This is a genomic window from Flavivirga aquatica, assembly GCF_001747085.1.
GTDB classification, from domain to species: domain Bacteria; phylum Bacteroidota; class Bacteroidia; order Flavobacteriales; family Flavobacteriaceae; genus Algibacter_C; species Algibacter_C aquatica.
The window spans coordinates 1-461,373 of sequence record NZ_MDJD01000054.1; the positions used below are offsets into that span (position 1 = coordinate 1).

Annotated in this window: 395 protein-coding genes, 4 tRNA genes, 3 rRNA genes, 1 other RNA gene and 6 pseudogenes (1 of these 409 only partly in view); 210 read left to right on the top strand and 199 right to left on the bottom strand. The window is 30.8% G+C overall.

Going from position 1 to position 461,373, the window contains the following annotated elements:
• Positions 1–181 precede the first annotated feature (181 nt).
• On the bottom strand, positions 182–1,429 hold the full coding sequence (locus tag A8C32_RS14360; protein WP_069831123.1) for a tetratricopeptide repeat protein: 1,248 nt from the start codon (positions 1,427–1,429) through the stop codon (positions 182–184).
• Between the two features lie 17 nt (positions 1,430–1,446).
• Positions 1,447–4,008 carry a DNA gyrase subunit A gene (gene gyrA / locus A8C32_RS14365; protein ID WP_069831124.1) on the bottom strand — a complete coding sequence of 854 codons (2,562 nt, stop codon included), beginning with the start codon at positions 4,006–4,008 and terminating at the stop codon, positions 1,447–1,449.
• Positions 4,009–4,270: 262 nt separating this feature from the next.
• On the opposite strand from gyrA, the gene A8C32_RS14370 reads away from it, so the two are divergent.
• The gene (locus A8C32_RS14370) at positions 4,271–6,820 is read left to right on the top strand and encodes an ATP-dependent Clp protease ATP-binding subunit (protein WP_069831125.1); all 2,550 of its coding nucleotides are present in this window, start codon (positions 4,271–4,273) and stop codon (positions 6,818–6,820) included.
• Positions 6,821–7,688: 868 nt separating this feature from the next.
• Complete coding sequence (locus tag A8C32_RS14375) at positions 7,689–8,723, top strand: M12 family metallopeptidase (RefSeq protein WP_069831126.1); 1,035 nt, start codon at positions 7,689–7,691, stop codon at positions 8,721–8,723.
• A gap of 263 nt (positions 8,724–8,986) precedes the next feature.
• On the opposite strand, the gene A8C32_RS14380 is transcribed toward A8C32_RS14375, so the two are convergent.
• Together A8C32_RS14380 and A8C32_RS14385 are read right to left on the bottom strand one after the other, a co-directional pair.
• Complete coding sequence (locus tag A8C32_RS14380; RefSeq protein WP_069831127.1) at positions 8,987–10,393, bottom strand: MFS transporter; 1,407 nt, start codon at positions 10,391–10,393, stop codon at positions 8,987–8,989.
• A 167-nt stretch (positions 10,394–10,560) separates the two neighbouring features.
• Entirely contained in the window at positions 10,561–11,376 is an 816-nt protein-coding gene (locus A8C32_RS14385; RefSeq protein WP_069831128.1) for a M48 family metallopeptidase, read from the bottom strand.
• A 158-nt stretch (positions 11,377–11,534) separates the two neighbouring features.
• Between A8C32_RS14385 and msrB the strand changes: the two genes are divergently transcribed.
• Both msrB and A8C32_RS14395 read left to right on the top strand, forming a co-directional pair.
• Positions 11,535–12,008: a peptide-methionine (R)-S-oxide reductase MsrB gene (msrB, locus tag A8C32_RS14390; protein WP_069831129.1), complete on the top strand. Its 474-nt coding sequence runs from the start codon at positions 11,535–11,537 to the stop codon at positions 12,006–12,008.
• Positions 12,009–12,023: 15 nt separating this feature from the next.
• A complete protein-coding gene (locus A8C32_RS14395) occupies positions 12,024–12,575 on the top strand; it encodes a DUF1572 family protein (protein ID WP_069831130.1) in 552 nt (183 codons plus the stop codon).
• Between the two features lie 13 nt (positions 12,576–12,588).
• Here the strand turns inward: A8C32_RS14395 and A8C32_RS14400 are convergent, their stop codons facing one another.
• The gene (locus A8C32_RS14400) at positions 12,589–13,098 is read right to left on the bottom strand and encodes a DUF2867 domain-containing protein (protein WP_069831131.1); all 510 of its coding nucleotides are present in this window, start codon (positions 13,096–13,098) and stop codon (positions 12,589–12,591) included.
• Positions 13,099–13,138: 40 nt separating this feature from the next.
• Positions 13,139–14,425: an NAD(P)/FAD-dependent oxidoreductase gene (locus A8C32_RS14405; RefSeq protein ID WP_069831132.1), complete on the bottom strand. Its 1,287-nt coding sequence runs from the start codon at positions 14,423–14,425 to the stop codon at positions 13,139–13,141.
• Between the two features lie 265 nt (positions 14,426–14,690).
• On the opposite strand from A8C32_RS14405, the gene lpdA reads away from it, so the two are divergent.
• Complete coding sequence (lpdA, locus tag A8C32_RS14410; protein ID WP_069831133.1) at positions 14,691–16,067, top strand: dihydrolipoyl dehydrogenase; 1,377 nt, start codon at positions 14,691–14,693, stop codon at positions 16,065–16,067.
• 68 nt (positions 16,068–16,135) lie between these two features.
• Here the strand turns inward: lpdA and A8C32_RS14415 are convergent, their stop codons facing one another.
• The 3 genes from A8C32_RS14415 to A8C32_RS14425 all read right to left on the bottom strand — a co-directional run bounded on the left by A8C32_RS14415 (position 16,136) and on the right by A8C32_RS14425 (position 17,822).
• A complete protein-coding gene (locus A8C32_RS14415; protein WP_069831134.1) occupies positions 16,136–16,342 on the bottom strand; it encodes a hypothetical protein in 207 nt (68 codons plus the stop codon).
• Positions 16,343–16,701: 359 nt separating this feature from the next.
• A complete protein-coding gene (aroQ, locus tag A8C32_RS14420; RefSeq protein WP_069831135.1) occupies positions 16,702–17,118 on the bottom strand; it encodes a type II 3-dehydroquinate dehydratase in 417 nt (138 codons plus the stop codon).
• An 80-nt stretch (positions 17,119–17,198) separates the two neighbouring features.
• On the bottom strand, positions 17,199–17,822 hold the full coding sequence (locus tag A8C32_RS14425) for a porin family protein (protein WP_069831136.1): 624 nt from the start codon (positions 17,820–17,822) through the stop codon (positions 17,199–17,201).
• Positions 17,823–18,044: 222 nt separating this feature from the next.
• Here A8C32_RS14425 and xerD point away from each other — a divergent pair, with 222 nt between their 5' ends.
• The gene (gene xerD, locus A8C32_RS14430) at positions 18,045–18,941 is read left to right on the top strand and encodes a site-specific tyrosine recombinase XerD (RefSeq protein ID WP_069831137.1); all 897 of its coding nucleotides are present in this window, start codon (positions 18,045–18,047) and stop codon (positions 18,939–18,941) included.
• Positions 18,942–19,049: 108 nt separating this feature from the next.
• Here the strand turns inward: xerD and rny are convergent, their stop codons facing one another.
• The 4 genes from rny to A8C32_RS14450 all read right to left on the bottom strand — a co-directional run bounded on the left by rny (position 19,050) and on the right by A8C32_RS14450 (position 21,463).
• A complete protein-coding gene (gene rny, locus A8C32_RS14435) occupies positions 19,050–20,624 on the bottom strand; it encodes a ribonuclease Y (RefSeq protein ID WP_069831138.1) in 1,575 nt (524 codons plus the stop codon).
• A gap of 56 nt (positions 20,625–20,680) precedes the next feature.
• A non-coding RNA gene (ssrS, locus tag A8C32_RS14440) (6S RNA) lies at positions 20,681–20,807 on the bottom strand.
• Positions 20,808–20,863: 56 nt separating this feature from the next.
• Positions 20,864–21,157, bottom strand: a complete 294-nt coding sequence (locus A8C32_RS14445; RefSeq protein ID WP_069831139.1) for a cell division protein ZapA — start codon at positions 21,155–21,157, stop codon at positions 20,864–20,866.
• A gap of 15 nt (positions 21,158–21,172) precedes the next feature.
• Positions 21,173–21,463 carry a hypothetical protein gene (locus A8C32_RS14450; protein ID WP_069831140.1) on the bottom strand — a complete coding sequence of 97 codons (291 nt, stop codon included), beginning with the start codon at positions 21,461–21,463 and terminating at the stop codon, positions 21,173–21,175.
• 231 nt (positions 21,464–21,694) lie between these two features.
• Here A8C32_RS14450 and A8C32_RS14455 point away from each other — a divergent pair, with 231 nt between their 5' ends.
• Both A8C32_RS14455 and A8C32_RS14460 read left to right on the top strand, forming a co-directional pair.
• The gene (locus A8C32_RS14455) at positions 21,695–23,380 is read left to right on the top strand and encodes a M23 family metallopeptidase (protein WP_069831141.1); all 1,686 of its coding nucleotides are present in this window, start codon (positions 21,695–21,697) and stop codon (positions 23,378–23,380) included.
• 12 nt (positions 23,381–23,392) lie between these two features.
• Positions 23,393–25,858 carry a TonB-dependent receptor gene (locus A8C32_RS14460; protein WP_069831142.1) on the top strand — a complete coding sequence of 822 codons (2,466 nt, stop codon included), beginning with the start codon at positions 23,393–23,395 and terminating at the stop codon, positions 25,856–25,858.
• A gap of 2 nt (positions 25,859–25,860) precedes the next feature.
• On the opposite strand, the gene A8C32_RS14465 is transcribed toward A8C32_RS14460, so the two are convergent.
• Positions 25,861–27,006, bottom strand: coding sequence for a cysteine desulfurase family protein (locus tag A8C32_RS14465; RefSeq protein WP_069831143.1), 1,146 nt, complete (start codon positions 27,004–27,006; stop codon positions 25,861–25,863).
• A gap of 193 nt (positions 27,007–27,199) precedes the next feature.
• Here A8C32_RS14465 and A8C32_RS14470 point away from each other — a divergent pair, with 193 nt between their 5' ends.
• Complete coding sequence (locus A8C32_RS14470; RefSeq protein ID WP_069831144.1) at positions 27,200–28,141, top strand: hypothetical protein; 942 nt, start codon at positions 27,200–27,202, stop codon at positions 28,139–28,141.
• Here the strand turns inward: A8C32_RS14470 and A8C32_RS14475 are convergent.
• Both A8C32_RS14475 and A8C32_RS14480 read right to left on the bottom strand, forming a co-directional pair.
• Positions 28,138–28,701, bottom strand: coding sequence for a DUF8465 domain-containing protein (locus tag A8C32_RS14475; RefSeq protein WP_069831145.1), 564 nt, complete (start codon positions 28,699–28,701; stop codon positions 28,138–28,140). The two genes, A8C32_RS14470 and A8C32_RS14475, sit on opposite strands and share 4 nt — an antisense overlap.
• 2 nt (positions 28,702–28,703) lie before the next feature.
• Positions 28,704–28,901 (bottom strand): hypothetical protein, encoded by a 198-nt coding sequence (locus tag A8C32_RS14480; RefSeq protein WP_240491757.1) that lies wholly within the window; start codon positions 28,899–28,901, stop codon positions 28,704–28,706.
• Positions 28,902–29,173: 272 nt separating this feature from the next.
• Here A8C32_RS14480 and A8C32_RS14485 point away from each other — a divergent pair, with 272 nt between their 5' ends.
• The 3 genes from A8C32_RS14485 to A8C32_RS14495 all read left to right on the top strand — a co-directional run bounded on the left by A8C32_RS14485 (position 29,174) and on the right by A8C32_RS14495 (position 31,195).
• Positions 29,174–29,455 carry a DUF2752 domain-containing protein gene (locus A8C32_RS14485; protein ID WP_069831147.1) on the top strand — a complete coding sequence of 94 codons (282 nt, stop codon included), beginning with the start codon at positions 29,174–29,176 and terminating at the stop codon, positions 29,453–29,455.
• Between the two features lie 12 nt (positions 29,456–29,467).
• Positions 29,468–29,800 (top strand): CCC motif membrane protein, encoded by a 333-nt coding sequence (locus A8C32_RS14490; RefSeq protein WP_069831148.1) that lies wholly within the window; start codon positions 29,468–29,470, stop codon positions 29,798–29,800.
• Positions 29,801–30,298: 498 nt separating this feature from the next.
• A complete protein-coding gene (locus A8C32_RS14495; RefSeq protein WP_240491758.1) occupies positions 30,299–31,195 on the top strand; it encodes a transposase in 897 nt (298 codons plus the stop codon).
• Between the two features lie 99 nt (positions 31,196–31,294).
• Here the strand turns inward: A8C32_RS14495 and rocD are convergent, their stop codons facing one another.
• Positions 31,295–32,539 carry an ornithine--oxo-acid transaminase gene (gene rocD / locus A8C32_RS14500; RefSeq protein ID WP_069831149.1) on the bottom strand — a complete coding sequence of 415 codons (1,245 nt, stop codon included), beginning with the start codon at positions 32,537–32,539 and terminating at the stop codon, positions 31,295–31,297.
• A 411-nt stretch (positions 32,540–32,950) separates the two neighbouring features.
• Here rocD and rlmD point away from each other — a divergent pair, with 411 nt between their 5' ends.
• The 4 genes from rlmD to A8C32_RS14520 all read left to right on the top strand — a co-directional run bounded on the left by rlmD (position 32,951) and on the right by A8C32_RS14520 (position 36,686).
• Entirely contained in the window at positions 32,951–34,366 is a 1,416-nt protein-coding gene (gene rlmD, locus A8C32_RS14505; protein ID WP_069831150.1) for a 23S rRNA (uracil(1939)-C(5))-methyltransferase RlmD, read from the top strand.
• A gap of 86 nt (positions 34,367–34,452) precedes the next feature.
• Entirely contained in the window at positions 34,453–35,019 is a 567-nt protein-coding gene (locus A8C32_RS14510) for a DUF6452 family protein (protein WP_069831151.1), read from the top strand.
• Positions 34,985–35,719, top strand: coding sequence for a DUF6048 family protein (locus A8C32_RS14515; RefSeq protein ID WP_069831152.1), 735 nt, complete (start codon positions 34,985–34,987; stop codon positions 35,717–35,719). The genes A8C32_RS14510 and A8C32_RS14515 overlap by 35 nt, the downstream gene beginning before the upstream one ends.
• 394 nt (positions 35,720–36,113) lie before the next feature.
• A complete protein-coding gene (locus tag A8C32_RS14520; RefSeq protein ID WP_069831153.1) occupies positions 36,114–36,686 on the top strand; it encodes a hypothetical protein in 573 nt (190 codons plus the stop codon).
• Between the two features lie 125 nt (positions 36,687–36,811).
• Here the strand turns inward: A8C32_RS14520 and A8C32_RS14525 are convergent, their stop codons facing one another.
• Together A8C32_RS14525 and A8C32_RS14530 are read right to left on the bottom strand one after the other, a co-directional pair.
• Positions 36,812–37,291, bottom strand: a complete 480-nt coding sequence (locus tag A8C32_RS14525; RefSeq protein WP_069831154.1) for an OsmC family protein — start codon at positions 37,289–37,291, stop codon at positions 36,812–36,814.
• A 330-nt stretch (positions 37,292–37,621) separates the two neighbouring features.
• Positions 37,622–38,779: a THUMP domain-containing class I SAM-dependent RNA methyltransferase gene (locus tag A8C32_RS14530; RefSeq protein WP_069831155.1), complete on the bottom strand. Its 1,158-nt coding sequence runs from the start codon at positions 38,777–38,779 to the stop codon at positions 37,622–37,624.
• Between the two features lie 222 nt (positions 38,780–39,001).
• On the opposite strand from A8C32_RS14530, the gene A8C32_RS14535 reads away from it, so the two are divergent.
• Genes A8C32_RS14535 through A8C32_RS14545 form a run of 3 tightly spaced genes read left to right on the top strand, consistent with a single transcriptional unit; the run spans position 39,002 to position 40,867 of the window.
• On the top strand, positions 39,002–39,736 hold the full coding sequence (locus A8C32_RS14535; RefSeq protein WP_069831156.1) for a class I SAM-dependent methyltransferase: 735 nt from the start codon (positions 39,002–39,004) through the stop codon (positions 39,734–39,736).
• A gap of 17 nt (positions 39,737–39,753) precedes the next feature.
• On the top strand, positions 39,754–40,428 hold the full coding sequence (locus tag A8C32_RS14540) for a ZIP family metal transporter (RefSeq protein WP_069831157.1): 675 nt from the start codon (positions 39,754–39,756) through the stop codon (positions 40,426–40,428).
• Positions 40,429–40,438: 10 nt separating this feature from the next.
• Complete coding sequence (locus A8C32_RS14545; RefSeq protein WP_069831158.1) at positions 40,439–40,867, top strand: DUF4268 domain-containing protein; 429 nt, start codon at positions 40,439–40,441, stop codon at positions 40,865–40,867.
• A gap of 47 nt (positions 40,868–40,914) precedes the next feature.
• Here A8C32_RS14545 and A8C32_RS14550 read toward each other — a convergent pair whose 3' ends face one another.
• From A8C32_RS14550 to A8C32_RS14560, 3 genes are all read right to left on the bottom strand, one after another.
• Entirely contained in the window at positions 40,915–41,406 is a 492-nt protein-coding gene (locus tag A8C32_RS14550) for a GNAT family N-acetyltransferase (RefSeq protein ID WP_069831159.1), read from the bottom strand.
• A 122-nt stretch (positions 41,407–41,528) separates the two neighbouring features.
• The gene (gene trhA, locus A8C32_RS14555) at positions 41,529–42,155 is read right to left on the bottom strand and encodes a PAQR family membrane homeostasis protein TrhA (protein ID WP_069831160.1); all 627 of its coding nucleotides are present in this window, start codon (positions 42,153–42,155) and stop codon (positions 41,529–41,531) included.
• Between the two features lie 4 nt (positions 42,156–42,159).
• Positions 42,160–42,834 carry a DUF4294 domain-containing protein gene (locus tag A8C32_RS14560; RefSeq protein WP_069831161.1) on the bottom strand — a complete coding sequence of 225 codons (675 nt, stop codon included), beginning with the start codon at positions 42,832–42,834 and terminating at the stop codon, positions 42,160–42,162.
• 288 nt (positions 42,835–43,122) lie between these two features.
• On the opposite strand from A8C32_RS14560, the gene A8C32_RS14565 reads away from it, so the two are divergent.
• Genes A8C32_RS14565 through A8C32_RS14575 form a run of 3 tightly spaced genes read left to right on the top strand, consistent with a single transcriptional unit; the run spans position 43,123 to position 45,503 of the window.
• Positions 43,123–44,211: a M42 family metallopeptidase gene (locus A8C32_RS14565; protein ID WP_069831162.1), complete on the top strand. Its 1,089-nt coding sequence runs from the start codon at positions 43,123–43,125 to the stop codon at positions 44,209–44,211.
• Positions 44,212–44,271: 60 nt separating this feature from the next.
• Positions 44,272–44,832, top strand: a complete 561-nt coding sequence (locus A8C32_RS14570) for an NUDIX hydrolase (RefSeq protein WP_069831163.1) — start codon at positions 44,272–44,274, stop codon at positions 44,830–44,832.
• The gene (locus tag A8C32_RS14575) at positions 44,829–45,503 is read left to right on the top strand and encodes a PrsW family intramembrane metalloprotease (protein ID WP_069831164.1); all 675 of its coding nucleotides are present in this window, start codon (positions 44,829–44,831) and stop codon (positions 45,501–45,503) included. The genes A8C32_RS14570 and A8C32_RS14575 overlap by 4 nt, the downstream gene beginning before the upstream one ends.
• A 184-nt stretch (positions 45,504–45,687) precedes the next feature.
• Here A8C32_RS14575 and A8C32_RS14580 read toward each other — a convergent pair whose 3' ends face one another.
• Positions 45,688–47,157, bottom strand: a complete 1,470-nt coding sequence (locus A8C32_RS14580) for a carbohydrate-binding protein (RefSeq protein ID WP_069831165.1) — start codon at positions 47,155–47,157, stop codon at positions 45,688–45,690.
• 229 nt (positions 47,158–47,386) lie between these two features.
• Between A8C32_RS14580 and A8C32_RS14585 the strand changes: the two genes are divergently transcribed.
• The 3 genes from A8C32_RS14585 (at position 47,387) to A8C32_RS14595 (ending at position 50,975) form a co-directional block, all read left to right on the top strand.
• Positions 47,387–47,875: an acyl-CoA carboxylase biotin carboxyl carrier protein subunit gene (locus tag A8C32_RS14585; RefSeq protein ID WP_069831166.1), complete on the top strand. Its 489-nt coding sequence runs from the start codon at positions 47,387–47,389 to the stop codon at positions 47,873–47,875.
• Between the two features lie 87 nt (positions 47,876–47,962).
• On the top strand, positions 47,963–49,405 hold the full coding sequence (accC, locus tag A8C32_RS14590; protein WP_069831167.1) for an acetyl-CoA carboxylase biotin carboxylase subunit: 1,443 nt from the start codon (positions 47,963–47,965) through the stop codon (positions 49,403–49,405).
• Positions 49,406–49,433: 28 nt separating this feature from the next.
• The gene (locus tag A8C32_RS14595; protein ID WP_069831168.1) at positions 49,434–50,975 is read left to right on the top strand and encodes an acyl-CoA carboxylase subunit beta; all 1,542 of its coding nucleotides are present in this window, start codon (positions 49,434–49,436) and stop codon (positions 50,973–50,975) included.
• Positions 50,976–50,977: 2 nt separating this feature from the next.
• On the opposite strand, the gene A8C32_RS14600 is transcribed toward A8C32_RS14595, so the two are convergent.
• From A8C32_RS14600 to A8C32_RS14620, 5 genes are all read right to left on the bottom strand, one after another.
• The gene (locus A8C32_RS14600; RefSeq protein WP_069831169.1) at positions 50,978–51,592 is read right to left on the bottom strand and encodes a DEAD/DEAH box helicase; all 615 of its coding nucleotides are present in this window, start codon (positions 51,590–51,592) and stop codon (positions 50,978–50,980) included.
• Positions 51,593–51,731: 139 nt separating this feature from the next.
• Positions 51,732–52,310: a YceI family protein gene (locus A8C32_RS14605; RefSeq protein WP_069831170.1), complete on the bottom strand. Its 579-nt coding sequence runs from the start codon at positions 52,308–52,310 to the stop codon at positions 51,732–51,734.
• A gap of 36 nt (positions 52,311–52,346) precedes the next feature.
• Positions 52,347–52,700, bottom strand: a complete 354-nt coding sequence (locus A8C32_RS14610; protein ID WP_069831171.1) for a SnoaL-like domain-containing protein — start codon at positions 52,698–52,700, stop codon at positions 52,347–52,349.
• 96 nt (positions 52,701–52,796) lie between these two features.
• Positions 52,797–53,387 carry a Crp/Fnr family transcriptional regulator gene (locus tag A8C32_RS14615; protein WP_069832060.1) on the bottom strand — a complete coding sequence of 197 codons (591 nt, stop codon included), beginning with the start codon at positions 53,385–53,387 and terminating at the stop codon, positions 52,797–52,799.
• A 4-nt stretch (positions 53,388–53,391) separates the two neighbouring features.
• Positions 53,392–53,838 carry a DinB family protein gene (locus tag A8C32_RS14620; protein WP_069831172.1) on the bottom strand — a complete coding sequence of 149 codons (447 nt, stop codon included), beginning with the start codon at positions 53,836–53,838 and terminating at the stop codon, positions 53,392–53,394.
• A 97-nt stretch (positions 53,839–53,935) separates the two neighbouring features.
• Between A8C32_RS14620 and A8C32_RS14625 the strand changes: the two genes are divergently transcribed.
• Positions 53,936–55,144 carry a multidrug effflux MFS transporter gene (locus tag A8C32_RS14625; RefSeq protein ID WP_069831173.1) on the top strand — a complete coding sequence of 403 codons (1,209 nt, stop codon included), beginning with the start codon at positions 53,936–53,938 and terminating at the stop codon, positions 55,142–55,144.
• Between the two features lie 4 nt (positions 55,145–55,148).
• Here the strand turns inward: A8C32_RS14625 and A8C32_RS14630 are convergent, their stop codons facing one another.
• On the bottom strand, positions 55,149–55,667 hold the full coding sequence (locus tag A8C32_RS14630) for a DinB family protein (protein ID WP_069832061.1): 519 nt from the start codon (positions 55,665–55,667) through the stop codon (positions 55,149–55,151).
• Positions 55,668–55,677: 10 nt separating this feature from the next.
• Complete coding sequence (locus A8C32_RS14635; protein ID WP_069831174.1) at positions 55,678–57,450, bottom strand: ABC transporter ATP-binding protein; 1,773 nt, start codon at positions 57,448–57,450, stop codon at positions 55,678–55,680.
• 522 nt (positions 57,451–57,972) lie between these two features.
• Here A8C32_RS14635 and A8C32_RS14640 point away from each other — a divergent pair.
• Positions 57,973–60,444 carry a T9SS type A sorting domain-containing protein gene (locus A8C32_RS14640; RefSeq protein WP_083253367.1) on the top strand — a complete coding sequence of 824 codons (2,472 nt, stop codon included), beginning with the start codon at positions 57,973–57,975 and terminating at the stop codon, positions 60,442–60,444.
• A 269-nt stretch (positions 60,445–60,713) separates the two neighbouring features.
• The gene (locus A8C32_RS14645) at positions 60,714–61,328 is read left to right on the top strand and encodes a fumarylacetoacetate hydrolase family protein (RefSeq protein WP_069831176.1); all 615 of its coding nucleotides are present in this window, start codon (positions 60,714–60,716) and stop codon (positions 61,326–61,328) included.
• Positions 61,329–61,619: 291 nt separating this feature from the next.
• On the opposite strand, the gene A8C32_RS14650 is transcribed toward A8C32_RS14645, so the two are convergent.
• From A8C32_RS14650 to A8C32_RS14665, 4 genes are all read right to left on the bottom strand, one after another.
• Positions 61,620–63,407, bottom strand: a complete 1,788-nt coding sequence (locus tag A8C32_RS14650) for a YfiR/HmsC family protein (RefSeq protein WP_069831177.1) — start codon at positions 63,405–63,407, stop codon at positions 61,620–61,622.
• Between the two features lie 186 nt (positions 63,408–63,593).
• Positions 63,594–64,016 (bottom strand): response regulator, encoded by a 423-nt coding sequence (locus A8C32_RS14655; RefSeq protein WP_069831178.1) that lies wholly within the window; start codon positions 64,014–64,016, stop codon positions 63,594–63,596.
• Positions 64,017–64,379: 363 nt separating this feature from the next.
• Positions 64,380–66,290 carry an acetate--CoA ligase gene (acs, locus tag A8C32_RS14660; RefSeq protein WP_069831179.1) on the bottom strand — a complete coding sequence of 637 codons (1,911 nt, stop codon included), beginning with the start codon at positions 66,288–66,290 and terminating at the stop codon, positions 64,380–64,382.
• Between the two features lie 166 nt (positions 66,291–66,456).
• Entirely contained in the window at positions 66,457–67,815 is a 1,359-nt protein-coding gene (locus tag A8C32_RS14665) for an alanine/glycine:cation symporter family protein (protein WP_069831180.1), read from the bottom strand.
• Between the two features lie 273 nt (positions 67,816–68,088).
• Here A8C32_RS14665 and A8C32_RS14670 point away from each other — a divergent pair, with 273 nt between their 5' ends.
• The 4 genes from A8C32_RS14670 (at position 68,089) to A8C32_RS14685 (ending at position 71,791) form a co-directional block, all read left to right on the top strand.
• Positions 68,089–69,180, top strand: a complete 1,092-nt coding sequence (locus A8C32_RS14670) for a heparan-alpha-glucosaminide N-acetyltransferase domain-containing protein (protein ID WP_069831181.1) — start codon at positions 68,089–68,091, stop codon at positions 69,178–69,180.
• A gap of 1 nt (position 69,181) precedes the next feature.
• Entirely contained in the window at positions 69,182–69,550 is a 369-nt protein-coding gene (locus A8C32_RS14675) for a TfoX/Sxy family protein (protein WP_069831182.1), read from the top strand.
• 106 nt (positions 69,551–69,656) lie between these two features.
• Positions 69,657–70,442: a carbonic anhydrase gene (locus A8C32_RS14680; protein ID WP_069831183.1), complete on the top strand. Its 786-nt coding sequence runs from the start codon at positions 69,657–69,659 to the stop codon at positions 70,440–70,442.
• A 455-nt stretch (positions 70,443–70,897) separates the two neighbouring features.
• On the top strand, positions 70,898–71,791 hold the full coding sequence (locus A8C32_RS14685) for an alpha/beta hydrolase (protein WP_069831184.1): 894 nt from the start codon (positions 70,898–70,900) through the stop codon (positions 71,789–71,791).
• A gap of 128 nt (positions 71,792–71,919) precedes the next feature.
• Here A8C32_RS14685 and A8C32_RS14690 read toward each other — a convergent pair whose 3' ends face one another.
• The 5 genes from A8C32_RS14690 to A8C32_RS14710 all read right to left on the bottom strand — a co-directional run bounded on the left by A8C32_RS14690 (position 71,920) and on the right by A8C32_RS14710 (position 79,154).
• Positions 71,920–72,669 (bottom strand): LytR/AlgR family response regulator transcription factor, encoded by a 750-nt coding sequence (locus tag A8C32_RS14690; RefSeq protein ID WP_069831185.1) that lies wholly within the window; start codon positions 72,667–72,669, stop codon positions 71,920–71,922.
• A gap of 7 nt (positions 72,670–72,676) precedes the next feature.
• On the bottom strand, positions 72,677–75,736 hold the full coding sequence (locus tag A8C32_RS14695) for a sensor histidine kinase (protein WP_205635402.1): 3,060 nt from the start codon (positions 75,734–75,736) through the stop codon (positions 72,677–72,679).
• Between the two features lie 352 nt (positions 75,737–76,088).
• Positions 76,089–76,661, bottom strand: a complete 573-nt coding sequence (locus A8C32_RS14700) for a hypothetical protein (protein ID WP_069831187.1) — start codon at positions 76,659–76,661, stop codon at positions 76,089–76,091.
• Positions 76,662–77,086: 425 nt separating this feature from the next.
• Entirely contained in the window at positions 77,087–78,034 is a 948-nt protein-coding gene (locus tag A8C32_RS14705) for a phosphoribosylaminoimidazolesuccinocarboxamide synthase (RefSeq protein ID WP_069831188.1), read from the bottom strand.
• 166 nt (positions 78,035–78,200) lie between these two features.
• The gene (locus A8C32_RS14710) at positions 78,201–79,154 is read right to left on the bottom strand and encodes a PhoH family protein (protein WP_069831189.1); all 954 of its coding nucleotides are present in this window, start codon (positions 79,152–79,154) and stop codon (positions 78,201–78,203) included.
• A 155-nt stretch (positions 79,155–79,309) separates the two neighbouring features.
• Between A8C32_RS14710 and A8C32_RS14715 the strand changes: the two genes are divergently transcribed.
• The 6 genes from A8C32_RS14715 to dnaN all read left to right on the top strand — a co-directional run bounded on the left by A8C32_RS14715 (position 79,310) and on the right by dnaN (position 84,732).
• Entirely contained in the window at positions 79,310–80,203 is an 894-nt protein-coding gene (locus tag A8C32_RS14715; protein WP_069831190.1) for an SAM hydrolase/SAM-dependent halogenase family protein, read from the top strand.
• Between the two features lie 18 nt (positions 80,204–80,221).
• On the top strand, positions 80,222–80,518 hold the full coding sequence (locus A8C32_RS14720) for a putative quinol monooxygenase (protein WP_069831191.1): 297 nt from the start codon (positions 80,222–80,224) through the stop codon (positions 80,516–80,518).
• 53 nt (positions 80,519–80,571) lie between these two features.
• Positions 80,572–81,288, top strand: a complete 717-nt coding sequence (gene gldF, locus A8C32_RS14725) for a gliding motility-associated ABC transporter permease subunit GldF (RefSeq protein ID WP_069831192.1) — start codon at positions 80,572–80,574, stop codon at positions 81,286–81,288.
• Positions 81,289–81,774, top strand: coding sequence for a hypothetical protein (locus tag A8C32_RS14730; protein WP_069831193.1), 486 nt, complete (start codon positions 81,289–81,291; stop codon positions 81,772–81,774).
• Positions 81,767–83,434 carry a gliding motility-associated ABC transporter substrate-binding protein GldG gene (gene gldG, locus A8C32_RS14735; protein ID WP_083253370.1) on the top strand — a complete coding sequence of 556 codons (1,668 nt, stop codon included), beginning with the start codon at positions 81,767–81,769 and terminating at the stop codon, positions 83,432–83,434. Before A8C32_RS14730 ends, gldG begins: the two co-directional genes overlap by 8 nt.
• 179 nt (positions 83,435–83,613) lie before the next feature.
• Positions 83,614–84,732, top strand: a complete 1,119-nt coding sequence (gene dnaN, locus A8C32_RS14740; RefSeq protein ID WP_069831194.1) for a DNA polymerase III subunit beta — start codon at positions 83,614–83,616, stop codon at positions 84,730–84,732.
• A 98-nt stretch (positions 84,733–84,830) separates the two neighbouring features.
• Here dnaN and A8C32_RS14745 read toward each other — a convergent pair whose 3' ends face one another.
• The 4 genes and pseudogenes from A8C32_RS14745 to tnpA form a co-directional block, all read right to left on the bottom strand.
• Entirely contained in the window at positions 84,831–86,279 is a 1,449-nt protein-coding gene (locus A8C32_RS14745; RefSeq protein ID WP_069831195.1) for a hypothetical protein, read from the bottom strand.
• A gap of 95 nt (positions 86,280–86,374) precedes the next feature.
• The gene (locus tag A8C32_RS14750; protein WP_069831196.1) at positions 86,375–87,544 is read right to left on the bottom strand and encodes an IS4 family transposase; all 1,170 of its coding nucleotides are present in this window, start codon (positions 87,542–87,544) and stop codon (positions 86,375–86,377) included.
• Positions 87,545–87,628: 84 nt separating this feature from the next.
• Positions 87,629–88,408, bottom strand: a complete 780-nt coding sequence (locus A8C32_RS14755; RefSeq protein WP_069831197.1) for a hypothetical protein — start codon at positions 88,406–88,408, stop codon at positions 87,629–87,631.
• Between the two features lie 228 nt (positions 88,409–88,636).
• Positions 88,637–89,082, bottom strand: a pseudogene (gene tnpA / locus A8C32_RS14760) (IS200/IS605 family transposase).
• 230 nt (positions 89,083–89,312) lie between these two features.
• Here tnpA and A8C32_RS14765 point away from each other — a divergent pair.
• Both A8C32_RS14765 and A8C32_RS20965 read left to right on the top strand, forming a co-directional pair.
• Positions 89,313–91,454 (top strand): T9SS type A sorting domain-containing protein, encoded by a 2,142-nt coding sequence (locus A8C32_RS14765; RefSeq protein WP_069831198.1) that lies wholly within the window; start codon positions 89,313–89,315, stop codon positions 91,452–91,454.
• Positions 91,455–92,074: 620 nt separating this feature from the next.
• The gene (locus A8C32_RS20965; protein ID WP_205635403.1) at positions 92,075–92,251 is read left to right on the top strand and encodes a hypothetical protein; all 177 of its coding nucleotides are present in this window, start codon (positions 92,075–92,077) and stop codon (positions 92,249–92,251) included.
• Positions 92,252–92,639: 388 nt separating this feature from the next.
• Here the strand turns inward: A8C32_RS20965 and A8C32_RS14770 are convergent, their stop codons facing one another.
• Entirely contained in the window at positions 92,640–92,978 is a 339-nt protein-coding gene (locus A8C32_RS14770) for a DUF4870 domain-containing protein (protein ID WP_069831199.1), read from the bottom strand.
• A gap of 175 nt (positions 92,979–93,153) precedes the next feature.
• Here A8C32_RS14770 and A8C32_RS14775 point away from each other — a divergent pair, with 175 nt between their 5' ends.
• The gene (locus A8C32_RS14775) at positions 93,154–93,975 is read left to right on the top strand and encodes an IS982 family transposase (RefSeq protein ID WP_069831200.1); all 822 of its coding nucleotides are present in this window, start codon (positions 93,154–93,156) and stop codon (positions 93,973–93,975) included.
• A gap of 19 nt (positions 93,976–93,994) precedes the next feature.
• Here the strand turns inward: A8C32_RS14775 and A8C32_RS14780 are convergent, their stop codons facing one another.
• Complete coding sequence (locus A8C32_RS14780; protein ID WP_069831201.1) at positions 93,995–95,008, bottom strand: M28 family metallopeptidase; 1,014 nt, start codon at positions 95,006–95,008, stop codon at positions 93,995–93,997.
• Between the two features lie 179 nt (positions 95,009–95,187).
• On the opposite strand from A8C32_RS14780, the gene A8C32_RS14785 reads away from it, so the two are divergent.
• Both A8C32_RS14785 and A8C32_RS20375 read left to right on the top strand, forming a co-directional pair.
• Positions 95,188–95,460: an IS5 family transposase gene (locus A8C32_RS14785; RefSeq protein WP_069831202.1), complete on the top strand. Its 273-nt coding sequence runs from the start codon at positions 95,188–95,190 to the stop codon at positions 95,458–95,460.
• A 300-nt stretch (positions 95,461–95,760) separates the two neighbouring features.
• Positions 95,761–95,994 (top strand): annotated as a pseudogene (locus tag A8C32_RS20375) (IS982 family transposase); the annotation flags it as partial.
• 204 nt (positions 95,995–96,198) lie between these two features.
• Here the strand turns inward: A8C32_RS20375 and A8C32_RS14790 are convergent.
• From A8C32_RS14790 to A8C32_RS14840, 11 genes are all read right to left on the bottom strand, one after another.
• On the bottom strand, positions 96,199–97,017 hold the full coding sequence (locus tag A8C32_RS14790; protein WP_069831203.1) for a transposase: 819 nt from the start codon (positions 97,015–97,017) through the stop codon (positions 96,199–96,201).
• On the bottom strand, positions 97,001–97,516 hold the full coding sequence (locus A8C32_RS14795; protein WP_069831204.1) for a transposase: 516 nt from the start codon (positions 97,514–97,516) through the stop codon (positions 97,001–97,003). Before A8C32_RS14795 ends, A8C32_RS14790 begins: the two co-directional genes overlap by 17 nt.
• Positions 97,517–97,798: 282 nt before the next feature.
• A 5S ribosomal RNA gene (rrf, locus tag A8C32_RS14800) occupies positions 97,799–97,906 on the bottom strand.
• Positions 97,907–98,057: 151 nt separating this feature from the next.
• Positions 98,058–100,882 (bottom strand): 23S ribosomal RNA (locus A8C32_RS14805).
• Positions 100,883–101,072: 190 nt separating this feature from the next.
• Positions 101,073–101,146 (bottom strand) — tRNA-Ala (locus tag A8C32_RS14810).
• 73 nt (positions 101,147–101,219) lie between these two features.
• Positions 101,220–101,293, bottom strand: a tRNA-Ile gene (locus A8C32_RS14815).
• An 87-nt stretch (positions 101,294–101,380) separates the two neighbouring features.
• A 16S ribosomal RNA gene (locus tag A8C32_RS14820) occupies positions 101,381–102,898 on the bottom strand.
• The 16S, 23S and 5S rRNA genes sit together here with 2 tRNA genes alongside, the layout of an rRNA operon.
• Positions 102,899–103,560: 662 nt before the next feature.
• Positions 103,561–103,636 (bottom strand) — tRNA-His (locus A8C32_RS14825).
• A 200-nt stretch (positions 103,637–103,836) separates the two neighbouring features.
• Positions 103,837–104,556 (bottom strand): bacillithiol biosynthesis deacetylase BshB1, encoded by a 720-nt coding sequence (gene bshB1 / locus A8C32_RS14830; RefSeq protein ID WP_069831205.1) that lies wholly within the window; start codon positions 104,554–104,556, stop codon positions 103,837–103,839.
• 101 nt (positions 104,557–104,657) lie between these two features.
• Positions 104,658–105,590 carry a 23S rRNA (adenine(1618)-N(6))-methyltransferase RlmF gene (gene rlmF / locus A8C32_RS14835; protein WP_240491760.1) on the bottom strand — a complete coding sequence of 311 codons (933 nt, stop codon included), beginning with the start codon at positions 105,588–105,590 and terminating at the stop codon, positions 104,658–104,660.
• Positions 105,591–105,606: 16 nt separating this feature from the next.
• A complete protein-coding gene (locus A8C32_RS14840) occupies positions 105,607–107,013 on the bottom strand; it encodes an MATE family efflux transporter (RefSeq protein WP_069831206.1) in 1,407 nt (468 codons plus the stop codon).
• Between the two features lie 295 nt (positions 107,014–107,308).
• Between A8C32_RS14840 and A8C32_RS14845 the strand changes: the two genes are divergently transcribed.
• On the top strand, positions 107,309–107,989 hold the full coding sequence (locus tag A8C32_RS14845) for an HAD family hydrolase (protein WP_069831207.1): 681 nt from the start codon (positions 107,309–107,311) through the stop codon (positions 107,987–107,989).
• Here the strand turns inward: A8C32_RS14845 and A8C32_RS20750 are convergent.
• Positions 107,986–108,141, bottom strand: a complete 156-nt coding sequence (locus A8C32_RS20750; RefSeq protein ID WP_165605849.1) for a hypothetical protein — start codon at positions 108,139–108,141, stop codon at positions 107,986–107,988. The two genes, A8C32_RS14845 and A8C32_RS20750, sit on opposite strands and share 4 nt — an antisense overlap.
• A 215-nt stretch (positions 108,142–108,356) precedes the next feature.
• Here A8C32_RS20750 and A8C32_RS14850 point away from each other — a divergent pair, with 215 nt between their 5' ends.
• Both A8C32_RS14850 and A8C32_RS14855 read left to right on the top strand, forming a co-directional pair.
• Entirely contained in the window at positions 108,357–108,959 is a 603-nt protein-coding gene (locus A8C32_RS14850; RefSeq protein ID WP_069831208.1) for a SatD family protein, read from the top strand.
• Entirely contained in the window at positions 108,953–109,672 is a 720-nt protein-coding gene (locus tag A8C32_RS14855) for a DUF3307 domain-containing protein (RefSeq protein ID WP_069831209.1), read from the top strand. The genes A8C32_RS14850 and A8C32_RS14855 overlap by 7 nt, the downstream gene beginning before the upstream one ends.
• 485 nt (positions 109,673–110,157) lie before the next feature.
• On the opposite strand, the gene A8C32_RS14860 is transcribed toward A8C32_RS14855, so the two are convergent.
• Together A8C32_RS14860 and A8C32_RS14865 are read right to left on the bottom strand one after the other, a co-directional pair.
• Positions 110,158–113,427: a cytochrome c biogenesis protein CcsA gene (locus A8C32_RS14860; protein WP_069831210.1), complete on the bottom strand. Its 3,270-nt coding sequence runs from the start codon at positions 113,425–113,427 to the stop codon at positions 110,158–110,160.
• Between the two features lie 704 nt (positions 113,428–114,131).
• A complete protein-coding gene (locus A8C32_RS14865; RefSeq protein WP_069831211.1) occupies positions 114,132–114,521 on the bottom strand; it encodes a group III truncated hemoglobin in 390 nt (129 codons plus the stop codon).
• Between the two features lie 124 nt (positions 114,522–114,645).
• On the opposite strand from A8C32_RS14865, the gene A8C32_RS14870 reads away from it, so the two are divergent.
• The 10 genes from A8C32_RS14870 (at position 114,646) to A8C32_RS14915 (ending at position 125,438) form a co-directional block, all read left to right on the top strand.
• A complete protein-coding gene (locus A8C32_RS14870) occupies positions 114,646–115,413 on the top strand; it encodes a Rossmann-like and DUF2520 domain-containing protein (protein WP_069831212.1) in 768 nt (255 codons plus the stop codon).
• The gene (locus tag A8C32_RS14875; protein WP_069831213.1) at positions 115,394–115,924 is read left to right on the top strand and encodes a KdsC family phosphatase; all 531 of its coding nucleotides are present in this window, start codon (positions 115,394–115,396) and stop codon (positions 115,922–115,924) included. The genes A8C32_RS14870 and A8C32_RS14875 overlap by 20 nt, the downstream gene beginning before the upstream one ends.
• A gap of 38 nt (positions 115,925–115,962) precedes the next feature.
• The gene (locus A8C32_RS14880; protein WP_069831214.1) at positions 115,963–116,379 is read left to right on the top strand and encodes a hypothetical protein; all 417 of its coding nucleotides are present in this window, start codon (positions 115,963–115,965) and stop codon (positions 116,377–116,379) included.
• Between the two features lie 78 nt (positions 116,380–116,457).
• Positions 116,458–117,372 (top strand): geranylgeranylglycerol-phosphate geranylgeranyltransferase, encoded by a 915-nt coding sequence (locus A8C32_RS14885; RefSeq protein WP_083253372.1) that lies wholly within the window; start codon positions 116,458–116,460, stop codon positions 117,370–117,372.
• The gene (locus A8C32_RS14890) at positions 117,372–117,977 is read left to right on the top strand and encodes a Maf-like protein (protein WP_069831216.1); all 606 of its coding nucleotides are present in this window, start codon (positions 117,372–117,374) and stop codon (positions 117,975–117,977) included. The genes A8C32_RS14885 and A8C32_RS14890 overlap by 1 nt, the downstream gene beginning before the upstream one ends.
• Before the next feature lie 6 nt (positions 117,978–117,983).
• The gene (locus A8C32_RS14895) at positions 117,984–119,039 is read left to right on the top strand and encodes an NHL repeat-containing protein (RefSeq protein WP_069831217.1); all 1,056 of its coding nucleotides are present in this window, start codon (positions 117,984–117,986) and stop codon (positions 119,037–119,039) included.
• Between the two features lie 217 nt (positions 119,040–119,256).
• The gene (locus tag A8C32_RS14900) at positions 119,257–120,204 is read left to right on the top strand and encodes a septum formation inhibitor Maf (protein WP_069831218.1); all 948 of its coding nucleotides are present in this window, start codon (positions 119,257–119,259) and stop codon (positions 120,202–120,204) included.
• A 53-nt stretch (positions 120,205–120,257) separates the two neighbouring features.
• A complete protein-coding gene (locus A8C32_RS14905; RefSeq protein ID WP_069831219.1) occupies positions 120,258–120,797 on the top strand; it encodes a mechanosensitive ion channel domain-containing protein in 540 nt (179 codons plus the stop codon).
• 288 nt (positions 120,798–121,085) lie between these two features.
• Positions 121,086–123,611, top strand: a complete 2,526-nt coding sequence (locus tag A8C32_RS14910) for a PIG-L family deacetylase (protein WP_069831220.1) — start codon at positions 121,086–121,088, stop codon at positions 123,609–123,611.
• Between the two features lie 114 nt (positions 123,612–123,725).
• On the top strand, positions 123,726–125,438 hold the full coding sequence (locus tag A8C32_RS14915) for a sodium:solute symporter family protein (RefSeq protein ID WP_069831221.1): 1,713 nt from the start codon (positions 123,726–123,728) through the stop codon (positions 125,436–125,438).
• A gap of 174 nt (positions 125,439–125,612) precedes the next feature.
• On the opposite strand, the gene A8C32_RS14920 is transcribed toward A8C32_RS14915, so the two are convergent.
• A complete protein-coding gene (locus tag A8C32_RS14920; RefSeq protein WP_240491784.1) occupies positions 125,613–125,999 on the bottom strand; it encodes a transposase in 387 nt (128 codons plus the stop codon).
• Positions 126,000–126,394: 395 nt separating this feature from the next.
• Between A8C32_RS14920 and A8C32_RS14925 the strand changes: the two genes are divergently transcribed.
• From A8C32_RS14925 to A8C32_RS21400, 4 genes and pseudogenes are all read left to right on the top strand, one after another.
• Positions 126,395–126,748, top strand: a complete 354-nt coding sequence (locus A8C32_RS14925; RefSeq protein WP_069831222.1) for a hypothetical protein — start codon at positions 126,395–126,397, stop codon at positions 126,746–126,748.
• Between the two features lie 108 nt (positions 126,749–126,856).
• Positions 126,857–127,051, top strand: coding sequence for a hypothetical protein (locus A8C32_RS14930; RefSeq protein WP_069831223.1), 195 nt, complete (start codon positions 126,857–126,859; stop codon positions 127,049–127,051).
• A gap of 443 nt (positions 127,052–127,494) precedes the next feature.
• Positions 127,495–127,836, top strand: a pseudogene (locus tag A8C32_RS21395) (Gfo/Idh/MocA family protein).
• A gap of 195 nt (positions 127,837–128,031) precedes the next feature.
• Entirely contained in the window at positions 128,032–128,433 is a 402-nt protein-coding gene (locus A8C32_RS21400) for a hypothetical protein (RefSeq protein WP_349267252.1), read from the top strand.
• Positions 128,434–128,537: 104 nt separating this feature from the next.
• Here the strand turns inward: A8C32_RS21400 and A8C32_RS14940 are convergent, their stop codons facing one another.
• Positions 128,538–129,386: a DUF2911 domain-containing protein gene (locus tag A8C32_RS14940; RefSeq protein ID WP_069831224.1), complete on the bottom strand. Its 849-nt coding sequence runs from the start codon at positions 129,384–129,386 to the stop codon at positions 128,538–128,540.
• Positions 129,387–129,624: 238 nt separating this feature from the next.
• On the opposite strand from A8C32_RS14940, the gene A8C32_RS14945 reads away from it, so the two are divergent.
• The 10 genes from A8C32_RS14945 to A8C32_RS21140 all read left to right on the top strand — a co-directional run bounded on the left by A8C32_RS14945 (position 129,625) and on the right by A8C32_RS21140 (position 136,519).
• A complete protein-coding gene (locus A8C32_RS14945; protein ID WP_069831225.1) occupies positions 129,625–130,281 on the top strand; it encodes an MIP/aquaporin family protein in 657 nt (218 codons plus the stop codon).
• A gap of 75 nt (positions 130,282–130,356) precedes the next feature.
• On the top strand, positions 130,357–131,778 hold the full coding sequence (locus A8C32_RS14950; RefSeq protein WP_069831226.1) for an SDR family oxidoreductase: 1,422 nt from the start codon (positions 130,357–130,359) through the stop codon (positions 131,776–131,778).
• Between the two features lie 361 nt (positions 131,779–132,139).
• Positions 132,140–132,355: a hypothetical protein gene (locus tag A8C32_RS14955; protein ID WP_069831227.1), complete on the top strand. Its 216-nt coding sequence runs from the start codon at positions 132,140–132,142 to the stop codon at positions 132,353–132,355.
• 14 nt (positions 132,356–132,369) lie between these two features.
• Complete coding sequence (locus tag A8C32_RS14960; RefSeq protein ID WP_069831228.1) at positions 132,370–133,053, top strand: SDR family NAD(P)-dependent oxidoreductase; 684 nt, start codon at positions 132,370–132,372, stop codon at positions 133,051–133,053.
• Between the two features lie 3 nt (positions 133,054–133,056).
• Complete coding sequence (locus A8C32_RS14965; RefSeq protein WP_069831229.1) at positions 133,057–133,593, top strand: glutathione peroxidase; 537 nt, start codon at positions 133,057–133,059, stop codon at positions 133,591–133,593.
• Between the two features lie 5 nt (positions 133,594–133,598).
• Positions 133,599–133,766 carry a Lacal_2735 family protein gene (locus A8C32_RS20380; RefSeq protein ID WP_123803443.1) on the top strand — a complete coding sequence of 56 codons (168 nt, stop codon included), beginning with the start codon at positions 133,599–133,601 and terminating at the stop codon, positions 133,764–133,766.
• Entirely contained in the window at positions 133,763–134,224 is a 462-nt protein-coding gene (locus A8C32_RS14970; protein ID WP_069831230.1) for a TspO/MBR family protein, read from the top strand. The genes A8C32_RS20380 and A8C32_RS14970 overlap by 4 nt, the downstream gene beginning before the upstream one ends.
• A 9-nt stretch (positions 134,225–134,233) precedes the next feature.
• Complete coding sequence (locus tag A8C32_RS14975) at positions 134,234–134,695, top strand: SRPBCC family protein (protein WP_069831231.1); 462 nt, start codon at positions 134,234–134,236, stop codon at positions 134,693–134,695.
• Between the two features lie 7 nt (positions 134,696–134,702).
• Positions 134,703–136,007, top strand: coding sequence for a cryptochrome/photolyase family protein (locus A8C32_RS14980; RefSeq protein WP_069831232.1), 1,305 nt, complete (start codon positions 134,703–134,705; stop codon positions 136,005–136,007).
• 344 nt (positions 136,008–136,351) lie between these two features.
• Positions 136,352–136,519, top strand: a complete 168-nt coding sequence (locus A8C32_RS21140) for a SnoaL-like domain-containing protein (protein ID WP_240491761.1) — start codon at positions 136,352–136,354, stop codon at positions 136,517–136,519.
• A gap of 162 nt (positions 136,520–136,681) precedes the next feature.
• Here A8C32_RS21140 and murA read toward each other — a convergent pair whose 3' ends face one another.
• The 3 genes from murA to A8C32_RS15000 all read right to left on the bottom strand — a co-directional run bounded on the left by murA (position 136,682) and on the right by A8C32_RS15000 (position 139,009).
• Complete coding sequence (gene murA, locus A8C32_RS14990) at positions 136,682–137,992, bottom strand: UDP-N-acetylglucosamine 1-carboxyvinyltransferase (protein WP_069831233.1); 1,311 nt, start codon at positions 137,990–137,992, stop codon at positions 136,682–136,684.
• A gap of 6 nt (positions 137,993–137,998) precedes the next feature.
• Positions 137,999–138,649, bottom strand: coding sequence for a DUF4290 domain-containing protein (locus A8C32_RS14995; protein ID WP_069831234.1), 651 nt, complete (start codon positions 138,647–138,649; stop codon positions 137,999–138,001).
• A gap of 66 nt (positions 138,650–138,715) precedes the next feature.
• The gene (locus A8C32_RS15000; RefSeq protein WP_069831235.1) at positions 138,716–139,009 is read right to left on the bottom strand and encodes a DUF493 family protein; all 294 of its coding nucleotides are present in this window, start codon (positions 139,007–139,009) and stop codon (positions 138,716–138,718) included.
• Positions 139,010–139,277: 268 nt separating this feature from the next.
• Here A8C32_RS15000 and A8C32_RS15005 point away from each other — a divergent pair, with 268 nt between their 5' ends.
• The 5 genes from A8C32_RS15005 (at position 139,278) to A8C32_RS15025 (ending at position 143,926) form a co-directional block, all read left to right on the top strand.
• Positions 139,278–139,838, top strand: a complete 561-nt coding sequence (locus A8C32_RS15005) for an AAA family ATPase (protein WP_069831236.1) — start codon at positions 139,278–139,280, stop codon at positions 139,836–139,838.
• A 4-nt stretch (positions 139,839–139,842) separates the two neighbouring features.
• On the top strand, positions 139,843–141,747 hold the full coding sequence (locus tag A8C32_RS15010; protein WP_069831237.1) for a RecQ family ATP-dependent DNA helicase: 1,905 nt from the start codon (positions 139,843–139,845) through the stop codon (positions 141,745–141,747).
• Positions 141,748–141,836: 89 nt separating this feature from the next.
• Positions 141,837–142,784, top strand: a complete 948-nt coding sequence (gene fmt, locus A8C32_RS15015; RefSeq protein WP_205635404.1) for a methionyl-tRNA formyltransferase — start codon at positions 141,837–141,839, stop codon at positions 142,782–142,784.
• A gap of 187 nt (positions 142,785–142,971) precedes the next feature.
• The gene (locus A8C32_RS15020) at positions 142,972–143,244 is read left to right on the top strand and encodes an HU family DNA-binding protein (RefSeq protein ID WP_069831238.1); all 273 of its coding nucleotides are present in this window, start codon (positions 142,972–142,974) and stop codon (positions 143,242–143,244) included.
• Positions 143,245–143,365: 121 nt separating this feature from the next.
• Entirely contained in the window at positions 143,366–143,926 is a 561-nt protein-coding gene (locus tag A8C32_RS15025) for a YqgE/AlgH family protein (RefSeq protein ID WP_069831239.1), read from the top strand.
• On the opposite strand, the gene A8C32_RS15030 is transcribed toward A8C32_RS15025, so the two are convergent.
• Entirely contained in the window at positions 143,923–144,765 is an 843-nt protein-coding gene (locus A8C32_RS15030; protein WP_069831240.1) for an aminotransferase class IV, read from the bottom strand. The two genes, A8C32_RS15025 and A8C32_RS15030, sit on opposite strands and share 4 nt — an antisense overlap.
• Before the next feature lie 66 nt (positions 144,766–144,831).
• On the bottom strand, positions 144,832–145,224 hold the full coding sequence (locus A8C32_RS15035; protein WP_069831241.1) for an START-like domain-containing protein: 393 nt from the start codon (positions 145,222–145,224) through the stop codon (positions 144,832–144,834).
• 132 nt (positions 145,225–145,356) lie between these two features.
• Between A8C32_RS15035 and A8C32_RS15040 the strand changes: the two genes are divergently transcribed.
• Positions 145,357–145,430: transfer RNA gene (locus A8C32_RS15040), tRNA-Met, on the top strand.
• Between the two features lie 114 nt (positions 145,431–145,544).
• On the opposite strand, the gene A8C32_RS21145 is transcribed toward A8C32_RS15040, so the two are convergent.
• From A8C32_RS21145 to A8C32_RS15070, 8 genes and pseudogenes are all read right to left on the bottom strand, one after another.
• Entirely contained in the window at positions 145,545–145,685 is a 141-nt protein-coding gene (locus A8C32_RS21145; RefSeq protein ID WP_240491762.1) for a hypothetical protein, read from the bottom strand.
• A gap of 134 nt (positions 145,686–145,819) precedes the next feature.
• Entirely contained in the window at positions 145,820–146,908 is a 1,089-nt protein-coding gene (locus A8C32_RS15045) for a hypothetical protein (RefSeq protein ID WP_069831242.1), read from the bottom strand.
• A gap of 528 nt (positions 146,909–147,436) precedes the next feature.
• Positions 147,437–147,973, bottom strand: a pseudogene (locus A8C32_RS15050) (IS3 family transposase); the annotation flags it as partial.
• Positions 147,974–148,047: 74 nt separating this feature from the next.
• Positions 148,048–148,350 carry a type II toxin-antitoxin system RelE/ParE family toxin gene (locus A8C32_RS15055; protein WP_069831244.1) on the bottom strand — a complete coding sequence of 101 codons (303 nt, stop codon included), beginning with the start codon at positions 148,348–148,350 and terminating at the stop codon, positions 148,048–148,050.
• Positions 148,347–148,589, bottom strand: a complete 243-nt coding sequence (locus A8C32_RS15060) for a type II toxin-antitoxin system ParD family antitoxin (RefSeq protein ID WP_069831245.1) — start codon at positions 148,587–148,589, stop codon at positions 148,347–148,349. Before A8C32_RS15060 ends, A8C32_RS15055 begins: the two co-directional genes overlap by 4 nt.
• A 544-nt stretch (positions 148,590–149,133) precedes the next feature.
• Positions 149,134–149,286 (bottom strand): hypothetical protein, encoded by a 153-nt coding sequence (locus A8C32_RS20755; protein ID WP_165605850.1) that lies wholly within the window; start codon positions 149,284–149,286, stop codon positions 149,134–149,136.
• A 101-nt stretch (positions 149,287–149,387) separates the two neighbouring features.
• Complete coding sequence (gene tamL, locus A8C32_RS15065; RefSeq protein WP_069831246.1) at positions 149,388–151,646, bottom strand: translocation and assembly module lipoprotein TamL; 2,259 nt, start codon at positions 151,644–151,646, stop codon at positions 149,388–149,390.
• The gene (locus tag A8C32_RS15070; RefSeq protein ID WP_165605851.1) at positions 151,643–156,613 is read right to left on the bottom strand and encodes a translocation/assembly module TamB domain-containing protein; all 4,971 of its coding nucleotides are present in this window, start codon (positions 156,611–156,613) and stop codon (positions 151,643–151,645) included. The genes tamL and A8C32_RS15070 overlap by 4 nt, the downstream gene beginning before the upstream one ends.
• 653 nt (positions 156,614–157,266) lie before the next feature.
• Here A8C32_RS15070 and A8C32_RS21520 point away from each other — a divergent pair.
• From A8C32_RS21520 to A8C32_RS15085, 4 genes and pseudogenes are all read left to right on the top strand, one after another.
• On the top strand, positions 157,267–157,461 hold the full coding sequence (locus A8C32_RS21520) for a helix-turn-helix domain-containing protein (protein WP_432416499.1): 195 nt from the start codon (positions 157,267–157,269) through the stop codon (positions 157,459–157,461).
• Between the two features lie 250 nt (positions 157,462–157,711).
• The gene (locus A8C32_RS15075; protein ID WP_069831247.1) at positions 157,712–160,549 is read left to right on the top strand and encodes a right-handed parallel beta-helix repeat-containing protein; all 2,838 of its coding nucleotides are present in this window, start codon (positions 157,712–157,714) and stop codon (positions 160,547–160,549) included.
• A 111-nt stretch (positions 160,550–160,660) separates the two neighbouring features.
• Positions 160,661–161,101 (top strand): annotated as a pseudogene (locus tag A8C32_RS15080) (transposase); the annotation flags it as partial.
• 782 nt (positions 161,102–161,883) lie between these two features.
• On the top strand, positions 161,884–162,132 hold the full coding sequence (locus A8C32_RS15085) for a transposase (protein WP_069831249.1): 249 nt from the start codon (positions 161,884–161,886) through the stop codon (positions 162,130–162,132).
• A gap of 1,363 nt (positions 162,133–163,495) precedes the next feature.
• Here the strand turns inward: A8C32_RS15085 and trxA are convergent.
• Genes trxA through A8C32_RS15100 form a run of 3 tightly spaced genes read right to left on the bottom strand, consistent with a single transcriptional unit; the run spans position 163,496 to position 165,539 of the window.
• The gene (gene trxA / locus A8C32_RS15090) at positions 163,496–163,795 is read right to left on the bottom strand and encodes a thioredoxin (RefSeq protein WP_069831250.1); all 300 of its coding nucleotides are present in this window, start codon (positions 163,793–163,795) and stop codon (positions 163,496–163,498) included.
• A 6-nt stretch (positions 163,796–163,801) separates the two neighbouring features.
• Complete coding sequence (locus tag A8C32_RS15095; protein ID WP_069831251.1) at positions 163,802–164,743, bottom strand: DnaJ C-terminal domain-containing protein; 942 nt, start codon at positions 164,741–164,743, stop codon at positions 163,802–163,804.
• Positions 164,744–164,798: 55 nt separating this feature from the next.
• The gene (locus A8C32_RS15100; protein WP_069831252.1) at positions 164,799–165,539 is read right to left on the bottom strand and encodes a sigma-70 RNA polymerase sigma factor region 4 domain-containing protein; all 741 of its coding nucleotides are present in this window, start codon (positions 165,537–165,539) and stop codon (positions 164,799–164,801) included.
• Positions 165,540–165,882: 343 nt separating this feature from the next.
• On the opposite strand from A8C32_RS15100, the gene A8C32_RS15105 reads away from it, so the two are divergent.
• From A8C32_RS15105 to A8C32_RS15140, 8 genes are all read left to right on the top strand, one after another.
• Positions 165,883–166,359 (top strand): Hsp20/alpha crystallin family protein, encoded by a 477-nt coding sequence (locus tag A8C32_RS15105; protein ID WP_069831253.1) that lies wholly within the window; start codon positions 165,883–165,885, stop codon positions 166,357–166,359.
• 92 nt (positions 166,360–166,451) lie between these two features.
• Positions 166,452–166,880, top strand: a complete 429-nt coding sequence (locus A8C32_RS15110; protein ID WP_069831254.1) for an Hsp20/alpha crystallin family protein — start codon at positions 166,452–166,454, stop codon at positions 166,878–166,880.
• A 43-nt stretch (positions 166,881–166,923) separates the two neighbouring features.
• On the top strand, positions 166,924–167,424 hold the full coding sequence (locus A8C32_RS21285) for a YfdX family protein (protein WP_083253375.1): 501 nt from the start codon (positions 166,924–166,926) through the stop codon (positions 167,422–167,424).
• On the top strand, positions 167,421–167,642 hold the full coding sequence (locus tag A8C32_RS21290) for a YfdX family protein (protein ID WP_069831256.1): 222 nt from the start codon (positions 167,421–167,423) through the stop codon (positions 167,640–167,642). Before A8C32_RS21285 ends, A8C32_RS21290 begins: the two co-directional genes overlap by 4 nt.
• 324 nt (positions 167,643–167,966) lie before the next feature.
• Positions 167,967–168,191: a YodC family protein gene (locus A8C32_RS15125; RefSeq protein ID WP_069831257.1), complete on the top strand. Its 225-nt coding sequence runs from the start codon at positions 167,967–167,969 to the stop codon at positions 168,189–168,191.
• Between the two features lie 81 nt (positions 168,192–168,272).
• Positions 168,273–168,767, top strand: a complete 495-nt coding sequence (locus A8C32_RS15130; RefSeq protein ID WP_069831258.1) for a hypothetical protein — start codon at positions 168,273–168,275, stop codon at positions 168,765–168,767.
• A 40-nt stretch (positions 168,768–168,807) separates the two neighbouring features.
• The gene (locus A8C32_RS15135; protein ID WP_069831259.1) at positions 168,808–169,176 is read left to right on the top strand and encodes a hypothetical protein; all 369 of its coding nucleotides are present in this window, start codon (positions 168,808–168,810) and stop codon (positions 169,174–169,176) included.
• Positions 169,177–169,249: 73 nt separating this feature from the next.
• Positions 169,250–170,797, top strand: coding sequence for a Do family serine endopeptidase (locus A8C32_RS15140; RefSeq protein ID WP_069831260.1), 1,548 nt, complete (start codon positions 169,250–169,252; stop codon positions 170,795–170,797).
• A gap of 223 nt (positions 170,798–171,020) precedes the next feature.
• Here A8C32_RS15140 and A8C32_RS20035 read toward each other — a convergent pair whose 3' ends face one another.
• The 4 genes from A8C32_RS20035 to A8C32_RS15155 all read right to left on the bottom strand — a co-directional run bounded on the left by A8C32_RS20035 (position 171,021) and on the right by A8C32_RS15155 (position 176,296).
• Positions 171,021–171,257 carry a transposase gene (locus tag A8C32_RS20035; protein WP_083253377.1) on the bottom strand — a complete coding sequence of 79 codons (237 nt, stop codon included), beginning with the start codon at positions 171,255–171,257 and terminating at the stop codon, positions 171,021–171,023.
• Between the two features lie 111 nt (positions 171,258–171,368).
• Positions 171,369–172,538 carry a PepSY-associated TM helix domain-containing protein gene (locus A8C32_RS15145; protein WP_069831261.1) on the bottom strand — a complete coding sequence of 390 codons (1,170 nt, stop codon included), beginning with the start codon at positions 172,536–172,538 and terminating at the stop codon, positions 171,369–171,371.
• A gap of 82 nt (positions 172,539–172,620) precedes the next feature.
• A complete protein-coding gene (locus A8C32_RS15150) occupies positions 172,621–173,892 on the bottom strand; it encodes a DUF4374 domain-containing protein (RefSeq protein ID WP_069831262.1) in 1,272 nt (423 codons plus the stop codon).
• 28 nt (positions 173,893–173,920) lie between these two features.
• Positions 173,921–176,296: a TonB-dependent receptor gene (locus A8C32_RS15155; RefSeq protein WP_069831263.1), complete on the bottom strand. Its 2,376-nt coding sequence runs from the start codon at positions 176,294–176,296 to the stop codon at positions 173,921–173,923.
• Positions 176,297–176,411: 115 nt separating this feature from the next.
• Here A8C32_RS15155 and A8C32_RS15160 point away from each other — a divergent pair, with 115 nt between their 5' ends.
• Positions 176,412–177,434, top strand: coding sequence for a helix-turn-helix domain-containing protein (locus A8C32_RS15160; protein ID WP_093455667.1), 1,023 nt, complete (start codon positions 176,412–176,414; stop codon positions 177,432–177,434).
• Between the two features lie 149 nt (positions 177,435–177,583).
• On the opposite strand, the gene A8C32_RS15165 is transcribed toward A8C32_RS15160, so the two are convergent.
• The 9 genes from A8C32_RS15165 to A8C32_RS15200 all read right to left on the bottom strand — a co-directional run bounded on the left by A8C32_RS15165 (position 177,584) and on the right by A8C32_RS15200 (position 190,087).
• A complete protein-coding gene (locus A8C32_RS15165; RefSeq protein ID WP_240491763.1) occupies positions 177,584–178,177 on the bottom strand; it encodes a crotonase/enoyl-CoA hydratase family protein in 594 nt (197 codons plus the stop codon).
• Entirely contained in the window at positions 178,126–178,416 is a 291-nt protein-coding gene (locus A8C32_RS21155; RefSeq protein ID WP_240491764.1) for a Clp protease/crotonase-like domain-containing protein, read from the bottom strand. The genes A8C32_RS15165 and A8C32_RS21155 overlap by 52 nt, the downstream gene beginning before the upstream one ends.
• Positions 178,413–179,531 carry a heparan-alpha-glucosaminide N-acetyltransferase domain-containing protein gene (locus A8C32_RS15170; protein ID WP_069831265.1) on the bottom strand — a complete coding sequence of 373 codons (1,119 nt, stop codon included), beginning with the start codon at positions 179,529–179,531 and terminating at the stop codon, positions 178,413–178,415. Before A8C32_RS15170 ends, A8C32_RS21155 begins: the two co-directional genes overlap by 4 nt.
• 25 nt (positions 179,532–179,556) lie before the next feature.
• A complete protein-coding gene (locus A8C32_RS15175) occupies positions 179,557–182,010 on the bottom strand; it encodes a GNAT family N-acetyltransferase (RefSeq protein ID WP_069831266.1) in 2,454 nt (817 codons plus the stop codon).
• 14 nt (positions 182,011–182,024) lie between these two features.
• Positions 182,025–184,472: a GNAT family N-acetyltransferase gene (locus A8C32_RS15180; protein ID WP_069831267.1), complete on the bottom strand. Its 2,448-nt coding sequence runs from the start codon at positions 184,470–184,472 to the stop codon at positions 182,025–182,027.
• Positions 184,473–184,482: 10 nt separating this feature from the next.
• Positions 184,483–185,664, bottom strand: coding sequence for an MFS transporter (locus A8C32_RS15185; protein ID WP_240491765.1), 1,182 nt, complete (start codon positions 185,662–185,664; stop codon positions 184,483–184,485).
• Positions 185,661–186,992 (bottom strand): lysine N(6)-hydroxylase/L-ornithine N(5)-oxygenase family protein, encoded by a 1,332-nt coding sequence (locus A8C32_RS15190; protein WP_069831268.1) that lies wholly within the window; start codon positions 186,990–186,992, stop codon positions 185,661–185,663. The genes A8C32_RS15185 and A8C32_RS15190 overlap by 4 nt, the downstream gene beginning before the upstream one ends.
• 2 nt (positions 186,993–186,994) lie before the next feature.
• The gene (locus A8C32_RS15195) at positions 186,995–188,500 is read right to left on the bottom strand and encodes a pyridoxal phosphate-dependent decarboxylase family protein (RefSeq protein WP_069831269.1); all 1,506 of its coding nucleotides are present in this window, start codon (positions 188,498–188,500) and stop codon (positions 186,995–186,997) included.
• Positions 188,501–188,851: 351 nt separating this feature from the next.
• Complete coding sequence (locus A8C32_RS15200; protein WP_069831270.1) at positions 188,852–190,087, bottom strand: T9SS type A sorting domain-containing protein; 1,236 nt, start codon at positions 190,085–190,087, stop codon at positions 188,852–188,854.
• 604 nt (positions 190,088–190,691) lie between these two features.
• Here A8C32_RS15200 and A8C32_RS20040 point away from each other — a divergent pair.
• Positions 190,692–192,194: an eCIS core domain-containing protein gene (locus A8C32_RS20040; RefSeq protein WP_083253378.1), complete on the top strand. Its 1,503-nt coding sequence runs from the start codon at positions 190,692–190,694 to the stop codon at positions 192,192–192,194.
• A 40-nt stretch (positions 192,195–192,234) separates the two neighbouring features.
• On the opposite strand, the gene A8C32_RS15210 is transcribed toward A8C32_RS20040, so the two are convergent.
• From A8C32_RS15210 to A8C32_RS15295, 19 genes are all read right to left on the bottom strand, one after another.
• Positions 192,235–192,750 (bottom strand): nucleotidyl transferase AbiEii/AbiGii toxin family protein, encoded by a 516-nt coding sequence (locus tag A8C32_RS15210; protein ID WP_069831271.1) that lies wholly within the window; start codon positions 192,748–192,750, stop codon positions 192,235–192,237.
• Between the two features lie 556 nt (positions 192,751–193,306).
• Positions 193,307–193,552, bottom strand: a complete 246-nt coding sequence (locus A8C32_RS15215) for a hypothetical protein (protein ID WP_069831272.1) — start codon at positions 193,550–193,552, stop codon at positions 193,307–193,309.
• 82 nt (positions 193,553–193,634) lie between these two features.
• A complete protein-coding gene (locus A8C32_RS15220) occupies positions 193,635–194,024 on the bottom strand; it encodes a DUF4280 domain-containing protein (RefSeq protein WP_069831273.1) in 390 nt (129 codons plus the stop codon).
• Positions 194,025–194,036: 12 nt separating this feature from the next.
• Positions 194,037–195,392, bottom strand: coding sequence for an ATP-binding protein (locus A8C32_RS15225; protein ID WP_165605852.1), 1,356 nt, complete (start codon positions 195,390–195,392; stop codon positions 194,037–194,039).
• The gene (locus A8C32_RS15230) at positions 195,380–199,150 is read right to left on the bottom strand and encodes a contractile injection system tape measure protein (RefSeq protein WP_069831274.1); all 3,771 of its coding nucleotides are present in this window, start codon (positions 199,148–199,150) and stop codon (positions 195,380–195,382) included. The genes A8C32_RS15225 and A8C32_RS15230 overlap by 13 nt, the downstream gene beginning before the upstream one ends.
• A gap of 2 nt (positions 199,151–199,152) precedes the next feature.
• The gene (locus tag A8C32_RS15235; RefSeq protein ID WP_069831275.1) at positions 199,153–202,020 is read right to left on the bottom strand and encodes a hypothetical protein; all 2,868 of its coding nucleotides are present in this window, start codon (positions 202,018–202,020) and stop codon (positions 199,153–199,155) included.
• A 14-nt stretch (positions 202,021–202,034) separates the two neighbouring features.
• Positions 202,035–202,790, bottom strand: coding sequence for a hypothetical protein (locus A8C32_RS15240; RefSeq protein ID WP_083253380.1), 756 nt, complete (start codon positions 202,788–202,790; stop codon positions 202,035–202,037).
• A 23-nt stretch (positions 202,791–202,813) separates the two neighbouring features.
• The gene (locus A8C32_RS15245) at positions 202,814–206,488 is read right to left on the bottom strand and encodes a hypothetical protein (RefSeq protein ID WP_069831276.1); all 3,675 of its coding nucleotides are present in this window, start codon (positions 206,486–206,488) and stop codon (positions 202,814–202,816) included.
• 25 nt (positions 206,489–206,513) lie between these two features.
• A complete protein-coding gene (locus A8C32_RS15250) occupies positions 206,514–207,029 on the bottom strand; it encodes a GPW/gp25 family protein (RefSeq protein WP_069831277.1) in 516 nt (171 codons plus the stop codon).
• 89 nt (positions 207,030–207,118) lie between these two features.
• On the bottom strand, positions 207,119–208,906 hold the full coding sequence (gene vgrG, locus A8C32_RS15255; protein WP_069831278.1) for a type VI secretion system tip protein VgrG: 1,788 nt from the start codon (positions 208,904–208,906) through the stop codon (positions 207,119–207,121).
• A gap of 8 nt (positions 208,907–208,914) precedes the next feature.
• Positions 208,915–209,595 carry a CIS tube protein gene (locus tag A8C32_RS15260; RefSeq protein ID WP_069831279.1) on the bottom strand — a complete coding sequence of 227 codons (681 nt, stop codon included), beginning with the start codon at positions 209,593–209,595 and terminating at the stop codon, positions 208,915–208,917.
• On the bottom strand, positions 209,596–209,754 hold the full coding sequence (locus tag A8C32_RS20760) for a DUF5908 family protein (RefSeq protein WP_165605853.1): 159 nt from the start codon (positions 209,752–209,754) through the stop codon (positions 209,596–209,598).
• A 3-nt stretch (positions 209,755–209,757) separates the two neighbouring features.
• Positions 209,758–210,204 (bottom strand): phage tail protein, encoded by a 447-nt coding sequence (locus A8C32_RS15265; RefSeq protein WP_069831280.1) that lies wholly within the window; start codon positions 210,202–210,204, stop codon positions 209,758–209,760.
• Between the two features lie 5 nt (positions 210,205–210,209).
• Positions 210,210–210,671 carry a phage tail protein gene (locus A8C32_RS15270; RefSeq protein WP_069831281.1) on the bottom strand — a complete coding sequence of 154 codons (462 nt, stop codon included), beginning with the start codon at positions 210,669–210,671 and terminating at the stop codon, positions 210,210–210,212.
• 37 nt (positions 210,672–210,708) lie between these two features.
• Positions 210,709–212,379: a phage tail sheath family protein gene (locus A8C32_RS15275; protein ID WP_083253381.1), complete on the bottom strand. Its 1,671-nt coding sequence runs from the start codon at positions 212,377–212,379 to the stop codon at positions 210,709–210,711.
• A gap of 21 nt (positions 212,380–212,400) precedes the next feature.
• Entirely contained in the window at positions 212,401–213,423 is a 1,023-nt protein-coding gene (locus A8C32_RS15280; RefSeq protein WP_123803447.1) for a T9SS type A sorting domain-containing protein, read from the bottom strand.
• A gap of 14 nt (positions 213,424–213,437) precedes the next feature.
• The gene (locus tag A8C32_RS15285; protein ID WP_069831283.1) at positions 213,438–214,016 is read right to left on the bottom strand and encodes a Pvc16 family protein; all 579 of its coding nucleotides are present in this window, start codon (positions 214,014–214,016) and stop codon (positions 213,438–213,440) included.
• 12 nt (positions 214,017–214,028) lie between these two features.
• On the bottom strand, positions 214,029–214,346 hold the full coding sequence (locus A8C32_RS15290) for a hypothetical protein (RefSeq protein WP_069831284.1): 318 nt from the start codon (positions 214,344–214,346) through the stop codon (positions 214,029–214,031).
• A 15-nt stretch (positions 214,347–214,361) separates the two neighbouring features.
• Positions 214,362–216,062: a glycosyl hydrolase family 18 protein gene (locus A8C32_RS15295; RefSeq protein ID WP_165605854.1), complete on the bottom strand. Its 1,701-nt coding sequence runs from the start codon at positions 216,060–216,062 to the stop codon at positions 214,362–214,364.
• 580 nt (positions 216,063–216,642) lie between these two features.
• Between A8C32_RS15295 and A8C32_RS15300 the strand changes: the two genes are divergently transcribed.
• Together A8C32_RS15300 and A8C32_RS15305 are read left to right on the top strand one after the other, a co-directional pair.
• Positions 216,643–217,551, top strand: coding sequence for an IS1595-like element ISAlg2 family transposase (locus A8C32_RS15300; protein ID WP_069831286.1), 909 nt, complete (start codon positions 216,643–216,645; stop codon positions 217,549–217,551).
• A gap of 159 nt (positions 217,552–217,710) precedes the next feature.
• Positions 217,711–218,259, top strand: coding sequence for an ankyrin repeat domain-containing protein (locus A8C32_RS15305; RefSeq protein WP_069831287.1), 549 nt, complete (start codon positions 217,711–217,713; stop codon positions 218,257–218,259).
• A 37-nt stretch (positions 218,260–218,296) separates the two neighbouring features.
• Here A8C32_RS15305 and A8C32_RS15310 read toward each other — a convergent pair whose 3' ends face one another.
• Together A8C32_RS15310 and A8C32_RS15315 are read right to left on the bottom strand one after the other, a co-directional pair.
• Positions 218,297–219,610, bottom strand: coding sequence for a DEAD/DEAH box helicase (locus A8C32_RS15310; protein ID WP_069831288.1), 1,314 nt, complete (start codon positions 219,608–219,610; stop codon positions 218,297–218,299).
• A gap of 2 nt (positions 219,611–219,612) precedes the next feature.
• A complete protein-coding gene (locus A8C32_RS15315) occupies positions 219,613–220,953 on the bottom strand; it encodes a DEAD/DEAH box helicase (RefSeq protein ID WP_069831289.1) in 1,341 nt (446 codons plus the stop codon).
• Between the two features lie 481 nt (positions 220,954–221,434).
• On the opposite strand from A8C32_RS15315, the gene A8C32_RS15320 reads away from it, so the two are divergent.
• The 6 genes from A8C32_RS15320 (at position 221,435) to A8C32_RS15345 (ending at position 226,242) form a co-directional block, all read left to right on the top strand.
• Complete coding sequence (locus tag A8C32_RS15320) at positions 221,435–221,737, top strand: hypothetical protein (RefSeq protein WP_069831290.1); 303 nt, start codon at positions 221,435–221,437, stop codon at positions 221,735–221,737.
• 51 nt (positions 221,738–221,788) lie between these two features.
• Entirely contained in the window at positions 221,789–222,058 is a 270-nt protein-coding gene (locus A8C32_RS15325; protein WP_069831291.1) for a hypothetical protein, read from the top strand.
• 72 nt (positions 222,059–222,130) lie between these two features.
• Positions 222,131–223,297, top strand: a complete 1,167-nt coding sequence (locus A8C32_RS21160; RefSeq protein WP_069831292.1) for a zinc metalloprotease — start codon at positions 222,131–222,133, stop codon at positions 223,295–223,297.
• 5 nt (positions 223,298–223,302) lie between these two features.
• Positions 223,303–223,965 carry a toxin-antitoxin system YwqK family antitoxin gene (locus A8C32_RS15335; protein ID WP_069831293.1) on the top strand — a complete coding sequence of 221 codons (663 nt, stop codon included), beginning with the start codon at positions 223,303–223,305 and terminating at the stop codon, positions 223,963–223,965.
• The gene (locus A8C32_RS15340) at positions 223,958–224,422 is read left to right on the top strand and encodes a hypothetical protein (protein ID WP_069831294.1); all 465 of its coding nucleotides are present in this window, start codon (positions 223,958–223,960) and stop codon (positions 224,420–224,422) included. The genes A8C32_RS15335 and A8C32_RS15340 overlap by 8 nt, the downstream gene beginning before the upstream one ends.
• A 935-nt stretch (positions 224,423–225,357) precedes the next feature.
• A complete protein-coding gene (locus A8C32_RS15345; RefSeq protein ID WP_069831295.1) occupies positions 225,358–226,242 on the top strand; it encodes an ImmA/IrrE family metallo-endopeptidase in 885 nt (294 codons plus the stop codon).
• Between the two features lie 63 nt (positions 226,243–226,305).
• Here A8C32_RS15345 and A8C32_RS15350 read toward each other — a convergent pair whose 3' ends face one another.
• Positions 226,306–228,081, bottom strand: coding sequence for an IS4 family transposase (locus tag A8C32_RS15350; protein WP_069831296.1), 1,776 nt, complete (start codon positions 228,079–228,081; stop codon positions 226,306–226,308).
• A 128-nt stretch (positions 228,082–228,209) separates the two neighbouring features.
• On the opposite strand from A8C32_RS15350, the gene A8C32_RS15355 reads away from it, so the two are divergent.
• Complete coding sequence (locus tag A8C32_RS15355; protein ID WP_069831297.1) at positions 228,210–228,521, top strand: ImmA/IrrE family metallo-endopeptidase; 312 nt, start codon at positions 228,210–228,212, stop codon at positions 228,519–228,521.
• Positions 228,522–228,525: 4 nt separating this feature from the next.
• Here A8C32_RS15355 and A8C32_RS15360 read toward each other — a convergent pair whose 3' ends face one another.
• Complete coding sequence (locus A8C32_RS15360; RefSeq protein ID WP_069831298.1) at positions 228,526–228,750, bottom strand: helix-turn-helix domain-containing protein; 225 nt, start codon at positions 228,748–228,750, stop codon at positions 228,526–228,528.
• A 59-nt stretch (positions 228,751–228,809) separates the two neighbouring features.
• Between A8C32_RS15360 and A8C32_RS15365 the strand changes: the two genes are divergently transcribed.
• The 3 genes from A8C32_RS15365 (at position 228,810) to A8C32_RS15375 (ending at position 230,574) form a co-directional block, all read left to right on the top strand.
• Positions 228,810–229,004: a SymE family type I addiction module toxin gene (locus tag A8C32_RS15365; RefSeq protein ID WP_069831299.1), complete on the top strand. Its 195-nt coding sequence runs from the start codon at positions 228,810–228,812 to the stop codon at positions 229,002–229,004.
• A 214-nt stretch (positions 229,005–229,218) separates the two neighbouring features.
• Positions 229,219–229,782 carry a nucleotidyltransferase family protein gene (locus A8C32_RS15370; RefSeq protein ID WP_069831300.1) on the top strand — a complete coding sequence of 188 codons (564 nt, stop codon included), beginning with the start codon at positions 229,219–229,221 and terminating at the stop codon, positions 229,780–229,782.
• A 195-nt stretch (positions 229,783–229,977) separates the two neighbouring features.
• Entirely contained in the window at positions 229,978–230,574 is a 597-nt protein-coding gene (locus A8C32_RS15375) for a hypothetical protein (RefSeq protein WP_069831301.1), read from the top strand.
• A gap of 94 nt (positions 230,575–230,668) precedes the next feature.
• Here A8C32_RS15375 and ltrA (A8C32_RS15380) read toward each other — a convergent pair whose 3' ends face one another.
• The gene (gene ltrA / locus A8C32_RS15380; RefSeq protein ID WP_165605804.1) at positions 230,669–231,877 is read right to left on the bottom strand and encodes a group II intron reverse transcriptase/maturase; all 1,209 of its coding nucleotides are present in this window, start codon (positions 231,875–231,877) and stop codon (positions 230,669–230,671) included.
• Positions 231,878–232,726: 849 nt separating this feature from the next.
• Here ltrA (A8C32_RS15380) and A8C32_RS15390 point away from each other — a divergent pair.
• The 8 genes from A8C32_RS15390 (at position 232,727) to A8C32_RS15425 (ending at position 239,265) form a co-directional block, all read left to right on the top strand.
• Positions 232,727–233,224 carry a hypothetical protein gene (locus A8C32_RS15390; RefSeq protein WP_069831303.1) on the top strand — a complete coding sequence of 166 codons (498 nt, stop codon included), beginning with the start codon at positions 232,727–232,729 and terminating at the stop codon, positions 233,222–233,224.
• 47 nt (positions 233,225–233,271) lie between these two features.
• Positions 233,272–233,556 carry a hypothetical protein gene (locus A8C32_RS15395; protein ID WP_069831304.1) on the top strand — a complete coding sequence of 95 codons (285 nt, stop codon included), beginning with the start codon at positions 233,272–233,274 and terminating at the stop codon, positions 233,554–233,556.
• 114 nt (positions 233,557–233,670) lie between these two features.
• Positions 233,671–233,883: a hypothetical protein gene (locus tag A8C32_RS15400; RefSeq protein ID WP_069831305.1), complete on the top strand. Its 213-nt coding sequence runs from the start codon at positions 233,671–233,673 to the stop codon at positions 233,881–233,883.
• Between the two features lie 182 nt (positions 233,884–234,065).
• Positions 234,066–234,785: an HNH endonuclease gene (locus tag A8C32_RS15405; protein WP_069831306.1), complete on the top strand. Its 720-nt coding sequence runs from the start codon at positions 234,066–234,068 to the stop codon at positions 234,783–234,785.
• A gap of 265 nt (positions 234,786–235,050) precedes the next feature.
• Positions 235,051–236,559, top strand: a complete 1,509-nt coding sequence (locus A8C32_RS15410; protein WP_069831307.1) for an IS1182 family transposase — start codon at positions 235,051–235,053, stop codon at positions 236,557–236,559.
• A gap of 290 nt (positions 236,560–236,849) precedes the next feature.
• A complete protein-coding gene (locus A8C32_RS15415) occupies positions 236,850–237,164 on the top strand; it encodes a helix-turn-helix domain-containing protein (protein WP_069831308.1) in 315 nt (104 codons plus the stop codon).
• Positions 237,165–238,259: a DNA cytosine methyltransferase gene (locus tag A8C32_RS15420; RefSeq protein WP_205635405.1), complete on the top strand. Its 1,095-nt coding sequence runs from the start codon at positions 237,165–237,167 to the stop codon at positions 238,257–238,259.
• The gene (locus A8C32_RS15425) at positions 238,249–239,265 is read left to right on the top strand and encodes a restriction endonuclease PLD domain-containing protein (RefSeq protein ID WP_069831309.1); all 1,017 of its coding nucleotides are present in this window, start codon (positions 238,249–238,251) and stop codon (positions 239,263–239,265) included. Before A8C32_RS15420 ends, A8C32_RS15425 begins: the two co-directional genes overlap by 11 nt.
• A gap of 198 nt (positions 239,266–239,463) precedes the next feature.
• Here the strand turns inward: A8C32_RS15425 and ltrA (A8C32_RS15430) are convergent, their stop codons facing one another.
• Complete coding sequence (ltrA, locus tag A8C32_RS15430; protein ID WP_165605804.1) at positions 239,464–240,672, bottom strand: group II intron reverse transcriptase/maturase; 1,209 nt, start codon at positions 240,670–240,672, stop codon at positions 239,464–239,466.
• Between the two features lie 1,052 nt (positions 240,673–241,724).
• Entirely contained in the window at positions 241,725–241,964 is a 240-nt protein-coding gene (locus A8C32_RS15435) for a helix-turn-helix domain-containing protein (protein WP_069832071.1), read from the bottom strand.
• Positions 241,965–242,034: 70 nt separating this feature from the next.
• On the opposite strand from A8C32_RS15435, the gene A8C32_RS15440 reads away from it, so the two are divergent.
• The 7 genes from A8C32_RS15440 to A8C32_RS15470 all read left to right on the top strand — a co-directional run bounded on the left by A8C32_RS15440 (position 242,035) and on the right by A8C32_RS15470 (position 247,543).
• A complete protein-coding gene (locus A8C32_RS15440) occupies positions 242,035–242,223 on the top strand; it encodes a hypothetical protein (protein WP_083253444.1) in 189 nt (62 codons plus the stop codon).
• 190 nt (positions 242,224–242,413) lie between these two features.
• On the top strand, positions 242,414–243,619 hold the full coding sequence (locus A8C32_RS15445; protein ID WP_069831311.1) for a protein NO VEIN domain-containing protein: 1,206 nt from the start codon (positions 242,414–242,416) through the stop codon (positions 243,617–243,619).
• A gap of 234 nt (positions 243,620–243,853) precedes the next feature.
• Positions 243,854–245,362 carry an IS1182 family transposase gene (locus A8C32_RS15450; RefSeq protein ID WP_069831312.1) on the top strand — a complete coding sequence of 503 codons (1,509 nt, stop codon included), beginning with the start codon at positions 243,854–243,856 and terminating at the stop codon, positions 245,360–245,362.
• Positions 245,363–245,449: 87 nt separating this feature from the next.
• Complete coding sequence (locus A8C32_RS15455; RefSeq protein WP_069831313.1) at positions 245,450–245,884, top strand: hypothetical protein; 435 nt, start codon at positions 245,450–245,452, stop codon at positions 245,882–245,884.
• Between the two features lie 477 nt (positions 245,885–246,361).
• A complete protein-coding gene (locus A8C32_RS15460) occupies positions 246,362–246,889 on the top strand; it encodes a hypothetical protein (protein WP_069831314.1) in 528 nt (175 codons plus the stop codon).
• 10 nt (positions 246,890–246,899) lie between these two features.
• Positions 246,900–247,124 carry a hypothetical protein gene (locus A8C32_RS15465; protein ID WP_123803453.1) on the top strand — a complete coding sequence of 75 codons (225 nt, stop codon included), beginning with the start codon at positions 246,900–246,902 and terminating at the stop codon, positions 247,122–247,124.
• The gene (locus A8C32_RS15470; RefSeq protein WP_069831316.1) at positions 247,124–247,543 is read left to right on the top strand and encodes a protein-export chaperone SecB; all 420 of its coding nucleotides are present in this window, start codon (positions 247,124–247,126) and stop codon (positions 247,541–247,543) included. Before A8C32_RS15465 ends, A8C32_RS15470 begins: the two co-directional genes overlap by 1 nt.
• A 93-nt stretch (positions 247,544–247,636) precedes the next feature.
• Here A8C32_RS15470 and A8C32_RS20765 read toward each other — a convergent pair whose 3' ends face one another.
• A complete protein-coding gene (locus tag A8C32_RS20765) occupies positions 247,637–247,813 on the bottom strand; it encodes a hypothetical protein (protein WP_165605806.1) in 177 nt (58 codons plus the stop codon).
• A gap of 10 nt (positions 247,814–247,823) precedes the next feature.
• On the opposite strand from A8C32_RS20765, the gene A8C32_RS15475 reads away from it, so the two are divergent.
• The 6 genes from A8C32_RS15475 to A8C32_RS15500 all read left to right on the top strand — a co-directional run bounded on the left by A8C32_RS15475 (position 247,824) and on the right by A8C32_RS15500 (position 253,832).
• The gene (locus A8C32_RS15475) at positions 247,824–248,015 is read left to right on the top strand and encodes a hypothetical protein (protein ID WP_069831317.1); all 192 of its coding nucleotides are present in this window, start codon (positions 247,824–247,826) and stop codon (positions 248,013–248,015) included.
• A gap of 108 nt (positions 248,016–248,123) precedes the next feature.
• Complete coding sequence (gene tssD / locus A8C32_RS15480) at positions 248,124–249,740, top strand: type VI secretion system tube protein TssD (RefSeq protein ID WP_069831318.1); 1,617 nt, start codon at positions 248,124–248,126, stop codon at positions 249,738–249,740.
• A gap of 1 nt (position 249,741) precedes the next feature.
• Complete coding sequence (locus A8C32_RS15485; RefSeq protein ID WP_069831319.1) at positions 249,742–250,209, top strand: hypothetical protein; 468 nt, start codon at positions 249,742–249,744, stop codon at positions 250,207–250,209.
• Positions 250,210–250,314: 105 nt separating this feature from the next.
• Positions 250,315–251,265 (top strand): DUF2806 domain-containing protein, encoded by a 951-nt coding sequence (locus A8C32_RS15490; protein ID WP_123803455.1) that lies wholly within the window; start codon positions 250,315–250,317, stop codon positions 251,263–251,265.
• A 197-nt stretch (positions 251,266–251,462) separates the two neighbouring features.
• Positions 251,463–252,971 carry an IS1182 family transposase gene (locus tag A8C32_RS15495; protein ID WP_069831321.1) on the top strand — a complete coding sequence of 503 codons (1,509 nt, stop codon included), beginning with the start codon at positions 251,463–251,465 and terminating at the stop codon, positions 252,969–252,971.
• Between the two features lie 99 nt (positions 252,972–253,070).
• Positions 253,071–253,832: an HAD domain-containing protein gene (locus tag A8C32_RS15500; RefSeq protein WP_123803456.1), complete on the top strand. Its 762-nt coding sequence runs from the start codon at positions 253,071–253,073 to the stop codon at positions 253,830–253,832.
• Positions 253,833–254,068: 236 nt separating this feature from the next.
• On the opposite strand, the gene A8C32_RS15505 is transcribed toward A8C32_RS15500, so the two are convergent.
• Positions 254,069–254,272 carry a hypothetical protein gene (locus A8C32_RS15505; RefSeq protein ID WP_069831323.1) on the bottom strand — a complete coding sequence of 68 codons (204 nt, stop codon included), beginning with the start codon at positions 254,270–254,272 and terminating at the stop codon, positions 254,069–254,071.
• Positions 254,273–254,418: 146 nt separating this feature from the next.
• Between A8C32_RS15505 and A8C32_RS15510 the strand changes: the two genes are divergently transcribed.
• From A8C32_RS15510 to A8C32_RS15555, 10 genes are all read left to right on the top strand, one after another.
• A complete protein-coding gene (locus tag A8C32_RS15510) occupies positions 254,419–254,637 on the top strand; it encodes a helix-turn-helix domain-containing protein (RefSeq protein WP_069831324.1) in 219 nt (72 codons plus the stop codon).
• The gene (locus tag A8C32_RS15515) at positions 254,637–257,072 is read left to right on the top strand and encodes a sensor histidine kinase (protein ID WP_069831325.1); all 2,436 of its coding nucleotides are present in this window, start codon (positions 254,637–254,639) and stop codon (positions 257,070–257,072) included. Before A8C32_RS15510 ends, A8C32_RS15515 begins: the two co-directional genes overlap by 1 nt.
• A gap of 6 nt (positions 257,073–257,078) precedes the next feature.
• Positions 257,079–257,762 carry a hypothetical protein gene (locus A8C32_RS15520; protein WP_069831326.1) on the top strand — a complete coding sequence of 228 codons (684 nt, stop codon included), beginning with the start codon at positions 257,079–257,081 and terminating at the stop codon, positions 257,760–257,762.
• A complete protein-coding gene (locus A8C32_RS15525; protein WP_069831327.1) occupies positions 257,746–258,384 on the top strand; it encodes an HNH endonuclease in 639 nt (212 codons plus the stop codon). Before A8C32_RS15520 ends, A8C32_RS15525 begins: the two co-directional genes overlap by 17 nt.
• Positions 258,377–259,951: an Eco57I restriction-modification methylase domain-containing protein gene (locus A8C32_RS15530; RefSeq protein ID WP_069831328.1), complete on the top strand. Its 1,575-nt coding sequence runs from the start codon at positions 258,377–258,379 to the stop codon at positions 259,949–259,951. The genes A8C32_RS15525 and A8C32_RS15530 overlap by 8 nt, the downstream gene beginning before the upstream one ends.
• Positions 259,952–260,499: 548 nt before the next feature.
• Positions 260,500–261,765 carry a reverse transcriptase domain-containing protein gene (locus A8C32_RS15535; protein WP_069831329.1) on the top strand — a complete coding sequence of 422 codons (1,266 nt, stop codon included), beginning with the start codon at positions 260,500–260,502 and terminating at the stop codon, positions 261,763–261,765.
• Positions 261,766–262,487: 722 nt separating this feature from the next.
• Positions 262,488–263,192 (top strand): hypothetical protein, encoded by a 705-nt coding sequence (locus tag A8C32_RS15540; RefSeq protein ID WP_069831330.1) that lies wholly within the window; start codon positions 262,488–262,490, stop codon positions 263,190–263,192.
• Between the two features lie 329 nt (positions 263,193–263,521).
• Positions 263,522–265,030 (top strand): IS1182 family transposase, encoded by a 1,509-nt coding sequence (locus A8C32_RS15545; RefSeq protein ID WP_069831331.1) that lies wholly within the window; start codon positions 263,522–263,524, stop codon positions 265,028–265,030.
• 640 nt (positions 265,031–265,670) lie between these two features.
• Positions 265,671–265,889, top strand: a complete 219-nt coding sequence (locus A8C32_RS15550; protein ID WP_069831332.1) for a hypothetical protein — start codon at positions 265,671–265,673, stop codon at positions 265,887–265,889.
• Complete coding sequence (locus A8C32_RS15555) at positions 265,889–266,191, top strand: type II toxin-antitoxin system RelE/ParE family toxin (RefSeq protein ID WP_069831333.1); 303 nt, start codon at positions 265,889–265,891, stop codon at positions 266,189–266,191. The genes A8C32_RS15550 and A8C32_RS15555 overlap by 1 nt, the downstream gene beginning before the upstream one ends.
• Positions 266,192–266,294: 103 nt before the next feature.
• Here A8C32_RS15555 and A8C32_RS20770 read toward each other — a convergent pair whose 3' ends face one another.
• A complete protein-coding gene (locus A8C32_RS20770) occupies positions 266,295–266,471 on the bottom strand; it encodes a hypothetical protein (protein WP_165605806.1) in 177 nt (58 codons plus the stop codon).
• Positions 266,472–266,651: 180 nt separating this feature from the next.
• Here A8C32_RS20770 and A8C32_RS15560 point away from each other — a divergent pair, with 180 nt between their 5' ends.
• Complete coding sequence (locus tag A8C32_RS15560) at positions 266,652–267,869, top strand: hypothetical protein (protein WP_069831334.1); 1,218 nt, start codon at positions 266,652–266,654, stop codon at positions 267,867–267,869.
• 569 nt (positions 267,870–268,438) lie between these two features.
• Here A8C32_RS15560 and A8C32_RS15570 read toward each other — a convergent pair.
• Positions 268,439–269,260, bottom strand: coding sequence for an IS982 family transposase (locus tag A8C32_RS15570; protein ID WP_069831336.1), 822 nt, complete (start codon positions 269,258–269,260; stop codon positions 268,439–268,441).
• Between the two features lie 173 nt (positions 269,261–269,433).
• Between A8C32_RS15570 and A8C32_RS15575 the strand changes: the two genes are divergently transcribed.
• From A8C32_RS15575 to A8C32_RS15595, 5 genes are all read left to right on the top strand, one after another.
• Complete coding sequence (locus tag A8C32_RS15575) at positions 269,434–270,285, top strand: helix-turn-helix domain-containing protein (RefSeq protein WP_069831337.1); 852 nt, start codon at positions 269,434–269,436, stop codon at positions 270,283–270,285.
• 91 nt (positions 270,286–270,376) lie between these two features.
• Positions 270,377–270,772, top strand: coding sequence for a DUF5367 family protein (locus tag A8C32_RS15580; protein WP_069831338.1), 396 nt, complete (start codon positions 270,377–270,379; stop codon positions 270,770–270,772).
• On the top strand, positions 270,769–271,254 hold the full coding sequence (locus tag A8C32_RS15585) for an anthrone oxygenase family protein (protein WP_069831339.1): 486 nt from the start codon (positions 270,769–270,771) through the stop codon (positions 271,252–271,254). The genes A8C32_RS15580 and A8C32_RS15585 overlap by 4 nt, the downstream gene beginning before the upstream one ends.
• 11 nt (positions 271,255–271,265) lie before the next feature.
• Entirely contained in the window at positions 271,266–272,102 is an 837-nt protein-coding gene (locus A8C32_RS15590; RefSeq protein WP_069831340.1) for an NmrA family NAD(P)-binding protein, read from the top strand.
• A gap of 263 nt (positions 272,103–272,365) precedes the next feature.
• Positions 272,366–273,874: an IS1182 family transposase gene (locus tag A8C32_RS15595; RefSeq protein WP_069831341.1), complete on the top strand. Its 1,509-nt coding sequence runs from the start codon at positions 272,366–272,368 to the stop codon at positions 273,872–273,874.
• A gap of 99 nt (positions 273,875–273,973) precedes the next feature.
• Here the strand turns inward: A8C32_RS15595 and A8C32_RS15600 are convergent, their stop codons facing one another.
• Genes A8C32_RS15600 through A8C32_RS15615 form a run of 4 tightly spaced genes read right to left on the bottom strand, consistent with a single transcriptional unit; the run spans position 273,974 to position 276,255 of the window.
• Entirely contained in the window at positions 273,974–274,180 is a 207-nt protein-coding gene (locus tag A8C32_RS15600; RefSeq protein WP_069831342.1) for a helix-turn-helix domain-containing protein, read from the bottom strand.
• 3 nt (positions 274,181–274,183) lie between these two features.
• Entirely contained in the window at positions 274,184–274,654 is a 471-nt protein-coding gene (locus A8C32_RS15605; protein WP_069831343.1) for a hypothetical protein, read from the bottom strand.
• Positions 274,655–274,704: 50 nt separating this feature from the next.
• A complete protein-coding gene (locus A8C32_RS15610; RefSeq protein ID WP_069831344.1) occupies positions 274,705–275,523 on the bottom strand; it encodes a CPBP family intramembrane glutamic endopeptidase in 819 nt (272 codons plus the stop codon).
• 18 nt (positions 275,524–275,541) lie between these two features.
• Positions 275,542–276,255: a CPBP family intramembrane glutamic endopeptidase gene (locus A8C32_RS15615; protein WP_069831345.1), complete on the bottom strand. Its 714-nt coding sequence runs from the start codon at positions 276,253–276,255 to the stop codon at positions 275,542–275,544.
• A 407-nt stretch (positions 276,256–276,662) separates the two neighbouring features.
• Here A8C32_RS15615 and A8C32_RS15620 point away from each other — a divergent pair, with 407 nt between their 5' ends.
• The 7 genes from A8C32_RS15620 (at position 276,663) to A8C32_RS15650 (ending at position 284,444) form a co-directional block, all read left to right on the top strand.
• A complete protein-coding gene (locus A8C32_RS15620; RefSeq protein WP_069831341.1) occupies positions 276,663–278,171 on the top strand; it encodes an IS1182 family transposase in 1,509 nt (502 codons plus the stop codon).
• Positions 278,172–278,311: 140 nt separating this feature from the next.
• Positions 278,312–280,120: a C15 family peptidase gene (locus A8C32_RS15625; protein ID WP_069831346.1), complete on the top strand. Its 1,809-nt coding sequence runs from the start codon at positions 278,312–278,314 to the stop codon at positions 280,118–280,120.
• Positions 280,121–280,365: 245 nt separating this feature from the next.
• Positions 280,366–280,551 carry a hypothetical protein gene (locus A8C32_RS20410; RefSeq protein WP_123803458.1) on the top strand — a complete coding sequence of 62 codons (186 nt, stop codon included), beginning with the start codon at positions 280,366–280,368 and terminating at the stop codon, positions 280,549–280,551.
• A gap of 433 nt (positions 280,552–280,984) precedes the next feature.
• A complete protein-coding gene (locus A8C32_RS15635) occupies positions 280,985–281,491 on the top strand; it encodes a helix-turn-helix domain-containing protein (RefSeq protein ID WP_069831348.1) in 507 nt (168 codons plus the stop codon).
• 7 nt (positions 281,492–281,498) lie between these two features.
• A complete protein-coding gene (locus tag A8C32_RS15640) occupies positions 281,499–282,053 on the top strand; it encodes an IS630 family transposase (protein WP_123803460.1) in 555 nt (184 codons plus the stop codon).
• Between the two features lie 203 nt (positions 282,054–282,256).
• Positions 282,257–283,126, top strand: coding sequence for a DUF6268 family outer membrane beta-barrel protein (locus A8C32_RS15645; protein ID WP_069831349.1), 870 nt, complete (start codon positions 282,257–282,259; stop codon positions 283,124–283,126).
• Between the two features lie 649 nt (positions 283,127–283,775).
• Complete coding sequence (locus A8C32_RS15650; RefSeq protein WP_069831350.1) at positions 283,776–284,444, top strand: DUF1254 domain-containing protein; 669 nt, start codon at positions 283,776–283,778, stop codon at positions 284,442–284,444.
• Here A8C32_RS15650 and A8C32_RS15655 read toward each other — a convergent pair.
• Positions 284,439–285,347: an IS1595-like element ISAlg2 family transposase gene (locus A8C32_RS15655; RefSeq protein ID WP_069831286.1), complete on the bottom strand. Its 909-nt coding sequence runs from the start codon at positions 285,345–285,347 to the stop codon at positions 284,439–284,441. The genes A8C32_RS15650 and A8C32_RS15655 overlap by 6 nt on opposite strands.
• On the opposite strand from A8C32_RS15655, the gene A8C32_RS15660 reads away from it, so the two are divergent.
• Positions 285,346–286,251: a DUF1214 domain-containing protein gene (locus A8C32_RS15660; protein ID WP_069831351.1), complete on the top strand. Its 906-nt coding sequence runs from the start codon at positions 285,346–285,348 to the stop codon at positions 286,249–286,251. The two genes, A8C32_RS15655 and A8C32_RS15660, sit on opposite strands and share 2 nt — an antisense overlap.
• A 451-nt stretch (positions 286,252–286,702) precedes the next feature.
• Here the strand turns inward: A8C32_RS15660 and A8C32_RS15665 are convergent, their stop codons facing one another.
• The 3 genes from A8C32_RS15665 to A8C32_RS15675 form a co-directional block, all read right to left on the bottom strand.
• A complete protein-coding gene (locus tag A8C32_RS15665; RefSeq protein ID WP_069831352.1) occupies positions 286,703–289,165 on the bottom strand; it encodes a glycoside hydrolase family 2 TIM barrel-domain containing protein in 2,463 nt (820 codons plus the stop codon).
• Between the two features lie 290 nt (positions 289,166–289,455).
• A complete protein-coding gene (locus A8C32_RS15670; RefSeq protein WP_069831353.1) occupies positions 289,456–292,056 on the bottom strand; it encodes a WD40/YVTN/BNR-like repeat-containing protein in 2,601 nt (866 codons plus the stop codon).
• 42 nt (positions 292,057–292,098) lie between these two features.
• The gene (locus A8C32_RS15675; protein WP_069831354.1) at positions 292,099–293,769 is read right to left on the bottom strand and encodes a sulfatase-like hydrolase/transferase; all 1,671 of its coding nucleotides are present in this window, start codon (positions 293,767–293,769) and stop codon (positions 292,099–292,101) included.
• Positions 293,770–294,125: 356 nt separating this feature from the next.
• Here A8C32_RS15675 and A8C32_RS15680 point away from each other — a divergent pair, with 356 nt between their 5' ends.
• The 9 genes from A8C32_RS15680 (at position 294,126) to A8C32_RS15720 (ending at position 306,416) form a co-directional block, all read left to right on the top strand.
• Complete coding sequence (locus tag A8C32_RS15680; RefSeq protein ID WP_069831355.1) at positions 294,126–297,023, top strand: glycoside hydrolase family 2 TIM barrel-domain containing protein; 2,898 nt, start codon at positions 294,126–294,128, stop codon at positions 297,021–297,023.
• 128 nt (positions 297,024–297,151) lie between these two features.
• The gene (locus A8C32_RS15685; RefSeq protein WP_069831356.1) at positions 297,152–298,684 is read left to right on the top strand and encodes an alpha-L-fucosidase; all 1,533 of its coding nucleotides are present in this window, start codon (positions 297,152–297,154) and stop codon (positions 298,682–298,684) included.
• A 148-nt stretch (positions 298,685–298,832) separates the two neighbouring features.
• A complete protein-coding gene (locus A8C32_RS15690) occupies positions 298,833–299,843 on the top strand; it encodes a zinc-binding alcohol dehydrogenase family protein (protein ID WP_069831357.1) in 1,011 nt (336 codons plus the stop codon).
• Positions 299,844–299,850: 7 nt separating this feature from the next.
• Positions 299,851–301,503, top strand: coding sequence for a UxaA family hydrolase (locus A8C32_RS15695; protein WP_069831358.1), 1,653 nt, complete (start codon positions 299,851–299,853; stop codon positions 301,501–301,503).
• A gap of 17 nt (positions 301,504–301,520) precedes the next feature.
• Positions 301,521–302,990 (top strand): tagaturonate reductase, encoded by a 1,470-nt coding sequence (locus A8C32_RS15700; RefSeq protein ID WP_240491767.1) that lies wholly within the window; start codon positions 301,521–301,523, stop codon positions 302,988–302,990.
• Positions 302,991–302,994: 4 nt separating this feature from the next.
• Positions 302,995–303,822 (top strand): amidohydrolase family protein, encoded by an 828-nt coding sequence (locus A8C32_RS15705; RefSeq protein ID WP_069831359.1) that lies wholly within the window; start codon positions 302,995–302,997, stop codon positions 303,820–303,822.
• A gap of 20 nt (positions 303,823–303,842) precedes the next feature.
• Complete coding sequence (locus A8C32_RS15710) at positions 303,843–304,634, top strand: SDR family oxidoreductase (RefSeq protein ID WP_069831360.1); 792 nt, start codon at positions 303,843–303,845, stop codon at positions 304,632–304,634.
• Positions 304,635–304,736: 102 nt separating this feature from the next.
• Positions 304,737–306,059 (top strand): L-fucose:H+ symporter permease, encoded by a 1,323-nt coding sequence (fucP, locus tag A8C32_RS15715; protein ID WP_069831361.1) that lies wholly within the window; start codon positions 304,737–304,739, stop codon positions 306,057–306,059.
• Between the two features lie 15 nt (positions 306,060–306,074).
• Positions 306,075–306,416: an L-rhamnose mutarotase gene (locus A8C32_RS15720; protein WP_069831362.1), complete on the top strand. Its 342-nt coding sequence runs from the start codon at positions 306,075–306,077 to the stop codon at positions 306,414–306,416.
• Between the two features lie 249 nt (positions 306,417–306,665).
• Here the strand turns inward: A8C32_RS15720 and A8C32_RS20775 are convergent, their stop codons facing one another.
• The 6 genes from A8C32_RS20775 to A8C32_RS15745 form a co-directional block, all read right to left on the bottom strand.
• Positions 306,666–306,833, bottom strand: coding sequence for a hypothetical protein (locus A8C32_RS20775; RefSeq protein ID WP_165605855.1), 168 nt, complete (start codon positions 306,831–306,833; stop codon positions 306,666–306,668).
• Positions 306,834–307,064: 231 nt separating this feature from the next.
• Entirely contained in the window at positions 307,065–309,278 is a 2,214-nt protein-coding gene (locus A8C32_RS15725) for a glycoside hydrolase family 3 C-terminal domain-containing protein (protein ID WP_083253383.1), read from the bottom strand.
• Between the two features lie 124 nt (positions 309,279–309,402).
• Positions 309,403–311,403 (bottom strand): hypothetical protein, encoded by a 2,001-nt coding sequence (locus tag A8C32_RS15730; RefSeq protein ID WP_069831363.1) that lies wholly within the window; start codon positions 311,401–311,403, stop codon positions 309,403–309,405.
• A gap of 25 nt (positions 311,404–311,428) precedes the next feature.
• Positions 311,429–313,345, bottom strand: coding sequence for a RagB/SusD family nutrient uptake outer membrane protein (locus A8C32_RS15735; RefSeq protein WP_069831364.1), 1,917 nt, complete (start codon positions 313,343–313,345; stop codon positions 311,429–311,431).
• A gap of 15 nt (positions 313,346–313,360) precedes the next feature.
• The gene (locus A8C32_RS15740; protein WP_069831365.1) at positions 313,361–316,531 is read right to left on the bottom strand and encodes a SusC/RagA family TonB-linked outer membrane protein; all 3,171 of its coding nucleotides are present in this window, start codon (positions 316,529–316,531) and stop codon (positions 313,361–313,363) included.
• A 201-nt stretch (positions 316,532–316,732) separates the two neighbouring features.
• Complete coding sequence (locus A8C32_RS15745; RefSeq protein ID WP_069831366.1) at positions 316,733–320,944, bottom strand: two-component regulator propeller domain-containing protein; 4,212 nt, start codon at positions 320,942–320,944, stop codon at positions 316,733–316,735.
• A gap of 415 nt (positions 320,945–321,359) precedes the next feature.
• On the opposite strand from A8C32_RS15745, the gene A8C32_RS15750 reads away from it, so the two are divergent.
• The 3 genes from A8C32_RS15750 (at position 321,360) to A8C32_RS15760 (ending at position 329,159) form a co-directional block, all read left to right on the top strand.
• Entirely contained in the window at positions 321,360–322,874 is a 1,515-nt protein-coding gene (locus A8C32_RS15750) for an alpha-L-fucosidase (RefSeq protein ID WP_240491768.1), read from the top strand.
• Positions 322,875–322,913: 39 nt separating this feature from the next.
• Entirely contained in the window at positions 322,914–324,794 is a 1,881-nt protein-coding gene (locus A8C32_RS15755) for a sulfatase family protein (protein ID WP_069831368.1), read from the top strand.
• Between the two features lie 1,179 nt (positions 324,795–325,973).
• The gene (locus A8C32_RS15760) at positions 325,974–329,159 is read left to right on the top strand and encodes a reprolysin-like metallopeptidase (protein WP_069831369.1); all 3,186 of its coding nucleotides are present in this window, start codon (positions 325,974–325,976) and stop codon (positions 329,157–329,159) included.
• A gap of 249 nt (positions 329,160–329,408) precedes the next feature.
• On the opposite strand, the gene A8C32_RS15765 is transcribed toward A8C32_RS15760, so the two are convergent.
• Positions 329,409–331,949: a sulfatase-like hydrolase/transferase gene (locus tag A8C32_RS15765; RefSeq protein ID WP_069831370.1), complete on the bottom strand. Its 2,541-nt coding sequence runs from the start codon at positions 331,947–331,949 to the stop codon at positions 329,409–329,411.
• A 235-nt stretch (positions 331,950–332,184) separates the two neighbouring features.
• Between A8C32_RS15765 and A8C32_RS15770 the strand changes: the two are divergent.
• Positions 332,185–333,549, top strand: a pseudogene (locus tag A8C32_RS15770) (transposase).
• 224 nt (positions 333,550–333,773) lie between these two features.
• Here A8C32_RS15770 and A8C32_RS15775 read toward each other — a convergent pair.
• On the bottom strand, positions 333,774–337,946 hold the full coding sequence (locus A8C32_RS15775; protein ID WP_069831371.1) for a sulfatase-like hydrolase/transferase: 4,173 nt from the start codon (positions 337,944–337,946) through the stop codon (positions 333,774–333,776).
• A 383-nt stretch (positions 337,947–338,329) separates the two neighbouring features.
• On the opposite strand from A8C32_RS15775, the gene A8C32_RS15780 reads away from it, so the two are divergent.
• Entirely contained in the window at positions 338,330–343,480 is a 5,151-nt protein-coding gene (locus tag A8C32_RS15780) for a DUF8693 domain-containing protein (protein WP_069831372.1), read from the top strand.
• Positions 343,481–343,539: 59 nt separating this feature from the next.
• On the opposite strand, the gene hisS is transcribed toward A8C32_RS15780, so the two are convergent.
• The 6 genes from hisS to rpsF all read right to left on the bottom strand — a co-directional run bounded on the left by hisS (position 343,540) and on the right by rpsF (position 347,798).
• Entirely contained in the window at positions 343,540–344,919 is a 1,380-nt protein-coding gene (gene hisS, locus A8C32_RS15785; RefSeq protein WP_069831373.1) for a histidine--tRNA ligase, read from the bottom strand.
• A 70-nt stretch (positions 344,920–344,989) separates the two neighbouring features.
• Entirely contained in the window at positions 344,990–345,457 is a 468-nt protein-coding gene (locus A8C32_RS15790) for a DUF6495 family protein (RefSeq protein ID WP_069831374.1), read from the bottom strand.
• Between the two features lie 567 nt (positions 345,458–346,024).
• A complete protein-coding gene (locus A8C32_RS20780) occupies positions 346,025–346,183 on the bottom strand; it encodes a hypothetical protein (RefSeq protein WP_165605857.1) in 159 nt (52 codons plus the stop codon).
• A 512-nt stretch (positions 346,184–346,695) separates the two neighbouring features.
• Positions 346,696–347,145, bottom strand: a complete 450-nt coding sequence (gene rplI / locus A8C32_RS15795) for a 50S ribosomal protein L9 (protein WP_069831375.1) — start codon at positions 347,143–347,145, stop codon at positions 346,696–346,698.
• Between the two features lie 15 nt (positions 347,146–347,160).
• Complete coding sequence (gene rpsR / locus A8C32_RS15800; RefSeq protein ID WP_205635414.1) at positions 347,161–347,460, bottom strand: 30S ribosomal protein S18; 300 nt, start codon at positions 347,458–347,460, stop codon at positions 347,161–347,163.
• Entirely contained in the window at positions 347,460–347,798 is a 339-nt protein-coding gene (gene rpsF, locus A8C32_RS15805) for a 30S ribosomal protein S6 (RefSeq protein WP_069831377.1), read from the bottom strand. The genes rpsR and rpsF overlap by 1 nt, the downstream gene beginning before the upstream one ends.
• A gap of 222 nt (positions 347,799–348,020) precedes the next feature.
• Between rpsF and A8C32_RS15810 the strand changes: the two genes are divergently transcribed.
• Positions 348,021–348,716, top strand: a complete 696-nt coding sequence (locus A8C32_RS15810) for a LytR/AlgR family response regulator transcription factor (RefSeq protein ID WP_069831378.1) — start codon at positions 348,021–348,023, stop codon at positions 348,714–348,716.
• Positions 348,717–348,798: 82 nt separating this feature from the next.
• Here A8C32_RS15810 and priA read toward each other — a convergent pair whose 3' ends face one another.
• The 4 genes from priA to nadC form a co-directional block, all read right to left on the bottom strand.
• A complete protein-coding gene (gene priA, locus A8C32_RS15815) occupies positions 348,799–351,252 on the bottom strand; it encodes a replication restart helicase PriA (protein ID WP_069831379.1) in 2,454 nt (817 codons plus the stop codon).
• A gap of 49 nt (positions 351,253–351,301) precedes the next feature.
• Positions 351,302–351,724: a DUF2147 domain-containing protein gene (locus A8C32_RS15820; RefSeq protein ID WP_069831380.1), complete on the bottom strand. Its 423-nt coding sequence runs from the start codon at positions 351,722–351,724 to the stop codon at positions 351,302–351,304.
• 2 nt (positions 351,725–351,726) lie between these two features.
• The gene (locus A8C32_RS15825; protein ID WP_069831381.1) at positions 351,727–352,668 is read right to left on the bottom strand and encodes a YihY/virulence factor BrkB family protein; all 942 of its coding nucleotides are present in this window, start codon (positions 352,666–352,668) and stop codon (positions 351,727–351,729) included.
• 105 nt (positions 352,669–352,773) lie between these two features.
• Positions 352,774–353,631 carry a carboxylating nicotinate-nucleotide diphosphorylase gene (gene nadC, locus A8C32_RS15830; RefSeq protein ID WP_069831382.1) on the bottom strand — a complete coding sequence of 286 codons (858 nt, stop codon included), beginning with the start codon at positions 353,629–353,631 and terminating at the stop codon, positions 352,774–352,776.
• 129 nt (positions 353,632–353,760) lie between these two features.
• On the opposite strand from nadC, the gene rlmH reads away from it, so the two are divergent.
• Positions 353,761–354,234, top strand: coding sequence for a 23S rRNA (pseudouridine(1915)-N(3))-methyltransferase RlmH (gene rlmH / locus A8C32_RS15835; protein ID WP_069831383.1), 474 nt, complete (start codon positions 353,761–353,763; stop codon positions 354,232–354,234).
• 50 nt (positions 354,235–354,284) lie between these two features.
• Here the strand turns inward: rlmH and A8C32_RS15840 are convergent, their stop codons facing one another.
• From A8C32_RS15840 to A8C32_RS15865, 6 genes are all read right to left on the bottom strand, one after another.
• A complete protein-coding gene (locus A8C32_RS15840; protein ID WP_069831384.1) occupies positions 354,285–354,527 on the bottom strand; it encodes an MmcQ/YjbR family DNA-binding protein in 243 nt (80 codons plus the stop codon).
• 62 nt (positions 354,528–354,589) lie between these two features.
• Positions 354,590–354,889 (bottom strand): ribosome hibernation-promoting factor, HPF/YfiA family, encoded by a 300-nt coding sequence (hpf, locus tag A8C32_RS15845; RefSeq protein ID WP_069831385.1) that lies wholly within the window; start codon positions 354,887–354,889, stop codon positions 354,590–354,592.
• An 89-nt stretch (positions 354,890–354,978) separates the two neighbouring features.
• Complete coding sequence (locus A8C32_RS15850) at positions 354,979–356,181, bottom strand: hypothetical protein (RefSeq protein ID WP_123803462.1); 1,203 nt, start codon at positions 356,179–356,181, stop codon at positions 354,979–354,981.
• A 119-nt stretch (positions 356,182–356,300) separates the two neighbouring features.
• Positions 356,301–357,071 (bottom strand): outer membrane lipoprotein-sorting protein, encoded by a 771-nt coding sequence (locus tag A8C32_RS15855; RefSeq protein ID WP_069831387.1) that lies wholly within the window; start codon positions 357,069–357,071, stop codon positions 356,301–356,303.
• A gap of 17 nt (positions 357,072–357,088) precedes the next feature.
• Positions 357,089–359,470 carry an efflux RND transporter permease subunit gene (locus A8C32_RS15860; protein WP_069831388.1) on the bottom strand — a complete coding sequence of 794 codons (2,382 nt, stop codon included), beginning with the start codon at positions 359,468–359,470 and terminating at the stop codon, positions 357,089–357,091.
• A 160-nt stretch (positions 359,471–359,630) separates the two neighbouring features.
• Positions 359,631–360,227 carry a TetR/AcrR family transcriptional regulator gene (locus A8C32_RS15865; RefSeq protein WP_069831389.1) on the bottom strand — a complete coding sequence of 199 codons (597 nt, stop codon included), beginning with the start codon at positions 360,225–360,227 and terminating at the stop codon, positions 359,631–359,633.
• A 148-nt stretch (positions 360,228–360,375) separates the two neighbouring features.
• Between A8C32_RS15865 and A8C32_RS15870 the strand changes: the two genes are divergently transcribed.
• The 11 genes from A8C32_RS15870 to A8C32_RS15920 all read left to right on the top strand — a co-directional run bounded on the left by A8C32_RS15870 (position 360,376) and on the right by A8C32_RS15920 (position 374,882).
• Entirely contained in the window at positions 360,376–360,948 is a 573-nt protein-coding gene (locus A8C32_RS15870; RefSeq protein WP_069831390.1) for a non-canonical purine NTP diphosphatase, read from the top strand.
• A gap of 71 nt (positions 360,949–361,019) precedes the next feature.
• Complete coding sequence (locus tag A8C32_RS15875) at positions 361,020–363,239, top strand: RelA/SpoT family protein (protein ID WP_069831391.1); 2,220 nt, start codon at positions 361,020–361,022, stop codon at positions 363,237–363,239.
• Positions 363,240–363,265: 26 nt separating this feature from the next.
• Complete coding sequence (locus A8C32_RS15880) at positions 363,266–363,718, top strand: Fur family transcriptional regulator (RefSeq protein WP_069831392.1); 453 nt, start codon at positions 363,266–363,268, stop codon at positions 363,716–363,718.
• A 12-nt stretch (positions 363,719–363,730) separates the two neighbouring features.
• The gene (locus A8C32_RS15885; RefSeq protein ID WP_069831393.1) at positions 363,731–365,008 is read left to right on the top strand and encodes an adenylosuccinate synthase; all 1,278 of its coding nucleotides are present in this window, start codon (positions 363,731–363,733) and stop codon (positions 365,006–365,008) included.
• Between the two features lie 446 nt (positions 365,009–365,454).
• Positions 365,455–367,221, top strand: coding sequence for an OstA-like protein (locus tag A8C32_RS15890; protein WP_069831394.1), 1,767 nt, complete (start codon positions 365,455–365,457; stop codon positions 367,219–367,221).
• An 8-nt stretch (positions 367,222–367,229) separates the two neighbouring features.
• Positions 367,230–368,432, top strand: coding sequence for an aspartate aminotransferase family protein (locus A8C32_RS15895; RefSeq protein ID WP_069831395.1), 1,203 nt, complete (start codon positions 367,230–367,232; stop codon positions 368,430–368,432).
• A 137-nt stretch (positions 368,433–368,569) separates the two neighbouring features.
• Positions 368,570–369,958 (top strand): tetratricopeptide repeat protein, encoded by a 1,389-nt coding sequence (locus A8C32_RS15900; RefSeq protein WP_069831396.1) that lies wholly within the window; start codon positions 368,570–368,572, stop codon positions 369,956–369,958.
• A 132-nt stretch (positions 369,959–370,090) separates the two neighbouring features.
• Positions 370,091–371,050: a DUF368 domain-containing protein gene (locus A8C32_RS15905; RefSeq protein ID WP_069831397.1), complete on the top strand. Its 960-nt coding sequence runs from the start codon at positions 370,091–370,093 to the stop codon at positions 371,048–371,050.
• Positions 371,051–371,052: 2 nt separating this feature from the next.
• On the top strand, positions 371,053–372,072 hold the full coding sequence (locus A8C32_RS15910) for a DUF368 domain-containing protein (RefSeq protein ID WP_069831398.1): 1,020 nt from the start codon (positions 371,053–371,055) through the stop codon (positions 372,070–372,072).
• Positions 372,065–372,805 carry a shikimate dehydrogenase family protein gene (locus tag A8C32_RS15915; RefSeq protein WP_069832075.1) on the top strand — a complete coding sequence of 247 codons (741 nt, stop codon included), beginning with the start codon at positions 372,065–372,067 and terminating at the stop codon, positions 372,803–372,805. Before A8C32_RS15910 ends, A8C32_RS15915 begins: the two co-directional genes overlap by 8 nt.
• 106 nt (positions 372,806–372,911) lie before the next feature.
• Complete coding sequence (locus A8C32_RS15920) at positions 372,912–374,882, top strand: DUF349 domain-containing protein (RefSeq protein WP_069831399.1); 1,971 nt, start codon at positions 372,912–372,914, stop codon at positions 374,880–374,882.
• Positions 374,883–375,023: 141 nt separating this feature from the next.
• Here the strand turns inward: A8C32_RS15920 and mazG are convergent, their stop codons facing one another.
• The 3 genes from mazG to A8C32_RS20415 form a co-directional block, all read right to left on the bottom strand.
• Entirely contained in the window at positions 375,024–375,797 is a 774-nt protein-coding gene (gene mazG / locus A8C32_RS15925; RefSeq protein ID WP_069831400.1) for a nucleoside triphosphate pyrophosphohydrolase, read from the bottom strand.
• Positions 375,798–375,869: 72 nt separating this feature from the next.
• Positions 375,870–377,015, bottom strand: a complete 1,146-nt coding sequence (locus tag A8C32_RS15930) for an acetyltransferase domain-containing protein (protein WP_069831401.1) — start codon at positions 377,013–377,015, stop codon at positions 375,870–375,872.
• A 181-nt stretch (positions 377,016–377,196) separates the two neighbouring features.
• A complete protein-coding gene (locus tag A8C32_RS20415) occupies positions 377,197–377,382 on the bottom strand; it encodes a hypothetical protein (protein WP_123803464.1) in 186 nt (61 codons plus the stop codon).
• A 606-nt stretch (positions 377,383–377,988) separates the two neighbouring features.
• Between A8C32_RS20415 and A8C32_RS20785 the strand changes: the two genes are divergently transcribed.
• From A8C32_RS20785 to A8C32_RS15945, 4 genes are all read left to right on the top strand, one after another.
• Entirely contained in the window at positions 377,989–378,129 is a 141-nt protein-coding gene (locus A8C32_RS20785) for a hypothetical protein (RefSeq protein ID WP_165605858.1), read from the top strand.
• Positions 378,130–378,158: 29 nt separating this feature from the next.
• Positions 378,159–378,353 (top strand): hypothetical protein, encoded by a 195-nt coding sequence (locus A8C32_RS15935; RefSeq protein ID WP_069831402.1) that lies wholly within the window; start codon positions 378,159–378,161, stop codon positions 378,351–378,353.
• A gap of 64 nt (positions 378,354–378,417) precedes the next feature.
• The gene (locus tag A8C32_RS15940) at positions 378,418–378,732 is read left to right on the top strand and encodes a DUF3892 domain-containing protein (RefSeq protein ID WP_069831403.1); all 315 of its coding nucleotides are present in this window, start codon (positions 378,418–378,420) and stop codon (positions 378,730–378,732) included.
• A gap of 258 nt (positions 378,733–378,990) precedes the next feature.
• A complete protein-coding gene (locus tag A8C32_RS15945) occupies positions 378,991–379,644 on the top strand; it encodes a hypothetical protein (RefSeq protein WP_205635406.1) in 654 nt (217 codons plus the stop codon).
• A gap of 276 nt (positions 379,645–379,920) precedes the next feature.
• Here the strand turns inward: A8C32_RS15945 and A8C32_RS15950 are convergent, their stop codons facing one another.
• The 6 genes from A8C32_RS15950 to A8C32_RS15975 all read right to left on the bottom strand — a co-directional run bounded on the left by A8C32_RS15950 (position 379,921) and on the right by A8C32_RS15975 (position 390,902).
• Positions 379,921–382,191 carry an aconitate hydratase gene (locus tag A8C32_RS15950; protein ID WP_069831405.1) on the bottom strand — a complete coding sequence of 757 codons (2,271 nt, stop codon included), beginning with the start codon at positions 382,189–382,191 and terminating at the stop codon, positions 379,921–379,923.
• 398 nt (positions 382,192–382,589) lie between these two features.
• Complete coding sequence (locus A8C32_RS15955) at positions 382,590–385,367, bottom strand: bifunctional aconitate hydratase 2/2-methylisocitrate dehydratase (RefSeq protein ID WP_069831406.1); 2,778 nt, start codon at positions 385,365–385,367, stop codon at positions 382,590–382,592.
• A gap of 349 nt (positions 385,368–385,716) precedes the next feature.
• Positions 385,717–386,670 (bottom strand): AAA family ATPase, encoded by a 954-nt coding sequence (locus tag A8C32_RS15960; protein ID WP_069831407.1) that lies wholly within the window; start codon positions 386,668–386,670, stop codon positions 385,717–385,719.
• A gap of 4 nt (positions 386,671–386,674) precedes the next feature.
• Complete coding sequence (locus tag A8C32_RS15965) at positions 386,675–388,132, bottom strand: peptidylprolyl isomerase (RefSeq protein ID WP_069831408.1); 1,458 nt, start codon at positions 388,130–388,132, stop codon at positions 386,675–386,677.
• Positions 388,095–388,946 carry a peptidylprolyl isomerase gene (locus A8C32_RS15970; RefSeq protein ID WP_069831409.1) on the bottom strand — a complete coding sequence of 284 codons (852 nt, stop codon included), beginning with the start codon at positions 388,944–388,946 and terminating at the stop codon, positions 388,095–388,097. Before A8C32_RS15970 ends, A8C32_RS15965 begins: the two co-directional genes overlap by 38 nt.
• Positions 388,947–388,949: 3 nt before the next feature.
• Complete coding sequence (locus tag A8C32_RS15975) at positions 388,950–390,902, bottom strand: peptidylprolyl isomerase (RefSeq protein WP_069831410.1); 1,953 nt, start codon at positions 390,900–390,902, stop codon at positions 388,950–388,952.
• A gap of 124 nt (positions 390,903–391,026) precedes the next feature.
• Here A8C32_RS15975 and A8C32_RS15980 point away from each other — a divergent pair, with 124 nt between their 5' ends.
• Positions 391,027–391,263 (top strand): hypothetical protein, encoded by a 237-nt coding sequence (locus tag A8C32_RS15980; protein ID WP_069831411.1) that lies wholly within the window; start codon positions 391,027–391,029, stop codon positions 391,261–391,263.
• Between the two features lie 148 nt (positions 391,264–391,411).
• Here the strand turns inward: A8C32_RS15980 and A8C32_RS15985 are convergent, their stop codons facing one another.
• Both A8C32_RS15985 and folE read right to left on the bottom strand, forming a co-directional pair.
• Positions 391,412–391,672 (bottom strand): hypothetical protein, encoded by a 261-nt coding sequence (locus tag A8C32_RS15985; protein ID WP_069831412.1) that lies wholly within the window; start codon positions 391,670–391,672, stop codon positions 391,412–391,414.
• A 57-nt stretch (positions 391,673–391,729) separates the two neighbouring features.
• Positions 391,730–392,317 carry a GTP cyclohydrolase I FolE gene (gene folE, locus A8C32_RS15990; RefSeq protein WP_069832076.1) on the bottom strand — a complete coding sequence of 196 codons (588 nt, stop codon included), beginning with the start codon at positions 392,315–392,317 and terminating at the stop codon, positions 391,730–391,732.
• A gap of 126 nt (positions 392,318–392,443) precedes the next feature.
• Between folE and A8C32_RS15995 the strand changes: the two genes are divergently transcribed.
• Together A8C32_RS15995 and A8C32_RS16000 are read left to right on the top strand one after the other, a co-directional pair.
• On the top strand, positions 392,444–392,830 hold the full coding sequence (locus tag A8C32_RS15995; RefSeq protein ID WP_069831413.1) for a hypothetical protein: 387 nt from the start codon (positions 392,444–392,446) through the stop codon (positions 392,828–392,830).
• Positions 392,831–392,987: 157 nt separating this feature from the next.
• Positions 392,988–393,650, top strand: a complete 663-nt coding sequence (locus A8C32_RS16000) for an ABC transporter ATP-binding protein (RefSeq protein WP_069831414.1) — start codon at positions 392,988–392,990, stop codon at positions 393,648–393,650.
• Between the two features lie 7 nt (positions 393,651–393,657).
• Here A8C32_RS16000 and A8C32_RS16005 read toward each other — a convergent pair whose 3' ends face one another.
• Together A8C32_RS16005 and A8C32_RS16010 are read right to left on the bottom strand one after the other, a co-directional pair.
• Positions 393,658–394,491 carry a carboxylesterase family protein gene (locus A8C32_RS16005; RefSeq protein ID WP_083253387.1) on the bottom strand — a complete coding sequence of 278 codons (834 nt, stop codon included), beginning with the start codon at positions 394,489–394,491 and terminating at the stop codon, positions 393,658–393,660.
• Positions 394,492–394,559: 68 nt separating this feature from the next.
• Positions 394,560–395,741: an MFS transporter gene (locus tag A8C32_RS16010; RefSeq protein ID WP_069831415.1), complete on the bottom strand. Its 1,182-nt coding sequence runs from the start codon at positions 395,739–395,741 to the stop codon at positions 394,560–394,562.
• A 92-nt stretch (positions 395,742–395,833) separates the two neighbouring features.
• Here A8C32_RS16010 and A8C32_RS16015 point away from each other — a divergent pair, with 92 nt between their 5' ends.
• From A8C32_RS16015 to A8C32_RS16025, 3 genes are all read left to right on the top strand, one after another.
• A complete protein-coding gene (locus tag A8C32_RS16015) occupies positions 395,834–396,619 on the top strand; it encodes a TIGR02757 family protein (protein WP_069831416.1) in 786 nt (261 codons plus the stop codon).
• 56 nt (positions 396,620–396,675) lie between these two features.
• Positions 396,676–398,163: a S10 family peptidase gene (locus tag A8C32_RS16020; RefSeq protein WP_069831417.1), complete on the top strand. Its 1,488-nt coding sequence runs from the start codon at positions 396,676–396,678 to the stop codon at positions 398,161–398,163.
• 237 nt (positions 398,164–398,400) lie between these two features.
• Positions 398,401–398,748, top strand: coding sequence for a hypothetical protein (locus A8C32_RS16025; protein WP_069831418.1), 348 nt, complete (start codon positions 398,401–398,403; stop codon positions 398,746–398,748).
• Between the two features lie 72 nt (positions 398,749–398,820).
• On the opposite strand, the gene A8C32_RS16030 is transcribed toward A8C32_RS16025, so the two are convergent.
• From A8C32_RS16030 to A8C32_RS16040, 3 genes are all read right to left on the bottom strand, one after another.
• Entirely contained in the window at positions 398,821–399,381 is a 561-nt protein-coding gene (locus tag A8C32_RS16030) for a carboxymuconolactone decarboxylase family protein (protein WP_069831419.1), read from the bottom strand.
• A 65-nt stretch (positions 399,382–399,446) separates the two neighbouring features.
• Positions 399,447–399,764 (bottom strand): helix-turn-helix domain-containing protein, encoded by a 318-nt coding sequence (locus tag A8C32_RS16035; RefSeq protein ID WP_069831420.1) that lies wholly within the window; start codon positions 399,762–399,764, stop codon positions 399,447–399,449.
• 154 nt (positions 399,765–399,918) lie between these two features.
• Complete coding sequence (locus tag A8C32_RS16040) at positions 399,919–401,814, bottom strand: M61 family metallopeptidase (protein ID WP_069831421.1); 1,896 nt, start codon at positions 401,812–401,814, stop codon at positions 399,919–399,921.
• A 297-nt stretch (positions 401,815–402,111) separates the two neighbouring features.
• Between A8C32_RS16040 and A8C32_RS16045 the strand changes: the two genes are divergently transcribed.
• From A8C32_RS16045 to A8C32_RS16075, 7 genes are all read left to right on the top strand, one after another.
• A complete protein-coding gene (locus A8C32_RS16045) occupies positions 402,112–402,579 on the top strand; it encodes a Panacea domain-containing protein (RefSeq protein WP_069831422.1) in 468 nt (155 codons plus the stop codon).
• Positions 402,554–403,009, top strand: a complete 456-nt coding sequence (locus tag A8C32_RS16050) for a hypothetical protein (RefSeq protein ID WP_069831423.1) — start codon at positions 402,554–402,556, stop codon at positions 403,007–403,009. The genes A8C32_RS16045 and A8C32_RS16050 overlap by 26 nt, the downstream gene beginning before the upstream one ends.
• Positions 403,010–403,064: 55 nt before the next feature.
• Positions 403,065–404,072, top strand: a complete 1,008-nt coding sequence (locus A8C32_RS16055; protein ID WP_069831424.1) for a glycosyltransferase — start codon at positions 403,065–403,067, stop codon at positions 404,070–404,072.
• A gap of 55 nt (positions 404,073–404,127) precedes the next feature.
• Positions 404,128–406,053: a vWA domain-containing protein gene (locus tag A8C32_RS16060; protein WP_069831425.1), complete on the top strand. Its 1,926-nt coding sequence runs from the start codon at positions 404,128–404,130 to the stop codon at positions 406,051–406,053.
• Positions 406,050–407,306, top strand: a complete 1,257-nt coding sequence (locus A8C32_RS16065) for a dihydroorotase (protein ID WP_069831426.1) — start codon at positions 406,050–406,052, stop codon at positions 407,304–407,306. Before A8C32_RS16060 ends, A8C32_RS16065 begins: the two co-directional genes overlap by 4 nt.
• The gene (locus A8C32_RS16070) at positions 407,306–407,647 is read left to right on the top strand and encodes a hypothetical protein (protein ID WP_069831427.1); all 342 of its coding nucleotides are present in this window, start codon (positions 407,306–407,308) and stop codon (positions 407,645–407,647) included. The genes A8C32_RS16065 and A8C32_RS16070 overlap by 1 nt, the downstream gene beginning before the upstream one ends.
• A gap of 93 nt (positions 407,648–407,740) precedes the next feature.
• Positions 407,741–408,400, top strand: coding sequence for an alpha/beta hydrolase (locus A8C32_RS16075; protein ID WP_069831428.1), 660 nt, complete (start codon positions 407,741–407,743; stop codon positions 408,398–408,400).
• Between the two features lie 185 nt (positions 408,401–408,585).
• On the opposite strand, the gene A8C32_RS16080 is transcribed toward A8C32_RS16075, so the two are convergent.
• The 15 genes from A8C32_RS16080 to A8C32_RS16150 form a co-directional block, all read right to left on the bottom strand.
• Positions 408,586–410,169, bottom strand: coding sequence for an HTTM domain-containing protein (locus A8C32_RS16080; RefSeq protein ID WP_083253388.1), 1,584 nt, complete (start codon positions 410,167–410,169; stop codon positions 408,586–408,588).
• Positions 410,170–410,391: 222 nt separating this feature from the next.
• Positions 410,392–411,096, bottom strand: coding sequence for a response regulator transcription factor (locus A8C32_RS16085; RefSeq protein WP_069831430.1), 705 nt, complete (start codon positions 411,094–411,096; stop codon positions 410,392–410,394).
• Positions 411,097–411,098: 2 nt separating this feature from the next.
• On the bottom strand, positions 411,099–412,631 hold the full coding sequence (locus tag A8C32_RS16090; RefSeq protein ID WP_083253389.1) for a sensor histidine kinase: 1,533 nt from the start codon (positions 412,629–412,631) through the stop codon (positions 411,099–411,101).
• 115 nt (positions 412,632–412,746) lie between these two features.
• The gene (coaE, locus tag A8C32_RS16095) at positions 412,747–413,331 is read right to left on the bottom strand and encodes a dephospho-CoA kinase (RefSeq protein ID WP_069831432.1); all 585 of its coding nucleotides are present in this window, start codon (positions 413,329–413,331) and stop codon (positions 412,747–412,749) included.
• The gene (locus A8C32_RS16100) at positions 413,328–414,287 is read right to left on the bottom strand and encodes a CdaR family protein (RefSeq protein WP_240491769.1); all 960 of its coding nucleotides are present in this window, start codon (positions 414,285–414,287) and stop codon (positions 413,328–413,330) included. The genes coaE and A8C32_RS16100 overlap by 4 nt, the downstream gene beginning before the upstream one ends.
• On the bottom strand, positions 414,265–415,290 hold the full coding sequence (locus A8C32_RS16105) for a glycosyltransferase family 2 protein (protein ID WP_069831433.1): 1,026 nt from the start codon (positions 415,288–415,290) through the stop codon (positions 414,265–414,267). The genes A8C32_RS16100 and A8C32_RS16105 overlap by 23 nt, the downstream gene beginning before the upstream one ends.
• 52 nt (positions 415,291–415,342) lie before the next feature.
• Positions 415,343–415,771, bottom strand: a complete 429-nt coding sequence (locus tag A8C32_RS16110; protein WP_069831434.1) for a hypothetical protein — start codon at positions 415,769–415,771, stop codon at positions 415,343–415,345.
• Between the two features lie 90 nt (positions 415,772–415,861).
• Positions 415,862–416,680: an enoyl-ACP reductase FabI gene (locus A8C32_RS16115; RefSeq protein WP_069831435.1), complete on the bottom strand. Its 819-nt coding sequence runs from the start codon at positions 416,678–416,680 to the stop codon at positions 415,862–415,864.
• A gap of 58 nt (positions 416,681–416,738) precedes the next feature.
• Positions 416,739–418,391, bottom strand: a complete 1,653-nt coding sequence (gene recN, locus A8C32_RS16120; RefSeq protein ID WP_069831436.1) for a DNA repair protein RecN — start codon at positions 418,389–418,391, stop codon at positions 416,739–416,741.
• A 58-nt stretch (positions 418,392–418,449) separates the two neighbouring features.
• Positions 418,450–419,337: a type IX secretion system protein PorD gene (porD, locus tag A8C32_RS16125; protein WP_069831437.1), complete on the bottom strand. Its 888-nt coding sequence runs from the start codon at positions 419,335–419,337 to the stop codon at positions 418,450–418,452.
• Entirely contained in the window at positions 419,330–420,541 is a 1,212-nt protein-coding gene (coaBC, locus tag A8C32_RS16130; protein WP_069831438.1) for a bifunctional phosphopantothenoylcysteine decarboxylase/phosphopantothenate--cysteine ligase CoaBC, read from the bottom strand. The genes porD and coaBC overlap by 8 nt, the downstream gene beginning before the upstream one ends.
• Positions 420,542–420,798: 257 nt before the next feature.
• Entirely contained in the window at positions 420,799–421,128 is a 330-nt protein-coding gene (locus A8C32_RS16135) for a DNA-directed RNA polymerase subunit omega (protein ID WP_069831439.1), read from the bottom strand.
• A gap of 12 nt (positions 421,129–421,140) precedes the next feature.
• The gene (locus tag A8C32_RS16140; protein ID WP_069831440.1) at positions 421,141–421,968 is read right to left on the bottom strand and encodes an outer membrane protein assembly factor BamD; all 828 of its coding nucleotides are present in this window, start codon (positions 421,966–421,968) and stop codon (positions 421,141–421,143) included.
• Between the two features lie 118 nt (positions 421,969–422,086).
• On the bottom strand, positions 422,087–422,965 hold the full coding sequence (gene dapA, locus A8C32_RS16145; RefSeq protein WP_069831441.1) for a 4-hydroxy-tetrahydrodipicolinate synthase: 879 nt from the start codon (positions 422,963–422,965) through the stop codon (positions 422,087–422,089).
• Between the two features lie 2 nt (positions 422,966–422,967).
• Positions 422,968–423,489, bottom strand: a complete 522-nt coding sequence (locus A8C32_RS16150) for a DUF6913 domain-containing protein (RefSeq protein WP_069831442.1) — start codon at positions 423,487–423,489, stop codon at positions 422,968–422,970.
• A 60-nt stretch (positions 423,490–423,549) separates the two neighbouring features.
• On the opposite strand from A8C32_RS16150, the gene A8C32_RS16155 reads away from it, so the two are divergent.
• Positions 423,550–424,305: a 5'-nucleotidase C-terminal domain-containing protein gene (locus A8C32_RS16155; protein ID WP_069831443.1), complete on the top strand. Its 756-nt coding sequence runs from the start codon at positions 423,550–423,552 to the stop codon at positions 424,303–424,305.
• A 10-nt stretch (positions 424,306–424,315) separates the two neighbouring features.
• The gene (locus A8C32_RS16160; protein WP_069831444.1) at positions 424,316–425,233 is read left to right on the top strand and encodes a bifunctional metallophosphatase/5'-nucleotidase; all 918 of its coding nucleotides are present in this window, start codon (positions 424,316–424,318) and stop codon (positions 425,231–425,233) included.
• On the opposite strand, the gene A8C32_RS16165 is transcribed toward A8C32_RS16160, so the two are convergent.
• Positions 425,230–426,063, bottom strand: a complete 834-nt coding sequence (locus tag A8C32_RS16165; RefSeq protein ID WP_069831445.1) for a hypothetical protein — start codon at positions 426,061–426,063, stop codon at positions 425,230–425,232. The two genes, A8C32_RS16160 and A8C32_RS16165, sit on opposite strands and share 4 nt — an antisense overlap.
• Positions 426,064–426,156: 93 nt before the next feature.
• Here A8C32_RS16165 and A8C32_RS16170 point away from each other — a divergent pair, with 93 nt between their 5' ends.
• Complete coding sequence (locus A8C32_RS16170; RefSeq protein WP_069831446.1) at positions 426,157–426,537, top strand: DoxX family membrane protein; 381 nt, start codon at positions 426,157–426,159, stop codon at positions 426,535–426,537.
• 7 nt (positions 426,538–426,544) lie between these two features.
• Here A8C32_RS16170 and A8C32_RS16175 read toward each other — a convergent pair whose 3' ends face one another.
• From A8C32_RS16175 to A8C32_RS16195, 4 genes are all read right to left on the bottom strand, one after another.
• Positions 426,545–427,078, bottom strand: a complete 534-nt coding sequence (locus A8C32_RS16175) for a hypothetical protein (RefSeq protein WP_083253390.1) — start codon at positions 427,076–427,078, stop codon at positions 426,545–426,547.
• A 1,090-nt stretch (positions 427,079–428,168) separates the two neighbouring features.
• Positions 428,169–430,166 carry an NAD-dependent DNA ligase LigA gene (gene ligA, locus A8C32_RS16185; protein ID WP_069831449.1) on the bottom strand — a complete coding sequence of 666 codons (1,998 nt, stop codon included), beginning with the start codon at positions 430,164–430,166 and terminating at the stop codon, positions 428,169–428,171.
• Positions 430,159–431,022, bottom strand: a complete 864-nt coding sequence (gene prmC, locus A8C32_RS16190) for a peptide chain release factor N(5)-glutamine methyltransferase (protein ID WP_069832079.1) — start codon at positions 431,020–431,022, stop codon at positions 430,159–430,161. The genes ligA and prmC overlap by 8 nt, the downstream gene beginning before the upstream one ends.
• A complete protein-coding gene (locus tag A8C32_RS16195) occupies positions 431,019–431,510 on the bottom strand; it encodes a GNAT family N-acetyltransferase (protein ID WP_069831450.1) in 492 nt (163 codons plus the stop codon). Before A8C32_RS16195 ends, prmC begins: the two co-directional genes overlap by 4 nt.
• A gap of 53 nt (positions 431,511–431,563) precedes the next feature.
• On the opposite strand from A8C32_RS16195, the gene A8C32_RS16200 reads away from it, so the two are divergent.
• The 4 genes from A8C32_RS16200 to A8C32_RS16215 are packed head-to-tail and all read left to right on the top strand — an operon-like array spanning position 431,564 to position 434,247.
• The gene (locus tag A8C32_RS16200) at positions 431,564–432,019 is read left to right on the top strand and encodes an LEA type 2 family protein (protein ID WP_069831451.1); all 456 of its coding nucleotides are present in this window, start codon (positions 431,564–431,566) and stop codon (positions 432,017–432,019) included.
• 1 nt (position 432,020) lies between these two features.
• Complete coding sequence (gene ribD / locus A8C32_RS16205) at positions 432,021–433,028, top strand: bifunctional diaminohydroxyphosphoribosylaminopyrimidine deaminase/5-amino-6-(5-phosphoribosylamino)uracil reductase RibD (RefSeq protein ID WP_069831452.1); 1,008 nt, start codon at positions 432,021–432,023, stop codon at positions 433,026–433,028.
• The gene (locus tag A8C32_RS16210) at positions 433,021–433,632 is read left to right on the top strand and encodes an HAD family hydrolase (RefSeq protein WP_069831453.1); all 612 of its coding nucleotides are present in this window, start codon (positions 433,021–433,023) and stop codon (positions 433,630–433,632) included. Before ribD ends, A8C32_RS16210 begins: the two co-directional genes overlap by 8 nt.
• 6 nt (positions 433,633–433,638) lie before the next feature.
• Complete coding sequence (locus A8C32_RS16215) at positions 433,639–434,247, top strand: IMPACT family protein (RefSeq protein WP_069831454.1); 609 nt, start codon at positions 433,639–433,641, stop codon at positions 434,245–434,247.
• Between the two features lie 22 nt (positions 434,248–434,269).
• Here A8C32_RS16215 and A8C32_RS16220 read toward each other — a convergent pair whose 3' ends face one another.
• Positions 434,270–434,668, bottom strand: coding sequence for an acyl-CoA thioesterase (locus A8C32_RS16220; protein ID WP_069831455.1), 399 nt, complete (start codon positions 434,666–434,668; stop codon positions 434,270–434,272).
• Between the two features lie 188 nt (positions 434,669–434,856).
• Between A8C32_RS16220 and dnaA the strand changes: the two genes are divergently transcribed.
• From dnaA to A8C32_RS16235, 3 genes are read left to right on the top strand one after another with little or no spacing between them, the layout of a single operon-like run.
• On the top strand, positions 434,857–436,284 hold the full coding sequence (dnaA, locus tag A8C32_RS16225; protein ID WP_069831456.1) for a chromosomal replication initiator protein DnaA: 1,428 nt from the start codon (positions 434,857–434,859) through the stop codon (positions 436,282–436,284).
• 13 nt (positions 436,285–436,297) lie between these two features.
• The gene (locus tag A8C32_RS16230) at positions 436,298–436,750 is read left to right on the top strand and encodes a low molecular weight protein-tyrosine-phosphatase (RefSeq protein WP_069831457.1); all 453 of its coding nucleotides are present in this window, start codon (positions 436,298–436,300) and stop codon (positions 436,748–436,750) included.
• 6 nt (positions 436,751–436,756) lie between these two features.
• A complete protein-coding gene (locus A8C32_RS16235; protein ID WP_069831458.1) occupies positions 436,757–437,473 on the top strand; it encodes an SAM-dependent methyltransferase in 717 nt (238 codons plus the stop codon).
• A 52-nt stretch (positions 437,474–437,525) separates the two neighbouring features.
• On the opposite strand, the gene A8C32_RS16240 is transcribed toward A8C32_RS16235, so the two are convergent.
• From A8C32_RS16240 to dapF, 5 genes are all read right to left on the bottom strand, one after another.
• On the bottom strand, positions 437,526–438,191 hold the full coding sequence (locus A8C32_RS16240; RefSeq protein WP_069831459.1) for a peptidoglycan-binding protein LysM: 666 nt from the start codon (positions 438,189–438,191) through the stop codon (positions 437,526–437,528).
• 110 nt (positions 438,192–438,301) lie between these two features.
• Positions 438,302–439,213, bottom strand: coding sequence for a DUF2279 domain-containing protein (locus A8C32_RS16245; protein ID WP_069831460.1), 912 nt, complete (start codon positions 439,211–439,213; stop codon positions 438,302–438,304).
• On the bottom strand, positions 439,213–440,256 hold the full coding sequence (gene mltG / locus A8C32_RS16250; protein WP_069831461.1) for an endolytic transglycosylase MltG: 1,044 nt from the start codon (positions 440,254–440,256) through the stop codon (positions 439,213–439,215). Before mltG ends, A8C32_RS16245 begins: the two co-directional genes overlap by 1 nt.
• Complete coding sequence (locus A8C32_RS16255; RefSeq protein ID WP_069831462.1) at positions 440,257–440,781, bottom strand: GNAT family N-acetyltransferase; 525 nt, start codon at positions 440,779–440,781, stop codon at positions 440,257–440,259. It lies immediately after the preceding gene.
• Positions 440,778–441,551: a diaminopimelate epimerase gene (dapF, locus tag A8C32_RS16260; RefSeq protein WP_069831463.1), complete on the bottom strand. Its 774-nt coding sequence runs from the start codon at positions 441,549–441,551 to the stop codon at positions 440,778–440,780. The genes A8C32_RS16255 and dapF overlap by 4 nt, the downstream gene beginning before the upstream one ends.
• Positions 441,552–441,926: 375 nt before the next feature.
• Between dapF and A8C32_RS16265 the strand changes: the two genes are divergently transcribed.
• From A8C32_RS16265 to A8C32_RS16305, 9 genes are all read left to right on the top strand, one after another.
• Entirely contained in the window at positions 441,927–443,333 is a 1,407-nt protein-coding gene (locus A8C32_RS16265; RefSeq protein ID WP_069832080.1) for a trypsin-like peptidase domain-containing protein, read from the top strand.
• Between the two features lie 137 nt (positions 443,334–443,470).
• Positions 443,471–444,919: a glyceraldehyde-3-phosphate dehydrogenase gene (locus tag A8C32_RS16270; RefSeq protein WP_069831464.1), complete on the top strand. Its 1,449-nt coding sequence runs from the start codon at positions 443,471–443,473 to the stop codon at positions 444,917–444,919.
• Between the two features lie 145 nt (positions 444,920–445,064).
• Positions 445,065–445,697 (top strand): coiled-coil domain-containing protein, encoded by a 633-nt coding sequence (locus tag A8C32_RS16275; protein ID WP_069831465.1) that lies wholly within the window; start codon positions 445,065–445,067, stop codon positions 445,695–445,697.
• A gap of 432 nt (positions 445,698–446,129) precedes the next feature.
• The gene (locus tag A8C32_RS16280; protein WP_240491771.1) at positions 446,130–447,179 is read left to right on the top strand and encodes a family 16 glycosylhydrolase; all 1,050 of its coding nucleotides are present in this window, start codon (positions 446,130–446,132) and stop codon (positions 447,177–447,179) included.
• 185 nt (positions 447,180–447,364) lie between these two features.
• Positions 447,365–448,042 carry a tRNA (guanosine(37)-N1)-methyltransferase TrmD gene (gene trmD / locus A8C32_RS16285; protein WP_069831466.1) on the top strand — a complete coding sequence of 226 codons (678 nt, stop codon included), beginning with the start codon at positions 447,365–447,367 and terminating at the stop codon, positions 448,040–448,042.
• A gap of 522 nt (positions 448,043–448,564) precedes the next feature.
• On the top strand, positions 448,565–448,915 hold the full coding sequence (gene rplS / locus A8C32_RS16290) for a 50S ribosomal protein L19 (RefSeq protein ID WP_069831467.1): 351 nt from the start codon (positions 448,565–448,567) through the stop codon (positions 448,913–448,915).
• A gap of 856 nt (positions 448,916–449,771) precedes the next feature.
• The gene (locus A8C32_RS16295; protein ID WP_069831468.1) at positions 449,772–451,982 is read left to right on the top strand and encodes an NADP-dependent isocitrate dehydrogenase; all 2,211 of its coding nucleotides are present in this window, start codon (positions 449,772–449,774) and stop codon (positions 451,980–451,982) included.
• 486 nt (positions 451,983–452,468) lie between these two features.
• A complete protein-coding gene (gene murQ / locus A8C32_RS16300; RefSeq protein WP_069831469.1) occupies positions 452,469–453,287 on the top strand; it encodes an N-acetylmuramic acid 6-phosphate etherase in 819 nt (272 codons plus the stop codon).
• Entirely contained in the window at positions 453,277–453,516 is a 240-nt protein-coding gene (locus A8C32_RS16305; protein ID WP_069831470.1) for a DUF6095 family protein, read from the top strand. Before murQ ends, A8C32_RS16305 begins: the two co-directional genes overlap by 11 nt.
• Before the next feature lie 3 nt (positions 453,517–453,519).
• On the opposite strand, the gene A8C32_RS16310 is transcribed toward A8C32_RS16305, so the two are convergent.
• The 5 genes from A8C32_RS16310 to A8C32_RS16330 all read right to left on the bottom strand — a co-directional run.
• The gene (locus tag A8C32_RS16310) at positions 453,520–454,023 is read right to left on the bottom strand and encodes a DinB family protein (protein WP_069831471.1); all 504 of its coding nucleotides are present in this window, start codon (positions 454,021–454,023) and stop codon (positions 453,520–453,522) included.
• A gap of 150 nt (positions 454,024–454,173) precedes the next feature.
• On the bottom strand, positions 454,174–456,654 hold the full coding sequence (locus tag A8C32_RS16315; protein WP_349267255.1) for a helix-turn-helix domain-containing protein: 2,481 nt from the start codon (positions 456,652–456,654) through the stop codon (positions 454,174–454,176).
• Between the two features lie 201 nt (positions 456,655–456,855).
• A complete protein-coding gene (locus A8C32_RS16320; protein WP_069831473.1) occupies positions 456,856–457,680 on the bottom strand; it encodes a hypothetical protein in 825 nt (274 codons plus the stop codon).
• Between the two features lie 52 nt (positions 457,681–457,732).
• Positions 457,733–458,338: a TetR/AcrR family transcriptional regulator gene (locus A8C32_RS16325; RefSeq protein ID WP_069831474.1), complete on the bottom strand. Its 606-nt coding sequence runs from the start codon at positions 458,336–458,338 to the stop codon at positions 457,733–457,735.
• A gap of 436 nt (positions 458,339–458,774) precedes the next feature.
• Positions 458,775–461,373 carry the 3' portion of a cytochrome c biogenesis protein CcsA gene (locus tag A8C32_RS16330; protein ID WP_069831475.1) on the bottom strand. 530 nt of this gene lie beyond the right edge of the window, so the window shows 2,599 of its 3,129 coding nt (coding positions 531–3,129); the start codon falls outside the window, past its right edge — the gene reads right to left on this strand; it ends in the stop codon at positions 458,775–458,777.

Genomic DNA, 461,373 nt, shown 5'->3' on the forward strand with positions numbered 1-461,373 from the left:
AGGTTATAAAACTGCTAAAAGAAGATTTAAAATGGAACTCAGAAATTTAGCTATTGCTATGATTGTTGTAGATTGTGATGGAAACTTAAACCATTTTGAGACTTAAAAAATGGTCGGAATTTCTTCCGACCATGACTGCGCTAATAGCGGCTTTTTTTATATCAAAATCGAAATCAAACCATTATTGTTCTCCTTCAATCTCTGCAACTTTAGCTTTCATTTCTTTATGCTTATCTGTCTCTCCTAGAATACTATAAATACTCATAAGTGTTTTTGCTGCATTAATACTTTTAGAATCAATTTCTAATGCTTTAGTTAAATATGGTATCGCATCTCTATAAAGGGCTTGTCTTTTTTCTCTTAACTCATCATAACGTTTGTTATCTGCTCTAGAACTTCCTAAATTATTCATTTCTTCAATAATTGGTTTTTCTTCTCCTAAAACTAATACAGATAAATTTATGTATGCATTAGTATAATTAGGATCTAACTCTATCGCTCTGTTATAATATTTTTTAGCCAATACAACATCAGATTCTGACGATATTACTCCTAAATTATATTGTAATTCAGCATTGTTAGGCTCTAATTTAGTTGCTTCTTCCATCAATTCCCCAAATCTCTTTTTATTATCCATTTTTAAATGAATATTCGCTTCAGATATTATCAGGTTCACATCATTAGGGTTTTCAGCTCTAGCATCTTTCATTGCAGCAATAGCTTTTTCATTATTTCCATTACCAATATGAATAAGTGCTATATTTTTTACAATCTCTGGTTTTTTCGATTCTGTTAAACGTTCTCCTGGGTTAATATGAGTACCTGCTTTAACATATAAATTGCGCGTTGCTTTATCTAAAATCACTTCTTTATTAGTTGCCTTTTCTGTAGCAAAATATTGTCTTTCAATACCTGTATATCCTATATTTTTAAGTTTATTATATAATTTTAAAGCACGATCATACTTTTTAACATTAACAGCTGTAGCTGCAGCGTAATACAAAAATATAGTATCAGTTTTTCTTAAATTATAAGCGCGTTCAAAGTGAAAAGAAGATGCATTATAATTCTTATTTTCATAAGTTTTATTTCCTTTAGAAACATAGTTATTAAACATAACTAATCTCAATTTATTTGCATCTGCTTTATAAGACCCTTCTATCTTATTTATAAGCTTAATAGATTCTCCAATTTCATTAAACTTCCCTTTTCCATTTGCATACAAAGCCTCTGCTTTTAAATAGTAATATTTAGATTTAGTTTTTTCATCTAAACTTTCCAACATCTGGTCTACTAACTTAATCCCCTCTTTAGCCGCGCCATAGTTAGAGTTTTTTAACGCTTTTTCAACTGCTTTTAATTCTTTTTTTTGTGCAAATGAAAACGCACTCATTGATAGTGCTAAAGCTATAATTATTTGTTTTTTCATTTTATTAATATTTTAGTTTAATTATCTGTATTATTTTCTTCTACATTATTATCAAGAGTTGTGCCATCGTCTATAGCATCAGTGTTTTCAATAGTTTCAGAATCATCCACTTCATCCTCATCATGCATAACTTTAGCAACAGCTGCAATAGAATCTTTCCCTTTTAAATTGATCAATTTAACACCTTGAGTTGCTCTACCCATTACTCTTAAATCTGCTATGACCATTCTTATGGCAATACCTGATTTATTAATAATCATTAAATCATCATTATCTGTTACGCTCTTTATAGCCACTAAATCACCAGTTTTTTCAGTAATAGATATGGTTTTCACACCTTTACCCCCTCTATTAGTAACTCTATAAACCGGCTCTCCATCTTCTGGGTCATCAATGTAAGTTCGTTTTCCATAACCATTTTCTGAAACCACAAGTACCGATTCTTCTTGAGGGTTATTAATCGTAACCATACCTATTACTTCATCTTTATCATGCTGCAAAGTAATACCTCTAACACCAGAAGCTCCACGTCCCATAGGTCTTGTTTTAGCTTCTTCGAAACGTATTGCTTTACCAGATTTTAACGCCAACATAACTTGACTATTACCAGTAGTTAATTTAGCTTCTAACAATTCATCATTATCCTTAATTGTTATCGCATTAATACCATTAGTACGAGGACGAGAATATTGCTCTAAAGCTGTTTTCTTTACTTGACCATTTTTAGTAGCCATAATAACATAATGACTATTAATATACTCTTCATCTTTTAAATCTTGAGTACAAATGAAAGCCATAACCTTATCATCTTGCTCAATATTTATTAAGTTTTGAATTGCTCTACCTTTTGATGTTTTACTTCCCTCTGGTATTTCATAAACACGCATCCAGAAACATTTCCCTTTCAAAGTAAAAAACAACATGTATTGATGGTTTGTTCCAACAAATAAATGTTCTAAGAAATCTTCATTACGTGTTGTTGATGCTTTTTGACCAACTCCTCCTCTATTTTGTGTTTTGTACTCTGTAAGTGATGTACGTTTAATATATCCTGCATGAGAAATGGTAATAACCACATTTTCATTAGGAATCATATCTTCAATACTTAAATCACCACCTGCATATTCAATAACAGAACGACGCTCATCACCATATTTATCTCTAACGACTTCCAACTCACCTTTAATAATATCCATACGACGCTCTTTGCTATCTAGGATACCTTTAAGATCTATAATCGTTTTCATAATCTCATCATATTCACCACGCAATTTATCTTGCTCTAAACCTGTAAGTTGACGCAAACGCATCTCTACAATAGCTTTGGCTTGAATTTCTGAAAGCTCAAAACGCTTTATTAAATTCTCACGTGCTTGATCTGCATTTGAAGATGCTCTAATAATAGCAATCACTTCATCAATATTATCTGAAGCAATAATTAAACCTTCTAAGATATGTGCACGTTCTTCCGCTTTACGCAACTCATAAGTTGTTCGTCTTACAACAACTTCATGTCTATGCTCTACAAAATAATGAATAAGCTCTTTTAAGTTTAATAACTGTGGACGACCATTTACTAATGCAATATTATTAACACTAAAAGACGATTGTAATGCAGTATATTTAAATAACTTATTTAGTACTATATTAGGAATAGCATCACGCTTTAAAACATAAACTATGCGCATTCCATTTCTATCTGATTCATCACGAATAGTAGAAATGCCTTCTAATTTTTTATCATTTACCAAGTCTGCAGTCTTTTTAATCATGTCTGCTTTATTAACTTGATAAGGTATTTCTTCAACTATAATACACTCACGTCCATTAACCTCTTCGATATTTGCCTTGGCGCGCATAACAATTCTACCGCGACCAGTATGAAAAGCTTCTTTAACACCATCATACCCATAAATAGTACCTCCAGTTGGAAAATCTGGAGCTTTTATATGTTTGATTAATTCATCAATTTCAATATCATTATTCTCAATGTAAGCTATAGTACCATCTACAACTTCCGTTAAGTTATGCGGTGGCATATTTGTAGCCATACCTACTGCAATACCAGAAGCTCCATTTACTAAAAGCCCAGGAATACGAGTTGGTAATACTGTTGGCTCTTTTAATGTATCATCAAAATTTAATTTGTGGTCTACAGTTTCTTTTTCAATATCTGCTAACATATCCTCAGATATTTTACGCATACGTGCTTCTGTATAACGCATTGCTGCAGGACTATCACCATCTATCGAACCAAAGTTCCCTTGCCCGTCAACAAGCATATAACGTAAACTCCACTCTTGAGCCATACGTACCATAGCATCATAAACAGACGTATCTCCATGTGGGTGATACTTACCTAAAACTTCTCCAACTATTCTTGCAGATTTTTTATGCGCCGAATTTGCTCTAACACCCAGTTCATGCATACCAAAAAGCACACGTCTATGAACTGGCTTTAAACCATCTCTTACATCTGGTAAAGCACGTGACACAATGACCGACATTGAATAATCAATGTATGCTGACTTCATTTCATCCTCAATATTAATAGGGATCAATTTTTCTCCTTCTGCCATATATAATTTAATTAATTTTTATGTTTTTTTCAAAACACGCTAATATAACTATTTCATTAGTCACAACAAGCCCTTTACATGTGTTTTTCATGTTTTTTATTAACAATTTCATTTCTGTTTTTAGTTGATAAGTATAATTCAAAAAGTTTTGATTTTATAAAGTTTTTTTCGTCAATTAGCAATTTACTTATAATTTAAGGTATAGTTTTTGCCTTAAGTAAAATGTTTTAATTATTTTTAATGCAGATAAGGATACTATATTATGGATGATAATTTTTCCCCAAGAGTAAAAGATGTTATTGCATATAGCAAAGAAGAGGCATTACGTTTAGGTCATGATTTCATTGGAACTGAACATTTAATGCTTGGACTTTTGCGTGATGGTAACGGAAAAGCGATTAATATACTAAACGCTTTAGATATTGATTTAAATCATTTAAGACGTAAAGTTGAGATATTAAGTCCCGCAAACCCCAATATTTCTGTAGCTTCAAATCAAAAAAAGAATCTACACCTTACTAGGCAAGCAGAACGCGCTTTAAAAACAACTTTTTTAGAAGCAAAACTATTTCAAAGTACATCAATTAATACAGCACATTTATTGCTTTGTATTTTAAGAAATGAAAACGACCCTACTACTAAGCTTTTAAACAAGCTTAAGGTTGACTATGATAACGTTAAAGAACAATTTAAATTTATGATAACTAACGATAATAATTATATAGAGCCTAAATCTCAATCTTTTCAAGACGATGATTCTACCCCCGAAGACGAGTCATCGAAAGACAATATTTTTAACGCTCCAACTGGAAAGACTAACAAAAAGTCTAAAACACCCGTTTTAGATAATTTTGGACGTGATTTAACAGCATTAGCAGACGAAGGGAAACTTGATCCTGTTGTTGGACGCGAAAAGGAAATAGAACGTGTCTCTCAAATTCTAAGCAGAAGAAAGAAAAATAATCCGCTTTTAATTGGAGAACCAGGTGTTGGTAAATCCGCTATTGCAGAAGGCTTAGCTCTTAGAATTATTAAACGAAAAGTGTCAAGAACTCTTTTTAACAAACGTGTTGTCACTTTAGATCTTGCTAGCTTAGTAGCTGGAACAAAATATCGTGGACAGTTTGAAGAACGTATGAAAGCAGTTATGAATGAACTAGAAAAGAATGATGACGTTATTCTTTTTATAGATGAAATACATACTATCGTTGGAGCTGGTGGAGCTACTGGAAGTTTAGATGCTTCTAATATGTTTAAGCCTGCTTTAGCACGTGGCGAAATTCAATGTATAGGCGCTACTACTTTAGATGAATACAGACAGTATATAGAAAAAGACGGTGCTTTAGAGCGTCGTTTTCAAAAAGTTATTGTCGAACCAACGACTGTCGAAGAAACTATTGAAATCCTTAATAATATAAAAAGTAAATACGAAGAACATCATAATGTTGATTATACTCAAGAAGCTATAGAGGCCTGTGTAAAATTAACAAACAGATACATGACCGAACGCTTTTTACCAGACAAAGCTATTGACGCTTTAGATGAAGCTGGTTCTCGTGTACATATCACAAATATTGAAGTTCCAAAACAAATCTTAGAGCTTGAAAAACAACTTGAAGCTATTAAAGAAACTAAGAATGTTGTTGTAAGAAAACAAAAATACGAAGAAGCCGCTAAACTTAGAGATGACGAAAAACGTATTGAAAAAGAATTAACAATAGCTCAAGAAAAATGGGAAGAAGACACTAAACAACATCGTGAAGTTGTAACTGAAGACAATGTTGCAGATGTGGTTTCTATGATGACTGGCGTTCCTGTAAATAGGATTGCTCAAACAGAAATTAATAAACTTGCCGAATTACCAAACCTAATAAAAGGCAAAGTTATTGGTCAAAATGAAGCAGTTAGCAAGGTCGTTAAAGCTATTCAGAGAAATCGTGCTGGTCTTAAAGATCCAAATAAACCCATTGGTTCATTTATCTTTTTAGGTCAAACAGGCGTTGGTAAAACACAGTTAGCCAAAGTGTTATCTAAAGAATTATTTGACAGCGAAGAATCACTTGTTAGAATAGATATGAGTGAATACATGGAGAAATTTGCTATTTCTAGATTAATTGGTGCTCCTCCAGGCTACGTAGGTTATGAAGAAGGTGGACAATTAACCGAAAAAGTAAGACGTAAACCCTACGCTGTTATCCTATTGGATGAAATTGAGAAAGCTCATCCAGATGTATTTAATATGCTATTACAAGTACTTGATGACGGTTATTTAACAGATAGTTTAGGTAGAAAAATTGACTTTAGAAACACCATAATTATTATGACGTCTAATATTGGTGCTAGAAAACTTAAAGATTTTGGTACAGGTATTGGTTTCGGTACATCATCTCAAAAGGCACAAGAAGATGCCAATGCAAGAAGTGTTATCGAAAATGCTCTTAAAAAATCTTTCGCTCCAGAATTCTTAAATAGAATTGATGATGTTGTTGTCTTTAATGCTTTAGAAAAAGTAGACATTAACAAAATTATTGATATTGAGTTAGAGAAACTTTTAGCAAGAATTCAAGGCTTAGGTTACAATTTAACATTAACAGATAGTGCAAAAGATTATATTGCGGATAAAGGTTTTGACAAACAATATGGAGCACGACCTTTAAAAAGAGCTATTCAAAAATATATAGAAGATGCTTTAGCTGAAAAAATTGTAGCATCACATCTTCAAGATGGAGATAACATAAAAATTGACTTAGACACTAAATCTGAAGAGCTAAGTATTACTATTGAAAAATCTGAAAAGCCTACAGAATCTTGATATTAACTTAATATATTAAAAACTTAAATCCTATAATCTTAAAAAATTATAGGATTTTTTTTCAATAAACTGTAACACTTAAAAAAGCGTCAATCTATATAATATAACAATTTGTATTATTTCATTGTCCATAATTAGCTACAGTACCTGCACTAGCAAAAAAAAGAGTGATTGGTAATTGTACTTTTATTAATAATTACACCATTATTTAGTATAAAATGGATCGACTTGCTAAAGTACCATAAGTTGGTCAATGTTCCATTAATAGTCACAACAAGAATAATTATTTCTGCTCCCACACTAATAATTACTTCATCTTGAGTAATAATAGTTGTCCTTAGATAATTATTAGGGCTCCAATTCTATTGATCTGTCCAATCTCCAGTTCCAGTATACGTGTATAAGTAGTTTTTACATTTTCAAAAAAATAACAAAAGTAAATAGCCTAAATATGATGACCCTCATAATATATATTTGAGGAAAATCACAATTATTTTCACACTCTAAATACTTTATTATTAGCTTATCATGTATAGCAATAAACAGCTTCCTTTATCTTACCAAAATTCCACACAATCTATAAACAATACTATTTTTAAATATGAGACAGAAAAAATTTCAATGCTTCTTTTATTTAAGATTTTATATTCTAAAATAAAACTAAGCAAATTACGCTCTTTCTTCATATAAATAATAGGTTTACACAGCTACCTAGCGACCACAACAAAGCCTCTCCTATTAATGCTCATTTTTTAGGATTTTAACGTTTTAACATTTCATTAACATAAATTTAAACAACACAAAAAGAAAAACTCGCGTATATAAATTTGTAAGAATAAAATTTAATTAGTCCAAAAAACCCAAATCAATGAAAACAACAATCATTTTAAAAAAATTAAAGATTAGCCTATTAACTTCTGTCGTACTTTTTGCTTCTTGTGAAGACAATGAAAGCGCAGAACTAGTTAATGAAACACCTACCCAAGATCAAGAATTTATTGAAAAATATTTTCTTGGAGAAGCTGTTCAAGTAAAAGAAGAAGAAGACGGAACTTACTCTCTTCAAGGCACAGATATTAGATTATTTGAAGATCAACTTACAGATAATAATGATGCTTTTAATGAAAATGAAGCACCAAACCCTGGACTTACTAATAAGAGTAAATTAGGATTAGCTGGAGGAATTCGTAAATGGACAAACAATACCATAGTATATACTATTCAAGGATTAAGTCAATCTGTTAGAAGCGAACTTCAAAAATCTATGTTAGAGTGGGAAAGCAAAACAAATATTCGTTTTAAAGAACGTACTAACGAATCTACTTATGTTACTATAAGCAGTAATGGAGATTCTTGTAACTGTGGTGTAGCTACTTTAGGTTCTTACGGATCTAGAGGGTATATTAGGTTAGGAACAGGAACTACTGCTGTAGTAATTATTCATGAAATAGGACACACATTAGGATATATTCATGAACAAAACCGTTCAGATAGAGATAACCATATCATCGTTCATTACGACAATATTGTAGAAAATGCAAAAGATCAATTCTTTAAAAGTAATTCTGCAACTCTTGTAACTAGAGATTTTGATGTCAATTCGACTATGATGTACGGTAGTTACACTTTTAGTAAAAACGGAAAACCAACAATTACAGACCTTAATGGTAATGTATTTCCAAGAAGAAAAGCACAAATATCTGCTTTAGATATTGAAGGTACAAATAGTATTTATCCATCTAATACTCCTAACCCTAACCCATCAAATGATCCATGTGATGGTGTTGATGAATGGAGTAGAAACAAAAGATATTTTGTTGGTGACAAAGTAACTTATAGAGGTTACCTATATGAGCGTGACTTTACTGTATGGAATGTAATAACAAAATGTGGTAATAATTAATATATTAGCATAGCAACCAACCTACAAATAACAAATAAAACAGATTAATTAAAACATATCTCTTATACATAAAAAAGGTAGTAATCTTAATAAGATTACTACCTTTTTATTTTTAACCGAAAATGAGTCAAAATTTGTACATATTAAGCACTTTTTGAAAGACATAGTATTGCTACGTTTAAAAAAAGCAACAAAATAAGAGCGAATTTCAGGTATTTTTCAGGAAATAGAAAAGATCAAGATGATTTCTATAATTGTACTATTTAATCTGTTATTTCTTCATCATTTAATTCTAACTTAATTTCTGATACTCTAAATAATAAAATAATGCCAGCTAGAAAGAACACAAATAAAAACAAAATAGCATTTCGCATACTACCCGTTATTTGATCTATGGTAGCAAAAATAACCATACCAAATACAATCCCTATTTTTTCGGCAACATCATAAAAACTAAAATAAGATGTTGTATCTTCTGTTTCTGGTAAAAATTTAGAATAGGTAGAACGCGCTAAAGATTGCACTCCTCCCATTACTAAACCAACAAAACCAGCTGCAATATAAAATTGCATAGGATTTTTCATAAAATAAGCATAAAAGCATAACCCCATCCACATTAAGTTAATTGCTATAAGTGTTTTGATATTTCCAAATTTAGCTGAAGCTCTAGATGTTAAAAATGCTCCAAGTACAGCTACTAATTGAATAACCAGAATACTAACTATTAAACCAGTTGTTTTTGCACCATCTCCTCCCCAATCTATTTCTTCTTCTCCAAAATAAACAGCGACTAACATAATAGTCTGTACCGCCATACTAAAAACGAAAAAGGCCTGTAAATAACGCTTTAATCTTAAATTTAACCTTAATTGACTCCAAACTAATTTTAATTCTTTTAATCCATTAAAAACAACTGCTTTCGTTACTTTATGACCAGACTTAGCTCCTTTTGGTAAATAATAAAATGAATATTGACTAAATACAGCCCACCATACGCCTACTGTTATAAACGATATTTTCATAGCTTCAAAAGAAGCTATATCGGTTGCTTTTTTAATAGCTAAATTAATTTCAGATTCAGTACCGGTTTCTCTTATTGATTCAGCTATACTAATATCAAAACCAAACCAATCTGGCTTCATCACCATTGCTAAATTTAAAATAAGTAAAATAACACTCCCAACATATCCCATTGAAAATCCTTTAGCGCTAATACTGTCTTGCTGCTCTTTAAAAGCTATATCTGGTAAATATGAATTATAAAATACAAGACTTCCCCAGTACCCTATTAATCCCATAAAATAGAAGAGTATGCTAATATGTATAGAATCTAAAGTAAAATAATACAATCCTATACACCCTACACTTCCTAGGTAACAGAAAAACTGCATAAATTTTTTCTTATTACCTATATAATCTGCAATACCAGATAATATAGGAGACATAAAAGCAACAACCAAAAATGTGAAAGCTGTTACATACGTAATTAAAGCTGTACTTTTAAACTCTAACCCAAAAGCCTGTACTGTTTTTATTTCAGAAAGAAATAATGCTGAATAAAATATAGGAAATACAGATGATGTTATTGTTAGCGTATAAACGGAGTTTGCCCAATCGTAAAAAGCCCAAGCATTTAAAAGTTTTTTACTTCCTTTTTTTAGTTGATTCATATAAAGTGTTAGTTATAATAAGCTTTTATTACAAAAATATAACTCTAAATTTTTGTTTGAATTATTAAATATATTTAGGTATTCTAATAACTGTTATTAATAAAAAAAGCTGCCTTTTGGCAGCTTCTAAAGTAATCAAATATTTTTATTCTAACTATAACAAATCATTATCTAAATTTTGTTACTCCAAACTTTTTAGCTTCTTCCGCAGCCTTAGGTGCTAGAGCTGTTAAGTTAGCTATACGTGAGTCGTTTGAAGGGTGCGTACTTAGCATTTCAGGTGGAGCTTGTCCCCCGCTATTTGCTTTCATACGTTTCCATAGTTCAGCTGCTTCGGCTGGATTATAACCTGCAATTGCCATTAAATACAAACCTATTTTATCTGCTTCGGTTTCATGACTTCTACTAAATGGCAACATTACTCCTACTTGAGAACCTACACCATAAGCTTGATTAAAAAGCCCTTTCTTCTGTTCATCTTTTATAGCAATATTACCTGCTATAGCTCCAAATTGTTGTAACATTCCTGCACTCATACGTTGCTGACCATGATTAGCTAAAGCGTGAGCTACTTCATGTCCCATAATAGCAGCTACTCCTGTTTCTCCTGCAGCAATTGGTAATATACCTGTATAAAAAACTATTTTTCCTCCAGGCATGCACCAAGCATTAACCGTTGGATCATTAACTAAATTATACTCCCACTTATAATCATTTAAATAACCTGCATGCCCATTGGCCGTTAACCAACGCTCTGCAGCAACTGCTATACGTTGACCTACTCTTGTTATCATTTCAGCATCTTTAGTTCCTTTTACAACCTTATTTTCTGTTAAAAACCGATCATACTGAGCAAAAGCTGTTGGAAACAATTGAGAATTAGGCACTAACGCCATGGTCTTTTTTTGTGTAAATGGGTTTGTAGCACATGCAAAGAGCATACTTACTATTCCAAATACTATAAGCGCGTTTTTAAGTTTCATTTTAATAGGTTTTATTTATTATATCAAAAGTACAAAATTGTATGTTTATTTTTGGACACAAGAATCTTTTATTCGTCACATAATTAATAAAAAAATACGTTAATTGTATCTGTTATGTTTTTTATAGATACCCGACTATTAATTAATAAAATAAAACCATGAAAAATTTACTAATCCTAATTATTACCATACTCGTCTTTAATTGTAAAGGAAACACACAAAAAGAGCCGCAAAAAATATATAAAGTATCGAAAACAGAAGCAGAATGGAAAACCCAACTATCTGAAAAAGAATTTTATGTACTTAGAAAAGCAGGTACCGAACGTCCATTTACAAGTCCTTTAAATAAAAATTATAACGCTGGTATTTATGCTTGTAAAGCCTGTAAAACACCTTTATTTAAAAGTGAAAACAAATTTGATTCTGGTACTGGATGGCCAAGTTTCGATAGAGAGATTGAAGGTAATGTCGAATTTTCAACCGACTATAATTTAGGCTACGCAAGAACAGAAGAGCATTGTGCTACTTGTGGAGGACATTTAGGCCATGTATTTAATGATGGACCTAGTAAAACTACAAGCAAACGTCATTGTATTAATGGTGTTTCTTTAACATTTATTCCAAAAAAATAAAATTAGATTTGTTTAATGGATAGTTATTTAACAAGTATTATTAAACAATTTGAATATTACAAAAGTCTGGGAGACAAAACTTTTGAACAGCTTACTTTCGATGAAATACAAAATGAAATAGCAAAAGACTCAAATTCAATCTCTATTATAGTAAAACATCTTGTTGGAAATATGCTAAGCAGATGGACAAACTTTTTAACACAAGATGGTGAAAAAGAATGGAGACATCGCGATTTAGAATTTGAAGATACTTACACTTCCAAAAATGAATTAATTCCAAATTGGAATAAAGGTTGGATGTGTTTATTTAATGCTATAAAACCTTTAAAAGAAGAAGATTTAGAGCATATTATTTATATTAGGAATCAAGGACACACAGTTACAGAATTCATAAACAGACAATTAACTCACTATTCTTATCATATTGGACAAATCGTATTTTTAGGCAAATTATTAAAAGACGAAAATTGGCAATCATTATCTATACCAAAAGGCAATTCTTCAAAATACAATGAAGAAAAGTTTAGTAAGGAAAAAGGGAAACGACATTTTACGGATGACGTATAACTATTAATATCGCTTATGATTCTGAATAGTTATCATTTTTAACATATGCATTTTTCACCATTCTTTTTACAACCTTTTCATGAAAAGGCTTTATTATTCTCATGTAAATTTCACCTTTAATATTATTATATTCAACCAAAGTAGTAACTTTAATATTATATGAGTCAGAATTACTTTTATTAGTTATCGCTCGAAAATTCAAATGAGAGTCATCTGCTCCTAAAACTACTTCATTCTCTGAAATGAAATATATTTTGAAAAATTTAATATAACCACCAACTTTAAAATCCTCATTATAATCATCAGGTTCCTTTGTTTTTAAACCAATAAAACAAGCAATCTTATTTCTTAATTTAAAAAGCAAAGCAATCCACTTTGGTGTTGTATTAAACACAAGGTTTACAATTTCTTCAATATTATTTGTATGATTAGTTGTTAAAAAAGTATCTGAGAAATCAATTTTAGAGAGCCATTTTTTTAGATCTTCTGTTAGTTCAGTCGATTCTTCTTTTACTTTTTTCATTTATTCTCAAGATTTTATTTTTGCTTACTAATAACAGCAACTAATTAAATCCTTTTTTATTTTTAAAAGGCCTAATAATCAAACGAGCTTCTCTATCAAACCGAACATAATTATACAGCCAGTTTACAAAAACCACCATCCTATTTCTAAATCCAATTAAGAAAAATAAATGAACAAACATCCATACAAACCAAGCAAATACACCTTGAAACTTAAATTTAGGTAAATCTACAACAGCTTTGTTTCTTCCAATAGTCGCCATAGCCCCTTTATCGTTATAAACAAAAGGCTTCAAAGACTGTTTCTCTATTAATCTAAGCATATTATCTCCCAGTTGGTCACCTTGTTGAATAGCTGGTTGCGCCATCATAGGTAAACCATAAGGAGTATCTTCTGTTGCCATACACGCTATATCTCCAATGGCAAAAATATGCTCAAATCCTTTAACTTGATTAAAGGTATTAACCTCTAACCTATTTCCTCTTGTTATAAAATCTTCTGCATCTAAACCTTTTATTGTCGCTCCTTTAACACCGGCTGCCCATACTACTGTAGCTGCCTTAAAAGTTAAATCTGTATTTGTAGTGACCGTTTTTCCATCGTAATTTGTAACACGTACATTCTTCCAAATATTAACACCTAATTTTTCTAAAAAATCTTCAGCTTTTCTAGATGCTTTTTTACTCATACCTTTTAAAAGACATCCACTAGACTGTACAATATGTATTTGAGCAGAACGTGTATCTAAATCTGGATAATCTTTAGGTAAAATACCTTTTTTAATTTCGGCTAAAGCACCCGCAAGCTCTACACCTGTTGGGCCTCCTCCTACTATTACAAAATTCATGAGTGCATTACGTTCATGTAAATCTGAAGTCAGCAAAGCATCTTCAAAGTTTTCTAGAATTAAACTCCTTAAATTAAGCGATTGAGGTATGGTTTTCATAGCCATACTGTACTTTTCGATCTCTGAATTGCCAAAATAATTAGTTTTTGAACCAGAAGCAACAACTAAATAATCAAATTTTAAATCTCCAATACCTGTCTTAACATAATTATTTTCAGAATTAATTTCATTAACTTCCGCCAATCTAAAATGAAAATTAGGAAAGTTTTTTAAAATTTTCCTAATTGGGTAAGCTATTGAATCGGGTTCTAAGCCACCTGTAGATACCTGATATAGTAATGGTTGAAATGTGTGATAATTATTTTTATCTAATAAAACAACTTGTACTTCTTGTTTTGATAATTTTTTTGCCAACGAAACGCCAGCAAAACCACCCCCAATAATAATCACTCTAGGGTAACTCGTTCTTGGTATATTCATAAATAAGCTCTTGCTTCACAAAGGTAGTCATACCAACTTAAATATAAAATATTGAATGTCTCTTCATTATTTTTAAGTTTAAAAGACCTTATTATACCTTCCTTAAAAATTCTATACTATTCAATTATAGTATTTCACTCTTAAAAATAGTATAAACTTTAATACAATCGCAAATATTTATATTGGTAAAAGATATAAATTTATAGGTTTCTAAAATTTATTATTCAAAATCGATTTTGTAAATTCGTAGCTTAAAAAATTACACATGAGTAAATACGATATTATAGTTCTAGGAAGTGGTCCAGGAGGTTATGTAACTGCTATTAGAGCAGCACAATTAGGTTTTAAAACAGCTATTGTTGAAAAAGAAAATCTTGGAGGTGTATGCTTAAACTGGGGATGTATTCCAACAAAAGCCTTATTAAAATCTGCTCAAGTTTTTGAATATTTAAAACATGCTGAAGATTATGGTTTAAAAGTTAAAGATGCTGAGCATGACTTTGATGCAGTAGTAAAACGTAGCCGTGGTGTAGCCGATGGTATGAGTAAAGGTATTCAGTTTTTAATGAAAAAAAACAAAATTGATGTTATTGAAGGTTACGGAAAACTTAAGCCTGGAAAAAAGATTGATGTTGACGGAACAGAATATAGTGCTAATAATATTATTATAGCTACTGGTGCACGTTCTCGTGAATTGCCTAGTTTACCGCAAGATGGTAAAAAAGTAATAGGTTATAGAGAAGCTATGACTTTACCTGAGCAACCAAAAAAGATGATTGTTGTTGGTTCTGGAGCGATTGGTGTTGAGTTTGCTTATTTTTATAACTCTATGGGAACAGAAGTTACTATTGTTGAGTATTTACCTAATGTAGTCCCTGTAGAAGATGAAGATGTTTCTAAACAATTAGAACGTTCTTTCAAAAAGAATGGCATTAAAATTATGACGTCTGCCGAAGTAACTAGTGTTGATACTTCTGGAGAAGGCGTAAAAGCTACTGTAAAAACTAATAAAGGCGAAGAAGTTCTTGAAGCTGATATTATTTTAAGTGCTGTTGGTATTAAAACTAATATTGAAAATATTGGTTTAGAAGATGTAGGTATTGTTGTTGATAGAGATAAAATTATTGTAAATGATTTCTACCAAACAAACATACCTGGTTATTATGCTATTGGAGATGTTACTCCTGGTCAAGCTCTAGCACATGTTGCTTCTGCTGAAGGAATTCTTTGTGTTGAGAAAATTGCTGGACAACATGTTGAGGCTTTAGATTACGGAAACATACCAGGTTGTACGTATTGTACACCTGAAATTGCATCTGTTGGCTTAACAGAAAAACAAGCTAAGGATAAAGGTCTAGATATTAAAGTTGGAAAATTCCCTTTCTCTGCTTCTGGTAAAGCAAGTGCTGGAGGTAATAAAGAAGGCTTTGTTAAAGTTATTTTTGATGCTAAATATGGTGAATGGTTAGGTTGCCATATGATTGGTACTGGTGTAACCGATATGATTGCTGAAGCTGTTTTAGGTAGAAAACTAGAAACTACAGGGCATGAAGTATTAAAAGCAATTCACCCTCACCCAACCATGAGTGAAGCGGTTATGGAAGCTGTAGCTGCTGCTTATGATGAAGTGATTCATATATAAAGTATTTTATTAAATACTTCCAGATCATTAAAATGAAAAAGCTCTAGAAACCCTAGAGTTTTTTCATTTTAAAACTTAAACCTTGTACCTAATTTATATTTCATATTATTTCTATAAATTATTGGTGATGATGATTTTTTCGACATCATATGATTCACTCGTCCTTCAATTGAAAATTCTTTAGTTATATTATATTGTAAACCAAGAGTTGAAAATAAAGCTGTCTCTTCTATAATACTATTTATTTTAAGTATATCTAATTTTGGTCCAGCCAAAACACTAAACTTATCTGTAATTAAATGTTTAGCAAGAACAAGTATTTCTAAAAAACTATGATTATCAACATTTCTCTCTCTTAAACCTGTTCTTAAAAAAAGAATTATTTAATCGGTGTTCTGAAAAATAATTATAGAAAGAATGCAGCGTATTTAAAATTTTAACATCATCATTAACTCCAAAAGAATCACCTGTTCTTTCTACTTGAGAAAACATCAGGTTAGAAAATATTAACACAAAAATGAATACTATATTTTTCATAGAAAACAATTTAAAATTGAACTATAAAAATATAGTTTTAAATTAAGGTTAAGTCATAAACATATCACAAACAAACTACGTATAATGTTAAAAAAGATTACAAAAAACTTTGTATCGCTAATTCATAACTTTGTAGTCCGAAACCAAGTATAACACCTCTTGCGTTTGGAGAAATAAAAGATTGGTGCCTAAATTCTTCTCTATTAAATGTATTTGATATATGCACTTCTATAACAGGAGTTTCAATAGCTTTTACAGCATCTCCAATACCTACAGAAGTATGTGTATAAGCAGCAGCATTTAAAATAACACCATCATAGCTAAAGCCTACTTCATGTAACTTATCAATAAGTTTCCCTTCAATATTTGATTGGTAATAGTCTATGTCTACATTTTTATATTTTCCCTTAATTTCTTCTAAAAACTCAGTAAAAGATAGACTTCCATAAATATTAGGTTCTCTTTTCCCTAATAAATTTAAATTTGGACCGTTGATGATTATTAATTTTTTCATAAAATCAAAGATATTAAAAATTAAACATAAAAAAACCGAAGCTTATGCTTCGGTTTTAAAATATATTATTTTCTAATACTTTAGAACATAAATCCTACAGATACTTGAAATACATTATTCTGTTGTTTAAAATCATCAGAATCATCAAAATCATTAATGTTCGATAACCCTAAGTTATAACGAGCAGCAAAATTTAAGCCACCTTCTAACTTATAACCTAATCCGAAACCTAATCCTAAATCTAATCCACTAACATTTTTTTTAATATCTGTAGTTTCTTTCTCATTAAATTCTGAATCTTCTTTATCTGTATATTCATACTCACTTTCAGCAGATAATAAAAAGCCTATTTGTGGGCCTCCTTCTATACTTAAACCTTCTGTAACATAATATTTTACTATGACTGGTAAGTTAAGATAATTTAATTTTGTTTTAGTTTCCTCTTTTTCAAATTCATCATCAAATTCAAATTTTGAACCTTGAGTAGAAAATAATAATTCTGGTTGTAAAGAAAGTTTATCTGAAAACATAATTTCAGCAACTCCTCCTACATGAAGTCCTGTTTTTCCATCTAATCCACTTGTTTGATCTCCGCCAATAGAAGCAAAGTTAACACCTGCTTTAACTCCAAATTTAACTTCTTGTGCATTTGCACTAGTTAAAGTTAATACAGCTACGGCTGCGCTAAGTAATAATTTTTTCATAATATTAAAATGTTTTTAGTTTGATGCCGCAAATAAAATGCATTTTTATTATAAATACCGTAAGACAAATACCACTATTGATAATATATTCACACACAATCGCTTAATAAATTTAAAAACAAACACTTACACATAATAAAAGTAAGTGTCATTCATCTAAATACGTAGAAGTACGTATAAAAATAATGCTTGTTTTTCTTATGTTTCTTTAACTTTGTAAAGATGAAATGGCAAATTACACTAAAAGACTATCAATTATATTTAAAAATAGAACGTGGATTATCTCAAAATTCTATAGATAACTATACCCATGATGTAGAAAAGCTAATTACTTTTTTAGAAGAAAACAATATCAGTCAATCTCCAGTTATTATAACTTCGGAAGTTATACAGCAATTTATTTATCAAATTGCAAAACAAGTAAATCCAAGATCGCAATCACGCTTAATCTCTGGGCTCAAAAGTTTCTTCAATTATTTAGTATTTGAAGACTACAGACCAGATAATCCTTTAGAGCTTATTGAGTCTCCAAAAATAGGCAGAAAACTACCAGACACCTTATCTGAAGAAGAAATAGATACTCTTATTAAAGCTATTGATTTAAGTAAACCTGAAGGAGAACGAAATAGAGCTATGCTAGAAACTTTATATGGTTGTGGTTTACGAGTTAGTGAACTTGTGAATTTAAAACTCTCCGATTTATTTTTTGACGAAGGGTTTATAAAAGTTAATGGTAAAGGGAATAAACAACGTTTTGTCCCTATTGTAGCTATTACACAAAAATATATTAACCTATACAGAAAAGAGATTAGAACACATTTAAATATCCAAGCTGGTTTTGAAGATACTCTATTTTTAAATAGACGTGGAAAACAATTAACTAGAGCCATGATTTTTACTATAATTAAACAATTGGCTATAAAAATTGGATTAAAGAAAAATATATCACCTCATACCTTTAGACATTCTTTTGCTACTCACCTACTACAAAATGAAGCCGATTTAAGATCCATACAGCTTATGTTAGGCCACGAAAGTATTACGACTACCGAAATTTATGTACACTTAGATAAAAGCCATTTAACCAAAGTAATTGAAAAGTATCATCCTAGGAAATAGTATATGGCAATTAGTTATTTCTGGAAAACAAAAAATCCAGTTATAAAACTGGATTTTCATTTCGTTTTTATTTCTAAAAACTATTCTTATTTATTAGTATTACTAGTATTACTTTGCAATATTTACTGCTCTAGTTTCTCTAATTACTGTGACCTTAACCTGTCCAGGGTAAGTCATATCTGTTTGTACTTTTTGAGATATGCTAAATGATAAATCTGCAGCTTTTTGATCGTCTACTTTTTCACTTTCAACAATAACGCGTAATTCACGTCCTGCTTGAATAGCATAAGCCTTTTTAACACCATTAAATCCTAATGCAATATCTTCTAGATCTTTTAAACGTTGAATATAACTATCTAACACTTGACGTCTAGCTCCTGGACGAGCCCCAGAAATAGCATCACACACCTGAATGATTGGAGCTAATAAAGATTTCATTTCTATTTCATCATGATGCGCTCCAATAGCATTACAAACATCGGCTTTTTCATTAAACTTTTCAGCCCATTGCATACCTAATATAGCGTGTGGTGTTTCCATATCTGCTTCGGCATCTGGCACTTTTCCTATATCATGTAATAATCCTGCACGTTTTGCTAATTTAGGGTTCAAACCTAGTTCTGCTGCCATTACACCACATAATTTAGCAACTTCACGTGAATGTTGTAATAGGTTTTGTCCATAAGAAGATCTATACTTCATACGACCTACCATCTTAATAAGCTCTGGATGTAAATTATGAATTCCTAAGTCTATAACAGTACGCTTACCAACTTCAATTATTTCCTGTTCAATTTGTTTCTGAGTTTTCTTAACAATTTCCTCAATACGTGCTGGATGTATTCTTCCGTCTGTTACCAACTTGTGTAATGATAAACGTGCTACTTCTCTTCTTACAGAATCGAAACATGATAGTATAATAGCTTCAGGTGTATCATCTACAATAATTTCGACACCTGTTGCTGCTTCAATAGCACGAATATTTCGTCCTTCTCTACCAATAATACGTCCTTTAACATCATCCGATTCTATATTAAAAACTGATACACAATTATCAACAGCTTCTTCTGTACCTATACGTTGTATTGTATTTATAATAATCTTCTTTGCATCTTGTTCTGCAGTAAGTTTCGCTTCTTCTAATGAGCTTTGCACATAAGCCATTGCATCATTCTTAGCTTCTCCTTTTAAAGACTCTACTAATTGTTCTTTAGCTTCTTCAGCAGAAAGACTAGAAATAACTTCTAATTGTTGTACTTGATTTTTATGAAGTTTATCTATTTCATCTTGTTTCTTTTCAAGTACATTTAGTTTATGATCGTAGTGCTTAATCTTACTATCAAGACTTTCATTAAGTTTTTTACTTTTTGAAAGCTCACTTGAAATTTGCGACTCTTTATCTCGTGTTCTTTTTTCGGCTTCAGCCATCTTCTTATCACGAGATAAAATTACTTTTTCATGCTCTGCTTTAAGTTCTAAAAATTTTTCTTTAGCTTGAAGTATTTTGTCTTTTTTAAGACTTTCCCCTTCACTTTTAGCCTCTTTTAGCATTAAAGCTGCATCTCTTTTTGCTCCTTTAACAAGCTTAGAAGCATTATTTTTTTCTAATGTTTTTGCTATAATAAAGCCAATTACTAGCCCTAATATAACACCACCTACTGCAAATATAATTGAGTTATCCATCGTTTTTAGTTAGTTTGTATATATATAAAAGCCTACACCAGTATAAAGTTTTGTATAAACTCCTTAAAAACAAGTTTAGGGCTAACAAGCTGATCAAGGGTCTGCTAGGTATTGAAATAAATTCAATACAGCAGCATGCTTTTACAACTTAAACTCACCCTTTTTAAAGAATTAACGTTGAGTTTATCAAAAAAAATAACCAATGTAGGCAGTAACTTTTTAGTTTATTTTAAAGAACGTTAAGAAACTAAATAAGAATGTAATAAATCATTAAGCGCATTTAGCTTTTCTTCTACATGCTCATTTACAGTTTCCTTATCTATAGTTTTCTGTTCTACTTGAGATGCAAACTGTAATGCGCACATGGCTAAAACATCTTGTTTATCTCTAACAGAGTAACTTTGCTCAAATTGTTTTATCATAGTTTCAATGTTTTTAGCCGCCTTGCGTAATCCTTCTTCTTGACTCCCCTCAATATTTAAAGGATATACCCTATTAGCTATAGATAGCTTTATTTTAAGCTTCTTTGACATTGAATTTATTTTGCTTTAATCTGAGAGTTGAGTGATACAATGATCAATATCTCTAATTAATGCGTTTATTTTAAGCTTAGTTTCTTTTTTATTATCGTCACTACCAAGTATTGAGTTTGCCATTTTTAAAACATCATATTTTTCTTCCCAATCAGCAATATGCTTTTTTTGGTTTAAAATTTCTTGTCTTGAAATTTCTAATTCTTCATTTAATTTCAAATTAGCGCGCTTTAAAACCTCTAGTTTGTGTAATACTTTATTAATCTTCCTTTCTAAAGAATCTACAATATCTTCAATATTACCCATTTACAAATTTCAATACTATCTATACAAAGTTAAGACACCTTAACATAAATTACAATTGTTTTTGCATAAAATTTCATAACTAACGGTAATCACTCATAATCAGCACTGTGGCTTGATTTTTGGTTATTACTTTGCATATTCATATCAAATTAATATTTTAGCCATACTACCAAGCCAAATTTAATTCTCTAAATACATAATTTTACAATTCAATTAGGACAACATATTTATATGAAAATAATCTTACCACTTTTTTTAGTTTTATCTATATTTTCTAATGCCCAAAATAACTATCCGCAAGATTACTTTTGTAATCCTTTAGAAATCCCTTTAATATTATCTGGAACTTTTGCAGAACTGCGTTCAAATCATTTTCATTCTGGTTTAGATATTAAAACGCAGCAAAGAAGGGGCTTAAAAGTAAAGGCAGCTGCTAATGGATTTGTAAGTAGAATAAAAGTATCTCATTACGGATATGGCAAAGCTCTTTATATAACACACCCTAATGGATATACAACGGTGTACGCGCATTTACAAAAGTTTGCTCCAGAGATAGAGACTTACGTAAAAAAACATCAATATGAAAAAGAATCTTATGAAATCGAGTTATTTCCAAACGCAGAGACCTTACCAGTAATAAAAAACACTACTGTAGGTTTTAGTGGTAATTCTGGCGGATCTGGTGGACCTCATTTACATTATGAAATTCGTGATAAGCAAGAACGCCCTATAAATCCTATGCTTTTTGGTATTGATATAAAAGATAACACCATACCCATTATTAAATCTATTTATGCCTATCCTTTAGATGAAAATGCCTTCATTAAAAAATCTAATACGAAACAAAAATTAAGATTAATTCCTTTAAAAAATGGCGACTATACTGTTGAAAATATTGAAGCTATTGGAAATATTGGTTTTGGTGTTGAGACTATAGATAGGCAAGATTTGGCTGCTAATTCTAACGGCGTTTATAATATAAAAACATTCATTAATGGAAAACAAAACTTTGAATTAGATTTTAAACGCTTTTCGTTTGATGAGACTAAACATATTAATCAACTTATAGATTACGAACATTACACAACAAAAAAACAACGTATTCAAAAATTATTTAAAAGAAATAATCCATTAAGTATAATCAAACCAACTTTAAATGATGGATTTATTTCTATCGAAGATAGCACATACTCCGTATATAAAATCAAGGTTATAGACTATAAAAATAATGAGTCTTGGGTTACCATTAATGTAAAGGGGACTAAAAAAGCTATATCTAAACCAAAAGAAATAAAAACTACGCCCTACTATATTAAAAAAGATCAAGCTATTAATTTAAAAGAAGGATCTGTTTCTGTTGATTTTTATAAAAACACTTTCTATAATGACTTTTATATTGATTTTAACGTGAAAAATGATACGCTAACGCTCCATAAAAATATCATGCCTGCTAAAAAGAATTTTAAAATTAGTTACGACGTAAGTAATTATAATAAAAAAGACAAAAGTAAATTATATATTTCCAGATTAATTGGTTATAAAAAGTACCCCGCTTATGTCCGTACTAAAAGAACTAATAATGCTTTAACCACTAATACAAAAATATTAGGTACATACGCTCTAGCTATAGATACTATACAACCAGTTATTAAACCTATTAATTTTAAAAACAAACAATGGATTAGTAAATACAGATATTTAAAAATAAAAATAGATGATAAAAAATCTGGGATTTCTAATTACAGGGCTACTGTTAACGGGAAATGGATATTAATGGAGTATGATTATAAAACAAAAATATTGACTCATGATTTTAATGATGAGATAATTACAGATACTAAAAATAATTTAAAAGTAATTGTTACCGATAATGTTGGAAATAATTCTACTTTTGAAGCGTTATTTTATAGGAAATAAACTTTTACACTTTTGAAGACAAAACTTTTACTAACCAGTACCATTCTGTTTTTTTCAATAATCGCCATAGGTTTTTCGCAAACCGCAACAATTAGAGGGGTTATTTTAGATGAAAACAACCAACCCATTGAAAAAGTAAATATTAAATCTGAAACTAACGGAACTGTTACCAATGAAAATGGTTTCTATATTTTAACAATTCCTGTAAATCAAAATATAACTCTTCAATTTACACATATTTCTTATAAAAAAATTATTAGTACTTTTAATTTAAAAAACGGAGAGGAATTTGAATTCAATCCTGTAATGAGTACATCAATTGAGCAAATAGCTGCTGTTATTGTAAATAGTAATAGAAAAAAGGAAGTTGAAGGTATTATAACTTTAAAACCTGAAGCTATAAGGAAAATCCCTGGAGCTAATGCTGGTGTAGAAAATTTATTATTAACGCTTCCGGGAGTAAGCAATAACAATGAATTAAGTACCCAATATTCTGTTCGTGGAGGAAATTACGACGAAAATTTAGTCTATGTAAATGGAATTGAAGTATATCGTCCTTTTTTAGTACGCTCTGGACAACAAGAAGGTTTAAGTTTTGTAAATACAAACTTAGTTCAAAATGTAGATTTTTCTGCTGGTGGGTTTCAAGCAAAATATGGCGATAAACTATCTTCGGTATTAGATATTACTTATAAAAACCCATACAAATTTGAAGTTAATGCCGATTTAAGCCTATTAGGAGGAAGTCTTTCTGTAGAAAATATAAGTAAAGATTCTAAATTTACAGGAATTATTGGAGTACGTTACCGTGACAACAGTCTATTAGTTAATGCTAAAGAAACAGAAACTAATTTTAAACCTGCATTTGCAGATGCTCAAGGTTATTTCACTTATAAATTCACCGATAAATTTCACCTAAGTTTTCTAGGTAATGCATCAATTAACAAGTATGATTACGAACCTCTTTCTCGTCAAACTAATTTTGGTACTATAAGTGATCCTTTGTCTTTATTAGTCGTTTATGAAGGGCAAGAAAAAGACAGATACCAAACTTTATTTGGAGCATTTAAAGGTACTTATTTTGCAAATGACGATTTAACACTACACCTTATAGCATCTACATATCATACTACTGAAGAAGAATATTTTGATATTTTGGCACAATATAGATTAGGTGATGTTAATACGGATATAGGTGATGAAAATCTAGGAGAGGTTGAATTTAGTGAAGGTGTTGGAAGTCAACTTAATCATGGAAGAAATGATTTAGATGCACTTATTACAAACATTGAACATAAAGGAGATATTAAAATTGATGATAATAGAATTGAGTGGTCTGTAAAATATACTAATGAAGATATACGAGACCGTTTAGTTGAATGGGAAGTTATAGATTCTGCTGGGTTCTCTATTAGACCTCCAAGAATATTCCCTGTTAACGAACAACCTTATGTACCTTATAGTGGTCCTTTAGAACCTTTTAACAACATAAGAGCGACAAATAACACACAAATAAGTAGATTACAAGCTTATGCTCAATGGAGTAAACGTAGTACATTAGGAACAAGTGAAGTATGGTATAATGCAGGAGCACGTGTTCACAATTGGTCTGTAAAGGGAGACGGTATTACGTCTTCAAATCAAACAGTATTTAGTCCAAGAGTTCAATTTGCTATAAAACCTTCATGGGAAAAAGACATGCTTTTTAGACTAGCCGCTGGTTTATACTACCAACCACCTTTTTATAGAGAACTTCGTGATAGCGAAGGCACTATTCAGCCTAATGTAAAAGCTCAAAAATCAATTCATTTTGTATTAGGGAATGACTATAGTTTTAAAATGTGGAATAGACCTTTTAAGTTAACAACCGAAGCTTATTTTAAAAACTTATCTGATGTTAACCCATATACATTAGAAAATGTACGTATACGCTATAGAGCTAATAACAGTGCAAAAGCTTATGCTTATGGATTAGACATGCGTTTAAATGGTGAATTTGTACCAGGTACAGAGTCATGGTTTAGTTTTGGCTATTTAAAAACCGAAGAAAACATTAATAATAGAGGATATATTTCTCGCCCTACGGATCAACGTTTAAAGTTTGCTGCCTTATTTCAAGATTATGTACCCAATGTACCTAACATGAAAATATATTTAAACTTAGTTTATAATACAGGGCTACCTGGAGGCTCTCCAAGTAATGCAGACCCTTATGATTACCAAAACAGATTACCTTCATATAAACGAGCAGATTTAGGGTTACAGTATGTTTTAGTTGATGCTAGAAAACAATTTAACCGTGGCTGGAAGAAACCTTTCAAAGAGCTTTCTTTTGGATTTGAAATTTTCAATATGTTTGATGTACAAAACTCCATTACCAATACTTGGGTAAGAGATGTTTACAGTAAGCGTCAATTTGCTATACCAAACTTTTTAACTCCTCGTGTTTTTAACTTGAGAACAACTATGAAATTTTAGTTTTACTGTTCTACAAACTCTTTTAAAACATCAATAACATAATCGACTTCTTCTTTAGTATTATATATGCTAAAGGAGAAGCGAATAGATGGCTTCTCTAGATCTTCTTCATTTAAAATTTCAGATAGAACATGCGATTTTTGTGAACTTCCACTTTGGCAAGCACTACCTTTCGAACAAGCTATTCCTTTTAAATCTAACTGAAATAATAGCATAGCTGCTTTTTTAGGAGGTATGGGTAAACATACATTTATAAGTGTATAAGTACTTTTATCTAAATCTGCAGAATTCCCATTAAATGTTACACTTGGCATATTAGTTTTAAGTGTCTTGATAAAATATGCTTTTAAATCTTTTATATAACTGTACTCACTTTCAAGGTTATTGTTAGCGTGTTTTAATGCGTCTTCGGCACCAACTATATTATGAACACTCTCGGTCCCAGCTCGAAGCCCTCGCTCCTGTTCTCCACCTATAATTATAGGTCTTAATCCAGAGTTTTTTCTAATAAAAGCAAAACCTACACCTTTCGGTCCATGAAATTTATGAGCTGCTGCTGCTAAAAAATCAACTTGTATGTCTTGTAAATCTAATTTATAATGTCCTACCGACTGTACTGCATCACTATGAAACAAAGCTTTATTAGATTTACATAATTCTGCTACACGTTTAATATCTAAAATATTTCCTATTTCATTATTAATATGCATTAGGCTAACTAATGTTTTATCTTCCGTTTGCAACAAACGCTCTAAATGTGAATAATCTATATCTCCGTTTTGATTTACGTTTACATAGCTTACTAAAACCTCGTGTTCAGTCTCAAGCTCTTGAACTGTATGCAAAACCGCATGATGTTCTATTTTAGAAGTTATAATATGAGTAACTTTTAAATCTTTAACTGCACTTTTTATAACTAAATTATCGGCCTCTGTACCTCCAGAAGTAAATACAATTTCACCAGCAGAAACATTTAAAGAATTAGCTATTGTTTTTCTAGATTGCTCTATTAACGATTTTGATGATCTACCAAAACTGTGCGAAGATGATGGGTTTCCATAATCATTCTGCATGATTTTTGTCATAGAAGTTATCACTTCGTTTCTCATTTGAGTTGTGGCAGCATTATCAAAATATATAGTCTTCATACAAGTATAAATGATTATTCTAAAAAATTATTATTTAATACCAATTTAAAAAGAATGAATCGACATGAAACATTTTATAGTTAAATTGATATAAGGCTCTTTTAGAATCCAAAAATACTTGAAATAAAATTATTATCAATAAGCTACGTTATAAATAACAATTCTATTATTTTTGCCTAAAACCCAATTATCAATGCGTAAGTTATTTTTTGTATTTATAGTTTTCATAACACCTTTTTACTCATGTGACGATGGTGATATTATAACAGCTGAACTTGATTTTGAAGACACTTTTCTTGCTTGCGAGGGTGTTTCAGATTTAATCCTTTATAAAACTAAAAATGATCCAGCGGAATCTTTATCTTTAAAAATCTCAAATTTTACTATAGCAGAACTTCTTGAAGTAAATGAAAATAATATCTTTGAAAAACCCGTTGAGATAAATGCAACCAATCCTTTTAACTATAGAACCTATAGTAACACAACATTACCTGCTAATTTATTTTGTAATGACATACCTCTTTCTGATATTAATATTACGCAAGATATTACAAGTACAAGTGGTACCGCTATAATTAAAACCGTATTAACAGAAGATGATGATGATGGTATTCCTGCTGAAATGGAAGATCTTAATGGTAATGGCGACTTAACTGATGACGATTTTGATAGTGATGGTATACCTAATTATCTAGATGTAGATGATGATGGTGATAATGTTTTAACTAAAAATGAAAATCCAGATCCAAATAACGATGGAGATTTTAGTGATGCTCAAGATACAGATGGTGACGGCATGCCTGATTATTTAGATAAAGATGATGATGGTGATGGCGTTGATACCAGAGATGAAGAAAAAGGCACTCCAAATGAAGACCCTACTGATGACATGAGTAATGAAATAAACGGCGTATCTGTTGCAGATTATTTAAATCCAGTTGTTAATGATAAACTTCCTGCTACAAAATTTAGAGAAAACATACATGTAATTTCAAAAACCTATACTGTTAGCCTTATTATTAACAATATTGATATAGATATACTATCTCAAGATATATTGGACTTTGGTATTTTAGAGCAAAGTGAAATACCTACTGATTTAAAATCAAGAACAGAAAATCCTGGGTTTATTTAATTAGGCACTACATTCTGATAAATATAAACCTCTGTAGCTCCTAATCCATATTTTTGGTAATTGGCATCATAAAACTTGACATTATTATAACGACCAAATAGATATTCTAACTCAATTTTTAATATGCCCTCACCTACACCATGAATAAATACTATTTTGGGTATGCGTTTAGCTATAGCGAAATCTAATTTTCTTCTAGCGGTATCTAGCTGTAATGAAAGCATATCGTGATTAGACATACCTCTTGGAGATTTAACTAATTGATTGATATGCAAATCGACTTCCATCGTGGGTTCATAACGGTCTTTAGCGCGCTTTTTCGTTTGATTTTTTCTTGGTGACTGTTCTTTTTCTGAAACCACAGCATTAATACTTGAATGTGAAAACAAATCTGTTTTTAAAGATTCTTTACCCGTTTTCTTTACCAATTCATTACTTTGAAACTCTAACAAAAAACCATCGTCTGTTTCAATAGAAATAAGATTACCCGTTATATTTTTTATAGTTCCAGATAAATCTTCATCTAAAACCAAAACATAATCGCCTAAATTAAATCCCATAACTATTCAATTTCAGAATCATGAATATCTTCTTCTTTATCTTGTTTACTAGGAATCGTTCTTGATATTCTATACACACCAAGCATAAGCATAATTATACCTCCTATTAAAATATACTGATTTTGTTCTATTCCAGTTTTAGCATACATAGCAATAACAGCTCCTGTAATTATCAAAATATAATTTAAATATTTCATCATTTAAACATCATTATTTATGAATAACAAATTTCAGTAAAAAAATCTATTTTCACCTTGATTTATTTACTAATTTCAATAACCCAAAAAAGACAATTCAATTAAACTACTTCATGTAATTATATGTTTTAAAATCAATAAATAGTGATTTTCAGATCCTAAAGAGAACATTCTTTTAGAATCTTTTAAATAAAAACATAATGCATATTATTAAAATAATTATTAATTATCTTTTAGTATTTTAGCTCAATAATCAAATATTTCACCTGCAATTAATGGAAGAATACATGCTCCCCTGTTTAAATAAAAAATTATTTGGTATTGAATGTATGGGTTGTGGTCTACAGCGCTCTATATCCTTAATTCTTCGCGGTGAATTTGTTGATGCTTTTTATATGTATCCTGCTATTTATACTTTAATACTACTTTTTGGAGTCATTGCACTTAATGTTTTTAAAAACTTTAAGTTTTCTAATAAAATCATTATTATTTTGGCTGTTCTCAATGGTATTATTATGATTGGGAATTTTACCCTTAAAACATTTATCATCAATTAAAAAACAAAAAACATGGAACAACAAAAATTACCTAATTCAACGCTTATTTTAGTTTTCGGAATCTTATCAATAGTAACTTGCTGTTGCTACGGTTTAATAGGTATAATACTTGGTATTATTGCCGTTGTATTAGCTAAAAAAGCGACTCAGTTATATATAGAAAACCCTGAGTTATATACTGGAATTCAAAATGTAAAAACTGGAAAAATATTAGCTATTATAGGTATTGCTTTAAGTGTTATATATTTACTTATTGTTGTTTGGGCTATAACAGCATTTGGATGGGATACCTTGCAGAATCAAGAATTATTACAAGAAAGAATTCAAGAAATGATGGGACAATAATCTTTTCTGTTTTTTATATAAAAAAAGCGCCCCAAAAGGTCAGTCATGGTCGGAAGATTTTTTCTTCCGACTTTTTATTTTATGTTGGGCAATATTTTAGTTTTAATTATTTGATTATCACTTGATTACTTTGTTTTTGTGATGTATTTTTCGTGTCTTATTATCTGATAATCAATATATTATATCAGTATTTAAAGATCACAAAATTTCTGTAAGTCAATTATTAGGTGTTATACCAGAGGCGCTTTTGTCCAAATTATCATTAACTACAAAAGTCGATTACTACACCAAGGTTCTTCATGGTAAAAAAATGTTCTATTTGCTTCTTTATGGTATTGTAGAGAATGAAAAACTAAGCCAGCGCACTTTAGAAGATACTTTTAATGATTTTCTGTTTAAAACGCTTTTTGATTTGGACAAATCCGAAACCATAAGACGAAGTTCTATCTCTGAAAGGTTATCCAAAATCGACTCTGATTACTTCTGTCAAATATACCAATGTGTTTTTACCAGCAATTTCACGATGCCTACCCTAACAAGGAAAGACACCTTTTAATCTATGTAGATAGTTCTATGGTTAGTGAGGCTTCTTCCAGATTATTAAAAGGTATTGACCATAAAAATGGGAAGAAATCTGTTAAATACAGTATGGCTTTTGATGGTTTGTTGCCTTGCCATTCAGAGGTGTTCACCAGGGCGGAGTATTCCAGTGAAGATATGGCTCTGCCCGAGGCTATAATGAATCATGTAAAGCAAGAAACACATCATCAGAATATCTATGTCATTGATAGAGGACTTCAATCTACAAGAACAATGAACTCATTTACTGATGATGCTGTTACTTTTATTGCCAGAGCAAAGGAAAACCGAAAACATGTAGAGTTACAATCTTTAGTCAGGCAAGCTCAAGATTCAGATTTAGGAGAATTAACTCTTATCAAAGATAGTAAAGTGCAACTTTACACAGGAAAAGCCATCCATAACAAAAAAGGAAATATTCATTACAGAGAAGAGTTGGTAGAAACCCCTTTTCGTTTAATTATAGCGAAAACAATAACAGACGATCCAAAAGAATTTTGGTTCATTACCAATGATTTTGATTTATCTGCTAAACAAGTAGCCCAAGCTTATAGAAGGCGTTGGGATATCGAGGTCTTTTTTCGTTTTATAAAGCAAGAAATCAATGTAAATCATTTAGTGTCATTAAATAAAAATGGAATAGAGGTTATGCTATACATGACCTTAATCGTAGCCATGTTAATCTTAATCTATAAAAAAGCCAACCAAATAGGTTATAAAACTGCTAAAAGAAGATTTAAAATGGAACTCAGAAATTTAGCTATTGCTATGATTGTTGTAGATTGTGATGGAAACTTAAACCATTTTGAGACTTAAAAAATGGTCGGAATTTCTTCCGACCATGACTGACTTAATAGCCGCTTTTTTTATATGCTTAAATATTTTTAAATAACGTTATTTTTTCTACTTATTTTATTATTTTTCAAATTGCTTAAGCGTTTTAATAATAATACTAACACAATCTAATAATTGCGCTTTGTCCATTATTAAAGGTGGCGCAAAACGAATAATATTTCCATGAGTAGGTTTTGCTAATAATCCGTTATCACGCAATGCTAAACAGATATTCCAAGCTGTATCACTGTCTTCTTCATCGTTTATAAGAATCGCATTAAGTAATCCTTTACCTCTAACTAAATTAACAATATTACTCGTTTCAATATATTTGCTTAACTCACTTCTGAATAACTCACCTAGTTCAGCTGCATTTTCAGCTAGCTTTTCTTCTTGTACAATTTCTAAAGCTGCCATAGCTACAGCAGCTGCAACTGGATTTCCTCCAAATGTACTACCATGATTTCCTGGCTTAATAACTTGCATAACATTATCGTTTGCTAAAACAGCAGACACTGGGTATACACCACCACTTATAGCTTTACCTAAAATTAAAACATCAGGTTTTACATTCTCATGATCTACTGCTAATAACTTCCCTGTTCTTGCAATCCCTGTTTGTACTTCATCTGCAATAAATAAAACATTATATTGCTCACATAATGCTTTTGCTTTTGCTAAATAATCTTCACTTGGCACATAAACTCCAGCTTCACCTTGAATTGGTTCTACTAGGAATCCTCCAACATTAGGGTTATTTTTTAATGCTGCTTCAAGAGCTTCTAAATTATTATATTCTATTTTAATAAACCCATTAGTATAAGGTCCAAAGTTTTTACGAGCTACAGGATCGTTAGAAAATGAAATAATAGTTGTGGTACGTCCGTGAAAATTATTTTTACAAACGATAATCTCTGCTTCATTTTCATTAATTCCTTTTACCTCATAAGCCCACTTTCTACATAATTTTAAAGCAGTTTCTACTGCTTCAGCTCCTGTATTCATTGGTAAAAGCTTATCAAAGCCAAAAAATTCGCAAGCAAATTTTTCATACTTACCTAAAATGTCATTATAAAAAGCTCTTGATGTTAACGCTAGTGTTTGTGCTTGTTGCACCATAGCATTAACAATTTTTGGATGGCAATGCCCTTGGTTTACTGCAGAATACGCCGATAAAAAATCGTAATACTGCTTACCTTCTACGTCCCAAACATACACACCTTTACCTTTAGCTAATACTACAGGTAATGGGTGATAATTATGAGCTCCGTACTTGTTTTCTAATTCAATTGCTTGCTGCGATGTTAATTGTTCTAAAACAGCCATTTTAATTTGTTTTTAATTAATAAAATAACCATTCCTTCTGTACCTTTATCCTTTCGAAGATTCGAAAATTCAGCGTGGGAGAGAAATCATCCCTAGAACCCGCAAATTACTAAATAATAATTGCTTCAAAAAATCTTATTCAGACATTCTTCCAGACAAGGAAGAAATCTGTAATTCACAAAAAGTTTTAGACCAATATTTCACTTACAGTAATAGTACATTTAAATTTCCTTTTAATAACCTAAAACTAATTTACTGTTTATATAAATACTGTTTTTCATTCACTAATACAGTTTAAACTTAAATATTAAAAACATCTAAATAATTAAAAAGATTCATTTTATTTTAAAATCTATTAAAGTTAATAGAAATAAAGTGACATTTATTTGTTGCTATTATTATTTTTGCAGCATGTCTAGAAGAAAATCAAGAAAACAAGTTTTTGAAAACGTAGAGGTTATTGATGCTGCTGCTAAAGGAAAAACCATAGCTAAGGCTCCAGATGGAAAAGTTATTTTCCTACCAAATGCCGTACCTGGTGATATTGTCGATGTACAAACTTTTAAAAAACGTAAAGCTTATTACGAAGGAAAAGCAACTGCTTTTCATAAGCTTTCAGATAAAAGAACAACGCCTGCTTGCGAGCATTTTGGAACATGTGGAGGTTGTAAATGGCAAGATATGGGCTATGAACACCAACTTTTTTATAAACAAAAGGAAGTTACCAATAATTTAACACGTATTGGCCATATTGAACTTCCTGAGGTTACTCCTATTTTAGGTTCTAAAGAACAGTATTTTTATAGAAATAAAATGGAATTTTCTTTTAGTGATAGCCGTTGGTTAACCTTGGAAGAAATTCAATCTGATAATGACTTAGGCGATAAAAATGCTCTAGGATTTCATATTCCAGGTATGTGGGATAAAATTCTAGACCTAAACAAATGTCATTTACAAGCAGATCCATCTAATGCGATTAGAAATGCAGTAAAAGCATTTGCTATTAAAAATAAATTAGAATTCTTTAATACACGTAATCAAACAGGGTTATTACGTACTATGATGATTCGTACATCAACTACGGGTGATATTATGGTTATGGTTCAGTTTTTTAAAGAAGATAAAACCAAACGTGAGTTACTGTTAGATTTTATTGCTGAAACTTTTCCGCAAATTACCTCTTTACAGTATGTAATTAATGGAAAAGCTAATGATACGATTTACGATCAAGATGTAATTTGTTATAAAGGTAACGATCATATTTTTGAAGAAATGGAAGGCTTGAAGTTTAAAATAAACGCAAAGTCTTTTTATCAAACGAATTCAAATCAAGCTTACGAATTATATAAAATAACTCGTGATTTTGCTGGTTTAACAGGAGAAGAACTTGTTTACGATTTATATACAGGTACAGGAACTATTGCGCAATTTGTTGCTAAACAAGCAAGTAAAGTTATTGGAGTAGAATCTGTTCCAGATGCCATAACAGCTGCTAAAGAAAATGCACAATTAAATGACATTAAAAACGTTGAATTCTTTGTGGGTGATATGAAACAGGTTTTTAATGATGATTTCATTGCAACTCACGGACAACCGGATATTATAATTACAGATCCTCCTCGCGATGGTATGCATAAAGATGTGGTGCAACAAATATTAAATATTGCACCTAAAAAAGTAGTCTATGTAAGTTGTAATAGTGCAACACAAGCGAGGGATTTAGCTTTAATGGATGCCATGTATAAAGTAACAAAAACCCAAGCTGTAGATATGTTTCCACAAACTTTTCATGTGGAAAACGTTGTAATACTTGAATTAAGGGACTAATAATTTAAATTGCATGGTTTTTGTTGAGTAACATATATTCTAATTAATTATATACAACCTCATAAAACTAACTAGAATTTATAAAAATGAAATATTTTAAATATCTTTCTTTACTTATTATTTTATCAATAATAGGTATTACTGTAAGTTGTGAGCGTGACGATATTTGTCCAGAAAGCACACCTACGACACCTAAATTAATTATTGATCTTTTTGATGATAGCAATAGAGAAAATAAAAAAAATGTTATAGATATTGTTGTTATTGATGCGGATGCTGATCTTGTTATTAATAGTGAATCTATATTAACAGGCTACAATTTTCAAGATACTAATAACCTTATTTTACCTTTAAAAACAACGAAAGACACCACACAATATAGGCTTATAAATCAAGCTAAAACAGATAATAATGGTACTCCTGATGATACGAGTGATGACAAAATCATTGGAGGAAACACAGATATCATTACAATTAGCTACACTCGTGAACAAGTATACGTATCACGTGCTTGTGGATTTAAAACTATTTTTAAAAATGTAATCCTTACTGTTGTAGAAGATGATGACGAATGGATAATTTCAAGCCGATATGCAACCGATAATCAATCTGTAGAAGATGAAACAACAACACACTTTAATATATTTCATTAGTAGTTTAGCATGTATGCTACTTTTTTGCATATCTGTTAGTGCACAAAATGATAGTATCCCTAAAACACCTAATGATTCTATAAAAATAAAACTGAAGTATGGACTTCGAGTTGGTGCAGATATTGGAAGACTAATTAGATCTTCATTAGATGATGACTATAGTGGTTTTGAGCTTATGGCAGATTATCGCATTAAAAAACGCTTATATATTGCTGGAGAGATTGGTTTTGAAGAAAAAAACACCATTACAGATTTCTTAGATGTTACAAGTAAAGGTAGTTACATAAAAGGTGGTATAGATTATAATTTGTATGAAAATTGGCTAGATATGGATAACATGATCTATACAGGATTTCGTATTGGTGCTAGTACATTTAGTCATGACATAAATAGCTTTACTACATATAGTACTAATCAATATTGGGCACCTCAATTCTCTTCTAACGAAAAACAGGAGTTTAGTGATTTAACTGCTTTTTGGGCAGAACTTCTTTTAGGACTTAAAGCTGAACTTTTTAATAATCTCTATATTGGGTTAAATGTGCAACTCAAAATATTAGCAAGTCAAGATCAACCCAAAAATTTTGAAAACATTTATATTCCTGGATTCAATAAAACCTTTGATGGTAGTAGTATTGGTGTAGGTTATAGCTATTTTATATCTTATAGAATTCCACTTTACAAGAGGGCTGCTAAATAATATAATTATAACATTTTAAAAGACTAAAAGAGGTTTGGTTATTAGTAGTAATCAAACTTTTTTTCTTTATCAAAAAAACAATTTTATAATGAAGGTCAAACATTTTTGAAGAAGCATTTATCTTACTGTTTCACTTTTTAAAATATAGATAAAAGTAATTCCTCTTTTTCAAAATTCATTTAAAAGACCTTTTTAACCTCTGTTTTTTTATTTAAAAGAGTAGCTTAAGTTAGCCTTTTCCCTTTAATTAATAATTATCTATAGGTACTTACCTATGCTTTAATAGAAAATTTTAATTTAGCGCACTGATGGATATAATATAAATTACTAAAACTAATATATCTTCTTATATCAATTTAATATAAACATTTCAAAAAATTAAAAACAAGAATTAATGACAAGAGTAAGATTAGAAATTGATGAAGTTCAAATTCATCGACCAAAAAAAAGATGGAAACTATACTTTGTTATTCTAGCAGAACATCCTACAGATAAGGACAAAATGATTATGACGACATTACCTCAAGAGCCGTTTAAATTAAGTAAACGTCATGATAACTCTTTTCAATTTGATACAGATGAGATTGGTTCTGAAGGCTTATTCATTCTTAGCAGAGAATTGCCTAAAAATAGAGAGCTAAATGTTCATATTTACCTTAGGCATACAAGAAGGTCAGCTAGAAATTTAGGTGAAATATTACAAGATGTAAAGAATGAAATTGGAGAAGGCGCCTTTGATATTATTACAGATATTGTAGGAACAACCACAGTTCCATGGTTAGTTATAGCAAAAAAAGCAATTCCTCTTGTTGGAAAAATTTTATTAAAAGTTCCAGATAGAGATTTCGGCTTTTTAAGTGCTTTCGAACGATTTGGTAATGAGTTTGAAGATACTTATGAAATTGATAGAAAGAAAGATTTTAGTGGAGATGCTTCACTTGTATACAGCTGGTCTATTGATGAATAAAAACGCATATACAAGTTAGCATATAATGTGTGTTAAGATTAATTATTAAAAGTCTTAACGCATATTATCTTAGATATATAAAAATTAAATTAGCATGCTAATATGTTTTTATTAGAAACCCTATTCTAAACCTGTTTAACAAAAACTTTAGCATGGTGAGAAATAGGAAAGTTGCAAGAATTAGCAATAAAACATAAGCTATTTGCTTTTTCGTGTAGGCTAATCGCTAAGTCTTTTTTTGCTTCGTCTGCTATAGTAACTACTGGATTTAGATTTACTTTTTTAAAACTTCCACTTCCTGTTTTTATAACTTCTAAGGTAGCTTCTGCATCATCTATATATGTTAATACTTCAATATTATTTTGTGCACAAACATATAAATAAGACATCATATGGCAAGAAGCCAAAGCAGAAAGCAAAAGGTCTTCTGGATTATAACATGTATCGTCTCCTCTAAACATTTTGGCAGCAGACACTTGTAAAGCTTCCTTTTTGTTAGCAATGCTTATAGTATGGTTTCGACTAAAACTTCTCGGGTTTTGGGTTGTTTCTCCCTCTCCTAATTGCCAGTTTACATGAGCTTTAAAAATATGATTAAAAGACATTTTTTCTTTTTTTAAGAAAGATACAAAATAGTGGTTTATTTGGATTGTTAGGCATAAAATAATCTCCTTTTCATTTACTAAAGACTCATAATTCTAATCATTTCGACGTTAGGAGAAATCGCATAACAATTGGACTATATCATCCTCTTATTAAATAATGCGATGTCTCAATCGTACCTCATTTAGATATAGCTAAGATGGTTGATTTTGTGCTTCTAAATGATTGAGAAGGACAAAATTTTCTGTAACATTTCAATTAAGATATTACTTCAATCATCCTTTTAATAATTATAATATTTCTTATTTTAGATGATAATCTTATATCTATACTTATTTCATATACTTTCCCTTCTTACTTCCTTCATACATCACATATTTAACTAAACGCGATTCTAATTTTGCGTTAAATAGATGTATTTTACGTGATGGTCTTAAGCCAACATGCTTAAGGGCATCAAGGTTTGAGGTAATAAACCAAGCATCTGTTCCTGGATAATTTTGTTTTAGTGTATCTCCTATATCTTTATAGAATACTTCCATATCAATATTTAAACGTTCCCCGTAAGGCGGGTTAAATAGCATATGTAATTTAGAATTACCTCCCTTTTGAGTTTTAAAGAAATCTTCGTGTTTAATCTCAATAAAATCATCTAATTGGGCATTTTTTACATTTTCTTTGGCTTTAGTTACAGCACTTGGTGCTTTATCGTAACCTATAATTTTATGATGAAAATCTCGTGTTTTCTTTAAAAGAGATTCTTCAATTTTTTCAAATAATTCAACATCCCAATCTTCCCAGCGTTCGAAAGCAAATTCTTTACGCATCAAGTTAGGTGGTATATTACAAGCTATCATAGCTGCTTCTATAAGCATAGTACCAGAACCACACATAGGATCCATAAAATCTGTTTGTCCATCCCACCCCGATAGCATAATTAACCCTGCTGCTAGCACTTCGTTTATAGGCGCAATATTGGTAGCTGTTTTATAACCGCGTTTGTGCAACGAATCTCCCGAAGAATCTAAGGAAATAGTACATTGTCGCCTATCAATATGCACGTTTATTTTAAGATCCGGAAATTTTAAATCTACATTAGGACGTTCTCCTGTAGTATCTCTAAACTTATCTACTATAGCATCTTTAGTTTTTTGCGAAATGTATAGTGAATGCGAAAACAAATCCGAATGAATTGTAGCATCTATCGCTAAGGTTCCCGAGGATTTCAAATAATTATCCCACGGCATATTATAAATTTTAGTATATAAATCTTGCTCGTTACTTACGGTAAATGTATGAATAGGTTTTAAAATTTTAACAGCTGTACGTAAGCCTAAATTAGCCTTGTACATAAAGCCTTTATCTCCTGAAAAGGCAACATTACGCACCCCTTTTTTTATATTTTGTGCTCCTAATTGTATAAGCTCGTTTTCTAATAAATCTTCAAAACCAAATAAGGTTTTGGCAACCATCTTGAAATTTTCTTCCATTTTTTTCGTCTGATAGGTTACAAAAATAACGTAATTTTGCGGCAAACATTATGTTTATTAACATTTAGGTTAAGGATTGTAGTGACATCCTTTTGCTTTTTCTGCAAAAGATATAACGGAAAGCCTGACTTAGTGTTGACTAAACAACACTAAGGAACCACCAAAAACAAAAGATTTTCTGCTAGAATTTATTTTACGCAGAGCCGAAAGGCAAAAATTAACATGACTGAAAATACAACTACCGAATGGTTTACATCATGGTTTGATACACCATTTTACCACATTTTATATAAAGATAGAGATGATACTGAGGCGCGTGCTTTTATGGATACGCTTACCTATTATTTAAATATACCCGAAAATGGTACTATTTTAGATTTGGCTTGCGGAAAGGGTCGCCATGCGGTATATTTAAACAAAATTGGATACGATGTTACTGGCGTAGACCTAAGTGTTAACAGTATTAACCATGCTAAACAATTTGAAAACGATAAATTGCACTTTGATGTACACGATATGTGTAAACCTTACAAAACGCAATTTGATACTGTTTTTAATTTGTTTACTAGTTTTGGCTATTTTGAAAATGACGAAGATAATTTAAGAACCATTAAATCTATTAAAGCCAATTTATATGCTTCTGGTTTTGGTGTGATTGATTTTATGAATAGTGAATTTATTATAGATAATCTAGTTCCAGAAGAGGTTAAAACAGTCGATGGAATTGATTTTTATTTAAAACGCTACGTAGAGGATGGTTATATTATAAAAGATATTATTTTTACAGCCGATAATGTTGACTATAAATTTCAGGAGCGCGTTAGAGCTTTTACGCTAAAAGATTTTGAATTATTTTTTGAACAAGCTAATGTTTACTTATTAGATGTTTTTGGAGATTACAAATTGCGTAAATATAATTCTAAAACATCCGAACGCTTAGTCATGATTTTTAAATAAAAGCTTTTTATATTTTAATGAATAAGTTTATTTTTCCTTTACTAGCAGTTGTTTTAGGCTTTATTTTAGCGACTATTACTAAAAAGCAAAAATCTTGGAACACCAAGCTCTTACTTTCGTTTAGTGGCTCATTTTTATTGGCTTTAACCCTTTTTGAGTTATTACCAGAGGTTTACGAACAATTAAATGCTAAGCGTTCTGGACTTTTTATAATGTGCGGTATTTTATTGCAAATTATTTTAGAATTATTTTCTAAGGGAGCTGAACATGGGCATGTACATATTCATAAAAACGAAACAATCTTTCCTTGGGTTTTATTTATTAGTTTATGTATTCATAGCTTTTTAGAAGGATTCTCTATACATGATCATAATGATATGGTTTATGGGGTACTTGTACATAAAGTACCTATTGCTACTTTAATTACCATGTTTTTATTACAGTCTAACTACAGTAAACTACAAATAGCTAGTTTTTTAATTGTATTTGCGACTATGACTCCTCTAGGAACTTTTATTTCTCACACAGTAGAGGTTGTTGCAGATTATACTCATATTATAAATGCTATAGTTATTGGTATCTTTTTCCATATCTCTACAACAATTTTATTTGAGAGTGGTGACGGGCATAAATTTAATTTATCTAAGTTTATCTCTATTATTTTAGGGGTTGCTATTGCTTATACTATTTAAAAAACAATAAATGTTTAGCAAAGAAGAATCTAGACGTTTACGTCAAGAATTTTGGACAAGTTTCGGAAAATCGTTTCCCCGAAAATGGGTTTTGTACGATACCAAACTAAAAGGGTTTAGTTTTAAGTTTCATTTTGATAATAGAACCGCTTTAGTGGCTTTAGATCTTGAAGACGATTTAGAAAACAGAATTAAATATTGGGAAAAACTACAGGCTTTAAAATCTATTCTTTTAGATGATTTTCTTCCTGATGTTATTTTTCATGAAGAATATATTTTAGATAATAAAAAGGAAATTTCCAGAATATATGTTCCTCTAGATAAAAAAGTCTCTATACATAACAAGAACACATGGAGAGATGTTATGGAATTCTTCAATGAAAAAATGAACTTATTTGAAGCTTTTTTTGAGGAATATAGAGATGTTATTGATCAATAATAAGGAAAGAATCTTGTTTTTTTAAACTCATCGAAATTACAAACAAATCAAATTCTTTTTTCTAGTTCATAATCATCCATAATAAAACCATTTCCAATATCTGTTATCATAACTTTTGTTTTTTCAAACCCTAGTTTTTCATAAGCCTTTATAGATGCCGTATTGTACTTATTAACTTTTAATTTAATGGCTCTTGAGTTATATTTCTTAGCCTTATTGTTTATAAAGTTTAAAGTATTTTTTCCTATTCCTTTTCCTCTATAATTTTTAAGTATGTAGAGTTTGCTTAAAAATAAAAAACTTTCTTCTAGTTTTATAGCTGTATAACCTACAGGTTTATTATTATATGTCATATAATAAAATATTGAGCCTTCTTCTATTTGAGTTTTTATGGCTTTAGAAGAATTAAATTTAGCCAACATATAATCTATTTGGGCAATACTTATAATTGAAGGATAATATTCTCTCCAAATAATATCTGCCAATCTTGTTATAGTTTCAAAATCTGATTCTGATGTTGCTTTATTAATTTGAATCATGTAATATTTAATTAAAAGAATTTAAATTCGCACTCATCTTGACTTTTTGTTTTTAATCGAAAATAAGTTAAAATTTGTCAAGATGAGTTCTTCATGAAATTTCTTCTAAAAAAAAAGACAGATTAAATAATATAAAAGAAAATCATAAAAAAATGAAATATAGCACCCGCTAAGACAAACAAATGCCAGATAACATGATTGTACGGTATCTTGTTAATAGCATAAAAAATAATACCAATGGTATATGCTAAACCTCCAGCAAACAATAATAAAATACCGTCTCGACCAATAGCACTAAATAAATTAGAATAATCGAATACAATTAACCACCCCATGATTAGATACAAAAGTGTAGAAAACACTTCAAATCTTCCTGTATAGAATACTTTTAATATAATTCCACAAATGGCAATTCCCCAAACAACAAAAAACAACGTCATCCCTAAATCAAGGTTTAATGCAATTAATGAAACTGGAGAATATGTTCCTGCAATAAGAAGATATATACTTATATGATCTAATATTCTAAAATAATGCTTGCGTTTCTCGTTTTTTACGGCATGATAAAGTGTAGAGGACATAAATAGAGTAATTACAGTTATACCGTAAAGAATAACGCTAAATAAACTCCAATAGGTTTTATTTGTATCGTAAATAATAAGTAATACTAAGGCAGGAGTTCCTAGCAAAACACCTATACCATGAGATATGGCATTAAGCTTTTCTTCTAAAGAAGTTTGCTTGCTCATTATTTTATAGCCGCTTTAAATCTAACCATTTTTCTGTTAAATCGTAAAAATCGAATTTTACAGCAGGTTGCTGTCGCTCTAGTAGTCCATTTTGAAAACTACGTTGCAGAATATCTTCAATTAAATAATCTTCCTTAACATCCATTGGGTTAAACTCACGCTTCAAAGAAATGTCAAACATACTGGCAGTAGTATTATACCAAAATGCACGCCAACCACTACGCAATTTCTTTATTAAATCGAATGCTGTTGTTCCTGTTTGTCTATGTATTAACTTAATTAAAATCTGTCCCTCTGTTCGGCTTAGTTTTTTTAATTCTTCGGAAAATTCGCCTTCTATATATTTTTGAATACTCTTGGTATATCTTTTCTTTTCGCGATCTCTTTTTAATGTCGCTAAATGCATGTTCATAGAATCTAAACGCTCTGAAGCCAGTTTAGCATACGGGAATACCTTGAGCGTTTTTCGTCTTAAAATTAAATAACGAATACGTTCTTCTCTTTTATTAAACTTAAGTTTATGCAAAAGCATCACTTGATCTAAGTTAATAGATGTTCGTGGCACAGAATCTCCTTCTATGATAAGATATTCAACAACAGTTGAATCTTGTTTAACTTCATTAACCTGAGCAATGAGAAAAAACGGTAGGAGTATGAATATATATTTTAAAAAACTCATTTATATACTACTCATGTATTTAATATTCCAAAAATACATTATTTCTAAAAACTTAATATTTCGCATTAAATGTATCGAAATTTTTATTAAACTTCATTTTTGCGAGGGTTTTAATTCTAAACATAGGTCGTTTTTAAATTTTATACACATAGTCTAAAGACAAATATTACTAAAAGCAACATACTATTTAAAGTATGAATATATGCTTTTTTTAATTATTAATTTAAACTAAGGAAAACATTTTTATTCTATTTATATTGTTATTTTAGTGCAAAATTTCAAAAAAATATGGCAGGCAAAAGTATTCTTAACAAAAAATCAATAGACTTTTTAGAAAAATATTTAAATAATGCAGCTCCAACTGGGTATGAATGGGATGGGCAGAAACTGTGGATGGACTACCTTAAACCTTATGTTGATGAATTCATTACGGACACTTATGGTACTGCTGTAGGGGTTATAAACCCTAAGGCTAAATACAAAGTAGTTATTGAGGGACATGCAGATGAAATTTCATGGTATGTAAATTATATTTCTGATAACGGATTAATTTATGTTATTAGAAATGGAGGAAGTGATCACCAAATAGCACCAAGTAAAATAGTTAACATTCATACTAAAAAAGGTATTGTTAAAGGTGTTTTTGGTTGGCCAGCAATACATACTCGTAGTAAAGCAAAAGAAGAAGCACCAAAACCAGATAATATTTTTATTGATTGTGGTTGCTCAACTAAAGAAGAAGTTGAAAAAATGGGTGTTCATGTAGGTTGTGTAATCACGTATCCAGACGAGTTTCATATTTTAAATGATAATAAATTTGTTTGTCGCGCTTTAGATAACCGTATGGGAGGCTTTATCATTGCTGAAGTAGCACGATTATTAAAAGAAAACAAAAAAGAACTTCCTTTTGGACTATACATTACTAATGCTGTTCAAGAAGAAATTGGTTTACGCGGTGCGGAAATGATTACACATACCATAAAACCTAATGTGGCTATTGTTACAGATGTAACGCATGATACCACTACACCAATGATAGAAAAAAAAGTACAAGGTGATTTAGAAATTGGTAAAGGACCAGTTGTAGCCTATGCTCCTGCTGTACAACAAAAATTACGTGATTTAATTACTGAAACTGCTGAAGCTAAAAAAATTCCTTTTCAACGTTCTGCACTATCAAGAGCAACTGGAACAGATACAGATGCTTTTGCTTATAGTAATGGCGGTGTTGCTTCTGCTTTAATTTCGTTACCACTTCGTTACATGCATACCACTGTTGAAATGGTACATAGAGATGATGTTGAAAACGTGATTAAACTTATTTATGAAACATTATTAAATATTGAAGACGGAGAGACATTCTCTTATTTTAAATAATTTAAAACAATACTTTATCATTCCCGCGAAAGCGGGAATCTTTTTTATATTAAGCTCCTAATGGAAGAATACATAGATATTGTAACTCATACTGGTAAACCAACAGGAAAGTCAGAATTAAAATCTGTTATTCATCAAAAAGGGTATTACCATCACACCTCACATATTTGGTTTTATACCAATGATGGCAATATATTGCTATCTCAGCGTTCTGCTAAAAAGGCTATATGTCCTTTAATGTGGGATGTTTCGGTCGCAGGACATATTGATGCTGGTGAAACTGCAAAACAAGCAGCTATTAGAGAGACTAAAGAAGAAATTGGCTTATCTATTTCTGAAAATGTTTTACAAGAAATCGGCATTTTTGAATGTTTTAAAACCTACGAAAACGGTATTATTGACAACGAATTTCACAATACATTTATAGCGGAATTAACAACTCCTTTTTCGGAGTTAATTCCTCAAGAAGAAGAAGTCGAAGCATTGAAACTAGTGTCTTTTGACGATTTTAAGGTACTTATAATAAATATAGGTAATAATAACAATCACTTTGTGCCTTCAAACAAATCATATTACGAATTTGTATTAAATACTATTTACAAAAAACTGTTAACTGAATGAATTTATTGCTTGTTGCGATTGCCCCCATATTTATTATCATCTTATATATTTATTTTAAAGACAAATACGAAAAAGAGCCTAAACGCTTACTTTTTTACAGCTTCCTGTTAGGTGCTGTTGTAAGTATTATTATCACAACAATTATATATTATGGTTTCGACATTGTCTTACCATTAACAGATCACACAAGTATTATTCAACAATTTATAAAAGCTTTCTTTGTAGTTGGATTAACAGAAGAGTTTAGTAAATATATTATAGTACGCTATTTTGCTCAACCTAAAGCTGCTTTTAATGAACCTTTCGATGGTATTGTTTATGCCGTTATGGTATCTATGGGCTTCGCTGCTACCGAAAATGTTTTTTATGTCCTACAAGGTGGTTATGAAACCGCTATAGCAAGAGCCTTTACAGCTGTGCCAGCACATGCTACCTTTGGTATTTTAATGGGCTATTATATGGGGAAAGCTAAATTTTCAAATAATAAAATCATTTTAAACCTATGTGGTTTACTATTGGCTATTTTATTTCATGGTGCCTACGACTTTTTCTTATTTATAGATTTTGTTCCAGGTATTTGGATAGGTGCATTTGTTTCTTTATTTATTGGAATTGTACTATCCCAAAAAGCAATTAAAAAGCATCAAATGAATTCTAAATTTAAAAAATAGACATTCTTAAAAATAAGACGAAAATGCAATAATTTAGATTGAATGATGTAAATACACTAAAACAAAAAAAACGAGTCAACAAATTATTAGTTTATAAGTTCAATTAAAAAGAATCCTTTCCAAAATAATTTGAAAAGGACTCTTTTATAAATCGTTGAGACAAGACTCTAAAAATAATTTAACATTACTGGATAATTATTTTTTTAGTATTTTTTTGAATGGTATCTATACTATTGAATGTTAAAAAATAAACACCTCGAGAAAGAAACCTAAAATCTATTCTATTATTTATAATTTTTGCTTTTTGCAATAAAACACCATTAATTGAAAATATATTAACATCCTTAATAGACAAGTTATTTTTTAATACCATAGGATACTCTCCTAATTTAATGGGATTTTGTAGCACTAATGTTTTACTTAACTCTAATTCTGTTTTTAATACAGAAAGCGTAGTATCCGAGGCATTATCTATACTATTAACTCTTAACCAGTTTACATTAAATCCTCCTTTAGTAGCATATATTCGTAAAGTATGCTTTCCTGAAGGGATGTTTATTTTATTTGAAGATATGGTAGTCCAATTTTGCCAACCTCCAGTATTTTGAACATTTAAACTTGTATCAGTAGCACCGTCAATTTTTATTTCAAACTTTCCATTATTAGATATTGAAGCCACTCTTAAATCAATTTTATAATCACCATTTTGTGGAATCTCAATACAATATTCCATCCAATCATTATTATCAATATACCCGACGTTCTTATTACCTTCAGAAGAATTCTCTATTTTCACTCCAGACATATTATCATAGTTTTCGGCTTCTATGATAGAAGCTATATTATTACAAGTAGTTGTTATACCATCAAGATCGTATACTCTAACATAATCAACTATAAAATAATCAGGATATTGGGCAGTAGCTGGGTTTTTAGACCAGTTATCACCTATAGCCCAATTCTCTGTAGAAATTTCACCGGTAACTTTAATGTATCCAGGAAATTGACATACGCCACCTCCAATATTTCTCCATGTTTCAACACCATCGATATAAAAAATGTATTTATCAGGGTACCAATCAAGTGTATAAGTATGAAATCCATCTCGAATTCCAGAAACTACAGATTCTTTTCCTTTTACCTTATGAGCACTTCCATAACCATCCCAATGAAAGGCATGATTTATTTTATCTGTCCATCCCCAAGCCTCCATAATATCTACTTCCATACCATCTACACCTCCATTTCCAATAGATCCAACATTACCCTGCATCATCCAAAAAGCAACCCACCAACCTTGTTCTGTTGGTAATTGGCATTTTATTTCAAATCTGCCAAACTTTTTTTCAAAAATTCCTTTTGTTCTTACAGCTCCAACACTATAATCATACGGGTCATTATCATTATTTCTATTATTAATTTTACGCACACGAATTACTAGGTTTCCATTTCCATCTAAATAAACATCATCTCTATCCCACCAACCATCTGGTCCATTAGAGTTTTGCCTTCTATTATATTCCATTTGTTCCCATTTATCGGGATCTGGACTCCCTGTTCCATTAAATTCATCACTCCAAACTAAATTGGTTTGAGAAAATGCTTGAAGAAATACTAAACAAAAAGTAGCAATAAAAAAATACTGTGTTTTCATGAACATAAACTTTAAATTATATGTAAGTATATACGTTCATTTCAAATATAATGGATAAAAAAATAAATTTTAACATTTGATTTCATACGTTCAATTTTATCTTAAAAATTAATCTGTACTTATCAAAAAAATTGAATTTACCTTAATTTATAAAGAAAAATGATTGTAAACAACTTAAATCTAGTTTATAAAAATTCTTATATTTACTACAGACTAATCTATTATGATTATGAGTAAGATACTGAAAGCCATAGTAAATAAAAATATAGAATTTAAAATTAATACAGATTTAATACCAAAGCTTGATGCGCTTCAAATTTCTGAGTCGGAATATCATATTCTTCAAGAAAACAAATCTTATAAAACTAAAATTATTGATTCAGATTTCAATAACAAATCGTATCAAGTAAAAGTTAACAATAATACTTATCACATTAATATTTTTAATGATTTAGACCTTCTTATAAAAGATATGGGCTTTAATATTGGATCTACAAAACACGTAAACTCAATTAAAGCTCCTATGCCTGGTTTAATTCTTGATATTAATATTAAAATTGGTCAAGAGGTTCAAGAAAATGATACTTTACTTATTCTTGAAGCTATGAAAATGGAAAACATTATTACATCTCCCAGAGATGGCATCATTAAATCTATAGTTGTGAAAAAAGGAGATGCTGTTGAAAAAAACCATTTACTAATTGAATTTGACTCATAATACATATTTATAATATTATCCTGAGAAGTTTTTCCAATCTCATAGGTCAAAAAATCTGTTTTTACAGAATTTAAAAATGATATTTTAATGAACAAAATACTAGTAGCTAATAGAGGCGAAATAGCCATTAGAATTATTAAAACAGCTCAAAAAATGGGACTTAAAACAGTGGCTGTTTTTTCTACTGCAGATAGAAATTCTCCTCACGTAAAACTTGCAGATGAAGCCGTATGTATTGGAGAACCACCATCTAATAAATCCTATTTAAAAGGCTATAAAATTATAGAAGTCGCAAAACAATTACAAGTAGATGCTATTCACCCTGGCTATGGTTTTTTAAGTGAAAATGCTTCTTTTGCTGAGTTATGTGAAGCTAATAATATTATTTTTATTGGTCCACGCTCCAAAGCCATAAAAATTATGGGAAGCAAATTAGCAGCTAAAGCAGCAGTAAAACAATACAATATCCCAATGGTACCTGGTATTGACGAAGCCATAACAGATATCGATAAAGCCAAAGCTATAGCTAAAGACATTGGGTTTCCTATTTTAATTAAAGCCTCTGCTGGTGGTGGCGGAAAAGGTATGCGTATTGTTGAAAAAGAAAGTGATTTAGAAACGCAAATGACTCGAGCCATTAGCGAAGCCACTTCTGCTTTTGGTGATGGTTCTGTATTTATTGAAAAATATATAACCTCGCCTCGACATATAGAAATTCAAATTATGGCAGATAGCCATGGGAATATATTACATTTATTTGAGCGAGAATGCAGTATTCAACGTCGTCATCAAAAAGTAATTGAAGAAGCCCCTTCTGTTGTTTTAAGACCAGAATTTAGAACTAAAATGGGTGAAGCTGCTATAAAAGTTGCCCAGTCTTGTGATTATTTAGGAGCTGGCACTGTAGAATTTTTATTAGATGATAACCATAATTTCTATTTCTTAGAAATGAATACACGCTTGCAGGTTGAACATCCTGTTACGGAATTAATTTCGGGAGTAGATTTAGTAGAACTCCAAATTCGTGTAGCTCGAGGTGAAGCCCTTCAACTAAAACAAAGTGATTTAAAAATTAATGGGCATGCTATAGAATTAAGGGTATATGCGGAAGATCCTTTAAACAATTTCCTGCCTAGTATTGGACATTTAGACACCTATAAAATCCCTACAGGTAAAGGTATTCGAGTTGATAATGGATTTGAGGAAGGTATGGATATCCCTATTTATTATGACCCTATGCTTTCAAAATTAATTACTTACGGAAAAACAAGAGAAGAAGCTATTCAAATCATGATAAAAGCAATTAACAATTATCATGTTGAGGGTATTCAAACCACATTACCCTTTGGAAAATATGTTTGCGAACATAATGCTTTTCGTTCTGGAAATTTTGACACACATTTTGTGAAAAATTATTATTCATCAGATACCTTAAAAGAAAATACAGAGCTTGAAGCTAAAATTGCAGCCCTCATTGCCGTTAAACAATATATAGAAGATCAGAAATTATTAAGATTACCTATTCAATAAACAAACCCATCCAACAGACCAAATAAAAATGGATTCAAAAATAGATAAACTAAACGAGCATATTGCTCAAGCATATTTAGGTGGCGGTCAAAAACGCATTGACAAGCAACATGCTAAAAAAAAGCTAACTGCAAGAGAACGCGTTAATTATTTAATGGATGAAGGGTCTTTTGAAGAAATTGGCATTCTAGTTACGCATAGAACTACCGATTTTGGAATGGAAAATGAAGTTTACTATGGAGATGGCGTTATTACAGGTTACGGAAATATTAATGGGCGATTAGTTTATGTTTATGCGCAAGATTTCACTGTTTTTGGTGGTGCCCTTTCTGAAACTCATGCCGAAAAGATCTGTAAAATAATGGATTTGGCTATTAAAGTTGGTGCGCCTATTATTGGACTAAATGATTCTGGAGGTGCTCGAATACAAGAAGGTGTTCGCTCTTTAGGCGGTTATGCTGATATTTTTTATAGAAATGTACAAGCATCGGGTGTTGTACCTCAAATTTCAGCAATTATGGGACCTTGTGCTGGTGGAGCAGTCTACTCCCCTGCTATGACTGATTTTACAATGATGGTAGAGAATACCAGTTATATGTTTGTTACAGGTCCTAATGTTGTTAAAACTGTAACTAATGAAGAAGTAAGTAGCGAAGCTCTAGGTGGCGCGTATACACATGCGTCGAAATCTGGAGTTGCCCATAAAACCTCTGCAAATGATGTAGAATGCTTAGAAGATTTAAAAAACCTCTTAAGTTATCTGCCTCAAAACAATACAGAAACGCCTCAAAAATTAAACTATACTTTAAACGATGAAGTTAGAGACTGCCTATCTCATATCATTCCGGATAGCTCTAATAAGCCTTACGATATGCACTCTGTTATTTCTGGAATAATTGATGAAAATTCATTTTATGAAATCCATAAAGAGTATGCAGAAAATATTATCGTGGGTTTTGCTCGTTTAGGAGGTAGAAATATTGGAATTATAGCTAACCAACCTATGTTTTTAGCTGGTGTTTTAGATGTTAATAGCTCTAAAAAAGCAGCCCGTTTTACACGTTTTTGTGACTGCTTTAATATTCCGTTACTTGTTTTAGTTGATGTTCCTGGATTTCTACCAGGAACAGATCAAGAATGGAACGGTATTATTGTACACGGCGCTAAACTCTTATATGCGCTTAGTGAAGCCACTGTACCAAAAGTTACTGTTATTATTAGAAAAGCCTATGGAGGGGCTTATGACGTAATGAATTCTAAACATATTGGAGCAGATTTAAATTACGCATGGCCAAGTGCTGAAATAGCAGTTATGGGAGCCAAAGGAGCTAGTGAAATAATATTTAAAAAAGAAATTGCTGCATCTAACAATCCTATCGAAAAACTAGCTGAAAAAGAAACTCAATATGCTAATAAATTTGCAAACCCATACCGAGCTGCAAATCGTGGTTTTATAGATGAAGTCATACTTCCCAAAAACACAAGACGTAAACTTATTAAAGGATTCTCTATGTTAGAGGATAAAAAAGTAGATACTCCTAAGCGAAAGCATGGAAATATTCCGCTGTAAAATTATTTAAACTTAATAACTTGAGATTTGTACATAAAAGAATCTTGCCATCTATCAAAACGATTATCGTAAGTTGATGAGAAAACTAAATACTGGCATTTGCCTATACTTTCTGGAGTACGTGTTACCTCAGCAAAATTATTGTTTCTAAATAAAAATTCTCCATCCTCAACAATGCACATTTGTAACCTGTTTAAATTAATACCATTAAGAAAGAAAATTTTGTTCAACCGTTTTGGAGTAGCAATAACAATATCTACACCTTCATAAATTTCATCACGTTGTGAATCAATATTGTATTCATCATAAGCACAATATACCCGCAAATCGGTTCCACGTTTATAGGCATTAAACTCTAGCTGTAAATCTAAAGCTGCCTGTTTGTCTTTTACAAAAATTAAAACTCTAGGAGCATCTTCAAAAGCTTCACCTTTTAATTTTTGAATAACACTAATTACTATACTTGTTGTTTTCCCCGTTCCTTTAGGTGCTATACAAAACAAACTTGCTCCTCCTTTTATTTTTGGTAAAATTGATTTCTGAAGAGGTAATGGCTCATAAAAATCTTTATGTTCAAGGGTATCTTTTAAAGATTGAATGAGTTTTTTAAATGGCATAATATCTGTTTTCTTAGTTATAGGGCAAATATAGTATTAAAAATGTCTAACATAAACTACTCAATACCACTACTTCTCATTTAAAATAAAAATAGGCACTTATTTCTAAGTACCTATTTTAAATTAAATTATTTAGTGACTAAAACTCTAAATCCACTACTAAATCAAATTCATCATAAATAGCTTTATCCTTTAATCCATCGAAAAAACTTGTAGACCCGTATCTTACATCATATTTAGTTCTATCTACTTTTAATGTTGCTGTTGCTTTACTTCCATAAACTGAAATTGAGAAAGTAGCTGAATTTGTTTTTCCTTTAATAGTCAAATCTCCTGTAACTTCATAAGCATTTTTTCCAGATGCTTTTACTTTAGTAAATACTAAAGATGCCTTTGGATGCGCTTTCACACCAAAAAAATCATCAGATTTTAAGTGACCATCTAATTTTCCTTTATATTCTCCTTCTAAATCTGTAGCATTTATAGTAGTCATATCTATAACAAACTCACCTCCTATTAATTTTTCCCCATCAAAAGTTAAAGATCCAGATTCAATTGTAATAGTTCCTTCATGAGAGCCTGTTACCTTATAACCTTTCCATACGACTTTACTTTTATCTGTTTTAATTGCTTTTTTTGTTCCCCCTATAGTAGAAAAAGAAAATGTTACAAAAGCTACAAGTGCTATAATTCCTAAATTTTTAATTGTGTTTTTCATCTTTATTGTTTTTTTATTATTCCTGTTATATTAAATCTATGATCCGTAATAAAATTTTTCTCTAATTACTTTTCCGTCTTTCCAGTCTTGTACAGCTACTTGCGTATAATTTTTAACTCCCCAATCCTTGTGAGTATAATCAAAATGCCACTCTACCATAGTTGTACTTTCTCCAACTGTTATTTTTAAAGGTTTTGCTCCTCTAAACTCTGTTATTGATGCAAAAAAATCTTCTTCTCTTTGTCTATTAGCTTTTTTACCTAAAACTTCAGGATTATCATTTTCTTGCATGATAACATCATTATGATAAAACTCATCAAAAGCTTCTAAAGCTTTTCCTTGAAGAATCATGTCATTTATTGTACTAATTTTTTCAATTAATGTATTCATAATTATCCCTACTAATATTTACGGTACAAATGTCTTAAACTATATTCATTAAGAAAATAAAGTAGTTTATTAAATGATGTTAATCTAGTTTAACTTTTACTGATCGATAATTAATTGTCCTTTTATTTTACTTAGAAATTCTTTAGTAATACCAAGATAAGAGGCAATCATGTATTGAGGTATACGCTGTTCTATCTTAGGATATTGATTTCTAAAGTAAAGATATCTATCCTTTGCCGAAAGGCTAAAACTTCTAACAATACGTTTTTGAGAGGCTACAAAAGCTTTTTCTATAATTTTTCTAAAAAAACGTTCTAATTGAGGGATTTCTGTATATAACTCTTCAATAACGTCATATGAAAAAAGTACCAACTCTGTATTTTCTATACACTGTACATTATAATCTGCTGGGGTTTGAGTTATAAAACTTCCCATATCTGCTGTCCACCAATCTTCTATAGAAAACATAACTATATGTTCCTGCCCTTCTTCGTCTGCAAAAAACATTTTTGTACATCCAGAGATAACAAAACATTCATATTTACATACATCTCCTTGTTGTGCTATATACTGCCCTTTTAAATATTTTCTATATATTAATTTAGACATAAGCACAGCCTCATCCTTCTTTGATAGAACAATATATTTACTTATATAATTTAAAAGTGGTTGTATTTTATGTTCCATCATATTATGAATCTAGTAAGCGTCTATGATAAGTTATCTGCCCTAAATGATAGACCAAGTGCGTTGTTAAATATGTCAAAAAATATTCGGTAGTCATAGGTTCTTTATAAACTGTTATAGGATATTGTTTCTCCAAATCATTAATAGAAAGTCTATTTAAAGTATCTTCAACAACCTTTATGGTATCATCAATTTGCTTGATCAAATCTAACTTTGATACATTTTTAAGTGAAAACTCAAGATCTCTTTTTCTTATATATCTGGTATTACCTAGAACACTTCCTATAAAATGATTTAAATTACCAATAATATGTAAACACAAATTACCTGCAGAATTACTAACCTCTTTTTCTATTATCCATAAATTAGCTTCATTTTTATAACATGTAATTTCATGCTTAAGCTTATTAAGATCGTTCTTAAATATTTTAATGAGAGTATCTTTAAGCATAGTACTTTTTTGCTAGTATCAAATTTAACAATAATAATATTGCTTTATTAAATTGAAATAAGATTTTTGCACGATAAAATTAATCTACTTTTGCACCATGCAAAACAAAAACACATTCAAACCAGAATTTGTAGCTCTAATGGCATCTTTAATGTCTTTAGTAGCTTTATCTATAGACGCATTATTGCCTGCTCTTTCTGATATCGGACATCATTTAAGTGTTACCAACCCTAATGATAACCAACTACTCATTACCATGATTTTTTTAGGTTTAGGCTGTGGTCAACTCATTTTTGGTCCTTTATCTGATAGTTTTGGTAGAAAACCGATAGTCTATATTGGTTTTTTTACATTCGTTATTGCTACTTTTATTTGTGTAACTACTAAAAGTTTCGAAATGATGATCTTAGGACGAGTTGTACAAGGTATAGGTCTATCTGCTTCAAGAAGTATTTGTATTTCTATAATTCGAGATTCTTATAGCGGAAATTATATGGCAAAAATATTATCTATAGTAGTCATGTTTTTTATTTTAGTTCCTGTTGTAGCTCCGGCTTTTGGTCAATTTTTAATAAATTATTATGATTGGAAATCTGTGTTTTATGCAAATTTAATTTTCGGTTTTCTTGTGATGATTTGGTTTTGGCTACGACAACCAGAAACATTGCCTAAAGAAAATCGAATTAAATTTACGCGACATATTTTTATTGATGGGACTAAAGAATTCTTTAAGTATAAAGAAGCTGTTATTTTTACTTTTATTTCAGGTTTTATTACTGGATCTTTTATGGTTTATTTAAGTACGGCTCAACAAATATTTCAGGAACAGTATCAAATGGCCGATATGTTCCCTTATATTTTTGCAAGCTTAGCAATTTCTATAGGGTTAGCTACCTTTTTTAACAGCCAATTTGTAGTTAAATATGGTATGATGCGTATTGCTTATATCTCTACTATAGCCTATGTTTTAATTTCTGTTATTTACATCCTACTTTTTTGGTCTGGAAATAACCCCCATGTTATTATACTTATTAGCTTTTTTGCTTTACAGTTTTTTGCTGTTGGGTTTCTTTTTGGAAATTTAAGAGCATTAGCAATGCAACCCCTAGGACATATAGCTGGTATTGGTGCTGCAATAAATGGGTTTATATCTACTGTAATGGCAGTTCCAATCGCTAACTATATTGGTAGTTTTGTAAACACCTCTGTATTACCTTTATTTATTGGATTTTCTTTTTTTGGTATACTATCCTTATTGACTTTTATTTATTTTAAAAGAACTGTAAAAAAAGTAGTAGAAGCCTAACCAATCATAGATAACGTTCTTTTATAACTTTAATATGCCAAATAGAATGTCCTAAAATAATGAAAGCAGCTGCTCTTGCAGATAAACCTGATCCATTAGCATTACCAATAAATTTTAAATCTTCATTTTTTAAACTATTTAACAATACAATAAAACTTTGGCGTACTGCTTTAAATTCTTCTACAAGAGCTTCTATACTTTTATTTTGTGCTTGCGAAGGATTAATATAATCATCTTGTTCGAACCCAGCTATTGAGGTTTTATCATGTCTTGATATACGAAAACAACGGTATTGAAAAATACGTTCTGTATCAATAAGATGTTGAAAGACTTCCTTAATAGTCCATTTTCCTGACGCATAGCTATAGTCTAATTTCTCATTAGTAATGGATTCAAAAAATTCCAAAACCATATTTGAGTCTTCCCTAAAACCATTTACTAATTCGATATCTTTTGAAACTAAATCGATATATCTACTATAATATTCGTTGTATTCTGTTTTTATTAAATCTTTTGTTGTCATTTTAATATATTTAAATTTTCGCTTGGTAGGTATATAAATCATAATATCTTCCTCCACGGTTTATCAATTCGTCATGCGTACCTCGTTCTACAATACAACCTGCTTCTATTACCAAAATCTGGTCTGCTTTTTTAATTGTACTTAAGCGATGGGCTATTACAATAGTGGTTCTATCTTTAATTAATTCGTCTAAGCTTTTCTGAATTAATGCTTCACTTTCGGTATCTAAATTAGAGGTTGCTTCATCTAAAATGATGATTTTCGGATTTGCTAAAATAGCGCGTGCAATAGCCAAACGTTGACGTTGTCCTCCTGAAAGCTTCACGCCTCTTTCCCCTATTAAGGTTTCTAGCCCTTCTTCAAATCGATCTGTAAATTCATTAACATAAGCTGCTTTAACAGCGTTCTGCAATTCTTCCTCTGATGCATTTGGTCTAGGGAACAGTATATTTTCTCTAATGGTACCTTCAAATAAAAATTCATCTTGTAATACCACACCTAAATATTGACGGAAACTACTCAATTTCACTTTTGATAAATCTTGATTATCAATAGTGACTTTACCTGAATTCGGACTTAAAAATGTAGCCGACAACCCTGCAATTGTCGATTTACCAGATCCTGAACTTCCTACCAATGCTGTTACAGATCCAGCTGGAGCTTTAAAATTAATATTGTATAATACTTGTTTGCCTTCTTCGTATGCAAAGGATACATTATCAAATTCAATATTACCTCTTAAACGATCTAACTGGATAATTCTTTCTGTATTATCCTCTTCAGCTGTCATATTCATAAGTTCTTCAGTTCTATCTAAACCTGCTAAAGCTTCGGTTAATTGACTACCAATATTACTCATTTGTATTATAGGAGCAATCATAAACCCTAACAATAAAGTAAAAAACAAAAAGTCCCCTGTGGTCATTTCTCCTTGTATCATATAATAACCTCCAATACCCATAATACCAGTAGTAGCAACTCCTATTAAAAAGGTTGACGAACTTGTCATTAAAGCCGTTGCTGTTAAACTCTTTTTAACATTTTGAAATAGCCTATCCACTCCTTTTTCAAATACTATACTTTCTTGCTTTTCGGCATTAAAAGCTTTTATAACACGTACACCTGCTAAAGTTTCAGTTAAACGCCCGTTGACTTCAGATCTTATTTGACCTCTTTTTCTAAATACTGGACGAATATATTTAAAAGCTTTTAACGCTATATATCCAAATATAGATAATGGTGCAAATACAAAAAGTGTCATCCAAGGGTTCAGGTTTATTAAAATTATCAAAGATACAATCGCTGTAAATGTACCACCTACCAGCTGTACTAACCCTGTACCTATAAGGTTTCTAACACCTTCAACATCACTCATAATGCGTGACACTAATGCTCCCGATTTCGTGTTATCAAAAAAATTAAGTGGTAAAGACAATACTTTTTTCTGTACCTGAGCCCTAAGCTCGCTTATTAAATATTGGGCTTGTACACTTAAAATACGGGTAAGCAAAAACGATGTCACAGCCTGTACTAAAATAGCTATCAATACTATAACTATTAAACTATATAATTGTCCCATATCCTTATTTGGAACAACTTCATCTAATAATACTTTACTTTGCCAAGGTAAAATTATACCTGCTAAACTTTTAATAACAATGAGTATTAAACCAATAAATACCAAATTTCGTCTAGGCCAAATAATAGTTTTAAAGGCTTGTCTCATACTCACTTTTGGTTTTGACTTTAAGCTTTTTTCTGAAAATTCTTTCAGGTGTTTCATTCAAATAAATTTAATGGAAGATATAGTGAGCTAAATTAACGAATCTTTACAACGATTCATATAAATAATTTTTTAACACTTAATATTATACCTACACATATGCTAACTCTAATGTAAAAAACATACGTTTTTTATTAATGAATTAACACTGAAATATTCAATTTTCATAAGAGCTTATTATATCTTTAAATCATAGTTGTTATTTGTTAAATATTTTCTTTTCTTAAACAACTTCTAGTAAGGTAACTGCTTACATTAATTATAAATAATGAAGAAAAGTTATAACCACCAAATCTAGACTCATTAATCTTTTACCTATTCTTTCTAAAAAGAGTTAAACAACTAAAAACCAAGTACAAACACCTGTTTACCTAACACGTAAATATACGTATTGTCTTACATGTAAAGAAAGTTATTTTTGATTAGATATAACATTGACTTTTAATCTATTAACAACTAGTAATTCATTCATAATTAATGCAATAGAATACAAGGAATAATATAAACTAAAACCAACTTAAAATGAACAAAGATCTACTAAAACTATTTACGTTATTTCTATTACTTAATAGCGCATTTAAAATGAATTCACAAGGCTTATCTCCAGGAGACATTGCATTTATAGGCTATAATACCGATGCCTCTATTACTAGCAATGATAATTTCTCTTTTATTACCCTAACAAACATACCAGCGAATGAAGTTATATATTTTACAGAAGAAGGTTGGAATAATACAACTAATTCTTGGGCTGGAACATCTGAGGGACATATAACATATACAGCTCCAGCTTCTGGTGTTGCATGCGGAACAATTATAAATATTAACGAATCATCTCCAAGTTCTTTTACAGTAACAGGAGGAGGAACAGCTACTCTTTCAAGTGGTACTAGCTGGTCACTAACCGGTGGTGATCAAGTTATAGCATATCAAGCCCTTGCTCCAGAACCAGCAACTACTCCTACTTTTATTGCTGGTGTCCATGGCGATGATGGTGATGGATCTCCAACCACCTTAGATCCTACTACAAAATGGAATACTGCAATAACAATTCCTTTAGGAACTGCACGATCAGAACTTCCTTCAGGCTTAACTAATGGAACAAATTGTGTTTCTCTTTTCCCAGCAGTAGGAACCGAAGTAGACAATGCAAAATATACAGGAACATTAACAGGAACTCCTGCGACTATTTTGGCAGAAATTAATGATTACACTAATTGGACAAATAGCAACACTACTGTTTTCGCTATTACTCCTAGCGATTATACGGCTAACATTACATGTCTTCCTGCTTGTTCAAATCCTGACGCACCTACTTTAACCTACTCACCATCAACAGTATGTACTGGAAGCACGGCAACAATTACGATTAGCGGCTCATTAAACGATGCAACAGCATGGCATATTTATACCGGATCTTGTGGAGGTACTAGTATTGGATCCACAGCCTCTGGAACATTTGCTGTAACCCCTACTGCTCCAAGTACAACCTATTTTATTCGCGGTGAAGGCGGATGTGTAACACCTGATTCATGTGGATCCGTATCTATAGCGGTTACCGCTTTAGATGATGCTTCATTCTCTTATGATGCGGCTAGCTATTGTGTAGATGCTGCTGATCCAACTCCTACTATTACAGGTTTAACGGGAGGGGCTTTTTCTAGTACGCCTGCTGGTTTATCTATTAATGCTAGCACAGGAGTTATTGATGTGTCGGCTTCTACGCCTAATACTTATACTGTTACTTATACTACTGCAGGGACTTGTACTAATACTGATAATGTGAGTGTTACTATTAATGCTTTAGATGATGCTTCTTTTTCTTATGGTGCGGCTAGTTATTGTATAGATACTACTGATCCAACACCGACTATTACGGGTTTAACGGGAGGGGCTTTTTCTAGTGAGCCTGCTGGTTTATCTATTAATGCTAGCACGGGAGTTATTGATGTGTCGGCTTCTACGCCTAATACTTATACTGTTACTTATACTACTGCAGGGACTTGTACTAATACTGCTAATGTGAGTGTTACTATTAATGCTTTAGATGATGCTTCTTTTTCTTATGGTGCGGCTAGTTATTGTATAGATACTACTGATCCAACACCGACTATTACGGGTTTAACGGGAGGGGCTTTTTCTAGTGCGCCTACTGGTTTATCTATTAATGCTAGCACGGGAGTTATTGATGTGTCGGCTTCTACGCCTAATACTTATACTGTTACTTATACTACTGCAGGGACTTGTCCTAATACTGATAATGTGAGTGTCACTATTAATGCTTTAGATAATGCTTCTTTTTCTTATGGTGCGGCTAGTTATTGTATAGATACTACTGATCCAACACCGACTATTACGGGTTTAACGGGAGGGGCTTTTTCTAGTGCGCCTGCTGGTTTATCTATTAATGCTAGCACAGGAGTTATTGATGTGTTGGCTTCTACGCCTAATACTTATACTGTTACTTATACTACAGCTGGAACTTGTACTAATACTGCTAATGTGAGTGTTACTATAACTTCTGTCGATACCTCAACAATATTAAATAATGCTACTATTACTTCGAATTCTACTGGAGCGACCTACCAATGGTTAGACTGTGATGATAGTATGAGTATTATTACAGGAGAGACAAGCCAATCTTATACAGCAACTGTTAATGGCAATTATGCAGTTCAGGTAACAAAAAATGGATGTACAGGTATTAGTTCTTGTGTAGAAATAACTTCATTAGGAATAATAAATAATTCTTTTTCAGATGAATTTGTTGTATCTCCAAATCCAACTAATGGAAATTTGTCAGTTCAATTTGGTAAAACTCAAAAAAACATAACGATTCGATTACTTTCTATTACAGGACAGTTAATAAAAAAAGCATATTTCTTAAATTCTAATATTATTCCATTAGAAATAAAGCAATCAAGTGGTATTTATTTTCTAGAAATATCTGATGATAAAGGTAATAGATCATTATTAAAATTGATAAAACAGTAAATACTTAAAACAATAATTACAACACTTAATTTTATTCAAAGCCTCTCAAAGAGGCTTTGTTTATATATAATCTTATTACCAGCTTATTCAACTTCAACTAAAATTTATTTTTCCAGTTCCAAAACTAAACATAAGAAAAAACAACATCTTTATTATTAGTTAGTAATGGAAATATCATTCAAAAAATTATTAATAAAACAGTATAGTAATTTGCTTTATTTACTACTTTTATTCTTTCTAAAAAAATTACTCATAATAAATACAAACACATGAAAATCATTGGCATAGGTAAAAACTACGTAAACGATAAAAGTGAAATCAGTGCACTTAAAAATGGTGACCAACTTATTTTTTTAAAAGCTGAAAGTACTTTGGTTACTAATAATGAAGATATTGTTTTTCCTAAAATCACAAATGAACTTCTTTTTGAAGTTGAATTAGTTGCTAAAATTGGAACAAAAGGAAAAGATATCGATGTAAACAATGCTGCTTCTCACATTAAAGAAATTGGTATTGGTATAGATTATACTGCAAAAGATGTTCTTAACGCTAGTAGAGCAAACAAAGGACCTTGGGCATTAGCTAAAGGGTTTGATGGCGCTTCTCCTGTAGGTGGATTTAAAGCAATTTCTAACTTTCCGCAACTTGATAATATAAATTTTAATTTACTTATTAATGGTGAAGAAAAACAAGTTGGAAATACAAGTGATATGATTTATAATATGACTGAAATTATTGCCTATGTATCTAAATATATGACTTTAGAGCCTGGTGATTTAATTTTTACTGGCACACCTGCAACTGGTGCTGGACAAATTTTTAAAGGTGATCATTTACAAGCTTCTATTGAAGGAGAATTATTGCTAGATTTTAAAATGATATAATATAAAAAAACTAAACGGAGGGTAACCTTTTAAAAACTCAATAACGGAACGAGTTAGCGATTTTTTAAAAGGTTACCCTCCGTTTAACATGCTTCACACTAAAGTCTTAATGCAAATTGCTATAGAAGTTATCATATCATACTTAGAAAAAGGTGACACTGTTTTCAAAAAAAGGAACCTTCACATGTCATTTTTATATGCTTAGAGATGGTGCTTTAAACTTATATCATAGTAACAGAAATATAAAAGAAAAAATTTAGAATGGAGCTATTAATTTAACTTTATAAATAATTAAGCTGGAATTGTAAAATAAAACGTCGTACCTTCTCCTTCGTTAGAGTCAAGCCAAATTTTCCCGCCATGAGATTCTACAATTTTTTTACAATGTGCTAATCCTATTCCAGTTCCCTCGTATTCTTCTCTTGAATGTAATCTTTGAAAGATTGAGAATATACGTACTCTGTGTTTCTCTTGAATACCTATACCATTATCTTTTATTGAAAATTCCCAAACCGTGTCATTATTGCTACCATTAGATATACTTTTTTTAATACAATTAATCTCTATTAATGGATTAGTATCTACTTTAGTAAATTTAATTCCATTACTTATTAAGTTTTGAAATAATAAGCGTAATTCTAATTTCGCACCTTTTACAATAGGTAAATCCCCTGATATAATCTTGGTATTTGTTCTTTCAATAACATGTCGTAAATCTTTCTTTAAAGTACTAATAGTATTATTACAATTTACATCTTCATATACTTTACTTTTCCCTAAGCGCGAATATTGTAAAATAGCATCAATAAGCTTTTGCATTCTTACACTTGATTCACTAATAAAATTAAGAGTCATTTTACCAGTTTCATCAAATTTATCTTTATAATCATCAACGAACAAACTTATTAAACTAGTAATAGTAATTAAAGGCTCTTTTAAATCATGACTAGCAATATAAGCGAATTGTTCAAGTTCTTCATTCTTAGATTTCAACTCCAAAGCTTGCTTTTCTATTTCTAAATTCTTGATTTTTAATTTTTTATTTAATTTTTTATTTACTAAATAGTTTTTAAAAATAATTAATGCTCCTAATAATAGTAGACATATAAATACTATAAGTAATATATTTAATGTTTTATAAATATTTATTTTTGACTCTTTCTCTTGTAAAATATTTTCCTTTTTCTCAATCTCTATAGTTTGATTTTCAATATATTTTAATTGCTTTTTTATTTCTAAATCACTTGAAATTATCTTTTCTTCTTGTGATTTAATAAAATCTATTTGTTGTTTTATATTTTCTTCTAATTCGCGTTCTATTTTTACTTTATCAGCAAATTTCTTTTGTTGTAACTCACTTTCATTTGACAATATTTTAATCCACTCGTCACGTATTTCGACTGCATTTAAAATCGTATCTACAATTATTTTTGGATTATTATTTTTGTGTTTTTGTTGATATGCTTCTTCTTTTTTAAATTTCTCTGAAGAAGCTTCGGTTGTTTTATATAAGTTTTCCCATTTTTGAGGAGAATTTATAGCATATTGCTTTAATGAATTTAAAACCACAAACCCCTCTCTTTCAATATTTTTATTATTTATTTCGTATACAAAAGAATCTCCAGTATTTTTTATATTTATCATTGAAGTATGATAATTATAATCTTCTGTTACTAAAAAAATATTCTTTCCTGAAATTTCACTTAAGATATAGTTAATATCAAAATTATACTTGTTATTTACATAAAGTAATTGAATATCTTCAATATCTTCAACTAAATTGAATCCAATAACCTCGATGGGTTTGTTATCTGCTTTATGCTTTTCTACAAGAGCCTTAAAATCTATAATAGCTCGATCTGGTCCCAAAACTCCTATTCTAAAACGCTCGTTATTCTCTTGATTTTCCCAAGTAATTTGTTGTGTAAAGTTATATATAAGAATAGTACGTTGTAAACGCTTTACCTGTTCATTATTTGTATGTTGAGCATATGTATACAAACAATAAAAACAACATAGTAATCCAATAGCTATTGATTTTTTAATATTTGTATATACATTTGTTTTCCTACACTCCATTTCTAACTATAAAAAAGCAAGTAAATAGTAATTTACCTTATTAACACTAAATTTGTAAACGTGAATATAATATAAACGAAGTTTCTATCATTTATATTGGTCAAGTATTTTAGTTTACAGAAAAGGAACATAAAATACTTATTTATAGTATAAATAAACTAAAATATTTTATAAATATAAAGGAATTTAATTTGCCATTTTCATATTATAATGATCTCCTAATAGATTAGCTAATAAACCCACTGATAAAGGTTTATTTATATAATTATTAACAGTACTAATCTTCTTAGAACGCTCAAAATCGTCTGGGTTGTTTGATGTTGTTAGCATTACTAATTTAATGTCTTCTGTAAAGGTTTTATCTAACTTATTGTATTCTAAAACAAACTCCCACCCATTCATAACTGGCATATTAATATCTAAAAAAATTAAATCTGGTTTAGCACAAAGATCTTTTGAAGCTTCTACTAAATAGTTTAATCCTGCTTGACCACTTGTTACAGCAATAACATCCTTAAATTCTTCATGCCTCTTTACAATTTTTGTATTGTAAAAATTAGTGAATCTATCATCATCAATTAATAACGCACATTTGATCGTTGTTCCCATAGAATATCAGAATTAATTTAAGAATATTTCAGTTTAAAAAAAGATAACATACTACCTTTTTCTAATTTAATAAGACAAATACATCGTTTTCTATATGTTTAATTGTTGCTTATTTCTGAAATGCTTCTTACGAAGCTAATCAAAATATTAGTTGCTTTAATACGTAGATTTACCCTTTTGTTAAAGTAAATTAACCCCAAGTAAGCAATAATAAGTAAAAGACTACGTTTAGATATACTAAAAGCGCTCTATTTTCTTAATAAAAAGTAAGAATAAACAAACTACGCTATACTATTTATAAAACAGCACAGCGTAGTGATTCACCATCATTTTGATGATATTGTAAATTATAGTATGTAATTTTCACATTAAAACATTATCAATAATATCTTGTACAACTTCTGGATTTAATAATGTACTCGTATCTCCTAAATTACTTGTATCATTATGAGCTATTTTACGTAAAATACGTCTCATAATTTTTCCCGAACGCGTTTTAGGTAAACCAATTGTAAACTGAATTTTATCAAGCTTAGCTATAGGACCTATATGCTCCGTAATAATTTGATTAATCTCTTTTCTTAAATTATCATGATTTCTACTTTCTCCTGTATCTTTTAAAATTACATAACCATATAATGCATTTCCTTTTACATCATGAGGAAAGCCTACAATAGCAGATTCTGCAACAGCAGGATGCTCATTAATAGCATCTTCTATTGGTGCTGTTCCTAAATTATGCCCAGATACTATAATTACGTCATCTACTCTACCTGTTATTCTATAATATCCAACCTCATCACGTAAAGCACCATCACCTGTAAAATACTTATTTTCGAATGCAGAGAAATAGGTGTCTTTATAACGCTGGTGATTTCCCCATATAGTTCTTGCCATGCTTGGCCATGGAAATTTTACACATAGGCGTCCTTCAACTTGATTTCCTTTTAATTCATCTCCAGCTTCATCCATTAAAGCAGGTTGAATACCTATGAAAGGTAATGTTGCATAAGTAGGTTTTGTTGGTGTAACAAAAGGAATAGGAGTAATCATAATACCTCCTGTTTCGGTTTGCCACCAAGTATCTACAATAGGACTTTTCTTTTTTCCAATATTATCATTGTACCAATGCCATGCTTCTTCATTAATAGGTTCTCCTACAGACCCCAAAACTTTTAAGGATGATAAATCATATTTTTCAACCAATTCTACGCCTTCTCTTGCTAATGCTCGAATGGCTGTTGGCGCCGTATAAAACTGATTCACTTTATGCTTTTCTACAATATCCCAAAAACGCCCAAAATCTGGATAACTAGGTACACCTTCAAACATCACTGTTGTTGCTCCATTAGCTAAAGGGCCATAAACAATATAGCTATGCCCTGTTATCCAACCTATATCTGCTGTACACCAATATATATCATTTTCTTTATACTGAAATACATTTTTAAAAGTATAAGCACTATATACCATATAGCCAGCTGTACTATGTACCATGCCTTTTGGCATTCCTGTAGAACCTGATGTATATAAAATAAATAAAGGATCTTCAGCATTCATAATTTCCGCTTCACAAACTATACAGGCATTATCTAAAAGTGGTTGTAACCATATATCACGTCCACTTTTCATATTAATATCCGAATTAATTCGCTTTACTACTAAAACCGACTCCACACAGGTACAATCTTCTAAAGCATCATCTACAATACCTTTTAAATCTATGGTTTTTGCTCCTCTATAAGATCCATCACTAGTTATTACCATTTTACAATCACTATCATTAATACGTGTAGATAACGCTGTAGCAGAAAAACCCGCAAATACAACTGAGTGTATAGCTCCTATTCGAGCGCATGCTAGAACTGAAATAGCTAATTCGGGAATCATGGGTAGATAAATACAAACGCGATCCCCTCTTTTTATGCCTTGATCTTTTAAAACATTAGCAAGTTGATTAACGCGTTTATATAGGTCGTTATAAGTAATATGTTTTGCTACTTCAGAAGGATCGTTAGGCTCAAACAAAATAGCTGTTTTATTTCCTCTAGTTGCTAAATGTCTATCTATACAATTTTCGGTAATATTTAATTGAGCGCCTTCAAACCATTTCACCTCTGGTTTTGAAAAATCCCAACTTAAAATAGTATCCCATTTTTTTCTCCACATAAAATGTTCTTCAGCTATTTCTTCCCAAAAACTCTCTGGTTCTCTTACAGACTTTCGATAAACTTGATAATACTCTTCTAAATGTTTTATGTGGTAATTGCTCATGTATTATTTTTTATAATTCTTAAATTTAATAGTCTATTGCAAGTAAAAATAATCAATTCATATAAGCTTTAAAAATCACTATAATTTATTATTTTAATATGCTCCTTTTAATTAATTATAAATTTTAATCTACTAAAATATTTACCATTCTCTCGAATATCTAATCTTAGCCTAACCTTTTTATATACTCTTTAATCTCTTTTACTACCCTTGGAGCCATAATAAGAGTTGCTAGCATAGTAGGAATAGCCATAAGTGCAAAAACACCATCTATTAAATTTAGCATCATATCAAATGGTGTTGTTACTGCTAGTATGATACTTAGTATATATATATAATTATAATAATGTTTGTTATTTGCCCCTACTAAAAAGGATAAACACTTTGTTCCATAATATGAATATGAAAATAATGAGGACACACTAAAAACAAGAACACAAACCATTAGCAAATATTTACCATAAACTGGCATGGTATAACTAAATGCTGAAGCTGTTAAACTAACTCCATTATTAGAGGTCGTTTCCCAAACTCCAGTAACTAAAATAGCTAAAGCTGTTAAAGTACAAACTACTAAGGTATCTATTGCTGGCCCTAACATAGCTACTAAACCTTCACGAACAGGTTCATCTGTTTTTGCTGCTCCGTGTGCCATAGGTGCTGTGCCAATACCAGCTTCATTTGAAAATGCACCACGACGAATACCTAACAAAATCAAAGCACCTAAAACCCCTCCTAAAAATGAATCTCCTTTATAATTTCCTGCTATAAAAGCATCAGTAAAAATAATATAAAAGTACTTTGGTACAACTTCATAATTAGATATTAAAATAAATACTATCAAAACAAAATATAACAAAACCATAGATGGTACCATTTTAGAAGCTGCATTACTAATACGCTTTAAACCTCCAAGAATAATTATAGAAGTTATAATTACTAATATAAATGCAATAATCAAATTAGATTTTAACCCAACTTCAACACCATTAGGAATTAATATAATATCGTTTATAGCTTGAGTTAATTGATTTGCATTAACCACAGGTAAAGCTCCTATCATTCCAAATAGACTAAACATAATTGCTAAAGGCTTCCAGGACTTACCTAAACCTTCCACTATAAAATACATAGGGCCTCCTTGTATTTCGCCAGTACTATCTTTTCCCCGATACATAATGGCTAATGTTGATGTAAAAAATTTAGTAGACATACCAACTATGGCACTTATCCACATCCAAAACATAGCTCCAGGTCCTCCTACCGAAATAGCTACAGCTACTCCCGCAATATTCCCCATACCAATAGTTGAAGCTAAAGCCGTAGTTAATGCTTTAAAATGACTTATCTGCCCAGAGTCATTTGAATCATCGTATTTACCACGTAATACTTGAATAGCATGGCCTAAATAACGAAACGGTATAAATTTCGATAAAATTAAAAGATATAATCCACCTCCTATAAGTAAAATGACTAAAGGTAGCCCCCAAGCGTAATCCGAAAAAATTTTAATGAGTTGTTTCATATATAGCTTAACTATTATAGTTTATACCAATTAAACTTCAAAATCAATTTAGTTATGATTTCATAAATATATCACTTTACAAACATTTATCTTCAATGTACATATCATACTTTTTCATTTAAACAATATATAAATAAAACGTTTAAAGTTCATGATCAGACTATAAGACTATGAGAAGACAAAATACTATTAAAAATAATTTTATGGGAATTATAAAAAGTTAAGATATGTTAAATTATTAAAAAGTATATTTATGGCTAAAAATAATTTATTTTGCAATCTAATCGCTTATATTTTATAGATGCTGTTAGAGCATTTGCTATTTTAATGATGTTACAAGGTCATTTTATAAATACGCTCTTAGCTCCTATTTATAGAGATGAAACTAATATTATCTATAATATTTGGTCTTATTTCAGAGGTATTACTGCTCCTATTTTTTTCACTATTTCTGGTTTAGTTTTTGCTTATTTACTTTTACTTGCTCATGCCAAAGGAGATGACAAATCTAGAATAAAAAAAGGATTGTTTAGAGGTTTCTTTTTAATAGCTATTGGGTATAGTCTTCGTATTAATGTTCTTAGTTGGATTTTTGGAAATTTTAATTCTTATTTTCTTGTTATAGACGTTTTACAATGTATAGGAATATCTCTAATTGTATTGGTTTGCCTTCATATAATATTAAAAAAACATAGCTATTTATTCTCTATAGTACTATTTTCTTTAGGCTTTGTTTCTTTTATAACAGAACCATTGTATAGAAATTTAACTTTAGATGGCGTTCCTCTTTTTATCGCAAATTATATAACCAATACCAATGGATCTGTTTTCACTATTCTTCCATGGTTTGGATATGCCGCATTTGGAGCTTTTCTATCTACCATTTTTTTTAGACATCTACATCGAGAACGTTTTAGACTATTTACAGTTATATTTTTCTTTATTATTGGTTATAGTCTTATACATTATTCGTCATATCTACTTATAGAGTTAAGTATGGTTACTAATATTGAATTATTAAAACTAAGCGCTGATTACAATTATCTTTTTACTAGATTTGGAGATGTCTTAATTTTATTTGGGGGCTTTTACAGTTTAGAACGATTTTTAAAAAAATCTATAATTACTAAGATTGGGCAAAAAACCTTATCCATTTATGTTATACATTTTATAGTTCTTTATGGTAGTTATACAGGTTACGGTTTAGCTTATTATTTCAAGAAATCATTACATCCAACCCAAGCTATTTTAGGTGCTCTCTTATTTATACTTATAGTTTGTTTTATATCATTTCATTATGCAAAAACTAACACTTTTGTTTATAATTTAATACGTAAAACAATAGACAAATTTAAAAACCAATAATATGGCATACGATGAATATTTAGCCGATAGAATACGTCAAAACCTCAAAGAAAATCAAACCATATTTACCGAGCTTAAAATGATGGGAGGTCTATGTTTTAAGGTTAATAACAAAATGCTTTGTGGTATTCATCTTGATAAAAAATACGGTAACAATTTATTAATGGCTCGTATAGGTGAATCGATTTATGAAGCTAAATTAGAAAAGCCTGAATGTTTACCCATGGATTTTACAGGACGTCCCATGCGAGGTTATATTTTTGTAACTCCAGATGGTTTTGATACTGATAATGATTTATCTTATTGGTTAGATTTGTGTTTAAATTTTAATCCTTTAGCGAAAGCTAGTAAGCCTAGAAAAAAGAAATAATAAAGAACTTTTTCTAAAAGTTTAAAAATTGATAAAAGTCAGTTTTTACATATAATATATATTTAATTTTGTAGTTAACTCATTTTAACCTGCAAATCTAAATATTATGAACACAAAAATTAGTCTACTTTTATGGACTCTATTATTAGTTGTTTACTCTTGTAATCAAACAAAAAAAACATCACATTCTAATCAAACAAAAAATAAACATCATTGGAGCTATGCTGGTGAAACATCTCCTGAACATTGGATAGAAATTGAAAAAAATTCTAACTGCGATGGTAAACGCCAATCCCCTATAAATATTATTAATAAAGATACAGATTCTATTGCTTCGAAAAATAATCTTAAAATATTTTATTCACCAAAAACACTTATTAGTAAAGTTGAAAACAATGGGCATTCCATTCAGTTTGATTTTGAGATGGGTGATTCCATTAATTATAAAAATGAGACATATTATTTAAAGCAAATTCATTTTCATGAACCATCAGAACATAAAATAAATGGGATTATTTATCCTATAGAAATGCATCTAGTACATATTAATGAAGCAGGAAAAATAAGTGTGTTAGGCATTTTAGGTGAAGAGGGAGACAAAAGCCAATTATTCGAGTTTTTCGAAAGCTTTCTTCCTATTAAAAACGGTACGGAAAAAGATATCCATCAAAAAATAGATTTATCCAGCTTGTTTTTAAACACTAATAATTATTATTCCTATTCTGGTTCTTTAACCACACCACCATGTACCGAAAATGTTAATTGGATTGTATTTAAAAAACCTATTATTTTATCGGTAGAAGAAGTGCTTAAACTAAAAAACAATATGCCTATTAATAATTATAGAAATGAGCAACCATTAAATAACAGAGTTGTTAATTTTAATTATTAAAAAAACATTACATATCATTCAAACAAGCATCTAATACATTTCATCTGACTATTTTATGGCTAAACAATGTCTTTTAGTCCAAATCAATTATCAGTTTCAATAGAGAGGTGATAATCATTCACTACATATACTTTATTTGGGTTTTAAGGTTTTTAAAGATTATTCTAATAACTTAAAGTTGATTTAGAAAGTACTTTTTTTGAGTATTCCTAAGAGCTTCACAGTATTTACTCCATAATCTATATATAAACTAAATGAGACCAGCTAGTAACCCTTTTTTAACACTTAACTTTTTGAAATTGAGTAATTAGTTTTTTTGAATTATCCAGCTTTTATATTATTTATAAAATAGTGTTATATTTATGGTAAGAAAAAAATATTGTAGGCTTGATTCCTTCATTTATTTTTTAACGTTTTAAACGTCATTAAACAGATAGCCATATATACCCACTCTTTTGAAAACAAAACATATTATCTACTTTCTTTTTGCATTTAGTTTATTTAATATAAATGCCCAAACTCCAGAGCATAAGTGGGTAAATAAAATTCCAGAGGAGAATAAAAGAGAAAACCTATGGCATAAGACTTATTATAGTAAAATTCATAAAACAAAAATAGGCTACAATATTTATTTACCTAAAGGATATTATAATAAAAAAAATAAAAATAGAAAGTACCCAGTAATATATTTTTTTCATGGGGGAAACCCTGGTAATGAAAGTAGAAACGGTTATCATAACTATATCACACCCAAAAACGAAATAGATGCATTAACCCCTATGATTTATGTTTGGAATAATGGTGGCAAAAATGAAAGCCATTATAACTTTCCAAAACTTAATTCTTACCCAGAAACTAGCTTTATAGAAGAACTTATTCCTCATATTGATAAAACATACAGAACCATTCCAGATCGTTCTGCCAGAGGTATTCAAGGGCACAGTATGGGAGGGCGTGCTGTTGCTCGATATATTTTTAAATATCCTGAATTATTTTCTGTAGGTGTATCTATCGCTGGAAATCATTTTGCTGAAAAGAAAAACTCTGAAAATCATGATCAATTTCAACCTGGAGATAATTCATGGGATTTAGCTAAAAATTATGTCAAAACACCAGAAAACCTTATTAAACTTCATGTTTATGTAGGCGCAAAAGACAGGAATTTTGAATCGAATGTTGCTTGGTCTGCTTATCTTAGAACATTAGGTATTCACCATTCGTTTACCAGTATAGAAGGTTTAAAACACCGAGAAGTTAAACAAATGATGGAACAAATTGGTATTAAAACGATTCATTACATGTTTTATCAGAATTTTAAAGAAACAATCGATAAATTCAACCTAAAATAGGTTTTTATTTAAAATTTAAATCATTCATTAGTATTGTTAAATAATAACTCAACCATATATTAAGATGTGAGTAAAAATGAAAATATTACAATATCCCAAAAGCACAATTATAACCTCATTCTCTCTATTTAACGATGAAGACGATCAAGTATCTCCATAACTTCAACTTTTTTACGGACAGATACAGGTATATTTTCTCCATTTTTTAACATTAAATATCCGCCGTCAGTTTTTATAAATGCGCTAATACATTGTAAATTGACTAAATGGCTCTGGTGTACCCGTAAAAATTGATAACTCTTAAGCATATCGGCAAAGTATTTTAATGTTTTAGTCACAAATATTTTTTGTCCATCAAAAAGATAAAAAATCGTATTATTACTGTCAGATTCACAACGAATAATATCATCTAAACTTACAATAATAATTTTATCCATTGTATGGAGTGATATTTTATCGGGTCTATGTTCGGGTGCAGATAAGGTATCCTTAAGGATATTAAGACGTTCTTTATTAGGTTGAATCTGTTTTTTAGCTTTAGTAATAGCTTGAGCTAACTCTTCATATGAATATGGTTTCAAAACATAATCTATAGCTGCAAATTTAAATGCTCTAATAGCGTATTCATCACTAGCAGTAACAAAAATTATTTTTGATTTTAGATCTGGAAATATTTCTAATATATCAAAACCAGTACCATCTCCTAGCATAATATCCAAAAAAAGAATATCTGGTTCGGTATTGCGTAATGATTTTGCTGCCTCAACAACACTTTGTGCTGTATCAACCACTTTTATTTCTGGGTGATTCGATTTTAAATCCCCTTTCAAAAGTTGGAGGGCATCTGGCATATCTTCTACAATAATAGCTGTAAGCATAATAGTTTTAATAATCTGTTTCTAGTGGTATTTTAAATGCGATTTCTGTTCCTGCTATAGTATTTCCATCATCAATAATTTCTTTTATAACTAAAGAATCTTTTCCTGAAATAGATTCAAGCCTCTCTCTAGTTACAGTTAATGCCATAGATTGATGATCTGTATTGGTTTTAGCTTTTTGAGATTGAAAAATCCCCAGCCCGTTATCTAATACGGTACAATGTAAAAACTCTTCAGTAGTATGAAATTGTATTTTTAATTCTCCATCACGATTACCTTTTAAAATACCATGTCTAACAGCATTCTCTACAAAAGGTTGAATTAACATAGGAGGAATAAGAACTTCTTCTGGATCTAAATCGGAATTTACTTCAATATTATAAGTAAAAGGCTTATTAGCCATGAGCTGTTCAATCTCGATATAATGCTTTAATGTATGTATTTCTTGGTAAAGCGTAATATTATCTTTTCTTGAATTATATAAAGTTTCTCTTAATAAAGTCGCAAATGTATTAATTGTATTATTCATACGGTCAGGGTTACTCGTACCCATGGCTTTTATTCCGTTAAGAACATTAAATATAAAATGAGGATTCATTTGTAAACGTAACGCTTTTTGCTCTAAAGAAAGTAAATGATTTTGCATCTGTAAGCGATTGCGTTCTTCTTTGTTTTTTTGTTTAATTCTTCTAACATAGGTCATCGTATACCCTACTATTAATAGAATTATCAGAACTAATATAGCTAACTGAAACCATCCTTTTTCGTAAATAGGACTATCTATAAAAAACTGAAAAGAAATGGGTTCACTTACTTCCCATCTATAGTTTCTTGATTGTGCAGAAAACACATGAGATCCGTAGGCCAATCCTGCTAGGTTCTGTCTATAATCTGAAGACCATGGACTCCATTCGGAGGTATTTAATCGCCACCTGTATTCTACATCATTGGGGTGATCTAGATCTATTGTTTTAAAACTAAAAGATAACTCTGTTTGGCTTGGGTTTAATTTTAAAATATTCTTGCTATTTGCCCAAGAGCTTAAACGTATAGAATCAATACTACGGTAAGCAACTTCTACTTCTTCAAAATGTACACTAGGTTTAATAGTCGCTTTAGTTGTTCCAGAGGGTTCATATTTCGTTAATCCATATATCGCACCAAACCATAAATTACCTTGTTCATCTTTGGTAACAGCATTAAGACAGGTTTCTATACCTAAAAAACCATCATTTCTCCCAAAATGAAAAACATCTACTATATCATTTGATTGATTTAACTCTATTCTATCTACTCCACGTTCACTACCAGCCCAAAGATTTTCTTTATCATCAAATATCATTTGGTAAATATTATCAGAATACGGCTCTTTTTTTCCTTTTAATTTTTTAAATGAAATGGCTCCGTCAATATGCGACCACCATATACCTCCTCCTGCTGTACCTATATAAAGAATATTTTTATGAAAAAGTAAAACACTTATAGCTGTTGCTTGTTTTAAAACATCTCCTAAATGGGTTACTTTGTTTTTTTCAATATAACCTAGATGCCCGTTTTGGGTAGCATACCAAATTCGACCAATAGAATCTTGTTTCATATCCTTGATTTGCAAATCTTTAATACCATTATTTCTTCCAAAAGTCTTTAAAGAAACTAAACGTTCCTTTTTAAAATTATATCTAAACTTTGAAATCCCAGAAGAATATGATGCTACCCAAATAGTATTACCTGAGATTTCTACAGATCGTATCCAGTTCGACGGCAAACCTTTATCTGTATCAATAATATGATTTTTAATAACCGTTTTCGTAATTGTATCTACTGCTACAATAAGTTCTTTATGTTTCTTTTTATATTGTATGGTATCTATAGCAATACTATCTACTTGACTTATTTCTTTAAAAAGTACACCTTTACCCTCTGTTCCTGCCCAAATATTTCCTGAAATATCACTTGTAATAGTCTTAATTTTCACATCATAAAGTTCTTCTTCTTGTGGAATATTATGAACTCCTAAAGAATCGATTTGTACCAAACCTGCCTCAGAATTAGATGCCCATATACCATTTTTTGAAGTATGCACAGCATATACACGATTTCCTTTTAATCCTGTATTTCGATTATAATGTGTAAAGTTATTTTGAAAATATTTATAAAATCCTCCTCCAGAAGTAGCTATCCAAATATTAGATTGTCGATCCAAAATACTTTTTCTCGTATGTGAAACCGACAAACCATTTTTTCTATTAATTTTCTTTTTTTCTATATGTTTTTCTGGATCTATTATTGTTACCCCATCATTATCTGTGGAAAACCATAATTCATTATGATTATGTACAGAAATACTGGTTACTCTAACAGGTTTTGGTATCCATCTATTCCCGTAAGTTTTTGCATTAGTATTTAAAACTAAAATTCCTTGATTAAATGCTGAAGCAAAAACCTTATCATTGTAAAAGATTGCAGCAGTAAAATTATATGCACTATGCCGCTCCATAATCTTAGCACCCTTTTTTATTTCATTTAATTTCCAAAGACCACTATCTGTAGCTATCCAAAACAACTTTCCATCAAACACAATATCGTTAATAATACTGGTATTGATTTTTAAGTTGAGGTTTATTTTTAATAATCCAAGATTTTTTCGATATTCATAAACACCTATATTAGTCGCTAAATAGGTCTTATTTTTTAATCTACAAATTTTGTTAATACGGTACCCTTTGAGATTAGTAAACTTATTTTTGCACTTAATACTAAGTCCATTTTTTGTACCAATAAAAAGACTATCATTTACAAATTTTAGCGAGTGAATATAATTGGATTGCAATCCATCATTTTCATTCCATATTTTAAATTCTTCTCCATCAAATCTACAAAGCCCACCACCTTGGGTACCTAACCACAAATACCCTATATCATCTTGTACAATATCGTAAACTTGGGATTGCGATAATCCATCTTCTAAAGTATATGCCCGGAGTTGGTTATTTTGTGCTGATAATATTCCGATAAAGCTAAATATCAAAAAAATAATATGGAAGGAAATCGTTTGGAGTAGGTTCACAAGAAATACATCTGGTTGATGACAAATATAATCAAACTGATTTTTGATAAAAAGACATAACTAACATAAATATAAAAAAACGACACCGCCTGTTAGAGCGGGTCGTTATAACAAACAAAAATTCTCTCTTTTTCATTTTGTTTATATTAAGGTTAAATTGGGGCTAATTTAAACGATACCGCTCGTTAGAGCGGATCGTTACAACAAACAAAAATTCTCTCTTTTTCATTTTGTTTATATTAAGGTTAAATTGGGGCTAATTAAAAACGGTTCCGCCCGTTAGAGCGGATCGTTACAATAAACAGAAATGCTCTCTTTTCATTTTGTTTATTTAAGGTGTAATTGGAATTAATTAATTACTTGCAATAGCTGTTATATTTGAATCTAGAACAATACCTCCATTCCAGACAAAGCTTTTCATTGAATTTACATATTTAACATCCTTCAACATTTCTTTATAAAATGTTTGCGTCTCCAGAATATTTCCTTTTACTCCAAATTCTTGATTTGGAAAAATGTATTGAAAATCTCTGTCTGAGTTTTCACAATACACATTCTTAATCCGAGGAAGTGGAACAATTGTATTATCGTCTTTAACCATATAGTAGTATGCCTCTACATGTGCACAACATCCTAAATATTCTATTTCCATTTTAATTACCTCGGAAACACCAACTAATCCTGGGTTCTTCAAAGTCGTTACAAAAATGTCTTCAAAAAGTTCTGTATCTTCAATCTTAAAAGTTGATATCTTTTTTGATTGATCTTCCGCATGAACTAAATTAACAACAAAAGGAGCGTGTAGTTTAGTCTTATCTTTAATTTCAGTAGTTATTAAAAAATTTTCTGTTTTAGTAAAACTTTGTTGAGCATTAATAAATTTAAAACTTAGAAATAAAACAATGATTAAGATACTTTTTTTCATGACGGTTTATTTTTGAGGTTTGTTATTTGATTACAAAACTAGCCTCTTAATCTCTATAAAAAGATACTGTTTTAGTATTCGTCATGATTCAATTAGAATTCGTTTTTATGTAAAATCATATTATGAATTATGAATTACCTTATAAAAAAGAGAAATTCAAAATTAATAACAACTACAACCTAAAATATGAGAGAATTTTGGACATTTTTTAGAAAATAGAAAAAGTCAAGATGAGTTCATTACCTAAAAACGATCATTTTTAAGTATTTATACTATTTGTATAAACAACATTCCTCTTCTTTATAATGTATATTTAGCCATAAGGTATAATACCAAATTATATTTGTTTTAGTAAAAACTAATCGCAGCCATTTTTATAAATGGCTGCGAAGTTTAATATTTAAATTACTCTAATTATTTCTGTATTACTTTAAGTACTTCAAAACGTTTTTCTCAATACGTTCTTGAATATTAGAAACATCTGCTTTTTTAAAAGTTTCGCCTGTAATGTTTTCGTAAAGTTCTATATAACGTTCTGAAACCGTTTCAATATACTCATCACTCATAAACGGTACTGTTTGCCCTTCTAAACCTTGAAAGTTATTAGATATTAACCATTGGCGTACAAACTCTTTCGATAATTGCTTTTGCAATTCGCCTTTGTCTTGGCGGTCTTGATAACCTTCAGCATAAAAATAGCGTGAGGAATCTGGTGTATGTATTTCATCTATCAATACAATTTTTCCATCTTTAGTTTTTCCAAATTCATATTTAGTATCTACCAAAATTAAATCTCTGGAAGCTGCTATTTCTGTTCCTCTTTGAAATAATTTACGTGTATAATCCTCTAAAATTAAATAATCTGCTTCACTAACAATACTTTTTGCTAATATATCTTCACGAGAAATATCCTCGTCATGATCTCCCATTTCTGCTTTTGTTGCTGGTGTAATAATAGGTTCTGGGAACTTATCATTTTCTTTCATCCCTTCTGGCATTGGCACTCCACAAAGCATACGCTTTCCTGCTTTATACTCACGTGCCGCATGACCAGACATGTACCCGCGAATTACCATTTCTACTTTAAAGGGTTCACATAAATGCCCAACTGCTACATTTGGATCTGGTGTTGCTGTTAACCAGTTTGGTACTATATCTTCTGTAGCAGCCATCATTTTAGTGGCTATCTGATTTAATATTTGTCCTTTATATGGTATACCCTTTGGCATAACAACGTCGAATGCCGATAATCTATCTGTAGCAATCATAACTAATTGCTCATCATTAATGTTATATACCTCTCTTACTTTTCCTTTGTACACATTTTTTTGTTCAGGAAAATCGAAATTTGTGTCTATTATGGTATTACTCATTTTTGTTTTACTGTTTATGAGTTGGTTTGTTTATATATTGTTTCTATGATTGTAAACTAATACTGTTCACTAATTTATGCTTAGCCCAGATTGAAGCGACATCCTTTTTTTGCCATTAAAAGCAAAAAAAGATATAGTGGAAAGCTGGAAATGGCTTCCAAAAAATTTAATCGGCGTTTTCTATATTTTTATATGCTTCAATTACTTTTTTAACGAGTTTATGACGAATTACATCTTTGTCGTCTAAAAATATCATACCCACACCTTCTACGCTTTTTAAAATTAACAAAGCTTCTTTTAATCCTGATATTGTTCTACGTGGTAAATCTATTTGTCCAGGATCACCTGTTAATAAAAATTTTGCGTTTTTCCCCATACGGGTTAAAAACATTTTCATTTGTGAATGTGTTGTATTTTGCCCTTCATCTAAAATAACAAAAGCATTATCTAACGTACGTCCACGCATAAAGGCTAGTGGTGCTATTTGTATCGTACCGTTTTCGATATAATGTGCTAATTTTTCAGGAGCTATCATATCTCGTAACGCATCGTATAACGGTTGCATGTATGGATCTAATTTTTCTTGTAAATCTCCAGGTAAAAAACCTAGGTTCTCCCCTGCTTCTACTGCTGGTCTTGTTAAGATAATACGCTTAACTTCTTTATTTTTTAATGCCTGTACCGCCAATGCAACACCAGTATAGGTTTTTCCTGTACCTGCTGGTCCTATAGCAAAAACCATATCATTTTTACGCATGAGCTCAACCATTTTGCGTTGGTTTGCTGTTTGTGCTTTTATTAACTTACCACCTACACCATGTACAATAACTTCCCCACTTTGTTTAGAGGTTGTATAATCATCGCTACTCTGACTCGTTAACACACGTTCTATAACATTTTCATCAAGTTTATTATACTTTACGAAATGTTTTAATAGCATATTTATTCTGCGATCAAATTCTTCTAATAATTCTTCATCTCCAAAAGCTTTTATCTTATTTCCCCTAGCGACTATTTTTAGTTTTGGAAAATACTTTTTTAAAAGTTCTATATTAGCGTTTTGAGCTCCAAAAAACTCTTTTGGAGTGATGGCTTCAAGTTCGATGATAATTTCGTTCAAAGGCGTATATTTAATTTTAGAATTTCGTCATGATATAAATGAAAATAATGTTTACTCAGACAAAATGATTTATTAATTTTGCAAAATAGCTTATAGAACTCAAAAATACATAAATTTGAGTGACCTAACGCTAAAAACATATCAACAATTTGCCAATGGCGATCATAACATTAACTACCGATTTTGGTGAAAAGGATTACTTTGCTGGCGCTACAAAAGGAGCGATTTACAGTGAGTTACCTAATGTTAAAATTGTTGATATCTCACATTCTGTATCGCCTTTTAATATTCCTGAAGCGGCTTATATAATCCAAAATGCTTACAATAGTTTTCCAAAAGGAACTATTCATATTATTGGTATTGATTCTGAAATAAATCCTGAAAACCAACATATTGCGATAAAACTTGACGATCATTATTTTATTTGTGCCAACAATGGTATTATGAGTATGATTTGCTCTGAAATTGCTCCTGAAAAGATTGTTGAAATTAATATACACGATAAGATACAAACAAGCTTTCCTGTTCTAGATGTGTTTGTAAAAGCCGCTTGCCATATTGCTCGTGGTGGTACTTTAGAGGTAATTGGAAAAAATATTCCTGAAATAAAACCTATTAAAAACATTGCACCATATGTAAATGATGATAAAACTTTAATTGTTGGTAGTGTTATTTATATTGATAATTATGGTAATGTGGTTACAAATATTAAGCGTAACTTTTTTGAGACCATACAGAAGGGGCGTAATTTTGAAATTTCGGCACGTAATTATACTTTTAAAAAAATACATCAAAAATATAGTGATATTGTTAATTTTGAAATTCCCGAAAATAAGCGGCATGACGAGGGCAGAAAATTAGTGGTTTTTAATTCTGGTGATTTTTTAGAAATTGCAGTTTATAAAAGTAATAGTGCTACAGTGGGTAGTGCATCTACACTTTTAGGACTTAGATTAATGGATACTATTAGTGTTAATTTTATACCAGCCACAATTACTCCACAAGGGAAAGATGTTTTACATAACATGACTAACATTAATGATTACTAATATAAAAAAGAACAATTTATGCTAGTTAGAATAGTTAAAATGGGGTTTTATAAACGGAATATTGAAACTTTTCTATCAACTTTTAATGATAACAAACAATATATTAGAAATTTTAACGGTTGTATTTTTTTAGAATTATATAGAGATAAAAATAATCCGACTGTATTTTTCACTTATAGTCATTGGAAGTCTGAAGAAGATTTAGAAAGTTATCGAAAATCAGATTTATTTATCGATATTTGGTCTAAAACCAAACCTCTTTTTAGCATGCCTGCAGAAGCTTGGAGTGTGGATAAAATGACAACTTTGGAATGATAATTAACAATTTTTTGAATTACAATAAAACATTAGTAGCTAAAAAGAATTAAATGCTAGCAATTTTAAAAAAAGAAATAAACTCGTTTTTTGCATCACCTATAGGTTATTTAGTTATTGCCATTTTTTTAGCATTAAATGGGCTATTCTTATGGTTATTTAAAGGTGAATTTAATATTTTAGACTATGGGTTTGCAGATTTATCTGCATTCTTTTTATTAACTCCTTGGATTTTAATTTTCTTAATTCCAGCGGTAACTATGCGTAGCTTTTCTGATGAGAAAAAACAAGGTACTCTAGAGCTACTACTTACTAAACCTATATCACATACAAAGATCGTTTTAGGTAAATATTTTGGAGCTTTTATACTCATTTTAATAGCACTATTGCCTACCTTACTTTATGTCTATACAGTTTACCAATTAGGAAACCCTGTTGGTAATTTAGATATTGGTAGTACTCTTGGCTCATACTTAGGTTTACTTTTTCTAATTGCAGCATATACTGCTATTGGAATTTTTGCTTCTACTTTATCTGACAATCAAATTGTAGCCTTTATTATTGCTATTTTTATTTGCTTTTTACTTTACATAGGTTTTGAAAGTCTTCCAAATTCCATATCAAATAACTTTATAGAACAACTAGGCATGAGTGCGCATTATAAAAGTATGAGTCATGGTGTTTTAGATACACGAGATATTATATATTTTTTAAGTATTACTATATGCTTTTTAATGATTGCAAAACTAAATATTAGCAAAGCGAAATAAATGATTCCAACTCCCCTATTCATTACTCTTTTAATTATTGTTTTCATACTTGTTTGGTTATTTATAAATACTATAGATAAACGTAAATGGCTTACTTTTTTAATAAGCCTGGTATTAACACCTATTGCATATTTTTATTTATTTTATCCTATACTTAATATATTTAGTAGTTACCATCATGAAAAACATTTTGATTCCAAAGCTTGGCAAGACAAACCTTCTTTACGCTTTGAGATGCAAAAAGAAATTGTTAATAAAAATTTATTAATAGGAAAAACAAAAAAAGAAATAGAACATATTTTAGGTAAAAGCGAATGGTATGGTTGGGATGATTCTATAAAAGCAAATTCACCTGATATGTGGAATTATAATTTAGGCTTTAAACCTGGTGCTTTTAATGACAAACAGGAATGTTTTGAATTAGTATTCAGTAATAATATCGTTAAAAACATTAAACAATATCAATTAAAAAAGACCTTTGAATAAGAACTTAAAACATATATTAATACTAGTAACTACCTTAATTGTTGTTAATTATACAAGTAGTCTAATTTATAATCGTTTTGATTTAACTGTAGACCAACGCTATACTTTAAGTGAGTCTGCTATTAGTATTATTGAAAATATTGAATCGCCCATTATTGTAGACATCTTTTTAGAAGGTGAAGATTTTCCTTCGGAATTTAGGCGACTTCAAAAAGAAACCAAACAATTACTTGAGGAGTTTGCTACAAAAAACAATAATATTATTTTCAATTTCATCAACCCTTTAGAAGATGAAACTACTCGAGAACGTAATATTCAACAACTTACTCAACGTGGCTTAACACCTATGCAATTAAGTATTAAAGAAAATGGAAAGGCTACGCAAGCTATTATTTTTCCTTGGGCTTTAGCTAGTCATAATGAACAAACCGTTATTATTCCTTTAGTAAAAAATAAAATAGGAGCTACACAACAAGAACTTGTTAGCAATTCTGTTCAACATTTAGAATACGCTTTTGCAGATGGTTTTAGCAAACTAACTAAACCTAAACGGCGTAAAATTGCTATTTTAAAGGGTAATGCCCAACTCGAAGACAAATATATTGCTGACTTTGCAAAAAAACTAGGTGAATATTATTTTATAGCTCCTTTTACATTAGATAGTGTTGCTAAAAATGCACAAAAAACCCTTGACGATATAAATGCTTTTGATTTAATAATATCTGCCAAACCTACTGAGGCTTTTACCGAAGAAGAAAAATTAGTATTAGACCAATTCACTATGAATGGAGGTAAGAGTCTCTGGTTAATCGATGCTGTAGCTATGGAAAAAGATAGTCTATATAATGATAACGGTAAGAATTTTGCAATTACCAGAAATTTAAATTTAACAGATTTCTTTTTTAAATATGGAGCACGTATAAATCCTGTTATAATAAGTTCACTTTATTCTGCGCCTATAACTCTAGCTATGGGCAGTGGTAGTGAATCTCAATTTCAGCACCTAAAATGGCCATATTCACCTTTAGCTGGATCAAATAGCAATCACCCTATTATAAATAATTTGAATTTAGTAAAGTTTGATTTTGCAAATCAAATTGATACTCTTAAAAGCGCTATAAAAAAAACAATTCTTTTAGAATCGGCTCTGCTAACAAGACTTGAAGGCACTCCAAGAGAAATAAGCTTAAATGTCGTTACTAAAGAAGCTAGCCCTGAAACCTTTAATAAAGGTAACCAAGCTCTTGCAGTCTTGTTAGAAGGCGAATTTACTTCGGTATACAGTAATAGAATAAAGCCTTTTAAACTTTTAAATGAAAAAAATAAAAGTACACCTACGAAAATGATTATTATTGCTGATGGTGATGTTATTAAAAATGATGTGGCTAGAAATGTTCCCCAAGAATTAGGGTTTGACAAGTGGACAGGAAAAACTTACGGAAATAAAGAATTTTTATTAAATGCCGTTAATTATTTATTAGATGATAACGGACTTATAAACATTCGATCTAAAGAAATAGTGGTTGCATTCCTTGATCATCAAAAAATAACAGTCCAAAAAAATAAGTGGCGACTTGTAAACATCCTATTCCCAATCGTTTTACTAACATTTTTCGGTTTTGGTTTTTACTATTTTAGAAAGAAAAAATACACCTCTTAAATGTTAATAAGTTTGTTTCATAATATAGACTCTTTAGAATATATTTGTAAGAAGTATAATTATAGCTTAAGTCATTTATATGTAATATACATAGCTTAAGTACATTTTACCCTAATTAGTTATTATAGCTTGTGCGCAGCACAAGTAAAGTTTGACCTTTACAAAATTAAAGTTAGCAGATGAAATTTATAGTATCCAGTACTTATTTATTAAAACAATTACAAGTTTTAGGTGGTGTTATTAATAACTCAAATACCTTACCTATTTTAGATAATTTTTTATTTGAGTTAGACCATACTCAACTAACAGTTTCAGCTAGCGATTTAGAGACCACTATGGCCTCAAAATTAGATGTGGAAAGTGATTCTAAAGGAAGTGTTGCTATACCCGCTCGTTTGTTATTAGATACTTTAAAAACATTTCCAGAGCAACCTTTAACATTTATTGTTGAAGAGAATAATACAGTAGAAATTAGCTCTAATCATGGTAAATATGCTTTGGCTTATGCAGACGGAAATGAATTTCCTAAAGCTGTAGCTCTTGAAGACCCTAGTAAAACTGTTGTTACGGGAGATGTACTTGCTACTGCAATAAGTAAAACCATTTTTGCTGCAGGTAATGATGATTTACGTCCTGTAATGAGTGGTGTATTTTTTCAGTTTTCAACTGAAGGCTTAACTTTTGTTGCTACAGATGCTCATAAACTTGTAAAATATACTCGAGAAGACATAAAAGCAAACCAAGTAGCAGAATTTATTATGCCTAAAAAACCTTTAAATCTTTTAAAAGGTATTTTAGCTGCTAGTGAAGATGAAGTTTCTATAGAATATAATGAATCTAATGCCAAATTTACTTTTGAAAATTCAGAATTGATTTGTCGCTTAATTGATGGAAAGTATCCAAACTATGAAGCAGTAATTCCAAAGGAGAATCCTAATAAATTAGTTATTGAAAGAAATCAGTTTTTAAACTCTGTACGTCGTGTTAGTATTTTCTCTAACAAAACAACGCACCAAATACGTTTAAAAGTTGCAGGAGCAGAACTTAATATCTCTGCAGAAGATATCGATTATAGCAATAAAGCAGAAGAGCGTTTAACTTGTGATTACCAAGGTGATGATATGCAAATTGGTTTTAACTCACGCTTTTTAACCGAAATGTTAAATAATTTAAATGCAGATCAAGTACAATTAGAAATGAGTATGCCTAACAGAGCTGGTATTTTAACGCCTATTGATGGTCTTGATGAAGGCGAACAAATAACCATGCTTGTTATGCCTGTAATGTTAAATTCGTAAATTCTTGTAAAAACAAGAATTAGAATGTATAAAAAGAGGTTATCTTGATTTTTTAAGATAACCTCTTTCACTTTTACAAACTAACTAAAAACACTAAACTATTCAGGTTCTAAAGCAAATGCCACTAATTTGGAAGAATCATAAGCATTTATTTCTTGATTTCCATTTGTAGCCAAGGCATTCACATATAAATGTTCTGCAAAAGCTGCCTGTCCTTCACTAGTACAAATACCCAATAAATCTGCAGGTGTAAAGGTTCTAGAATATTCACTAAAACCATTTCGAACATAACCAATTCCATCATTTGTTATAGCATCTCCAATCACCATACCTTTAGCATTGGTTTTATTAACTTGAACCGCATCATTACAGGTTCCTTTTTTTATTCTAAAACTTAAATCTGCAAAATTTTGAGGATGATAAGCTCTAAAAGTCACCTCTATTTTAGAGTTATTCTTGTAAGGAACAAAACCACAACATGTTGGATTAACTTCAGCATCATCAACATTTATTTTAGAAATTTCTGCTTTGGTAATACTATTATCTATTCGCATTACCATTTTAAAAGCATTACAAGTATTTATACCGCTACTTCTTAAATTCACAGATGGTGCATTTATTGAAGGCGTAAATGTATTAAAATGTGGCATTTGAAAAATCTCATTAGGAATATCTGTAACTTTATTACCGTTACTATCAAAAAGCTCTAAAATAAACTCATATAACCCATCTCCATCTAAAGAAGAATCAAAAGAAATAGTTCTAGTATTTCTATCCCAATCTGCATCTAACTCCAATGCATTAAAAGGAGCTTCTTTTGGTGATTCTGTTGGAATTAAATAAAGCCCTGTTTCTGCACCCTTATCAAAAGGACCTAACTTTACTTTATTATAATTAAAATGGAAATGCCCGTCTGAATCTACATATATATATGAATAACGTTTTTGTACTAAATTCCCTATTTCTTCAATATCTCCTGAAGCATTAGATAAATCTGCATTTTTAAGTTTTCTGTACGACCAACGATAATATGTATATTTATTACTAGGTAATTCACTACTAAATTGAACTACAAAAGATAACCCGCTACCAAAAGGTCTTCTATAATTACCTGAGTTCTCATGCTTATCCGTTAACCCTTGTCTATTTAGTAATCGACCTTGTATAGGTACACCAGTAATATTATTTTGTTGTATATGTGATACACTTGTTCCTGTATTTATAGTTTTTATCCATATAATTTTACCGTCTATGCCTTCTGTACACTCCCACCTTACTCTAGGGTCTGTTATATTTATATTAACCTCTGTTCCACAAGGATAGTTCCAATAAGTATGACATGGAATAGATGGCTTATAAACAGTCTTCCATTCGTCATCTATAAAAGCTTCAACCCAAAAATACAAATCTGGGTGATCTCCAAAAAGAGAGTAGTAAATTTCTGTATCAAAATCTCCATTGCTATCTGTATAAACTACAGCTGACTCATCGCATCTATAAAAATAAGACCATAACCAAGGAATATAACAGAAAATAGGATGAAACAAATTAAAATTATTGATTATCAATCCTGTCCTAAATAAATTTACTGCATAATAAATCTACCCATTTTACAGGTCTAAGACTAAATTTAATTAAAATTTCAAAAAAGAACTCCTTGTATATATTTATTTGGAGGAGGTTGCTTTTTTAGAAACGGATTGTCGAGCCATTTGTGCAGGTCAACTTTTACAAAAAGGTTAAGTCTTATAAATGCTACTAAATTAGACAGATACCAGGGGTATTTCGCTTGTGTTTTCAACGCTTTTAAGATAAGAATTGTGATCAGAGCAGTCCAAATTTGTATCATCACGGCATTTTGTGTAGTTCCAATGAAAGATTTAATGTGTAGTTGTTGCTTTATATCTCTAAAAAATATTTCCACCTCCCATCTAGCTTTGTAGAGTTCGGTTATAGTGTTTGCTGTCCAAAACATTTGATTGGTTATGACTTCAATGGTTTGCTGGTTTTTATCGTCCCACAAGGCTACTCTTCGAAGTTTTCTTGGATATTTTTCTTTGGTTTTGTTACCAGTAAGCTCAATTATCTCGTCTTTTAGGACGTGCCCATGTCTATTTTCTGGTAATTCTAGTTCTTTGATGGTCTTGAATTTTATGTTGCTTTTATGCCTAACCACAAAATAAACACCGCTGCTGTCCCAAACATTCAACAGCGTAAAATCATTATAAAACCTATCGGCTACAATAACACTTCCTTTTAAAAGTGGAATATCGTGTGCCCCCTTATTATCAGCTGTTTTTCCATCCGTTATATTTACATAAGCGGGTAAATGCCCATCATAATCAAGCAAAGTATGCATTTTTACCGCTCCTTTTTTGGTTTTATATTTTGCCCAATCAAATAAGCTTAAACATAGGCTTATCGTAGTAGCATCCAACAAGAAAATCTTTGATTTTATTTTAAATTTAGTCCGATTCATTTGAGCCTGCTGTCCTAGACTTTTCAAAAGCACATAGTAGTAATCTCTAAAAAGTTCCCAACTCCTGTTTTTATTCTGATAGCTCAAAGTAGATTTTGATGGGGCTTTGAGCATACCTAAATGATTCAGATTACCTGTTGCTGAGCGTAAACCATTACTTATATCACGTACAGATTGGCTATTAGCAAATTGACAAAACAACATTGAAACCAAGTGAGACCAGCTAGTAAAACCTTTTTGATGTTTATCACTTTGGTGAGAATTAACTAGTTTTTTGAATCTTGATTTATCTAGTTTACTGATTATTTGAGAAAACAAAGTTATATTTAGCATCGGAGAAAGGTTTTTTTGTGTTCCACCACAAAGGTAACTTTGAGGAACAAATTTCCCTTTCTCTTTTTTTAAACGTTTAGGACGCTATTTATTGATTATCATATTTTTAATTAAACCTGGATTTTTACTTTTAAGAGTTCTTACTATATTGTCATTTGTTAAAATCGGTTGAATAATATTGGACAGTCCAATTTCTCTATCTACTGAAGACATGTTAAGATCTGGTCGCAAAAAACTTGTCGCAGAAAATATATTGTCAATATCTCTAAAATTTCTAAACCGTTGCGGATCTGGTAAAGGTGGTATTGGTGGATCTGGTAAACTCGGTACTGGAATTGGGATTTCTGGATTAAAAACTAAATCTGGTATTTTAATAAAAATATCGTCAGGAATTCTAGGAATTAGCCAATGAATTTTATCTACTTCACAAATATGAATTCTCATATTACATAAGCCTCTCCTTTCTATAAAGTTATTAATATTAAAAGACTTAGAAACATTACCAACAACTCTACATTTTCTAATAAACCATAAAGGGAGGAATTTTTCGGGAATAGGCAATATTTCAAATTTCCTCTTATCATTTAATTTAATAATTGGTTTATATGCCTTATATTTCGATACTAGTACTCGATAATCCGTTACGCGTTCAACTCCCTTTTTATTAGGTACTACTAACAAAATAACATCACTTGTTTTTTTAACTTTTGTCTTAAAAACTGCTTCATCATTTTTAACAATCACACTTTCTATTAGCTTCTTCTTTCTGCTAAACAGAAAAGCCTTTAACTCCATGGATTCTGAAGTTTTTTTACTAAATTTAATAGAAACCCTAAAGTTTCCATCCTCTCTTTTAATTGACATAGTTTTGAAATTTTATTGATTAATAGACAACCTTTCATAAAAATCAAACACAAATATTTTGAACTTCATGATGTTTAAAAACAAAACTAAATCACTAATAAACAAAATCATACAACCTTTACATCCATTATAATAGCATGTTTTTCCTGTTTTCATTCAAGTGTTTTTCCTTTTTTAATGAATAACCCCGATGCAAGCATACGGGTATCTGAACTAAAACAATACTAACTACCTTAACTTATGTAAAATATAATATTCCTTATCCAATCCTTGATCTCGAACATACTTTGAGATGCTATTTTCACCTCCAAACTTACTAACTGTATTCACAAAATACCCACTTGACAAAAAAGAACCTCCCATAATATTTTCTTTACTTCTACTTCTGGATGAAGCTTGAATAGTTTCTCTTGCTGTTATACTTTTTATCATTTTAAGCAATGAACTTACACTTTACTTGGAACTGATTGAACTAAAAAGTGAATATGATTTTTGTCCGTCCCAATTTCTAAAAAATGAACCTCATAACACATAGGTATAGATTCACAAACGGAAACCAAACTTTCATCAACAAATTTATAAAAAACAATTCGCCTGTATTCTGTAGAGAAAACTAAATGATAAAACAAAATTGAAACATTGTGAGATTTATGGATATATTCACTCTTCCACATAAACAAAATAATTCTTTAATCGGCCGATGCAAGCATCGGAGAATTAAACCCTAAGAAATTAACATATTATAAAAATCCAAAATAAACCTTAAAATTTTACGTAATTCATTTTTTTTAAACTAAAAAACAAACAATTCATACATTTATCTTATAATTTATTATACATTTACATTCAAGAAAGAAAAAGATTACTCTAATATTTTCTTTAATAACTAAACTTACTTTAAAAAATGAAAAGAATTATTTTACATGCGCTTTTTGTATTAGTACTTACCATAGGTAGTAGCTATGGTCAAGGAATTAATGTCACCACACAAATTGAAGAATCATCGCGTCCATATGGCTCTGGTGATGATCCTGGGATAACTTGGAAGATTAGATGGGATCGGTCTGATCTTTTTAGAAATCGAAAAACTATTCCAGATCCAAACGATCCAAATAAAACAATAATTACAGAATACCCTAATTCTACATATAAATATGATATTAGAAGATGGCAAACCACTCCTCCAAATGTACAAAGTTGGGTTTGGAAAAATACTGAAAACATTGAAGAACTAGACGGTTCTTTATTTATAACAGCAAGATACAATAGCTCTGGTTACCCAGAAAAAAGAGTTTCTGAAGCTTGCATTAATAAATCGCCTTCTTCTGTTCAAAAACCTGTAAGGTTTTCAAGTGGCATATTAAAAAGTTCTGCACCTGGTTTTGTATATGGATATTATGAAGCTGCTATAAAAGGAAGTAGTGGATTTCCTGGTGTATCTCCTGCTTTTTGGTTATATAATGAGATCAAATCTAATCCATCTGTTGGAAAAGTTCGTTATCAAGAAATTGATATTGTAGAAATGACACAAGAAGGTACAAATCCTGCAGATCGAAAAGTAATGGATCATAACTTACATGCCATAACTGGTGCCGCTTCTCAACATTTTTTTGATAATGGTATAAACCCTCCTGTTGGAGGATTTGCGCCTAAAGTTATTTCTGGTGCTTTAAATGTTGGTCCTATAAACTCTACTGCTGGTCGTAGATGGTGGAGACCAAAACAAAATACTGCTGCTCTAAGAAATGTAACTAATAAATTCGATCCTGTAGAAACTCATATTTATGGTTGTAGAGTTACTAAACAAGAAATTATATGGTATGTTGATGGCGAAGAAATAGGAAGAAAAGTAAATACACTTTGGCAAAAAGAAGTCGATTTAACAAACCCTATGAGAATTACTCTTTCTTTAGGAATTAGAGCTCCATACACCGTATTTTGCGAAAACAAATTTGTTTTACCAGATGAAACTGTATTAAATAGTGCAGATCAATTTTTTCCACAAACTATGGAAGTATTATACGTAAAAGTATTTGAAGCAGAAAGTGGTACACCTACCAATATACCTGTAAGTGGCGTAGATTTAAAACTTTCGGAAGTTCCTTTAACTATAGGAGGGCATTCTATGGCAACTCCAGAATTTACACCTATAAAAGCAAGCAATAAAGGCTTTACTTTTTATAGTGTTTCTGGAATGGAAAATGCAGTAATAGATGCTAAAACGGGTGTAATTACGGGACTAAAAGCTGGAACAGCCGTATTTAGAGTAATTACTAAAGACGGAAATTTTTCTGATGATATTACTGTAACGGTTGGCTTAAATTCTGGGCAAACTAGAACTGCTACAATACCTACACCTCCAGGTTCTGCAACTTTAGTTTCTGGAGGAGGAAATCCACCAGATGGCGAAAATAATTGTGATACGCCTTTATGGGTAGCAGGAACTACATATTTCAAAAACGACAGAGTTTCTTATAACGGAAAAAAATGGAGAGTTAGGTGGAGTAAAGCACTTCCAAAATGTGGTAACCCAGAAACTTGTAAAGCATATGTAAACGAAGGAGAATGTTCTCCTGGAACTGGTAATCCTCCGCCTGATAATAATGGGATAAACTGTTCTACACTTCCTGTTTGGAAAAAATCTAACACCTTCAATAAAGGAGATAAAGTAAAACTTAATCAAAATGCTTACGAACTTTTAAAAAGTAATGGAAAATGTATTCCCGGAGGAGCTTCCATGTGCTCAAAAGCTCAATGGAAAAAAATTGGATCTTGTTTAACTGCTAAAAAGGCTACAACAAAAAGGGCTTCAAATTTAGATGATATAATTAAATTGTATCCTTCTCCTGCTTCTAACCAAGTTAATATTGTATCTCCTTTAAACTCAAAAATTACAATAATTAATTTAAATGGTAAACCTATAATTTCAAAGTCTTCTAAAGGAGAAATAACACTTTTTAATTTACAAAATTTAAGTAAAGGTTTTTATATAGTACAAATTGAAACTGGTGGAGAAATAAAATCTAAAAAACTAATTATTAAATAATAAAATATATTTATAAGTCTCTTTTTAATTTTTAAATCCAAAAAAGACTACCATTTGTGGTAATAATGGTCGGAAGATTTTTCTTCCGGCTTTTTTTGTTTTTTATATTTCTAAATTCATTAAGTTTAATTAACTGTTTTTTAGTGCTTTACTTAGATTTTCATATATTTATTTTTGCATCATATATACTAATAATCAATACTTTATATCTATACTTTATATCTATACTTTAAAGATCATAAAATTTCTATAAACGAATTGCTACACATCATTCCCATGTAGCTCCTTTCACAATTATCTACCAACACAAAAGTAGATTATTATGCTAAAGGGCTTCATCGTAAAAAATGTTTTACCTGCTACTTTATAGTATTTTAAAAAATCAAAAAACAAGCCAATGTAGTTTAGAAGATACCCTTAATTATCCTCTTTTTAAAACATTATTTAGCTTAGAACATTTAGAAACCGTTAGAAGGAGTTCTATCTCTGAAAGGCTCTCTAAAATTGATGTCGGTTATTTTAAAGAGATCTTTGATTGTTAGAGTAAGAAAAAATAGAATATACCAACAGGTAGAATCTTTTATGGAAGAACATTAATAAAAAAATTTGGGGAGCTTGTATTGATAAAGGATGCTATAGTAAAGTTCTATACTAGTGTCACTATAAAGAATAGTAAAGGAAATACGCATTATAGAGAAGAAAAAGTCGAAAACCCATTGAGGCTTGTTATAGCTAAAAATAAAAGCAGACCAGAAAAAGAATTTTGGATAATACCCAATGCTATTGGATCTGTCTAATAAAGAAATTACGGATTAGTATAGAAAACGTGTGATATATAAGTATTCTAATGTAAAACATTTTTTATTATTAAATAAAAACGACATAGAAATAATCATTTACATATCCTTAATTAATGCGATGCTGATTATACTATACAAAAAGACCAATAATCTAGGATATAAAACAGCTAAAAGAAGATTGAAAATGAAAATCAGAAACCTTGCAATTGCAATAGTCATAACTCATACCAAAAGTGATTCCAATATGATTTTAAAAAGGAAATATAAAAAAGTGGTCAGAATTTCTTCCGACCACTACTACCTCTCCAGATAGTCTTTTTACTTACCTCAAAAAACTAATAAGAGGATCTAGTCTCTCAAAAGATTCCTTCTTTTTAAAATTCAATTAACTAATAAAACTAAGAGATAATGGATATGTTGGAGCTTCTCCTCTACTAGCTTTTATAGCATTAACAATAGGAAATACTACTGAAATAATTCCTAAAATTAAAAAACCTAATAGCCCTAAGCCAAATACTAATATTAGAGGTATGCATATAATACAATACACAATTAAACTCAATTGGAAATTTATAATATTTTTACCATGCTTATCCATTTGATAAATTTTTTCTTTTTGCGTAAACCAAAGTATTAATGGTAACAATAGGCTTCCAAAACCTGTTATTAAAGTTATTAACTGACTTAAATGGGCAATAACTAAGAGTTGATTGTTTTTTTGCATGATGATGAATTTTTGATAGATCTAATATGACACTCAAATACAAAAAATGTTACAGTCAAATTAAAAATACAACAACAATCAAAAAATTAACATAACTAACCCGAGTTTCCTAAAAAAAATAGGAGCATAATAAGTTTTAGTATTTTAGAGTTGCAAAAAAAAACACGAACTCAAAATGCTCCAAGACAAAGTTATAGGAATCTATTGTATAGTAGACGATATTTTAAAAGAAATGAACCATAAAGAACATCGCAACAGGAAATTCAGTGACAGCCAAGTGCTATCGACAGCACTAGTCTCAGCAATGCTCTTTAATGGTAATCAAAACAAAGCACTGTCATACATGAAGAGCCATATGTGTAAAACTATGATTAACAAAAGTGGTTTCACAAAGCGATTGCACAGGCTTAAAGAATTATTATTGAGCATCTTTTTTAGTATTGGCAGGGTTTTTAAATATATCCATTGTGAAATGGAATATATTATAGATTCCTTTCCTGTAAGAGTTTGCCATAACATACGAATAAGTCGTTCTAAATTGATAAAAGGCGAATCATATCGCGGGTATAATGCATCTAAGAGAGAATACTTTTATGGTTTTAAAGTACAACTAATAACAACCAAATCAGGTATACCTGTGGAGATGTACTTGGTAGAAGGTAAAGAGCACGACTCACAGATCCTACAACGTATGTACCATGATTTACCAGCAGAAAGTGTGCTATATGGGGATAGTGGCTATACAGATTATGAATTGGAAGATTTATTTAAAGAAACAGAGCAAGTTCGCTTACAAATAGCAAGAAAAACCAATTCTAAAAGAAAGGACAGGCCTTATGTAGCTTACATAAAAGATACCATGAGGAAAATTATTGAAACTTCCATTAGTCAAATTTGCAGCTTAATGCCCAGACACATTAATGCTGTGACTACTAATGGATTTATTATAAAACTAATACTGTTTGTGATGGCTTTTCAAATCAAACAGATAATTTAAAATTGGAAACTCGGGTTAATTAATCAACCTTTATTCTCTCATCTCTATTAGCTAGTTCCCAAGCTGTATGAAAAATTAAACGTGAACGAGCTTCTAAGAATTCATAATTAATTTTATCTGGAGTATCTGATGCCTTATGATAATCATCATGTATACCATTAAAATAGAATATGACAGGGATATTGTTTTTAGCAAAATTATAATGATCAGAGCGGTAATAAAAACGGTTAGGGTCATTATCATCATTAAATGTATAATCTAATTCTAGGTTAGAATAGGTTTTGTTTACTTCCTCAGAAATGTTATGTAATTCTTTACTTAATTTATCAGAACCTATTAGGTATAGATAGTTTTTACCATTTTCATGTTTTTTGTCGACACGGCCAATCATATCTATGTTTAAATCAGCTACTGTATTTTTTAAAGGAAAAATAGGATCTTCATCTGCATAATATTTAGAACCATAAAGGCCAATTTCTTCACCAGTAACATGTAAAAAAAGAATTGAACGCTTAGGACCATGACCTTCCTTCTCTGCAGCTTTAAATGCTTCAGCAATTTCTAAAATAGCAACAGTACCAGAACCATCATCATCAGCTCCGTTATTTATATCTCCATTTTTTGAAACTCCAATATGATCTAGGTGAGCAGAAATAATAATTACTTCATTTGGTTTTTCTGAACCTTTAATATATGCTAATACATTTTCAGAACCTTTGATCTTTTTATTATTAAAATAAGAAGCAGGGATCTCTTGAAAATAATCACCTTTAGCTATAGGTGAAGGAATTTCAGCAGCAATATATTTATTTTTAATAAATTCAATAGCTTTTTTCTGTCCTGGTTCTCCAGTTTGCCTACCTTCAAATTTATCAGAAGCATAGACGTAAAGCATATCTTTAAGCTCATTTGCTGTTATGGTTTTAGCATATACTTTAGGATCTATTATTTGCTTGAATTTTTTTTTATTTTGAGACGAGCTACATGATGTTATTAATAGGGTAGCAGATAGAAGAATTGCTAATTTTTTCACGCGTTTAAATTTTAAGTTATTTGGGTACTATATTACAAAAATGTATTCATAGATAGTTTATTTTCTTATTGTTTTAAACTATAATATATTTATAAACACTTATTGAAGTCATCTTGACTTTTTTATAAAAATAAAAGGGTTGTAGATATTTGTGTTGCGAAACATAAAATTACAACTCAGTGTACCAAGTACTAGACAAAGATATGATAGAATTAGAAATAGTTACATATTTAACAGAAACAAAAAGAGGTTTTAAACCTAAAACACTTCTATGTAAAATTGTTAACGCTATTTTATATAAATTAAAGACAGGTGTTCAGTGGTGCTATTTACCAATTGAAACTCTTTTTAGTAATGAAAAGCTACATTATAAAACTATTTTTGGTCACTATCGAAAGTGGAATCAACAAGAAATTTGGAAAATCCTTTTGGATACAGCTCTAAAAAAGTAACAAATCAGATATTGACTTATCAAGCTGTGATTTGTATGGTAGCCATACTACAGCACTAAAAAGGAGGTGAACAAGTAGGTTATAAAGGTGGAAAAAAGCAAAAAACTTCCAATGCATTATATTTGACAAATAGGCAAGGATTACCGATAGCTATGCCTGAACCAGTATCTTAAAAAGTCTATATGACTTCATTATATAGAAAATATAGTGTTATAAATAGTTAACCCGAGTTTCCTAAAAAAAATAGGAGCATAATAAGTTTTAGTATTTTAGAGTTGCAAAAAAAAACACGAACTCAAAATGCTCCAAGACAAAGTTATAGGAATCTATTGTATAGTAGACGATATTTTAAAAGAAATGAACCATAAAGAACATCGCAACAGGAAATTCAGTGACAGCCAAGTGCTATCGACAGCACTAGTCTCAGCAATGCTCTTTAATGGTAATCAAAACAAAGCACTGTCATACATGAAGAGCCATATGTGTAAAACTATGATTAACAAAAGTGGTTTCACAAAGCGATTGCACAGGCTTAACCCACATTATTCATAGGGTGCTTATTAGGTTTAATAATCCAATCTTTACGTTTTCTCCTTAGTTATTTCTTTTTATTTTGAGATTTATACGCTTTTTTGAATGAATTAGGTATACTTATGTGTCCAATAAATCAAAAAACGGTTCATTTTTCACACCAAGACATAGGTATCCCACGGTTTTAAAATGTCAATTTTAAAACCTTTACTGTGTTATTATCTCTCGAAACAAATTTTGATTTACAAACGCTTTTGACAATTGATAGTAAATTCGTTTTTTAGTAACTTTTAGTGTTGCTCCAATTTTTAACAATTGGGTTCTTATCGTGCTTATTTGCCATTTCTTTGCTTTTGTAAATCTTGTCTTTTTTATACTTTTTTTGAGTAGTAAAAACATTTCGTAAGCTAAACTACTTAGAAATAGCCTGAAAAAATTAGCAAAAAAGCCATGATTTGATAATCTATCTGAAAAACACATGTTTTTCACTTCCTTAATTCTGTTCTCGCTTGCTTCCCCGCGTTTTACATAAAAATCAAAGTAGATCTCACGGGCTTCTTGCTCTTTTATATTGCTAATAAAATGACGAACATTTAATCCTTTACCAGTGCTTTCAATTTTTGTATAGGCTTGTTGTGGGCTGTGCCATGATTTGGCTTGATAAGTAAAGCTTATAAAATGTTGATGTTTTATATTTTGATTTACATAGAGATGTTTAACCGCTTTTTCACAGCGTTCAACTTTTCTTTTTAGCACGGCATTACTGGCTTGTCCTGTGGCAAATAGCAAATTGTAATAATCTACTAATTTGTAAAAGGGGGCACAGCTAAATCCTCTATCTGTGCGGATAATGATTTCTAAATCTGGATAAATTGCTCTTATTTTACGAACAATTCTTCTAAATATCCCTACGTACCATCGGTTGGAATGGCTATTACCAGGACGTAAAACAGGTAATATTATTTGTCCAGTTTCGCCATCATGAAAAAACAATTCATTAAGCATAAATTTACCATAATACCCCATTGAACATTGATAATTGTTGGGTTCCATAAGTGCTATCATCTCTAGCATCAATATCTATAATAACTTTATTACGACCTTTTAAACTCGAAACATAATGATCAATCCATGCATAAGATAGTTTGAAAATGGATGCTATATCAAGACTATTTTCGAAACGGGAGATTGTCGATTGAGATGCTAAATCTCCTTGAAGGACATCTTTAAACAAGGGATCATTTTGCAAATGAATCACGTCATTTGCATCTTCATAGCCCAGCATTAACATAAATACACGTTGCTTGAGTTGATGTTCTCGACTATAGGTAATATATTTCGGGTTACGATCATCTGGTAATAATTTACCAAAATGAGATAATAGTTTGTTATCTCGTTCCAATTTCTCAAGAAGAATCAAAGAGCCATCAGAACTTATTTCTGTGGCTGAAAAATCAACCGAAATTGATTGATTCCCTCGATAAAATAATGTGTTTTTAGCCTTCAAATCTGGGTGGTTTTTCAAAGTGAAATATTTGCTGTTAGATACTTAAATATAACACTTTACACTCAGATTTTTTTGCTTTTTATGAATTATTCGGGTTAAACTCTGGTTAAATAAAACTGTAAAAACTGAAATTAATAATGAAAACATAATCAGTATTGTTAAATCTGAATTTTATATAAATACCTTTAAGGATTGTTTTAAATTATAATTTGTATAATTATTTTAAAACAATGACAAAAAAAAATCCTCAACAAAGAAATGTTGAGGATTAATTAAACACTGAGTTAATATCAGTATCAAAAAAGGCAACGACCTACTCTCCCACAAATGCAGTACCATCGGCGCTAATGGGCTTAACTTCTCTGTTCGGAATGGTAAGAGGTGAGCCCCATCGCTATAACCACCTTAAGTTATAGCTATGGTAATAAGTGATTAACTTATCACTACAGCGTTCATCTTTACGATGAACAAATATCTTAACATATTGAAAAACACCCGTAGGTGACATACTTAAAAATTTTATAATATAACTTTTTGTAAACTTTTAAAAAAACAGGCGTACAATAAGCCTATGGGTTATTAGTACTACTCGGCTATGACATTACTGCCTTTACACCTATAGCCTATCAACGTGGTAATCTCCCACGACCCTTTAAAGAAATCTCATCTTGTGGTGGGTTTCGCGCTTATATGCTTTCAGCGCTTATCCCTTCCCAACGTAGCTACTCTGCAATGCTGCTGGCGCAACAACAGATACACCAGAGGTTAGTCCAACTCGGTCCTCTCGTACTAGAGTCAGATCCACTCAAATTTCTAACGCCCACTGTAGATAGAGACCGAACTGTCTCACGACGTTCTGAACCCAGCTCGCGTGCCACTTTAATGGGCGAACAGCCCAACCCTTGGGACCTTCTCCAGCCCCAGGATGTGACGAGCCGACATCGAGGTGCCAAACCCCCCCGTCGATATGAGCTCTTGGGGGAGATCAGCCTGTTATCCCCGGCGTACCTTTTATCCTTTGAGCGATGGCCCTTCCATGCGGAACCACCGGATCACTATGCTCTACTTTCGTACCTGATCGACTTGTAGGTCTCTCAGTCAAGCTCCCTTATGCCATTGCACTCTACGCACGATTACCAACCGTGCTGAGGGAACCTTTAGAAGCCTCCGTTACTCTTTTGGAGGCGACCACCCCAGTCAAACTACCCACCAAGCACTGTCCCTTCATTTGAAGGTTAGACTCTAGATAAGCAAAGGGTGGTATTTCAACAATGACTCCACAACGCCTAGCGACGCCACTTCAAAGTCTCCCACCTATCCTACACATTACTTATCCAAAACCAATACTAAGCTATAGTAAAGGTGCACGGGGTCTTTTCGTCCCACAGCGGGTAATCGGCATCTTCACCGATACTACAATTTCACCGAGCTCATGGCTGAGACAGTGTCCAGATCGTTGCACCATTCGTGCAGGTCGGAACTTACCCGACAAGGAATTTCGCTACCTTAGGACCGTTATAGTTACGGCCGCCGTTTACTGGGGCTTCATTTCAGATCTTCGCTAAAAGCTAAACCCTCCACTTAACCTTCCAGCACCGGGCAGGTGTCAGGCCATATACGTCATCTTTCAATTTAGCATAGCCCTGTGTTTTTGATAAACAGTCGCCTGGACCTTTTCACTGCGGCCACCCCAAAGGGTGGCGACTCTTCTCCCGAAGTTACGAGTCTATTTTGCCTAATTCCTTAGCCATGAATCTCTCGAGCACCTTAGAATTCTCATCCCAACTACCTGTGTCGGTTTAGGGTACGGGCTGCTTCACTCGCTTTTCTTGGAAGTCGCTTCTCTGGATTATCACCTTGACCGAAGTCGCAGTGTACTATCGGGGTATTACTACTCCCTTCAACGTACTATTCCGTCAGTACGCACCAAATTTACGCCTCCGTCACTTTTAGTGTGAGCAGGTACAGGAATATTAACCTGTTGGCCATCCACTACCCCTTTCGGGTTCGCGTTAGGTCCCGACTAACCCTCAGCTGATTAGCATAGCTGAGGAAACCTTAGTCTTTCGGTGTGCGGGTTTCTCGCCCGCATTATCGTTACTTATGCCTACATTTTCTTTTGTAGATTCTCCAGAATACCTCACAGTAATCCTTCGACGACACTACAATGCTCCCCTACCACAATTAATTGTCCATAGCTTCGGTAATATGTTTATGCCCGATTATTATCCATGCCGAACCGCTCGACTAGTGAGCTGTTACGCACTCTTTAAATGAATGGCTGCTTCCAAGCCAACATCCTAGCTGTCAAAGCAGTTCAACCGCGTTATTTCAACTTAACATATATTTGGGGACCTTAGCTGATGGTCTGGGTTCTTTCCCTCTCGGACATGGACCTTAGCACCCATGCCCTCACTGCTGATAAACATTTTATAGCATTCGGAGTTTGTCAGGAATTGGTAGGCGGTGAAGCCCCCGCATCCAATCAGTAGCTCTACCTCTATAAAACTATTAATCAACGCTGCACCTAAATGCATTTCGGGGAGTACGAGCTATTTCCGAGTTTGATTGGCCTTTCACCCCTACCCACAGGTCATCGGAACACTTTTCAACGTATATCCGTTCGGTCCTCCACTGTATGTTACTACAGCTTCAACCTGCCCATGGGTAGATCACACGGTTTCGCGTCTACCACTACTAACTAAGCGCCCTATTCAGACTCGCTTTCGCTACGGATCCGTGACTTAATCACTTAACCTTGCTAGCAACGGTAACTCGTAGGCTCATTATGCAAAAGGCACGCCGTCACAGATCTAGTCCGCTCCGACCGCTTGTAAGCGTATGGTTTCAGGTTCTATTTCACTCCCTTATTCAGGGTTCTTTTCACCTTTCCCTCACGGTACTAGTTCACTATCGGTCTCTCAGGAGTATTTAGCCTTATCGGATGGTCCCGACTGTTTCATACAGGATTACTCGTGTCCCGCACTACTCAGGATTACACTAGATTCACACGCTTTACTTATACGGGACTATCACCCTATATTGTTACTTTTTCCAAAGTATTCTAATTCATTGTGCTTCAAATATCGTGGTCCTACAACCCCACTATTGCCGTAACAATAATGGTTTGGGCTAATCCGCGTTCGCTCGCCACTACTAACGGAATCACTTTTGTTTTCTTCTCCTCCGGGTACTTAGATGTTTCAGTTCTCCGGGTTTGCTCCTATTACTAGGTGACATATCTTCAATATGCCGGGTTGCCCCATTCGGATATCTGCGGATCTAATCATGTGTGCTGATCCCCGCAGCTTTTCGCAGCTTATCACGTCCTTCTTCGCCTCTGAGAGCCTAGGCATTCCCCATACGCCCTTATTTAGCTTATTGTACTTTTTGCTTTTTTAATGAGTTACTATAATTTATATAAAAATCTTATATAAACTATCTGTGATTAATTAGAAATCGCTCGTGATTCTAATTAATCCTTTATATTATTTATTATTAGATCAATCTAATCTTAAATTTTTATGTATCTTTTTTCAATATGTCAATGAACTTCTTTCCTTATATGGAATCGTGGAGAATATCGGAGTCGAACCGATGACCTCCTGCGTGCAAGGCAGGCGCTCTAGCCAGCTGAGCTAATCCCCCATTGTAATTCTTCGTTTAGAATCCTTAATGTGAATTTAGAATTCTCAGTTCTAGAATTTCCTCTTTTTTTTAGTAGTCTCAGGCAGACTCGAACTGCCGACCTCTACATTATCAGTGTAGCGCTCTAACCAGCTGAGCTATGAGACTCTACTATTTTATATTCTTAAATTAACAGCTGCGAGAATAAACTATTTATCATTATAGTTATAATACTTCTTAATCGTCTTTCTCTAGAAAGGAGGTGTTCCAGCCGCACCTTCCGGTACGGCTACCTTGTTACGACTTAGCCCTAGTTACCGATTTTACCCTAGGCCGCTCCTCTCGGTGACGGACTTCAGGCACTCCCAGCTTCCATGGCTTGACGGGCGGTGTGTACAAGGCCCGGGAACGTATTCACCGCATCATGGCTGATATGCGATTACTAGCGATTCCAGCTTCACGGAGTCGAGTTGCAGACTCCGATCCGAACTGTGATAGGGTTTATAGATTCGCTCCTTGTCGCCAAGTGGCTGCTCTCTGTCCCTACCATTGTAGCACGTGTGTAGCCCAGGACGTAAGGGCCGTGATGATTTGACGTCATCCCCACCTTCCTCACAGTTTGCACTGGCAGTCTTGTTAGAGTTCCCATCTTGAAATGCTGGCAACTAACAACAGGGGTTGCGCTCGTTATAGGACTTAACCTGACACCTCACGGCACGAGCTGACGACAACCATGCAGCACCTTGTAAATTGTCCGAAGAAAGGTCTATCTCTAAACATGTCAATCTACATTTAAGCCCTGGTAAGGTTCCTCGCGTATCATCGAATTAAACCACATGCTCCACCGCTTGTGCGGGCCCCCGTCAATTCCTTTGAGTTTCATTCTTGCGAACGTACTCCCCAGGTGGGATACTTATCACTTTCGCTTAGCCACTCAGTCGAAACCGAACAGCTAGTATCCATCGTTTACGGCGTGGACTACCGGGGTATCTAATCCCGTTCGCTCCCCACGCTTTCGTCCATCAGTGTCAGTATATTATTAGTAATCTGCCTTCGCAATTGGTATTCTATGTAATATCTATGCATTTCACCGCTACACTACATATTCTAACTACTTCATAATAACTCAAGATAAACAGTATCAAGGGCAATTCTACAGTTGAGCTGCAGACTTTCACCCCTGACTTAATTATCCACCTACGGACCCTTTAAACCCAATGATTCCGGATAACGCTTGGATCCTCCGTATTACCGCGGCTGCTGGCACGGAGTTAGCCGATCCTTATTCTTACAGTACCGTCAAATCTCTACACGTAGAGCAGTTTCTTCCTGTATAAAAGCAGTTTACAACCCATAGGGCAGTCATCCTGCACGCGGCATGGCTGGATCAGAGTTCCCTCCATTGTCCAATATTCCTCACTGCTGCCTCCCGTAGGAGTCTGGTCCGTGTCTCAGTACCAGTGTGGGGGATCCCCCTCTCAGGGCCCCTATCTATCGTTGCCATGGTGTGCCGTTACCACTCCATCTAGCTAATAGAACGCATACTCATCTTATACCGTAACCTTTAATGTCTAATTGATGCCAATTAAACATACTATGAGGTATTAATCCAAATTTCTCTGGGCTATCCCTCAGTATAAGGTAGATTGTATACGCGTTACGCACCCGTGCGCCGGTCGTCATCTGTAGCAAGCTACAATGTTACCCCTCGACTTGCATGTGTTAAGCCTGCCGCTAGCGTTCATCCTGAGCCAGGATCAAACTCTTCATCGTTATTTTTTTAATATCTTAACAATTAATCAGAATCTCTAGTACTCAAAATGGTTTATTCTCTTTGTCTAATCTTAACCGTTTCCAGTTAAAATCTTACGCTGTCAATTCAATATGTTTATGAACTTGTTTTCTTTGTTCTCTTATCGCGTTTCCTTGATAAGCGGGTGCAAATATAAAACCCTTTTTTATTCTCACAAAACTTTTTTTAATCTTTTTTGAAAGTTTTTTTTCAACTTCTAAAACCGATTAGTAAAACTTCTTATGAACGTATGCCTTCAACAACTAATGCCGTTTTTAGCGGCTGCAAACCTACAACCCTTTTTTAATTCTGACAACCTTTTATTAACCTTTTTTAATGGTTTTATTACATTATTCTGTAAATCCATATACATCAACTATTTATACCTAAAAATAAATAATCTGGTATCACAATATATAGATGGATTTAGCGCTAGACCTTGGCTTTTGCCCCTATACTTCCTTTTATACACTCTTTATTTAATGAAAATTAAAATCTTAATTCAATTTACATACAAATTTTGTTCTTGATTAAGTTCAAGTCCCTAAAATATTACTTGATTCAACTTTTGTTCTTAAACCTAAAAACTCTATAATATATAAACAAAAAAAGCCTTTCAATTTCTTGAAAGGCTTTTACTTTTGGGTGGAAGACCGGATTCGAACCGGCGACCCTTGGTACCACAAACCAATGCTCTAACCAACTGAGCTACAACCACCATGTAACTTGCATTTTGTAATGCGTGTGCAAATGTAATTGATTTAAACCTTTTCTACAAAGACTTTTTTTGTTTTTTTAAAATTAATTTTCCTAAAAAACCTAACTATTTCATTTGCTTATATTTATTATTTTAAAAAATCCGAAAAAAAAATTAATTTCTTATAATCTCATATTTAGTTTCTATAAACTACTAGTTATTCTATTTTAAATCGAACAAACTATCAACAGCTACATAACGTTCAACAGTAAAACCTTCTGCATACTCAACACCAACTAGTCGTCCTAAATCTCTTGCTCTATAAATAATACTATCTGTAAAGTTTTTGCTAGATATAGGAGTTTCTGGCTCTTTACTCAATTCATCATAAAACTGTGTTTTATACGCTAATACAGATTCCATTTTTGTATCTATATATCCTGTAATATCTACAACTAAATCTGGTTCTAAATTTTTCCATTGTATATAATGGTACACTTGTTTTGGTCTCCATTGTTTTTGTAATATTCCGTCATCATTTATTGTTTCAATTTTAATTAATCCGCTTAAAAAACAGGCATCACTAGCTAATTTACTTCCTTTTCCATGATCTATATGCCTATCATCAAACGCATTACAAATCACAATCTCTGGTTGATATTTTCGAATCATTTTAATAAGCTCTAATTGATGTTTTCTATCATTTACAAAAAAACCATCTGAAAATGCTAGATTTTCCCTAACAACAACACCTAAAATTCTTGCAGAATTTGCAGCTTCTTCATCTCTAGTCTCAGCAGTACCTCGAGTTCCTAACTCTCCTCTAGTTAAATCTATAACACCTACCTTTTTTCCGTTAGCAACTTCTTTTGCTATAGTACCTCCACAACCTAACTCTACATCGTCTGGATGTGCCCCAATAACAAGGATATCTAATTTCATGTGTTTATTTTATTAGTCTTTATTGGTAACATTTATAATAATGAATGTTACATTTGTTTTAAGTTTATCTATTTTAAATTTTAAATCATTTATAAAGCGCTCTAATCTTTCCCTTTATTTCCTCGTTTATCTAAAAATGTCCAAGCAATAATACGAGATTGCTTATTTCCTTGCCCCATAGGTATTGTTCTTACATCTTTAGCTCCTAATTTTTTTAGTGACACATGTATTCCCTTTACTAAATCCTTTTTTGAGACTAAAGTTGTAAACCAATTGCATTGATTTTTAAATAAAGAACTTTCATAAAGATAATTATGTATAAATGCTTTTTCCCCTCCTTTATACCACAACTCATTATGGATTCCTGAAAAATTTCTAACTAGCTTCTTATCTCCTACTCTATTTAATCCTTTTAGTTTTCGTGTTGTGGCTTCTATAGCTTCTGTTTCAGATTTGAAAAATGGCGGGTTACATATGGACACAGAAAATTTATCGGTTTCTGTTAGAATTCCTTTCAAAATTTGAGAAGTTTCTTTTTGATGTCTTAAAACTATAGAATTCTTCAAACCATTTTTATTAATAATAGTTTGTCCGTATTCTAATGACTTCTTATCTATATCTGTAGCAACAAAATTCCAATTATATTCTGCTTGTCCTAAAATTGGATAAATACAACTTGCTCCTGTACCAATATCTAATACTTTTATTTTGGTTTTAACTCCAAAACTTTCTAATAAATCTGCCACATAATGTATATAATCTACACGTCCAGGTATTGGCGGGCATAAATTTGCATCTGGAAATTCCCAAAAAACAATATTGTAGTATTTCATCAACAAAGCTGTATTAAGTGCCTTTACAGCCTTTGGATTAGCAAAATCTATGGTTTTTGTTTGGTATGTGTTCTCAAATACAAAGGGTAATAAATCTGGATATGTATTACACAAGATATCTAAATCGTATCCTAATTTATGTTTGTTTTTATGGTGAAAGGTGATGTTTTTTTTGATAGCTATAAAATTTAAGTTATACAAATTTAACAATTACAAACTACACTTTCACTTGTTTCCAATATCCTTTTTTAAACCAAAAAACAGCAACTATTGCTATTAATATTTCAGCAAGAGTAATAGCCCAAAAGACACCAAGTGGTCCAAAAGCTAGAGTAATTGACATAATATAAGCAAATGGCAATTGCAACAACCAAAAACACACAAAATTAATATAGGTTGGTGTTTTTGTATCTCCTGCTCCATTAAATGCATTTATAACAACCATGCCATAACCATAAAAAATATACCCTGCTGCAATAACACGTAGACATAAACTGCCATATTTTACAACGTTTGGTGTAGCATTAAATAGCATTATAATTTGTGGCACAAATGCAAGATAGATTATAGAAACTATGCCCATAAAAATGGCACTGTATTTACCTGTTTTCCAAACCGATTGTTCTGCCCGTTCAGGTTTATTAGCCCCTAAGTTTTGTCCTACTAAAGTAGCTGCCGCATTACTCATTCCCCATACTGGCATTAGAGTAAACATCATTACACGAATAGCAATGGTATACCCTGCTAACACTTCACTACCAAATTCGCTCATAATTCGCATTAAAAACACCCAACTAGATGTGCCTATTAAAAACTGACCTATACCTCCTAATGAGACTTTAATTAAATTTAACATGATATTAACTTGAATCACTAAATCTTTCATGCCTATTTTTATTTTGCTATATCCAAAAAACAAAATACCCAATTGAAATACAACTGCTGTACCTCTACCTATAGTTGTAGCAATAGCTGCTCCTTCAACTCCAAAAGCTGGAATGGGTCCGAAACCAAAAATAAATATAGGGTCTAGAATTATATTGAGCCCATTTGATAGAATTAATGTCCACATCGCTACAGATGCATTACCCGCACCTCTAAAAATTGCATTGATTAGAAATAGCAACATAATAGTTATGTTTCCTCCTAAAAGTACTTTAGTATAACCATAACCTTCTGCTATTAAATCGGGTTCACCACCCATAAGCTCTAATATCTCTTTAGGATATAGAATACCTATAACACTTATAATAATAGCTAAGAATACCCCTAGAAAAATCACTTGAACTGCTGCATTGGATGCGCCTTTTATATCTTTTTCCCCTACACGTCTTGCTACTACAGCTGTAGCCGCCATACTTAACCCTATAGCGACAGCATATATTAAGGTAATCACAGATTCTGTTAAGCCAATTGTTGCCACTGCATTAACACTCACTTGTGAAACATACATAATGTCTACTATAGCAAAAATGGATTCCATGAACATTTCTAAAACCATAGGAATAGAAAGCATAAAAATTGCCTTTCGAATACTACCAGATGTAAATGCTTGCTCTTTGCCTGTTACAGCTATTTTAAAATATTGAATAAATTGTTTTAAAGAAATTTTATTTGATTGCATTCTGAATTTATTAAATGTAAAAACTCACCTAGCGCATAACAAGCATACTTAGGCTATAATTTTGTTCGAGAAGGTCTCGATACGAACGGAAGTTTAATTAAGCAATCATACAACAAAGATGTTAATTTAATTTTAAAATGCAAAATAGATGTATTAAGTAATAATGTTGGTAATGAAAAAAAAATCAGATAAACTAAGCCTTCATTTTTACTTTATTCGAAAAAGTCTAAACGAGTTCTATCTTTTTTAGGCTGTTAAACTCTATTCTAATATCTTCGCAAAAAAAAAAATGAAGATGTTAAAAGCTGTTATTTTTGATATGGATGGGGTTATTATTGATAGTGAACCTATGCATAATAAGGCCTATCATGATATGTTTGATGAAGTTGGCATTGATGTTTCAGATGCTCTTTATGAATCATTTACAGGACAATCTACCATTAATATATGTAAACGCTTATGTGATCATTTTAATTTAGATGAATCTCCTGAAACATTAGTAGCTCTTAAGCGTAAACACTATAAACATTTTTTTGAAAGTAATTCTGATCTCACGCTTATTGATGGTGTTTTAGATTTAATAAAAGATTATCATAGTAATGGATTAACTCTAGTTTTAGCATCATCTGCTGCCATGACTAGCATCAATCAAATTTTTGATCGTTTTAATTTAAACCAATACTTTGTTGCTAAATTAAGTGGTGGAGATTTAAAGCAATCTAAGCCTCATCCTGAGATTTTTATTAAAGCTGCTGAAGCTAGTGGCTTTAGTAAAGATGAATGCTTTGTTATTGAAGATTCAACTAATGGTATTAAAGCTGCTAATGGTGCTAATATTTTTTGCGTGGGTTATGACAGTTTCCATTCTAAAAATCAAGACTACTCTACTGCCAATAAAGTTATTACAGATTTTAACGAGATTGAGTACAAAAAAATTAGTTTGTTTTTTTCAAAAGTCAAACTCAACAGCAACTAATCGCTAGAATCTTCATTGTTTTTTCTAATAATATTTTTTAATCGCTCTTTTCTTAAAGCTGCTTCAGTTTTCTTTTTATTTTTCTTTTGAGTCATTAACCTAGTATGCTTTGCTTTATTCTTTGTATTTTTCTCTCTCCCTGTTTTAGCCATAAAATCTAATTATTCAAAATTTATTATTGCAAAGATATCAGGTTTTTGATTTTAATTACGTTCTCCTACCTATTATACCAACTATTAGTCTTTAAGCTAATATTAAATATTATTAGCTATTGAGCTAATAATTTAATTTATTAGCCTTTAAGCTAATATTTTTTTTTATTCTGACAAAAAAGTAATACATTTGAATATATAGAACATATTAAATTATGATTAGCATTATAACAGGCGATATTATTAACTCTAAAGAAAGTCCTCCAGAGCAGTGGTTAAATGCTCTTAAGTCTATTTTGAGTATTTATGGTAACACACCTGCTCAATGGGAAATTTTTAGAGGGGATAGCTTTCAGTTGGAAATAGATCCCAAAAAAGCATTAGAGGCTGCTTTTTTAATTAAAGCTATTATAAAACAATTTAAAAATACGGATGTAAGGCTTGCTATTGGGCTGGGAGAAAAAACATACCATTCCGAAAAAATAACAGAAGCTAACGGAAGTGCGTTTGTTAATTCAGGAGAATGTTTTGAGCAATTAAAAAAAACAACACTTGCTATAAAATCACCTTTTGAAACGTTTGATGAACAAATAAACCTTATGCTAAATCTGGCGTTATTGACTGTAGATAATTGGACTAGTACATCTGCAATTTTAATCAAAACAGCTTTAGAACACCCTAATTTGAATCAAAAAAAACTAGCTGAACACTTAAAAAAAACTCAAGGAAATATTAGTCAAGGCCTTAAACGCGCTGGATATGATGAAATTTTAAAATTATTATATTATTATAGCTCTAAAGTAGAAAACTTATGTTAGCATTATTCATTAAAATACTATTAGCACATATTATTGGTGATTTCATGTTACAGCCCGTTAGGTGGGTTAAAGATAAAGAAGCTAAAAAACATAAATCCAAATTTTTGTATTGGCATATTTTGATACATCTATGTGCTTTAATTTTAGTTTTACAATTCAATTTTAAATATTGGTTAGGGGTATTTATTATAATTATTACACATTATATTATTGACCTTACCAAACTACACCTTAAAAAACGAATAAACTCTAGGCTTTTATTTGGATTAGACCAATTAGCACATATTCTTGTTATTGCGTTAGTAATAAAACTATATATCCCTTACCAATTTAACCTGGATTTTCTTTTTGAAACCAAAACGTTATTATTTATAACTAGCTTGTTTTGTATAACTACAGTATCTTCTGTAATCATGAAAACGATTATATCTAAATGGGATTTAAAAGATGATAATAATGAAGATACTTCTTTAAAAAATGCAGGAGCTTACATTGGTATACTAGAACGTTTATTTGTTTTTGCCTTTATAGTAACACATCACTGGGAAGGTATTGGTTTTTTAATAGCAGCAAAGTCTGTATTTCGTTTTGGTGATTTATCTAAAGCTAAAGACCGTAAACTTACCGAATATATACTAATAGGCACGCTTTTAAGCTTTGGTTTAGCTATTTTATTTGGATTGGGTTATGAGTCTATTCTAAAATTGATTTAGTTTTTTGATAAGATTGCATGTCCAAAATCAATTTTTAAAACCTACACATCAAACAGTAACATACTTATAAACATCAAAATCTACATCTACGGGTAAATTATATTCATAACCTCAAAGTCCTTTTAAAACTCTCAAAATTAATAGGTTTCGGCTGTAATATCTGTTGTTAGATATAGTTCTAAAATAAGAGCATTATCCGTTTTAAAGTTTGTTAATTTCAAAACTATTTTTTCTTAGTAGCCAAACGATACAGAAACAAAATCACCTTGATATGCAGCATCAATATTCACAGGACTCTCTTCTACCTGTTCTTCATTACTAGGAATTATCAATCACTACCAGAAGAACATGAATTAAAAGTTATAAGTGCTAAAAAAAGCTACATACATACATACATACATACATACATACATACATACATAAAATGTTTCTTTTTTATTTACTTTATTAGTCAATCGCAAGACTAGCGATAAACCTTAACTTAATTACTTTTTATAATATTTAGCATATTTTATGTAAGAAAAGAATCCTAAAACAGCTAATATGGCACAAGCTATTATAATAAACTTAACACTTACAATTTGATCGCCACTAGCGTAACTATGTAATCCTGCTAAATAGAAATTAACTCCAAAATAAGTCATCATTATACTTGCAAATGCTATGATGGAACATAAATTAAAAAACCAACGCCCACGAAGTCCAGGAACTAAACGCATGTGTATTACAAATGCATAAATCATGATACTTATAAGCGCCCAAGTTTCTTTAGGATCCCAGCCCCAATAACGTCCCCAACTTTCATTTGCCCACATACCTCCTAAAAAGTTACCAATACTAAGCATTACTAAACCAACAGTTAATGCCATTTCATTTATTATGGTAAGCTCTTTTATATTAAGGAGCATTTTTTCTTTATTCTCCTTGTTTGTTAAAATCATTAATAATAAAGACACGACACCTAATATCATTCCTAATGTAAATGGGCCATAACTTGCTACAATTACAGCTACATGTATCATGAGCCAATAACTATTTAAAACAGGTTGTAAGTTTGCTATAGCTGGATCCATCCAATTCCAATGTGCAATCATTAAAATCATAAACGTAACAAAAGCAGCTGCTGCTATAGTAAGATTAGATGTTTTACGGTAAAAAATATAGTTTACAACACCAAAAAGTGAATTTAATAGGGGTTTAGATGCTAACCATGATATTTTCTTTGGTGTTCCCATTAGTAATCCAAATAGCATGGTTGACCAAGCTACATAAATCATAGATTCATAAGCATCACTCCATGGTGCATGACCAGATATATACCAACGTACAATTAAACCTGAAGTATGTAACAAAAACAGGCCGACTATAATCCATTTAAAAACAGCTATAGCTACAACAATTACCTTGCTTCTATCTTTAAATATTTGAATAATAAGTAAAATAAATAACAAAACTCCTGCATACATATACCAACTGTATAGCTTCTTGAAAATATCGTACTTATTATATAATACTTCTGTTTTTACTTTATCGTCGCTAAGCATAACTTCTGCACCATGTTTATGCTGGTTTTTCTTAAAGGCTTTCAACAGTTTTTCTGCTTCAGTAAAATCACCTGTTTGCTTCGCTTGGTTTAATCTAAATAAATACGCTATAAATCCGTTTTTTATAAAATTTCCATAAAGAGAATCTTTTATTTTAGATTTATCTAACCTATAATCGTAAGTAGAAACCCATTTATTATTATCATCATTAGGAATTGGAAATATTTTTAAAGAACGTCCTTCAACAGTATTGAATAGTAAATTTACTCGTTGATCTATTTCCTTAAATTCTTTTTGAAAAGCATTTGGTGGCTGCGCTTTATATGCTTCATCTAAATAAGGCGCTAATTTGTATGTTCCTTTTTCTGAAAAGAAATCGGCTAGAGTAGCATATTTATCTGTAACTTCTAAACCAATAATTCGCCTTATAGAGTCGGCTTTTTTTCGTTTTAAAAAAATTACAGGGACATTATACCAAAGCGTTGGACTTTCGTGTATCGACAAAAAGACCTGATTAGCATCTAACCCTTCATAAGTATCATGTTTACTTAGCTTACGTAACATTTCTGATGCGTATGTATTGACAGGCATCATACGTCCACTTAAATCTTGAATTACTAAATGTCCAAATTTATCGGCATGATCTTTAGGTGCTATATTAACTTTCAAGACTGAATCTACTTGTGTTTTAGTTGGTCTAGAATAATCATGTCCATCATTTTCGGAATGCTGAGTTTGCGAAAAGGCTTGTATACCAAAACAAAGCAAGAAAACACCAAGTAATTTTTCTTTTTTTGTTTTTACTTTTTTTAGTTGATCTTTTAAATCGCTAAAACGTGTATTCTTAGCAAATAAAATAGCCATTAATCCAAAATAAAGCATAAAATATCCTATATAAGTTAGTAAAGCTCCCCAATAATCATGGTTTACAGATAGAATCGTTCCTTTTTCATCAGGATCAAAACTAGACTGAAAAAAGCGATACCCACCATGATCTAAGATATTATTCATAAAAATTTTATAGTCATAGTTTTCTGCTTTATCGTCAAGAACAGTAACCTCACTTGAGAATGCGGAATATCCATTTTCTGTGCCAGGGTAACGTTCGGCTTCAAAATCGTTCAATTTTATAGAAAAAGGGAGTTCTAACACTTTTGCTCCATATTTTATGGCAAAATTTAATCCACCAACTTCTATTTGTTTAAAATTAGTATTCATTCCCTGTCCGCCAAGTAAACCTATACGTTTTGTTTTTCCATTAGTGGTTACTTTTAAAACCACGCCGTCTTCATCATTCTTTAATAATTGTGATTTTTGAACAACATCAAAAACACCTTTTACAACAGGTTTAGGAAATACCATTTGCATGTTTCCTATAACATATCTTGAGCGCAAATGTAATGGTTGTAAACTGTCTTTTATTAATTGACCTTGAGCTCTTGTTGCCATGGTCATGTACTCACCATCGAAAGGCGAATTAATTGTAAGCTCGTCGTTTTTATAAGTGATATTTATAGCACCTTCTGTTGGTTTGTTTAATGCTATAAGTATATTATGGATACTTTGTACCTGCCCTACCTTTAGAAAATGATTATGCGGCCCGCTATTTCCTGCTTCTACAAGTTTTAAATATTCCTCTCCGCTTTCATCTGGAATAATGTCTTCTTCAGCTCCAGCTATAAATTTTTCTAATTCAATAGTAACTGGTTGCTCACCATAGGTTGTTTTAATATTAAAATTATTATCTAATCGTGGTGAAAAATCGACTTTACTCTCTACATAACGTTGTTGGACTTTTCCATCGACCTGATAATCTCCATCTATAAATGTAGTGATGTAAGTGCTTCTTGATAAGAATGTGTTTTCTGTAGCTCCTTCTCGTATAGCCATCATCCCCTCAAAACTAACATATCTTGTTACAAAAGCTCCTAGTAATATAAAAATAAAAGCTAAGTGTAAAATAAAAGTTGCCCATTTTTCCTTTTTATACAGTTTAAACCTAAAAACATTACCTACAAAATTAATTACAAAAAATACCATAATAGCTTCAAACCACCAAGCATTATAAATAAGGTTTCTGGTATAAGGAGTTGGCGATGTTTCTTGTCCTGCATCTAGAAAAGTACCTGTTGCCATTGCTACAGCAAAAGCAATAAATAAAATAGCGGTAAGTCTTGTAGAAAAGAGAATATTAGCGAGTTTATTTTGCATAATTTGAACCCGTTTTTAAGGTCGTGCAAATTTAAGTATTAAAGTTGATTTTTTTGAAAAAATTGCCCCAATTAATTCACTAAAAACAGACATTTAACTTTTAACTAGATTCTAGATTAGAAAGTATTGTATTTATTAATACTAAAAATCGTTTATAGTAATTCTTGCTTTTGAGTTTAACCATACATTATCCTACTATCCACTCACATTTTTAATGTTTTGACAATAACATAATAGATTATTTTTCTTAACTATTTTATCTTCCTTAGGAGGATATCCTAAAAATGTTAAATGATTCTCTATTGTAGAAATATCGTTTGCTGTATTAAAATTAAATGATATAGATGCCTCTCTTAAGTACACATAAATACTAGAAATGTTTTTTAATTATAATAATTCATCTTTTATTCTGTTTGCGCAACTTACACAATATAGGTTGCGCACCATGATTGTTGCTCTTCTCATACGTAAACTGGTATTAATTAAGAATCTCACCCACCCTTAAGTCATTGATTTACTGATTAATTCTTTTCAATTTAAAATCAAAAATGGATTTATTATAAAACTAATACTGTTTGTGATTGCTTTTCAAATCAAACAGATAATTTAAAATTGGAAACTCGGGTTAAATACATGTTTTAACTTTAGATTAACAAACTATAAAAGACTACAAAAAACACAGAAATCGATGTTCTGTCTATTTTTTACTTACCAGATCTCGCTTCAAAAATCTTTAGATGTAAAAACGTTCCCATTTTTCGAGCACGTCTTTTAGCATTTTCTGCATAATCTCCTTCAAAAAGCTCATCAATGGTTTGAAACCATAAATTTAACCATAGCCCAAAATGTAATTCTGTAATACTATTGTTATTTTCAGCATCAACTTTCACATGAATTTCTAAAGGGTTTCCTAGGTATTTCGTTTTTAAAAATAAACTCGATTCCCAAAATGTTGTTAATCGATCTAGGTGTGCATCCCAATCTTTGATAACGTCATTAAAAAAAGATCCTAAAACAGTATCTGCTCTTACTTTTTTGTAGAATGATGACACTAATAAAAATACATCTTCTCTGGTTTTAAGGTCTTTTTTCATAGGTTGCAAAATTAAGGTTTTTATACAGAGATTCTCTGATACTTATAAATACTACTCACATAATACTAAACAAAAAATCACAAATCATAAATTATAAACCGTAATTCTTACTTATTTTTGCCTTATGATTTCAATAGTAATTCTTGGTGCAGGCAATGTAGCAACTCATTTATATAAAGCTTTTAGTAATACAGAAAGCACATCTGTTATTCAATGGTTTAATAGAAGTTTAGATGTTATAACCCCATATAAAAACAAAGTTGATATTACAGATAATCTTAATACACTAAAAAAAGCTGATGTATATATTTTAGCGGTTAGTGATGATGTAATTGCTGAACTTTCTTCTCAACTTCCTTTCGAAAATAGACTTGTAGTACATACTTCAGGTAGTGTTAGTGTTTATGATATTGACAAAAAACATAAACGTGGCGTACTGTATCCGTTACAAACATTTAGCAAAAATTCTAAAATAGATTTTGCCAACGTACCAATTTGTATTGAAACTATAGATAAAAAAAGTTATCCGCTTTTAAAGGAGTTAACAACAAGCATTGGTAGCCCAACCAAAAGAATAAATAGTGACCAAAGGCGTGTTTTACATGTAGCTGCTGTTTTCGTTAATAATTTCACAAATCAATTATATAGAATTGGGCATGAGATCACAGAGTCTGAAGGTGCTGAATTTGATTTACTAAAACCACTTATTTTAGAAACTTCAAAAAAGATTTTGGAATTATCTCCTTTTAAAGCCCAAACGGGTCCTGCAAAACGAAACGACAAAAAAACAATAAAGAAGCATTTAAAAACGCTAGAAAGCAAACATCATAAAGATATATATAACCTCTTAACAGCATCAATACAGCATACCCATGGAAGAAAAAAGTTATAAAGAATATTTAGAACATATCACCACATTTATTTTTGATGTAGATGGTGTTTTAACAGATGGAACAGTCCATATTACAGCTACTGGGGATATGTTAAGAACTATGAATATTAAAGATGGTTACGCTCTTAAAACTGCTGTAGACAGAGGCTTTAATGTGTGTATTATTTCTGGAGGATCAAATGAAGGTGTTCGCATACGTTTAAAAAACTTAGGTATTTTAGATGTTTATTTAGGCGCTCATAATAAAATAGAACAGCTTGACGATTATTTTAATAAAAAAGGGATTAAATCTGAAAATACACTATATATGGGAGATGATATTCCAGACTATCCAGTTATGAAAGGTATCGGTTTGCCTTGTTGTCCGCAAGATGCTGTACCAGAAATAAAAGGCATTTCAAAATACGTTTCGCATAAAAAAGGAGGAAAAGGTGCTGTACGTGATGTGATTGAGCAAGTCTTAAAAGTACAAGGGAAATGGAGTGGCAATTTTAATGCTAAGTATGATTGAGTTAGAAGTTAAAATAGAAACAATCTAAGATACGGTATATGTTTAATTTTCTTAAAAAGAAAAAAGAACTTCCTGAGTTTAAGTTCATAAAAACATACTCTGAAAAGGATAAATATTTTTCACGAACAAAAAAATGGGATTGGTTAAATTCTGAGCAAATTTCTTTATTTGAAAAAAGTGTTAATGGAAAAATCAAAATAATAACTCTAGATTATTGGTCTCAAGAAATGTTTCTTGATGCTGACGGACAAAAAACAATTTCTAATTATTTAAATATACTTGTTAAACAATTCCAAAATAGCAAAATGGAAATTCCTGATGATTTAGATAAATTTATGATAGAAACACTACTCAGTTTAAAGTCAGACTTAAATGCTATAGAATTTAATAATTCACCTAAAAAATTAAAACCTGAATTCAAAAATCCAATAAAAAAACAATCAAATAACGCCTAACATCCCTTTTAACTTTCTACAGTTATATTACTTTCTGTACATATAAATATAATTCTCTAAACTTTTAAATACTAAATTTTGAACTTCTTAAACCTCATACGTTGGAAAAACCTAATAATGATTGCTCTTGTTCAATTACTTATTAAATATGCTTTTTTAACTCCTTTTGGAGCGCAAACAAGTTTAGATGGATTAGGTATTACACTTTTAATTATAGCCACTGTATGTATTGCTGCCGCTGGAAATATTATTAATGATATTAACGATATAGAAACCGATTTTATAAACAAACCAGATAAAATTATAGTTGGTAAAACCATTTCAGAAAAAACAGCATACAACCTTTTTATAATTTTCAATTTACTAGGTGTTGGCATCGGGTTTTATTTATCTCATTCAGTTAATAAAGCATCTTTTTTTTCTTTGTTTGTTATTATCTCTGCATTGCTATATATATATGCAACTCATTTAAAACGTACATTACTTATAGGTAATATTGTAATATCAACACTCGTTGCTTTAAGCATTATTATTGTTGGGGTATTTGAATTACTCCCTGGTTTAACCTCTTACAATAGAGATATTCAAATTATCTTTTTTAAAACCATTCTTGATTATGCTTTATTTGCTTTCATAATTAATTTATTACGAGAAATAGCTAAAGATATTGAGGACATAGATGGAGACTACAAAGCAGGTATGAATACCTTACCAATAGCAATTGGAAGAGAACGCGCCACTAATGTATTATTTGTTTTATCGCTCAGCCCATTACTTGCTATCCTATTATATGTTATTAATGATTTATATAAAAATGCCATAGCTGTTATCTATTTTTTACTCTTGGTTGTAGGCCCTCTAATCTATACAACTATTAAAACCTTCAGTGCTAAAACAAAGCAAGATTATCATCACATAAGTAATATATATAAATTAGTAATGTTCTTTGGTATGCTTTCTTTACTTTTATACAAATATGTTATTCTAAAATAATGCTTAACAACAAACTAAAAAACTACCATATTATTTTGGCTTCAGGATCTCCTAGAAGACAAGCATTTTTTAAAGATCTAGGCTTAGACTTTGAAATTAGACTAAAATCCATAAAAGAAGAATACCCACCACGTTTAACACATTTTGAGATTAGTAATTACTTAGCTCAATTAAAAGCATTACCTTTTAAAGACGAATTAAAACCTAATGATATACTTATTACAAGTGATACCATAGTCTGGTATAACAATAAAGCATTAGGAAAACCAAAAGATGAAAACGATGCTTTTAGCATATTAAAATCTTTAAGTAATTCTACTCATGAAGTCATAACATCTGTGTGTTTTACTAAAACTGATTATGAAAAAACGCTTCATAATATTACTAAAGTTACTTTTGGCATGCTATCTGATGAAGAAATATGGTATTATATAAAAAAAGACAAACCGTTTGATAAAGCTGGCGCCTATGGCATTCAGGATTGGATAGGTCAAATTGGAGTTACCAAAATAGAGGGATCTTATTTTAACGTTATGGGATTACCCACTCACCTACTTTATAAAACATTAAATGATATTTCTCAAAAGGAAAAAATTATAAAATAAAAATATATGAAAAAACTTAGTTTCTCATCCTTATCAATGGCTATTATATTAGGCTTTAGCTTAATCCCAAATTTAAGCCTATCTCAAAATAAAAATACGCCTCAACCAGCAACTCTGTTTGTAGAATTACCAGATTACTGTCCTACTCCAGATGCATTCGATATTGCACCAGATGGCTCACTAACATTATCTTGCCCTAATTTTGCCGATAAAACAATATCTAGCGTTATTGTAAAAATATCTAAAGACAAAAAAGTTTCTAAACTTATCGAATTACCAGGCGTTTCAGCCGATAGAAAAGCACGCCCAATGGGCATTGCTTATGCACCAGACGGTAGTTTATATGTTTGTGACAATCAAGGTAAGCAACAAGGCAGACTATTACGTGTTACATTCAATGAAAACGGTGATTCAAATATCGAGATTATCGCTCATGGTATGGCGCAACCTAACGGGCTACGCTACCATAATGATAACCTTTATGTTACGCAACCTAAATTAACAAAAATAAAATCTAAAAATTTAACTAGTGGCCTTTATTGCTTTAAAGCTACAGATAGAAACATAAAAGTTAATAACAATAAAAGTGATTCTAATTTAATCTTTACAACCGAAACCAAAAATCCAAAAAGAAAAGTTGGTCTTGACGGATTAGTATTTAATAAAGCAGGAGAATTATTTGTTGGTGATTTTGGAGATGGCGAAATTATTAAACTTACACTTAATAATGCTGGTAACAAAGTTATTAAAGATGAATTATATGTTAACATACCAAAAACCTCTGGAATGGATGGTATTAATGTAGATAGCAATGATAATATTTATATTGCTGGTTTCTTAAAAAATCAGATTTTAAAGGTGGACACAAACAAAAAGATTACTATTATTGCCGATTACCCAGATAATGATGGTAGCAACGGACAGATAGATCAACCTGCTGACTTAATCGTATATAACGACACACTTATCATTTCTAATTTCGATTTAATGGTTGCTCCAGGTATGGAAAACACTAAACACAGTAAACCTTATACTATTTCTGCAATTGATTTAAAGAAATAACCTTAATTTTTATACCATTTAATATTGAGCACATTTAAAGTTTTTCGTTTTATTCGAAAAACTTTAAATGTGCTTTTTACTTTATGAAAAGTTAAATAACATGGTATAATGATTAAAACTTTGTAAATTTATGTATTATTTAAACCTAAATTAAACTCTTCTTCCCTTTTCTGTTATTCTAAAAAATTAAGATGAGATCATTATAAAGATTAATATCATGATACATAAATTCATAAAAAACATTAAAACCAAAGTGTTATTCTGGTTAGCTATTGGTTTAGTATTTGTAACTTTTAGCTGTGCAAAACAAAAAGTTAATCCCCTTTTAGCATTAAATACAACTTCCAACACCAGTTCTTCTACTTTAAAAAAAACTAATCCAGATTTTAACAAATATTGGTATGCAGGTGAAGCAGAAATATCATCGTATAAATTAGAGCAAGCCCGTTATGGAGAAATACGACAAGGGCATGCTATTTTAGTTTATGTTACCGAAGATTTTTTACCTAACGTACAAGTTAAAGCAGACTCAAGGAACTCTAATAACATTCCTATATTAAAGTTAAATGCTACTAAAAAATTTAATACAGGTATTTATCCTTATTCTATTATGCAAAGTACTTTTTACCCTATTTCTAATAACAAACATGCTATAAAGGTATCTAGTTCTATGCAGGAGTGGTGTGGACATGTTTATGCACAATTAAATAACAGGGAACAATTTGAAATTATGTCTCATTCTTATTTTGAAGGTGAAGCAGATATCAACTTCAAAATGAAAAAAAACATATTAGAAAACGAATTATGGACACAATTACGCATTAATCCTAAATCCCTTCCTACAGGAGATTTACAAATCATTCCTTCATTTGAGTACACACGATTGCGTCATGTTCCAATAAAAGCATACGCAGCGAATGCTTCAATAAGTAATAACACGTACACAATATTCTATCCAGATTTAAATAGAACCTTAATTATTAAATTTAATTCAAATTTCCCTTATGATATTTTAGGCTGGGAAGAAACATTTAAAAGTGGTTTTGGTAATAAAGCTAAGATAATGACCACAAAAGCTTCTAAATTAGAAACTATTAAATCTGCTTATTGGAACAAAAACAACAATAAAGATGAAACACTTAGAAAAACACTTCAGCTAAACTAAAGTTATTTATCTTTGATTTCATCTTTATATCAAGTTTAAAATAATAAATACCTATGTTTTTTGATACCTACAAGAATGAATTAATAATAAGTGCTATTGTTCTTTTCTCTTTTCTACTTATAAAACTCATTACAACTTTTGCTATTACAAGAATTGCAAAAAAAAATGGTATCATTACACCTAGAATAAGGCTTATGCGTAAATACATTAGTGTAACACTAATTTTAATAGTTATACTTATAGAAACTTTTGTTTTTGGTGCTGGTTTTAAAGAACTTGCTGTTGTATTCTCTTCTGTTTTTGCTATTCTTGGTATTGCATTATTTGCAGTATGGTCTATTTTAAGCAATGTAACATCTGGTGTTATTATGTTCTTTTCTTTTCCTTATAAAGTAGGTGATAAAGTAAAAATTCATGATAAAGACATTCCTACTGAGGCTATTATTGAAGATATTAGAGCCTTTCAGCTTAACTTACGTTTAGACAATGGAGATTTGGTAACATACCCAAATAATTTAATGCTACAAAGAGCCGTTACTTTAGTTGAAAAAGATGCTATGGAAGTAGAAGATGATGGTGCAGATATTGTTTAAATAATAAGTCAAATTTTTACAATACATACTCTAAAATTAAGAGTCCAATTTATTTTAACAAACACAACTTAACCACACATCAAACTCATTTTCAAACAGATAAAACACTTCTAAACAAATAAATCTTAAGTAAGGTCACAAAAGCTCATTTGCTAATACTTAAATTTAAAAAAAACATATCCCTAAATATTTATAAAATAAGCAGGAGTAGCTAACGTTAAATAAACATTAAAACCATAGATTGAGCTTCTTCTTTTTATATTTTTGATTTAAAAGCTAAAAATTATTATGCTAAAACGTTATTCATTCCTCATTTTTACTTACTTTTTTTGTTTTTATACCCAAGCTCAAAAACCAAAAACACCTTCATCTTCAAACATTTACGAATCCATACAAAAACTTAACTTTTTAGGTTCTGTATTATACGTAGCCGCGCATCCAGATGATGAAAACACACGTCTAATATCTTACATGTCTAATCATGTAAAAGCAAGAACCGCTTATTTATCATTAACACGTGGTGATGGTGGACAAAACCTTATTGGACCAGAAATTAGAGAACTTCTAGGTGTAATAAGAACACAAGAATTATTAGCTGCAAGACGTATTGATGGTGGCGAACAATTATTTACTAGAGCTAACGATTTTGGATATTCTAAACATCCAGATGAAACTCTAGAAATATGGAATAAAGATCAAGTACTTAGCGATGTAGTTTTAGCCATAAGAAAATTTAAACCTGATGTTATTATAAATAGATTCGACCATAGAACACCAGGCACCACTCATGGCCACCATACAAGTTCTGCCATGCTAAGTGTTGAAGCTTTCGATTTGGCTAACAAAAACACCGCATACCCTGCTCAAGTAAAAAATGTTGGACTATGGAAACCACAACGCCTATTTTTTAATACCAATTGGTGGTTTTATGGTAGTAAAGAAAAATTTGAAAAAGTAGACAAGAGTAACATGCTCCATTTCGATATTGGCACCTATTACCCACTTAAAGGACTATCCAATAACGAAGTAGCAGCCTTAGCTAGTAGCCAACACTTATGCCAAGGTTTTGGTCGTTTATCGCAACGCGGTACGCAACAAGAATATATCGAATTTTTAAAGGGTACACCTATATCTAATAAAAAAGATATCTTTTCAGGAATAGATACCTCTTGGAATCGTGTAAAAGGCGGAAAAGCTATAGGAGCCATTTTATATGAAATTGAAAAAAACTTTAATTTCACAACGCCATCAGAACATATACCTCAATTAATTGAAGCATACAAACTCCTTCAATCTATTGACAACGACCATTGGAAAACACAAAAAACAAAGGAATTAAAGGCTATCATTGAAATGTGCGCAGGTTTATATTTGGAAGCCTCTGCAGAAACCAATTGGACAACTCAAAACGAAACCGTTAATTTAAGTATAGAAGCACTTAACAGAAGTACACTTCCTATAACTTTAAAAAGTATTAATAGTACTAATGGTTTAAATATTTCAAAAAGCATAATACTACAAAATAATGTAAAGCATACTTTTAAAGAAACTATTGAAATTGCAAACAACGCCCAACCAACAACACCATATTGGTTGAGTAAAAAAGGAACCTTAGGGATGTATCATGTAGATAATAAAAATTTAATAGGACTTCCCGAAACACCAAGAACACTTAGCATAAATTTTAATTTAGAGATTAATAATATACCTCTTACCATTACAAAAAGTATTATACAACGTTACTCTAAACCAGATAAAGGAGAATTATACAGACCTTTTGAAATTATTCCAGAAGTTTCTGCTAAAATTACAGATAAGGTTATCATTTTTGAAAATGACAAACAGCGCGACATCACTGTTGTTGTAAAGGCGGGACGTGATAATTTAGAAGGTACAGTAAGCATAAATCATCCTAAAAATTGGAATATTTACCCTGAAAAACAAAAAGTAAATATTATTAATAAAGGCGAAGAACAAACATTAATATTTACAGTAATTCCTCCAAAAAACCAGAGCGAAGGCAATATAACGCCCATTGTAACCATTAATGGGAAAAATTACTCTAAAGAACTTATAGAAATTGGGTACGAACATATTCCCTTTCAAACTGTTTTACTACCTAGTGAAAGTAAAATTGTTCGCTTAGATATTAAAAAGAAAGGTGAAAACATTGGCTACATTCAAGGTGCTGGTGATGTTGTACCGCAAAGTTTACAACAAATAGGTTATAACGTGAGAATAATAAAACCAGAAGACATAAATACCGAAACTTTAAGCAGGTTTGATGCCGTTGTTGTTGGTATTAGAGCTTATAATATTCTTGAAGATTTAAAATTTAAGCAACAACAATTATTTGATTTTGTTGCTGAAGGCGGAAACATGATTGTACAATATAATACCAGTCACAGATTAAAAACTGAAGAACTAGCCCCTTATAATTTAAAACTATCGAGAGATAGAGTTACCGATGAAAATGCAGAAGTTCGCTTTTTAAATCCAGAACATCCTGTTTTAAATTACCCAAATAAAATAACGCAACAAGATTTTCAAGGTTGGACGCAAGAACGTGGTTTATATTTTCCAAGTAGTTGGTCTAATAAGTTCACTCCTATCCTATCTATGAATGATAAAAACGAAAAACCTAAAAAAGGAAGCTTACTAGTCGCTAAACACGGTAAAGGTCATTATATATATACTGGATTAAGCTTTTTTAGAGAGTTTCCAGCAGGTGTTTCTGGTGCTTATCGCTTATTTGCTAACATGCTCTCTATAGGAAAAGAAAACTTAAAACAAGCTCCCCAATTAAACGATTAATTATGACCGATAAAAAACGACATAAACAGCCTTGGCTTAAACTATATTCCATAGTTTTAATAGCTAATGCACTTTATTTTTTAGCCTTTTACCTAATTACACAAGCCTTTTAATATGCAAAAGTTAGAATGGATTGATTGGGTGGTACTTCTAGTAACCCTACTAGCTATTGTGGGCTACGGTACATGGCAAACACGAGGAAGCAAAAATGTAAAAGATTATTTAAGAGGCGGTAATACCTCCAAATGGTGGACTATAGGATTATCTGTAATGGCAACTCAAGCCAGTGCAATTACGTTCTTATCGACCCCAGGACAAGCATTTAATGACGGTATGGGCTTTGTTCAGTTTTATTTTGGACTTCCTATAGCCATGATTGTAATTTGTCTCATATTTATACCTCTATACCACCGCCTTAAAGTATATACAGCTTACGAGTTTTTAGAGAATAGATTCGATTTAAAAACACGAACCTTAGCAGCTATTTTATTTTTAATTCAGCGTGGCTTAGCCGCAGGAATTACCATTTTTGCACCAGCTATAATCTTATCGGTAGTTTTAGGTTGGGATTTACTCACCCTAAACATCATTATTGGTCTACTAGTAATCATTTATACCGTTTCTGGAGGTACACGTGCAGTAAACGTCACCCAAAAACACCAAATGGTTGTTATTTTTATAGGTATGTTAGTCGCTTTCTTTTTAATAGTTAGTAAACTTCCTCAAGACATCACATTTAGCAAAGCCATACAAATTGCAGGAGCTAGTGGTAAAATGGAAGTTTTAGACTTTTCATTTAACTTGAATAATAGATATACCTTTTGGAGTGGTATTATTGGAGGTACGTTTTTAATGTTATCTTATTTTGGGACAGACCAAAGTCAAGTACAACGTTACCTATCTGGTAAATCTGTTAAAGAAATGCAACTCGGTTTAATTTTTAATGGCTTATTAAAAATACCTATGCAATTCTTTATTCTACTAGTTGGTGTAATGGTTTTTGTATTCTATCAATTTAATAAAGCACCCGTTAATTTTAACCCAACAGCAACAGAGGTTGTTTTAAATTCTGAATACGCCGAAGATTTTAAAACCCTTCAAAAAGAACAGCAAGATATTTTTAATGATAAACAAAAAATCATTAGTTCATTTATTAAATCTGAAAACCCTGAAGCTGCCAAATACATTTCAATAGCTAATGAAGCAAACGATGAAATCAGGAAAGAAGCTAGAGTATTAATAGACAAAGCCTCTGAAGCTCAAAATATAAAAGTAGAGAGTAATGATAAAGATTATGTGTTTATTCACTTTATTTTAAACAATTTACCACGAGGTTTAATAGGCTTACTTTTAGCTGTTATTTTAAGTGCTGCCATGTCTAGTACAGCTAGTGAATTAAATGCATTAGGGTCTACAACCACCATAGATTTATATAAACGTAATACCAGTAAAAAAACTGAAGAAGAGATGGTTAAAGCTTCTAGGTGGTTCACTTTTGCTTGGGGTATTATTGCCATTGGTGTAGCATGTATTGCTAATCTTGCTGAAAATTTAATTCAATTAGTAAATATTATAGGTTCTATTTTTTATGGTAATGTTTTAGGTATTTTTCTATTGGCATTTTTCTTTAAATTCGTAAAAAGCAATGCCGTTTTTATAGGTGCCTTAATTACTCAAATTATAGTTATTGCTCTATATCTTTTAGATTTATACGACATAATTAACTTGCCTTTTTTATGGTTGAATTTTGTTGGCTGTGTTATCGTCATGGCTATTGCATATATACTTCAAACATTAACTCCAAAAGGAAAGATGGTTTCGGTGTGATAATATGTTAGTATAGGGTTTACTGTTTTGAGGAATTTATTTTCTCTTTAAGAAATATGCGAAAAAGCTACTTTATTTTATAGGTAGCTTTTTTGTTTTGGTATTTTTTACTCATATTGTCGATAGTTAGAATTATTAGGCTTAATTGTCTTAGCTCAATTGGTATAATACCAATTATAATTTAAAACAATCCTTAAAGGTATTTATATAAAATTCAGATTTAACAATACTGATTATGTTTTCATTATTAATTTCAGTTTTTACAGTTTTATTTAACCAGAGTTTAAGTTCTTTAATATTATCAAAAGTTTTATTTTTAAATTGTTCTTTGAGATATTGCCATACTTTCTCACAAGGGTTGAGCTCTGGAGAATATGGCGGTATTCTAATAAGTTTAATATTATCTGGGAGGTTTATGTTTTTAGTAGAATGAAACCCTGCATTATCAATAATCACAATTTTTAATTCCTCAGGATTGTGTTGCGAAAATGCTTTAAGATAAGCTTCAAATATAAGGGTATCTACACCTTCTACTTCCCAAGTAAAATGACTTCCATCGATAGGAGAATAACTTCCGTATAAATCGTGTTTTTAAAAGCTTGTTGATAATTTACTATGGGTTTTACCCCTTGAGCTGTCAGGACTGTCCCTACATGAGTCATCATGCCAAATCTACTTTCATCTTGAAAATAAAGATTGAAGGATTTATAATCTTTATTAAGACTTAATCTTAATTGTTTTAGAAAATTAGGAAGTTTTTTTAAAGACCGATAGGGCTTGTTTTTCTTGTTTATAATGTGATTTTCTTGGATGCTTTTTCTTGATTTTAAAATGACGTATTAAATAAGCTCTTAAAGTCTGATAGTTAATTGTTTGATTGTGGTATTCCTTAACCCAATCTACAGCGTGCCAATATCCTAATATTAGTATTATTTTTTGCTTCAATTACGAGTTGTGTGACGAAAAGAATTAGTAGACCTTATATTATTGGAAATATTTATGATGAAAATACTCATGAAAAAATTGGTAGAGTACAAATTATTACTTGGAATAATAAAACAGAAGATTATTATACAGAAACAGTCAGTAACAAAAATGGCTTCTTTAATCTTTTACAAATTAGTTACATAGACAAACTTGCAATTGGAGGAGAAGCTCCAATGGGATTTTATAGTTTCATTTTAAAAAAGAAAGGTTATCATGAAAAACAAATTGAATCAAAAAGCAAACATGGATTTACAAAAGATACAATTAGATATGATTCTATTTTTTTAACGCCAATAAACAAAACGCTACCTAATAGCCTCTAATATGAAAACCTTAGTCTAGTATTCAAAAATTAACTTAAGTCATTTTTTTACAATTGCTCATGAGAAAGATGTATTATTTCTAATATGGTTAACAAAAACAAATTTTAAATGAAAAATATAACCTTTTTATTATTCATAGTTCTATTTGTTAGTTGTAAAACAACTTATCATTCATACATATATGATATAGAATCAAAAACACCAATTGAAAATGTAAAAATATACAATCTTAATAGTTTAGTAGTAAAAACCGATAGAAATGGATATTTTGAGATAAATAAAATTAAAGGAGGTGAATTATAGAGTTGTTATAATACCATCTATGAGTACTCAAAACGGGGAATTCATTGAAAAAAGTTTTACTGGAGATACAATTTTTTAATTCACAATAAAAGAGAATACAATAAATATTATAACAATTAATAAAGTTATCTAATTATCTGTATAATTAATATGAAAAATATAATAGAAAAAATTATTCGTTAACTGATAAATAAGGATATTTTAAAATAAACACCGTTGAAAATAATATAAAACGCTATTTAATTATTGAAAATGAAAATAAAATTATAGATTCTATTCAAGTAATAGAAACACAAGGAGGAGAAAAAATTAAACATAGTTTTATTCAAGGTAGAAGTGATACCTTATTTCTAAAAAGGAAACTATAGCAGCGGTTAAATAATTTTATAAAAACTTTTCTCTATGCAAAAACAAGATAAAACTATAAACTGGGGATTATTGGTTTGGGGAATATTGCTAACAAATTTGCTCAAGATTTATTAACAGTTGAAAATACTCAACTTTATGCAGTAGCCTCAAGATCCCAAGAAAAAGCAGACGCCTTTGCTGCAAAATATAGAGCTTCTAAAGCCTATAACAATTATGAAGCCTTAGCAAAAGACTCTAATATTGATGTCGTTTATATAGCAACTCCTCACCTATTACATAAAGAAAATACTCTTTTATGTTAAGAAAATGGCATAGCCGTTTTATGCGAAAAACCGTTTGCTATGAATACCGAAGAAGTAGCACAAATGATAAATAAAGCTAAATTCAAAAACGTATTACTTATGGAAGCACTTTGAACTTACTTTTTACCGCATTACCAATTTGTATTAAACAAATTAAAAAATGAAACTTATGGAAAATTAACAAAAATAGAAGCCGATTTTGGCTTTTATAGAGCATTCAACAATAACTCAAGACTTTTTAATAAGTCTTGAGGCGGGGGCAGTTTATTAGATATTGGTATCTACCCTATTTTTGCAACCTTATCAACTTTGGGAATCCCAAAAACTATTGAAGCTCAAGCTTCTTTTTTTGATAATGGTGCAAATTCTTCTTGTAGTATGGCTTTTAAGTATGATAATAACATAATTGCATTATTAAAAAGTACACTTCTCGAAGATACTCCTAAAGAAGCCATTTTTTATTGCGAAAAAGGAACTATTAAAATTAATAAAAGCTTTTTTGCTCCTACTACAGTAACGATAGTCGCAGAAGAAAAAGCAGAGATCATAGATTTTAACTACACGACTATTGGTTATAATTACGAAATTATTCATTTTAACCAACTACTACGCCAAGAAAAAACAGAAAGTAATATTATGTCTTTTGAGTTTAGTCTAGAACTCATAAAAACTCTTGATCGTATTAGACATTTAATCGGTTTAAAATATTAAATAACACTCTACTCATTTTAAAATTTTCTGCAAAATAAAACATAACTCATAAAAAAGCGCAACTTATTTAAGTTGCGCTTTAAATATTTACTAAATGTAGAAAACTATTTAGCTCCCCATTCTTTAAGAGAATCTTTATTCATTTTTACATAATCAGCATTTCCGGCTTTTTCAGCACCAGCTAAAGATTTTTTAGCAGCAGCAATAGCTCCTTTTTTATCTCCTGCCTTAGCATGAATTAAAGATTGTTGTCTAAGCATCCAAAAAGGAGGATTATCTTTAGATATTTCAATGGCTTTATCAATCCAAGTTTTAGCTTTATTAATATCTTTACCTTCTTGTAAATAGTAAACAGCTGCCGAAAAATAATCTCTAGCTCCTGGACCATTCATAACACTCTCTATACTAGCACTAACTCCTTTATCTGTAGGTACTTCAAAAGTAACACCAACATAAACATCTTCCCATAATATTCCTAAAGCAGCAGATTTATTAGTTAGGTCATCAAATGTCATAGTAAAAGTTTCAATTTTCACAGGCATTTTAATAACATCAACAGTTGCTTTAGCAGCTACTTTAGTGTCATCCCATGTTTTTGGTGTTCCCCAATTATCAGCATCAGCATAAAATATTACTTCCCATGATTTTTCATTAGGCTTTGTAAAAATAGCATAAGTCCCTGCTTTTAAAGTTTGTCCAGAAATAACTACTGCATCACTAAATGTAATTTTAGTATTAGCATTAGCTCCAGTTCTCCATAACTTTCCATAAGGTACTAAGTTTCCAAAAATAGCTCTATCACGCATTGAAGGTCTCGAATATTCTAGAGTTACATCGGTTAAACCCACTTTCTGCTCTATTTTAGAAAACGGACTAGGTTGCGGTGTTTTAACTTGTGCATTCACAGTGCATACTGTTGCAAATGCTAATAACATAAATAGTAATTTTCTCATTTTGATTTTTTATTTAATAATACAGATTAATTATTTGTGGTATAAATTTACGCATACAAATTTCGTTAAATGTTAACAAAACCTTAAAATAAGTCATCGTATATTTGCTCAATAATAATTTTTGAATTACTAAAGAATTAGGTTTCTTATTTAGAATAATTTAGAACCGAAAGATTATATATTTTTTAATAAAAGCTATAGATATTCTTTCCTCATTTAACATAAAAAATAAAAATAAATGAAAGCATACTACGCAGAAATAATGGGCACATTTGCTATGGTATTTTGTGGTTGTGGAGCCATGACTATTAATGAAATAACCAACGGAAGTATTTCTCATGCAGGTGTTGCTATTACTTGGGGGCTTATTGTAATGACAATGATTTATGCCTTTGGAGATATTTCTGGAGCTCACTTTAATCCTGCCGTGACCATAGCTTTTGCATTTGCAAAAAAATTCTCATGGAAAAAAGTTCCTAAATATATTTTAGCACAAGCCATTGGAGCTATTTTTGCTTGTTTTTTATTATGGTTTTTATTTCCAGAAAGTCAGTTTTTAGGAGAAACAACTCCTGCTCAAGGTTTTTTGCCATATAAAGCAGCTATTCTAGAATTTATATTAACATTCTTCCTTATGGTAGTTATTATAAATGTATCTACTGGTAGTAAAGAAATTGGTACTATGGCTGCTATAGCTGTTGGAGGCGTTATTCTTTTAGAAGCCATGTTTGCTGGTCCAATGACAAAAGCATCTATGAACCCAATTCGTTCTATAGCGCCTGCTATATTTACTGGTAATTTTCAATATTTATGGCTGTATATTTCTGCACCTATATTAGGAGCTATAATAGCAGTTTCTAGTTGTAAGCTTGTAAAAGACGAAAATTGTTGTTAACAAACTAGTTAGTAAGTATTCTATTTTTATTTAGTTTAATTTAAACGTTTTATATCTTTAACATAAAGCATTTAAATGAAAATTCTCGTTACAGGAGCTACAGGTTATATAGGTAAACGTTTAATACCCATTCTTATAAACAAAGGTAATCGTGTTATTTGTGTAGTACGAGATAAATTACGTGCTGAAAAGAGTTATTTTGAAGAAGAACTCATTGAGATTATTGAAGTAGATTTTTTAAAACCTAAAACACTTAAAAATATTCCAAAAGACATAGATGTAGCTTACTATTTAATCCATTCAATGTCTAATGCTTCAAAAGATTTTGAAGCTCTTGAAAAAAGCTGTGCAACTCATTTTAAGTCGTATTTAGAAACGACAAATGTTAAGCAAGTTATTTACCTAAGCGGTATTACAAACGAAAAACAACTCTCAAAACATTTACGTTCAAGAAAAGAAGTTGAAAACACTTTAGCATCAAAAAAATACGCACTAACAACTTTTAAAGCAGGTATTATTGTTGGTTCAGGGAGTTCATCGTTTGAAATTATTAGAGATTTAGTAGAAAAACTCCCCTTTATGATTGCTCCAAAATGGCTGAATACAAAAACGCAACCATTAGCAGTTAGAGATATTTTATCTTTTTTGCATGCAGCTGCAGGAAATAAATCTATTTACAACACCTCACACGATGTGTTTGGATCAGAAATATTGACCTACAAAGACATGCTACTTCAATTTGCAAAAATTAGAGGTTTAAAAAGATACATCTTTACAGTACCTATAATGACACCCAAGCTTTCATCTTACTGGTTATATTTTGTAACCTCGACTTCATATAAACTAGCAACATCATTAGTAGATAGTATGGGAGTACAAATTATTGGTAAATCAAGTAAAATAAACCAAATATTAAATGTAACGCCTTTAACCTACAAACAAGCTGTAGAATTAGCTTTTGAAAAAATAGAACAAAATAGTATTGTTTCTAGTTGGAAAGATTCTATAATTAGTAGTGGCAGATTAAAAAATAATTTACACAAATACGTAAATGTGCCTAAATATGGATGCTTTAAAGATTATAAGGAACAAAAAGTAAATAATCCTAAAAAAACAATTGATAAAATTTGGAGTATTGGAGGCACTACAGGCTGGTATTACGGTACGTTTCTATGGCGGATTAGAGGATACATTGATAAACTTTTTGGAGGTATAGGTTTAAGAAGAGGACGTACTAGTTCTATAAATTTGAATGCTGGTGATGCATTAGACTTCTGGAGGGTTATTTTTGCCAACAAAGAACAACAAAAGCTCCTACTCTATGCAGAAATGAGGCTACCTGGTGAAGCTTGGTTAGAATTTAAAATTGAGGGTAACATCTTAAAGCAAACAGCAACATTTAGACCTCGTGGTCTTGCTGGTCGCCTATACTGGTATAGTGTACTTCCTTTCCATGGGTTTATTTTTAAAGGAATGATAAAAAAACTTTCTCAATAACTAAACTAATAAATATATAATATTTTTGTTTAACATTTTTATTAATTAATTAAACATTTTGTATATTTGATATCATTAATTGTTCTTAATTCTAGATTTAGTAATATAGAAATTATAAATAATTTCATTAAAAAAGAGATTAAGTCTAATGAGATTAAAACAAACTTAATTTAATATTGCTCTAAATGAAAATTAGCATAATTCACCTAAAAACAGTAAAAAACACGCTAAAAATATTAATTTCAATAAAAAATAATTAAAAAAGTGAATATTTGTGAGAATTTATTATATTGTCATATTGTGAATTAAATACAAAATTTATTTACATATAAACAACTATTTTAGACTAAACATTAAGGATATGGAACTTATTGAAAGAGCGGTAGAATTTGAACAACGTAAACATACATTTAAAACAACTAGTGAACGCATAAAAGCATCAAGAGAGGTTAAAGACCTTATTTTAAGCTTAAATGACATATACAAAAAAGGGAAAGACCAAGACATTATGGATTTAATGAAACGTCTTACTGCTGTTAAACAAAAAATTGAAAAGCGCCTTAAAGGGCGGCCATAAATCTTAAATAATAAATGAAAACAATTATAGTAGTTGGAGGAAGCAAAGGAATAGGACAAGCTACAGTTACAAAACTACTTAAACATTGTAATGTTGTTAATATTAGTAGAACTGTTCCAAAGCTAACACACGAAAATTTAACACACTATAGTTGTAACATTAGAACTGACAACTTACCTCATATTGATGATGTTGATGGTATAGTATACTGCCCTGGAAGTATTAATTTAAAACCTATAGATCGCTTGAGTCTTGATGATTTCAAAAATGATTTTGAAATCAATGTTTTAGGGGCTGTAAAAACAATTCAAAAATATTTATCCGTACTAAAAAAAGGTAATAAACCAGCTATCGTTCTTTTTAGTACAGTAGCTGCAAAATTAGGCATGCCCTTTCACGCCAGTATAGCAGCATCAAAATCAAGTATAGAAGGCTTAGTAAAATCATTAGGAGCAGAATTAGCTCCAACTATTCGCATTAATGCGATAGCACCAACTATTACAAATACACAACTAGCTTCAAAGCTTTTGCGTAATGAAAAGATAGTTAAAAATATAACCGAAAGACATCCTCTAAAAAGAATACTAAACCCTGAAGAGGTTGCTGACATGACAGACTTCTTACTATCAAATAAAGCAGCCTCAATATCTGGACAAATATTTGAAATGGATTGTGGTATCGTAAGCTTTAAAATATAAATTATGAACTCTTTTTTAGCATCTCTAGCAACTTTATTTTCAAGGAATGATAAGCCGCAAATAAGTGAGACTTCTATTTATGACATTAAGATAAGCACATTAAAAGGACAACCTATAAAATTATCGCAATTCAAGGGAAAGTATATACTTTTTGTAAATGTAGCCTCCAAGTGTGGTTTTACCCCTCAGTATAAAAATTTACAAGAACTACATACAAAATACAAAGACAAACTTCAAGTTATAGGATTACCCTGTAATCAATTTGGCAATCAAGAACCTGAAAAACTTAGTGTTATAGAATCATTTTGTGAAATTAATTATGGTGTGAACTTTTTAATAACCGAAAAAATTGATGTAAAAGGCAATAATAAACATCAATTATACAGTTGGTTAACTCAAAAAATCAATAACAGGCAATTTGATTCGTCTGTAAAATGGAACTTTCAAAAATACTTAGTAGACACAAACGGCAACCTAATAGATTACTATTTCTCGATAACAAATCCGCTAAGTTCAAAAATCACAAAACACTTAAAATAAAAAGGATGTTTGGATTATTCAAAAAGAAATCAGAAATAGAAAAACTTCAAGATAAGTACAAATCACTTATGGAAGAATGGCATAAACTATCTAGTATAAATAGAGTTGAAAGTGATAAAAAATACGCAGAAGCAGAAGCTATTTCTAAAAAGATTGAAAGTATATCCTCATGAAAATACTAAAATATGTTATCCTTTATTTAATTCTCAATTTTAGTGCTTTAATTATTGGTGTCTTTTTAATGAATGATGGACCACAAACCGCTTGGTACACCAACCTAAATAAAGCACCTTGGACGCCTCCAGATTGGTTTTTTGGAGTAACATGGACAAGCATAATGATTTGTTTTTCAATTTATATGGCATATTCACACAAAATACATCCAAGTAATAAAGTAAAAAGTCTTTTCTTAATTCAATTTATTTTTAATATTATTTGGAACTATGTTTTCTTCAATCAACATTTAATTGGTTTAGGTTTTATTGTCATCTTATTATTAACAATCATTATAGCAACGTTTTTATTTTTGCTTCAAAAGAAATTAAAAACAAAAACCATATTAATATTACCTTATTTAATTTGGTTATGCATCGCAACATCACTTAATGGCTCTATTTTATTTTATAACTAGAAAAAATCGATGAAAATTTACAGACTACATAAGAAACAAAACTTACCCATATCCATAGATCAAGCATGGGAGTTCCTGTCCAATCCCAAAAACCTAAAAACAATAACACCAGAATATATGGGATTTAATATACTATCTGGTGCAGACAAACCTATGTACGCAGGTCAAATTATACAGTACATTGTAACCCCAATTTTGGGTATTAAAATTAAATGGATTACCGAAATAACCCATAGTCTAGACAAACAGTATTTTGTAGATGAACAGCGCTTTGGTCCCTATGCGTTATGGCATCATAAACATTTTATAAAAGAAATTGATGGCGGTGTAGAAATAGAAGATATCATAGATTACAAAATCCCTTTTGGGGTTTTAGGTCAACTAGCACACCCCATTTTAGTAAAACCAAAACTAGAAGAGATCTTTAGTTATAGAACCCAAAAATTAGAAGAACTTTTTGGTAAATATTAATTTTTAAATGAAAACAAGACTAAACATATTCTGGTTTCGCCGTGATTTAAGATTAGAAGATAATCATGGTTTATTTGAAGCACTAAAAGGAGACTACAAAGTACTTCCCATATTTATTTTTGATTCTGAAATTTTAGAAAAACTACCAGAACATGATGCTCGAGTTACTTTTATATACCAAACAATACAAAATATAAACACATTACTCCAACACAAATACAATACTGAAATTACTTTATATAAAGGCAAACCCATAGACATTTATAAGCAATTAATTAAAGAACATGATATCCAATCTGTATATACAAATCATGATTATGAACCCTATGCCAGAAAACGAGATTCAGAAATAAATGATTTATTAACCCTAAATCATATTAAATTTAGAACTTATAAAGACCAAGTTATCTTCGAAAAAGATGAGGTTGTAAAAAAGGACAACTCCCCCTATTTGGTATACACGCCATACATGAAAAAGTGGAAAGAAACTTTTAAAAGTATAGACTTTAAATCTTATGGTTCAGAAAACTTGTTAAGCAATTTAATTACAAACCAATTACCATCAAATTTAAGTTTATCCGATATTGGTTTTAAAGTATCATTGCAACCTATAAAACCATATAAGATAACCTCTTATCTGATTCAAAACTACGAAACAACTAGAAATTTTCCAGCTCAAGACAGTACTTCTAAACTAGGGCCTCATTTGCGTTTTGGCACTGTAAGTATTCGTGAAATGGTAGAAAAAGCTACAAAAGAAACCAATGAAGTATTTTGGCAAGAACTTATTTGGCGTGAATTTTTCACACAAATCCTTTGGCATTTTCCACATACACAAACTAAAAGTTTTAAACCTAAGTACGATCGCATTATATGGCGTAATAATGAAGCTGAATTTAAAACTTGGTGTGAAGGCAAAACAGGATACCCGTTAGTTGATGCTGGTATGAGGCAATTAAATACAACAGGTTTTATGCACAATCGTGTACGCATGTTAGTAGGCAGTTTTTTATGCAAACACTTACTTATAGATTGGCGCTGGGGAGAAGCCTATTTTGCAGAAAAACTACATGATTATGATATGGCTAGTAATATTGGTAATTGGCAATGGGTAGCTGGTTCCGGTGTTGATGCCGCTCCCTACTTTAGGATATTTAATCCAACAACTCAAATTGAAAAATTCGATAAACAATTAAGTTACATTAATAAGTGGGTACCAGATTTTCAAGAACTCACCTACCCCACACCAATTGTCGACCACAAGTTTGCCAGAGAACGCTGTTTAACAACCTTTAAAGAAGCTCTTCAATAAGTTTCTTTATACAATTTTGAAATTATAAGTTCTTTATTTTTTCCTATAATCTATAGGTTTAATCTCTTTAACTTTTTTAAAAAACCTAATAAAGTGAGATAAATCATTAAAGCGATTAGAAAAGCAATATCTGCTATACCTTTATTGGTTTTCAAGTAAATCTCTACACACAGCATATACTCTTAATATCAATTATATTTTAAAAAATACTATCAAAAACTAAAATTATAAATACACAAGAAATAGTAAACCAATGAGCACAAATGTGTTAATTAAAAATATAGAATGCATTGAAAATTTATATACATACAATATAGTTAGTAAAGAAATGCTTCGTTATCTAGATGCTTAGTGGAAAGCAGAATGTATGGAATAAAAGGAAACAATGTTTAGATAACGTACCTGAATTTCATAGTGATGAAATTAGCAGCCCCATAGTTACTGATAATCATTTTACAAGTAAAATGACTTTCGATGTGACTTTTAAAGATTATGCAGACAACAAATGCTAGAAGTTACAGTTTTTTAAATTAACGATGACAAAATTGTTAATGAACAGTTTTTTTATAGCTTATAGTATGTAAATAATAAACTGGCATAAAAAAATACGCTTGTTAATTAGTTTATTTTTTTATGCCAGTTTATTTTATTTATTATTATTATTATATGTATTTTTATGCTATACGCTCAATTTTAGCACCTATAGCTCTTAATCGTTCATCAATATTCTCATAACCACGATCTATTTGCTCAATATTCTGAATAGTAGATGTTCCTTTAGCAGAAAGCGCAGCAATAAGTAATGAAACACCAGCACGAATATCTGGAGACGTCATCGTAGTTGCCTTTAAATTTGATTTAAAATCATGTCCTATAACCGTAGCACGATGTGGATCACATAAAATAATTTTAGCTCCCATATCGATAAGTTTATCAACAAAAAATAAACGACTTTCGAACATTTTTTGGTGTATTAGCACACTACCTCTTGCTTGAGTAGCCACAACTAAAATGATACTTAATAAATCTGGAGTAAATCCTGGCCAAGGTGCATCAGAAATAGTTAGAATTGAACCATCTATAAAATTTTGTATTTCATAACCATCTATATGCGCAGGAATATGAATATCATCTCCTTTCTTTTCAACAGTTATACCTAATTTTCTAAACATATTGGGTATAACTCCTAAATCATTCCAACTTACATTTTTTATAGTAAGTTCACTCTTGGTCATAGCTGCTAAACCAATCCAGCTCCCAATTTCAATCATGTCTGGCAGCATAGTATGATTTGTACCTCCTAAGTTTTCAACACCATCAATAATTAACATGTTAGAACCTACACCGCTAATTTTAGCGCCCATTCTATTTAGCATTTTACATAATTGCTGTAAATAAGGTTCACAAGCAGCGTTGTATATAGTCGTTTTTCCTTCGGCCAAAACAGCAGCCATAACAATATTTGCTGTACCAGTAACAGAAGCTTCTTCTAAAAGCATGTAAGCTCCTATTAATTTATCTGCTTCAACACCATAAAACTGTTCTTCCTTACTGTAGCCAAACTTAGCTCCAAGTTTTATTAGACCTTCAAAGTGGGTATCTAGTCGACGACGTCCAATTTTATCTCCTCCTGGCTTAGGAATATACCCTTTACCAAAACGAGCCAATAATGGCCCAACAATCATTATAGAACCTCGTAACCCTCGTCCATCAATTTTAAATTCGTCTGATTCTAAATATTTAAGATTAACTTCGTCTGCTTGAAATGTATAAGTTCCTTTTCCTTTCTTTTCAACTTTAACTCCTAGCTTTTTCAACAAACTAATTAGCTTATTAACATCTACGATGTCAGGGATATTGTTGATTTTAATTAATTCTGGGGTTAATAAAACAGCACATAAAATTTGTAATGCTTCGTTTTTTGCACCTTGAGGTTGTATGCTCCCCTTTAACTGGTGACCACCTTCAATTTTAAATATTCCCATGCTTAACTAGTAACGTTTTCTTTGTCTATTATTAGTATGTTTTTTGTGGTGAGTTGGTTTCTTATTATTAGAAAACTTCCCTTTATTAGAACGCATTAAACTTGAGGCATCTGTTAAATCTTCTTTAGATCCTTTTAAGTTAATTTTCCCTTCCGAAAGCTCATATAAATGATTGTAAATTACACCATCTTCTACGGTATCTTTATTCCAATTTAAAAAACACTTCTTCATGTGATTTGCAATAGTAAAAGTAAGCGCTTGTTTAAGATCTCCTTCTTCCCATGTATTAGCAACATCAATCATGGTTTTAATATTATTTCCGTAAAAACGATATTTAGGAAAATTTTGTGGATACCTTAAAGGTTCTGGACGCTCTTCTAAAAGCTCTTTTGTTGGTTTTTCATAAGGTGAATCAACATCTAATTCAAAATTAGACATAATAAAAAGCTGATCCCAAAGTTTGTGTTGAAAATCGGGAACATCTCTTAAATGCGGTTGCATATTTCCCATTACAGAAATAATGGCTTTTGCTATCTTATTACGTTCTTCCTTTGTTTCAATGGCTTTAGCATAGCTAATCATTTTCTGCATATGACGTCCATATTCTGGAATGATTAAGTGCTCACGCTCTGTGTTATATTCTAAATTGTCTATCAAAATTAAATGTGTAGGGTTATATTTATTGCATGTAGTTGTTATGCTAGCGCAAAATACAAAAAAAAACTAAAGACTTATAACTCCTTCAACTTTTTCTGCTACTTCTTTATATTTTTCAATAACAGCGTCTGGATTAGGCATTAATAAATTAATAGAGACGCTTGTATATTTTCCATTTTTAGATTCAGTAGTTCTTATAACAGCTCCCATATTATCAAATATAGCTTCAAGCTTTGTTATTTTTTCAACATCGGTTTTTATAATAAATTTATATAAATACTCTGTTGGCCAACTAGCTGTTTCGTGTAATTGCTCTTTTAATTTTTTATAAAATTCTTCCGAATTTGGAGGTGTACTCATAATCTTTTTAATAAGCTGCAAATATAAGATTTTATGTATTCTAATTTCTATTGTTTCTCAATGATCATATAAACATAACATTTATACAATTGATAGACACAACAATTACTAAAACAACTTTTTTTACTAGTAAGTATTGCTGTTTTAATAGTCATAAAATAAAATGATTATACGTAATATATAACTTGACTATTATGCTTAAATAGCAAATGTATTTTATTGTATTTTTTTTATAGCTGTTAAATTCCGATTTTTACAACTAAATTGAATGCATTTGAATACTAAAAATATTGTTATAACGGGAGGTCCTGGAACTGGAAAAACATCAATCATTAATCAATTGAAGAAACAAAATTATTATTGTTTTGATGAAATAATAAGAGCACTAACTTTAGAAGCAAAAAATGAAGTTGAAACTTCTTCACAAATTTCTAATCCAATTGCTTTTGTAAATGATCCTATGGACTTTAATAGCAAGTTGCTTAATGGGAGAATAGAACAATTTATTCAAGCTAATAAGACAAATAAAAAATTAAACTTTTTTGATCGAGGAATTCCAGATGTTTTAGCCTATATGGATTTCTTCAATCAAGAGTATAATGATATCTTTACTAATGCATGTAAAATACATAAATATAATAATGTATTTTTATTACCTCCTTGGAAGGCTATATACAAGACTGATAACGAACGGTTTGAAACTTTTGATGAAGCTATAAAAATTCATGAATGTTTAAAACAGATCTATAAAAATTTCGAATATAACATTATAGAGGTTCCTTTTGGAACCGTTGAAGAACGTACCAATTACATTATAAATAGTATTTAATTTAGTGGAACATCCCATAAACATACTAGAAAGGTATTGGAATTTTACTGCCTTTAGGCCACAGCAAGAAGCTATTATTAATGCTGCCATTAATAATGAAGACACTTTTGCTTTATTACCTACTGGTGGAGGAAAATCACTTTGCTTTCAAATCCCTGCTTTAGCAAAAAAAGGCATATGCATAGTTATTTCACCTTTAATAGCTTTAATGAAAGACCAAGTTCTTTCCTTAAAAAATAAAGGTATTAAAGCTATGGCTATTACAAGTGGAATAAGTCACAGCAAACTTGATACACTTTTAGATAATTGCATTTACGGAAATTATAAATTTCTATACCTCTCTCCTGAGCGTTTGCAACAAGAACTAGTACAGGATCGTATAAAACAAATGCATGTAAATTTAATAGCTGTAGATGAAGCGCATTGCATTTCACAATGGGGAAGTGATTTTAGACCCGCTTATAAAAATATTGATTTATTAAGGCGATTGCATCCTTCTGTAAATGTTATAGCATTGACAGCATCTGCTAAACCAGAAGTCGTTGAAGATATTGTTAAAGAGCTTGATTTTATTCAACCCAAAATATTTAAACAATCATTTTCAAGATCCAATCTAGCCTACATGGTATTTCATGAAAATGATAAATATTATAGACTTGAAACCATACTAAAAAAACACGTAGAACCTTCAATTGTATATGTTAGAAATAGAAAACTAACCTTAGAAATTAGCACGCTTTTAAAATCGAAAAATATTACTGCCACATATTACCATGGAGGACTCTCAAACCTAGAAAAGGACAGCAATATGACTGCTTGGTTACAAAACCAAAAGCAAGTCATGGTAGCAACCAACGCTTTTGGAATGGGTATTGATAAACCTGATGTGAAAACCGTTATCCATTTAAATTTACCCGAAAGCATAGAAAGTTATTTTCAAGAAGCAGGTCGTGCTGGACGAAATGGTAACAAAGCTTTTGCTGTAATACTAAAAAATAATAGCGATGAAATTTTAGTAAAAAATCAATTTTTAAATGTACTCCCTACAGTAGATTTTGTTAAACAAGTATACCGAAAATTGTGTAACTATTTTCAAGTATCTTATGGAGAAGGCGAATATTTAACTTTTAATTTTGACTTTAATTCCTTCTGTAAAACTTATAATTTCAGTACTATTTTAAGCTATAATGCTTTGTTATTATTAGATAGGAATAGTGTTATTACTTTATCTAAACAATTTAAAAATAAAGTTACCGTACAATTTACTATATCTAACGCTGCTCTTTTTAATTATTTAGAAACACATCAGGATTTTAGTATCATTGTAAAATCGATATTACGCATGTATGGTGGTATTTTTGATCATATAACAAAAATTGATTTGGTACGTATAGCTGAAAAATCTTCGATTCCAGAAACTATATTAATAGAAGCATTACTACAATTAGAACGTGATGCCATTATCACTTTAAACTTAGCAAAAACAGATGCACAAGTCACCTTCATAGAACCCCGTGAAGATGATAAAACTATTAACAGAATAGCTTTAATAATTGAACAACAAAATAAATTAAAGCAACGTCAGGTTAAGGCCATACTTGAGTATATTGAAAATAATTCCACATGTAAAAGTATACAACTACTCTCCTATTTTGGTGAGAAAGACATAAAACCTTGCGGTATTTGTTCCGTTTGTATAAATACAAAAAAGAAAGAAGCTCCTCAAAATATAAATGCAATAAAAAAACGTATTATAGAATTATTAGAAAGTGGAGACAAATCATCAAGAGACATGATACCTCTTTTAAAATGTCCTGAATACTTACTGATAAATGCTTTAAAATTATTATTAGAACATCATATTATAACCGTTACACAGAAAAACACATATAAATTAAGCCATTTATAAAATAAGTATTGTAAAGTTTCTACTTTATTGAAATAATCGATACAAATTGTCCTTATTTAATCTAACGTATAAAAAATAAACATCAACAGATGAAAGATTTAAGAATTGTATTTATGGGCACTCCAGATTTTGCAGTAGCCATTTTAAAAAGATTAGTCGAAAACAATTACAATATAGTAGGTGTTATTACAGCTCCAGATAAACCTGCAGGTCGTGGTCGTAAACTAAATGAAAGTGCTGTAAAAAAGTATGCAAAATCATCTGGTTTACATATTTTACAACCTACAAATTTAAAAAACGATGATTTTTTAAATGAATTAAAGACTCTTGAAGCCAACCTACAAATTGTAGTTGCTTTTAGAATGCTCCCAAAAGTCGTTTGGCAAATGCCTGAATATGGTACGTTTAATTTACACGCTTCTTTACTACCTAATTACCGAGGTGCAGCACCTATAAATTGGGCTATTATAAATGGAGAAACAAAAACTGGAGTTTCAACTTTTTTTATTGATGAAAAAATAGATACTGGTGATATGATTTTTCAAGCTGAACTAGATATAAATCCTAATGAAAATGCAGGAAGCCTACACGACAAATTAATGATAATAGGTAGTGAATTAGTTTTAAAAACTGTTGCTTCAATAGAAAAAGGTGATATTAAAACTATACCACAAATAGAAACTAAAAATATTAAAACAGCATACAAATTAAATAAGGATAATTGTAAAATTAATTGGAATGACACTATTGATAGCATCCATAATAAGATACGTGGATTGAGCCCCTACCCTGCTGCTTGGTGTACCTTAATTAATGGTGATGATGAATTAGACATAAAAATTAATAAGATTGAAAAAGAATATATTGATCATTCTTTTGAAACTGGTTTAATCATTTCTACAAAAAAAGAACTAAAAGTAGCGGTAACAAATGGTTACATTATAATTAAAGAAATGAAACTTCCTGGTAAACGTAACATGGATATAAAATCTCTTTTAAATGGGTATACTTTTAAAGAAAACTCTAATATGCTGTAAACCCTTATTCTCATTGATATTTCAAAAAACCCGACAAAATACACATCCTTTATTAACAAATGAATCAAGTTATCAACAATACCGTGTATTTCCCTTACTATTACTTGCATGATTACATAATCCGTATAAATTTGTATAGGATTTAACGAAATGTTTAACCAATTTATTAATAATTAAATTTTATATTATGAACAAAACAGATTTAATCGATGCAATGGCAGAACATGCTGGAATTACTAAAGCTGCTGCTAAAAAAGCTTTAGAGTGTGCTATCATCGAAATAGAAGGCGCTTTACAAAAAGGTAATAGAGTCTCTTTAGTAGGATTTGGATCTTGGTCAGTTTCTAAAAGAGCTGCAAGAGAAGGAAGAAACCCTCAAACTGGAGATACTATCAAAATCAAAGCTAAAAACGTTGTTAAGTTTAAAGCAGGATCAGATTTATCAAATGCAGTAAACTAATTATTTACTTCTTTTTATAATAAGAGAAACCTTCACAATATGAAGGTTTTTTTTATATATAAATAAAACAGTTGCATTTTTGATAAATAAATATTAGATTTAATTATTAATTTATTAAAATATGGTCACAACCCAACCCAAAAAAGGAGATTTGCTAATAGCTGAACCTGCTATTATTGGAGATGTTTCTTTTAATCGTTCTATAGTATTACTAGCAGATCATTCTCTTGATGGATCTATTGGTTTTATTCTCAATAAACCACTTGAATATACTATAAATGAATTAATACCCGAATTAGAGGCTACATTTAAAGTTTATAATGGAGGTCCTGTAGAACAAGACAACTTATACTTTATTCACAAAGTACCACAATTAATACCTAATAGTATTGAAATTTCTTTAGGTATATACTGGGGAGGTGATTTTACAAAAGTTGCAGAACTTATTAAGAATAATACTATAAAAGAAAATGATATACGATTTTTCCTTGGCTATTCTGGTTGGGAATCAGATCAATTAAATCATGAATTAAAATCCAACTCTTGGGTAGTTACAGATAATATTTATAAAAAAAACATAATCGAAAAAGATTACCAAACATTTTGGAAAGAAAAAATGCTTGAATTTGGAGGTGAATATAGCATTTGGTCTAATGCACCAGAAAACCCAAATTACAATTAGCCTAATCTTATTTTTACGTTTAATCTTTGAAGTAACATTTTAGAGACTTCCTTTATAAATACTTTTTTTCTGTATTTACTTATTGGCTGTATTCCTACCATAACATTAGTGATAAAAATTTCATCTGCCTTTTGAAGCTCAAATGGAGATATAGAATCTTCCAATAATTCGTATTCTGGTAAGGCTTCTATTATATTAATAATTTGAGTTCGCATAACACCTTTTAAACAACCATCAAGCGTAGGTGGTGTTTTAATTATATTGCCTTTAACTAAAAAAATATTTCCATTGAGAGCTTCAATAACTTGTTTATTAGTATTTAAAAGCAAACAATTATTTAAACTGTTTTCTTTAGCATAAATACTACCAACTATATTTAATACTTTGTTATTCGTTTTTAGTGTAGATAACAAACTAGGAGACACATAATAATCTTTAAATAAATCTACCTGATAAAAATCCTCATTATGAATGTAGAAGTCCTCTGAAATGGAGTTAACAGAAATTACATAACTTACATCATTAGTAATTGGTGTATACAAGCCACCTTCGTTTCTATGCACTGTAAATTTAATTCGCGCAGACACTTTTGATAAATCATTTGCTTCTAGCGTTTTATACATTTCAGCTTCTAAAAACTCCATAGTGAAATTCATAGGAATCTCCATACGCATGATACGCATAGATGCCATTAATCTAAAATAATGATCTTCCCAAAACAAAATTTCACCACAACTTGTTTTAATAGTCTCAAAAAGTGCATCTCCATAGGTGTAACCTCTATTTTGAGTTGACAAAATAATATTTTCTTCTAAAATAGTCCCGTTAAAATTTGTCATAAAAAATCCCGCTTACATTATTTTTTGAAAGCGGGACAAATATAATTTAAAATATATTATTTAAAATTAAACTGAGCCTAATACTTGCTTTAAACTGGAAATTTGATTTCCCCAAAGCATTTTAGCTTCATCTATTTCATCTTCTTCAGCAAAATCTGTAATCATTAAAGAAACATCTTTAGTAATTTCATCTACTTGAATTCTTATTTCAAAATAACAAGCCGAGTCATCTTCTTCATCTTCAAGCCATCTAAACTTAATACGCTCACCACTTTTCTTATTTAATAGTTTTGCTTGCTCTTCACTACCATCCCATATAAAAGTAAATAACTCTCCACGAGAATTTACATTGTCTGAAAACCATTCAGACAAACCCGATGGTGTCGATATATATTGATATAATAATTGAGGGGAAGCATGTATTGGAAATTCAATATCAAACTTAATTTTATCGTCCATAAGTATCTTTAAAATTTATACAGCCCAATATATACATTAATTAGTAAGTATTACAATAATATTTAATAATATTTTCTTGCTCTAATGTTTGCTAGAAACAATATTGTTTCTATATTTGCAGCCTCAAATTATGGCGAGGTAGCTCAGTTGGTTAGAGCGTCGGATTCATAACCCGGAGGTCGGGGGATCGTGCCCCCCTCTCGCTACAAAACAAACCCCTTGAAATTCAAGGGGTTTGTTGTTTTCTATACCTTCATTAAATGTCCGCTAATTAAATTTTAAGACCATATTGGCGGTTTTCATTGGCGGTTTTGTCTATTTTACCCATCAAAAATTTTCATATCCTTTATAGCTTTGCCAATAACTCTTTCATCTATATAATGTTTTTGAAGTACTTCATCTGTAGTATGAGAAGATAAAGTTTTTGCCTTATCTCCTAAAGAAGCATTCAGGTATGTCAAATATGTTTTCTTAAATGTTTTAACTGAATATCTCTTCCCGTATCTAATTGGTTATAAAAATGAGTAAAACCTTTCGACAAAGCTTCCATTATTGTCTTAGATTTTATACTCCCTCTTTCTGGAAACAAGATATATTAATCACTATCTTTGTATTTTTCATAGCCCATTCTATAAAGCAATTTTAAAAGACTTCTTGTAATAGGAATAATTTTAAGCGCTACATTTTCATTAAAACCCTCTCCCAATTGTCTTTCTACTTTTAAATTACTCATTTCAATATAAGAAAGTTCACCTTTAATACTTTTAATCATATTCCATTTTAAAACTACTATTTCCTCCCTACGTCCTCCTGTATGCAAAGCAAGTTCTATCCCATCTTTTAAGTATAATTTATATCTTTGTTTACGCTGTTTATCCTTAAGCCCAACAATTGCAATTCCTCTTTCTGGAGAAATAATAGCAAGCAATCTTTTATACTCTTCTCCCGTAATAGTATCCTTCCTTATTACTTCCGCTCTCTTATTAACTTCATCAAAGGGATTTACTATCTTTAATTTATAATACTTAATAGCCCAATTAAAAAACCTTTTAAGAGAAGCCACTTTATTATTATAAGTTCTATTTTTATTCTCCCTCCCTTTTAGTATACTAGTATGGTAAATACCAACATGGTGATCTGTAATACGGTCTATCAAAATCATTCTTTTATTAACTCCATTCTTAACTAGCGCTTCATTAAACTCTTTTAAACGGGACTTTTCTTCACTTATATAATCCTTAGACCTTACTTTTTTTTTATGGTCAGGCACATTAATATTGCTTAAAACCTCAATATATCTTGCTTGAGCATTAATTAAAAAACATCGTTTAGAAACAAACTCTGTTGGAGTGCTTGATACTTTAAACTCTTTTTTGAATTCATTCTCGAATTCTATAGCCTCAACAACAGCCTCAACATAATTGGAAGCATCTAATGTTTTACTCTTCCTCCCTTTGTAAGTACCAGGAATATGAATTCTTGTAATAAACTTATGCTTTTCATAAAACCTACAACTCGATAGTTTTTTATTAGTAATTCCACAATGAGGCTCTTTCTTAACAAAAGAACCATCCTCTTGCTTTTCATTTACATGTGTCCACGAAAAATGCCTATCACATTTACTTTTTGAACAATAAATAGATAGTCCATTATGTTTATTATTAGGAAGTTTTTTTCGCTTCATAATAAACTAATTTGCAAATTCATCATAGAATTGAGATTTTGCTTCCTTATTACTATATACAGAAATAGAGATATCATCTATGACAGTAGAAGTACCATCCAATAAACTTAAATATTCTAATCTATCATCGGATTTATAACATTGATATAGGGCTTCCCATTTATTAGGGTATCTACCTTTTAAATCAGTTATTAGACATTTATCCAGCTCTAAATCTACCAGAAAACGATAAACTTGCTTCTTGCCCCTATAATTTGTACTTTTATTTGTTTTTCATCACACCATTTTTGGATAGACCTAATGTCTTCTAAATTTATGACTTGCCCTAGTTCTTTTAATTCGATTAATTTTTTTTCTGTATTATTTTTAATCACAAATATGAAATAAATACACCTCCTCTTTTTTTAGGTCAGTATATTGATATGCACCTCTGAAGTATTTCTCCTTATTTATAACTTTACTATAGTTTTTGCTTTTACTCGCACCGTCCTGTTGATATGGACTACCTAATAAATTTGGTACTATTTTTTATGCTACATTATTCATTTTTTTAATTTTCAATTCTAATTCTTTTTCTGCTGGCGTTTTATAATTTATGGCGGAATGAATTCTTACGTTGTTATACCAGTTTATGTAATCATTAATAATGTTAAAAGCCTGTAAAAAAGACGAAAACTTATATCTATTTGTGCATTCATATTTTAAAGTTTTGAAGAAACTTTCAGCTACTGCATTATCCCAACAATTACCTTTTCTACTCATACCCTGATTTATTTTAGGGTTTGATTTTAAAATAGTTACCATTTTATTAGAAGCGTACTGAGCCCCTCTATCTGAATGAAAAATATGATTATCGGTAATTTCTCTTTTCTTCCTAGCCATTAACCAAGCTTTATAAACTGTTTTTTCTGTGGTCATCTCATCACTTAAAACCCAGGATACTATTTTTCTATCGGCTAAATCCAAAACGGTAGTTACGTAATGCCATTGGTTTGTTATTTTGATGTAGGTGATATCAGAGACCCATTTCTCAACTAAACAATCACTTACAAAGTTTCTTTCTAGTAGTGTCTAAATTTAATGAAGAAAATTACTTGTTTTTTAATTTAGTTATTGTGCAACGTTTTTATTTAGTTTTTTTATTTCAACCTCTTTTTTATATCCATTCTCTGATTTAGAATTCTTACGATTTCAACAATTTCATTGTCAACTTTTCTATAGAAAATAAGATGAGATTTTATTTTAGTAACTCGATAATTTTTTCGAGTTTGTTCTGCTGATTTTCCAATCAAATAATTGTCTGTTATAAATTCAATTTCTCCGATTATTAAGTCGTAATATCTATCAGCTTGTTCTTTAGACCACTTATGAAAAGTATAAAGCCAAATATCATTTAAATCAACAATCGCTTGTTTACTTATTCGATATTTGTTTTTACTCATAAGTGTTGTCGATGTAATTCAGTCAGATTTTGTTTTGGGTCAAAGTTTTCTACAAATCCACTTTTTTCTCCAATTTTTAGAGCTTTAATTAGTTCTCTTTCTTTTTTTTCTTCTCTTTCTAATAATCGTAGAGCCGAACGAATTACTTCACTAACAGAACCATATCTGCCAGACTTTACTTCGTCTTTGATAAAATCCTCAAAGTGATTTCCTAGTGATATTGATGTATTTTTTCCCATTTTGAAATATATTTATTCAAATATACCAAATCTTGGTAACATAGACAAATTCTCAAATTACACTGCAATCTCTACAACACTTTTAAAACAAAGTGCCTCTTTGATATACTGAATGTTATGTTTATAAATTAAGAACTCATAAAAAGATAAGAGAATCACTTTATCTTTATAATCCTATTCTTTTTGCAATCAGATTTACACTTATTAGCCGTAATACTCAGAAATTAATAATAACAGAACGCATATGAAAAACGTGTGGTAGTTATATATAAAATTGGCTTACAATTTCAATTTGAAATATCTCTTTTTTTATAGGAGTACACTCGTGGAGTACACAAATGCAATCAAATGTAATGCATAATTTTACAAAATAAAAAGCCACCGTAAAACAAAACAAACTACTGATTAACAGATCATTGAGTGAAATTCGGCTTTTTTTTCATAACCCGGAGGTCAGGGGATCGTGCCCCCCTCTCGCTACAAAAATAAACCCCTTGAATTTCAAGGAGTTTGTTGTTTTATGTACTTTTACACCGACCTACATTTACCCTTTTTTACTCATTTTTAACTGGAGTACACTTTTGGATTGTTTTTTAACTTTTTTTACTGCTGCATGAACTATTGTTTTATCTATATAATGCTTCTCGAGTATTTCTTCCGAACTATGAGAAGACAACTCTTTCGTATCTTTTCCCATAGCAGCATTCAAATATGTCAAACATGTCTTTCGCAAATGCTTTAACTGAATTTTGGATCATTCTCAAAAGTTGTGTGTTATTTAGTTTGAAATTATATTAATTAAAATGGATACCCTATAGCGAAGTTTAGAATGGCATTCTTTCTATCAAATTCAAACACTTTTGACTCTGGAATAGGTTTGTGAACGGGCGCAGCCCAATCTAGTCTAATAACAAAACTCTGTATGTCTAGACGTATGCCAAATCCTGTTCCCATAGCTAATTCATTAATAAAATTAGATGAAAATTGCCCACCAACTATGGTCTCATTTTCATTTAACAGCCACACATTTCCTGCATCAAAGAAAAAAGCACCTTTTAAATAAGAAAATAGCGGAAAACGATATTCTATATTTGCTTCTAATTTAACATCTCCAGAGCTATCAAAAAAGGCTGCTGTATCTGTATTGTTAGCAATGTAAGTACCAGGTCCTATGGAACGTGTACTAAAGGCACGAATACTGTATGCTCCTCCAGAAAAAAATTGTTTGGAGAAAGGCAGAATATCCGAATTCCCATAAGGTACCCCTATCCCTCCATACAATCTTGTTACCAAAAGGTTTTCATCGCCTAAGTCAAACTTATACCGCACATCGGTATCTACTTTTACATATTGGGCATATTCCAATCCTAGAATAGTGTTTTTACCATCCTCGTTTCTGTTTCCTTTAAATAAGCTTAATGTATTTCCTACTAGTTCTAAATTACTTCTAATAAAAATAGGGTGGCGCTTACTAGGACTGTTTAATTCATTATATGTAAAACTGTATGTAAGTCCTGAAATTAATTCTTGATTAAAACTGTTTTTTAAGAATGGATTTTCATCTAATATAACATTGAATGCATCAGTACTGTTAGATAGCTTTATAAAACTAGTACTAATTGGATCAAACTCGTGGTACACAAAACTGTTTGCCTGCCATCCATACCCAAAACTATTATTAAAAGAGCTTAAGCTATAAAGTTTACTTCGGTTTAAATACTCTAATCCTAAACTGATTTTTGTTTTTGGAATGGCATAATCAAATTGTTGGGATAGTTTTATTGGAAATAGAAGTCTCGGAAATATTAAATCGCCCATCAATCCAAGTTGTGTACTACTCAATCCATTATTAATATTACTTATGGCTTGTGTTTCAAACCCAAACTTACCTGTAATCTTAATGGTTTCGCCTCCTTTAAATAGGTTTCTATTCGTGTAGGCCAATGCCAATGCTGGTCCAGTAAAACTACTGGATTTTGTGTTTATCTGTAGTTCTGTACTTAAGGATTGTTTATTTAATGGAGATAGGTAAACATTAGCATTAAGTTTCCCTATACTATCCATTTCTTTTACAGATTGATTTTCTTCAAACTTTACGTTTACAAATTTATAAATACCAATAGATGATAATCGCCTGCTGGTGGATTTAAACTTTTTAGGATCGTATTTTTGTCCTTCAGCAAAAAGAAAATAGGGTTTTAACCTATTTGGTTTAAAAAATAAAGAGTCTTGTATAAAATTTATATTTTCAATAGCTACTGTATCTCTTTGATTTTTATTTTGCAAGCCATAGTTTGGAAATACATTTACCTTATTTATTTCGTATGGTATAATTGCCTTTTTAGGCACCTCTTTTTTTAACCTTAAGAATAGATCAAAACGCTTTGTTTTATATTGATTTGTATCTGCTTCAAAAATTAAAAAGTCTGGGTTAAAATTATAATACCCTTTAGATTTTAAATAAAAGTCTATACGTTCTCTTTCTAGTGTTAATTTAGCAAGATTAAAGGGGTCTCCTTTTTTAAGTATTGATGTTTCTATTATTTCTTTTATGGCCTTAAAAATTGGTAGTGAATCATTATAAACCTTATACGTTTCTAACCTGTACGGTGTATATAACTTTATGCTGTAAGTAACCTCACTTTTATACTTTTGGTTTGTAACTTGCGATATGACTTCACTATTAAAAAACCCTAAATTATCTAACCTGTTTTTTATGAGTTCTTTTGTTCGATTTATATTTACAGAAGACAAATAAACGGGGTCTTCTTTTGTCTTTTTATGAATAAATCTATAAATAAACCCAGGCTTACCTTTTTCTACTTTATAGTATGCGAGTAACCCTAATTTAGCACCAAGTACACTGATGTTGGGCTGCGGACGTAATAAGAGTTCTAACTCTTTTTCTATGTCTTTAAGGGCTTCTATTTTGTGCTCTGAATTTATCTTAAAAGTAGCACCCGTGTACAACTTTTCATTCTCTGGAATAAAACGTTTTACACCGCAGGCACTCACCAATATTGAAAGGACAATTAATATAATTAAAGGTTTCTTCATTGTTTGTCTTTTATCTCAATTTGGGTGTCATCTTTAGTGACTTCTTCTTTTAGTTTTCTTTCAAAAAGTTCTTTGAATTTATTGAATTCTTGATTAAAAATCAAAGCTATTCCAGTAATAATCACTTGCCCATCAATAACACTTTCAAATTCATTTTTTCTATATCCTTTTATACGCCATTTGTCATCTTCACTAAGCAGATATTGAATAGAAACTGTACCAATTAAAGGTGTTGTTTCTCCTAAATTTTGTGAGTTTTCTTGAATATCTAAACCACTGCCAACTTCTACAATAAGTTTATCGTTAAAAAGCTTTTTTCTGGCATTAATATCTATTTGCGTTTTATTTTCTGATGCATCTCCCTTGTAATCAGTATAACTATCTAATCCAAAATCAAGTTCTAATCCTGTATCTCCTAAAATTTTACTTGAAAAATTATTGAGTTGATTAGATAGTACATTGTTTACATTGTCTCTAGCAATAGACAATGAGCCTCCACTACTACCATCACTGGTAACAGATGGGAAAAATTGATTGAATACAAGAAGAGAAAACACTTGTTTATTAAGGTCTTCTTCTTGCGTGTTTAATTGTTGTACTTGACTATAGACTTCACCTCCAAATTCTCCTCGATTATCTTTTGGAATATCAAGATTAAAAGATATTTCGGGCTTCAAAATTTCTCCTTTTAAATTGAGATAGACTAAAAACGGAATTTTCTGTCTGTATTTCCCAACGGTAGTTTTAGATTCTCTAGTCGTTTTTGTGGCCATTAATCCAGACGCTGCAGTTTTTACCTCATAGATTGCTTTTATGTTCATATCTGCATCAAGAAAATCTCCTTGCCATACGATAGAGCTGCCTGGTGCGATCGTAAATTTTCTTTTAACCAGATTGTAAAGACTCACTTCGTAGTGTCCGTATTTAACTTCATACTTTCCAGCAAATAATGTTGAACCATTAGGTTCTATCCCTAACTGAAAATCACCTGTTCCTGATACTTTAAGATTATCACTTGCCTGCTCGTCTACCACAATATTAAACACGGCATCTTTATCTATAACCAAGCGCGTATCTATATCGAACCCTTTTAACTTAGATATTACACTTGCTTCTTCGGTTTGTTTGGTAAGTATATCGTCAGGATTCTTCTTATTTACAAACACCACGACACCTTCTTTTTCTACAATATCTAATTCGCTCTCAGGAATGACGTAAGTAAAATTAGACGTTTTATTAATTTTTAAACTACCATCAATTTTAGGTAATCTTAAATCTCCTGCTATAGTTATATCTGTATCTAGGTTTACGTCTCCGTAAAAAAGACTATTGTCTTGTTTAACAGACTTTAAAACTTGTATATTTTTCGCCTTAAGTGACAGTTCGAATACAGGATTCGTATATTTTTTTGTATTTATTTTTCCATCTAAAACCAACGAATTCTTATTCTCGTCCAATAATGTAAACTGTTTAAAGTAAATGCCGTTATTCTCTAATTTTATGGATTCCTTAGGAAGTAAAAAAACAGTATTAAGGGTATTGACCTTTAATGTGGCATCATTAAAACCAATATTACCATATAGCCTTGGCTCCTCAACAGTACCTGTTAGCTTTATATTGGCAAACATATTGCCTTTGGTATTAGAAATTTGGTCTTTGGTAAAACCTTCAATAAGTTTAAGTCCTAGTTTGCTAAGTTTAATATCGAAATCAAGCTGAGATTCTATATTTGAAGGCATATAATCTCCTGTCATTTCTAATGCTATACGCTCTCCATTAATATCAAAATCTAGAGTATAGGAAGACTCGTTTTTAGACTTTGCATTTAGGTTTAGTTTACCCAATGGGACTTGCATGACTAGAAAATCTGTAATGGATGCATTGGCTATAACCCCCATGTCTTCAAAGGGATTTTCTAATACAACATCACCGTTCAAAATACCTTCTGCCACTGGGTTTTCTGAATTGAAGATACTAGTAATGGTATTCAGGTTAAAATTCTTAAAAGAGAAGCCTATATGCTCATTGGTTCTTCCTGGCATCGTATTACTTATTTCTATTTTCCGATGACCTTGTGTAAGAATGAAGTCTGAAAAATCAATACTATTTGGTGCCATCGCAATTTTGTTAGTAGATGGAATATCCCATGCTTCTTTATTTAAAACTAAATTGGATGGGATAATATGATAGATGAGCGTATCATTCGTTTTTTTAATTTCAGATTGAATCTGCATTAATTTATCAAGGGCATCAAAAGCTTGCAAATCTATTACAAGCTTTTCGTCCTTAGTTCCTCCCGCAATAGTTACCTTTTTAATCGCTATAATATCTGCTGTTAATTTTTCTAAATTTAAATTGAAATCAAGGGCTTCTTTATCTGAATTCAAGTTAAAATTAAGGCTGTCTATTTCACTTCCTTTATATACAATATGAGGTGCTTTAAGTTTTGCTATCAAAGATTGTTTGTCCTCATTAAAATCTATAGCTAAATCTATAGTCTTAAATGATTCTAAATCGGACAAGAAGACATCTTTTATAATTGGTGCTTGTTTTATTTTGGCATCGAGCGACATCTTTGCGCTAGTTGAATATGTTTTGGTTCTATTTGGACTTACAGCAGTTTCTAATCTGGCTTTTAATGCATTAATAAGCGTTGTAGGATCCGTGTTAGCTACTAATGTGCCTTCTATCACATTACTTTTAACACTAATATTTGTATCGCTACTATTTACCGTTGCTTCTATAGTAACATCAGTTAGTGGTATGGTTTTATTGTCTTTTACTGCGATGGCATCTGTAATAATAGATTGTGCTGTAAAGTCATTAGCATTTCCTTTAAAATCGGCATTGATTTTAAATTTGGTACGTATATCTCCTGTAGTTATACCAAGAGATTTTAAATTTGCTCCTTTAACATCTATAAGGGTATTAAATTGAGGTGCAATGGTATCCATTAAAATTTGAGTATTCATTGCCAAGTCTAGGTTTTCATCTTTAAATAATAGCAATACCGAGCTTTTACCGTTTATAAGATCCCCTTTGAGTGATAGATTTGAAAAATTGTAATTATTAAACTCTAGTGTTTTAAAGTTTGTAGAGAACGTACTATTAAGTGTATTTAAACTGGAACCACTTCCTTTTATGTCACTTGTAAATGCAAGGGTTCCTATCATTTCATTGTTAAGCAGTTTACCTAATTCTAAATTAAGGACATTAATTTTGCCATTAAAAGCAATATTACTTGTATTTCTATAGTTCCCATTTACATTAATAGTCCCTTCTGATGTAACCAATTGTGCTTTGCCCTTTAAATTATTAAGAGTACCAAATAAATTCCCCGTAAGCTTTATGGTTTTTGGAAGTGTTATCCCTAAAGCATCTTCTTGAATAAATTTTAGTAAATCGGTACGTTGCGATTTAAAATTTAATTGAGAGATATTCAAATTGAAGTTCTCTGTTTGGGTTATATTTTTAAAATTTCCATTTACAAGTAATGTCGTATTCTGTCCCCATTTAAGATTGGATTTAGATAATTTTAAATCATTTAAAGTGCCAACTAAGTGAATATCTCCAGTAAGATCCTTTTGTGATATGATACCTATATATTGATTTGTTTTAAGTTGTGGTGCAAAGAAAAAAGCATCTTTTGGATTGATTCTTAAGTTTTTTAAAGACGTTGTCACTTTTATTTCCTCTGGTGCGTTAATGAGATTGTTTAGGGTATTATAATTCAAAATGATTGAACCAGAAGCATCATTAGTATTAGTGGCTATTCCTAGATTTGACAATTGGGTTGTATGGTCATTAACTAATGCATTGAATACTATTTTTTTTAATTCAAAACCACTATGTTCCTTAAAAGAAAGTGTTGCTATTTTCCCAATACCTTTGGTCTCTTTATAGGTAATCTCGCTTGCCTTAAAATGTAAATTGTTTATGTTTATGTCTTCAGGATTAAAAACACCTTTTGTTGAGGCACTATTTTTGGCTGTAGCTATTATTGCATTATTCTTAAAATCAATATTTCTCACCTCAATCTCCCATTCTGGCCAATCAAAAGTTGTTTGTGATGTTGTCTCTACACCAACATCTTTCTTTGAAGCATTATAGCTTACATCAACTTTAGAATTGGTAAGTCCTATAGTGTTTATCTCTACTTTTTGATGTTTCAGATCTGCTATTGGTAAAGCAAGAGAAAAATTACCAACGTTTGTTTTAAGTTTAAAGTTATCTGGTTGCGACTGGTAGTCTACATTGATATGCTCCATTCTAAAATTTTCAATGGAAACTATAGGCAAAACATTTTTGCTATCTGTAGTGTCTTTAGGAAAAGACAAGGCTTGATCGTAGTTAATTTTAGTATTGGATATTTTAAGGTCTTTTAAATCAAACCGCATCTTTTCAAAATCGAGCGTATTCACTTTCAACGAAAAATCGCCCAATTCTAATCTACTATTTATTCCATAGACCTCGTCATTATAAGCTATTTTAATGTCGTTAAAATTGATCTTTCCTATGTGAAACGTCGTAGCAGACGTTTCCGTTTCAATTGAAAGTGTATCTTTTGGAGTAAATGCATCAAAAAGAAATGAAAAATTATAGTTTTCTTTTGTTGTTTTTCGACTAACACTAGCATGTAATCCAGATAACTCTAGAAAATTAATATTGATTTCTGTACCTCTAACTAATGGCAGTAATTCAATTGAAGCCTCTAAATTTTTTGAATAGAGTAAAGTGTCCCTTTTTTTATCCTCTAGATAAAATCCTTTTAAAAAAATGTTTCCTGAAAAAGTGATGTATAGTTTTTCAATAGCAACTTTTGTTTTCGTCTTTCCTGAAATATAAGCAGTTGCTTTGTTTACAATAATATCTTGTCCCCAAGGGCTTCTTATAAAGAGTATTAAGGCAATAAATAATAAGAATAGTCCAAAGATTATTCTCTTTACAACCTTCCAAAATTTAATCATTTTATTTTTTTTACTTTTTTGAGGCATATTATGTGTTAAATCATAGAATTTAGCATTATAAACACCAAATAACACGTAAATTATCGATTACTGATCTAACTTTAGACACGTGATTTATTAAGATTCACTTATTGAACTCATCTTGACATTTTCTATTTCCTAAAAAATGTCTAAAATGAGTTCATTGTTAACGAACATTTTTTTTCGATAAAAGCATAAAAAATAATTAAACAGGAAATCTTCGACCATAAAAATATTCTCATCAAAAGTATGCGGAAATTTCTACACTAACAACATTTTTGTTTTTTATAAATCTCTAAAACCACAAAAAACAGCTATAATATAAAGTATTATTAAACATAGAGTTATTAAACAAACTACTATATAGATTATATGCATATTTAAAGGAAATTATTAACAAATCATAAAAGAAAAACAAAGCAACATTACAATTCCTTTTTAAAAACCGCTTTTTTTTTGATATTGCCAGAAAATGAACGTGATGTATAAAAAAGATTGTCCTTTTCAGACAGCCTCTTATTTACTAGACTGTCTCGTCCTGAAATAGCGTTACACTAAATCTTCAAGTGTAATGAAAACAAGCTATGTAAAGCGTACTCAAAAAGACTATACAATGTCTTTTCAAGCTGGGAATTGTATCGGAAATCGAGCGAGGTTTACTTACCCGTTCTCAGGCAATGTCTAAGTATGGTATTCAAAGTGACTCAACCATCACCAGATGGTTAAAAAAATATGGTAACTTTGATTGGAGCAACCAAAGTTTTAAATCAATGGCTAAGAGTCCCCAACAACGAATTATTGAGTTAGAAGAAAAATCAAGCTTTTAGAAAAACAAAAAGCACGAGCAGTTTGAAGTTTTTTTTATATTCAATAAATTAAGAACAGATAACTTATATTATTTCGGATATGAAATACCTCATTCAATTATCTTTTTTACTATTTCTTCTCTATAAAATTTAAACATCTTCAAGACACTCTCTATTCATTTTAAATTCATTTAAAAGTAATTATTAACTTACACATCTAAGAAGACATTGTTTACGTATATAGTTACTAAACTCATATAAATTAATAATCATGAAAAAAAGTTTACTTTTTGAAATTTCATTTCAAAAAATTGTAGTAATGTTAGCTATAATTTTTACATCAAGTATTAGTGCCAAGAATATTTATGTTTCTAAGACTGGTAATGATACAAACCCGGGAACAATTGATAAACCCTATAAAACTATTACAAAAGCTTCTTCGGTTGCCAGGCCTGGAGATATTGTTGTTATAGGTCAAGGAACATATGAAGAAACAATTAGACCCGTTCGATCTGGAACACCAGGACAACCCATTACATATACCGCTAAACAAGGCGAGAAAGTAATTATTTCTGCTATGCAAGCATTAAGCGGTTGGACTTCTGATGGAGATGGAAGATGGAAAACAAAGGTCAATTGGGATCTTGGTCAACGTAATTTTGTAATGAGAGGCAAAACGGTACTTGATTTAGCTAGATGGCCTAATAATACCGATGGCGATCGTTTTACTCTAAATTCTTTAAGAAATGATGACGGAAGTCAGGATCAAGTATCTGTGAATGCCTTTTTAACCGATAGAGAAATTCCAAATTGGAATTGGTCTAACGGAGGATCAATTATGTTTTATGGAGATCGACCTGGGTCAGGATGGACAACTTGGAGAGCATGGATTAAAAGACAATCTTCTGGAAGAGTTGTTTTTGATGCGATTAAAGATCAAAGCTGGATCATAGGTTCTCACCCACCTGGCGATAAAGGAGATTACTTCTTAGAAGGGATCAAAGAAGCATTAGATTATAAGAATGAATGGTATTTTAATCCAAAAACTAAAACACTTTTTGTTAAGCTTCCAAAAAATGCTGAGCCAAAAAATGGAGAAGTGCAAATGGCAAGAAGATCAGTTACTGCAGATCTTCAAAACCTTAATTATATTCATCTGCAAAATATTGCACTTTTTGGTGGAAACATTCTTATCAAAGGAATAGGTAATAAGTTAAATGGAATAACCTCTTTGTATGGAAGTATGACAAGAGGTATTACCCCTAAGTTTAACTCGGGGATTAATGCAGTCGATATCAAAAGTGGTTCTAGAAATACCGTTATAGAAAATTCTGAAATTGCATTTGGTGATGCTACTGGTGTATGGGATGCGGGTACCTCTTCTATTATTAGAAATAACTACATTCATGATTTTAATTTTTTAGGATCCTATGATGCTCCAATCATGGCTCGAGGAGGTGTTAATACTAAGATAATACGTAACAATATCTCACGAGGTGGAAGAGACGCTATCCAAATTATCAATAAGAATTCTGAAGTAGCATATAATGATGTGTCTTATAGTAATCTTATAGCGGACGATTGTGCGTTAATTTACACCATCAACAAAGGGCTTAATATGGATATCCATCACAATTGGTTTCATGATGCAAAGGGAAGAGGAAAACTAAAAAAAGCCGCTGGAATCTATTTAGATAATGATGCAGAGAATGTTCGTGTATATAGAAATGTTGTTTGGAATGTAGAATGGACGAATGTTCAAATTAATTGGAATGGAAAAGATATTGATATTTTTAATAATACTTTGGTAAAAGCTCAAGGAGGAACAATGGGTGCTTGGCATAAGAAAGGTACTAAATTTACCAATGTAAAAGTATGGAATAATATTACTGATAGAAATGCAACCGATCAAGGTGGGAATCAAGAAACAGAAGGAACTTGGGAACCACAATCTAATAAACAAAATAACTTGGTAGATAACAAATCTTTTGTGAATCATACTAATAATAATTACAAATTAAAACCAGGAAGTAAAGCAGTTGATTTTGGTAGAGTCATAAATAGATATACAGATAATTATGTTGGGAAATCTCCAGATGTTGGCGCTTATGAAATAGGCGATAATTGGGTACCTGGGCCTAATTGGGATATTGCTCAAGGCCCTACAGGTCAAGGTTGTTATGGTTTGCCTGGGGAATCTTGTGGTACTAATGCTAAGGACAATGTAGAGTTTGTAAATGTACCAACGACATTGCCTGTAGCAGATTCTTATACAGTTGATGTTACTTATGAAGCTTCTATAAATAGAGAACTTGTTGTAGAATTTTGGTCCGCAACAGGTTGGATAGCGAGTAGTGCTGTTCAGACCGTTTCTGCTGGTAAAGAAACAAAATCTATAACTATCCAATTACCAAAACCTGTTAAACCAGGTAAAGGATATGTTTTTAAAACCCATATACGACCAGTAGGAGGAACTTGGCAACAGGCATTAAAATGGACACAATTGAATGATATCACTGTCGAAGCAGTTCCTCAATTCAAAGATGAGATTTCTTTTAAAGAGCCAAAAACAACATTAGTTTCAGCAGATTCTTATGTTTTAGATATAGCTTATGAAGCTTCTATAAATAGAGAACTTGTTGTAGAATTTTGGTCATCTTCAGGTTGGGTGGCACAACAAAAAGAAGTAGTTTCTGCTGGTAAAGGAGTAAAATCTATTACTGTTCAATTACCAAAACCTGCTCAATCAGGCATAGGGTATATTTTTAAAACCCATATACGACCATTGGGTGCAAATTGGACACAAGCAATTGATAGAGATCAGGTCAATAATGTGACCATAATTGGTGGAGGAAAGAAAGAAGAAAAGAAAAAAGATATGTTATTTAATATAGATAATCTAAGAATATCTTCAAATCCCGTTAAGGAAAAGTTTACAATTCATAATTTGACAAAACCAGTATTGATACAGGTGTCGAATTTAAAAGGGCAAAAAGTACTTTCAAAAGTTATCGATAAATATAATAGTATAGACGTGTCTAGTTATAAACAAGGTATTTACTTTATATCAATTAATAATTCTCCTTTTACTAAATTTTTAAAACAATAAGAGTAATAAAAAAAAGGCCGCTTATACTATCAGAGGCTACTGAAAAAGTCACGAACTTAAATAAAAGCGGTAAGTATTTTAGATACTTGCCGTTTTTTGTATTTTGTATTCATGATAGTTCAACAGGAATCTCTTCGGTTAAGCGAGTACAGTTCTTTATATGATTTAATCGTTCCAAGTACCAACTTGTTAAGACGTATCAATGATTTAATAGATTTTAATTTTATCTATGACGAACTAGCATCTAAGTATTCACAAACTCTAGGCAGAAAAGCAGAAAGTCCCATACGTTTATTTAAATACTTGCTACTAAAAGTAATTTATACCATTTCAGATGTAGATGTAGTTGAGCGTTCACGCTATGACATGTCCTTCAAATACTTTTTAGAGATGTTACCAGAAGAAGATGTTATTGCCCCAAGTACTTTAACTAAGTTTCGTAGGCAACGTTTAAAGGACACCAATTTGCTGGATATGCTTATCAATAGAACAGTTAGCATTGCTGTTGAACAAGGCATCATAAAATCCAGATCAATTATTGTAGATGCTACCAAAGAAGCAATAAGCATTATTTGAGCCAAAATAGAGAGTATAAAAGTGCAAATTGAATCATAAAAAGCTTAAAATCAAAAAGAGATTTCACAAAATTAATTCGTGAAATCTCTTATAATGAAGTTCGCGTTTTCAAAATACGATTACTTTTTCAGTAGCCTCATACTATCAAAGCGGCTTTTTTTTATTTGTTTAGGTAGAGTTCTCTTTTTACAAGAAAGACTTTCTCTTTTTGTTGATTAACCCGAATAATTCATTAAAAGTAAAAAAAATCTGAGTGTAAAATATTATATTTAAGTGACCAACAACAAATATTTCACTTTTAAAAACTACCCAGATTTGAATACTAAAAATACATTATTTTATCGAGGAAATCAATCAGTTTCAGTTGATTTTTAAGCCACAGAAATGAGTTTAGATGGTTCTTTAATTCTTCTTGAAAAATTAGAACGAGAACACAAACTATTAGCTCATTTTGGTAAATTATTACCAGGTGATCGTAACCCGAACTATATTACTTATAGTTGAGAAGATCAACTCAAGCAACGTGTATTTATATTAATGCTAGGTTATTAAGATGCCAATGACGTGATTCATTTGAAGAATGACCCCTTGTTTAAAGATGTCCTTCAAGGTGATTTAGCATCTCAACCGACAATCTCACATTTCGAAAATAATCTTGATACAGCCTCCATTTTCAAACTATCTTAAGCATCGATTAATCATTATGTTTCAAGTATAAAAGGACGTAATAAAGTTATTATAGATATTGACACTACATTATGGAACCCAAACAATTATCAATGTTTAATAGGTATTATGGTAAATTTATGCTTAATGAATTGTTTTTCCATAATGGCAAAACTGGACAAATAATTTCACCAGTTTTACGTCCTAGTAATAGCCATTCCAACCGATGGTACGTAGGAATATTAAGAAGAATTGTTCGTAAAATAAGAGCAACTTATCCAGATTTAGAAATCATTATCCGCACAGATAGTGGGTTTAGCTGTACCCTTTTTACAAATTAGTAGATCATTACAATTTGCTATTTGTCATAGGTCAAGTCAGTAATGCCGTGCTAAAAAGAAAAGTTGAACATCTCTATGTAGCTTAAATATAAAACATCAACACTTTATAAGCTTTACTTATCAAGACAAATCATGGCACAGCCCGCAACAAGCCTATACAAAAATTGAAAGTACAGATAAAGGACTAAATGTTCGTCGTTTTATTAGTAATATAAAAGAGCAAGAAGCCCGTGAAATCTACTTTGATTTTTATGTAAAACGCTAAGAAGCAAGCGAGAACAAAATTAAGGAAGTGAAAATACATGTGTTTTTCAAGTAGATTATCAAATCATGTTTTTTTTGGCTAATTTTTTCAGGCTATTTCTAAGTAACTTAGCTTACAAAATGTTTTTACTACTCAAAAAAAGTATAAAAAAGACTAGATTTACAAAAGCAAAAAAAAATGGCAAATAAGCATGATAAGATCCCAGTTGTTAAAAATTGGAGCAACACTTAAAATTACTAAAAAACGAATTTACTATCAATTGTCAAAAGCATTTGTAAATCAAGATTTGTTTAGAGAGATAATAACACAGTAAAGGTTTTAAAATGTGAATTTTAAAACCTTGGGATACTTATGTCTTGGTGTGAAAAATCGACCATTTTTTTAATTTATTGAACATATATATAGAACCAGTCATTCAAAAAAATCGTATAAATCTCTAAATAGAAAACAATAATTAAAGGGTAAACACAAATATTCGATTATTAAACTCAATAGTATACTATGAATAATGCGGGTTAAGCTAAAAAAACAATACCTCTAACTATAAAAAATGTCTTGGACAAAGAATCGAATAGTACTGTACTACACTTTAAATTTTTACGTTTTAAGGTGCCTTTAAATTTTTTAAAAAACACCCTCAAAACGTAATACCCAAATAACATACCTAAAGTTGATACCAAAGCTATTATGAGGTATTGATTTGTTCATAAAGTTTTTATTCTATGGTTCGTACTTTAAATTTAATATTTGTTGTACTACCTTAACTTGAAAGGCGGCAATATACTTGCTTTTAGGTTCGGCATTTAACAAAATTAGAGAATATCCTAATTTGGACAAACGACAGTCCAAAAAAGAAGTTCCATTTTTCGACGAAATAACCGCTTGAAAATGTTTTTTGGCATCAAGCCTTGATTTCTAAGCCGCTAGTATTGCCTTCTTAACGGCTAACTTTATATCCTCGGAACGAACATCATTTGCTAATAAATCCCTAGCTAAATGTATCATCTCTTTCTGGTAAACTTTATTTAAAAAATTCTGTACGGCATCGCTTTGTGCATAATGCTTCTGAAAAATTATCATTTCCATCTTTCAAACTTTTTAACTATACTGGTTTATAATATTATGTAATTGTTGTTTGCTATGTACTCCCGATTGTTTCCAAAGTAACTTTCCATCTTTGAACAGGACTATTGTTGGTACACTTCGAATTTGATATTGTTGTGATAATTTTGGATTTTTATCAATATCTATTTTGATAATCCTCACCTTACTACCTGTTTCTTTTGCCACCTCATTGATAATAGAACCTTGCGCTTTGCATGGGCCACACCATTCTGCATGAAAATCTACCAACACAGGTTTTTCACAATTAATTATATTTTTAAAACTTCCTTTCATTTTAGTTTAATTTTTTTGTGTTTCCCGTATGCCATTAAGTTTTTTAAATAACGCTTCTTCCTCTACGCTTAAATTTTTGGGCAGGTTTACCTGAATTTTAACCATTAAATCTCCGTGAAATTTTGTGCCATACACTGGCATTCCCTTTCCTTTTAAGCGCAAGGTTTTTCCATTATCTGTACCTTTTGGTACCGTCATTTTTACTGAACCTGTTAACGTTGGAATTTCTATTTTGCCTCCCAAAATAGCTATGTACAAGTCTATAGTCTTGGTCACCCACATGTCGTTGCCCTTTCGTTCAAATCTTGGGTCTGGTTGTATTCGAAGACTGATGTACAAATCTCCCTTAGCACCACCATTGACTCCTGGTTGCCCTTTCCCTTTTATTTTTAACTTCAGACCATCGTAAGCACCGGGTTTGATAATTATCCTTAGTTTTTGACCATTAAGTTCAAAGGTGCGTTTACTTCCCTTATAGGCTTCTAAAAGCGTAACGGGCAATTCAGCCTCTATATCGCCTCCAGTAAACCCTCTTGAGCTACGTTTTTTACCGCCGCCAAAACCGCCTGACCCTCTACCTCCAAAGAACTGCTCAAAGAAACTGGAAAAGCCACTACCGTTATCACCGAAAAACTCAGATGGATCCCCTTCATAATAGTAAGTGTTTTGTCCACTGGGTTGCTGCTGTGCATACTGTCTCCAATCACCACCTGCCTGTTCATAGGCTTTCCAGTTGGCTCCTAAGCTATCGTATTTTTCTCTTTTCTCAGGGTCGCTGAGTACTTCGTTGGCTTCATTGACTTCTTTAAATTTTTCTTCAGCAGACTTATCACCCTTGGTTTTATCTGGGTGATATTTGGCTGCTAATTTTCGATAGGCTTTTTTTATGTCTTTTGGTGTTGAGCTTTTGTCAACACCAAGTATTCTGTAATAATCTTTATATTCCATTTTTATAAACTTATTTAACTATTTATGGATGTATTTGGTGTTGTATTTTTTCTTTTTAGCTTAAAAACCGACTTTTAAAACTTAACCTTAATAAGTTCATTGCTTCATGAAGCAGTCCATCAACTTTTTCAACCTGCATTCGTTTTATATGTGCAATTTTTTTTGCATCAAACCCTCTTAAGGTATGTAAATCAAATACACTTTGAGTTGTCGTCGGTAATTTTCTCAATACCATCTGCATATGAGAATTTATACGCTCTTTGGACAATTCTTTTTCGAATTTAGCAGTGAGTTCCTTTTCATTATCCTCGATAAAAATATCTTTTAACTCATAATTATTTTTTCTTAAATTAATGTCATCCAACTCGTCAAGCGTTAGTAAATCACCGTCGCCATCTGTACTGAATTCCTCTTCCATAGCATCCCATTCTTGTTTAGAATACTCATCTATATCTTTAAAGAAAAAATCATCAAATTCTTCATCCACAAGGGCGTCTTGAATCAAGATGTCGATTACCTTGAAGAGCCAAATATGAAAATCATCCTGATTATCTAGCTCATCTATGTGGTCATACACATAAATATACAGGTCGTTTACAAAATCATCTACACCATACCCTTGCTGTTTTAACAGCTCTTTTTTTGAAGCTGTTTCCATACTATTTATGATGTGTTGCTTTGCAGCAGGCAATAGTTCCATAAATTTATCTTTAAAAGCATCTTGCTTATTCTCTTTTTTTAGGTTTTTTAAAACCACAAAAAACTCTTGTATTTGAATGTGATATGTATTTTTCATAATTCTTTATTTTAATCTAATACAATAATTACGTATCTTAGTTTTTTACTCATATTTCAAAAAAAGTACCAATCTCTTTCCCATAACCTCGTAATAAATCAAGTCTTTGTAAACGACCAATTCTTGGAAAAAATGACATACTAAAATGCGTCATTATGTCATTTATTAATTAAACAAAACTGCCATAATGACAAAAAACAATAAACTAGAGTAGTGGATTTTGACTGAAATTAATTAAAAAGGCTTTTTTTTCATTTTGGCATTTCATTTGCCTAGAGCTATTTCGAAATCAATCAAGATTTCAAAAAATGATTTAATGTTTAATTTTTAAATTTTTGTAATTATGAGCACATTAGTTAATGTCACTAAAAATGGAGGTTTATCAAATGTTAATTCAAGTTTAAACTTCCCAACTTGGTCAAGATGGATAGATGATATCTTCAATGCAGATCTACCATCAGTATTTACTTCAAACTTTAATACTGGTATTACCTTGCCAAAAGTAAACATCAAGGAAACAGCTGATGCTTTCGTGGTGGATATGGCAGTACCTGGTCTTAAGAAATCAGATTTTCACTTAGACCTTGACAATCAAATGTTGTCTATCTCTACAGAGATGAAAGAAGAAAACGAACACAAAGAAGAAAACTATACTCGCAGAGAGTTTGGTTATTCTTCGTTTAAAAGAACTTTCACTTTACCTGAGAGTGTAGATGATGGTAAGATTGATGCGAGCTACAAAGATGGTATTCTTAGCATTCATTTACCTAAGAAAGAAGAGGCTAAACAAAAGCCTGCTAGAACCATCAAGATTTCGTAATTGGTTGGTTAGTTTTTTTGATTGATTGAAGTTGGGGCTGAAACCCCAGCCCCTTCTTAATCAATATGTCAAACCCTTAATTTTTTTGAAAAATGAAAGTTTTTGGAAAAGAGATTGGTAAGGCAATTAAATTCCCTCCGTTTATTGACCAGTTTGTGAGTAAACTATTGCCTAATCATAATAATAAAGAAATGGTAACTGTTCCTTATGCCAATATTAGTGATGAGGACAAAGCATTTGAACTTTCCATTGCCTTATCTGGTATGGATAAAGAAGACGTTCAAATGGAGATTTGGGGTAATTATTTAACCATAAGAGCAAAATCCCAAGCACAAAAAGAAAAAAAAGAAAAAAATTGGATTAGAACAGAATTTGTTAACCACTCTTTTTATAGAGCTTTTGAGTTACCAGTAAACGCTGATACAGAAAAAGTAGTAGCACAAATGAAAAATGGACGACTCGATATTAAAATGGGTAAAAAAAATACCCTGAAAGCGCAAAGAACAATTACTGTAAACTAAAGTATTATTTATAACATGTTTAACCTTTAAATAATTTTATAAAATGAAAACACTAAAGTATTTATTTTCAAGCATGTTGACAGTACTACTTGTTGCTTGTAATACAAATGATACTGCCAAAAAAATAAATAAAAAGTCTACTAAAATATCGAAAGAAGCTATTATAAAGCCAGTAAAAAATTATCTAGAAAAAGCAGACTTCAAAGAAAATATAGATAAAGAGATAAATGAATTAATAACCTTAGCAAATGATGACTTAATGGTTGATGCTACAAAAGTCATAGAAGCGACTAAAGAAGCCCGCAAAGCAATTGCCGATAATAACTTTGCTGATGCAAAAGCATATATAGAACTAGGCATAGGTAAAGCAGAAACTTTGACTGCATTAAACCCAAAATTAACATTAACGCCTTTAGATTTTAGTATAGAAACAAATGATTTGGTTACTGATATATCTGCTATCAAAACGATATCCAAAGCTGCAGAAGAAGCTTTGGAAGACCGTAAAATACAAGTAGCTAGAGAATATTGCTGCAAGGCTTGAAAAGTGAGCTAAAAACAAAGGAATATAGATTACCAATAGGTACATATCCTGATGCACTAAAAGCGGCACTTGTACTTACTAAAGAGGAAAAATATCAAGAGGCTGGTATATTGCTTAATGCCACTTTAAATACAATTGTGACCGAAGAAAAAATTGTACCCTTACCTATTCTTCGTGCCGAACGTATGCTTGAAGAAGTGGAAACATTGGTAAACTAAGATGATTTCAAAAAAGAAGATGTAAAATTATTATTAGAAAATGCCGATTATGAAATCAACTTTGCCGAAACCCTTGGTTATGGTAAAAAAATAAAGAGTATAAAGAGTTGTATAGTGCTATTAAAGACGTGAAAAAACAAATGATGGACAACTCCAACACCAATGAAAAAGGGCTTATTAAGCGTTTGAGAGCAAAGTTAAAAACGTTGAAGGAGAAAATATCATAACACTTGGTATTTGATTTTGGTTTCATGGAATGATGCGAGTAGCAGCTCTATTTCACTACTCACATCATTAAAAAAAATAATTTAATATCAATTCGTTATGGCTAAGAAATTTATACCAGGAGATTGGGTAAAAATAAAAAGAAATGATGTTAGACCAAAAATGGAAGTTCTAAAATACATTTCAAAAAAAGAACCAATTTTTGGTTTTGTGAACAATGATACTTATCTGGAATGTGTGTGGTACAAGAATGGTGAGCGCAGGTCTGAAGTGTTTCATCAAGATAGATTGATAAAACAAGTAGAAAAAGCCAAAAACACGTAAGTGGTTTGCGTAAAGAATGTTTTTGGCGAGATATATAAAGTCTAAATTTTATAGAAAGAGAATAATTAAAAATTAAAAACAATGAAAAAGACTCTTTTACTTTTAATGCTGGGGCTATTGAGCATAAGCTGTAATAGTCAAAAAAATGAGACCAAAAAGGACAATACTGAAGAAAAGCAAGAGAAAATTGCAGAAGCACCAAAAGGCTCTTGGAAGGTAGATAAAGAATTTGACGAGGAAGGAAACCTCATTAGATACGACAGTATTTATTCTTGGTCTTCGGATAAAAAATGGAATAACTTGACGTCTTTTGACAAGGATAGTTTATTAAAATCCTTTAAGTCAACATTTCATAATCACTTTTCTCATTTTGAAGATAAGGGATTTGACGATGTCTTTGCCCAAGACTCTCTTTTTAGCAGGCGATTTTTTACTGATGATTTTTTCAAAAGTGATTTTGGCAAAGACTTTATGGATATTAATTGGATGAGAAAACAAATGGTAGCAAGACAGAAGGAGTTTTTAGAAAAATATCATTCCGATTTTGTAGGCAAGGAAAAGGACAGTCTGCAATAAGTAAGAAATTAAGCAAAGTTTAACCATAAAACATATAGTTATGAAAAATTTGATTTTGGCCATCTTATTTTTAATTGGCATTACGCAGAGCAATTCTCAGGAAAACAAATACTTACCAAAGCAAAAAATTCAGGTTGGTGTTATAATGAAAATTGGGCATCCTGAAGCAAGAATATATAATTATATAGATTTTCCCCGCTCCAACTTTATTATTAAGAGAGGTGGCATAATCGATTACAAAAGAATTCCGGGAACTAAGGTCGTTATAGTTGGGGTCGAAGATAAAAAAAATGGCACTCGGCTAGTACGAATTAAAAGGGCTGATGGCGGAAGGTTTTTTGGAAGCCATCCTTCTGTTATAGCAAACTTAGAGAAGGCCTTATCATCTGGGGAGCTCCAAATAATCTAGCTGTAAGCTCTCAATAAACTAAAAATAGTAATAACAAAATAGAATATAGATTCATTTAATAAAAAGTACAATCATGAAAAAGACAGTTTTAATTTCAGCACTATTGTCACTTATCATAAGTGTTGGTGTTATAGGAGGATATGAATATTTCGAAACAAATACAGTTGAAATCAAACACGTTACTGCTACCAATGGACATAAAGTCCTTTATGCAGCTAATGCAGATGGTGAAATTACTCCTTTAGATTTCACTAAAACTACAGATAAGGTGTTGGATGCCGTAGTACATATCAGTTCAAAAAAAATGATACCCAACGGAGCGCAACAATATAGAAGCATACCAGACCCATTTCGTGAGTTTTTTAAAGAAGATCCATTTGGTAATTTCTTTCAAAGACGATATGATTATAGACAACCACGGGGCGGAGCTAATGACGACGAATCTGAAAATATAGAGCCAGAAGCAATACCTGTTATAGGAACAGGTTCCGGAGTGGTAATAAACGAGAAGGGATACATCCTAACTAACAATCATGTTATAGACAATGCAGATGAGATTGAGGTTACTTTGCACAATAACGGAACTTACAAGGCAACTGTCGTTGGTACAGACCCTTCTACAGATTTAGCATTATTACAAATTAAAGCTAAAAATTTAACCGTTTTGCCTATGGTGAATTCTGATGATGTAAGAGTTGGTGAATGGGTTTTGGCAGTCGGTAATCCGTTTAGTCTTAACTCTACCGTTACCGCAGGTATTGTAAGTGCAAAAGCAAGAAATATCAATATCAACAAAGATAAGTTTGCAGTAGAAAGTTTTATCCAGACCGATGCGGCCATTAACCCAGGCAACAGTGGTGGTGCTTTGGTTAATCTCAACGGAAATTTAATAGGTATCAATACGGCTATTGCAAGTAATACAGGTTCGTATAGTGGTTATGGTTTTGCGGTACCAAGTAATATTGCCAGTAAGGTGGTTGAAGATTTGCTGAAATACGGAGCCGTACAACGTGGAATGTTAGGAGTAACCATACGTACAATGGATGGGCACCTGGCAAAAGAAAAAGATATTGAATTAACCCAAGGTGTCTATGTAGAAAAAGCAGCAGAAGACAGTGCAGCAGACAAAGCAGGTATTAAAGATGGAGATATCATTTTAAGTATAGATGATAAAAAAGTCTTGACCTCACCTATGTTACAAGGAATCATTGCTGAAAAAAGACCCGGAGATAAAGTAACTGTAACTGTTATCCGTGACGGTAAACAAAAAGAGATAAATGTCGTGCTTGAAAATAAAAAAGGAAGCACTAAACTTAAGAAGAAAGAGCATAATGAAGTATTGAATATGTTGGGTGCAGAACTAGAGAACCTCGATAAAGATGTGGCTAAAAAATTGAATATCGATGGTGGCGTAAAAGTAACAGAGCTTTATGCTGGTAAATTACGCCGACAAACCCAAATGCGAGATGGCTTTATTATCACACACATCGATGGAAGAAAAGTAAAAGATATTGAAGATGTCATGAAAGCCATAGAAGATAAAGAAGGAGGAGTGATGTTAGAGGGTGTCTATGAAGATATGCCAGGTAAATATTATTACGCTTTTGGACTTAACTCATAGTTCTCTATTTATTGGTTTAATCAAAAAAAAGGGCTTTATACGCCAGTCATGGTCGGAAGAAAAAATCTTCCGACTTTTTTTGTTTTTGACAAGATCATAAAATTACAGTAAATCAATTATTAGATATTATTCCAGAAGCGGTTTTATCTAAATTATTATTAACCACTAAAGTCGATTATTACACAAAGGTTCTTCATGGTAAAAAGATGTTCTATTTATTGCTCTATGGTATTTGTTTTGGAGAATACATGGGAACACTTTGAACTAAAAAATAAACGTGATTATCATCTAAACCTACATCTATAAAATAAATGTCATACCGTATTTCTATCTCTGAACATATCAAAATCATACTAGAATTTACATGTTCTGTCAAAACAGAACGCCTATACTTTATTGGACATACTATATGATACAATAATAAACTCTTATTATGTCGTTTGTGAATATGATCACTCATAAATCGAATATACACTTTTTCAAAGTGTTTTGAAAAACTCTCCGTTGTTCAAACTTTTCAGCTAAACCACGCAGCAAGCTGAGAGGAATTCTTTAGATTAAATACTGTTTACTAACCCCTCACTTTTCCCGCAACAACCTTAACTTGCTTCTTATAAGCTCTACCATACCAAAGTAAAATACCACTCACTGGTAACGAAGCACAAATAAGACCAACCAAAAAGGCTATAATTTTACCCGCAATACCTCCAATGGCACCAATATGGATATCATAATTCATACGTATTACTTTATCTGCAAACTTTGCATGTTTATATTTCCCATAAATACTTGTTGTTTCTATTTCTTCTAGAGTATGCTGATCGAAAAAAAGATAATCCATATCATAATAAAGTCCTTTAGAATTACTTACTTCTACTAGAACAGAAGTCGAATCATTTTCTGGATAGTGCAATTCAAAACTTTTGGCATGCTCATAGGTTGTATAAAGCTTGGGGATGAGTTTATCGTAGATAGGTGTATCATACGCTTGACTTACATATTGAGGAGCACTTTTTGGGATTATGAATTGCGGTGCTTTATCTCCTCCAGTAGCTTTATAAGCTATAAAATAAAACCAGTTGAAAGCCATTACGCATCCTGTAAATGCTAAAATTAATCCGAAAGAAGCAATATAAAATCCAGTAACAGTATGTAAATCAAAGTTTTTTCGTTTCCAGCGTGTTTTTGTATTCCAATCAAATTTTAACCGCTGTTTCCAATTTTTTTTATTTTTTGGCCACCATAGAAAAAGACCACTAATTAAGATTATTAGAAATAATAAAATAGAATATGATACTATTCTAGAACCAATAGCATCTGGAAGCCATAATCGCAAATGTCCTTTTAATATAAATGCAAAAAAACCAGAATCGTTATCTGTCTTTTTTATAAATTCTCCCGAATAAGGATCTAAAAAGACACTTTGGTAAAACACTTCTGGCTCAGCTTCATAAAAAACTACCTCTATAGCTTCATGAGGCTTTCCATATATAACACCATGAATTGTTTTATTAGGTATAACAGCTTCTGCTATGCTTTTTACAACTGAAGCCGAAATAACATCTTCCTCTTTAGGCGTAACATACTTATAATCATCATAAAAACTTTCAACTTCTTCTTTAAAAACCCATAAACAGCCTGTAATTGAAACAATAAAAAGGACGATACCTGTAGATAGTCCTAATATTTTATGAAGCTGCAAAATTGTTTTACGTCTGCTATTCTTTTTTTTACTTGTCATTTATTAGGTTTATATAAGAACTCCTCCTAAATTTTAAAATATGCACACCTAAACTATAGGCGTGCATATTTATGGATTTAAATTATTGACTTACTTTAAATATTCCTTTTAATCCTAATCCTAGAACTTTTGCGCCTTTGGTTGCTGTAGCTGTTTCCGGATCTACAATATAAATATGAGTTTCTGTATCTGTAGAGCTACTAATATATGCTTTACCGCCTTCTACAAACATTGGTGATGTATAACGGTGCCCATGAGTTGGTACTCCTGCTACATCTGTTACGGTTTTGTTTACTAAATCTATTACAACCATTTTAAAGACATCTTTTTTAAAGAAAGCCCCCCAATCTCCTGCTCCATTTGTATCATCTATAATAATTCTAGCAATTGCCTTTCCATTACCTATATAATCCATCCAAAATAATTTCCCTCCGTTGGTTGCAGCTTCTATATCGAAGAAATAACTTGGGTCAAACTCTGTTTCATCATTTTTAATTCTTAAAATTCCGGATGGTTTTGTTGCTGCTGTAAAACCGGCACTCAATGCAGATGTAGAAAAGGAGTAAATATCTCCGTTTTCTGTTTTCTCTATTCCAGTGCTATGACCATTCACGCCTATTGGACTGGTTCTAGAATCTTCAATAATTTTTTCTAATTCGAATTCTGGATATTTAAATACAGCAACATAAGCTCTGTCTACATCTGGAGTTACATACGATCCATCTGCCAACCATTTATGATAAGACACAAATAACTTCCCGTCTCTAAGTACCATTCCTGTTACCCAAGGGATAGATCCAGGATCTGCAGCAGTACCACTCCCCTTATCAATATCTATAGGATGTTCTACAATTCTTTCAAGTACCCCTGTTTCTGCATTTACAATATGAAATCGTTTATCTGAAAGACCTCCATATGTTAATTCCACAGCAAGTAATGTTTTATCATCTATAGCAGCATAGTTATCTAAAGTAGATTGAAATTCAAAATTTGCCTTTTCAGCCAATTCGCCATTTTCATTTAATCCATAAGCAATACATTTATCATCGTCTGAATATCCTGCTGTAAAAACCGTGTTTCCTACATTATGAAAGAACCTCCACCCTTTTAATGGTACACCTTGTCCTTCTACCGAAATTTCACCTGTAGTAAGCGATTGTAACGAAGGTAATTCCAAGATATAATCTACAGGAGCGGCTTGACCAACTGGAAAAGCTTCAAACCCTACTACATATTTAGCTCCCTTTGAACCAGAACCATTAGCTCCTGAATCGTCATCGCTGCTACATGAAAAAGTAACTATAGAAATTGCTATTAGCAATATTATATTTTTAATTGTTTGTATTGTTTTCATTTTATATAATTTTAATATTAGATTTTTTTTAGTTTGACACGTAGTATCTTAATTTTACGTAAAAGGCTCTTCCTGGTTGTTGAATTTCAAAATTGTCAAAAATTTTAGCATCCGTTATATTTTTTGCCAATACAGATAGATTGTATTTACCGTTATGAAAAGAATATCCCACTTGTAAATTATGAGAAAATTGCTCGGGTATAATAGCTCTTTCATTTGCTGCGCCCTCTACAAAAGAGGTTAGCGGATAGTCATGAACATAGTAGATACTCCAAGACATATTAAACCGATCGTTATTTGTGATTACATTTTTGAATTTACTTCCTATACTTAGGTTACCAAACAGATATGGAATATTGGCTATACGCTGATTCTTTAAAAACCTGACACCTGCATTTTCTCCTGCATTACGATCAATAATATTTTGATAGGTGGCATTAACATCTAAAAAGAATGTGTTTTTATAGAGTGTCCTTACCTCCCCTTCTACACCTGTGCTTCTTGCATTAGCTGTGTTGAAGTATCTTGAAAAAATTCCTTCAGATTTAATGGCTATAAAGTTTTCTGATGCTCTTAAGAAAATATTTGTATCGGCTTGAATTTTAAAATCATTGATATCTGAATTAAAAAGGATGCCCAAGTTGGCATTATAACTTTTCTCTGGAAGTAATTCTGGGTTAGATTTAAGCAAAAAACCATCTCCAAAAACCTCATAACCCTCTGGAATTCTAAAAGTACTTTCAAACGATCCTTTTACCTGAAAACCATTCGAAAACTTATACGTTGTTGCTAATCCATACCCTAGCTCTTTAAAGGTATTTTTAAAGTGTGTAAATCGATCTGCTTCCACGTTTGTAAAAAGATCTTCTATAACACCTTTGGAATTTAAAAGATATCCTTTAGTAAATATTGAAGTATTCCATTTAGCATCTAATAAATTTGCATCATAAGAAAGTCCAAATATATTTTTATTAACAATATGAGGATCTTTAAAAGCAATTCGCCCTATTCTCTCAGGGTCTTCTCCCTGCCTTTTTATATAGTTTTTGGTATAACTTAGGTTTAATGCATTCTTATCGTTAATAACATAACTTACTAATCCTGTAATTAAATGCATGTTATCTTTAAATTCGAATCGTGTTTTATTTGCTTCAAATTCTCCTAATGTCTTGTCTCCTCTCTCTATAAAATTACCAAACCAATCATATTTTCTGGAAGACGTATCTACTACTTTTTCTATATTTCGAGTTATGGAGCCATAAATTTTTAATCTAAGTTTTTCTTTAAATAAATTATTTTTTTCAAAGTCTACAGATCCCGAAATAATCTTATTTTTAGTAAACACTTCTCCAAATGGGTTTTGAGGATCTATAGGATGTTGAATTTCATTTTTATTAGCTGAAGCTGTAATTCCAATCATAAAACGATCTGCATATGTTTTGTCTACCAGACCTGTTTTTACACTCACCATTTGCGAATTATATGCATCATGAAATCTTTTTACATGGTCTCTTCTAATTCCTGTATCGTTACCTAGTTCATCCCTTACTACTATATCGTCAATGGTATAGTCATTATCTGAATAGTTGTAAAATGATGCTAATTGTAATACAAATCCTTTTTTACCGTAGTATTGACCATTTAAAGTTGTTCTATGCGTATTAAAAGAACCAATATCGTAAGACACGTCTATAAAGTCATTTTTTCGTTTACTAGTTATAATATTTACAGCTCCTCCCAAGGCATCTGCTCCTAAATATATAGGCACAACACCTTTGTATATTTCTGCACGTTCTATTAAGGTTGCAGGGAAATTGTTAAGCGTTAAAGAACTTCCAAAATTTTCTAATGGGATACCATCAATAAAGAACTTGACTTGTTTTCCAGAAAGCCCATTAAGTGAAAAATCGAAAGCCGATCCTAAACCACCACGTTGGCGCACATTTACACCTGGTATTGTTGTTAAAATAGAGTTTATATCGACGCTTATATTTTTTAAGTCTTTGGTTTGAATAACTTCTACTTCAAAAGCTTTTTCTCTAGTCTTCCTCCCCTCTGTTTTCTTTGTTATAGTAACCTGTTTTAATGCTTCTATATCTTCTTTTAAAACAATAGTAAGTTGTATTATTTTAGAATCTTTTATAATAACCTTATTAATACTTTTTTTGAAACCAATAAAGCGTGTTTCTAAGGTATAAGAACCTTTAGGTAACTGAATATTAAATTCTCCATCGAAATTGGTGGTACTTCCAACATTTTCAAGCTCTATCACTCGAATTGAAGCATCTACAATGGGGTTCGAATTTTTATCCAAAACGACTCCTTTAATATAGGTTTGTGCTACACTAGATAGTACAACAAAATACAGAAGTAAGCTACTCCATTTTTTTAATAAAATTATCACAAGTAATTACAATTTTCTTACATAATCTTAGTTAGAGACTACAATATTATTTATATTTGATCTAAATAAGAATAAAGCAAAATTACTAGCTACCGAAAGAGAAAAATGACGTATTATGGATAAAAAAAGACGAGAAAAAGCGTCAAATGAAATTGAAGGTGAGAAACAAAAAAATGGATGTACATTACGTTCTATTTTTCAATTAATAAGCACACAAAAAGCATGCGGCATATCTACAAAAAAATTTAAATGTTTAGAGCAATATGGTACTGGTTATTATGAGTTTCATCATTTTGATGGATTATATATAAATATATTCGATGTTTTACTAAAAAAAGATTTTGGTGCTCAGGGGCATCTTACTAAAGATTTCCTTGAACTCTCCTTTCTTATTGAAGGTGAACAAATTATTAAGATTGACGGCATCTCTAAAGATTTTGTATACGAAAGTCAAGAAAGTTACCTTGTTTATGTATCTAACGCTATAGGTTCCATAAATTATCATAAACGTAAACGTTTAAAAGAAGTAAAAATTAGAATGGATATGTCTTTTATTAAAAAGCACCGACTTCATGAAGCTTATGATATTTTAAATAAATACGCTGTACATGGTTTGCGAAATGATATTATTAAACCTTTACCTTTATGTATTAAAACTCAAGATATTCTTTCTGAAATTATAATCGATAAAAAAAAGGGATTATTAAAACGATTATTCCTAGAATCTAAAACCCTAGAATTAATTACTTTAAAATTAGATACTAAATCATCAAGTAAACAAGAAACTACAAATCAAACAGATAACTTGGTAAAAAAGTTATATAAGACGCAACATTTAATCTCCTCAGACCTTACTATTCAATATTCTATACAACAATTAGCACGACAAATAGGATTAAATGATTTTTTATTAAAAAAAGAATTTAAAAGAGTGTTTGATAAAACCATCTTTGAATATGCTACCGAATTACGTATGAAAAAAGCGAAACAATTACTACATCATAGTAATAAACCTATTTATGAAATCTCTGAATTAGTTGGCTACAAAAATGCCACACACTTTACTGCCGCATTCAAAAAAATAGAAGGATTAACGCCAAAAATATACAGAAATACTAAAAGCTATGAAAAAATATAGTCTTTATTTTTGAGTTTAGTAGATGATAAAAATAGAATCTAGATCGCTTTACTATTAAAACCTAGACCTAAGACTTATTTTTAGTTCGCTTGACGTTTTTTTACTCCTAGTTAATAAAATGAATCTCTTCTATAAAAATTGGTGCTATTTTATACTCTAATGGGTATTCCTTTAGCTTTTCTAGACTGTGCATTTGCCAAAATTTCCATTTTACGAAGATCAAATAAACTCACTTTCATACAGGCATCTACCCAAACATTAGTTATTTTTAATAGCTCTTCTTTGGTTAATGGATTTACTGCTTTTTTACATTGAATATGGTGATATTCAAAATTAAATTGCTCTTTAAGTTTATCAACAAATTTATATAATGCCAATAAAGATTTGTCTTTTTCTACAACCTCATCTACCAAACCTAAAGATTCTAAATATCTCGCTGTATAAGTTTTTCTACTTCTAATTAAAACATCTGCTTCTACCACATTAATTTTTCGGATTAATAAGCTGTGTGCCCCCATACCAGGAAATAGGTTAAACTTATTTTCTGGCAGTCCAAATTTCACGTCTTCATCTACTATAATAAAATCATGTGCCAAGGTACATTCAAATCCGCCACCATAAGCATTTCCTTCTACCAATGCTATGCTTATAACAGGTAACCCAAATGCGCTGTACATGTCGTAAATAGCTTCTATACAAAGTTGAAGGTTTTTAATTTTTCTTTTTGATTGGTTTTTATACAATTCAAGAAATATGGTAAATCGCCTCCCATGTTATAAACTCCTAAATGTTCAGAACCCGAAACAATAAACTTTAAAGGACGATCTGGGATAGAAAAATACTCTTTTACCCAGATTGAAAATTCTCGAAATTCCTTAAGTATACTCAAGAAAAAATTGGGCATTCCTCTATCTTTTATTTTCCAAAGTAAAAGCTCTCTATCCTTATCGTACGTTACAGAAATATAATTAAATGCTCTCATACCACCACTCTTTTTGTATTCTTATTTGTTGTACTTGTTTGCTTTTTAGTTCTTTTAGGAAACAACATTCTGTCCAATACAAACTTTTGAATTCCTATAGTTAATAGTATATAAAATGGAATTAACAACAGTACACCAATAACACCAAACTCTTGGTATCCTAATACGCCCATTCCCCAGCATATTATTACCCATTGTATTACATAAATTGTCGTGACACGTTTACTACAATAATAAAAGAACTTAAAGATGTTATTTTCTTTTACTCTGGTAACTAAAAAGTAAGCAAATCGCATTAATACCAGATTAAACCCTGCTAAATACAATGCGCCTCCTGGTCCTAGATGAAAATAGTCTCCAAAATGATATTCAAAATTAGAATAACAGAGCCCCCCTCCTATTAACATTAAACCTATTCCTGCGATTAGCATTCTATTAAATAAATAGTTTTCACTTCTACTTCGCTCTTTATACCACATACCAAAGAACATACCTATAAGAATAAAAGAAAACCATGGGAATACAGCAAAATAAACATGCCACCCAGATCCCCATAAAATGTCTGTTAAATAATCAACTCCTGTAATTCCTAATTGAAAACCATGCACTTCTTTGGTTATTAAAACAATACATAAAGCAATAATTAATGGAACATACTTATTTTTAGATAGTTTATTAATAAATCCCATAAATAATAAAGAAAACCCTGCTAGCTGAAGAATATCTCCTGTACCTAGCATATAAATCATATTATTTAAAGTTACTGGTTTTGTCCAACCATAAGCTTCTATAAAATTATCTGGAACTATGCCTATTAAAACTGGAAATACAAATTTTAGAAAATTCATAAAATAGCCTATACCTAAAATATAGAAAGCTCTTTTTATTGACAACTTAATACTTTGATTTCTAGATAGTATAAAAGATACTCCCATAGCAATTAAAAACATAGGAGTTCCTTTGCCTATAAAATGAATGGTTGATCCTAACCACGTTTTAGATTGCGTAGTAATATCTCCGTATATCCATAAAGTATGTACTATAATAACCATTAATACGCTTACGCCTCTAGCAAAGTCTATGGCCAAAATTCTTTTTGAGTTTATTGATGACATGTTCTGTTTTTTTTAATGGTTATGACTAATGGTGTTCAATAATTTCAGACTGATATTTACGCTTATCAATCTTTTTAAATTTTGAAATAGGGTTTTGCAAGGTGCCTTTAAAAATCAAACTCTCCATAGGATCTGCAAGATCTAGCATTTGCTTTGTATTCTTAAGCTGCAATCTATTAAGGCAACAGCGATCAAATTCTGGAGTAAAAAGGTTATATCTATCAAAGTTTGCTTGTAAATTTGGATGTTCTAATTGATAATTATGAATACACCGTGCTACTTGTTCCCAAAAATGATCTTCTGGATAGTTAAGGTGATTCATTAAAATGGAACCTAGGAACCTAAAAAAGCAGTCAAATACATCTGTAAATATGGTTAACACTTTCATATCATCAGAGGTTTCTACATACAAACGTTTTACTTTTTCTGGTAAGTCTAATTCTGGATTAAAAACAATAACCTCTTCGGTAATATCCTTCATTAGTATGTTTATAGGCGTATTATCTTCCATAACCATAATTATGTTTTCGCCATGCGGCATAAACACAAAGCCATAATTATAGAAACAATGTAATAGTGGGCTTAAATAGGCTTGCAAATACTTTTCTACCCAAGTAGATGTATTGTAAGGTGAGGCTTTAATTAACTCTGAAACTAAGGCATTTTCATCTTTATCAATATGAAGAAAAGCAGCCATCGTCATTAATTGCTCACCTTCTTTTATTTTAGAATGTGGACTTTCTCTCCATAAAGCAGATAACATTTTATTATGTGCATTAGTTTTTCCTAATACTTCATAATTGGTATTTTGAAACCCTACTGTAGCGACTTCTCCAAGCATAGCAAACCCTATTTGCTTTAAGTAGGCGTCTTTTTCTAGTAATTCACTAATCCAAGCGGTAATATGGGGAGTACTTTGCATATAATATGGTGAAAGCCCTCTCATAAAGCCCATATTTAAAATAGATAAGGCTGTTTTGGTATACATTTTTTCAGGGTTACTTTTATTATATAGCGTCCTAATGGATTGCTGTGCCGAATATAAATCGGTACTTTCTCCTAAAAAAACAAGGTTTTTATTTGCAATATCTGTTGCAAATATTTGTACTATTTTATTGTTCCATTGCCAAGGGTGTACGGGTATAAACACATAAGATGCTGTATCTAAACCTAAAGCCTCTAACTTTGTATTAAATTTTGAAATAACTTGCGTTCCAAGCTCTTTTTGCATTAAAGAGTTGTATTGTAATGTTTTAATAGCAGTAAATGTTGCTTTGCTTTTGTGCCCTGCTAACCAATATATTTTGAAAGATTGATTGGTTTCTGGAGCATATTTAATATACTCTTCATTATTAAACCCAATTCTTCCATTGTTGGCTACAAAACATGGATGCCCTTCACTCATGGCATGTTCGATAATCTGAAAAGAACAGTTTACTAATTCTTGAGATGAAAATTCTTGGTTAGAATATTTGTAAGCTGCACTTGACAATGTGCTTGAAACCTCTTCTAAATACACCGCCAGTAAATGCTCTGGTATACCTAATGTATCCCTAAATTCAATTATAAATTGAATAGCATCTATAGTTACATTATTCTCTTGATGTTTTTTAACGATGGTGTTTTCATCAATATCCCAATGCTCTAAAAATCGTTTTTTAGCATTAAATTCATAAGTAATTTCAGAAACATCTGAAACTAAACGATAAGTCTCGTATTCGCTATTACTCTTTATTGTTTCAGGTTTTAAAACCAATTCATGACTAAATTCACTAATCGCTTTTCGTACTAAAGTTTTATTTACTTTTTCCCAAACTTTTGGAGATAAATATGCTACAGAGGCTTTAGTTGGCGTATCTACGATTTCCTTTATAATTGGTTTTAATTCTAAATGTTTCCGTTTTTTAGCTTCAACATAGTCCTTGTGTTCACAAAATGCTAAAAAGGCCTTTTTTTCGGGTAATTGAATCTCTTTTTGGTATTGAAACCCTGCTTTTTTATTGAGTTTATGGATTTTATCGTTTCTAACATCTGGTTCTACCACTATTCTATCTACCTCTTCCCTATTGAAAAAATACTCTAAAACAGTTGTAAATATCTGCCAAGTGAATCCAGATATTTTTCGCTCTGGCGGTGCTACTAAAATATGCATACCATAATCTGTTGGTTTAGCATTATAATATTGCGAGATTCTATCTGATGAGGCTTTATATTTTTCCATTAAGAAAACAGATTCGCCTTTATAAATACCTATAAAAACATCATAATCTTTTCTAGAAACCAATTTTTCATATTCAAACTGTACCTCTTCTAATGTTTTATCTAACATTCCCCAATACGATGCATATGGTTGAGTTACCCAATTATGTATGGTTTCAATATCTAATTTGAAATCTAAATATCGCAAATGAATAGTTCCAAAATTATCTATAGGATTTGAAAAAACAGTATTCTTTATTTCTATATTACTTTCTATCATAATCTTTAATACATTTAAGAAATAACTTCTATTAAATCTTTTCTAAAAATGGCAATTGGGTTTTGCAATTTTCCTGCAAACTGAAGTAATGCAACGGGATCGTCTAAATCTATCATTTGTTTATGATTATTAAGCTGAAGCCTATTTAAACACGACAAATGAAAATCTGAAGCAAATAGATCGTACTGTTTAAATTTTGTTTCTTTTTCTGGATAACGCTCTTGGTAATCTTGAATATTCTCTGCAACTGTTCTCCAAAATTTTGTTTCAGGAAAACTAGCATGTTCTTCTAAAATATGAGACATAAACCTAAAGAAACCATCAAAAATATCTGTAAATATGGATAGTAACTTAACATCTTCTGGTACTGGTGCATACATACGTTTTAAATGTTCTGGTAATTCCATTTCTGGATTTAAAATACATGCTTCTTCTGTTATATCTTTTAATAAAGTGTTTACTGGTATATGGTTATCGAGTACCATAATAAGATTTTCTCCATGAGGCATAAATACCAAATCGAAATGATAGAAACAATGTAATAATGGACTTAAATAGGCTTTTAAATACTTACATAACCAGACTTCTATGGATAATCCAGATGCTTCAATAATTTTAGGTAATAAGGCATCTCCTTGATCGTCTATATGTAGGAATGCTGCCATTGTCATGAGTTGTTGCCCTTCCTCTATTGCTGTTACTGGGCTTTCTCTCCATAAAGATGCCAGCATTTTGTTATAGTCATTATGTGTTCCAAATTCTTCAAAATACGGATTCACATAACTTACCGATGCTATTTCTCCTAACATTTTAAAGCCTGTTTCTTGAATATATGGATCGTTATACAATAGTTGCTCTAACCAAACTGCCATTTTTGGGGCTGTTCCTAAATAGTACAAAGGAAGTCCACGCATAAAGCCCATATTTAAAATAGAAAGTGCTGTTTTTGTGTAAAATTTATGGGGGTTTGTACTATTAAATAATGTTCGCACAGATTGTTGCGCTAGGTATTGATCTGGTCCATAACCCAAACAAATTAAATTTCCCATGGCAATCTCTGGAGAAAATATGTTCGCTAATTTGTTAAACCATTGCCAAGGATGCATGGGAATAAAAAAGTAATCGTTGGGGTTTAAACCTTTATCTTTTATAATGGTATTAAAGGATGTTATGGTTTCTGTATCTAACTCTTGTTCCATCAATTTGGCATATGGCAAATCTTCGGTCGCTGCATATACCGCTCTACTTTTATGTCCTGCCAACCAAAGTAGCGAGAAAGAATTTCCGCTTTCTGGAGCATAAGTTCTATAATCACTACTATCAAACCCTATTCGCCCATTATTGGCTACAAACCCTGGGTGACCTTCGGTCATAGATTGTTCTATGGTTTGAAAATCTGCATTAACCAGTGCTTTAGACCTTGGGTTTCCTTTTGTTAATTTAAAAGCACTACCATATAATGTGCTAATAATTTCCTCTAGATAAACTGGCATGTGCTTATCACTAATTGCTAATTGTGTTTTAAACTCTTTTATAAATAGCACAGCATCTAATGCTTTTGGTTGCCCTGCTTCACTCTTTTTAATTGATGTTGTTTCAATCCAAAAATGATTCATAGCTAATGGTTTCGCATTAAATTGATAGTGAATATCACTATGATCTGTTTGAATTTGATAATGATTCCAACCTTTATCTAATTGCTGTAATACTTTTGGTTTTATAAGAAGTTCATGGCTAAATTCACAAATTGCTTTTTTTACTAATAAAGTATTTGCTTTAACCCAGATTTTAGATTGTAAATGACTCACAGATTGTTGGGGAGATACAGCGTTGTCTAAAGTATTCATAGCGCTTCTTTTATTTATTTGGGGTATTGATGTTAATTTTTGAAAATGGGTTCTGGTTAAAAAAGCCAATTGAGCTGTTTTATGAGGTAGTTCTACTATTTTATCTAATCGAAACCCTATACGCTGGCATAGCGCAAACATTTTTTTATTTCTAATATCGGGTTCTACTAAAATGCGATTAATGGTTTTATCTTGAAATATAAAATCCATAATGGTATTGAATAAGTACCACGTAAAATTTGGAATTCTTATAGTGGGCGGCGCTACTATAATATGAATACCACAATCGTCTTGTTTATTCGAGTATAAATCCCCTATAATATCTTCTTGGGGATTGTATTTTTCTAATACGAAAACGGTTTGCTCTTTGTATACGCCTACAAAAACATCGTAATGGTCTGGTTGCATAAGTTTAGCATACTCCTGTTCCACTTGCGGTAATGTGTAACCTTGCATACCCCAAAAAGCAGCATATTCCATATTTACCCATTGGTGTAATGTTTCACTATCTTGAGTTATTCTATAATGACGTATCTGGATCTCTCCAAAATCTTTAAAAGATTTATTAAATAAATAATTATTAATGTATTTTATATTGTCTTTGTTCTGTTTCATCCAGATATAATTATGTTTTTATCATGCCTTTTGGAGACTTAACTTTTAATTGTATTTTGAAAATTAAATAGTAACACACTAAAGTGATTACAAAACCTACCAAGGCTACTATAAAAGGTATTTGTAACCCTTTATTTTCTACTATTAATCCAACAGTAAGTGAGGATAGTAATACTCCTAAATTCTGAAAAAAGTGTACTTTACTATAGTCTAAAGCATAGGATTCTGGGTGGCTTAATTCAAATAATAAAACATCAAATTTTACTACGCCTTGAAAAATAGCCCAACCATAAATTATTCTACCTATAATAATGATACTTTCAAAAGGAAGTGCTTGTAAAGACAAACCAATTATCCCTAATAATAAGGCTGGAATAATACCTTGAAAACGTGTATTATCTATTTTCTTTTTAGTATTTATCCATAAAGCGACTAATGCCACAAAACCAGGAATTGCATACATGGTTCCTGAGATAAGTTTAGAATTATAAATAGAAATACTTTCCCAGTATGTTGCAAAAAATGGACGAATTAAAAAATCACTGAAATAAAGGATCATGGTTACCAGTCCTATTTTAAGGATAAACCCTTTTGGAATAATATCTTTATTTATGGGGCTAGCTGGTGTTTCTTCTATTTTTGAAACCGTATATTTTTTACTTTTTAGCAAATAAGCACTCATTCCCATTTGAATGAAATCGCCTGCTGCCATGATTAAAAAAATATAACTAGCATCAATTAAGTCTACGGTTAACCCACCTATAACGGCTCCTAATATACCTCCCAAATGCACCACAACGGATAATACCCCAATGGTGTCTGGATGTTCTTTTTTTGTGATGATTTTTAAAATATAAGGATATACTAACAGGTAGCTTCCTTTAAATAAAACCATGACTAGAGAAATAATCCAAAAATTGATGTACGATGTTGTCCAAAAACAACAAAGCGCCAACATACCTGCTATACATTGTGTGTATACCAAAATATTAAGCTCTGCTACTTTTTTTGATACATAGGCCCAAAATGGAAAAGCTAACATTACCATAAAGCATATTGCTGCAAAGTAATATCCAACATATACCGGATTACTAACTCCAAAGCGAACTTCAAAAAATTGAGGATAAAAAGGATGCAACAAATAATCGCTTACTACAGCCACCAAAGTCATTAGGATTAAACGTTTTTTCATAACACAGGTTCATGCATTTTAATCTCTTCTTCTTCGGTTACATTAAATTGTTGGAATGCAATTCGCTTTTCTATAGGGTAATGGTCTACACCTGTTAATTCTTTAATAATAAATGAGTTTCTGTAACATGCCATCCCTAAATCTGGTGTCACAAATCCATGTGTGTGTAATTCTGCATTTTGTACAAAAATATCTGTTCCTATATGGTCGATAGCATAGTTACGGTGTACATTATATCTTCCTTTTTCATCTCTACGAATTCTATCTTTAATACCTTCTATAAATTTAGGTTCTTGATACTCGTAACCTGTAGCTAATACTAAGGCTTCTGTTTTATGTTGATAATACTTATCTTGTTCATTCTGGTGTATTTTAAGATAGAAACTTTTTAAAGCAGCATCGTAAGTGGCATGTTTTAATTCTGAATTTGTTCGAAGGTTAATTGAAACTTTATTTGTTACTTGCTTTGTGTATATTAAATCATAAATGTTAGCAATTAAATCCTGATTGATTCCTTTATACAAATGTTTTTGATTTTTGATTAAATCGTCTCTTTTTGCTGAAGGTAAATTGTAAAAGTAATCTACATATTCTGGAGAAGTCATTTCTAAAGTAAGTTTGGAATACTCTAGAGGAAAAAATCTTGGAGAACGTGTAACCCAGTTAAGCTCGTAACCTTGGTCTATGCCTTGCAAAAGGTCGTAAAAAATTTCGGCGGCACTTTGCCCGCTTCCTAAAACTGTAATTGATTTTTTTTCTTGTAATGCTGATTTTTGGGACATATATGACGATGAATGAATGGCTTCATCCTTTAAAAACTTACAACAGTTAGGTATAAAAGGTTGTGTACCTGTACCTAGTATTAACTTTTTTGTTTTATAAATTTTATCTTCATTTGTTTTTGTACATTTAGATAACACTGTATAATTCTTTTCATCTTCATTATAAGTGATTTTCGTTACCTCTGTTTGAAAATGAACGTTGGATAGTTTTTGTATAGCCCATTGGCAATATTGATTGTATTCGTTTCGAAGTAACAAAAAGTTTTCTCGGATATAAAAAGAATATATTCGCCCTTGTTCTTTTATATAATTTAAAAAACTGAATGGATTTGTTGGATCTGCAAGTGTTACCAAATCTGCCATAAATGGAATTTGAAGCGTTGTATCTTCTAACAACATTCCTGGATGCCAATTAAATTTTTCTTTTTTATCTAAAAAAATGCCATTTAGTGTGCTTATAGATTCTGTTAAACAGGCTAATCCTAAATTCATTGGCCCCACTCCTATCGCTATAAAGTCAAGTATATTATTTGTGTTTGTATCCATTTTTAATTCTTATTTTTATAATTACGACCTGTATCTTTAATCATTTGGATGATATTTAATAAATCATCTATAGTACTTTTAGGGTTTAATAATGTAAATTTCAAGTACACTTTTCCATTTAATTTTGTACTGGCTACTGAAGCTTGACCTGAATTAAAAAGGGTATTTTTAACGTATAGGTTAATGGTATCATGAAGAACTTCTTCTTGAATGCCTTGTCCTTTATATCTAAAAACTAGTGTACTTAATTCTGGTTTGTGAGCGATTTCAAAATAAGGGTCGTCTTTAATACTATGGTATAAGTCTAAAGCTAAATAATGCACTTTTTCAAGAAAAGAACCTATTGCCTTATCTCCTGTCATTTTTAATGTAAACCAAAGTTTTAAAGCATCGAACCTACGCGTGGTTTGTATTGATTTTTCAATTAAATTTGGACAGTCCTCATCTCTATGTTCCAAAGGATTTAGGTAATCTGCGTAGTAAGAGATGTATTTAAAATATTTTGTATCCCTTACCAAAAAGGCACTAGAACATACGGGTTGGAACATGGTTTTATGGAAATCGATCGTAATAGAATCTGCTAATTCTATACCTTTTAAATGTTCTTGATGGGTTTCTGTTAGTATATAACTTCCGCCATAAGCACCATCTACATGAAACCACATATCATATTCATTAGTAATTTTAGCTATCGTTTCAAGCGGATCGAAACTTCCAAAATCTGTTGTTCCTGCTGTTGCTACTATAGCAATGGGGATGTTGCCTAGTTGTTTTTCTTTTTCGATAGCCAATACTAATGCATTGGGATTTATTTTCATTTTATCATCTGTCTCTACAGGGATTACAGCGTTATACCCCATACCTAATAGCGCTGCATTTTTCTTAATACTAAAATGTGCTTTTTCCGAGCAGAAGAAACGAAATTTAGAAACAACACTAGACCACCCATTCTCTTTTAAATTCAATCCAAAATGTTTAAAAGCATAATGATCTCTTGCTATTAACAAAGCCATAAAATTAGATTGTGTACCACCGCTTGTAAATACACCATCAGAAATAGTAGGTAATCCCATTTTTGAACATATCCATTGGATTATTTCTTGTTCAATTAATGTCGCAGATGTGCTTTGATCCCATGTTTCGATGGCTGTGTTTACAGAAGATGCTATTATATCTCCCACTACTGCTGGTAATAATACAGGACAATTAAGGTGTGCTACATAATTTGGATGGTGAAAACCTATGGCATGATCTAGATATAATTCCTTGATTTCTTTTAAAGTATCATCAATAGATAGTGTGCTATTAGAATTTGCTGTTATTAAGTTTGTCTTCGACCTAAGATTACTAGGAGACTCTCCACTATAAAAATTTTCATTATTCAAAAAATTAGTAACATAATGCACTGTTTTTTGAATGTATTCTTCGTATGTGTACTTAGATTCTGGAGAAAAAAACTGATTGATTTGCTTATCTGTAACTAAGCGATTTTCTGTGTTTAGGAGCATATTATTTTTATTTAATCTAAATAAGTTTTGCGAATTTAGAATTAAACTAAAACAGATTCATGACGTATGTTGGATAAAAAAAGACGTGGAGTAAATCAATTCTTATTTTAATAACATCTTATTCCTCAGGTTAAGGTATCGTTTCCCCTTTTGCTACTATAATATATAACTTTATAACAGTACATTTTATATATGAATTAATTTCCCTATTCTTTTCTTACGTATTTTGTATCGAATATTAAAAGATAAAATCTTTCACAAAAAGAAGACCGTCTTTTCAAACGATCTTCTTAAGTTATTTTGAACCCTATTTTATTTAATTTTCAGAACACTCTGAAAAATATTAAAAATTTAGTTGAAAATTATTTTCGCATTATATGTATCCAATGCACTCTTAGCTTTTAAGATATGTAATCCATGTAATTTTAATCCTTTTATGTTTATATTTCCATTAAAAAAGGTAGCATTATAAACTCGTTTTCCTGTCAAATCGAAAATAGAAACTTCAACATTTTCATCTATTCCTAAATCAAAACTCAACTCATCATTAACAGGGTTTGGAAATGACTTTACTTCTAAATTATCATTAACTTCTTCTTTTAAATTATCATCAATCGCAACTTGTTTTGATGATTTAGATACTTTTTTCCAAGTACGTACCCAATCCACCATCATAACTTGATTAGGAATAGTTGCAGAACCAGCAGGTTTTTTTGCTATTTTAGTATTATCTGAGGGTCTTGTGCTACTTGCAGGACATACTCTTTGTGCTACAAAAGGTTTACGTAAACCTAAAGACAAAGCAACATGATAAGGCTTTTGCTTAAAAAAATCATTCACTCTTCTTGCAACTTCTCTACCATTAACATACCATATAATGCTAGCACTATCTATATAAACACCGTAAGTATTAAAATTAGCAGCATTAGAAACAGAAGATTTTTTTTTGTAAGTAGGATTATTAGAAGGTCTAACAAATTTTAATTTACCGCCTACCTTTCGTTTAGAATGCACACTATGTTGCGTTTCATTTTTATTACTGTTTCCTTGAGTAAGCTCTACAACATCTACTTCGTTATACGCCACTCCTCCAACCAAATTGTTTTTTTTAGGATCGCTAAATAACCATAGCGCAGGACTAAAACCAGGGAATCTTGTAACACCTTTAATTCTTCCTTCTAGAAAAATTCCTCTTTTTACATCGGCTACACTTATAACTCCTTTACTTTTTAGCATTCCAGAGCGAAAGTAAAGTTTACCTGGCTCTTGTGTTCCAGCACAACTATTAGGAATTCTAGCATTAAAACCATTTTTTTTATGTACTGTACTAATTGCTGTAGCAGATCCATTATAACTTATGTTATTGCCATTATCCCATTTCCAAACTGCTGCTTGATCTGGTTTTTTTTGCCATATACCACCAGCTCCTCTTCCTTTTCTATTAAATTCATCTGTAAAATTAGCCATTGATTGCCAAGCTTCCCCAGACGGTCTTCCATTAGGTCTATTAACAGCCTGTGAAAATCCTTGTACTACTATTAAAAGCAATAGTAAAAATACCATTGCTTGTTTTCTTATTTCATTCATAAGTTTAGTTGTTTTTTTGTCTTAATTAATAGTTTAAATAGGGTCAAAATTTTAATTAAATTACGAATTACAATTAATATATAAACAAAAGTAATACATGCTTTGAAGAAAAATAATATAAGTATATATTAAATTATTGATAATCAACACATTACATTATTAATGAAATTTTCACAAAAACGCACATATTAATCCTAACCATCTAATAATCAATATTTTTTGTAAGAAAAAAGATTAATTATACTATTTAGTTATCAAGAAGTTTATATTCTAAATATTTTAAAATCCATCTTAACATTCCCCACAATAAATTCATAAAAAAGAATAATAAATTAATATACTTTACTAAAAACCACAGATATTTAAAATTAAGTGTATTATTCTGAAAACATAAAAACTATACTCTTTAAAATCAATTAAGTTAAAAAGACAAGAGCCATAAAAGAATGATATTATATATTTTTTTTTCAGAATTTTAAAATAAGTTCAACTACTCCATAAATAAATATTCAAGTTTACGTTATTTATAAAGTTTCATTTAACTTACACATAAAAACTTCCTGTTTTTTATATATATTTATGTCAAATCTAAACCAACTACCCTATGAGCATATATCTTGATGAATTGGAAAATAAAAGTACACTCTCCAATACTGAAAAAAAAGAAACTCAATCCATTCAATTTGAAGATAAAAGAGCTAAAAATTCTAAACAGAATCATATTCAAAGTACTATAAATAATAGTTCCAGGGTTGTTTCACAAAAAGAAAAAATGGATAGTATTTCTAGCGCTCCTATTCAAAAAAAAGAAAATAAAACAGGTTTACCAGACCAATTAAAATCTGGTATAGAAAATTTATCGGGCATAGATATGAGTGATACTCGAGTGCATTACAATTCTCCTAAACCTACCCAATTACAAGCCCATGCCTATGCGCAAGGGACAGATATACATGTTGCATCTGGTCAAGAAAAACATTTAGGACACGAAGCATGGCATGTCGTACAGCAAAAACAAGGCAGGGTTAAACCTACTACGCAATTAAAAGGTGTTGATGTAAATGATAATATTGGATTGGAAAGAGAGGCGGATATTATGGGAGAAAAAGCAATTCAAAAACCAGGCACAAAAAATTTACAATTAAAACCAATAGCTTCTACTAGTTCGTCTGCACAGCTTAAAACTATACAAAGAGCACAAAATGATGCTGAAAATGAAAAAAATGCGCGTACTAATTGTGCTTTAGTAACTATTGCTAATTTAACGGGTAAAGATAAATCTTCTGATGTAAGTGGTGATCTTGAACAGGATAATCAATTTTTCGTGAATTATATGAGAAGTTACGATGACAGGTTAAAAAATATAGAAAGTAATGAAGAAAACGACATGGACTTACAAACTATGGGTATGATTGCTTGGGTTTTTAAAGATAAAGGTGCTTATCCTAAAGGATGGACGGCAGAAAAATTTGAAGCTTCAATTACTGCGCTTGCTACAGAAAAAGAACCTAATGTAAATGAGCCTCGCACAGTTTCGGATGCCGAAGATGAAATGAAACTCTATGATTCTGGTACTAAATTTGCAGTTCAATGTACTGGTGCTGGTGGTATACTTTCACATTGGTTAATTGCTGAAAATAAAGATGGTACTATAAAATATATTGACGACCAAGCCAATCGTCCTGCTCGTGCCGCAAATGTTGATGATGTTTCTAGCGATTTACAAGAAGATTCTGTTAAAGGTTCTGTTAGAGGTTCTGTAGATTTTGGTTCAGATTTTGGTTCCCTGGATGGAGGATCGCGAAGAGGGTCTTTAGAAAGTTTGTCTGATCGTTCTGATATAGAAGATTCGCAAGGAGGTGATTTAGCGAATCTTCCTGAAGCGAAACAAACTCGAGGAAATCTCTGGGTAAAATCTGGTAAAGTGGGCGATATAAAAGAATTTCTTTCCCCTAATAAAGAAAAAGAAGTTGCTCGTATTAAATATGAGGATATGACAGCTAGTAAGCCTTACGATACTCCTGTTTGGTTTAGAGATGATACAGCTGCAGGAGAATTAGTAGCTGTTAAGGCTGATGCCATAATTTCTATTATTCCTCAAGTTTAAAATAAAAATAATTTTCTTCTCAAGAACAAAGGCTAAATAATTATAGCCTTTGTTTTTTTATAAATATTACTTTTATTGAGGATAATTTTAAAGTTGAAAAGACGAGTACACATCGTTTGGCGTATAGCTTGTTTTTTAACTCAATTCTTTGTTGGCAAATCGGCTTATAGTTCTTGATTAGTTCTTCAAAATCTAATTTAATTATTTCCCAGTCTTTATCCTTATAACAGTTTGGTGTAAAATCATCCTCAGCAACATAAAAATCAATAATTTGAGTTAATAATTCGTCTTTAGAATAACCATATGGATTTCTTTTCAGGTAAAAATCTATCAAATTATCTAATGTGAATATATCTAAAATCTCGTGAATGTCCCAAAAATCTTTTTTCCTACCACCTTGAGCAATTATTTCAAGCTTCATTGCAGACACTTCTTCAATACTTGCAAATCTAATATTTTGTTCAATACTACAAGGAAATACGAAAGGTTCCGTATAAAATAAATCTAATTTTACTAAATCATATTTGTTATTACCTATAAAATAAGATTTTCCCATTCCTACATCTCCAATAGTAGATGTTTCTACATAAGGAAATCTGTCATTTAAGACAAAGAATAAACAATTAATTTTGATTGAGCACTAAACTAAATCAAAAAAATTGACCACTTTGCAAATAGACATACGACCTTAGATTAAATATTAATTGCCCAATTTGCTATATAGCGTTGTAGGTAGTTCTTATTACTTTATTTTTTTCTAATATGTCCTTTTACATAAACTCTTTTTCCTGATTTAGTTTTCCTATAATGGCCTTTAAAATAAGTCGATCCTGATGATCTAGATCTACCAAAACTTTTATATTTATATTTTAAATATTTGTTCTTTCAGTTCAAAAACCTTATGGTTGAGAGCGTTTATTTCTGTACCTAAACTATCAATTTTTACATTTTTCTGACCATAAGTCAGTGATCCGAATAATAGTAAAAAAGAACTACTTTGCTTTTCATAAAACAAGTCCTACACATTAATAAAGCACATTCATAAACTTTAACTTACAAAATGTAAACCATACTAAATCGCAAACATTTCAAATATAAAACTACCCTCTCACCTACTTACTTCTTTTTACCAATTCATTTTTATAAACCTTTACACCTCCCTTTGCAATCTTAAAAGCCGCTTGAATACACATTAAAATACCATAAAAACTAATACCATGTTTCCAATGGATTTCTAGGTGCATAACATCTGCTTTATATAATTCTTCGATACCTATAACAATTAAACCTATAGAAACGATAAGGTTTACATATGAGTTATCTAATATTTTAGATAAAAATGGTATTATATTTTTCATTTTATATTTACTGTAATTTTATAGCTTATATCTGTTTAACTCTAAGCACGCTTTAATAATTTAAAAATTGAACAGATATTCTCTAAGCAATATCCACATCTTCTTCCCCTGCATCTGAAAATGAAATTGAACCTGCCCAAAGGCAATCGCAAGTACTTCCATCGTCTAAGGCACTCATTCCGTTAATAGCAACGTCTGCTATTCCAGGAGACCAAGGTGTAACCGTACTTGGTACACAAGGTGCTGGAGTTTGCACACCACTTGCTGCAGCTGTTGCTGCTATTACTGCTGGATTGGTTGTGGACGAACATTCTCCAAAAGTCATAATATTTACTAATGGAATATAATCGTTAACCGTGGCAGCAGGCATACTATCTGCATTCACTTCATTTGTTGGTAATATAACTAAACTAGATGTTGCTGTTCCATAAGAACAGGACATTGATGCACCACTGCATACTAGATTTGCCATAAGTTTTATTTTTTAATTTAGGGTTTTATTTGATTTTTCGTATTCTCTTTTTATTCCTGTCATAATATTAGTAAAGTTAATTTTCTTTTCTCCTTTACCAGCTGCTTTTATAGCACAATACCTTAGCACATTAATCATTTCCCCACCAGACAGCTCATAATCTTTAGCAATTGTATCGATAACTTGTGGTCCTTCTTCTATTTCGAAAACACTACTCACCATATTTTCCCATAAACGTTTACGCTCTTTATATTTTGGTTTAGGAAAATTGATAGTGCTCTGGAAACGTCTTAAAAATGCCTCATCTATATTAGTCATCAAATTGGTTGCTAAAATAACTAATCCGTCAAAATTTTCAATACGCTGTAATAAATAGGCAACTTCCTGGTTGGCATGCCTATCGTTAGATGAATTTGTTTCTGTTCGTTTACTAAATAAAGCATCGGCCTCATCAAAAAACAGAATCCATCCTTTAGATGATGCGACATCGAATAAACGTCCTAAGTTTTTTTCTGTTTCTCCAATATATTTGGAGACAATCATGGATAAATCTATTCTAAACACGGGTTTGTTAATAGATTTCCCTAATAAAGTTGCTGCTAACGTTTTTCCAGTTCCTGGAGGGCCATAAAACAGTACTTTATAGCCTAGTTTTAAAGTTTTATCTAATTCCCATTCATGCAAAATTAAATCGCTATGCTTAAGCCATTGTTTAATTTCTATTAATTGATCTTTTATATTAGTCTCTAATATAAGATCTGCCCAATCCATTTTGGTAGTTATTTCTTCTGCTGGAAATCTGGAATTATATTTAGGTTTATATTTTTTACTGGTTATTATAATTCCTAGATATTCTTCTGATAGTTGTAAGGCTTCATGAAGCTCTACAGGTTGCTTTTTTGCTTCTAAAATCCCCTCTTGATATAGTGTATTGTTTTCATAAACGATTTTCATAAATTCCAAACGCTTTTGAATATCGTTAGCACCTCCCAGAAGAAAACAAACGGTTTCTAAAGTGGGACTAAAGCCTCCTTTTTTCTCATCTTTAACGCCTCCAAATTCTGAAAACTCCACATCCAGAGATTTATTTTTTATTAAAAACAAATCTAAACTCTGGGGTTTTAAATGTCTTACCATAGCCATGATTAACATAAGGCGCTCTTCAAAAGACAAATTGTATTTCTTTAATATTTGTGAATATCCCGATGTATCATTTTCTGTAACCTGTGGTGGGGTTAATTCCTTTACAGATTTGTATTGGCAATCATTATTAAAATAAAGTGCTAACGCAGTATCTATAACGGCTTCTATCCACTGTATTTCATACTGTAGTATTGTTTCTATTTTTTTACTGGTTAAGATCTCCATATTACTTCTAATAATTTTTGCATCCAACTTAATTTTAATTGCCCTATGGTCCATGGAATGTTATCTAACAGCATGTCATACGACTTTTCTTCAACTACAAGCACGTATTTTTTTTCTTCTACCGTTATCCTCCCTGGTCTACATAAAAAAGAAACTCTTAAACCTTCTACAGAGGTATTCCCAATAGCGCTCCAATGTGCTATAATTGCTTTAAGCAAACCATTATCTATCATTTCTTTTTCTTCCAAACTTAAAGACATAGCATGTGGTATAGGTTCATGTATATCCAGTCCGCAGATTATCTTATTGAGCAGTAATTCATGCTCTTCGGCATCGGTTTTCCCTGTAGTCGCGTACTGGAGTATATAAATAGCTTTATGTTGACTCTCTTCATTTTTAAATACGCCGTTTTCCAATAAACCTAAGCGCTCAAACAACATATAAATATAAGGTCCCAATATAACCATACCTGCATTTTCAATAAAAGCAGATTCTCCAATAGTTTCTTCTTCAATAACTTCTGGAACAATTTCTTTATTTTCTTTTTTAATATATTCTTCTTTTTTATCCAAAAAGAATTGCATCTCGTTTACGATATGCTCTGAAGTGGTATTATTATATACCACTGCTTCAGATATTAATTGAGGTAATGCATTTGAGTGTTTAATGGAAATGATACTCTCAAACAGAAGCAAACTCCAATCTCTTATGGACCAATTAGCTGTCTGGCTTATGGCTATTTTTAATAATAGCTTATCTATAAAATGATTCCAAACCACTTGATAGTTCTTAATTGTAATTTGCTTTCGAAATTTTTTAAAGATTTCAAAAATGGTAAGCAACTGCGACCTTTCTGATGCAGATAAAAATAAGGAAACCACTTCTTTCTGGGCATTCGTATTGAGTTTACTAATGAGCTGTTTTCGAAATGAAGCTTGTTTTATATGAAACATTAATTCCTGAGATCTGTTTTTATAAATAGTCTCCAGGTTATTGATAAGCTCTTTTGTTAAAGACATTGAAATAGCATCTTTCCATACTTTTTCACTTTCAATACTTTGAATCAAATCTTTATATACTGCCTTTGGTTGTTCTACGACAGTTAATAACCAAGACTCTAAATTTTTAGAATTATTATATACCTGTTTGTCATATCTAATTCTTCCTAAAAGTAATTGATATAAATCTTCTTTTGTTACCGATAGCATTTCTGCTAGCTTATCAATAATAAAAGCTGTTATTTTAGAGACCTCAACATGTTTATTAGCATGTATATATTCTAAAAACAGATATTCTACTGTTTTGTAATGGGTTGGTAATATATTTTTAACTCCATATAAATCTTTATCTAAAAGGGTAAAGAATAATTGTTTTGTAGCTAATACAGATTGGGTAACCGAACTATTAACTTGTTTAATAAAAACATTATACATGTTATCGTCCATCAAATCGACAATCACTTTTTGATGTTTCGATTTTTTAAACCAAGAAACAAATCGTTCTGGGTATTGATTTAATACATAATAGATGGATTCTTGAAACGATACAAATAATTTATCTCTTGTCCACCAAGGTAATTTGCCTGTATTGAGGAAATATTGCGTGACATCTAGATTATATCTATCGTTATTTCTTCTTTTATTCGAAACCTTATGTGGATTCTCTGCTAATTGATCTAAAATTGATTTTATAAATTCGGGAATATGCTTAGCTATGTTTTCTTTTTTAAGAGCAGCTAATAAAAGGGACTTTTCTATCTCATGTTTTACTGAAAATAATTCTAATAATTCTTGAATACTATCATGCAAATCTTGTTTTCTGCGATTAAATAGTTTTTCTTTTATCGTTTCAATAAACTCTTGATATATTTTCTCTGGAATTTGATTCGCAGTTCGCTTTATATGTTTTAATACTGAAGGTTTCTCTTGATGCCTTTTTAAATCTGATATTTTAATCGCTTTAAGCACTTCTATAATCTTAGCATCTAAATATAACACTTGAGAAATATGATACATTTGTGACAGGACGACTTCTACATTTTCACCTTTAGAACCTAATTCTACCAATCGTTCTTCTATCCATTGACTTAGTTCTTGCTTAGTACAATTTTTATCTTTAGCATATATTTCCAGTAATACGATTGTTAGTTTATAAGAAGCTTCGTTATAATTATTTTCTGCTAAATGGGTTTGGAATTCTTTTAATGATAGAATCGCTTTTCCTTTATAATAGCTATATAATTTTTTAGAGAACTTAAAAAAAATAGTATTGTAAGTGTATTCTACATCCTCTCTTTTTTTACTTTTTGCTACTTTAATATCCTTTACAAATGCTAATATTTCTTTTCGATATTTAAATCCTTTTTCATCTTTAAAAGCTTCCAAAATGAGAACAAAGGCTTTATCAATAGCTATTTCTTTTATAATTTGATGTAAAAATACTACGATTGTATGAGCTTTTCTTTTGTTAATCGCAACATAAGTATTCAAAACAATTTCCCCTAATTGTTGCTTTAAACGTTCTAAAGTAGCAGATTTAATCGATAATTTATTTGATAAAGTAACCATTTGGCTAAAAAACCGAACCATCACTGCCAATACCACATGATTAGCATGAATTACGATCTTATTAATTAAAGGTTCTGAAAAATGATTGGTTAATTGGTTAACATGAAAACTATCTTTAATCAATTCGTAAAAAACAGCGTAGAATTTTGCTGGTTCTTCTTCTAGTATGGCTTCTACATTTTTAGAAAAAATATTAAACGTGGCCATTCTACTTTCTGCAGGTAAAGATTGATGTTCAATATAATACCTAAAGACCTCTATAATATTTAAATCGTTGTTTGGTTTGGTTATATCATTAATAGCAGATTCTCTTCTATCTACTTCTTCTTGCAACAATATTACTATTTTGCCAAAATTAGGTATAGCACTTATTCTTTCTTTACTTTGTTTAACTCCTAAAACAATTTTTTTAAGCAAGTCTTTATAAGTCAAATTATATTTAACCGCAATTTTATGAATTAGGTATTTTAAAAAACTGGCTTGATTGGAATATCCAGTTATTTCTGTAAAAATATAAGCTAATGTAATTTCCCATATAGCATTTCGAAAATAAGCCTTGTTAATCTCTATTATGCCATAATTTTCTTGATATTGCACAATATCTCTACGAGATTGATTAATATATACACCGGCATCATCCTTAATAGCAATAACAATCTTCTCTAAAGCAGTGTCTTGTAATTGGGAAATTAATCGCTTTCGTATGCTTTCTTTTTGCCCTTCTTTTTTTAAAATAGCGACTAATTCTTCTTTATTATTACGTAATGCCGACTCTAAAAGTTCTATGGGCTTGGTAGAAGATGGTGTGTCCCATTGTAAATAGCCATTTTTTAGAAAAAAAACGAATTGATCGATTTGCTTTTTATAAATTGGCTTGCGCTTCCCTTTTATTAAAGAACCATTATCGTAAGTGTTATTCTTAAAAAAATTTATAAAAGCTTCTTCTATTTTATAGCCTAATTCACGATCAAAATTTGACGCCGAAATGGTTCCCAAATCTAATACAATATCATTATATTGATCTAAATACTCAGGTACATGATATATATCCATTACTTTTTGTAAAATATTTTGGATACTATGTTCTTGAATTTGACTTACTCTTGATTGATAGGTATATCCTTGTGAAGCATCTTCTAATTCTATTTCATACTGCTGACTTTTAATAATATGTGTTTGGTCATCTTTCAAAATTATGCTTCATTATTATCCAACTTCTGTAATAGCTTTATTAATTGATAGGCTTGATACATTTTATCCTCATCTGCATCTGGATGCTGTAATAATTCTAACCATTTAAAATAATAGGTTTCAAATAAATACATCGTTTTATAATCTAACCAATAAGAACTAGATCCTATATGAATTGGTATTTGCTCATAAATTGTATTTTCAAAAACTTTTTGAAAATTCTCATTCTGAAAACGTACTGGCCACTTAGGCATAACAAAACTCAATCTGAATGAAAAGAAGTGTTCATCTATCGCATGATCTCCATAAAACACATGACATTTTGTAATAGCTTCTATATCTTCTTTTTCTGTATGATTCACTTCATTTTTAAAACCTTCTATAATCTTTTGAAGTGCTTCTTTAGACTCGAAACTGGTCTTAGAAATAGCAAAAACATCTCCATTAGTGGCACCTATTTCTAATTGATATACGCCATTGGCAGATACTATATTAAATTGTGCTTCTTTTGCTAATAAAGCTTCTATTAAATTTGTAATGGTTTCATCTCGTTTTACAAAAGGCGTTAAATCTGCATGAGAGCATACTATTTCTAATTCTGGATTTAATAAAGAAAAATCTATTTCGAATCCAAAATAATCACCAAAATACGAAGGCAATAATAACACATGTTCTACTACAAAAAAACCTTCACTTTTCTGACTTACATCAATCAAATAATTTATAGATTTCTCAATAACCTTAGTTGCTTTTTCTCTACTCTTTGCAATATGTACTATATTAGACTTATTATCATTTCTCTGATGAGAAATATAATATCGTTCTTTCTTATTTGGGTCTTTCTTAATGGTATAATTATCTGGAATAATACCATACTTTAATACACTATTTAATAAAGTATCCTCGTCACCTACATAATGCATGGTATGAAATAAATTTTCTTCTATCTCTTCATTAACAACAATGTCTTCTATCTCAACAATTCCTATATTTTCTTCTGGAGTATGAATATCAATTTCACGAACTATAAAATCGATATCCAATGTTTGAGGGTGAATACGTATTCCAGATTCTGAAATGTTTTTAATTAACGATTTTATCTTAAAATCATTAACTCCCATAAGTATGGCTATTTTTCGGAATATTCCAGGTATAGCCTGCTTTTTATCCTCTTCTGGATGTATTGATATGTTTTTATAATTAAAAGATTTTGATCGATTATAACTAATGGATGCATATTCTTTTATAAGCTCTTGCTTTGCTGCTAATAATTGTTTTTCAAATCTTTTAGAAGACATAGCGTCTCCATAACTAGATTTATTAATTTTAAGGAGCGTATAAGTTTGAAAAGCTTCACTATATCTTGATAATAATTGATCTGATACTTTATTTAATCTTTCTAATGAATGATTATCAAAAAAAGCATTAAGATCGTTAGTCTTCTTTTCCCAATAAGCTTTTACTTGATCTGGGGTATATGTTGATGATGGCGGAGCAATAAGATCCAATAAATCGTTTGTATCTGGTAAAATATTCGTGAAATATGATGCGTCTTCATTGTTATGCACATCGTACAATGTATATATATTACATAATTGCGATAAAAAATTGATAATCAATTGATCGAACGGCAATAAATAGGCCTGTAATTGTTTTACCTGAGCTTGTCGTAATGGTGTTGCTCCATGACCTATACCTCTATCACCTATACCATAAATCTCAGGAAACTGTTTACGTATTGGATAATGATATCCTATATCTTGCATGGTTCCTTGAGGTATTGCTATGTTATTTAACGAATTAGATGCTGCTTTAAATTTACTTGCATCCAACGCTTGTATAAAAGCTAATTGTTTTTTAGTTTCTTTTAAATCTGGTTGAAAAGAAACACCTGAGTTTTCAAAAATGAGTTTTTCATTTGATAAAGGGAACCTAACTCTTGCTGTAGTATTCTTAGGAACTTGTAAACGTTCCTTAATAATATGTTGTTCTTTTGTTGTAGGATCTACGTAATTTAAACAAAAATCATTAATATTAACTACACCAGGGATTTTAGATATAATCTTAATAATCTCGGATACTTCTATAACATCTAAAGGATTTTTTAAATCTTCATCTTTTATAAAACCATTAACTAAATGCGGACCATTAAAAATAGTATGGGTTGGAATATTTTCTTCCTGTAATTTCCTTAATGAATAATAACTTACTTCTGGTGCCAAATAATCATTAATACGATGTAATATATTAGCCAAAATTTCTTCACCATCTACTAGATCTAACAAGGTTATTCTTAAATCTACCGAAAGTGTTAATGGTTTATATACCTCAACAGCATAAAGAGATTCACATAAATTACGATGGGAGTTATACAAATCTTGAACTTCATCTATAATCTGCTTATTTTCTGTAGCTTCTTGGGTTGGGTCTACATGATACTCGTATTTCTCTACAAAAACATGTAGTAACCCTTTTATATTGTTTAATTCTTTTTCGTAATCGTCAATAGGATATACCCAAACATTTTTTACGTTAGGAATTTGATCGATCCAGATTTTTCTATAATCGTTAAACGTTACTGGGTTTGTTGTTAAAATATCTGATGCTACAAAAAGCCCATTATCACCCGATTGTAGTACGGTGCCTTTAGACGATTGTAAAAGATCCTGTATCGGTAAACTTGTTTTATGTGCTAATTCTGTAATAGCATACGATATATTTTCTAGTAGAGTAACCCCTGGATCATGTTCATTATAATCTGTCCACACGCTACCGCTAAACTTTTGAAGAATCTCCAAAGCTTCTTCGTGTAGTTCTTCATAAAGACTAGATCCTTTTTTCTTTTTAGAAATATACCCTTTGTTATCCATATATTTTTTACTGTCTACGACTTAAAAAACTTACTCATATCATTATCCCACAACTTGGTAATATGAAATTTTATATCATGGTCACGCCCATAGTCTGATCGTGTTTTTAGTTGCAGTTTATAATTGTACGTTGTGCCTGTAAAACGTATTGCTATTTTATTCCAGAACCATCCATAATGGGCTTGTGTTTTTGTTATTTTATGATGCGATTTTCCAAAAGTGCTCAGCGCATGTGCATGCAACAATGCATACCTACCTGCTTTTTCTTTTCCTACCTGTGCTAACACTTCGAAAGCCATACAACCATCTAAACCAGTAATAACATCGTGCCAATCTCCATCTGCTCGAACAGTTCCTATTTTATAGGTTCCTATACGCATATCTGTTCCTAAAACACCTTCTACCTCTAAAGCCGTTCTTGGTTTTTTAGTACCTATACCTACTTCTCCTGTTTTTTGAAAGGATATAGCTGTTGTGGCTTCCGTTTCGGTTACGGGGGCAACTATCGATAAACTTTTATTTTCTTTTTGATCTAATTCAATACTCCATTCTGGTAATGCATCTTCTATATTCTCGTAAAAGCTTATTACACGGTCTGATTCTTTTCCTTCTGGCGAAAGAATTAATCCATCTTCTTCATTCTTTGAAATTCCATCATCTATTTTATTAACCATAGAATCTATTAAGCTAGAGAAATTACTTTCTTTTGGTCTAGCTCCGGCTCCAAATAATGTTTTAAGGCTTTGTCTATTTAATAACTTAATTTTCAAGAGTTCTATTTTTTATTAAACGGTTATTTTATTTTAAAAGTCAAAATGGTATTTGCTTTCAATTTCGATTTTTTTACAGTTAAAGCTTGTTCTGTACTTTCTTGATCTTTTACTTTATTTGACGTTATAACTTCTAATGCTTTTTCATTATTACCATCGTCTGCAGCTATAATAAAATCTACACCTATTTGTAAATTCTGATTTTCTATTTCTGCCATAGTTTCATCTTCTAATATAGAGGATGAATAAATTTTATGTTCTGATTTTGGCACCAAAATAGACCAGGGTTTTGTTGGTTTAATTTCTTGATTTTCTTCGTAAACTTTTAACGTAAAATCGTCAAGCCCTTTTTTTACAATATGCTCTATTTCTAATTTTTTAACAGATTGGATATAAGGTAAATTCTCCAAATGACTTCTTAACATTCTAGGTACTACTGTGGCTCCTATTCCTTCTATAGTTGTAGAATCGCTATGAGATAATGGACACAGATAATTACTCAGTTCTTTATTTAATTCATCTAAATAATATCCGCCTTGGTCTTTTGCATAAAACTCGACTATACAATTAGCCAACAACCATTCTACTTTTGGGTTTCGTACTTTTATTCTAATAAAAGAGTTAGACTTACTTTTTATAAAACGATGTATAGCATCCAGATCATTACTATTAAAATAATGATGCGCATCGTGTTTCCATGCTCTGGGAAGTACTACTAATGTTACCCTACCTGCTTGTGGCTTAAAAAAACCATCTAAATTGGTGCATTTAACAGCTATAACCTCATGGAAATACTGTAAAATAAGGTGTTCGTAATCCCAAATAGTTAAAGCTCTATCTTTATGCCTTAAACGTTCGCTCACTTCTGTATAGAACAACTCTGGTATGGTTGGTATCTTTCCTCCATAGGAATCTGCTGGTTGTACTACTTTTTTAATTTCTGGAATCTTCTCTGCTAGCTTATGTATACTATAAGATTCTACTTTTTTACCAACTACAGTTTCATCTTCACTTGTACAACTTGCTAAAACGGCATTGGTATAAATACCATTAATTATAGGGTATTTGTAAACTTCCTGTTTTGCTACAAAACGCAACTCATATCCATTGCTATCGTCTTCATTATTATAAGGAAGCAATACCTCTATAATTCCAGATTTACTTAATTGATCTGTACCATCTGAAATAATGTTTTTAGGATGTAAAGTAACCCAACGATCAATTTTTTTATACTGAATTATAATATTATCAGATTGTTCACTATAATCTGGAGTATTATTTTTTAAATCAAAAAACAAGGAGACAATACTATCTGTTTCCAATTTTGATAGTTTTAAATATAAGTAACCTAGTCCTTCAAAACTTGAAAGCATGGTGTTTTTATAAACGCGACTATCTTTTACAATTTTTTCTACACCAAAGGGCGTAAGATGCATATATCCTCCTAATACACTATCTGAGCTATCATCGAATGCATTACTAAAATAGATAGTATCTTTAGCTGTATAGTCTAATGTTAACTGTTTTACTTTTGGTATAAATGGTTTATTAGGTAGTGGTAATGAATCTTCATTTTTAGCATTATATGTCGCTATTTCTGCATAATCTTTTGGGTATAAATTTTTCCCAAAAGTATTTTTAGGTGCTATAAAAGAAAACTTAAAAAACCCATTATTAGTATAAACATCATAAGGTATCGGGTCTTCTAATTTATAATCTCGGGGAAATTGGTATTTCCCTAAATCACTTAACGTTATGGTTCTTTTTTTAGATATAATTTCGCTATTATAACCTTCTGGTGTTTTAGTGGGTTCTACATCGAAAAGGTTTACTTTTGTTCTTATTTTTTCTTCTCTTGGAAACCAATATCCATTAGCTAATGCTGAAATATCAACAACAAAAGAATCGTTTGTAAATTTTTCTGAATATGCTTTATAATATGTTTCAAAACCACCATAATCTGTCGGGACATTATCCCACTCTATATTCAAATCTATATTGGTAAGCTCTTTTTTAAATAATTCGCTTTTACCTACCATTAAATAACCTCCCAATGTTGGTGATGAGCCAAATAGGTTAAACGACTTGGTTAATGGCATTTTACCTATATTATTATAAACGGAAAGGTTTTTAATACCCACTACATTCACATCTATTTTTATATTTTCTAACATAACACCTTTAAAAAAAGAATAGGTATATATAGGAGCATACTCATCGAGTACAACTTTAATCATAGGCCAAGAAAAATCGATTTCCGAGGCTGTTTTTGTAGGTAATACAGTCATTGGAGGTTTTGTATTATCTAATGTAAAGTGCAACGTAAATGTATTCTCTATCTCATCAAACCTAACACCATAAGCGTTTATAGTTTCCCAATCTGTTACTGAGGTATACGATATAGCAAAAGCACCTTTAAAAACAGTGTTAAATATAACATCTAATGGTAATTCTTGACTTATTACCATGTCTTGTAATAATTTCCAGAATGTTTCTTTTGAGGTTTCCTTTTCTAAAGTAAATGTAATATTAATTTCTCGTTCACCTTCTTCTAAAAATAATACTGGAGATCCTATAATATATCCAATATCTGTTATTGTTTTTGGAGATATATCTGAGTTTATTACAGTATTTTCATCGGCACCAAATAGCGATCTATTTTCAACATCTTTTAATGGTTTTCCTTTACTAACAAGGTTGTTTTTAACGATATTAGATATAATTGACTCACTTGTTCCTATTTTTATAAAAGGGCTCTTGTTAAAAAATAATGTTTGTAATGCTTCTATTTTAATTGGTGCTGCTAATAAGGGTTTAGCAGTCTCGAATATGATATTTTTTTTACTTTCAAATAATTTACCAGCTATTAATTGCGTATTTTCTGGAATAATAACTCCTTTAGATGTTGGAAGTAATTCGAAACACACTACTGCTTGAGTAGCAATACCTTTATCTTGTGTTTGTTGTAATACGTCTTTATAATAAAAATCTAAATGGCGTTGCCCTATAGCATTAATTTGCTCTTGAACTTTCTTAAATAATATCGCAAATGTAATGTACATGGCATTATTAGGCATGTGATCATTTTTGGTAAAGACATTCGCTTTTAAATAATCACTCGTAAAATTCTGAATATACAGAATCATTTTTCTAAATGTATGAGTGATCTCATCTAAATCTATTTTAAACTCATTTTCTTTTTTCTCTGAATTTACATAAGTTTTTAACGCTTCAGAAAACGACTTAACCGTTGTTGTTTTTGTTTTTGTTTTTGTTTTTTCTAAAAATGTTTCAAGTTGCGACTTCTTATATTTTAAGACATCTAATAATACATTTCCTATTTTATTGGCTAGAACATCTTCTTTAAAAGATAATAATGTATGATACCACTTTTCTATTTTATTATACCAATCTAATAGTATATGTATCTTTTCCTTTGGAAGGTTGTCTTCTTCTTGAAGGTTTTCAATAGGTTCTTTTATAATACATATAATATAAATAACAGGGTCTTGCTCTACCAAAGCTCTCCAATTACCATCAATTATATTTTCTGTGGTATAAAAATTAATATGCTCTACATAAAATACGATGTACGCTAACAAATCTTCAAAAGAACGCTCATCTATCTTAAACTTTGGGTTTAGCAGATTAGGGTTTATTCTTTGACGTTGTATGGTACCTTTCCTTCTTTCTATCATTAATTGTATAACCTAAATAATAAACTTATCTTGATTTTTTCACATTATTAAGTGCGACTAATTCGGATAAGCTTGTTGGCTTTTTTGTTTGTTTTTTATATAAATCTGGAATATCTGTTCCTTCAATTTTATAATATGGGAATACCAGATTAAATCTAGTATTTGTTAATGGTATTCTGTAATCTAAATTAACCTTAATCACACCGTCTAGATATTCAGATTCATCTAAGTGTACTTTTATAAGTTTAATTCTTGGCTCAAATCTTAAAATAGCAATTCTTATCATTTCTATAATTTGATGCACTCTTGAATTGGATATAGATTCAAATAAATAGGCATATATATCGCATCCGTATCTAGGATTCATAACACGTTCGCCTATTTTTGTGTTCAATAGAATTTCTAATGATTGTTGTATATCTTTTTCATTGGAAGTCATCTCTATTCCTAAAGAACTTTCTTTATGAAATGTAGGCGGAAAACCCCATCCGGTTCCTAAAAACAAACTATGCTTCCCTGTTTCTTGTTTTTTAAATTTCATGTGTTATATAATGTTCTTTATTGGTCATTTGTAACAGCCATTTAATCATTCCTTTGTCTATCAAAATTTAGTTATGGATATTTCATAAATTAATTAAGGTTTACAGTAGAACCACTCACATTTGTTTCTCCACTACTACTAATTGTACACTCACTATCTCCATTAACTGTTGCCGAATCGCTTGCCGATGCAGATATATCGCTCCCACTCATAGTAATATCGTTATCTGATGTTATAGTAACTGAAGAACCTTGGATAGTTAACGCATCTGCTGCCTTAATAGTCATTGCAGATTGGCTTTCTATAGTAATGCCATCTCCATTCATTTGTATTTGATTACTGTTTTGATCGGTAATGGTTATTCCTTCATCTTGATCGCTAATAACTATCGTATTATTATTAGGTGTCAACATAGTCATAACTATATTTTCATCATCAAACGACATTTGTAATTGACTTCTAGTCATTAACATTTTTATATTATTATCACTATCACTTACAACTTCTGGGGGTTGCAATGAGCTACTATATAAACTTCCTAAAATAACTGGATATCCTGGGTTTCCTTCTATAAAACCAAGTACAACCTCATCACCTACTTCTGGATAAAAATAGGCTCCAAAACTACTGCTTGCATAAAAGGAAGCTAACCTTGCCCACACAAATTCTGTAGTATCATTTAGCATAGGAATCTCTACTTGTACTCTAAATTCTCCTCCATCTTCATCATAGGTATCTTTAACAACACCTATTTGCATGCCTTTAACATCTATTAAAGTATCTTTAGTATCGGGTTCCGATGGGGCACTTTTTACTTTTTGACTATGTAATTCTGGAAGTAAACCTATCTGTACTTCTGTAGACCAATTTCCTCCGCTAAAGCTATGATTTACACTAGATACATAGGCATCACCATCAAAAAGTTCACCTAACCCTCCTAATGTAATTAATGTATTGGGTTTGGCATCTGCAGATCCTGGAAATTTAATAGAACCTCGATATTTAGACATCCTTAATCTTAATAATAAAGCGTCTGAAAGTTGTTGAGCTTCATCATCTGTTAAAGGAACAGAGGTATTAAAGGCATCCTCTGCTTCGGTAACAGATTCTAAATCCGATTCTGAAGCGTCTCCTTGTTCATTAATTGCTGGTTCACTTGCTTCGGAATTTACAAGATCTTGTTCAGATGGTGTCCAGGCATTAATTGATAGTGATGTAGATTGCTCAATAGATTCGAGTTCTACATCCATTTCTATAATATCTCTACCGTATTGTAATTCTAATACAGGATCGTCATCACTAGTAATCGCACTTACAGTTAATATTCCATTATCTGTTACTACTGCCATCCCATTACGTTGCGCTCGACTCACTATAAAATCCCAATCTGAGGCATTATATTGTATAATTTTTTCTTTTGTAACTGTAGTTGCTGTAATATCGCTATCTACACCCAGATTTGAGGCTATCTGAGAAATAGCATCACTATCTAAAGCATCTGTAAGCACCAACTTACTTTTATTTTTTGTTGCTTTTACTAGAAGATCTTTACAGGTTACTTGAAATGTAGTTCCAGACTCATCTACTTTAACCGATTGTCTAGTCACTTCTCCCGAAAACACTGTTTCTGTTTCGGTAGCATAACCTAAAGAAATTTCTATTGTATTCCCTGTTTTAAAGGTTGTTGAGTCTGCAATTTCAAACATTTGAGTTGTTGGATTCCCATCTCTTATAGTTATTTGTGCTTCTGCTATTTTATCAACTTCCTGAGATATGCTTACACTCATTACACCATAAGTATCAGGAATAGCATCACCTTCTGAGGTAATGATAAACGATACTAGGTTATTTCCACTTATTATTGGTGAGCTAGCCATGATTCAATTTACTTTAAAGGTGGCAAATATAGCTTTGTTCCCGGAGCTATATTTCTAAAATTTAATATATTATTATACGCTGCAACTTCTGTATAATAACTACTGTCTCCATATATTCTATAACAAATTAATGGTAAGGTATCTCCATCTTTCATTTCTATAAAATGGGTAAGGTCTGGAGATTGGTTATCTGCTTCTGATGCTATATCGTCGGCAGAAATTGCGCCTTCAAAAGCAACACTTAATTTTGCTCGTAATGGTGTACCATCACTTTGAAAAAGCGTATATGAAATATTTAAAGAAGTTAACTTACATTTAAAAACTAATGTCCCCCATGAAAGCATTAAATAATTAGGCTCATGTATACTTCCATTATATGTAAAACAGGTGGCTTTAAAGGTATCTATTTGATCTGACACTGGTGTTATAGTAGATAACAAACTACTTATACTGCTTGAACTTACAGCTCCTGTTGCATCAAAATAAATATCGAAAGTTACCTTTTCTGGAGGTGTACCTTTATACCAAACAGAAGTTCCTGGAGAACCTACGGGTTGAAACTTGTTATATTCTATAGTATGCTCGTGTGTATAAGATGCTGGATTAATTTGTACCGTACAGCTGTCTCCTGTTTCACTAGAATACTCATTGTCTGAGTATGCTATTATTTCCATTAAATCTTTTGACATCTAGCGCTCTTTAAATTTCTGTAATTGTCTTTTCACTTCTTTTTTACAAAGGCTAGTTACCGTTTCTTTAATCATACTTATATCTAAAGCCTCCGCTTTTGGTTTAATTGATTCTTCTACTTTAACTTTAATTATTAATTCTCTTATTTCTATAGGCATAATTTATATTACTAATGAATAATCGTATGCTAACTCAAGGCTTTCTATAAGAATTTCATTATTCATAGAATTTAATGGAGAAAACTCCCATTTTACAGGCCAAGCGTTAACAAAACTCCAGTTTTTTATTGGAAAGCTATCTTCATCTAAAAGACTTAATATTACTGTTTGTGTAATTATTGATGAAGATAAACCTCCGCCAATGGTTGCTTCACACCATAACGATAATGCAGAAATACTTGAAGTAACTCCTCGTTTTAAAACAAGGTTTTGATATTTTGCTCCAGTAGGAACCCGGTGTTTAAACCGGTTTTCCCCACCTTCTGCAATTTCTTCGATACCCATTTCCATAGACATACCAGATACTTCTTTAAACGAGGTATCAAATAATCCTAATTCTAACGGAAAGGTTAGTCTAAAATAAAACCCTGGTAATGGATAATCACTCATATAATTTAACTATTTGCTATAGTTAAACCTTCGTGTGCCAACTCTAAAGTTTCTATGGCAACCTCATTGGCTTCAGATTTTAAATCTGTTGCTGTAATTTTAGTTGGCCAAGCATTGGATAACGTCCAAGTCATTGTTGGAGATCCAGATTCATCCAGTAACTTTATAACCACTGTTTCTCTTTTTATGGTATTCATTTTTATAGCATTATACCATGTCCAAAAATTATTATCTTTTACAAAAACGCCTTTTTTAAGTGTGACATTACTAAATTTAGCAATACCCGGCATTTTAATTGTGCTAAAGGTTTTACTATCTCCGTGTCTATATTCTACTACTTGTGTTTCTGTGTCTAATCCTGATACTTCTTGAAAAGAAGCTGTATTATCTTGAGAGCCTAAACTAACTGAAAAATAAAACTTAGTTAACGGCCATATTGCACCTTGTGCTGATCCATCATCTGCCATAATTATATATTTTTAAAACTGATTATTTAATATTTTTTTATCCTTTTTGCATCTCTTGTTGGAATGTAATCTCAATAAATTCTGCTGGATGAGATACTGCAACTTTTACTGCTACAATCATTTTTCCATTTAGAATATCATCTCCAGTCATCGTGCTACCTAATCCTATGGTTACAGAAAAAGCATCTGCTGGTTTGGTACCTACTAAACCTCCTTGATTCCATAATCCTAGCAAAAAGTTACTAATCATACTTTTTACAGAAACCCAAGTATTAGCATCGTTAGGTGCAAATACATAAGCACTGGCTGCTTCTTTCACAGATTGTTCGATGTAAATTAGTGTTCTTCTAACATTTATATATCTCCAATCGTTAGAGTTACCATCTAATGTTCTTGCTCCCCAAACTAACACACCTTTTCCAGGGAAAGATCTAATGGCACATACAGATTTTCCATCTAATGGCATATTAAGATCTTCTTGAGCTTTTAAATCAATTTTAACAGCTGGTGCTACAACGCCTTGTACTCCTACATTTGCTGGTGCTACCCATACGCCTTCATTATTATCTACAGTTGTATAAATTCCTGCCATTGCTGCACTAGGTGGCATTAAATTTAACTTTTCTAAGAAGTGTTTTAATAATAGCTTATATGATCCGCTCAGATTTTTTAGTACAGAATCTGCTTTATCTTGTGTAATACCATCTGCTGCAGGTTTTGCTGCAAATAACGCTGTTATATATTTTGCTAATGGATTAGGTATAGAACTCTTTGTTTTAGGGTCTATCACATTTGGAAACTCTGCATTTAGCATCGCTTTTACAACAGTATAACTTGCTGGCGCAATATTTTTATATGATATATCTGTTAGTTGATTAACCGTAGTATGCAACCAAGGATAATATGCTGCTGCATAACTATTAAATTTAGGTAATGTTGGCTCTACTGCATTTCTAAAACCTTCAACACTTGTTGTTCCTACCAAAGGCTCACTATATCCTCCTGGTATATCTATAAGTGCTACTCTAGTTGCTAACAACCCACAATGGTTTATCATTTCACCTTGCAACGTATAACATAATGCATACTTTTTTGATAACTCAGTTTCTGTTGTATCCTTTAGCTCTACAGCATCTGGTATCGCAATCATTGTTGGTTCTACTTCTTTTTCTAATACTGTTAAAGCATCTGAAAAAGGGGTTGTCGATGTTAAGCCTGTAGAAGTATAATCATAAGCTCCTGTAGATACGATGTAACATGTTCCTCCTCCGTTTTCATAAAAAAAGCGAACAGCACTATATAATCTATAATTTACTGTACTTGTTCCTAAAGTATACCCATTGGTTCCTATAAAGAAATCTGCTGGTGCTGCATTGTTATTACTTGTTTCTGCATTTGCAGGTTTTGTTGCATCTGCAGGTTTCTTTTTAGGGTCTGCTGGTGCTGCTGGTTTTGCTGCTGCAGTAGCTACAGGTGTTTGATTTACATTAAACTGAATTTGTGGAGGCGTAATACCAAAAATAGCATTAAATTCCGCTAACGATGTAATTCTTACGGCTTTATTTACTAGGTCTTTACCATTGTAACTGGTTTGTCCTGTATACCCGACAAAAGCCGGAATTGCAGTAGGTACAGGTACAACCGCGTTTCCAAAGGCATCCAGCTCTTGGATATAAACCCCAGGTGTTTTCATTGCTGTTACTGACATTCTTTTTGATTGTTTTTAGTGTTAGACATAAATTATGGTTTGAGAATAATATAAATTCTCATTGTTTTTATTTTTAATTATAAGAGATGATGCAGCTGGAACTGGCATTTTCATATCTAGTTCCAATAGGGTATCTGAAAATTGGTTGGTATACCTAATTTTTAATACATCATGTTTTTCTGGTTTTTGATACAGTTTTATAGTATTTGCTGATGTAAAAACATGGGATAGATTATTTTCCATGACTATTCTTTCTTCTGGTCCCAAGTATTTCTCGCTATTAACACTTTCTATACTCATCTCCTGTATTTCAATCTTTTTATCCTGTGATACAATAACGATATATTCCCAAAACGTAGCTCTAGGTTCAAAATTCACCTTTAATATGGGCACCGTATTTTCTTTTAGCGATTCTAAAATATTTCGCATTTGAATATGCAATATGCCGTAGCAGTTCACTTCGATTGGCTCCGAAGTTCCTAAAAATGTACTTAATAAGGCATCATCTATCCATAATTGATATATTCCTGTTCCTAAAGCGCTTATATTTACAGAAACGTAAGATTGATTTTGGGGCGATACTTGATTAAAAACCGTTTGTCCTTGACTATTTTTAATAACTACAGACACCGTTTCTGTTGCCTGAACACTTACATTAAAACGTAATTGACGAATATCTAAATCTGAATTTGGAATTACAGACTCTTCTTTATTAAGTCTATTAGTAATTTCTGAATTTGTTATGTATGTTAACGTTTCTTCCTTTTTTGGTAAGGGTACATTAGTATAACTATCAAAATTTGGATCTGTATTAATTAATTGAAAATACAAATCTTCTGCTGTTTGCAACTCTTCCCATATTTTCTTTGAGGTTCCTACTTCTGCATAACCACGGTATAAATTTCCTAATTTTTGAAACCGGATACCATAATTTTTCATGATACGTTGGGTTTCTTTTACTGGTAATAATTCAAAAACAGAACATGCATTATTGTAAAAATATTGATGTTCTATTCCTAATGTAAACCAGTGTTGATGACTCATACTCATTTCTTACTTTATCGCTTTTGGGCACTTGTATCTAGGTTACTAATACCTGCGACTTGTTCCTTCACTTGTCCTTTTTGTATACTAATCATGCGCACTTTATATACCATAGATGGCACATATTTAGCGCCTATCCCACTCCATACGTGACTTAATTCTTGCACAGGCACATTATAAATCTCAAAAGTTAATCGCTTAATTATGGGATCGAGTTCTGGGTAAGTTTCAGATGTAAAAACTCTATATGTTTGAAATGTACCAATTACAGCAGATAACATTTTTAATGACTCCATATAATTATCTGAATTATAATTAGCCGATACCAATAAATACAAATTGAGATGTACTGGAGGGTTAACTTTATTAAAAGTCCCTTGTCCATTAGTAATATACTCTCCTCTATTTTTTACTGTTTTTTCGTGTTCAAGGTTTATAATGGACAAAACCACTTTATTCTCTATATTATTAGTAATACTACCGTCTAAATTTATAAGACTACCAACCACTACAACATCATCGGTAAGACCAAAGGACATTTTAAGTTCTTTGTTTAGTAAATCGCTAATAAATAACAGTGCTTTATCTAACATTTTAATCTTTTTTTATTTTACAAATTGTGTTTTTATCGCTGCTGTTACCATTCTTGAAAAATAAATACCTACAACACTCATCCCATACAACACCCTAAATAAGGGTTGTTTATTAGTAATGATTTCTGACACTTCTTCTATATCATGTGCAATTTTTGCATTTACAATATGTACATCTGCACTTATAATATATGAAGCTGTCAATGCTATAGGAATACTAATAGCCATTATAAATAATATCCATAAAAACTCTTTAGAAACTGCTTTTTTAACAGCAGCGTATATCTTTTTAATTTTACCCGATTCTTCTTTTATGCTTTTCAAATCCATACTCCAAAGTTATATTTATGGTAAATCTTTTTGCTTTTTTTCTATCTTTTTATTTGCTAAATAATAAGCATAAGCTCCAAGTAAAAAACCAATAATTAGCATAACTATACTGTTATCTATCCATTTTAACATTCTAAAAACTATAACTGCGAATACCAGTATTATAGTAACATAATATGCTTTTAAAGACGCATTATTAAAAAATCCAGCACGGGTATTAGGGTATAGCATAGCTATTATAAAACCTAAACAGGCAAAAAATAAAATAAAAGACATGGTATATAATAAGACGGTTTTATAATTAGTTACAGTTACTAATTTTTTTTCTACCTTATTTATTTTACTACTCGGGTCTTTAAGTCCCAATGTGTTTACAATACTAGATACTATTGATGTCGATTTTTCACTATTAGCTTTTTCTCCATCTACTGGACTTCCATCGGCATTAACTAAGTCATTAGAATTACTTTCTTTAAGTGGCTTTCCTAATTCTTTACTTATAACTTCCCATATATCATTATAACCTTTATCATATCCCAACGCCCAAAGTCCTAATCCTTTCAGCTTTTTTTCTTTAATAAGTTGGGTCTTAAACACAAAACTCGAATCGTTTTCAAACCAACATTGTCTATACTGCGTTTTATCTCCTTTTACTTTATATGTACTATATGCACTTTTACTTGTAGGGTCGATATAAATAGCTTCATTCTTATCGATATTCTTTTTAATGTAACTATAGGTTCTAGCACCAATGTATTTTTTTACTTTAGATTTTAAATCTAAATTTTTTGTTTCCCATAAACTCCCATAAGTAGGCAATGCTAATATTATTTTAGAACTAGCGATATCATTATTAATATAATAGTCTACAGAAGATGTTAGGTTATATGGTTCCCAAGTTGTGCCACTTTTTAATGGAGCTACTGGTCCTGCTACGGTACTCCCCTGACCATAATAATCGTATCCCATAATAACAAATCGATCTACAGCTTGATTTATAGCTTTAAAATCTATGGCTTTGCTCCAATTTACACTGGGTAGTGTTACATAGATTTTATAATTTTTATTTGCTTTTTTAAGTCTATTAGATAGTGTTAATAAAAAACTTGTGTAGGCACTTTTCTCATTTTTCATTACACCTTCAAAATCAATACATACGCCATCTCCTTTTCTTTTAGAGATTAATGAAATAAGGTTACTTATTAAGGTATCTGTTGCATCTGCATTTTTTAAAAACACTCTATTATTCTTCTCTCCAAAATTACTAACCGTTAGCAGTATTCTTTTATTTGTTTGCTTTTGAACAGAATCAATTAACGCAGTTGTTTCCCAATCATGAATTGTAATGGCTTGTCCTGTTTTAGGGTCTACCTCATACGAGAAATAAGCAACCGTTGAAAGCAACGAGAAATTAATTTGTTTATAATAATCCTTCTCCCAATATGGATACCATCCAAAAATCTCATAATCCAATTCAAAATCTTTTGGTGTTTTAAATCTATTAGAAATAATAGAATCTACATTGGTTGCAAAAGTGGGCGCTTTATTCTTTTTTAATATTTTATGATGCTGATGTATAAATTTTCTAGCTTGTTTAGTAGAATCATTATGATTAAATATATTTTTTAAAAACTTGGCTACTTTCTTCTCTTTTTTAAAAGTTTTGGTTGTATCCTGTAAAGGAGAATAATCCTTTGTAATACTTGAAGAGTACATATTTTGTTGTACCACAAAACACATAAAAACAATTAAAAAAACACTTTTATAGTTCACTAAATTAGGTTGGGTTAAAATTAATTTGTAAGATTGAAAGATAGTTATTTTATACAAATTCTCATATATTTAGGTAGCTGAATATTTATTAAAAGCAGACTTTCTTTCTGTCAATTTAAACACCTCAATATAAATAACATACATTTTAAAAATTTTATAAAACATCACTTTAATTGTTTTTTTTATTTCAATTTACTTAAAAAAACAAGTTTCTTATAGACTTAATTACCTTGTTTATTCTTCACTTTAAAAAAAAACGTTTTTTCACACTCCTTAAATTTAACTTTTTTAACACGAATATTCTTTGGAAAATAAAATTTTATACAGCTGCAGCATCTGTCATTTTATATCTTCAAACAAGCCAATATTAAGAAATCACTACTAGAAATCGTAAAAAAACACCACAAGCACTAAATATTTACGCATAAAAGCATGAATTATTAGAATAAAGGAAAAAAATAATTGAATATCCGTAATTACTAATAATTGATTAAAAATGCTTATTTTGTTAAAAAAACAAGTCATGAATATTTTTAGTTTTACCGCCCATTTTGATAGTGAAGAAGCTTGTCGTACTCATTTTAAGCAAGAAAGAGATAAGATAGGAGTTAAATGCCAGCGTTGTGGTCATACTCATCACTATTGGATAAAGGCTGTTTGGAGCTATGAGTGCAAATCTTGTAGAGCCCGTACATCTTTGAGAAGTGGTACTATTATGCAAAATTCTAATCTATCTTTTATGATATGGTATAAGACAATGTTTTTGATGACTACTACCAAGAAAGGATTTTCTTCTAAAGAAATCCAGAAACAGCTTGGTTTAAAAAGGTATGAACCTGTCTGGGCGATGGTTCATAAACTTCGTAAAGCAATGGGTAACAGAGATGCTCGCTATACTTTAGAAGGTATGATTGAAATGGATGAAGGTTATTTTACGGTCGAATCTTCTGAAATAGAGCAACAAAAAGGAAAAAGAGGTCGTGGTGCAGTAGGAAAGCAAAACGTAATGATAATGGCAGAATCCACTCCCTTAGAAGACCCGAAAACCAACAAGAAGGATCGCCAATGTCTCTACTTTAAAGCCAAAGTGCTGACAGATCATAAGGCTGATGGTGTAAATGATACTGTTAAAGAGTCTTTAGACGAACAAAGCATTGTTTTTACTGATAAAAGTACTTCATATGTTGATATTGCTGATTTTGTAGAACTACATATTAGTGAAAAATCAGATAAACAAACTACTAAAGAGACCTTGAAATGGGTACATATTACCATAAGCAATGCCAAACGAAACTTACTTGGAAATTATCACAAAATTAAAGGCAAATACCTACAACTCTACCTAAACGAATTTGTTTACAAACTCAATCGAAGATATTTTGAGGAAAAACTATTCGATAGACTAGTAATAGCTGGAATTACTGGATTATGAGTAAAAACGGATATTCAAAAAAAATATAATTAAGATGTAGATATAATAACAATTTATAGCTTCACCCCAAATTTTGTACTTTTATAAATATATGTTAGCGGCTAAATATTAAAATTCCCTACTACAACAATCTTAAATAAAAATCGTAGAACAAATAATATGATTGAATTGCTTAAAACCTATATTCAAAATAAAGATTCTGAGAAAGCCATAGAACTAAAAAACTCATTTTCATTTCACGAAGCCATTGTATGTGGCAAAATTGAAATTGTAAATAGTTATTTTGAGAAATCGAATTCTAACTTAGTTAATACACATTCAAGCGATGGTTTTACGCCTTTATCTTTAGCAGCTTTTTTCAATCAAACAGCAATCGCTAAATTATTGATAGAAAATGGTGCAGACCCGAATTTGTCCGCAACAAATCCTTCAAAAGTTAATGCCCTTCATTCTGCAATTGCAAAAGAGCATTATGAGCTTTGTAAAATATTACTCGAAAAAGGAGCAAACGTAAATGCAACTCAAATACAAAATGTAACGGCTTTACATGCTGCGGTACACAGAGGCAATTTAACTTTAACTAAACTTCTAATTGAAAACGGGGCTTCAATCGGGTTAAAAATGGATAATGGAGATACTCCACTTATAATAGCTAAAAGAGAAGACCATAAAAACATAGTGCACTGTCTGTTGAATAAGCAAAACTAGTATACGGCATTTATAGCTAAAACATCCAAAATATCTTTTAAAGAATGGTTACACGTACTTTTTTCTTTTTTAATCGTGTATTATTCAACTTCGCAACTAATTCATTTGAAATAGTTAACGGAACAGCAACAAAAGCACAATCTTGTTTTAACTCAATAACACCTAATTGATCTTTATTTATAGCACCTTGCTTAAAAAACAACCCTGCAATGTCTCCTTTAGAAATTTTATCTTTTCTTCCTCCGGAAATAAATAATGTTTCCCAGAACTGGGGTTTATAAGGTGCTTTTTCTGAAATATTTTTGCCTTTTGCTTCTACAATAAATTCAGGCAATTGTTCTTTTTCCCATCTTAGTACATAAGCAGTACCTTTTGCATTTACACGAGCTGTTCTACCGTTTCTATGTATAAATTCTTCTTTATGTATAGGCAACTCATAATGAATAATATACTTCATTTCAGGGATATCTATACCTCTTGCTGCTAAATCTGTAGCAATTAATAGTTGACTGGTTCCATTTCTAAACTTAATTAAAGAACGTTCCCTGTCTTTTTGTTCCATGCCACCAGAAAAACAAGCATGACCAATTTTATTTTTCTTCAAAAAAGTACTCACCTGCTCAATACTATCTCTTAAATTACAAAAAACAATCCCTGGCTCGTTACCTATGTGTAGTAACAAATCTAACAACGTTTTTAACTTGTTCTTTTCTGGCGAAACCACTGTTTTAATCTCTAACTTAGATACAGTGTTTTCTTTTAAATAATTAATAGTTGTTGGTTTATCTAATCGCACAAAACTAGGAATAGTAACGCCTTGCGTGGCCGATGTTAAAATACGTTTGTTTACACTAGGTAATTGACTTATAATCCCTTTCATTTCATCCTCAAAACCAATTTCCAAAGATTTATCAAACTCATCCAATACAAGGGTTTTAATACGTGCTTTAGAAAAGCGATCGTTATTAAAATGATCTAAAATTCTGCCTGGTGTCCCTATTAATATGGCAGGAATATGCTTTATTTCAATTTTATCTTTAGACATTGGCCTACCACCATAAACCGCATTTACTTTAAAACCCGTCCCCATATTTCGAACAACTTGTTCTATTTGTATGGCTAACTCACGAGAAGGCACTAAAATTAATGCTTGTACATCGTCTATATTTTTATCTAAAGCTTTAATTAATGGCAATAAAAAAGCAACTGTTTTACCTGTACCTGTTGGTGAAAGAAGTATGGTATTTGTCGTTGTATCCATTACAGTAATCGCCTCTTCCTGCATTGGGTTTAGCGCTTGAATATTTAATTTAGCTAAAATATCCTGTTGTTCTTTAATACTATTCGACATAATTACTTCTTCTTTTTCTTTTTAGGTGCTTCCGTTTTTGATTGCCCTAAACTTGTTTGTTCTAAATAATTAGCCAATACTTTATCTACCAACTCCTCTTTAGTTAAATGATGAAATACGGTTTGTACTTTCTCTCTAAATTCCTGAGAAATAGCACGGTTTGGTTTGGTCTTAAATATTTTTTTAGCCCATAATAAGCCATTATTTTCTTCAATACTTTGAGCATCTGCTTTTTTAAATTCATTAAAAACAAGATCTAATTCATCTTCAAAATCTGCAATATCTTCAACTTCTTCTTTTTGCAAAATAGTTAAAGAAAGCCCTTTTGCTCCTGCTCTAGCCGTACGACCACTTCGGTGTACATAAGCTTCGTAGGTATCTGGTAAATGATAATTTACAACATACGACACCTCTTTAACATCAATACCACGGGCTGCTAAATCTGTAGCTACCAAAACATTAATAAAACCTTCTCTAAACTGCCCCATAATTCGATCGCGAATGCCTTGAGTTAAGCTTCCGTGAATGGCACCAGATGAAAATTTATTTATTGCTAAATTTTTCCCTAATTTATTAACTGCTGCTTTCGTTTTACAAAAAATAATACCTCTTTCCCCTTCTCTAGAATTTAAAAAATGAAGTAATACTTCCAGTTTCTCTATAGGTTCTACAACAACATATTGATGGTCTATACCTTGGTGTCCAACTGTAGACATATCTGCTTCTACTTGCTCAACATCCTTAGACATATAGTTTTGAACCAATTGTTTTATGGTTCCTGGCATAGTGGCTGTAAATAATAAAGTTTTTCTCGACTTTGGAATAGCTTTAATAATAATACCCAAATCGTCTTTTAAGGCACTTACCATTTCATCTGCTTCATCTAATACCAAATACTTTACATTTTTAACATCAATAGCACCACGCTTAATTAAATCTACTAAACGCCCTGGAGTAGCAACAACAATATGCGTAGTATCTTTTAAGCGTTCTATTTGAGGTTTTATGGGAATACCTCCACAAATTGCTGCTATAGAAACCGAAGTACTATGAGCTGCAAAAGAAACTAAATTTGTATAAATTTGTTGTCCTAACTCTCGTGTTGGAGCTAGTATTAATGCTTGCACATTTGTATTTTCTACATCAATTAACTGTAATAACGGTAATCCAAAAGCTGCTGTTTTACCTGTTCCTGTCTTTGCTAATGCAACAACATCTTTGGTTTTATTTAGTATTAACGGAATCGTCTTTTTCTGAATATCTGTTGGAACAGAAATTTGTAAATCGACTAAACTTTGAAGCAATGGTTTGCTAATTCCTAAATTGGAAAACTCCCTAGACATAAAAATAATTTTTGACAAAGATAACCACACTTTTCTTGGAAGTAATATCAATTAGCTTATAAATGATATCTATTTTAAACTTGGTATAAATTTGGTATAAACTTGTTTTTCTAGACAAAATAAAGTTATCTAAAAAAAAGTATTGGTACACAAGAACTCATCTTGACTTTTTCTATTTCCTAAAAAATGTCCAAAATGAGTTCTGTTAAAAATAGTGACTCGAATAAATATATGATCGCGTTTTAACTTACCCACCATATTATAAATTACCTATAATAAACTAATTTCATTACTAAAATTAGACATCTTTTTATGTTTATTACACTCTCTTTACATTTCGTTATATATTTAAACAAATAATGTATTAAACTACAAATAAAGAGAGATTAAACGTACTAAATAACATGCGTTTAATAGGAAATTTTCTAGATTTGTAAAAAACACCTTTTGTTAGTAACAAGACATACAAAAAATTAAAAACATGAGTTTACTATTGGTAAGAGCTTCAAAAAAATTAAGCTTAAATAAAGAAATAATGGACTCATATTGGAAATATTATAAACGAGAACAAAATTGTTTTTTCTTATCTCATCCAAATTTAGATCAAGCATCAAGACAACCTTCATCGTTTAATATAACACCTTATATCTTCAAAAAAATGAATTTTGATTATTTACTAAAAACAGACATTTTATTACTTGTATCAAGTCTCATGATTTCAATTCTACCATGTAAATCTATATTTCATATTCTTCTATCATATAATAACGACATTAAAAGGTAATCCTGTTTTGTTACACAAACACATAAACAAAAAAAATACGAGATAAAGAATATGGCAAAATCTGAATTACATTTTTTAGGACATATAATAGACCTAATAACAGTAGAAACCGATTACAACAAAATTTATGATGAACACAAAGGCATTCCTGTATTTTATAACGAAGGCGGTTTACTTAGGTTTGTTTTTAATTTAGGCGAAAACCTTCGTTTTTTAGAACGCATGACCACCATTAACTACGACTTATACAAATTAGGATATCCCGTAGATGAAGGACAAATTATTTTCTATGATGCTAACGATGATATCTCAAAAACTTAGACCTTTAAAGATGCCCCTATTGTAGATTATAAAGAAATATTTAACTCTAATGGTATTGGTATACAAGTAGAAATGATAATTTCGCCTGCCATACAAGATTATGGATGTAAAATTCACAGAAGTTGGCATTTAGCTCCAATTAAAGAAGACACGTATAAACCACCAGTATATGCCACTGAAGAAAAAGAAAAACTCCCCTTTAGAATAAACATAGATGCAAAAAATAGTGATATAAGAAACGGTATTTTTGGTTTTGATAAAATACCTAGTAACTATAGAAGTATATGTAAATCTGATATTGAAAAATTACGTCAAGAATATAAACCAATAGCAGATATTTTAGACGAAGAATACTTACCCCCTTGGTTAAGCATACGTAAAGGACAAACCGTAGAGTTGGAACTAGATTGGAAAAAGAAAAGTAGAGCAAACCAGTATTCTCAAATAGCTTTTAATACACACGCAGATTTTACCATAACTCCAACAAACTTAAAAAATGCAAATAAAATACAAATTACTTGCAACAACACCAACCCACAACCTGCACAATTACTTATAAAAGCAGACGGTACTACGGTAGGCGCCCTCAATATTTTTTACCCAAAACCTAAAACTATTGATTTAGAGTGGTTTTTTGTTGAGATTACTGGAGGAAGAGTTGATTATAGAAAACTTGACGATGAAATCAAATTATCTAGAATAACTAGTTTATTAAAAAAAGGCTTGAATCCTGCATTAATTGACGTTAATATAAAAAACGCCGTTGCCTCTACCGTTAATTTAGAATCCAAAAAAGAGTATTTTAAAACCAGTGGCATTATAAAAAAAGCAGAAAATCACCACTATATAGAAAGTAATAAAAAAGAACTTTTTGTTGCAGCATTTAATAAAGCTTATAAAGTAAATACAACTATACTTTCATTATTTTTAGTTAATAGGAGCTGCCTCACTACTGGCGCAACAGGAGAAGACGGAGGAGCTTTTAATGTTGTTGCAGGTTTTTCTCCAACTGGTACTGGCATAGCTTATGGTATTCTTGACAACGAGAACAACTTATTACCTACTGCTATAATGCACGAAATAATGCATGCTTTAGGCTTACAACATACGTTTAGCACAAAAGCTCCGCATACTTTTTTAGCAAAAAGAACCAAAAACTACATGGATTATAAAGGCAGTAAAGAATTTACCTGGAAATGGCAATGGAATAAACTCCACGCATATCCATTTTTAAAATAAATATTATGAAACTATTATACCTTTTTATTACACTACTTATTTTTTCTTGTACTTCTGTACCTAAAGATTATTTAGTAAATAATAATACTTGCAATTTCAACGATTCCATTTTTAAAATTACTAAAGACGAAATGTTTTTTGATGTTACTCGATTAAAAGGCAGAGAACTAATTGTTGTTAATAATGAGTTTTTTAAAAATAGATTTTATTCTTATGAAGATGGAGAAATAACAAACAAAAAAACTAACAAAAAACTAGATATAGGAAAGTGGATAGATTATTATTCAGATGGTAGAATTAAGTCTGTAACCTTTATATATTTGAATGGTAAAAAGGAAATAAATAAAGAAACCTATTACGACAAACAAGGTAATATCACAAAAGTTATCGATTACGAAAAAGGTTATAATATATGTTGGGCAGAAGCTATAGAAATAGTAAAACAATTAGCCAAAAGAGATATTAAAAAGTATAAGATAGACTCCTTTTATTTATCTCGAATCGACTTAAACGAATTCCCTAATTCTAATCCAGAATGGAGAGTCTCAATGAAAGGTAACGAAGCTTATAACGAAAAAGACAGAAAAAACTATATTATAGACGGAGTAACTGGAAAGTTAAATAGAACCTATACTGTAGGTCTAATATACGATAGTTTAGATGATTGAAACAAAACACAAAAATGAGAAATCTCTAATAATTTTTTTCCTAAATAAAACAGCTTACTTTTTTACTATACTACTCGTTTTTTCTTGTACTTCTGTACCTAAAGATTATCTAGTAAATAATAATACTTGTAATTACAATGACTCTGTTTTTAAGATTACTGAAAATGAATTTAATTTTGAATATAATGAGTTTGATAGTATTATAGAAGAGAAAGGTGCTTTACTCATAGAAAATGACAGTCTAATCATCGAAATACAGAAAAATTCAATTGGCAAAACCAATAAAAAAACACAATTAACAAAATGGATATTTTACCATTCAAATAAAAAAATAGAATCTATCTTATTTTTTCTAAGAAATTCAAGTCATACCGAAATAGGAAAAGAAACCTATTACGACAAACAAGGTAATATCGCAAAAGTTATCGATCACGAAAAAGGCTACAAAATATGTTAGGCAGAAGCCTTAGAAATTATAAAAAAAATAGCTAAAAGAGATATTAAAAAATATAAGATAGATACTTTTAATTTATCCCGAATCGACTTAAACGAATTCCCTGACTCTAATCCAGAATGGATAATCTCAATGAAAGGTAACGAAGCTTATAACGAAAAAGATAGTAAAAAATATGTTATAGACGGAGTAACTGGGAAGTTAAATAGAACCTATACTGTAGGTCTAATATATGATGATTTAGATGATTGAAATAAATGATCTTAATTTTTATTAATAATATATCCTTTTTTAATCGTATAATAGTCGAATATTATTCGACTATTATACGATTACATCTTAAGCTAACTACTTAGATTCATTGAAAATACATACTAACAACTATATAAAATTTTTAGTTGATTAAAAAAACTATTACATTAGTAGATCATATAGAAGATATATAGTTAATAACTATATATTTTTGTTAACATTTATTCCTCCCAAATATTCTGCAAAAAAAATCTGATCTCTAAGCGGATTTTCAAAAACCAATCTTTACGCCGACTTTTAGCCAGATTCGCAAAATGATCCCAAAAGACTTTTAAAATCTTTGCGCTGACTTTTAGCTACATTCGCAAACTGAATTCTGAAAATCACTCTGAATCCGAAAATCTGAATAAAAAGCTGCACCTAAAAATTACCGCCCATTAATTAAAGAGTGCGGTTAGCTGTTTATCAAAACGATATAACCCAAATAGTACGGCAAAATGTAATTACTCATTTCTGTCGCAACAAATGTTAACAATATGTATAAAAAATGCTTACTTTAGTAATAAACCGAATGGTAAGTGCTCCTTAGCTACTGCTGATTTTCCTAGCGGAAAATCATACGCGCTAAGTCGCACTTTTCATACATGAACCGTTGGGCGTAATTTAAAAAGACATCGTAAAAATTAATGAACACAGTAAAAATAGGAGACAAATTTGAGGACAAATCCTATGACTTGATTCAAAAAGCAATCGAGAATGATGAATTAGGGATTTCTAAAAGTTCTGCTGTTGTTCATAGACAAAAAGGGTATTATTCAAAAGATAGAGAAAAAGACATAATCTTTGATTTAGCTATAGAAATATGGCCAAAAAATGCAGAAAGATATACTCTATTATATCTTATAGAATGTAAAAGCTCTCCATCTGGTCATAATGTACCTGTTGATGATGTAGAAGAGTTTCATACTAAATTTAATCAAGTTTCTGGCGGTGCTGTGAAAGGTGTTATGATAACCGATAACAAATTTCAATCAGGAGGTTTGACTTTTGCCAAGAATAAAAGAATGATGCTAATCGAGGTAGACAAAGATGACAATCATTCAATAATTCTTCATAGAACAGAAAAAGACAAAGACGAGAAAAAAGAAGAAAAGAAAAATCCAGATGCAATTTTCTTTAATTTTATAAAAAAGGCTTTAGGATTAAAGAAAGTAAAAGGTTTAAAAAAGTTGACTGCTGAAAAAATCGAAAATTTAGCACTCCCAGTTTTACAAAAATACAATGACCTTTATTCTTCAATAAAAATTGATGATTTCATCGAACATCTAAAAACCGAATATGACTTAAAGTTTGACTTTACTCAAGATTTGGAAACTGTAAATGGAAAAAAAATCGCAGGTTTTTACGATATTGAAAACAAAGCAATTTTAATTGACAAGTCAATATTATCTTCGGAAAAGTTTCCTTTTGTGCTTGGACACGAATTGGGTCACTTTTTCCTTCATAGTGAACTTAAAGTAAATCAAGAAAGATATAATGATTTTGAAGATTCAGAATCAATCCTGTCCTAAATAAATTTACTGCATAATAAATCTACCCATTTTACAAGTCTAAGACTAAATTTAATTAAAATTTCAAAAAAGAACTCCTTGTATATATTTATTTGGAGGAGGTTGCTTTTTTAGAAACGGATTGTCGAGCCATTTGTGCAGGTCAACTTTTACAAAAAGGTTAAGTCTTATAAATGCTACTAAATTAGACAGATACCAGGGGTATTTCGCTTGTGTTTTCAACGCTTTTAAGATAAGAATTGTGATCAGAGCAGTCCAAATTTGTATCATCACGGCATTTTGTGTAGTTCCAATGAAAGATTTAATGTGTAGTTGTTGCTTTATATCTCTAAAAAATATTTCCACCTCCCATCTAGCTTTGTAGAGTTCGGTTATAGTGTTTGCTGTCCAAAACATTTGATTGGTTATGACTTCAATGGTTTGCTGGTTTTTATCGTCCCACAAGGCTACTCTTCGAAGTTTTCTTGGATATTTTTCTTTGGTTTTGTTACCAGTAAGCTCAATTATCTCGTCTTTTAGGACGTGCCCATGTCTATTTTCTGGTAATTCTAGTTCTTTGATGGTCTTGAATTTTATGTTGCTTTTATGCCTAACCACAAAATAAACACCGCTGCTGTCCCAAACATTCAACAGCGTAAAATCATTATAAAACCTATCGGCTACAATAACACTTCCTTTTAAAAGTGGAATATCGTGTGCCCCCTTATTATCAGCTGTTTTTCCATCCGTTATATTTACATAAGCGGGTAAATGCCCATCATAATCAAGCAAAGTATGCATTTTTACCGCTCCTTTTTTGGTTTTATATTTTGCCCAATCAAATAAGCTTAAACATAGGCTTATCGTAGTAGCATCCAACAAGAAAATCTTTGATTTTATTTTAAATTTAGTCCGATTCATTTGAGCCTGCTGTCCTAGACTTTTCAAAAGCACATAGTAGTAATCTCTAAAAAGTTCCCAACTCCTGTTTTTATTCTGATAGCTGTTTGCTGTCCAAAACATTTGATTGGTTATGACTTCAATGGTTTGCTGGTTTTTATCGTCCCACAAGGCTACTCTTCGAAGTTTTCTTGGATATTTTTCTTTGGTTTTGTTACCAGTAAGCTCAATTATCTCGTCTTTTAGGACGTGCCCATGTCTATTTTCTGGTAATTCTAGTTCTTTGATGGTCTTGAATTTTATGTTGCTTTTATGCCTAACCACAAAATAAACACCGCTGCTGTCCCAAACATTCAACAGCGTAAAATCATTATAAAACCTATCGGCTACAATAACACTTCCTTTTAAAAGTGGAATATCGTGTGCCCCCTTATTATCAGCTGTTTTTCCATCCGTTATATTTACATAAGCGGGTAAATGCCCATCATAATCAAGCAAAGTATGCATTTTTACCGCTCCTTTTTTGGTTTTATATTTTGCCCAATCAAATAAGCTTAAACATAGGCTTATCGTAGTAGCATCCAACAAGAAAATCTTTGATTTTATTTTAAATTTAGTCCGATTCATTTGAGCCTGCTGTCCTAGACTTTTCAAAAGCACATAGTAGTAATCTCTAAAAAGTTCCCAACTCCTGTTTTTATTCTGATAGCTCAAAGTAGATTTTGATGGGGCTTTGAGCATACCTAAATGATTCAGATTACCTGTTGCTGAGCGTAAACCATTACTTATATCACGTACAGATTGGCTATTAGCAAATTGACAAAACAACATTGAAACCAAGTGAGACCAGCTAGTAAAACCTTTTTGATGTTTATCACTTTGGTGAGAATTAACTAGTTTTTTGAATCTTGATTTATCTAGTTTACTGATTATTTGAGAAAACAAAGTTATATTTAGCATCGGAGAAAGGTTTTTTTGTGTTCCACCACAAAGGTAACTTTGAGGAACAAATTTCCCTTTCTCTTTTTTTAAACGTTTAGGACGCTATTTATTCAGAATATGATTTTTTTACCGATAGACATAATTTAGTGAATGATAGAAATTGGATTGAATGGCAAGCAAATAAGTTTGCAATCGCTTTATTCTTACCAAAAATTTTATTTCTTCCACACTTAATTGCTTATCGAACAAGTATTGGAATTAGCCGACCTGAACATATTTACCTAGACGAACAAACTATAAACAAGCAGGATTATTACAAAACAGTTGATTATTTATCGGACTATTTCGGAATTAGTAAAACATCTGTGAAATATCGAATTGAAGAGCTTAATTTAATAACTTATGCTAAACCAAAAGATGATATGCGAAGTGTCATAAGAAGAACGTTTTTTGAATAAACTTTTAATCAATTTCTAAAAGTTTATTTATTGATATTTCTAACCCATTAGAAATTTTAATTAAAGTAAGTAATCTTGGGTTTGTTTTACCGTTCTCAATCATATATAACTGAGTTCGACCAATCTCACAATCAAAAGCAAATGACTTTTGGTCAATGCCCTTTTCTTCTCTCAACTGCTTAATTTTAGCACCTAACTTTTGAAAATATTTTAATTCTTTCGTGTTCACTATACCGAATATCCGTAAATTATTTATATATTGTGTTCGGAATAACGAACACGTATTTAATGAGCCAATTTAGAAAGCTAAAGATTTATAAAAAATTCCAGCCTCGAGAATGGAAATATATTCCCGTTCCTGAAATCCGACTTGAGGGAAGATGGCTAAAAGAACTCGGATTTGAAATCGGAAAAGAAATTGAAATTAAGCAACAAAAAAATAAACTGACTATTACTCTGACTGACAAAAAGAATGAAAAATAACTACGCCCAACAAGGTATAAAAAACATAGGGCATTTAGTGATAACTGAAAGGTCTGTGATTATTTGCAAAGTCGCCAAATATAAAATTTGGCGTTTAAGACAAAAAAGATAAAAGCAAAATATTATATTTGGCTAAGTACCAATCCGAAACGACAGTGCTTATCATCTGCCCTACGTTTCTTATACTTAACGTTGTAGCCAATTATCCAAAAAAATGCCCGAAAAGTTAGAAAATAAACTAATCCATATTATTGAAAGTGATAAATGGATGACTAACATTTTAAAAATAGTCAGAGATTTAAACCTAAAAGATTGTTGGATTGGAGCTGGTTTTGTTAGAAATAAAGTTTGGGACGAAAAACACGGAAAAGACAGATCCGAACTTAATGATATTGACATAATATTTTTTGACAAATCAAATTTGACCAAAAAGTTTGACTTAGAAATAGAATGCAAACTGAGAAATCTGAATCCTAAGCTAAATTGGTCTGTTAAGAATCAAGCAAGGATGCATATTAGAAATGGACACAAACAATATGCTGATTGTAACAAGGCGATTTCCTTTTGGCCTGAAACAGCTACTTCAATAGCTGTAAGATTGAATTTCAAAAACAAAATTGAGTATATCGCACCTTATGGATTAGAAGATTTATTTAATCTCTTAGTTGTACCAACACCGAAGTTTGATTTGACTATTTACAAGAATAGAATTGAAAAGAAAAACTGGAAAGATAAATGGAACGAATTAGAAATAAAAACTGGCTACAACAACGGCTAAAGTTAATGTGGGCTTGAGGCTTTATTCGATGTTTTGTGTATATTTACTAAGTCGCTAAATCCTTTTCGATTTAGCTTTTGACAACAAAATTAAAAACTAAACAAAAAGGCTTCAGCTTAGTGCGTGCTCGAAAATCTCTGATTTTCTTACCCCACACTAACCTTAAGCCAAAACCGTTGTGCGCAAGCTGAGAAAATGAACAGAATAACAATAATATTATTGATTTTTGGGCTTTTAAGTTGTAAAAGTGAAAGTCAAAAAAAGGAAATGGAAACACAAAACTTGGATTTGGAAACTTTAGCGTTTGAGGGAATTAGGATAGACTTTCAATTCAACTCTGACAAGCCGACTTTCGGAGATTTGTTTTTAATTGTTGGATTTGAAAATCCTGACCGACTTCCTAACAGTAGAGAATTTGAAAAACTCGCTGAATTGGAATTTGAACAAGTGGATGACTATTTTGGAATCAAAAATAAAACTGAGATTGGAGATGATGTCAAAATTTGGCTATTTCCAATCATAAATGGAGAAGAAGTTTATCATAACAAAGGACCTTTCGATGCTATTCGAATAACCTATGGTGTGTTACGGAATGACCAAAAAACGGCTGAACTTTATGAAAAAATATTTCACTCAATAAACTCAAATCTTGATGTGACACCAATGTTTGAGGGAAAACGGATTGAAAATTTTGGAGAAATAAATAAAATAATAACCAAAACCATTGAATATTGTAAAGCGGAACTTAAGGTAGAACCTGGTTCTGATAAAGCTTTACAACTTGATTGGTAAAAGTCGAGTAGGTAAAGGGGAATCTCACCCCTAAACCTCTCACAGAACCGTACGTGATAGTCTCCCATCATACGGCTCTTCTTAACAAGTCAAGTCAAGGTGTAAATCCATATTGCCAATGTACAAACATATTTGGGTACTGCTTAGCAGTTTCCTGTAACCATTTGTAAGCTGCAAACCAATGTTTACGCCTAAATCTCCGATATTTGTTGCGTACCCATTTTGCAAGTCGCTTATTCAGGAAACGGAACACATAATGTAATTCACTCATTCTAACTTTACCGTAATAATGAATCCAACCCCGTACTTTATCTGCTATAATGCCTGCCAAATCTAACAGGCGTAAGTGAACCATACGATGGAGTTTCATCTTAAACAAGGTTTGATTGATACGTTTCTGACTCGTACGACTAATAGATGGTGTAAAACCCAAATGAAAATTACCAAAGTAACCCTTTACCATTCGTGGCTTAAATGTAAATCCTAGAAAATCGAATGTTACATAATGAACCTTAAATGGGGGATGCTTCTTTTGGTTGCGTTTGCAATAAACGATATTGCTTTTACCCGATTTTATCTCCAATTTACATTGGAATAATCGAGCTTTTACCGCTTCCAAAGTCCGCAGGGCTTGTTTGAAATTATCGCAATGAATAATAATATCATCTGCATAACGCTCAAACTTTACTTCGGGATGGTGCGTTTCTATCCAACTATCAAAAACTATATGCAGGAAGATGTTTGCCAGTAATGGACTGATTACTCCTCCCTGTGGGGTGCCTTTGATTCGTGGATGTATTGTGCCATCTTTCTTCTGGACTGATGCTTCCAACCAACGTTTTACATACAAGTGAATGTGCTTCTTCTTGGTAAAATGACCTAATGCCTGAAGCATCAATGTGTGGTCTATATCATCAAAAAAACTCTTGATGTCCAAATCAATTGCCCAATCCATCTCCATACAGTTTTTCCTGCATTGTTTAATGGCATGATGCGATGATTTACCTGGACGATAACCAAAGGAATTTTTACTAAATTGTTTATCCACAATCTGTTCTAATTCCTCTCGAATTACCATTTGAGCCGTTCGGTCTTGCACCGTTGGAATACCTAGCTTCCTTATACGACCATCTGTTTTGGGTATCTCTACCTCGCGTACAGGTTTTGGAAAATAACTACCACTTGCCAATCTATTCCATACAGGATACAAATATTTAATAGGGCGTGATTGCACTTCTCTAATTGATAAATCATCAACTCCTGATCCGCCTTTGTTACTGCGTACCTTTTTAAAGGCTTCCATTACCTGTCGCTTTGATATCGGTTGCGACTTTTGTTTCTCCTTGAAAATCATCCTAAAAAAAAAAAAATCTTAGTTGTAATACAAATTAAAACTGTTAAGTCAGCCCCTTCGCTCCATATCCATTACAAATACTTCTTCACTACTACGGGCTAATCCGCCACTAAATAATAGTATCGCTACTTTCTTCCTTGCCCTTCGGGGTTATGGAATTTTTGCACTATTATTTAGCTTCTCCTGTTCCGTAATTGAGCCATCTAGTAAACCTCCTGCCCTCTTTATGCCGATTGCCACTTGACCAATACATAGGTTACTCCCGTCAAGTTCTCTCTCGCAAGACCGCCCATCCCTCGATTTTGACAATACTAAAGTTGTTTACGACACTTCTACAAGGGTTAAATCTCTTCTCTTTCAGCTTCTTTACTCCCACCATAGCATACTACTCATAATACAAAAATGGTAGCGCCTTTTACCTTATCGCTCAAGACCAACCCGTGAAAAGCAAGCCCCATAAGGCGGTTTGACTGATATGCCTAACATCCCAGTCGAGAGACCAATTCTCATTTTCTTTTTCTTTGTGTGAGTCCTTCTTGATTTTCTTTATCAAGCTCGTTCCTGAAAAAAAATGAGCCTCTCATCTCAATTACAGTTTGTTGCTCATAATCTATTTTACTAAATTGTTTCCCGAAGCAACGCAGGACACACAGCCAGCGCACAACAACGGCTATAAATAATTGCTTGTTCTTGCCTACTTCTGAAAATCCTCGCGGATTTTCAGTTTGGTGCGTACTTGCAAAGTTAAGTGCTAAACCACGCAACTATTCATAGCCCAACCGTTAGCAATAATTATAAATGCACAAAATTCTGGATTTAATAAATAGTTCTAATACACCTATCAAGGTCTCTTTAAATCCAGAGCCATATGCTAAAATAAATAACTGCTTTTATAATGTTGAAGATAAAATTTCTAAAGATAAAGGTGATATTATTTATGGATGGAAACTTCACGAGACAGTTTATTTACAAGAAGCGGAAAGACATGCTATATGGAAATCTCCTGAAGGATATTTATTAGATATAACTCCCGACCCCAATTATAATACAGAAATTTTATTCTTAGAAGAAGATGGTGATTGGATGTTTGATGGTAGCTATAACGGAAATTTAAAAGTAAATAACACTGATAATCCTCTAATAGACGATTTAATTTTGGTTGACAAAACCATTACTAGTCTTTGGAGAAAAGGGAATAGAATTTCAAGAACACACATTAATGTACCTGACATTGCATTAAAATTTATTAATGATTTAGAATCACTAGTGTCCGATAAAAAAAGCCTCAATTTTTGAGGCTTTTTTTGTATACTGTCGTTTAAATCTCTCACCAAATAAACGACATGAGTAAAAGTAGTAATTTTTTCGGACAGCCGATTTTTAGTCAACTAATAAATCTTTTACCTAAAGACAACATAGATTTGATTTTCATAAGTAAAAACGGAGACCTAATTGAAGTAAATAAGATTGAAAAACCAGTTTATATCCAAACTTTTTCAAGAAGAAATGGACAGTGTAATAGAGAACTTGAATCTCTGAATATTTTAGCTGAAAAATATAAAGGAACTGTTGAATTTATTCTTTTAATTAATAAAGACCATGAATCAAACCCAATGTGTCAAAGTTGAATATATAGAGCAAAATCTCCTGATGATTGTAAATCAAATGAATATAACGAAAACATAAATATTGTTTACTTCAATGATGAGGATTTAACAAATCTAAAAGATGGTTACGGACAGATGATTTACGGAGTAAGAAATACAGAATACCCAACTTGTTACTATATAAATAGAGATAAAACTATATTTAAAATTACTACTATAGAAGATATAATTGTAGAATCAAATATAATATCTTCAAAAGACGAATCCCTAAATGACAGAGAATTAAGCAAAAAGAGTTTTGAAAATAGAGTTCCTAAAATATTTGAGGAATTTGTAGATAAAAACTAATGGTAACAATGTATAAGAAAACATAGGGCTTTCGTGCTTAACCAAGAGGTGTGTGTTTATTTGCTAAGTCGCCAAATATAAAATTTGGCGTTTATAGTAAAAAAGATAAAAGCAAAATATTTATATTTAGCTAGGTTATAAACCGAAACGAAAGTGCTTATCAACTATTAAAAACGAAAAAATTGAATAATAATCTTGTAATTGGAGATAGATACGATGGAGTGCTTTTGGAAACAATTAAAGGCTCATCTAGACCACGAGTCCGACCACTAGAATATTTTGACCAAGGTATTCGAGTAGAATTTCCAAGACGTTTGAGGGAAGAAAACCCTTTAGGTACAAGATTTAGAGCTGATGTAAAAGTTTCTCAAAAAACTCGAAATGGAAAACCTTTTGGAAGTCCATATTTAGTAGCAACTGATAGTAGTATTGTAAAATTAGATTACAAACCTACGAAGTCAATAAAAGCTATCAAGTTGAATACAGCAAGTGATAGAGCTTATGAATACATTGAGAAAGAATTCAAGACGGAACCAAAGCTTATCAAATTTTCTGATTTTAGAGAAAAAGCATATGCAAATTCTATCGACGAACCAGAGAAAACTACATCATTAGTATCAAGTTCAAATCGTTCTGATATCATAAAGACTTATGCCCTATCTAGAGCCAATGGAAAATGTGAATCTTGTGATAATGACGCCCCATTTTTAAAAAGAAACGGACAACCCTATTTGGAAGTTCATCATATAATTGAGTTAAGCCAAGGAGGAAGTGATTCACCAAAAAATGTGGCCGCTATTTGTCCAAATTGTCACGCACGTGTAACACACGGACAAGATGCGCAAGAATTTAATAATGAACTAAAGGACAAGATAGAAAATCTTGAGGCTGAATTAGAATAAAAAACTGTACACAACACGGTGTATAAAACATAGCTAATAAGTGCTTAATCGAAAGGTTTGTGTATATTTAGAAAGTCCGCCAAATTTTTAATTTGGCTTTTTAAAAGAGAAAAATTAAAAACAAAATATAAAAATTCGGCTCTGTGTTAAACTGAAAATGTAGTGTCTTTTTGCATGCTACGTTTCATACACAAGTCCGTCAGACTGTCTAATAACTTATCCTATTTTCTTAGGTAAATATTTCGTTTTTTCGTATCTTAATGTTATGAAATTCATCCTAGGAAAAGACCGAAAACAGACCTGCCTTTTTCCTGTTTCTCTTGAAGATTCCATCGAACAAGAAAATAGCGTGAGGTCAATAGATCAATTTGTAGATTCACTTGACTTGAGCGAACTTGGTTTTCGTTCAGTTTTTACAGAAAATGGACCGCCTGCTTACAATCCATCTGTCTTACTAAAACTATACATTTATGGCTACATGAACCGCGTGCGTTCTTCAAGGCAATTGGAAAAAGAATGCAAACGAAATATTGAAGTGATATGGCTTTTAGAAGCTCTAACTCCTGACCATAATACTATTAGCAATTTTAGAAAAGATAATGCCAAGGCCATTAAAAAAGTGTTTTTTGCTACCGTTAAAATAGCTCGAAATTTTGGACTCATAGGTGCAACATTGGTTGCTGGAGATAGCACCAAACTCAGAGCGCAGAACAGTAAGAAGAACAATTTTAACCAAAAAAAAATCGGGCGCCATCTAGATTATATTGATAATAAACTGCAACAGTACAATAAAGCACTCGAGCAAAGTGATAGCGACAGTGAAAAGCAAGAAATAAATAAAGATATCGACAAACATAAAGGACGCAGAGAACACTATAAGCAACTTGAAAAAGAACTAATAGAATCAGGAGAACCACAGATATCAACCTCGGATCCTGATAGCAAGCACTTAATAATACGTAATAACATTACTGAAGTTGCCTACTGTGTTCAGACCACTGTAGATGCAGATTACAACATCCCTTTTGATTACCTAGTAACCAACACGAATGATTCCAAAGCAATGGGACAGATGCTACGTAGAGCAAAATCTATCTTACACACCAATACATTTACCGCACTTTATGATAAAGGTTATCACACAGGAAGTGAATTCTGCACAGCCAATCAATTAAATATAAAAACACTGGTTGCAATACCTGGAATTGGGAGAGCCTCACAAGCTCCAGACCCAAACTACAACTCTGAACATTTTAAATACAATAAAGAAAATGACACCTATATGTGTCCACAGGGAAATATTCTTAAGAGTAATGGAAGCACTTATAAAGGAAGAAACTATAGATTTAAACAGTACAAAACAAATCAATGTAAATCTTGCCCCGTGAGGGACTTATGCACAACTTCTAAAGTAAATGGAAAGGTAATACAGCGCAGTGAATTTCAAAAATACATAGAAGAAAATGCGCAACAAGTTTTAAAAAATCCCAAGGCATATAAAAAAAGACAAGCTATTGTAGAACACCCTTACGGAACCATAAAACGACAATGGGGCTTTAGCTATATCTTAACTAAAAAAACAATGCAAAGAGCAAGTGCTGATGTAGGGTTTATGTTCATAGCATATAACCTGAAAAGAATATGGAACATAATGAAAACAAAGAAACAAACGCTTTTTAGAGCTATAAATATTGGTATGTTGTCTGTATTAGATTTTTTAGGAGTTCTAGCTCTTTATTCTAGTCTTTATCAAAAAAAGCAAATTGCTATGTAATAAGTGTAGTAAAAAAAAGTATTTTAGTACGAACTATTAAAAAACACGGAGGTTATTAGACGAACTGCCGTTACCTGTAATGCCGAAAATCGTGCTTCCATTGAACATTTGAACTAAAAAGTCCACCGCGAAAACAGCACATTTATTTTTTGCTAACTCGAAAAGCCAACGCTGAAAAAATAAAAGAGCTGTTTTTTTATCCAACGCTCGAACAAATTCAAACTGAATTACTTGTTATCTTAAATTTGACAAACTATATTTGACACTTATTGTCAAGTAACAATTTTCAAATGGAAACAATCGGACAAATTTTACGTAATAAAAGACAAAATCTAGGGCTTCTTTTAAGGCAAGTTTCAGCTTATCTTGATATTGACCAAGCAATATTGAGCAAAATCGAAAGAAACGAGCGAAAACCGACAAAAGAAATGTTGGAAAAGTTAGCTGAAATTCTGAAACTTGATAAGGATGAACTTTTAATTCAGTTCATTAGTGACAAAATTGCTTATGAAATTGCAGATGAAGATTGTGCTAGTAAAGTTCTAAAAGTTGCCGAAAAAAAAATAAAGTATCTAAAATCAAATCCAATACCAAAACTAACATAGATGAGTACGGAAATACAAAATATGAGCATTGCCAAAGAACCACAATTAAGGATGTATTCACCACCAATTGATAACTCAAAAAAACAATCAAAGGAAAAAGAAAAAATTGATGTTATATCACTTTTTTCGGGCTGTGGAGGAATGGACTTAGGATTTGATAAAGCTGGTTTTAATATAAAATGGGCTAATGATATTGAAAAAAGAGCTTGTGAAACCTATGCAAAAAATATTGGAGACCACATTGTCTGTGGAGACATAACTGAATTAGATTATTCTCAAATACCAGATGCAGATTTAATACTTGGAGGATTTCCTTGTCAAGATTTTTCTATGATTTGGAAAAGAGGTGGAATAACGACAGACAGAGGTAATTTATACCAAAACTTTGTTGAAATAGTTTCTCAAAAACAACCTTTAATGTTTGTTGCAGAAAACGTAAAAGGAATTTTGACTGCTAATAAGAAAAAAGCAATAAAGACAATAATTAAAGATTTTTCAGAAACAGGAGATTACGGTTATAATACAACTGCACATTTAGTGAATTTTGCAGAATATGGAGTAGCTCAACTTCGTCAAAGGGTATTAATTATTGGAGTAAGAAAAGATTTAGATACATTTTTTGACATACCAGCACCAACAAATGACGCAGACAACTATTTATCTGCTAAAGAAGCTTTGAAAGGAGTAAAAAAAGTAAAACATAACAACGAGCATCAAAACATTCAAGCTGGTACTATTGAAAAATTAAAGCTAATTCCACCAGGAGGTAATTTTACTGACATACCAAAAGATTCACCACATTATGTAAAAGGAATGATTTCGCACGTTTATCGCAGACTGCATCCTAACAAACCGTCAACTACAATTATTGCGGCTGGTGGTGGTGGAACTTGGGGATATCATTATGATGAACCAAGACCGTTAACCAACAGAGAAAGAGCAAGATTATTTGGTTATCCAGACGATTTTGTATTTGAGGGCACTATTACAGAAGTGAGAAAACAAATTGGTAATTCTGTTCCACCTTCAGGTATTTACCCTTTTGCAAAACAGATTAAAACATTTTTAGAAAACATCAAGGTCAATGCACACTAATATCCAAAAATACGGAGGCGACTTTCGGAATGTTTTAGATAAAGAATTTAAGACGTCAAATAATATTACTGTTGCATCAGGTTACGCTTCACTTGACGTGATTAATGCTTTTGAAAAACCATTTATTGAAATTGCAAAAAAAGGCGGTACATCAAGATTGCTATTAGGAATGGCATTTTATGAGGGATTGGGTCAAAAAAAGTTGAAAGCAGTAACAAAATTGAATGAATCTTTAAAAGCCTACAACAAAAACTCAGGTGTGTTTGTGACTAACGGCAGAAGATACCACGGTAAAGTATATCAATTTGATAAAGATGTAACATCAAATATCTATGTTGGTTCATCAAATTTTTCTGCAAGTGGTACTAAAGGAAATATTGAATGTACTGTACCAATATTAGATGATAATCAAAAAGTAAATCTAATAGCTTTTTTAAATGACCTTTATTCACCATCCTACTCGATATCAATTGACCAAGCGGATATAACAGTTCCTGGTAAAAAGAAAATAGTTCTTGATAAAGTAGAAAGACTTTGGACTAGTTTAAAAACTTATGACTCTTCTTCAATTTCTTTAGCAAAACTACCAAAATTTGTTTTCCCATTAGACCGAGTTGCCGAAAAGGAAAAATCAAACCTAAATGTTTATTTTGGAAAAGGTAGATGGAGTCGGTCAACTGGTAAAGTTAAACCAAGACCTTGGTACGAGATAGAACTGATTGCTAGTAACGATTTGAATTCTCAACAATTTTATCCTAAAGGAGATTTTCTTGCTTATACTGATGATGGTTTGATTATACCAATGAGGACTCAAGGAGACTATTATAAAAACATTCGTTCAAAAAATAGTTTACAGATTTTTGGAATATGGCTAAAGGGAAAACTAGAGACAAGCGGAGTATTAAAAAAGTACGAACCTGTTACATTGGAAACCTTGGAAGAGTACGGAAATGATAAACTGACTTTCTATAAATTTGAAGAAGGTAAATACTATATGACCTTTTAAGCCAACGCGCAAAGCCATACACATTCGCAATTCACGCCAGCCATCGCTCAACCAAAAATTGCAAAAGAGTATGTCTTCTGCCAACGCTAGCAAGTTCGCGGAAAAGGTCGAGTAGGTAAAGGGGAATCTCACCCCTAAACCTCTCACAGAACCGTACGTGATAGTCTCCCATCATACGGCTCTTCTTAACAAGTCAAGTCAAGGTGTAAATCCATATTGCCAATGTACAAACATATTTGGGTACTGCTTAGCAGTTTCCTGTAACCATTTGTAAGCTGCAAACCAATGTTTACGCCTAAATCTCCGATATTTGTTGCGTACCCATTTTGCAAGTCGCTTATTCAGGAAACGGAACACATAATGTAATTCACTCATTCTAACTTTACCGTAATAATGAATCCAACCCCGTACTTTATCTGCTATAATGCCTGCCAAATCTAACAGGCGTAAGTGAACCATACGATGGAGTTTCATCTTAAACAAGGTTTGATTGATACGTTTCTGACTCGTACGACTAATAGATGGTGTAAAACCCAAATGAAAATTACCAAAGTAACCCTTTACCATTCGTGGCTTAAATGTAAATCCTAGAAAATCGAATGTTACATAATGAACCTTAAATGGGGGATGCTTCTTTTGGTTGCGTTTGCAATAAACGATATTGCTTTTACCCGATTTTATCTCCAATTTACATTGGAATAATCGAGCTTTTACCGCTTCCAAAGTCCGCAGGGCTTGTTTGAAATTATCGCAATGAATAATAATATCATCTGCATAACGCTCAAACTTTACTTCGGGATGGTGCGTTTCTATCCAACTATCAAAAACTATATGCAGGAAGATGTTTGCCAGTAATGGACTGATTACTCCTCCCTGTGGGGTGCCTTTGATTCGTGGATGTATTGTGCCATCTTTCTTCTGGACTGATGCTTCCAACCAACGTTTTACATACAAGTGAATGTGCTTCTTCTTGGTAAAATGACCTAATGCCTGAAGCATCAATGTGTGGTCTATATCATCAAAAAAACTCTTGATGTCCAAATCAATTGCCCAATCCATCTCCATACAGTTTTTCCTGCATTGTTTAATGGCATGATGCGATGATTTACCTGGACGATAACCAAAGGAATTTTTACTAAATTGTTTATCCACAATCTGTTCTAATTCCTCTCGAATTACCATTTGAGCCGTTCGGTCTTGCACCGTTGGAATACCTAGCTTCCTTATACGACCATCTGTTTTGGGTATCTCTACCTCGCGTACAGGTTTTGGAAAATAACTACCACTTGCCAATCTATTCCATACAGGATACAAATATTTAATAGGGCGTGATTGCACTTCTCTAATTGATAAATCATCAACTCCTGATCCGCCTTTGTTACTGCGTACCTTTTTAAAGGCTTCCATTACCTGTCGCTTTGATATCGGTTGCGACTTTTGTTTCTCCTTGAAAATCATCCTAAAAAAAAAAATCTTAGTTGTAATACAAATTAAAACTGTTAAGTCAGCCCCTTCGCTCCATATCCATTACAAATACTTCTTCACTACTACGGGCTAATCCGCCACTAAATAATAGTATCGCTACTTTCTTCCTTGCCCTTCGGGGTTATGGAATTTTTGCACTATTATTTAGCTTCTCCTGTTCCGTAATTGAGCCATCTAGTAAACCTCCTGCCCTCTTTATGCCGATTGCCACTTGACCAATACATAGGTTACTCCCGTCAAGTTCTCTCTCGCAAGACCGCCCATCCCTCGATTTTGACAATACTAAAGTTGTTTACGACACTTCTACAAGGGTTAAATCTCTTCTCTTTCAGCTTCTTTACTCCCACCATAGCATACTACTCATAATACAAGAATGGTAGCGCCTTTTACCTTATCGCTCAAGACCAACCCGTGAAAAGCAAGCCCCATAAGGCGGTTTGACTGATATGCCTAACATCCCAGTCGAGAGACCAATTCTCATTTTCTTTTTCTTTGTGTGAGTCCTTCTTGATTTTCTTTATCAAGCTCGTTCCTGAAAAAAAATGAGCCTCTCATCTCAATTACAGTTTGTTGCTCATAATCTATTTTACTAAATTGTTTCCCGAAGCAACGCAGGACACACCACTACAGGTAACAATGTATAAAAAAAATAGGGCAAAAAGTGCTTAATCGAGAGGTCTGTGTGTATTTGACAAGTCGCCAAATTTTTAAATTTGGTGTAATTGAAAAGAGAAAAGATAATTAACAAAATTTAAAAATTCGGCTTGTACATAATCCGAAAAGTATCGCATACAACCGCCCTACTTTTCTTATACGTAGCCGTTAGCTTTAATTAACTCACTCAAAAGTAAATAAAACGGACTTCAAAAATTAATCTCAAAAAATACGGACTGACCAAAGCAGTGCGCCTACTGTTGCGTCGGACTGATTTGTAGTGCGGAGACTAAATGCAATTGGAGCGGATAAGTAAAAAACTATACGCTTTTAGAAAAATACACATCACATATTTCCGACAAAGGAACTTCTAAAGCTTGACTTATCTTGAATAAAGTATGAATAGTGGCATTAGTCCTTCCCTGCTCAATTCTTGAAATATTTGTTGTATCAATTCTCGCCTCGATTCTACCGACCAAATCCACCTGTGTTAAACCTTTTTCAAGTCTAATTCTTTTTATGTTCTGACCTACAATTTTTAAAACTTCTGACTTTTTCATACTTGCCATATTTGACAAATCAAGAAAAGGTTTATATTTGCATATATTAATGTCATATATGACAAGTTTTATGAAAAAACAAAAAATAGATTTTTCAAAATTAGTTGATGATTCTTTTCTATCTCCTGAAGAATTCGCAGAATGTTTGGATAAGGGAGTTGAGATGTTGTTTTATATAGAAGAGGATACTTTTGATAGAAAAGATATACAAAATGTTGTTTTTGCTTTAAAAAGAATTAGTGATAGCTTGAGAAATTAAGAATAACTAAAGCTAACAATGTGTAAAAAAAATACTATTTTTAATCCTTAATCGTAAGGTCTGTACTTATTTTGCTTGCTTCTGATTTTCCTTCGGAAAATCACAGCTTACAAACCCGTACTTTCCTTACACGATAACGTTGTGGTGCATTAAAACAAACATCCAGCTAAAATCAAAATGATTGCAAAAAATGAGTGACGGAAATGAAATTTATCAAATAAATAAAGTAGTTTCTAAACTTCCACGATGGTTTAAAAATGGACATCGAATTAATTCACAAATTTTACTTAACTATTTAAAATTAGAAGAAGAATACGAAACTGTCAAATATGAACATCTTGCTGAAAAGTGTAAACATTTAAGAACTTTTAAAACCAATTTCGACCAAATGAAAAATTTTGGCGAAAAAAATCACGGTAAAATTTTTGAAGTTATCGACACTAATATAACGCTATGGAAACCCTTAAAAAAAGAGATTTACCTACATTACAAAAATTACAAAAGAGAACTTTCTTCAAAAAAGCTTGATTACAAATTTGTAGATAATGAAAAAGAATTAGCTGAATCAACAATTGAGTTTTTCAGTAAACATGAATTTTGGAAAGCGACAATCGGAAATGCACCTAAATACTTTGTACATATTCAAAATGGTAAAAACCACATTTTCGGTCTTTCAAAGTTTTGTGCATTTAAGAATATAACCATTGAAGAATATATATCTAGTTACAGGTATAAAACAAATGGAGGAAATACACAAAAGCATATCGCCAGAATAACGGGGAAAGATTGGGTTCCACGTAACAAGGTAAACTCAGAAATAAGAGAAGAATTTGACAATTGGATAACTGAATTTCATCCTAATTACACTCTGAATAACGCATCTTTTATAACTATAACTCAAAAGAAAAAAGTTCCGTCAAAAAGAAAGAAATTTATTGACCCAAAAACTCTAGAAGAACAATTAAAACTGCAAAGTGTAATTGGAGCAGTTGGAGAAGAAATTGCGTTACGTTTTGAACTAAATAGAATTGAAATATCTGGAATTAAAAACCCTGAAAAATATATTGAACACACTTCTAAGAAAAATTCTGGAGCTGGCTTTGATATAAACTGTTTAGTCAAAAAAGACAACCGTTATATAGAAGTAAAGTCATCATTAAATAATAATTTAGACTTTTTCATAACCGAGAATGAATATTGCACTCTTAAACAATTAGGAGAAGAGGCATTTATATATTTTGTTCACGTTACAAACCTTGAAAAAAAAGAGGGAAAAGTATTTAAGGTTTTGAGAAATCCAATTTTGGAATTAAAAGCAAATGGAAATTTGAAACCGATAGCTTATAAAGCAAGTTTGGGCGAAAAAACGCACCACAACAATGTATATAAAAAATAGCGCAAGTCTTGGCTAACACTAAGGCTTAAGGATTTTTGGAAAGTCGCCAAATTTTTAAATTTGACGATTCCCAATAAAAAGATAAATAGTAAAATTTAAAAATTCGGCTTGTGTTTAATCCGAAAAGTAACCGCTTATTTTCAGCGCTACTTTTCATATACGGAGCCGTCAGACTGTCTAATAACTTATCCTATTTTCTTAGGTAAATATTTCGTTTTTTCGTATCTTAATGTTATGAAATTCATCCTAGGAAAAGACCGAAAACAGACCTGCCTTTTTCCTGTTTCTCTTGAAGATTCCATCGAACAAGAAAATAGCGTGAGGTCAATAGATCAATTTGTAGATTCACTTGACTTGAGCGAACTTGGTTTTCGTTCAGTTTTTACAGAAAATGGACCGCCTGCTTACAATCCATCTGTCTTACTAAAACTATACATTTATGGCTACATGAACCGCGTGCGTTCTTCAAGGCAATTGGAAAAAGAATGCAAACGAAATATTGAAGTGATATGGCTTTTAGAAGCTCTAACTCCTGACCATAATACTATTAGCAATTTTAGAAAAGATAATGCCAAGGCCATTAAAAAAGTGTTTTTTGCTACCGTTAAAATAGCTCGAAATTTTGGACTCATAGGTGCAACATTGGTTGCTGGAGATAGCACCAAACTCAGAGCGCAGAACAGTAAGAAGAACAATTTTAACCAAAAGAAAATCGGGCGCCATCTAGATTATATTGATAATAAACTGCAACAGTACAATAAAGCACTCGAGCAAAGTGATAGCGACAGTGAAAAGCAAGAAATAAATAAAGATATCGACAAACATAAAGGACGCAGAGAACACTATAAGCAACTTGAAAAAGAACTAATAGAATCAGGAGAACCACAGATATCAACCTCGGATCCTGATAGCAAGCACTTAATAATACGTAATAACATTACTGAAGTTGCCTACTGTGTTCAGACCACTGTAGATGCAGATTACAACATCCCTTTTGATTACCTAGTAACCAACAAGAATGATTCCAAAGCAATGGGACAGATGCTGCGTAGAGCAAAATCTATCTTACACACCAATACATTTACCGCACTTTATGATAAAGGTTATCACACAGGAAGTGAATTCTGCACAGCCAATCAATTAAATATAAAAACACTGGTTGCAATACCTGGAATTGGGAGAGCCTCACAAGCTCCAGACCCAAACTACAACTCTGAACATTTTAAATACAATAAAGAAAATGACACCTATATGTGTCCACAGGGAAATATTCTTAAGAGTAATGGAAGCACTTATAAAGGAAGAAACTATAGATTTAAACAGTACAAAACAAATCAATGTAAATCTTGCCCCGTGAGGGACTTATGCACAACTTCTAAAGTAAATGGAAAGGTAATACAGCGCAGTGAATTTCAAAAATACATAGAAGAAAATGCGCAACAAGTTTTAAAAAATCCCAAGGCATATAAAAAAAGACAAGCTATTGTAGAACACCCTTACGGAACCATAAAACGACAATGGGGCTTTAGCTATATCTTAACTAAAAAAACAATGCAAAGAGCAAGTGCTGATGTAGGGTTTATGTTCATAGCATATAACCTGAAAAGAATATGGAACATAATGAAAACAAAGAAACAAACGCTTTTTAGAGCTATAAATATTTGTATGTTGTCTGTATTAGATTTTTTAGGAGTTCTAGCTCTTTATTCTAGTCTTTATCAAAAAAAGCAAATTGCTATGTAATAAGTGTAGTAAAAAAAAGTATTTTAGTACGAACTATTAAAAAACACGGAGGTTATTAGACGAACTGCCGTTGTACACTATTTGAGAATGAATAAACTAAATTTTACTGAGTTTAAAAAAATAACATTGAATGAAAAACTCAATAATTGTATTTCATTATTCGAGTCGTATATTTTAAAACATAATTTACACGAAACAAAATGGTTAATAATACTTAATTTTTTAAAAGAAAGTAATCGTTGGGATTATATAGATGAATGGTTTTACAAATATTGTGAAATTTTACCCGAAAGTATACTTGAAGAAACTGATTTTAAAAGTAACTCTGAAGACTGGAAATATATTACAATTGAAGAGTTTAAGGAATACAAAGAATTATATGATAACTCCAAATATACTGAAGAAATAAATAGTTTAATGATACACATACATCAAATGGTTAGTATTGAACTATATACGGATTCGAAAAAAATCTCTAAAATCTCTTTTGCAGAATATTCAAAATATATAAAATTCATTTAAAAAATAATGAAATGGTATTTACAGAAAAAACAAAAGACAATGAAATTTATGTTTATATGAATGGAAAATTGATATATAAAAAATGGTTAAATACAGGTCAGTCGAAAATATTTGATGTTATTTCTTATGACAAATATACATTGAGATCAATCAAAGATCAGAAATAAACAGTGTACAACAACGGCTAAAGTTAATGTGGGTTTGATTTCTAATCCGATGTTTTGTGTATATTTACTAAGTAGCTAAATCCTTTTCGATTTAGCTTTTGACATCAAATTAAAAACTAAACAAAAAGGCTTCAGCTTAGTGCGTATCCGATAAATCGCTGATTTATCTCCCCCACACTAACCTTAAGCCAAAACCGTTAGCTGTAATTACTCCATATTTTGAGAAAAACAGATTTATTTAAATAATCTTTTATATTTTTGAAATAGTTCAGAAAAGATAAAACATAATAAAAATTACATTGCTGAATAAATGAAAAAAGGATATCACACTCAAGAATATAGACCAGATGAGCAGCCTCTAGAAAACCCAATCAAATGTTTAGCTAAAAATGCTTGGTTAGGAATTGGATATTATTTTTGGACAGATATTCAATTTGCACATTATTGGGGTGAAGATTTTAAGAAAAATTACAGAAAGTATCCTGGCTATTATACAATATATGAAGCAGAAATAAATACAGATAATTTTATCGATACTGTTTTTGATGAAGGAGGTTATGATTTTTTCAAAGAGAATATTGAAAAAGCATTTTTAGTATTAAAAAAACAGAGAAAACCCATTACGCTAGAAACTGTAAATAGATTCTTATCTGATGAAGTATACTCCAAATTAGCAATTAATGGTATAATTTATGATGATAAACCAATGAACAAAAAAGACAGAACAAGAATCTACAGTGACATACCCGATTTATATTATGTGAAAAGAATACAAATGGTATGCTTTGATTTAAAAATAATTGATAACTTTGCATTATATTTAGATGAACAATCATAAAAACATTATTATGTTGAATTACAAAGACTTAAGAGGTAAAGTTGATGAGATTTTATCTCAATACGACAATAAAAAAATAGAGTCTTGGTTAAGTTTTGATGAGAAAAGAATTGAAAACGAGAACTTTATTAACGGTAAAAGAGTAAAAATAACTATTGAAAAACCTAGTGAAATAGATTTTTTAAATATGCATTGTTCTTTTGGTGAAGATGAATTTTATAATGAAGCTGCTTAATGGAAAAAGCAATTCAAATACAATATTTAGGCTTACAAGTCAAAGAAACTACTATGAAAATTGGTGGTTATGATAAATCTATTGCTAACGAAATAGAAAGTGAACTTGAAATAAAAACAGGTTTTTCTGAAGATAAGTCTGATAGTTTTGTGATAATATTTAATTTGAAATTATTTAACAAAGAAAGAGATTTTCATTTAAGTATTGAAGCTCATAATCATTTTGTATTAAATCAAGATGTATCAGAGGAATTTAAAAGTTCTACTTTTATCAATGTAAGCGCTCCTGCCATAGCTTTCCCTTATGTAAGGGCATATATCTCAAATATAACGTTAAATTCAGGATATGATTCTATAATCCTACCTTCTTACAATTTCGTTAAATTATATAAAGAAAAAAATGAAAAAACAAATAGCTAAAGTCGAGTAGGTAAAGGGGAATCTCACCCCTAAACCTCTCACAGAACCGTACGTGATAGTCTCCCATCATACGGCTCTTCTTAACAAGTCAAGTCAAGGTGTAAATCCATATTGCCAATGTACAAACATATTTGGGTACTGCTTAGCAGTTTCCTGTAACCATTTGTAAGCTGCAAACCAATGTTTACGCCTAAATCTCCGATATTTGTTGCGTACCCATTTTGCAAGTCGCTTATTCAGGAAACGGAACACATAATGTAATTCACTCATTCAAAAAACAATGCAAAGAGCAAGTGCTGATGTAGGGTTTATGTTCATAGCATATAACCTGAAAAGAATATGGAACATAATGAAAACAAAGAAACAAACGCTTTTTAGAGCTATAAATATTGGTATGTTGTCTGTATTAGATTTTTTAGGAGTTCTAGCTCTTTATTCTAGTCTTTATCAAAAAAAGCAAATTGCTATGTAATAAGTGTAGTAAAAAAAAGTATTTTAGTACGAACTATTAAAAAACACGGAGGTTATTAGACGAACTGCCGTTACAAAACATTAGAACCGAACTCAGAGATAAAGAACCATGGCAACTGCAACACTTCACTTTTTAGGACAAGAAAGAGATCTAATTCGAATATCAGTAAAATACAAAAAAGAATTTTGGGCGTGGAACGGAATGCCTGCTTCAATTCCTTTAGGCGGAATGTTAGTACTAGAATTCGCTACACACCCAGACGACAATAGGTTTGAAGAACGCATTACAACAATAGATTATAACCGATACAAAATGGGTTATCCTATGGATGAAGGAGAAATAATCTTCTATGATGCTAGTAGTGATATAATTAAGCGATGGAAATTTGCCGATACAATAATAAAAGAAATAAAGACTGTTTTTTATACAGAAGGAGAAACCCCAATGATGACATATTTAGTGCTTTCGCCAGCGATACAAAACTATGGCCATTTGCATCTAAAATCCTGGAATATAAGTCATACTGAGCCTGAACCTTACAAAACACCTATTATTGCCACAGAAAATAAAAAACAATATTTTGTAGAAGAAATTAAAATATTAAATTTAGATGAAGGCTCTACAAACTCAGGAGAAAACAATGAAAAAGGTATAATACATAACAAAGAATACACTTTAAAAGCTAGCAAATTCAGAAATAATAAAGCTCCCGAAAATTTAAATAGTATTAAATGGTGCTACAGTTATGTAAAAGAAAATGAAACTGTTATTGGAAACATAAAACAAACTGGAGAAGAAATTACTTTTAAAACTGACGACTTAGATTATTGTGGTTATTCTATTACCTTTTATGCCTACATTGAAAAAAAAGAAAATGAAGCTGAATTAGAAGTATTTCATCATTACCGTTTTAAATGGTTTGATAGAAAAATCGTAGAACAACAAATAGAAGAAAGATTAGAGAAACCTTGGAAAATAAATCAAGGAGGGACTTCGCTTTGTGGTATGGCTTGTTTATTTTACATCTTTGCTAAAAATGATAAGCAAGGTTACAAAACACTTGCTGAAACACTTCATAGAACAGGAAAAGCTACTCATAATGGATATACTGTAGAACCCGATGAAGATGTAAAAGAAGAAATGTACAATACAAATCCTAAAACTTCTAAAGAACACCCTTGGATTCCAGAGGTTGATTGGATTACTATGGCAACCACAAGGAGTAAAGAAAGTGATTTTGGTTATACAGGTAAAAAAGGACAAGATGCAAGTGCCATAAATTGGCCTTGGTTAATGACCAATCTAGGAAAGAAACTTTTAGGCTATACAACAGTAGAAATGGATTATTACAAAGTAAACAAGTCTTACATCCGAGATTTCTTTGGTTCAGATGAAAAAATCAGAATATTAGAAGAAGATATTGACAAAGATTACAAAAACGGATATGAAATTTGTATGATGATTGACGCAGATATGATGTATAATAAACCTGATTATGATATTACAGATTTTGGAGAATATCATTGGATAACATATGAAGATAATCTTGAAATTTTAAATTCTAAAGGTAAAACTGAAACAGATTATGATGAAGTAACAGATATAAATTTTGACGTTGTAACTTGGGGAGATTTTAAAAGAGATAAAGGTATTGACAAAAAAAAATTGAGATTATCAAAAGCCTCTTTTAGAAATAATTATTATGGTTATCTAAAGCTTAAATAATATGAAAAGAGTTTTATTCTTATTTTTAATAACTGTGGTGTCTTGTAATTTTGATAAAAAGTGTAAAGATTCAATTACCCTGAACTCGGATATATTTATTTACGGATGGGATAAAAATCATGCAACTATTAAAAAAGCTGTAATTTATGAATACAAAAAAACTGATTATAAAAACGAATTAAATTCACACTTAATAAATGACTTTGTAAATCCTTTTGTTGTTAGTAACAAAGATGAATTACATTTGCGCACTTCAGGTTTATTAAAAACAAAATACAATTACAAACTTGTACTAAACGATACATTAATTTTTAAAATATCTGACTTTGAAATTGGCAATATTGAACGAGGTACCGCAGTTACAGTTCAAAAATATTGCGTAATGAAAAGTTATAAAGTGAATGGAAATAATATAAGTCAAAAAAGTAATCACTTACAATTTGACAGCTCTTTAGGAATAGTAAAATAACGTTTTGTAACAATTTGTATAATGCATATGCACCCTACGGGATGCAAAGGCACCATACAAGAAGCGTTGTAGCTAATATTGAAAAAAATTGATGCACTAAATAATATGTCAGAAGAATTAAGCAACATAGAACCCGAAGATTTACTTTCAACTGTAGATGGAATTCCATTACCGCCAGCAATAAAGAAAAACTTATGGAAATCACTAGGTAGACTTGTTACAGGATTAGTTGACATACCAGTTGCTTATCTTGAATCAAAAGCTGAAAGAATTAAGGGAGAAACTGTAGCTTTGAACGTATTTCGTTCTAAAGTGGCAGAAAAAGCTTCTGACGAGTTTATGGAGGATGAGCAATTAATGAATAGAGCTGTAAATTATTATGGTTCAAAACTATTAAAAGAACAACTAAATAGAGAAAAAGTAATTGACAAGACTGTCGAAGAATTAAAATTAAATCCGCCAGAAAATGATACTAATCAAGAAATTGATGAAGATTGGCTAGATTTATTTTCAAGAATTTCTGAAACAAAATCAAATGAAGAAGTACAATTAATATTATCGAAAATATTAGCTGGTGAAATTAAAAATCCCGGGAGTTTTGGACCAAAATCATTACATACATTAACGATTCTAGACCAAAAAACAGCCAAAATATTTCAAAATTTTTGTTCAGTTAGTTATGAGTCTGAAGGTCTAGGCAGCAGTTTTACGAGTGTTATTTGTGAACCTTTTGGTGGACCTGGAAGTAACGGATTATCCGAGTTTAATTTAAATTATTCAAATCTTGCACAATTACAAGATGCTGGTTTAATCCAATATGACTTAAACGCTTGGAGAGAAATACCACCTATACTTTTTGTATTACCTTTTAAGTTTGGAAATAAGGAATTCTGCCTAAAACAAAAAGAAGAAAAAATTAACACATCGATTAGAACAAAGGTTATCAATTTCACCAAAGTTGGTTTAGAATTGCGAAAAGTTCTGCAAATGGAAAGTAATGATAGTTACAATGAAAAAACTATTGATTGGATAAAGAATAAATTTAAACTTGAATAATACTAGCTACAACAATGGCTATAAGTAATTGCTTGTTCTCGCCTACTTCTGAAAATCCTCGCGGATTTTCAGTTTGGTGTGTACTTGCGAAGTTGATTGCTAACCCACGCAACTACTCATAGCCGAGACCGTCAGACTGTCTAATAACTTATCCTATTTTCTTAGGTAAATATTTCGTTTTTTCGTATCTTAATGTTATGAAATTCATCCTAGGAAAAGACCGAAAACAGACCTGCCTTTTTCCTGTTTCTCTTGAAGATTCCATCGAACAAGAAAATAGCGTGAGGTCAATAGATCAATTTGTAGATTCACTTGACTTGAGCGAACTTGGTTTTCGTTCAGTTTTTACAGAAAATGGACCGCCTGCTTACAATCCATCTGTCTTACTAAAACTATACATTTATGGCTACATGAACCGCGTGCGTTCTTCAAGGCAATTGGAAAAAGAATGCAAACGAAATATTGAAGTGATATGGCTTTTAGAAGCTCTAACTCCTGACCATAATACTATTAGCAATTTTAGAAAAGATAATGCCAAGGCCATTAAAAAAGTGTTTTTTGCTACCGTTAAAATAGCTCGAAATTTTGGACTCATAGGTGCAACATTGGTTGCTGGAGATAGCACCAAACTCAGAGCGCAGAACAGTAAGAAGAACAATTTTAACCAAAAAAAAATCGGGCGCCATCTAGATTATATTGATAATAAACTGCAACAGTACAATAAAGCACTCGAGCAAAGTGATAGCGACAGTGAAAAGCAAGAAATAAATAAAGATATCGACAAACATAAAGGACGCAGAGAACACTATAAGCAACTTGAAAAAGAACTAATAGAATCAGGAGAACCACAGATATCAACCTCGGATCCTGATAGCAAGCACTTAATAATACGTAATAACATTACTGAAGTTGCCTACTGTGTTCAGACAACTGTAGATGCAGATTACAACATCCCTTTTGATTACCTAGTAACCAACAAGAATGATTCCAAAGCAATGGGACAGATGCTGCGTAGAGCAAAATCTATCTTACACACCAATACATTTACCGCACTTTATGATAAAGGTTATCACACAGGAAGTGAATTCTGCACAGCCAATCAATTAAATATAAAAACACTGGTTGCAATACCTGGAATTGGGAGAGCCTCACAAGCTCCAGACCCAAACTACAACTCTGAACATTTTAAATACAATAAAGAAAATGACACCTATATGTGTCCACAGGGAAATATTCTTAAGAGTAATGGAAGCACTTATAAAGGAAGAAACTATAGATTTAAACAGTACAAAACAAATCAATGTAAATCTTGCCCCGTGAGGGACTTATGCACAACTTCTAAAGTAAATGGAAAGATAATACAGCGCAGTGAATTTCAAAAATACATAGAAGAAAATGCGCAACAAGTTTTAAAAAATCCCAAGGCATATAAAAAAAGACAAGCTATTGTAGAACACCCTTACGGAACCATAAAACGACAATGGGGCTTTAGCTATATCTTAACTAAAAAAACAATGCAAAGAGCAAGTGCTGATGTAGGGTTTATGTTCATAGCATATAACCTGAAAAGAATATGGAACATAATGAAAACAAAGAAACAAACGCTTTTTAGAGCTATAAATATTGGTATGTTGTCTGTATTAGATTTTTTAGGAGTTCTAGCTCTTTATTCTAGTCTTTATCAAAAAAAGCAAATTGCTATGTAATAAGTGTAGTAAAAAAAAGTATTTTAGTACGAACTATTAAAAAACACGGAGGTTATTAGACGAACTGCCGTTACCTACAATTTGAGAAATAAGAAACTTTTGATATTAGATTTAGATGGAGTACTAATAACAAATTCATCGTGGAAAGCTGACCGAATTCACTCGGATGGATATTCTGAATTTAACGAATCTTGTGTTGAGAACTTAAATCAACTTCTAACTCTTGCGGAATTTGACATTTGGTTAAGTTCGACAAGGAGAACTGTAAAAACTTTAAATGAATTCAATCTGATTTTTAAAAATCGTGGAATAAAAAAAGACATCGTCGGATTTTTACCTGAATACTCAAATTGTAAAAACAGAAAAGAAGAAATATTAAAATTTATTGCGGAATTTAAACCTTCAGATTTCCTAATTATCGATGATGACAAAACTCTGAACGGACTAGAAAATAATATAAAAGACAACTTAATCTTGACCGAATTGACTAAAGGATTTAATTCGGACAAACTAAAAGAAGCTTCTGGAAAAATAAGCGAATTAATCGGAATTGAAAAATACAAGGTTTACGCAAAATACAACGGACAATACGATGTAATGGCTGATTTCAGAACAGGTGCAAAAAGTGATTTAAAAAAAATATCAGAACGTGAATGGAGTGTTATTGAGGAAATTGAAGATAGTTTATGTGTCTTGAACACGGGAAAATATTCAAAAACAATACAAGCCGAAATGCAATCGAAAATTGACAAACTAAAACCTATGATTACGAATGAAATATGGCATTTGATTAAAAATAATGAAAAGCCAATTTTAGAGAAAAAAAAATCTTGGTTCAATAGAATATTAAAAAAACTGTAGGTAACGTGTATAACTAATTACTCGTTCTGTGTGTACTTGGAAAATCCTACGGATTTTCCTCTGGTTCGTTTTCTTTTGTTAACTTAGACCTAGCCAACGTAACTAGCCATACACGAACACGTTACCCACAAGCGAAAAAAAAAGCCAACCGCACATTAAGCACATTTGGTTTTTGCCACCACACAATCCAAAGCTAAAAAACCAAAAGAGCTTAATCTCCCCACCGCTTCCAATAGTTACGATTTTGACTTTCTTCTTGTTGGATACATTACTTGTTGTTCTTTAAATTGACCGATTTCTTCTCTGAGTGTTTGGTTAATATTTTGAATTAAATCATTTTGAAATTTCATAATACCCAATAAATCGTGCATTGCATTTAAATTTTCTAGCTGTTTATAGACAATTTCTTCTAAATCGGCTTTGGTATATCTTTTGCTCATATTGAATTATATAGATTTTCTAAACTATGGTTTTTTTATCTGGGACTAAGGTAATTACTTTCTGGAACAAATCAAAATTATAGTCCAGAAATTCTAAACTATAATATGAAACAACTAAATTTGAATACCGAAAATCGAAAAAAAGCATGACTGAACTCGGACAATATTTATCCAAAAAATCGGCAAGTAAAGCAGGGATTTCGAAGAAAACTGGAATTAGTAAATCTAGAATCAGCGAATTAACTCTTAATCCATCTACTCAACTTAGAGCTTGGGAATTATACTTAATTTCTTTAGCATTGGACGTAGACCCTGGAGAAATGTTCAAAGAAATTTTTGTTGAATTAAAATTACCAAGCAAATAATGGCTAAAATACCTTTTAAAGTTTCTGCAAGAGCAGGTAAACTATTGGGTAGAGAAAATTTCTCTAACCCTGAGGGTGCTATTATTGAGCTTGTAAAAAATTCTTATGATGCAGATGCAAATAATTGTTTTGTGTTTTTTGATGTACCAACTGAAATAAAAAAAGATAAAGAAGGAAAAACTCATCAAATCCCTATAAAAGAAAAAAGTATCTTATATATAATTGACAATGGTGAAGGAATGACTGAGGAAGTTATTAAAAATCATTGGATGCAAATCGGAACAGGAAACAAGGAAAAAGACTTTGTTTCTGATGATGATAGAATAAAAACAGGAGCAAAAGGAATTGGACGATTTGCATTAGATAGACTTGGATTTGAAACAGAAATGTGGACACTTTCCAAAAATGCTAAAAATAAAAATGGCTCTTTCTGGAAAATGGACTGGAATCAATTTGATAATTCAGAAAAAATCATTTCACAAATTGAAGCAGAATTAGAACCAATAAAAATTGAATTAAAAGAAAAAATCAGAAGCCTTACCAACAATAATGAACAGGTAGAAAATTTAATTGACAAAATAGATTTTCATAGAGGTACAATTATCAAAATATCAAATTTAAAAGATGATTGGTTTAATGAAGAAACCTCTTCTGTTTTTAAAAGCTTGGAGGCGTTAATTCCTCCGAAGGAGCTAAATATTCCATTTGAAGTTTACTTTAACCATTTTCAACAACCAAAAGAATTTGGAAAAGTTGAAACTGCATTTTTTAATGACTTCGATTATAAATTAAAAGCATCTTATAATGCTGAAACATTAAATGTAGATTTTGAGATAACAAGAAATGAAATAGATATCAAAGCATTAAAAAAGAACTATCCAGATGTATATAAATCGAAAAGTTCTCCTTATGATTTAAAAACTCTAGAAAATAAAGTTTTTAGTTATTCCAAACCCATTGATAAAATTTTAAAATGGAAAACAACCGACTCAAGTGAAAAACTTTTGAAAGCTGTTGGAAGCTTTAATTTGACATTTTATTATTTGAAATATTCAAATTCTGTTAAAGAAGGATACCCATTTAAATCAGTTGTTGCTAGTGAACGAAAATCAACTTTAGACCGTTTTGGAGGAGTTAAAATATATAGGGATTCGTTTAGAGTAAGGCCATATGGAGACCCTAATAATGATTGGATGAAATTAGGAGCAAGAGTTGCTCAAAGTCCAGCTGGTGCTGGGCAAAGAATTGGAGATTGGAGAGTGAGACCTGAACAAACAGCAGGTATCATTACAATATCTAGAAAAAACAATCCCCTTCTAATTGACAAATCAGATAGAGGTTCATTACAGGAAAATGATGCTTTTGATAAGTTTAAAGATATAATTATTGGATGTATCCACGAATTTGAATTTGATAGAACGAAAATTATAAACCCTCTATACCTGAAGAATAAAAAAGATGCAGAAGCAAAAAAAGAAAGGGAAATTCAAAAACGAGCAGAGAAACTAGCTGATAAAATTGTTGCAGATAGAAAAAAAGCAGAAGAAGCAATTTACGGTAAAAAGGGAAAGCCTAAAGATTTATTCGAAGAGAAAAAGGAAGAAGAAGAAAAGAAATCCTATCAAGATACTTTTAAAGACACCTTTAAAGCCATTGAGGATGAAAGGAATGAAGAAGACAACAAAGAACTTGTTCAAGTTAGGTCATTAGCTAGTTTAGGACTTGTAGTTTCTTCCTTTGCTCACGAATTAAAGGAAATTAAAGACAATGCGTACGAGATAAAAGAATTAGAAGAGATTTTTAATGCAATTGCAACCAAAGAAAAAAAAGACACTGTTGAGTTTAAAGATGGTATTGAAATAATTGAATTGTTAGATGAAAATTCAGATAAAATTATTCATTGGGTAGATTATGCTTTAACGGCTATAAGAAAAGACAAAAGGACAAGAGGTAAATTTGAATTCTCCCCTTTCTTTAAATCTTTAAATGAATCTTGGATTAGAATATTCAAAAAAAGGGATATTCACCTGAATATAGATGACAATCTTGAGAAAAATTCTTATAATTTTAGAGCTTTTGAAATGGATATTTCTACCATATTTACTAATCTAATAAATAATTCTATTGATTCATTTAATAATTTAACAGAGCCTCAAGAGAGATTAATAGACATTAATATTTGTCTTAAAAAAGAGTCAATTGAGATAGTATACTCTGATAATGGAATAGGTCTAGACAAAGTATTTGAAGATGATAAAGATGAAATATTTTTACCATTTAAAACTGCAAAAAGAGATAGAAAGGGTAAAGAAATAGGAACTGGTTTAGGAATGTACTTAGTAAAATCAGTAATTGATGACAACAATGGGACGATTGACATTCTCGAACCTGAAAAAGGATTCTCAGTATTAATCTCATTTCCAACAAGAAAATAAAAATATATGGCAACTAAATACAAAATTGGGTACATTGATGAAGATGATAAACAAGTAAAAAAGTACCGTAAAAGATTTCGAGATTTTGGAATTGAAATTATTGGATATGAATTTCAACAAGGAATGTCTATAGAAGATTTAATGGAGCAAGTTTATCAGTCTGAAATCGACTTATTGATGATTGATTATAAGCTAGATGAGTCAAGCAAGGTATCTTTCAATGGTGAAGCAGTTGAACGTGAAATTTACGATAAAAAGCCATTATTTCCGCATATAATTTTCACAAACCGAAGAGAAGATGCTGAACATTTTGTTGATGATTGGAAAATCATTTTTAGCAAAGATGAAATCCCAAATAAAAATGATGAAGATTATAATGAAGATAAAACAAAACATTTTATTACCAGTTTAATTAAAAGCATTGAACAATATAAAAAACGTATTGAATCTAGGAAAAATAAAATTTCTGAATTGCTACTCAAAGGCGAGAAAGAAGGTTTAGATTCTTCTGAACAAGACACTTTAATTACTTTACAGAGAGAGTTAGGGATTTTAGATAACACAAAAAAAGAAGTTCCTGAAAAGGAAATTTCACTTGATAATTTAGATGATTTAGAAAAAACACGAAAAGAAGCTGAAGAATTCTTACAGTCATTAATTAAAAAAAGAAAGAATGACAGTAAGAATTAAAACTCCGAAAAGACGTAAAAAGCCTGATGAAAGTGAAAAAGGTGAAAATCACTCTAAACACAGGCCTAATTTAATTGAGGATTTTCATAATCATTGTGGTTACTGTGGTGCTTATGATGGATTTGGATATACAAAAACATATTTCGAGATAGACCATTTTGTTCCAAAAGAGTTTTTAAAAAAGACAAATAGTAAAATTGGATTTTGTAAGTATGACAATTTAGTATATTCATGCCGTTCCTGTAACAATTCTAAATCTAGTTTATGGCCAAGTGAAGATGAAAATATCCATCATAAAAATGATGAAGGATTTATTGACCCTTGTAGTGAAGAATTTGACACTCATTTGTACAGGACATCAGATGGAGCAATTCTATGGAATACAGATTTAGGTAAATGGATGGCTACCGAAGCATTTAAATTTGATGAACGTGAAAAGGAAATAAAAATACTCTGGAATTATAATCAAATAAGAATTCAAATTGAATCCTTAATTGATTTACTAAATAATGAAGTTGAGGGAAGTGAAGAATATAATTTAATTTATGAAAAATTAAGTCCTTTAAACCTGAAACACTTTATTTTTCAGAAACAATTAAATGAAATAGATAACAATGACTAACCAAAAACAAACTGGTTCATATTACACGCCACAATACTTGGCGAGTTTTATTTCAAAAAGAGTTTTATCTCATTTTGAAAGCAGAGCCCGTATGTCTATTTTGGAACCAAGTGTTGGTGATGGTGCTTTTATTTCTGAATTAGCTAAGGAAGAAAACATAAACATCAATTTAACAGCATTAGATATTAATAAAGTTGAATTAAAAATCGCATCTGAAAAGTGGAGTAAAAAAACAGCTTCATTTGTAAAAACAGATTTCTTAAAATATTCAACCTCAAAAAAATATTCGGTAGTTATAGGTAATCCTCCTTATGTCAAAAAAAACATTCTTACATCAAAACAAATTGAATTAAGTAAAGCTATACATTCAAACGAAAACTTAACAGAAGCTTCTGTTAAAAATATTTGGGCTACATTTTTGGTTAAAGCAAATACATTATTAGCGAAAAATGGAGTTTTAGCATTTGTATTACCTTCAGAATTATTGCAAGTCAAATTTGCAGAAGAAGTTCGTGAGTATTTGAAAAATGAATTTGAAAGAATTGAAATTTTTACTTTCAATGATTTAATGTTTGAATGTAAAGGTCAAGATACAATTGTTTTATTTGCTTATAAAAAAGCAGAACTTAAAGGTGAATTCTTCACTAACATTTCATCAAAAAAATCATTAGAACAAAATGATTTTGTACTAAAAAACAACAACTTACTAGTCAAGTCAAATGTAAAATGGACTCATCATTTTTTAACTTCTGACGAATTAACATTTATAGATAACTTAAAAAAAGAGCTTAAAACAGTTAATGATTATTCAGATTCAAAACCTGGAATTGTAACTGGAGCAAACAAATATTTTATAATTAATAAAGAAACTGAAAATAATTATAACTTATCAAAGTACACTAAACCAATTATTCAAAAAGGACTTTTTGTAAATGGAAGTGTTGTTTTTAGTGATGAGGATATTCAAAAACTTGAAAAAAACAATCGCCCAACGAAACTCTTACAATTAAATGATGCCGATAAAATCTCAAAGAAGTTAAGAGAATATTTAGATCTTGGTGTATTAGAAAAATTACCTGAAAGGCATAAATGTGGAATTAGAAAAAATTGGTATGTTATTCCAAATATTTCTAAAAAACCAGATGCTTTTTTCTTTAAGAGAAGCCATTTATATCCAAAGCTTTTAAAGAATGATTCTAATGCATTCGTTACAGATTCTGCATATAAAGTAGGAATGAGAAATGGTTATGATTTAAATAGCTTTATTTATTCGTTTTACAACACTTTGACTTTACTTCTTTCTGAATTAGACGGCAGATATTATGGTGGTGGAGTTTTGGAACTTATACCAAGTGAATTTAAAAAATTACCTATTCCATATAATAAAATTAGCACTAGTCAATTTGATAATTTCACGACTAATTTTGAGAACAAATCAAATATTGAGGAAATACTAATACAGAATGATTATAATATCCTTAATTCTACTCTCGGAATTAATAATGAGGATTTACTAAAGTTGACTAAAATTAGGAATAAACTAAAAAAGAAAAGATTACGTGAATAAGCCAACGCAAGTTCAAGCACATTTAAAGTTTGCTCGTTCCTCACAAATTTAAAAGAGCTTTCACCCCAACGCTAGCAATTTTTCGGAAAGAAAGCCAGTGGGTAACAATGTATAAAAAACATAGGGCATTTGTGCTAAACCGAAAGGTCTGTGAATATTAACAAAGTCCACTAAATATAAAATATGGCGTTTATAGTAAAAAAGATAAAAGCAAAATATTTATATTTAGCTAAGTGTTAAAACTGAAATGTAGTACTTATCACCTGCCCTACGTTTCTTATACTGAACGTTAGGCAAAATATAACCAGAATCATCTAAAAAAACAGAAATACTATAGATACCAGAATATTGATTATGCATTACGATATCGAAATGTCAATTCTAAAGTGAGGATATAAATGAAGTTGCATCTTTTGATTAATTTTAATTTTTTATATCTTTTAAATTCTTAATTTTTATAATACTATTATATTTAAGATAATTTCACTTTTAATTCTTTTTAATTTATTTATGATATATAACTTAACAAAGTTCATACACAAGAGAATATGTCTGGTATCTTTTTAGATGAAAATTCTCGTGAAAAAGTGATTAAAAAATTTAATAAGATAAATTCTGTAAATGAATTTGTTTCATTATTAAATTTCATAGAAAAAAATAACGATAATTTAAAAGATAAAAATGCATTTAAACCAATAAACTCAAAACAGTTATATCATATATCCAAGACGAAAGACAAAAGGTATTTAGAATTTAGTATTCCTAAAAAAAATGGTGGAAAACGAAAAATTAAAACACCTGATGAAATATTAAAAAGAGTACAAAAATTAATCAATTATTTGCTTCAACTTGTTTTCGAGCCTTATGCACATTATAGTTCTAATGGATTTTTATTTGGTAAAGGAATAATAAGAAATGCAACACCACATATTGGAAAAGAATATGTTTTAAACCTTGATATAAAAGATTTCTTTCCATCAATAAATTTTAGAAGAGTTAAAGTAGTTTTAGAATTAAACCCTTTTAATCTTAAAAACGAAAGAGAGCCAATATCATTTATAATTGCAAATCTTTGCACTCATAAAGACCAATTACCTCAAGGAGCACCAACTTCACCAATATTATCAAATATTGTTACTCAAAAGTTAGATAGAAAACTCACTAAAATCAGCTTGAGTAAAAATATAAAATACACAAGATATGCAGATGATGTTACTTTTTCAAAAAAAAATATTCTAAAACATATTTTCATCAACAAAGTTTCTAAAATAATTCAAGAAGAAAACTTTATTGTAAATGAAGATAAAACTAGATTACAAAAATCAACAGAAAGACAGCAAGTAACTGGTTTGATTGTAAATAAAAAGTTGAATGTAAAACGCGAGTATCTTCAAAAAGTTAGAGCAATGCTTAATAATTGGGAAAAAGGCGGACTTGAATATGCAATCAACGTTTTCAAAAAACATCAACCCACTGAAAAAGTGGATTATCCTTTCAAAGAAGTTTTATTAGGTCATATTTCATTTATAAGACAAATTAAAGGAATTGACAATAACGTTTCTATAAAATTGACTGAAAAATTTAGTTTGCTAAATAATTTGATTGATTATAATTTCATTAAAAATGATATTGTAAAGAAACGTTTAATTGACGATAATCATAAAATGGAAAGGTTCCTATTAGTTGAAAACTTAACAGACAACGATAAATTCATTTCATTCTGTACATCTGCTTTTCATCAAATTGAAAATTTAGTAAATTATTATTATTGGTCTAAATTTGATAATATTGAGCTATTGCTTAATTATTTATAGATAAACAATCCTAGTTTTAAAAGTAGATATAAAACAATTGAAAAAACAAAAGGGTTAAAAAAAATAAGTGATTTAAACATTAATGTTCTTGTTTATTTATACGAAAAAGAATTTTACTTTGATAAAAAGAAATTCTATAAACAAGAATTAACCAAAATACGAGAAATCCGAAATGATGATTCACATAGGTGTTCTGTAATAGATGTAGATAAAAAGGAAATAACAAAAGAGTTTAATAGATTAGAACAAAAGAAAATTAATTTCAAAAAGAACAACAAAAATTTAGTTTACAGTAAAGTAGAAACTAAATTCTTATTAAAGTATGAAACTTATAAGTTTTTAGAAAAGAAGAATTACAAAGCTGTGAGAGAGATATTACGACAAGTTTCAGTAAACATAAAAAATACTTTGCCTAACACGGTATAAAAAACATAGGGCATTTGTGCTAAGCCGAAAGTTCTGTGCATATTAACAAAGTCCGCTAAATATAAAATTTGGCATTTATAATAGAAAAAATAAAAGCAAAATATTTATATTTAGCTAAGTAATAAACCGAAACGGTAGTGCTTATCACCTGCCCTACGTTTCTTATACTTAACGTTAACTGTAACGCTTCGAAACCATGACAACATAAGAAAATCAGGACAAAAAATTCAGTAGATACGAACAGAAAATTTTACTTGTTATTCCAATATAGATAGCAGCAACTAAAATATTTAACAATGAAAAAGAAAATAATTTTATTATTCATACTAGTATCTAGTGTTATTAATGGGCAAATAAAAATTCCTGATAATTTTTCTAAATCAGTAATACCCGAATATCAATCTGAATTTTGGAGAAAACTTAATTTCAGTTTAAATGAATACGCTGTTGAAAATAGAAATAATGAAATTTATGTTTATTTAACTGGACAACAACATAAAACTTCACTTGCTATAAAAGGAGGAACCTTAATAGCTATAAATCATGGAGAATTTGGAGGAGAATTAAAATTTTTATCCAAGGAAAAAACTCATAAGCAAATACTTATAAAGAAGGGAAATATCAAATTTTTATTTGAATATAAAAATAGAATATTTTTTATTGATGCTCTTGCTCATATGAGTACAAGAAGAGGAATCATGTATGAATTAAAACAAAAAAAAAATCAATTTGAATATATAGAAGTTATTAATCTTGAAGATGCTCCAAGTGCTATGGAAATAATTAATGATAAAATACTTTTTGCTTCTCATGAAAATTTTTATGTTGTTGACAATTTCAAAAAAAAAGAACTCTTTAAAAATAAGTTTTGGAGAGGTTTATATCCAAACTCTATCGCTTTTTTTGATTGGAAAAACATCTTCGTTGGTATAAGAGGTGGAATTGTGAAATTGAATGTACTAGAAAATAAGATTAATTTATATACCGAAAAAGAATTTTAATTGTGTTTCGTATTCAGTAAATAGAAAGTACTTTATTGAAAACTGAAACAGTAGTAATGTAACGCTAAAACAGTTAACAACGGCTAAACTTAATGTGGGTTTTTCGGTTTTCTCGATGTTTTTGGCTTCTTTACTTTGTCCGCTTAAACTTATTTGATTAGTTTTAAGTCGACAAAGAAAAAACTATAAAATAAGTCTAAGCTAAGTGGCTCGTCCGATAATCTGTCGATTATCAACTCCCACACTAAGCTTAGCCAAAACCGTCAGACTGTCTAATAACTTATCCTATTTTCTTAGGTAAATATTTCGTTTTTTCGTATCTTAATGTTATGAAATTCATCCTAGGAAAAGACCGAAAACAGACCTGCCTTTTTCCTGTTTCTCTTGAAGATTCCATCGAACAAGAAAATAGCGTGAGGTCAATAGATCAATTTGTAGATTCACTTGACTTGAGCGAACTTGGTTTTCGTTCAGTTTTTACAGAAAATGGACCGCCTGCTTACAATCCATCTGTCTTACTAAAACTATACATTTATGGCTACATGAACCGCGTACGTTCTTCAAGGCAATTGGAAAAAGAATGCAAACGAAATATTGAAGTGATGTGGCTTTTAGAATCTCTAACTCCTGACCATAATACTATTAGCAATTTTAGAAAAGATAATGCCAAGGCCATTAAAAAAGTGTTTTTTGCTACCGTTAAAATAGCTCGCAATTTTGGACTCATAGGAGCAACATTGGTTGCTGGAGATAGCACCAAACTCAGAGCGCAGAACAGTAAGAAGAACAATTTTAACCAAAAGAAAATCGGGCGCCATCTAGATTATATTGATAATAAACTGCAACAGTACAATAAAGCACTCGAGCAAAGTGATAGCGACAGTGAAAAGCAAGAAATAAATAAAGATATCGACAAACATAAAGGACGCAGAGAACACTATAAGCAACTTGAAAAAGAACTAATAGAATCAGGAGAACCACAGATATCAACCTCGGATCCTGATAGCAAGCACTTAATAATACGTAATAACATTACTGAAGTTGCCTACTGTGTTCAGACCACTGTAGATGCAGATTACAACATCCCTTTTGATTACCTAGTAACCAACAAGAATGATTCCAAAGCAATGGGACAGATGCTGCGTAGAGCAAAATCTATCTTACACACCAATACATTTACCGCACTTTATGATAAAGGTTATCACACAGGAAGTGAATTCTGCACAGCCAATCAATTAAATATAAAAACACTGGTTGCAATACCTGGAATTGGGAGAGCCTCACAAGCTCCAGACCCAAACTACAACTCTGAACATTTTAAATACAATAAAGAAAATGACACCTATATGTGTCCACAGGGAAATATTCTTAAGAGTAATGGAAGCACTTATAAAGGAAGAAACTATAGATTTAAACAGTACAAAACAAATCAATGTAAATCTTGCCCCGTGAGGGACTTATGCACAACTTCTAAAGTAAATGGAAAGGTAATACAGCGCAGTGAATTTCAAAAATACATAGAAGAAAATGCGCAACAAGTTTTAAAAAATCCCAAGGCATATAAAAAAAGACAAGCTATTGTAGAACACCCTTACGGAACCATAAAACGACAATGGGGCTTTAGCTATATCTTAACTAAAAAAACAATGCAAAGAGCAAGTGCTGATGTAGGGTTTATGTTCATAGCATATAACCTGAAAAGAATATGGAACATAATGAAAACAAAGAAACAAACGCTTTTTAGAGCTATAAATATTGGTATGTTGTCTGTATTAGATTTTTTAGGAGTTCTAGCTCTTTATTCTAGTCTTTATCAAAAAAAGCAAATTGCTATGTAATAAGTGTAGTAAAAAAAAGTATTTTAGTACGAACTATTAAAAAACACGGAGGTTATTAGACGAACTGACGTTAGATTTAATTTAAAAAAGCACGCGGAAAAAGACTTCTAATAGGATTGGTAAAAACTATGAGTAAGGAAGTTTTTTATACAGTACGTGTCAATGATAATTGACGCACTCAAAGTCTTAGCGATTGCATCGTGCAAATCAGAATTTGTAAACGTTGTAACGTCTAAAAGACTTTGGTGAAGTTATTGAAAAAAAATTAAAAAGTCAAATGTTTGTTTTTCAACAACTCGATAGTACTGTATAAAAAGCTGACGAGATATTTGCATTTTTCACCACTCAGTCCCATTGTTATCGACTCCCCATATTAAATATATAAGCAATAGCTAACACTGACAATTATAAGTCTTTTGGCGGGGTTTATTTTGAGCGCTTTTTAAAACACCGTTTCTTTGTTCCATTGGATGGATGATAAAATTTCTTAGATTTGAACAAATAAACTAAACATAACACGCAGTATAAATAATAACACCTTATGGGTGTCACTATTCATACTGCTATCGTTGTGTTTCATACCCACTCAAGCGAATGAGTAAAACGCTTTTTGTATATTTGTATTTATTAATTAAAGGTTATGGACATTCAATCAACAAAAATAGAATTAGTAAAGACTATTTTAGCTATAGAAAACAATGATTTTATTCAAAAAGTTGCTGAATTCATTAAGAATGAAAAAGCTGACTTTTGGACAGAGTTGAGTGTCACTGAACAAAATGAAATCAGAGAAGGAATAAATGAACTTGACAAAGGAAAAAGAGTTTCATATGATTCATTTTTGAAGAAAATATCTTAATGAAAGTATTTTTATCAGAACTTGCTGAAAACAAACTTCTAAAATTATCTGATTATATTCTAGAAAATTGGAATTTAAAAACACGTGATAAGTTTATTGAAAAACTGACAGAAAAAATAAAACAAATTTCTCTTCAACCTAAAAGTTGTCCTCAGTCTTCTGAATTTAAAGGTCTTTATAAGTGTGTAGTGACAAAACAAACAACTTTTTACTATCGAATTTCGACAGAATTAAACGAAATTGAAATAATCACAATTTTTGACACAAGACAAAACCCTAATAAGTTGAAAAAAGACATCTAGCTCTAAAAAAGGTCGAGTAGGTAAAGGGGAATCTCACCCCTAAACCTCTCACAGAACCGTACGTGATAGTCTCCCATCATACGGCTCTTCTTAACAAGTCAAGTCAAGGTGTAAATCCATATTGCCAATGTACAAACATATTTGGGTACTGCTTAGCAGTTTCCTGTAACCATTTGTAAGCTGCAAACCAATGTTTACGCCTAAATCTCCGATATTTGTTGCGTACCCATTTTGCAAGTCGCTTATTCAGGAAACGGAACACATAATGTAATTCACTCATTGTTGTCTGTATTAGATTTTTTAGGAGTTCTAGCTCTTTATTCTAGTCTTTATCAAAAAAAGCAAATTGCTATGTAATAGTGTAGTAAAAAAAAGTATTTTAGTACGAACTATTAAAAAACACGGAGGTTATTAGACGAACTGACGTTACAAAACATTAAAACTCACTAAAACCTAAAAAATGGCTAACGATAAAATTACTATGCAGGAGAAAAAAAACCCTCCTAGAGTAAAAGAAGAATATAATACATTATCAATAACTATTACGTGTGATGACCCTGATGTAATAATAGCACCAGCAGCTCAAAAACCTGCCACATTAAAATTTGCAAAACCATTAATTGAAAAAATAGAAGGTCCATTTGATGAGAATAATGAGCTTGTAGATGAAATGGAAGTGGACAAAACTTATGTTTTTAAAGCTACAAAATTCAAAGAATCAACTTTTACTCCAATAAAACACATTTGGTTTGCAGAACAAATAGATGACGGCGAGATAGTAGACCTAGAATACAAAAAAGGAGAAAACCCATACTTAGATAAGGATGATGCAGTATGCTACAGCTATAAAGCAAAAGATGCTGAAAAAATTCGAATTTATGCATACGTAGCTAAACCTATTGAAAAAGTCAGTATTTTATCTAACATAGGTTTTGTTGATGATTATGTCATAGCTATTCGAAACGGAAAAATTGTATACACTTGTAATAGTGGATGGATAGATAAAACTCACGCTTTTACCGATACCAAGAGAACAGAATTTTACATTGGTGTAAAAAACCTTTGGAATCAAATACTTAATGAAACTGGTATAAAATCTAATTCGCCAAATGATAAGGGGTTTAAAGTTACATATCGACAAGATGCTACATTAATTCAGAATTTACCTTTAGTAAACAAACCTGTTAGATTAGGCAATACAAAGTCTTATTTTGTAAAAAGTAATTTAACGGTTCAAGAAAAAGAACAAGTGGCATTAGCAATATTTCAAGAAGTTTCAATAGCTTTTGAAAGTTTTCAAGCTTTTGGTGCAGTCATAGGTAAAGGAGATTCAAGTTTTGAACCTGCGGACTTAATTTCAAATTTGATTAGTTTTTATAGAATCGTAAAACCCGAATTAACTGAAGAAGTCATTTTAAACTTAAGCAAAGAATTAACCGCAGAGCAATCAGTCGACGTTTATAGAAAATACCCTGGAACGTTTAGTGATGAGAAATATAAGAATAGAGTGTTTAAACCTAAATATTTTCCGAATGAACACTGTGACGGACAACCAGTATTCCCAAAAGAATTAAACTCTATAAAACCAACAAGTAAAAATAGTATATTTAGAGATTGGATGCCTATTTTTGATATACACGCTGGAAAACCACCAATTAGTGGAAGTAATAAATTATAAATGTTATGAAAACCATTAATAAGCATTTTGGGAAAATTTCATCAGTAGTTTTATTGACAACAATTTTATTTTTAAATTTTTTTGGTTTAAAATTAAGTTACTTCAAATCTTTCCTAGCTTTCAACAATATTTTATTTTTCACCATAATTATTGTTTTTTTTATTTCATTATATTTCTTTTACTATAAATCAAAAATATTCTTTAAAATTACATTCATATGTGTTTTATTTTGTTTGCAAGCTATATTCATATCTAAATTTATAAACTTGATTGAGATACAAAATATTAACTCGTCTATAAACGAAAAAAAATCGGCAGTAAGTTTGGGTTGGGTTATTATTCTACCAATTTTGTTTATACTATTCATCATTTTAGGATTAATATTTGATTATATCAAAAGTAGAAGAACTAACGTTTTGTAACAATGTATAAAAAACATAGGGCTTTTGTGCTAAACCGAAAGATCTGTGAATATTAATAAAGTCCGCTAAATATAAAATTTGGCATTTATGTTAGAAAAGATAAAAGCAAAATATTTATATTTAGCTAAGTAACCCGAGTTTCCAATTTTAAATTATCTGTTTGATTTGAAAAGCCATCACAAACAGTATTAGTTTTATAATAAATCCATTAGTAGTCACAGCATTAATGTGTCTGGGCATTAAGCTGCAAATTTGACTAATGGAAGTTTCAATAATTTTCCTCATGGTATCTTTTATGTAAGCTACATAAGGCCTGTCCTTTCTTTTAGAATTGGTTTTTCTTGCTATTTGTAAGCGAACTTGCTCTGTTTCTTTAAATAAATCTTCCAATTCATAATCTGTATAGCCACTATCCCCATATAGCACACTTTCTGCTGGTAAATCATGGTACATACGTTGTAGGATCTGTGAGTCGTGCTCTTTACCTTCTACCAAGTACATCTCCACAGGTATACCTGATTTGGTTGTTATTAGTTGTACTTTAAAACCATAAAAGTATTCTCTCTTAGATGCATTATACCCGCGATATGATTCGCCTTTTATCAATTTAGAACGACTTATTCGTATGTTATGGCAAACTCTTACAGGAAAGGAATCTATAATATATTCCATTTCACAATGGATATATTTAAAAACCCTGCCAATACTAAAAAAGATGCTCAATAATAATTCTTTAAGCCTGTGCAATCGCTTTGTGAAACCACTTTTGTTAATCATAGTTTTACACATATGGCTCTTCATGTATGACAGTGCTTTGCTTTGATTACCATTAAAGAGCATTGCTGAGACTAGTGCTGTCGATAGCACTTGGCTGTCACTGAATTTCCTGTTGCGATGTTCTTTATGGTTCATTTCTTTTAAAATATCGTCTACTATACAATAGATTCCTATAACTTTGTCTTGGAGCATTTTGAGTTCGTGTTTTTTTTTGCAACTCTAAAATACTAAAACTTATTATGCTCCTATTTTTTTTTAGGAAACTCGGGTTAAGTAATAAACCGAAACGTAAGTGCTTATCACCTGCCCTACGTTTCTTATACAAGACGTTACCCACCCACAACTCGATTGAGATAATTCAAAAAATGAATCGTGAAATAATAGATATAAATGATTATACAATTTTATTGGAAGAGGCTTCTACCGATAATAATTTAATAGATTCATGTTTTTTTGACGAGCCTGTAATAGCTATCGCCTTTTATGGCTCAGGTGATGTTGGTCTTAACGTGAAATTTGATGGAAAAACCAAAGAGTTCCATCACACTAAAGGTATGGTACTATCATTTTATGCAGATAATATGGTAGAGTTTGAACATCATGTTTCCAAACTAAAATCACTACAATGTCTAGTAATCGCTACAGCAATTAAAAAAATAGACAAATTGCCTAATGGTGAAGGTCAATTCTTGGAACAATTTTTATATCAATTAATTCACCCAAAAGACCATTATGTTGAAGGTCCTGTATTTAATATGAGCCCAGAAATGTTTCAATTAGTTGAACAGTTCTTTAGTAATACTTACGAGGGTGAGATTAAAATGATGTTTTATAAAAGCCATATCACAGCTTTACTTTCTCATTATTTTGGACAATTGGCAAAACAACAAAGCACAAAACTTGATACTTCGCAAATAAAAAAAATCAATCTTGCTCAAGAAATTTTATTATCCGATTTAGAAAATCCTCCTTCCTTAACAGAATTGGCCAACAGAATTGGCACCAACACTAATAAGCTTAAAATAGAATTTAAAGCACAGTTTGGTGTTCCTGTTTTCAAATACTTACAAAACGAACGTTTAAAAAAAGCCTACAGTTTAATTAAAAACGAACAAAAAACAATTCAAGAAGCCGCTTGGGCTGTAGGTTACGACAGTTTAGGTTCTTTCTCTAACGCATTTGAAAAAAAGTTTGGCTACAGACCTAGCCAAGTGTAAAATTCTTTTCGAATAAATCATAATTCTTTCTAAATAAGTCGCTGGAAGGCAGCTACTATAGATTTGTATCATAATTTAAAAACTAAAGATTATGATCAGTAAAAATTTATTTAGCATTGTATGTGGTATACTCGTTTGGATTTTAGGAGTTAGCTTTTACCTCTTATCATTTTATGTTCCCATTTTAGAAAACCCGGAACTACAATCTAATATCGCATTGGCTTTAGGTATTATACCTAGCGCATGTATAGGAACATATCTGTTCTATACAAAAAGTCACATAAAACCATCTCAATTAGGGCTTACATTCGTTATGGTGGCTACGCTTCTAGATGTAATAATCACAGTTCCAGTATTTATAATTCCAAATGGTGGAAGCTATTCAGAATTTTTCGGAGACCCAATGTTTTACACAATTGTAGTTGAGTTTTACTTCATTGTATTCTATTTAGGAAATCATTTAACCAATAAAAAAATCAAAGCATGAAAACTATTGTTTTTTTTATTACGGTTTTATTGAATGCACTTTCTACAGGTCTTTTCTTTGCTTGGTCTGTTTCAGTCATATTGGGAACAAAAAAAGTAGGCCATTTAACGTATTTGGAAACCATGCAAAGCATTAATAGAGAAATCCTGAATCCATTGTTCTTCATTGTGTTCTTTGCAAGCTTAATTGCATTGGGAATAACTACTTATTTACAGTTCAATAACAAAACTGTATTTGTGTTAGTGCTGGCATCAACAATCATTTATCTAATTGGCACTTTTGGAGTTACAGCTTTTGGAAATGTTCCCTTAAACAATGAACTAGAAGTATTAACCATTACCAATCTTAAAGCAATAGAGCTAAATAATTTTAGAATCTATTATGAAAGTGCATGGAATCATTACCATTGTATTAGAACCATTTCAAGCATGGTTTCATTCATTCTATTACTTATATCAACATTTATTCAAAAAACATTTTAAAACAATTCATTATGAAAAAAAACATTTTAGTAATCGGTGGAACTGGAAAAACTGGTCGCCGAGTAGTAGAGCAATTACAAAACAAAGGAATTGAGCCAAGAATTGGTTCAAGAAATTCATCACCAAGCTTTGATTGGGATAATAAAGAAACATGGATAGAAACCTTAAGCGGCATCGAAAAAATGTATGTTACGTATTATCCTGATCTTGCTGTTCCAGGAGCCAAAGAAGCTATAGAGAGTTTAACTTATTTAGCAAAAGAATTAGGTGTTAAAAAAATGGTGCTGCTCTCAGGAAAAGGTGAAACTGAAGCTGAAGCTTGTGAAAAAATTGTGATGAATTCTGGCATGGATTATACAATAGTTAGAGCATCTTGGTTTAATCAGAATTGGAGCGAAAGCTTCTTTTTAGACCCTATTATTTCAGGAGAAGTGGCATTACCAATGTCTGATGTATTAATCCCGTTTGTAGACGCTAATGATATTGCAGAGGTTGCTGCTACTGTCCTACTCAATGATACATACAATGGTGAAATTATTGAGGTAACAGGTCCCGAATTAATCACTTTTAAGGATATCGTCAATATCATTTCAAAGACTAGCAATAGAAAATTAAACTTCTATGAAATCACATTAGAACAGTATATTGATGGCATGAAGCAAATGCAAATACCTAATGATGTTGTGTGGTTAATCGAGTATTTATTTAGTCATGTTTTAACTAATCCAAAGAATCAACTGGTAGTTAATGATATTGAACGAGTTCTAGGCAGAAAAGCAAAAACATTTCCAGAATATGCACAAGAAACTGCTGAAACTGGTGTTTGGAGTCAAGTTGAAGTCCGATAACTATTGCCAACAAAGATAGGCATAAAACATAGCTAATATAGGCTTTCCGAGAGGTTTTTGTATATTTACAAAGTACGCCAAATTTTTTATTTAGTTATATTTGAAAAGAAAATTAAACATAAAAATAAAAAATTCGGCTCGTGCTAAATCCGAAAAGTTAGCGTTTATTTACACGCTACGTTTCATACACAAGACCGTCAGACTGTCTAATAACTTATCCTATTTTCTGAGGTAAATATTTCGTTTTTTCGTATCTTAATGTTATGAAATTCATCCTAGGAAAAGACCGAAAACAGACCTGCCTTTTTCCTGTTTCTCTTGAAGATTCCATCGAACAAGAAAATAGCGTGAGGTCAATAGATCAATTTGTAGATTCACTTGACTTGAGCGAACTTAGTTTTCGTTCAGTTTTTACAGAAAATGGACCGCCTGCTTACAATCCATCTGTCTTACTAAAACTATACATTTATGGCTACATGAACCGCGTGCGTTCTTCAAGGCAATTGGAAAAAGAATGCAAACGAAATATTGAAGTGATGTGGCTTTTAGAAGCTCTAACTCCTGACCATAATACTATTAGCAATTTTAGAAAAGATAATGCCAAGGCCATTAAAAAAGTGTTTTTTGCTACCGTTAAAATAGCTCGCAATTTTGGACTCATAGGTGCAACATTGGTTGCTGGAGATAGCACCAAACTCAGAGCGCAGAACAGTAAGAAGAACAATTTTAACCAAAAGAAAATCGGGAGCCATCTAGATTATATTGATAATAAACTGCAACAGTACAATAAAGCACTCGAGCAAAGTGATAGCGACAGTGAAAAGCAAGAAATAAATAAAGATATCGACAAACATAAAGGACGCAGAGAACACTATAAGCAACTTGAAAAAGAACTAATAGAATCAGGAGAACCACAGATATCAACCTCGGATCCTGATAGCAAGCACTTAATAATACGTAATAACATTACTGAAGTTGCCTACTGTGTTCAGACCACTGTAGATGCAGATTACAACATCCCTTTTGATTACCTAGTAACCAACACGAATGATTCCAAAGCAATGGGACAGATGCTACGTAGAGCAAAATCTATCTTACACACCAATACATTTACCGCACTTTATGATAAAGGTTATCACACAGGAAGTGAATTCTGCACAGCCAATCAATTAAATATAAAAACACTGGTTGCAATACCTGGAATTGGGAGAGCCTCACAAGCTCCAGACCCAAACTACAACTCTGAACATTTTAAATACAATAAAGAAAATGACACCTATATGTGTCCACAGGGAAATATTCTTAAGAGTAATGGAAGCACTTATAAAGGAAGAAACTATAGATTTAAACAGTACAAAACAAATCAATGTAAATCTTGCCCCGTGAGGGACTTATGCACAACTTCTAAAGTAAATGGAAAGGTAATACAGCGCAGTGAATTTCAAAAATACATAGAAGAAAATGCGCAACAAGTTTTAAAAAATCCCAAGGCATATAAAAAAAGACAAGCTATTGTAGAACACCCTTACGGAACCATAAAACGACAATGGGGCTTTAGCTATATCTTAACTAAAAAAACAATGCAAAGAGCAAGTGCTGATGTAGGGTTTATGTTCATAGCATATAACCTGAAAAGAATATGGAACATAATGAAAACAAAGAAACAAACGCTTTTTAGAGCTATAAATATTGGTATGTTGTCTGTATTAGATTTTTTAGGAGTTCTAGCTCTTTATTCTAGTCTTTATCAAAAAAAGCAAATTGCTATGTAATAGTGTAGTAAAAAAAAGTATTTTAGTACGAACTATTAAAAAACACGGAGGTTATTAGACGAACTGACGTTAGCTACAATACACTCACACTCAATAAAACTACTCTTCAACATATTCTAAAATATCTGCAGGTTGACATTCCAAAGCTTTACAGATAGCTTCTAAAGTAGAAAACCTGACTGCCTTAGCCTTACCCGACTTTAAAATAGACATGTTAGCTGTAGTAATACCAATAATTTCAGCCAACTCTTTGCTTTTCATTTTTCGTTTTACAAGCATTATGTCAAGATTCACAACAATGGGCATATACTAAATGGTTAAATCGTTTTCTTCTTTAAGTTTTCCTCCATTTTTAATAAAATCTACAAGCATATATAAACCAAGCCCTACAAGTATAATAAAAAAGTAATGAATATAGTTGTTTATAAAGATATCTAGCTTTAATTCTGCTCTGACACACGTATTGTAAATAGCCCCCAATACTCCAAAGATGATAATAAACAAACCACCTTTCCTAAATTTCACTTCACTCGTTGCATTAAAAAAACCTTGTTTTATAACTGCTTTTAACCCTCTTTGAACTTGAGCCAACCCAATAAATAAAATAATGCCTCGCATGAAAATAATGAAATGGTTAAACATTCCGAAAACTTTATCATCATAAGCTTTACTATACATAAAATCTGGTATTACTAATATGATAAGACAAGTAATCAGTAAAATTATAAGTAAGGTATTTATTAATATTAAAAATCTATATAAAAGTTTTATTTTTTTCATGTTTTTAAATGTCTTTAAAATCAAATGTAAGAATTGATGAGTTTATTTTTTTAATTAAAAGGAGAGCCTATTACATGGAACACAATATCGAATATAAAATGAGCAAACATAGCATTTAACAAGCCCCATCTCCAAAAAATAAAGCCAAATGTTGTTCCTGTTATTAAATTTCCAATCATAGTTGCACTAACAGTGAAAATAGTTAGCTCAACAAAATTACTCGACATAGGAATATGCATTAAACCAAATAAAATACTTGATATTATAATTCCAGTCCAATACATAGCATTAGATGGTTTTTCTATTCCCTTTAAATATCGAATTAAAGAAATTATTATGGACATAATACCTAACCTAAATAATACTTCTTCACTAACCGCTGCAACAAAGGCACCTAAAATATAAAAAACTTTAGATGGGCGTTCATATTTAGCGATTACAGGATGAAACTCTTTTTGAATTTCAATTAACCCAAGCAAAAGTATAGCTGCTGTAACAGCAATAAAAATACTTGACAACACTATCTTTTTATTAAAATATATTGATAGTCTTTCTTTAGAAAATAGAGCAGTAAGTCTGGGAGCTCCCAAATGGGTTTTTCTACTTGCAAATAATCCCAAGAGAATAAAAACGGAACTAAGTCCTGCACTGGTTAACCCTATTGCTAAAATAGTCTCAAGAATAGGTTCAGACAATTTGGGGTCTATTTCACCAGGTTCTAATTTAAGTCTTCTTATTTCCTTTGAAAATGGAATATTGACAATAGAACTGGCTATAAACAGCACTAAAATAGTCAGTGCAACTTTCCAATTGTATTTTTTTTGAACCTCTACATCTCTAACAATTGGTTTTGGCAAATAATGTTTCATAATTTTATCTTGTATTTTTTAAAAAACGCGTTCTAACATTGAAAAGGAATTAAGTACACAGTGGGCTATAATTAATGCCCATAAGTTACGTCCCAAATACATATAGGCTACTCCCATAATAAAACCTAGTATACCAACGGTTATAGACCTTTCTGATAAATCATACGAATGTCTATAACCAAAAAGAGCTGCTTGAATTATAACCGCTAAAATTGTAGCAAATGGAGTTTTTGAAAATAGGCACTCTAACCAATTCATTAGAAAACCTCTATCTATCAATTCTTCTAAAGCAGATTCTACCCATACAAAAATAATGATTGTAAAGAATAAGGGGAAGTTCCCTTTTAAATTACCAAATCTTGGAACTTTATATTTTTTTACTTTATTTACAGTTTGCCAACTAAATATATCCGGAAATAGTTCTTTTAGAATTTCAATAAGCACTATTGACAGAATACATGTTATAATAATTAGTACGGCAATCACTAAAGTCCTTTTCCAAATTTTAGGTTTACATAATCCCAAATTTTTCCAAGTAATACTCCTTGTTTTCATTCTCCATGTTGCTACTAAAAGAGCAATAAAGGAGCTTATAAGAACACTTGCTATAAGACCTAAAGGCTCAATATATAGCTCTCTTGCTAAAAATAAAATAGAGATGTAAATGGTTAAATCTATAGCGCAATCTTTTAAACTAATTTGATGTAAAGGTTTTGTAACTGAACTTTTCACTGAATAAAATTATTGTTTTTCAATAACAAAAGTATATAATATTATTGAAAAACAATAATTATTTTAAGAAAGAATATTTTACTAAGAAACTCTTGCGTGTGATTGACCTTTTGAACGAAAAAAATCGGACTGAAAGACACAGCATAATGTGTAACAAAAATTAATCTAGTCTAGAGATTAAAAAAAATACTCTAAAAATAAAAAGTACTGTAGCTAACAAAGACGTATATAATTTATTGCTAGTTCTAGCTTACTTACGAAAATCCTCGCGGATTTTCTATTCGGTTTTTGGTTTACTAAATTACGTGCTTAACCACGCAACGAAATCATACACAAAACCGTCAGACTGTCTAATAACTTATCCTATTTTCTTAGGTAAATATTTCGTTTTTTCGTATCTTAATGTTATGAAATTCATCCTAGGAAAAGACCGAAAACAGACCTGCCTTTTTCCTGTTTCTCTTGAAGATTCCATCGAACAAGAAAATAGCGTGAGGTCAATAGATCAATTTGTAGATTCACTTGACTTGAGCGAACTTAGTTTTCGTTCAGTTTTTACAGAAAATGGACCGCCTGCTTACAATCCATCTGTCTTACTAAAACTATACATTTATGGCTACATGAACCGCGTGCGTTCTTCAAGGCAATTGGAAAAAGAATGCAAACGAAATATTGAAGTGATGTGGCTTTTAGAAGCTCTAACTCCTGACCATAATACTATTAGCAATTTTAGAAAAGATAATGCCAAGGCCATTAAAAAAGTGTTTTTTGCTACCGTTAAAATAGCTCGCAATTTTGGACTCATAGGTGCAACATTGGTTGCTGGAGATAGCACCAAACTCAGAGCGCAGAACAGTAAGAAGAACAATTTTAACCAAAAGAAAATCGGGAGCCATCTAGATTATATTGATAATAAACTGCAACAGTACAATAAAGCACTCGAGCAAAGTGATAGCGACAGTGAAAAGCAAGAAATAAATAAAGATATCGACAAACATAAAGGACGCAGAGAACACTATAAGCAACTTGAAAAAGAACTAATAGAATCAGGAGAACCACAGATATCAACCTCGGATCCTGATAGCAAGCACTTAATAATACGTAATAACATTACTGAAGTTGCCTACTGTGTTCAGACCACTGTAGATGCAGATTACAACATCCCTTTTGATTACCTAGTAACCAACACGAATGATTCCAAAGCAATGGGACAGATGCTACGTAGAGCAAAATCTATCTTACACACCAATACATTTACCGCACTTTATGATAAAGGTTATCACACAGGAAGTGAATTCTGCACAGCCAATCAATTAAATATAAAAACACTGGTTGCAATACCTGGAATTGGGAGAGCCTCACAAGCTCCAGACCCAAACTACAACTCTGAACATTTTAAATACAATAAAGAAAATGACACCTATATGTGTCCACAGGGAAATATTCTTAAGAGTAATGGAAGCACTTATAAAGGAAGAAACTATAGATTTAAACAGTACAAAACAAATCAATGTAAATCTTGCCCCGTGAGGGACTTATGCACAACTTCTAAAGTAAATGGAAAGGTAATACAGCGCAGTGAATTTCAAAAATACATAGAAGAAAATGCGCAACAAGTTTTAAAAAATCCCAAGGCATATAAAAAAAGACAAGCTATTGTAGAACACCCTTACGGAACCATAAAACGACAATGGGGCTTTAGCTATATCTTAACTAAAAAAACAATGCAAAGAGCAAGTGCTGATGTAGGGTTTATGTTCATAGCATATAACCTGAAAAGAATATGGAACATAATGAAAACAAAGAAACAAACGCTTTTTAGAGCTATAAATATTGGTATGTTGTCTGTATTAGATTTTTTAGGAGTTCTAGCTCTTTATTCTAGTCTTTATCAAAAAAAGCAAATTGCTATGTAATAGTGTAGTAAAAAAAGTATTTTAGTACAAACTATTAAAAAACACGGAGGTTATTAGACGAACTGACGTTACAAAACATTAAAACTGATAGCAATGAAAATACAGAAACAAGTAAAAAATATTTACATTAAAAACTTACTATGGAATTTATAGCAAAAGTCAATGCAGAAGGAAAAGCTTGGGTAAAAATTGAGAACTATCCTGTTGAAGAACGCCTGACAGAACATCCTGAAATTGTTAAGCTACAGTTTTTAGATGAGGATAATACTGTACTGAATCAAGCAACTATACAAGGTATTAAAGGAGGTAAAGCTACTAATTTTATTTATGGCAAAAAATTCAAAATTAAAATCTTTACTAAAGAGATTGAAGATGATACAAAAATAGATTTAAGCCTAAAGGGGAAAACCAAAAGCAAAAATCAAGACTTTTTCGGGATTGATAAACTAGTCTGGTCATTGAAAGTTAAAGGTAATGAATGTGAAACAGAACTTTTTATATTGCCGATGTTTTGGTATAGCGAAGAATTTGAAACTTATAAAAATCATAAAACGATCATTGAATCGGATGACCTAAACTCTTTCCACGTTGAAGTTGTACTTAATGGAAAGACAGCATATTTACCAAAAAAAGAAAATTGGTTAAAACCTATTGCCTACCGTAGAAACTATGAAGAATATTTGGGATTATATAAGTATGAGGATTTAACTGCACCTCACTCAAAAACAAAAGATTTAGTAGATAATTACGAAAACAAGTATATTTCTAAAAACCCTGAAATTCTAACTTTAGTAAAAGCATTTTCAGATTTTTTAAACCAAGAGGATTTAAAAATAGAAGGAGAGCAAGGAATAAAAAATCAAGTAAAAACAGATGCTAAAAAATTATGGAAATTATCCATCAAACAGGTACAAGAAGGAGAATTGGACGACAGACCATTGTACTGGGCGAGGAACAAAATGCAGGTTAGGTTAAAACGGCATCCTTTGTTTGAAAATGACATAAATTTTGAAGAAAGTCTTGTTAATTCTGGTTCAGTATTAAATGATATTATTATTTCATTTGAAGAATTGAGTAGAAATTATAAAGGTGTATATTTTTCAGGTAAATCAGATAAAAAACTATTAATAACAGGGTTTGACCCATTTGTTTTAGACCCAACAAAAGGAGGTAATCCGTTACAAAGTAATCCAAGTGGTGTAAATGCCCTAGCCTTGCACGGTAAAACTATTGGGGATTATTATATACAGACATTTATTGCTCCTGTTAGATATAAAGATTTTGATGAATTTAAGGATGGTAAAGGCATTATAGAAAAATTTGTTACACCTTTTATATCAAAGGCAGATATGATAATAACAGCCAGTCAAGGCGGTGTGTTTAGGTTTGATATAGATAGGTTTCCTGCAAAGAACAGAGGTGGTTTTGCAGACAATATGCACTGGGGAAGTGGAAACGATGACAACAAATCTTACTTTAAACAACTTACTATTGGTGGTAAAGAATTTTATGAAACCACATTACCTTACAAAAAAATAGTTCCTGATGTTAACAATCCTTCTGATGCGTTTTGGATTTATTTTAATCAAACGTTTGAAGCAGTTGGAAAAGATTACCCAGAAGACCATATCCAAGGAACGCAGTTAATAGAAGATATTAGCGATGGTACGTCTGAAAATAATTGCATTATTAATAATTTAAAAGAATTACAATCTTTACAATCAATTAAAGGGTCTGGAAGTAATTATCTTTCCAATGAAATCTACTATCGAGTTGCAAAGTTAAGAGCGGAAATGAAGCCAAATTTACAAACGGGGCATTTACACGTTCCGTTGACGCAGTACGGAAGAAGTTTTTCTGATTCAAGAGGAAATATAGTAACCATAGATATTAACTCTAAGATGGGAGAGTTAATAGACAAAATAAGAGAAATAATCACAAAAATATAATTATGAAGTTCGTTTTATTGATATGTGTCATATTGCTTAATTTTAATTTGGCGTTATCTCAACCAGTAAGTACCCCAAGTATAAGAATCGATAATACTCTTATTAAAGATAAAATAACTTGTCTTGGCTCAGAAGATGGAATAAGCTATTTTTTATCTATTAAAAGGAAATGCAAAGATTGTATTAAAAAATCCTTTTCAGTAAGAGTTAACAAATATTATAAACTAATATACAAAAAAGACACTATGCGATTAAAGTTATTATTTGATTCGCATAGCCCATATAGATTTAAAATAGATAAATTACTTTTTCAAAAAGGAGATTTTATTATTGATTTAAAGGGGTGTAATAAAGTATTAAAGTCTAACCATAACTCTATTTTAATAAGGGAGTTACCTTACGATTGCAAGACATATATTAAAGAAGATTAAGAGTAACGTTTGCTAATCGAGTAGACGGGTGACGACCTAACGGTCGCCACTGCGCCTCTCACACCACCGTACGTACGGGTCTCGTATACGGCGGTTCACCAAATTGAAGTTTGCTTATTATTAATGTAATCTATCAAAGGTTTATACCCTTTTCGTTTTAGTCTGGAAACGGTAATGGTAGTTCCTAGAATTGAGCTTTGGGCAACTGCCCAACCTCCCATTCGCGTTCTACTCCAAGCATAAGCTTGTCCTTCTTCTATACCTAATCGAATTAGGTTTTTACGTTTCCTCTCTAGCTTCTTCCAATCATGCCAAATGCAATATCGTAACCGATTTCGTAACCATTCATCCAGCTTTTTAACTTTTGCATAAATGTTGGTTATACTATTTTTTTATTTTAATTTTCTCAAAAAAAAATTTGTATCTTTATATTATGGCAAAAAAAATTGATATTCAGATTTCTGAGAGTGAATTAAAGTTGAAACAACTTTACAATAAGGAAACAAGTAGGTTAAAACGTAGTAGGTTAAAAGCATTACTATTGATAAAGCAAGGAAAATGTAAATACACCAAAGAAGTTGCTAAAAAAGTAAAATATGACCGTCGTAGCATATACAATTGGTTAAAAATGTATGAAGAAGGCGGTCTGGATAATTTATGTACCATTTCAAGTGGCGGTAACAATACAAAATTACTTAAAGAATCAACAATTAAAGAGATAGACAGATTATTAAATAACCCTAATAGTACTATTACCAGTTATGTAGAGTTATTGTCTATTCTGACTGAAACCACCCAAAAGGACATAACCTATTCAGCACTATATCAACATTGTAAGTCAAAGCACTATTCTAAATTAAAAGTAGCAAGAAAATCACATCATAAAAAAGATGAGCAGGCTGTAGAGGCTTTTAAAAAAACTCCCCAACCTATTAACTAATATTAGAATGCATCTTAATAAAGATAAGTATGATAGTATTGATATAATGTTTCAAGATGAGGCTAGATTTGGGTTGATGACTCATCAGAAAAGAACCCTCACCGCTAGAGGAGTTCAAGCAAAAGTATACTACCAACATAGCTATAAATATGTATGGCTTTGGGGTAGTTTTTCACCAATAACGGGACATGCCTTTTACTGGGAAACACCAATTGTAAACAATGCTATATTTGAGAGCTATTTAAAAGAACTTAGCCAACAAAACCCAAGAGAGTATAAAATTTTAGTAATAGACAATGCTGGTTTTCATGCTTGTAAAAATATAGAAATACTAGAAAACATTTATCTTTTAAATATACCTCCTTATTCTCCAGAGCTAAATCCAGCAGAAAAAGTATGGCAATGGATGAAGGATAGAATAGCTATGAAGTTTTTTGAATCCATAGAGGATTTACAAAATAGGATAACAGAGACTATACAATTGATGGACGCAAAAATAATTAAATCAATTACAGGGTACGAGTTATACACTAAACCTTTTATTGAGAAAATTCAAATATGAAATTGTATTAGTGACAATAAAAACAAATAATGTCCTTAAAAATAGTAGGTAAAAACAAAACTTAGTATTATTGATTATAAACAAGATAAAACTAAATTTACTTCAACATTAGCAGTAACAATGCAAAAAATGATACAATTAAACTTAAAATAAAACTATTGAAAAAAATACATTTAATTTTCATTTTATTTGCTTGGTCATACATGGCCAATACTCAGAATTATATAGATCTTGTCAAATTCGACTACGCCATTACTCCTGTAAACACATTTGATACTACTGCAGCTACAACTACACTACAAGAAATAAACGGAAATCTAACCGCCCCTATTGTGATTAATGACCGTTTTACTTTCCTAACAGGAATTACCTATAAAAACATCTCTGCCTCTTTTAACCCTAGACGAACAGAAGAATCCGTGACGGGACTTACCTTAAAATTGGGCACTAATGTTAAATACAATTCAAAATGGAGCGGTACCTACATGTTCCTTCCTAAAATTTCTTCCGACTTAAAGAAAATCTCCAATCGAGATTTTCAACTAGGCGCTGCTGTGTTAATGAAATACACAAAAACAGAACATTTTAACTACAAATTTGGTGCATATGGAAACAGTGAACTATTTGGCCCCTTTATTGTGCCTCTTTTAGGGGTTTATTACCTAAACCCTTCTGAAAAATTTGAAGCAAAAGTACTTCTTCCTCTGTCCGTTGATCTCAACTATTCAATAAGTAAAGGTCTCCTATTCGGACTAAACTTTAATGGTCAAATAAGGAGTTATCATCTAAATACTCCTGTAAACACAGAAACAGATCGTTATATAGTAAAATCTGCGAAAGATCTATACACTTATTTCCAATACAGAGTGAAAAATGCTTTAAATTTTCAACTAGGTATTGGACGATCTCTAGGGAGATCATACCGTATTTACAATGAAAAGATTTCATTAGGACTTCCACTCGTCAATTTTGGAGACAATCGCACACAACTTAACACCAATTTCTCTGATAGTTGGCTATTTAAAATTGCTGTTTTTTATCGATTAAAATTAGAGAAAAATAAGCCTCAATAAAGTTAAAATAGACCTTGTGATAAGTTATGTTTCTTTCCTAAGAAATCAAAATCTATAAATAGTGTTTTCATTCTTTATAGATTGATAAGAAGGATATGGTTTACATAAATAAGTAAAAGATTAAAGTTCTCTCAACATTAAATACCAAGCTTATTATTAATTATACGATCTTATAGATGCAGAATTTTCTATCAGATTTTTAAATGACTCAACGAGTTTTTTTAGTTCAATTTCTGTATTTTTATTGATTATTTTTCCATTTTCATCAATTTTCCCTTTTATTCCTTAAATTAAAAGGGTTGTTTTATCTGTAAATTTTGTTTGAATAGTTTCCATAATCAATTTCAACTCCTTATGCCCTTTTTCTCCACTTGCAGATGCTGTTATGATTCCAATAGGTTTATCTGAGAAAACCGTCGTTTTTATCTACTAAAATATTTTCTTTCTCTCTTAAACCACTACATATAACCTCAAAAAAAACATAAAAAACTAATTACCAACACCTTAAATACTAAATAAATAGATGTAAATTATTGATTTATTTAAGAAATAAAACATAATATATTATTAATTTAGCAAGAATAAACATGTTAAAATAATATGTAATAACCTACATTTTATTAAAATTAATACTAAAACTAATTAAAAGATGAATGAAAACAATTTAGACGACGTTATGGATGTAAATGTGGCACAAAAGCAACCTATATTTAAAGCTGATGTACCAAAAAATATTTTAACTCCAGATATCGTTGAAACCGAAAGATTAGGTACACTAAATTTCTTTGATGGTATGCCTCTACCCGACACTATTGAAAAAGTTTACGACAACCTTGATTATCTTCGAGGTGTAGAAACTTTCTTAAATGGTATTCCTGCTGCTTCTGTATACGCTGTTTTAGAAGGTATTAAAAGTGAAGGTGTAAACCCTGAAGATCTTGCTATTTTTGAAGAATTAATGGATGCTAGGTCATTATTCTTAACAGCAAATTCTACTACTATTTACTGCATAGCTGAATTAAATGTTAAAGATGCTCCTATAGTTATAGAAACACCCGCTAATATATTAGGTCCTATTGACGATGCCTATTTTCGCTATGTAACAGATCTTGTTCCTGAAAAAACAACTGTATTTAAACATATTGACGATGAAACACATATACCTGACACTTATGATATGCGTACAACCCGTACTTACCGCAATTTAATGTTCTTTCGTGTAACAGTTCCTGATGGTAAAACACGACCTGAAACAGTTCAAGATATTAAAGATAATTTTAAAATGTATCCTTATTTGAATATCCGTTTTTACTCATAATCCAGTAATTCCAGCTATTACTAGTCTATCGAATAGTTTTTCCTCAAAATATCTTCGATTGAGTTTGTAAACAAATTCGTTTAGGTAGAGTTGTAGGTATTTGCCTTTAATTTTGTGATAATTTCCAAGTAAGTTTCGTTTGGCATTGCTTATGGTAATATGTACCCATTTCAAGGTCTCTTTAGTAGTTTGTTTATCTGATTTTTCACTAATATGTAGTTCTACAAAATCAGCAATATCAACATATGAAGTACTTTTATCAGTAAAAACAATGCTTTGTTCGTCTAAAGACTCTTTAACAGTATCATTTACACCATCAGCCTTATGATCTGTCAGCACTTTGGCTTTAAAGTAGAGACATTGGCGATCCTTCTTGTTGGTTTTCGGGTCTTCTAAGGGAGTGGATTCTGCCATTATCATTACGTTTTGCTTTCCTACTGCACCACGACCTCTTTTTCCTTTTTGTTGCTCTATTTCAGAAGATTCGACCGTAAAATAACCTTCATCCATTTCAATCATACCTTCTAAAGTATAGCGAGCATCTCTGTTACCCATTGCTTTACGAAGTTTATGAACCATCGCCCAGACAGGTTCATACCTTTTTAAACCAAGCTGTTTCTGGATTTCTTTAGAAGAAAATCCTTTCTTGGTAGTAGTCATCAAAAACATTGTCTTATACCATATCATAAAAGATAGATTAGAATTTTGCATAATAGTACCACTTCTCAAAGATGTACGGGCTCTACAAGATTTGCACTCATAGCTCCAAACAGCCTTTATCCAATAGTGATGAGTATGACCACAACGCTGGCATTTAACTCCTATCTTATCTCTTTCTTGCTTAAAATGAGTACGACAAGCTTCTTCACTATCAAAATGGGCGGTAAAACTAAAAATATTCATGACTTGTTTTTTTAACAAAATAAGCATTTTTAATCAATTATTAGTAATTACGGATATTCAATATCCTTACAACTCACCTAAAAACATAGAAATAGAACAAAATTTTATAAACCTTTCTGGTATACAGTTCAACACCATACATGCCAATAATTTTAAATTTTATGAAGAATTAAATGCAGTAGTCCAATATGAACCAGCTACAGCTTTCGATCCTGAAACTGTTGGTATGTTTGCTAGTATTGGAATAAAAAAAGGTGAAATTTTTGCTCCAAACAGCCGCATGTCTGCAATATTAAAAGATGCTGTAAAAGTAGCTAATGCTACTGCCCGAGCATTAACATTTGCACCTCGTAAGGAGAAATATTATTACTATCCAGGAGAAAGACAATGGTACACTTGCTTTGCAGAAGGCGTAAATTATGATTTTATGAATCAAGGAGAAATGGTACTAAATGATCGAGCCTTCTTTCATTATTATGCTACAGGAATTACTCCCCAAATGGTTAAGCCAGAACCAGGAACGGGTTCTGTATATGCGATAACTAGCAAAGATGTTGATGGAAACTATCTAAATGGAGCTAATACTTATATGGCAACATTGCCTAAAGATGTTCCTGTTGAAAATTTCTGGTCTTTTATGGTTTACGACGGACAAACCCGCTCTATGTTAGAAACCGATCAAAAAAAAGCTGGACTTGATAGTAATAAAGAAGAACTTATAATTAATCCAGATGGCTCTTGTACTATTTATTTTGGACCGTATGAACCTGCTAATAATAGAGGAAATTGGATACAAACCATGCCTAATAAAAGCTTTAATGTAATACTTCGCCTTTATGGCCCTTTAAATCCTTGGTTTGATAAAGACTGGATTCCAGGAGATTTAGAACTTATAACATCATAAAAAAGTAAAACGTACTAAAACCAAAAAGAGGTTTTCTTAAAAATTATTTAAGAAAACCTCTTTCACTTTTTATCCTGGTAACTTGAAAATATACATTGCAATAAAATACTTTTCAAAATACCATTATCAATACCTTAAATAGCGATGTATTTTCCTTTTCTATTCTTGTAATTTATAATTAAAAACAATTCAAAAAATATAGTAGGCGTTATAAATGCTATGCTATAGATAATCTTTATTATTGTGATTATTATTTTAAACCGTTTTTAATTTATTAGGCTTATTTTTTCATCAAAATTGTAATTAACGCTTTGCCATAAGTCTCCATTTGGAGAGTAGCTTTTATCTACGCCGTATTTCATACCAAAAAACATATTATATATACAAATAGACTTTTATAAAATGTACACTCACTTTTACAGGCTAAACCATCAAATCAATTAAATTGGTATTACTTCGTTTTAACAATAATCAAATCACTTTTTAATGATTTAGACTTAGCTATTAATTTAATTTCACCTGCTATTTTAGACGATTTTAATACCGCTAAACACATCCCACTAAATGCTTTTCTTTCATTTCCTTGAAAAGATTCCACACTAGTTTGGTCTCCATTATCTACTGCTATTAATTTACCTGCTCCTTTTACAGTAAAATTAACTAGATTAGTAGCTTCTGGACATAAGTTACCGTTTTTATCCTCTATTCTTATAGTTACATAAGCCAAGTCTTCACCATTTGCATGTATTTCTTTTCTATCTACAGATAAACTCACTTTTATAGGTTTTCCTGCTGTAAATATTTGTTCCTCTTGTACTACCTTATCATCTTTATAACCAACTACCTTAATGTTTCCTGCTTTGTAAGGAACATTCCAAGATAATCTGTATTTAGATTGAAAAGTATTAGATTCATAATTATTAAAAACTACTTTAATTTCTGTTAAATCCTTTCCTTTTACTCTTTTCCCCATGGATTTGCCGTTTACAAAAAGTTCTGCCTCATCGCAATTTGTGTAACAATGCACAGGAATATCTTTACCTTCCATACCTTTCCAATTCCAATGTGGCAATAAATGAATCATTCGTTCACTTGTCCATTGACTTTGATACAAATAGAATCTATCCTTTGGAAACCCACATAAATCTACAGCACCAAAATAAGAACTACGAGATGGCCAGTCATCATTCCAGTATCCATTAGTAGAGTTATCTCTTCCTCCATAAGGTGTTGGTTCTCCTAAATAATCGAAACCTGTCCAAATAAATTCTCCCATTATAAAAGGGTTTTGTTCTTGATAATGAAATTCTATATCTGGTGGATATGCCCAAACTGGTCCTATTAAATCGTAACTTGTTACATGAAGCGATTTATGAGTTTGGTATTTCTCTATAGGTAAATGATACACACCACGACTACTTGTACAACTAGAAGTTTCTGTTCCACATAATGGTAATTGTGGATATTTTTTATGAATTTCGGAATAACCTAATGGTTTATAATTCATACCTGCAATATCAACCTGTTGTGCCATATTATTATCGTATGGTGCTGGCGAATGGTTAAACCCTGCCGAAGTTGGACGTGTAGGATCCATTTCTTTACAATATGCATTCAATTTTTTTGCTACTCGCCAACCATTTTTAGCATCTTTTTGTTCTATAATCTCATTACCTATACTCCACATCACTATTGATGGGTGGTTACGATCCCTTTTAATCATGTCTTTTAAATCTCTTTCTCCCCACTCATCAAAAAAAACATTGTAACCATTAGGTACTTTTTCCATTTTCCAAACATCAAAAGCTTCATCCTGTACCATTAACCCTAACTCATCACAAAGTTCTAATAACTCTCTTGAAGGTGGGTTATGACTCGTACGAATAGCATTTACCCCCATACTTTTCATAATCTGTAACTTTCTTTCATCTGCTCGACGGTATACTGCAGAACCTAAAGCGCCATTATCATGATGTAAACACACGCCATTAAAACGTACTTTTTTTCCGTTTAAGAAAAACCCTTCTGATGTATAAGATATAGATCTTAATCCTATTTTAGTTTTATAAACATCAACAACATTTCCATTTTGTGTTATTGTTGTTGTAACCGAATATAAGTTAGGGGTTTCCGTATCCCAACGCTCAGGGTTTTCTATGTTACAGAACAACTCAGAAGTATACGATGAATTCGCTTCTATATTAGTATCTTCATCAACAGACATGACTAATTTACCTTGTGGAGAAAAATACGCTTGCTTTATATTTACTTTTACTTTATTCTTACTTTTATTTACAACAACTGTTTCATTTTGTACAACAGCTAAATCTTTTGTTACCGTAGGTGTCGTTATATAGGTTCCCCACTGTCCAACATGTATAGGGTTATCAATTTTTAACCAAACCGAGCGATATAACCCTGCTCCTGGATACCAACGTGACGATAAATCTTGCGGACGCAAACGAACTGCAACAACATTATCTGATCCATCGTACTTTAAATATTTACTAATATCAAATTCAAACCCTATATACCCATAAGGACGACTCCCTATAAACTCACCATTTACCCAAACATGCCCATCATACATCGCGCCTTCAAATTCCATTCTTACTACTTTCCCTTTAGCATCAGCATTCATTTTAAAATGCTTACGATACCAACCTGTACCATGAAATGGAAGCCCACCTGCACGAGCATTGTACTTTATATCAAAAGGTCCTTCTATTGCCCAATCGTGTGGTAAGTTTAACTCCCTCCAATTATTGTCATTAAATGTAACCTGTTCTGCTCCTTTAGCTTCAGCATTATAAAACTTCCAAGACTCATTAAAATTGATATCTTGGGCTTGCACTGTTGAGTAGCCAAAAATAGTTAGCATGGTTAAATACGCTAAAAAGAATATTTTTCTCATTTTTTAATTATGTTTAATTTGTTTTCGTTTTTCTATTGGCTAGAAATGCTTTCCTGTTGAGATTTCAATATCTCTTGCGGTATTATAATACTCTTTATACTTATTAAAAAATCATTTAAAATTTCAAATGATTCTAACACAAAACTAGTACATGAGAAAACCATAAAAGAACCATAGTTATAGAATAACATAACATATGTTCAATTTTAACCATTCTTTTTTATTGTAACACGTTAGAGCTGTGTATTTCTCTGGAAAACAGTATCAATTAATCAAATTATTAAGTTTAACTAATTTTCTTTATAAATTCTGAAATCTTTAGCAACATAAAAACCACTACCGTAAGTTGACACGTAGTATTTGCCAGGCGTAAAATAATCGATAGCAATATCATTTATTCTGTCTGATTGTCCGTTACCTTTATTTATTTTAATCCAAGTTTCACCGCTATCTTTAGATAAATAAGTACCTGGATTTAGGTATCCTATCTTTTTATTTGGTAAAGTAGAAATAAGTATAGTTTTAGAATCGTATCTGGCTACTTCTACTCTATTTACCCATGGATAGTCAAATAGTTTGTTCCAAGTTTGAAAACCATTATCACTTACCCACAAACCACCTTGATTTTTATCTGCATTTTTATATCCGGAAGTGATATAAACTTTTCCATCTATTGCAAAATGAATATCATTAATCCCAAATTCACCTGATATTTCATCTGTTGATTTTACACGTACCCAATGTTTGGCTTTATCAATAGATTTGTATAATCCTCCATTTCTATTTTGAACAGTAGCATATAATACATTGTTGTTTTTAGGATCAAATTTAATTGTAGAAACGTCTAAAGTTTTAGGTAACCCTTTATTTGATTCTATCCATGTAAAACCTCCATCTGTCGATTTATGTACTCCAAAACCAGTAACAGTATCTCCTACATATTCCATATTTCTAGTCGATTTTGGAACGCAAAAATACATATTGTCAGGCTGTTCCGAATCAATAATTAAATTTAACTGATGAACAGATTGATCTCCCGAATGTGCTTTAATATTCCATTTAGGAATAGGCGTACCGTGTTTCACCCACGTTTTCCCACTATTTGTAGATCGCATTAAATCACCTCTGTGTGCTTGCCTAAAAAACAATGCATAATGTATTGTACTATCTTTTGGATGTATGGCATAACAACTTAAAGATGCTTCATCTTTTAAAATCTTATTATTAGTTGCAGCCTGCCTATTTGGTCTAAGCGGGCTCTTATCCTTATTAGTTACCCAAAGTGAATTTTCTCCTGCCGAACAAAACACGCTGCCAGGAAAACGCTTATCTTGATAAAAGCCATGCCCAGGAACATTACTATTTCCTGCTCCTATATAGCTATTAAAACTTGATCCTGTTCTAACATCGTCCACATCTACCCATGTATCTCCTTTATCATAAGACATTAAAGATATTTTAGCCAATTGTGTGTGTAATATTGTTCCCTCTACATTAAACTTCGCATAATTACAAGCTTTACGTTCGTACCTATCTCTATTAATCCAATCGTGCAAATAAAGAATTTCTACATTAGTCCCTATTGGATTATTTCTTTTTTTCCAATATTGTAAATCACCACCTTTATTCCAATTCTTTCCATTTCTAAAAGTAATATACCAATGCTTACCTCCATCTTTACTACGCCACATTGAACCCGGTATAAAATTGTTTCTTGATGCATTGGAATACATATTTATTAAGTACAAATTATTTACATCACTAGGGTCTACTGTTATTTGTGTATATCTTGGCGTAATACTAGATGATAATTCTGGATACTTACTTTGAGCTTCTTTATCTTTAATTCCAAAATAATGGGCAACAACATGATAGTAACTCTTTTTTATTGATTTATTTTTTTCAAATTGACGCATATCCAAAGCTAAATCGCCATTTATTTTTGTCCAGCTCTCTCCATTATCTATACTTTTAAATATTCCTCCTGTATTGTCCTCAATGGTTTTCCCATTAGCCTTCCATGTTATTGCTGCAACAATATATAGGGTTATTTTATTTGTTTTTGAATCATGATGCATTACAAAAGATCTAATAACATCAGTATCTAATCCATTGCTTTTTAGCTTCCAGCTTTTCCCTCCATTTTTACTTTTATAAAAACCATAGTTTGTAGATACATAAACTGTTTTTGAATCTGTAGGATCTACAATTATAGTTTCAACTTCAGCTTTAGTATGTAACCCCTTATTTATTAATTTCCATGTTTCCCCTTTATTAATACTCTTCCAAATTTTTCCTTGACTATTTTTATCAATAAAGGTTCCATGTGGTTTTGATTGAGTAAACAAAATACGTCCAGTATATCTCATAAGTCCTGCCCCAACATACCATATATTTTCATTTTTTGGATCAACAGTTATACATGACATTTTTGATTTACCAAATGCAGATTGTGAACTTATTTGTTTACTCCATGTCTTCCCTTTATTATTAGTAACAAAAATACCTGTTGTTTTTAAATCTGTAGAAAAACCAAAATCTGGCGTTTGTCTAGAAAAATCTAGGCTACTAAATTTTTCGGGGCCTCTGTTGCCTATTTTTACACCTGGAGCATCTGCATTTAAAACGGTTTGATATGTATACCCCCTATCATAAGACACATAAGAATTTCCCATATTAGGAGAAATAAATAAAACATTAGCATCTGTGGGATGCCAAAAAGCACATTTATTATTCCCGCTCATACCTGGTCCAAACTGAGTCCATTCTATACTCGAATCAGAAGACACATTTTTACTCTTTAGATCTTTAAAAAACTTTAAATCTTGTGCTATAACTGTATTTACTATAAGTAAACAGCTAAAAACGAATAGTATTTTTTTTGAATTCATTCTTCAATATATAAATAAGTAATTCTTGCTTAAAATTGATTTTTAATGTCCTCCCTTCGGGTGACTATCATTAGTATATCTATATACTTTAGGTTTTCCTGTACCCCTGGCCTCTTTAATTTTAACTTCCCAAGCTACCTTTAGCATTTTTAGTATCAATTTGTATTGATCATACTTAATCAAATTATGAAGTTCTTGTGAATCGTTTTTTAAATTATACAGCTCTTCGTAAACAGGTTGTTCCCCTTCTAATGAGGATTCAATAAAACTTCTATATGTAGCTATATCTGGGTCATGTACAGCATATAATATTTTATTTATAGGTATACCCAATTGTTTTGCCGTTTCAATTTTTTTAGATGCTGAAAACGTATTATTTTTATAATACCTTATATATTTCCATTCTTTATTTTGTACTGCCTCGCATCTTGGATTTCCAAACTGAGTAGACCACAAATTTTCTGTAAAAAGATAATCTCTAATAGCGCCCTTGTCTCCTTTAACAAATCCTGAAATATCTACTCCCTGAAAGCTTACAGGTTTTTTTATTCCTGCCATAGATACCATAGTTGCAGCAACATCAATACTTTGTACCAAAGCATCACTTTTTATGCCTTTTAATTTACGCTTTACTTTAGGATCCATAATAATCATAGGTACGTGTGTCGTTTTTTCATAACACAATGCTTTTCCTCCTAAACCTTGCTCTCCCATAAACAAACCATGATCTGAAGTAAAAATAATAATGGTATTTTTATCTAGTTTTAAGTCTTTAAGCTTCTTTCTTAAATTTCCGACTAAACGATCAATACCTGTCATAGCTTGTAATTGACGTATATAACGTTCTCTAAAGCCTTGTGGAGTATTTGAGTAATTATATCCTGTTTGCCTATCTTCTGTTCTTAATAAATCTGCAGGTAATTTTGGGTTTTTAATATCTACTTTTGCTATATAATTATCTGGTAAAGGGATATCTAAATCACGATACAAGGTTTTATAAATAGTATCGTCTGTATCTCTTAATCGCATAGACCCTGTACCCGCACCATGAGGTAAATTAAAATTCACAGAAAGCATAAAAGGTTTATCTTCTGGACGTTCTTTTAAAAACCGAATAGCACTTTTTAATCGCCTTTCATTATTATCAATAAAATCATTAACACCTTCATTAATAATTTCTGGTTGTGTACTAGCTATAGCATCATTAAATATATCATGTACATCCTTTGGGTAAAAACGTATATGCCCATGACCTGCATACCAATAATCAAAGCTTTTCTCCATTAGCTCACTGGTATACCCTCCTTCTCCTACAGGCGCATGATTTTTACCAATCCAACCTGTATAATATCCTGCTTTTCGCATCACTACAGGGTAAGACTGTTCCCATGCTTCATCGGAAACACTGGTGCCTGAGTTAAAATTAACACCATGCTTTCGCTCAAATTGGCTTAATAAAATAGAAATCCTACTAGGCGTACAAATGGCACTTGTTATGTGTGCATTAGTAAAAAGTACTCCTTCTTCTGCTAATTTATCAATATTTGGAGTTTGCACGATGGTATTCCCATCGCATCCCATTAGCCCATAGGATTGATCGTCTGTAAGTATAAAAATTATATTAGGACGTTCTTGTGATAACACAGAAGTAACCGTAACAAAATAAAAAGCTACAGCAAGAAAGGTTGTTAAACTAGTTTGAAACTTATTCATTTATAGAGTAAATATGTTATTAATTTTTGAGAGTAAATAATAAAATAGCGATTAGTTTTAATTAAAATTCACTAAAAACCCTAATCTTTAAATAGTTTATAAAACATTGTACCTTTTTATTATTGAATTCAAAAATACCTAAAAACAGTTTTTTTATTATACGGTACGTTTTTATTACCATAACATATGTGTTAAAACTCAAAAATCAACCTTATCTATTTACCACATAACATTCTGTTATACATAAATTTAAACATATGTTATACTAATCCTAACATAAGACATCCTAGATATTTTTTAAATGTATGAATTTAGCTTTATGTTTTACAAATACAATAAAAATTCGATTTAGCATTATGTTTTACAAATACAATAAGATTCGATTTAGCTTCATTTTTTTACTTGTTACCAGTTTCATGGTTGCTCAAAAAAACAATTTACCAAGACGAAATATTTCTACTCAAAGAACAAAGTATAATTTAAATTTAGGGTGGAAATTTCATTTAGGAAATACTAATGAACATCCTGAATCTGTAAATTTTAATGATTCCAACTGGGAAAGTGTTTCTGTCCCTCATACTCTACAACTCGTTTCTTATGAAATGGATAGTATACAAGAAACTTGGGTTCAAAAAAAATACTTAAGAGATTTTGGGTGGTACAGAAAACAGGTTTTTGTAGATGATGATCATACAAAAAAAGTGTTTCTGGAATTTGAAGGTGTACATAACGCTACAGAATTATGGGTAAACGGAAAATCTGTTGGTGATTTTAAAGTCAACGGTTATGTTCCTTTTCATTTTGACATCACTAATTTTGTGAATTTTGGAGAAGATAATTTAATAGTCATTAAAGCCGATAATAGTTTTAATAAAACCATAGCTCCAGATCCACATAGAACAGATTATATAAAATTTGGAGGCTTGTATAGAGATTTATACTTAGTAACTACCAATAAACTACATGTAAACTTTAATTGGGAAGACTATGATGCGGGGGTACATATTACAACACCAACAGTTAATAAAAATAATGGTACGGTATCCATAAAAACAACCGTTAAAAACGAAAACTCAACCTCTAAAAACTGTAAAATAGTAACTAAAATCATTGATGCAAAAGGTTATGTTTTAAAAACTATAGTTCATAATAAAACCATAGAAGGAAACTCCAATTACACTTTTAGGCAAACAACTACTATAGAAGACAATTTTCATTTATGGTCGCCAAATACTCCGTATTTATACAGATCTCATTCTGTAATTTATAACCATGATAAGCCTGTTGATTTTGTAGAAAACACCTTTGGCTTTAGATCTTTTAAACTCGTAAAAGGTAAAGGCTTTGTTTTAAATGAAAACCCTATATTTTTGATTGGAGCTAACCGCCATCAAAATTATCCAAATATAGGAGATGCTATACCTAATTCGTTTCATTACAACGAAGCCCTTCAATATAAAAAAGCAGGTTTTAATATAATAAGATTATCACATTACACACAAGACGATGCTTTTATTAAAGCATGTGATGAATTAGGGATTCTAGTTTACGAAGAACCTTCTACATGGATCATGTGGAGTGATGACCTTTGGTTTTCAAAGTTAGAGGATGCTACAAGACACATGATAAGAAATCACAGAAACCATCCATCGATTGTTTTTTGGGGAGCGGGCATTAATCACAGAGGACCAGTACCTCGCATGCAAAACACCACTAAAGAAGAAGATCCTTTTCGACTTACGGCTTCTGCTTCCAGCCCTTGGAATGGTGTTAAGAATGAAGGTGTAACAGATATTCATGCTACCATGGACTACAGAAGATCTGAATTTCCTGAAGGTGCTTTTTCTATGGTTATGGAACATGGTTCCTCTGTAAACGCAGATGTTAATCAATTCCATATTTCAAGATATAAGAAAAGTAAAAATAACATTGCAGCCATTGCCTGGGTTGGAGCCGATTACAATCGTTTACAACCAGACAAAGATTATACTCGCTGGAAACGAGGGTTTACATCTCAAAACGGGATATTATCGGCCTACAGAATACCAAAACCTGTTTATTACTGGTATCAATCGGAACTCATAAAAAAACCGATAGTTCATATTGCAGACGAAACAGCTTCAAATACTGGAAAAATTCGAGTGTTTAGTAATTGCCAAATGGTTGCATTATATCATGATAACCTCCTTATAGCTAAACAATTTCCTGATAACAATACTACTAAGTCAAATTTAAATCATCCCTCATTTACATTCAATTACAAATGGAAAAAGGGACGTTTAAAAGCTGTAGGCTATAATAACGATGAAATTATTTCAGAACATTCTCGAAGTAAACAAGAAACTCCTCATCATATAGCATTAAAATTTAATATTAATAATCAACCTTTTTTTGCTGGTGGTTCAGATATTAGGATGGTTCATGCCTATATCCTAGACAAAAACAACGAAATTGTAACCTCTTCATCTAACAACATAGAATTTTCTGTTTCTGGAGCAGGTAGCATTATAGATAATGGTCATATAAATGCAAATCCAGCATCACCACATAACGGCGTAGCAACTATATATATTAAAGGGAGTGAAAACACTGGAAGCATTACTGTTTCAGCCAAGTCTAAAGGATTAAAACCCGCAAAAGTTTCAATAAGTACGCAACCTTTTAATACTAATGAAATAACAAAAAACGCAAAACCTATTTACGATTACCCAATTTCGAAAGTAGATATTGGCGGCAAACAACAACTCGTTCAATTTGATTGGTTAGAATGGACAGAAAAATCAAATAACGACTTAGAATTTTTGTTAAACGATTATAATGCTAAAATCGAAATAACATCAACTTCTAAAATTAACTGGTTAGGAGATTCTTCAACAATGTTAGGTGATTTAAGTTTTATGGGAGCCGATGGTATTTATATAGAAAAAGGTGTTTTAAAATTAAAAATATCAAACTTAAAAGAAGGTCTATATAACATAGAAACTTTTCATCACGCCAGAAAAAACAATACTAAAAAACTGACCAATAATATTGAAGTCACCATTACAGATGTTTCAGGCAAATTCACAACAAAGGCAGAAGATCATATTGTAAATTATTATGAAAACGATAACACTGGAGAACGCAAACCATTATCTGTAAAATCTAAGTTTAAGATTAAAGGTAACACACCAGTTATTCTTGAATTTAAAAATATAGCAAATTCTGGTCAATTATGGGTAAATGGCTTTGTATTAAGACGTTTAATAAATTAAAAAATATAAATTTAATCATTTGTTGCTCCAATTAAATCATTTAGCATATTAAGTTCCCATTAAAAAAAGGAATTTAGCCAATGTATTTAATACTTATTAAAGTATAATTAAATCAAATACAAATCGATATGTTTTTAAAAAAACTGGCTTTTATTTTATTTGCGTTTATAGCTCTAATTACATCTTGTAAACAAAAAGAGAATAAAAAAATAGTAGAAGTAAAACCAGAGGATAAAAAAATTATTTACGAGCCTAATTGGGAATCTATAAAAAAACATTATAAAGATCCTGAATGGTTTAACAACAAGAAATTCGGCATCTTCATACACTGGGGGGCATATTCCGTACCTGCCTATGGATCTGAATGGTACCCAAGACAAATGTATATGGATACAGCTACCTTTACTGCACAATTAAAACTTAAACAAAAAGGTCCTAGCTCTACTTATAAACATCATTTAAAAAACTGGGGAAATCAAAAAGCATTTGGTTACAAAGATTTTATTCCAGCATTTAAAGGCGAAAAATTTAACGCTGCAGAATGGATCGATTTATTTAAAAAATCTGGAGCAAAATATGTAGTTCCTGTCGCAGATCATCACGATGGTTTTGCTATGTATAAATCTAACACAACACAATGGAATGCATATAATATGGGTCCTAAACGAGATATTTTAGGAGAACTTTTTAAAGAAGGAAGAGCTAAAGGGTTAATTATGGGAGCGTCTTCTCATTATGCCTTTAATTGGTCGTTTTACAATAAAAAAGATCATTTTGATACTACAGACCTTCAATATGCAGATTTATACTCTTCTAAAGGGAAAGACTTAAAAGAGCCTGTATCCGAAAAATTTAAACAAAGATGGTGGAATAGAACAATAGATTTAATTGATAATTACCAACCAGACATTCTTTGGTTTGATTTTTATTTAGATATTCCAGATTTTGCAGATTTACGTCCCAAAATAGCAGCATACTATTACAATAAAGGTATTGAGTGGAATAAAGAGGTTGTTATAAATGACAAAAACTTTAGCCATGAAGCCTTCCCTGAAGGTACTGTAATTTACGATTTAGAACGAGGTAAATTACCAGGCATTAGAAAATTGCCTTGGCAAACCGATACTTCCATAGGTAAAAACTCTTGGTCTTATGTTACAAATTGGAAATCTAAAACACCAAATCAAATTATTGATGACTTGATTGATATTGTTTCAAAAAATGGAAACTTACTTTTAAATGTAGGTCCAAAATCTGATGGTACCATTCCTCAAGAACAACAAGATATACTATTAGAAATTGGAAACTGGTTAAACACCAATGGAGAAGCTATATACAATACCAAATATTGGAGAACCTTTGGAGAAGGGCCTACAGAGGTCAAAAAAGGACATCACTCAGAAGGGAAAAACAAAGGTTTTACAGGTCAAGACATTCGTTTTACTCAAAAAGAAAACAAGCTATATGCCATCATGATGGCATGGCCAAAAAAAGATCACGTTCTTATTAAATCTATAACTCCAGAAGATAAAGTGTTAAATATAAAAATGTTAGGAAGTAACTCTAAACTTAAATGGTCTCAAGATGCTCTAGGCTTATTTGTAAAAATGCCTATAGACAAACCAGGAAACCATGCTTTTGTTCTTGAGTTAACCCTATAACATATAAAACTTAGTTGTTTGAATTAATTGAAGTTAGTTTTTTTTTACTATTAAGAGCATATCCTAAATATAAGATATGCTCTTATAAATTGACACACACTTACCTCGTTAACAACAACATATAATTACAGACAAAATATCTACAAAAATGAAATACATAGTTTGCGAAAAACCAGGCGAATTTATATTAAAAGAAAAAGAAGCACCAATAAGACAAGCAGGAGAAGCCTTATTAAAAATAACAAAAGTGGGGATATGCGGTACAGATTTACATGCCTATGGTGGCAATCAAGCCTTTTTTACTTACCCTAGAATTTTAGGGCACGAGCTAGCATCAGAAGTTTTAGAAATAGACGACAATGAAAAAGGCATAAAAGTAGGAGACAAAGTTGTTATTATGCCTTATATAAGTTGTGGAAAATGTATTTCATGTAGAAACGAAAAAACAAATTGTTGTAATAATATTAAAGTACTGGGTGTACATACAGATGGGGGTATGCAAGAACAAATTACAGTACCATCTAATATTTTACTACCTGCAAATAATTTATCTTATAACGAAATGGCTATAGTAGAGCCGCTAGCTATTGGTGCTCATGCAGTAAGACGAGCAGCCATTAAAAAAAACGAATTTGTAGCCGTAGTTGGCTGTGGTCCAATTGGTATAGGTATTATGAAATTAGCCCAAATAGCAGGAACAAAAGTTATTGCTATAGATATGAATAAACAACGTCTAACTTATGCTAAAGAAAAAATTGGAGTCGATTATATTGTAAAAGCAGGTGATAATGCTATAAATGCCATTTCTAAAATTACAAATGGCGATTTATGTACCGCAGTATTTGATGCCTCTGGAAATAAATTTGCTTTAGAAGCCTGTCCTAACTACATGTCTCATGGAGGTCGTTTTATTTTAGTTGGTTTATCTAAAGACGATTTAACATACAACCACCCAGCAGTTCACGCTAAAGAAATGACATTAATGTGCAGCAGAAATGCTACTACCGAAGATTTTGAACATGTTATAAGCGTACTAAACCAATTTCCAACAGACTCATTTATAACACACTCTGTTCCATATACAGATATGATAACCCATTTTGATAGTTGGTTAAATCCAGCAACTGGAGTTATTAAAGCAACCGTAAGTTTTAATTAAAAAAGAAATGTCAAAAAATTACGTACAAATAGACCCAAAAGACAATGTTATTGTTGCCATAACACCTTTAGAAAAAGGTACAATTACATCTGTATCTGGAAAAAACATCACTTTAAAAGAAAACATAAAACAGAAACATAAATTTACACTTAACCATTTTAATGTAGGCGATAAAATTTATATGTATGGAGTTTTAATAGGTAAAGCAACACAAACTATTCAAGAAGGTTGTGCCATTACTATTGAAAATGTTAAACACGCTTCCGCGGAATTTAAAGACTCTAAAGAACCCTTTACTTGGTCTGCTCCAGATATTTCAAACTTTAAAACCCGCACATTTAAGGGTTACCACAGAAAAGACGGAAAAGTAGGAACCGCAAATTATTGGTTAGTTATTCCGCTAACATTTTGTGAAAACAGAAATTTAGATGTCTTAGAAGGTGCCCTTTCAGAAAAACTAGGCTACGAAACTAAAAAAGATTTTGCTGTAAACACCGATGCTTTGATTCATAAATATAAATCTGGTGCAACTACAGATGAAATTTTCAATACACCAATTATTACCACAAAAGAAGAATTATCTAAAAACAGAGTATTTCCAAATGTAGATGGTATTAAATTTTTAAAACACGATGGTGGCTGCGGAGGTACTCGACAAGATTCTCAAGTATTATGCAAACTTCTAGCAGGTTATATAACCAATCCTAACGTGGCTGGAGCAACTGTATTTAGTTTAGGTTGCCAAAATGCACAAATTAATATGCTCCAAAAAGCCATAGAAGCTATAGACCCAAATTGTAAAAAACCAATACATTTTCTAGAACAACAACGTAGCGAAAGCGAACGTAAACTTATAGAAGAAGCTGTAAAACACACCTTTATTGGCTTAACAAAAGCAAATAAAATAGAACGTAAACCAGCACCATTAAGCAAATTAGTATTGGGTTTAGAATGTGGCGGTTCAGATGGGTTTTCAGGTATATCTGCAAATCCTGCATTAGGTTATGCATCAGACTTACTAGTAGCCCTTGGAGGTTCTCCCGTATTATCGGAATTTCCAGAATTAAATGGTGTAGAACAAGGTTTAATTAACCGTTGTGTAACAGACCAGGATTCTAAAAAATTCTACAACTTAATGCGTGCATATTCTGCGGCAGCAGTAGCCGTTGGTTCTGGTTTTGAAAACAACCCTTCTCCCGGCAATATTAAAGATGGTTTAATTACAGATGCCATGAAATCTGCTGGAGCAGCAAAAAAAGGAGGCACCTCCCCTATTGTTCAAGTGTTAGATTATACAGAGCAAGTAACAAAACCTGGTTTAAACCTATTATGCACTCCAGGAAATGATGTAGAATCTACCACAGCTTTAGTAGGTTCTGGCTGCAATATTATCGTTTTTACTACAGGGTTAGGTACGCCAACAGGCAATCCTGTAGCGCCTGTTTTAAAAATGTCAAGTAATACACAGCTGTACAAACGCATGAACGATATTATTGATATTAATGCAGGTACCGTTATTAGTGGTGAAGATAGCATTGAATCTATGGGCGAAAAAATTTTAGACCACATTATAAAAGTAGCAAGTAACGAAGTCGCATCAAAAGCAGTACTTCATGGTAATAACGATTTTATCCCTTGGAAACGAGGTGTGTCTTTATAAAAAACAAAAAGAAACTAATGATAAACTCAGTAACGAATACCCAAACAGTAATGAACGCACTAAATAGAGATATGGTAGATACGAATACATATACCGAAAGAGTGATACAATTTGGAGAAGGTAATTTTTTAAGAGCGTTTGCCAATTGGATGATTCATAAAATGAATAAACAAGCTGGTTTTGATGCTGGTGTGGTAGCCATTCAACCTATAAATCAAGGGTTAATAAAACTATTAAATGAGCAAGATGGCTTGTACACCCTGTATCTTAATGGTATTAAAAACGGAAAAGCCATTAGCGAATATGAAGTGATTGATTGTATTCAACGTGGTATTAATCCTTATGAAAATTATAACGACTATTTAATAAATGCTGAAAATCCTGATTTACGCTTTGTTATTTCTAATACCACCGAAGCAGGAATAGCATATAATGTCAACGATAAATTAGAAAACACACCGCAAAGTAGTTTTCCGGGTAAATTGACATCACTTTTATATAAACGCTTCCAATTTTTTGGAGGAGCTTCCGATAAAGGCATGATTATTATTCCATGTGAGCTTATTGATAAAAATGGTTATCATTTAAAACGTATCGTTTTACAATATGCAGACGATTGGAACTTAGGCAGTGATTTTATAGAATGGATTAACGAAGACAATATATTCTGTAATACACTAGTAGATAGGATTGTTCCTGGTTATCCTCGAGATAAAATGGAAACTATCACCAAAACATTAGGTTATAAAGATAATTTAGTTGTAGAAGGCGAACAATTTCATTTATGGGTTATAGAAGGTCCTGAAACTATTAAAGAAGAAATACCTGCAGAAGCCTGTGGTTTAAATATTGTTTTCACAAATAACATGGAACCATACAGGACACGTAAAGTTCGTATTTTAAACGGTGCTCATACGTCTTTAGTTCCAGTTGGATATTTATATGGTATTAACCGAGTAAGAGAATCTATAGAAGATCCTGTTGTTGGCGAATTCTTAAAAGATGCCATTTTTAATGAAATATGTCCTACTCTAGATTTACCAGATGCCGAATTAAACCAATTTGCTAATGATGTTTTAGACCGTTTTAAAAACCCGTATTTAGAACATGAATTAATAAGTATTTCTTTAAACTCTATTTCAAAATTTAAAACACGTGTTTTACCTTCAATACTAGAATATATTAAAAAGAAAAATGAGCTCCCAAGCCATTTACTATTTTCATTAGCCTCATTAATAACATTCTACAAAGGGGAAAGAGGCTCTGAATCTATTACTTTAAAAGATGACGAAAAAGTATTAAAATTCTTTAAAACACAATGGGAAAACCAAGATACTTCCACTGTCGTTAAAACCACACTATCCAATATAGATTTTTGGGGAATAGATTTAACAACATACAAAGGGCTTGAACAAAACGTACTAAAATATCTTGAAGCTATTCAAGAAAAAGGTATGCAAAACGCATTAAAAGATTTTATAAAATAATATTATGATTATAGATTCTCATCAACATTTTTGGAATTACGAACCCAAAAAGCATGAATGGATAGACGATGATATGGCTGCTATTCGTCAGGATTTTTTGCCTTCAAATTTAAAAAAAGTCTATAGTGAAAATGGTATTGATGGCTGTGTAGCTGTTCAAGCAGACCAAACATTGATTGAAACAGACTTTCTATTAGACCTATCCAAACAATATGATTTTATAAAAGGTATTGTTGGTTGGGTTGATTTAAGAGGTGATAATATTGATGCTGTTTTAGATAATTACAATCAATTCAATAAAATAAAAGGTTTCAGACATATAGTGCAAGGTGAACCCGATCATAACTTTTTATTAAGACCTCATTTTTTAAGAGGTATCAAAGCTTTAGAAAAACACAATTTCACCTATGATATATTAATCTTCCCCCATCAATTAGGAGCGGCTTTAGAGTTTGTAAGGCATTTTCCTAATCAAAAATTTGTAATAGATCATATTGCTAAGCCTTACATTAAAGATGGTTTTTTTGATGGTTGGGCAACACTTATGAAAGAAATAGCAAAACAAGAAAATGTCTATTGTAAGATTTCGGGAATGATTACTGAAGCTGATTATAAATCTTGGACCGAAGGTCAATTACACCTATACATGGATTTGGTTTTAAATGCTTTTGGTACAAATCGTATTATGTACGGTTCCGATTGGCCAGTATGTTTAGTTGCTGGCACTTATTCTCAAGTAAAAAATTTAGTTACCAATTTTATAGCAAACCTTTCGGTGTCCGAACAAGAATCAATTATGGGAACCAATGCTATTCAATTTTATAATTTATAACACTATTTAAACAAAATATCATGGACTTAGGATTAAAAGGAAAAGTAGTGGTTATTACAGGAGCTGCTGGTATTAAAGGAAGTATAGGAGAAACTATTGTACAAACTTTAGCTAATGAAGGTGCAATACCTGTTATTGTATGTCGTAATGATCGTGGGGTTGGATATGAAAAGGAATTACAGGAAAGAGGTATTGATGCTGCATTTATTAAAACAGATTTATCAGATTATAAACAAATAGAACAGGCAGCTAAGACTATAGAGAAAAAGTACGGGCGTGTTGATGCTCTTATAAATAATGTAGGGGTAAATGATGGTGCTGGACTTGATGCCTCTATGGATGATTTTATGTATTCATTGAAACTTAATATGGTAAGCTTCTTTGCTATGGCGAAGTATTGCTTGCCAATGCTTAAAAAGGTTAAAGGAAACATTTTAAATATTGGCTCTAAAGTAGCTTTAACAGGACAAGGTGGAACTTCTGGCTATGCAGCTTCTAAAGGTGGCGTTTTGGGACTAACTAGAGAATGGGCTGTAGATCTTATTAAGTTTGGTATTAGATGTAACGCTATTGTTATTGCAGAAAGCTGGACGCCTGCTTACGATGCTTGGATAAAAACTTTAGAAAATGGAGATGAAAAACTACAGGATATTGTAAAAAAAATTCCACTAGAAAACAGAATGACCACGCCTCAAGAAATTGCCAACCAATGCCTTTTTACAATTTCTGAAAAATCATCGCATACCACAGGACAGTTTATTACTGTAGATGGTGGTTATGTACATTTAGACAGATCTTTACTAACAGAATAGCATCATTTGTTATCCTTTTTAATACAGATAACACAGTTTGTAACCTTCACCTTTTAACATTTTAGTCTTACTATTTTATTAATTAAAAATTTAAAATAAAATATGAATAAAGCTTCCAAAATTCCAGTAGTAAAAAAAGAATTACTATTTCCTTTTATAATAATAACCTCTTTATTCGCTTTGTGGGGTATTGCCAATGATTTAACAAATCCTATGGTTTCTGCATTTAAAAAAGTTATGCCAGAATTATCTAATATGCAAGCATCTCTAGTACAATTTGCATTTTACTTTGGATATTTCTTTATGGCTCTTCCTGCGGCTTTATTTATTAGAAAATACAGTTATAAATCTGGTATTGTTTTAGGTTTAATATTGTACGCAACTGGAGCCTTTTTGTTTTACCCTGCTGCGAAATACGAAACTTTCTCTTTTTTCTTAGTATCATTATGGGTTATAACTTGTGGATTGGCCTTTTTAGAAACCACATCAAATCCTTTAATTTTAGCTTTAGGAAATAAAGAAACAGCTACGCAACGGTTAAATTTAGCTCAAGCATTTAATCCTATTGGGTCACTTATGGGAATGGTAATAGCACAAGTTTTTGTTATTAGTGCATTGAGGTCTGATGATTATACAACTGAAGCTTATGGCGCTTTAACATCTACAGAATTATCTGCTGTTAGAGAAAACGATTTAAGCATAATTAGTATCCCTTACATTGGTTTAGGTGTATTAGTATTGGTTATTATGTCTATTATTATATTTACTAAAATGCCAAAAACAGCGGATGAAGATAAAATGTCTGTCTCTGAATCGTTTAAAAAATTATTTGCAAATAAAAACTATCTACTAGGTGTCTTGGCTCAAGCATTTTACGTGGGCGCTCAAATTATGTGTTGGACTTATATTTTTCAATATGTAGATAATATAAATGAAACACTTGGTTTAAAACTTACTGCTACTTATTTTAATGTGGCCGCAATGATTTCATTTTTAGTAGGACGTTGGATAGGTACTGCTTTAATGCAAACTATCAACCCGTCAAAAATGTTAATGTTATTTGGTATTGGGGGCGTAATTTGTTGTGCTGGCGCCATTCTTTTACCTGGTATGTATGGGCTTATTTCTTTAGTTGCTATTTCTGTTTTTATGTCTATAATGTTCCCAACCATATACGGAATTGCGTTAAAAAACATGGGAGATGAAGCTAAAATTGGTTCTGCTGGTTTAGTAATGGCTATTGTTGGTGGTGCATTAATGCCCGTTTTGCAAGGAGGCATATTAGATTGGGGAGGTTCTGGTTTTTCAGATGTAAAAGTTTTAGGGTTTATTCCTGAAGTTAATTTTTCTTTTATACTGCCTTTAATATGTTTAGCTGTGGTTGCCTTATATGGTTACACAACGTATAAGAAACAAACAAATTAAACGAAAAATTTAGTTATGAGTATAAAAAGATACTGCTATGCATGTGATTTAAAAAACGATTCTAAATTAATTGCAGAATATAAAGCCTACCATGCTGCAGGAAATGCATGGCCAGAAATTACTAAAAGTATAAAAGATGCTGGTATTGTAGATATGGAGATCTATTTAACGGGAAACAGAATGTTTATGATTATGGAGGTTGATGACACCTTTAATCCTGTTAAAAAAGCCGAAATGGACGCTAACAACCCAAAGGTTCAAGAATGGGAAAATTTAATGTGGAATTACCAACAAGAGCTACCATGGGCTAAAGATGGAGAAAAATGGATTTCCCTTGAGCAAGTTTTTAAGTTATAAACTTAATTTATATAGAGTGACTAATTCATGTCGAACTGGGTACTATTGTCTAAATTATATGTTTTGAAAACCAAAGATATAGACTGTACTCAGTTTAACATTTTAATTAAACATTTTCTTCTTTAGTATCAAGTTTTAATATAAATACTATTACTTCTCTTTTTCAATTGGTTGTAAAATCAAACTTATCTTTTTGTTTACCAACAACCTCAACAATGTCTAACTCTTGGACTTCAAATGGGCACGTTTTTATGTCTGGTTTATTTTTAAGCCAAAATGTTGAAGATATCGTAATACTTGATGCCTCATTCGTGTTTTATAATATCCATAAAATGTATTTTTAGCTACAGAAGCAACTGCTACTCCTGCAATATTATACTTTTTATCTCCTTTTAATACCGAGTTTTTTATTTGCAAATTTCCATATTTAACAGATAGCTAATATGCTCTAATTGTAGCTAGCGCACTACCATGTTTCCAATATGGTGATCTTTCGTACCATTTTTTCTTATTCAATTCCTTGCCTTTAAACTCCTCTGAAAAATTCTCATTTTTCACCTATTTAAACCCTTTTGATGGTTCTGGAGTTTGGGCATAAAAAAAAGTAACTAGATATATTATATATAAAATAAATTTCATTGTTAATTATTAAAATTCAATACTCGTTTTAATAAATTTAGAAGCTCCCAAATCTATACTTCTTTGTGACGGCAAGGAGCTTGAAATGTAAATATTATAGACTCCATCTCTTATAATAGTTTTACCATTCTTATTAAATTGATTAAAGGATGCCTTATTTAATTTAAAAGAAATCGTTTGAGTTTCTTTAGGGTTTAATTGTATTCTTTTAAAAGACTTTAAATCAAAAATAGGATCTACTTTACCTGCAAGAGGCGAACTTATATATAGTTGCACAACTTCTTCTGAAATAACATCACTTGTATTAGTAATATCTACAGTAACCGTATAATCTGAATCTATTTTTAAATTTTTGTATTCGAAAGACGCATAGGATAAACCAAACCCGAATGGATATAATGGTTCTTGGCTCATATATTTATAGGTTCTTCCTGCCATATTATAATCTTCATAAGGTGGTAATTGCTCAATAGATTTTGGAAATGTAATAGGTAATTTGCCTGAAGGGGAAACATCTCCAAATAAAACATCTGCAACCGCATTACCGCCTTCTTCTCCAGGATACCAAACAAATACAACAGCATCAACTAAGTCATGAAGTTCTGGTATTGCAATAGGACTTCCTCCTGTTAAAACTAATATTAAAGGTTTATCACCTTTTCTTCTTATTTTTTTAATGAAATCAATTTGATTTTGAGGTAATTTTAAACGTGTTCTATCCCCTTTATCACCAGATGCTAAGGCTTCTCCTTCTTCGCCTTCCATTAAACCTGATATACCCATAACCGCAATACATGCATCTGCAGATGCCGCTTCTCCAGTAGTCCAATCTATTGGGTTTACATTTTTCTGATATGGTAGTACTCCCGATTTGTAATTAATAGTGGTGCCAGGACTCACTTTACTTACGATACCATCTAAAATTGTCTGCGTACTACTAGTAAGCCCATAATAATTCCCTAACAAAACTTCTTCGCTCGAAGCACTAGGTCCTGTTATATAAAGGTTTCTAATATCTTTTTTAAGAGGAAGGATATTGTTTTTATTTTTCAATAATACAATAGATTTTTGTGCAACTTCTTTAGCTAATTGTCTATGTTTTTTAGAATCCACAACCTCCGATGTTATAGCATCATATGGGTTTGTTCCTATAGGATCGAACAGCCCTAATTTGAAACGGGTTATAAAACTTTCTTTTAACCGCTCATCTATAAGTTCTTCTGTGATTAGTTTTTGATTTAAAGCTTTCTTTAATGTTTTATAAACATTTCCGCAGTTAATTGTGGTTCCACTTTTTAAGGCTAATGCTGCAGATTCTTCTGGTGTGTTTGTTACTTTATGAAATTTATGAAAATCACTAATGGCTCCACAATCTGACACAATATATCCTTTAAAGCCCCAATCGTCTCTTAATATATCTTGCAATAAATAAGGACTTCCACAACAAGGTGCTCCTAAAGTTCTATTATAGGCTCCCATAACACCTTCTACTTTAGCTTCTTTTACCAAGGCTTCAAAAGCTGGTAAATATGTTTCAAATAAATCCTTTTTATTAACTACAGCATTAAATTCATGACGAAACTCTTCGGGACCACTATGTACTGCATAATGCTTAGCACAGGCCGCAGCTTTTATATATTTAGGATCATTACCTTGTAATCCTTTTACAAAGGCAACGCCTATTCTACTTGTTAAAAAGGGATCTTCTCCATAGGTTTCTTGACCTCGTCCCCAACGGGCATCTCTAAAAATATTAATATTAGGAGACCAAAATGTTAAACCTGCAAATTTGCTTCTATTGCCTATTTTTATGGCTTCGTTATATTTTGCTCTGGCTTCGTTTGATATGGCTGTTGCTACACGCTCTATAAGAGCATCATCAAAAGTTGCTCCAAATGCTATAGCCTGCGGAAATACTGTGGCTCTTCCGTTTCTAGCTACACCATGTAATGCCTCATTCCACCAGTTATATTCTGGAATATCTAATCTTTCAATAGCTGGACAAACATCGAGTAATTGTGAAGCTTTTTCTTCTAATGTCAATTCAAAAATTAACAAATCAATACGTTTTTCGTTGGTAAGCGCTGCGTTCTGCCATTCAAATTTTGGCTTAACTTCTTTTTTTTCAACAGTGATAATCTCCTTATTATCGGTCTTGCATGAATAACAAATTATCAAAATTAATATTAGAAGACTTTGTTTATTTAAAATTTTTAAAATCATATTACAACGGCGTTATAGTTTTTAGAAAGAGAAAATATATGTATCAGTTAATAAATATTCCATGTAAAACCCGTAAATTATATTACAGGGTTCTTCATAATGATTATTCTTAAAAATTATTTAATTAAGGTCTCTCTTCCTTTTCTGCAATAATCATATCATCATAATAAAATTTACTAATTCCTAGTGGAATTGGTTGTAACCTAATTGGAAAATTACCTGTTGTCCCTTGAACAAATTCAGCTATAATCACATCTTCCCATACACCAACAGTAGCACCAGTATAAAATTTATTAGGAAGCAAAGTGCTTCCAATGTATGGTTTAGCAAAAGTTGTAGTATGTTCTGGAAAGATATATTGTTTAGCCGTCCAAACATATGTTTTTCCTGCTTCGAACAAATAAGTTGCTGAGGTTCCTGTAGATCTAAGGTCTGGTTTGTTACCTTCTGGAGCTTCTACAAACGCTACTGTACCTATATCTGGTGTATTAGGTGTTGTTGGCGTAACAAAAGTTATAGAAGATGTTCCGTTTCCTGAATTCATCCATATTAAAGGGTCATCAAAACTTCCAGCTCCATTTAAAATATCACCATTATCCATTATCACTGGTGTTGCTGCTAATATAGCAATAGCACCTCCTCCTATGGATCTTATAGGCCCCGAACCATCATGAGAAATTGTAATAACATCTGGTCGATAAATTTTATCTACTAATGTTATGTTTAACTTCTTATTATCTGTATCTAAATTAACAGCAGATATCGCAAAATTAATACCATTAACTAATACTTGAAAACCTTCTGTACTATCTCCAATTGCAAATGTTTCTGCATCAAAACGAAAGTCAAAAGGTACTTGTATAGTCTCATCCCTTAACTCTATAATATTACCATTTAAATTAACTGGTGTTGGTACATTTACTTTAATTGGAACATCTGTAAAGGCTTCCAATGGACGTTCGTCTAATGATCTTAAATTTGAATTAGCACCATCATAAGAAACTGTAACTGTTTTAGTCACATCCAATGGCTCTAAAGGTGTTTCTAAATTCAAGAACAATGCTCCAGTTATTTTTTTATTAGCGTCTAAAACATTGGTTATAGTTACAGATGCAATAGGTATAGATGATCCATCAATTTTAACAGTGAAATTTCCTCGTAAATTATCCGATAATTGTTCAAACCTTGAACTAAATGGTATTACAATACGATCATCATCCAACTCTAATACATTTCCAATTTGCACAAATGGTTCATCTAACGCTGTTATATTGAAAACAAAAGGCATTTCGTATGTTTCATCATCTGCTCCTATCTCTTCTGTTTTTAATCTTTTAGAAATTAATCGTCCTTTAAAAGTACCTATGCTCCTATTGAAAGCAATGGTATCAATAGTTGTCGTTTCATTAGAGTTGTAGATATTTTTTTCGTCGGCTTCATTTTCTTCAATAGTATGAATTTGCCATACTGTATTTGTTGGTCTTGCTGTATTATTTGGTATATCACGACTTAAATCTTCAAAAATTAACTCATCTCCAAATTTTAAGTTTATAACATCTAAATTTTTAAAATCTATAATGTTTTTATCAAGATCTCGAATCTGCATATCTGCAACAATGGTATCATATACATCAACAACAACCTCATATTCGTATATCCATTTATCACCTTCTTTTCTGGTACGCGTTGTGTCTATTATAATCTCTTCTTTTACTGGATCCCAACCTGTAGGTAATGCAAATTCTGCATAGGAATCAAACTCATTGTAGAGTTTAATTTTGGTAAGTGTATCTCCTTTTTTAAACAAGACATGTACGGTTCTATCTGTTGAAACAGTTTCACCTGGATTAATAATATAGTTGTCATAATTTTCCAAATCATTTGGGACAGGACCTTTTAAAAAGAAAGCCCCTTCTGGAATATGCCATTCATGTTTTGTATATCCGTTTGATAAATCTGAAAACGAAGCAAAATTATTAACTTCAGATAGCATTAGTTCTGTACCAAAATTTGTTGTAAACGCCACGTCTATAAAAGAGTTTGGAGCAACGTATTCATCATCTTCGCAACTAACAACAATTAGCAACAAGAGAAAAAGATTGGCTATATTTTTTATATTTTTCATTTTTTTAAATTTTTCGTTAATCTTGTTAATCTTTTATAACATCCCAATTTAGGTTAGCATCAATTTCATTCTGCGGTATTGGCAAGTAAGCGTGCAAACTTTCACTAAATTTACCTGATCCAATAATAGCATCTTGTGCTCCTATTTTTTCTCTAGTTCTTTGGTTTTCGGGAAGCGTAAAGTGCTCAGGTGTTTCTCCTGCTCGAGTTAAAAAACATTTATATCTTGGTTTAGCGTGTTTCCCATTAAAATTAGGCGGAACCGTCCAATAATCATATTTTATTGATGCTAGTTTCATTAACTGTTGCTTAAACACACCCCAACGTCTTAAATGTGTTGAACGTTCTCCTTCAAGTGCTAATTCTAATGGTCTTTCGGTAAAACGTAAGTGTTCCATTAAATTTGTTATAGTTACGACTTCACCTCCATTTATATCTAAATTAATATCGTCTATATAAGTTGTTTCAGCATTAAGAAATTCTGCTCCTGGATCGCTACTTTTTCCTAGTAAATATAAATGCGATCGTTTTCTTACTCTATTGATATATCTTAAGGCTTCAGATAGGTCGCCTTTTTCTAACATACATTCGGCATAAAGTAAGTATATATCTGCTAGTCTAATAACGGGTATATTAATATCAGATTTATTATTAAAATCGGTAGATTTATCTTCTCCTGCTCCTGCTCCAATAGTATTCCAGTGTGTGAATTTTTTAAACACGTTTAATCTATTTCTGGCGTAAGCAATACCATCTCCATCTCCAAAAGTACCTTGAGGGACACCATACATTGGTGAGTCAATATCATCTACAGATCCCATTGAATTAGCCATTCTAAGACTATATCTTCTTAACCTATCTATTGTTCCTACTACTTCCCCTTGATCATCATATACATTTGCTCCTATATTCATATTAGCAGGGTCGTTAGCGTCTGGTTTTTCTTCACGATATTTTAAAGTTATCCAAGAGCTAGGTTGTATCCCTGCACCATATATTAAATGTGTTACATCTTGAGCTAATATTTCTTCTCCTACAGCATCTAAATTAACACTTGTTGTAAAATTTAATTCGAAAATAGATTCAGAGTTAAACTCTGCAATACCTGTAAAATTTTTAGCTAAATCGTCTACCAATTCATAATTGTAATTGTCTATAACATTTTTTAAATATACTTCTGCTTCTGCAAAGTTATTATCAACTATATAACTTTTACCTAATAAAGCTTCGCATGCTCCACCTGTAATACGTCCTAAATTATTACCATCCTCCTTTTCCCATGCGGTATAGGTTTCTGGTAAATTTTCTAATGAGAATGTTAAATCTGCTCTATAAAATTCTTTTACTGCTTCGGCTGTAGAAAACGCTTGTTGAAATTCTGCAAAAGTTTTAGGTATTGAGGTTAATAATGGTACAGAACCACCATTATAACTAGTACTAAGCATATAGTAAAAATAACCTCTTAATGCTCTTGCTTGTGCTACGATTCTCAATCCTTCTTCTTCTGCATCTTCATTGGAATAACCACTTTTTAATCTCTCATAGTTTTCAATAACTTGATTGGCTCTAAATACACCTAAAAACAAAGCATTCCATTTATTTTGCACATACTTTGTTGTACCATCGAAGTTTTGATCGTACATGGCATCTGACAAACTTTTTGCACGCCATCTCTGGTGTGTTGCAATATCTGTTCTTACAGCTTCATCTCTAATCGCTATAATATCTTTATCTTTTATAACACTATAGGTTGCGTTTAAACCAAAATTTAAATCGGTATTATTATTCCAAAAATCCCCTGTAGTTAATGCGTTAGGATTTGTTTGTTCTAAAAAATCTTTTTCGCATGACTGTATAACAACAAATATTAATAATAGTATTATTATTTTGTTAGCAAACATATGATGTTTTACTAGACTTGTTTTTTTATTTAATCTTTCCATCTTCATTTTTTTAAATTAAAATTGAAATTGTAAACCTGCTTTATACTGAGAGCTAATAGGGTATGTACCTCTATCGATACCTCTTGTACTAAACCCATTATTACCTACTTCTGGATCGAAACCAGAATAGCTTGTAATGGTTAAAGCATTTTGAGCTTGTAGGTATATTCTAAACTTAGAAAGTCCTAGTTTTTCAAGTAACTTCTTAGGGAATGAATAACCTAATGAGACGTTTCGTAGTCTTATAAACGAACCGTCCTCTAAAAAGTAATCGGATGCACCTCTGTAAGAAGGTGTATTATTATCGTTATAGCTAGGGATTTGAGAATTTAGATTTACAACGGTCCAAGAATAATAAATATCGGCATGTGTTCCTGCTTGGTATGCAAAAGCTTTACTTCCGTTCATTACTTCTGCACCATAAGATCCATACCAGTTCATACCAAAATCGAACCCTCTATAATTAGCGCTAAAGCTTAAGCCTATATTAAAATCGTCTGAGCCACTTCCTTTATATACTCTATCGTTTTGATCAATTTTTCCATCACCAGCATCAGGAATACCATCATTATTGGTATCTACAGTTAATTGATCTACATATTTTAGTTGTCCCAATTCTGCTGCACCATCTATTAATCTATATTCCTCTAGTTCTTCTTCTGTATTAATAATACCATCTGTTTCACGCAAGAAAAAAGCAGCTGCTTCATAACCTTCTGTTATAACGCTTACTAATTCTCTAGCGCCTTTACTAGACACGAAACTATTGTCTAAGAAAATAATAGGGTTATTAGGACTTGTTTTGGTTACTCTATTTGTGTTTTTTGTATAAGTTACAGCAACGTTCCAATTAAATCCTTTTTTACCTTTATGTCTAAATTTTGCAGCATATTCTACACCTATATTTTCCATATCCCCTATATTTAGGATACTTGTTCGGTTATTTCCAAAAACTCCTGTAGATGCTGGATTTACTACTCCAAATAATAAATCTTTCTTTTCACTTCTATAAAAATCACCAGATATTGTTAGTTTACTATTAAAGAAACTTAAATCATATCCAAAATTTTGCTCTACAGTAGTTTCCCATTTTACATTTTCATTAGCATACCTTTCTTGAGTAGTTCCTAATGCAGGAGTTTCGACTCTAGAACCAAGGTTAGGGTCTGCGTTATTACTACCAAAAACATAATTTTGTCCTAAATTAACAACCGCTTGATTACTATATGCTGCAAACTTATCGTTTCCTGTTGTTCCATGACCAGCTCTAAATTTAAAGGAATTAACAACACTTTTAATAGGCTCCCAAAAAGGCTCTTCAGACACATTCCAACCTACTGTTACAGATGGAAAGAACCCCCATCTGTTACCTTCACTAAATTGAGAAGACCCATCGTAACGTCCACTGGCATTAAAAAGATATTTACCTTCATAATTATATTGTAATCTTACTAAGTTACCTCGTAATGTTCTTGTATAATCTCGACCTCTAGAGGTTACAAGAGCACTACCTGTATAACCATCAAAAACCGTAATTAGAGGGTTTGCATTGACTTCTCTTTGTGCTTGAAAAAACTCATTTTCAGATTGTTCTGAGGATACCACTCCTAACAATACTAGATTATGTTTACCAAATGATTTTTTATAATTAACGATTCCTTCAATAGTTAATTTATTATATGATGTTGAGGTCGTCGTGTTTGATGTTATATCATTAGGGTTTGGTGGTATTAAATCTCCAGCTGTATTATAAACATCTAGTCTTGGAATAATTTTTACGCCCTTAAGGTCTGAGTAAATAGCACCTCCTCTTACACTAAATTTAAAAGCTTTTGTTGCGTTAAAATCGAATTGAACATTTGCAGAATGGCTATTTCCTGTTCTTAATTCTTTTGTATTTAATTTTCTGGCAACACCCCCCAAATTCTTAATAGGGTTTATATTATCATCTAAAGCATCCTCTGTTGCATCTATTAATTCTGTAGATCCTAAATCTATACTAGGTTGATATGGCTTGTATTCTAAAACGGTATTAAAAACATTATTATTTGGTAATATTTTTTCGTCTCTTTTAAAAGTTAACCCTGTAGTTACCTTCCATTTTCCTTTTGTAAATTGTGTGTTTGATCTTATGTTAAAACGATGATAATCTGAATTTATCATAACACCTTCTTGTTCGAAAAAGTTGGCATTAAAATTATAAGTTAAACCTTCTTTTCCTCCAGATACGTTTACCGAATGGTTTTGTATTGCTGCTAGATCATTTAAAATAAGATCTTCCATTCTGGTGTTATTAGAAAACCAGCTTTTGTTTCTATGGATATCTACATTAACACCTCCTTGAGTTTTATCTGTATCTATTGCAAGCTTAAGCATATTAATATATGTAATTTGCTCTGTGGTCATTAAGGGTACTGATGATGTTATATCTTGCACGCCGTATTCACTATTAACACTAATAGTCATTTGTCCCACTTTACCCTGTTTCGTGGTAATTAAAATAACACCGCCAGCACCACGAGTTCCGTAAATAGCAGAAGAAGCTGCATCTTTTAAGACATCAATAGTTTCAATTTCGCTAATACTTAATTGAGGATCGCTATCGAACGGAATACCATCTACTACATATAAAGGTCCATTTTGTCCATCTTGTAAAGAACTAAACCCACGAATTAATATATTTGCTTCTTCTCCTGGTTGTCCAGAACTAGAGGTTATACTTACACCTGCAATTTGTCCTTGTAAAGCCGAACCTATATCTGATGTTGTGGTTTTTACTAACTCTTCGGCTTTTACTTGACCAACAGCTCCTGTAACTTCCTTTTTCTTTTGTGTTCCATAACCAACAACAACGACTTCATTTAATGTTGAAACATCTTCTACCATAACTACATTAATTATAGTTTGATCTCCAACCTTAATTTCCTCTGAATTAAATCCTAAATACGAGAATTGTAAAATACTATTTGGACTGGCTATAATTTCGTAATTCCCATCAAAATCTGTAACAGCCCCTTTATTGGTACCCTTAATAATAACGGTAACCCCAGGTAACAACCCACCACCGCCAGAAACAGTCCCCGTAATAGTCTTAGTTTGTGCTTGTGAAAAACTAAAACTCAATAAACAGACTATACCTGTTAAAATGACTTTAGTTTTCCTGTTAAAGAATAATTTAAATTTCATTATTTAATATTGTTTAGTTTAGATACCAAATTTTGAAATTTATTCTTGCCACAAAGGTGTTATATGGCTTTAATTTTGTAACAAATGAACTAAAAGATAGGAATCCATTAACAGTGTATTGGAATTCCCTTAAAAACCTTATATAAAACAAAACATTTTGAAAAACAGATAATTACAAATTTTATTTATTAATTAAATGGATTATATCTCAAACTTGACTTTTTCCTGTTTTATTTTTTTAACATATTCTCTAGGAAGTACACCAAATTGCTTTTTAAAACATTTTGAAAAATATGATGATGTATTAAATCCTGTCATATACATGATTTCTTTTACAGAAAAATCACTCTGTTCTAATAATTGTACGGCTCTTTTTAAACGAATATTTCTAATAAAAGCACTTGAAGATAATCCTGTAAGTCCTTTAAGTTTAATGTATAAGTTACTACGACTAAAGCCCATTTCTTTAACTAAAAGCTCAACACTAAAATCTGTATTCATCATATGTTTTTCTACAATTTCAATAGCCTGTTGAAGAAATTTTTCGTCTAATGATGTTACTGTTACTTCCTCTGGTTGTAATGTAATTTCTCTATTAAACTTTCTTCTTAGTTCTTCTCTGTATTTTAATATATTACTTAATTTTAGTTTTAAAATATTTATATCAAATGGTTTTTTAATATAACCGTCTGCTCCTATTTTTAAACCTTCAATCTCACTTTCATTTGATGTTTTTGCTGTAAGCATAATGATAGGGATATGACTAGTTTCACTTTGGCTTTTCAAGCTATTACACAATTCTATACCATCCATAACTGGCATCACCAAATCTGTAAGTACTAGATGAGGCATCATCTCATTAGCTATTCTTAATCCTTCTTCTCCATTATTTGCTTCTAAAATTTTAAATGTATCGCTAAGTGCTCGCTTTATAAAAGTTCTTATATCGTCATTGTCATCAACAACTAATACTAGGGGTAGTTTAGATCGAGTATTTAAAATTGTAGAATCGGTTATTTCATCATTTAAATCTATAGCAAACGATTCTTTTTCAGAAGTTCTTGCATCAAAATCGCTTTCTGTTTTTTCTTTAATGCTTATTTCTGGAATTTTCTCATAAACACTTTTTCCTTGTGGCAGTTTTACAATAAAACTAACACTCTCATTGGGTACACTTTTTACGTCTATACTCCCTTGATGAAAATTTAATAAATTTTTAGTGAAAGACAAGCCTATTCCTACGCCAGTTTGAAAACTTTTATTTTTATTTTTCTTTGTATAGAATCTATTAAAGATATTCTTAATTTCATCTTCACTAATACCATATCCAGTATTTTTAACTTCAATAATAACATGATTAGTATCTGACTCTGTTTCTTTATTTTCTTTAGAAATTTTTATGGTTACCTCCCCTTTTTCATGAGTAAATTTAAATGCATTAGAGAGTAAATTTTTTATAATTTTTTCTAATGCATCATGATCAAACCACATCTTAATATTTTCATGAGCAGATTCTATATTAAAAATAATATTTTGTTTATGAGCTATAAACTGAAAAGGTTCTCCTATTTCTCTAATAAAATTTAAGATATCTGTATTACGAAGTACTAACCTCATTTTGCCCTGACTTATTTTTCTAAAGTCTAATAGCTGGTTTACCAATCTTAATAAATAATCGGTATTTCTACTCATAATCTCATATTGTTCTTGAACTTCAACATTATTACGAACACTTTCTTTATCTATTAAATACTCTAAAGGCCCTTTAATAAGAGTTAATGGTGTTCTAAACTCATGAGAAATGTTGGTAAAAAACTCCAACTTAGCTTGTTGCAATTCTTCTTGCTTTTCTTTTTCAATATACTCTAACTCTAATTGGTGTTTTCTTGTCGATTTAATAATTGTAAATTTTCTAAAGGCATATAACAATATTAATGTTAAAAGCACATAACTTAAATAAGCTCCTATTGTTTTCCAAAATGGCGGTGAAATATTAAGTTTTATAACTTTGGGAGTAGCATCCCAAATCCCATCGCTATTAGATGCTTTAACTTTAAATGTATATTCTCCGTATGGTATATTAGTATAGTTAGCAAATCGCTTATCTGAAGGAGATAGAATCCAATCTTTATCGTAACCTTCTAATATATATGAAAATTTGTTTTTTAAAGGAGCTCCATAATGCAAACCTGCAAACTCAATTGAAAAGCTATTTTGATTATATGTTAAATCAATATTATCTGTATAATTTATGGAGTTATTTAATAAAATGTTTCCGTTATATTCTTCTCCTACTTTAACCTCTTTATTAAAAACAGAAAAATTTGAAATTACAGTTTCTGCTGGTAAAATGTTATCATTAATTTCATTTGAAGAGAACACATTAAAACCATTTATACCTCCAAATAATAATGAACCATTACTCCTTTTTAAACTTGCTAATTCCTGAAATTCATTATTTTGCAATCCATCATTGACATCATAATTCTTAAACGTTTCTTTTTGGGTGTTAAACTTTGAAAGTCCTTTATTTGTCGACAGCCATAAATAGCCAGATTCATCTTCTAAAATAGCTTTTATTACGTTATTAGGTAAACCATCTTTATGGGAGTATCTTACAAATCTTTCTTTTTGATTATTTTCTGCTGGTATATACTTATTAAGTCCACCTCCAAATGTACCAACATAAAGTTCTCCTTCATTATTCTCATATATTGGTAAAATATAATTATGACTTATTGAGCTAATATCTCCTACTATATTTCTATAAACCTTAAATCTAGGATTCTCCTTTAACAATTCTTTTGAATCTAGTTTAGACAATCCATTTCCTGTTCCAAACCATATATCTCCTTTTTTATCTTGATAAATGTTTCTAATTATATTATCTGAAATACTATTGTTGTTTTGGGGGTTATGCTTAAAAACATCGACTTTATAATTATTTGTATCTTTTTCAGGTATCATTCTATAAATACCTCCTCCATAGGTTCCTATCCAAATATTCTTTTTTTTATCTTGTAAAATAGTAAATACCGCATTATTTGTTTTAATTAATAACTCTATCTGTGGTTTATCATTTTTAATAGCGTTATCGATATCTAACATGTAAAGTCCACTTATATCTCCTGTCCCTATTAAAAGTACTTTCCTATTGTTAATAGTAACCTCTTCTAAAGCAAAGATTTTTAAAATGTTAGTTATTTTTTTAAACTTATTAAATTTTCCATTATCATTTTCTTGGGCAAGTATATTTAAACCACCTCCTTCGGTTCCTACCCATAAATTATTATCACTATCTTCATATAGAGACCTTATTTTATCGTAACTAAGACTATTAAGGTTTGATGTTTTTTTAATGTGCTGAAATTGCTTCTTATTAGGGTCTATTTTATTAACGCCTCCACCATTAGTTCCTACCCATATAATACCTGTTCTATCCTTATATAATGCTCTTATTACATTTTTACTAATACTATTAGGATTAATGGGATCGTATACAAAATGATTTTTTTGTTGAAGCTTCTTATCTTTTGTATAATCGAATTGAAACAAACCATTATTATTACCTATCCAGTATTGATTTTTATCATCAATAACTAATGCTTGGGTAGGTGCTTTTAATAGAACTTTACTTATTTTATCAACACCATTAATATTATCCTTTACAAAAAGATTGTTAGACGAGCCTATAAGTAATCTTCCACTTTTATCTTCTCCTAAATAATTAATAGCCAAAAAAGTATGATTAAAGTTAACAATGTCATAACCTCCTTCTCTATTCTCTAATATTTTAAATAATTGCCTATTACTTGCACACCATAAATCCCCATACTTATCTTGATGAATTACTTTTATAGCGATATCTTTTTTAAAATTTATGTGTTTAAAAACAGAAGCTCCTTCTGGTTTTTGAAAGTCTAGTAAGTCCAGACCTTTATTGGTAGCCACCCATAATCTTTTTTTCTGATCATCAAAATAAACATTACTTATATAATCACTACTAATACTGTTTATATCATCTCTGTCATGTTTATACCTTGTAAACTTATTTGTTTTTTTATTGAACCTATTTAAACCACCTCCAGTTGTTCCTATCCATAAATCTCCTTTTTTATCTCCTGTAATAGTATATATAATGTTACTACTTATACTTTCCTCATTATTAGATTCGGGTACATAGTTTATAAATTTATAGCCATCATATTTATTTAAACCATCAAAAGTACCAAACCACATAAACCCTTCGTCATCTTGATAAATACAATTTATATCACTTTGAGATAAACCATCATTGGTGGTTAAATGTTCAAAATTGATATTGTTTTGCCCATAACATCCCACAAGCGATAACAAGAAAATAATAAGTATATAAAATAATTTATTTCTAAAATAAATGAGTTGGATAATCATATTTTAAAGTATAGGTTACACTCAAATATAGCTAAAAATCTTACTAAAAATGAAATTGTAAATCCTAAGTTTTTTCAATTACCCCTCAAAAAAACATATATGTTACAAACAGAATCATATGTTTAAAACAGTCCAAAACTTAACTTTTAGATTTGCATAACACCTAATCACACTATAAAGTGATTTAAAGTATAAAAGGTAGAAACTAAAAACTCTACACTAATAATATCTAGAGTTACAAATTACTTCTAATCAAAAAAACTTACATCATATATATCAAACATATACAAAATCGTGTTTTAAGTAAAAATACTAAAACATAATAAAATAAAGGATTAACGATAATTAAATAATAAAAACGATGCAGTTTATTAATAAAATAAGGTCAATATTCTTGTTAATTGTCTTAAACATTGTGATAATTACAAATGCTCAAACCAAAAATACGCCCATGGTATATGAAGCAAATTGGGAATCTGTAAATAAGGTCAATGAAGCTCCAAATTGGTTTAAAGACGCTAAATTTGGTATTTATACTCATTGGGGACCTGTATCTTCGGCCTTTGTTGGTTCAGATCCAACTAAATCTTATCGGGGGTGGCACGGAATGAAAATGTATGATAATGGTAAGTTAGACAAAACTAATATTACCAAACCAAGTAACAACTACATTCACCACAGGAAAAAATATGGTGACCCAAAAAAGTATGACTATAAATATATTATAGAACAATTTAACCCTTCAGCTTTTAATGCAAAAGAATGGGCTGCTCTCTTTGCTTTATCTGGGGCTAAATTTGCTGGTCCAGTTGCCATGCATCATGATAATTTTGCAATGTGGGACTCCAAAGCAACTAGGTGGAATGCCATGAATTATGGAGGTATTAACCCTTCTGCTGAATTAAAAAAAGAAATTGAAGCCAGAGGTATGAAATTTATGGGATCGTTCCATCATGCTTTTACTTGGCAATATTTTGCTACTGCACATGCTTATGGTGGTGTAAAATCTAAAGACTATGATTTATATACAAACCCACATGAACTAAACTCAGCAACACCAGATGATAGATTTTATAATGAATGGTGGGCTAAACTTAAAGAGTTTATTGATTTATACCAACCCGATTTACTATGGTTTGATTGGTGGTTGGAAAATATGACGGAAGAAGCTCGTACAAGATTTTTGGCCTATTACTATAACAAAGGTCTTGAATGGAATAAAGAAGTTGTAGTATGTTATAAAGAGAGTACTTTTAATGAAAATGCAGCTATTAAAGATTATGAACGTGGTCGCCCAAACCAACCAAAAGAAAAGTTTTGGTTAACAGACACTTCTCCTGGAGCGTGGTTTTATCGTCCTGACGCAAAATTTAAGACACCTAATGAGTTAATAGATATATTAATAGATATCGTTTCCAAAAACGGCAATATGTTGCTAAATGTGCCTCCAAATCCAGACGGCTCTATTCCTCCAGTAATGGTAAATTTACTTACCGAAATGGGAAAATGGTTATCTGTAAACGGAGAAGCTATTTATGCTACCAGACCTTGGGCAGTTTTTGGTGAAGGTCCTACACGTTTACCTGAAGGAGGGCACAAAATTGAAAAGATTAAAATAACTTATCAAAACACAGATATTAGATACACTAAAAAATCCAATAAAGTATTTTATGCTACAGTAATGGATAAACCAAACGAAGAAACGGTTATGAAATCGTTAAGTACAGAAATTGGTATACTAAACTCAAAAATTGAAAAAATTGAACTATTAGGAAGTGACGAGAAAATAACATGGAAAAGAAATGAAAAAGGGCTAATAATAAAAAAACCAACTATATTGCCTACTCAATATGCACATTCTTATAAAATAACACTGGAAGGTTATACAGAAAATAATATAGGTGGAGCTGTGGACGCGCATATAGATTAATAATACAAAAAACATTTAATATAAAATAATATTAAACATATGTTGAAATCTAAGTTTATAATATTAACATCCATTCTAACAACAATATATTTATTAAATGCTTGTAAAGCACAATCAGAAACTTATATCCCTCCAAATATTGTATGGATTACTTCTGAGGATAATTCCAAACATTACATGCAGTTATTTGATGAGCATGGAGCAAAAACGCCAAACATTGAAAAACTTGCTAATAATGGCGTGATCTTTACACACGCCTTTTCAAATGCAGCAGTATGTAGTGCAGCCAGATCAACTTTAATATCGAGTTCTTATGGCCCTAGATTAGCAACTCATTACCATAGGAAAATGGAAAAAGTCCCTATGCCCAATGGCTTAGAAATGTTTCCTATTTACTTGAGGAAAGCTGGTTATTACACTACTAATAATTGGAAAGAAGATTATAATATTATTAAACCAGATAGTGTTTGGGATGATTCTTCAAAAAAAGCAAGTTGGAGAAACCGTAAAGCAGGACAACCCTTTTTTCATGTATTTAATATAGGAACAACACATGAAGGAAAACTTCATTTTAATGAAGAAGACATGAAATTAAAAACTATTACCAATCCCGATTCTTGCTTTGTTTTTCCTAACCATCCACAAACAGAATTATTTAGATATACAAATGCGCTTTATCATGATAAAATAAAAAAAATGGATAAAGAAGTTGGTCAAGTTATTAATCAACTAGAAAAAGACGGATTACTTGAAAACACCTTTATTTTTTACTATGGAGACCATGGTGGTGTATTACCTGGAAGCAAAGGATATCTTAGCGAAACAGGCTTACATATTCCATTAGTAGTTTATATCCCATCTAAATATAAAAACTTGGTAAATGTTAAACCAGGAACAAAATCTGATGGATTTGTAAGTTTTATAGATTTTGGACCAACAGTTTTAAATTTAGCTGATGCTGAAATTCCTAAAGGCATTGATGGAAAACCTTTTCTTGGTAAAGGAGTAACAGCAAAAGACCTTGAGAGTAGAGATGAAACTTTTAGTTATGCAGACAGATTTGATGAAAAATACGATATGGTTCGTGCACTTAGAAAAGGCAAATATAAATATATTAGAAACTATCAAGCTTTTAATTTTGATGCTTTAATGAATGAATATCGATATAGACAATTAGCCTATAAAGAATGGAGAAAATTGTATGAAGAAGATCAATTAAATGACATACAAGCTAAGTTTTTTAAAACAAAACAACCTGAAGCACTTTACAATTTAGAAATAGACCCATACGAGACAAACAATCTAGCTAATCAATCAGATTATTCAAAAGTACTATTGGATATGCGTAAAAAACTGAATGCTAAGATAACAAACATGCCAGATTTATCATTTTACCCTGAATTTCATTTAATTAAAAATGCTTTTAATAACCCTATAAATTTTGGTCAAAAACATAAAGCTGATATTCATAAATACATAGAAACTGCCAACCTTAGCTTGTCAGATTTTGAAAGTGTACAATCTAAAATTGAGGATGGACTTAATTCAAAAGATCCTTGGGAACGCTATTGGGCATTAATTACATGTAGCAATTTTGGTAAAAAAGCCTCCCCTATGATTAGATTAGCAAAAAAGATATCTAAATCAGATAGTGAGCCAATAAACAAAGTACGTTCTGCCGAATTTTTAGGACTTATTGGTATTCAAAATCCTGTAGAACTTATGACAAATATTTTTTATAATGTAGAAGACCCTGCCGAAGCATTATTAATTCTTAATTCTATAGTTTTAATGAAGGATTGTGACCATAAATATACCTTTAATATAGATACAAAAAAGGTTAACAAAAATGTATTTAAAGACAAATTAATAAAATTTAGAATTATATATATAAATGACAAAGATACTAGCATAAAGTGAAACTAGACAAAGCTCCTATTAGTTATAAAATAGTACTAGTCATATTTTTAGAGTCATTATTCATTTCTTGCGAATCAAAGAAAAAAGAATAAACAGTATTCCCATACACTTTACCTAAAAATAAACCAAATGGGATCAATATTCTATACATGACCCATATCCTATAGTATATAAAGGGAAAATTTATCTCTATTACAAATCAAATTTTGATAAAAAACCCTAAATATATTCGTATGTAGGGGAATTAGCTATGGCAAACAACCCTCTAGATCCCTTTACAAAATACGCGCTTAATCCAGTAATGCTACTGAAACCACTTTACTCCCCTTTAAAATAGGTATGGCAGCATTAGCTATAAAAGATGGTAATTAACATAATGCTATTTAGTATGCAGAAGATGGTGTAAACTTTAAAATAGCTTCTATAGTAGAACTGATGACTAATGCTGGAGAGCCTTTTATACCAAACGCTTTTACCTACACAAAATACAGAAAAGGTATTATTTGGGAAAAATCTCATTTTACTAATGTAGAAATGTAGCAAACTCAAAAGGTCTTAATCATTCCTTACTAACACGTTTTGATTATGGTTTAAATCTTAATGCGTGTTATCTCGAGATGAAAAGACACCGTGTAAACCATAATCTCGAAGTTTATTTTAAAAATGACCTTAGTAATAAACAACGAAAATTAGTTTTAGGAGAAAACAAAAAACTTAACAGTAAATAAATTTACCACTATTTCTTTTATCAAAAAACACATTAAAAGCATAAAATTATTATAAATTACCTTTAGTATAAGTAAGAAATAAGCTATAGTGAATACTAAGTTTTAATTTTCCCTATGAATGACATTAGTCTTTTAAAACCAACAAAAACCGCTACTCTACTGATTAATAACAATTAATGAGTTTTTCAGCTTTTCCCACAAAAATTAACCCAATGTTTATAAAAAAATATTCATCAATAAAATGCGATTTCTATAATTCTAAAAAATATTAATTCCTCATAAAAGCACTATTATTCATATCAAAAAAAAGCATTTTCATTTTTTTTATGCCAATAAATTATCAATACTATTTTTCTTACATTAATTTGTAAGAAAAATGGTTTCTTGTTGGAATTTTCGTCATTTAAATATTAATTTCACGCACTAATTAATAACTTTTAAATAACCTACAATGATGAAAAAATTATTACCTATTCTTTTGATTTTATTTAATTCTACATTTATTTTTTCCCAAAGCAGCTCCTTTTGGGAAAAAGTATCTTCTACTAAAAATGCTAAAATTAAAAAAAGTAAAAAAGACATTACCGCCCCTAACACCTATACTTTAAATATAGAAGGGTTAAAAAAAGCATTAACAAATGTCCCCAAACGGAGGAATCTTTCAAAAAAATCTGAAACCATAATAGCTTTTCCTAATTCACTTGGTAATCTAGAAAATTTTAGAATAAAAGAGGCTTCTATTATGCATCCTGATTTACAAGCAAGGTATCCTGACATAAGATCTTATGTAGGTCAAGGAATAAAGGATCCTTCAGAGGTTATTAGATTTAGTATTTCTCCTCAAGGAATGCACAGTATGACTCTATCTGCTAGTAAACGAGCTACTTTTATTGAACCCTACACAGAGGACCTTTCATATTATAGAGTATACGACCGGTCTAAAAGAACTCATGTTGATGAATTTGAATGTAAAGTCACCAATCAAGTTAACAAAACATTAAATAAAGGATCCAAAAGCTCTTCAACGTTAAAAAATGCTGACGATTCAATACTTCGTACCTATAGAATAGCAATTTCTACTACAGCAGAATACACACAATATCATGGCGGCACTAAAGCTTCTGCTCTAGCTGCTATGAATACAACCATGACAAGAGTTAATGGGATTTACGAAAGAGATTTTAATGTAAGCTTTACTTTAATTGCAAATACAGACGATGTTATTTATACTAACACTAGTACAGACCCTTATGCAAGTACTTCAGGAAATTATAATAGACAAGTACAAGCTACATTAACAAGTGTTATTGGTGAATCTAATTACGATATAGGTCATTTATTTGCAAGAGCTGGAAATAGTGGAAATGCTGGTTGTATAGGTTGTGTATGTGTTAACAATCAAAAAGGAAGCGGTTGGACATCTCTTAATTCTCCAGAAGGAGATCCTTTTGATGTTGATTATGTTGCTCATGAAATAGGACATCAATTTGGAGGAAACCATACTTGGACATATGGTAGAAATGAAGATTCTAATGTACAAATGGAACCTGGTAGTGGCTCTACTATTATGGGATATGCAGGTATTACAGGTTCTACAGATGTTCAAAGTAACAGTGATCCTTATTTCCATGCTATATCTATTCAACAAATAACAAATTATATAAAAAGCAAAAACTGCCAAACAAACACTAATACAGGGAATGCTGTTCCTGTAGTAAATGCAGGCTCAAATTATACCATTCCAAAAGGAACTGCTTTTGTATTAGATGGTTCTGCTACAGATGCTAATGCAGGAGATGTACTTACCTACTGTTGGGAACAAATGGATGAAAACAATTCGAGAACAACATATCCTAATGAAAACGCAACTTCTGGCGTAGCATTCAGGTCTTTTAACCCTACTACAGATACCAAAAGATATTTTCCTAGATTAGAAACTATTAAAACTGGAGCTACATCATGGCAATGGGAAGCTGTACCTAGTGTAGCAAGAACTTTAAATTTTAGATTAACTGTAAGAGATAATGTTGCTGGTGGTGGCTCCAATAGTAGTGACGATATGCTAGTAACTGTTAATGGTACTGCAGGTCCCTTTATTGTAAACAGACCTAATACAAATCTAACTTGGTACGCAGGAACAACACAAACAGTAGCTTGGGATGTAGCTGGTACAACTGCAAACGGAATTAATGCTGCTAATGTTGATATTTTATTATCTACAGACGGTGGAGACACCTATCCTATTACTTTAGCTGCTGGAGTTACTAATGATGGATTCTATAATGTCGTTGTTCCTGATAATGAAGGAACCCAAAATAGAATTATGGTTAAAGGGTCTAATAATATATTCTTTGATATTTCAAACACAAACTTTACCATTTCTGCTCCTATAGCTTGTAATGCAACTGCACCCACAGGCTTAGCTGCATCTAGTATTAGTTCTAATTCAGCTATTTTAAATTGGAATAATATCCCTGGGGCATCTTATAATTTGGAATATAGAGAAGTTGGAGCAGCAGCATTCACCACGCTTTCTTTAACTGAACTTTCACAAACCTTAACAGGTTTAAATTCTTTAACTCAATATGAAGCTAAAATTAGAAGTATATGTCCAGATAATTCAACTTCTGTATACAGCACTATTCATAAATTTACAACTACAGAAATTCCTTTAGATTATTGCACTTCTACTAGTTCAAATGTTAACGATGAATATATAAGTAGAGTCCGATTAAATACTATTGATAACACTTCAGACGCTCAATTTTATAACAACTTCACTGGTATTTCAACCACGTTAATAAGAAATAGTAGTTATACTATAGTAATAAATCCAACTTGGACAGGAACCATATATAATGAAGGGTATGCTGTGTGGATTGATTACAACAAAAATGGAGTTTTTACAGATGCTGGAGAGTTAGTTTGGTCACAATCTCCAACAAAGTCTAGTAGTGTTAACGGTACCTTTACTATTCCTTCTAACGCTATTGAAAGTACAACAAGAATGCGTGTATCCATGAAATATAATGGTACCCCTACTTCTTCTTGTGAATCATTTCAATATGGAGAAGTTGAAGATTACACTGTAACCATTGGAATATCTAATGCAGATAAAACAACTCCAATAATGAGTTTAATTGGAGACCCTGTTCTAAATTTAACACCAGATGATACTTATATCGAACTAGGAGCAACAGCATCAGACAATATAGATGGAGACCTAACACCACATATTATAATTGGAGGCGACATTATAGACACCTCTAAACTTGGCTCTTACAATGTGACTTATAATGTTAGCGATACAGCTGGAAACTCAGCCATTGAAATTGTTAGAACTGTAAATATAACCTCTACCTCATCTAATTCTGATACAAGTAGAGATGGTGGATTAGATAATGAATCTAAAGAAGGGTTTAAAATGTTTCCAAATCCTTTAACTGGTAATACACTTAACGTATTAGTTCCAAACACCGAAATCTTCTCATATAAAGTAATAAATATGATTGGGCAAACCGTTATTAAAGGACTCTCTAGTAAAGAAATTGGAGTAAGTAATTTAAACGCTGGCCTATACTTTATTGAAGTCTATAATGGTAATGAAACTAGGATTAAAAAGTTTATCAAAAAATAGATTATATTTGCCGTGACTAATTCAAATAATACTATTTCTTATCTAAAAATATAATCATTTTTTAATAAGAAATAGTATAAGTAAAGAAAAAATCCAGATAGTTTCTATCTGGATTTTTTATACCTTTTAATAAACGTTTCTTAACTTTTTTACTTAACCAAAATTAAGGTTTTAGGCTTGACTTAGATGACGTTTTTTTAAGGCTTAAAATAAAACTATTAAGACAATAAAAAATCAAAAATGAATTTATTATTCTTTTAAAATCTTTTTCGAAATGATATGATTATCAATATTCATATTAAGTAAATATAATCCTTTTGAAAAATTTTGAACAGGTATATTAATCTTTCTATTTTTAATAAAGTGTTTAGAAAAAACTAATTCTCCTAGTAGGTTATATATTTTAACAGAAACATCTTTAGGTACATCATTTAAATGGATAGTAACATAATCTTTAAATGGATTTGGAGATAGCGTATATATTTTATCACTTTCATCTGCTATACTTAAAACCATACTACAAGCCGAGTCTTCAACTTCTGTAGCTGTTAAAGTTCCATTATACAAGGCAAAAGCATCCATTTTACCTATAAAATTACTTGTCGTATTGTTATTAAAACTATCTGTTCCACTTATCTTTCCAGCTATACCTCCTAAACCTGTATGTATTTCTATTGAACTTGGTGCAGAACTATCTAAAGCTACCTCAACCCCATCAATGTAAAGTTTATGACTTGTACTACCTCCATCATACACTAAAGCCACATGATGCCAATCTCCATCGTTTGGAAAAGGAAAACTTAACAAAGAAGATGTTGTCTCTGTTTCTCTCACTATTGATTCTAAATTAGAACCATTTAATCGCATCCCTATTCCTACTAATCTACCGCCTTCGTCCAATATATTTTGGATACCTGTTAAACTTGTTGGTTTAACCCATGCTACTATACTTCTTGTACTTGTTGCTGCCGTCATGAATGCTCCTAAACTATACTGAATATTTACAGTTCCATCAAACACTACAGATTGATCCCCCTCTTCAAAATCGACTGTATCATAACTTAAAGTTCCATTTATTGGATTAGGATTATGATTATTTCCAGATGCATCATTTGCATCACTCGCTGTATCAAAATCCCAGTAAGCTTCATAACCGCTTACTGCCTGACAACCAACTATCGAATTTACTGGCGGAGCTGTAGTAATTATATATGGTAATGGCACTGTACCACCTCCACTTCTATAGGTAGGTAATGGTGCCGAAGTATCTATTAAATGATTCCGTAAATCGATACTCATATTATTACCTATCTCCAATATTCCTGCATCTGGACTTCCTGATAATAAATTTGTAGTTTCACTTATGTCATTTATTAAATCATATAGCTCATACGAAGCCGCTTCATAATTGTGTATTAATTTATAATCCCCTTTTCTTATTACAGATACTGGTTTTTGATCACGTATATAGCCTGGAAAATGCCAAAATAAACCTGTTCTTGTCATACTCGTTCCATTAGTCAACATTTGCCATTGGCTTTCGCCATCTATATCGTAACCTACAGGTAATGTACCTCCTGCCGCTTCTACCAAGGTTGGATATAAATCAAAGGCTAATATGGGCGTGTTATTCACTGTACCTTTGTTTGCCAACCATGAAGCTTCGGACCAAACTAAACTAACAGATCTAATACCACCTTCATACAAATCGCCTTTCATGCCTCGTAATGGTCCATTATCGTCTGTACTTATTGCTCCACCATTATCGGAAATAAAATAAACTAAAGTATTTTCAGATAACATATGTCCTACGTTTCTAGGGTCGGCTGTTGTTTTTAAGTAATCTATTAATCTACCAATGGTTTGATCCATACCTTCGGCTATAGCAGCTTGTCCTTTATTATTATGCCCCATAGTACTAGGTGTTTTAGCATCGTATTTAGCATATAAATCTGGGCGTGCATTAGCCTGATTAAAAGGTCCATGAATAGCATAATTACTAAAGTGCATAAAAAATGGGTTACTAGTATTCGCATTCATAAAATCTATAGCAGCATCTGCCATAGCATCTGTAACATGCTTTGCTGTACCCTCTAAGGAACTATCACCTGCTAAGGACATCGATTCAGCTAAAGTATAAGGATCTGCATATACATCTAATTCTGAACCAATATTACTATGAAAAGTCCAATTACCTCCAGATTGGGTTGCAAAATAGTTACCTGGATTACCTTTAGTTCCTCCTCCGTAATTAACATCAAAACCTTGATCTGTTGCTGCATTGTTAGATACATTTGTACTTTCATTTTCTCCTACATGATACTTCCCTAAATGAACGGTAGTATAACCTGCAGTTTTCATAGTTTCTGCCAAAGTAATAGCAGATGCTGGTATTTCATCTATTCCAGATGGTAAACCATTTGGAGGTCCTATTAATAAAGTAGAATTTCCGCCTCGGTTTAAATTATCTACCGCAAAAATATTATTGGTAGGTCTGGAAGCATACTGACCACTTAAAATAGCAGCTCGAGTTGGTGCACAATTAGCTCCATTTACATAAGCATGAGGAAAAGCAATACCTTCTGTAGCTAAGGTTTCTAAGGTTGGGGTTTCGTAAAAATCGCTTGGATTATTCAAATTAGTTAACCCGGTACTAACTTGAGACCATCCCATATCATCTGCTATAATAACTATCACATTGGGGCTCGGATTTTGAGAGTGAAGAAATGAGAGAGGGAAAGTTAATAATAAAATAAATAATAATGAACACAAATAAGTAGTTTTTTTCATAATATTTTAAGTTATATTTTCTTACATAAATATAATTCATTTTATTATAAAACAGACACCAAAGTATTGTTTTATAACACTTAACACTAAAAAAGCTTTTACACAACATCTTTTACAGGAATAATTAATCAAAAAAAATAGGAGAGCATAAAAGCGAGGCCACTGAAAAAGTCACGAACTTAAATAAAAGCGGTAAGTATTTTAGATACTTGCCGTTTTTTTGTATTTTGTATTCATGATAGTTCAACAGGAATCTTTTCGGTTAAGCGAGTACAGTTCTTTATATGATTTAATTGTTCCTAACACTAATTTGTTAAGGCGTATCAATGATTTAATAGATTTTAATTTCATCTATGAAGAACTTCAATCAAAATATTCTCAAACTCAAGGCAGAAAAGCAGAAAGTCCCATAAGACTATTCAAATATCTTCTGCTAAAAGTAATTATTGCCCCAAGTACTTTAACAAAGTTTCGTAGGCAACGTTTAAAGGATACCAATTTGCTGGATATGCTTATCAATAGAACAGTTAGCATTGCTGTTGAACAAGGCATCATAAAATCCAGATCAATTATTGTAGATGCTACCCATAGTTTATCAAAATCGAACCCCATTTTAGCTATAGACGTTTTACGGGAACGTTCAAAACAACTTCGCAAATCAGTTTATGCTTACCAAGAAGATTGGACCTGTAAGATGCCGGTCAAGAATCAGGGCAATGATTTAGAAAAAGAACTAGCTTACTGCAAGGAATTAGGAACCTTATTAGATGGCACTCCTACACTTAGCGAAGTTCCAGCAATAAAAGAAAAATTGAACTTACTTAAAGAATCTGTTGATGATATTGAACACGCGGCTCAAGATGTTGTTTCAAAAGATAAGGATGCAAAGATTGGCCACAAATCACAGGACAGCCCGTTTTTTGGTTACAAAACTCATTTGGCAATGACTGAAGAGAGAATTATCACAGGAGCAGTTGTTACTTCAGGAGAAAAAGGAGATGGTCCAATTTTACCAGAATTAATAACACAAAGTGAACAACATGGGATTGATGTGGATACTGTTATAGGAGATGCCGCTTATTCTGGCAAAAAGAATTTAGAATTAGCCCAAGAAAAAGATATAAAGATTGTAGCTAGATTAAATCCAGCTATCAGCCAAGGGTTTAGGAAAGAAGAAAATGAATTTGATTATAATAAAGATGCCGACATGTTTGTTTGTCCAGCAGGACATTTAGCCATAAGAAAAGCAAAGCAAGGCAAAAAGAATGTTGCTAAAAATCAAGTAATCACTTATTATTTTGATGTTGAGAAATGTAAAAGCTGTCCTTTAAAAGAGGGGGTGTTATAAAGAAGGAGCTAAATCAAAATCTTACTCGGTTACTACTAAATCAGACATTCATAAAGAACAGATGGAGTTTGAACTTCTGATTGTTTTAAAGAGAAATCCAAACAGCGTTATAAAATAGAAGCTAAAAATGGAGAATTAAAAAATGTCCATGGTTATGGAAGAGCTATATCTTATGGTATAGAAAATATGCAAATGCAGAGTGCTTTAACAATATTTGCTGTGAATTTGAAAAGAATTCTAAAATTAAGCTAGTCAAAATAAAGAAATTAAGACCAAGGAAGCAATAAGCATTATTTGAGCCAAAATAGAGAGTATAAAAGTGCAAATTGAATTATAAAAAGCTTAAAATCAAAAAGAGATTTCACAAAATTAATTCGTGAAATCTCTTATAATGAAGTTCGCGTTTTCAAAATACGATTACTTTTTCAGTAGCCTCCATAAATGCTCTCCTATTTTTAAAATTTACTTTTGTTCTCTTACTTTTTAACGACACGTTTAAAAGTAATTTTATTATCAATGTTTATTTTTATTAAATACTGACCTTGAGGTAAACCTTGTGTTCCTACCTCTATAACTTCATTTTTCTTAAATTCTTTTGAGAATAACTGTTGACCTAAAACATTTATTAATTCTACCTTAATATTTTTATAGGTATCCCTCATACTAATACTAAACTTATCTAAAAAAGGATTAGGATATAAAACCATATTGGCTTCTTTTCTAACTACACTTTCATTTACACTTAAAAGTTCGTTATTTGTTTTATCGTTAGAAATAATTCTACTCGAACCAGACGTAGTACAACCATTAATTACGATATCGTCAATATAAACCCAATCTTGATTTCCAGAAGCATCAGCTCTAAACCTAAACTGCGTCGTTGCAGTAAATGGTCCGGCAATTATAACTTGATCAGTATAAAATTGATCATTAACAAACTCATCATCCCTGTTCCACTCTTCTACTGTGGTGAAATTCGAACCTCCATCTGTAGATATTTGTAACCAAAAATCTTCATTACTATTATCCATACTTCTACAGTAATATCCAAAATCGATAGTAATTTCATCATAAATTACTAAATCTAAATTATCTGTTGTTCCTACAGATGTTGATGTATTATCACGAAGTCTCATACTATAAGTCCCTGTAGTTGCATAGCTTGCATTAGAATCTCTAACTGCATCTGATCCTCCATCGTTCCAAATACCCCAACCTGTTTCAAAACCTTCAGTATTTATTACTGTATATGTACAACCTCCTCCTAATGGATTTACAGTTATAATAACATCTGCACTATCACTACACCCACCTTGAGTTACTGTTACTGTATAAGTTGTCGTTACCGTTGGGCTTACAATAATACTTGCTATAGTTTCTCCTGTACTCCATAAATAGGCACCACCTCCAGAGGCTGTTAAAGTTGTAGAGTCTCCTTCAGTTATAGTAACATCGCTACCAGCATCTGCTACTGGTGATGTATTTACAGTAACTATAACATCATCATTATCTGAAGAAGAACTATTTGAAACTGTTACCATATAAGTTGTCGTAACCGATGGATTTACCATAATACTTGCTGTGGTTTCTCCTGTACTCCATAAATAAGTTGTACCTCCAGATGCTGTTAAAATAGTAGAATCTCCATCGCAAATAGTAACATCCAATCCTGCATCTGCTATTACTTGACTTGAAATACATGCCGAATCCTCAACTTCTAGAGCTGTTAATGTATTATTGTAAAATGCAAAAGCATCCATTTTTCCTGTAAAATTGCTAACTGCACTGTTATTAAAACTATCTGTTCCACTTATCTTTCCTGCTATTCCTCCTAATCCTGTATGTGCACCTACAATACTTGGAGCAGAACTATCTGAGGCTACCTCAGCACCATCTAAATATAGTTTATGACTAGTACTTCCTCCATCATACACTATTGCGACATGATGCCAATCACCATCATTTGGAAAAGCAAAACTTAATAAAGATGACGTCGTTTCTGTATCTCTAACTATAGACTCTAAATTAGCACCATTTAATCGCATCCCAATTCCTACTAATCTGCCCCCTTCGTCAAATATATTTTGAATACCAGTTAAACTTATTGGCTTAACCCATGCCATAGCACTTCTTGTACTTGTTCCTGTTGTCATAAATGATCCCGAACTATACTGAATATTTACAGTACCATCAAACACAACGGATTGATCGCCTTCTTTAAAATCAACTGTATCATAAGTTAAAGTTCCATTTATTGAGGCTGGGTCATGACTATTCCCTGAAGCATCATTAGCTTCACTTGCAATATCAAAATCCCAATAAGCTTCATAACCACTTACTGCTTGACAAGCTGCACTAGAGTTTTGAACTACAAAACAAGAAGCATCTTGTATTTCAGTTATTGTTAGTACTGAGTCGTATACTGAAAAAGCATCCATTTTACCTATAAAATAACTATCGGCTGCATTAGCAAAACTGTCATAACTACCAATAACACCACCTATTCCTCCTCCTGTCTCATTATGTGATCCAATACTACTTGCTGCAGAAGTGTTTGATGTTGCTAAAACACCATCTATATATAAAGCATGTGTTGTATTTGCACCATCAAACACTAAGGCTACATGATGCCAATCCCCATCTGTTGGATAAGCCGTACTTAAACTAGTTGATACAGTAAGCGATTCTCGTACTATAGATTCTAAATTAGAACCATTTAATCGCATCGCTATTCCTACCGTATTGCCACCTTCATCAAAAATTTCTTGAATTCCTGTTAAACTTGTTGGTTTTATCCAAACTGAGACACTTCTTGCAGACGTAACTGGTGATAAAAATGTACTTGTACTATAATTTATATCTACAGTACCGTCAAATACAGCAGATTGATCACCTTCTTTAAAATCGACTGTATCGTAGGTTAAAGTACCATTCATTGGAGTTGGATCATGACCGTTTCCTGATGCATCATTAGCATTACTTGCTGTATCAAAATCCCAATACGCCTCATAACCACTAGCTGCTTGACAACCTGCTGTTGAATTTGGAGAAGAAGATGTTGAAATAATATATGGTAATGGTACTGTAGTTCCATCACTTCTATAGGTAGGTAGTGGTGCTGAGGTGGTTACCAAATGATTTTGTAAATCGGTACTCATATCATTAGCTATTACCAATGTTGCTGTATCTGGACTTCCTGATAATAAATTTGTTGTTTCACTTATATCCGTTATTAAATTATATAATTCGTATGAAGCTGTTTCGTAATTATGGATTAATTTATAATCTCCTTTTCTTATCACCGATACTGGTTTTTGGTCACGTATATAACCTGGGAAATGCCAGAATAACCCAGTTCTAGTCATACTAGTTCCGTTAGTTAACATCTGCCATTGGCTTTCTCCATCTATATCGTAGCCAGATGGTAAAGTCCCTCCTGCTGCTTCTACTAAGGTCGGGTATAAATCGAAAGCTAATATTGGGGTGCTATTTATAGTCCCTTTATTTGCTAACCATGTAGCTTCAGACCAAGCTATGGTAACAGATCTAATACCACCTTCATAAAAATCGCCTTTTTTACCACGTAACGGTCCATTATCATCTGTACTTATCGCACCTCCATTATCGGAAATAAAATAAACTAAGGTATTTTCAGATAGCATATGCCCTGGGTTTCTTGTATCTACTGTCGTTTTTAAGTAATCTATTAATCTACCAATAGTTTGATCCATACCTTCTGCTATCGCTGCTTGTCCTTTATTATTATGCCCCATGGTACTAGGCGTTTTTGCATCGTATTTGGCATACAAATCTGGACGTGCATTAGATTGATCGAAGGGTCCATGAATGGCAAAATTACTAAAGTGCATAAAAAACGGGTTACTAGTATTCGTATTCATAAAATCTATAGCTGCATCTGCCATAGCATCTGTAACATGTTTTGCTGTCCCTTCTAAAGAACTATCGCCTGCCAAAGCCATTGACTCTGCTAAGGTATACGGATCTGCATATACATCTAATTCTGGACCAATATTACTATGAAAAGTCCAAACACCTCCAGATTGACTAGAAAAATAGCTTCCTGGCGCGCCTTTTGTACCACCACCATAATTAAAATCGAAACCTTGATCTGTTGCTGCATTGTTAGATACATTTGTACTTTCATTTTCTCCTACATGATACTTCCCTAAATGAACCGTAGTATAACCTGCAGTTTTCATAGTTTCTGCCAAAGTAATAGCAGATGCTGGTATTTCATCTATTCCAGATGGTAAACCATTAGATGGTCCTACTAATAATGTAGAATTTCCGCCTCGATTTAAATTATCTACCGCAAAAATATTATTGGTAGGTCTGGCAGCATATTGACCACTTAAAATAGCAGATCGAGTTGGTGCACAATTAGCTCCATTTACATAAGCATGAGGAAAAGCAATACCTTCTGTAGCTAAGGTTTCTAAGGTTGGGGTTTCGTAAAAATCGCTTGGATTATTCAAATTAGTTAACCCGGTACTAACTTGAGACCATCCCATATCATCTGCTATAATAACTATCACATTGGGGCTCGGATTTTGAGAGTGAAGAAATGAGAGAGGGAAAGTTAATAATAAAATAAATAATAATGAACATAAACTTTTAATTGTTTTCATATTTAAATATTTGTTGATTAATCAACACAAACTATAAGATTTTTCTTTAAAAAGCAAATTTTAAAACAAAAAAACAATAATTATAGAATCATACTTAAATAATCTTGATTTTATTATAACTATTTATATAACAGCACTTTAAAACACAACATTATTCTCCCCTCTCTTTTAAAGGTGCTACTACAAATAATAACACAAAACTTAAAACCCGTCACTTAAATAAAAAAATATTAAAAACAAAACTTTTTAACATTAAAAACGATTAAAATTGTAAGAATTAAACTATTAAATATGTTATAAAATAAGTATTTTCTTGCTTTTAATAAAGTAATTACATATGTTTGATAATAAGTAATCAACTCTAATCATAATTTTTAACACAAATGAAAAAGTTTTACTCCCCGCCCAAACAAGTCCTAATCGTCCTATTTTCAATACTCAGCTATTTATCAATAGCTCAGGATTTTAATGTTCAACACCTCCAAGATGATATTAATAATTTAGGAGGTACAAATACCAGTTTTACAGCTGTTTCTTCTTTAAACAATGCAGTTGCCTTAGCTAACAATAATAGAAAAACCCATGGTGGCTCCAACGGCGTAACTGCTGCCAGAGAAGGAGACGATATGGCAGGAGCAAGAGTTCTTACAGCTACAAACACTTTAACTTATTTTAGAGAATCTGGATCGCAAGCAGAAAACACGAGATTCAACACTTCAATATGGGAATATACTGGTTCTGGAGGAGGAGCAAATGAAATGATTGTAAGAGGGCGTTATGCTGTCGATCTAAATGGGGGAACTTATACGATAAATCAAGCCATATCTGGTATAACAAATGCAGATAAATGTATCCCTTTTATTACGGGAATTATGAACAATTCTGGAACAGACGATGCCGATTCCGGAACCGCCATTGCTTATTTAACAAGTAGCACTAATTTAAGAATAGAAAAAGGGGGTACAAACGTACCTGATGTAAGGGTATATATAACACTTGTGGAGTTTACAGGATCTAATTGGACAGTTTTACATGGAGATTCTGGTGATGTATCAGGTGACACTGGTACCATAACACTTTTTGATGGTTCGGATGGCACAGGAACAGCTACAGATGTAAGTAGTTGGAATAACGCTATTATATTTAGCCATCATAGAGGAGATACTGATACTGGAGGAACTAATGATTCTCATTCCGATAATTGGCCATCTATAAAAAATGGAGCAAATAACCAAAGTGTAGACTGGACCTTCTTCTCTTCACACGATTCAGATGGAACTAATCGGCACTTTGTTCATGTGTTAGCTAACGCAGGAATTAGCGTAACCCGTTTTTCGGATACTTCTAGTGCTACAAGTGTAACTATTGACATAACATCGGCTGCATTAACAGACTTAAATCAATCCTTAATTGTAGGCTCATCATATCACAGTGGAACGGGAGCTGGCTATGGTAGAGGTTGGAGAAATTACAAATTAAACTCCTTAACCGAAGCTGAACATTGGGTACATAGAGCTGGTGGGGGTACATCTACTTTAGGCCACGAAATTCAAATTGTAAATTTAGCTAACGCTGGTAATATTACTCAAGGCCCTGGAGGGGTTACATCTAATATAGAATTATGGCTTAAAGCAGATTCTGGTGTAGAAGAAGCTGCTAGTGATAGCGCAGAAGATACAGATCCTGTCTTAAATTGGCTAGACAAAAGTGGAAATAGTAATGATGCGACACAAGCAACTGTCCCTAATCAACCTCTTTTTGATGCAACAGCCATTAATTTTAACCCTATGGTTCATTTTGATGGTACTAATCATGAAATGCTTGCAACCACAGCACCAAATTCAACCATGACCATCTTTGCCGTTGCTGAAGGTACTTTTAGCACAACTAAAAACTTATTAGATTTTAATGCTGGAGCTACTGGTTCCATTGTTTTAGAACAAACAGCTTCAACAACCCTACAAAGTCGCTATTTTAATGGAGCAACACCTACTGGAGTTATTACTACAACCATAGCAGATGCTACTCCCTTTTTAGCAAACTACGATTTTGTTGCTAATTCAAATTCCGAATTATTTAGCGGCGGTGTTACACAAGGAACAGCTGCTACAAATGCATATACTTTACCTGCAAGTGTAACCACTGGTATAGGTACAGATCCTAATGATATTAACAGAAGATGGGATGGTGGTATTGCTGAATTAATTGTTTACAATAAATCCATAACTTCTGGAGAAAGAGATCAAATTGAATCGTACCTAGCTATTAAATACGGAATGACTTTAGGTGCTAATGGTATTTCTCAAGATTATGTAGCTTCAGACGGTACTGTAATTTGGGATCAAGCTGCAAATAGTGGTTTTAATTTTAACGTAGCTGGTATAGGTCTAGATAATGATTCAGAATTAAACCAAAAACAATCCAAATCAACCAACACTTCAGATGATATTACTATAGGTATTATAGATATAGCAACTTCAAATAGCACAAATACTAACACCTTTTTTGCTGATAAAACTTTTTTAATGTGGGGTAATGATAATGGTTCAACAGCTGCGGGCACTCCAATAAATAAAGATTTTGGTGCTGGAACTGGTGTAACAACAAACGTAAGTTTTACGCCTATTGGTAGAAAATGGAAAATTGTTGTAAAAGATTCTGTTCCTACTATTAAATTATCAATACCCGAATCTATGGTATCTTCAACATTAACTTCTGGTGGCTCATATGTTATGGCTATATCAGATGATGCTTCATTTACTACAAATGTAACCTCCGCTACTATGGAAGATGTAGGATCGGAATTGGAAGTCGACTTCTATTTTGAAGGCACAAAATATATTACTTTTGGTTATGCTCCAGAGTCTGCTACCTTATCAAGAGCTGCTTCTTTTGATGGTACAAATGCCTACCTCACTGCTGGAGATGTAAACGATTTAGCTAATACAAATTATACAATTAGTGCCTGGGTTAAAAGAAACGTAGGAGAAGATAAATTTGATGTCGTATCTAAAAGAAATTATTTTAACGAAGAAAATGCTCTACCAGAAGCCTATACACATGGTTACGCTTTTAGAATAAATTCAACAGGACAATTTCGAATGGTTTGGAGAGACCCTGCTGACTCCTCAAATAATGTCATGCAAACAACCGCTACAATACCCGAAAATGAATGGCATCACATATGTGCCACTTTTGATATGGCTACTAATTTAACAAATTTATATATTGATGGTTTTCTAGAAGATAGTGATGATACTTTAGACCCTATGAATGTTCCCTCTGATGGACATTTTATGATAGGAGCCGCTCACTATATTAAAAGACAACAGAGAGCCAGGGGTAGTATAGATGAAGTACGCGTATGGGACGTTACATTATCTGCCGACCAAATACGGTATATCATGAATCAAGAAATTGAAAATAACTCGAATTTTGCAGATGGCAAAGTTTTACCTTCTGCTACAACTAGAAATGAAATTATCCCTATTCCATGGGCAAATCTAATAGGTTACTACCCTATGAGTACATTCATTTTTGGAAGTGTTAAAGACGAATCTAATAGTCGTAACGATGCTACTATGATTAATTATAATACTATAGATAGTCAAACTGCTCCTTTACCATATAAAACAGTACAAGATGGAGACTGGGACACTAGTACGACATGGGAAAATGGAGATGTACAATACCTGCCTGGAGTAACTTCGTATTTAGATGTTAATGAAACTATTGATTATAATATTGTTGAAATAGATCACAATGTTACCATGAATAACTCAAACACAACGCTTATTCCTGCTGCAAAAAATGGAAAAAGAGTTTTATTAGGTTTAGAAGTTAATAATACTGGTGATTTACAAATTAATGGTAATACTGCTACTAACACTGGTTTCGACTTAACAGTATCTCATTACCTAAAAATTGATGGCACTCTTGATTTAGAAGGTGAATCGCAATTAATTCAAGGTGAAAATAGTGATTTTGAGACAACAAGTACAGGTACTCTAGAGAGAGACCAACAAGGAAATGCTAGTACTTATCTGTATAATTATTGGTCTTCGCCTGTTGCACCTACTAGTAGTGGAAGTTACACTCTTCCAGATGTGTTTTCTGGAACGACTTTTTTAACCACAGGTATTAATGGTGCGGCATCTCCTTTATCGATTGCCGATTATTGGATATGGAAATATAATAACAGAGGAGGTAACACATATTCTGAATGGCAACATGTAAGAAGTACAGGTTCTTTAAACGCTGGGGAAGGCTTTACTATGAAAGGTCCTGGAGCATTAACCTCAAATCAAAATTATATTTTCCAAGGACAACCTAACAATGGAGATATTACTTTAACAATTAGTGCAGGTAATGATTATTTAGTTGGAAATCCATACCCATCTGCTATAGATGCTAATCAATTTATTATGGACAACTTAGGTACCACAGATGGTGGTAATAATGTTAATGGTAATATAATAAATGGCGCTTTATATTTCTGGGATCATTTTGCTAACAATACACATAATTTATCAGAATACGAAGGCGGTTATGCAACCTATACCCTTTTAGGCGGTGCTGTTGCTATTTCTAATGATACTAGAATTGATCCTTCTGGAACTAGTGGCACTAAAATCCCTGAAAGATATATTCCTGTTGCTCAAGGTTTCTTTGTATCTGCTGTTTTAGATCCTGCTCTTCCAGTAACAAACCCTGTTATTGGCGGTAGTTTGCTATTTAAAAACAGTCAGCGTATCTTCCAAAAAGAAACGGTTTCGGGTGCCAATACAGGATCTATATTTATTAAAAATAACTCAAAAAAGAAAGCATCTATCACCAATAAAAACACAGACGATAGACAAAAGATAAGATTGATGTTTGATTCTCCAGAAGGATATCATCGACAATTACTTGTCGGTATTGATGAAAACGCTTCAAACGATTTTGATTTAGGGTATGATGCTACATTAATTGAAAGTAATAAAGAGGATACATATTGGGTATTTAATAACAATAACTTTGTTATTCAAGCAGTCAATAATTTTAATAAAGAACAAAAATTACCAATTGGAATAAAAATTAGAACCAACGGTTTAGCTGAGTTAAAAATTGATACCCTTGAGAATATAGACGATAAACTAAATATATATATTCATGATAAAGAGTTAGATGTATATCATGATTTAAGAAAAGGTAGCTATAAAATACACCTAAATACAGGCGAATATTTAGATCGTTTTGAAATTACGTTCTTTGATCTAAATAATTTAGGTACAGATGATTTCGAAAAAAACAATTTAGAAGTCTTCTTTTCTAATGAAAAAGAGAGTATTATAATTAACAACCCAAAAACGAAACTAATTGATACCGTTAAACTATATAATATCTTAGGGCAACCTATTAAAACTTTTAATACAGAATCTAACGAAAGCTATATTGAACGTAAAACGGAAGCGTTATACCTAACTACTGGTGTTTATATTATTAAAGTAAAAGTTGAAAATACAATACTTTCTAAAAAAATTAGTATAAAATAATAGTAAATCAAGTTAATTGATTAATAGCAGCATAGAATAATCCTATTAATTCCCAGGGGTTATTCTATGTTTTTTATATGGACAATTAATGCTTCTAAATCAAATTTAAATTGCTCACCAGAATTCATATTCTTTAAAGTATACATATTAGAATTTATTTCCTCCTCTCCTACTAAAACTACAAATGGAATCTGACGTTTATTTGCATGATTCATTTGTTTTTTCATTTTAGCCGCATCAGGATATAATTCCGCGTTAATACCATGTAATCGTAGTTCCTTAATCGCTTTCAAACTAAAAAGCGCTTCTTTATCTCCAAAATTAATAAATAGTACCTCTACATTTTTGGTTACTGTTTCTGGAAACAAACCTAATTGTTCTAAAACTAAATATATTCTATCTAAACCAAAACTAATACCTACACCACTTACATTTTTTAATCCAAAAATACCAGTTAAATCATCATAACGACCACCGCCTCCAATAGAGCCTATTTTTACAGTTTTTGGTGCAGCTACTTCAAAAATAGCTCCTGTATAATAATTTAAACCACGAGCAAGTGTAACATCAAGTTGTAAAGTAGTTGTATTCAAACCTAATTCTGAAATAGCTGTATTTATAAATGCTAATTCTTCAATACCTTTCTTCCCTTCTTCTGAAGTCTCTAATATTCCTTTTAAACTTTCTATTTGAGATTCAAAAGATCCAGATAAAGTAAATAAAGGTTTCAGTTTATCGATTCCAGATTGCGGAATCCCTTTATTCAACATTTCTTCTTTTACCTTCTCTTCCCCTATTTTATCTAACTTATCAAGAGCTACAGTAAAATCGATTAATTTATCACTAGCTCCAATAACTTCGGCTATACCAGACAATATTTTACGATTATTAATTTTTATAGTAACGCCTTCCAGTTTTAATGCTGAAAATACCTGATCATAAAGCTGAATAAACTCAACTTCTTGCCAAAGAGATTTAGACCCCACTACATCGGCATCACACTGAAAGAACTCTCTAAAACGCCCATTTTGAGGTCTATCTGCACGCCATACAGGTTGTATTTGATAGCGTTTAAACGGAAACTCAATATCATTCTGGTGCTGTACAACATAACGCGCAAAGGGTACTGTAAGGTCGTAACGCAATGCTTTTTCTGAAATACTTGATATTAATTTGTTAGAATCCTTAGTCTCATATGCTTCACTATTTGCTTTAGCTAAATAATCTCCAGAATTTAATATCTTAAAAATTAAACGGTCTCCTTCTTCACCATACTTCCCCATTAAAGTTGATGAGTTTTCAAAACTAGGTGTTTCTATAGGTTGAAATCCAAATGTTTGAAAAGTACCTCTAATAGCATTGAAAATATAATTTCTTTTTGCTACCTGTTCTGGATTAAAATCTCTGGTTCCTTTTGGTGTACTTGGTTTTTGAGCCATTTAACTATAATTGAAAATATGATTTTTTTAAAAATTGGATTCCTGCGTTCTCAGCAATGACAAAAATAATTTAATTTATTAGCTTATTAAAATAATTAAACAAATCGCCTTTAGTAATAGCCGCTCCTTGTTCAATCATTTTAAACTTATCTAAGTTTTTGTCTTCTGTATATTCTTTATCTGCTTGCAAAAATTCAACATTGTCATCCATTAAATTTTCACGCAGCCATTTATAACCTTCTGAAGTTGTAATATCTACATCGTTTTTAAGTGTAAGTGCTATAACATGCATTTTATCTTCCCCTAAACGAAATAAATACATGTGTTGCGGTGATATATGCTCTAAATATTCTGCTTTGTTTAAAACACCTTCCCATATTAAATCACTAAACACATCTAGCTCCATTTCTGCGAGCTCAGGTTTATTAGTTTTTAAATTAGCCCACTCATCTGCTGTAATAGATTGAGTAGCTAAAAAATTAATAAATTCTTGATGTAATTCTTCAAATTGTTCTTTTGTAAGTCTACGATATTTCATAATAAAAATGCGCCCTAATTAAAGAGCGCAAATTTAGTAATATATAATTATTTAATACATTTAAATTTAACAAGGTTTTTTCCAAATAGAACCATTAGCTATATATACAAAATCTATAGGCTCTTTTTCTCCTATTTAGCCAACACTGTTAAATTTTAAAGTTTCACTGTCTACTTCTTTCTATTTCATATAAATCCCAATTATCTCCTGCTCCGTATTTCTCAAATAAACGCACACCATCTACAGTATCTTCTACTTTCCATTCTACAGAACCATGTAAAAAAAATTTAAAGATAAATTACATCCAGTTTCGAAAATTATTTTATTACTAACATCTACAGCATCCCATCTACAAGATTGTAGAGCTTTTATTAATTCCTCTACAGAATCTGAAGCAGTTGTCTCACTTACATCTGTAATATTAATTAATCTGTAGTTTTAGTAAACCCTACTACACTAGCCAATATAGTAGCTGTAATGGTTGTTCTTTCTTCTTAATCGAACAAAGTTTCATTATCTATAGAAATTTCTCCTGTAGCTCTGTCAATAACTAATGCATTTATGCTTTCATTTTGTAAAGAAGAACACAATAGTTCCTTCTGTTGTAGCAAATTTAGTAGATGTTAACGCCATACCTTTTATCGAGTTTTCTTCTACAATTATTGCTGCAATCTTTTCTAACTCTATTTCGGGGTCAAAAACATTCGTAATATTTATAATGAACATCGTCCATTTAGATGCATCATTAGTTTTAACTAAAACTTCTCCTACTTACTTTTGTTTTAATTTTATAATTAAATACTTAAACTTTAACAATACTAAGTTCTCCTGTTTCACTGTTTATACTTAATGCGCCTTCTGGTTCCTGTTTTATAATAATACTATAAATCAAAGTTCTTGTTGTAGTTGTTGCAGAAATATGACTTATACTAGTCGTTTTTACCGTATTTTATTCAATGATATATACCTGATTCTAACAGATATAACTAGCACAATTGAATCATCATTAATTATTACATGGAGTAATTGACAAACATACAAATAGTATAATTACTATAAAATTTAGGGTTAAATTAATATTTAGATAAGAAATCTAATTTTTCATTAAAATACTTGTATCTGTTTTTCTTATAAATTTTATAAAACAAAAACGTCTAGTTATTTGAATAACTAGACGTTTTTTTGAGTGTACAAAAATTTGTAATACACACAACTTTAATTATTACAAGTAATAAATATTAAGCTTGTGCTATTACTTCAAATGGTAACTCTACAGATACTTCTCTATGTAAACGTACTACGGCATTATATTTACCTAAACGTTTTACACTTCCACCAATAACATTGATGAATTTTTTATCTATTGTTTGTCCTTCTTTTTCTATAGCAGCTGCAACATCAATATTATTTACTGAACCAAATAATTTATCTCCTGCACCAACTTTTGAAGCTATTTTAATTTCTAACGCTTTTAAAGCTTCTGCAACTTTATTAGCATCATCAACTATTTTCTTCTCTTTAAAAGCTCTTTGCTTTAAGTTCTCTGCTAAAACTTTCTTTGCAGATACTGTAGCTAAAATAGCTTGTCCTTGAGGAATTAAAAAATTTCTACCATAACCGTTCTTAACTGTTACAACATCGTCTTTAAATCCTAAATTTTCAACGTCTTGTTTTAATATAAGTTCCATTGTGTTATCGGTATTTTATTTTAATAAATCTGCTACATAAGGCATCAACGCTAAGTGACGAGCTCTTTTTACAGCTACAGACACTTTTCTTTGAAACTTTAATGAAGTTCCTGTTAAACGTCTTGGTAAAATTTTACCTTGTTCGTTTACAAACTTTAATAAGAAATCTGGATCTTTATAATCAATATATTTAATACCAGATTTTTTGAAACGACAATATTTCTTTTGCTTATTAGTTTCAATATTAAGTGGAGTTAAATATCTAATTTCTCCGTCTTTTTTTCCTTTTGATTGTTGTTCTATCGATGACATAATTAAGCTTTTTGTTTAAGTTTAACTCTTCTTCTCTCTGCCCAAGAAATAGCATGTTTATCTAACGTAACTGTTAAATAACGCATAAAACGCTCATCACGTCTAAACTCTACTTCTAGTGGAGTAATAACTTCTCCTGGTACAGTGTACTCAAATAAGTGATAGAAACCACTTTTCTTGTTTTGTATTGGGTAAGCTAATTTTTTTAGTCCCCAATCTTCTTTAGCTATCATCTTAGCGCCGTTAGAAACAAGAAAATCTTCGTATTTCTTTACTGTTTCCTTTATCTGATCTTCAGATAAAACGGGATTTAAGATGAAAACAGTTTCATAATGATTCATAAAAATCGTATTTATTGTTAAAAATTGGCTGCAAAAGTAAGTAATTTACATTTATAATACAACAATTTTATTTTTATTACACTATAATTTTATCTTTGTAAAATAAAGGTATTTCAATATGTTAAAAAAATGCAAAAACTAGCACTTTAACGATGATTTTTGGTTTTTAGCCGAATTTTTTGTACTATTGTCGATATCTTAACCGAACTAATATAAAATGTTATGACTTTAAACTGTGTAGTAGTAGATGATTCAGCAATACAACGTCTTTCCATTGTTAAGTTAGTCGAAAACCATTCGTCTCTAAACTTAATTGCGGAGTACAGTAGTGCCTTGGAAACTAAAAATGGTTTAAATACGCATCAAGTAGACTTAATTTTTTTAGACATTGAAATGCCAGTGTTAAATGGTTTTGAACTTTTAGACGTATTAAACAATAAACCACAAATTATTTTTGTAACCGGTAAAACAGAATACGCTTTTAAAGCTTTTAATTATGATGCTACCGATTATTTACACAAACCCATCACTAGAGAGCGTTTTAACACCTCTGTAGATAAAGCTCTAGAACAACATAGATTAACTTTAGATTTTAATGAAGAAGAAGGAGAACATATTTTTGTAAAAAGTAATCTTAAGAAACGTAAAGTTTATATTAAAGATATTAAATGGATTGAAGCTCTTGGTGATTATGTAAAATTAGTTACAGAAGAAAACAGCTTGGTAGTATTATCTACTATGAAATCTTTTGAAGCTGAATTGCCAGAAGGTAAATTTTTAAGAATACATAAATCATATATTGTTAATCTCGATAAGATTGACAGATTTAATAGTAAAAATGTTGAAGTTGGTGCTTATGAAATCCCTTTAAGCAGAAACAAAAAGACTCAACTAGTAGACGCTTTAAACAATATTTAAACAAATACTCCCTAACCAACCACCAACCCCCTAATAAAGAGCTAGTTTAAGTAAAGATTTTTTTTGGAAAATTTATATTTGTCTAAAAGTTATCAACATTTAAGATTACTCTCACAGACCTAAAGTCTTTAACACTAAGAAAGCTATTATTTATTCTAATAATAGCTTCCTTGGTTTTCCCTAACGATTGTTGCTTAGGAATTTTCACTAAAATATTTTTATGAAATTGATTTCTAATTCTAGCTATTGGTGGCGATTCTGGACCTAAAACATAATCTTTAAAAACCCGCCTTAGTGATTTAGCATACCATATAGATGCAGTCTCTACTCTATTATAATCCTTATGTTTTAATGTAATTTTTATTTGCTTATAAATAGGCGGATATTTATAATTATATCGATCGTTTATTTGCTCTTTAAACATATCTATATAATTATTATTAGAAACTTGTTGCAATATATTATGATGCGGATTATAAGTTTGAATTAAAACCTTACCTCTTTCCTCGGTACGCCCTGCTCTACCAGATACCTGGGACATAAGTTGGAAACTACGTTCATGCGCTCTAAAATCTGGAAAATTAAGCATATTATCGGCATTCATGATACCAACCAATTTAACATTCCTAAAATCTAAACCTTTAGTAAGCATTTGTGTACCTACCAAAATATCGATTTCTTGCTGCTCTAAAGCGGTTATTATTTTTTCGTAACCATATTTCCCTCTTGTGGTATCTAAATCCATACGAGCTACTTTATGATCTGGAAATAATATTTTTACTTCCTCCTCTATTTGCTCTGTACCAAACCCCTTATTATCTAAATCTTGACCTCCACAAGCCATACAATCCCTTTTCATAATCTCTACATAACCACAATAATGGCAACGTAATTGTTTTCTATATTGATGATAGGTCAAACTCACATCGCAATTAGGACATTGCGGTGAATGCCCACAAGTTTTACACTCAACTATAGGAGAAAAACCTCGTCTGTTTTGAAATAAAATAATTTGATGTTTTTCATTTAACGTTTCTGTTATTTCTTCAATAAGTCTATCACTAAAATGCCCCCGCATAAGTTTCTTTTTAAACCTCTCTTTTATATCTACTAATTCGATATCGGGCATCATAATATTATTGTAACGTTTTGTTATTTCTACTAAACCATACTTATTTTGTTTTGCATTAAAATAACTTTCTAAACTTGGTGTTGCAGACCCCAAAAGTGTTTTGGCTCCATGTATACTTGCTAAAACAACAGATGTGTCCCGAGCATGATAACGTGGTGCAGGATCAAACTGTTTAAAAGACTGTTCATGCTCTTCGTCGACAATTATTAAACCTAAATTATTAAAGGGTAAAAAAATGGATGAGCGTGCTCCTAAAACTATTTTAGCTTTCTCGGAATTGTGTAAAACATGATTCCATACCTCAACACGTTCATGAGATGAATACTTAGAATGAAAAACAGCCACTTGATCTCCAAAGTAGTTCTCCAAACGCTTTACTAATTGCGTTGTTAACGCTATTTCTGGAAGTAAATACAAAACTTGCTTACCTTGATCTATAATGGTTTTTATTAGTTTAACGTATACCTCAGTTTTACCAGAAGATGTTACACCATGAAGCAATGTAACATGATGTGTTTCAAAAGTCATTTTAATTTCACTTAAAGCTGTTTCTTGGTACGAATTAAGAGCTTTAGTGGCTTCATTATCTTCTCCTGAATATTGTACCCTATCGGTCTGAATATGATACTCTTCAAGAATACCTTTGTCTATCAACGATTTTATAATAGAAGATGAAGCACCACTTTCAACAGATAAATCTGAAACTTTTACAGGCTTTTTATCTCCAGCAGAAAGCATAAATAAAGTCATAACAACCTGACGCTGTTTAGGTGCTCTACCTAGATCCTCTAATAATTTTTGAAGTGTCACTTCCGAAGAAAAATTAGTATGTAATTTAACATATCTAACCAACTTAGGTTTATACTTTTCGTAAACTTCTTCTTCTACAACAACAGCTTCTTTTTCTATAAGCCTTTTAATTACTGGGAGTACATTTTTTTTATCTAGTATATTAGATATATCGTGAATCTTTAAAGAAGATTGATGATTAAGCGCTTCGTAAACCAAAAACTCATCATCCTTTAAAATAGATTCATCAATAGTTTTTATCTTATTTTTAATAACAACTGTCTCACTTTCTAAAATAAAGGCGCTAGGTAATGCTGCACGCATCATATCTCCCATAGTGCACATATAATATTTAGCTACCCATTGCCATAATTTTAGCTGCTTTTCATGAATTATTGGGGTTTCATCTAAAATTTGCTGAATATCTTTTGCCTCATAAGCTAAAGGCGCTTCATTATGAATTCTATAAACAATACCTGTGTAAATTTTTGACTTTCCAAATGGTACAGCAACTCGCATACCTACTTTTAGAAAATCAAATTCTGATGCTGTAATACTATATGTAAATAGTTTTTTTAGCGGTACAGGTATAATAACGTCTATAAAAAAGTTCAAAATGAGTATTTGATTGTTAAATAATTATTTAATAATTCTTTATCTATTTTTAATCAACAATACGTTTCCAATATTGTGTAGCATATAAAAACGAAATATAACCTCTTACTTGTAATACATTTTTCTCCTCAAGCTTTAAACGACAGTTATATTTTTTTCCGTTTTCTGGATTAAAAATAGTTCCATTATTATAATAGTCACCATCTTTTTCCATATTCTTAATTAAAACTAAGCCTAAAACAGGTTTGTCTTTTTCATCACCTTCACATTTTCGGCATAAGGCTTCCTTCTTTTTAGGGTTTAATATCTCTATAATCTTCCCAAAAACTTTACCATCTTTTTCATAAATTTCTATTATAGACTTTTCTTTATTTGTTTCATTATCAATAGTTTTCCATTTCCCCAAAATATCCTGAGAAAACATTGAAAACGACATCAAACATAAAATACCACAGCATAAAGAAGCTCTCATAACTAACAACGTTTTTTAAGTTTATTTAAAGAAGCATTTAACTCATACCCTAAAAGTAAAATATTAGCATTAAGCAACAAATAAAACAATAGGATTAGTAACGCTCCAATCGAACCATATAACTTATTGTATTGTCCAAAATTTTCTATATATAATCCAAATAAATACGATGACATAATAATAAGCAAGGTTGTAAACAATGCGCCTATTGAAAAGAAGTTAGAAAGTTTGCCTTCCTTAGTTCCAAAATAATACAGTGTAGCAGTAGCTAAATACACCATTATAACAAAAAACACATATTTAACAACGTCTGTCCAAAAAATACTTTGCTGCTCTACTTTGTAACCCCTATTTTCAAGTGCTTCTAATAAATTTTGAACTACATAAATTTGAAAATACCCTAAAACTGCTATAGTAATAATTAGCAAAAAGGCTAAAATTAAAGCTATTCCTAAAGCATATAAATATTGACGAAATATATTTCTAGCTAGCTGTTGATGATACGAATTTTCAAAACCTGAAAATACAGCATTTACACCATTCGCCATTAATGTTATAGATAAAACAAAAACTGAAGACAATAAACCTCCACGCTGTGACTGATCTATATTTTCAAATATATTTTGAAAGAAAAAATCTGAAGTATTTGGTGGTAAAAACGATTCTAGAAATCTTAAAAACTCAATTTTAAAATCATCAATAGGTACATAAGGAATTATAATTAAAACAAATAGTAAAAAAGGGAAGAGCGCCATAAAAAAGCTAAATGCAATAGCACTTGCTCGTGTTGTTAACGCACCTCTTACAATACCTGTAATATATAATTCTAATAAATCATAAAAAGATAAACCTTCCAGCCCTGGTAACTTTATTTGCTTAAAAAACCGTACCAAGACATTAATTCCAGGGATTTTGTCTAGTTTGTCTTCAATAGATTTGGTCATTAATAATTTGCTTTTAGTATTTATTGCAAAGTTATTAAAATTACGGTTGTATTGATTTTAAACTGCTAATAAACCAAATAATAAAAAGTGATTTTCAAAAAAACACTACATCGCCTTTAAACTCAAATCCATATTATGGACAGAATGTGTTAAAGCACCACAAGAAATATAATTCACACCGCACTCGGCATAATGTCTAATAGTCGTTTCGTTTATATTACCTGAAGATTCGGTAAGACATTTATCTCCTATTAGTTTTACTGCTTTTCTAGTATCTTCATAATCAAAATTATCAAGTAAAATTCTATAAATCCCATCATTCTGTAAAATTTCTTCTACTTCAGTTAAATTTCTAGCTTCTACCATAATTTGTAATTTTTTACCTGTATCTCTCAAGTATTGCTTAGTAGTTTCTACGGCTTTTGTTATACCTCCAGCAAAATCAATATGATTATCCTTTAGCATAATCATGTCATACAAAGCAAACCTATGATTTTCCCCTCCTCCTAATTTCACAGCCCACTTTTCTAAAACACGAATACCAGGAGTTGTTTTACGAGTATCTAAAATTCTTGTTTTTGTACCTTCTAGTAAATTAACAAACATTCTTGTTTTTGTAGCTATAGCACTCATACGCTGCATTGCATTTAAAACTGTACGCTCTGCTTTTAAGATAGATTGTGATGATCCTTCAACGTACATAACAATATCTCCATAAGTAACTTCGGTTCCATCCTCTATTCTTACATCTAACTTTAAGTTTTTATCGACATAAGCAAAAACCTTTTTTGCGAAATTAACACCTCCTATAACACCTTTATCTTTTACTAAAAGTTTAGCTTTTCCCTTTGCGTTTTCAGGGATACAAGCTAATGAACTATGGTCGCCATCTCCAACATCTTCTCTAATAGCATTAGATATTATCATTTTAACTTCTGTATCAAACTGCTCCTGTGTTATCATAATTAATTGTGAATTTGCAACAAAAATAAGAAATTGATTTACTATATTAAATTTTTACATTTACGAATTTTATGTTTTTTTGTTATTTAAATACATTATTCATAAATACTAAACAGTAATTTTGCTTTTATGACTATCAAACTTATTGCCATTGGCAAAACAGATAACAAACAACTTCAACAGCTAATTAACGAATACACAAAGCGTTTGGGCTTTTATATTAAGTTTTTATTGGAAATTATTCCTGATATAAAAAACACCAAAAATTTAAGTGAGGAACAACAAAAGCAAAAAGAAGGTGAACTTATTTTAAATAAGCTTATTACTACAGATGTTTTAATTCTGCTTGATGAAAATGGAAAACAATTTGATTCTGTTGGATTTTCATCCTATTTACAGAAACATATGAATTCTGGAATTAAACAATTGGTATTTGTTATTGGCGGACCTTATGGTTTTTCTAAAGATGTTTATAATAAATCAAATGGAAAAATATCATTATCTAAAATGACATTTTCTCATCAAATGATTCGTTTATTTTTTATTGAACAACTTTATAGAGGATTTACAATTTTAAAGAATGAACCTTATCATCACAGATAAATTATAAATTCTCCAATTCTTGCCTTTGCTTTTTAGTTAACTTAGATGTATCAGGAATGAAACCATCCATAACTGCTGTATTCCAATGTTTTTTTACTAAAATATGAAGGCTCTTCTAAGGCATGGTACTGTAACCGTAATTCTTCAATAGTTTCTGGATTACATTTTATACTAAAACTATCAAACATTTCAATATTTGTAGCGGTGAATATTTTCCCCATAACTTTAAATACTAAAACGTTTGGTAGTTTTGAAAAAGGAATAGATTCTGTAACTCCTTTTTTGATAAGCAATATGCTCTGTAATCTTCTATATTCATGCCTTAAATATAAAATAATTACGATCGCATTATTATTTAATGCGCGTATAATATTTGTTTGCGTTTTTCAAGCTGAATTTCAAGATCTTTTATTGTTTTCTTTACAGCATTTTCATAATTTTCTTCGTTAGATGTTGCAAACAACCGTGGTCCCGGAGCACTTAATTCTATTTTGCAAATTTTCCCTTTTGCTCTATCATTATGCTCCACTTCAAAATGAACCTCAGCATTAATAATCCAGTCATACTTTTTAAAAAGTTTTTCTAATTTTTCTGTAACGTATGTGTTCATAGATTCACTAGTTGCCATATGAACGTATTGAATGTTTATTGCCATAATATGAGTGTTTTTATATGTTTACTCAAAAATAATTTTCTTCCTCTTTATATTACATGATTTTTATCATATTCACCTTTCCTTTTTGTTTAAAAATATTTAGACATAGAGAATCTTAAAAAACTATCTTCTTTAAAATTAGATAGAATAAACTCTTTATTATCAATACTATTAAAAATTCTAGCTTCTATTTCTGCTTTCCAACTACTTCCAAAACGTCTGGATGCTTCAATGCTAAATATTTTACTACTAGACTCTAAATCTGAAATTCCTCCAATTAAAATAGAAGTATCTTGGGTATCATTAAAAGCTATTCTACTACCGAAAAAGACATCATTCTGTAAGGCATTTAAAGCTAACTCATCACGATCATCGTAAAGGTACTCTCCTAATACACCTATATCCAAACCATTACCATCTATATTACTAAATGTAAATTCTAAACCTGCTACTAAAGCAAAAAAATCTTGAGCTTTAGACGAACGGTAAATAGACTCTAATTTCCAAAGAAATGCATTGTGAGTTATTTGTAAATCTAACCCAGATTGATTAATTACAGGATAAAAAGCATTAATATTCCCTAAGGTATCAAATACAAATAAAGGCTCCCTTCCGTTTCCATAAAAATGAGATACACCAACATCGAAAGCACCAAAATAGTGAGACCATCTAAATGCTAAATCTTGACGCCATTCTTCAGCACCACTTTCATAATTTAAATCATCTTTATCTATAATTACAGGAAACCTTAATCTTCCTTTTTCTCCAGAGAATGTTCGTTTTCTATGATATGGTAGATAAAAAAAATCAAAGCTACCTATCTTCTTTGTAGTTAATGTAAATTGTGCCATGGGTTGTCCTAGTTTTTCTTCCCCATCAAAAGACTCCACTGCATCAGTTTGATTTATAATATCTACTAAATGATTACTTTCTGTAACGCCCCAATATATCTTTTTCAAACCAAGACTTAATTCCCAATTCTTTTTTGCTTTTTGGTAATAAAGTTCTCTTATATCCCAATGAGTACGTTCATCATCTCTATCAACTCTAAAGAATCCTGTAAAATTGATACTTTCATAACCTTTATTCCATTTTACTGCATATTCTGGAGTAAAAGCTAAAGAAGGGAAATGGCTTTCCTGTTTATTAAAAGCGGCATCATTATAAAAATATCTGTACTCTGCGGCTACTTCTAATTCAAAATCTTGTTCTACTTTATTCTCTTTTGTTTGTGCATTAATTGAACTTAATGACATTAACAGAGATGTATAAAAAACTATATGTATTTTCATTCTTATCTTTTTAAATAAAAAGCAATACCCAATAGCTACGCTACTATTAATCTATTAACTAAAAAAACCGATGATAAATTATAACTAAAGAGGTATTGCTTAATTGAATATAGTCTCTCTTAACTTCCCGTTCTAATTAAAGCATTTTGTGTAAAATCTTCTTCTGTTAATGCTACATCAAAATTATAATTTGAAAAAAATAAAACAGTTTCTTTATTACTTTGGTGATTAATCATATTAAAAGTAGCTGCTCTCCAAAATTTGTTTTTATATAATTTATATCCCGTATAGGTTAATGTCTTTAATAATGCATTTTTACGATCATAAAACTCCACTTTTTCTATTCTATATCCTTTATTCTTATTATAAGTTACCAAGCGCCTTGTATATCCAGATTTTTGATCGACTGGATCTTGCTCAACGATAAGAAGCTCTCCTTTTTCTTCAATAAACTTATAAGTATACTTTTCTACCTCTATTGAAGACAGATCCTCATATGCAAATTCGCTTCCAACAAAAGGTCCTGATTTATTATTTGATGAAATACGCTTTACTCGTTTTATTGATGGTAAAAATAACCATTGATCGTCTGAGCCAACTTTGTGTGTAAACGTTAATGTAGATGTTCCTTTTACATCCTTTGGACTATTAAAAACAATTAATGATTTATCCCCGTCTTCTGTAAGTTCTAATGTTTTAGTTGTTAGTGAACGTTCACTTGTTTGACCATTTTTATTTTTTAAGATCATCTTTAAATGTACTGTAGAACTTTTAAAACCTAAATCTGCTTGTTCTGCTGCTTTAGCTATTTCTAATCCGCGTGCTTCGGCAGATTGAGCCTGTATAACTATAGTACTTAATATTGCTAGTATAAAAATTATTTTTTTCATTTTTTTTATTTATTAAATTATTTATCGAAAGCTACTTGTGCTACTTTTTCGTTTGAAATGATTTTATCTTCTTTTTTACTTGTTAGAATTAATAATGATGGTAATAAAATAAAATCGATTACCAGAGCTGCAATAATGATAATTAACGTAATTCTTGCCATATAACTATTTAGAGCGAATGATGATGTAGATAGCACCGTAAACCCTGCTAACAGTACTACTGTTGTTGTTACAAGAGCTTTACCAACGGTTTCAAATGCATACACTACAGCTTGTTTAGAATTATAACCTAACTCTCTTTTTGCTCTTAAAAATTTACTCATAAAATGCACTGTATCGTCTACAATTATTCCCAAAGTCATTCCAAAAACTACCACCATTCCTGTATTAATTTGCCCTTTATAAAGTGCCCAAATACCAAAACCAACTAAAACAGGAGTCACATTAGGAATGATACTTAACAGCCCTAATTTGAAACTTCTTAAAGCTAACATAAGTACTAATGAAATTAATATAAGTGCCACTATATTTCCATTTAGCATGCTATCTGCTTGTCTAAAACCTAATTTAGAAAACATTAGTGTTGGGCTTACACCTATGGCATGCATCGCTTCTGGTGTATTGTTTTTTAACCAATTCTCTCCTCTTTTCGAGAACGCTATCATTTCTGCACTGGATATATTTTCTGTAGTTACTGTAACACGTGTTTCAGACTTATCAACATTTATTTGGTTGTTTAAATCCAATCCAAAAGGCAAAGACAATTCATAAAGTAATAGATACTGTGCTGCTTCATCACGATTTTCTGGTACGCGATAAAAATTTGTATCGTCTCCGTGCATGGAACGATTAACACGTCGAGCAATCTCACTAAAAGCATTTACATGTATAACCTCTGGTTGTTTCTTTAACCAATTTTCAAAAGCATTTAAATTTTTAAGATACTCTGGATTGTTAATACCTCCACTTTCTCCACTACCTACAGAATATTCAATGTTATAGATACCTGTTAAGTTTTCACTTATGTAATCTGTACTATTTCTAAAATCTACTGTCTTATCAAAATAATTAACAAACTCGTCATTAAAAGTATTTTTACTAGCTAAATAAGTTAAACCAGAAATAACTAATACAGAAATAATTGTAAGACGTACTGGTTGCTTAACAACAAAGTTTCCAAAAACAGTGTATAAACTACTTTTAATTGGAGTATCTGAAGCTTTTTTTACTTTAGATTTTACTGGTAAAATCGCCATTAAAGCTGGTAATGTTGTTGTGGAAAATAAAAAAGCCATCAACATACCAAAGGCTGTAATATTCCCTAAGTCCCAAAAAGGAGGAACATCTCCAAAGTTCATAGTTAAAAAACCAATAATGGTTGTTAAACTTGTAATAAAAACAGGCATAAAATTTAATCGCATGGCCTCTTTTAACGCATCAATCTTATTTAAGCCTTCCTTACGCATTTTTTGTAGCATAGTAACGAGTATATGAATACTATCTGCTACTGCTAAGGTGAGAATCATAGTTGGAAAAACAGCTGATGGTGGTGTTAACTTTATCCCCATAATACCAACAAAACCAATTGCACTAATAATAGAAAATAATACAACTATTAGAGTTGCAAATGTGCTAACAAAATTTCTAGTAAGTATTAATGTCGTAATAACAACAATAACCAACATGATCATGGTTAACATCAAATCTTTCATAGACGCTTCAAAAAAAGCTGTATTCATAGGTATTAACCCAGAAGAATGTATTTTTATTTTTGGGTGTTTCGTTTCAAAATTAGAAATCATATTTCTAACAAAAGGCGTGACTTCTCCTGGAATTTCGTTAATGTCTACCCCAGGAAGTTTTACAGTAATGTTTATGGCAGTAACACTTCCCGCTTCATTTATAATTCTATTAACGAGTAAAGGTTCCTTTAAAGCTATTTGCCTTATTTTTTTTATGTCGTCATCAGTTTTAAGTGATGATTCATAAGAAAGATCATCCACATATAAATCATCGCCCACAGCACGAGTATATTGATAATTAGTAATCGCATCTACTCTGGAAGAATATGGTGTATTCCAAGCTTCTTTAGTTAAAGCTTCAATAGCAGATAAATTGTTTTTCGTAAAAACATTACCATTTGAAGGTGATAATACCAAGACAACATTATCATCTTTTGTGTACTTTTCTTGAAGCGCATCAAAGGCTTCTAACTCTGGATTAGATTTACTAAAGAATACATGATAATCTCCATCAAATTCCATGTTTCCTTGCGAACCTAAACCTAATGCTAATAGCATTGTGATCAACAAAACGGGCCATTTAAATTTTATTACGAAGTTGGCCCAACTTTTCGCAAAAGCATTTGTGGCATTGCTTGCCTTTTTTAGTGCATTCATAATTCGATTTTTAATTAATTGACCGGTCGTCTATTTATTATAACCAGCTATTCATTTTGATTGATACTTATTTATATAACGATTATTTAAATATTAAAGAGGACAAAATCATTTATTAATTTAATAATTGACCAGTCATCTATTAGTTTGTCAAAAAAAATTATTTTAATATAAAATCCTTAACCATAGTCATAAAATTATCTATAGGTCCTTTATTTTTCATTTCTTTCATTGATACTAAAGAACCCTTCCCTGCATCTTCAATAAATGCCGCTATGAGTTTTGCTTCCATTGGATTCTTTATTTCTCCTAAATCTTTTGCCTCTTGAATAACCTTTGTAAGCGCAGATAAAATAACAAACTCATTATCGCAAATTGTTTTTCTAATATTCTCGTTATGCTCTGCCATTTCATTGCCTAAATTACAGGCTAAACACCCTAACTTATATTCCATATCGTTTTTTAGAATATTATATCTAAAATCATGAAACGCATATAATCGTTGTAATGGGGACATCGATAAATCTTCCAAAATATTTTTGGCAGGAGCAAAATGCCCTTTAAAATATTTATTTATAGCTTTAACAGCAAAGTCTTCTTTAGAATCAAAATAAAAATAAAAAGAACCTTTAGGCACATCTGCGGCCTTAACAATATCGTTTATACTTGTTCCATTATACCCTTTACTCCATAGAACACCCATTCCCTTTTCTAAAAGGAAATCTGCCTTGGCATCATGTTTAACTGTTTTAAGCATAAATTTTATTTCGATACAAAAGTATGACCACCCGTCTAGTAAAACAAGTTTTTTATCAAAATAATGTAAAAATATACATTTTGCCTTCCCTAAAAGCAACTGTTTTTATAAATATAATAGTACTTTTGGCTAACTAAATATATCATACATGCAACTCGTTTTCGCTACTAACAACCTTAATAAACTTAAAGAAGTACAAGCTTTAGTTCCATCACATATAAAGCTATTAAGCCTAAAAGATATTGGCTGTTTAGAAGACATTCCTGAGACACAAAATACCATAGAAGGTAATGCTATTCAAAAAGTAGAATATATTAAACAACATTATAATTATGATTGTTTTGCAGATGATACCGGCTTAGAGGTTGAAGTATTAAATGGAGATCCAGGTGTTTATTCTGCACGTTATGCAGGAGAACAACGCGACGCTAATGATAATATGGAAAAACTTCTTAACGAGTTAAGTAATAAAAAAAACAGGTCTGCGAAATTTAAAACAGTAATAGCCTTACATAATAATGGTAAACTTAAAACATTTACAGGTATATGTGAAGGTGAAATAACTGAAAACAGGCATGGTGAAAAAGGTTTTGGCTACGATCCTATTTTTAAACCAAATGGTTATGAAAAAACGTTTGCAGAAATAGATTTAAATTTAAAAAACAAGATTGGTCATCGCGGAAAAGCTATCCTTCAACTTATTACGTTTTTAAATTCTTAAAAACTTAAAAAATAGTTACAAAAAACACCAATCCTGTTGGTTCTTAATATTCTTTGTGTTATTTTTAATTTATGACAGAGGAAGCCATAGAAAAAGAGAATGCAACCATTACAAAAGCCTATAAAGAATTATTAAAAGTTAGTTATACCACACTTTCTTCTGATGATAAAAAACTAATTAGGAAAGCTTTTGAAGTTGCTTTAGACGGACATAAAAATCAACGTAGAAAATCTGGAGAAGCTTATATTTTCCACCCTATAGCTGTGGCCAAAATTGTAGCCCAAGAAATTGGTTTGGATGCCACCTCTATTGCTGCTGCTTTACTACATGATGTCGTTGAAGATAGTCCTGATTATGAAATTAAAGACATTGAAAAACTCTTTGGAGAAACTGTAGCTACAATTGTTGATGGCCTAACCAAAATATCCTCTTTAAGCAAAGAAAAAGACATGGATGTGTCTTTACAAGCAGAAAACTTTAGAAAGATGCTGCTTACTCTTAATGACGATGTACGCGTTATCATTATAAAAATTGCAGATAGATTGCATAATATGCAAACCATGGACTCTATGCGTCCAGATAAGCAAATTAAAATAGCCTCTGAAACCTTATATATTTATGCGCCTTTAGCCCATAGAATTGGTTTATATAATATAAAAACAGAACTTGAAGACCTAGGGTTGAAATACACAGAACCAGATGTTTATAATGACATTTTTAGTAAAATAAAAGATAGTAAAGAAGAACAAGATCTTTATATAAAGGAATTTAGTGAGGTTATAAAAACATCTTTAAATAAAGAACATTTAGACTATTCTATAAAAGGACGGCCAAAATCTATTTTTTCTATTAGAAGAAAAATGCTAAAACAAGGCGTGTCTTTTGATGAAGTCTACGATAAGTTTGCTATTAGAATTATATATGAAAGCAACGAAGCCAACGAAAAGTTTATTGCTTGGAAAATCTACTCCGTAGTAACAGACCATTTTAGACCTAATCCTATACGACTTCGCGACTGGATTTCTTCGCCAAAATCTACAGGTTATGAAGCATTACATATTACTGTAATGGGGCCTAAAGGACGTTGGGTAGAAGTACAAATTCGTAGTAATCGCATGAATGAAATTGCAGAAAAAGGTTATGCTGCACACTACAAATACAAACAAGGTAATGAAAAAGAAGATAATTTAGAAAGCTGGATTAATAGACTCCAAGAAGCCCTTGAAAACCCCGAAACCAATGCTGTAGATTTTGTAGAACAGTTTAAACTTAATTTATATTCAAAAGAAATATTCGTTTTTACTCCCGCTGGAGAATTAAAATCATTACCAAAAGGAGCAACCTCTTTAGATTTTGCTTTTAGTATCCATACCGAAATTGGTATGAAAACCCGTGGAGCCAAAGTAAATGGTAAACTGGTTCCCTTAAGTCATGAATTAAAAAGTGGAGATCAGGTAGACATATTAACATCGGAAAGCTCTAAACCTAATGCCAATTGGTTAGACTATTCTACTACAGCTAGAGCTAGAAGTAAAATAAAATCAGCGTTAAAAGAAGATAAAAAACTTATTGGTGAAGAAGGTAAAGAAATATTAAGGCGTAAATTAAAGCAACTTAAAATTACGCTCAATGAATCTTCTATAAATCAATTAGTTAATTTCTTCAAACTAAAAACTAGTTTAGATTTATTTTATAGAGTTGGCATTGGTACCATAGATAATACCATGCTCAAAAATTATGCTGCCTCCAAAAGTAATGTTTTAATGAGTTTTATTAAAAATAAAATTTCAAAAAAAACAATCATAAAAAAAGAAGATCTAGACAAGCAAGAGGTCACTGCTAATTATGATTCACTTGTTTTTGGTAAAGAAGAAGAAAAACTAGACTATAAATTGTCAAATTGCTGTACTCCTATTCCAGGAGATATTGTTTTTGGCTTTTTAACAGTTAATGAAGGAATTAAAATCCATAAAAAGAACTGCCCTAATGCGGTAAGCTTACAGTCTAACTATGCTTATAGAATTATGTCTGCTAAATGGATAGACTCCTCACAACAAGAGTTTTTAGCTAAAATTGTTATTTCTGGAATTGATCATATAGGGCTTGTTAACGAGATTACCTCTATAATTTCAGAGAATATGCATGTAAATATGAAGAGCATTAGTTTTGAAAGTAATGATGGTTTATTTTCTGGAAAAATTAATGTTCTAATAAAAAATAATACCATTATAAAAAAGCTTTTAGAAAAACTTAAAAAAATTAATGGTATAGATAAGGTTACCAGAGTGTAAAAAAAGTGTAAATTTGCGACGAAATTATGGAATCAAAGGCAGATAATAAAAATCAAGACATAGTTAAAAGCGTATTTACAAGCTTTTTAGAAAATAAAGGACACCGTAAAACTCCAGAACGCTATGCTATACTGCAAGAAATTTATAATAATACGGAACACTTCGATATAGAATCTCTATATCTTAGTATGAAGAACAAAAAATATCGTGTATCAAGAGCTACACTTTATAACACCATAGAATTACTTCTAGAATGTGGTTTGGTTAGAAAACATCAGTTTGGACAAAATCAAGCACATTACGAAAAATCATATTTTGATAGACAACATGATCACGTTATTCTTACCGATACTGGTGAGGTTATTGAATTTTGTGATCCTAGAATTCAGTCTATTAAAAAAACAATCGAAGAGGTTTTCGATATTGAAATTAACAATCATTCACTTTATTTTTACGGAAATAGAAAATCAACTAAATAACGAATTTTTACAATGGCAGTAGATTTACTACTTGGATTACAATGGGGAGACGAAGGCAAAGGAAAAATTGTTGACGTATTAACAACTAACTACGATATTATAGCGCGTTTTCAAGGAGGTCCTAATGCAGGACATACTTTAGTCTTTAATGGAAAAAAACATGTATTACATACTATTCCTTCTGGAATATTTCATGATAATACTGCTAATTTAGTAGGTAATGGAGTGGTTATAGACCCTATTATTTTTAAAGGCGAACTAGACAAATTAGAAGAACAAGGTGTAGATTATAGAAAATCTTTACTTATTTCTCGTAAAGCGCATATTATATTACCTACACACAGATTACTTGATGCCGCTAGCGAAACCTCAAAAGGAAAAGCTAAAATAGGTTCTACCTTAAAAGGTATTGGGCCAACTTACATGGATAAAACGGGACGTAATGGTATTCGTGTGGGGGATTTAGAATTAAGTGACTGGAAAGAACGCTATAGAGCATTAGCTGACAAGCATGAATCTATGATTTCTTTTTATAACGTGGATATTGAATATAATTTAGCTGAATTAGAAACAGAATTCTTTAAAGCTGTAGAGGTTTTAAAATCTTTAACTTTTATAGATTCTGAAGAACATATATTCCAAGCACAAAAATCTGGAAAAACCATTCTAGCTGAAGGTGCTCAAGGTTCGTTATTAGATATCGATTTTGGAACATATCCATTTGTTACATCAAGTAATACTACAGCTGCAGGAGCTTGTACAGGATTAGGTGTAGCCCCTAACCAAATTGGAGAAGTATTTGGTATTTTTAAAGCCTATACAACACGTGTTGGTTCTGGCCCATTCCCTACCGAACTTTTTGATGAAGATGGCGAAACTATGGGACGCGTTGGTAACGAATTTGGAGCAACAACAGGACGTAGAAGACGTTGTGGTTGGTTAGACTTAATTGCTTTAAAATATGCATGTCAAGTTAATGGCGTAACACAATTAATGATGATGAAAGGCGATGTTCTTTCTGGATTTAAAACCTTGAAAGTATGTACAGCTTATAAATATAAAGGAGAAACTATTTCACATCTACCTTACAATATTGAGCCAGAAAACATTGAGCCTATTTATAGTGAATTTAATGGTTGGAATGAAGATTTAACAGAAATGTCTGAAGCTTCTCAATTACCTCAAGCTTTAAATGAATATATAGAATTCTTAGAAAAAGAATTAGAAATCCCTATTACTATTGTTTCTGTAGGTCCAGATAGAAAACAAACTATTTTTAGAGGTAAATAGGAAATATACTTATATAAAAAACTAAAAGAGACTGCCTGAAAAGACAGTCTCTTACTTTTTAGAATACATTATTAAGTTTATAAATAATAAGGATGAGTCACAAACCTTTTTATACGATCAAAATTCATTAAGCCTTTTATCTCCATAATTATTCTGATTTAATTTATACTAAATCATTTTATTTTTCTTCTTTAGTAAAAACTACAAATAAAAGAAATATCACAGGTTAAATTAAGTAAGCTACTTACAAGAAAATATTAACTTTACCCATCTTCAATGAATAAAGTAAACTTAAATTACAATTAAAAAAATAAATACTTATCAAGATTTTGGAGCGTTTTTTGCTACAATGTACTGAAACATCATATTAATCGTTATTTTTGCGACAAACATTTTGCACTTTGAAAGTATCTTATCCTTTTTACATCTTACTATCTTTCTTTTTTATGTTTTCTGCATCTACATATGCTCAAAAACAAAAAAAGATTGAAATCGAATACGCTGGTAGACTTAATATTGACGAAAAAAATTACCCTGGCGCGAAAGTTTTAACCCGAGACGATGCACAACAAGTACACATCAAGCATGCGGGTACAAATATGTGGTGCGACAAAGCCGTACATTATGGTAAGGAGAATTTTATTGAAGCCTATGGTAATGTTATTTTAAAACAAGGAGATACCATTAATATGTCTTCAAAATATATAGAATATAGCGGTATAACAGAATTAGCTTTTGCTAGTGGCGATGTTGTTTTAAAAGACCCAAATTCTACAATTTCTTCGGATACTTTATATTTTGACAGATTAAAACAACAGGCTTTTTATAAAAACGGTGGTACTGTTGTAAAAGATTCATCAGGTACTATTACTAGTAAAATAGGTAGATACTATATGGATATTAAAAAATATCAATTTGTTGAAGATGTGGTCTTGGTAAATGATGGAACAACCATTAATTCTAACTATTTTGATTTTTATTCAGATACTGGTCACGCCTACCTATTTGGACCTTCAACCATAACCACAAAAGATAGTAAAACCTATTGTGAAAAAGGATTTTATGATACTGAAATCAAAATAGGTTATGCACTCAAAAATGCAAAAATAGATTACGATAACAGAGAAATTATTGGAGATAGCTTATATTTTGATAACAATAAAAGCTTCGCATCTGCAACCAACAATATAAAAGTCACCGATACCATAAATAATAGCATTATAAAAGGGCATTATGCAGAGGTTTTTAGAGAAAAGGACTCACTGTTTATTACCAAACACGCCTTAGCTATTACTGAACAACAAAACGATTCTATTTACATGCATGCAGATAAAATTATGGTCACTGGTAAACCAGAAAATCGTACTATACAAGCGTATTATAATGCAAAAATATACAAATCGGATATTAGTGGAAAAGCAGATTCTATTCATTCAAATCAAAAAACAGGAATTACTAAATTAATAAACATCCCTCGTTTTTCAGTTGGCGATAAATTTTCAACCAAACGAAAACCCATCATGTGGAATATTGAAAATCAAATGACAGGGGATACTATTCATTTAATATCAAATAGCGAAACCGAAAAAATTGACTCTTTACTCGTTTTTAACAACGCATTCATTATTAGCAAAGACACCATTAGTGAGAAAGGTTATAATCAAATTTATGGTATGCGTTTAGTTGGTTTATTTAATAAAGACAATCAACTAAAACAAGTAGATATTACAAAAAATGCAGAATCCATTTTTTACGCTCGTAATGATAAGCAAGAATTAATTGGTATAGATAAAGCTAAAGCAGGAAGTATTTCTATTTTATTTACAGAAGGAGATATTGATGAGTATACAAGATATAATCAAGTAGATGGTAAACTTTATCCAGAATCTAAATATCCTGAAAAAGAAAGATTTTTAAAAGGTTTTGACTGGCGAGAAGAAGAACGTCCTAAAAGTATTGAAGACTTATTTAAAGATGATCCTCCATTAGATTTACCTATAATAAAAGGTTTAGAAGACTATATTCCTCAAGAAGATTTTTTTGATGATGAGATGTTGGAACGGATAGAAAAAGCAGGAGATAGAACAACTAATAACAATAAAAAAGAGAGCACTACTAAAAGACCAACAAAATTACCAAAACCTTTAAAACCTATACCCAAACCAATAAAAGGAAATAAGAAGAAGAAAAAAACTAAACCTACAGCAAAATAGCCTAAATAATGACTTCAGACTTCTTTAAATATCAAGCGCAAACAACACCTCATCCGTTAGCTATGAAAATATCTCATGCAAACGGATCTTATATTTATGATAACAATAATAAAGAATACCTAGATTTTGTTGCTGGAGTATCTGCATGTCCTTTAGGGCACAACTATCCAAAAGTCGTAAACGCTATCAAGGAACAATTGGATAAGTATATGCATGTTATGGTATATGGTGAATACATTCAAAAACCTGCTGTAGAACTTACCAAATTACTTGCAAAAAACCTACCTTATCCATTAGAAAAAACATATTTAACCAATTCTGGCACAGAAGCTATCGAAGGCGCTTTAAAATTAGCCAAACGAGCTACAGGTAGAAGCGAAATTATTGCAGCTCACAAAGCATACCATGGAAATACTATGGGATCTATGAGTGTTATGGGCTACGAAGAACGTAAACAAGCTTTTAGACCACTTTTACCTAATGTAAAATTCATTACATTTAATAAGGAAGACCATTTAAAATATATTACCCATAAAACAGCTTGTGTTATTTTAGAAACAATACAAGGAGGAGCTGGTTTTATTGAACCAAAAGACAACTATTTAGAAAAAGTTAGAATACAATGTTCTAAGGTTGGAGCGCTTTTAATTTTAGATGAAATACAACCTGGTGTAGGAAGAACAGGAAAACTCTTTGGCTTCGAACATTATAATTGTATTCCTGATATTTTAGTCACAGGAAAAGGCTTAGGTGGAGGCATGCCAATTGGAGCATTTACAGCATCTAGTCAATTAATGGACTCCCTTCAAGATAATCCTAAATTAGGTCATATTACTACTTTTGGTGGACACCCCGTAATTGCTGCTTCTGCATTAGCTACTTTAAAAGAAATCACAGAAAGTGACTTAATAAAACAAACATTACAAAAAGAGCTATTATTCCGTAAACTTCTAGTCCACCCATTAATTACTGAAATTAGAGGAAAAGGACTTATGCTTGCTTTTCTAACGCCTTCGGAAAATATAACAAATTCAGTAATTCTAAAATGCCAAGAGCAAGGTTTAATACTTTTTTGGCTACTTTTTGAACCTAAAGCCATCAGAATTACACCGCCTTTAACCATCTCAAATGATGAAATCATCAAAGGATGCGATATAATTATTGATATTTTAAATAAAATAAGCAATGAACACAACAAAATAACTAATTGATATTCAGATATTAAACCCTAAAAATCAATGTTTAAATAAAAAATGTTGATTACTTTGTTAAAAACATTTACTTAAACTCTAATAAAAAGGCAAATAGAGCCTTAAATTTATTCTAGTGGAACCTCACAAATGTATTTATGGAGTTTAGTCATAATGACAATAACGATTTACCTTTAACTAAGTTTGAATCAATGCTTAAAACAAATCATGTTTTATTCTTTGATTCAGAAGAATTTGAAAACATCATTCATCATTACTTAAATCAAGGTAAAATAGCATTAGCAAAAAAAGCCATAAAATTAGGTTTAGACCAACATCCTACATCTATTAATCTAAGACTTTTTAAAGTAGAAGTTTTTGTTTTCGAAGATAAATTAAACGAAGCAGATACATTACTAAATGAATTATATAATTTAGATCCTATGAATGAAGAAATATACATTCAAAAGGCTAATATTTTTTCGAAAAAAGATGAACATCAACAAGCAATCGAAGTCTTAAAAAAAGCATTACAGCTTACTGATGATGTTATAGACTTATATTCTTTAATTGGTATGGAATATTTATTTCTAGATCAATTTGAAGACGCCAAGACATATTTTATGAAATGCTTAGAATCTGATCTAGAAGATTACTCTGCACTTTATAATATTATATATTGCTTTGAATTTTTAAATCAAAATGAAGAAGCTATCTCTTACCTAAATACATTTTTGGATAAAAATCCTTACTGTGAAGTAGCGTGGCATCAATTAGGAAAACAATATTTCGTTTTAGATGAATATAAAAAAGCATTAACATCATTTGATTTTGCTATTATTTCTGACGATACTTTCGTTGGTGCATATCTTGAACGTGGTAAAGTTTTAGAAAAATTAAATCGTTTTGATGATGCTATCGAAAATTATACTATCACTTTAAAATTAGATGAGCCTACTTCTTTTGCTTTATTACGTATTGGTACTTGCTATGAAAAATTAAAAAAGGATGATTTAGCAATCCAATTTTATAACAGAACAGTTCATGAAGACCCTCTTTTAGATAAAGGTTGGATCGCTATTACCAAATATTACAATAGAAAAAAGAATTACCCTAAAGCACTCTATTTTATTAATAAAGCTATTAATATTGATTCCGAAAATGTAAAATATTGGAAATTATATGCTCAAATAAACCAAAGATTAAAACTTTATGAAGAAGCCGAACGCGGTTTCAAAAAAACATTAGAATTAGGTAATTACGAGTTGAATACATGGCTATCGAGAGGTGATCTTTTAATCAAATTAGGAGAACCACAAGCTGCTATTTATAATTTCGAACAAGCTATAGAGTTTTATTCTGAAAATGCAGAGTTAGAATATCGTTTAGCTGGGTTATATTTTTCTTTACATGAAAATGATAAAGGAGAGTTTCATTTAAAAAATGGTCTAAAGTATAATGAAGAGTATGCCTTTATAATTGAGGAACTTTTCCCAGAAATCTCAAATAGAATACTAGTAAAAAACTTACTAAAAGCACATTTGTAAACAAATATATTTTCTATTTTCATCCCTTTTTACCAAACTTAATATTTGGCGAAATTGTAAGTGTTTCTTTAACTTCTATATATTTTTAATAACATAAAATGCATACCTTTGGTTTTCGTTTAAAAATTAGACATGCAAAGACGTTTTATAGATTACTTAATCATCTCTTTTAAAGGTTTAGCAATGGGGGCTTCAGATGTTATACCAGGTGTTTCAGGTGGTACTATTGCTTTTATATCTGGCATTTATGAAGAGCTCATACAAAGCATTGATAAAATCAATATAGACATATTAAAAGTATGGAAAAAATCAGGTTTTAAAGTCGCTTGGGAAACTATAAATGGTAATTTTTTAATTTCTTTATTTACTGGTATTACTATTAGTATTTTATCACTTGCAAAAGTTATTAAATGGTTGCTGTTTAATGAACCTATACTATTGTGGTCATTTTTCTTTGGCTTAGTACTTTCTAGTATTATATTCATTGCAAAACAAATTAATAATTGGAATATTACAATTATTGTTGCCATTTCAATAACTTCAGTTTTATCTTACTTAATAACTCTTGCAGAACCGTTTGCTTCTCCTGAAAGTTCTATTTACTTATTATTTTGTGGCTTTATAGCTATTATAGCCATGATTTTACCTGGTGTTTCTGGTGCCTTTATTTTACTCATTTTAGGAGCTTATCAAATAGCTATTGATACCATTACTAATCTTATAGAAGGAATAAGTAAAGGTGATTTTAACCTATTTAAAGAAGCTTTTTTTAATTTTTTATTATTAGCTATTGGAGCTATGATAGGACTTAAAGTCTTTTCAAAAATCCTTAACTGGATGTTTCAAAACAAAAAAAATATAACATTAGCTATATTAACTGGCTTTATGATTGGCTCATTAAACAAAATTTGGCCATGGAAAAAAACCTTAACATGGAGAATTGATTCTCACAACGAAAGAATCCCTTTTCTCGAAAAAAGCATATCCCCTTTTTCTTTTGAAGGTGAAAATCAAATGCTATTTGCTATAATCTTAATGATTCTTGGTTTTTTAACTATTTTTATTCTTGAAAGATTGGGACCTAAAAAATAGAAATGGAAAGCACAAGAACACTTACCGATAAACTTTTTCTAATTCTAAAAGGCTTAGGTATGGGTGCTGCAAATAAAGTACCTGGTGTTTCTGGCGGTGTCGTAGCCTTTGTTTCTGGTTTTTATGAAGAATTTATTTATTCCCTTAAAAAAATAAATAAAAAAGCTTTTAAATTAATTATTAATGGTCGTTTTAAAAGCTTTTACAATTATATAAATGGACGGTTTTTAAGTTTACTATTTTTTGGAATGATAGTAAGCTATTTTAGCATTTCAAAAATTTTAGATTATTTAATTGCAAACTATGAACTCTACGTATGGAGTGTTTTTTTTGGAATGATAGTCGGTTCTATTTATTATATCAATAAAGATTTTAAAAATTGGAATTACAAAACATACATATCTCTTTTTATTGGCATTCTAGCTGGTATTAGTATCAGTTTTTTAAACCCTGCCAAGGAAAATGATAACCTTTGGTTTGTCTTTTTTTGTGGAATTATTAGCGTCTCAGGTATGACCTTACCAGGTTTTTCAGGATCCTTCATACTCATTCTTTTAGGAAACTATGTATTACTTTTAGTCGATTCTGTTAACTCACTTTATGATACCTTTTCAAACATTATAAATGGTGATTTTAGCTTTTTAAAAAATGCTGAACGTATAAGAATGCTTAAAGTCCTTGCTGTTTTTACATTAGGATCCATAACTGGCTTAGTCACTTTCTCACATTTTCTAAGCTATATCTTAAAACATTATAAAAACATCACCCTTTCTGCAATCATAGGTTTTATAGTTGGGTCTTTAGGAGTTGTATGGCCTTGGAAAAAAACAATATACAAATTAACAGAAAACGGTAACTTTCTATTAGACTCAAGAGGAAAAAAAATCATTGAAAATTATAACCGTTTTATCCCTGAATTAAATAGTGAAACATATTATGCCATATTTTTTATTTTTCTCGGAATTGCTATTGTTTTAGCGCTAGAATGGTATGGCCAAAAAACAACAAAAATACATGAATAAATTAGGCCTTTTAGGTAAAAACATCTCTTACTCATTTTCAAAAGCATATTTTCAAAAAAAATTTGAAGATAAACAAATTAATAACACCACTTATGAAAATTTTGATATTGAAAGTATAGATCTATTTCTTTCTATAATAAAAAATACTCAAGATCTAAAAGGCTTGAACGTTACTATACCTTATAAGCAAGATGTACTTCCTTTCTTAGATAAAATAAACAAAAAAGCAAAAGCTATAGGAGCAGTAAATACTATTAAGATAACAAAAAAAGGTAAACTTGTAGGTTACAATACCGATTGTTATGGTTTTAGTAAAAGCTTAAAACCTTTTATAGAATCTCATCACAAACATGCATTAATTTTAGGTACTGGTGGTGCAAGTAAAGCTGTAGCTTATAGCTTAAAAAAAATGGGAATCTCTTATAAATATGTTTCAAGAAAATTATCGAAAGGTATTAGTTTTACTTATGATACTTTAACTGAAAAAGATATAAAAGAACACCAAATCATTATTAATTGTACACCATTAGGTACATTCCCTAATATAGATATTTGTCCCAATATTCCATATAATTCCATAAACAGCCATCATGTTTTGTATGATTTAATATACAACCCTGAAGAAACTAAGTTTTTAAAACAAGGCAAACAACGACAAGCTAAGACGATTAATGGTTTAAACATGCTTAAATTACAGGCTGAGAAAGCTTGGTCTATATGGGGTTTAGAATAAAACTTTCTTTATAATCGTTAAAACACAAGCTACAACTTTGTTAATAATTTACTTGTTAGTATCTTTAAAGTCTAAAGTAATTTAATGAACCTTAACATTTTTTAAAATGTCTGATATAGATAAACTGCAACAAGCAGAAGAAACTAGTGCAAATAATTCTAATGATAAAAACACTGAATTAAATGAAAGCCAACAAGAGAGTACTGCTCCTGTTGAAGATTCAAATGCCACAAAAGAAGACCTTGAAAACACTAGTGAAAAAATTGAGACAGCTTCAGATAATGATGAAGTCTTGAATGAAATAGAAGAATCTAATGCTGAAGACGCTGAAGATGAAGGGAATAAAGACAGACATACTATTGAGGTAAAAGCCTACGATACTATGTCTTTAGAAGCTCTTGCTATTGAATTAGAAAAGCTTTTGAAAAATGAAAAAGTTCAGGCAATTAAATCGCATATAGATAGTATAAATGCGGAATTTAAAACCAAATTTCAAGCACTTCTTGATGAAAAAAAGGAAGACTTCATTAATGAAGGAGGTAATGAAATAGATTTTTATTATTCATCCCCTGTCCAAAAAAGATTTAAAGAAGCCTATAAAGATTATAGAAAGAAGCTAAATGATCATTATCAAAGTTTAGAGAAAGACTTAAAACAAAATTTAGCTAACAAACTTGAAATTATTGAAGAGTTAAAAGGGTTATTAAACTTAGAAGAGAATATTAACACTACTTATAAACACTTTAAAGAGTTACAAGAACGTTGGAGAACTACGGGACCTATACCTAGAGATAAATATAATAATGCTTGGAATAGCTACCACCACCATGTTGAAATATTTTACGATTTTTTACATTTAAATAGAGATTTACGAGATTTAGATTTCAAGCATAATTTAGAAAAGAAATTATTAATTATTGAACGTGCTGAAGAGTTAGCTCAAGATGATAATGTGATGCGTGCTTTTAGAGAGTTGCAAGAACTTCACAAAATGTGGAAAGAAGAACTTGGACCTGTTGGTAAAGAACATAGAGAAGCAATCTGGGAACGCTTTAAAATTGCTACCAAAATAATTAATGATAAACGACAAGTTTATTATCAAGAAATAGATAAAGTTTACGAAAAAAACTTAGACGTAAAACTTGAAATTATTGCTAAGATTGATGCTATAAACACTCAAGAAAGTAATTCCCATAGTGCGTGGCAAAAGAAAATCAAAGATATTGAAGAACAACGAGAAGCCTTTTTTAGCGCTGGTAAAGTTCCAATAAAAGTGAATGAAAGTACTTGGGCTAAATTTAAAGAATCTGTAAGAACATTTAATAGACAAAAAAATGCGTTTTATAAAGATCTTAAAAAAGATCAATATAAAAACTTACAACATAAATTAGATTTAATTAAAATAGCTGAAGACAATAAGGATAGTGACGATTTTGAAGTAACCACTTCTTTGATGAAAAAAATTCAAAGTGATTGGAAAAAAATTGGTCATGTACCTCGTAAAGACAGTGATAAAATATGGAAACAATTTAAGGCTGCTTGTAATCACTATTTTGATAAACTTCATGCTAGCAGAAATGCTGCCAATCAAGAATATGTTGAAGCTTACAATAAAAAGAATGAACTTTTAAGTGTCCTGAAAGACTTAAAACTAACAGGTACTCAAGAAGAAAATATTGCTGTAATTAAAGACTATATAAATCAATGGAAAACGCTTGGTAGAGTTCCTAATGACAAGCGTTATATTGAAGGTAAATTTCAGAAAACTATTGACGAACTACTTAGTAGTTTGAAAATGGATAAGAATGAAGCTGAAATGATTAAGTATCAAAATAAACTTGATAGTATCAACGCTTCTGACGACAATAAAAACTTAGATAATGAGCGTACTTTTATTCGCAAAAAAATTGATGAAGTAAAAAGTCAAATCAATCAGTTAGAAAATAATTTACAATTTTTCACAAATGTTAAGGATGACAATCCACTTGTAAAAGAAGTTCATGATAACATTAAATCACATAAAGAAGCCCTAGATCTGTGGAAAATTAAATTGCAAAAAATAAAAGAGCTATATTAAGTAGACAAAATAAAAAACAGACTACAATAAATGAATTTCAAAGCTATAATTCAAGGCTATAAATTGAAACCATTTACTGAGAATTCAATAAAATAAAAACCTGATAAGCTTTAAAAGCTTATCAGGTTTTTATTTTAAAACTTAAAGACTTTTAGCTTCTTCCCAAAATACGTCCATTTCGGCTAGAGTCATATCTTTTAAAGGTTTATTCATACTTTTTGCTTTACTTTCTAAATATTGAAAACGTTTAGAAAATTTCTTATTAGTACGTTCTAAGGCATTTTCTGGGTTTATATTTAAGAATCTAGCATAATTTACCATAGAAAATATAACATCTCCAAATTCGCTTTCCATAGCATCTTGATTACCAGAGTCTACTTCTGCTTTAAATTCGTTTAACTCCTCCTCTACTTTTTCCCAAACTTGATTAGGCTCCTCCCAATCAAAGCCTACACCTGCTACTTTTTCCTGAATTCTATTTGCTTTGACTAATGCTGGTAAACTTTTAGGAACACCTTCCAAAACACTATTTTTGCCTTCTTTTAATTTTAAATTTTCCCAATTACGCTTTACATCTTCTTCGTTTTTAACTTTAACATCTCCATAAATATGAGGATGCCTATGTATTAGTTTTTCACATATACTATTGCATACATCTGCAATATCAAAAGCACCTTTTTCTCTTCCTATTTTAGCATAAAAAACCATATGTAATAATACATCTCCTAATTCCTTTTTGACCTCTTCTAAATCATTATCTAGTATAGCATCTCCAAGTTCGTAAGTTTCTTCAATGGTTAAATGTCGTAAGGTTTCCATAGTCTGCTTTTTATCCCATGGACATTGCTCACGCAATTCGTCCATAATAGTTAACAATCTATCAAATGCCTTTAGTTCTTCTGCTCTGGAATTCATTCTTGGAGTTTTAACAAAAATACAATTTTGGAATAAATATAAAATGTTAGAATTTATTAGTACTAGATTTCTTTAAAAATATTTTATGAGTTTTGAATTGCTCTTTCTTTTATATTCAGAAAATCTTTTGGTTGGAAAATAAAGTACTATAATAAATATAATTGAAACAATTAAAAGCTGATAATACTCTGGAAAAGAAAAATCATTTTCTTCAGTCAAAAAATTAGTAAATACTAATAGTTTAAAAACTAAAAGTAATGCGTATAAATGAATAATATAGAAAAACATTGGAGCTGCTCCCATTACTTTTAATAATTGCATCCATTTGTAGTTAAAATATTCAAAAAACCATAATAGTATAAAGCCAACACCTATAGTTAATAGCAAGTAGTTAAAAGAAGGTGGATACTTTGTAAAGTTAATAAAAGACATTACCGTTTTTAATGCAGAATCTTGTGTTTCCCATGGTAATGTTTCTCCATAAATATTAAACCCACGTAAGATTAATAAAAGGCTTAAACATATAGCTGAAAGTGAAACTAGCCACTTAGCTCTATTTTTAAAAGTACGTTCATGTTTATATAAAGCTCCTGAAAAGTAACCTAATAATATTAAACCAATCCAAGGTAATATTGGATATGACACTTTTACATTTACAACGCTATCTTTTAGTAAATAACCTCGGTCATGGAGTATCGTCCATAATGAAAACCCAATTTCATCATAATTAAATGAAATGGGCGTTAATATATTATGTCCAGCCACAATTAGAATACCTATAATTAATATTAATAATCTTGGTAGTTTGCTAAATAACGATAATGCTATCATGCTCATTCCAATAGCCCAAATTATTTGTAAATATAAAGTTTGATAAGCGCCATACCATGAAAAATTAACTACAGTCAATTCTAATAATAACAAGAAAATACCGCGTTTAAATAAAAACAAACTTGCAGATCTTGGCGGTTTATTTTTAGGATTAGCGTAAAGCCAAGCACCTAAACCTGTTAAAAACACGAATGTAGGTGCACAAAAATGTGTACTTATCCTTGTGAAAAAAAATTTAGGCTCTATAACATTAATATTCATAGGATCCGTAATAGGTATATTAGAAAAAAAACGTTCTCTTACATGATCTACAAGCATAATAATCATTACAAGACCACGAAGTATGTCTATTGAAGAAATTCTAGAGGTTTTAGTAGAAACTGTCATATTCAAAATTGTAATATTATAAAATTTAAAAACTAGTTTTAAATTTCTGGTTCAAAAATAGGTGAAATCCTACTATTCTATAGCTAAATTTAGAAAGTATATACTACATTTAACAAAAAAATTCTTGGTGTACCAGAAAACAACCTTGTAGGTATTAGTGCGCCTATCCAATACTATTTATTTAATAAATTATTAATAGATAAATAATTTTAAACTTATCTATTTGATAGTATAAAGCGCCATCTAATACAGCATGCTCTGAAATAAAAAATAGTGTTCCAAATTGAGATAATTGCTTAGAAGCTGCATTTTCACCTAGACCAAAACTAGGAATTAGAGATTGATTATTGAACATATATCGTCCCAAAAAACCTGCTAAATATTTTGGTAATCCAAAAGGTATTTGTCCGCCTCTAAAATTGTCTTTGCCTTCTGCAATACCAATTTATTAATGAAAAACTTAAAAACATTAGTAATCTTTTAAAGGCATATAATACCTTTAGAATATAGGCGCTTTAAAAAGAAAATTATTATGAGCATATATTTATAACTACTTAATTTTATAAACTGGAAAAAAAGATACCTCTTTGGTAACATAGAATGATAAAAATGTCTATAACTACTCTATGAATACTTTTATATTTAAACACAAAATATTAAAGCTATGTATTACAATTATTTAAATTATTTTTGAACAATAATTTATTGTTTTAATCTAGCCAAAAAAATTACATGAACTACTTCGACCAAGATTTCGAAGTATCAAATAGAAATTCCTTTTTTATTTAGACGCAAACGTCGGGGAATTAAACCCGAAAATGATTAAATTCGTTTAACAACCAATAAAATTTCATTGAAATGGATCTTTCTTTGCATTAGCTGTAATTAGAAAAAATCTCCAATACGGTTTTCCATAATTAAATTAACTTGTAAGTGAATATTTTAGCTAAATAATTTTAATAAACTTATAAGTATGAATATTATACAAGCTATTAAACCAGGTCCTAAACCAAAAAAAGAAGATGGCACTCCTGACAAAAGAAGACGTGTAAGACCTGAAACTAAGCCTAAACATCCAGGGTTAAAACCTCATAAACATAAACCTAACGACTAAATTTAATAAGAACTATTTTATTTAAAACTATGGTATTTACAGACGAAAAAATTGAAGAGATATGGAAAAAAGGAACTGTTGTTTCTGGTAATAAACCTAATGAATATAGAAAAGACCAATGTGGAGTTTGGATAGCTAAAAATCAATATGGAAATAGGAAATCAAAAAATATGGCTAAACCTGATGGAAAATTAGTTTGTACAATAGTAATCAAGCGGTGTTGATAATGTAGAAAATAATTACGTCAAAATAGATAAATATCTTTTAATATTAAATAAAAAAGTAATTATGGCAAGATACAGAATCTCAGGAGTAAGGAAAGACTATAATAACGTAATAACTCATTATGCATTTCATACAGTTAATAATAAAACAATTAGTAGAGCATCAAAAAAATCTAAAGTAGATGCTATAAAACTATTAGAAATCAATGAAAACTCTGCTATTACTTGGATTTGGAATTATTCTACTGCCTACTGGAAAATAGGAGAAAACGTAGAAGTGATAAATGGAAGTAATGGTAAATATCTAAGGTCAAACCCAGACAATACTAAAACAGACAATCTAGCAAATTTAATTGATTTCGATTGGATAGCTCCTTAAAAATTACAGCTAATAATACTATAATTAATATAAATTTAAGAGCTTAACCCAAAGTCTATGGGCATTTAACCAAATCCGCCAAACCTTTTTGATTTGGCTTTATAAAAAAGATAAAACTAAGTAAAAAGTTTTGGCTAAATGCTAAATCGAAAGTTAACTACTTTTAATTCCCGAACTAACCATAAACAATACATTAGCCATTATTTGCAAATGAAGATTAAGAAATTTTTAAAGAAAAACGAAATTTATTTTAACACTATGACTTCTCTATTACTAGGGTTAATGGCAATAATTGTTACGTATAATTCAAACATAATAGCCAAAGAACAAAAGCAAATGAGTTATTATGAGAATACGCCAGATTTTCACTTATCGCAAGAATACAAAAGAGATTCGACAGGTTACCCTAGAGAGGTTGCAATTAAAATAGCTAAATTCGGAGGAAAAGCAAAGAATATTTCTCTAAGAATTAGAAGTTTTGCTCACTTCGAAATTATCGATGAACAGAATAATAAATTGAATAAATATATCCATTTAAACGGCTATTTTAACCAGAGTTATAGAACAGGAGAAAACAAGGGGGATATTAGATTACTAAAAGGCCTTGATAACAATAAAAAATTTGCTGAATTCACAAGAAGGATGAATGCTGGATTAACAAAAAAAGGGTATACTTCTATGTCTATTAATGCCTTATTTATCGTGAAAATTAATTACACAGATTTTCTCAATAATGAAAAGTATGAATATTATGATATTAGCTTTGCTGATGGCGTATTAATTGAAAAAAGTGATTTCAGAGTTGAATTATTCGAAAATAAAAAACCTTTACCTAAATCTATTCCTATCACAAGAATCGAAGATGAGGATATTGAAAACTATTTGAAAATCGTAGTAAATAAGGAACAGTAGCTAAACTAATATAAGAAAAAAACATAGACCTTTTAGGCTTAATTTAATACCATTTTAATCATAAAATGATGCATCTCAATTCATTATTTTTATACTTAAATTAGTATAAACAAAAAAGAGGCTGTCTAAAAAGTAAGTTTTTAGTTTAAATGTCACATTGAGTACAATCGAAATACTTTGATTTTCAAAACATTAAAACTTCGACTGCGCCCAGTTAAACAAGTACTAATTACTTTTTAGACAGCCTCTTTTAATTTCATATAATTAACTTCTTAATTAAGAAGCATTCTCTTTTTTTATTAAGTTTAAAGCAGAACCTTCGTTATACCAATCTATTTGAGATTGATTATAGGTATGGTTTACTTTAATAACATCTTTACTTCCATCTGCATGCACGGCTTCAATAGTTAATTGTTTTCCTGGAGCAAATTCATTTAAATCTAAAAAGTTAAAGGTATCATCTTCTTGAATTACATCGTAATCTGCTTCGTTTGCAAACGTTAAACCTAACATCCCTTGTTTTTTAAGGTTTGTTTCGTGTATACGTGCAAACGATTTTACAATAACTGCTGCTACACCTAAATGTCTTGGTTCCATAGCGGCATGTTCTCTAGAAGAGCCTTCACCGTAGTTATGATCTCCTACTACAATAGTTTTCACTCCTACTGCTTTATATGCTCTGGCGGTATCTGGTACGCCACCAAATTCTCCTGTTAATTGGTTCTTAACAAAATTTGTTTTTTTACCAAATGCATTTACGGCTCCTATTAAACAGTTATTAGAGATATTATCTAAATGCCCTCTATAACGTAACCATGGCCCCGCCATAGAAATATGGTCTGTTGTACATTTACCAAAGGCTTTTATTAATAGTTTTGCGCCTTTTATTTCGCTACCAATAGGCTCGAAAGGTATTAATAATTGTAAACGCTCGGAGTCTTCTTTAACGGTTACTTGTACATGGCTTCCATCTGCTTCTGGTTCTAAATAGCCGTTATCTTTAACTTCGAATCCTTTTGGTGGTAATTCCCATCCTGTTGGTTCTTCGAACATGACTTCTTCGCCATTTTCATTGATTAATTTATCTTTTAAGGGGTTAAAATCTAAACGCCCGGCTATGGCTATGGCTGCTGTTATTTCTGGGGATGCCACGAATGCATGTGTGTTTGGATTGCCGTCGGCACGTTTCGCAAAGTTTCTGTTGAAAGAGTGTACTATACTATTTTTTGGTGCATTTTTAGGGTCGCTATATCTTGCCCATTGGCCAATACATGGGCCACAGGCGTTGGTGAATATTTTTGCGTCTAATTTTTCGAATACATTAAGAATGCCGTCTCTATCTGCGGTATAGCGTACTTGCTCAGATCCTGGGTTTATCCCTAATTCTGATTTCATTTTTAGACCTTTATCTAAGGCTTGTTGGGCTATTGAGGCTGCTCGCGATAAATCTTCGTAAGATGAATTGGTACACGACCCGATTAAGCCCCACTCTACTGCTAGTGGCCAATCGTTAGCTTTTGCTTTTTCGTTCATTGCTGTACCTACTTCTGTAGATAAGTCTGGTGTGAAAGGGCCGTTTAATAGAGGGCCTAGCTCTGATAAATTAATTTCGATTACTTTATCGAAATATTGTTCTGGGTTGGCATATACTTCGTCATCGGCAGTTAAGTATGTTTTTACTTGGTTAGCTGCATCTGCGACATCTGCTCTATCTGTAGCGCGTAAATAGCGTTCCATAGAGGCATCGTATCCAAATGTAGAGGTTGTTGCGCCTATTTCTGCTCCCATATTACAAATGGTACCTTTTCCTGTACATGACATAGCTGTGGCTCCTGGTCCAAAATATTCTACTATAGCATCTGTTCCTCCTTTTACGGTTAAAATTTCTGCTACTTTTAAAATCACGTCTTTAGGTGCTGTCCAACCTGATAATTTTCCTGTTAATTTAACACCTATTAGCTTAGGGAATTTTAGTTCCCATGCCATACCTGCCATAACATCTACTGCATCTGCTCCTCCTACGCCTATGGCTACCATACCTAATCCTCCTGCGTTTACGGTATGCGAATCTGTTCCAATCATCATACCTCCTGGGAATGCATAATTTTCTAATACAACCTGGTGAATAATACCTGCGCCTGGTTTCCAGAAACCTATACCATATTTATTAGAAACCGATTCTAAAAAATTAAAAACTTCGCTACTTACATTATTAGCATTTCTTAAATCTGCTTCAGCGCCTTCTTTAGCTTGTATTAAGTGATCGCAGTGTACTGTGGTTGGCACTGCTACTTTGCTTTTTCCTGCTTGCATGAATTGTAATAACGCCATTTGAGCTGTTGCATCTTGACAAGCTATTCTATCTGGAGCAAAATCTACATAGTCCTTTCCTCTAACAAACGCTTTAGTGGGGTTTCCTTCCCATAGGTGGTTGTATAGTATTTTTTCTGAAAGTGTTAATGGTTTCCCTACAACCTCACGTGCTTTATCAATACGTTCTGCCATTTTAGCGTAAACGCTCTTTATCATTTCTATATCAAATGCCATATTCTTATTATAATTTTAGTTTTTTTGATGTTCTCTAAGGTACAAAATAAGTACACGAATGAAAAACAGAAAGTTACTATTTTTTAGCGGATAAACTTGCGTTAGGGATTGAACGGCTTGTTTGAAATCCTTTTTAAATTGTGGTCATTTAGTTTGATTAGAACTAGAATTAAACAGATTATCACAGTCGTACCAATTTACAAGGACGTTTAAAAAGATTGAGTAGTGAAAGCCCGACCCTCGTGGTAACGCCCAAATTCTGGATACAATTATGACGAAGTAATCTGTATTTTCAAGAGATTGCCACAGTTCTATCTCCTTTTGCTATGACACTCTAAACTAAAAAAGTCCGAATCTAAGATTCGGACTTTTAATATATTATATAACAATTAAATAATTTACATTACTAATTGCTTTTGAGAAGGCTTAAATTTAGTTAAAACAATACCATCTACTGCTTTTTCATACTCTTCTAGGGTTGGTGTTCTTCCTAAAATTGTAGATAACACAACTACTGGTGTAGATGATAATAAAGATTCTCCTTTTTTATCTCCTGAATCTTTTACTACTCTTCCTTGGAATAAACGTGTTGAAGTAGCCATTACTGTATCTCCTGGTTCTGCTTTTTCTTGGTTACCCATACATAAGTTACATCCTGGGCGCTCTAGGTATAGCATGTTTTCGTATTTAGTACGTGCTAAACCTTTTGGTGCGCTATCGTCGAACTCAAAGCCTGAGTACTTTTGTAATACTTCCCAATCGCCTTCTTCTTTTAACTCATCTACAATGTTATATGTTGGTGGCGCAACTACTAAAGGTGCATTAAATACAACTTTACCTTCTTGTGCTTCAATGTTCTTTAACATTTGTGCTAAAATTTTCATATCTCCTTTGTGTACCATACAAGATCCTACGAATCCTAAGTCTACTTTTTTGGTTCCTCCGTAGAAAGATAATGGCCTTATTGTATCGTGCGTGTAACGTTTAGAAACATCGTCATTATTTACATCTGGATCTGCAATCATTGGTTCTGCAATCTCATCTAAATCAATAATAACTTCTGCATGATATTTAGCGTTGGCGTCTGGTCTTAAAGCTGGTTTTATTCCTGTTTTAATTTCTGTTATTCTAGCCTCTGCTTTGTCTACTAAACCTTTAAGTACTTGCTTTTGGTTATCCATACCTTTATCGATCATGATCTGGATTCTACCTTTTGCAATCTCTAATGATTCGATTAAAGTATCGTCTTCTGAAATACAGATAGAGGCTTTAGCTTTCATCTCTGCTGTCCAGTCGGTAAACGTAAAGGCTTGATCGGCAGTTAGTGTTCCTATATGAACCTCGATAATTCTTCCTTGAAATACGTTTTCTCCTCCAAACTGCTTTAACATTTGTTGTTGTGTAGCATGTACTACATCACGGAAATCCATATAAGATTTCATAGCTCCTTTAAATGTTACTTTTACGGATTGTGGAATTGGCATAGTTGCCTCACCTGTTGCTAATGCTAAGGCTACTGTTCCTGAATCTGCTCCAAAAGCAACACCTTTAGACATACGTGTGTGTGAGTCTCCTCCAATAATAATATCCCAATCTCCTACTGTGATATCGTTTAATACTTTATGAATAACATCTGTCATTGGAAAGTATTTTCCTTTTGGATCTCGTCCTGTAATTAAACCAAAGTCATTCATAAATTGCATTAACCTTGGAATGTTAGCTTTAGACTTATCGTCCCATACTGAAGCGGTATGACATCCAGATTGATATGCACCATCTACGATTGGAGAAATTACTGTAGCTGCCATCATCTCTAATTCTTGAGATGTCATAAGTCCTGTAGTATCTTGCGATCCTACTATATTTACTTCTACACGAACATCTGATCCTGCATGCAATGTTTTTCCTGGCGTTGTACCTACTGCATTTTTGTTGAATATTTTTTCTACTGCTGTTAATCCTTGCCCTTCAATAGAAATTTCTTTTGATGTCGCATATACTTGAGGTGCTTCAATACCTAAAGTTTTAGCTGCGAATGTTTGCAATTTTTTACCGAAAACAACGGCATAAGATCCGCCTGCTTTCATAAACTCCATTTTCTGTGGTGTAAATGCCGCAGAAATGTCTTTTAATTCTTTATCTCCGTTATAAAGTTTCTTTTCTTTAGTATTAATGGTAAGTACTGTTCCTGTTTTTACAGAGTATACTTCTTTTAAAATAGGTTCTCCATCTGCATCAACAATAGTATTTCCTTCTGCATCTTTTTGTTTTTCCCAGTTTTTAAGGTCTAAACCAATACCACCTGTTACACCTACTGTAGTTAAGAAAATTGGAGAAATTCCGTTTGTTCCTGCTATTACTGGTGCTATATTAATAAATGGTACATATGGACTAGATTTAATTCCTGTCCATAAAGCTACATTGTTAACACCAGACATTCTTGACGAACCAACTCCCATTGTTCCTTTTTCTGCAATTAGCATAACCCGCTTATCTGGGTGCTTTTCTTGTAATGCTTTAAGTTCGTTTTGCATGTCTTTATTGTGCTCAAATAAACACTGACCATGTAATTCTCTATCTGATCTAGAATGTGCATCGCCTCCTGGAGATAACAAATCTGTTGAAATATCGCCTACTCCTGCTATGTATGTTACAACATCTATTTTTTCGTCTATTTCTGGCAATTTGGTAAAGAACTCTGCCTTTGCATAGCTTTCTATAATATCTTTAGCGATATCGCTACCTGCTTTGTATGCTTCTTCTAAACGTTCTGTATCTGCTTCGTAAAGAAAAACCTGAGTTTTTAAAACATCTGAAGCTTGTTTAGCTATAGAAGTATCTTCTCCTAACGCTAAATCTAACAATACTTCTACTGAAGGACCACCTTTCATATGTGATAATTGCTCAAAAGCAAAGGTTGGAGTAATTTCTTTAACTACAGACTCACCTATAATGATTTCCTTTAAGAATTTTGCTTTTACACCAGCAGCACTAGTAGTTCCTGGTAAAACATTGTAGATAAAAAAGTTAAGAGAATCTTCTCTATACTCGTTATCTAAATCTTTAATTTGGGCAATGATTACGCTTAGTAATTCAGCACCGTCAATTGGCTTTGGATGAAGCCCTTGACCTTTTCTTTCTTCGATCTCCTTAAGGTAGTCTTTATAAGTGTTCATATGATATATAATAGAATTCTTTTAATGTTAAATGCTGACTTATAAAACAGTAGTTAATACACTATCTTATTTCTTATTTTTTAAAGTTTTGCAAAGTACAAAATTAAAGTAAAATTGTAAAAAGAAACCGTCTAATACAACAAGTCACTATATTAAATTAGTATAGTGACATAAATTATTAATATGATTATTTATTTATCATATTTTTAATATCAAATTTGAATATATGATAAGTTATTCAAAAAAATATTTACAAATAAACTCCAAATCTCTTAAATTCATTTTTTGGTTTTTTCAGATTTTTTTTACAAAAATATTCCAAAATGAACTAAAAATCTATAGTATTTTACTAAAACAAGCTTTTAATAATTTGTTCCTCTGTAATATTTTCTGCCTCTGCCTTGTAGTTTTTAATAATTCTATGTCTTAAAATACCTATTGCTACAGCTTGTACATTTTCTATATCTGGAGAAAACTTCCCATTAATTGCTGCATGAGTTTTTGCTGCTAATATTAAATTTTGTGATGCCCTTGGTCCTGCACCCCAATCGATATAAGATTTTACTAATTCTGGGGCTAATTCTGAATTTGGTCTTGTTTTTCCAACCATTGATACAGCGTACTCAATAACGTTATCTGCTACAGGAATACGTCTTATTAAATGTTGAAAATCTATAATTTGTTGTGCCGAAAATAAAGCGTTAACTTTTATTTTTTTATCTGTTGTAGTAGATTTTACAACCTCAACTTCTTCTTCAAAAGTAGGATAGTCTAGGTTTATAGCAAACATAAAACGGTCTAACTGCGCTTCTGGTAAAGGGTATGTTCCTTCTTGTTCAATAGGGTTTTGAGTTGCTAAAACAAAATATGGCAAACTTAATTTATAATGATGCCCTGCTACAGTAACAGCACGCTCTTGCATAGCTTCTAATAAAGCAGCTTGTGTTTTAGGCGGGGTTCTATTAATCTCATCTGCTAAAATAATATTAGAAAAAATAGGCCCTTTTATAAATTTAAAATGACGATCTTCATCTAATATCTCACTTCCTAATATATCACTAGGCATTAGATCTGGAGTAAATTGTATGCGTTTAAAATCTAATCCTAAAGCCTGAGCAATGGTATTAACCATTAAGGTTTTTGCTAAACCTGGCACGCCTATAAGCAATGCGTGACCTCCTGAAAATACGGATATTAAAATTTGACTAACAACTTCGTCTTGACCAATAATTATCTTGGCTATTTCAGTTTTTAAATCTTTAAATTGTGTTACAAATTTTTCAATAGCGACTACATCGGACATATTCTTACTTTTTTAACCAGTTACCAGAAAACTTGCAATCTCTATGTTCTCCACTAATTTTAATATAAGTATCTAGTATTTTTGATTCTTGCCATTTCTCTATGGCTTTTATCTTCTTCTCTTCGAGTGCTAATTGTTTTATTTTTAAATAATCTTGAGCATAGTCTGCTTTATGCTCATCAACTCTATCTGTAACCGTTAAAAGTTTAAACTTAACATTTCTAGATCTATCTTCTTCTTTTAAAACTAAACTTATTTCATCGTCTTTTAAGTTCTGAATTTGTGAATATAACTCTGGATCCATTCTAGTTAATTCAAAATTATAGTCTTGTGTTGTTGGGTTTATTAACTGACCGCCGTTATTTTTTGTTTCTTTTTCATCACTTGCTTCTTTAGCAGCTTCAGAAAATGAGATACTACCCTCAACAATTCGTTGTCTTACTTTTTCTAAGCGTTCCTTTGCATCTTTTATAGCTTTACTAGATACTTTAGGTGTTAACAAAATATGAGCAACATCATACTCTTGTCCTCTAATTTTTTCTAACATAATAATATGGTATCCAAATTCTGTTTTAAAAGGCTCTGATATTTCTCCTTCTTGAAGTGCAAATGCCACTTGTCTAAATTCTTTAACCATTCGAGGTTGCTTTCTGTTTAAGGTATATTTACCTCCTTTACTTGCTGACCCTGGATCTTCTGAATATAATACGGCTTTAGAACGAAAGCTAGCTCCATTCTCTACAATATCTGCTTTAAATTGTTTTAACCTATCTATTACTTTTTGTTTTGCCTCTTCACTTACTTTAGGTTCTGCAACGATTTGCGCAACTTTGAGTTCTGTTCCAAAAGTTGGTTTTTCTTCTTCTGGTATTTTATTAAAAAAGGAACGAATTTCTTCCGGCGTTATCTCCACTTCTTCAACAATTTTAGCTTGCATTTTTGATGCCAATTGGTTAGCCTTGTTTATTTCAAACATTTCATCTCTAAAACTCTTTTCATCATCTTTTTTATAAAATGCTAAGAGTTTTTCCATAGAACCATTGGTTTGTTGTAAAAACTGTTGAATTTGGTAATCTACATTTTTTCTAATTTCAGCATCAGATACCTCTATACTATCTTGAATGGCATGGTGTGCATATAACTTATCCTCTAATAATTTACCAAATAGTTCGCATTTCCCTATTTCACTTGTATTAACACCTTGTGCTTGTAATTGTAAATATGCTTTATCAATATCTGAATCTAAAATAATATAATCACCAACTACTGCTGCTACGCCATCAATTTTTTTTGCACTTTGCTTATTTGTGGAATCTATTTTCTTAGTAACTTTTTCTTCTTTTATCTCTTCCTTAATAACTTCCTGCGCATACGTAAAACTTACTGATAGTATGGTTATGCATAAAATTGATATATCTCTCAAATTAGTTATAAATTTCAAATTGTTTATTTTTAATAGCATCTTTAGTAATATCTTTTTCTAATCCCCTTATAAGCTCCAACTTCCTTTTGTTAATCACAATTTGATCTATAGTTGGCTTAACGTATTGTAATGGAGCGATGTCGTTTCTCAACAGAACACCATTAATTTTCATCAAATATACTCCTAATGAGTCTTTGAGTTGAATAAAATTAGTTTTTTTTAACAGTTGATCCTTGTTTTCTAACGTAACTACTGGAATTTTCTTTATAACTTGACTTAATTTTACCCAAATAGAGTCATTGAACGAATATGATTTAAATTGTATTGATATGGAATCTAGTACCTTTTTGTCTTCAAAATTATAGCGTTTAAATTTTTCTTCAATATCATCATAATCCATAATATTTTGATCGACATGTATGTAACGAAACTTAATGAGTTCTTCATTCAATTTAAAAGCTTCCTTATTATTATAATAATAATTTTCAGCCTCTTTTTTAGGAACTAAAGTGTCTATACTACGTTTAACCAATGCTTCTATATAAGCTTTAGTGTATAGATCATTTTTATACTGAACAACTAACTTATTGAATGCTTCTTGTTTTTCTTCATTTAAATTTAATCTGGCTCCATCTACAAACAACTGTTGGGTTGCCCAACGATTAATAAAATTTTGAACAATAAGTATGCTATCTTCTTTAGGTGTACCTTCTGAAACCAGCCCCTTGATATCATCATAATACAAATAAGCTTCATTTACTCTAGCAATGGGAGATTCATCATTTGATTTTTTAAAAAAATCACATGATGATATCAATAACACTAAAAACAATATGATGAATTTTATACGCACTTATTATTTTTTAATTTGAGATTTTATACTTTTTAAAACTTCTTGATTTATATTTATTTTATATTTCACACTCAAATCTTTAATCCAATTCTTTTCTTTATAAGTTTGGTAATCGCTAATAACTGCTCCTTTAGATTCTTCAAATGTTTTTTGTTCTTTTGGTAGTACATCTTTAACTTTTACAAGTACAAAAGCATCATTGTGTTTATATATTTTTGAAACACCCTTTTTAAAACTAAACATTTTTGGAAGCGATTGGTGCTCTGCATCCATTAGACCCGAAGTAAATATGACTTCTACTTTATCACTACTATTTACAAGTGACTTTATTTCATCTAAAGCCATATCTTTTTTCAATAATTTCGATACTTTTTTAAGTATTTTTTGCTTAGTTGAAGATGCAACAACGGCATCAATTCTTTCAGATTGTATGTAATTCTTTTTATTCTTATTATAAAAATCTTGAATACCAATGGAATCTGTTTTCGCTGCATTCCAAATTGTTGACTCCATTAATTCAAATAGTAACAATCCATCTCTATATTCTCCTACAATATGTGCAAATTCTTCATTTTCATTTTCTAAATTATCTTCTTGATACTGAATTAAGTTACTGTTTAAAAATGCTTCGTATTTATTTGATATAACATTTTTATAAGAACTTTTCTCTACAGTACGTCCTTGGGTTTTGATTAAATAGTCTCCAAAATCTTTATAAAAAAACTGCTTCTTTCCTATTTTAATTAATGTTTTGTCTTCTTTAAAATCACTTGGTAATTTCCATGTTCTTTTAAAATAATCATCATTAAGAATTGACACAAAATAATCTAATGCTGGTTGTTTATCACTAATACTATAGTGTGCTTTAAGTTTCTTAACTAATGCTTCATCAATTAATTTAGATCTATCGTCACGTTTTATTTTCTGCTCTAATTCAGACTTTATCACTTCGAATTCTGGCACAGGTTTCTTTTCATATAACTTAACAATATGCCAACCATACTTGGTTTGAAAAGGCTTAGATACGTCTCCTATTTTTTCTAAATTAAAAGCTACATCTTCAAACTCTTGTGTCCCTAATTGCCCTCCAGAAAAAGGTGATAACATACCGCCTTTTGGAGCTGAATTTTTATCATCTGAAAACTGTTTAGCTAAAGCCTCAAAACCTTCTCCTTGATTTATTTTTTTGTATATCTCGTTAATCCTAACTTCTGGTTTTTCAGCCAAAGAATCATTCTTCTTACTAACTACCATTATATGTGCAACAGTACGTTCTCCTCTAGACTTTCTTTTATCTGTAACATTAACTATATGATATCCAAAACGTGTTCTAAATGGTTCTGAAACACTCCCTACTTCTGTATTGAATGCTGCATTTTCAAATTTGTAGACCATTTTAAACCCTGAAAAGTAACCTAGTTTTTCTCCATAAACAGTTTGTCCGTTATGTACTTCTTTTCTAACATTCTCAAAACCTTCGCTTAAAGTTCTATCTCTCAGCTTTATTATTTTATTATATGCTACTAGAGTATCTTCTGGATTTGCGTTTTCAGAAATTTTTATTAAAATATGACTCGCTTTTACATCATAAGAAACTCTAGTGTATGCTTCCTCTATTAAAGCATCTGTAACTTTAGCATCTGTAACAAAACTTTTAGCTAATTGTTTTTTATAACTAGCCAATTCTCTAAGATAAGATGGCTTTTCATGAAGACCTAATGCCTTAGCTTCTTTTAACTTTAATTTATAATTAGTAAAAAGTTTTAAATACTCATCAACATCTTTTTGAGATTCATCCTGAACCAAATCAAGATTTTTATTATAAACTCTTAAAAATTCTGAGGCATAAATAGATTCGTTATCAATGGTAAAAAGCACATCTTTATTTGTTGATTGCCCACTTACATTTAATATTGATAATGTTAAAAATAAAGTAAATAAATATCTTAATTGCATAGAATGAAAATTATTAAACGGTTACAAAAATACTAATATAAACCTATAATACAAGTTGTTTTATAAACGATTAAAAAAAGCATATATTACACTTTTTTTAAAATTAAAATCTTAAGTATAGTTGATGAGAAAACTAAAATTAATTTGGGATTTCCACGGACCAAATGCCAGTAAAATAGCACAACACCACGAAATTCACTTAAAAGAATATATTCAATTGGAGAACTTAAATATCTCCATTACTGGATTTGAAGATTTAAATAATCTTCATACTATAGCTTTTTTGGTAGTAAACGAAAACGATATGAAACCTATAAGAGATGCTTTAAAACCACATAGAGGACAAGTTTATATTGAATAAAATTTCCATTATAAAACAAACAAAAGTAAGACGTAAGAAATTAGGAGTTATCAAAATCATCCTATTTTTTATATTTAACAGATAAAATAAAACCTCTTAGAATTAATCGTAGAGGTTTCTGTTTTTATACTATTATATGCAAGTCATTTTATTCCTTTTTTAGAACATACGTATAGAACCACATTAAAGTAAATGTAGGTATAACATCTAAACCAGGAAGCGCTTCTTCGGCAAAGGTTATAATTCCTGCTATTTTACCAGGTTTTCCCTTATAAAGGCTCGTCATTAACCAACCAGATACTGGCGCCCAAATAATATCTGAAAACTCTCCTATTCCTGGAATTATAAAAGATGCGCATCCAATTGCATCTAAAATAATACCTAGTACTAATTTTTTATATTTATTCATTAAGTAATATTTAATATATCACTATAAACAAGAAATATACCAATTTTCATTACAATACTACTTTCCAATTAACTTTAAAAACTCATTTCTAGTCTCGCTCTTTTCAAATTGACCTCTAAATCCAGAGGTTGTAGTAATCGAGTTTTGCTTTTGCACACCACGCATCATCATGCACATATGAGAAGCTTCTATAACAACAGCAACTCCTTGAGGTTTTAAAGTGTCATTAATACAATCTAAAACTTGCTCTGTTAAACGTTCTTGCACTTGTAACCGTCTAGCAAAAACATCTAAAATTCTTGGCAACTTACTCAAACCTACAATATAACCATTTGGTATATATGCTATATGGGCTTTACCAAAAAATGGCAAAATATGATGCTCGCAAAGTGAATACAGCTCTATATCCTTTACAATAACCATCTCATTATAAGATTCTTTAAACATAGCGCTTTTAAGAATCTCTACAGGATCTTGATCATACCCCTGAGTTAAAAACTGCATAGCTTTAGCTGCTCGCTCTGGAGTTTTTAAAAGTCCGTCACGCTCTGTATCTTCCCCTAAATCTTGAATAATATTTTTGTATCTATCTTTAACATCATCAGTTACTTTCATATTATACTCTTCAAACTTCTTATAAGGCATATCTTTTTTCAATCTTTTAATGAGTTTTTATTTTTAATTAAATATAGAATTTAAAATGAACTTAATCATAAAACAAATTCTTAATTTCACTTCAACAATTCTAACCAACAAATTTAAAAAACAATAATGATTAAACTTGTACGTATTATTGATGCCATTCCGAATTTAGGTTATCTTCTTTTTTCCGCAGCTTCATTATTAATATTTCTTTTAACTTACTTCTTTAATTATAATGTAAATACATTAGATATTACGGAAACAGCCTCTTTAATATTTGGATACTCAGCTTTAGGTTTTATTATTAAGAATGGGAGTTTCACAAAAAACAAAAATAAGTTTTTTAAATTTTTCTTATTAAGTATTTCTGTTTTATTAATAGGTACAGTACTCAAAATACTACACTTAAATTATTCAAAAAAAGTTTTTCTATTAAGTTTTAGCTTAATGAGTTTATCATATTCCCTCTATTTTGTTAAAAAGAAATATAAATTAGTTTTAGATTATTTTAAATAGATATACTTCACCAGTATAGTACTTCTAAAGCTAATTAACATAAATCACTTCCTATATTTTGATGAAATTTGGATAATTAATTTTATTTCTACAGTATTAGTAGTAATATTGATTTATTTTAAATATAAAAAATCACCAAATTGGTTAAGTCAATAAAATGATTCGAGCAAAAAACATACATAAAAATTACGACGATCTACATGTTTTAAAAGGTGTAGATATACATATTAAAAAAGGTGAAATTGTTTCAATTGTTGGCGCTTCTGGAGCTGGAAAAACAACTTTATTACAGATATTAGGCACACTAGACCGAGCTTCTTCAAATAAAAAATTTGAATTAAGTATAAATGGCACTAATATTAGCGCTGTTAAAGATAAAGCTTTAGCCAAATTTAGGAATGAGCATATTGGTTTTATCTTTCAATTTCATCAACTCTTACCTGAATTCACTGCTTTAGAAAATGTTTGTTTACCTGCTTTTATTAAAGGTACTAAAAAATCTGAAGCAGAAAATCGAGCTAAAGAACTTCTAGATTTCTTAGGTTTATCCCATCGGTACGATCATAAACCAAATGAATTATCTGGCGGAGAACAACAACGTGTTGCTGTAGCTCGAGCTTTAATAAATAAGCCTGATTTAATTTTTGCCGATGAACCTTCTGGTAACCTTGATAGTGAATCTGCCGAAAATTTACATAAGCTCTTTTTTAAATTACGTGACGAATTTGGACAAACTTTTGTTATTGTAACCCATAATAAGGAATTGGCTGATATGGCTGATAAAAAACTAACTATGGTTGATGGTAAAATTCTAATCTAAATTCGTTTTATTCATTTTTTTGAGCAAACAACCAATCTAATAAATTAGGTGTGTCGTAAGCCAGAGGCCAACAAATATGAGCAACATTTTTTAACTCTGTATATAAAGGGGCTCCTCCTGCTCTTTTTATTGATGCAATCATATCTCTAGAAAAGTTTACAGAAACAGCTGTATCTATTTCTCCATGAAAAGCCCAAACTGGAACATCTACAATTTTATGTGCCAATTTAGGGTTTCCACCCCCACATATAGGAATAGCTGCCGCAAACATTTTAGGGTATTGTTGAATATAGTGCCATGTACCAAAACCTCCCATAGATTGCCCTGTAACATAACGTCTAGTAGGATCTATAAAAAATTCTTTTTCTATAGATTTAATAGCATCAAAAACTAGAAATTCAATATCTGTAAGTGTATTTAGTCTATGGCTTGAAGAAACTCCCCAACTAGAATTTAGTGGACATTGCGGCACAAAAACAAAACAAGGATAGTCTTTTCTATTTTTGGACTTAGTCAGTATTTGAGATGGCCAGCAACTTGAAATTTGTTTAATATTATCTGTACCTCGTCCTCCTGTACCTGAAAGACAAACTACTAATGGATATGTTTTTTTAGGATCGTAGTTTAGTGGCTTTAATAAACGATAATTTAATGTATCATTTTGAGCATTCACATATACTCTTGCTTCAAAAAGTTTAGCTACTTCTAAAACATGTTTCGCTCCTTCTCTATGTCGTTTTATTGAAGTAATATTATCTTCACTAGTTGTTTGAGCTTGTGTTTTTGATATTTGAATAATCGATATTATTATTGATAAAAATAGAGTTATAAACGCCTTCATCTTTTTGTATATTAGTAGAGTACACTATTAAGTATTAAAGATACTATTATATTTTATAAAAAAACCATTTACGAAATAGTCTTAATTTTTCGTTTGTTATATAAAGCTATCAGTCCTAAAAAGGGACCAACAGCAAGTATTATAAAGAGGTATTTAACATTAACCATATTAATCAATACATTAAAAACCTGAATACTAACAATAGTTATTGCAAAACCTATAGAATTTACAATAGTAAGTGCTGTTCCTTTATATTCTGAGATAGTATTTTGGGCTACAAGTGATGAAAACAAGGGAGAATCTGCAATAACAACCATGCCCCAAAACACAAGAAAACCTATAAAAAGAAACTCATTATTAATCATAAAAAAAAATGGTGATAATAAACAACATAAACATGACAAGGCTAATGCGCTAAAAGCTATTTTTTTTGCTCCAAATATTTGAGATAAATATCCAGATACTACACAAGCAAAAGCACCTACTCCAATGATAATAAAACTAAGTATAGAAACACTATAACTCATTGTATTATGTACTTTCATATAAGCTGCTAATAATACAGGAATAAATGCCCAGAATGTATACAACTCCCACATATGTCCAAAATACCCAAATGCAGCACCTCTAAAATTAGGTGCTTTAAAAACTTTATATAATACCGAAAAATCTAATTTTGAAGCAAGCTTTCTATATGGCCCATTAGGTATAAATACAAGTATAAGCACACCTCCTAATACTGCCAATCCAAAAGTAATGTACACAACTAATTTCCATGGTAACACAGTTTCTAAACCATTTAAAAAATGAGGGAATGCTGTTCCTAAAACTAAAGCCCCAACTAAAAACCCTAATGATTTGCCTAATCCTTCTCTGTAATAATCTGAAGCTATTTTCATTCCTACAGGGTATATACCTGCCAAAAAGAAACCTGTTAAAAACCTAACTACAAATAAACTAATTATACTATGACCTCCATAAACCATCATTACATTAAAAACAGCGGCAATTATAGCACTAAAAAAGAATACTCTTGATGGTGAAAACCGGTCTGTTATCGTAAAAAGTGCAAATAAAAATGTTCCTAAAATAAAACCAAATTGTACAGCTGAAGTTAAATGTCCTAGTGCAGATGTATTCAAGTTAAAATTGCTCATCAAATCCTCCATAATACCATTTCCTACAAACCATAATGAAGTACAACAAAATTGAGAAAAAACAATAATGGGTAAAATTCTTTTTGAAGACATCTTTAATAAAATTATAAAATGAATTTAATTTTTAATCGAGGAACAATATAAGACGTTTTTAAATTCAACTTATTACAATACTTTTGTTAATTATGAATGATACATTAAAAAAGTTAAGTAAAACCGAGCTTAAAGAATTTCTGGACGCTAAAGTTCAACAATATAATAACCCTAAATTTATTGAAAGTGACCCCATACAAATTCCGCATATATTTAATAAAAAAGAGGATATTGAAATTTCAGGTTTTTTAACAGCCACTATAGCCTGGGGAAACCGAAAAAGCATTATTAATAATGCTAATAAATTAATGAATTTACTAGATAACGCTCCTTCGGATTTTGTAATGAATCATCAAGAAACCGATTTAGAAAAACTACAGCCTTTTGTACATAGAACTTTTAATGGTAATGATTGTGTCCAGTTTATAAAATCGTTAAAACATATTTACAAAAATCATAACGGATTAGAGTCTGTTTTTGCTAAATCTTCTAAAAACGAATCTCTGCAAACTTCTATTTCTAAATTTAAAACTATCTTTTTTGAAATTGAACATTTACCTAGAACTCAAAAACATGTTAGCGACCCTTTAAAAAATTCGGCAGCTAAACGCATTAACATGTTTTTACGTTGGATGGTAAGAAATGACAATACTGGTGTAGACTTTGGTATTTGGAAAAACCTTTCTTCCAGTCAACTCTCCTGCCCTTTAGATGTACATTCTGGAAATGTTGCTAGAAAATTAGGGCTATTAAACAGAAAACAAAATGATGCTAAAGCTTTATTAGAATTAGATACAGCTTTAAGACAATTAGACCCAAAAGATCCTGTTAAATATGATTTTGCATTATTTGGATTAGGTGTTTTTGAAGGATTTTAACATTTGTTTTATTTACCTTTACTCTACTTTATACAACTATAATTAAGACTTTTTATATGAAACATTATTTAGCATTTTTATTATCGATATCTACTTTATTCGTTTATTCTCAAAAAAGAAAGATCCCAACTGATACTATGGTTGTTACCACACATAATACAACTATAAAAAACACTAGTTTTTCATATACAGCAACTACAGGTACGCAACCTGTATGGAATAAAGATGGCAACCCTATTGCGACACTTTACTACACCTATTATGAGCGCAATAATGTTAAAAATAAAGCGAATAGACCTTTAGTTATTTCTTTTAATGGTGGTCCTGGTTCTGCATCTGTATGGATGCATATTGCATATACAGGTCCTAAAGTTTTAAATATTGATAATGAAGGTTACCCTGTTCAACCTTATGGTATTAAAAACAATCCTAATTCTATTCTTGATGTTGCAGACATTGTGTATGTTAATCCTGTAAATACTGGTTATTCAAGAATGATTAAAGATAAAGAAGATAATTTACCTAGCAGGGAAACCTTTTTTGGTATTAATGCAGATATTAAATATTTAGCCGAATGGATTAACACCTTTGTTTCTAGAAAAAACAGATGGGAATCTCCAAAATATATTATTGGTGAAAGTTATGGTGGCACCCGAGTTATGGGCTTAGCTAACGAATTACAAAATAACCAATGGATGTATTTAAATGGTGTTATTTTAGTATCCCCCGCAGATTATAAACTTTATAATACTTCGCAACCTGTATATTCGGCGCTGAACTTACCTTATTTTACAGCGGCAGCATGGTATCAAAAAGTATTACCTGAGACATTACAACAAAAAGATTTATTAGATATTTTACCTGAAGTTGAAAATTACACTATCAATACACTCATGCCTGCATTGGCTAAAGGAGGTTTTATTTCTAAGGATGAAAAACAAAATGTTGCTAAAAAAATGGCATATTATTCTGGATTAAGTAAATCGGCCATTTTGCAAAACAACTTAGATGTTCCTACACGCTTTTTTTGGAAAGAGCTTTTACGTAATAAAACGGGACAAACCATTGGACGTTTAGATTCTAGGTATTTAGGTATTGATAAAACCGAAGCTGGTGATAGCCCAGATTTTAATCCTGAATTAACATCATGGATGCATTCTTTTACTCCAGCTATTAATTATTACATAAAAACGCACTTAAACTTTAAAACAGATGTTAAATACAATATGTTTGGTGATGTACACCCTTGGGACAAAAGAAATAATAATACCCGCGAAGGTTTAAGAGAAGCTATGGCTAAAAATCCATATTTAAAAGTACTAGTTCAATCTGGCTATTATGATGGGGCTACAACTTATTTCGGGGCTAAATATACGATGTGGCAAATCGACCCTAGCGGAAAAATGAAAGACCGTTTTACTTTTAAAGGCTATAGAAGTGGACACATGATGTATTTACGTCACGATGATTTAATATCTGCTAATGATGATTTACGTGAGTTTATAAATAACTCATTATCTAATGGTAAGGCTGCTAAGTATTAAAAAGGGAGTTTATTTTGCAGTCTTTTAATTTTAAATCACCTAATAATTGGGTAAAATTACTTGTATTATAAATTAGGTATTTTCATTCTAATAAATATCACTCTATCATTATATCTTTAAGATGTAATCGAAAACAAATCACTCAACTAAGTAGCTACTATTTGTTTTAAATTACTAAGGTGGCATCTGAAAAACCTATTTTTAAATAGAGTAAGATATTTAATTAAAATATAAGTCATGGAAACAAAAGCATCATTTACATGGACATTAAAAGCATATGAAGATCAAGGAAATTTATTTCTAAAATGGCATACTGACGCTCCTTTTAGAGCTCAACAAGGTCAAATACATGTTTACAAAGGAAACTCATTCCCTTCAGACCCCAAAAAAGATACTAAAGCTTGGACTTGGGACGATAAAAACAATCCTTGGAATACAAAGTTGCCTTGGGGAACAGGCTGGCATTGTGCGTGGATTGCAGAAAAACCTAGTAATGGCCCTTATACTTATGTGGTTAAGATTGTAACAGATAAATCAATGGGTCCAAATGTATTAAAAGATATAGCTATCCAAGATTTTGCATAAATACAACAAAAGGGTTTAGCTTAAAATTTGAGCTAAACCCTTTATACTTATTTTCTTTAATCTATTATTTTTTCAATCTTCTATTTCCTTACCAATTTCAAAGGGTTTTAACTCTTCATTTATTATATTTTCTGTAACGTGATTAATATAATTACTCATCGTTTTTAACGAAACACCAACAATAATTTCCATGATATTTTCAGGAGAAAAACCTACTTCATAAAAAACATTTAAGTCTACTGCTTCAATATTACCTCTAGTTTCTGTTATTTTTTTACTTATATCAATTAAAGCATTCAAACGTTTGTCTTCTAATTTTTTCTGTTTTCTCACCGCATTTAGTATGGATGAAGAAATGCCATTCGCTTTTGCTGCACGTGTGTGAGCAGCTGTACAATAGTCACATTTATTAACGATACTTACCGCTAATAAAATAAGATGTTGCTCTCCCGATGAAAAACTTGTTTTTGAAAAAGTGTTAAATAAATCAATATAACCTTTTAAAGCAGATGGAGCTCCAGCCATATATCTAAATAAATTGGGTAACATTCCATATTTTTTCTCTCCGTATTTAAGTAATTCTTTAGATTCCTCGGGCGCACTTTCAATAGAGTGCTTAATAAATTGTTTCATATTATTGAGATTAAATTATAGCACAAAGTTAATCTTGATGTAAAGTAGAAACAATGGACAAAGGTTCACTCTTTGCTTTTTCTATATTTAGTAGGAGACATTCCTGCCTTGCTTTTAAAAATTTTACTAAAGTAATAAGGGTCACTAAAATTCATTTCATAAGAAATTTCTTTTACAGTCTTTTTTGTATGTTCTAGAAGATATTTACTGTGATCTATCTGTTTTTGAAGCAATATTTGACAAGGTGGAGAAGCATTATGTTTTTTTGATAGCTTACTTAAGTATTTTGGTTTTACGCCTAGTTCTTTTTCATAAAAAGCAATATCATGTTTATCAATAAAGTGTTTATCTATTAAATCCTTAAATTTTTCTAATATCTCCATTTCTTAATTATTTACAGCTATTCAATAAACGTATTTATTTACCTCAAAAACATACCTCATTCGATTAATATTTTTATAGAATCATTTAATGAGTAAAGTAAAAGCCCCGTCAGTTTTTAAATCAGACGAGGCTTTATATTATATTAACTTTTAGTTATCCTTTCAACCAAGCTCGTCTTAATTTTTTTTGAGCATCTGTCGCACCTGCTTTTTCAACAATACCTTCACCTGCTGTATAAGTTTTAGTAGTTGTAGCTTTAATAAGTATCTCCTCTCCTTCTCTATCAAGTATCACCTCAATATTTTTACCTGGTGTCCACATGTAGATTTCTTGCAATACTTCATTTGCATTTTGTAATGTTAAATTCGTACCATTAACTGTTTTAATAACATCTCTTGGTTGCGCCCCTTGTTCTACCCAAAAACTATTAGTTGAAACTACATTAGTAAAAAAGATTGTACCCTTTTCTGGATCTGCTCCAACAATTGGAGCACCATTCATCATAATATAATTAGCTTCTACTTGAGCTTCACCTATTTCTAAGCCTACTTTTTCAAAAAAGGCACTATAGTTTATTGGCGTATCTCCAATAACATGTATAGTAAAAAAATCTTGCAATGATGGGTAAGTCATAGCTACAATTTCATCTATAAGCTTATCATCTTCAAATGGCTTATTTTTTCCATATTTATTTGAAAGTTCTTTCATTAAAGACAAAATACCTCTATCTCCATTACTTTCTTCTCTCAATAAAATATCAATACACATCCCTATTAAGGCTCCTTTTTCGTAAACGTTATAATATTCATCTTTATAAGGATCTTTTAAAACATTTTCACTCATTATGGTAAAACTCATAGCATCATTCATACGTTTTGATCCTTGAATTTTATTCATCATTTTATGGTAAAACTCAGCTTCATCAACCAAGCCTTGATTTATCTGAAATAGGTTAGCGAAATATTCTGTAACTCCTTCATACATCCATAAATGTTTTGAAAACGTTGGTTTATTATAATCGAAATAATGTACATCTTCAGAATGCACACTTAAAGGTGTTACAATATGAAAAAACTCATGAGATACAACATCTGTCATACTTGTTGCTAAAGCTTGGTCATCCATAGACTCTGGCAATACTACGACAGTAGATGTGTGATGTTCTAAGGCTCCAAATCCTTTAGGAGAATCTTCTTTTCCTTCTGATAAATATAAATAAATATCATAACGGGCTGTAGAATTAACATCTCCCAAATATGCTTTTTGAGCTTGCATCATTTTAAAAACTGTTTCTTTTAAAGATGCGGCTGTATGCACATTATTTGGAGAATAAACGCTTAAAACAATTTTAATATCACCTACTTGAAATTCTTCAACATCTAAATTCCCATACATCATTGGGTTATCAGTAATATCAAAATACCTTTGAGCAAAATAACTAGTTGTTATCTTTTTTCCATCTTCACTTACTTTAGAATCCACATTTTGTAATGCCGAAGTTCGTACAAAATCTGCTGGAGCCGTGATATCTAATTTATATTGATTATTTTTTAAAGAGTCAAAATACCCTATAAAACCATGTAGATTTAGCACATAATTTTTAGGCTCTATGTTAGTTCCCGATGGAGAAAATGGCTGTTCTCCACCAATACCTCCTACAGCTTCAATATCATAAGTGTCATTAACCAAATAAGTAATTTTATCTAGTCCTTTTGCTTTAGCTATAGACCAAGTATTGACATCTATTTTGGTAACTTCCATTTCGTTACCTTTATAATCAATTGCTTTAAATGCTTCTACATATTTTCCAAAATCACTTACAGAATATGTTCCTTGTACTACCCTAGGCAATCTATATGTTACAGTTTCTACTGTAAAACGCCCTGGGTTAATAATTACGGGGGCTTTATCTTCTGTAATATTTGTTAAGTCTATTGAAGACTCAATAGGTAAGCTTGCTGCTAAATCGTTACTTGTATTTTTTGTAGGGTTACAACTAGCAAATAAAATACTTGCCATTAAAGAAGCTGTAAAAAGTCTTGAATTCATTTATTTTTTTTATCTTTTTTAGTAGAATCGAAAATACTATTATGTTAGATTTTACATTCTTAATATTTTGTTAAAGCTTAGGTTATTCAATAGATAATATACTATTTTATTCTGAAAATAAAAGAGCTAACTTATATATTGCAATATTTATATTACAAAAATGCAAGTTATTTTGAATATTATCCTTGATAAATTATATTTGTTTGCTTTAAATAATCAAAAAAATATAGATGAAATGTAATTTATTTGTTTATTAATATTAATTTTAAAGCTGTAACTTTGTAAAAAAGCATATACATGTACAACTGTTTTGACATAGCAAAAGAACTATTGAAATTTGCAAAAGAAGATGCTGTTCATATGGGAACAATGAAATTATTAAAATTAACTTATATTTCCCATGGTTACTATCTTGGTTTTAAAGGGAAACCTTTGTTTAGCAATGAGGTACAAGCTTGGAAATACGGCCCTGTAATTCCAGAACTTTATCACGTTACGAAACGCTTTGGTAGTCGTTCTGTCGATTTAGAAATTGTAAACCTATACTCTGAAAATAATTTGAATGAAACTGATAAAAAATTTTTAAAAATTATCTGGAATAATTACAAAAAATATAATGGTTTACAGCTATCATCAAAAACTCATGAAAAAAACACACCTTGGGATTTAGTATATAATAAAGTACACTACAAAACAATTGACAATTCTGTTATTGAAGAATATTATAAAAAAATAATAAGTGACAGAAAACAACACGCAGCCTAACAGGACTACTTCAACTGATAATAATATTGAAGTTGAAAGTCATTTTAACACAAATACACAAGAGGAAATTAATATAGACATCAATGATGTTGATAACAAATCCCAAAAAGAAAGAAATGAATTTTTTAGCGGGAATATGGATAATATCGATATTTTCTTAAAACACGAAGAATTTAAATTAAAAAAAGCCAATAGCGATTCTGAAAGAGGTTTAAGAGAAAGAAATGCTGCTTTAGCATTTAAATTCTCTTCCATTTGGGCTCTATTTATTGGATTAATTATCTTACTAAAAGGTTTTGATTTTTTTACGTGTTATGAATTATCTCAAACAGAATTTCTTTTTGTTATAGGTTCTTTAACAACCTCGATTTTCACTTTTTACTTACTTGTGATAAAATATCTATTTTATCACAAAGAAGATAATTCTTAAAAAATAGCATATACCAATAGTCCTAAAAAAATTTATTGTTTGATTAAAAAACCTTATGCAAGCCTCTTTAATAAGTATACTTATTCCTTTTAAAAACACTGAAGCTTTTATAGCCGAGTGTTTAGAGTCTATTTTAAAACAAACTTATATTAATTGGGAATTACTTATAGTTGATGATTCATCTACAGACAATAGCTATAAAATAGTAAAACAATTTGCAGCAAAAGATAATAGAATTAAACTTTTAAAAAATTCTGGTAATGGTATTATTGATGCCCTACAATTAGCTTTTAAACATACTAACGGTGAATTTATTACTAGAATGGATAGTGATGACATAATGCGACGAAACAAACTAGAAACCCTAGTAAATAATTTGCTTAAATATGGAAAGCAACATGTTGCTGTTGGCTTAGTTCATTACTTTTCTGATGATGGTGTTAAAGATGGTTATAAAAGTTATGAGGTTTGGCTTAACAACTTAACCAAAACAGGTAGCAATTATTCTGAAATTTATAAAGAATGTGTAATTCCTTCACCTTGTTGGATGATCCATAAAAGTGATTTAATAGCCTGTGATGCCTTTAAACCAAATAGATATCCAGAAGACTACGATTTGGCATTTCGTTTTTATAAACATAATTTTAAATGCATTCCTTGTGATACTATTTTACACAACTGGAGAGATTATAGCTCCCGTACTTCAAGGACTCATGTACATTATGCCGAAAATCATTTTATAGATTTAAAACTACATTACTTTATAACATTAAATTTTAATAAAAGTAAAACACTTGTTGTTTGGGGCGCTGGAAACAAAGGGAAAACTATAGCCAAAACACTTATTGAAAAAAATATAAATTTTGAATGGATTTGTGATAATCCAAATAAAATTGGTAGAGATATTTATGGCAAAATATTAAAACCTTTTAATTCTTTAAAAGAAATTAAAAATCCGCAAAGTATTATTACTGTAGCAAACAAAAATTCTCAACAAGAAATTAGAGACTACATGAATACATTAGATTTTAGACCTATTAATGATTATGTGTTCTTTTGTTAAAATCTATTACTAAAAAACGAAAAAAAATATGTAGGTTTGACTAATACAAAAAGAAATGCAGTTTAAACACCCAGAACTTCTTTACGCCCTATTCCTACTGCTTATTCCCATTATTGTTCATTTATTTCAATTACGGAAATTTCAAAAAGTAGACTTTACAAATGTGGCCTTTTTAAAAGAAGCAACTTTACAAACACGAAAAAGTTCACAAATAAAAAAATGGTTAGTGCTATGCACTCGATTATTATTAATTGCAGCCATTGTAATGGCATTTGCACAACCTTTTACCTCAAAGTCTAACACTTTTAAAACTAAAAAAGAGATTGTTATTTATCTAGATAACTCCTTTAGTATGCAAGCTAAAGGTAACCAAGGAGAACTTTTAAAACGTGCAATACAAGATGTTATAAGTAATGTTGATAATAATGAAACCATATCTATAATTACTAACGATAACGTTTATAAAAACACCTCTATTAAAGCCATAAAAAATGATTTACTACAATTAGAATATTCATCTAATAAATTAACAACAGAAGCAGCTTTATTAAAAAGCAAAACGGTTTTTAGTAATCAAAAAGAGACATTAAAAAATTTAGTTTTTATATCAGATTTCCAAGAAAATGGTTCTGTTATTAATTTTAAGTCTGATTCATTAACTAATATCCATTTAATTAAACTAAAACCTGTAAACGTTAATAATATTGCTATCGATAGTGCTTTTATTTCTGAAACTACTGCCACTTCTATTAAATTAAAAGTGAGATTAAAAAATAGCGGAATTGCTGTTGAAAACTTGCCCATTTCTCTTTATAATAATGAAACTCTTATAGCAAAAACATCTGTAGCTATTGAAAATGAAGCTGAAACTACTTTTTCTCTTCCTATAAACACCACTGTAAATGGAAAAATAACCATAGATGATGCTAATTTACAGTTTGACAACAGCTTATTTTTTAACATCAACAAAACTTCTAAAATTAATGTTTTAGTAGTCAATGCTAATAATGATGACTTCTTAAAACGTATTTATACTAAAAAAGAATTTAATTATACATCTGCACAAGAAAATCAACTAAATTATAATAACATAGATAAACAGCATCTTATTATTTTAAATGAGTTAAAAACAATACCCCTAGCATTAGTTTCGGCTACAAAACAATTTATTTCTCAAGGAGGTCATCTAATTATTATTCCGTCAAAGGAAATAAACAATGCTTCATACAATCAATTTTTAAATAATTATGGAGTACATTTTAATAAATTAGTTGAAACAGAAAAACGTATTACTAGTATTAATTATACACATCCACTTTATAATAATGGTGTATTTGAAAAGCAAGTAAGCAATTTTCAATACCCAAAGGTTAATAATTTTTATAGCATCTCTTCTAAAAACACTTCTTCCGTTTTACAATTTGAAGATAACAAGCCATTTTTAAGCCAAAGTAATAATGTATATATATTTACTTCAGCTTTAAACCAAGATAATTCTAGTTTTAAAAATTCACCTTTAATAGTACCTACTCTTTATAATATAGCAAAACAAAGTTTCAAAATTCCTGAACTATATTATACTATAGGAAACAAAAACACTTTTGATGTAGAAATACAATTACAGCAGGATGATATTTTATCTTTTGTAAATAATGATATAAATATTATTCCTAAACAACAGTATTTTAATAATAAGGTTATAATTAACACCTATGAAACCCCAGAAATTGCAGCTACTTATACTATTAAAAACAAAAGTGAAGCAATTAAAAATGTAAGCTATAATTACAATAGAGATGAAAGTGATTTAGTATATAGAAATCTTTCAATATCAAACAACGCCACTATAAGTAATTCCATTACCAATATTTTTAATACTATAAAAAGTGATACAAAAGTTAATGCGCTATGGAAATGGTTTATTATTTTTGCGCTAGCGTTATTGATTATTGAAATGCTCATCTTAAAATTCTTTAAATGAACATACTTATAAAATCTGCCACCATTATAGATTCAAAAAGCGAGTTTCATAATACAACTCAAGATTTGTTAATTGAAAATGGTGTGATTGTTAAGGTTTCCAACAGTATTAAAAACCCTAATAATTATCAAGAAGTAAAACTAGACAACCTCCATATTTCACAAGGTTGGTTCGATAGTAGTGTTAGTTTTGGCGAACCAGGTTTTGAAGAGCGGGAAACCATACAAAACGGACTTAAAACAGCTGCTTCATCTGGTTTTACTGCAGTTGTTGTAAACGCCAATACAAATCCTGTAGTAGATAAAAATTCAGATATTACGTTCATCAATTCAAAATCTAATAATCATGCTGTCGCCTTGTTACCTATTGGAGCACTTACTGTAGGCAGTAAAGGGAGCGATTTGGCAGAACTTTACGATATGAACACTGCCGGAGCTGTAGCTTTTTATGATTATAAAAAACCTATTTCTAATCCAAATCTTATGAAAATTGCTTTGCAATATGCTAGTAATTTTGATGGTTTGGTTTGTTCTTTTCCTCAAGAAAATAAAATTTCGGGACATGGAGTTATGAACGAACATATAACAAGTACCACTCTTGGTTTAAAAGGGATTCCTGCTTTAGCTGAAGAATTACAAGTCTCTAGAGATTTATTCTTACTTGAATACACTGGAGGAAAATTACATATCCCTACTATTTCTACAGCAACCTCTGTTGCTCTAATTAGAGAAGCTAAAAAGAAAAAACTAAACATTACTTGTAGTGTAGCCATACATAATCTATACTTTACAGATAATGTTTTAACAGATTTTAATACCCATTTTAAAGTACTTCCTCCTTTACGTACTAAAACAGATGTTGAAGCTTTAATTGAAGGAGTAAAAGACGGTACTATCGATATGGTTACCTCAGATCACAACCCTATAGATATTGAGCATAAAAAAATAGAATTTGACCATGCAAAACACGGAACCATTGGTTTAGAAAGCGCTTTTGGAGCTTTACAAAAAATATTCACAACAAAAAAAACTATAGATATTTTAACCAAAGGAAAATCAAGGTTTGGTATTGAAAAATCAACAATAAATATTGGTAACGAACCGAATATTACACTTTTTAATCCTGATACGAAATACACTTTTTCGATAAACGATATTGTATCTAAATCTAAAAATGCCATTTTTGAAAATGAAGATTTAAAAGGAAAAGTTTATGGTATTATATCAAATAACAAAATAGTTTTAAACGCATAATGATAACAGAACAAGATATTGAAAAAGGACGTAAAAATGCTATTATTAGCTATTTAACAATTATTGGAGTTATTATTGCTTATTATTTGAATAACGAAGAAAATAATAAAAGTTCTTTTGCTGCTTTTCATATTAGACAGTCTTTAGGTTTATGGTTAACTTTTTATGCTCTAGGATATATTATTGGAAGTTTTGATAGTTGGTTAGTTACATCTAGTTTTTACCTATTTTTTGCTGTATTGTTTATTTATGGTTTTACAAATGCTCTTAATAGAAAAGCTCAAACTGTACCTCTTGTTGGTGAATTATATCAAAAACTTTTTGCTAATTTGGGAAAATAAACTCCTTCAAGGCAATTTCACAATACATTAAATTTTCAAAAAACAAAAGAAAAACAAGGTAAGCCTCTAGTTATTAACCCCTAAAATTAACAAATGGAAAATAAATCACTCTCTCTACAACATATTATTCGTAAATCAAGCTTAACTAAAAATGCACCTTTATTAATTATGATGCATGGTTATGGTAGTGATGAAAATGATTTATTTTCGTTCGCAAACGAATTACCTGAAGAACTTTTTATTATTTCTGTTAAAGCTCCTTACCCTATGCAACCTTATGGCAATGCTTGGTATGCAATTAATTTTGATGCCGAAAAAGGTAAATGGAATGATAATGAACAGGCTGCAACATCAAGAGATTTAATTTCTAAATTTATTGATGAAGCTATTGCAACATATCCTGTTAACAAAAATAATGTATCACTATTAGGATTTAGTCAAGGTAGTATCTTAAGTTATGCTGTCGCCTTAAATTATCCTGAAAAAGTTAAAAACATTGTGGCTTTAAGTGGTTATTTAAATAAAGATATTTTCCCTAAAAATATAGAAAACAGAGACTATTCTAATTTAGATTTTTACTGTTCTCATGGTAGTGTCGATCAAGTTATTCCTGTAGATTGGGCTAGGCAAACTGCTCCTTTTTTAAACAGTCTTAATATTAAACATCAATATTCTGAATTTCCAGTTGGTCATGGAGTAGCACCACAAAACTTTTTTGAACTTAAAGATTGGCTGAGTAAACGTATTGGATAACAACAACTAACTTTTAAAAGTGCTAATCCTTAAATTGATATACAAAATACTCAATTAGAAAACTCTTTTATTAAAATTGTTATTTCTGAAAATTATCCTTTACAGATCTAATTCAGCTTATAAAACAAGTTACTCATCATATAAACGATTTAATATCAAAAACTTACCCTGATTTTATTTAATAACTAAAACTCATCTTCATATGAAATTTTTAAAAGCGAAACTCTTTCTGGAATAGCTTTTTCTTCTCCTATTGAAGGTGTAACTTCAAGCATAAATACCATTTCTATATCTTTTATTTCTTTTTCAGAATCGCTATTTTCATACCAGTCTGCATACAAATAATCTAAGAAATATTTTCTATAAGATCTGTAATTACTATTCCAAAGCTTCATCATATATTTTCTCCATCGTTCATCTTTATACTGAGCAGACACATTTTTTGGTTTAGAGTAATTGACTGGTGCTTCATTTTTAAATAAATCGATTTGAGAACCGTCATTTAAAGTAGCAGAAATAACAAACCAGCCATCTTCCATCATAGGGTAAGGTGCAAACATATCCCAACGTTGATCAATCCTTAAAGCACGTGCTAAATTATTATAGTTATAAGGTAAATATTCATCTATACTCAAGTTTAACTCTCTTAAATTCCATAGTAAGGTATATATACATAACAACAGAGCTGTTCCTTGTACTATCCAACGCCTAATCTTTTTATAAATAGATAACTTAATACTATAAGCTGTCAACTTTTTATTTGTACCAATAAATTGTTTACGCTTAACTAATAATAATTGAAAGTAACTCCTAAGCTCTTTAAAAAATTGATATTTACTTAAAAACGCACTTACTTTAGGGAGTAACCTTTCCCAAAACCAAGCAGGTATAAATACTAATAATGCAGCTGAACATACATAATGAAATATCCCTAATTCCATCATAGTATTTATTCCCAACATATGAAATATTAAAAATATAGAAACTCCTAAAGCACGTATCTGTCCATTAAAAAAGGGAATAAAAAAAATGAGCATCCCATATTTCTCAAGATACAAGGTTAATGCTGTTAAAAATTTCATTAACAGTGGATATTTTAATAATTCAAGACCTAAAGGTGTCGTAAACTGCTCTACACTTAATGCATAATATATTGCAGTAAAATCTCGCGTCCATATTGGATGGTCTTTTAATAAAGCTGAAAAAACATATAATGAAATAATTTGCATCAATAAAGCCACACTTCCAAAAGAAGTTATACTTACAGAGTTAGGATTTTTTGGTTTTAATACATTATCTACAGACCACTTAGTATTAATTGGTAAAAACATAGACCAGAATAATAACACCCGTAAATAAGTATCTCCCCCATGAAGTAAAACAGGGTTTCTATTATGTAAAGAAACTAGTAATATGAAAGACAACAAAGCGCACGCTCTTGTTTTATATCCAATCATATAACCAATAGCAAAAACTCCAGCAGCAATAAACAACAACGCTATAAAAATGGGTTCTCCACTCATTAAATGAATGGAGTAATACATATTTTCATAATGAAAATTAGTAAGGAAAATATCTCGAGGTAATACACCATAATCTGTATAATGTGCCGTAAGATTTACTGATCTTATAATAAGATCGACGATTAAAATCATGCCGATACTTATTCTAAATAGAGCTAGAGACCTATAATCTATGCCTAATAATCTACTATTAAGTAAAAAAGATCTTGTTTTTATAAAATAATGATTAAGGCTATGCAGATTCATGCTTTAACATGAGTAATTTATATCAAAAACATTTCTTAATTATCTTATATCTATTAGTTCGAAAATGTATTTAACAATATTAACGTAGTAAATTACTGAATTTCTATCACAAAAACAATTTGTTAGAATATTAAATTGGTGTAAACCTATTTTTAGGACTAAACGCTATAATAAAAAAGTCCAGCGATTAGCTGGACTTTTTTATTAAATTTATAGATTTTATTAGTTATTTATCACTAATCTAAAACCTTCCCCATGTATGTTTAGTATTTCTACTTTTTCATCCAACTTTAAATACTTACGCAATTTAGCTATGTAAACATCCATACTACGTGAAGTGAAATAATTATCATCACGCCATATTTTTGTAAGAGCCAATTCACGAGGCATTAAATCATTTTCATGTAACGCTAACAAGCGTAATAATTCGTTTTCTTTAGGCGATAACTTTACTGGTTCACCTGCATCAAAACGTAAGAAACGTAATTTCGAATTTAAATCGAACTTACCAATTTTAAACTCAAATTGCTTACTATCTGAAATTGTTTCAGTTGCTTTACGTTGTATTATAGCCTTTATTTTCATTAATAGTACCTCACTATCAAATGGCTTATTTAAATAATCATCTGCTCCAACTTTATAACCTCTTAAAACATCTTCTTTCATAGTTTTAGCTGTTAAGAAGATAATAGGTACATCTGTATTTTTTTCTCTTATTTCTTTAGCTAATGTAAACCCATCTTTATAAGGCATCATAACGTCTAAAATACATAAATCAAAGTCATCCTTCTTAAATTTCTCAAACCCTTCCATCCCATTTTTAGCATGAGTAACCTCATAATCATTCATCATTAAATAATCTTTAAGAACGGTACCAAAATTTGGGTCGTCTTCAACTAATAGAATTCTTTTTTTTTGCTCTTCCATATTTATGATATTAGTGGAAGCTTTATAATAAATGTGCTTCCTTTTTCTTTTTCACTTTCTACTGATACATAACCTTGGTGGTCTTCAACAATTCGTTTAACATAAGCTAACCCCAAACCATGACCTTTAACGTTATGAATATTTCCTGTGTGTTCTCTATAAAATTTTTCAAATACTTTTTTAACAGCAGCTTTACTCATACCACTGCCATGATCTTTAATTTTTAATAAAATATTAGTCCCTATATTTTCCGTATGTACTTCTATTTTTGGTGTTTCAGGAGAATACTTAATAGCATTATCCAAAATATTAACAACGACATTAGTAAAATGAGTTTCATTAGCTAGAACTGAAGACTTTTCAGCATCAAAAAATGTTTTTATATACCCATTTCTATCTTCAACTAAAAGCTCTACATGTGTAATAGCATCATCTATTAAATCATGTAATTTAACTCTATCCTTACTAATATTTAATTCGTTCCTCTCTAATTTAGATATTCTTAATACATTTTCAACTTGTGCATGCATACGCTTATTCTCTTCCTTTATCATAGTAAGATAACGTATAACTTTTTCCTTATCGTCTATAATTTTAGGATTTCTAATAGCATCCAAAGCTAAGTTTATAGTAGCTATAGGTGTTTTAAATTCATGTGTCATATTATTTATAAAATCCGTTTTAATTTCTGAAATTTTACGTTGTTTCATAAGTTGATATATGGCACTCGAATACGCTAGTATTATAATTAATGTAAAAGTTATGGACAGCAATACCATGCCAATAATAGATGATAAGATAAACTTTCCATCATCTGGAAAATTCACCAAAAGTTTATACAGGCTTCTGTTAGTTTCATCATAAAAAATAGGAACACTAAATGTAGATTTTATATCATTTTCAAAATTATCACTACTTACTTTTGTTGCCAAATCGTTACTATAAATAGCAAATTCAAAATCTATATCAATCCCGTCTTTCTCTAGTTTTTTAGATAATAGCTTACTAATCTCAGCTTCAGAAACTCTCTTATGAATAGGAGTTCTCTTTGAAATCTCTTTAAAACTTCTCTCGAAACTTAACCGTTGAGCTTCATCTATACTACCACTTTTAATAATTTTCGATATTGGGCTTTTTATATCCTTTTCTGAAATTCCTACATTAGTATAAATCTCAGTAGTTGAACTCCTTATAATATTTTTTATATCAATACTATCTAAACCAATGTCAAAGAGCGAAGAAGAAAGTTTATAATTTTCTTCTAAAACATTACTTTTGTATATAAGCGTTTCTTTTGTACTATTATTTTTCTGATATATTAATAATTGAGAAACAGCATCTTCATCTTCTTTTTTATCACTATCTAAATTTAAAAACTTAGCAAAATATTTTTCAGATTCGTTTTGTTCTATTGTATTAGAAACATAATTTAATGCTTTATCTACATTAAACTTAAAACGTTCTTTTTCATTTTTTACCGAATCATTTATATAGTAAGCCTGAATAAATATAATACCTATAAGAGATAAGCTCATTAGTATTATTAATAGGATAAATATTCTTTTACTCATCGTCCAAAATTAACATTTTAACATTTAGGGCACTTCTCTTTTAACCTTACATTAACAAAAACTATAACGTATTTACTATCTATAACTTACAAAGAATTTCTTTATGTATTTTAAAAACTTGTTTTTCTGTATTTTCAAAGTCTATATTATCAATAACATAATGAGAACGTTTTATTTTTTCTTCATCTGTCCATTGATTTTTCATGATAGCTTCAATTTTTTCTTTTGTTGTACCATCACGCTTTAATAATCGTTTTACTCTAAATGCTTTAGGAGCAGTTACAGTAATAATATAATCACAAGCTTTATATCCTCCATTCTCAAACAAAATAGCTACTTCTTTTATAACATAAGGGGCACTTTGTTTTAAAACCCATTTTTCAAAGTGCTTCGCTACTCTTGGGTGTATTATCGTATTCATTTTTTGTAAATACGTTTTATCGTTAAATATAATTTCTGCAATAAAAGGTTTATTTAAAGTGCCATCTACATATGCTTTATCTCCAAATAACTGTGTAAGTTTTCGTTGAATAATTTTAGACTTAAGCATAAGCTTTTTAGCTTCTTCATCGGCTATATAAACAGGTATTCCTAAGCTTAAAAATTGCTTAGCAACTGTTGTTTTTCCACTACCTATACCTCCTGTGAGTCCTACAATTGTCATTTTGTTGTTATAAATTCAATACGTTGTTGACTAATTTTTGCATTTCTAACGACTTCTGGTGTTTTAACCAACTTTGGCACTAAAAAAGCTTGATCCTTACTACTTTTGGCATAATCGCAGATTACTTTAAAATCTTTCTTTGTTATAGTATTAAAATCACTTAAACTGACATAATACGACACACTTACTTCTTTAGGAAAGTATTTTAGTTTTATAGCTTTGGGTACATTAATAACATTTACAGGTATTTTAAAAACACCTTCTGTAAATTTTTCTACCTTAGCTTTAAGAACAATATTATTATTTGAAAACTTTAAACCTGATTGTGTTTTAGGTAATTTCAATTTTACACTTTCTAATAAATTTGATCTAACATCATTAAAAACAACTTCTTCAGTTTCTAGATAATCTATTTTTGATACCAATATATTTGACCCAATAATAGTTATAGAATCAGGATCTGAAACTATTTGTTTTGAAATATCGTACCCTTGACTAAAGTTGATGTCTACATTAATTTTTACAGGGACTTTTTTAACCAAATTAACACCATATCTAAACATTAATGTATCTGGCGATATATTAAGTAACTCTTCATATTTTTCAAACTGAGTATTGCTTAAATATGCTTTTGATTTATTCCATAAAAAATAGCCTTCTTTTTTATAAACATCCTTAGCAAAATCAATTTCTAATTTTGGTTTTAAAAAATAATACTTAAGCCATTTAAAACCGTGAGTCTTTAGAGTGATATTAAGTTGTACAGAATCGTTTAAAATAATATTTTCTTCTGGTACATTTTGCTTTTCTATATTAAAAGCTATAGTACTAGTATATTCTTTTGATAATTTTGTAAATATTAAGATAACAAATGCAAACAGCAGAAATAAAATAAAAACATTTATTCTCTTGTTTTTAATTGATGCTAATATTTTAGATTTTATTTTTTTTATCATTTGATTTGAAAAATAACTGGGGAAAATATTTCTCTGGTTCTTTATTTAATATTGAAATAGCATAAGTAGATCTTAAAAACCCGTAACCATATCCAAAAAACTGAATACCAATGGCTACTATTGAGAGTATAGAAACACTTAAACTTTTAGTCGTTATTAAAGCTAGTATAAATGCTATAATGAAATACAGTGTATAGACTGGTAATAACCATTTAAAATTAATGAAATATAATAATATAGAAACTATTAAACCTAAACTAAACAGTGCAGGAAACCAATAGGTAATCTTTTTAGTTGTTGGATGCCATGAGTTTAAAATAGGACGAACCAAACCAAATTTATTAACTTGTTTATAAAATGTTTTCCATGAAATACGTCGTTTATGATATACAAATGCTTCTGAAATTAACTTTGTTTTATAGCCTAAATTCCAAAGTCTTATGGATAAATCGGGGTCTTCGCCTGGATGAATGCGTCCAAAGCCTTTGGAATCTATAAAAGCCGCTTTAGAAAGTCCCATATTAAAACTACGAGGCTGAAATTTATCAACGCTTTTCTTATTGCCTCTAATACCTCCTGTAGTTATAAAAGAAGTCATTGAAAAGTTTATGGCCTTTTGAAGACTTGTAAATGATTGATGTGCAGCATCTGGTCCGCCAAAACAATCTACATAATTAGCTTCTAAGCTTTTGTTTACTTCTATTAAATAGTTTTTAGGTAAAATACAATCTGAATCTAAAATGATAAAATAATTACCAGCAGCATTTTGCATACCATAATTTCTAGAATCTCCAGGGCCAGAATTAGCTTTAAAAAAATATGAGATATTAAGTTTGCTTGTATAGCTATCAACCACTTCTTTTGATGATAAGGTTGATCCATCTTCAATAATTACAATTTCAAAAGGAATTTCTCCATCTAAAGCATCAAAGCTCTGTAAAAGTTCTTCTATTTCGTCTGGGCGATTATAAACTGGTATAATAAATGAAAACTGTAATTGCATAAAACGTTTATATAGTTGTGATTTTGTATCCTAGAATTTTTGAAATAAAAAATTATAGTTTTCTATTTTTTTCTAATTCTTGAAATGTTATTTTCAAATATTTTATTTGTTCAAAAATATTATTCCATGGTTCTGCATTTATTTCATATGTTTCAGTAGTTTTTCCATATCTATCTTTATACTTAATTACAAACCCATTAAAAAAATCTAGTTCTATGATCTCACTTATATTCAAATTTAGCTCCTGTTTTCCTCTTATAATAGAATAGCTATCAATCTTAACATTTCCCAATTCGTTTTTAATTTCTAATATTATTTTTCTTTGTTTAATCGTTAAATATAGTGGGTAGATTAAATATAAGAATCCATAATACCATTCCGTAGGCTTGATTGAATAAAAGAACAACCCTCCTAATATTAGACTTCCAAACAAACTCTTGATTAATGAGATTCGAAGGTTTTTAATTAAATGATCATTCATATTTAATACTGTAATTTTAATCACATAACACAAATGTAACAAAAAAGCCACCGGTTTAAGGGTGGCTTTTTCTCTATATAAATATATTTTTTATTCTTCTCCTACAAAAGTACTCATTACGGCATCACTAACGCCCATATTACTAAAACCTCCATCATTATATAGGTTTTGTAATGTCACACGTTTTGTTAAATCACTAAATAAAGACACTGTATAATTAGCACAATCTAAAGCGGTTGCGTTACCTAATGGTGACATTTTATCTGCGTAAGCAATAAAGCCATCAAAACCTTTTACTCCGCTACCTGCAGTTGTTGGTGTTGGCGATTGTGATATCGTATTTACACGTACTTTCTTATCGCGCCCAAAGAAATATCCAAAACTACGAGCAATACTTTCTAAATACGCTTTATTATCAGCCATATCATTATAATCTGGGAATACACGTTGTGCAGCCATATATGATAAAGCTACAATACTTCCCCACTCATTCATAGCATCTGCTTTATAAAGTGTTTGCATTACTTTATGAAAAGACATTGCAGAAACATCTGTTCCTTTTTGTGTCCATGCATAATTTTGATCTGTATAGTGTTTTCCTTTTCTAACGTTTATAGACATTCCAATAGAATGCAATACAAAATCAATTTTACCACCTAAAATCTCCATTGATTTTTCAACCAAGTTTTGTAAATCTTCTTCAGATGTAGCGTCAGCAGGAATAATTTGTGATCCAGTTTTTTCAGCCAATTCATTAATTTGTCCCATACGCATTGCTACGGGTGCATTTGTTAATACAAATTCTCCACCTTCTTCATGAACACGTTCTGCAGTTTTCCAGGCTATAGAATTTGAGTCTAGCGCTCCAAAAATGATTCCTCTTTTTCCTTTTAATAAATTATATGACATACTTATTGGTTTATATGTTGATTCTTATGTTTATTTAATCAGCGCCCAAAGATACTAATTAATTCAGCAATTCTTTAGCATGTGCTATAGCAGATGAAGACATTTCTACACCTCCAAGCATTTGTGCTATTTCTACAATACGCTCATCATGATTTAGCTTCACTAAATTTGTCTGAGTCATATCATTAATATCTTCTTTATATACTTTAAAATGTGAATGTCCTTTGGCTGCTACTTGAGGCAAATGGGTGATAGAAAACACCTGCATTGTTTTACTCATTTGTAACATTATATCTCCCATTTTATTTGAAATTTCACCAGAAACACCAGTATCAATCTCATCGAACATAATCGTTGGTAACTGAACATACTTAGCTAAAACAGACTTAATAGCTAACATAATTCTAGATAACTCACCACCTGATGCGGCTTTTTTAAGTTCATTAAAGTTCCCGCCTTTATTAGCTGAAAATAAAAAAGATAATTCATCTTTTCCGTTAGTAAAAAACAAATCACTATATACTGCATCAATATTAAATTGTGCATTTGGCATACCTAAACCACTTAAAACAGATTCTAACTGCTTCTTTAATTGAGGGATGACCTTAATACGTTTTTCATGTATTATTTTAGAAATAGCATTTAAGTCACTTTCTTTTAATGCTATTTCTGCTTCTTTTTTCTGAATAGTATCATCTAAATTTTCTGTTACAGATACTTTTTCTTCTAGTTGATTTTTAATTGCAATTAGCTCAGAAACATTATTTGTAATATGCTTTTGCATTAAATTATTAAGCATTTTTAATTTTGAATCTACAGTTTCAAGCCTAACAGGATCTGCATCTAAACCTTCCTGCAATGCATTAACTTCACTAAAGACATCATCAAACTCAATTAAACTACTATTAGCTCTATTAAATAACTCTTCATATTTTGATGAAAATCCAGATAACTTTTGAAGTACATTTTTTAACGATGTTACATTAGCTATTATACCAATTTCTTCTTCATTTAAAAGATGATAAGCTTCAGATAACTTTTCTTTAATGCCTTCAATATTATTTAAAGTTTCATATTCCTCTTCTAAAGTTTCTAATTCTCCTTCAACTAAATTAGCTTCTACTAATTCACTTAACAAAAAAGCATTATAATCATGCTCTTTAATGGCTTCTGCTTGAAATGCTAAAAGTTCTTTAAGTTGTTTTTTAAGAGCTTTATAGACTTTTAATTCTTCATTGTATTTTAATAATGTCTTTTCATTATTAGCTAAAGCATCAATAACTTGAAATTGAAACTCATTACTTGTAAGTTCTAATGTTTGATGCTGCGAATGTATATCTATTAAACGTTCTCCTAGTAATTGTAAACCAGCTAAGTTTACTGGAGAATCGTTCACAAATGCTCTTGATTTTCCTGATGGCAATATCTCCCTACGAATGATGGTTTGCTCTTCATAATCAAAATCTTCAATTTTAAAAAGAGGCTTTAGTTTATAATTTGAAATATTAAAAACAGCTTCTATAACACATTTCTCAGAATCATTTTTTAAGCTACTTAAATCTGCTCGTTTTCCTAAAATTAATGATAAACCCCCTAGAAGTATCGATTTTCCTGCTCCAGTTTCACCAGTAATAATTGAAAACCCATCATTAAAATCTACATGAAGATTATCAATTAAAGCATAATTTTTTATTGAAAGTGATGTTAACATGTATTAGAGTTCTATTAGCAGTGTTTTTATTATATTTTCAGCCTTTGAAGGGCTAAACCTAAAACTTTATGTTTTGCCATTTACTACTATGCATAGGTGCTACTCTTTGAAGCGCTTCTTTTACACTAGCAATATTCACATTTGGTCCGTCACTAAAGATTTGTTCAATTTCATCTGCTTTTGCATCAAAAAAAGTACGTAATATAAAAGAATTAGGTCTACGACTGTTCATCGTTTGAAACTGCTTTAAACAAGCTGCTATTTTATCTTTTCCTTCTTTGGCATTATCACTCATAAGATCTAGACCATTTCTATGATAAGTATACATAACGTGTCTATATTCTTTAAAAGTTTGCGACAAAATATTATCTATAAGCGTAAATCTACTTTGTAAGCCATCTTCTATTTTCCAGCCCTTAAAATTACCTTGTTGCGAATAATTTGTTATGATTTGTGCCTGTTTATAATATTCATCTCCTCCTTTTTCTGAAAAAGAATCTGCATCTAAAGCCAAAATCATATAAACATGATATGCTAAAACAGATACTAAATTAGATTCAAATTGAGTGGGATTAAATATTAAGTTTTGATATTCCAAATATGTAAAACTAAAATCTTTATCATTAAAATTGTAAATAGGTGTACTAAATGAAGATCCAAAAACTGGACGAGAGGATTGCACCTGTATAGATGCTTGAAATGTTTCTCCACTGTAACTATCTACATTAATTACCATATTGCAGTTAATACGCTCTTGGGCTTTAAATGTTTTTTTAGTCCATTTTGTTTTATTAATAAATTCGTTTAATTGCTTCTCTAGAGTTTTAAAAATAGGAAAGTTTTCATTTCCTGTTTGCTGTGCATTTACCACAAGACTACAGTTTAACTCTTGTGAAATTCCTTTAATTCCTAAGCAAAAAATTAATATAACTAGAATATTACGCATCAATTTGTATTATAATATTATTTAATAAGTCTTTAGCAACATCTGCTTTAGACTTTAACTGAAATTCTGTAATGTTTTCATCATCATCTATAAAAGTAACTTTATTAGTATCACTTTTAAAACCTGCTCCTTTATCTTGTAACGAATTTAATACAATTAAATTTAAATTCTTTCTTTTTAATTTTCCTTTTGCATTTTCAAGTTCATTATTCGTTTCCAAAGCAAACCCAACTAGATATTGATGTTTTTTAATAGCTCCTAAAGAAGCCAAAATGTCTTTTGTTTTTTCTAACTCTAATGTTAACGTTGGTGACTTCTTTTTTATTTTCTGAGTAGCAACTTCTTTTGGTTTAAAATCTGCTACTGCTGCAGAAAGTATCGCTATATCTGTATTATTATAATAGTTATGTACAGCATCATACATATCTTGTGCACTAAGAACTGGTTTAACTTGTATCAAGGCGTGTAATACAGTTTCATGTGTTGGACCTGTAACTAAAACAACCTCTGCTCCTAGATTAGCCGCAGCTTTAGCAATTTCAAACCCCATTTTACCACTAGAATGATTACCTATAAAACGAACTGGGTCGATGGCTTCATAAGTAGGACCTGCGGTAATTAATACTTTTTTTCCACGTAATGGAAGTTTGTTTAAAATATCTTTTTCTATAAATGCAACTACATCTTCAGGTTCTGCCATTCTACCCTCACCCACCAAACCACTGGCTAATTCTCCACTTGTTGCTGGAATCATAACATTACCGAAGGTTTTGAGTTTTTCGAAAGATTGTAATGTAGATGGATGCTTATACATATCTAAATCCATTGCAGGTGCAAAGTACACTGGACATTTAGCAGATAAATATGTAGCCATTAATAAATTATCGCAAACTCCATTTGCCATTTTAGACATCGTATTTGCTGTAGCTGGAGCTATAACAAATAAATCTCCCCAAAGCCCTAGGTCGACATGATTATTCCATACATCATTATCATCTTCTTCATTTGTAAAAGATGAATAAACAGGATTTTTTGAAAGTGTTGATAAAGTTAAAGGTGTTACAAAATCTTTAGCGGTAGGTGTCATAACTACTTTTACGTTAGCACCAGATTTAACAAACAGCCTTACTAGTGAGGCTGTTTTATAAGCTGCAATACCAGCTGTGATACCTAATAGTATATTTTTACCGCTTAGTATACTCATAACAAATAGCTTTCCAGATTTTATCTTTTTACTTTTCTCTTCCTTACAATCACAAACTTATGCTTGAAAGGTGTTATCTTGATAAAAAATAAACTCTTTAAATTTTACCAAAAACTATTTTATAGTACAATTTACAAATTGAATTAACTATTATAAGTTCAATCCATAACCTGTATAAACAACAAATTAAATTTCAAAACGATATATAGAAATCGTTTTGAAATTTAATTTGTTGTAATTGAAATTTTGAAAAAAAATTATTCTTGAGATTCTTTCTCTGTATTTCTAAAATAAATTTTATCTGTTAACCATTCTTGAACAGCTAACGCATGAGGTTTTGGTAATTTCTCGTAAAATTTAGAAACCTCAATTTGCTCTTTGTTCTCAAAGATTTCTTCAAGACTATCATTGTAAGTAGCAAACTCTTCTAACTTATCAATAAGCTCTTTTTTAATCTCTGTGTTAATTTGTTCTGCACGTCTAGCGATTATAGAAATTGACTCATAGATGTTATCTGTTGGCTCATCTAATTGATTTCTGTCGTACGTTACAGTATTAACAGGAGCATTGGTTTTTTTTAAATCCATTGTTATTGTTATTTAACTTTTTGTGCTATATTTCTTTAACGCTTCATCTATATCCTCATCCATATCATTAACATCTTCTATATGTTTAGAATTGGTATATATTTTCCTAAATGAATCTGAATATTCTTTTGCAGTATTTAAACGATCTTTTTTCAAATGAATTAATCCATCTAAACTGTTTTTATATTCTACACTATTCATAGCTAGTTTATAAGCAGAATCTAATCTATAATAAAGGGCTTCTTCACGAAATGTAGATCCTGGAAAATCAAATATAAAATTATCAAAAGATCTTACTGAAGCAGGAAAATCTGATATTTGATTATATTGCTTAGCTATTTCATAAGCCTTTTTTTCTAATTTAAAGTCTAACTCTTGAACTAACTTACTAGCTTCAGAAAGATATTTAGACTCAGGAAATACATTAATAAATTCTTGAAGTTTTTCAATAGCTTCTTTAGTTTCTGTTTGATCTTTACTATAAACAGGAGATAACATATAATAGCTTTTTGCGCTAATAAATGAGGCTTCCTCTAATTTTTCACTTTTAGGGTAGCTTGATGTAAAACGATCAAATTGATAACCAGCCACATAATAATCTTCCATTTTATAAAATGACATAGAATATAAGTACATCAATTTTTCTGCTTGGGGCTTTCCTCTGTAATTTGGTACTATTTGAGCAAAAAGTCTATTCGCTTTTGTAAACTTCCCTTCATTGTATAGATCTTCTCCCATTTTAAATTTTGTAGCTATATCTTCAGACTTTAATGCCTTTTGAAATTGACTACAACTACTTAAAACAGTGAATACTATTAATATATATATATACTTGCTCATAGGTTTTTAAACAGAATGCAAAATTAAGTTATTAATATGACTTTTAAAAATATTATTTCAAAGCTAAAATAAGAGCTTAAAGTAAGCAATTATAAGGTTTAAGTAATATTTAACAATCCTAAAACTTATTTACAAAATCTCTTATTTTCTCTTTTAGATTATTTGAAGCTACTACTAATGGTAACCTAACAGTATCTTGACATAAATTTAATGCCTCAAAAACTGCTTTAATTCCAGAAGGATTATTCTCCTCAAATATATATCCAATAGCATCCATAAGTTTGAAATGAATTTTGTACGCTTCTTTCGCTTCTCCTTTTAAGCCCAAACGAATCATATTAGAAAATGCTTCAGGGAATGCTTGCCCTATAACAGAAATCACACCTGACCCTCCTGCTAAAGTTACTCCTATGGCTAAATCATCATCTCCTGAAATCACTAAAAAGTCTTCTGGTTTATTTTTTAATAACTCTAAATATTGAGCCATATTGTTTCCTGCTTCCTTTACAGCTATAACATTTTCAAAATCATTAGCTAATCTTAAAGTTGTCTCCACATCCATGTTTTTAGAAGTACGCCCTGGAACATTATATAAAATAATATCTACTGGAGACACTTCTGAAATAGCTTTGAAATGTTGATAAAGCCCCTCTTGTGTTGGCTTACTATAATATGGCGACACAGATAATATAGCATCTATATTATTTAGGTTTGTCGATTTTATTTCTTCAACAACTTGAACTGTATTATTTCCTCCAATACCTAAAACTAATGGCAAACGCTCATTATTAGCTTTAGAAATAGTTTCTATTACTTCCTTTTTCTCTTGCTTGGTTAGTGTTACGCTTTCTCCTGTTGTGCCGCAAATTACAAGATAATCTGTTCCATTATCTATATTATAATTTACAATATTTGTCAACGCATCATGGTCTATACTCAAATCTGATTTAAACGGTGTAACCAAAGCAACTCCAGTTCCTAGAAACTTACTATTCATTCTTACTTAATTTTATTTAATATAGTTAGGTATTTAAACATCTCTGATTTAAAAATGTTAAATTCTTTTAAGGGGATTTTTACAATTAAATCATTTAAACGCTCATCTGTTTGCAAAATCCCTATTTTAAATTTTGCTTTAGAAAGCGCTGTTATTAATTTTAACTCTAAAATTTCTTTTTCATAATAATTAATTAAAACATCAAACTCAGTATCTAAAAACAATTGCAAATCTGGATTTTTAACAATACCGTTCCATCCAAAATCTTTAACATTAAAGCAATCATTCCAAATACTAGTCGCTTGATTTAAATTTTCAGAAAAAGCTATAACTTTAAGTTTATTCGAATGTATTTGTAAGTCTTCTGCTAATATTCTAAACGACTCATAATCATTAAACTCTTCGATGTTTAGTATAACACCTATACTTTCAACTTTATTTTCGTTAACATTCAGTTGTCGCTTCGATAACAATTTATTCAAGTACTTTATATTAGATTTTTCTTTAAAACCTTTTAAAATCATTATATCTTTATCCTTTGCTACAAAGGTAGCAAAAGTACATTCAATTTATTTGTTTTATATATGAGGTTTACACATTTATTTATTTTGTTATATATTTTTATTCTTTTTGGTTGCAAACAAGAGAAATTACAGCTTATAAAAATTGAAGGAAAACAAATAAAAATAACAAATACTATAGCTGCTAATTCTGAAATTGAATCATTTACAACTCCTTTTAGAGAGCATATTCAAAAAGATTTGGATAGTGTTTTAGCATACTCAGCAGATACTTATTCTAAATCTGATGGTAAATACAATACCGCTATAGGTAACCTAATGGCTGATGCTGTTTTTAGTGAAGCCTCCCCTATTTTTAAAAGCAAAACAGGACATAACATTGATATGGTATTATTAAATTACGGAGGTATTCGATCTATCTTATCAAAAGGAAACGTAACAAAAAGAACCGCTTTTAAAATTATGCCTTTTGAAAACAGCATTGTTGTTGTTGCTCTTAAAGGTACTCAAATAGATAGTCTAACTTATTATTTAAGTAAATCAAAAACAGCCCACCCTATATCCAAACTTAAATTGAGCTTAAATAAAGATTATAAAATTATTGAAGCAAAAATAAATGGAAAAAATATAGAAAAAGAAAAAACATATTATGTAGCAACCAATGATTATTTATATAATGGAGGAGATAACATGACTTTTTTCAAAACAAACGATAGTCTTTATGTATTGAATTACAAAATTAGAAATGCTTTAATTGATAATTTCAAAAAAGCAGATACCATTAGCCCAGTTAGAGACGACAGATTTACTCAAAAATAATAATTTAATTATGAAACGTAGAGATTTTATTCAAAAAGCATCTGCAGCAACAGCATTAGTAACTCTTGGAGGTTTAGGGTTGCAATCTTTTACTAATATTGATAAAACATCTAAAATAACCATATTACATACTAATGACGTACACAGCCATATAGATGCTTTTAGTCCAGGTGACGGCAGAAATGCTAATAAAGGAGGTGTGGCAAGACGTGCTAGTTTAATTGAATCTATTAGAAAAGAAAACCCAAATACATTATTATTAGATGCTGGAGATATTTTTCAAGGCACCCCCTATTTTAATTACTACGGCGGTGAATTAGAATTTAAACTAATGAGTAAACTAAAGTATGATGCTGCAACTATTGGTAATCATGATTTTGACAATGGTATTGAAGGTCTATACGCGCAATTACCACATGCTGAATTTCAATTTCTTTCAGCTAATTACGATTTTTCAAATACTATAATGGACACCCATACTAAGCCTTATAAAGTATTTATAAAAGATGGTATTAAAATTGGAGTTTATGGTTTAGGTATTGAATTAAATGGCTTGGTTGACCCTTCCATGTATAAAGAGACCAAATATCTTGACCCTATTGAAACAAGTCAAGATATGACTCGTATTCTAAAAACAGAAGAACAGTGTGATTTAATCATTTGTTTATCTCATTTAGGCTATCATTACAAAAACAATCCAAATAAAATAAGCGATTTAGCATTAGCTAAGGCTACTAAAGATATTAATTTAATTATTGGTGGACACACCCATACTTTTTTATCTAAACCTACAATTGTTAAAAATATTGAAGGCAAAAATACTTTAGTAAATCAAGTAGGTTGCTACGGTATTAATTTAGGTAAAATAGATTTTTATTTTGATTCTGATAAGAATAAAGCAGCTAAGGGTACCTCTATAATAGTTTAAGCTAAAATATTATCTGAAGAAAACCTGTCATTAATCTCAACAGTTTTTTTATTAACAATTTTGTCTTCTATCACAGATCTAAAAACAAAATATAACCCTAGAGCATACAATACTCTAAATAGCATAACAAAACTCCAATTATGTAAATAATAAACATTTATATAATCTAAAATTGCAGAAAAGCTAAAACATATTATAGCTATCAAAAAGAGAATAGACTGTTTAGTTTGTCTATTTAAATAAACTCCAAATGCAGCAAACCCTAATACTATTAACACTAAACTTTTCACTACAAATAAAATAACCCCAGTATTATCTAGCATAACCTCTCTTAAACCCCCATATAAAACATACAAGAAATATAAGTTAATTAAAAAAACAACCAATAAATACGCTCCTATTAGCTTATCAACTTCTAAGAATTTAAATTTAGGTATTATAATAAATATCAAATACGTAAAACTTAAAAAATAAAAAATATTCGACGCATGATAAACTGTATCTCCTTTAAAAAATATTACAGAAGTATCTCCAAAAAAAGAGAACAATAAAAATGAAATAAATGGAATACTTAAATATTTATATTTTATAAAAAAGAATATACAAAATACAGGAATAAATAAAGGCATTGTTGATTGTAAAAGCAACTCATTTTCAGTTATAGCAACAACAACGTTTACAACTATTAATGTTAAAAGCGCTCCAAAAAAGACTTTATTAAAGGTAGATTTATACCAATTTTTCATGATATTAACAATAGTAGGTTGATAACAAATATAACAATATATTTTAATTATAACGATAAAACCATACATTTCATCGGTTTTCATAACTAAAATGCGTTTTTTATAAGGTTAAAGTATAGATATTGATAAGTAATTGCTAAAAATGCGTCTAACACTTTAATTATAATATTTTATAAAATGAAAAAATATATTCCATTAATTTTAAGAGTAATAGTAGCTGCAATATTAATTCAAACTTTACGCTTCAAATTTTCTGCTCACCCAGATAGTATTTATATTTTTGAAAAAGTTGGACTAGAACCTTATGGAAGAATAGGCATTGGTATTATCGAACTAATAGCAGGTATCTTACTTCTTATACCTAAAACTGTTTGGATAGGAGCCACATTAACCTTAGGAGTTATTGGAGGCGCTATAATGATGCACTTAACTCAACTTGGAATAGAAGTTAATAATGACAGAGGCTTACTATTTACAACAGCAACAATTACATTTATACTCTCTGCTATCATTCTATATGTTTATAAAAAAGACATACCTTTTATAAAAAAAGCATAAAACAACTTTATTCTACAGCAGCATAATTTTCTTTATCATTAGTCTTATTCAATAATTTTGTTTGCTGATATAAAAAATGAAAAGCCGTTAAATTAAGTGTAACGAATATAAAACTTAAAAAACTACGTTCTGAAATATAAAAATATGCAATTTGTATAACTTCTGAAAAAACAATACATAAAACACCGATAAACAAATACAAAGATTTCTTATTATCTCTATAAAAATAATTCAATAAAGCTACAGATAACAACAATAAGAGAACTACATTATATATCAACTCTAAATAATAATCATTATTCATCTTTAAAAAGGGAACCACTATAGCTTGTAAAACATAGACTAAATATATATTCAAAATTGTTAAGACAACTAAATTTATTTTGAAGTTTTTTAAAACATGAAGAGCACATAACGTGCTACATATTTTTCTCATTAAAAATAAATAAGCAATAATATACAATAAATTCCCTACAAAGTAATCAAAATCATCCAACATAGAACCTTTCTCAGGTGACATCATTTGAATACCTCCATCCATTAAGTTTGATCCTGAATAAAATAATAAAAACAAAAAAAATAGAGTGTTCTTTTTCTTTATGCACAATGCATACATTACAGTTATCACAGGCACCATCAATAAATATAGCATCTCCGCTATTACACTTTTACCGCTAAATTCAAAAACAGCAAACAATATATATAATAACAATATTAAAGACAGCAAAACCTTCGAACTATACATAAAATCATTTTGTTATATGATAAATATAACAAAATGATTCCATTAAACGCAAAAAAAGAGCATTTTATCGATGTTATTATGTCTTGTTTATATCCTGAAACGGCTTAAATTTATTTTGAAATTTTGATTGTTCGAATAAAAAATAAAAAGCAATAAGAGAAATCATTACAGACAAAAAGCTTAATAAAAAACGTTTTGCTATATAAATATAACCAAGAGCAATAAACTCAGAGAAAACAATACATAACACCCCTAGGAATAGGTATAAGGACTTCTTATTATCTTTATAAAAATAATTTAACAAACCTAAAGACAGCAAGAGGAGCATTATTATATTATAAAACAATTCTAAACAGTACTCAATACCAAACTCTATATGCTTGCTTACAATAAACTGTAAGACATAAACCACGTATGCATTCAAAAAAGCTAAGACAACTATATGAAATTTTAAATTTTTAAAAACATATGACAGACTAAGCGATTTAGCTACATCTATAAATAAAAAACTATAAGCAAAAATATAAAGTAAATTACCTATATGATAATGAAATCTATAAAAGAAAGAACTTTCTTTATAAAAACCGCAATGAATTATTAAAGCTAAGAAATCTGAAAATGAATAACATAACAAGAATAATAAAAATAATTTATTTTTATTATTGACAAAAAAAACATAAACTAAAAACATAAGAGGTACAATTAAAGACTCTATAAAAAGAGCGACATCTTCATAACCTATAAATTCAAAAACAACAAATAGCACGTACAGCAACACCACTAATCCAACAAAGACTTTTGACTTGTACATAATAGCAATTTATATTAGCGTGCTAATATAGTTAAAAACAACTATTAAGCGTTAAAAGGTGTTATTCGTCGAATTTTACTGTATTTTATGTAAGAATTCATACTCATTAATTAATGAGATGCCTAATTTTTCTGCTTTTTCTTTTTTACTTGGACCCATATTATTTCCAGCAACAATAAAACTTGTTTTCGAAGAAATTGAACTACTCACTTTTCCGCCATTATCTTCAATAAGTTTTTTTAACTCATTCCTTGATATTGATTCAAAAACACCTGTAACAACAATAGATTGCCCTTCTAAGATATTAGTTTGACCAACAAGTTCTTCTGCAGACATTTCCAACTGAACACCAAATTGTTTTAACTGATTAACAATAAGTATATTTTCTTCGGATGTAAAAAAGGCATTTACACTTTCGGCTATTTTAATTCCTATTTCATTTACATTTACTAAATCTTCTTCTGAAGCATCAATAATAGCATCAATACTTTTATAATGTTTCGCTAATTTTTTAGCAACTGTTTCACCTACATATCTAATACCTAATGCGTATAGAACTCGTTCAAAAGGAATATTTTTAGACTGTTCAATACCTTGAATTAAATTGTCTGCACTTTTCTCTGCCATGCGTTCTAAAGGAACAACCTGATCTTTTGTTAATTCATACAAGTTAGAATAATTAGAAATTAAATTTTCATTTACCAAAAGCGCTACAGTTTCTCCTCCTAAACCATCAATATCCATAGCTTTTCTAGATATAAAGTGCTGAATTCGACCTATTATCTGAGGTTTACATCCATTATAATTAGAACAATAATGTTGTGCCTCTCCTTCCTTTCTAATAAGCTCCGTATTACATTCTGGACAGTGTGTAATATATTTTGTAGAAATAGAACTAGCTGAACGTTTACTTAAATCTACCCCTAATATTTTTGGTATAATCTCTCCTCCTTTTTCAACATACACCTCATCTCCTATTCTAACATCAAGTTTTTCAATTTGATCAGCATTGTGTAAAGAAGCTCTTTTTACTGTGGTACCCGCTAATTCTACAGGCTCCAAATTTGCTACTGGTGTTATCGCTCCCGTTCTACCTACTTGATAAGTTATACTATTAAGCTTTGTAAAGACCTGTTCTGCTTTAAACTTATACGCCATAGCCCAACGAGGTGCTTTAGATGTATACCCCAACTCATCTTGTTGCTGTAAATTATTCACTTTTATAACAACACCATCTGTTTCATAAGGTAAATCATGACGATGTACATCCCAGTATTCTATAAACTCCAAGACTTCATCAATAGAATTGGCCAACTTAGCAGCTTTTGGAACTTTAAATCCCCATTGCCTAGCTTTATCTAAGCTTTCAAACTGTGCTTTAACTCCTAAATTTTCCCCTGTTAAATTATAAAGCAAACATTCTAACGGACGTTTAGCAACCTCAGCACTATCTTGTAGCTTCAAGCTTCCTGAAGCTGTATTTCTTGGATTTCTATAAGGTTCCTCCCCTATTTCAATCCGTTCTTCGTTCATTCTATTAAAACCTTCAAAAGGCAAAACAATCTCTCCTCGAATATCAAACTTTGGTGGATAATCTCCTTGCAATTGAAGCGGCACAGATTTTATAGTTTTTATATTAGCCGTTACATTATCTCCTTGAAATCCATCTCCTCTAGTTACCGCTCTAATTAAAACACCATTTTCATAAGTTAAACTTATAGATGCTCCATCATATTTTAGTTCGCAAGTATATTGAATATCACCATCAACTAATTTTTTAATACGTGTTTCCCAATCTTCTAAATCTTCTTTTGAGTATGAATTATCTAAAGAATACATACGGTGTTCATGAACAATAGTTTCAAAATTTTTAGTGATTTCACCTCCTACACGTTGCGTTGGTGAATTTTCATCAAAAAACTCTGGATGTTTCTCTTCAAGTTCTTGTAATTCTTTAAGTTTTATATCAAAATCATAATCTGATATGGTTGCATTATCTAATACATAATAGTTGTGATTATGCTCACGAAGTTCACTACGTAATGCTTGTATTTTCTGTTCTATATTACTCATTAATCTTAATTCCTTTAATCATTCTATCTTTTTTAAAGATATCTTGTTTTAATTCTATTTTCGAAAAACTATTATCTCTTAACAAAATAATCATATCATTCCCTAGATACTCATTAATTTCAAAAAACAAACTTCCATTATTAACCAAGCTATTAACTGCTATTTGAGTAATAGCCTCATAGAATTGCAATGGGTTTTCATCCTTTACAAAAAGTGCCAAATGTGGTTCATTATCCAAAACATTATCCTTCATAAGTTTCTTTTCTTGCTCTCGAACATATGGCGGATTAGATACTATGACATTAAATTGACCAAGCTCAGAAACAAATTCTGTATAACTTAAAGTTAAAACATCTGCTTCAATAAACTCAACATAGACATCATTTAAATTAGCGTTATGCTTCGCTATATCAAGAGCTTCTCTACTTACATCTAAAGCATAAACTTTAGCTTTCGGTAACTTTTTAGCTAATGAAACTGCAATACACCCACTCCCTGTTCCTATATCAAGAATATTAACACCTTCTTTGTTTTCAGTATATTTTAGAACCCACGCGACCAACTCTTCCGTTTCAGGCCTGGGTATTAATACGCTTTTATTCACTTTAAAAGGTAACCCATAAAATTCTGTTTCTCCTAATATATACTGTATCGGTTGTTGTTGTTTTAATAATTCTAAGGCATTTAAAATAAAATTACTATTAGCAATCATATAATTTAAATCCATTGCTAGTTGAATTCTAGAAACTTGATAATAGAATTCTATTAGAAGATAAAAAAAGCTATCTACTTCCTCCTTTGCATAAAAAGCATCTAACTCTTGATGAAACGTATTTTGAATATCTTTTAATTTCATAAATCTTTTATCATCCAAACACCACATGAATAATGTCCCGTATTACCTAATGCGCCTTGTAAATGTTTAAACCCATAACTTTCATAAATATGTATAGCTGCCTTGAGCTGAGATGCAGATTCAATATAACATTGTTTATATCCTAAATCTTTGGCCGTCTGCATACATTTTTCAAACAGTTTTTTACCATACCCAAGTCCTCTTACTTTATGAGAAAAATACATTTTTTGAATTTCACACACTTCAGTTTCAAAACCACTTAAAGGCTTTATTCCTCCTCCTCCTAAAACTTCTCCATTTTTATCAATAACAAAATAAATATCATTATCACTTTGATAAGACTGATACATTCTTGGAGTCTCCTTATCTGAATATGCCGTACCTTCCAAAGGAATTTTAAATTCATGGAAGCAATCTCTAATAACTTGCTCTAATTGCACGTTATCATCAGGCTTAATTTCTCGAATAACTATAGTATCTTTACTCACTTTAATTAGTACTTTTAAAGTAGTGAAGATACATTAAATCTAAAAATTTGAAAATGAAAAGACTTATAATCTTATCAACAATATATATTACTCTTTTTAGTTGTTCTATAAACAAAAAACCAGAGTTTATAAACATTGAGAACATTAAAGTTTTAGAGTCTACCTCAAAGCATATTACTTTTACAGCAAATGCTTTGTTTATAAACCCTAATGATGTTGGTGGCGAATTAAAAACCGATGAAATAAAAGTTTATGTTAACAACAATGAAATGGCTACTATATCTACAGAAAATTTTAAAGTTCCTACTAAAAAAGAATTTTTTATTCCTTTAAAAGCTAATATTCCAATTGATAGCATTTTTAGCGATAACAGTCTTAGCGCTTTACTAGGAAGTATTTTTAATAAAAAACTAAAAGTGCAATACAAAGGCGATATTAAATATAAAATTTTAGGCTTTACGCATACCTACAGTATTGATAAAACCGAAAATATAAAGATTAAACTTTAATATGGTTACTCAGCACGAAACTTACATAAAACGCTGTATTGAAATTGCAAAAAACGGATTAGGAAACACTAGACCAAACCCTTCTGTTGGAGCTGTTTTAACCTATAACAACAACATTATTGGAGAAGGTTATACAAGCCCCTATGGTGGCAATCATGCAGAAGTGAATGCTATAAACTCAGTTTCAAACAAAAAATTACTAAAAGAAGCTACTCTTTATGTGACTTTAGAGCCTTGTTCCCATTACGGAAAAACACCGCCTTGTAGTGATCTAATCATTAAGTATGGTATACCAAATGTTGTTATAGGATGCGTTGATGATAATACACAAGTAGCTGGAAAAGGCATTAAAAAACTTAAAAATGCCGGCTGTAATGTAACTGTTGGCGTCATGGAAAAGGCATGTAAAAAACATCATAAACGTTTTTTTACATATCACAATAAAAGACGACCATATATTATTTTAAAATGGGCTGAATCCATTGATGGATTTATTGCTCCAATCACAAAAGACCAACTAAAACCAGTCTGGATTACTAATGAATTATCTAGACAAATCGTCCACAAATGGCGAGCAGAAGAACAAGCCATTTTAGTTGGTACCAACACTGTAAATCAAGATAACCCTTCCCTAACTACAAGAGATTGGGCTGGACAAAACCCAATTAGAGTTGTAATTGATAAAGAAGAAAAACTTCAGAAAAATCACGCCATATTCAATGATAAAGCTGAGACTATCATTATCAATAAAAACAATATTAATTTCTCTAAAAATATAACCAAACAAATAACTCATCTTTTATTTAAAAAAAATATAACATCTGTAATTATTGAAGGAGGTACAAAAACATTACAAACCTTTATAGATGAAAATATCTGGGACGAAGCCCGAGTTTTTACAGGAAACACATCTTTTAAATCTGGAGTTACTGCTCCTAAGTTTTCAGGTAATTTAGTTTCCGAAGAAAAAATAATAACAGATACTCTTAAAATTTACACGAATGATTAAAACTATTATTTTCGATTTTGGTAATGTATTTATCAATTTAGATATCGAAGGCTGGCAAAAAAATATGCTAGATACATTTCAAATAGATACACTTTCTGAAGAAATACTTGCTTTCAACAACTTTTACGAACAAGGGTTAATTTCCACCAATGAGTTTCTGGAATTCTATATTGAAAATTTCCCTAAACTTTCAAAAGAAGATATTACCTATGTTTGGAATTACATATTAAAAGATTTCCCTAAATTTAGATTAGATTTCTTAAAAACCTTAAAAGCTTCTGCAAAATACAAACTCATTCTTCTTAGTAATACAAATGAACTTCATATTAGTTGGATCAAAGAAAACGTTTCTTTTTATGAAGAATTTAAAAACTGTTTTGATGCTTTTTATTTATCTCATGAAATTCACTTAACAAAACCTAACAATGATATTTTTGAATTCGTTTTAAATGAAAACAATATAAATGCAAAAGAATGCCTTTTTATTGATGACAATCAAAATAACATAAAGGCTGCAAACGCGTTACATATTCAAACTTGGCATATTACGCCATACACTGAAGATGTGATCAACTTATTTGAAACCAAAAATGACTTATTTTAAATTCCTTTGACAGAAAAAGACACATATAACACTATTGAAACCGCAATAAGTTCTGTTTTATTTAAAGACAAAAACAGCAAGTTTTTTGGATACGCTTTTCCCGTCTTAAATGAAGATAAAGTTAAAGCCTTTTTAGAAAAATTAAAAAAGGAACATCATTCTGCAAGACATTGGTGCTATGCCTATCAATTAGGCACAGAAAAAACAAGCTACCGTGCTAATGACGACGGCGAACCCAGTAACTCTGCTGGCATGCCTATTTATGGGCAAATACAATCATTTAATGTCACTAATATTCTAATTGTTGTAGTACGTTATTTTGGAGGTGTTAAATTAGGTGTTGGAGGCCTAATAAACGCCTATAAAACTACAGCTCAAATGACTCTTGAAGAAGCTAATGTTATAGAAAAAACTATAAATATCGATTACCTTATCACATTTGATTACAAAAACATGAATAAGGTGATGCGTGTCATTAAAGAAAAACAGTTAAATATTACAAATCAAAAATTAGAAATGGATTGTCAAATTACAATTTCTGTTAGAAAAAAAGATTCAAAATCTATTTTTGAAATCTTTGATCGTCTTTTTGAAATAGATATAAAAATACTGTAATAATATTCTGTTTTTTTTTAATTTAAGCCTCAATTAGCCTCATAAAATATTCAGGCGCCCTAACTGGTCTATTTGTTTTCTTATCAACAAATACTAAAACAGTACTTGCCGTAGTTAAAATTTCATCAGCTTCATTTGTAATTTCATATTCAAATTCAATTTTTGCTGATGGCTTATTTTTCAGCTTAGTCTTCACTTTAATTATATCATCATAACCTGCCGACTTTTTATAATTTATATTTAAAGAAACTACTGGCAACATTATTCCTTCTTCTTCCATTGATTTATAAGAAACCCCTAACTTTCTTAACCATTCAATTCTTCCCATTTCGAGATATAATGCATAATTTCCATGATAAACTACCCCCATTTGATCTGTTTCACCATATCTCACTCTTATTTGTATTTCTTCAAATTTCATAGCGCTATTCAATTATTTTTTTGTAGTTTCGGTTTAAGAATAAACATGGTGAAAAAAATCTAGAAAATCAATAGTAAATGATTTTTTTTTTAAGAATTTTGTTCACATATTTGCCAAAGAATTAAAGGGGAGATGAGAAGTCAATTCTCATAAATAATCTATCTAACAAAAACCAACAAATCTAACAAATGAGTGTAACTGCGCAATCGGTATGGAATAATTGTCTCGAATTTATAAAAGATAATATTCAACCGCAAGCATACAAAACTTGGTTTGAGCCAATAATAGCAGTTAAGCTTACAGATGCAGCTTTAAGTATTCAAGTACCTAGTAAATTCTTTTATGAATGGCTTGAAGAACATTATGTGAAAATTCTTAAAGTATCACTAACTAAAGAATTAGGTGAAACAGCCAAACTTGTATACATTATAAAAATGGAAAACACGTATGGTAATAAACAACCTTTTACAGAAAAAATTCCAAGTTCTAATAGAGGTGCTGTGAAATCTCAAAATGTAGATATTCCTTTAAATAATAAAAGCCCAGAATTACGTAATCCATTCGTTATTCCTGGTATTAGAAATGTAAAAATAGAATCTCAACTTAATCCAAATTATAGTTTTGAGAATTTCTTAGAAGGAGATTCAAATAGACTAGCTCGTAGTGCCGGATTAGCTGTAGCTGCAAAACCAGGAGGAACATCATTTAACCCACTATTGGTTTTTGGAGGCGTAGGTTTAGGAAAAACACATTTAGCTCATGCTATAGGGGTTGATATTAAAGATAAATATCCAGAAAAAACAGTACTATATATATCTGCAGAAAAATTTACTCAGCAATACATAGATGCTGTTAAGAAAAATAATAGGAATGATTTTATTCATTTTTACCAAATTATTGATGTACTAATTATTGATGATGTACAATTCCTTTCTGGAAAAACTGGAACACAGGATGTATTCTTCCATATTTTCAATCATTTACACCAAAATGGAAAACAGGTTATTTTAACCAGTGATAAAGCACCTGTTGATATGCAGGACATAGAACAACGCTTATTATCACGTTTTAAATGGGGATTATCTGCTGAATTACAAAATCCAGATTTCGAAACCAGAGTTTCAATTTTGAAAAACAAATTATATCGCGATGGTGTTGAAATGCCAGAAGATATTATTGACTATGTTGCAAAAAATATAAAATCTAACGTAAGAGAACTAGAAGGAGCCATTATTTCATTAATTGCTCAATCTTCTTTTAATAAAAAAGAAATCACTATAGATTTAGCTAGAATCATAGTTGAAAAGTTTGTAAAAAATACAAAACGAGAAGTTTCAATAGATTATATCCAAAAAGTAGTTTCAGATTATTTCCAAATGGATATTGACACACTACAATCTAAAACTAGGAAGCGTCATATTGTTCAGGCTCGTCAATTAGCTATGTTTTTTGCTAAAAAATTCACAAAAGCATCTTTAGCAAGTATAGGCTCTCAAATAGGTAAAAGAGATCATGCCACAGTTTTACATGCATGCAAAACTGTCGACAATTTATCTTCAACAGATAAACAATTTAGAAAATATGTTGAAGACATTACAAAAAAACTTTCTATTTAAAACAATCTAAATAATGACTAAAATTCTGATGGTATGCTTGGGAAACATTTGTCGTTCTCCACTAGCCGAAGGTATTTTAAAATCTAAACTTCCACAAAATTCATTTATTGTAGATTCTGCTGGCACCGCAAATTACCATACAGGAAGCACACCCGATAAACGTTCTATTGCTGTTGCAAAAAAATATAACTTAGATATCTCAAATTTAAGAGGCCGTCAATTTAATATTTCAGATTTTGATACATTTGATATTATTTATGTTATGGATAAATCTAATTATAAAAATATTATTGCTTTAGCCAGAAAGAACGAAGATCGTTTAAAAGTTAAATATATTTTAAACGAAGTTTATCCAAATCAAAACTACGATGTCCCAGATCCTTATTATGGCGGAGATGAAGGTTTTGAAAATATTTATAAAATGCTTGATGAAGCTTGCTCTATAGTTGCAGAAACTCTAATTTAAAACCAAATGAATACATCTCTAGGGAAACTATATTTAATACCAACAACTTTAGGCGATAACAACCCTCTAGAAGTTTTACCCATTACTGTAAAGCACACTATAGATAAAATAGATACATTTATTGTTGAAAACGACAAAACAGCCAGACGTTTTATTAAAAAGATTAGTCCTGAAAAATCACAACCCAGCTTAAACATGTTTCACCTAAACAAGTTTACTAATGATAGTGATTTACCTAGTTTTTTAGAACCTTGCTTAAACGGTAAAAATGTTGGCCTTTTATCTGAAGCTGGCTGTCCAGGTGTTGCAGATCCTGGGGCTGATGTTGTAAAGATAGCCCACCAAAAAAATATCAAGGTTATCCCTCTAGTAGGACCTTCATCTATTTTAATGGCTATAATGAGTTCTGGTATGAACGGACAAAGCTTTGCCTTTAATGGCTACTTACCTATTGATAAAGATGAACGAAAAAGTGAAATTAAACGTTTAGAACGCTTATCATTTGAACATAACCAATCACAATTATTCATAGAAACACCCTATAGAAACAATAAGATGATAGAAGACTTATCTAATAGTCTTGAAAAAAACACCGATGTCTGTGTTGCTTGCGATATTACACTTCAAAGTGAATTTATAAAAACAAAAACGGCTAATGAATGGAAAAAAAATAAGGTAGACCTTCATAAAAGACCTACCATATTTATTATCCATAAAAGCTAAATTTCATATTGTCTGCTTACTTTTCATAAAGTAAATCATAATTTCAATAGTCTTAAATAGCTTTTGCTCTCTTATTTGCTTTAACAAAAGAAGTATCATATCCAGAAAAACGCTTCATATAATTCTGTACCGTTGTTCCAAAACCATCTGCAAAGTTATCTAGACCATAACTCCTTAAATATTTTTTCACATTACCTGGCCCTGCTAAATGTGCCGCAGCTAAAATTCCAGATTCTGTAACTATAAAGCCATTAATTCGCCTTCCAACAAAGTTTTTAATATCACGTCTTAAAATCCATTTGTTACGAGCAGAATTAGCTATAAATGCCTTTTCCTGTAATCCTGGGCTTTTTAAAAATTTAGTAGGGTTATTAATTCCTATCATTTTTAAAGTTTCCTCCCCAAATTGATATTTACCCAAATACCCGAAAGAATTAATTGAAAAATAATCACCTCCAGATTCTTTAAAAGCTAAAGCTTCTTTAAAACCAACAAAGGATTTCCCTAAATAAGGTGAAAATTTATAATCGGAAGTTTTTGATTTAGAATAAAGATTATTATCTTTATCGGCATCATTACTTACTGTATAATTTAAGCTTAAGTCTTTTGTTGAATACTTACCACTTAAATCAATAGTTTCATTAGATTGAAACGATACATACACTATAATAGATATTGTAAGCGCTATTAATAAGTAACTCGCAATATTTCTTACCATAATTTTAAATTTTTTCAGAATATTTTAAAGTAAAATACTCCTTGAAATTTCAGCGTGCAAAATTAGAGCTTTTTCAAATTCTGTCAAAATTTTTCGACTATGTGCTGTTTTTAGATGTAGAACGGATGAAATACACACTTATTTTGACTAAATTCTAGAGCTGGAAGTGGTATTTTTATCATATTAAATACATCAAAAATAGACCGTAGTAACTTTGAATTTGTCCTAATGGCATTTAAATTTACATCAAAACTCAGATAGTATTGGCGATACCTCTTATTATTTGTTAACAACTGATTGTCAACATCTTTAATTCCAGATAACATACCTTCTCCTCCATAACCAACAGCTATATTTAGCCATTTAGGGATTTTACTATCTTTAAAAAATGAATGAAGGTTTGCACTTAACCAATACGTTTGCCCATTATAGTCTTTTAAAACTTCCTCTAAAAACGATTCACCGAGCTTATCTGGACGTTGTGCAGCATACTTCGTTTGATGAAAAGAGTATTTTAAGGCAATCCTTTGTTCTTTCCATAATAATTCTTGCCCAACATACAACCCTGTTCCTGTGGCATTAGCTAAAACATCTCCCCATGAAAATCCCCATTCATCAGAATACCCATCAAGCACCTCTACAGCTGTTAAAAAACTAAAACCTAAAGTTGCTCCGTAAATTAATTGGTTTTTCTCACTTACACCACTCCATTTAAGTAATTGTGCACCATGCCTACCTACTTGATAAGAAGTAAACACATGCCCTAGTTTATCCATTTGTAACCATTCACTATTATCATTTATGGTATGAAACTTAGAACGATCAAAATCCGCATACCAAAGTTGATTTAATCCAACAAGTGTAAGACCAGCCAACGAAGCTTCGGTAATAGCAATAGCATTTCTTCTAGACTTATTTAAAGTATCACTTGGAGTTAAAAACGTATCGAATTTAGGTTGGGAAAAAGATATTATTGGCAATAAAGCAAAAAGAATAATATGTCTTATATCAAAATACCCCACTATTTTTTTACACCCTGAGCATTTAAATAACTATGATATTGTCTAGCGTTTGCATTATGCTGTGCTAAAGTTTTAGCAAATTTATGAAATCCAAAACGCTTTGCATCTGCTGCAAAATATATGTACTTATGCTTTTCATAATTTAAGACAGCATCAATTGCCGAAATATCTGGCATAGCAATAAGTCCAGGTGGCAAACCTTGGTTCCTATATGTATTATAAGGTGACTCTATATTTTTATGTACATTCAAAACACGTTTAATAATTGTGTTTTTATATTTAGGCAATTTATACGCAGCAAATTTAAGTGTAGGATCTGCTTGTAATGGAATTCCTTTTTTTAATCTATTTATATAAACTCCTGCCACTCTAGGTTGCTCACTTTTTTGTTTTGATTCTTCATAAACAATGGATGCCAAAGTAATAACCTCATTTTTAGATAAACCAATATCTTTTGCTTTTTGAGTTCTTGTAGCATTCCAAAAACGATTATACTCTTTAAGCATTCTATTTCTAAACCCTTCTGCCGATGTATTCCAAAAAACCTCATAACTATTAGGTAAATACATTCCTAAAGCCGTTTCTTCTTTAAAATTATTTTCAGTTAAAAAAACGGGGTCTTTCATAGCCTTTAATAGTTCAATACTATCTACCTCTATTTGGCTTGCTACTCTTCCTGCTAGTTTTTCAAGTGTTTCTTGGTTATTAAAAGATAATTTTACTGGTAGGTTTACACTTCTTATGGAATTAATAATGTCATTATTATTCATTCCTTTTTTAATTTGAAAGCGCCCAGCTCTTATATGTGTTGTATATTTTTTTTGCTCAGCTAAAGCATCAAAAGCATCAATATCAATTAATAATGGCACTAATTGTTCTCTCACATCATTATAAGTAGCGTCACTTGGTATAATAATATAAGCCGTTTCATTATTAAAAGCTGTATTAGGTTTTAACATGACTTTATATACATAGTTGGCAAAAAAAGCCGCCACTACCAATCCTATAATTGTAATTACAATAAGTATCTTTTTTATATACATTTAATTATTTATAAGCTGTAATAAATATTCATTTTTATAAGAACCATTCACATAATTCCACGCCTTTTTTAACCCAACTTTTTCAAACCCTTGATTAGTAAAAAGTTTTATACTGGCTTTATTTGATTCAGATATATTGCAATATAACTGGTGCAAGCCTAAATGCGAAAAACTATAATTAACAAGTAAACTTAAAGCTTCTTTGCCATAGCCTTGCAATCTATCATCAGGTTCTTTTACTAAAATACCCACTCCTGCTCTCTTATTTTTAAAATCAAAATCAAATAAATCAATAAGACCTAAATTCACATTATTATAACTTGAAATAAGCAATCTTAATTGTTTAACTTCAAAAATATCTTTATGTACATGCTCTAAATATTGTTTTATCAAAAATTTAGAATATGGCGTTTGAGTATTACTAATTTCCCAAATAGACTCATCATTTTCTATAGCATAAATAAATTCTAAATCTTCAGGCTCTAAAGCTCGTAAATATATATGCTCTCCTTTTAGAGTAATCATATTAAAGCTTTAAAAACATAAGTTGCAGGGCCAATAAGCCATACATTTTTATATGAATTATTTTCAACATCAAAAGACACTTGTAATATACCACCTTCTACATTTAAAGTAATTAAATTACTTGTCGTTTCTCCTAAAGTATGCATTGCCAATGCTACTGCTGTTACTCCTGTACCACAAGATAATGTTTCATCTTCTACGCCTCGCTCATAAGTTCTTACTTGAAACGTTGTATCAGAAATTTTCTTTACAAAATTAACATTAGTTCCTGCTTCATTGTATGGAGCTCCATATCTAATTTCGGCACCTTTTGTTTTTATATCAAATTTTGTGATTTCTTCTTCAAACTGAACATGGTGCGGCGATCCTGTGTTTAAAAAAACATGATTATCATGCTTTTCAATAGTATCGACATCAAGCATCTGTAGTTTAACAATACCATCTTCAATAACTGCGTGGTGTAATCCATCAATAGCCTCAAAAACAGCTTTACTAGTAATAACTCCTAATTGTTTAGCAAAGGCTACTAAACACCTTCCACCATTTCCACACATGGAACTTTCATTACCATCAGCATTATAATATACCATTTTAAAATCTAGACTATCATGATTTTCTAATAATATAAGCCCATCTGCACCTATGCCAAAACGTCTGTCACATAAAAAAGCAACATGTTTGGTATCTTTTTTGTTAAATATTTGTTGACGATTATCAATCATCACAAAATCATTTCCTGTTCCTTGATATTTATAAATTGTATGTTCCATAATAAAACACAAATATAAAGTGTCTAGTTTAAAAGATAGAATTTTTATAAAAAGAAATTAGTTTATAATAGGTTTTTATTTTGTATTTTATAGATGATGTTAATTCATCAAAATTTTAAACAAAAATAAAAGACAGTAAATACATAATCATATGGTTTGCAACCTTTTTAACAACATATATAACTGTAATAAGACTATATTTTTGATTGTTAAATAGTCGTTAAAGTTGAATTTACAATTCAATAATTAATTAATTTTAATCGTTAATAAAATTTAAACAAAAACATTCATTACTAGAATTCAATTATTATTTTTTGTAAAAAAATGAATGTTATATATTATCGTTAAAAAGAAATAAAAAAACAGATGAAAATTATGAAGAAGATTTTAACATTAGTATTAGTTTCAGCATTAGGTGGTGTTTTTACCTTGGGTGCTTACAAACTTTTTTTAGAGAAAGAACAATCTGTTGTTGTAACCACAGCAGATACTAAGCCAGCATTTTTACCCGCAAGTAATGTGAGTAATGCATTTATAAACTCAAATGAAACTCCTGACTTTACTTTAGCTGCAGAAAACACAGTTAATGCTGTTGTACACGTTAAAAACGTAACACTTAGTTCTGGACAAATGACTCTTGAAGATTTATTTTCAGGAAGGCGTTCCCAACGTGCTCAAGTTGGTACAGGTTCTGGAGTTATTATAAATGCAGATGGATATATTATTACAAATAACCATGTTATAAATAATGCTCAAGAACTATCTGTTACATTAAACAATAATAAAACGTACAATGCTGAGTTAGTTGGAACAGATCCAAAAACAGATATTGCACTTTTAAAAATTGATGCAGATGAAGATTTACCTTTTGTTACTTTTGCAGATTCTGATAGTGCAAAAATTGGAGAGTGGGTACTTGCAGTAGGGAATCCTTTTAATTTAACATCTACAGTTACTGCGGGAATCATTAGCGCTAAAGCAAGAGATTTATCTGGTACAAGCGCACAATCATTTATTCAAACAGATGCTGCTGTAAACCCTGGAAACTCAGGAGGTGCCCTTGTTAATACCAATGGAGAGCTTGTTGGTATTAATACTGCTATTTCATCTCAAACAGGTTCTTATATTGGTTACTCATTTGCTGTGCCAAGTAATATTGCTAGAAAAGTTATTGAAGACCTTATGGAATATGGTAATGTTCAAAATGGTATTTTAGGTATTCAAGGTGGTGGTTTAAATAGTGAGTTTGCTAAACATAAAGGAATAGATGATACAGAAGGTGTATATGTAGATAGTGTAGTAGAAGATTCTGGTGCAGATAAAGCTGGTATTCAAAAAGGAGATATTATTAAAGAAATTGATAATATTAAGATATCTAAATTTTCAGATTTAACAGGGCATTTAAGTGCTAAACGTCCTGATGATATAGTAAATTTAAAATTATCCAGAGATGGTTCTATCAAGATGGTTTCTGTAACTTTAGCTAGAAATGAAACTTTTAGACTTCCTCTTGTTGGTCGAATTAAAAACACTACCCCAAAAGATTTAAAGAAATATAAGGCCAACCATGGCGTAAAAATAATTGAATTGAGTCCTCAATATGCCGACTATTGGAAAAATAACGGTATCGATAAAGGGAATATTATTACTTCAATAAACGATATTAAAGTAAACTCTGTAGATGATGTACAAAACATCTTAAAAAACAAATCAAACACTGAATCTTTAAGAATAGAACTAATAAACTCTAATGGAGAAAAAGAGCGTTATTATTTTAGATAAAGACTCCTCTATTTTTTAATAACAAACCCTTCAAAAATGATTATTTTTTGAAGGGTTATTTTTTTACAAAACATCTTACGAAAACGTTTGAAATATAGTATTTTTACCAAAACTTATTCAACTAAACTATTTAAACAATGGGTTCTAACAAAACTTATGAAAAGGAATTAGCCTTTCAAGCCGACCGAAGAAAAGCTACAGTAGAATTTATCAAAATTATAAGCGACCTATGGTATGATAAATCTATTGAATTAGTGATTTTTAGAAATCAATTAATAGATAGAAATGTTAGCCAGATCTTAAACTTGCATGAATACGCTGGTAAATTTGTTCAAAAACCTATTTCTATTTTTGATTCTGTAGAAATAGCTCAAGCCATTAAAGCACTTGATTTACCTCCTGCTAAACTGGATATTGGTAAACTTACCTACGAGTTTCATTTAGATGATAACAAGCATAGCAATGCCACTGCTTTTATTGCTAACCAACTAAAAGACGCTAAAAAAAATGGTAACATAAAACCAAAAGATGTTGTGCTTTATGGTTTTGGTAGAATAGGCAGGTTGATTGCAAGAGAACTTATGGCTCGTACAGGAAAAGGAAGTCAATTACGCTTAAGAGCCATTGTTACTAGAGGTACTATTGATTCTAAAATTCTTGAAAAGCGAGCTGCTTTATTACGTAATGATTCTGTTCATGGTGATTTCCCAGGAACTGTTTCTGTTGATATAAAAAATAAAGCCTTAACTATTAATGGTACTACTGTAAATATTATTTCGGCTAGTACTCCTGAAGATATTGACTATACTAAATATAATATTAACAATGCTCTAGTAATAGACAATACTGGCGCCTTTAGGGATAAAGAAAAATTAAGTTTGCATTTAAAATCTCAAGGCGTTAATAAAGTTCTATTAACGGCTCCGGGAAAAGGGGTTCCTAATATTGTTTATGGCGTTAATCATGCAGAAAATAAACCTGATAAAGTTGATATATTTTCTGCAGCATCATGTACAACCAATGCCATAACACCAGTTTTAAAAGTTATAGAAGATTCCTTTGGTGTAAAAAGTGGTCATTTGGAAACTATCCACGCCTATACTAATGATCAAAATTTAGTTGATAATTTTCATAGTAAATACCGCCGTGGTAGAGCTGCTGGATTAAATATGGTTATTACAGAAACTGGAGCTGGAAATGCAGTTGCAAAAGCACTTCCCAGCTTAGAAGGTAAATTAACATCTAATGCTATTAGGGTACCTGTACCCAATGGATCTCTAGCAATTCTTAATTTAGAATTAAAAAATAAAACATCCCTTAATGGAGTTAATACTGTTTTAAAAAAATATGCTTTAGAAGGTAATTTAGTAGAACAAATTAAATATGAACTTAGTGATGAATTAGTCTCAAGTGATATTATAGGAAGTTCTGCACCTTCTATTTACGATAGCAAAGCAACTATAGTACGTAAAGATGGTAAAAACATCATTATATATATATGGTATGATAATGAATATGGATATAGCCATCAAGTTATCAGATTAGCAAAATATATTGCAAAAGTAAGACGTTATACTTATTATTAATATTGGGGCATCCATATTCAATTATACATCGTATATAACCTAGCCTCATTTTTTGAGGCTTTTTGCTTATTTATAAGCATATACTAAACAATATTTTTTAACTTCGTGAACAGAACTACAATCTGATTAAAAACCAATCCTAAAAATGAATCGTATTAAATCTCTCTTTTTAATAACATTTACTTGCTTATTCTCGCTAAATACATTTTCGCAAACTCCTCAAAAACAAGAAGAAAAAGATAAATTATCTCTAAATAGTGGTACTATAGATACTCAATTTGAATACGTTATACAAAAATCCAGTAAATGGAGAGACCCAAAGGGGCAAGCGTATAAAGTTATTAAACTTCATTGGCTTTATGAATTAAAAGCACATACATTAGACTCGTTAAAAGCCGTTCACAAAAATTTAGAAGACACAAGATTAATTGTTGAAACTCAAACTAAAGAAATTTCAAAATTAAAAGAAAACCTTTCTAATACACAAGGTGACTTAGATCAAACCAATACGGAGAAAAATAATATGGCTTTATTTGGTATTCAAATGAGTAAAACCAATTACAATGTACTTATGTGGTCTATTATTGGAGGTTTATTTACGTTTCTACTTTTCTTTATTTATAAATTTAAAAACAGTAATTCTATAACAAGTGATGCGAAAAAAGCACTAGCTGATATTGAAGAAGAATTTGACGAACATCGTAAAACAGCTTTAGAACGCGAGCAAAAAGTACGCAGGCAATTACAAGACGAAATTAATAAGCATAAAAAAGTCTAAAAAAAATCTTTTTTTAAGCATCTAAAAATCTGTAATTATAAATTACAGATTTTTTTTAATTAAGAACTCATCTTAACTTTTTGTATTTAACCGAAAATGAGTAAAAATTTGTTCAAATAAAGTTGTTTTTAAAAGACATAGCATTGCTACGAATAAGAAAATAACTGAAATATGGGCAAATTTTGGACATTTTTTAGGAAATAGAAAAAGTCTAGATTAGTTCCAATAGTAAAACTTGATTTTACAAAAAAAATCATCTAAATTTGCTTACTCAAAATATACTATCTGGAATAACTCTATGTTTTATCCTACTTTCTTACTTTCTATGGATAAAAATTAAATGAATTTACATTTATCAAACCCATAATAATTATTTAAAATTCACCTAATATGTTAAAAACATTTATATTGCATAATATAAAATTAAAAATTTTGCTCTTTTCAGCATTAAATATTCTTGCAACACATGCGCAAGAAGCCCCAAAGCCTTTTTTGGCTGATTCAACAAGTTCTGTCAACTGGATACTAAATAAAGAAGTAAGTGATGAATTTAACGATTCAGAAATAAATGAAGATCTCTGGTATATTGTTGGAAAATTTAAAGATGGAAAGCCTGTATATAAACACCCTGACAAACCAAATAAAAAGGTATGGAAAGGAAGAGCTCCTTCTCAATTTTCAGGACGAAATTATCGTTTAGAAGATGGAATGCTAAAACTGGAAGCTCGTTGGGAACCAGATTTCCCATTTAGTGATGAAATTAGAGTACCTGTATTTGGAGATCCTCTACCTTATGAAAATATAACTACAGCATGTTTCATTGCTCGTAAATCATTTAAATACGGATATGTTGAGATTAGAAGTAAAGCAGCAGATGCAGAAGTTACAAGTGCATTTTGGTCAATGGGTAAAAACCTTGAGTTCGATTTCTTTGAAATGTATGGCGATGGAAGAGCTAAAGGTAAAGAACATTTAGATAAGGAACTTTGGTGGTCCATTCGTGATTGGAAGAACTTAAAAGGAAAACCTTCATATACAGAACGTAAAGACTTAGGCTTTCGTGTTGCCGACGATTTCCATATATATGGCATCGAATGGGACGAAACTGGTATAAAATACTATGTTGATGGCAAATTATTCTCATCTGTTACTCCTGAAGAAGCAACGAAATGGGCTAAAAAAAATAGAGAAGTAGGTGAAGACTATAACGGATACGTAGCAACTAACCCTATTAATATTTGGTTAGACATGGAAATTTTTCCTTGGCAAGGAATCCCTAAAAATAAAGCAGATTTAACTTTGAATGGAACTCCTGAACAAAAAGAAAAAGGACGTATGGATTTTGAAATTGACTATGTTCGTGTTTGGCAAAAATCAACAGATAAAAAAGAAGAAAAAGAACTAGAGAAAGAAAAAGTAAAAAAAGAGACAAAAAGAAAGAGAGAAAAAAAAGAAAAAAGAAAGAGAATAAAGAATAACTAAGGTTTTAAATTAATAAAACCTCAAATAGAAAAACTCAAATCATATATTTTGTATGATTTGAGTTTTTCTATTTACGAAACAATTTATTGCATGTTCTACTTACATGTAATTCTAAAAAACCAACTAAAAATTCATAATAACTTCCCAAACAATTAAATTATCTTTGTAGCTTATAAAGAACCTCCATGCGTATAGATATTATAACTGTTTTACCAGAATTACTTAAAAGTCCTTTCGAAGCTTCAATTTTAAAGCGTGCTATTGATGCTGGTTTAGTTGAAGTACATTTTCATAATCTTAGAGATTACACTAGCGACAGATATAAATCTATTGACGACACCCAATTTGGTGGTGGAGCTGGTATGGTCATGATGGTAGAACCTATTGATAAATGTATTTCCTATTTAAAAACAGAACGTCATTATGACGAAGTTATTTATATGACTCCAGATGGAGATACCTTAAAACAAGGTATTGCAAACCATTTATCTTTAAAAGAAAATATTATTATTCTTTGCGGACATTATAAAGGTGTAGACCAACGTGTACGCGATCAATTTATAACTCGCGAAATTTCCATTGGCGATTACGTGCTTTCTGGAGGAGAATTAGGAGCTGCTGTGTTATGTGATGCTGTTATAAGACTAATACCTGGAGTTTTAGGCAATGAAACCTCTGCCTTAACCGATTCTTTTCAAGATAATTTATTAGCTCCTCCTATTTACACCAAACCAAGGGAGTATAAAGGATGGAAAGTACCAGAACTACTATTTAGTGGCAACTTACCAGAAATTGAAAAATGGCGTGAAGAACAAGCCTATTTAAGAACTAAAGAGCGTCGTCCAGATTTATTGGAGGATTAATTCTTTAAATTCAAAAAAATACAATATAATTTATTTACACTTGAACATTAGTAGTTTCCTACTAAAAAAACATTTTTCAATTTAACTTACAGAGCACCTTTGAGAGCCAAGTTATTAATCACTTAATAATATGGCTTTTAGTAATTCTTGCAACAATTCAAAAAAACTAAACTGTAAAATAGGTAATCGATATTCTTTAGAAAAAAGAAAACTTAAACCTATTAAAAATAAATCAAATAAAATTAGTTTATATAAACTAATCTCTACATTTCAAAGTGTTTTCTGTTTTTTTTAAAATTTTATCGACTTTGTAAGTTATTTTCTAACTGTAAAAGTTTCTCTCTTTATCATACTTTCTTCTACTCTAAATTATATAAGTTTAGTAATGAGTATATTCAAAAAACTTTTAACTTATTACTATTTACTTATTACTTTTTACTTATCTTTGCAGCCAATTTCGGGTTAACCTCTGGCGAGAATCGTGAATGTTGTTCTGAATTAATAATTATTAAATATAAAGATATGGAATCTTTAATAAAATTTGTACAAGACGAATTTGTAACAAAAAAAGAATTTGCAGAATTTTCTGCAGGAGATACAATTACTGTATACTACGAAATTAGAGAGGGCGAAAAAGTACGTACTCAGTTTTTTAGAGGTGTAGTAATTCAACGTAGAGGAACTGGAACATCTGAAACTTTTACAATTAGAAAAATGTCTGGTACTATTGGTGTAGAGCGTATCTTCCCAATTAATTTACCTGCATTACAAAAAATAGAAGTTAACAAACGTGGAGCTGTACGTAGAGCTAGAATTTACTACTTTAGAGGGCTTACTGGTAAGAAAGCTAGAATTAAAGAGCGTAGACGTTAATAATAGTATATCTACAGTTTATGTAGAATTTAAAAGCCTTAAGATATTTTCTTAAGGCTTTTTTTTATTAACAATTGTTAATAAGTATGGTTGATAAGCAGTTGATATCTAACACCTTAAAAAATTGTTTTTTTTAAGTTCAGATATTATCTTAGCCATAGAAATAATAACAATTTGAATTGTTTTCATTTTTTAAATGGATTAATATTATTTCTAATATGAGGTAACGTTCTTTATTAAAATTGTTTTTTGAGGTTTTATTGTAACACGATATGTGTAATATCAAAAAACCATGATGTTATAAAAAGTTCTAGATGTCTTTACAACTAGAAACTAGTATAACTGAAAGTTTTATATAAGTAACAAAAACGAAAGTAATTGTTATAATATAGAGCAATGTTTTTAGTGAATTTTAAGCGAAAGCTAAAAAAGAACTATCAATATCAAGAAAAACAATTAACTGAAACTTTTGAGTAATAAGTCAATACATTTTGAAAATTACCAAACTGTTTCGTTGAATTAACAGCACTTGAATTAAAAAGGTTTAAATGAAAACTTTAAATTGATTTAGTAGCAATACTAATTAGGTCATGTTATGTTATTTCAAGAAAGCCATGTCAAAGTAGATTAAGTTCTATAGTGATATGGCTTTTATTATTTTATGATTTCTACGACCTATTTTTAACAAATTTATAAATACATTACCTTTTTTTACAATTATATCAAAATCTAATTGATTTAAACATTTTCATTAGTCTATAAAAAAGCCAATTTTTGTATATTCGCAACGCTAAAAACGAAACTATCTTATTTACTTCTGTTTTTAGCATAGTAATAATTCAAAAAAAAGTCACCGATGTCTAAAATTATTTATACGAAAACCGATGAAGCTCCAGCTCTAGCAACGCGTTCATTCTTACCTATTGTTAAAGCATTTGTTAAATCTTCTGGAATTAATATTGAAACTAAAGATATTTCTTTAGCTGCACGAATTTTAGCCATTTTTCCTGACTTTTTAAAAGAAGACCAACGTGTTTCGGATGATTTAGCCATACTAGGTGAATTAGCAAAAAAACCTGAAGCTAATATTATAAAATTACCAAACATTAGTGCATCTGTACCGCAATTAAAAGCAGCTATAGAAGAATTACAAGCTCAAGGTTTTGGTATTCCTAATTATCCTGATGAACCTAAAAATGATTCTGAAAAAGAGATTAAATCACGTTACGATAAAATTAAAGGAAGTGCAGTAAACCCAGTATTGCGTGAAGGTAATAGTGATAGACGTGCTCCCAAAGCTGTTAAGAATTATGCTAAAAAGAATCCACATTCAATGGGAGCTTGGTCTAGTGATTCTAAAACACATGTAGCAACAATGTCTCATGGAGATTTTTCTCATAATGAAAAATCTACAACTATAGCAGACGCTACAAGCATTACAATTGAACACATAGATAATAATGGACAATCAACTATTTTAAAAAGTAGTTTTTCTTTATTAAAAGGAGAGATAATTGATGCTACTATAATGAGTAAAAAAGCATTATTAAGCTTTTTAGATGAACAAATTGCAGATGCTAAAGCTAATGATGTATTGCTTTCTTTACACATGAAAGCAACTATGATGAAAGTAAGTGATCCTATTATTTTTGGTCATGCTGTAAAAACTTATTTCAAAGATGTATTTGCTAAACATAGTGAAGCTCTTGAAGAAATTGGTGTTGATGTAAACAACGGTTTTGGAAATTTAATTTCTAAACTTCACGAATTACCAGAAGCTAAGCGTAATGAAGTTCAAGCAGATATTGATACTGCTTTTAAAAATGGCCCTGCAGTTGCAATGGTAAATAGCGATAAAGGTATCACTAATTTACACGTACCTAGTGATGTTATTATTGATGCATCTATGCCAGCCATGATACGTACTTCTGGACAAATGTGGAATGCAGAAGGTAAACTTCAAGACACTAAAGCAATTATTCCAGATAGTAGTTATGCAGGTATTTATACAGCAACTATAGATTTTTGTAAAAAACATGGTGCTTTCGATCCTACAACAATGGGAACAGTTCCTAATGTTGGTCTTATGGCTCAAAAAGCCGAAGAATATGGTTCTCATGATAAAACATTTGAAATTCCATCTAACGGAACAGTTCGTGTTATTGACGCTTCTGGAAATACTTTATTAGAACACCAGGTAGAAGAAGGAGATATTTGGAGAATGTGCCAAACTAAAGATGCTCCTATTCAGGATTGGGTAAAACTAGCCGTAACTCGCGCTAGAGCTTCTCAAACACCAGCAGTATTTTGGTTAGATGAAAACAGAGCTCATGATGCCGAATTAATTAAAAAGGTAAACACTTATTTAAAAGATCACGATACATCTGGATTAGATTTAAGAATCTTATCCCCTGTTGACGCAACTATTTTTACATGTGAAAGAATTAAAGAAGGAAAAGATACAATTTCTGTTTCCGGAAATGTTTTACGTGATTATTTAACAGATTTATTTCCAATTTTAGAAGTTGGAACTAGTGCAAAAATGCTATCTATCGTTCCTTTAATGAATGGTGGTGGTTTATTTGAAACTGGTGCAGGAGGTTCTGCTCCAAAACACGTACAACAATTATTAGAAGAAAACCACTTACGTTGGGATTCTTTAGGTGAATTTTTAGCCTTAGCTGTATCGTTAGAGCATTTTAGTGAAGTAAACAACAACCCTAAAGCTAAAGTTTTAGGTGCAGCTTTAGACGATGCTACAGAAAAACTATTAGAAAACAAAAAAGGACCTTCTAGAAAAGTTAAAGAATTAGATAATAGAGGTAGTCATTTCTATATAGCACTATATTGGGCTCAAGAATTAGCTAAACAAACCGAAGATGCAGACTTAAAAGATGAATTTACTGCTATAGCTAAACAATTAGCAGATAATGAAACAGTAATTTTAAATGAGTTAAATAGCATTCAAGGAAACACTATAAATATTGGCGGATATTATGAGCCTAAAGAAGCGCTTATCAATGAAGCCATGAGACCTAGTAAAACATTTAATACTATTTTAGGGTAGAATATAATAAGAATAAAAATATTTTAAAAGCTCCTTTTTAGGAGCTTTTTCTTTTATAAATAAAAACTGGCGTGATTACCTCAAAGGTATAACATAAGTAAAACACAAAAGAAAATGAAAATTCGTATCTTATTTATTTTAATTTTATTACTACCACTATCAATTTTAAGTCAAAACAAATATTCGACTACCAGAGTTAAAACAAAATGGGCCACTTTTGAATAAATTTTTTATAACATTAATAATTAACCTTTGTGATGAGCTTTTTCTCGACGTGACAATCTTGTTTAATATTAACTACCTTCCTTAAGTCACTGGATAATTTTTATTAAATGTCTCGCTGTAACGAAAAATTAATATTCATTTCATTTACAAAAAAGAAAAGAACTCACGCCTTCTCATTATTTCAAACTCAAAATAGGACTTCTATTCGTGTTTTTGATTAGTAACACTCATGCACACTAAAAAAATCTGTATTTTTGAATTATGAACTTTACAAAAACTACCGAACAAGATTCTAACTACAACCATCTGGAAAATATGTCTATTTCAGAATTGTTAGAAAATATAAATAATGAAGATAAAACGGTACCTCTAGCTGTAGAGAAAGCACTTCCACAAATAGAAAAATTGGTAGAACAGATAGTAAATAAACTAAGCCAAGGTGGACGTTTACTCTATATTGGTGCTGGAACAAGTGGACGTTTAGGCATTTTAGATGCCTCCGAATGCCCTCCTACTTTTGGAGTATCTCACGATTTAGTTATTGGCCTCATAGCTGGTGGAGACACAGCTATTAGAAAGGCCGTAGAATTTGCAGAAGACTCTCTTACTCAAGGATGGGAAGATTTAAAAGCTAATAATATTTCGGGTAATGATGTTGTTGTAGGTATTGCAGCTTCAGGAACCACACCATACGTTATAGCAGCTCTAGAAACTTGTAATAAGCATAATATTATTACTGGTTGTATTACCTCCAACCACAACAGTCCTTTATCTCAAACAGCTCAATTTCCTATTGAGGTTATTGTAGGGCCAGAGTTTGTAACAGGAAGTTCTAGAATGAAAGCTGGTACAGCTCAAAAATTAGTACTTAATATGATAACAACAACTACCATGGTTCAGTTAGGACATATAAAAGGCAACAAAATGGTAGATATGCAATTAAGTAATAACAAATTATTTGATAGAGGTACTAAAATGATAATTAGCGAGCTTAATATTACAAAAAGTGAAGCTGAAGTACTTCTTGAAAAATATAAAAATGTTCGCTTAGCAATCCAAAATTATAATCATGGAAACTAAAACAGATAGAACAAATAAAGACATACTTGTAAAAGGTATTAAAATCATGGGAATCTCTCTAGGATGCATGTTTTTAGGCCCTACACTTTTTTATATAGCTTTAACAAACCAAGAAAAACCATTATATATCCCTATTTTAATAATAGCTATAATAGTTTGTGTTTTAGCTGTATTTTTAGCTTTTAAAGGCATTAATACCATTCTAGATAGTATGTTTAAAAAGAAATAAATTTTAGTTCAATGGAGCTTTCTGTTTTGGTGTTGTTGGGTTATAACCAAAATCGCTATCATTTAGTAAAATACCTAAGCGCTCAAAAATATAATTTATAATAGCATAATGGTGTATCGTATGGCTATTTGCTTGTGCTAACAAAGCACCATAAGTATATGGTATTTCAACTTTTCCTAATCCTAAATCATCAATAACAGAGATAGGCTTATTCATATCAAAATCTAAACTATTTAATCTTTCAATTATAGAACTTAAATATTCATTAGCGCAACCGCATTTAGATTCAACATCTGTATTTCTACTTCTTGCAGTTAGATCTACTTGATTTTCAGAATTCATATTAAATATACATTCATAAAAATCTAAAATATGCCTTATATGACTTCCTATACTTGAACAATAAGGAGGCACTGTAGCATTACATAATTGATCATCCGTTATATTATTTAATAAAGATTGAGATTTTTGCAATGTTTTTAGAGTAGATTTTATAATTATATTCATGGATACTAAAATAGCTAAATAAATTGAAATTTCGTTATATTAGTCTTAGACAATCCATATCCTTACATAATTAAAAGTACAGTAAAGCTTAAAAACAAACCTCTAAAAAAAACCAAAATATCTTAACAAACTATAAACCAATATTTTATTTTAAGATTTTAAATCTTCTAGAACCAACCTTAATTCACCATAAGAATATTTATCATCCAATTGATTTTTTAAATCAGACAGATTTTCAAAGTTTTTTTTGGGGATAATTTCTTTTAATTCATCATAATGTACTGTAGACATTAAATCCGTAATTTTTACATCACCCGAAGGTACAAAACTAGCTAAATGACCAAAAATAGTGTTCATATTTAGCTCCCTTTCATTAGCTATTTCTGCTATTGACTTACCAGACTTAAAAAGTTCTAGAGATTCCTTTTGAGTATTTCCTTTTTTTCTTTTAGGTTTTTCTTCTTCAAAAATCTCTTTATTTATAGACATTTCTATATCATTCTCTTCACAAAATGCTCTAATAACTTTTAAAATTACACTTCCATATTTTTCAACGCGAACCTTCCCCATACCGTTTACTTGTTGGAGTTCTTCTTTACTTATTGGTAAAGTCTCACACATCTCATATAATGCCTTTTGCGTGAATACCTGATAGTGAATTAAATCATTCTCGTTAGCAATATCATTCCTAAGCACTCTTAATATTTCATACAATTCAACATTTGCTGTGCCATCTACAACTACTTTTCTTGGCTTTTTAGGTTTTTCTTTTGCAAGAAATACAGACTTAGCTCTTAACTCTAAAATACTTTTTGATGTAAACCCATTGGATAATTTACTTAAGTACAATAATTTAGCAGTTAATAAATCTTCTATAAGATCTGCATTTTTAACTAAGTCCTTATCAATCGTTTTATTATCCGTTGTAAAACTCAATGTCTTTATAGCAGAAACAATATGTGCTTCGGTTTCTGTTTTAAAATAATTAATTGCTTTTTTAAAACGTTCTTGAATCATTTCGCTCAATTCTGGTATCCCTTCATCTTCAGAAAGGCTCTTTAATTGTGCATTAAAACCATTACTAACTTTTAAAAAATTAGTTACAGTATTTTTAATAGCAAGCATGGGTTCTTCAACCTTACCTTCAATACTATTTCTATTTTTATAATAAATATCCAAAAGTCGATTTATGGGATACATAAACTCATAAAAATCGAAAACTTCAAATATTAAATCAAGCTGAAAATTTTTCTGCGAAAGCTCTAAAACAGCTTCATCAGGCTCATTCTCTTCAGTATTTTTATTAAAAGTAATCACATTAGCATCACTAATAATTTGGCTAGAACCTATTTTATTTTTTAATACTAAACCCTCTAAAGATTTACATCTACTTAACGCCACATAAGTTTGCCCATGAGCAAAAGCACCTTGTGCATCAATAATAGCTTTTTCAAAAGTTAAACCTTGACTTTTATGGATTGTAATAGACCATGCTAAACGCAGTGGCATTTGAATAAAAGCCCCAATTTTCTCTTCAGAAATAGCTTTAGTTTCAGGATCTACCGTATAATTTATATTTTCCCAAATTTCAGGCTTGGTTACAATATTAAAATCATCATCTGGACAATGTACAACCACCTCATCTTTATCTAATAATATTACCTTCCCTATCTTACCATTAAAATAACGCTTTTCTGGACCACTATCATTCTTTACAAACATCACTTGAGCGCCAACCTTTAACTCAACAATCTCTTTATTAGGATAAGCATGTTCTGGAAACTTTCCTTCTATTTCGGCTTTATAAGTAACTACTTTAGGACTTAATTTATCTAATTCAGTATAATTGGTTGCTTCAGCTTTATTATTATGAGTGGTTAACGATATATAGCCTTCATCAGGTTCTGGTTTAAAATCTGGAATATATCTTTTGTTTAATTCTGCCGCGGAAGCTTCAGAAAGCGCATTATTTCTAATTTCATTAAGAATCTCAATAAACTTAGGATTATCCTGTCTGTATATATGCTTTAATTCAATAGTAACTGCAGCACATTCTTGATACGAATGACTACTAAAAAAGAAGCCATTTTTATAAAAAGGCTTTAATAACTCCCATTCATTTTCCTTAATAACAGGAGATAATTGTTGTAAATCACCAATCATTAGCACCTGTACCCCACCAAAAACCTTATTTCTATTTCTAAAACGACGTAAAGTTTTATCAATTCCATCTAACAAATCGGCTCTCACCATACTAATTTCATCAATAACCAATAAGTCTATAGACTTAATAATATTGATTTTAGTTTTACTAAATTTTCTATTAAACCCCTTAGAACTATTTAAATCGGTATCCGGTAAAATGGGTCCAAATGGCATTTGAAAAAACGAATGTATAGTAACTCCTTTAGCATTAATTGCAGCTACACCTGTAGGAGCAACTACCACCATACGCTTTAACGATTTTGTTTTTAGCCTATGTAAAAACGTTGTTTTACCTGTCCCTGCCTTACCTGTCAAGAATATAGATCGGTTTGTATTATTTACAAACTCCCATGCTAATTCCAGTTCTTTATTTACACTCATCAATTCTAATTCAAAATAGGGATTGAAGATACATAAACTACCCATTTTTTAGGGCGAGTTTTTAATAAAAATAAAAATCGCACTACCCTGTTATATCTTTATGCGATATTATAATGAATGCCTCCATAGTAAGTTGACGAGGTATCAAGTAAAAATATTTTTAGATTAATGAAAACCTAAGATTTTCAAATTTTACCCCGAGGCAAGCCTCGAGCGAGGAATTCTTTAGATTAAATTTATTTTTAGTTATTTAAACTCTTCTTTATTAATTACTTGATTAAATTTTATATTGGTGGAAATTTCCTCTACCCATTCATCTTTTAAGATTTCCCCTTTCCAATTAGATTTAGTATACCGTCTATAACTCGGTACTAAAATATCATTGACCTTTTCATACTTTACTTCCATTATTAAAGGCTTGTTTATAATGCCATGATCTACTACAGTAAATAAAAACTGATCTACTAATAAAGTTTTAGAATTAATATATAGATGGTATACGTCACTAGGATTTCCATCATTTAGTTTATATGAGATTTTTACAATATCATATTCATTTTCTTTTACAGTTTCTTTTCTAAGATATTCGTATTCAATACCAGGATCTAAAAACTTCTGCATCATAGTAAACCAAAAGAAATTTGTTTTACGAGTGAATTCTACTTGATGTAAGAGTTCTGGATCATTGATACTTTTGTTTTGGTGTTCAAGCGAAAATGTATCTCCATTATATTTCTGAATAATATTTCCTTTAAGATTAGAAAGCGTTCTTTCGTGTTTAGAATATTCACCCAGAGAGTGTTCACCTTCAAAAATATATTTTTCTATAGAGACATCTTCTTCCTGATCTGAAGTTCTGTAGGTATATGTATAAACTACATTTTTTAAAGCCTTTAATTTATCGTAAGTTCCTGTTTTCTGAACCATTTTATAAACTAATTCATGAGCTTTGTTTTGAAAATGGATTTTCTCTTCTTGGGATTGGTTTGTTGCTTCTTCCTTTTTCGAATTCTTACTTTGACAAGATGCCATTATAATTGTCAATGCTATTAAATATATTACTTTTTTCATTCTATTATATTAAAAACATTCCAAACGGTATGTTTTGGGTTAAAAATTTTTGTTACTCTAATTGTTTAACATAGGCAATAAAGCCAAATAAGTACTGTTGTAATATTTCTTTATCATTATAAAGTTTACCAATTCCTCTTGCGCCTTCAAAAGCGCTTATAATATACATAGCAGTCACAGTAGTATTTATATTTTTTTTTATCTCCCCTTTTTCTTTACCATATTCTAATAGGTCTATTAAAGCTGTTTTCCATTCTTCAATTATTTTTCTTAGGTTTATTCTAAAAGTTTCCTCAGCACAACCAAGTTCATTAATCAAATTATTTAATGGACAGCCTAATCTGCTTTCAGTTTCAGAAAAATTTGCAATTCGATTTGTAAAAAGATCTATCAAAAAAGTAATTACGGGTTTAGAATCATGATTTTTTATCGGGCCTATTATGCCATTATAAATTCTATTTCTCAGTATATGATTAATAGTTTGTTTACCTAAATCTTCTTTACTTTTGAAATGGTGATAAAAAGCACCTTTAGATAGTCCTGCATGCTTAACAATATCTGGAATGCTGGTAGATCTATATCCATTTTTATAGAATAACGTAAAAGCATTCACTAAAATTAAGCGTTGTGTTTCTTCAGATTTTATTCTTTGAATCATAGGCAAATATATAAAAAACATACCTATGTGAATGTTTTTAATTTTATTTTTTTGTTTTGAACGTGTTCCTTATATTTTGTAACGTATCTGGTATATATATAAAATAAAACTAGAACCTCCAAGAAAGTTAATCGATATAATTAGAAGTTCATTATACTTTTCTGGAATGGTAGCATGTAAATATAATGAAAGCCTGAAGCAGAATTATCTGAGGATTATCAAAAAAAACATTAAAATGATAGACAATTAGAAATACAAAGAAAACTAAGATCTCTAATATACCCTTTATAGAAAAAATTAAGGATATAGAGAGGATTACCTTAAAATGAAAATAGCTTCACTAACAAATAGTGAAGCTAAATTAGGATAGATAGCCAAAGGCTAATCCTCCATAGTTTGTCAAAAACAACTATTTTTTCCCGTTTTTACTTAGATTTTATAACAGTACTTTCTTCTTTAAATAAGCTGCTACAGACACAACAATAACTACTACTATTAAAATATAGATAAAAGTTGGTATAGGTAAAGGATCTCCTGCTGCATAACTATGTAGCCCGGACAAATAGTAATTCACTCCAAACGACGTCATAATAATAGAGCCAAAAGCAAATACACTAGCTGTATTTATGATGTAAGCACTTTTTAAATTAGGAATAAGTCTAAGATGTAAAACAATGGTGTATACGATAACACTTATTAAAGCCCAAGTTTCCTTTGGATCCCAAGCCCAATAACGTCCCCAAGACTCGTTTGCCCAAATGCCTCCTAGAAAAGTTCCAACAGCTAGAACAAACAAACCAATAGTCATTGAAATCTCATTAATATAAGTTAGCTCTTTTATTCGGATATCAATTTCTTTTTTAGTCTTATCTGTTTTAAAAATCATGAGTAATAATGCCATAAACCCTAATATAGCAGAAAGCGCCAAAGGTGCATAGCTACTTACAATAGTTGCCACATGTATTTTTAACCAAAACGATTTTAAAACAGGCATTAAATTGGTAATTTCTGGACTTAACCAATCTAAATAACTCACAAATAATAAAGCTCCAGAAAACAACGTAGAAAGCGGAAGAGTAAAGTCCGATTTTCTAAACGTTAATAAACCACATAGTAATAATACCCATGCTACAAAAACTAACATTTCGTAACCATTACTCCAAGGTGCATGTTGTGCTACATACCAACGTAGAATAATATTTCCAGTAAATAAAATGAAACAGATTAGCGTTACAATAACTAAAATATTCCAAATAATACTAAGCCCTTTTCTTTTAGTGAAGATTTTAATAATAGCTAAAACCAGAAGTATGGCACCTATAACAAAAAACACTTGAAATAACCAGAAATTAAGATTAAGCTCGTTATATAATAATTCAGCTTCTACACGCTTACGGTTAGGAATAATATCTTTACCCAAAATATCCTGAAAAGTCTTTATGTATTCCAATTTTTCACTAGCAGCCACCCAGTTTCTTTCCTTAATATCTTTAAAATAGGTTGGAATAATTTGTTTGGCAAATTGAGCATCTTCAGCAGGAAAATCATCAAAATGATGTGTCTGGCTATGCCACTTATTATTTTCATCATTAGCATTAGGAAAAACTCTAAAATAATTACCAGAAAAGACATTATATAAAATATTAAAACGCTCGTCTACTTTTAATACTTCTTTATCAAACTCACTACGTTCGGCTGGTTTCTTTTTATTAGTCTGTTCTACAACATCGCTTAATAAATATTTGCCCGCCTCGCCTATTAAGGTATTAAAAGCAACTAAACCACCATCACTAATATCTAAACCCTTAAATAATTCGCCTCCTTTTTTCTTATCTACTTTTATAATTGGAATAAATTGCCAAACATTAGATGCTGCTTGCATTGCTAAAAATGCTTGATTGGCATTTAAACGTACCTGCTTACCCCCTTTTGCAAACTTAAAGTAAGGTTTTCTAGATAGTTTTCTAAGAAATTCTGAAGCCAACGTATTCATAGGTTTAATTCGTCCATCTAAATCCTGAACCATTAACCTCCCAAATAACTCAGCATGTTGCTCATCAATGCGCTGTTGCTCTATAACTTGTATATTAATTTCTGGTTTTTCTTCTTGAGTAAAAACAGGACTTGAAAAACCTAATAAAAGCAACACCAATGCTGCGTGTTTTAATTTTAACTTTTTTAAATTTTTATTTACTAACTTAAAACGTGATGTTTTACCAAAGAGTGTAAAAAACATACCTATCATCATTAAAAAATACCCTAAATAAGTCACATTTGTTCCAAGAGCATCATGATTTACAGCTAATACTGTCCCCAACTCATCAGTATCATAACTCGCTTGAAAAAAACGATACCCTTTATAATCTAATACATTATTCATAAAAATACGATGTGGTATTTCTGTATTATTATCTATAACTTTTACTTCACTTGCATACGCCGATGGACTTGTTGATCCTGGGTAACGTTCTAACTGAAAATCGTTTAAATAAATTGAAAAAGGTGTTATTATTGGTTCTGCTCCATAAGATAATGAGATTTTAATATCATTAATATCAACCTTATGTTTAGTCGGTAAAAAACCTTCTCGGTAAAGTAATGTGGTTTCTTTAATAACATCATCAACTTTAACATTTACAACCAAAGCATCGTCCTTTTGCTTATCATTATCTTTTGTTTTTTCCGAAGTACTTTTTAAACCAATTTCTCCTTTTGGATGGTATGATAGTAATACAAAAGAAGCATCTCCATCGCGATATAATGTTCGTAATTGTATTGCTTGTAAGCTATCTTTCTTTAATGTACTTGCTGTTTCTGTAGCCATTACAAACGATCCCAAATCTCTAGGTGAGTATATACTAAACTCGCCGTTATTTTCGGTTATGTTTATAACATCTTCTTCTTTAACCTCAAAACCTATTTTATGTTTATGAGCTCCAATAGCTTCAACCTCTCCTTTTTCTAAAAAAACAGTTTCTCTTCCATTACCCGAAGACACTACCATTTCAATAATTGCCTTTCCTTTTTCAGCATCA

Excerpts from the sequence above, each read along its gene's own strand:
- A8C32_RS14580 (WP_069831165.1), bottom strand. The coding sequence starts at position 47,157 with ATGAAAACACAGTATTTTTTTATTGCTACTTTTTGTTTAGTATTTCTT.
- A8C32_RS15450 (WP_069831312.1), top strand. The coding sequence starts at position 243,854 with ATGAAATTCATCCTAGGAAAAGACCGAAAACAGACCTGCCTTTTTCCT.
- A8C32_RS15340 (WP_069831294.1), top strand. The coding sequence starts at position 223,958 with ATGATTGAAACAAAACACAAAAATGAGAAATCTCTAATAATTTTTTTC.
- A8C32_RS15545 (WP_069831331.1), top strand. The coding sequence starts at position 263,522 with ATGAAATTCATCCTAGGAAAAGACCGAAAACAGACCTGCCTTTTTCCT.
- A8C32_RS15045 (WP_069831242.1), bottom strand. The coding sequence starts at position 146,908 with ATGAAGCGAAAAAAACTTCCTAATAATAAACATAATGGACTATCTATT.
- A8C32_RS15635 (WP_069831348.1), top strand. The coding sequence starts at position 280,985 with ATGGCAAAAAAAATTGATATTCAGATTTCTGAGAGTGAATTAAAGTTG.
- A8C32_RS16305 (WP_069831470.1), top strand. The coding sequence starts at position 453,277 with ATGGAAACTAAAACAGATAGAACAAATAAAGACATACTTGTAAAAGGT.
- A8C32_RS16170 (WP_069831446.1), top strand. The coding sequence starts at position 426,157 with ATGAAAAAATATATTCCATTAATTTTAAGAGTAATAGTAGCTGCAATA.
- A8C32_RS15600 (WP_069831342.1), bottom strand. The coding sequence starts at position 274,180 with ATGCCCATTGTTGTGAATCTTGACATAATGCTTGTAAAACGAAAAATG.
- A8C32_RS14450 (WP_069831140.1), bottom strand. The coding sequence starts at position 21,463 with ATGGGTAATATTGAAGATATTGTAGATTCTTTAGAAAGGAAGATTAAT.
- mazG (WP_069831400.1), bottom strand. The coding sequence starts at position 375,797 with ATGAATTCCAGAGCAGAAGAACTAAAGGCATTTGATAGATTGTTAACT.
- A8C32_RS20765 (WP_165605806.1), bottom strand. The coding sequence starts at position 247,813 with ATGAGTGAATTACATTATGTGTTCCGTTTCCTGAATAAGCGACTTGCA.
- A8C32_RS15345 (WP_069831295.1), top strand. The coding sequence starts at position 225,358 with ATGAACACAGTAAAAATAGGAGACAAATTTGAGGACAAATCCTATGAC.
- A8C32_RS15910 (WP_069831398.1), top strand. The coding sequence starts at position 371,053 with ATGGAAAGCACAAGAACACTTACCGATAAACTTTTTCTAATTCTAAAA.
- trhA (WP_069831160.1), bottom strand. The coding sequence starts at position 42,155 with ATGAGCAAGCAAACTTCTTTAGAAGAAAAGCTTAATGCCATATCTCAT.
- A8C32_RS15180 (WP_069831267.1), bottom strand. The coding sequence starts at position 184,472 with ATGAAACAGAACAAAGACAATATAAAATACATTAATAATTATTTATTT.
- A8C32_RS14970 (WP_069831230.1), top strand. The coding sequence starts at position 133,763 with ATGAAAATACTAAAATATGTTATCCTTTATTTAATTCTCAATTTTAGT.
- A8C32_RS14395 (WP_069831130.1), top strand. The coding sequence starts at position 12,024 with ATGGATAGTTATTTAACAAGTATTATTAAACAATTTGAATATTACAAA.
- lpdA (WP_069831133.1), top strand. The coding sequence starts at position 14,691 with ATGAGTAAATACGATATTATAGTTCTAGGAAGTGGTCCAGGAGGTTAT.
- rny (WP_069831138.1), bottom strand. The coding sequence starts at position 20,624 with ATGGATAACTCAATTATATTTGCAGTAGGTGGTGTTATATTAGGGCTA.
- A8C32_RS14880 (WP_069831214.1), top strand. The coding sequence starts at position 115,963 with ATGTTTAATTTTCTTAAAAAGAAAAAAGAACTTCCTGAGTTTAAGTTC.
- A8C32_RS15445 (WP_069831311.1), top strand. The coding sequence starts at position 242,414 with ATGAGTGACGGAAATGAAATTTATCAAATAAATAAAGTAGTTTCTAAA.
- A8C32_RS14425 (WP_069831136.1), bottom strand. The coding sequence starts at position 17,822 with ATGAAAAAATTATTACTTAGCGCAGCCGTAGCTGTATTAACTTTAACT.
- A8C32_RS14980 (WP_069831232.1), top strand. The coding sequence starts at position 134,703 with ATGAAAACAAGACTAAACATATTCTGGTTTCGCCGTGATTTAAGATTA.
- A8C32_RS15680 (WP_069831355.1), top strand. The coding sequence starts at position 294,126 with ATGTTTTACAAATACAATAAGATTCGATTTAGCTTCATTTTTTTACTT.
- A8C32_RS15780 (WP_069831372.1), top strand. The coding sequence starts at position 338,330 with ATGAAAAAGTTTTACTCCCCGCCCAAACAAGTCCTAATCGTCCTATTT.
- A8C32_RS15185 (WP_240491765.1), bottom strand. The coding sequence starts at position 185,664 with ATGAAAAAACGTTTAATCCTAATGACTTTGGTGGCTGTAGTAAGCGAT.
- A8C32_RS14445 (WP_069831139.1), bottom strand. The coding sequence starts at position 21,157 with ATGTCAAAGAAGCTTAAAATAAAGCTATCTATAGCTAATAGGGTATAT.
- A8C32_RS20380 (WP_123803443.1), top strand. The coding sequence starts at position 133,599 with ATGTTTGGATTATTCAAAAAGAAATCAGAAATAGAAAAACTTCAAGAT.
- A8C32_RS14875 (WP_069831213.1), top strand. The coding sequence starts at position 115,394 with ATGGAAGAAAAAAGTTATAAAGAATATTTAGAACATATCACCACATTT.
- A8C32_RS15530 (WP_069831328.1), top strand. The coding sequence starts at position 258,377 with ATGACTAACCAAAAACAAACTGGTTCATATTACACGCCACAATACTTG.
- A8C32_RS14495 (WP_240491758.1), top strand. The coding sequence starts at position 30,299 with ATGTGTTTTTACCAGCAATTTCACGATGCCTACCCTAACAAGGAAAGA.
- A8C32_RS14900 (WP_069831218.1), top strand. The coding sequence starts at position 119,257 with ATGATACATAAATTCATAAAAAACATTAAAACCAAAGTGTTATTCTGG.
- A8C32_RS15685 (WP_069831356.1), top strand. The coding sequence starts at position 297,152 with ATGTTTTTAAAAAAACTGGCTTTTATTTTATTTGCGTTTATAGCTCTA.
- A8C32_RS15735 (WP_069831364.1), bottom strand. The coding sequence starts at position 313,345 with ATGGAAAGATTAAATAAAAAAACAAGTCTAGTAAAACATCATATGTTT.
- A8C32_RS14615 (WP_069832060.1), bottom strand. The coding sequence starts at position 53,387 with ATGGAACATAAAATACAACCACTTTTAAATTATATAAGTAAATATATT.
- A8C32_RS16000 (WP_069831414.1), top strand. The coding sequence starts at position 392,988 with ATGATTCGAGCAAAAAACATACATAAAAATTACGACGATCTACATGTT.
- A8C32_RS15535 (WP_069831329.1), top strand. The coding sequence starts at position 260,500 with ATGTCTGGTATCTTTTTAGATGAAAATTCTCGTGAAAAAGTGATTAAA.
- A8C32_RS15425 (WP_069831309.1), top strand. The coding sequence starts at position 238,249 with ATGCACACTAATATCCAAAAATACGGAGGCGACTTTCGGAATGTTTTA.
- A8C32_RS21285 (WP_083253375.1), top strand. The coding sequence starts at position 166,924 with ATGAAAACACTAAAGTATTTATTTTCAAGCATGTTGACAGTACTACTT.
- A8C32_RS15645 (WP_069831349.1), top strand. The coding sequence starts at position 282,257 with ATGGCCAATACTCAGAATTATATAGATCTTGTCAAATTCGACTACGCC.
- A8C32_RS15290 (WP_069831284.1), bottom strand. The coding sequence starts at position 214,346 with ATGGATTTGAAAAGCATAAAAGAAGAATCGGGTAAAATTAAAAAGATA.
- A8C32_RS14595 (WP_069831168.1), top strand. The coding sequence starts at position 49,434 with ATGGATTCAAAAATAGATAAACTAAACGAGCATATTGCTCAAGCATAT.
- A8C32_RS15920 (WP_069831399.1), top strand. The coding sequence starts at position 372,912 with ATGTCTGATATAGATAAACTGCAACAAGCAGAAGAAACTAGTGCAAAT.
- A8C32_RS15100 (WP_069831252.1), bottom strand. The coding sequence starts at position 165,539 with ATGAAAAATACATATCACATTCAAATACAAGAGTTTTTTGTGGTTTTA.
- A8C32_RS15670 (WP_069831353.1), bottom strand. The coding sequence starts at position 292,056 with ATGAATTCAAAAAAAATACTATTCGTTTTTAGCTGTTTACTTATAGTA.
- A8C32_RS16320 (WP_069831473.1), bottom strand. The coding sequence starts at position 457,680 with ATGAAAAAAGTAATATATTTAATAGCATTGACAATTATAATGGCATCT.
- A8C32_RS14940 (WP_069831224.1), bottom strand. The coding sequence starts at position 129,386 with ATGAGAAAATTACTATTTATGTTATTAGCATTTGCAACAGTATGCACT.
- A8C32_RS16055 (WP_069831424.1), top strand. The coding sequence starts at position 403,065 with ATGCAAGCCTCTTTAATAAGTATACTTATTCCTTTTAAAAACACTGAA.
- A8C32_RS20035 (WP_083253377.1), bottom strand. The coding sequence starts at position 171,257 with ATGAGTGATCATATTCACAAACGACATAATAAGAGTTTATTATTGTAT.
- A8C32_RS15020 (WP_069831238.1), top strand. The coding sequence starts at position 142,972 with ATGAACAAAACAGATTTAATCGATGCAATGGCAGAACATGCTGGAATT.
- A8C32_RS15695 (WP_069831358.1), top strand. The coding sequence starts at position 299,851 with ATGTCAAAAAATTACGTACAAATAGACCCAAAAGACAATGTTATTGTT.
- A8C32_RS14550 (WP_069831159.1), bottom strand. The coding sequence starts at position 41,406 with ATGATTCAAATTAATAAAGCAACATCAGAATCAGATTTTGAAACTATA.
- A8C32_RS16070 (WP_069831427.1), top strand. The coding sequence starts at position 407,306 with ATGATAACAGAACAAGATATTGAAAAAGGACGTAAAAATGCTATTATT.
- A8C32_RS15420 (WP_205635405.1), top strand. The coding sequence starts at position 237,165 with ATGAGTACGGAAATACAAAATATGAGCATTGCCAAAGAACCACAATTA.
- A8C32_RS15410 (WP_069831307.1), top strand. The coding sequence starts at position 235,051 with ATGAAATTCATCCTAGGAAAAGACCGAAAACAGACCTGCCTTTTTCCT.
- dnaN (WP_069831194.1), top strand. The coding sequence starts at position 83,614 with ATGAAATTTATAGTATCCAGTACTTATTTATTAAAACAATTACAAGTT.
- A8C32_RS14680 (WP_069831183.1), top strand. The coding sequence starts at position 69,657 with ATGAACACAAAAATTAGTCTACTTTTATGGACTCTATTATTAGTTGTT.
- A8C32_RS14870 (WP_069831212.1), top strand. The coding sequence starts at position 114,646 with ATGATTTCAATAGTAATTCTTGGTGCAGGCAATGTAGCAACTCATTTA.
- A8C32_RS16075 (WP_069831428.1), top strand. The coding sequence starts at position 407,741 with ATGGAAAATAAATCACTCTCTCTACAACATATTATTCGTAAATCAAGC.
- A8C32_RS14405 (WP_069831132.1), bottom strand. The coding sequence starts at position 14,425 with ATGAATATACCAAGAACGAGTTACCCTAGAGTGATTATTATTGGGGGT.
- A8C32_RS16220 (WP_069831455.1), bottom strand. The coding sequence starts at position 434,668 with ATGAAATTTGAAGAAATACAAATAAGAGTGAGATATGGTGAAACAGAT.
- A8C32_RS16165 (WP_069831445.1), bottom strand. The coding sequence starts at position 426,063 with ATGAAAACCGATGAAATGTATGGTTTTATCGTTATAATTAAAATATAT.
- A8C32_RS16135 (WP_069831439.1), bottom strand. The coding sequence starts at position 421,128 with ATGGATTTAAAAAAAACCAATGCTCCTGTTAATACTGTAACGTACGAC.
- A8C32_RS16275 (WP_069831465.1), top strand. The coding sequence starts at position 445,065 with ATGAATCGTATTAAATCTCTCTTTTTAATAACATTTACTTGCTTATTC.
- xerD (WP_069831137.1), top strand. The coding sequence starts at position 18,045 with ATGAAATGGCAAATTACACTAAAAGACTATCAATTATATTTAAAAATA.
- A8C32_RS14360 (WP_069831123.1), bottom strand. The coding sequence starts at position 1,429 with ATGAAAAAACAAATAATTATAGCTTTAGCACTATCAATGAGTGCGTTT.
- A8C32_RS14515 (WP_069831152.1), top strand. The coding sequence starts at position 34,985 with ATGAAACAACAACACACTTTAATATATTTCATTAGTAGTTTAGCATGT.
- A8C32_RS15740 (WP_069831365.1), bottom strand. The coding sequence starts at position 316,531 with ATGAAATTTAAATTATTCTTTAACAGGAAAACTAAAGTCATTTTAACA.
- A8C32_RS15945 (WP_205635406.1), top strand. The coding sequence starts at position 378,991 with ATGACTTCTCTATTACTAGGGTTAATGGCAATAATTGTTACGTATAAT.
- A8C32_RS15660 (WP_069831351.1), top strand. The coding sequence starts at position 285,346 with ATGACTTGTTTTTTTAACAAAATAAGCATTTTTAATCAATTATTAGTA.
- A8C32_RS15400 (WP_069831305.1), top strand. The coding sequence starts at position 233,671 with ATGATTTACGGAGTAAGAAATACAGAATACCCAACTTGTTACTATATA.
- A8C32_RS14965 (WP_069831229.1), top strand. The coding sequence starts at position 133,057 with ATGAACTCTTTTTTAGCATCTCTAGCAACTTTATTTTCAAGGAATGAT.
- A8C32_RS15320 (WP_069831290.1), top strand. The coding sequence starts at position 221,435 with ATGAGTTTACTATTGGTAAGAGCTTCAAAAAAATTAAGCTTAAATAAA.
- A8C32_RS15140 (WP_069831260.1), top strand. The coding sequence starts at position 169,250 with ATGAAAAAGACAGTTTTAATTTCAGCACTATTGTCACTTATCATAAGT.
- A8C32_RS15265 (WP_069831280.1), bottom strand. The coding sequence starts at position 210,204 with ATGAGTGATTATCCATTACCAGGGTTTTATTTTAGACTAACCTTTCCG.
- A8C32_RS14770 (WP_069831199.1), bottom strand. The coding sequence starts at position 92,978 with ATGCAAAAAAACAATCAACTCTTAGTTATTGCCCATTTAAGTCAGTTA.
- A8C32_RS14585 (WP_069831166.1), top strand. The coding sequence starts at position 47,387 with ATGAGTAAGATACTGAAAGCCATAGTAAATAAAAATATAGAATTTAAA.
- A8C32_RS15540 (WP_069831330.1), top strand. The coding sequence starts at position 262,488 with ATGAAAAAGAAAATAATTTTATTATTCATACTAGTATCTAGTGTTATT.
- A8C32_RS14575 (WP_069831164.1), top strand. The coding sequence starts at position 44,829 with ATGAATTTATTGCTTGTTGCGATTGCCCCCATATTTATTATCATCTTA.
- A8C32_RS20785 (WP_165605858.1), top strand. The coding sequence starts at position 377,989 with ATGAATATTATACAAGCTATTAAACCAGGTCCTAAACCAAAAAAAGAA.
- A8C32_RS15510 (WP_069831324.1), top strand. The coding sequence starts at position 254,419 with ATGACTGAACTCGGACAATATTTATCCAAAAAATCGGCAAGTAAAGCA.
- A8C32_RS16160 (WP_069831444.1), top strand. The coding sequence starts at position 424,316 with ATGAAACGTAGAGATTTTATTCAAAAAGCATCTGCAGCAACAGCATTA.
- A8C32_RS14955 (WP_069831227.1), top strand. The coding sequence starts at position 132,140 with ATGGAACTTATTGAAAGAGCGGTAGAATTTGAACAACGTAAACATACA.
- A8C32_RS15560 (WP_069831334.1), top strand. The coding sequence starts at position 266,652 with ATGGCTAACGATAAAATTACTATGCAGGAGAAAAAAAACCCTCCTAGA.
- A8C32_RS16100 (WP_240491769.1), bottom strand. The coding sequence starts at position 414,287 with ATGATAAAAAAAATAAAATCTAAAATATTAGCATCAATTAAAAACAAG.
- fmt (WP_205635404.1), top strand. The coding sequence starts at position 141,837 with ATGAAAGATTTAAGAATTGTATTTATGGGCACTCCAGATTTTGCAGTA.
- A8C32_RS15220 (WP_069831273.1), bottom strand. The coding sequence starts at position 194,024 with ATGGCAAATCTAGTATGCAGTGGTGCATCAATGTCCTGTTCTTATGGA.
- A8C32_RS15175 (WP_069831266.1), bottom strand. The coding sequence starts at position 182,010 with ATGATAGAAAGTAATATAGAAATAAAGAATACTGTTTTTTCAAATCCT.
- A8C32_RS14930 (WP_069831223.1), top strand. The coding sequence starts at position 126,857 with ATGAAAAATATAACCTTTTTATTATTCATAGTTCTATTTGTTAGTTGT.
- A8C32_RS15870 (WP_069831390.1), top strand. The coding sequence starts at position 360,376 with ATGCAACTCGTTTTCGCTACTAACAACCTTAATAAACTTAAAGAAGTA.
- A8C32_RS14570 (WP_069831163.1), top strand. The coding sequence starts at position 44,272 with ATGGAAGAATACATAGATATTGTAACTCATACTGGTAAACCAACAGGA.
- rocD (WP_069831149.1), bottom strand. The coding sequence starts at position 32,539 with ATGGCTGTTTTAGAACAATTAACATCGCAGCAAGCAATTGAATTAGAA.
- rplS (WP_069831467.1), top strand. The coding sequence starts at position 448,565 with ATGGAATCTTTAATAAAATTTGTACAAGACGAATTTGTAACAAAAAAA.
- A8C32_RS15595 (WP_069831341.1), top strand. The coding sequence starts at position 272,366 with ATGAAATTCATCCTAGGAAAAGACCGAAAACAGACCTGCCTTTTTCCT.
- msrB (WP_069831129.1), top strand. The coding sequence starts at position 11,535 with ATGAAAAATTTACTAATCCTAATTATTACCATACTCGTCTTTAATTGT.
- A8C32_RS15665 (WP_069831352.1), bottom strand. The coding sequence starts at position 289,165 with ATGAGAAAAATATTCTTTTTAGCGTATTTAACCATGCTAACTATTTTT.
- A8C32_RS15900 (WP_069831396.1), top strand. The coding sequence starts at position 368,570 with ATGGAGTTTAGTCATAATGACAATAACGATTTACCTTTAACTAAGTTT.
- A8C32_RS14855 (WP_069831209.1), top strand. The coding sequence starts at position 108,953 with ATGTTAGCATTATTCATTAAAATACTATTAGCACATATTATTGGTGAT.
- A8C32_RS15490 (WP_123803455.1), top strand. The coding sequence starts at position 250,315 with ATGTCAGAAGAATTAAGCAACATAGAACCCGAAGATTTACTTTCAACT.
- A8C32_RS16310 (WP_069831471.1), bottom strand. The coding sequence starts at position 454,023 with ATGAATATAATTATAAAATCTACTCTAAAAACATTGCAAAAATCTCAA.
- A8C32_RS21160 (WP_069831292.1), top strand. The coding sequence starts at position 222,131 with ATGATAATTTCGCCTGCCATACAAGATTATGGATGTAAAATTCACAGA.
- A8C32_RS20780 (WP_165605857.1), bottom strand. The coding sequence starts at position 346,183 with ATGTTCATTATAAATATTACGAATGTTTTTGACCCCGAAATAGAGTTA.
- A8C32_RS15310 (WP_069831288.1), bottom strand. The coding sequence starts at position 219,610 with ATGTCGAATAGTATTAAAGAACAACAGGATATTTTAGCTAAATTAAAT.
- A8C32_RS15275 (WP_083253381.1), bottom strand. The coding sequence starts at position 212,379 with ATGTCAGTAACAGCAATGAAAACACCTGGGGTTTATATCCAAGAGCTG.
- A8C32_RS21155 (WP_240491764.1), bottom strand. The coding sequence starts at position 178,416 with ATGAGAGCATTTAATTATATTTCTGTAACGTACGATAAGGATAGAGAG.
- A8C32_RS15730 (WP_069831363.1), bottom strand. The coding sequence starts at position 311,403 with ATGAAAAATATAAAAAATATAGCCAATCTTTTTCTCTTGTTGCTAATT.
- A8C32_RS15365 (WP_069831299.1), top strand. The coding sequence starts at position 228,810 with ATGAGCCAATTTAGAAAGCTAAAGATTTATAAAAAATTCCAGCCTCGA.
- A8C32_RS14755 (WP_069831197.1), bottom strand. The coding sequence starts at position 88,408 with ATGTCAATTAAAAGAGAGGATGGAAACTTTAGGGTTTCTATTAAATTT.
- A8C32_RS15125 (WP_069831257.1), top strand. The coding sequence starts at position 167,967 with ATGGCTAAGAAATTTATACCAGGAGATTGGGTAAAAATAAAAAGAAAT.
- A8C32_RS15625 (WP_069831346.1), top strand. The coding sequence starts at position 278,312 with ATGGAATTTATAGCAAAAGTCAATGCAGAAGGAAAAGCTTGGGTAAAA.
- A8C32_RS15755 (WP_069831368.1), top strand. The coding sequence starts at position 322,914 with ATGTTGAAATCTAAGTTTATAATATTAACATCCATTCTAACAACAATA.
- A8C32_RS15760 (WP_069831369.1), top strand. The coding sequence starts at position 325,974 with ATGATGAAAAAATTATTACCTATTCTTTTGATTTTATTTAATTCTACA.
- A8C32_RS15060 (WP_069831245.1), bottom strand. The coding sequence starts at position 148,589 with ATGGGAAAAAATACATCAATATCACTAGGAAATCACTTTGAGGATTTT.
- A8C32_RS14475 (WP_069831145.1), bottom strand. The coding sequence starts at position 28,701 with ATGGGATTTAATTTAGGCGATTATGTTTTGGTTTTAGATGAAGATTTA.
- acs (WP_069831179.1), bottom strand. The coding sequence starts at position 66,290 with ATGAGCAATTACCACATAAAACATTTAGAAGAGTATTATCAAGTTTAT.
- A8C32_RS14915 (WP_069831221.1), top strand. The coding sequence starts at position 123,726 with ATGCAAAAGTTAGAATGGATTGATTGGGTGGTACTTCTAGTAACCCTA.
- A8C32_RS14490 (WP_069831148.1), top strand. The coding sequence starts at position 29,468 with ATGGAACAACAAAAATTACCTAATTCAACGCTTATTTTAGTTTTCGGA.
- A8C32_RS14370 (WP_069831125.1), top strand. The coding sequence starts at position 4,271 with ATGGATGATAATTTTTCCCCAAGAGTAAAAGATGTTATTGCATATAGC.
- A8C32_RS15915 (WP_069832075.1), top strand. The coding sequence starts at position 372,065 with ATGAATAAATTAGGCCTTTTAGGTAAAAACATCTCTTACTCATTTTCA.
- A8C32_RS15470 (WP_069831316.1), top strand. The coding sequence starts at position 247,124 with ATGGAAAAAGCAATTCAAATACAATATTTAGGCTTACAAGTCAAAGAA.
- A8C32_RS15865 (WP_069831389.1), bottom strand. The coding sequence starts at position 360,227 with ATGCTTAAAACAGTTAAACATGATGCCAAGGCAGATTTCCTTTTAGAA.
- A8C32_RS14640 (WP_083253367.1), top strand. The coding sequence starts at position 57,973 with ATGAACAAAGATCTACTAAAACTATTTACGTTATTTCTATTACTTAAT.
- A8C32_RS16110 (WP_069831434.1), bottom strand. The coding sequence starts at position 415,771 with ATGAATGATCATTTAATTAAAAACCTTCGAATCTCATTAATCAAGAGT.
- A8C32_RS15130 (WP_069831258.1), top strand. The coding sequence starts at position 168,273 with ATGAAAAAGACTCTTTTACTTTTAATGCTGGGGCTATTGAGCATAAGC.
- A8C32_RS15505 (WP_069831323.1), bottom strand. The coding sequence starts at position 254,272 with ATGAGCAAAAGATATACCAAAGCCGATTTAGAAGAAATTGTCTATAAA.
- A8C32_RS16005 (WP_083253387.1), bottom strand. The coding sequence starts at position 394,491 with ATGAAGGCGTTTATAACTCTATTTTTATCAATAATAATATCGATTATT.
- tssD (WP_069831318.1), top strand. The coding sequence starts at position 248,124 with ATGGCAACTGCAACACTTCACTTTTTAGGACAAGAAAGAGATCTAATT.
- A8C32_RS15590 (WP_069831340.1), top strand. The coding sequence starts at position 271,266 with ATGAAAAAAAACATTTTAGTAATCGGTGGAACTGGAAAAACTGGTCGC.
- ltrA (WP_165605804.1), bottom strand. The coding sequence starts at position 240,672 with ATGGAAGCCTTTAAAAAGGTACGCAGTAACAAAGGCGGATCAGGAGTT.
- A8C32_RS14610 (WP_069831171.1), bottom strand. The coding sequence starts at position 52,700 with ATGAATACATTAATTGAAAAAATTAGTACAATAAATGACATGATTCTT.
- nadC (WP_069831382.1), bottom strand. The coding sequence starts at position 353,631 with ATGATAACACAGGAGCAGTTTGATACAGAAGTTAAAATGATAATATCT.
- A8C32_RS14715 (WP_069831190.1), top strand. The coding sequence starts at position 79,310 with ATGGCGATCATAACATTAACTACCGATTTTGGTGAAAAGGATTACTTT.
- A8C32_RS15895 (WP_069831395.1), top strand. The coding sequence starts at position 367,230 with ATGACTTCAGACTTCTTTAAATATCAAGCGCAAACAACACCTCATCCG.
- A8C32_RS16235 (WP_069831458.1), top strand. The coding sequence starts at position 436,757 with ATGAATACATCTCTAGGGAAACTATATTTAATACCAACAACTTTAGGC.
- A8C32_RS15055 (WP_069831244.1), bottom strand. The coding sequence starts at position 148,350 with ATGAGTAAAAACAAATATCGAATAAGTAAACAAGCGATTGTTGATTTA.
- rlmH (WP_069831383.1), top strand. The coding sequence starts at position 353,761 with ATGACTATCAAACTTATTGCCATTGGCAAAACAGATAACAAACAACTT.
- A8C32_RS14975 (WP_069831231.1), top strand. The coding sequence starts at position 134,234 with ATGAAAATTTACAGACTACATAAGAAACAAAACTTACCCATATCCATA.
- A8C32_RS15775 (WP_069831371.1), bottom strand. The coding sequence starts at position 337,946 with ATGAAAACAATTAAAAGTTTATGTTCATTATTATTTATTTTATTATTA.
- A8C32_RS14530 (WP_069831155.1), bottom strand. The coding sequence starts at position 38,779 with ATGGAAGAAAATTTCAAGATGGTTGCCAAAACCTTATTTGGTTTTGAA.
- A8C32_RS15985 (WP_069831412.1), bottom strand. The coding sequence starts at position 391,672 with ATGAATAAATATAAAAAATTAGTACTAGGTATTATTTTAGATGCAATT.
- A8C32_RS15465 (WP_123803453.1), top strand. The coding sequence starts at position 246,900 with ATGTTGAATTACAAAGACTTAAGAGGTAAAGTTGATGAGATTTTATCT.
- A8C32_RS16035 (WP_069831420.1), bottom strand. The coding sequence starts at position 399,764 with ATGGAGATATTAGAAAAATTTAAGGATTTAATAGATAAACACTTTATT.
- A8C32_RS14545 (WP_069831158.1), top strand. The coding sequence starts at position 40,439 with ATGTTTAGCAAAGAAGAATCTAGACGTTTACGTCAAGAATTTTGGACA.
- porD (WP_069831437.1), bottom strand. The coding sequence starts at position 419,337 with ATGCGTAATATTCTAGTTATATTAATTTTTTGCTTAGGAATTAAAGGA.
- A8C32_RS16230 (WP_069831457.1), top strand. The coding sequence starts at position 436,298 with ATGACTAAAATTCTGATGGTATGCTTGGGAAACATTTGTCGTTCTCCA.
- A8C32_RS15745 (WP_069831366.1), bottom strand. The coding sequence starts at position 320,944 with ATGATTATCCAACTCATTTATTTTAGAAATAAATTATTTTATATACTT.
- A8C32_RS15850 (WP_123803462.1), bottom strand. The coding sequence starts at position 356,181 with ATGAAAATACATATAGTTTTTTATACATCTCTGTTAATGTCATTAAGT.
- A8C32_RS15655 (WP_069831286.1), bottom strand. The coding sequence starts at position 285,347 with ATGAATATTTTTAGTTTTACCGCCCATTTTGATAGTGAAGAAGCTTGT.
- ribD (WP_069831452.1), top strand. The coding sequence starts at position 432,021 with ATGGTTACTCAGCACGAAACTTACATAAAACGCTGTATTGAAATTGCA.
- prmC (WP_069832079.1), bottom strand. The coding sequence starts at position 431,022 with ATGAAATTAAAAGATATTCAAAATACGTTTCATCAAGAGTTAGATGCT.
- A8C32_RS15375 (WP_069831301.1), top strand. The coding sequence starts at position 229,978 with ATGAACAGAATAACAATAATATTATTGATTTTTGGGCTTTTAAGTTGT.
- A8C32_RS15190 (WP_069831268.1), bottom strand. The coding sequence starts at position 186,992 with ATGGATACAAACACAAATAATATACTTGACTTTATAGCGATAGGAGTG.
- A8C32_RS15305 (WP_069831287.1), top strand. The coding sequence starts at position 217,711 with ATGATTGAATTGCTTAAAACCTATATTCAAAATAAAGATTCTGAGAAA.
- A8C32_RS15460 (WP_069831314.1), top strand. The coding sequence starts at position 246,362 with ATGAAAAAAGGATATCACACTCAAGAATATAGACCAGATGAGCAGCCT.
- A8C32_RS14465 (WP_069831143.1), bottom strand. The coding sequence starts at position 27,006 with ATGAAGACTATATATTTTGATAATGCTGCCACAACTCAAATGAGAAAC.
- A8C32_RS16015 (WP_069831416.1), top strand. The coding sequence starts at position 395,834 with ATGAATGATACATTAAAAAAGTTAAGTAAAACCGAGCTTAAAGAATTT.
- A8C32_RS16085 (WP_069831430.1), bottom strand. The coding sequence starts at position 411,096 with ATGGAAGAGCAAAAAAAAAGAATTCTATTAGTTGAAGACGACCCAAAT.
- A8C32_RS15390 (WP_069831303.1), top strand. The coding sequence starts at position 232,727 with ATGCACAAAATTCTGGATTTAATAAATAGTTCTAATACACCTATCAAG.
- A8C32_RS14510 (WP_069831151.1), top strand. The coding sequence starts at position 34,453 with ATGAAATATTTTAAATATCTTTCTTTACTTATTATTTTATCAATAATA.
- A8C32_RS15025 (WP_069831239.1), top strand. The coding sequence starts at position 143,366 with ATGGTCACAACCCAACCCAAAAAAGGAGATTTGCTAATAGCTGAACCT.
- A8C32_RS15700 (WP_240491767.1), top strand. The coding sequence starts at position 301,521 with ATGATAAACTCAGTAACGAATACCCAAACAGTAATGAACGCACTAAAT.
- A8C32_RS16105 (WP_069831433.1), bottom strand. The coding sequence starts at position 415,290 with ATGCAATTACAGTTTTCATTTATTATACCAGTTTATAATCGCCCAGAC.
- A8C32_RS15300 (WP_069831286.1), top strand. The coding sequence starts at position 216,643 with ATGAATATTTTTAGTTTTACCGCCCATTTTGATAGTGAAGAAGCTTGT.
- A8C32_RS14455 (WP_069831141.1), top strand. The coding sequence starts at position 21,695 with ATGAAAATAATCTTACCACTTTTTTTAGTTTTATCTATATTTTCTAAT.
- A8C32_RS20410 (WP_123803458.1), top strand. The coding sequence starts at position 280,366 with ATGCGATTAAAGTTATTATTTGATTCGCATAGCCCATATAGATTTAAA.
- hisS (WP_069831373.1), bottom strand. The coding sequence starts at position 344,919 with ATGGCTCAAAAACCAAGTACACCAAAAGGAACCAGAGATTTTAATCCA.
- A8C32_RS15435 (WP_069832071.1), bottom strand. The coding sequence starts at position 241,964 with ATGAAAAAGTCAGAAGTTTTAAAAATTGTAGGTCAGAACATAAAAAGA.
- A8C32_RS14865 (WP_069831211.1), bottom strand. The coding sequence starts at position 114,521 with ATGAAAAAAGACCTTAAAACCAGAGAAGATGTATTTTTATTAGTGTCA.
- A8C32_RS14675 (WP_069831182.1), top strand. The coding sequence starts at position 69,182 with ATGGCATACGATGAATATTTAGCCGATAGAATACGTCAAAACCTCAAA.
- gldF (WP_069831192.1), top strand. The coding sequence starts at position 80,572 with ATGCTAGCAATTTTAAAAAAAGAAATAAACTCGTTTTTTGCATCACCT.
- A8C32_RS15105 (WP_069831253.1), top strand. The coding sequence starts at position 165,883 with ATGAGCACATTAGTTAATGTCACTAAAAATGGAGGTTTATCAAATGTT.
- A8C32_RS14860 (WP_069831210.1), bottom strand. The coding sequence starts at position 113,427 with ATGCAAAATAAACTCGCTAATATTCTCTTTTCTACAAGACTTACCGCT.
- A8C32_RS15575 (WP_069831337.1), top strand. The coding sequence starts at position 269,434 with ATGAATCGTGAAATAATAGATATAAATGATTATACAATTTTATTGGAA.
- A8C32_RS16265 (WP_069832080.1), top strand. The coding sequence starts at position 441,927 with ATGAAGAAGATTTTAACATTAGTATTAGTTTCAGCATTAGGTGGTGTT.
- A8C32_RS15640 (WP_123803460.1), top strand. The coding sequence starts at position 281,499 with ATGCATCTTAATAAAGATAAGTATGATAGTATTGATATAATGTTTCAA.
- A8C32_RS16030 (WP_069831419.1), bottom strand. The coding sequence starts at position 399,381 with ATGAAACAATTTATTAAGCACTCTATTGAAAGTGCGCCCGAGGAATCT.
- A8C32_RS14950 (WP_069831226.1), top strand. The coding sequence starts at position 130,357 with ATGAAAATTCTCGTTACAGGAGCTACAGGTTATATAGGTAAACGTTTA.
- coaBC (WP_069831438.1), bottom strand. The coding sequence starts at position 420,541 with ATGAGTATACTAAGCGGTAAAAATATACTATTAGGTATCACAGCTGGT.
- A8C32_RS15940 (WP_069831403.1), top strand. The coding sequence starts at position 378,418 with ATGGCAAGATACAGAATCTCAGGAGTAAGGAAAGACTATAATAACGTA.
- A8C32_RS14525 (WP_069831154.1), bottom strand. The coding sequence starts at position 37,291 with ATGTCTTTTAATCATATTTTTAAAGCTCATGTAAACTGGCAATTAGGA.
- A8C32_RS20750 (WP_165605849.1), bottom strand. The coding sequence starts at position 108,141 with ATGGCTAAAACAGGGAGAGAGAAAAATACAAAGAATAAAGCAAAGCAT.
- A8C32_RS15975 (WP_069831410.1), bottom strand. The coding sequence starts at position 390,902 with ATGCAATTAAGATATTTATTTACTTTATTTTTAACATTATCAATATTA.
- A8C32_RS15270 (WP_069831281.1), bottom strand. The coding sequence starts at position 210,671 with ATGGCAGATGATGGATCAGCACAAGGTGCAATATGGCCGTTAACTAAG.
- A8C32_RS16020 (WP_069831417.1), top strand. The coding sequence starts at position 396,676 with ATGAAACATTATTTAGCATTTTTATTATCGATATCTACTTTATTCGTT.
- A8C32_RS14690 (WP_069831185.1), bottom strand. The coding sequence starts at position 72,669 with ATGCTTACAGCTATTATTGTAGAAGATATGCCAGATGCCCTCCAACTT.
- A8C32_RS15710 (WP_069831360.1), top strand. The coding sequence starts at position 303,843 with ATGGACTTAGGATTAAAAGGAAAAGTAGTGGTTATTACAGGAGCTGCT.
- A8C32_RS15245 (WP_069831276.1), bottom strand. The coding sequence starts at position 206,488 with ATGATAGAAAGAAGGAAAGGTACCATACAACGTCAAAGAATAAACCCT.
- A8C32_RS15110 (WP_069831254.1), top strand. The coding sequence starts at position 166,452 with ATGAAAGTTTTTGGAAAAGAGATTGGTAAGGCAATTAAATTCCCTCCG.
- A8C32_RS15495 (WP_069831321.1), top strand. The coding sequence starts at position 251,463 with ATGAAATTCATCCTAGGAAAAGACCGAAAACAGACCTGCCTTTTTCCT.
- A8C32_RS15520 (WP_069831326.1), top strand. The coding sequence starts at position 257,079 with ATGGCAACTAAATACAAAATTGGGTACATTGATGAAGATGATAAACAA.
- A8C32_RS15085 (WP_069831249.1), top strand. The coding sequence starts at position 161,884 with ATGGAACCCAAACAATTATCAATGTTTAATAGGTATTATGGTAAATTT.
- A8C32_RS15980 (WP_069831411.1), top strand. The coding sequence starts at position 391,027 with ATGAGAAAACTAAAATTAATTTGGGATTTCCACGGACCAAATGCCAGT.
- A8C32_RS15705 (WP_069831359.1), top strand. The coding sequence starts at position 302,995 with ATGATTATAGATTCTCATCAACATTTTTGGAATTACGAACCCAAAAAG.
- bshB1 (WP_069831205.1), bottom strand. The coding sequence starts at position 104,556 with ATGAAATTAGATATCCTTGTTATTGGGGCACATCCAGACGATGTAGAG.
- A8C32_RS15955 (WP_069831406.1), bottom strand. The coding sequence starts at position 385,367 with ATGAACACTTATAAAGACTACCTTAAGGAGATCGAAGAAAGAAAAGGT.
- A8C32_RS15765 (WP_069831370.1), bottom strand. The coding sequence starts at position 331,949 with ATGAAAAAAACTACTTATTTGTGTTCATTATTATTTATTTTATTATTA.
- murQ (WP_069831469.1), top strand. The coding sequence starts at position 452,469 with ATGAACTTTACAAAAACTACCGAACAAGATTCTAACTACAACCATCTG.
- A8C32_RS15820 (WP_069831380.1), bottom strand. The coding sequence starts at position 351,724 with ATGAGAGCTTCTTTATGCTGTGGTATTTTATGTTTGATGTCGTTTTCA.
- A8C32_RS15095 (WP_069831251.1), bottom strand. The coding sequence starts at position 164,743 with ATGGAATATAAAGATTATTACAGAATACTTGGTGTTGACAAAAGCTCA.
- dapF (WP_069831463.1), bottom strand. The coding sequence starts at position 441,551 with ATGGAACATACAATTTATAAATATCAAGGAACAGGAAATGATTTTGTG.
- A8C32_RS15195 (WP_069831269.1), bottom strand. The coding sequence starts at position 188,500 with ATGCTCCTAAACACAGAAAATCGCTTAGTTACAGATAAGCAAATCAAT.
- A8C32_RS16175 (WP_083253390.1), bottom strand. The coding sequence starts at position 427,078 with ATGGATGGAGGTATTCAAATGATGTCACCTGAGAAAGGTTCTATGTTG.
- A8C32_RS14620 (WP_069831172.1), bottom strand. The coding sequence starts at position 53,838 with ATGCTTAAAGATACTCTCATTAAAATATTTAAGAACGATCTTAATAAG.
- A8C32_RS15210 (WP_069831271.1), bottom strand. The coding sequence starts at position 192,750 with ATGGGAAAATCTTATTTTATAGGTAATAACAAATATGATTTAGTAAAA.
- A8C32_RS16060 (WP_069831425.1), top strand. The coding sequence starts at position 404,128 with ATGCAGTTTAAACACCCAGAACTTCTTTACGCCCTATTCCTACTGCTT.
- A8C32_RS14480 (WP_240491757.1), bottom strand. The coding sequence starts at position 28,901 with ATGATGAAATATTTAAATTATATTTTGATAATTACAGGAGCTGTTATT.
- murA (WP_069831233.1), bottom strand. The coding sequence starts at position 137,992 with ATGGGAATATTTAAAATTGAAGGTGGTCACCAGTTAAAGGGGAGCATA.
- A8C32_RS15160 (WP_093455667.1), top strand. The coding sequence starts at position 176,412 with ATGGATAAAAAAAGACGAGAAAAAGCGTCAAATGAAATTGAAGGTGAG.
- dapA (WP_069831441.1), bottom strand. The coding sequence starts at position 422,965 with ATGAATAGTAAGTTTCTAGGAACTGGAGTTGCTTTGGTTACACCGTTT.
- trxA (WP_069831250.1), bottom strand. The coding sequence starts at position 163,795 with ATGAAAGGAAGTTTTAAAAATATAATTAATTGTGAAAAACCTGTGTTG.
- A8C32_RS14700 (WP_069831187.1), bottom strand. The coding sequence starts at position 76,661 with ATGAAAAAAAGTATCTTAATCATTGTTTTATTTCTAAGTTTTAAATTT.
- A8C32_RS16140 (WP_069831440.1), bottom strand. The coding sequence starts at position 421,968 with ATGAGCAAGTATATATATATATTAATAGTATTCACTGTTTTAAGTAGT.
- A8C32_RS15000 (WP_069831235.1), bottom strand. The coding sequence starts at position 139,009 with ATGAGTACACCTCCAAATTCGGAAGAATTTTATAAAAAATTAAAAGAG.
- A8C32_RS14765 (WP_069831198.1), top strand. The coding sequence starts at position 89,313 with ATGAAAAGAATTATTTTACATGCGCTTTTTGTATTAGTACTTACCATA.
- A8C32_RS16040 (WP_069831421.1), bottom strand. The coding sequence starts at position 401,814 with ATGAATTCAAGACTTTTTACAGCTTCTTTAATGGCAAGTATTTTATTT.
- A8C32_RS20040 (WP_083253378.1), top strand. The coding sequence starts at position 190,692 with ATGAGCATATATCTTGATGAATTGGAAAATAAAAGTACACTCTCCAAT.
- A8C32_RS15620 (WP_069831341.1), top strand. The coding sequence starts at position 276,663 with ATGAAATTCATCCTAGGAAAAGACCGAAAACAGACCTGCCTTTTTCCT.
- A8C32_RS15650 (WP_069831350.1), top strand. The coding sequence starts at position 283,776 with ATGAATGAAAACAATTTAGACGACGTTATGGATGTAAATGTGGCACAA.
- A8C32_RS14895 (WP_069831217.1), top strand. The coding sequence starts at position 117,984 with ATGAAAAAACTTAGTTTCTCATCCTTATCAATGGCTATTATATTAGGC.
- A8C32_RS16090 (WP_083253389.1), bottom strand. The coding sequence starts at position 412,631 with ATGAGCTTATCTCTTATAGGTATTATATTTATTCAGGCTTACTATATA.
- ltrA (WP_165605804.1), bottom strand. The coding sequence starts at position 231,877 with ATGGAAGCCTTTAAAAAGGTACGCAGTAACAAAGGCGGATCAGGAGTT.
- A8C32_RS15810 (WP_069831378.1), top strand. The coding sequence starts at position 348,021 with ATGACTTTAAACTGTGTAGTAGTAGATGATTCAGCAATACAACGTCTT.
- accC (WP_069831167.1), top strand. The coding sequence starts at position 47,963 with ATGAACAAAATACTAGTAGCTAATAGAGGCGAAATAGCCATTAGAATT.
- A8C32_RS15885 (WP_069831393.1), top strand. The coding sequence starts at position 363,731 with ATGGCAGTAGATTTACTACTTGGATTACAATGGGGAGACGAAGGCAAA.
- A8C32_RS14645 (WP_069831176.1), top strand. The coding sequence starts at position 60,714 with ATGAAAATCATTGGCATAGGTAAAAACTACGTAAACGATAAAAGTGAA.
- A8C32_RS14720 (WP_069831191.1), top strand. The coding sequence starts at position 80,222 with ATGCTAGTTAGAATAGTTAAAATGGGGTTTTATAAACGGAATATTGAA.
- A8C32_RS15415 (WP_069831308.1), top strand. The coding sequence starts at position 236,850 with ATGGAAACAATCGGACAAATTTTACGTAATAAAAGACAAAATCTAGGG.
- rpsF (WP_069831377.1), bottom strand. The coding sequence starts at position 347,798 with ATGAATCATTATGAAACTGTTTTCATCTTAAATCCCGTTTTATCTGAA.
- A8C32_RS15440 (WP_083253444.1), top strand. The coding sequence starts at position 242,035 with ATGAAAAAACAAAAAATAGATTTTTCAAAATTAGTTGATGATTCTTTT.
- A8C32_RS14960 (WP_069831228.1), top strand. The coding sequence starts at position 132,370 with ATGAAAACAATTATAGTAGTTGGAGGAAGCAAAGGAATAGGACAAGCT.
- fucP (WP_069831361.1), top strand. The coding sequence starts at position 304,737 with ATGAATAAAGCTTCCAAAATTCCAGTAGTAAAAAAAGAATTACTATTT.
- A8C32_RS14385 (WP_069831128.1), bottom strand. The coding sequence starts at position 11,376 with ATGAAACTTAAAAACGCGCTTATAGTATTTGGAATAGTAAGTATGCTC.
- A8C32_RS16045 (WP_069831422.1), top strand. The coding sequence starts at position 402,112 with ATGTACAACTGTTTTGACATAGCAAAAGAACTATTGAAATTTGCAAAA.
- folE (WP_069832076.1), bottom strand. The coding sequence starts at position 392,317 with ATGCCTTATAAGAAGTTTGAAGAGTATAATATGAAAGTAACTGATGAT.
- A8C32_RS14565 (WP_069831162.1), top strand. The coding sequence starts at position 43,123 with ATGGCAGGCAAAAGTATTCTTAACAAAAAATCAATAGACTTTTTAGAA.
- A8C32_RS15200 (WP_069831270.1), bottom strand. The coding sequence starts at position 190,087 with ATGAATGAAATAAGAAAACAAGCAATGGTATTTTTACTATTGCTTTTA.
- A8C32_RS16315 (WP_349267255.1), bottom strand. The coding sequence starts at position 456,654 with ATGGGTAGTTTATGTATCTTCAATCCCTATTTTGAATTAGAATTGATG.
- A8C32_RS15965 (WP_069831408.1), bottom strand. The coding sequence starts at position 388,132 with ATGCTATTAAAAATAAACAATTTGAAATTTATAACTAATTTGAGAGAT.
- A8C32_RS15860 (WP_069831388.1), bottom strand. The coding sequence starts at position 359,470 with ATGAATGCACTAAAAAAGGCAAGCAATGCCACAAATGCTTTTGCGAAA.
- recN (WP_069831436.1), bottom strand. The coding sequence starts at position 418,391 with ATGTTAACATCACTTTCAATAAAAAATTATGCTTTAATTGATAATCTT.
- A8C32_RS15570 (WP_069831336.1), bottom strand. The coding sequence starts at position 269,260 with ATGCTCCAAGACAAAGTTATAGGAATCTATTGTATAGTAGACGATATT.
- A8C32_RS16270 (WP_069831464.1), top strand. The coding sequence starts at position 443,471 with ATGGGTTCTAACAAAACTTATGAAAAGGAATTAGCCTTTCAAGCCGAC.
- aroQ (WP_069831135.1), bottom strand. The coding sequence starts at position 17,118 with ATGAAAAAATTAATAATCATCAACGGTCCAAATTTAAATTTATTAGGG.
- A8C32_RS15485 (WP_069831319.1), top strand. The coding sequence starts at position 249,742 with ATGAAAAGAGTTTTATTCTTATTTTTAATAACTGTGGTGTCTTGTAAT.
- A8C32_RS15930 (WP_069831401.1), bottom strand. The coding sequence starts at position 377,015 with ATGACAGTTTCTACTAAAACCTCTAGAATTTCTTCAATAGACATACTT.
- hpf (WP_069831385.1), bottom strand. The coding sequence starts at position 354,889 with ATGGCAATAAACATTCAATACGTTCATATGGCAACTAGTGAATCTATG.
- A8C32_RS14655 (WP_069831178.1), bottom strand. The coding sequence starts at position 64,016 with ATGGGAACAACGATCAAATGTGCGTTATTAATTGATGATGATAGATTC.
- A8C32_RS15315 (WP_069831289.1), bottom strand. The coding sequence starts at position 220,953 with ATGTCTAGGGAGTTTTCCAATTTAGGAATTAGCAAACCATTGCTTCAA.
- A8C32_RS14400 (WP_069831131.1), bottom strand. The coding sequence starts at position 13,098 with ATGAAAAAAGTAAAAGAAGAATCGACTGAACTAACAGAAGATCTAAAA.
- A8C32_RS15515 (WP_069831325.1), top strand. The coding sequence starts at position 254,637 with ATGGCTAAAATACCTTTTAAAGTTTCTGCAAGAGCAGGTAAACTATTG.
- A8C32_RS16010 (WP_069831415.1), bottom strand. The coding sequence starts at position 395,741 with ATGTCTTCAAAAAGAATTTTACCCATTATTGTTTTTTCTCAATTTTGT.
- A8C32_RS14750 (WP_069831196.1), bottom strand. The coding sequence starts at position 87,544 with ATGCTAAATATAACTTTGTTTTCTCAAATAATCAGTAAACTAGATAAA.
- coaE (WP_069831432.1), bottom strand. The coding sequence starts at position 413,331 with ATGACAATTGTAGGACTCACAGGAGGTATAGGTAGTGGAAAAACAACA.
- A8C32_RS15475 (WP_069831317.1), top strand. The coding sequence starts at position 247,824 with ATGCAAAGAGCAAGTGCTGATGTAGGGTTTATGTTCATAGCATATAAC.
- A8C32_RS20760 (WP_165605853.1), bottom strand. The coding sequence starts at position 209,754 with ATGCCTATAGAAATAAGAGAATTAATAATTAAAGTTAAAGTAGAAGAA.
- A8C32_RS14600 (WP_069831169.1), bottom strand. The coding sequence starts at position 51,592 with ATGCCATTTAAAAAACTCATTCAATCTTTAAAAGATACCCTTGAACAT.
- A8C32_RS16115 (WP_069831435.1), bottom strand. The coding sequence starts at position 416,680 with ATGTCATATAATTTATTAAAAGGAAAAAGAGGAATCATTTTTGGAGCG.
- A8C32_RS15720 (WP_069831362.1), top strand. The coding sequence starts at position 306,075 with ATGAGTATAAAAAGATACTGCTATGCATGTGATTTAAAAAACGATTCT.
- A8C32_RS15725 (WP_083253383.1), bottom strand. The coding sequence starts at position 309,278 with ATGATTTTAAAAATTTTAAATAAACAAAGTCTTCTAATATTAATTTTG.
- A8C32_RS14650 (WP_069831177.1), bottom strand. The coding sequence starts at position 63,407 with ATGGAGTGTAGGAAAACAAATGTATATACAAATATTAAAAAATCAATA.
- A8C32_RS14850 (WP_069831208.1), top strand. The coding sequence starts at position 108,357 with ATGATTAGCATTATAACAGGCGATATTATTAACTCTAAAGAAAGTCCT.
- A8C32_RS15880 (WP_069831392.1), top strand. The coding sequence starts at position 363,266 with ATGGAATCAAAGGCAGATAATAAAAATCAAGACATAGTTAAAAGCGTA.
- A8C32_RS16210 (WP_069831453.1), top strand. The coding sequence starts at position 433,021 with ATGATTAAAACTATTATTTTCGATTTTGGTAATGTATTTATCAATTTA.
- A8C32_RS14520 (WP_069831153.1), top strand. The coding sequence starts at position 36,114 with ATGACAAGAGTAAGATTAGAAATTGATGAAGTTCAAATTCATCGACCA.
- trmD (WP_069831466.1), top strand. The coding sequence starts at position 447,365 with ATGCGTATAGATATTATAACTGTTTTACCAGAATTACTTAAAAGTCCT.
- A8C32_RS15935 (WP_069831402.1), top strand. The coding sequence starts at position 378,159 with ATGGTATTTACAGACGAAAAAATTGAAGAGATATGGAAAAAAGGAACT.
- A8C32_RS20755 (WP_165605850.1), bottom strand. The coding sequence starts at position 149,286 with ATGGGAAAAGATACGAAAGAGTTGTCTTCTCATAGTTCGGAAGAAATA.
- A8C32_RS15825 (WP_069831381.1), bottom strand. The coding sequence starts at position 352,668 with ATGACCAAATCTATTGAAGACAAACTAGACAAAATCCCTGGAATTAAT.
- rlmD (WP_069831150.1), top strand. The coding sequence starts at position 32,951 with ATGTCTAGAAGAAAATCAAGAAAACAAGTTTTTGAAAACGTAGAGGTT.
- A8C32_RS15215 (WP_069831272.1), bottom strand. The coding sequence starts at position 193,552 with ATGAAAAATATAATACCATTTTTATCTAAAATATTAGATAACTCATAT.
- A8C32_RS16295 (WP_069831468.1), top strand. The coding sequence starts at position 449,772 with ATGTCTAAAATTATTTATACGAAAACCGATGAAGCTCCAGCTCTAGCA.
- A8C32_RS15295 (WP_165605854.1), bottom strand. The coding sequence starts at position 216,062 with ATGTACTCTTCAAGTATTACAAAGGATTATTCTCCTTTACAGGATACA.
- A8C32_RS16025 (WP_069831418.1), top strand. The coding sequence starts at position 398,401 with ATGGAAACAAAAGCATCATTTACATGGACATTAAAAGCATATGAAGAT.
- A8C32_RS15950 (WP_069831405.1), bottom strand. The coding sequence starts at position 382,191 with ATGGCATTTGATATAGAAATGATAAAGAGCGTTTACGCTAAAATGGCA.
- A8C32_RS15135 (WP_069831259.1), top strand. The coding sequence starts at position 168,808 with ATGAAAAATTTGATTTTGGCCATCTTATTTTTAATTGGCATTACGCAG.
- mltG (WP_069831461.1), bottom strand. The coding sequence starts at position 440,256 with ATGTATATAAAAAAGATACTTATTGTAATTACAATTATAGGATTGGTA.
- A8C32_RS14665 (WP_069831180.1), bottom strand. The coding sequence starts at position 67,815 with ATGAAACAACTCATTAAAATTTTTTCGGATTACGCTTGGGGGCTACCT.
- A8C32_RS14625 (WP_069831173.1), top strand. The coding sequence starts at position 53,936 with ATGCAAAACAAAAACACATTCAAACCAGAATTTGTAGCTCTAATGGCA.
- A8C32_RS21140 (WP_240491761.1), top strand. The coding sequence starts at position 136,352 with ATGCTTAGTGGAAAGCAGAATGTATGGAATAAAAGGAAACAATGTTTA.
- A8C32_RS14840 (WP_069831206.1), bottom strand. The coding sequence starts at position 107,013 with ATGCAATCAAATAAAATTTCTTTAAAACAATTTATTCAATATTTTAAA.
- A8C32_RS15455 (WP_069831313.1), top strand. The coding sequence starts at position 245,450 with ATGAATAAACTAAATTTTACTGAGTTTAAAAAAATAACATTGAATGAA.
- A8C32_RS15580 (WP_069831338.1), top strand. The coding sequence starts at position 270,377 with ATGATCAGTAAAAATTTATTTAGCATTGTATGTGGTATACTCGTTTGG.
- vgrG (WP_069831278.1), bottom strand. The coding sequence starts at position 208,906 with ATGGCTAGCTCACCAATAATAAGTGGAAATAACCTAGTATCGTTTATC.
- A8C32_RS15350 (WP_069831296.1), bottom strand. The coding sequence starts at position 228,081 with ATGCTAAATATAACTTTGTTTTCTCAAATAATCAGTAAACTAGATAAA.
- A8C32_RS15070 (WP_165605851.1), bottom strand. The coding sequence starts at position 156,613 with ATGATTAAATTTTGGAAGGTTGTAAAGAGAATAATCTTTGGACTATTC.
- A8C32_RS15150 (WP_069831262.1), bottom strand. The coding sequence starts at position 173,892 with ATGAAAACAATACAAACAATTAAAAATATAATATTGCTAATAGCAATT.
- A8C32_RS15285 (WP_069831283.1), bottom strand. The coding sequence starts at position 214,016 with ATGTTAGATAAAGCACTGTTATTTATTAGCGATTTACTAAACAAAGAA.
- A8C32_RS14540 (WP_069831157.1), top strand. The coding sequence starts at position 39,754 with ATGAATAAGTTTATTTTTCCTTTACTAGCAGTTGTTTTAGGCTTTATT.
- A8C32_RS14635 (WP_069831174.1), bottom strand. The coding sequence starts at position 57,450 with ATGAAACACCTGAAAGAATTTTCAGAAAAAAGCTTAAAGTCAAAACCA.
- A8C32_RS14630 (WP_069832061.1), bottom strand. The coding sequence starts at position 55,667 with ATGACAACAAAAGATTTAATAAAAACAGAATACAACGAATATTATAGT.
- A8C32_RS14890 (WP_069831216.1), top strand. The coding sequence starts at position 117,372 with ATGCTTAACAACAAACTAAAAAACTACCATATTATTTTGGCTTCAGGA.
- A8C32_RS15605 (WP_069831343.1), bottom strand. The coding sequence starts at position 274,654 with ATGAAAAAAATAAAACTTTTATATAGATTTTTAATATTAATAAATACC.
- A8C32_RS15995 (WP_069831413.1), top strand. The coding sequence starts at position 392,444 with ATGATTAAACTTGTACGTATTATTGATGCCATTCCGAATTTAGGTTAT.
- A8C32_RS15855 (WP_069831387.1), bottom strand. The coding sequence starts at position 357,071 with ATGAAAAAAATAATTTTTATACTAGCAATATTAAGTACTATAGTTATA.
- A8C32_RS15960 (WP_069831407.1), bottom strand. The coding sequence starts at position 386,670 with ATGTCCGATGTAGTCGCTATTGAAAAATTTGTAACACAATTTAAAGAT.
- A8C32_RS15335 (WP_069831293.1), top strand. The coding sequence starts at position 223,303 with ATGAAACTATTATACCTTTTTATTACACTACTTATTTTTTCTTGTACT.
- A8C32_RS15690 (WP_069831357.1), top strand. The coding sequence starts at position 298,833 with ATGAAATACATAGTTTGCGAAAAACCAGGCGAATTTATATTAAAAGAA.
- rplI (WP_069831375.1), bottom strand. The coding sequence starts at position 347,145 with ATGGAACTTATATTAAAACAAGACGTTGAAAATTTAGGATTTAAAGAC.
- tamL (WP_069831246.1), bottom strand. The coding sequence starts at position 151,646 with ATGAAGAAACCTTTAATTATATTAATTGTCCTTTCAATATTGGTGAGT.
- A8C32_RS15225 (WP_165605852.1), bottom strand. The coding sequence starts at position 195,392 with ATGGAGATCTTAACCAGTAAAAAAATAGAAACAATACTACAGTATGAA.
- A8C32_RS14380 (WP_069831127.1), bottom strand. The coding sequence starts at position 10,393 with ATGAATCAACTAAAAAAAGGAAGTAAAAAACTTTTAAATGCTTGGGCT.
- A8C32_RS16155 (WP_069831443.1), top strand. The coding sequence starts at position 423,550 with ATGAGGTTTACACATTTATTTATTTTGTTATATATTTTTATTCTTTTT.
- A8C32_RS15890 (WP_069831394.1), top strand. The coding sequence starts at position 365,455 with ATGTTTTCTGCATCTACATATGCTCAAAAACAAAAAAAGATTGAAATC.
- A8C32_RS15790 (WP_069831374.1), bottom strand. The coding sequence starts at position 345,457 with ATGAAATATCGTAGACTTACAAAAGAACAATTTGAAGAATTACATCAA.
- dnaA (WP_069831456.1), top strand. The coding sequence starts at position 434,857 with ATGAGTGTAACTGCGCAATCGGTATGGAATAATTGTCTCGAATTTATA.
- A8C32_RS16325 (WP_069831474.1), bottom strand. The coding sequence starts at position 458,338 with ATGATTCAAAGAATAAAATCTGAAGAAACACAACGCTTAATTTTAGTG.
- A8C32_RS16200 (WP_069831451.1), top strand. The coding sequence starts at position 431,564 with ATGAAAAGACTTATAATCTTATCAACAATATATATTACTCTTTTTAGT.
- A8C32_RS15370 (WP_069831300.1), top strand. The coding sequence starts at position 229,219 with ATGCCCGAAAAGTTAGAAAATAAACTAATCCATATTATTGAAAGTGAT.
- A8C32_RS14485 (WP_069831147.1), top strand. The coding sequence starts at position 29,174 with ATGGAAGAATACATGCTCCCCTGTTTAAATAAAAAATTATTTGGTATT.
- ligA (WP_069831449.1), bottom strand. The coding sequence starts at position 430,166 with ATGAGTAATATAGAACAGAAAATACAAGCATTACGTAGTGAACTTCGT.
- A8C32_RS14790 (WP_069831203.1), bottom strand. The coding sequence starts at position 97,017 with ATGGGGTATTATGGTAAATTTATGCTTAATGAATTGTTTTTTCATGAT.
- A8C32_RS14905 (WP_069831219.1), top strand. The coding sequence starts at position 120,258 with ATGTTTTTTGATACCTACAAGAATGAATTAATAATAAGTGCTATTGTT.
- A8C32_RS14775 (WP_069831200.1), top strand. The coding sequence starts at position 93,154 with ATGCTCCAAGACAAAGTTATAGGAATCTATTGTATAGTAGACGATATT.
- A8C32_RS14945 (WP_069831225.1), top strand. The coding sequence starts at position 129,625 with ATGAAAGCATACTACGCAGAAATAATGGGCACATTTGCTATGGTATTT.
- A8C32_RS15395 (WP_069831304.1), top strand. The coding sequence starts at position 233,272 with ATGAGTAAAAGTAGTAATTTTTTCGGACAGCCGATTTTTAGTCAACTA.
- A8C32_RS16080 (WP_083253388.1), bottom strand. The coding sequence starts at position 410,169 with ATGAATCTGCATAGCCTTAATCATTATTTTATAAAAACAAGATCTTTT.
- A8C32_RS20770 (WP_165605806.1), bottom strand. The coding sequence starts at position 266,471 with ATGAGTGAATTACATTATGTGTTCCGTTTCCTGAATAAGCGACTTGCA.
- A8C32_RS15035 (WP_069831241.1), bottom strand. The coding sequence starts at position 145,224 with ATGGACGATAAAATTAAGTTTGATATTGAATTTCCAATACATGCTTCC.
- A8C32_RS16065 (WP_069831426.1), top strand. The coding sequence starts at position 406,050 with ATGAACATACTTATAAAATCTGCCACCATTATAGATTCAAAAAGCGAG.
- A8C32_RS15875 (WP_069831391.1), top strand. The coding sequence starts at position 361,020 with ATGACAGAGGAAGCCATAGAAAAAGAGAATGCAACCATTACAAAAGCC.
- A8C32_RS15075 (WP_069831247.1), top strand. The coding sequence starts at position 157,712 with ATGAAAAAAAGTTTACTTTTTGAAATTTCATTTCAAAAAATTGTAGTA.
- A8C32_RS15905 (WP_069831397.1), top strand. The coding sequence starts at position 370,091 with ATGCAAAGACGTTTTATAGATTACTTAATCATCTCTTTTAAAGGTTTA.
- A8C32_RS15585 (WP_069831339.1), top strand. The coding sequence starts at position 270,769 with ATGAAAACTATTGTTTTTTTTATTACGGTTTTATTGAATGCACTTTCT.
- A8C32_RS16255 (WP_069831462.1), bottom strand. The coding sequence starts at position 440,781 with ATGATTACTCTAAAAGGAGAGCATATATATTTACGAGCTTTAGAGCCT.
- A8C32_RS15030 (WP_069831240.1), bottom strand. The coding sequence starts at position 144,765 with ATGACAAATTTTAACGGGACTATTTTAGAAGAAAATATTATTTTGTCA.
- A8C32_RS15325 (WP_069831291.1), top strand. The coding sequence starts at position 221,789 with ATGGCAAAATCTGAATTACATTTTTTAGGACATATAATAGACCTAATA.
- A8C32_RS14705 (WP_069831188.1), bottom strand. The coding sequence starts at position 78,034 with ATGAGTAATACCATAATAGACACAAATTTCGATTTTCCTGAACAAAAA.
- A8C32_RS15610 (WP_069831344.1), bottom strand. The coding sequence starts at position 275,523 with ATGAAACATTATTTGCCAAAACCAATTGTTAGAGATGTAGAGGTTCAA.
- A8C32_RS15145 (WP_069831261.1), bottom strand. The coding sequence starts at position 172,538 with ATGACAAGTAAAAAAAAGAATAGCAGACGTAAAACAATTTTGCAGCTT.
- A8C32_RS15260 (WP_069831279.1), bottom strand. The coding sequence starts at position 209,595 with ATGTCAAAAGATTTAATGGAAATAATAGCATACTCAGACAATGAGTAT.
- A8C32_RS15250 (WP_069831277.1), bottom strand. The coding sequence starts at position 207,029 with ATGAAATTTAAAAAACAAGAAACAGGGAAGCATAGTTTGTTTTTAGGA.
- A8C32_RS15235 (WP_069831275.1), bottom strand. The coding sequence starts at position 202,020 with ATGGATAACAAAGGGTATATTTCTAAAAAGAAAAAAGGATCTAGTCTT.
- gyrA (WP_069831124.1), bottom strand. The coding sequence starts at position 4,008 with ATGGCAGAAGGAGAAAAATTGATCCCTATTAATATTGAGGATGAAATG.
- A8C32_RS14560 (WP_069831161.1), bottom strand. The coding sequence starts at position 42,834 with ATGAGTTTTTTAAAATATATATTCATACTCCTACCGTTTTTTCTCATT.
- A8C32_RS15005 (WP_069831236.1), top strand. The coding sequence starts at position 139,278 with ATGCATTTGAATACTAAAAATATTGTTATAACGGGAGGTCCTGGAACT.
- A8C32_RS15555 (WP_069831333.1), top strand. The coding sequence starts at position 265,889 with ATGAAAGTATTTTTATCAGAACTTGCTGAAAACAAACTTCTAAAATTA.
- A8C32_RS14730 (WP_069831193.1), top strand. The coding sequence starts at position 81,289 with ATGATTCCAACTCCCCTATTCATTACTCTTTTAATTATTGTTTTCATA.
- A8C32_RS14845 (WP_069831207.1), top strand. The coding sequence starts at position 107,309 with ATGTTAAAAGCTGTTATTTTTGATATGGATGGGGTTATTATTGATAGT.
- A8C32_RS14375 (WP_069831126.1), top strand. The coding sequence starts at position 7,689 with ATGAAAACAACAATCATTTTAAAAAAATTAAAGATTAGCCTATTAACT.
- A8C32_RS14535 (WP_069831156.1), top strand. The coding sequence starts at position 39,002 with ATGACTGAAAATACAACTACCGAATGGTTTACATCATGGTTTGATACA.
- A8C32_RS15170 (WP_069831265.1), bottom strand. The coding sequence starts at position 179,531 with ATGTCATCAATAAACTCAAAAAGAATTTTGGCCATAGACTTTGCTAGA.
- A8C32_RS16240 (WP_069831459.1), bottom strand. The coding sequence starts at position 438,191 with ATGGTAAGAAATATTGCGAGTTACTTATTAATAGCGCTTACAATATCT.
- A8C32_RS14605 (WP_069831170.1), bottom strand. The coding sequence starts at position 52,310 with ATGAAAAACACAATTAAAAATTTAGGAATTATAGCACTTGTAGCTTTT.
- A8C32_RS15550 (WP_069831332.1), top strand. The coding sequence starts at position 265,671 with ATGGACATTCAATCAACAAAAATAGAATTAGTAAAGACTATTTTAGCT.
- A8C32_RS15675 (WP_069831354.1), bottom strand. The coding sequence starts at position 293,769 with ATGAATAAGTTTCAAACTAGTTTAACAACCTTTCTTGCTGTAGCTTTT.
- A8C32_RS14910 (WP_069831220.1), top strand. The coding sequence starts at position 121,086 with ATGCTAAAACGTTATTCATTCCTCATTTTTACTTACTTTTTTTGTTTT.
- A8C32_RS16150 (WP_069831442.1), bottom strand. The coding sequence starts at position 423,489 with ATGATTTTAAAAGGTTTTAAAGAAAAATCTAATATAAAGTACTTGAAT.
- A8C32_RS14470 (WP_069831144.1), top strand. The coding sequence starts at position 27,200 with ATGCGTAAGTTATTTTTTGTATTTATAGTTTTCATAACACCTTTTTAC.
- A8C32_RS15525 (WP_069831327.1), top strand. The coding sequence starts at position 257,746 with ATGACAGTAAGAATTAAAACTCCGAAAAGACGTAAAAAGCCTGATGAA.
- A8C32_RS15280 (WP_123803447.1), bottom strand. The coding sequence starts at position 213,423 with ATGAGTCATCAACACTGGTTTACATTAGGAATAGAACATCAATATTTT.